Annotated in this window: 424 protein-coding genes, 4 tRNA genes, 1 other RNA gene, 3 pseudogenes and 1 riboswitch (2 of these 433 running past the window's edge); of the genes and pseudogenes, 191 read left to right on the forward strand and 241 right to left on the reverse strand. The window is 64.5% G+C overall.

The features are described 5' to 3' along the window. From ACM42_RS06030 to ACM42_RS06040, 3 genes are all read right to left on the reverse strand, one after another. Positions 1–763 carry the 5' portion of an ABC transporter permease gene (locus ACM42_RS06030; RefSeq protein ID WP_271527036.1) on the reverse strand. The gene continues 140 nt to the left of window position 1, outside the view, so 763 of the gene's 903 nt are visible here — the first part of the coding sequence; its start codon is at positions 761–763; its stop codon lies beyond the left edge, outside the window. A gap of 215 nt (positions 764–978) precedes the next feature. Next, on the reverse strand, positions 979–1,932 hold the full coding sequence (locus ACM42_RS06035; RefSeq protein WP_271527038.1) for an ABC transporter permease: 954 nt from the start codon (positions 1,930–1,932) through the stop codon (positions 979–981). 190 nt (positions 1,933–2,122) lie between these two features. Next, positions 2,123–3,784, reverse strand: coding sequence for an ABC transporter substrate-binding protein (locus ACM42_RS06040; protein ID WP_028179611.1), 1,662 nt, complete (start codon positions 3,782–3,784; stop codon positions 2,123–2,125). A gap of 199 nt (positions 3,785–3,983) precedes the next feature. Here ACM42_RS06040 and ACM42_RS06045 point away from each other — a divergent pair, with 199 nt between their 5' ends. Next, complete coding sequence (locus tag ACM42_RS06045; RefSeq protein ID WP_271527041.1) at positions 3,984–5,579, forward strand: ABC transporter substrate-binding protein; 1,596 nt, start codon at positions 3,984–3,986, stop codon at positions 5,577–5,579. A gap of 191 nt (positions 5,580–5,770) precedes the next feature. Here the strand turns inward: ACM42_RS06045 and ACM42_RS06050 are convergent, their stop codons facing one another. From ACM42_RS06050 to ACM42_RS38650, 3 genes and pseudogenes are all read right to left on the reverse strand, one after another. Then, entirely contained in the window at positions 5,771–8,002 is a 2,232-nt protein-coding gene (locus tag ACM42_RS06050) for a CHASE2 domain-containing protein (protein WP_271527043.1), read from the reverse strand. 78 nt (positions 8,003–8,080) lie between these two features. Beyond that, positions 8,081–9,823, reverse strand: coding sequence for a VCBS domain-containing protein (locus tag ACM42_RS38645; protein WP_442868902.1), 1,743 nt, complete (start codon positions 9,821–9,823; stop codon positions 8,081–8,083). 66 nt (positions 9,824–9,889) lie between these two features. Next, positions 9,890–11,935 (reverse strand): annotated as a pseudogene (locus ACM42_RS38650) (FecR family protein); the annotation flags it as partial. 618 nt (positions 11,936–12,553) lie between these two features. On the opposite strand from ACM42_RS38650, the gene ACM42_RS06060 reads away from it, so the two are divergent. Both ACM42_RS06060 and ACM42_RS06065 read left to right on the forward strand, forming a co-directional pair. Then, a complete protein-coding gene (locus tag ACM42_RS06060; RefSeq protein WP_271527047.1) occupies positions 12,554–13,285 on the forward strand; it encodes a transglutaminase-like cysteine peptidase in 732 nt (243 codons plus the stop codon). A gap of 93 nt (positions 13,286–13,378) precedes the next feature. Then, positions 13,379–14,491, forward strand: a complete 1,113-nt coding sequence (locus ACM42_RS06065; RefSeq protein WP_035671817.1) for a lysozyme inhibitor LprI family protein — start codon at positions 13,379–13,381, stop codon at positions 14,489–14,491. Between the two features lie 181 nt (positions 14,492–14,672). Here ACM42_RS06065 and ACM42_RS06070 read toward each other — a convergent pair whose 3' ends face one another. The 6 genes from ACM42_RS06070 to ACM42_RS06095 form a co-directional block, all read right to left on the reverse strand. Continuing rightward, a complete protein-coding gene (locus tag ACM42_RS06070) occupies positions 14,673–15,872 on the reverse strand; it encodes an ABC transporter substrate-binding protein (RefSeq protein WP_271527048.1) in 1,200 nt (399 codons plus the stop codon). Between the two features lie 81 nt (positions 15,873–15,953). Continuing rightward, positions 15,954–17,792, reverse strand: coding sequence for an AMP-dependent synthetase/ligase (locus ACM42_RS06075; RefSeq protein WP_271527049.1), 1,839 nt, complete (start codon positions 17,790–17,792; stop codon positions 15,954–15,956). Between the two features lie 94 nt (positions 17,793–17,886). Further along, entirely contained in the window at positions 17,887–18,675 is a 789-nt protein-coding gene (locus ACM42_RS06080; protein ID WP_028179064.1) for an ABC transporter ATP-binding protein, read from the reverse strand. Between the two features lie 3 nt (positions 18,676–18,678). Beyond that, the gene (locus ACM42_RS06085; RefSeq protein WP_131871636.1) at positions 18,679–19,437 is read right to left on the reverse strand and encodes an ABC transporter ATP-binding protein; all 759 of its coding nucleotides are present in this window, start codon (positions 19,435–19,437) and stop codon (positions 18,679–18,681) included. Next, positions 19,434–20,585 carry a branched-chain amino acid ABC transporter permease gene (locus ACM42_RS06090; protein WP_271527050.1) on the reverse strand — a complete coding sequence of 384 codons (1,152 nt, stop codon included), beginning with the start codon at positions 20,583–20,585 and terminating at the stop codon, positions 19,434–19,436. Before ACM42_RS06090 ends, ACM42_RS06085 begins: the two co-directional genes overlap by 4 nt. A 5-nt stretch (positions 20,586–20,590) precedes the next feature. After that, a complete protein-coding gene (locus ACM42_RS06095; protein WP_028179067.1) occupies positions 20,591–21,466 on the reverse strand; it encodes a branched-chain amino acid ABC transporter permease in 876 nt (291 codons plus the stop codon). Positions 21,467–21,689: 223 nt separating this feature from the next. Here ACM42_RS06095 and ACM42_RS06100 point away from each other — a divergent pair, with 223 nt between their 5' ends. From ACM42_RS06100 to ACM42_RS06120, 5 genes are all read left to right on the forward strand, one after another. Beyond that, on the forward strand, positions 21,690–22,478 hold the full coding sequence (locus ACM42_RS06100; protein WP_271527450.1) for an ABC transporter ATP-binding protein: 789 nt from the start codon (positions 21,690–21,692) through the stop codon (positions 22,476–22,478). Continuing rightward, entirely contained in the window at positions 22,475–24,001 is a 1,527-nt protein-coding gene (locus ACM42_RS06105; protein ID WP_271527051.1) for a permease, read from the forward strand. The genes ACM42_RS06100 and ACM42_RS06105 overlap by 4 nt, the downstream gene beginning before the upstream one ends. Before the next feature lie 92 nt (positions 24,002–24,093). After that, positions 24,094–24,909, forward strand: a complete 816-nt coding sequence (locus tag ACM42_RS06110; RefSeq protein WP_271527052.1) for an MBL fold metallo-hydrolase — start codon at positions 24,094–24,096, stop codon at positions 24,907–24,909. Positions 24,910–24,974: 65 nt separating this feature from the next. Beyond that, a complete protein-coding gene (locus ACM42_RS06115; RefSeq protein WP_271527053.1) occupies positions 24,975–25,496 on the forward strand; it encodes a hypothetical protein in 522 nt (173 codons plus the stop codon). 112 nt (positions 25,497–25,608) lie between these two features. Continuing rightward, positions 25,609–26,661 (forward strand): amidohydrolase family protein, encoded by a 1,053-nt coding sequence (locus tag ACM42_RS06120; protein ID WP_271527054.1) that lies wholly within the window; start codon positions 25,609–25,611, stop codon positions 26,659–26,661. An 82-nt stretch (positions 26,662–26,743) separates the two neighbouring features. Here ACM42_RS06120 and ACM42_RS06125 read toward each other — a convergent pair whose 3' ends face one another. The 3 genes from ACM42_RS06125 to pcaB form a co-directional block, all read right to left on the reverse strand. Next, complete coding sequence (locus ACM42_RS06125) at positions 26,744–27,199, reverse strand: cupin domain-containing protein (RefSeq protein ID WP_028179073.1); 456 nt, start codon at positions 27,197–27,199, stop codon at positions 26,744–26,746. Positions 27,200–27,609: 410 nt separating this feature from the next. After that, positions 27,610–28,866 (reverse strand): aminopeptidase, encoded by a 1,257-nt coding sequence (locus tag ACM42_RS06130; RefSeq protein WP_131871643.1) that lies wholly within the window; start codon positions 28,864–28,866, stop codon positions 27,610–27,612. Positions 28,867–28,979: 113 nt separating this feature from the next. Next, the gene (gene pcaB / locus ACM42_RS06135) at positions 28,980–30,341 is read right to left on the reverse strand and encodes a 3-carboxy-cis,cis-muconate cycloisomerase (protein WP_271527055.1); all 1,362 of its coding nucleotides are present in this window, start codon (positions 30,339–30,341) and stop codon (positions 28,980–28,982) included. A gap of 469 nt (positions 30,342–30,810) precedes the next feature. On the opposite strand from pcaB, the gene ACM42_RS06140 reads away from it, so the two are divergent. Further along, positions 30,811–32,367, forward strand: a complete 1,557-nt coding sequence (locus ACM42_RS06140; protein WP_271527056.1) for a winged helix-turn-helix domain-containing tetratricopeptide repeat protein — start codon at positions 30,811–30,813, stop codon at positions 32,365–32,367. A 158-nt stretch (positions 32,368–32,525) separates the two neighbouring features. Here ACM42_RS06140 and ACM42_RS06145 read toward each other — a convergent pair whose 3' ends face one another. The 4 genes from ACM42_RS06145 to ACM42_RS06160 form a co-directional block, all read right to left on the reverse strand. After that, positions 32,526–33,212 carry a hypothetical protein gene (locus ACM42_RS06145; protein WP_271527057.1) on the reverse strand — a complete coding sequence of 229 codons (687 nt, stop codon included), beginning with the start codon at positions 33,210–33,212 and terminating at the stop codon, positions 32,526–32,528. Positions 33,213–33,302: 90 nt separating this feature from the next. Continuing rightward, positions 33,303–34,016 (reverse strand): hypothetical protein, encoded by a 714-nt coding sequence (locus ACM42_RS06150; RefSeq protein ID WP_271527058.1) that lies wholly within the window; start codon positions 34,014–34,016, stop codon positions 33,303–33,305. Between the two features lie 133 nt (positions 34,017–34,149). Then, entirely contained in the window at positions 34,150–34,398 is a 249-nt protein-coding gene (locus tag ACM42_RS06155; RefSeq protein ID WP_124159385.1) for a hypothetical protein, read from the reverse strand. 152 nt (positions 34,399–34,550) lie between these two features. Beyond that, positions 34,551–35,516 (reverse strand): NAD(P)H-dependent flavin oxidoreductase, encoded by a 966-nt coding sequence (locus tag ACM42_RS06160; protein WP_271527059.1) that lies wholly within the window; start codon positions 35,514–35,516, stop codon positions 34,551–34,553. A gap of 107 nt (positions 35,517–35,623) precedes the next feature. Here ACM42_RS06160 and ACM42_RS06165 point away from each other — a divergent pair, with 107 nt between their 5' ends. Continuing rightward, positions 35,624–37,186 (forward strand): AMP-binding protein, encoded by a 1,563-nt coding sequence (locus tag ACM42_RS06165; protein WP_271527060.1) that lies wholly within the window; start codon positions 35,624–35,626, stop codon positions 37,184–37,186. 337 nt (positions 37,187–37,523) lie between these two features. Here ACM42_RS06165 and ACM42_RS06170 read toward each other — a convergent pair whose 3' ends face one another. The 7 genes from ACM42_RS06170 to ACM42_RS06200 all read right to left on the reverse strand — a co-directional run bounded on the left by ACM42_RS06170 (position 37,524) and on the right by ACM42_RS06200 (position 43,318). Beyond that, the gene (locus ACM42_RS06170; protein WP_271527061.1) at positions 37,524–38,297 is read right to left on the reverse strand and encodes a thioesterase family protein; all 774 of its coding nucleotides are present in this window, start codon (positions 38,295–38,297) and stop codon (positions 37,524–37,526) included. 103 nt (positions 38,298–38,400) lie between these two features. Next, the gene (locus ACM42_RS06175; protein WP_271527062.1) at positions 38,401–39,369 is read right to left on the reverse strand and encodes an NAD(P)H-dependent flavin oxidoreductase; all 969 of its coding nucleotides are present in this window, start codon (positions 39,367–39,369) and stop codon (positions 38,401–38,403) included. 283 nt (positions 39,370–39,652) lie between these two features. Next, complete coding sequence (locus ACM42_RS06180) at positions 39,653–41,053, reverse strand: aspartate ammonia-lyase (protein WP_271527063.1); 1,401 nt, start codon at positions 41,051–41,053, stop codon at positions 39,653–39,655. Positions 41,054–41,089: 36 nt separating this feature from the next. Next, complete coding sequence (locus ACM42_RS06185) at positions 41,090–41,629, reverse strand: hypothetical protein (protein WP_271527064.1); 540 nt, start codon at positions 41,627–41,629, stop codon at positions 41,090–41,092. Positions 41,630–41,779: 150 nt separating this feature from the next. Beyond that, the gene (locus ACM42_RS06190; RefSeq protein WP_271527065.1) at positions 41,780–42,382 is read right to left on the reverse strand and encodes a YqaA family protein; all 603 of its coding nucleotides are present in this window, start codon (positions 42,380–42,382) and stop codon (positions 41,780–41,782) included. Positions 42,383–42,427: 45 nt separating this feature from the next. Next, a complete protein-coding gene (hisE, locus tag ACM42_RS06195; RefSeq protein WP_035671782.1) occupies positions 42,428–42,832 on the reverse strand; it encodes a phosphoribosyl-ATP diphosphatase in 405 nt (134 codons plus the stop codon). A gap of 117 nt (positions 42,833–42,949) precedes the next feature. Further along, positions 42,950–43,318, reverse strand: a complete 369-nt coding sequence (locus ACM42_RS06200) for a hypothetical protein (RefSeq protein ID WP_271527066.1) — start codon at positions 43,316–43,318, stop codon at positions 42,950–42,952. A 230-nt stretch (positions 43,319–43,548) separates the two neighbouring features. Here ACM42_RS06200 and ACM42_RS06205 point away from each other — a divergent pair, with 230 nt between their 5' ends. The 6 genes from ACM42_RS06205 to ACM42_RS06230 all read left to right on the forward strand — a co-directional run bounded on the left by ACM42_RS06205 (position 43,549) and on the right by ACM42_RS06230 (position 51,221). Continuing rightward, positions 43,549–44,595, forward strand: coding sequence for an ABC transporter substrate-binding protein (locus tag ACM42_RS06205; protein WP_271527067.1), 1,047 nt, complete (start codon positions 43,549–43,551; stop codon positions 44,593–44,595). An 85-nt stretch (positions 44,596–44,680) separates the two neighbouring features. Beyond that, a complete protein-coding gene (locus tag ACM42_RS06210) occupies positions 44,681–46,477 on the forward strand; it encodes a glucan ABC transporter ATP-binding protein/ permease (protein WP_271527068.1) in 1,797 nt (598 codons plus the stop codon). Between the two features lie 190 nt (positions 46,478–46,667). Continuing rightward, positions 46,668–48,179 carry a D-alanyl-D-alanine carboxypeptidase family protein gene (locus tag ACM42_RS06215; protein ID WP_271527069.1) on the forward strand — a complete coding sequence of 504 codons (1,512 nt, stop codon included), beginning with the start codon at positions 46,668–46,670 and terminating at the stop codon, positions 48,177–48,179. Between the two features lie 191 nt (positions 48,180–48,370). Next, a complete protein-coding gene (locus tag ACM42_RS06220; RefSeq protein ID WP_271527070.1) occupies positions 48,371–50,056 on the forward strand; it encodes a long-chain fatty acid--CoA ligase in 1,686 nt (561 codons plus the stop codon). Between the two features lie 16 nt (positions 50,057–50,072). Beyond that, positions 50,073–50,627 carry a DUF924 family protein gene (locus tag ACM42_RS06225; protein ID WP_271527071.1) on the forward strand — a complete coding sequence of 185 codons (555 nt, stop codon included), beginning with the start codon at positions 50,073–50,075 and terminating at the stop codon, positions 50,625–50,627. A gap of 108 nt (positions 50,628–50,735) precedes the next feature. Then, positions 50,736–51,221: a peroxiredoxin gene (locus tag ACM42_RS06230; protein WP_271527072.1), complete on the forward strand. Its 486-nt coding sequence runs from the start codon at positions 50,736–50,738 to the stop codon at positions 51,219–51,221. 168 nt (positions 51,222–51,389) lie between these two features. Here the strand turns inward: ACM42_RS06230 and rnhA are convergent, their stop codons facing one another. The 3 genes from rnhA to ispH are packed head-to-tail and all read right to left on the reverse strand — an operon-like array spanning position 51,390 to position 53,809. After that, complete coding sequence (gene rnhA, locus ACM42_RS06235; protein ID WP_091895107.1) at positions 51,390–51,854, reverse strand: ribonuclease HI; 465 nt, start codon at positions 51,852–51,854, stop codon at positions 51,390–51,392. Beyond that, complete coding sequence (locus ACM42_RS06240; RefSeq protein WP_271527073.1) at positions 51,851–52,834, reverse strand: homoserine kinase; 984 nt, start codon at positions 52,832–52,834, stop codon at positions 51,851–51,853. Before ACM42_RS06240 ends, rnhA begins: the two co-directional genes overlap by 4 nt. 6 nt (positions 52,835–52,840) lie before the next feature. After that, positions 52,841–53,809, reverse strand: a complete 969-nt coding sequence (gene ispH / locus ACM42_RS06245; protein ID WP_061024173.1) for a 4-hydroxy-3-methylbut-2-enyl diphosphate reductase — start codon at positions 53,807–53,809, stop codon at positions 52,841–52,843. A gap of 265 nt (positions 53,810–54,074) precedes the next feature. On the opposite strand from ispH, the gene ACM42_RS06250 reads away from it, so the two are divergent. After that, the gene (locus ACM42_RS06250; protein ID WP_271527074.1) at positions 54,075–54,770 is read left to right on the forward strand and encodes a DUF1013 domain-containing protein; all 696 of its coding nucleotides are present in this window, start codon (positions 54,075–54,077) and stop codon (positions 54,768–54,770) included. Positions 54,771–55,025: 255 nt separating this feature from the next. On the opposite strand, the gene ACM42_RS06255 is transcribed toward ACM42_RS06250, so the two are convergent. The 5 genes from ACM42_RS06255 to ACM42_RS06275 form a co-directional block, all read right to left on the reverse strand. Then, on the reverse strand, positions 55,026–55,772 hold the full coding sequence (locus ACM42_RS06255; RefSeq protein ID WP_028180280.1) for an OmpW/AlkL family protein: 747 nt from the start codon (positions 55,770–55,772) through the stop codon (positions 55,026–55,028). 192 nt (positions 55,773–55,964) lie between these two features. After that, positions 55,965–56,225, reverse strand: a complete 261-nt coding sequence (locus ACM42_RS06260; protein WP_271527075.1) for a hypothetical protein — start codon at positions 56,223–56,225, stop codon at positions 55,965–55,967. Between the two features lie 170 nt (positions 56,226–56,395). Further along, on the reverse strand, positions 56,396–58,318 hold the full coding sequence (locus ACM42_RS06265; protein ID WP_271527076.1) for a propionyl-CoA synthetase: 1,923 nt from the start codon (positions 58,316–58,318) through the stop codon (positions 56,396–56,398). Positions 58,319–58,588: 270 nt separating this feature from the next. Continuing rightward, positions 58,589–59,974 carry a tetratricopeptide repeat protein gene (locus tag ACM42_RS06270; protein ID WP_271527077.1) on the reverse strand — a complete coding sequence of 462 codons (1,386 nt, stop codon included), beginning with the start codon at positions 59,972–59,974 and terminating at the stop codon, positions 58,589–58,591. A gap of 236 nt (positions 59,975–60,210) precedes the next feature. After that, on the reverse strand, positions 60,211–60,969 hold the full coding sequence (locus tag ACM42_RS06275; protein WP_271527078.1) for a tetratricopeptide repeat protein: 759 nt from the start codon (positions 60,967–60,969) through the stop codon (positions 60,211–60,213). A gap of 115 nt (positions 60,970–61,084) precedes the next feature. On the opposite strand from ACM42_RS06275, the gene ACM42_RS06280 reads away from it, so the two are divergent. Then, positions 61,085–62,629: a cation:proton antiporter gene (locus ACM42_RS06280; RefSeq protein ID WP_271527079.1), complete on the forward strand. Its 1,545-nt coding sequence runs from the start codon at positions 61,085–61,087 to the stop codon at positions 62,627–62,629. Between the two features lie 55 nt (positions 62,630–62,684). Then, positions 62,685–63,455 (forward strand): hypothetical protein, encoded by a 771-nt coding sequence (locus tag ACM42_RS06285; RefSeq protein ID WP_271527080.1) that lies wholly within the window; start codon positions 62,685–62,687, stop codon positions 63,453–63,455. 77 nt (positions 63,456–63,532) lie between these two features. On the opposite strand, the gene ACM42_RS06290 is transcribed toward ACM42_RS06285, so the two are convergent. The 5 genes from ACM42_RS06290 to ACM42_RS06310 form a co-directional block, all read right to left on the reverse strand. Next, positions 63,533–64,339, reverse strand: coding sequence for an SDR family NAD(P)-dependent oxidoreductase (locus ACM42_RS06290; protein WP_271527081.1), 807 nt, complete (start codon positions 64,337–64,339; stop codon positions 63,533–63,535). 78 nt (positions 64,340–64,417) lie between these two features. Continuing rightward, the gene (locus ACM42_RS06295) at positions 64,418–64,840 is read right to left on the reverse strand and encodes a DUF1850 domain-containing protein (protein WP_271527082.1); all 423 of its coding nucleotides are present in this window, start codon (positions 64,838–64,840) and stop codon (positions 64,418–64,420) included. Beyond that, entirely contained in the window at positions 64,801–66,915 is a 2,115-nt protein-coding gene (locus ACM42_RS06300) for a TRAP transporter permease (RefSeq protein WP_271527083.1), read from the reverse strand. The genes ACM42_RS06295 and ACM42_RS06300 overlap by 40 nt, the downstream gene beginning before the upstream one ends. Positions 66,916–67,075: 160 nt before the next feature. After that, positions 67,076–68,023: a TAXI family TRAP transporter solute-binding subunit gene (locus ACM42_RS06305; protein ID WP_271527084.1), complete on the reverse strand. Its 948-nt coding sequence runs from the start codon at positions 68,021–68,023 to the stop codon at positions 67,076–67,078. Positions 68,024–68,381: 358 nt separating this feature from the next. Continuing rightward, complete coding sequence (locus ACM42_RS06310; RefSeq protein ID WP_271527085.1) at positions 68,382–68,861, reverse strand: hypothetical protein; 480 nt, start codon at positions 68,859–68,861, stop codon at positions 68,382–68,384. Between the two features lie 193 nt (positions 68,862–69,054). Here ACM42_RS06310 and ACM42_RS06315 point away from each other — a divergent pair, with 193 nt between their 5' ends. Further along, a complete protein-coding gene (locus ACM42_RS06315; protein WP_271527086.1) occupies positions 69,055–69,360 on the forward strand; it encodes a hypothetical protein in 306 nt (101 codons plus the stop codon). 134 nt (positions 69,361–69,494) lie between these two features. Here ACM42_RS06315 and ACM42_RS06320 read toward each other — a convergent pair whose 3' ends face one another. Both ACM42_RS06320 and ACM42_RS06325 read right to left on the reverse strand, forming a co-directional pair. Next, positions 69,495–70,706 carry a hypothetical protein gene (locus ACM42_RS06320; protein ID WP_271527087.1) on the reverse strand — a complete coding sequence of 404 codons (1,212 nt, stop codon included), beginning with the start codon at positions 70,704–70,706 and terminating at the stop codon, positions 69,495–69,497. Between the two features lie 53 nt (positions 70,707–70,759). Beyond that, positions 70,760–71,386 (reverse strand): NUDIX hydrolase, encoded by a 627-nt coding sequence (locus ACM42_RS06325; RefSeq protein WP_442868903.1) that lies wholly within the window; start codon positions 71,384–71,386, stop codon positions 70,760–70,762. A gap of 68 nt (positions 71,387–71,454) precedes the next feature. Between ACM42_RS06325 and ACM42_RS06330 the strand changes: the two genes are divergently transcribed. The 4 genes from ACM42_RS06330 (at position 71,455) to ACM42_RS06345 (ending at position 75,163) form a co-directional block, all read left to right on the forward strand. Then, positions 71,455–71,880 (forward strand): PaaI family thioesterase, encoded by a 426-nt coding sequence (locus ACM42_RS06330; RefSeq protein WP_271527089.1) that lies wholly within the window; start codon positions 71,455–71,457, stop codon positions 71,878–71,880. Positions 71,881–72,042: 162 nt separating this feature from the next. Then, complete coding sequence (locus ACM42_RS06335) at positions 72,043–73,053, forward strand: aldo/keto reductase (RefSeq protein WP_271527090.1); 1,011 nt, start codon at positions 72,043–72,045, stop codon at positions 73,051–73,053. A 15-nt stretch (positions 73,054–73,068) separates the two neighbouring features. Further along, complete coding sequence (locus ACM42_RS06340; RefSeq protein WP_271527091.1) at positions 73,069–74,382, forward strand: tetratricopeptide repeat protein; 1,314 nt, start codon at positions 73,069–73,071, stop codon at positions 74,380–74,382. Positions 74,383–74,584: 202 nt separating this feature from the next. Beyond that, positions 74,585–75,163 (forward strand): hypothetical protein, encoded by a 579-nt coding sequence (locus tag ACM42_RS06345; protein ID WP_271527092.1) that lies wholly within the window; start codon positions 74,585–74,587, stop codon positions 75,161–75,163. Positions 75,164–75,166: 3 nt separating this feature from the next. On the opposite strand, the gene ACM42_RS06350 is transcribed toward ACM42_RS06345, so the two are convergent. Next, positions 75,167–76,744, reverse strand: a complete 1,578-nt coding sequence (locus ACM42_RS06350) for an oleate hydratase (RefSeq protein ID WP_271527093.1) — start codon at positions 76,742–76,744, stop codon at positions 75,167–75,169. A 76-nt stretch (positions 76,745–76,820) separates the two neighbouring features. Beyond that, the gene (locus ACM42_RS06355) at positions 76,821–78,647 is read right to left on the reverse strand and encodes an AMP-dependent synthetase/ligase (protein ID WP_271527094.1); all 1,827 of its coding nucleotides are present in this window, start codon (positions 78,645–78,647) and stop codon (positions 76,821–76,823) included. A 111-nt stretch (positions 78,648–78,758) separates the two neighbouring features. Here ACM42_RS06355 and ACM42_RS06360 point away from each other — a divergent pair, with 111 nt between their 5' ends. From ACM42_RS06360 to ACM42_RS06370, 3 genes are all read left to right on the forward strand, one after another. Beyond that, on the forward strand, positions 78,759–79,106 hold the full coding sequence (locus ACM42_RS06360; protein WP_271527095.1) for a DUF3088 domain-containing protein: 348 nt from the start codon (positions 78,759–78,761) through the stop codon (positions 79,104–79,106). A 257-nt stretch (positions 79,107–79,363) separates the two neighbouring features. Continuing rightward, a complete protein-coding gene (locus ACM42_RS06365; protein ID WP_271527096.1) occupies positions 79,364–79,933 on the forward strand; it encodes a cysteine hydrolase family protein in 570 nt (189 codons plus the stop codon). A 164-nt stretch (positions 79,934–80,097) separates the two neighbouring features. Next, positions 80,098–80,412 (forward strand): hypothetical protein, encoded by a 315-nt coding sequence (locus ACM42_RS06370; RefSeq protein WP_271527097.1) that lies wholly within the window; start codon positions 80,098–80,100, stop codon positions 80,410–80,412. A gap of 33 nt (positions 80,413–80,445) precedes the next feature. Here ACM42_RS06370 and ACM42_RS06375 read toward each other — a convergent pair whose 3' ends face one another. The 4 genes from ACM42_RS06375 to ACM42_RS06390 all read right to left on the reverse strand — a co-directional run bounded on the left by ACM42_RS06375 (position 80,446) and on the right by ACM42_RS06390 (position 83,539). Continuing rightward, the gene (locus ACM42_RS06375; RefSeq protein WP_271527098.1) at positions 80,446–81,717 is read right to left on the reverse strand and encodes a flavin monoamine oxidase family protein; all 1,272 of its coding nucleotides are present in this window, start codon (positions 81,715–81,717) and stop codon (positions 80,446–80,448) included. 7 nt (positions 81,718–81,724) lie between these two features. Then, the gene (locus ACM42_RS06380; RefSeq protein WP_271527099.1) at positions 81,725–82,432 is read right to left on the reverse strand and encodes a RibD family protein; all 708 of its coding nucleotides are present in this window, start codon (positions 82,430–82,432) and stop codon (positions 81,725–81,727) included. A gap of 19 nt (positions 82,433–82,451) precedes the next feature. Beyond that, positions 82,452–83,129 (reverse strand): FABP family protein, encoded by a 678-nt coding sequence (locus tag ACM42_RS06385; protein ID WP_271527100.1) that lies wholly within the window; start codon positions 83,127–83,129, stop codon positions 82,452–82,454. Between the two features lie 170 nt (positions 83,130–83,299). After that, positions 83,300–83,539, reverse strand: a complete 240-nt coding sequence (locus ACM42_RS06390) for a hypothetical protein (RefSeq protein ID WP_442868895.1) — start codon at positions 83,537–83,539, stop codon at positions 83,300–83,302. 304 nt (positions 83,540–83,843) lie between these two features. Between ACM42_RS06390 and ACM42_RS06395 the strand changes: the two genes are divergently transcribed. Genes ACM42_RS06395 through ACM42_RS06410 form a run of 4 tightly spaced genes read left to right on the forward strand, consistent with a single transcriptional unit; the run spans position 83,844 to position 86,009 of the window. Beyond that, a complete protein-coding gene (locus tag ACM42_RS06395; RefSeq protein WP_271527451.1) occupies positions 83,844–84,389 on the forward strand; it encodes a sigma-70 family RNA polymerase sigma factor in 546 nt (181 codons plus the stop codon). Further along, complete coding sequence (locus ACM42_RS06400; protein WP_271527102.1) at positions 84,386–85,027, forward strand: ChrR family anti-sigma-E factor; 642 nt, start codon at positions 84,386–84,388, stop codon at positions 85,025–85,027. Before ACM42_RS06395 ends, ACM42_RS06400 begins: the two co-directional genes overlap by 4 nt. Before the next feature lie 25 nt (positions 85,028–85,052). Continuing rightward, a complete protein-coding gene (locus ACM42_RS06405; RefSeq protein ID WP_333921319.1) occupies positions 85,053–85,691 on the forward strand; it encodes an RNA polymerase sigma factor in 639 nt (212 codons plus the stop codon). Between the two features lie 15 nt (positions 85,692–85,706). Continuing rightward, positions 85,707–86,009 (forward strand): hypothetical protein, encoded by a 303-nt coding sequence (locus ACM42_RS06410; protein WP_271527103.1) that lies wholly within the window; start codon positions 85,707–85,709, stop codon positions 86,007–86,009. A 26-nt stretch (positions 86,010–86,035) separates the two neighbouring features. Here the strand turns inward: ACM42_RS06410 and ACM42_RS06415 are convergent, their stop codons facing one another. Together ACM42_RS06415 and ACM42_RS06420 are read right to left on the reverse strand one after the other, a co-directional pair. After that, positions 86,036–86,437: a DUF2177 family protein gene (locus ACM42_RS06415; RefSeq protein WP_271527104.1), complete on the reverse strand. Its 402-nt coding sequence runs from the start codon at positions 86,435–86,437 to the stop codon at positions 86,036–86,038. 128 nt (positions 86,438–86,565) lie between these two features. After that, positions 86,566–87,369, reverse strand: a complete 804-nt coding sequence (locus tag ACM42_RS06420; RefSeq protein WP_271527453.1) for a DUF1295 domain-containing protein — start codon at positions 87,367–87,369, stop codon at positions 86,566–86,568. A gap of 175 nt (positions 87,370–87,544) precedes the next feature. Between ACM42_RS06420 and ACM42_RS06425 the strand changes: the two genes are divergently transcribed. Genes ACM42_RS06425 through ACM42_RS06435 form a run of 3 tightly spaced genes read left to right on the forward strand, consistent with a single transcriptional unit; the run spans position 87,545 to position 90,872 of the window. Further along, a complete protein-coding gene (locus ACM42_RS06425; protein ID WP_271527105.1) occupies positions 87,545–88,858 on the forward strand; it encodes an NAD(P)/FAD-dependent oxidoreductase in 1,314 nt (437 codons plus the stop codon). A 4-nt stretch (positions 88,859–88,862) separates the two neighbouring features. After that, complete coding sequence (locus tag ACM42_RS06430) at positions 88,863–89,651, forward strand: DUF1365 domain-containing protein (protein WP_271527106.1); 789 nt, start codon at positions 88,863–88,865, stop codon at positions 89,649–89,651. A 3-nt stretch (positions 89,652–89,654) separates the two neighbouring features. Continuing rightward, positions 89,655–90,872, forward strand: coding sequence for an SAM-dependent methyltransferase (locus tag ACM42_RS06435; protein WP_271527107.1), 1,218 nt, complete (start codon positions 89,655–89,657; stop codon positions 90,870–90,872). Between the two features lie 164 nt (positions 90,873–91,036). Here ACM42_RS06435 and ACM42_RS06440 read toward each other — a convergent pair whose 3' ends face one another. The 5 genes from ACM42_RS06440 to ACM42_RS06460 all read right to left on the reverse strand — a co-directional run bounded on the left by ACM42_RS06440 (position 91,037) and on the right by ACM42_RS06460 (position 95,815). Then, entirely contained in the window at positions 91,037–91,816 is a 780-nt protein-coding gene (locus ACM42_RS06440; protein ID WP_271527108.1) for a DUF2182 domain-containing protein, read from the reverse strand. Positions 91,817–91,939: 123 nt separating this feature from the next. After that, the gene (locus ACM42_RS06445) at positions 91,940–92,572 is read right to left on the reverse strand and encodes a DUF1326 domain-containing protein (protein WP_271527109.1); all 633 of its coding nucleotides are present in this window, start codon (positions 92,570–92,572) and stop codon (positions 91,940–91,942) included. 535 nt (positions 92,573–93,107) lie between these two features. Next, entirely contained in the window at positions 93,108–93,743 is a 636-nt protein-coding gene (locus ACM42_RS06450) for a response regulator (RefSeq protein WP_271527110.1), read from the reverse strand. Between the two features lie 164 nt (positions 93,744–93,907). Next, positions 93,908–94,540, reverse strand: coding sequence for a response regulator (locus ACM42_RS06455; RefSeq protein ID WP_028180108.1), 633 nt, complete (start codon positions 94,538–94,540; stop codon positions 93,908–93,910). A gap of 81 nt (positions 94,541–94,621) precedes the next feature. Continuing rightward, entirely contained in the window at positions 94,622–95,815 is a 1,194-nt protein-coding gene (locus ACM42_RS06460; protein WP_271527111.1) for a sensor histidine kinase, read from the reverse strand. Between the two features lie 711 nt (positions 95,816–96,526). On the opposite strand from ACM42_RS06460, the gene ACM42_RS06465 reads away from it, so the two are divergent. Further along, positions 96,527–97,030 (forward strand): DUF1269 domain-containing protein, encoded by a 504-nt coding sequence (locus ACM42_RS06465; RefSeq protein ID WP_271527112.1) that lies wholly within the window; start codon positions 96,527–96,529, stop codon positions 97,028–97,030. Positions 97,031–97,049: 19 nt separating this feature from the next. On the opposite strand, the gene ACM42_RS06470 is transcribed toward ACM42_RS06465, so the two are convergent. Further along, on the reverse strand, positions 97,050–97,760 hold the full coding sequence (locus tag ACM42_RS06470; RefSeq protein WP_271527113.1) for a Bax inhibitor-1/YccA family protein: 711 nt from the start codon (positions 97,758–97,760) through the stop codon (positions 97,050–97,052). Positions 97,761–97,997: 237 nt separating this feature from the next. On the opposite strand from ACM42_RS06470, the gene ACM42_RS06475 reads away from it, so the two are divergent. The 15 genes from ACM42_RS06475 (at position 97,998) to ACM42_RS06545 (ending at position 110,443) form a co-directional block, all read left to right on the forward strand. Then, positions 97,998–98,189 carry a DUF6894 family protein gene (locus ACM42_RS06475; RefSeq protein WP_028180104.1) on the forward strand — a complete coding sequence of 64 codons (192 nt, stop codon included), beginning with the start codon at positions 97,998–98,000 and terminating at the stop codon, positions 98,187–98,189. A 165-nt stretch (positions 98,190–98,354) separates the two neighbouring features. Further along, the gene (locus ACM42_RS06480) at positions 98,355–98,591 is read left to right on the forward strand and encodes a hypothetical protein (protein WP_271527114.1); all 237 of its coding nucleotides are present in this window, start codon (positions 98,355–98,357) and stop codon (positions 98,589–98,591) included. A gap of 57 nt (positions 98,592–98,648) precedes the next feature. After that, on the forward strand, positions 98,649–99,779 hold the full coding sequence (locus ACM42_RS06485; protein WP_271527115.1) for an AI-2E family transporter: 1,131 nt from the start codon (positions 98,649–98,651) through the stop codon (positions 99,777–99,779). Continuing rightward, positions 99,776–100,375: a hypothetical protein gene (locus ACM42_RS06490; RefSeq protein WP_271527116.1), complete on the forward strand. Its 600-nt coding sequence runs from the start codon at positions 99,776–99,778 to the stop codon at positions 100,373–100,375. Before ACM42_RS06485 ends, ACM42_RS06490 begins: the two co-directional genes overlap by 4 nt. Next, complete coding sequence (locus ACM42_RS06495) at positions 100,376–100,861, forward strand: DUF992 domain-containing protein (protein ID WP_271527117.1); 486 nt, start codon at positions 100,376–100,378, stop codon at positions 100,859–100,861. Positions 100,862–101,005: 144 nt separating this feature from the next. Then, positions 101,006–101,563, forward strand: a complete 558-nt coding sequence (locus tag ACM42_RS06500) for an HdeD family acid-resistance protein (RefSeq protein WP_028180099.1) — start codon at positions 101,006–101,008, stop codon at positions 101,561–101,563. 771 nt (positions 101,564–102,334) lie between these two features. Next, positions 102,335–102,637, forward strand: coding sequence for an urease subunit gamma (locus ACM42_RS06505; protein WP_035678625.1), 303 nt, complete (start codon positions 102,335–102,337; stop codon positions 102,635–102,637). A 20-nt stretch (positions 102,638–102,657) separates the two neighbouring features. Continuing rightward, positions 102,658–103,107, forward strand: coding sequence for an urease subunit beta (locus ACM42_RS06510; protein WP_271527118.1), 450 nt, complete (start codon positions 102,658–102,660; stop codon positions 103,105–103,107). A 27-nt stretch (positions 103,108–103,134) separates the two neighbouring features. Next, entirely contained in the window at positions 103,135–104,856 is a 1,722-nt protein-coding gene (locus tag ACM42_RS06515) for an urease subunit alpha (protein WP_271527119.1), read from the forward strand. Positions 104,857–104,866: 10 nt separating this feature from the next. Then, positions 104,867–105,553 (forward strand): urease accessory protein UreE, encoded by a 687-nt coding sequence (gene ureE, locus ACM42_RS06520; protein ID WP_271527120.1) that lies wholly within the window; start codon positions 104,867–104,869, stop codon positions 105,551–105,553. Next, a complete protein-coding gene (locus ACM42_RS06525) occupies positions 105,537–106,256 on the forward strand; it encodes an urease accessory protein UreF (RefSeq protein ID WP_442868904.1) in 720 nt (239 codons plus the stop codon). Before ureE ends, ACM42_RS06525 begins: the two co-directional genes overlap by 17 nt. A 15-nt stretch (positions 106,257–106,271) precedes the next feature. Then, positions 106,272–106,916 carry an urease accessory protein UreG gene (gene ureG / locus ACM42_RS06530; RefSeq protein ID WP_271527122.1) on the forward strand — a complete coding sequence of 215 codons (645 nt, stop codon included), beginning with the start codon at positions 106,272–106,274 and terminating at the stop codon, positions 106,914–106,916. Beyond that, positions 106,913–107,860: an urease accessory protein UreD gene (locus ACM42_RS06535; protein ID WP_271527123.1), complete on the forward strand. Its 948-nt coding sequence runs from the start codon at positions 106,913–106,915 to the stop codon at positions 107,858–107,860. The genes ureG and ACM42_RS06535 overlap by 4 nt, the downstream gene beginning before the upstream one ends. 55 nt (positions 107,861–107,915) lie before the next feature. Continuing rightward, a complete protein-coding gene (gene yut / locus ACM42_RS06540; RefSeq protein WP_271527124.1) occupies positions 107,916–108,923 on the forward strand; it encodes an urea transporter in 1,008 nt (335 codons plus the stop codon). 74 nt (positions 108,924–108,997) lie between these two features. Beyond that, positions 108,998–110,443: a GntP family permease gene (locus tag ACM42_RS06545; protein ID WP_271527125.1), complete on the forward strand. Its 1,446-nt coding sequence runs from the start codon at positions 108,998–109,000 to the stop codon at positions 110,441–110,443. Positions 110,444–110,839: 396 nt separating this feature from the next. Here the strand turns inward: ACM42_RS06545 and ACM42_RS06550 are convergent, their stop codons facing one another. Then, complete coding sequence (locus tag ACM42_RS06550; protein ID WP_271527126.1) at positions 110,840–111,475, reverse strand: response regulator transcription factor; 636 nt, start codon at positions 111,473–111,475, stop codon at positions 110,840–110,842. A 243-nt stretch (positions 111,476–111,718) separates the two neighbouring features. Here ACM42_RS06550 and ACM42_RS06555 point away from each other — a divergent pair. Further along, positions 111,719–112,200, forward strand: a pseudogene (locus tag ACM42_RS06555) (amidohydrolase family protein); the annotation flags it as partial. Positions 112,201–112,204: 4 nt separating this feature from the next. After that, positions 112,205–112,414 (forward strand): hypothetical protein, encoded by a 210-nt coding sequence (locus tag ACM42_RS38655; protein ID WP_442868896.1) that lies wholly within the window; start codon positions 112,205–112,207, stop codon positions 112,412–112,414. Positions 112,415–112,688: 274 nt separating this feature from the next. On the opposite strand, the gene ACM42_RS06565 is transcribed toward ACM42_RS38655, so the two are convergent. From ACM42_RS06565 to ACM42_RS06605, 9 genes are all read right to left on the reverse strand, one after another. Further along, positions 112,689–112,764, reverse strand: a tRNA-Phe gene (locus ACM42_RS06565). Between the two features lie 186 nt (positions 112,765–112,950). Then, a complete protein-coding gene (gene yacG / locus ACM42_RS06570) occupies positions 112,951–113,133 on the reverse strand; it encodes a DNA gyrase inhibitor YacG (protein WP_271527127.1) in 183 nt (60 codons plus the stop codon). A gap of 170 nt (positions 113,134–113,303) precedes the next feature. Beyond that, positions 113,304–113,933, reverse strand: a complete 630-nt coding sequence (locus ACM42_RS06575) for a Maf-like protein (protein ID WP_194390142.1) — start codon at positions 113,931–113,933, stop codon at positions 113,304–113,306. A 238-nt stretch (positions 113,934–114,171) separates the two neighbouring features. Beyond that, complete coding sequence (locus ACM42_RS06580) at positions 114,172–114,639, reverse strand: arsenate-mycothiol transferase ArsC (RefSeq protein WP_271527128.1); 468 nt, start codon at positions 114,637–114,639, stop codon at positions 114,172–114,174. Between the two features lie 132 nt (positions 114,640–114,771). After that, positions 114,772–115,269 (reverse strand): UPF0262 family protein, encoded by a 498-nt coding sequence (locus ACM42_RS06585; protein ID WP_271527129.1) that lies wholly within the window; start codon positions 115,267–115,269, stop codon positions 114,772–114,774. Beyond that, the gene (gene hisD, locus ACM42_RS06590) at positions 115,266–116,561 is read right to left on the reverse strand and encodes a histidinol dehydrogenase (RefSeq protein ID WP_271527130.1); all 1,296 of its coding nucleotides are present in this window, start codon (positions 116,559–116,561) and stop codon (positions 115,266–115,268) included. Before hisD ends, ACM42_RS06585 begins: the two co-directional genes overlap by 4 nt. 147 nt (positions 116,562–116,708) lie before the next feature. Further along, positions 116,709–117,152, reverse strand: a complete 444-nt coding sequence (locus tag ACM42_RS06595) for a DUF2948 family protein (protein ID WP_271527131.1) — start codon at positions 117,150–117,152, stop codon at positions 116,709–116,711. Between the two features lie 82 nt (positions 117,153–117,234). Next, a complete protein-coding gene (locus tag ACM42_RS06600; RefSeq protein WP_271527132.1) occupies positions 117,235–117,894 on the reverse strand; it encodes an epimerase in 660 nt (219 codons plus the stop codon). Positions 117,895–117,918: 24 nt separating this feature from the next. Then, entirely contained in the window at positions 117,919–118,857 is a 939-nt protein-coding gene (locus ACM42_RS06605) for an SDR family oxidoreductase (RefSeq protein ID WP_271527133.1), read from the reverse strand. An 88-nt stretch (positions 118,858–118,945) separates the two neighbouring features. On the opposite strand from ACM42_RS06605, the gene ACM42_RS06610 reads away from it, so the two are divergent. After that, entirely contained in the window at positions 118,946–119,587 is a 642-nt protein-coding gene (locus tag ACM42_RS06610; RefSeq protein WP_271527134.1) for a TetR/AcrR family transcriptional regulator, read from the forward strand. Positions 119,588–119,593: 6 nt separating this feature from the next. On the opposite strand, the gene ACM42_RS06615 is transcribed toward ACM42_RS06610, so the two are convergent. The 5 genes from ACM42_RS06615 to ACM42_RS06635 all read right to left on the reverse strand — a co-directional run bounded on the left by ACM42_RS06615 (position 119,594) and on the right by ACM42_RS06635 (position 123,618). After that, positions 119,594–120,418 carry an alpha/beta fold hydrolase gene (locus tag ACM42_RS06615; RefSeq protein WP_271527135.1) on the reverse strand — a complete coding sequence of 275 codons (825 nt, stop codon included), beginning with the start codon at positions 120,416–120,418 and terminating at the stop codon, positions 119,594–119,596. 130 nt (positions 120,419–120,548) lie between these two features. After that, positions 120,549–121,058, reverse strand: a complete 510-nt coding sequence (locus ACM42_RS06620; RefSeq protein WP_061881159.1) for a hypothetical protein — start codon at positions 121,056–121,058, stop codon at positions 120,549–120,551. Positions 121,059–121,249: 191 nt separating this feature from the next. After that, positions 121,250–121,558 carry an EthD family reductase gene (locus tag ACM42_RS06625; RefSeq protein WP_124159447.1) on the reverse strand — a complete coding sequence of 103 codons (309 nt, stop codon included), beginning with the start codon at positions 121,556–121,558 and terminating at the stop codon, positions 121,250–121,252. Between the two features lie 124 nt (positions 121,559–121,682). Continuing rightward, positions 121,683–123,389 (reverse strand): FAD-dependent oxidoreductase, encoded by a 1,707-nt coding sequence (locus tag ACM42_RS06630; protein ID WP_271527454.1) that lies wholly within the window; start codon positions 123,387–123,389, stop codon positions 121,683–121,685. A 40-nt stretch (positions 123,390–123,429) separates the two neighbouring features. After that, positions 123,430–123,618 carry a hypothetical protein gene (locus ACM42_RS06635; protein WP_271527136.1) on the reverse strand — a complete coding sequence of 63 codons (189 nt, stop codon included), beginning with the start codon at positions 123,616–123,618 and terminating at the stop codon, positions 123,430–123,432. 316 nt (positions 123,619–123,934) lie between these two features. Here ACM42_RS06635 and ACM42_RS06640 point away from each other — a divergent pair. Beyond that, positions 123,935–124,009 (forward strand) — tRNA-Thr (locus tag ACM42_RS06640). A 78-nt stretch (positions 124,010–124,087) separates the two neighbouring features. After that, on the forward strand, positions 124,088–124,438 hold the full coding sequence (locus tag ACM42_RS06645) for a RidA family protein (RefSeq protein ID WP_035669267.1): 351 nt from the start codon (positions 124,088–124,090) through the stop codon (positions 124,436–124,438). A gap of 1,074 nt (positions 124,439–125,512) precedes the next feature. On the opposite strand, the gene ACM42_RS06650 is transcribed toward ACM42_RS06645, so the two are convergent. The 3 genes from ACM42_RS06650 to ACM42_RS06660 all read right to left on the reverse strand — a co-directional run bounded on the left by ACM42_RS06650 (position 125,513) and on the right by ACM42_RS06660 (position 127,275). Beyond that, on the reverse strand, positions 125,513–126,007 hold the full coding sequence (locus ACM42_RS06650; protein WP_028176548.1) for a Crp/Fnr family transcriptional regulator: 495 nt from the start codon (positions 126,005–126,007) through the stop codon (positions 125,513–125,515). Positions 126,008–126,129: 122 nt separating this feature from the next. Next, complete coding sequence (locus ACM42_RS06655; RefSeq protein ID WP_271527137.1) at positions 126,130–126,759, reverse strand: ferric reductase-like transmembrane domain-containing protein; 630 nt, start codon at positions 126,757–126,759, stop codon at positions 126,130–126,132. A 12-nt stretch (positions 126,760–126,771) separates the two neighbouring features. Continuing rightward, complete coding sequence (locus tag ACM42_RS06660) at positions 126,772–127,275, reverse strand: Twin-arginine translocation pathway signal (RefSeq protein ID WP_271527138.1); 504 nt, start codon at positions 127,273–127,275, stop codon at positions 126,772–126,774. 275 nt (positions 127,276–127,550) lie between these two features. On the opposite strand from ACM42_RS06660, the gene ACM42_RS06665 reads away from it, so the two are divergent. Continuing rightward, entirely contained in the window at positions 127,551–128,558 is a 1,008-nt protein-coding gene (locus ACM42_RS06665) for an LLM class flavin-dependent oxidoreductase (protein ID WP_271527139.1), read from the forward strand. Between the two features lie 191 nt (positions 128,559–128,749). Here the strand turns inward: ACM42_RS06665 and ACM42_RS06670 are convergent, their stop codons facing one another. From ACM42_RS06670 to ACM42_RS06695, 6 genes are read right to left on the reverse strand one after another with little or no spacing between them, the layout of a single operon-like run. After that, positions 128,750–129,625 (reverse strand): amidohydrolase family protein, encoded by an 876-nt coding sequence (locus ACM42_RS06670; protein ID WP_271527140.1) that lies wholly within the window; start codon positions 129,623–129,625, stop codon positions 128,750–128,752. A 12-nt stretch (positions 129,626–129,637) separates the two neighbouring features. After that, positions 129,638–130,024 (reverse strand): RidA family protein, encoded by a 387-nt coding sequence (locus tag ACM42_RS06675; protein WP_035706477.1) that lies wholly within the window; start codon positions 130,022–130,024, stop codon positions 129,638–129,640. Positions 130,025–130,049: 25 nt separating this feature from the next. Then, positions 130,050–130,853 carry a 2-oxo-hept-4-ene-1,7-dioate hydratase gene (gene hpaH, locus ACM42_RS06680; protein ID WP_271527141.1) on the reverse strand — a complete coding sequence of 268 codons (804 nt, stop codon included), beginning with the start codon at positions 130,851–130,853 and terminating at the stop codon, positions 130,050–130,052. Positions 130,854–130,856: 3 nt separating this feature from the next. Continuing rightward, positions 130,857–131,717, reverse strand: a complete 861-nt coding sequence (locus ACM42_RS06685; RefSeq protein WP_271527142.1) for a fumarylacetoacetate hydrolase family protein — start codon at positions 131,715–131,717, stop codon at positions 130,857–130,859. A gap of 53 nt (positions 131,718–131,770) precedes the next feature. Next, positions 131,771–132,388: a flavin reductase family protein gene (locus tag ACM42_RS06690; RefSeq protein WP_271527143.1), complete on the reverse strand. Its 618-nt coding sequence runs from the start codon at positions 132,386–132,388 to the stop codon at positions 131,771–131,773. A 3-nt stretch (positions 132,389–132,391) separates the two neighbouring features. Beyond that, positions 132,392–133,357 (reverse strand): Bug family tripartite tricarboxylate transporter substrate binding protein, encoded by a 966-nt coding sequence (locus ACM42_RS06695; protein ID WP_271527144.1) that lies wholly within the window; start codon positions 133,355–133,357, stop codon positions 132,392–132,394. Between the two features lie 137 nt (positions 133,358–133,494). On the opposite strand from ACM42_RS06695, the gene ACM42_RS06700 reads away from it, so the two are divergent. From ACM42_RS06700 to ACM42_RS06710, 3 genes are all read left to right on the forward strand, one after another. Then, positions 133,495–134,286: an IclR family transcriptional regulator gene (locus ACM42_RS06700; RefSeq protein WP_271527145.1), complete on the forward strand. Its 792-nt coding sequence runs from the start codon at positions 133,495–133,497 to the stop codon at positions 134,284–134,286. 81 nt (positions 134,287–134,367) lie between these two features. Continuing rightward, positions 134,368–135,663, forward strand: a complete 1,296-nt coding sequence (locus tag ACM42_RS06705; protein WP_271527146.1) for an O-acetylhomoserine aminocarboxypropyltransferase — start codon at positions 134,368–134,370, stop codon at positions 135,661–135,663. 2 nt (positions 135,664–135,665) lie between these two features. Beyond that, positions 135,666–136,448, forward strand: coding sequence for an alpha/beta fold hydrolase (locus tag ACM42_RS06710; protein WP_271527147.1), 783 nt, complete (start codon positions 135,666–135,668; stop codon positions 136,446–136,448). A 151-nt stretch (positions 136,449–136,599) separates the two neighbouring features. Here the strand turns inward: ACM42_RS06710 and ACM42_RS06715 are convergent, their stop codons facing one another. Together ACM42_RS06715 and ACM42_RS06720 are read right to left on the reverse strand one after the other, a co-directional pair. Beyond that, positions 136,600–137,553, reverse strand: a complete 954-nt coding sequence (locus tag ACM42_RS06715; protein ID WP_271527148.1) for an aliphatic sulfonate ABC transporter substrate-binding protein — start codon at positions 137,551–137,553, stop codon at positions 136,600–136,602. Between the two features lie 21 nt (positions 137,554–137,574). Beyond that, on the reverse strand, positions 137,575–137,796 hold the full coding sequence (locus ACM42_RS06720; RefSeq protein ID WP_271527149.1) for a hypothetical protein: 222 nt from the start codon (positions 137,794–137,796) through the stop codon (positions 137,575–137,577). Between the two features lie 393 nt (positions 137,797–138,189). On the opposite strand from ACM42_RS06720, the gene ACM42_RS06725 reads away from it, so the two are divergent. Continuing rightward, entirely contained in the window at positions 138,190–138,921 is a 732-nt protein-coding gene (locus tag ACM42_RS06725; protein ID WP_271527150.1) for an SDR family NAD(P)-dependent oxidoreductase, read from the forward strand. A 120-nt stretch (positions 138,922–139,041) separates the two neighbouring features. On the opposite strand, the gene ACM42_RS06730 is transcribed toward ACM42_RS06725, so the two are convergent. From ACM42_RS06730 to phnG, 9 genes are read right to left on the reverse strand one after another with little or no spacing between them, the layout of a single operon-like run. After that, a complete protein-coding gene (locus ACM42_RS06730; protein WP_271527151.1) occupies positions 139,042–139,653 on the reverse strand; it encodes a pyridoxamine 5'-phosphate oxidase family protein in 612 nt (203 codons plus the stop codon). A gap of 27 nt (positions 139,654–139,680) precedes the next feature. Further along, positions 139,681–140,277: a phosphonate metabolism protein/1,5-bisphosphokinase (PRPP-forming) PhnN gene (gene phnN / locus ACM42_RS06735; protein ID WP_271527152.1), complete on the reverse strand. Its 597-nt coding sequence runs from the start codon at positions 140,275–140,277 to the stop codon at positions 139,681–139,683. Further along, positions 140,274–141,431: an alpha-D-ribose 1-methylphosphonate 5-triphosphate diphosphatase gene (locus tag ACM42_RS06740; RefSeq protein ID WP_271527153.1), complete on the reverse strand. Its 1,158-nt coding sequence runs from the start codon at positions 141,429–141,431 to the stop codon at positions 140,274–140,276. Before ACM42_RS06740 ends, phnN begins: the two co-directional genes overlap by 4 nt. An 11-nt stretch (positions 141,432–141,442) precedes the next feature. Beyond that, positions 141,443–142,141, reverse strand: coding sequence for a phosphonate C-P lyase system protein PhnL (phnL, locus tag ACM42_RS06745; protein ID WP_271527154.1), 699 nt, complete (start codon positions 142,139–142,141; stop codon positions 141,443–141,445). Positions 142,142–142,149: 8 nt separating this feature from the next. After that, entirely contained in the window at positions 142,150–142,962 is an 813-nt protein-coding gene (gene phnK / locus ACM42_RS06750; RefSeq protein WP_370116170.1) for a phosphonate C-P lyase system protein PhnK, read from the reverse strand. Beyond that, positions 142,955–143,845: an alpha-D-ribose 1-methylphosphonate 5-phosphate C-P-lyase PhnJ gene (locus ACM42_RS06755; protein ID WP_271527155.1), complete on the reverse strand. Its 891-nt coding sequence runs from the start codon at positions 143,843–143,845 to the stop codon at positions 142,955–142,957. Before ACM42_RS06755 ends, phnK begins: the two co-directional genes overlap by 8 nt. Beyond that, a complete protein-coding gene (locus tag ACM42_RS06760; RefSeq protein WP_271527156.1) occupies positions 143,842–144,945 on the reverse strand; it encodes a carbon-phosphorus lyase complex subunit PhnI in 1,104 nt (367 codons plus the stop codon). Before ACM42_RS06760 ends, ACM42_RS06755 begins: the two co-directional genes overlap by 4 nt. A 3-nt stretch (positions 144,946–144,948) precedes the next feature. Next, positions 144,949–145,557, reverse strand: a complete 609-nt coding sequence (gene phnH, locus ACM42_RS06765; RefSeq protein ID WP_271527157.1) for a phosphonate C-P lyase system protein PhnH — start codon at positions 145,555–145,557, stop codon at positions 144,949–144,951. Positions 145,558–145,561: 4 nt separating this feature from the next. Continuing rightward, positions 145,562–146,026: a phosphonate C-P lyase system protein PhnG gene (gene phnG, locus ACM42_RS06770; protein ID WP_271527456.1), complete on the reverse strand. Its 465-nt coding sequence runs from the start codon at positions 146,024–146,026 to the stop codon at positions 145,562–145,564. 106 nt (positions 146,027–146,132) lie between these two features. On the opposite strand from phnG, the gene phnF reads away from it, so the two are divergent. After that, entirely contained in the window at positions 146,133–146,864 is a 732-nt protein-coding gene (gene phnF, locus ACM42_RS06775) for a phosphonate metabolism transcriptional regulator PhnF (protein ID WP_271527158.1), read from the forward strand. A 97-nt stretch (positions 146,865–146,961) separates the two neighbouring features. On the opposite strand, the gene phnE (ACM42_RS06780) is transcribed toward phnF, so the two are convergent. The 4 genes from phnE (ACM42_RS06780) to phnC all read right to left on the reverse strand — a co-directional run bounded on the left by phnE (ACM42_RS06780) (position 146,962) and on the right by phnC (position 150,567). Then, the gene (gene phnE, locus ACM42_RS06780) at positions 146,962–147,810 is read right to left on the reverse strand and encodes a phosphonate ABC transporter, permease protein PhnE (protein ID WP_271527159.1); all 849 of its coding nucleotides are present in this window, start codon (positions 147,808–147,810) and stop codon (positions 146,962–146,964) included. After that, the gene (phnE, locus tag ACM42_RS06785; RefSeq protein ID WP_271527160.1) at positions 147,807–148,691 is read right to left on the reverse strand and encodes a phosphonate ABC transporter, permease protein PhnE; all 885 of its coding nucleotides are present in this window, start codon (positions 148,689–148,691) and stop codon (positions 147,807–147,809) included. Before phnE (ACM42_RS06785) ends, phnE (ACM42_RS06780) begins: the two co-directional genes overlap by 4 nt. 73 nt (positions 148,692–148,764) lie before the next feature. Continuing rightward, positions 148,765–149,694 (reverse strand): phosphonate ABC transporter substrate-binding protein, encoded by a 930-nt coding sequence (gene phnD, locus ACM42_RS06790; RefSeq protein ID WP_271527161.1) that lies wholly within the window; start codon positions 149,692–149,694, stop codon positions 148,765–148,767. Between the two features lie 63 nt (positions 149,695–149,757). After that, positions 149,758–150,567 carry a phosphonate ABC transporter ATP-binding protein gene (gene phnC / locus ACM42_RS06795; RefSeq protein ID WP_271527162.1) on the reverse strand — a complete coding sequence of 270 codons (810 nt, stop codon included), beginning with the start codon at positions 150,565–150,567 and terminating at the stop codon, positions 149,758–149,760. Between the two features lie 173 nt (positions 150,568–150,740). On the opposite strand from phnC, the gene ACM42_RS06800 reads away from it, so the two are divergent. From ACM42_RS06800 to ACM42_RS06810, 3 genes are read left to right on the forward strand one after another with little or no spacing between them, the layout of a single operon-like run. Continuing rightward, entirely contained in the window at positions 150,741–151,412 is a 672-nt protein-coding gene (locus ACM42_RS06800; protein ID WP_271527163.1) for a transferase hexapeptide repeat family protein, read from the forward strand. After that, the gene (locus tag ACM42_RS06805) at positions 151,409–152,602 is read left to right on the forward strand and encodes an alpha-D-ribose 1-methylphosphonate 5-triphosphate diphosphatase (protein WP_271527164.1); all 1,194 of its coding nucleotides are present in this window, start codon (positions 151,409–151,411) and stop codon (positions 152,600–152,602) included. The genes ACM42_RS06800 and ACM42_RS06805 overlap by 4 nt, the downstream gene beginning before the upstream one ends. Positions 152,603–152,620: 18 nt before the next feature. Beyond that, the gene (locus ACM42_RS06810; protein ID WP_271527165.1) at positions 152,621–153,319 is read left to right on the forward strand and encodes a DUF1045 domain-containing protein; all 699 of its coding nucleotides are present in this window, start codon (positions 152,621–152,623) and stop codon (positions 153,317–153,319) included. An 11-nt stretch (positions 153,320–153,330) separates the two neighbouring features. Here the strand turns inward: ACM42_RS06810 and ACM42_RS06815 are convergent, their stop codons facing one another. From ACM42_RS06815 to ACM42_RS06875, 13 genes and pseudogenes are all read right to left on the reverse strand, one after another. Further along, entirely contained in the window at positions 153,331–153,918 is a 588-nt protein-coding gene (locus ACM42_RS06815; protein WP_271527457.1) for a hypothetical protein, read from the reverse strand. A gap of 83 nt (positions 153,919–154,001) precedes the next feature. Beyond that, on the reverse strand, positions 154,002–155,402 hold the full coding sequence (locus tag ACM42_RS06820) for a selenium-binding protein SBP56-related protein (protein WP_271527166.1): 1,401 nt from the start codon (positions 155,400–155,402) through the stop codon (positions 154,002–154,004). A gap of 296 nt (positions 155,403–155,698) precedes the next feature. After that, positions 155,699–156,640 (reverse strand): dihydrodipicolinate synthase family protein, encoded by a 942-nt coding sequence (locus ACM42_RS06825; RefSeq protein ID WP_271527167.1) that lies wholly within the window; start codon positions 156,638–156,640, stop codon positions 155,699–155,701. Positions 156,641–156,765: 125 nt separating this feature from the next. Beyond that, complete coding sequence (locus ACM42_RS06830; RefSeq protein WP_271527168.1) at positions 156,766–158,847, reverse strand: methyl-accepting chemotaxis protein; 2,082 nt, start codon at positions 158,845–158,847, stop codon at positions 156,766–156,768. A gap of 119 nt (positions 158,848–158,966) precedes the next feature. Then, positions 158,967–159,737, reverse strand: a complete 771-nt coding sequence (locus tag ACM42_RS06835; protein WP_271527169.1) for an enoyl-CoA hydratase — start codon at positions 159,735–159,737, stop codon at positions 158,967–158,969. Continuing rightward, positions 159,734–160,183, reverse strand: coding sequence for a MarR family winged helix-turn-helix transcriptional regulator (locus ACM42_RS06840; RefSeq protein ID WP_271527170.1), 450 nt, complete (start codon positions 160,181–160,183; stop codon positions 159,734–159,736). The genes ACM42_RS06835 and ACM42_RS06840 overlap by 4 nt, the downstream gene beginning before the upstream one ends. Before the next feature lie 48 nt (positions 160,184–160,231). Next, positions 160,232–160,789: pseudogene (locus ACM42_RS06845) on the reverse strand (tannase/feruloyl esterase family alpha/beta hydrolase); the annotation flags it as partial. Between the two features lie 115 nt (positions 160,790–160,904). Then, positions 160,905–161,924 carry a patatin-like phospholipase family protein gene (locus ACM42_RS06850; RefSeq protein WP_271527171.1) on the reverse strand — a complete coding sequence of 340 codons (1,020 nt, stop codon included), beginning with the start codon at positions 161,922–161,924 and terminating at the stop codon, positions 160,905–160,907. Between the two features lie 204 nt (positions 161,925–162,128). After that, positions 162,129–163,373 (reverse strand): phosphoglycerate dehydrogenase, encoded by a 1,245-nt coding sequence (gene serA / locus ACM42_RS06855; protein ID WP_271527172.1) that lies wholly within the window; start codon positions 163,371–163,373, stop codon positions 162,129–162,131. Positions 163,374–163,498: 125 nt separating this feature from the next. Next, positions 163,499–164,731, reverse strand: coding sequence for a rhodanese-like domain-containing protein (locus ACM42_RS06860; protein WP_271527173.1), 1,233 nt, complete (start codon positions 164,729–164,731; stop codon positions 163,499–163,501). Positions 164,732–164,801: 70 nt separating this feature from the next. Continuing rightward, complete coding sequence (locus ACM42_RS06865) at positions 164,802–165,983, reverse strand: PepSY-associated TM helix domain-containing protein (protein WP_271527174.1); 1,182 nt, start codon at positions 165,981–165,983, stop codon at positions 164,802–164,804. A 2-nt stretch (positions 165,984–165,985) separates the two neighbouring features. Then, positions 165,986–168,313, reverse strand: a complete 2,328-nt coding sequence (locus ACM42_RS06870; RefSeq protein ID WP_271527175.1) for a TonB-dependent siderophore receptor — start codon at positions 168,311–168,313, stop codon at positions 165,986–165,988. Positions 168,314–168,525: 212 nt separating this feature from the next. Continuing rightward, positions 168,526–169,410 (reverse strand): dihydrodipicolinate synthase family protein, encoded by an 885-nt coding sequence (locus ACM42_RS06875; protein WP_271527176.1) that lies wholly within the window; start codon positions 169,408–169,410, stop codon positions 168,526–168,528. Between the two features lie 166 nt (positions 169,411–169,576). On the opposite strand from ACM42_RS06875, the gene ACM42_RS06880 reads away from it, so the two are divergent. After that, the gene (locus ACM42_RS06880; RefSeq protein ID WP_271527177.1) at positions 169,577–170,989 is read left to right on the forward strand and encodes an FAD-binding oxidoreductase; all 1,413 of its coding nucleotides are present in this window, start codon (positions 169,577–169,579) and stop codon (positions 170,987–170,989) included. Positions 170,990–170,996: 7 nt separating this feature from the next. After that, complete coding sequence (locus ACM42_RS06885) at positions 170,997–171,662, forward strand: GntR family transcriptional regulator (RefSeq protein ID WP_271527178.1); 666 nt, start codon at positions 170,997–170,999, stop codon at positions 171,660–171,662. 6 nt (positions 171,663–171,668) lie between these two features. On the opposite strand, the gene ACM42_RS06890 is transcribed toward ACM42_RS06885, so the two are convergent. Beyond that, positions 171,669–172,013, reverse strand: coding sequence for a hypothetical protein (locus ACM42_RS06890; protein WP_271527179.1), 345 nt, complete (start codon positions 172,011–172,013; stop codon positions 171,669–171,671). A 115-nt stretch (positions 172,014–172,128) separates the two neighbouring features. Between ACM42_RS06890 and ACM42_RS06895 the strand changes: the two genes are divergently transcribed. Continuing rightward, positions 172,129–174,150, forward strand: a complete 2,022-nt coding sequence (locus ACM42_RS06895; RefSeq protein ID WP_271527180.1) for a YgiQ family radical SAM protein — start codon at positions 172,129–172,131, stop codon at positions 174,148–174,150. Between the two features lie 528 nt (positions 174,151–174,678). Further along, the gene (locus ACM42_RS06900) at positions 174,679–174,945 is read left to right on the forward strand and encodes a hypothetical protein (protein WP_271527181.1); all 267 of its coding nucleotides are present in this window, start codon (positions 174,679–174,681) and stop codon (positions 174,943–174,945) included. A gap of 313 nt (positions 174,946–175,258) precedes the next feature. Here ACM42_RS06900 and ACM42_RS06905 read toward each other — a convergent pair whose 3' ends face one another. The 4 genes from ACM42_RS06905 to ACM42_RS06920 form a co-directional block, all read right to left on the reverse strand. Continuing rightward, positions 175,259–175,645: a DUF302 domain-containing protein gene (locus tag ACM42_RS06905; protein ID WP_271527182.1), complete on the reverse strand. Its 387-nt coding sequence runs from the start codon at positions 175,643–175,645 to the stop codon at positions 175,259–175,261. 366 nt (positions 175,646–176,011) lie between these two features. Continuing rightward, entirely contained in the window at positions 176,012–176,530 is a 519-nt protein-coding gene (locus tag ACM42_RS06910; protein WP_271527183.1) for a Spy/CpxP family protein refolding chaperone, read from the reverse strand. A gap of 291 nt (positions 176,531–176,821) precedes the next feature. After that, a complete protein-coding gene (locus tag ACM42_RS06915) occupies positions 176,822–177,367 on the reverse strand; it encodes an AAA family ATPase (protein ID WP_271527184.1) in 546 nt (181 codons plus the stop codon). 440 nt (positions 177,368–177,807) lie between these two features. Further along, positions 177,808–178,605, reverse strand: coding sequence for a helix-turn-helix transcriptional regulator (locus tag ACM42_RS06920; RefSeq protein WP_271527185.1), 798 nt, complete (start codon positions 178,603–178,605; stop codon positions 177,808–177,810). 181 nt (positions 178,606–178,786) lie between these two features. On the opposite strand from ACM42_RS06920, the gene ACM42_RS06925 reads away from it, so the two are divergent. From ACM42_RS06925 to ACM42_RS06935, 3 genes are all read left to right on the forward strand, one after another. Further along, positions 178,787–179,242: a hypothetical protein gene (locus tag ACM42_RS06925; RefSeq protein ID WP_271527186.1), complete on the forward strand. Its 456-nt coding sequence runs from the start codon at positions 178,787–178,789 to the stop codon at positions 179,240–179,242. Between the two features lie 228 nt (positions 179,243–179,470). Then, entirely contained in the window at positions 179,471–179,929 is a 459-nt protein-coding gene (locus ACM42_RS06930) for a DUF6647 family protein (RefSeq protein ID WP_333921505.1), read from the forward strand. Between the two features lie 337 nt (positions 179,930–180,266). Continuing rightward, positions 180,267–181,079 carry a nickel-binding protein gene (locus ACM42_RS06935; RefSeq protein ID WP_271527188.1) on the forward strand — a complete coding sequence of 271 codons (813 nt, stop codon included), beginning with the start codon at positions 180,267–180,269 and terminating at the stop codon, positions 181,077–181,079. Positions 181,080–182,319: 1,240 nt separating this feature from the next. On the opposite strand, the gene ACM42_RS06940 is transcribed toward ACM42_RS06935, so the two are convergent. Next, a complete protein-coding gene (locus tag ACM42_RS06940; RefSeq protein ID WP_271527189.1) occupies positions 182,320–184,896 on the reverse strand; it encodes an autotransporter family protein in 2,577 nt (858 codons plus the stop codon). Between the two features lie 1,639 nt (positions 184,897–186,535). On the opposite strand from ACM42_RS06940, the gene ACM42_RS06950 reads away from it, so the two are divergent. Beyond that, positions 186,536–186,835: a hypothetical protein gene (locus ACM42_RS06950; protein WP_271527191.1), complete on the forward strand. Its 300-nt coding sequence runs from the start codon at positions 186,536–186,538 to the stop codon at positions 186,833–186,835. 197 nt (positions 186,836–187,032) lie between these two features. After that, positions 187,033–187,632, forward strand: a complete 600-nt coding sequence (locus tag ACM42_RS06955; RefSeq protein ID WP_370116234.1) for a hypothetical protein — start codon at positions 187,033–187,035, stop codon at positions 187,630–187,632. A gap of 220 nt (positions 187,633–187,852) precedes the next feature. Here ACM42_RS06955 and ACM42_RS06960 read toward each other — a convergent pair whose 3' ends face one another. The 5 genes from ACM42_RS06960 to ACM42_RS06980 all read right to left on the reverse strand — a co-directional run bounded on the left by ACM42_RS06960 (position 187,853) and on the right by ACM42_RS06980 (position 192,243). Next, a complete protein-coding gene (locus ACM42_RS06960) occupies positions 187,853–188,776 on the reverse strand; it encodes an acetamidase/formamidase family protein (protein ID WP_271527192.1) in 924 nt (307 codons plus the stop codon). A 42-nt stretch (positions 188,777–188,818) separates the two neighbouring features. Further along, positions 188,819–189,646 carry an ABC transporter permease gene (locus tag ACM42_RS06965; protein ID WP_370116238.1) on the reverse strand — a complete coding sequence of 276 codons (828 nt, stop codon included), beginning with the start codon at positions 189,644–189,646 and terminating at the stop codon, positions 188,819–188,821. Between the two features lie 20 nt (positions 189,647–189,666). After that, positions 189,667–190,494, reverse strand: a complete 828-nt coding sequence (locus ACM42_RS06970; RefSeq protein ID WP_370116240.1) for an ABC transporter ATP-binding protein — start codon at positions 190,492–190,494, stop codon at positions 189,667–189,669. Next, the gene (locus ACM42_RS06975; protein WP_271527194.1) at positions 190,491–191,537 is read right to left on the reverse strand and encodes an ABC transporter substrate-binding protein; all 1,047 of its coding nucleotides are present in this window, start codon (positions 191,535–191,537) and stop codon (positions 190,491–190,493) included. Before ACM42_RS06975 ends, ACM42_RS06970 begins: the two co-directional genes overlap by 4 nt. A 337-nt stretch (positions 191,538–191,874) precedes the next feature. Continuing rightward, a complete protein-coding gene (locus ACM42_RS06980; RefSeq protein ID WP_271527195.1) occupies positions 191,875–192,243 on the reverse strand; it encodes a transposase in 369 nt (122 codons plus the stop codon). A gap of 192 nt (positions 192,244–192,435) precedes the next feature. Here ACM42_RS06980 and ACM42_RS06985 point away from each other — a divergent pair, with 192 nt between their 5' ends. Then, positions 192,436–193,374, forward strand: a complete 939-nt coding sequence (locus ACM42_RS06985) for an acetamidase/formamidase family protein (RefSeq protein ID WP_271527196.1) — start codon at positions 192,436–192,438, stop codon at positions 193,372–193,374. A 254-nt stretch (positions 193,375–193,628) separates the two neighbouring features. Here the strand turns inward: ACM42_RS06985 and ACM42_RS06990 are convergent, their stop codons facing one another. Then, positions 193,629–194,318, reverse strand: coding sequence for a Crp/Fnr family transcriptional regulator (locus ACM42_RS06990; RefSeq protein ID WP_271527197.1), 690 nt, complete (start codon positions 194,316–194,318; stop codon positions 193,629–193,631). A 95-nt stretch (positions 194,319–194,413) separates the two neighbouring features. Here ACM42_RS06990 and ACM42_RS06995 point away from each other — a divergent pair, with 95 nt between their 5' ends. From ACM42_RS06995 to ACM42_RS07020, 6 genes are all read left to right on the forward strand, one after another. Next, positions 194,414–195,829: a DUF1254 domain-containing protein gene (locus ACM42_RS06995; protein ID WP_271527198.1), complete on the forward strand. Its 1,416-nt coding sequence runs from the start codon at positions 194,414–194,416 to the stop codon at positions 195,827–195,829. Between the two features lie 73 nt (positions 195,830–195,902). Further along, entirely contained in the window at positions 195,903–196,883 is a 981-nt protein-coding gene (locus tag ACM42_RS07000) for a DUF1254 domain-containing protein (protein ID WP_271527460.1), read from the forward strand. Between the two features lie 77 nt (positions 196,884–196,960). Beyond that, entirely contained in the window at positions 196,961–197,935 is a 975-nt protein-coding gene (locus tag ACM42_RS07005; RefSeq protein WP_271527461.1) for a SphA family protein, read from the forward strand. A 65-nt stretch (positions 197,936–198,000) separates the two neighbouring features. Beyond that, the gene (locus ACM42_RS07010; RefSeq protein WP_271527199.1) at positions 198,001–200,058 is read left to right on the forward strand and encodes an adenylate/guanylate cyclase domain-containing protein; all 2,058 of its coding nucleotides are present in this window, start codon (positions 198,001–198,003) and stop codon (positions 200,056–200,058) included. A gap of 224 nt (positions 200,059–200,282) precedes the next feature. Then, positions 200,283–200,741 (forward strand): Rrf2 family transcriptional regulator, encoded by a 459-nt coding sequence (locus ACM42_RS07015; RefSeq protein WP_271527200.1) that lies wholly within the window; start codon positions 200,283–200,285, stop codon positions 200,739–200,741. Positions 200,742–200,767: 26 nt separating this feature from the next. Beyond that, complete coding sequence (locus ACM42_RS07020; RefSeq protein ID WP_271527201.1) at positions 200,768–201,451, forward strand: class I SAM-dependent methyltransferase; 684 nt, start codon at positions 200,768–200,770, stop codon at positions 201,449–201,451. Positions 201,452–201,715: 264 nt separating this feature from the next. On the opposite strand, the gene ACM42_RS07025 is transcribed toward ACM42_RS07020, so the two are convergent. The 3 genes from ACM42_RS07025 to styA all read right to left on the reverse strand — a co-directional run bounded on the left by ACM42_RS07025 (position 201,716) and on the right by styA (position 205,075). Further along, a complete protein-coding gene (locus ACM42_RS07025; RefSeq protein ID WP_271527202.1) occupies positions 201,716–203,167 on the reverse strand; it encodes a DUF1254 domain-containing protein in 1,452 nt (483 codons plus the stop codon). Between the two features lie 147 nt (positions 203,168–203,314). Then, positions 203,315–203,800 (reverse strand): styrene monooxygenase NADH-dependent flavin reductase subunit StyB, encoded by a 486-nt coding sequence (gene styB / locus ACM42_RS07030; protein ID WP_271527203.1) that lies wholly within the window; start codon positions 203,798–203,800, stop codon positions 203,315–203,317. Positions 203,801–203,824: 24 nt separating this feature from the next. Then, positions 203,825–205,075, reverse strand: coding sequence for a styrene monooxygenase subunit StyA (gene styA / locus ACM42_RS07035; protein WP_271527204.1), 1,251 nt, complete (start codon positions 205,073–205,075; stop codon positions 203,825–203,827). A gap of 104 nt (positions 205,076–205,179) precedes the next feature. Between styA and ACM42_RS07040 the strand changes: the two genes are divergently transcribed. From ACM42_RS07040 to ACM42_RS07050, 3 genes are all read left to right on the forward strand, one after another. Beyond that, positions 205,180–206,109 carry a LysR family transcriptional regulator gene (locus ACM42_RS07040; RefSeq protein WP_271527205.1) on the forward strand — a complete coding sequence of 310 codons (930 nt, stop codon included), beginning with the start codon at positions 205,180–205,182 and terminating at the stop codon, positions 206,107–206,109. Between the two features lie 30 nt (positions 206,110–206,139). Next, positions 206,140–207,162, forward strand: a complete 1,023-nt coding sequence (locus tag ACM42_RS07045; protein ID WP_271527206.1) for an LLM class flavin-dependent oxidoreductase — start codon at positions 206,140–206,142, stop codon at positions 207,160–207,162. A 99-nt stretch (positions 207,163–207,261) separates the two neighbouring features. Further along, a complete protein-coding gene (locus ACM42_RS07050; protein WP_271527207.1) occupies positions 207,262–207,723 on the forward strand; it encodes a DUF2846 domain-containing protein in 462 nt (153 codons plus the stop codon). A 98-nt stretch (positions 207,724–207,821) separates the two neighbouring features. Here ACM42_RS07050 and ACM42_RS07055 read toward each other — a convergent pair whose 3' ends face one another. The 4 genes from ACM42_RS07055 to ACM42_RS07070 all read right to left on the reverse strand — a co-directional run bounded on the left by ACM42_RS07055 (position 207,822) and on the right by ACM42_RS07070 (position 213,551). Further along, positions 207,822–209,141 carry an aminotransferase class V-fold PLP-dependent enzyme gene (locus tag ACM42_RS07055; RefSeq protein ID WP_271527208.1) on the reverse strand — a complete coding sequence of 440 codons (1,320 nt, stop codon included), beginning with the start codon at positions 209,139–209,141 and terminating at the stop codon, positions 207,822–207,824. Between the two features lie 344 nt (positions 209,142–209,485). After that, complete coding sequence (locus tag ACM42_RS07060; RefSeq protein ID WP_271527209.1) at positions 209,486–211,630, reverse strand: GumC family protein; 2,145 nt, start codon at positions 211,628–211,630, stop codon at positions 209,486–209,488. Between the two features lie 198 nt (positions 211,631–211,828). Then, complete coding sequence (locus tag ACM42_RS07065; RefSeq protein WP_271527210.1) at positions 211,829–212,872, reverse strand: zinc-binding dehydrogenase; 1,044 nt, start codon at positions 212,870–212,872, stop codon at positions 211,829–211,831. 13 nt (positions 212,873–212,885) lie between these two features. After that, positions 212,886–213,551, reverse strand: coding sequence for a class I SAM-dependent methyltransferase (locus ACM42_RS07070; RefSeq protein ID WP_271527211.1), 666 nt, complete (start codon positions 213,549–213,551; stop codon positions 212,886–212,888). A gap of 336 nt (positions 213,552–213,887) precedes the next feature. On the opposite strand from ACM42_RS07070, the gene ACM42_RS07075 reads away from it, so the two are divergent. The 4 genes from ACM42_RS07075 to ACM42_RS07090 all read left to right on the forward strand — a co-directional run bounded on the left by ACM42_RS07075 (position 213,888) and on the right by ACM42_RS07090 (position 216,984). After that, a complete protein-coding gene (locus ACM42_RS07075) occupies positions 213,888–214,214 on the forward strand; it encodes a hypothetical protein (RefSeq protein WP_271527212.1) in 327 nt (108 codons plus the stop codon). Between the two features lie 120 nt (positions 214,215–214,334). Beyond that, complete coding sequence (locus tag ACM42_RS07080; protein ID WP_271527213.1) at positions 214,335–214,700, forward strand: BA14K family protein; 366 nt, start codon at positions 214,335–214,337, stop codon at positions 214,698–214,700. A gap of 241 nt (positions 214,701–214,941) precedes the next feature. Continuing rightward, positions 214,942–215,733, forward strand: a complete 792-nt coding sequence (locus tag ACM42_RS07085; RefSeq protein ID WP_271527214.1) for a phytanoyl-CoA dioxygenase family protein — start codon at positions 214,942–214,944, stop codon at positions 215,731–215,733. Between the two features lie 201 nt (positions 215,734–215,934). Then, on the forward strand, positions 215,935–216,984 hold the full coding sequence (locus tag ACM42_RS07090; RefSeq protein WP_271527215.1) for a phosphatase PAP2 family protein: 1,050 nt from the start codon (positions 215,935–215,937) through the stop codon (positions 216,982–216,984). An 86-nt stretch (positions 216,985–217,070) separates the two neighbouring features. Here ACM42_RS07090 and queD read toward each other — a convergent pair whose 3' ends face one another. From queD to ACM42_RS07105, 3 genes are all read right to left on the reverse strand, one after another. Then, positions 217,071–217,427: a 6-carboxytetrahydropterin synthase QueD gene (queD, locus tag ACM42_RS07095; protein ID WP_271527216.1), complete on the reverse strand. Its 357-nt coding sequence runs from the start codon at positions 217,425–217,427 to the stop codon at positions 217,071–217,073. Between the two features lie 83 nt (positions 217,428–217,510). Further along, a tRNA-Arg gene (locus tag ACM42_RS07100) sits at positions 217,511–217,587 on the reverse strand. Between the two features lie 295 nt (positions 217,588–217,882). Beyond that, complete coding sequence (locus tag ACM42_RS07105) at positions 217,883–219,325, reverse strand: ATP-binding protein (protein WP_442868905.1); 1,443 nt, start codon at positions 219,323–219,325, stop codon at positions 217,883–217,885. Between the two features lie 407 nt (positions 219,326–219,732). Here ACM42_RS07105 and rpmH point away from each other — a divergent pair, with 407 nt between their 5' ends. From rpmH to dapE, 10 genes are all read left to right on the forward strand, one after another. Continuing rightward, positions 219,733–219,867, forward strand: coding sequence for a 50S ribosomal protein L34 (gene rpmH / locus ACM42_RS07110; protein WP_008542748.1), 135 nt, complete (start codon positions 219,733–219,735; stop codon positions 219,865–219,867). Between the two features lie 26 nt (positions 219,868–219,893). Continuing rightward, positions 219,894–220,280, forward strand: coding sequence for a ribonuclease P protein component (gene rnpA, locus ACM42_RS07115; RefSeq protein WP_061879588.1), 387 nt, complete (start codon positions 219,894–219,896; stop codon positions 220,278–220,280). A 16-nt stretch (positions 220,281–220,296) separates the two neighbouring features. After that, entirely contained in the window at positions 220,297–222,147 is a 1,851-nt protein-coding gene (yidC, locus tag ACM42_RS07120; RefSeq protein WP_271527218.1) for a membrane protein insertase YidC, read from the forward strand. Between the two features lie 152 nt (positions 222,148–222,299). Continuing rightward, positions 222,300–222,953 (forward strand): ribosome biogenesis GTP-binding protein YihA/YsxC, encoded by a 654-nt coding sequence (gene yihA / locus ACM42_RS07125; protein WP_271527219.1) that lies wholly within the window; start codon positions 222,300–222,302, stop codon positions 222,951–222,953. After that, positions 222,953–223,318 carry a DUF423 domain-containing protein gene (locus tag ACM42_RS07130; RefSeq protein ID WP_271527220.1) on the forward strand — a complete coding sequence of 122 codons (366 nt, stop codon included), beginning with the start codon at positions 222,953–222,955 and terminating at the stop codon, positions 223,316–223,318. The genes yihA and ACM42_RS07130 overlap by 1 nt, the downstream gene beginning before the upstream one ends. Before the next feature lie 107 nt (positions 223,319–223,425). After that, complete coding sequence (argB, locus tag ACM42_RS07135; protein WP_028176345.1) at positions 223,426–224,313, forward strand: acetylglutamate kinase; 888 nt, start codon at positions 223,426–223,428, stop codon at positions 224,311–224,313. A 197-nt stretch (positions 224,314–224,510) separates the two neighbouring features. Beyond that, positions 224,511–225,497: a DUF1036 domain-containing protein gene (locus ACM42_RS07140; RefSeq protein WP_271527462.1), complete on the forward strand. Its 987-nt coding sequence runs from the start codon at positions 224,511–224,513 to the stop codon at positions 225,495–225,497. A gap of 14 nt (positions 225,498–225,511) precedes the next feature. Further along, positions 225,512–226,198 (forward strand): pyrimidine 5'-nucleotidase, encoded by a 687-nt coding sequence (locus tag ACM42_RS07145; protein WP_271527221.1) that lies wholly within the window; start codon positions 225,512–225,514, stop codon positions 226,196–226,198. A gap of 180 nt (positions 226,199–226,378) precedes the next feature. After that, positions 226,379–227,224, forward strand: a complete 846-nt coding sequence (gene dapD / locus ACM42_RS07150; protein WP_271527222.1) for a 2,3,4,5-tetrahydropyridine-2,6-dicarboxylate N-succinyltransferase — start codon at positions 226,379–226,381, stop codon at positions 227,222–227,224. A 10-nt stretch (positions 227,225–227,234) separates the two neighbouring features. Beyond that, positions 227,235–228,401 carry a succinyl-diaminopimelate desuccinylase gene (gene dapE, locus ACM42_RS07155; protein WP_271527223.1) on the forward strand — a complete coding sequence of 389 codons (1,167 nt, stop codon included), beginning with the start codon at positions 227,235–227,237 and terminating at the stop codon, positions 228,399–228,401. A 141-nt stretch (positions 228,402–228,542) separates the two neighbouring features. Here dapE and ACM42_RS07160 read toward each other — a convergent pair whose 3' ends face one another. From ACM42_RS07160 to def, 4 genes are all read right to left on the reverse strand, one after another. Further along, on the reverse strand, positions 228,543–228,878 hold the full coding sequence (locus ACM42_RS07160) for a GIY-YIG nuclease family protein (protein ID WP_271527224.1): 336 nt from the start codon (positions 228,876–228,878) through the stop codon (positions 228,543–228,545). A 23-nt stretch (positions 228,879–228,901) separates the two neighbouring features. After that, positions 228,902–229,639: a tRNA pseudouridine(38-40) synthase TruA gene (gene truA, locus ACM42_RS07165; protein WP_271527225.1), complete on the reverse strand. Its 738-nt coding sequence runs from the start codon at positions 229,637–229,639 to the stop codon at positions 228,902–228,904. Then, the gene (gene fmt, locus ACM42_RS07170) at positions 229,639–230,562 is read right to left on the reverse strand and encodes a methionyl-tRNA formyltransferase (RefSeq protein WP_271527226.1); all 924 of its coding nucleotides are present in this window, start codon (positions 230,560–230,562) and stop codon (positions 229,639–229,641) included. Before fmt ends, truA begins: the two co-directional genes overlap by 1 nt. A gap of 140 nt (positions 230,563–230,702) precedes the next feature. Continuing rightward, on the reverse strand, positions 230,703–231,230 hold the full coding sequence (gene def, locus ACM42_RS07175) for a peptide deformylase (protein ID WP_271527227.1): 528 nt from the start codon (positions 231,228–231,230) through the stop codon (positions 230,703–230,705). Positions 231,231–231,401: 171 nt separating this feature from the next. Here def and ACM42_RS07180 point away from each other — a divergent pair, with 171 nt between their 5' ends. Together ACM42_RS07180 and ACM42_RS07185 are read left to right on the forward strand one after the other, a co-directional pair. Next, complete coding sequence (locus ACM42_RS07180) at positions 231,402–232,601, forward strand: DNA recombination protein RmuC (protein ID WP_271527228.1); 1,200 nt, start codon at positions 231,402–231,404, stop codon at positions 232,599–232,601. 189 nt (positions 232,602–232,790) lie between these two features. Next, a complete protein-coding gene (locus ACM42_RS07185; RefSeq protein WP_271527229.1) occupies positions 232,791–234,152 on the forward strand; it encodes an AmpG family muropeptide MFS transporter in 1,362 nt (453 codons plus the stop codon). A 124-nt stretch (positions 234,153–234,276) separates the two neighbouring features. On the opposite strand, the gene ACM42_RS07190 is transcribed toward ACM42_RS07185, so the two are convergent. The 5 genes from ACM42_RS07190 to ffs all read right to left on the reverse strand — a co-directional run bounded on the left by ACM42_RS07190 (position 234,277) and on the right by ffs (position 237,960). Beyond that, the gene (locus tag ACM42_RS07190) at positions 234,277–234,711 is read right to left on the reverse strand and encodes a hypothetical protein (protein ID WP_271527230.1); all 435 of its coding nucleotides are present in this window, start codon (positions 234,709–234,711) and stop codon (positions 234,277–234,279) included. A 27-nt stretch (positions 234,712–234,738) separates the two neighbouring features. After that, complete coding sequence (gene recR / locus ACM42_RS07195) at positions 234,739–235,341, reverse strand: recombination mediator RecR (protein WP_271527231.1); 603 nt, start codon at positions 235,339–235,341, stop codon at positions 234,739–234,741. Positions 235,342–235,583: 242 nt separating this feature from the next. Beyond that, complete coding sequence (locus tag ACM42_RS07200) at positions 235,584–235,904, reverse strand: YbaB/EbfC family nucleoid-associated protein (RefSeq protein WP_028176358.1); 321 nt, start codon at positions 235,902–235,904, stop codon at positions 235,584–235,586. Between the two features lie 23 nt (positions 235,905–235,927). After that, on the reverse strand, positions 235,928–237,769 hold the full coding sequence (locus ACM42_RS07205) for a DNA polymerase III subunit gamma/tau (RefSeq protein ID WP_271527234.1): 1,842 nt from the start codon (positions 237,767–237,769) through the stop codon (positions 235,928–235,930). 94 nt (positions 237,770–237,863) lie between these two features. Next, positions 237,864–237,960, reverse strand: an RNA gene (gene ffs, locus ACM42_RS07210) — signal recognition particle sRNA small type. 201 nt (positions 237,961–238,161) lie between these two features. On the opposite strand from ffs, the gene ACM42_RS07215 reads away from it, so the two are divergent. The 4 genes from ACM42_RS07215 to ACM42_RS07230 all read left to right on the forward strand — a co-directional run bounded on the left by ACM42_RS07215 (position 238,162) and on the right by ACM42_RS07230 (position 241,075). Then, positions 238,162–238,581: an HIT domain-containing protein gene (locus ACM42_RS07215; RefSeq protein ID WP_199751774.1), complete on the forward strand. Its 420-nt coding sequence runs from the start codon at positions 238,162–238,164 to the stop codon at positions 238,579–238,581. A gap of 11 nt (positions 238,582–238,592) precedes the next feature. Continuing rightward, a complete protein-coding gene (nudC, locus tag ACM42_RS07220; protein WP_271527235.1) occupies positions 238,593–239,537 on the forward strand; it encodes an NAD(+) diphosphatase in 945 nt (314 codons plus the stop codon). 13 nt (positions 239,538–239,550) lie between these two features. After that, entirely contained in the window at positions 239,551–240,468 is a 918-nt protein-coding gene (locus ACM42_RS07225) for a sugar kinase (RefSeq protein ID WP_271527236.1), read from the forward strand. Positions 240,469–240,565: 97 nt separating this feature from the next. Further along, entirely contained in the window at positions 240,566–241,075 is a 510-nt protein-coding gene (locus ACM42_RS07230) for an Lrp/AsnC family transcriptional regulator (protein ID WP_131871818.1), read from the forward strand. A gap of 103 nt (positions 241,076–241,178) precedes the next feature. Here ACM42_RS07230 and ACM42_RS07235 read toward each other — a convergent pair whose 3' ends face one another. After that, positions 241,179–242,528, reverse strand: coding sequence for a sensor histidine kinase (locus tag ACM42_RS07235; RefSeq protein ID WP_271527237.1), 1,350 nt, complete (start codon positions 242,526–242,528; stop codon positions 241,179–241,181). Further along, positions 242,528–243,250 (reverse strand): response regulator, encoded by a 723-nt coding sequence (locus ACM42_RS07240; protein ID WP_271527238.1) that lies wholly within the window; start codon positions 243,248–243,250, stop codon positions 242,528–242,530. Before ACM42_RS07240 ends, ACM42_RS07235 begins: the two co-directional genes overlap by 1 nt. A 182-nt stretch (positions 243,251–243,432) precedes the next feature. Here ACM42_RS07240 and ACM42_RS07245 point away from each other — a divergent pair, with 182 nt between their 5' ends. The 3 genes from ACM42_RS07245 (at position 243,433) to ACM42_RS07255 (ending at position 244,887) form a co-directional block, all read left to right on the forward strand. Further along, complete coding sequence (locus ACM42_RS07245; RefSeq protein WP_271527239.1) at positions 243,433–243,654, forward strand: hypothetical protein; 222 nt, start codon at positions 243,433–243,435, stop codon at positions 243,652–243,654. Positions 243,655–243,727: 73 nt separating this feature from the next. Further along, the gene (locus tag ACM42_RS07250) at positions 243,728–244,039 is read left to right on the forward strand and encodes a cysteine rich repeat-containing protein (RefSeq protein WP_271527240.1); all 312 of its coding nucleotides are present in this window, start codon (positions 243,728–243,730) and stop codon (positions 244,037–244,039) included. A gap of 50 nt (positions 244,040–244,089) precedes the next feature. After that, positions 244,090–244,887: a sterol desaturase family protein gene (locus ACM42_RS07255; RefSeq protein WP_271527241.1), complete on the forward strand. Its 798-nt coding sequence runs from the start codon at positions 244,090–244,092 to the stop codon at positions 244,885–244,887. Between the two features lie 14 nt (positions 244,888–244,901). Here ACM42_RS07255 and ACM42_RS07260 read toward each other — a convergent pair whose 3' ends face one another. The 6 genes from ACM42_RS07260 to ACM42_RS07285 all read right to left on the reverse strand — a co-directional run bounded on the left by ACM42_RS07260 (position 244,902) and on the right by ACM42_RS07285 (position 251,814). Further along, positions 244,902–246,401, reverse strand: coding sequence for a phosphomannomutase/phosphoglucomutase (locus ACM42_RS07260; protein WP_271527242.1), 1,500 nt, complete (start codon positions 246,399–246,401; stop codon positions 244,902–244,904). A 157-nt stretch (positions 246,402–246,558) separates the two neighbouring features. Then, a complete protein-coding gene (locus tag ACM42_RS07265; protein ID WP_271527243.1) occupies positions 246,559–246,906 on the reverse strand; it encodes a HepT-like ribonuclease domain-containing protein in 348 nt (115 codons plus the stop codon). Continuing rightward, entirely contained in the window at positions 246,896–247,192 is a 297-nt protein-coding gene (locus tag ACM42_RS07270) for a nucleotidyltransferase family protein (protein WP_271527244.1), read from the reverse strand. Before ACM42_RS07270 ends, ACM42_RS07265 begins: the two co-directional genes overlap by 11 nt. A gap of 62 nt (positions 247,193–247,254) precedes the next feature. Beyond that, positions 247,255–247,767, reverse strand: coding sequence for a TIGR02281 family clan AA aspartic protease (locus tag ACM42_RS07275; RefSeq protein ID WP_271527245.1), 513 nt, complete (start codon positions 247,765–247,767; stop codon positions 247,255–247,257). A gap of 127 nt (positions 247,768–247,894) precedes the next feature. Further along, the gene (gene hrpB, locus ACM42_RS07280; protein WP_271527246.1) at positions 247,895–250,369 is read right to left on the reverse strand and encodes an ATP-dependent helicase HrpB; all 2,475 of its coding nucleotides are present in this window, start codon (positions 250,367–250,369) and stop codon (positions 247,895–247,897) included. A gap of 128 nt (positions 250,370–250,497) precedes the next feature. Beyond that, positions 250,498–251,814 carry a UDP-glucose dehydrogenase family protein gene (locus ACM42_RS07285; RefSeq protein ID WP_271527247.1) on the reverse strand — a complete coding sequence of 439 codons (1,317 nt, stop codon included), beginning with the start codon at positions 251,812–251,814 and terminating at the stop codon, positions 250,498–250,500. Positions 251,815–252,005: 191 nt separating this feature from the next. On the opposite strand from ACM42_RS07285, the gene ACM42_RS07290 reads away from it, so the two are divergent. The 3 genes from ACM42_RS07290 (at position 252,006) to ACM42_RS07300 (ending at position 257,103) form a co-directional block, all read left to right on the forward strand. Next, positions 252,006–253,073 carry an acyltransferase family protein gene (locus ACM42_RS07290; RefSeq protein WP_271527248.1) on the forward strand — a complete coding sequence of 356 codons (1,068 nt, stop codon included), beginning with the start codon at positions 252,006–252,008 and terminating at the stop codon, positions 253,071–253,073. A 209-nt stretch (positions 253,074–253,282) separates the two neighbouring features. Further along, on the forward strand, positions 253,283–256,363 hold the full coding sequence (polA, locus tag ACM42_RS07295; RefSeq protein ID WP_271527249.1) for a DNA polymerase I: 3,081 nt from the start codon (positions 253,283–253,285) through the stop codon (positions 256,361–256,363). Between the two features lie 104 nt (positions 256,364–256,467). Then, entirely contained in the window at positions 256,468–257,103 is a 636-nt protein-coding gene (locus tag ACM42_RS07300; RefSeq protein ID WP_271527250.1) for a LysE family translocator, read from the forward strand. 121 nt (positions 257,104–257,224) lie between these two features. On the opposite strand, the gene ACM42_RS07305 is transcribed toward ACM42_RS07300, so the two are convergent. Then, the gene (locus ACM42_RS07305) at positions 257,225–257,851 is read right to left on the reverse strand and encodes a glutathione S-transferase family protein (RefSeq protein ID WP_061879621.1); all 627 of its coding nucleotides are present in this window, start codon (positions 257,849–257,851) and stop codon (positions 257,225–257,227) included. Between the two features lie 172 nt (positions 257,852–258,023). On the opposite strand from ACM42_RS07305, the gene pyrE reads away from it, so the two are divergent. Further along, on the forward strand, positions 258,024–258,587 hold the full coding sequence (gene pyrE / locus ACM42_RS07310) for an orotate phosphoribosyltransferase (RefSeq protein WP_027575142.1): 564 nt from the start codon (positions 258,024–258,026) through the stop codon (positions 258,585–258,587). 244 nt (positions 258,588–258,831) lie between these two features. Then, positions 258,832–259,587 carry a DUF2865 domain-containing protein gene (locus tag ACM42_RS07315; protein ID WP_271527463.1) on the forward strand — a complete coding sequence of 252 codons (756 nt, stop codon included), beginning with the start codon at positions 258,832–258,834 and terminating at the stop codon, positions 259,585–259,587. Between the two features lie 42 nt (positions 259,588–259,629). Here ACM42_RS07315 and ACM42_RS07320 read toward each other — a convergent pair whose 3' ends face one another. The 4 genes from ACM42_RS07320 to ACM42_RS07335 form a co-directional block, all read right to left on the reverse strand. Next, positions 259,630–260,061 (reverse strand): hypothetical protein, encoded by a 432-nt coding sequence (locus tag ACM42_RS07320; protein ID WP_271527251.1) that lies wholly within the window; start codon positions 260,059–260,061, stop codon positions 259,630–259,632. 290 nt (positions 260,062–260,351) lie between these two features. Further along, complete coding sequence (gene pdeM / locus ACM42_RS07325) at positions 260,352–261,050, reverse strand: ligase-associated DNA damage response endonuclease PdeM (RefSeq protein WP_271527252.1); 699 nt, start codon at positions 261,048–261,050, stop codon at positions 260,352–260,354. Between the two features lie 119 nt (positions 261,051–261,169). Then, complete coding sequence (locus ACM42_RS07330) at positions 261,170–263,758, reverse strand: ligase-associated DNA damage response DEXH box helicase (protein ID WP_271527464.1); 2,589 nt, start codon at positions 263,756–263,758, stop codon at positions 261,170–261,172. Between the two features lie 77 nt (positions 263,759–263,835). Next, complete coding sequence (locus ACM42_RS07335; protein WP_271527253.1) at positions 263,836–264,201, reverse strand: nuclear transport factor 2 family protein; 366 nt, start codon at positions 264,199–264,201, stop codon at positions 263,836–263,838. Between ACM42_RS07335 and ACM42_RS07340 the strand changes: the two genes are divergently transcribed. Continuing rightward, complete coding sequence (locus tag ACM42_RS07340; RefSeq protein WP_271527254.1) at positions 264,200–264,379, forward strand: hypothetical protein; 180 nt, start codon at positions 264,200–264,202, stop codon at positions 264,377–264,379. The two genes, ACM42_RS07335 and ACM42_RS07340, sit on opposite strands and share 2 nt — an antisense overlap. Here ACM42_RS07340 and ACM42_RS07345 read toward each other — a convergent pair. From ACM42_RS07345 to ACM42_RS07355, 3 genes are all read right to left on the reverse strand, one after another. Next, positions 264,357–264,707, reverse strand: a complete 351-nt coding sequence (locus ACM42_RS07345; protein ID WP_271527255.1) for a RidA family protein — start codon at positions 264,705–264,707, stop codon at positions 264,357–264,359. The two genes, ACM42_RS07340 and ACM42_RS07345, sit on opposite strands and share 23 nt — an antisense overlap. Before the next feature lie 133 nt (positions 264,708–264,840). Beyond that, on the reverse strand, positions 264,841–265,758 hold the full coding sequence (locus ACM42_RS07350; protein ID WP_271527256.1) for an alpha/beta hydrolase family esterase: 918 nt from the start codon (positions 265,756–265,758) through the stop codon (positions 264,841–264,843). Between the two features lie 3 nt (positions 265,759–265,761). Continuing rightward, the gene (locus tag ACM42_RS07355) at positions 265,762–267,420 is read right to left on the reverse strand and encodes an FAD-binding dehydrogenase (RefSeq protein WP_271527257.1); all 1,659 of its coding nucleotides are present in this window, start codon (positions 267,418–267,420) and stop codon (positions 265,762–265,764) included. A 262-nt stretch (positions 267,421–267,682) separates the two neighbouring features. On the opposite strand from ACM42_RS07355, the gene ACM42_RS07360 reads away from it, so the two are divergent. The 5 genes from ACM42_RS07360 (at position 267,683) to ACM42_RS07380 (ending at position 272,163) form a co-directional block, all read left to right on the forward strand. Next, complete coding sequence (locus tag ACM42_RS07360) at positions 267,683–268,204, forward strand: hypothetical protein (RefSeq protein WP_271527258.1); 522 nt, start codon at positions 267,683–267,685, stop codon at positions 268,202–268,204. A 107-nt stretch (positions 268,205–268,311) separates the two neighbouring features. Further along, entirely contained in the window at positions 268,312–268,506 is a 195-nt protein-coding gene (locus tag ACM42_RS07365; RefSeq protein WP_131871839.1) for a hypothetical protein, read from the forward strand. A 24-nt stretch (positions 268,507–268,530) separates the two neighbouring features. Next, positions 268,531–269,121 carry an SCO family protein gene (locus ACM42_RS07370; RefSeq protein ID WP_271527259.1) on the forward strand — a complete coding sequence of 197 codons (591 nt, stop codon included), beginning with the start codon at positions 268,531–268,533 and terminating at the stop codon, positions 269,119–269,121. A 241-nt stretch (positions 269,122–269,362) separates the two neighbouring features. Next, positions 269,363–270,295, forward strand: a complete 933-nt coding sequence (locus ACM42_RS07375) for a transporter substrate-binding domain-containing protein (RefSeq protein WP_271527260.1) — start codon at positions 269,363–269,365, stop codon at positions 270,293–270,295. A gap of 227 nt (positions 270,296–270,522) precedes the next feature. Further along, positions 270,523–272,163, forward strand: coding sequence for a lysine--tRNA ligase (locus tag ACM42_RS07380; protein WP_271527261.1), 1,641 nt, complete (start codon positions 270,523–270,525; stop codon positions 272,161–272,163). Between the two features lie 114 nt (positions 272,164–272,277). On the opposite strand, the gene ACM42_RS07385 is transcribed toward ACM42_RS07380, so the two are convergent. Continuing rightward, positions 272,278–273,030: a carbonic anhydrase gene (locus tag ACM42_RS07385; RefSeq protein WP_271527262.1), complete on the reverse strand. Its 753-nt coding sequence runs from the start codon at positions 273,028–273,030 to the stop codon at positions 272,278–272,280. Between the two features lie 138 nt (positions 273,031–273,168). Continuing rightward, positions 273,169–273,825, reverse strand: a complete 657-nt coding sequence (locus tag ACM42_RS07390; protein WP_271527263.1) for a S24 family peptidase — start codon at positions 273,823–273,825, stop codon at positions 273,169–273,171. Between the two features lie 273 nt (positions 273,826–274,098). On the opposite strand from ACM42_RS07390, the gene ACM42_RS07395 reads away from it, so the two are divergent. Together ACM42_RS07395 and ACM42_RS07400 are read left to right on the forward strand one after the other, a co-directional pair. Continuing rightward, positions 274,099–274,443 (forward strand): DUF952 domain-containing protein, encoded by a 345-nt coding sequence (locus tag ACM42_RS07395; RefSeq protein ID WP_271527264.1) that lies wholly within the window; start codon positions 274,099–274,101, stop codon positions 274,441–274,443. Continuing rightward, on the forward strand, positions 274,440–275,537 hold the full coding sequence (locus tag ACM42_RS07400) for a quinone-dependent dihydroorotate dehydrogenase (protein WP_271527265.1): 1,098 nt from the start codon (positions 274,440–274,442) through the stop codon (positions 275,535–275,537). The genes ACM42_RS07395 and ACM42_RS07400 overlap by 4 nt, the downstream gene beginning before the upstream one ends. A 142-nt stretch (positions 275,538–275,679) precedes the next feature. Here the strand turns inward: ACM42_RS07400 and ACM42_RS07405 are convergent, their stop codons facing one another. The 5 genes from ACM42_RS07405 to ACM42_RS07425 all read right to left on the reverse strand — a co-directional run bounded on the left by ACM42_RS07405 (position 275,680) and on the right by ACM42_RS07425 (position 281,030). Further along, a complete protein-coding gene (locus ACM42_RS07405) occupies positions 275,680–277,005 on the reverse strand; it encodes an MATE family efflux transporter (protein WP_271527266.1) in 1,326 nt (441 codons plus the stop codon). A gap of 1 nt (position 277,006) precedes the next feature. Further along, positions 277,007–277,741, reverse strand: a complete 735-nt coding sequence (locus tag ACM42_RS07410; RefSeq protein ID WP_271527267.1) for an MBL fold metallo-hydrolase — start codon at positions 277,739–277,741, stop codon at positions 277,007–277,009. Positions 277,742–277,762: 21 nt separating this feature from the next. Further along, complete coding sequence (locus ACM42_RS07415) at positions 277,763–278,068, reverse strand: DUF6460 domain-containing protein (RefSeq protein WP_271527268.1); 306 nt, start codon at positions 278,066–278,068, stop codon at positions 277,763–277,765. A gap of 266 nt (positions 278,069–278,334) precedes the next feature. Next, positions 278,335–279,996 (reverse strand): cisplatin damage response ATP-dependent DNA ligase, encoded by a 1,662-nt coding sequence (locus tag ACM42_RS07420; protein ID WP_271527269.1) that lies wholly within the window; start codon positions 279,994–279,996, stop codon positions 278,335–278,337. Next, entirely contained in the window at positions 279,993–281,030 is a 1,038-nt protein-coding gene (locus tag ACM42_RS07425; protein ID WP_271527270.1) for a ligase-associated DNA damage response exonuclease, read from the reverse strand. The genes ACM42_RS07420 and ACM42_RS07425 overlap by 4 nt, the downstream gene beginning before the upstream one ends. A 62-nt stretch (positions 281,031–281,092) precedes the next feature. Between ACM42_RS07425 and ACM42_RS07430 the strand changes: the two genes are divergently transcribed. Then, positions 281,093–282,019, forward strand: coding sequence for a class I SAM-dependent DNA methyltransferase (locus ACM42_RS07430; protein WP_271527271.1), 927 nt, complete (start codon positions 281,093–281,095; stop codon positions 282,017–282,019). A 115-nt stretch (positions 282,020–282,134) separates the two neighbouring features. Next, the gene (locus tag ACM42_RS07435; protein ID WP_035669144.1) at positions 282,135–283,364 is read left to right on the forward strand and encodes an ABC transporter substrate-binding protein; all 1,230 of its coding nucleotides are present in this window, start codon (positions 282,135–282,137) and stop codon (positions 283,362–283,364) included. Between the two features lie 285 nt (positions 283,365–283,649). Here the strand turns inward: ACM42_RS07435 and ACM42_RS07440 are convergent, their stop codons facing one another. From ACM42_RS07440 to ACM42_RS07485, 10 genes are all read right to left on the reverse strand, one after another. Beyond that, entirely contained in the window at positions 283,650–284,501 is an 852-nt protein-coding gene (locus ACM42_RS07440; protein WP_271527272.1) for an amidohydrolase family protein, read from the reverse strand. A gap of 3 nt (positions 284,502–284,504) precedes the next feature. Next, positions 284,505–285,482, reverse strand: a complete 978-nt coding sequence (locus ACM42_RS07445) for an aldo/keto reductase (RefSeq protein ID WP_271527273.1) — start codon at positions 285,480–285,482, stop codon at positions 284,505–284,507. Between the two features lie 106 nt (positions 285,483–285,588). After that, on the reverse strand, positions 285,589–286,521 hold the full coding sequence (locus ACM42_RS07450) for a sugar-binding protein (RefSeq protein ID WP_271527274.1): 933 nt from the start codon (positions 286,519–286,521) through the stop codon (positions 285,589–285,591). A 96-nt stretch (positions 286,522–286,617) separates the two neighbouring features. Beyond that, a complete protein-coding gene (locus ACM42_RS07455; RefSeq protein ID WP_271527275.1) occupies positions 286,618–287,700 on the reverse strand; it encodes an ABC transporter permease in 1,083 nt (360 codons plus the stop codon). Beyond that, positions 287,700–288,458, reverse strand: coding sequence for an ATP-binding cassette domain-containing protein (locus ACM42_RS07460; RefSeq protein WP_239627924.1), 759 nt, complete (start codon positions 288,456–288,458; stop codon positions 287,700–287,702). The genes ACM42_RS07455 and ACM42_RS07460 overlap by 1 nt, the downstream gene beginning before the upstream one ends. A 12-nt stretch (positions 288,459–288,470) precedes the next feature. Then, complete coding sequence (gene xylA, locus ACM42_RS07465; protein ID WP_271527276.1) at positions 288,471–289,790, reverse strand: xylose isomerase; 1,320 nt, start codon at positions 289,788–289,790, stop codon at positions 288,471–288,473. Next, positions 289,787–291,244, reverse strand: a complete 1,458-nt coding sequence (gene xylB, locus ACM42_RS07470; RefSeq protein WP_271527277.1) for a xylulokinase — start codon at positions 291,242–291,244, stop codon at positions 289,787–289,789. The genes xylA and xylB overlap by 4 nt, the downstream gene beginning before the upstream one ends. A gap of 81 nt (positions 291,245–291,325) precedes the next feature. After that, positions 291,326–292,369 (reverse strand): LacI family DNA-binding transcriptional regulator, encoded by a 1,044-nt coding sequence (locus ACM42_RS07475; protein WP_271527278.1) that lies wholly within the window; start codon positions 292,367–292,369, stop codon positions 291,326–291,328. 93 nt (positions 292,370–292,462) lie between these two features. After that, positions 292,463–292,936, reverse strand: coding sequence for a GNAT family N-acetyltransferase (locus ACM42_RS07480; RefSeq protein ID WP_271527465.1), 474 nt, complete (start codon positions 292,934–292,936; stop codon positions 292,463–292,465). 24 nt (positions 292,937–292,960) lie between these two features. Beyond that, the gene (locus ACM42_RS07485; RefSeq protein ID WP_271527279.1) at positions 292,961–293,542 is read right to left on the reverse strand and encodes a helix-turn-helix domain-containing protein; all 582 of its coding nucleotides are present in this window, start codon (positions 293,540–293,542) and stop codon (positions 292,961–292,963) included. A 174-nt stretch (positions 293,543–293,716) separates the two neighbouring features. Between ACM42_RS07485 and ACM42_RS07490 the strand changes: the two genes are divergently transcribed. Then, positions 293,717–294,709, forward strand: coding sequence for an alpha/beta fold hydrolase (locus ACM42_RS07490; RefSeq protein ID WP_271527280.1), 993 nt, complete (start codon positions 293,717–293,719; stop codon positions 294,707–294,709). A 5-nt stretch (positions 294,710–294,714) separates the two neighbouring features. Here ACM42_RS07490 and ACM42_RS07495 read toward each other — a convergent pair. Beyond that, positions 294,715–294,788 (reverse strand) — tRNA-Gly (locus ACM42_RS07495). A gap of 173 nt (positions 294,789–294,961) precedes the next feature. Between ACM42_RS07495 and ACM42_RS07500 the strand changes: the two genes are divergently transcribed. From ACM42_RS07500 to ACM42_RS07515, 4 genes are all read left to right on the forward strand, one after another. Next, positions 294,962–295,540 (forward strand): methylated-DNA--[protein]-cysteine S-methyltransferase, encoded by a 579-nt coding sequence (locus tag ACM42_RS07500; protein WP_271527281.1) that lies wholly within the window; start codon positions 294,962–294,964, stop codon positions 295,538–295,540. A gap of 9 nt (positions 295,541–295,549) precedes the next feature. Further along, positions 295,550–296,389 (forward strand): helix-turn-helix transcriptional regulator, encoded by an 840-nt coding sequence (locus tag ACM42_RS07505; RefSeq protein WP_271527282.1) that lies wholly within the window; start codon positions 295,550–295,552, stop codon positions 296,387–296,389. A gap of 56 nt (positions 296,390–296,445) precedes the next feature. Further along, on the forward strand, positions 296,446–296,805 hold the full coding sequence (locus ACM42_RS07510) for a VOC family protein (RefSeq protein ID WP_271527283.1): 360 nt from the start codon (positions 296,446–296,448) through the stop codon (positions 296,803–296,805). 146 nt (positions 296,806–296,951) lie between these two features. Beyond that, positions 296,952–297,353 (forward strand): SRPBCC family protein, encoded by a 402-nt coding sequence (locus tag ACM42_RS07515; protein ID WP_271527285.1) that lies wholly within the window; start codon positions 296,952–296,954, stop codon positions 297,351–297,353. Between the two features lie 231 nt (positions 297,354–297,584). On the opposite strand, the gene ACM42_RS07520 is transcribed toward ACM42_RS07515, so the two are convergent. Both ACM42_RS07520 and ACM42_RS07525 read right to left on the reverse strand, forming a co-directional pair. Next, positions 297,585–299,027: an MATE family efflux transporter gene (locus ACM42_RS07520; protein ID WP_271527286.1), complete on the reverse strand. Its 1,443-nt coding sequence runs from the start codon at positions 299,025–299,027 to the stop codon at positions 297,585–297,587. A gap of 165 nt (positions 299,028–299,192) precedes the next feature. Continuing rightward, positions 299,193–300,245, reverse strand: coding sequence for a hypothetical protein (locus ACM42_RS07525; protein WP_271527287.1), 1,053 nt, complete (start codon positions 300,243–300,245; stop codon positions 299,193–299,195). A gap of 281 nt (positions 300,246–300,526) precedes the next feature. Between ACM42_RS07525 and ACM42_RS07530 the strand changes: the two genes are divergently transcribed. After that, on the forward strand, positions 300,527–301,831 hold the full coding sequence (locus ACM42_RS07530; protein WP_271527288.1) for a cytochrome-c peroxidase: 1,305 nt from the start codon (positions 300,527–300,529) through the stop codon (positions 301,829–301,831). Between the two features lie 31 nt (positions 301,832–301,862). Here ACM42_RS07530 and ACM42_RS07535 read toward each other — a convergent pair whose 3' ends face one another. Next, complete coding sequence (locus ACM42_RS07535) at positions 301,863–302,969, reverse strand: 2'-deoxycytidine 5'-triphosphate deaminase (protein ID WP_239627947.1); 1,107 nt, start codon at positions 302,967–302,969, stop codon at positions 301,863–301,865. A gap of 109 nt (positions 302,970–303,078) precedes the next feature. Continuing rightward, positions 303,079–303,158: riboswitch (SAM riboswitch) on the forward strand. A 75-nt stretch (positions 303,159–303,233) separates the two neighbouring features. Between ACM42_RS07535 and ACM42_RS07540 the strand changes: the two genes are divergently transcribed. Beyond that, positions 303,234–304,421: an O-succinylhomoserine sulfhydrylase gene (locus tag ACM42_RS07540; RefSeq protein ID WP_271527289.1), complete on the forward strand. Its 1,188-nt coding sequence runs from the start codon at positions 303,234–303,236 to the stop codon at positions 304,419–304,421. Positions 304,422–304,596: 175 nt separating this feature from the next. Here ACM42_RS07540 and ACM42_RS07545 read toward each other — a convergent pair whose 3' ends face one another. Genes ACM42_RS07545 through ACM42_RS07555 form a run of 3 tightly spaced genes read right to left on the reverse strand, consistent with a single transcriptional unit; the run spans position 304,597 to position 307,631 of the window. Further along, the gene (locus ACM42_RS07545; protein WP_271527290.1) at positions 304,597–305,589 is read right to left on the reverse strand and encodes an SGNH/GDSL hydrolase family protein; all 993 of its coding nucleotides are present in this window, start codon (positions 305,587–305,589) and stop codon (positions 304,597–304,599) included. A gap of 12 nt (positions 305,590–305,601) precedes the next feature. Then, entirely contained in the window at positions 305,602–306,375 is a 774-nt protein-coding gene (locus tag ACM42_RS07550) for an SGNH/GDSL hydrolase family protein (RefSeq protein WP_271527291.1), read from the reverse strand. After that, a complete protein-coding gene (locus ACM42_RS07555; RefSeq protein WP_271527292.1) occupies positions 306,375–307,631 on the reverse strand; it encodes an OpgC domain-containing protein in 1,257 nt (418 codons plus the stop codon). The genes ACM42_RS07550 and ACM42_RS07555 overlap by 1 nt, the downstream gene beginning before the upstream one ends. 196 nt (positions 307,632–307,827) lie before the next feature. Between ACM42_RS07555 and apaG the strand changes: the two genes are divergently transcribed. Beyond that, the gene (gene apaG, locus ACM42_RS07560; protein WP_035672380.1) at positions 307,828–308,220 is read left to right on the forward strand and encodes a Co2+/Mg2+ efflux protein ApaG; all 393 of its coding nucleotides are present in this window, start codon (positions 307,828–307,830) and stop codon (positions 308,218–308,220) included. Positions 308,221–308,473: 253 nt separating this feature from the next. Here the strand turns inward: apaG and ACM42_RS07565 are convergent, their stop codons facing one another. The 3 genes from ACM42_RS07565 to ACM42_RS07575 all read right to left on the reverse strand — a co-directional run bounded on the left by ACM42_RS07565 (position 308,474) and on the right by ACM42_RS07575 (position 311,788). Beyond that, the gene (locus ACM42_RS07565; protein ID WP_442868900.1) at positions 308,474–309,493 is read right to left on the reverse strand and encodes an Hsp33 family molecular chaperone; all 1,020 of its coding nucleotides are present in this window, start codon (positions 309,491–309,493) and stop codon (positions 308,474–308,476) included. Between the two features lie 151 nt (positions 309,494–309,644). Then, positions 309,645–310,580 carry an ornithine carbamoyltransferase gene (gene argF / locus ACM42_RS07570; protein WP_028179016.1) on the reverse strand — a complete coding sequence of 312 codons (936 nt, stop codon included), beginning with the start codon at positions 310,578–310,580 and terminating at the stop codon, positions 309,645–309,647. Further along, positions 310,580–311,788 carry an aspartate aminotransferase family protein gene (locus ACM42_RS07575; protein WP_028179017.1) on the reverse strand — a complete coding sequence of 403 codons (1,209 nt, stop codon included), beginning with the start codon at positions 311,786–311,788 and terminating at the stop codon, positions 310,580–310,582. The genes argF and ACM42_RS07575 overlap by 1 nt, the downstream gene beginning before the upstream one ends. A 458-nt stretch (positions 311,789–312,246) precedes the next feature. Between ACM42_RS07575 and ACM42_RS07580 the strand changes: the two genes are divergently transcribed. Continuing rightward, positions 312,247–312,759, forward strand: coding sequence for a GcrA family cell cycle regulator (locus tag ACM42_RS07580; protein WP_271527298.1), 513 nt, complete (start codon positions 312,247–312,249; stop codon positions 312,757–312,759). A gap of 234 nt (positions 312,760–312,993) precedes the next feature. Here ACM42_RS07580 and phoB read toward each other — a convergent pair whose 3' ends face one another. The 10 genes from phoB to ACM42_RS07630 form a co-directional block, all read right to left on the reverse strand. After that, positions 312,994–313,701 (reverse strand): phosphate regulon transcriptional regulator PhoB, encoded by a 708-nt coding sequence (gene phoB / locus ACM42_RS07585; RefSeq protein ID WP_008143479.1) that lies wholly within the window; start codon positions 313,699–313,701, stop codon positions 312,994–312,996. A 32-nt stretch (positions 313,702–313,733) separates the two neighbouring features. Beyond that, complete coding sequence (gene phoU / locus ACM42_RS07590; RefSeq protein WP_061879664.1) at positions 313,734–314,450, reverse strand: phosphate signaling complex protein PhoU; 717 nt, start codon at positions 314,448–314,450, stop codon at positions 313,734–313,736. 11 nt (positions 314,451–314,461) lie between these two features. After that, positions 314,462–315,283, reverse strand: coding sequence for a phosphate ABC transporter ATP-binding protein PstB (gene pstB / locus ACM42_RS07595; protein WP_271527299.1), 822 nt, complete (start codon positions 315,281–315,283; stop codon positions 314,462–314,464). After that, a complete protein-coding gene (pstA, locus tag ACM42_RS07600; protein WP_271527300.1) occupies positions 315,280–316,125 on the reverse strand; it encodes a phosphate ABC transporter permease PstA in 846 nt (281 codons plus the stop codon). Before pstA ends, pstB begins: the two co-directional genes overlap by 4 nt. Before the next feature lie 4 nt (positions 316,126–316,129). Beyond that, positions 316,130–317,119: a phosphate ABC transporter permease subunit PstC gene (gene pstC / locus ACM42_RS07605; protein ID WP_271527466.1), complete on the reverse strand. Its 990-nt coding sequence runs from the start codon at positions 317,117–317,119 to the stop codon at positions 316,130–316,132. Between the two features lie 177 nt (positions 317,120–317,296). Beyond that, the gene (pstS, locus tag ACM42_RS07610; protein WP_061879726.1) at positions 317,297–318,310 is read right to left on the reverse strand and encodes a phosphate ABC transporter substrate-binding protein PstS; all 1,014 of its coding nucleotides are present in this window, start codon (positions 318,308–318,310) and stop codon (positions 317,297–317,299) included. 144 nt (positions 318,311–318,454) lie between these two features. After that, positions 318,455–319,753: an ATP-binding protein gene (locus ACM42_RS07615; protein WP_271527301.1), complete on the reverse strand. Its 1,299-nt coding sequence runs from the start codon at positions 319,751–319,753 to the stop codon at positions 318,455–318,457. 47 nt (positions 319,754–319,800) lie between these two features. Next, the gene (locus ACM42_RS07620) at positions 319,801–320,856 is read right to left on the reverse strand and encodes a lysylphosphatidylglycerol synthase domain-containing protein (protein WP_271527302.1); all 1,056 of its coding nucleotides are present in this window, start codon (positions 320,854–320,856) and stop codon (positions 319,801–319,803) included. Positions 320,857–321,307: 451 nt separating this feature from the next. Then, complete coding sequence (locus ACM42_RS07625; RefSeq protein WP_028179026.1) at positions 321,308–321,610, reverse strand: hypothetical protein; 303 nt, start codon at positions 321,608–321,610, stop codon at positions 321,308–321,310. A gap of 2 nt (positions 321,611–321,612) precedes the next feature. Next, the gene (locus tag ACM42_RS07630) at positions 321,613–323,007 is read right to left on the reverse strand and encodes an OmpA family protein (protein WP_271527303.1); all 1,395 of its coding nucleotides are present in this window, start codon (positions 323,005–323,007) and stop codon (positions 321,613–321,615) included. A 164-nt stretch (positions 323,008–323,171) separates the two neighbouring features. Between ACM42_RS07630 and ACM42_RS07635 the strand changes: the two genes are divergently transcribed. Further along, positions 323,172–324,230, forward strand: coding sequence for a polysaccharide deacetylase family protein (locus tag ACM42_RS07635; RefSeq protein ID WP_271527304.1), 1,059 nt, complete (start codon positions 323,172–323,174; stop codon positions 324,228–324,230). An 80-nt stretch (positions 324,231–324,310) separates the two neighbouring features. Further along, positions 324,311–325,123 (forward strand): SDR family oxidoreductase, encoded by an 813-nt coding sequence (locus ACM42_RS07640; protein ID WP_271527305.1) that lies wholly within the window; start codon positions 324,311–324,313, stop codon positions 325,121–325,123. Positions 325,124–325,313: 190 nt separating this feature from the next. Here the strand turns inward: ACM42_RS07640 and boxB are convergent, their stop codons facing one another. The 4 genes from boxB to ACM42_RS07660 all read right to left on the reverse strand — a co-directional run bounded on the left by boxB (position 325,314) and on the right by ACM42_RS07660 (position 331,320). After that, the gene (boxB, locus tag ACM42_RS07645) at positions 325,314–326,765 is read right to left on the reverse strand and encodes a benzoyl-CoA 2,3-epoxidase subunit BoxB (protein WP_271527306.1); all 1,452 of its coding nucleotides are present in this window, start codon (positions 326,763–326,765) and stop codon (positions 325,314–325,316) included. Positions 326,766–326,914: 149 nt separating this feature from the next. After that, the gene (boxC, locus tag ACM42_RS07650) at positions 326,915–328,603 is read right to left on the reverse strand and encodes a 2,3-epoxybenzoyl-CoA dihydrolase (RefSeq protein ID WP_271527307.1); all 1,689 of its coding nucleotides are present in this window, start codon (positions 328,601–328,603) and stop codon (positions 326,915–326,917) included. Positions 328,604–328,735: 132 nt separating this feature from the next. After that, the gene (locus ACM42_RS07655; protein WP_271527308.1) at positions 328,736–329,554 is read right to left on the reverse strand and encodes an alpha/beta fold hydrolase; all 819 of its coding nucleotides are present in this window, start codon (positions 329,552–329,554) and stop codon (positions 328,736–328,738) included. A 224-nt stretch (positions 329,555–329,778) separates the two neighbouring features. Beyond that, a complete protein-coding gene (locus ACM42_RS07660; RefSeq protein ID WP_271527309.1) occupies positions 329,779–331,320 on the reverse strand; it encodes a benzoate-CoA ligase family protein in 1,542 nt (513 codons plus the stop codon). An 84-nt stretch (positions 331,321–331,404) separates the two neighbouring features. Between ACM42_RS07660 and ACM42_RS07665 the strand changes: the two genes are divergently transcribed. Continuing rightward, positions 331,405–332,349, forward strand: coding sequence for a helix-turn-helix transcriptional regulator (locus ACM42_RS07665; protein ID WP_271527468.1), 945 nt, complete (start codon positions 331,405–331,407; stop codon positions 332,347–332,349). 2 nt (positions 332,350–332,351) lie between these two features. Further along, entirely contained in the window at positions 332,352–332,747 is a 396-nt protein-coding gene (locus ACM42_RS07670; protein ID WP_271527310.1) for a group II truncated hemoglobin, read from the forward strand. A gap of 227 nt (positions 332,748–332,974) precedes the next feature. Here ACM42_RS07670 and ACM42_RS07675 read toward each other — a convergent pair whose 3' ends face one another. Continuing rightward, complete coding sequence (locus ACM42_RS07675; RefSeq protein ID WP_061026089.1) at positions 332,975–333,307, reverse strand: PRC-barrel domain-containing protein; 333 nt, start codon at positions 333,305–333,307, stop codon at positions 332,975–332,977. A gap of 233 nt (positions 333,308–333,540) precedes the next feature. On the opposite strand from ACM42_RS07675, the gene ACM42_RS07680 reads away from it, so the two are divergent. The 3 genes from ACM42_RS07680 (at position 333,541) to ACM42_RS07690 (ending at position 335,655) form a co-directional block, all read left to right on the forward strand. After that, positions 333,541–334,374 carry a helix-turn-helix domain-containing protein gene (locus ACM42_RS07680; protein ID WP_271527311.1) on the forward strand — a complete coding sequence of 278 codons (834 nt, stop codon included), beginning with the start codon at positions 333,541–333,543 and terminating at the stop codon, positions 334,372–334,374. 74 nt (positions 334,375–334,448) lie between these two features. Continuing rightward, the gene (locus ACM42_RS07685) at positions 334,449–334,883 is read left to right on the forward strand and encodes a VOC family protein (protein ID WP_271527312.1); all 435 of its coding nucleotides are present in this window, start codon (positions 334,449–334,451) and stop codon (positions 334,881–334,883) included. A gap of 91 nt (positions 334,884–334,974) precedes the next feature. Next, positions 334,975–335,655: a transglutaminase-like domain-containing protein gene (locus ACM42_RS07690; protein WP_271527313.1), complete on the forward strand. Its 681-nt coding sequence runs from the start codon at positions 334,975–334,977 to the stop codon at positions 335,653–335,655. Positions 335,656–335,750: 95 nt separating this feature from the next. Here ACM42_RS07690 and ACM42_RS07695 read toward each other — a convergent pair whose 3' ends face one another. Next, complete coding sequence (locus ACM42_RS07695; protein ID WP_271527314.1) at positions 335,751–336,536, reverse strand: IclR family transcriptional regulator domain-containing protein; 786 nt, start codon at positions 336,534–336,536, stop codon at positions 335,751–335,753. Between the two features lie 109 nt (positions 336,537–336,645). Between ACM42_RS07695 and ACM42_RS07700 the strand changes: the two genes are divergently transcribed. Both ACM42_RS07700 and ACM42_RS07705 read left to right on the forward strand, forming a co-directional pair. Beyond that, the gene (locus ACM42_RS07700; RefSeq protein ID WP_271527315.1) at positions 336,646–338,004 is read left to right on the forward strand and encodes an aromatic ring-hydroxylating dioxygenase subunit alpha; all 1,359 of its coding nucleotides are present in this window, start codon (positions 336,646–336,648) and stop codon (positions 338,002–338,004) included. 144 nt (positions 338,005–338,148) lie between these two features. Beyond that, positions 338,149–339,585 carry a glutamine synthetase family protein gene (locus ACM42_RS07705; RefSeq protein ID WP_271527316.1) on the forward strand — a complete coding sequence of 479 codons (1,437 nt, stop codon included), beginning with the start codon at positions 338,149–338,151 and terminating at the stop codon, positions 339,583–339,585. 602 nt (positions 339,586–340,187) lie between these two features. Here ACM42_RS07705 and ACM42_RS07710 read toward each other — a convergent pair. From ACM42_RS07710 to ACM42_RS07740, 7 genes are all read right to left on the reverse strand, one after another. Next, complete coding sequence (locus tag ACM42_RS07710; protein WP_271527317.1) at positions 340,188–340,901, reverse strand: ABC transporter ATP-binding protein; 714 nt, start codon at positions 340,899–340,901, stop codon at positions 340,188–340,190. Next, positions 340,894–341,661: an ABC transporter ATP-binding protein gene (locus ACM42_RS07715; protein WP_271527318.1), complete on the reverse strand. Its 768-nt coding sequence runs from the start codon at positions 341,659–341,661 to the stop codon at positions 340,894–340,896. The genes ACM42_RS07710 and ACM42_RS07715 overlap by 8 nt, the downstream gene beginning before the upstream one ends. After that, entirely contained in the window at positions 341,654–342,598 is a 945-nt protein-coding gene (locus ACM42_RS07720; RefSeq protein WP_271527319.1) for a branched-chain amino acid ABC transporter permease, read from the reverse strand. The genes ACM42_RS07715 and ACM42_RS07720 overlap by 8 nt, the downstream gene beginning before the upstream one ends. Beyond that, entirely contained in the window at positions 342,595–343,512 is a 918-nt protein-coding gene (locus tag ACM42_RS07725; RefSeq protein WP_036042790.1) for a branched-chain amino acid ABC transporter permease, read from the reverse strand. The genes ACM42_RS07720 and ACM42_RS07725 overlap by 4 nt, the downstream gene beginning before the upstream one ends. 297 nt (positions 343,513–343,809) lie before the next feature. Beyond that, a complete protein-coding gene (locus ACM42_RS07730) occupies positions 343,810–344,028 on the reverse strand; it encodes a hypothetical protein (RefSeq protein WP_271527320.1) in 219 nt (72 codons plus the stop codon). 1 nt (position 344,029) lies between these two features. Beyond that, complete coding sequence (locus ACM42_RS07735; RefSeq protein ID WP_271527470.1) at positions 344,030–344,698, reverse strand: acyl-homoserine-lactone synthase; 669 nt, start codon at positions 344,696–344,698, stop codon at positions 344,030–344,032. A 70-nt stretch (positions 344,699–344,768) separates the two neighbouring features. Continuing rightward, a complete protein-coding gene (locus ACM42_RS07740) occupies positions 344,769–345,497 on the reverse strand; it encodes a helix-turn-helix transcriptional regulator (protein ID WP_271527321.1) in 729 nt (242 codons plus the stop codon). Between the two features lie 163 nt (positions 345,498–345,660). On the opposite strand from ACM42_RS07740, the gene ACM42_RS07745 reads away from it, so the two are divergent. The 9 genes from ACM42_RS07745 to ACM42_RS07785 all read left to right on the forward strand — a co-directional run bounded on the left by ACM42_RS07745 (position 345,661) and on the right by ACM42_RS07785 (position 354,652). Then, the gene (locus ACM42_RS07745) at positions 345,661–345,837 is read left to right on the forward strand and encodes a hypothetical protein (RefSeq protein ID WP_271527322.1); all 177 of its coding nucleotides are present in this window, start codon (positions 345,661–345,663) and stop codon (positions 345,835–345,837) included. 399 nt (positions 345,838–346,236) lie between these two features. Next, positions 346,237–347,175 carry a LysR family transcriptional regulator gene (locus tag ACM42_RS07750; protein ID WP_271527323.1) on the forward strand — a complete coding sequence of 313 codons (939 nt, stop codon included), beginning with the start codon at positions 346,237–346,239 and terminating at the stop codon, positions 347,173–347,175. Positions 347,176–347,307: 132 nt separating this feature from the next. Continuing rightward, on the forward strand, positions 347,308–348,186 hold the full coding sequence (locus ACM42_RS07755) for a shikimate dehydrogenase (RefSeq protein ID WP_271527324.1): 879 nt from the start codon (positions 347,308–347,310) through the stop codon (positions 348,184–348,186). A gap of 56 nt (positions 348,187–348,242) precedes the next feature. Beyond that, positions 348,243–349,373 carry an ABC transporter substrate-binding protein gene (locus ACM42_RS07760; RefSeq protein ID WP_271527325.1) on the forward strand — a complete coding sequence of 377 codons (1,131 nt, stop codon included), beginning with the start codon at positions 348,243–348,245 and terminating at the stop codon, positions 349,371–349,373. Between the two features lie 51 nt (positions 349,374–349,424). Then, positions 349,425–350,300 carry a branched-chain amino acid ABC transporter permease gene (locus tag ACM42_RS07765; protein WP_271527326.1) on the forward strand — a complete coding sequence of 292 codons (876 nt, stop codon included), beginning with the start codon at positions 349,425–349,427 and terminating at the stop codon, positions 350,298–350,300. Then, positions 350,297–351,295: a branched-chain amino acid ABC transporter permease gene (locus ACM42_RS07770; protein ID WP_271527327.1), complete on the forward strand. Its 999-nt coding sequence runs from the start codon at positions 350,297–350,299 to the stop codon at positions 351,293–351,295. The genes ACM42_RS07765 and ACM42_RS07770 overlap by 4 nt, the downstream gene beginning before the upstream one ends. Beyond that, the gene (locus ACM42_RS07775; protein ID WP_271527328.1) at positions 351,292–352,035 is read left to right on the forward strand and encodes an ABC transporter ATP-binding protein; all 744 of its coding nucleotides are present in this window, start codon (positions 351,292–351,294) and stop codon (positions 352,033–352,035) included. The genes ACM42_RS07770 and ACM42_RS07775 overlap by 4 nt, the downstream gene beginning before the upstream one ends. Positions 352,036–352,046: 11 nt before the next feature. Then, on the forward strand, positions 352,047–352,784 hold the full coding sequence (locus tag ACM42_RS07780; RefSeq protein ID WP_271527329.1) for an ABC transporter ATP-binding protein: 738 nt from the start codon (positions 352,047–352,049) through the stop codon (positions 352,782–352,784). Further along, the gene (locus tag ACM42_RS07785) at positions 352,781–354,652 is read left to right on the forward strand and encodes a bifunctional sugar phosphate isomerase/epimerase/4-hydroxyphenylpyruvate dioxygenase family protein (protein ID WP_271527331.1); all 1,872 of its coding nucleotides are present in this window, start codon (positions 352,781–352,783) and stop codon (positions 354,650–354,652) included. Before ACM42_RS07780 ends, ACM42_RS07785 begins: the two co-directional genes overlap by 4 nt. Before the next feature lie 348 nt (positions 354,653–355,000). Here the strand turns inward: ACM42_RS07785 and ACM42_RS07790 are convergent, their stop codons facing one another. Continuing rightward, on the reverse strand, positions 355,001–356,173 hold the full coding sequence (locus tag ACM42_RS07790; protein ID WP_271527333.1) for an ABC transporter substrate-binding protein: 1,173 nt from the start codon (positions 356,171–356,173) through the stop codon (positions 355,001–355,003). 331 nt (positions 356,174–356,504) lie between these two features. On the opposite strand from ACM42_RS07790, the gene ACM42_RS07795 reads away from it, so the two are divergent. Beyond that, entirely contained in the window at positions 356,505–357,770 is a 1,266-nt protein-coding gene (locus ACM42_RS07795) for an NAD(P)/FAD-dependent oxidoreductase (protein ID WP_271527335.1), read from the forward strand. Positions 357,771–357,930: 160 nt separating this feature from the next. Here the strand turns inward: ACM42_RS07795 and ACM42_RS07800 are convergent, their stop codons facing one another. Genes ACM42_RS07800 through ACM42_RS07810 form a run of 3 tightly spaced genes read right to left on the reverse strand, consistent with a single transcriptional unit; the run spans position 357,931 to position 360,743 of the window. Next, the gene (locus ACM42_RS07800) at positions 357,931–359,142 is read right to left on the reverse strand and encodes an ABC transporter substrate-binding protein (RefSeq protein WP_271527337.1); all 1,212 of its coding nucleotides are present in this window, start codon (positions 359,140–359,142) and stop codon (positions 357,931–357,933) included. A gap of 58 nt (positions 359,143–359,200) precedes the next feature. Then, on the reverse strand, positions 359,201–359,524 hold the full coding sequence (locus tag ACM42_RS07805) for a 2Fe-2S iron-sulfur cluster-binding protein (protein WP_271527339.1): 324 nt from the start codon (positions 359,522–359,524) through the stop codon (positions 359,201–359,203). A 10-nt stretch (positions 359,525–359,534) separates the two neighbouring features. After that, complete coding sequence (locus ACM42_RS07810; RefSeq protein WP_271527341.1) at positions 359,535–360,743, reverse strand: cytochrome P450; 1,209 nt, start codon at positions 360,741–360,743, stop codon at positions 359,535–359,537. An 83-nt stretch (positions 360,744–360,826) separates the two neighbouring features. Between ACM42_RS07810 and ACM42_RS07815 the strand changes: the two genes are divergently transcribed. Further along, entirely contained in the window at positions 360,827–361,333 is a 507-nt protein-coding gene (locus tag ACM42_RS07815) for a MarR family winged helix-turn-helix transcriptional regulator (RefSeq protein WP_271527343.1), read from the forward strand. Between the two features lie 380 nt (positions 361,334–361,713). On the opposite strand, the gene ACM42_RS07820 is transcribed toward ACM42_RS07815, so the two are convergent. Further along, on the reverse strand, positions 361,714–363,570 hold the full coding sequence (locus ACM42_RS07820) for a feruloyl-CoA synthase (RefSeq protein WP_271527345.1): 1,857 nt from the start codon (positions 363,568–363,570) through the stop codon (positions 361,714–361,716). A gap of 150 nt (positions 363,571–363,720) precedes the next feature. On the opposite strand from ACM42_RS07820, the gene ACM42_RS07825 reads away from it, so the two are divergent. Both ACM42_RS07825 and atzF read left to right on the forward strand, forming a co-directional pair. Continuing rightward, positions 363,721–364,227 (forward strand): MarR family winged helix-turn-helix transcriptional regulator, encoded by a 507-nt coding sequence (locus ACM42_RS07825; protein WP_271527347.1) that lies wholly within the window; start codon positions 363,721–363,723, stop codon positions 364,225–364,227. A 194-nt stretch (positions 364,228–364,421) separates the two neighbouring features. Next, positions 364,422–366,227: an allophanate hydrolase gene (atzF, locus tag ACM42_RS07830; protein ID WP_271527349.1), complete on the forward strand. Its 1,806-nt coding sequence runs from the start codon at positions 364,422–364,424 to the stop codon at positions 366,225–366,227. Positions 366,228–366,337: 110 nt separating this feature from the next. Here the strand turns inward: atzF and ACM42_RS07835 are convergent, their stop codons facing one another. The 10 genes from ACM42_RS07835 to ugpB all read right to left on the reverse strand — a co-directional run bounded on the left by ACM42_RS07835 (position 366,338) and on the right by ugpB (position 378,130). Next, positions 366,338–367,060: a GntR family transcriptional regulator gene (locus tag ACM42_RS07835; RefSeq protein ID WP_271527351.1), complete on the reverse strand. Its 723-nt coding sequence runs from the start codon at positions 367,058–367,060 to the stop codon at positions 366,338–366,340. After that, positions 367,057–367,452, reverse strand: coding sequence for an oxalurate catabolism protein HpxZ (hpxZ, locus tag ACM42_RS07840; protein ID WP_271527352.1), 396 nt, complete (start codon positions 367,450–367,452; stop codon positions 367,057–367,059). Before hpxZ ends, ACM42_RS07835 begins: the two co-directional genes overlap by 4 nt. Before the next feature lies 1 nt (position 367,453). After that, on the reverse strand, positions 367,454–368,848 hold the full coding sequence (locus ACM42_RS07845) for an AtzE family amidohydrolase (protein ID WP_271527354.1): 1,395 nt from the start codon (positions 368,846–368,848) through the stop codon (positions 367,454–367,456). 7 nt (positions 368,849–368,855) lie between these two features. Further along, a complete protein-coding gene (locus ACM42_RS07850; RefSeq protein WP_028182059.1) occupies positions 368,856–369,035 on the reverse strand; it encodes a DUF4089 domain-containing protein in 180 nt (59 codons plus the stop codon). Between the two features lie 18 nt (positions 369,036–369,053). Further along, positions 369,054–370,892, reverse strand: coding sequence for a dipeptide ABC transporter ATP-binding protein (locus ACM42_RS07855; protein WP_271527357.1), 1,839 nt, complete (start codon positions 370,890–370,892; stop codon positions 369,054–369,056). 328 nt (positions 370,893–371,220) lie between these two features. Next, entirely contained in the window at positions 371,221–372,120 is a 900-nt protein-coding gene (locus ACM42_RS07860; protein ID WP_271527359.1) for an ABC transporter permease, read from the reverse strand. 256 nt (positions 372,121–372,376) lie between these two features. Further along, a complete protein-coding gene (locus tag ACM42_RS07865) occupies positions 372,377–373,390 on the reverse strand; it encodes an ABC transporter permease (protein WP_271527361.1) in 1,014 nt (337 codons plus the stop codon). Positions 373,391–373,578: 188 nt separating this feature from the next. After that, positions 373,579–375,201: an ABC transporter substrate-binding protein gene (locus tag ACM42_RS07870; RefSeq protein WP_271527363.1), complete on the reverse strand. Its 1,623-nt coding sequence runs from the start codon at positions 375,199–375,201 to the stop codon at positions 373,579–373,581. A gap of 398 nt (positions 375,202–375,599) precedes the next feature. Next, positions 375,600–376,559 (reverse strand): aminoglycoside phosphotransferase family protein, encoded by a 960-nt coding sequence (locus ACM42_RS07875; RefSeq protein ID WP_271527365.1) that lies wholly within the window; start codon positions 376,557–376,559, stop codon positions 375,600–375,602. Between the two features lie 230 nt (positions 376,560–376,789). Continuing rightward, entirely contained in the window at positions 376,790–378,130 is a 1,341-nt protein-coding gene (gene ugpB / locus ACM42_RS07880; RefSeq protein ID WP_271527367.1) for a sn-glycerol-3-phosphate ABC transporter substrate-binding protein UgpB, read from the reverse strand. Between the two features lie 271 nt (positions 378,131–378,401). On the opposite strand from ugpB, the gene ACM42_RS07885 reads away from it, so the two are divergent. From ACM42_RS07885 to ACM42_RS07920, 8 genes are all read left to right on the forward strand, one after another. Beyond that, positions 378,402–379,397, forward strand: coding sequence for a TRAP transporter substrate-binding protein (locus ACM42_RS07885; protein ID WP_333921444.1), 996 nt, complete (start codon positions 378,402–378,404; stop codon positions 379,395–379,397). Positions 379,398–379,403: 6 nt separating this feature from the next. Beyond that, positions 379,404–381,482 (forward strand): sensor histidine kinase, encoded by a 2,079-nt coding sequence (locus ACM42_RS07890; protein ID WP_271527369.1) that lies wholly within the window; start codon positions 379,404–379,406, stop codon positions 381,480–381,482. Then, positions 381,452–383,197: an ATP-binding response regulator gene (locus ACM42_RS07895; protein ID WP_271527370.1), complete on the forward strand. Its 1,746-nt coding sequence runs from the start codon at positions 381,452–381,454 to the stop codon at positions 383,195–383,197. The genes ACM42_RS07890 and ACM42_RS07895 overlap by 31 nt, the downstream gene beginning before the upstream one ends. 10 nt (positions 383,198–383,207) lie before the next feature. Then, on the forward strand, positions 383,208–383,945 hold the full coding sequence (locus tag ACM42_RS07900) for a response regulator (RefSeq protein ID WP_271527371.1): 738 nt from the start codon (positions 383,208–383,210) through the stop codon (positions 383,943–383,945). A 305-nt stretch (positions 383,946–384,250) separates the two neighbouring features. Then, on the forward strand, positions 384,251–384,862 hold the full coding sequence (locus ACM42_RS07905; protein ID WP_271527373.1) for a sigma-70 family RNA polymerase sigma factor: 612 nt from the start codon (positions 384,251–384,253) through the stop codon (positions 384,860–384,862). Positions 384,863–385,195: 333 nt separating this feature from the next. Next, on the forward strand, positions 385,196–386,170 hold the full coding sequence (locus tag ACM42_RS07910) for a hypothetical protein (RefSeq protein ID WP_271527375.1): 975 nt from the start codon (positions 385,196–385,198) through the stop codon (positions 386,168–386,170). A 365-nt stretch (positions 386,171–386,535) separates the two neighbouring features. Then, positions 386,536–387,129 carry a L,D-transpeptidase gene (locus ACM42_RS07915; RefSeq protein WP_028181585.1) on the forward strand — a complete coding sequence of 198 codons (594 nt, stop codon included), beginning with the start codon at positions 386,536–386,538 and terminating at the stop codon, positions 387,127–387,129. A 130-nt stretch (positions 387,130–387,259) separates the two neighbouring features. Beyond that, positions 387,260–388,297 carry an amino acid ABC transporter substrate-binding protein gene (locus ACM42_RS07920; protein WP_271527471.1) on the forward strand — a complete coding sequence of 346 codons (1,038 nt, stop codon included), beginning with the start codon at positions 387,260–387,262 and terminating at the stop codon, positions 388,295–388,297. Between the two features lie 338 nt (positions 388,298–388,635). Here ACM42_RS07920 and ACM42_RS07925 read toward each other — a convergent pair whose 3' ends face one another. Next, a complete protein-coding gene (locus ACM42_RS07925) occupies positions 388,636–389,775 on the reverse strand; it encodes an acyl-CoA dehydrogenase family protein (protein WP_271527377.1) in 1,140 nt (379 codons plus the stop codon). 147 nt (positions 389,776–389,922) lie between these two features. Next, entirely contained in the window at positions 389,923–391,122 is a 1,200-nt protein-coding gene (locus ACM42_RS07930; protein WP_271527378.1) for an acyl-CoA dehydrogenase family protein, read from the reverse strand. Between the two features lie 136 nt (positions 391,123–391,258). Here ACM42_RS07930 and ACM42_RS07935 point away from each other — a divergent pair, with 136 nt between their 5' ends. Together ACM42_RS07935 and ACM42_RS07940 are read left to right on the forward strand one after the other, a co-directional pair. Next, complete coding sequence (locus ACM42_RS07935; protein WP_271527379.1) at positions 391,259–391,804, forward strand: carboxymuconolactone decarboxylase family protein; 546 nt, start codon at positions 391,259–391,261, stop codon at positions 391,802–391,804. An 89-nt stretch (positions 391,805–391,893) separates the two neighbouring features. Then, entirely contained in the window at positions 391,894–392,388 is a 495-nt protein-coding gene (locus tag ACM42_RS07940) for a VOC family protein (protein WP_271527380.1), read from the forward strand. 91 nt (positions 392,389–392,479) lie between these two features. Here the strand turns inward: ACM42_RS07940 and ACM42_RS07945 are convergent, their stop codons facing one another. Next, a complete protein-coding gene (locus ACM42_RS07945) occupies positions 392,480–393,715 on the reverse strand; it encodes an MFS transporter (protein ID WP_271527381.1) in 1,236 nt (411 codons plus the stop codon). Positions 393,716–393,926: 211 nt separating this feature from the next. Then, positions 393,927–395,174 (reverse strand): MFS transporter, encoded by a 1,248-nt coding sequence (locus ACM42_RS07950; RefSeq protein ID WP_271527382.1) that lies wholly within the window; start codon positions 395,172–395,174, stop codon positions 393,927–393,929. A gap of 207 nt (positions 395,175–395,381) precedes the next feature. Between ACM42_RS07950 and ACM42_RS07955 the strand changes: the two genes are divergently transcribed. After that, a complete protein-coding gene (locus ACM42_RS07955; RefSeq protein ID WP_271527383.1) occupies positions 395,382–397,451 on the forward strand; it encodes a prolyl oligopeptidase family serine peptidase in 2,070 nt (689 codons plus the stop codon). 203 nt (positions 397,452–397,654) lie between these two features. Here ACM42_RS07955 and ACM42_RS07960 read toward each other — a convergent pair whose 3' ends face one another. Beyond that, on the reverse strand, positions 397,655–398,326 hold the full coding sequence (locus ACM42_RS07960; RefSeq protein ID WP_271527384.1) for a DUF938 domain-containing protein: 672 nt from the start codon (positions 398,324–398,326) through the stop codon (positions 397,655–397,657). 231 nt (positions 398,327–398,557) lie between these two features. On the opposite strand from ACM42_RS07960, the gene soxX reads away from it, so the two are divergent. The 11 genes from soxX (at position 398,558) to ACM42_RS08015 (ending at position 408,081) form a co-directional block, all read left to right on the forward strand. Further along, positions 398,558–398,914 (forward strand): sulfur oxidation c-type cytochrome SoxX, encoded by a 357-nt coding sequence (gene soxX / locus ACM42_RS07965; protein ID WP_028179924.1) that lies wholly within the window; start codon positions 398,558–398,560, stop codon positions 398,912–398,914. A gap of 25 nt (positions 398,915–398,939) precedes the next feature. Next, positions 398,940–399,431, forward strand: coding sequence for a thiosulfate oxidation carrier protein SoxY (soxY, locus tag ACM42_RS07970; RefSeq protein ID WP_271527385.1), 492 nt, complete (start codon positions 398,940–398,942; stop codon positions 399,429–399,431). A gap of 15 nt (positions 399,432–399,446) precedes the next feature. Continuing rightward, positions 399,447–399,758 (forward strand): thiosulfate oxidation carrier complex protein SoxZ, encoded by a 312-nt coding sequence (gene soxZ / locus ACM42_RS07975; protein ID WP_271527386.1) that lies wholly within the window; start codon positions 399,447–399,449, stop codon positions 399,756–399,758. Continuing rightward, complete coding sequence (gene soxA / locus ACM42_RS07980) at positions 399,758–400,621, forward strand: sulfur oxidation c-type cytochrome SoxA (protein ID WP_271527387.1); 864 nt, start codon at positions 399,758–399,760, stop codon at positions 400,619–400,621. The genes soxZ and soxA overlap by 1 nt, the downstream gene beginning before the upstream one ends. Beyond that, complete coding sequence (locus ACM42_RS07985; RefSeq protein ID WP_028179928.1) at positions 400,618–400,923, forward strand: hypothetical protein; 306 nt, start codon at positions 400,618–400,620, stop codon at positions 400,921–400,923. The genes soxA and ACM42_RS07985 overlap by 4 nt, the downstream gene beginning before the upstream one ends. A gap of 54 nt (positions 400,924–400,977) precedes the next feature. Next, on the forward strand, positions 400,978–402,729 hold the full coding sequence (soxB, locus tag ACM42_RS07990) for a thiosulfohydrolase SoxB (RefSeq protein WP_271527388.1): 1,752 nt from the start codon (positions 400,978–400,980) through the stop codon (positions 402,727–402,729). After that, entirely contained in the window at positions 402,726–403,184 is a 459-nt protein-coding gene (locus ACM42_RS07995; RefSeq protein ID WP_271527389.1) for a DsrE family protein, read from the forward strand. Before soxB ends, ACM42_RS07995 begins: the two co-directional genes overlap by 4 nt. A 290-nt stretch (positions 403,185–403,474) precedes the next feature. Further along, positions 403,475–404,512: an MBL fold metallo-hydrolase gene (locus tag ACM42_RS08000; protein WP_131874406.1), complete on the forward strand. Its 1,038-nt coding sequence runs from the start codon at positions 403,475–403,477 to the stop codon at positions 404,510–404,512. A gap of 83 nt (positions 404,513–404,595) precedes the next feature. Continuing rightward, the gene (locus ACM42_RS08005) at positions 404,596–404,769 is read left to right on the forward strand and encodes a hypothetical protein (protein ID WP_271527390.1); all 174 of its coding nucleotides are present in this window, start codon (positions 404,596–404,598) and stop codon (positions 404,767–404,769) included. A gap of 194 nt (positions 404,770–404,963) precedes the next feature. Next, positions 404,964–406,169 (forward strand): MFS transporter, encoded by a 1,206-nt coding sequence (locus ACM42_RS08010; RefSeq protein ID WP_271527391.1) that lies wholly within the window; start codon positions 404,964–404,966, stop codon positions 406,167–406,169. A 196-nt stretch (positions 406,170–406,365) separates the two neighbouring features. Next, complete coding sequence (locus ACM42_RS08015; RefSeq protein ID WP_271527392.1) at positions 406,366–408,081, forward strand: N-acyl-D-amino-acid deacylase family protein; 1,716 nt, start codon at positions 406,366–406,368, stop codon at positions 408,079–408,081. A gap of 191 nt (positions 408,082–408,272) precedes the next feature. Here ACM42_RS08015 and ACM42_RS08020 read toward each other — a convergent pair whose 3' ends face one another. Then, positions 408,273–409,610 carry an MFS transporter gene (locus tag ACM42_RS08020; protein ID WP_271527393.1) on the reverse strand — a complete coding sequence of 446 codons (1,338 nt, stop codon included), beginning with the start codon at positions 409,608–409,610 and terminating at the stop codon, positions 408,273–408,275. Between the two features lie 144 nt (positions 409,611–409,754). Here ACM42_RS08020 and ACM42_RS08025 point away from each other — a divergent pair, with 144 nt between their 5' ends. The 4 genes from ACM42_RS08025 to ACM42_RS08040 are packed head-to-tail and all read left to right on the forward strand — an operon-like array spanning position 409,755 to position 414,351. Further along, complete coding sequence (locus tag ACM42_RS08025) at positions 409,755–410,408, forward strand: ABC transporter ATP-binding protein (protein ID WP_271527394.1); 654 nt, start codon at positions 409,755–409,757, stop codon at positions 410,406–410,408. Further along, on the forward strand, positions 410,405–412,867 hold the full coding sequence (locus tag ACM42_RS08030) for an FtsX-like permease family protein (protein WP_271527395.1): 2,463 nt from the start codon (positions 410,405–410,407) through the stop codon (positions 412,865–412,867). Before ACM42_RS08025 ends, ACM42_RS08030 begins: the two co-directional genes overlap by 4 nt. Further along, on the forward strand, positions 412,857–413,939 hold the full coding sequence (locus tag ACM42_RS08035; protein WP_271527396.1) for a lipocalin-like domain-containing protein: 1,083 nt from the start codon (positions 412,857–412,859) through the stop codon (positions 413,937–413,939). The genes ACM42_RS08030 and ACM42_RS08035 overlap by 11 nt, the downstream gene beginning before the upstream one ends. A gap of 25 nt (positions 413,940–413,964) precedes the next feature. After that, positions 413,965–414,351 carry an MAPEG family protein gene (locus tag ACM42_RS08040; RefSeq protein ID WP_271527397.1) on the forward strand — a complete coding sequence of 129 codons (387 nt, stop codon included), beginning with the start codon at positions 413,965–413,967 and terminating at the stop codon, positions 414,349–414,351. 206 nt (positions 414,352–414,557) lie between these two features. Here ACM42_RS08040 and ACM42_RS08045 read toward each other — a convergent pair whose 3' ends face one another. The 3 genes from ACM42_RS08045 to ACM42_RS08055 form a co-directional block, all read right to left on the reverse strand. Beyond that, positions 414,558–415,748 (reverse strand): ABC transporter substrate-binding protein, encoded by a 1,191-nt coding sequence (locus tag ACM42_RS08045; RefSeq protein WP_271527398.1) that lies wholly within the window; start codon positions 415,746–415,748, stop codon positions 414,558–414,560. Between the two features lie 304 nt (positions 415,749–416,052). Continuing rightward, positions 416,053–419,217 carry an efflux RND transporter permease subunit gene (locus tag ACM42_RS08050; protein WP_271527399.1) on the reverse strand — a complete coding sequence of 1,055 codons (3,165 nt, stop codon included), beginning with the start codon at positions 419,215–419,217 and terminating at the stop codon, positions 416,053–416,055. Continuing rightward, entirely contained in the window at positions 419,214–420,419 is a 1,206-nt protein-coding gene (locus ACM42_RS08055) for an efflux RND transporter periplasmic adaptor subunit (protein ID WP_271527400.1), read from the reverse strand. Before ACM42_RS08055 ends, ACM42_RS08050 begins: the two co-directional genes overlap by 4 nt. 287 nt (positions 420,420–420,706) lie before the next feature. Here ACM42_RS08055 and ACM42_RS08060 point away from each other — a divergent pair, with 287 nt between their 5' ends. From ACM42_RS08060 to ACM42_RS08090, 7 genes are all read left to right on the forward strand, one after another. Next, positions 420,707–421,861: an iron-containing alcohol dehydrogenase gene (locus ACM42_RS08060; RefSeq protein WP_271527401.1), complete on the forward strand. Its 1,155-nt coding sequence runs from the start codon at positions 420,707–420,709 to the stop codon at positions 421,859–421,861. A gap of 18 nt (positions 421,862–421,879) precedes the next feature. Next, entirely contained in the window at positions 421,880–423,430 is a 1,551-nt protein-coding gene (locus ACM42_RS08065; RefSeq protein ID WP_271527402.1) for an AMP-binding protein, read from the forward strand. Between the two features lie 408 nt (positions 423,431–423,838). Next, positions 423,839–425,437 carry an ABC transporter substrate-binding protein gene (locus tag ACM42_RS08070; RefSeq protein WP_271527403.1) on the forward strand — a complete coding sequence of 533 codons (1,599 nt, stop codon included), beginning with the start codon at positions 423,839–423,841 and terminating at the stop codon, positions 425,435–425,437. Positions 425,438–425,479: 42 nt separating this feature from the next. Further along, positions 425,480–426,427 (forward strand): ABC transporter permease, encoded by a 948-nt coding sequence (locus ACM42_RS08075; protein ID WP_271527404.1) that lies wholly within the window; start codon positions 425,480–425,482, stop codon positions 426,425–426,427. A 9-nt stretch (positions 426,428–426,436) separates the two neighbouring features. Continuing rightward, positions 426,437–427,330: an ABC transporter permease gene (locus tag ACM42_RS08080; protein WP_271527405.1), complete on the forward strand. Its 894-nt coding sequence runs from the start codon at positions 426,437–426,439 to the stop codon at positions 427,328–427,330. Further along, positions 427,330–428,337, forward strand: a complete 1,008-nt coding sequence (locus ACM42_RS08085; protein ID WP_271527406.1) for an ABC transporter ATP-binding protein — start codon at positions 427,330–427,332, stop codon at positions 428,335–428,337. Before ACM42_RS08080 ends, ACM42_RS08085 begins: the two co-directional genes overlap by 1 nt. Beyond that, entirely contained in the window at positions 428,334–429,320 is a 987-nt protein-coding gene (locus ACM42_RS08090; RefSeq protein WP_271527407.1) for an ABC transporter ATP-binding protein, read from the forward strand. The genes ACM42_RS08085 and ACM42_RS08090 overlap by 4 nt, the downstream gene beginning before the upstream one ends. Here the strand turns inward: ACM42_RS08090 and ACM42_RS08095 are convergent. The 8 genes from ACM42_RS08095 to ACM42_RS08130 all read right to left on the reverse strand — a co-directional run bounded on the left by ACM42_RS08095 (position 429,292) and on the right by ACM42_RS08130 (position 439,121). Continuing rightward, positions 429,292–430,077 (reverse strand): hypothetical protein, encoded by a 786-nt coding sequence (locus ACM42_RS08095; protein WP_271527408.1) that lies wholly within the window; start codon positions 430,075–430,077, stop codon positions 429,292–429,294. The two genes, ACM42_RS08090 and ACM42_RS08095, sit on opposite strands and share 29 nt — an antisense overlap. Before the next feature lie 186 nt (positions 430,078–430,263). Further along, positions 430,264–432,240 (reverse strand): acetyl-CoA carboxylase biotin carboxylase subunit, encoded by a 1,977-nt coding sequence (locus ACM42_RS08100; protein ID WP_271527409.1) that lies wholly within the window; start codon positions 432,238–432,240, stop codon positions 430,264–430,266. After that, positions 432,237–433,853: an acyl-CoA carboxylase subunit beta gene (locus tag ACM42_RS08105; RefSeq protein WP_271527410.1), complete on the reverse strand. Its 1,617-nt coding sequence runs from the start codon at positions 433,851–433,853 to the stop codon at positions 432,237–432,239. Before ACM42_RS08105 ends, ACM42_RS08100 begins: the two co-directional genes overlap by 4 nt. 124 nt (positions 433,854–433,977) lie before the next feature. After that, entirely contained in the window at positions 433,978–434,844 is an 867-nt protein-coding gene (locus tag ACM42_RS08110; RefSeq protein ID WP_271527411.1) for a 3-keto-5-aminohexanoate cleavage protein, read from the reverse strand. A gap of 199 nt (positions 434,845–435,043) precedes the next feature. Beyond that, positions 435,044–435,844 (reverse strand): AraC family transcriptional regulator, encoded by an 801-nt coding sequence (locus ACM42_RS08115; protein WP_271527412.1) that lies wholly within the window; start codon positions 435,842–435,844, stop codon positions 435,044–435,046. Positions 435,845–436,033: 189 nt separating this feature from the next. Further along, positions 436,034–436,690: a glutathione S-transferase family protein gene (locus ACM42_RS08120; protein ID WP_271527413.1), complete on the reverse strand. Its 657-nt coding sequence runs from the start codon at positions 436,688–436,690 to the stop codon at positions 436,034–436,036. Next, positions 436,690–437,853, reverse strand: coding sequence for an acyl-CoA dehydrogenase family protein (locus ACM42_RS08125; RefSeq protein WP_271527414.1), 1,164 nt, complete (start codon positions 437,851–437,853; stop codon positions 436,690–436,692). Before ACM42_RS08125 ends, ACM42_RS08120 begins: the two co-directional genes overlap by 1 nt. A gap of 131 nt (positions 437,854–437,984) precedes the next feature. Further along, positions 437,985–439,121, reverse strand: a complete 1,137-nt coding sequence (locus ACM42_RS08130; protein ID WP_271527415.1) for an acyl-CoA dehydrogenase family protein — start codon at positions 439,119–439,121, stop codon at positions 437,985–437,987. Between the two features lie 265 nt (positions 439,122–439,386). On the opposite strand from ACM42_RS08130, the gene ACM42_RS08135 reads away from it, so the two are divergent. Beyond that, entirely contained in the window at positions 439,387–440,937 is a 1,551-nt protein-coding gene (locus tag ACM42_RS08135) for an acyl-CoA synthetase (RefSeq protein ID WP_271527416.1), read from the forward strand. Between the two features lie 73 nt (positions 440,938–441,010). Then, positions 441,011–442,234, forward strand: a complete 1,224-nt coding sequence (locus ACM42_RS08140) for an ABC transporter substrate-binding protein (protein ID WP_271527417.1) — start codon at positions 441,011–441,013, stop codon at positions 442,232–442,234. Positions 442,235–442,314: 80 nt separating this feature from the next. Here ACM42_RS08140 and ACM42_RS08145 read toward each other — a convergent pair whose 3' ends face one another. Next, positions 442,315–443,076, reverse strand: coding sequence for a helix-turn-helix transcriptional regulator (locus ACM42_RS08145; RefSeq protein ID WP_271527472.1), 762 nt, complete (start codon positions 443,074–443,076; stop codon positions 442,315–442,317). Positions 443,077–443,262: 186 nt separating this feature from the next. Between ACM42_RS08145 and ACM42_RS08150 the strand changes: the two genes are divergently transcribed. From ACM42_RS08150 to ACM42_RS08165, 4 genes are all read left to right on the forward strand, one after another. Beyond that, positions 443,263–445,524 carry a marine proteobacterial sortase target protein gene (locus ACM42_RS08150; protein ID WP_271527418.1) on the forward strand — a complete coding sequence of 754 codons (2,262 nt, stop codon included), beginning with the start codon at positions 443,263–443,265 and terminating at the stop codon, positions 445,522–445,524. A gap of 137 nt (positions 445,525–445,661) precedes the next feature. Continuing rightward, on the forward strand, positions 445,662–446,231 hold the full coding sequence (locus tag ACM42_RS08155; protein ID WP_271527473.1) for a class GN sortase: 570 nt from the start codon (positions 445,662–445,664) through the stop codon (positions 446,229–446,231). 140 nt (positions 446,232–446,371) lie between these two features. Continuing rightward, positions 446,372–448,588 carry an acetate--CoA ligase family protein gene (locus ACM42_RS08160; RefSeq protein WP_271527419.1) on the forward strand — a complete coding sequence of 739 codons (2,217 nt, stop codon included), beginning with the start codon at positions 446,372–446,374 and terminating at the stop codon, positions 448,586–448,588. 157 nt (positions 448,589–448,745) lie between these two features. After that, positions 448,746–449,570 carry an MlaD family protein gene (locus tag ACM42_RS08165; RefSeq protein WP_271527420.1) on the forward strand — a complete coding sequence of 275 codons (825 nt, stop codon included), beginning with the start codon at positions 448,746–448,748 and terminating at the stop codon, positions 449,568–449,570. 182 nt (positions 449,571–449,752) lie between these two features. On the opposite strand, the gene ACM42_RS08170 is transcribed toward ACM42_RS08165, so the two are convergent. The 4 genes from ACM42_RS08170 to urtE form a co-directional block, all read right to left on the reverse strand. Continuing rightward, a complete protein-coding gene (locus tag ACM42_RS08170; protein ID WP_271527421.1) occupies positions 449,753–450,793 on the reverse strand; it encodes an aliphatic amidase in 1,041 nt (346 codons plus the stop codon). A 62-nt stretch (positions 450,794–450,855) separates the two neighbouring features. Then, the gene (locus ACM42_RS08175; RefSeq protein WP_271527422.1) at positions 450,856–451,233 is read right to left on the reverse strand and encodes an FmdB family zinc ribbon protein; all 378 of its coding nucleotides are present in this window, start codon (positions 451,231–451,233) and stop codon (positions 450,856–450,858) included. A 92-nt stretch (positions 451,234–451,325) separates the two neighbouring features. Next, positions 451,326–452,555 (reverse strand): formamidase, encoded by a 1,230-nt coding sequence (gene fmdA / locus ACM42_RS08180; RefSeq protein ID WP_028180854.1) that lies wholly within the window; start codon positions 452,553–452,555, stop codon positions 451,326–451,328. A 27-nt stretch (positions 452,556–452,582) separates the two neighbouring features. Then, a protein-coding gene (gene urtE, locus ACM42_RS08185; RefSeq protein ID WP_271527423.1) for an urea ABC transporter ATP-binding subunit UrtE crosses the window boundary here: on the reverse strand, positions 452,583–453,172 show its 3' portion. 100 nt of this gene lie beyond the right edge of the window; 590 of the gene's 690 nt are visible here — the last part of the coding sequence; the start codon falls outside the window, past its right edge — the gene reads right to left on this strand; it ends in the stop codon at positions 452,583–452,585.

Below are 453,172 nucleotides of genomic sequence, written 5' to 3' on the forward strand. Positions count from 1 at the left end.
GGCCCCATTCCGGCTCCGGCGGCTTGGTGCCGAGACCGAGGAAGGACAGACCGGCCGCCAGGATCATCGAGACCGAGATCAGGCTCGTGGCATAGACGAAGATCGCACCGAGCACGTTGCCGAGGATGTGCACGCGCATGATGGTGAAGGGCCCGGCGCCGGAGGCACGCGCGGCCTCGACGAAATCCATGTTGCGCACGCCCGTCGTGACGCTCTCGGCGACGCGGGTGATCTGCGGCACGAACACCACCGTCAACGACACGATGGAATTGAGGATGCCGGCCCCGAGCGCGCCGGAGATTGCGATCGCCAGCAGCACGGACGGAAAGGCATAGAACACGTCGACCGTGCGCATGATCGCGGTGTTGAGCTTGCCGCCGACATAGCCGGCAATGATGCCGAGCGAGGTGCCGATGCAGAAGGCGAGAATCACGGGCAGGATGCCGATGACCAGCGACAGCCGGCCGCCGTAGATCAGCCGCGCCAGCATATCGCGGCCGAGCTCGTCGGTGCCGAGCGGATAGCCCGCCGTGCCGATGTGGCGCAGGCGGCGGATCATCGAGCCCTTGTAGGGATCTTCGAGACCCAGCCATGGCGCAAGGACCGCGGAGAGGAAGATCAGCAGCAGCACCAGCGCGCAGGCCATGCTGACCTTGTCGCGCATGATGCGGCGGCCGACGGTCGCCCAATAGCCCCGCGCCTTGGTCGCGGGCGCGACCTGGAGCGCGGCGTCGGCGGTGGCGGACAACGGAAGCTCGCTCATCGGCGGGCTCCCAGTGCGCATTGCTTCAATCGGTGCAAGCCCGGAAGGCAGCGTACCTCTCCCGCTTGCGGGAGAGGTCGGCGCGTGGCGCCGGGTGAGGGCTTCCTCCTCTTGGGGGTTCGCGATTGAGGAGACACCCTCTCCCCGACCCTCCCCCGCAGGCGGGGGAGGGAGCGCACTGCCTTCGCGGCGATAGCTGGGCACGATCCCATCTTCTAGCCCCGCTTGATGCGCGGGTCGATCGCGGCTTGGGCGATGTCGACCAGCAGATTGAGGAACACGAAGAACAGCGCCAGGATCAGGATCGTGCCCTGCAGCAGCGGCAGGTCGCGCTGGAAGATCGCGGAGTTGAGCAGGAAGCCAGATCCCGGCCAGGAGAATACGGTCTCGATCAGGATCGAGCCGCCGAGCATGTAACCGAGCTGAAGACCCATCACGGCAAGCGCAGTGGGCGCGGTGTTCTTGACGACGTGGCGGAACACGCCGCGCTCGTGCAGACCCTTGGCCCGCAAGGCTTCGACGAAGTCCTGCGAGAGAATGTCACCGGTGAGGGCACGCACCGTGCGGGTGACGATGCCCATGGGAATCACCGATGTCGTGATCGCCGGCAGCACGAGATATTTCAGATGCGCCCAGTCCCAGACCCAGGAATTGGAGCCGCTGGGCCCGGCGCCGACTGCGGGCAGCCAGTTGAGCTGAACCGAGAAGATGATGACGAGCAGCATGCCGAGCCAGTAATGCGGCACGGAGACGCCGGCGATGGCAAAGGACGTTGCGACCTTGTCGATCCAGGTCTCGCGAAAATAGCCGGCGATCAAGCCGAGCAGGATGCCCATTGTGAAGCCGATGATGGCCGCGGCAATCGCGAGCGTGACCGTGTTGCCGACCGCGCGCATGACCTCGGCGAGCACCGGGCGGCCCGTCGCGATGGAATTGCCGAGGTCGCCATGCAGCGCGCGCAAGAGCCAGAGGCCGAACTGCACCGGCAGCGGCCGGTCGAAGCCATAGGCGGCGCGAAGCTGTGCGGCGAGCTCCTGCGAGGCATCGGCCGGCAGCACCGCGACGAGCGGATCGCCCGGCGTGATGTGCACGAGCAGGAAGCACACCAGCGCCACGCTGATGACGATCGGGACGACATAGACGATGCGTCGGGCGATATAGGCGAGCACGTTGTTTCTTTCTTCCTTCTCCCCTTGTGGGAGAAGGTGGCGCGCAAGCGCCGGATGAGGGGTTGTTTCCGCGGCTACAGCATTTCAAACGAGAGAGAGCCTCTCCGCGGAGAGAAACCCCTCACCCGGCTTCGCTGTCGCGAAGCCACCCTCTCCCACAGGGGGAGAGGGTGCACTGAGCAAGCTACGACTACTGCTTGATCGACACTGGCGAGAAGTCGATGAACCAGCTCTTCGGCTGCACGACGCCCGTCACCTTCGGGCTCATCGCGCGCGGGCCGACGTCGTGGGCGACGTAGAGGAAGGCAGCGTCGTCGACGGAGGCCGCATGCAGTTCGGCGAGCGCGGCATCACGTGCGGCGGGATCGAAGGTCTGGCGCGCCTTCTTCACCAGCTCGTCGAATTTGGGGTTGTTGATGAAGCCCCAATTGTTCGAGACCGGCGGCGCCATGCCCGATTGCAGGAAGCGTACCAGGGCGAAGAACGGGTCCATCGCCGCATAGGTGACGTTGGTCGCGTTCGAGCCGTTGGCCGAGGGGTCCTTGGCGCCACGGCGCCAGTTGGTGAACAGCGTATTCCACTCGATGACATCGAGCTTCACATCGAAATAGCATTCGGCGAGGGCCTGCTGGAGATATTCGTTCATCGCCAGCGGCTGCATCTGTCCCGAACCCGACGCGGACGTCTGCGTCTTGACCGTCAGCTTCTTGTTGGGACCGAAGCCCGCTTCCTGCATCAGCTTTTGCGCTGCCGCCTTGTCGTACTTGATCTCGAAGGTCGGCTTGCCGCGCCAGGGATGGCCGGGCTCGAAGGTGCCGGTCGCCGGCACCATCAGGCCGGCGAGCAGGCCGTCCCTGAGGCCTTCGCGGTCGATGCAGAGGTTCGCCGCCTTGCGCACGCGGATGTCGTTCCAGGGCGAGCCTTCGACGCGCGAGAATTGCCATGGCCAGACGTGCGGCTGCTCGTTGGCGTAGAGCTTGAAGCCGCGCTGCTTGAGCTCGGGCAGTGCGTCCGGCGCAGGCGCTTCGACCCAGTCGACCTGGCCCGAGAGCAGCGCCGCGGTGCGCGCATTCGCTTCCGGCATCGGCAAGAGCACCATCTTGTCGATCTTGGGCACGCGCGCCTTGTCCCAATAGTTCGCGTTCTTGACCAGCTCGAGCCGTTCGCGCGGCGTGAAGCTCGACATCTTCCACGGGCCGGTGCCCGAGGCGTCCTTGGCGAACGCGGTCCAGGCGGCCTGCGACTTCGCCTTGGCATCGGCGCCTTCGGCCTTGTCGTAGAAGGCCTGCCACTTCGCCGGGCTCGCCATGAACAGGTTGGTGAGGTTGATCGGCAGGAAGCTGTCGGGCTCCTTGGTGGTGAGCTCGACCGTCATGTCGTCGATCTTCTTTGCCGAGGCCAGCGTCGGCATGCGCGAGGCCGTGACGCCGACCTGGCTGGCGTCGAATTGCGGCGCGTCCTGCTTCAGCACCTTCTCGACGTTCCACACGACCGCATCGGCGTTGAACGGCGAGCCGTCATGGAACGTGACGCCGGGGCGCAGCTTGAACACCCACTTGGTCTTGTCGGCATCGTCGACCTTCCACTCGGTGGCAAGACCGGGGATCACCACGCTCGCCTTGTCGGCGGAGGACAGGTCCCAGCCGGTCAACGCGTCGTACATGGTGAGGCCGGTGAAGCGATTGCCTTCAAAGCCCTGATCGGGCTGACCCAGGGTGCGCGGAATATCGGCAGCGGTCATGCCGATGCGCAGCACGGTCTCGGCGCTGACCGCGCGCGGCCATGCGGCCACGCTCCCGAGCGCCAACAGCGCGATCAGCGCCGCGCGGGTCTTGTTCTTCTTGATAAGCATCGCCTCAATCCTTTTCCGGCTTTCGATGATTAATTTTGATGCAGCAGTATGCAATGGCTATGCCAAGGAGAAACTTATTCTGCAGATTGCCCCCGGGACGACAAGTCTTTGTGATGACGCACGGGCGAAATCGGCGCGCTGCCTATTCTGGCATCAAGATTGCAAGTTCGGCCCCAGATCCTCCCTGGAGCTTTGACTTATGCGTATTCGTCTGTCGACCTGTCTCGCCGTGCTTGCGTTGGCAGTTTCCGCAATCTCGGCGCGCGCCGAAACGGTGGTGCGTTACGGCATCTCGATGGCGGACATCCCGCTGACGACAGGCCAGCCCGATCGCGGCGCCGGCGCTTACCAATTCACGGCCTACACGATCTACGATCCCTTGGTCGCCTGGGAGATGGACGTCGCCGATCGCCCCGGCAAGCTGGTGCCGGGGCTCGCCACCGAATGGAAAGTCGACGATGCCGACAAGACCAAGTGGCGCTTTACGCTTCGCAAGGGCGTGAAGTTTCACGACGGCAGCGAGTTCAACGCCGATGCGGTGATCTGGAATCTGGACAAGGTGCTCAACGACAAGGCGCCGCAATTCGACAAGCGGCAGAGCGCGCAGGTGAAGACCCGCCTGCCCTCCGTCGCAAGCTACGCCAAGGTCGACGACTTTACCGTGGAGATCACCACCAAGACGGTCGATTCCTTCTTCCCGTATCAGATGCTGTGGTTCCTGGTGTCGAGCCCGGCACAATATGAAAAGCTCGGCAAGGATTGGGACAAGTTCGCCAGCCAGCCCTCGGGCACCGGCCCTTTCAAGTTGACCAAGCTGGTGCCGCGCGAGCTCGCCGAGCTGACCAAGAACCCTGACTACTGGAACAAGAAGCGGATTCCCAAGGTCGACAAGATCGTGCTGGTGCCGATGCCGGAAGCGTTGACGCGCACCAATGCGCTGCTTGCGGGACAAGTCGACCTGATCGAGACGCCGGCGCCGGATGCCGTCCCGCAGCTGAAAGCGGCCGGCATGAAGCTCGTCGACAACGTCACGCCGCATGTCTGGAACTATCATCTCAGCGTGCTTCCCGGCTCGCCCTGGACCGACATCCGCCTGCGCAAGGCGCTCAACCTTGCGATCGATCGCGAGGCGGTGGTCGGCCTGATGAACGGGCTGGCCAAGCCAGCCAAGGGCCAGGTCGACCCGTCCAGCCCGTGGTTCGGCAAGCCCAGCTTCGAATTGAAGTATGACCTCGCCGCCGCGAAAAAACTGGTCGAGGAGGCCGGCTACTCCAAGGCGAAGCCGCTCAAGACCACCTTCATCATTGCGCAAGGCGGCACCGGCCAGATGCTGTCGCTGCCGATGAACGAATTCCTGCAGCAGAGCTTCAAGGAGATCGGCATCGACATCGATTTCAAGGTCGTCGAGCTCGAGACGCTCTATACGCATTGGCGCAAGGGCGCGGCCGACGAGATGAACGCCGGCATCACCGCCAACAACATCGCCTATGTCACCTCGGACCCGCTCTACGCCATCGTCCGCTTCTTCCATTCCGGGCAGATCGCGCCTGTCGGCGTCAACTGGGGCGGCTACAAGAACCCGAAGGTGGATGCGCTGATCGACGAGGCCAAGCAGACCTTCGATGCCACCAAGCAGGACGAGCTGCTGGCGCAGGCGCATGCGCTGATCGTGGACGATGCCGCACTGGTCTGGGTCGTCCACGACACCAACCCGCACGCGTTGTCGCCGAAGATCAAGCAATTCGTGCAGGCGCAGCACTGGTTCCAGGATCTGACGACGATCGGGGTTGAGTGAGGGGCCGCCCTGCTTCCGCAAACACCACTGTCGTCCCGGGGCGCGACATAGTCGCGAGCCCGGGACCCATGGCCACCGGACTCGGTTTTGCGAAGACTCGTAGTTGCCGATCTCGCGTTACGGCTGCTCCCTGTGGTTATGGGGGACGACACCTTTAGTGTGGCACGAGCGATGCCCTCTCGCTTACAGTCCTACTTCGTCAGCAGCGTATACGCGCCGGTCCAGCCCTCCGGCGGTGGATTGAGCTGGAAATCCTTGATCCTTGCTTCGTAAAGCCGGAACAGCTTCTCGAGCGTGTCGGCATCCTCGCTGCGGCGGCCGCGCTCGATCGCGTCCAGTGCCCCCTGCCAGTTGCGGCTGCGGTAGCAGCCGAGCATCTCGATGGTGACGTTGCGCAGGCGCTGGAACGCGCCCGAATGCATCACGTCTTCACGGCCGGCGATGGCGTAGATCACCTCCGGCTCGGTCTTGCCCTTGACCATGATGAAGTCAAGCTCGAGGATCGCGAACTTCTCCTTGGCCGCGAGCGCGGTCCTGGATCCGACGATGATCGGAAAGCCGTATTCCTTGGTCTGCCCTTCCAGGCGCGAGGCCAGGTTCACGCTGTCGCCGAGCACGGAATAGTTCTTCTTCAGGTCGGAGCCCATGTTGCCGACGACGCCGATACCAGTGTTGAGACCGATGCCGACATTGAGCGGGATGTAGACGTGGCCGCCGTCGGCGGCCTCCTGCTCGCGCTCCTTGTTGACCACGTCGATCTGTTCCAGCATCTGGATCGCGGCCTCGCAGGCATTGACCTCGTGCTGGGGATCGTCGAGCGGCGCGTTCCAGAACGCCATGATGGCGTCGCCCATGTATTTGTCGATGTAGCCCTTGCGCTCGATGATCACGTCGGTCAGCGGCGTCAGGAAGCGGTTCATCAGTGCGATCAGCCCTTGCGGATCGTGCTTGTAGCTCTCGGAAATCGTGGTGAAGCCGCGCACGTCGGAGAACATGATCGTCATCTCGCGCTCCTCGCCGCCGAGCACGAGCTTTTCCGGCGACTGGGCCAACTGCTCGACCAGCACCGGCGACATGTATTGCGCGAACATGCCGCGGATCTGCACGCGCTGGCGCTGCTCGCGCACGAAGCTGGCGAAGATCAGCGTCAGATAGATCGCCGTGGTCGAGAGCAGCGGGTAGGTGAAGTCGATGAGGTAGCGGTACTGCGCGTAGAAGAACCAGGACGTGCCGACCAGGATCGCCGCGAACATCGCACCGGCGAGCACGAGGCGCACGGGACCGAGATTCGGCGTGAAGATGATGACGAGCAATCCGATCACGAGCGCGGCGATCAATTCGACGCCGAGCGCGTAGTTCGGCTGCGAGATTACCGCGCCGCTCAGCAGGCTTTCCAGCACCTGTGCATGGATCTCGACACCCGGCATGGTCGAGGACACCGGCGTGGTCTTGATGTCGTTGAGCCCGACCGCGGAGGTGCCGACCAGCACCAGCTTGCCGGCGATCCTGGCGGGCGGCACGGTGTTGTCGAGGACGTCGGCCGCCGAGACGTAGATCGAAGGATCCTGGCGCGCATAGTGCACCCAGAGCTGGCCGTTCTTGTCGGTCGGAATCTCGACGCCCTTGAGGCGAACGGCCCGCACGCCGGTCTTGTCGGTCCGGATCAGCAGCGTCGGCGTGCCCGTAGCGACGCGCAGGATCTCGAGGCTGAGCGAGGGCATGATGTGGCCCTGGGCGCGCATCACCATCGGCACGCGGCGGATCAGGCCGTCGCGCTCGGTCTTGATGGTGAACAGGCCGCGGCCGGCCGCGACCTTCTCGATGACCGGTACGTTGCGGAGCAGGCCCGGGAATTCGAACAGGAAGCGTTCGGCGCCCTCCTCGCCAACCGTCGCGACGCCGGTGAACGGCAGCGACTTGTCGATCTCAGACGAGATCGCTCGCTGCCCGGTCTCGCCCAGCACCACGCGCGAGCGCTTGATCGCCTCGGCAAGGATCTGGTCGTTGGTCGGCAGCTCGCGCAGCTTGGCGCGGGTGGCATCGTCGAGAGAGCGCATCTGGCCCGCGACCAGATCCGGATTGAGCCGGTCGGGCTCGGAAAACACCACGTCGAAGCCGATCGCCACCGCGCCGTTCTGGGTGAGGTTCTGGATCAGGTCGGCGATCCGCGTGCGCGGCCACGGCCACTGGCCAAGCTTGGCGAGGCTCTTGTCGTCGATGTCGACGATGGTGACCGGCCGCGCCGTCTTGTGGCGCGGATCGATCAGCTGGAACATGTCGAAGGTGCGCAGCCGCAATTCCTGGATCGGCGGCGGATCCCAGAGCCGGGCGCCGGCAAACAGAACCAGCAGCACGAGGCACATCAGCCGCGCAAGGCCGAACTTCCGCGCAAACCACCGCCGCAGGATCTTGAGACGCTTCATGGGGGTTGGATATCACGCTTTGATGGCGAACGGCAGCGCGGATCGGCTTGCAGACGATCGCGGCCCATCGCGCAGCGATCAGGCATGGACGATGAAGTCGCTCGCCTGGACCTGGGCGACACCCTTCAGGAGGATGGTGTCCGTCGCATTGATCGTGATCAGGGTGTCAGCTCCTGAGGCCACCACGTGCTGGTCCAACCAAGCTTGCGTATCGGACGTCGTGACAACGGCCGACAGGTCGATCTTGTCCGTACCGGACGTAAAGTTCAGGATCGTATCGTGGTTCGAATTGGCCGCGAACACGAACTGATCCTGATAGCCGGTCCCGAACAGTACGTCTTTGCTCTGGGTCCCGGCAAAAGTCACCGGCCCTTGTTCGCTCAGATTGAAGATCAGGTTGACCGTATCGCTCGCGCCATGACCGTCGGTGACGGTGATCGCGACCTTGTCCGTCGCAGATGCGCTCTGGCCCGGATCGGTGTATGCCAGCGTCTGGAGGGCCGAATTGAGGTTGGCCAATGTGTCGGAGGTCGATGCGGGGTCCACAGAGGTGCCCGAATCCGCGGTCGCGGCGAGCGTGAAGGTTTCATCGACGGCAGAGTCGGCGTCGCTGACGGAGATACCGTGGACGAAGACCTGGTCGCCTTCCTGCGTGACGCTGATCTCGGCGACGTCGATCACGGGCGCATTGGTCGTGTCATTCGCGCCTGTCACGTCCACCGTGAGCGTTGCCGTGCCGGTCGCACCATGAGCGTCCTTGGTCTGGACGGTGAACGTATCCGTATAAAATCCTTCCGGCAGCGCGTTGATCGCCGTCGCGTTGGGAACGTAACTGTAGCTGCCGTCGGGGTTGACCGTCAGCGAGCCGTACAGTCCTGCAACCGTCGTCACCGCATGGTGATCTGCGTTCAGAACGGCATAGGTCAGCGTCGCCGTCTCGCCGCTGTCGACATCCGTTCCGGACAAATGGCCCGCGAGATTGGCGAAGGTGTCGGCCGCGGCAGTGTCCGTGAGCGGGCCAATGTCGAGATCGGCGAGTGTCGGCGCGTCGTTCGTGCCGGTAATCGTGACGGTGACATCCTGGCTCACCTTGCCGCCATGCTGGTCGTCGAACGTGACGGTATAGACCTGAGTGATGGTCTGGCCCTGCGCCAGCGATTGCAGCACCGCATTGCTGTTGTCGAGCGTGAAATGCCAGCCCAGCGTCGCGCCGTTGTCGTTGTCGGTATTGAACTCGTCAACCGCGCAGTCGATTGAGAAGGTGCCGAGCGGCGTGCCCGCGGCGAAGCCCGGAAGCTGAACGCTTGACGTGGACGATTTGAACACGGCTTCCGCCGTGTGGGTATCGATCAGGTCGAGATCCTGGATCGCCAGCGTACCGTCGATCGACAACGTTGCGCAGGCGTCCTCAGTGACGCTCCCCGTTGCAGCGTCTGCGTCGCTCGTGATGGTCGGCGCGTCATTGGTACCGGTGATGGTGACCGTGACGTCCTTGGTGACCGTCCCCCCGTGATGGTCGTCGACCGTAACGGTATAAACCTGCGTGACGGTCTGGCCTTCGGCCAGCGACTGCAACACCGGATCGTTATTGTCGATCGCAAGGGTCCAGCCGACCGACCCTCGCGAGCTGACGCCGGGACTCTCGCTCACCGCCGTCAGCGTGAACGTGCCGATATGCGAGGTCCCGTCGGTGAAGCCGGGCAAATGCGCGCTCGACGTCGTCGTCTTCAGGACATAACTCGCGGTGTGGGTATCCGTGAGATCAGGGTCGTTGAAGGCGATGGTGCCGTTCGCCGTCAGGGTTGCCGTATCCTCCGTCACCGCGCCGGTCGAGATCGTGTCGTCCTCGATGATCGTCGGTACGTCGTTGGTGCCCTCGACATTGACATCGGCACCATTGATGGAAACCGTGAGCGGCGTGCTGACGATGCCGCCGTGCCCGTCATCGACCTGTACCACGTAATTGAGGATCAGCTTCTCGTCCTCGGCAAGGAAGTCGAAGAGATGGTCGGGAACGCTGTAGGTCCAGGTGGCCGAGCCGTTGTTGCCGTTCCCTGCACCCTGCACCACCGTCAGCGGCACCTTGACGGCTGCGATCGCGGCGAGTTGCTGCGGCGTCAGCGTGGCGGTGATGTCGTTGCCTTCGGCATCGAGATATTTGAACGGCTGGGTCGACGAGAGCTCAGCGCTCACGATCGGCCGGTCCGTCAGATCGACGTCGGTGAAGGTGACGGTGCCCGTGATAGTGTCCAGGGCCTCGTTGCCGGTCCCGACCTTCTCGATGACGTTTCCGCCCGACGTCGCCACGGTCGGCTTGTCGTTCGTCCCCGTGATCGTGATGGTGATCGGGATGAACCTGGACTCGGGGTTCACCACGAAATTGGTATCGACCCGCACCATGTAGGTCAGCGTCAGGGTTTCGCCGGCCGCGAGGAAGTCGAAGACCTTGTCGGGGATCGTGTAGGTCCAGACCGCCGAGCCGTTGTTCTCGTTGGCGGGGTCGGCAACGACGCTGATCTGGATCTGCGTCGCCGCGATGCCCTGCTTCTGGAGCTCGGTGAGCGAGCCGGTAACGTCCTGCTGGCCGGCGCTCTTGTAGACGTAGTTCGGCGCTTCGGCGAGGCTCACCGACACCGTCGGCCGGTCACCGAGGTTTTGATCGACGAATCTGATCAGGCCGGTGATCGTATCGGCATGCGTATCGCCCGTTATGCCCGCGCGCTCAGTCAGCGCGAAGGCCGTCTTTACAATACCGCCGGCGTCGAAGCTTTGCACGATCGGCTGGCCGGGAACACGGGTGGCCTGCTGCGTTGAATTGCTGGGGCCGTCGCGTCCCTGCGGGCTGAGATTGACGAATGTCGCGACTGCGACGGCGCCGGACCCCGACTTGAACGCGAAGTCCAGGCTGATCGGCGTGATCGTGTCGGTGAAGTTCGTGGTCAGCTTGGTGTTGGTGTTGTTGTCGGTGAACTTCAGCGTGAACACGTCCGTGATCAGCTTCTGAATTTCCGGCGACATCAGCGCATTGCCGATCGAGACGTTGCCGCCACTGATCTGGATCATCTGGCCGGCCTGGTTGACCGTCGCGATCGGCAGCAGCGTGATCTTGTCGAACAGGATGTAGGAGCCGGTGGTGCCGTTCGGCTCGACCAGCACCTGGAAGCTCGCCTGCGGCTGCGGATCGCCGCCGCCGGCGGGAACGACGAAGTTGATCTGGGTCAGCACTGCCGTGCCGCGGATGCCCATGGTGGCGACCGGCGTGTCGACCTTCATGTCGCCATGCTTGGCGGTCTCGCCGGCGACGAAGGTGATGGTGCCCGCGACCAGGCTGAGCAGCGAGGAGTTGCTCGACCCGTTGGGGTCGTAGACCATCTCGTTCAGCACCATCCGCGCATTGGAGGACAGGCCGAACACGGTGCCGTCGATGAAGGTGATGCCGAGCGTCGAATCGGCGCCGGTCGAGACCACGTCGCCCTTCTCGACATTGTCGCCGTTGTTCAGGATGACCGAGACGCCGTTGCGAATCGCGGTCGCGCTGCCGGAGAGTTTTGTGACGTGACCGATGACCTGGGCCGCAGCGGCGCCGGGCGCGGCCTGGGCAACCTGGACGTGGCCGGTGAGGGCATTGACGATGTCGCCGGTGAGGTGGGCGCCGTCGGGCGAGGCGATCGCGGCGCGCTTCTCGCCCCTGAAATAATCATGAACCACAAACTCCTGACCTTCGTGGGACAGCACGAGATCGAGGCCGGCGCGCTTGAACTCGCCGTTGAAGATCAGGTTGGGGTCGGGAACAACGAACGCGCCATCAGGCACATGGCCGTGCCCCTTTGCGATGAAGGGCTTGGCCACGAGGGAATCGGCATGGACGTGGCTAGGCGCGGAAACCTGGCCGTCCAAGGACGTCGCGGCGTCAAATTTGCCAGCGTAATTCAACCGGGCACCGCAAAAAGGGTTTAAATTTAAGTAAGTATCAACCGCCTAAGCTTGCTTAGCATTACCAAGTCCTTAGCGAAACCATCTATTGCTTGTGTGATTTCGCGTCACTTGGCCGTAAGAGCCCCGGCAGGCCAGCGCCTTCCCAGAGAAGCTGAAGTAACATTCCAAGCATTCTGAAGTCGAAATGAGCTTAGATGCACGCATTTCCCATCATCCCAAGTCGTTTATTGTAAAACTGGTCGAAGAGATACTTGCGTCATCTTTCTCGCATGATGCCCTGCAACATCCTGCGCCAAATATGGAACTAGATCTGTGACCTAACTAACAGAACCAGTGAAATAGCGCGCTGTTAGCCATAGGACGCAGAATCAGCGACCTCGCAACTCCTGCCTGCAACAGGCTCATATCATGGCAGCGTGCCCTCCTAGGCCTCGGATCGTAAAATTTTAGGCAATTTGGGCAGGCCTGTTTCAGCCTGTCCCACGGTTTTGGGACCCCTGCCGGTCGCGTTAAGCAGAGCAAAACGGCTCGCCTCGCACTATCTCCAGGAAAGCAACGAAGCCCGGCACGTCGAGATCGAGGGGGATCTCGCGAAGCTTGGCAAGGGGATGTCAGATGGAGACCGCTGCTCGCTCGCGCGCCTGGCGCGCAATCCTGATCTTGTGCGGCCTGATCCTGCTCGGATCGGCCGCCGAGCTTCGCGCCGGCACGCTGCTGTCGCCCGGCGCCGGCGTCCTCGTACGCAAATCCGCCGAACCGTTCGGCGTGTTCGCCTTCGCCATCTCATCCGGCGGCCTCCAGCAGAAATGGTCCACGCTGAAGGACAAGCTCGACGACGACATGGTGCAGCTCGCGCTGTGCGACGGCGACCGGGACAATTGCGTCTCGCCCGCGGCCCTGAAGCTGCTCGCCATCGTCGACCAGGCCCGCGCCCGCGATGGCCGTGCGCGCCTCGGCGAGACCAACCGTGCCATCAATCTCGCCATCCACGCCGCCAACGACGGCACCGACGATGTCTGGAGCTCGCCGCTCGCGACCTTCGCGCGCGGCGCCGGCGATTGCGAAGACTATGCCATCGCCAAGCTCGCAGCGCTGCGGCTGGCGGGCATTCCTCCCGAAGACCTCCGCATCCTCGTGGTGCGCGACACCCGCGCCGGCGAGGAGCACGCGATTGCTGCTGCACGGCTCGACGGCCACTGGCTGATGCTCGACAATCGCCGCATGGCGATGGTCGAGGACGACGCTGAGCGGAGCTATCAGCCGCTGTTCGCGCTCTACCAGTCGGCCGTGATGAAATATGTCGACGAGCCGGTGCGAGTCTCGATCGCGGCCGCCGAGGCGCGTTGATCCTTCCTGTAGCCCGGATTCAACCACCACAAACTCGTTTCGCCGCGCGATCCCAGACGCTAGCATGGCACCTTCCATGCGGGGGCGACCGGAATGCGATTCATCGTGCTGTCCGTGCTTGCGTTGCTGGCATTGCCGGCGGCCGCCTCGGCGCAATCCGAACGCTCGATCGCCGACAGGCTGCCGCTGTTTGCCAAGAACAACTGCCAGCAGATTCGCGACCCCGGCAACCAATTATTCTGCGGTGACGCCGAGCTGGCCGCCGCCGCCGAGAAGCTGAGCACGGCGATCGAGGCGCGGCTCGCCCGCCTGCCCGATCGCCTGCCTGCAATCGAGGAGAATGCGATCTGGATCCGACAGCGCAATCTCGGCTGCGGCATCGTCGGCCAGGCAGCCATCCGCCCCGACGATTTCGACCGGGTGAAGGCGTGCCTGCTCAAGGTGACCGAGGAGCGCGCCGCGATCGTGCGCGATCCTGATTTCGACTGCCTCGCGGCCAGCACCGCAGCGGGCGCACTGATCTGCGCGGACCCGTCGCTGGCGCTCGCCGAAACCGAGCTCAACGGCCAGGCGCTCGGCCTGATCGGCAAACTGGACCCGACTGCGGCCCGCTTTGCCTTCGCCGAATATGGAAGGTGGACGCGGGAGCGCGACCGCAAATGCAATCTGGTCGGCAAGGAGAACGTGCCGCTGCAAGAGCTCGAATCCGCGGAGGACTGTCTCGCCGACCATTTGAAGCGCAAGACCGATGAAATCCGCGCGGCGAAGGGGGACCCCAAGAAGGTGTTCGGCCGGCAGGTCGCGGCTCGCTCACCCGACACCGACGCGGTCGATTTCTGCGCCGCGCGCATCCATGCGGCCAATTCCTGCGGCAACTTCCTGCGCATCAATCGCGTCTACGCCATCGACAGCCAGGTGACCGAGCAGGAGGCGCAGGTCACTGGCGAAATCGAGATGGCCGTGCTGGCGCCCTTCACCATGTGCAGCAAGATCGCCTCCACCTGCACCGGCACCTGCTGGGACGCGAGGACGGGGCGTCCGCAGCCGGGAGCCGGCAACAAGGGACGTTCCACCGAGGCCTTCAGCGTCACGCGACGCCTCAGGATCCAGCGGACGTTTGCCTTCGTGAAGGCCGCCGACGGCTGGCGCTGCCGGGAAGACGAGCTGGCTCCGGTGAACTCGGGCACCGCGAGCGGGGGATCATGAACTCCTCTTCCTTCTCCCCTTGCGGGAGAAGGTGGCGCGCGCAGGCGCGCCGGATGAGAGGTTCTCTCCACTCGTAAACCATTCGTGGGGATAGAGACCCCTCACCCGGCTCGCCGCTTTGCGGCGATCCACCCTCTCCCGCAAGGGAGAGGGGGCACCGTCGGAGTCGCGCTAGACTCAATCAAAACATCAGATTGTCCTTCACCAGCACCCAGCGGCCGTTCTTGACCTGCTGGACCTGTGTGATGGTGGTGGCGAGATGGTTGGTCTTCGAGAACACCGTCGGCGGCGAATTGAAGATGTCCTGGAACTTGTCGCCGGACTCCAGAGCGTCGAGCATCTTCTGGCCAGTGAGATCCTTACCAGCCTTGTTGGCATAATGCGCGAACGTCATCACCGCATTGTAGCCGATGATCGCCTGGGTGTTGGCATCGGCGTTAAACATCTTCTTGTAATTGACGAGCCAGTCCTTCACCTTTCCTTTCGCGGTGTCTTCATAGGGAATCTCGAAGTTCGAAGCGGAATACAAGCCTTCCACCACTTCCTTGCCGAGCGCCGGCACTTCGAGCACGTTAACGGGCGTGGCGCCGAGGAAGGTGACGTCCCATCCGAGCTTCTTCGCTTCACTCATCGTGCCGATCGGCTCACGGAGGACCGCGCCGAGCACGACGAGGTCGCAGCCGTCGGACTTCATCTTGGCGACCTGCGCCGAAAAGTCGGAGGCGCCGCGCTTGTAGCTCGTGATCGAGGCCGGCTGCATTTTCATGGCAGCGAGCTGCTGGTTAAAACCATCGAGCACGTTCTTCCCGTACTCGTCGTCCTGATGCATGATGCAGGGCTTCTTGAAATTCTTTGCCTCAATCATGTATTTGAGCGCGGCCCGCGTGCTCTCGACATAGGGCAGGAGGTTGTTGAACTTCAGCCGCTCCTGCGGCTTGGCCGGATCGAACTTGAAGGTGAACTCGGCCGCCGTCAGCGGAAAGAGCTGCAGCACGCCGGCGTCGAGCAAGATATCCTGCGCAGCAAGCACGGTCGGCGATCCCATCGGCCCCACCATCGCGAAGATCTTGTCGCGCTCGATCAATTTCTGCGAAGCCAGCACGGCCTTCTTCGGATCGTAGCCGCTGTCTTCGACCACCAGGCGGATCTTGCGGCCGTTGATGCCGCCGGCGGCGTTGACCTCCTCGACCGCCATCTTCATGCCGTTGGAGACGGGGACGCCCCAGCCCTTGATCGGACCCGACAGGTCCTGATGGGTGCCGATGACGATCTCGGTCGCCGAGATGCCTTCGTTGGTGACCTTGGTTTGCGCTGCGGCCGGCAGACAGGTGAGCACCACGGTGCCCACAGCAAGGCCGAATGCGCTGAACGATTTCGACATTGACGTCTCCTCTCCTAAAGGCCCGTGTTGGACGAAGGGCGAGGGCCACGGCTCCTTCGCTTTCTCGAATCGACTGGCTCGTCACGCCACTGCACGCTCGCGATACATCGCCTCGATCTCGGCGGCGTAGCGCTTGTTCACGAAGCCGCGCTTCAGCTTCATGGTCGGCGTCAGCTCCTCGTCCTCCGGTGTGAGCTGGCGTTCGATCAGATAAAACCTCTTGATGGTCTCGACACGGGCAAAGTTGCCGTTGACCTGTTCGATCTCGCGCCAGATCAGGTCCTGGATTTCCCCCGCCCGGCACAGGCTGGCGTAATTGGTGAAGGGGATGTCGTGATCCTGGGCGAACTTCTCGACGTTCTCCTGGTCGATCATCACGAGGCAGGTGAGATACGGCCGTTTGTCGCCGATCACTACAGCGTCGGAAATGTAGGGCGAGAACTTGAGCTGGTTCTCGATCTCGGACGGGGTGATGTTCTTGCCGCCGGAGGTGATGATGATGTCCTTCATCCGGTCGGTGATGCGGACGAAGCCTTCATTGTCGATGGTGCCGACGTCGCCGGTGTGAAGCCAGCCGCGCGGATCGATGGTCTCGGCCGTCTTCTCCGGCTGGTTCAGATAGCCCATGAACAGGAAGTCGCCCTTGATCAGGATCTCGCCGTCGGGCGACAGCGCGACCTCGCCCCAGGGCACCGCGGTGCCGACCGAGCCGAGCTTGATCCTTTCCGCCGGCATCATGGTGGCGACCCCGCAATTCTCGGTCTGGCCGTAGACCTCGTGCATGTCGATGCCGAGCGCCAGATACCAGCGGATCAGCTCCGGTGCGATCGGCGCCGCGCCGGTGAACGCGATGCGGCAACGATCGAGCCCGATCATGCGGCGAATGTTGCGGAACGCGACCTGGTAGGCGATGCGGTTGGCGATCCGCAGCGACAGCGGCGGCGCCCTGCCCTCGAGCCGGCACTCGACCATGCGGTAGCCGATGCCGATCGCACGCCGATAGACCCATTGCTGCAGCGGCGTCGCATCCTTCAGCGCGATGGTGATGGCGGAATAGAACTTTTCCCAGACGCGCGGTACCGCGAGGAAGACGGTCGGTTGCACCTCGCGCAGATTGTCCGGCACGGTTTCCGGGCTCTCGGCGAAATTCATCACCGAGCCGAGCGCGACCGAGATGTAGTAGCCGCCGATGCGCTCGGCGACATGGCAGAGCGGCAGGAAGATCAGCCGGTCTTCGTCCTCTCGCGCCGGGATGAAGTCGTTGGCATGCCGCATCTGGTGCGTGACGCTGCGGTTGGCGTGCATCGCGCCCTTGGGCTGACCGGTCGTGCCGGACGTATAGACGAGGATCGCGAGATCGCCGGCGCTGCGGCTGTCGATCATCTCCTGCCACAGCGCTTCGCGGCCGACCATGTGGTTGCGGCCGAGCGCGCGAAGCTCGTCGAGCGACAGCACCATGTCATCACAGAAGCCGCTGAGGCCCTCCATGTCGAACACGATGATCTTCTGCAGGGACGGACAGCGTGCGCGGCAGGTGAGAATCTTGTCGAGCTGCTCCTCATCCTCGGCGAAAATCACCTTGGTGCGGGAATCGTTGACGAGATACTCGACCTGGGATGCGGAATCGGTCGGATAGATTCCGGAAGAGACGCCGCCGGCGCACAGGATACCCATGTCGGCATGGACCCATTCGGGGACGGCGTTGGCGACGATGGAGGCGACGTCGCCGGGCATGAAGCCGATCGCGCGAAGCGCGTAGGCGATCTCCTTCGAGATCTCCAGCCATTCGCGCCAGCTCGTCGGCTGCCAGATGCCGAACTTCTTCTCGCGGATCGCCGGCCTGTCGCCCCGCGTCTCGGCGGCGCGCAGGAAGCTCTTCGCGATCGTATCAGCGACCGTCAGCACCGCCGGTCGGGACATGCGCCTCTCCTCCTCCTTGTCGCCAGCCTCCGCTGCCTGCCTTGCCGGCGGTCTATGTTGCGGATGGTAGGCTCATCTTACTGCCAGCTCTTCCTCACCGCCACGTCTTCTTCTTTTTCCAGCGCCGCTCGCCTCGCGCGCCCGCTTCCTTGGCACCAAGGTAGAACTCCTGAATGTCCTGGGAATGCATCAAGCGGTCGCAGCTGTCGTTCATCACGATACGGCCGATCTCCAGCACATAGCCGTAATGTGCCGTCTCCAGCGCCACCTTGGCGTTCTGCTCGACCAAGAGGATCGACATGCCCTGCTCCTCATTGACCCTGCGGATGATGGTGAAGATCTCCTTCACCAGCAGCGGTGACAGACCGAGCGAGGGCTCGTCGAGCAGCAGCAGCGTCGGCCGGTTCATCAGGGCGCGTCCGATCGCGAGCATCTGCTGCTCGCCGCCGGAGAGCTGTCCGGCCGGCTGATTGATGCGTTCCTTCAGCCGCGGGAAATAGCCGTAGACACGCTCCAGATCCTCCGCAACGCCGTCCCGGTCCTTGCGCGGATAGGCGCCCATCATCAGGTTCTCGTGCACGGAGAGGAACGGGAACACCTCGCGCCCCTCCGGCACATGACTGAGACCAAGCCGCACGATCCGGTCGGCCTCCATGCGCTGGATCGGCCTGCCCAGAAACTCGATCGTTCCCTTCTGCGGATCGAGGATGCCCGAGATGGTCTTCAGCACCGTTGTCTTGCCGGCCCCGTTGGCCCCGAGCAGCGTGACGATTCGGCCGCGCGGCACTTCCAGCGAGATGCCCCGGATCGCCATGATCGGCCCGTAATAGCTCTCGACGTTGGAGAGCTTCAGGATGGTGTCCGGGGTCGTGGCGGCATCCATCGGTCAGGCTCCCAGATACGCGGCGACGACGTCGGGGTGCTGCTGCACCTCGGCGGGCGAGCCCATCGCCAGCACCCGGCCGTAGTTCAGCGCGATGACCCGATCGGAGACGCGATTGACCAGCGACATGTCGTGCTCGACCATCAGCACGGTGACGCCGAGCTCGTTCTTCAGGTCGCGGATCCAGAACGACATGTCGCCGGTCTCCTCGACATTGAGGCCGGACGACGGTTCGTCGAGCAGGATCAGTTTGGGCTCCGAGCACAGGGCGCGCGCCAGCTCGATGACCTTGCGCACGCCGTAAGGCAGCCCCGAGATCAGCTTGTCGCGATAGGGTTCGAGATCGAGGAATTCGATGACCTGCTCGACCCGGCGGCGATGCACCTTCTCGTTGGCCCGCACGCTCGGCAGGAACAAGAGCTCCTGCCAGAGCTGCGTGGTCGAATGGCGGTGGCGGCCGACCAGGAGATTCGACAACACGGTCGCATTCTCGAACAGCTCGATGTTCTGGAAGGTGCGGGCGATGCCGAGCCTGGCGATGTCGTAGGGCGGCTGCTCCGTAATGTCCTGGTCCTCGAAGAAGATGCGGCCCGAGGTCGGCCGGTAGATCCGCGAGATCAAGTTGAAGATCGAGCTCTTGCCGGCGCCATTCGGGCCGATGATCGAGAGGATCTCGCCCTTCTCCACCGCGAACGAGACCGCATCGACGGCCTTGAGGCCGCCGAAATGCAGCGACAGGTTCTCGGCGCGGAAATAGCTCATCGATTGCGCTCCGACTTCACATAGATCTTCTGCCGCTTGAAGGTGGCGCGCTTGTAGAGCGGGAACAGTTGGAAGAAGAGCTTGATCTTGAGCCAGCGGCCGTAGAGCCCGAGCGGCTCGAACAGCACGAACAGCACGATGATGATGCCGTAGATCGCGCCCTTCAGGCCGTTGAGCGAGGCGAAGGCCGCGACATTCGACTGGATGTTTCCCGCAGTCGCCGTGCTCGCCCCGAAGGTCGCGGCGATGCCGGCGATGATGCCGGGCATGTCGTCCTTGAGATAGGTCAGGAACGGATCGATCATCACGATGAAGATCGCGCCCAGCACCGCCCCGTGCAGGCTGAAAGTGCCGCCGATCAGGATCACGATGATGAACTCGATCGAGAGCTGGAGCGTGAACATCTCCGGCGAGATGAAGGAGAGCTTGTGCGCGAACAGCACGCCGGCAAAGCCGGTGATCGCCGCCGAGATGGCAAAGGACTTCACCTTGTAGAGCGCGACATTGACGCCCATGCTGCGCGCCGCCGTCTCGCTGTCGCGGATCGCGACGAAGGCACGGCCGGTCGGCGAGCGAAGCAGGTTCAGCGTGCCGACGATGGTCAGCACCAGCACGGCAAGACAGAGGTAATAGAAGGTCGGGCTGTCGCGCGGCACCGCGACGCCGAGCAGCGACAGCGTCTTGACCCGCATGCCCTCGTTGCCGTGGGTCACGCTCTCCCAGCGCGCCAGGATCTCCTCGACGATCAAGGCAAAGGAGATGGTGGCGATGACGAGGTAGATGCCGGTGAGCCGCAGGGCAGGAAAGCCGACCATGGCGCCGATGATGCCGGTCAAGAGCCCGGCGGCGAGGAAGTAGACCGGGAACGGCACGTTGTATGTCTGCAAATAGGCCGCGGTGTAGGCCCCGATCGCGAGGAACGCGGCGTGCCCGAGCGAAGCCTGGCCGGTGAAGCCGGTCAGGATCAAGAGCGCCACGCCGACGATTGCGTAGATGCAGACGAAGACGAGCTGGCTCATCAGATAGCTGGACAGCCCATGCGGTGCGATCAACAGCAGGGCGAGCAGGACGCCGTAGGTGACGATGTAGCCCGAATGCGGAAACAGCCTGATGTCGTCTTCATAATCGGTCTTGAACATGAAGCGCATGGCGTTCAGACCTTCTTGCGGACGTGGAGGCCGAATAGGCCTTCGGGCTTCAGGAGCAGCACCGTCAGCAGCACGACATAGGGCGCGACGTCCTTCCAGCCCTCCGGCAGGTAGAAGCCGGCCATGCTCTCGATCACCCCGATCAGAACGCCGCCGACCACGGCGCCCGGGATCGAGCCGAAGCCGCCGAGCACGGCGGCGGGAAACGCCTTCAGGCCGAGCACGAGGCCGACATTGGAGTGGATGAAGGTGATCGGCGCCAGCAGCACGCCGGCGCAGGTCGCGACCGCCGCGCTGATCGCCCAGACGACCGACACCACGCGCTTGACCGGAATGCCCATATAGTAGGCTGCCAGCATGTTCTCGGAACTGGCGCGCATCGCAGTGCCGAGCATGGTCTTGTTGAAGAACAGCCAGAGCAGCGCGCACAGGATCATCGTCGCCGCGATCACCGAGAGCTTGTCATAGGCGAGCACCAGCGAGCCCATGCGCAGCACGCCCTGGCTGAACGGCGTCTCGATCTTCAGGTCGTCGGTGCCCCAGATCATGCCGGCGACCGAGCGCAGGAAATAGCCCAACCCGATCGTCGCCATGATGATCGAGAACTGCGGATAGCCGAGGATCGGCCGCACCACCACGCGCTCCGCCACCATGCCGAACAGCGCCATCGCAGCCACCGCCCCGGCAAAGCCGATCCAGTAGTTGAGGCCCATCATGCCGATGAAGGTGAAGGCGAAGAAGCCGCCCAGCATCATCAGATCGCCCTGGGCGAAGTTGACGACCTCGGTAGCCTTGTAGACGAGCACGAAGCCGAGCGCGATCAGGCCGTAAACGCAGCCGAGCGCAACACCGCTGACCAGCTGCTGAACAAAATCCAGCATCGACGCGTGTCCTCCCGATGCGACCCGCGGTTCTTCCCGACCGCCTTGCCGCATCTTGTGTCCAGTCGCTACGCAGTCGTTTCGCTGCGTTAGCGCCATTTGTCCCGGCGCCAATTCAGCCTGAACGTCCGCGCGCTGTCAACAAACGGTGACTTGCCTTTGGTCGATCCCGGAGGAGGAATTTGAGGCAAAGCGATTCACCGTGCCGAAATATCTTCGGGTCATGGTCTCGGGCGATGCAAAACCGGATGGTGTGGCCGTCATGAAGCCGGACAACTCGGCGCTGGAAGTCCGAGGGTTAACGAAGCGTTTTGACCGTCCCGCGGTCGACGGCCTCGATCTCACCATTCACGCCGGCGAATTCTATGCGCTGGTCGGCCCCAATGGCGCCGGCAAGACCACCAGCCTGCGCATGGTTGCGGGCCTGCTGCGCCCCGATGCCGGCGCGATCTCGATCTTCGGCGTCGATGCGTTACAGAGGCCCGCCGCCGCCAAGCAGGTGATGGCATGGGTCTCCGACGAGCCCATGATCTACGACAAGCTCACCCCGCTCGAATACCTCGAATTCGTCGCCGGCCTCTGGGGCATCGCCCCCTCGGCTTCGGAACCGATCGCGCAAGAGCTGCTCAGCTCGCTCGGGCTCGCGCCGCACCGGCACGAGCGCTGCGAGGGCTTTTCCAAGGGCATGCGCCAGAAGGTCGCTCTCGCGGGGGCCCTAGTGCACGATCCCCGCCTCATCATCCTCGATGAGCCGCTGACGGGGCTCGATGCCGTCTCCGCACGCCACGTGAAGGACCTGCTCAGCGAGCGCGTCCGCGCCGGCTGCACCGTCATCATGACCACGCATATTCTCGAGGTCGCCGAGCGTATGGCCGACCGCATCGGCGTGATCGCGTCCGGGCGCCTGGTCGCCGAAGGCACGCTGGCGGAGCTGCGTCAACAAAACGGCCATGCCGACACCAGCCTCGAGGATCTCTTCATCACGCTGGTGACGCTTCAGGCCGCAGCATGAGCTCGGCAACGGCGCTGTCCTGGTTTGCGCGCCACGAGCTGCGGCTCGCCTGGCGCGAATGGTTCGCCATGATGACCGGCGGGCGGCGCAAGCGGACGCGCGCAGCCGTCATCGGCCTGCTCTGCTTCGCCGCGCTGCTGCACCTGCCCGCCTGGGCGGTGATCGGCCGTTTCGCCGACCTGCGGCTGCCACTCGACAAATCCTCGCTGATCGTGATTTCGGCGACGATTTTTCTCGCCTGGACCTTGATGCTGTCGCAGGCGATCGAGTCCGTGACGCGGGTGTTCTACGCCCGGGCCGATCTCGACCTGATCATGTCCTCGCCGGCGACACTGACCAATCTGTTCTCGGTCCGCATCGCCGCGATCGCGCTGACCGTCACCGTGCTGGCGCTGCTGTTCTCGACACCCTTCATCGACGTGCTGGTGATCGGCGGTGGCGCGCGCTGGCTTGCCGCCTTCGGCGTCGTTATTGCGATGGGCCTGTCGGCCGCGGCGATCGCGATCGCCGTCACCATTCTCTTGTTCCGCCTGATCGGCCCGGCGCGAACGCGCCTGATCGCCCAGGTCCTCGCCGCGATCATCGGCGCGGGATTCGTGATCGCGCTGCAGGTCGCGGCGATCATGTCCTACGGCACGCTGTCGCGCTTCACCATCCTGACCTCAGGCAGCCTCGTCGCCCACGCGCCCGACATCGGCAGCATCTGGTGGTGGCCGGCGCGGGCAACCATGGGTGACACCGAGGCGCTGCTGCTGCTTCTCGCGTTCGCCCTGGTGCTGCTCGGCAGCGTGATGGCGATCTTTTCGCACCGATTCGCCGACACCGCGATCGATGCAGCGGCATACGGCACGTCCGGCCGCGCCCGCGCGAAGGAGCGCCCGTTCCGCGGCGGATCGCGCCAGCAGGCGCTGCGGCGCAAGGAATTCATGCTCCTGTGGCGCGATCCCTGGCTGATCTCGCAGACGTTGATGCAGCTGCTCTATCTGGTGCCGCCGGCACTTTTGCTCTGGCGCAACTTTGCCGACAGCTCCGCGGCGCTGACGCTGATCACACCCGTCATCGTGATGGCGGCCGGACAGCTTGCCGGCGGGCTCGCCTGGCTGACGATCTCGGGCGAGGACGCTCCCGATCTCGTCGCCACCGCGCCGCTGACGTCGTCCAGCGTCATCCGCGCCAAGATCGAGGTGGTGCTGATCGCGATCGCCGTGATCTTCAGTCCGCTGGTCGTGGCGCTGGCCTTCGCCTCGCCATTCCAGGCGGTAATCAGCGCCGGCGCGATCATGGTCGGTGCGGCCTCGGCGACGGCGATCCAGCTCTGGTTCCGGGTGCAGGCCCGTCGCAGCCAATTCCGCCGCCGCCAGACGTCTTCGCGGCTTGCGACCTTTGCCGAAGCGTTCTCCTCGATCGGCTGGGCCGCGACCGCCGCTCTGCTGCTCGCCCTGCCGCTTGCCGGCCTGATCTGCGGCCTGATCACAGCCAGCCTCGTCGCCGCCACCTGGAGGTTCAGCCCCAGGCGGGCGTGAAGGTGCGACACTGACGCGCTGTTGATCGCTAGCTGTTGGCGGCGCACTACATTGCACGCTAGACTTTCCCCTGGCGTCATTGGGGACAGATCATGTGGCGACTGGTTTCGGCGGCTCTTGCGCTGTTCGGCGTATCCCTCGCACCTGCGCTCGCCCAGCAGCTACCTCAACGCAGCGAATGCCTGGCGATGGCCAACGCGGCGCCCCGCGTGATGCCGGCTGCGTTCCGACAAGCGGCAGCGGCGGCCGAGGTCCAAATCACCTATGCCGGCCATTCCACCTATTTCATCGACACGCCCGCCGGCTTGCGCATCGCGACCGACTATAGCGGCGCATACCAGGTGGGACGGCTGCCCGATGTCGTGACCATGAACCGGGCGCACAGCACGCACTATTCCTTGTATCCAGACAAGCGAATTCCCCATGTGCTGCATGGCTGGGCCGATGACGGCAAGCCGGCGATCGTGTCGGAGCGCATCAGCGATACCTTCATCCGCAACGTCACGACGGACATCCGCCGCTATTTCGGCGACGATGCCGGCAGCGACATGATCCGCGACGGCAATTCCATCTTCATCTTCGAGGCGGCCGGCCTCTGCATCGGCCATCTCGGCCACCTTCACCACAAGCTCGATGACAGCCATTTCGCCCAGATCGGACGGCTCGACATCGTGATGGTGCCGATCGACGGCACCTACACCATGTCGCTGGACGGCATCTCCGAGATCACCAAACGGCTGCGCGCCTCCGTGGTGCTGCCGATGCACCGCTTCGCCACCCCGCTCGACGACTTCATGCGCCGGATCGGCCAGCAGTTCGAGATCGACCGGCGCCTCGAGCGATCGTTCCGGATGTCGCGGGATGCGCTGCCGCCAAAGCCGACCGTGATCATCCTCGACGGGGTCTGAGGCGCAATTTTCTCCAAGCCGGCTGTCGGCCTTTGGTGTTGATCTCCCCGCGACAGGAGATCGACATGACCGGCTTTGCGAGATTGTTGCACGCGGACGGACCGAATCCCGAGCACGCTGCGGCGCTTCGGCTTTACGGCCGCTTCGTCGGCGACTGGGATGCCGAGATCACGGCCCATGGACCCGGCGGAACGAAACACGTAGCGCCCGGCGAGATCCATTTTGGCTGGGTGCTTGAAGGGCGCGCCGTGCAGGACGTCTGGATCATCCCCCGCGCCGCAGGCGGGGCGGCCTTCCCGATCGCCGGAAATTGGTACGGCACGACGCTGCGTGTCTACGACCCCGCCATTTCCGCGTGGCGGATCTCCTGGTTCGATCCCGGCCGCAGCGTGCTCCGCCAGCAGATCGGCCGTCCGCGCGGTGAGGACATCGTGCAGGAAGGCTCGACCGAAGCCGGCGAACTGACGCGGTGGAGCTTTACCGAGATCACGGACGACTCCTTTCACTGGCTCGGCGAATCCAAACCGGCCGCCGCACCCGATTGGCGCCTCGTGGTCGACGTGAGGGCGAAGCGACGCAAGGGCTGACGAAAGCGTCGCCGTGCTCGCGGCGACGGACGCGGTTGCAGAACGCGCGCTGCTGCGTGAAGAGATCAGATGCTAGGCTCCTTCCACAAGAACATAGAGGGAGCGAACGCCGATGGCCGCAAGCGGTCTGCCCGCCAACACGAGCGGGTTATTTGTCGAGCCACGCGAGGACTGGCTCGCGCTGCACCAGGAGGAAATCATCGATCCGGCGCGGCCGATCGTCGATCCCCACCACCATCTCTGGAATCGCGGCCATCGCTATCTGATCGAGGAGATGGCCGCTGACATCGCGTCCGGCCACAACGTCATCGCCACCGTCTATGTCGATTGCCGCTCGATGTATCGCGCTCACGGACCTGAGGCATTCCGGCCCGTCGGCGAAGTCGAGTTCGCCAACGGCGTCGCGGCGATGAGCGCCAGCGGAGCTTACGGCCCGGCCGCGATCTGCGCCGGTATCGTCAGCCACGCCAATCTTCTGCTGGGAGACGCCGCCAAGCCGGTGCTGGAAGCCGAGATCGCGGCGGGCAATGGCCGCTTCCGCGGAATCAGGCATTCCTCGGCCTGGGACGAAGACCCTGTCGTCGCCGGCATGTATGCGAACAGGCCGAAGGGACTGTTGCAGGATCCGAGCTTTCGCAAGGGCTTTGCCTGTCTGGCGCCGCTGAACCTCAGCTTCGATGCCTGGCTGTTCCATCCGCAGATCGGCGAACTGACCGAGCTGGCGCGCGCCTTCCCCGATACCAGGATCGTGCTCGATCATTGCGGCGGCCCAGCCGGCGTCGGTCGCTTTGCGGGCCGGCGCGAAGAGGTGTTTGCGCAGTGGCGCGCGTCGATCCAGGAGATTGCGACGTGCGAGAACGTGGTGGTGAAGCTCGGCGGGCTCGCAATGTGCCTGCTCGGCTACGACTTCCATCTGCGCGAGAGACCGCCGTCATCCGAGCAGCTTGCCGCGGCATGGCGCCCCTTTATCGAGACCTGTATCGAGGCATTCGGCGTGAAGCGAGCGATGTTCGAGAGCAATTTCCCGCCGGACAAGGGCCAGTGCAGCTACCAGGTGATCTTCAACGCGTTCAAGCGTATCGCCTCGCCCTTGAGCGAGGCCGAGAAGACGGCGCTGTTCTCGCAGACCGCGATCGACGTCTACCGGCTCGAGCTGCCGTCATGACGAAAAGAGGGGCCGGGATGTTGATCCCGCCCCCTCTTCATCGTGGCCGCTGGGAAGCGTCCTTGAAACCTTATTGTCCGCTTTAGCCGGCACCCATCAGCGAGGCCGGTTGGCGTTCGCCGGTGGAGGCAAACATCTTCTTCAGCTTGTTGACGACGCGGATCAGGAAGCCGATCATCACCGGATTGGTCTTGCGGCAGAACGCGATCTTCTTGACGTGCCCTTCGACATGCCATTTGGCATGCGCGCCATCACGGAAGAAAATGACATCGCCGGGGCCGTAGCGCTTGGGCGGCATGCCGTCGCTTTCGAGCACGATCGATCCTTCCATGATCATGATCGTCTCGTCGATATCGTAGTACCAGTTGAAGCGCCCCTCGGTGCAGGACCAGATGATCGTCTGGGCGGTGCCGTCGGCGCTGGTCGACAGGACACGCGAACGGGATACCGGATCGCCCTCGATGATCCAGGACGGCTCGATCGGCCGCAGCTCGAGGTCCACATTGCAACTACCGACTTCAATCAATGCGCGCGACATTCTGCTTCCTCGGGAAATGATATTTGGGGCCAGATCCCGGCCCGGACTGTTTCGAAAGATGCCCGGACGCTAGTGTTCCGTTTTTAATTCTTTCTTACGCCGGCTTCGAGAATCAGCCTGAAGCGGCCAGCGCAAACCGGTTAACGTCCCGATTCCCTTGCAAATCCGCCCACATGACCCGGTCCTCTCCCGGGTGCGACAAAATGCGCGAAGGCACTGGAGCGGAGCCCGCCAATGGCTCTACACCCAAGCTCTGGTAGCCGGCTCCGGCTGCGCGCGCGTTGCGTCCGCCGCAGGATGCGCACCAGGGCTCTCGAACTAACCGCGCGGGAATTGCGGCCGGTAGGTGGGCGCAGCGAGAACCTGTCGCCGCCGCGCTCACCTTCTCCCTTCGAAGAGAGTCACGCCGGCTATTTCGCCCATTCGCCCTTGCGGAACACGGGCACCTTGCTGCCGTCGGCCAAAATGCCGTCGATGTCGGTCTCGGCCGAGCCGATCATCCAGTCGATATGGATCAGGCTCTGGTTGCCGCCTTGCGCCGCGATCTGCTGCGGCGTGAGCTGGGCGCCGTTGACGAAGCATTTCGAATAGCACTGGCCGAGCGCGATGTGAGACGCTGCGTTCTCGTCGAACAACGTGTTGTAGAACAACAGGCCGCTCTGCGAGATCGGCGAGGAATGCGGCACCAGCGCCACTTCGCCGAGGCGCCGCGCGCCCTCGTCGGTGTCGAGCACCTTGTTCAGCACCTCCGCGCCGCGCGAGGCTTTTGCGTCGACGATCTTGCCGTCCTCGAAGCGCACGGCGATATTGTCGATCAGCGTGCCCTGATAGGATAGCGGCTTCGAGCTCACGACATGGCCGTAGACGCGACGGCAATGCGGCGTGGTGAAGACCTCTTCGGTCGGGATATTGGCGTTGCAGCTGATGCCGTTCTTGGAGAGCGAGGCGCCGCCTTCCCATTCGTGGCCGTCGGCAAGTCCGATGGTGAGATCGGTGCCGGGACCCGAATATTGCAGCGCGCGAAAGCGCTGGCCGTTGAGCCAGTTGGTGCGCTCGCGCAGGACCGCGTTGTGACTTGCCCAATTGCCCATCGCGTCCTCGCGATCGACGCGGGACGCGGCGAAAATCGCATCCGCGAGCTTGCCGACCGCGACGTCCTCGGGATCATCAGGGAACACCAGCTTCGCCCAGGACGGGCTCGGATAGGCGATGATGTTCCAGTTGGTGTCGAAGTTGACGATCTTCTCCAGCGCGGGCTGATAGGCCATCGAATTCGCCTTGCTCGCGCGCGCCACCTTGGAAGGATCCTCGCCCGACAGCAGCATCGGGTTGTCGCCGACGATGGCGAGGCGTGCGGTGTTGTCCGAGAACGCCCTGGCCATGCCCTCGTAGAGCCAGCCGGCGGCACGATCGAAACTGGCGTCGTGGCCATGGCGGTAGCGCGCCAGCGTCATCTCCTCGTCCGACAGGATCGGCGTCACGAGGCCGGCGCCGGCCTTGTAGGCATGCACGGCGATCCGCCGCACCAGCGGCAGCGCAATCGCGGGCGCCGTCAGAAGCAGATCCTGTCCCGGCCGCAAGCCCAGGCCCACCTTCACCGCCACCTCGGCCAGCCGGTCGAGCTTCGCGGGATCGATGGGAGTGGAGGTGTTGCGTTGATCAGTCATGCCGGGCCCTCTGCCGAAAGTCTCTCGCTCAATCTAAGTCTAGCATCGCAAGACACAAGTGTGCGAGCGTCCTGCAACGCACGAAAGATACGCAGTTTCACGCATTTTGGTTTTCAACGCGTTGCCGATATCAGCACCCGGTCGACCATGGCGGGCGCGAGTCCGAGGTAATTTTTCGGTGAGGTGAGCGCCTCGATTGTGGCGCGATCGATGCGGCTCGATATCCGCGAATCTGCGGACAGCGCATCGGCAAGGCTGATTCCCTTCTCGTTGGCCTGACGGCATGCATCATAGACCACGTCATGCGCCTCCTGCCGCCCGATCTGCGGCGCCAGCCCCATCATGACCGCTTCGGCCACAATCAGGCCGCGGCTGATGGCGAGATTGTCGTTCATCTTCGCCTCGTCCACGATGAGACCTGCGAGCGCAAATTTCGCCTGGTGCAGCGCGCCAGCGGTCAGCACGAAGCTTTCGGGGATGGCCATCCATTCGGCGTGCCAGGGACCCGTGGCGCGCTCGAAATCCTGCACCATGGCGTCGAGCATCAGGCCTGCGTGCTGGCGCACCGCCTTGGACGCCGCAAGCATCAGTTCGGAGGAGATCGGGTTGCGCTTCTGCGGCATGGTCGAGGAGGCGCCGCGCCCCTTGACGAAGGGCTCGTAGACCTCGGCGAACTCGGTCGAGGCCATGATCATGATGTCGAGCGCGATCTTGCCGAGCGAACCGGTGACGAGGGCGAGGAAGTTCACAGCTTCGGCGAATCCGTCGCGCGCGACGTGCCAGGTCGAGGCCGGAACGCCGAGCTTCAGCTCGGCACAGAGCGCCGCCTGCACCTCGAATCCCTTGTCGCCAAGCGAGGCCAGCGTGCCGGCCGCGCCGGCGAACTGGCCGACCAGCACGCGCGGCTTCATTTGCGCCAGACGCTCGGCATGGCGATCGAACATCGCGAGCCAGATCGCGGTCTTGTAGCCGAAGGTCACCGGCAGCGCCTGCTGGAGATGGGTTCGGCCCGCCATCGCCGTGTCGCGATGGCGCTTCGAGAGGTCGGCAAGGACCTTGCGCAGCTCGGCGATGTCGCGTTCGACGATCTCAATCGCGGCGCGCAGTTGCAGCACCACAGCGGTGTCCATGATGTCCTGCGTGGTCGCGCCCCAATGCAGGTAGCGGCCGGCCTCGCCACATTGTTTCACGATCTGATGCACCAAGGGGAGGATCGGATAGCCGACGACATCGGTCTCCTGCCTGAGCAGATCGAAATCGAGCGCGGCGACGTCGGTCCGCGCCGCGATCGCCGCGGCCGCCTCTTGCGGGATCACACCGCACTTCGCTTCCGCCTTCGCCAGCGCCACCTCGACCTCGGCATAGCGCGCGACCGTCGCAACGTCGGAGAACACCTCGCGCATCTCAGGCGTGCCGAAGGCGTCGCGAAACAGCAGGGAGTCGAGCACCGTGGTGGAGGCGGGGAAAGCTGGCATGGGCGTTTCTTCGTGGTTGGTGTTCTGTGTGGGCGGCAGCTTACGCAGGCCACGCATTTCGGCAATGGACATTCACCGTTCGCCACATTTACCGCGCCACGACATTGTGACGGCACGTCATCCTGTTAATCCGCCATTTGAAGGTGCGAGGCGTGCGATGCGCGGCAGCGCACGAAGAGCCTCGAAGGATGAGCGACCACGATGCAGCGGCCCTCCATCCTTCGAGGCCTCCGCCGCGCCTTGACGCCTCGGGATGACGGTGTGGAGCGACAAGCATGGTCCCGGCCCGGCGGCGATCCGCCGACCGCAACATTCCAGCTCCGGTTGTATTCCCCTCCGGAGAGGGCATGGCTGCCATCACGCAATCGCGATGAACCAAGCGCCCCCTTCGAAAGACACATGATTTTCGACCCGAATTTCATTTTGTCATTTCGCTTGCCCGATTTCACATGAGGTCTGAGTTTTCGAAGTGCAGTTTCTGTTCCGGGACCACCTTCTGGATACCGACCGGCGCGAGCTGAGCCGCGAGCAGGTTCCCATTGCCGTGGAGCCGCAGGTGTTCGATCTCGTCGTCCACCTCATGCAGAACCGCGACCGGGTGGTCAGCAAGGACGAGTTGATCGACAAGATCTGGCACGGGCGCAGCGTGTCCGAATCCACCCTGACCAGCCGGATCAACGCGGCGCGCAAGGCGATCGGCGACAATGGCGCAAGCCAGACACTGATCCGCACCATCACCCGCAAGGGCTTTCGCTTCGTCGGTGATGTCCAGACACAGCTCGGCGCGGTCGCAACGGAGCCGGTTCGTGTCGCCCAGACCCAGGCAGCCTTCGCGCTGCCCGAGCGGCCCGCGATCGCCGTGCTGCCCTTCACCAATATGAGCGGCGAGGCCGGGCAGGATTATTTCTCCGACGGCATCAGCGAGGACATCATCACCGCGCTGTCGAAGCTGCGATGGTTCTTCGTCGTCGCGCGCAATTCCTCCTTCGTCTACAAGGGCCGCGCCGTGCACATCCACGAGGTCGCGCGGGAACTCGGGGTGCGCTACGTGGTCGAAGGCAGCGTGCGGCGGAGCGGCGAGCGGGTGCGCATCTCGGCCCAGCTCAACGACGTCTCGACCGGCAGCCATCTCTGGGCCGAACGCTACGACCGAGAGCTCGCCGACATCTTCGCCGTGCAGGATGAGATCACCGAGGCGATCGTCGCCGCGATCGAGCCGCAGCTCTATGCCGCCGAAAGCTTCCGAGCCCAGCAGAAGCCTCCGGGCAGCCTGGATGCATGGGACCTCGTGATGCGCGCCCTGTCGCATTACTGGCGCATTACCCGCGAGGACAATGCCGCCGCGCAAGGGCTACTGGAACAGGCCGTCGCGATCGATCCCGCCTATGGCAAGGCACTGGGCCTGCTTGCGACCAGCCATATGTTCGGCGCGCATATGGGCTGGGCCGACATGGCCGCGACCTTGCCGCTTGCCGAACGTGCGGCGCTCGCGGCGGTGGAGGCCGATCGCGAGGATGCCTGGGCCCATCACGGCCTCGCTTACACCTATCTGTTCCGCCGCCGCTTCGACGACGCGCTGGCAGAATTCGAATTGGCCCTGAGGCTCAACCCGAATTTCGCGATGGCGCACGCCTTTCACGGCGTGACGCTGTGCTATGCCGGACGATGGCAGGACGGCGATGCCGCCGCCCGTCGCGCGCTGCGGCTGAGCCCGCGCGACCCGCTCGCGGCGATCTATTGCGGGGTTGCGGCCTATGCCCGGTTCGTCGGCCGCGACTATGAGGGAGCCGTCCAGATGGCACGGGAATCGATGCGCCAGCGCGGAGATTTCGTCGGCGCGCACCGCGTGCTGACGGCCGCCGCCGGGATGTCAGGAGATCCGGCGCTTGCGGCGTCCGCCCTGGAAGGCCTGCGCCGCGCCCAGCCCGAGGTCTCGCTTGCCTGGATCACGCGCGAGCTGCCGATGCTGCGGGAAGAGGATCGTGCGCATTATCTCGAAGGCCTGCGGCGCGCGGGCATGAAATGACAGTGGCGCGACGTGACGGCGCACTTTGTCCCTTGCAGCGCGATCCTCGCTCGAGCGCCGAAGCATGATCCGGAAAAGTGTGCGGCGGTTTTCCGAGAGCATCGTGCTCAAACACTGACCCGGAGCGCGATGACGATACATCCTGGTCTCATCGCGCTTTAGTCGTCATCAGGCCCAAACAGCCTGATCTGCGGAAAGCCGCTGCGTGGGCGGCCTGCATAGTCGCGCGCATCGGAATCTTCGCGGACGTTGCGCGCGACGTCATCCCAATCGGTTCGGTCGCGCATGCCGCGCGGTTCGCGCAATTCATAGTGCCGGCGCTCGGCCCAGCGCTCGCGGCGCTCCGCCCGGCGCCGTTCGGTCGCCGCACGCTTCACCTCGGAATCCCTCGCCTTGGCATAGGCATTGTTCGAGGAGGACGACGGCTCGGTCGACGAGGCCTGCTGCTCGGCAGGTCTTGCTGCCTGCGCGGACGCTGCCGGCACCGGCCTGGACGGCTCGACTGCAGCGGCTTGCGAGGGCTGCGGCGCCGGCGATTCAGCATTCGCCTTCGTGATTTGCGTGTCAGGCTTTGCGGCTTCAGGCTTTGCTTCGGCCCCCGCGGGCGCTGCGATCATCGCGCCGAAGGCCTGCGAGCCGGTGAGATAGCTCACGCGCTCGGACGGCCCGTTCGCGGTCGCCGGCGTGGCAGCCTCCGTGCGCTGCGCCAGCTTGCTGGTGTCCGGGCCCTGCTTGGATGCGACCGGATGCATGATGTTGCCGGCAACGATACCGCCGCCGAGACCAATGGCGATGGCCGCGATGATGGTTCCGGCACCGACAAAATAGGCTGTCGAGGCGCGCATTCATCCACTCCCTCTTTTGGAGCGGGCAACGCGTGGGGATTGCCAGATGTTCCTGATGGCCGCGGCTCCTGAAACAGGAAACCGCGCGGATCAGATTTGCTGCGCGACCTTCTCGAGCCCGATGAGGCGAGCGAGCTTGCGCACTTCTTCCTTCTGGTCGTCACGCAGCTGGAACAACAGCGGCATCGCGGCCGACTTCAACTGCTGCACCTCGTCGCAATTCGGGTCGATCTGCGAACCGGGCGGCGCGTTCGGATTCGACAGCTTGTTCGCCTGGATCTTGCGGGCGACGTTGCGAAGCGCGGTCTCGACCGAGGGCCAGTAATATTCCTGCGACGACGACAGTTTCAGGCGATCCCTGATGCCTGCGATCTGCCCGTCGGACAGCAGCGAATAAGCCTTCTGCGGCTGCGGCTTGGCGACGACCTTCGGCTTGGCCGGAACTTCGACGGTTGGAACCTCCGTCCCGGCGGGCGCCTCGTGCACGCTCGCGTTCGGCATCGCGAAATCGGAGGGCGTCGCGGCGGCGAAGGCCTGACGCAGCGGCTCGGTCAGGACGGGCGCCTGCGAAAGCTTGTCGGCGGCCACCTGGACCGGCTCGATCGCGGCCGAGGCCAGCGCAAGCGTCGGGACCAGACGGTCGGCCTTGGCGGCGCGGTTGGTTGCCAGCGGCTTGGGAGGAGGCGTCTGGGCGATCATCTCGGCGCTGACGCTGGGCACGCTGTCGCGGCCGAGAATGGCGGTGGTGGCGGCGCCGAGGACGAGGAAGCAGGTCAGCGCGACGATGGTGATGGCTTTGGACAAACGTCTCTCCGCGTCCGACTTCAAGTCCACGTGATCACTGCCCCAAAAACTGGGCGATAAATAAGGCTTAACCGTGCCAATGCAGCGGCAATCGCGCGGACTGCGGCGACACCGCCCGAAAAGCTCAAGAAAATCAGGCAGCTGCCGCGAGGTCATAGGCATCCTGGATGTCGGCCACGATCTCCGAGGCCTCCCAGACTGCGCGCGGCTCGACCGATTGCAGCGTCACCGTCCAATTGCCGCCGCGGCGGGTGCGGGGGACGCTGACGATGTCGAAACGGACGTTGCGGCACAGCGGGTGGCGCGCCAGGGCATGGGCGACGCGGACGCGGATCTCGTCCATCGTCGCAGCTGACTTGCTGTTGAGAAAATCGAAGTCCATCGCCTGTCCCCTCTCGGTCCTGGTTGGCGGCCGTGAAGGGGATTCTTGGCGGGCGATGGTTAATCTGCCGTTAAATGCGGGCGCGCAGGGGCGCGCTCGATTAACTGTGATCGGGCTGGGAGAACATCGATGTCCCGGCAGGACTGGATCGGCTACCGCCCACCCGCCTTGCGATATTCCGCACGCGTCCGCGCGACGAGATCGTCGACCGCGAGCACCTCCGTCACCCCAGATGCGGAGTGCCCGGCGCTCCAGATGTCGCGCCAGCGCTTCGGCCGGTTCTCGCGCGCGGCGACGTCGATGTCCTTGACGATGTCAATCGCGCCGCGCGCCGGCAGGTCGTCCGGATCAAGTCCGGCGGCGACGATCGACGGCCGCAGCATGCTGGTCTGCAAGCCCGTGAACGCGGTGGTGAGCAGGATGTCGTCGGCGCCGCTCTCGACCAGCATCCGCTTGTAGCGAACGTCCGCCATGCTCTCCCGCGTCGCAATGAACTTCGTGCCCATATAGGCGAGATCGCAGCCGAGCACTTCAGCGGCCCGCAGCGCGTAGCCGTCACTGATGCCGCCCGCCAGCACGATGATGCCGTCGTAGAATGCGCGCACCGCGCGGACGAAGGCGAACGGGTTGAGCCAGCCGGTCTGCCCGCCCGCGCCCGCCGTGAGCAGCACCAGCCCGTCCGCGCCGGCTTCCGCCGCACGCTCGGCGTGGCGGATCGAGGCGACATCCGCCAGCACCAACGCCCCGGCATCATGGAGTGGCCTCAACACCTGCGCGGGCGATCCGACCGAGGTGATGACGATCTCCGGCCCGTGCCGCAGCAGCACGGCGAGATCCTGTGCGAGCCGCGCATTGGAGCGGTGCACGATCAGGTTCGGACAGAGCGGCGCGACCTTGCGCCCGGTTTGATCTTCATGCTGTCGCAGCCGCGTGCCGATCTCGGTGAGCCATGCGTCGAGTTGTTCCGTGTCGCGGCAATTCGCGGTGGGAAAGCTGCCGATCACCCCATTGCGGCAAGACGCGACCATGAGCTCGACGCCCGACACCAGAAACATCGGCGCCGCGATCAGCGGCAGCGCGAGACGATCGCGGAAGCGTTGCAGTCGATCCGATGGCATGCATGCCTCCCTGCGCGGGCTTTGTCGTTCCCTCCCGCAGTCTCTGTGCTAGCGTCATCGGCAACATTGGCACGCCAGTAGCCGGTGACAAAGCAACGAGGAAACATATGTCTGATCCGCTCCACGCATCGCCTCCAGCTTGTGCGCAGACGCTACGGGCGCTATCGCGCTATCCCGACCGCACCGCTTTCGCCTGGCCCGGCGGATCGCTGAGCTATCGTGGTACGATCGACCTGATCGGACGCATCCAGGGCGTGTTCATGCGGCTTGGATTGCAGCCCGGCGCGCGCGTCGCCTTCCTCACCGCGAATCGCGCCGATACCTGGTGCGCCGGCGTCGCCGCGCAATTGGCACGGCTCTGCATCACCTGGCTGCATCCGCTGGGATCGCTGGAGGACCAGCTGTTCCAGCTCGAGGACTCCGAGGCCGAGATGCTGGTGGTCGATGCGGCCGCCTTCCGCGACCGCGGTGGCGAGCTCGCTGCCAAGGCCGGCCGGCTGAAGGCGGTCTTCACCATGGGGCCGGCCGGCTACGGCGTCGATCTGCTGGCCGCCATGGAAAATGCGGGACATGCGAGTCCGCTGTGCCTCGCCGGCCCCGACGATCTCGCCACGCTGAACTACACCGGCGGCACCACCGGCAAATCCAAGGGCGCGCTACGCTATCACCGCGAAAACGCTGGCGCCGCCGGCGCGATCCTCGCCGACTTCGAGATTCCGGAGGCTGCGCGCTATCTCACGGTCGCGCCGATCAGCCATGTCGCCGGCACAAAGGTGCTGCCGACCCTGATGCGCGGCGGCACGGTGCACATGCTGAAGGGATTCGATCCCGGGGCGGTGCTGACGACGATCGCGCGCGAGCGCATCAACTTCACGCTGTTCGTGCCGACCATGATCTATGTGCTGCTCGATCATCCCGCCCTGGAGAAGACCGATTTGTCCTCGCTCGAGCTCGTGCTCTATGGCGCCTCCGCGATGTCGCCGAGCCGGCTGCTCGAGGGTATCGAACGCATCGGGCCGGTGTTCTCGCAGCTTTACGGCCAGACCGAATGCTATCCCGTCTCGGTCCTGCGCAAGGCCGACCACGATCCCAAGAACCCGGAGCTGTTCCTGTCCTGCGGTTTCCCGATCGCAGCGTGCGAGGTCAAGATCCTCGACGACAACGACCAGGAAGTGAAGGCGGGCGAGCCCGGCGAAATCTGCGTGCGTGCCCCGCATGTGATGGCGGAGTACTGGAAGCGGCCGGACGTCACCGCCGAGACGCTGAAGAACGGCTGGGTCCATACCGGCGACATCGCGCGCAGGGACGAGCGCGGCTACATGTTCATCCTCGACCGCAAGAAAGACATGATCGTGTCCGGCGGCTTCAACATCTTCCCGCGCGAGGTCGAGGACGTGCTGTCGCAGCATGCGGATGTGGCGATGGTGGCGGTCGTCGGCATTCCCGACGAGAAGTGGGGCGAGGCCGTCACCGCCATCGTCGTACCGCGCGAGGGGGCAAAGCCCGATCCGGACGAGCTGATCAACCTGGTCAAGACGCGAAAGGGCTCGGCGCATGCCCCGAAGCAGGTTCAGTTCGTCGAGCAATTGCCGATGACCGGCGTCGGCAAGGTCGACAAGAAGGTGCTGCGGGCGGGCTTCTGGAGCGGGCGGGACCGGATGGTGGGATGAGCACCCCGGGATTCTACGGGGGAGTTGTGGCCGGGACACCACAACACGCAACGGAGTTGGGTGGCGGCGAGGTCCACGAATTGCCGGCGAATCAGGGAATCACCTAGACCGTTGATGGGGCTGGGAAGCGGAGTAAGAGATGAGAGTCGCTTCCCTGGAAAGTGCAATCGCCGCGGTCACGTTGATCACGGCGATCATCGTGGTGCTGTGGGAGATCAAGATCTTCTACGGAATGTGAACTGGCAGGATGCCCTGGTCGAGCACGACCTTGCATCCCTTCCGCGGCGGCGGAAGCCTGCCGTTCAATCGGCTCCAAGAGCGACGCTTGCCGTCGCGCTCACCGCTTCTCGATCACCAGGCTCTGCACCGCCCGGCCGAAATAGCCCTGCCGGTCTGCCAGCCGAGACATCGCAAGGCCGGCGCCGTCGGCACCGATCCACGACTCGCCATCGAGCAAGATCCACTCACCGATGGGTTGGCGCGAAAAATTCACGGTGAGATCGGCGTTGATGTAGGTCCAGGCACGGAAGTCGAGCGTTGAGGCAGTGCCGTTGGAGAAGTCGGCGGCGACCACGGCGCGCATCGCCTGCGACACCGCTTCACCGGCGATCAGCGGATGGTCGACGCGAAACCAGATCGCTCCGGCGCCGGCCTGGCCGAAACGGCCGCGCGCGGCGCGCATCGAGACCGATCGCACGAACGGGCTGGTGGCGGCGTGACCGTCCTCGACCAGCGAGTCCTCCGGCGACGGCAGCGTGACCGGCAACTCCTCGACGTCATCGGGCAGGTTCAGCACCTGGCGCCTGACCTTCAGCACGGTGGCTCCGACGACCTGTACGCCGTCCGCGAGCAGCTTGATCCCGCAGAGCTGGATCTTGCGGCCCTCGCGCAAGACTTCAGTCACTATCGTGAGCGGCGCGACCGGCACCGGCCGCATCAGATCGATCGTGACGCGGGCGATGTCCATCGCAACAGGCGTCGGAATGCGTTCGGCCGCCCATGTCACCAGCGAAGCCGGCGCCGAGCCGTGCTGCATGCGCCGGTCCCAGGGGCCGGCCGCATCCGGACTGGTGACGACGCTGTTGCCGTCGACGCGGTAGATGGCGGTCATCGTTTCAATCCGTCTCGGTTGACGTTCCCCGGACGCGTGGGGGCGATGGGTTCCGGCTCTGCGGAGCAATGCTACGCATTGCACCGCGTCCGGGACACGAGAACTACAGCGGCGGATCGATCGCTTCCTCGTACTCCTTCTTGAAGCGCGCGATCAGCTCGGCCGCTGGTACGACCTTGTCGATGCTGCCGATGCCCTGGCCGCTTCCCCAGATCTCCTTCCAGGCCTTCGGCTTGGCGCGCTCGCCGGAGGCGTCGGTGCCGAAATTCATCTTGGAAGGATCGGACGTCGGCAGATTGTCGGGATCCATTCCGGCCGCGAGGATCGAGGGCTTCAGATAATTGCCGTGCACGCCGGTGAAGAGGTTGGAATACACGATATCGTCGGCCGACGATCCCGCGATCATCTCCTTGTAGCGCTCGACCGCATTGGCCTCCTTGGTCGCGATGAAGGCCGAGCCGATATAGGCGAAGTCGGCGCCGAGAATGCGTGCAGCGCGGATGGCCTTGCCGTTGCCGATCGCTCCCGACAGCGCGATCGGACCGTCGAACCATTTTCGCGTTTCGGCAACGAAAGCCAGCGGCGAGATGGTGCCGGCATGGCCGCCGGCGCCGGCTGCGACCAGGATCAGGCCGTCGGCGCCCTTCTCGATCGCCTTGTGGGCGAATTTCTGGTTGATCACGTCGTGGAAGACGATGCCGCCCCAGCCGTGCACGGCCTGGTTCAGCTCCTCGCGCGCGCCGAGCGAGGAGATGATCATCGGCACCTTGTACTTGGCGCAGAGCTGCATGTCGTGGTCGAGCCGGTTGTTCGACTTGTGCACGATCTGGTTGACTGCGAACGGCGCCGACGGCTTGTCAGGATGGGCGCGGTCATACGCCGCGAGCTCTTCGGTGATCCGCGCCAGCCATTCGTCGAGCAGCTCCGGCGGCCGCGCATTCAGCGCCGGAAACGAGCCGACCACACCAGCCTTGCACTGCGCGATCACGAGATCGGGCACCGAGATGATGAAGAGCGGCGAGCCGATCACCGGGATCGACAGGCGCCCTTTGAACAAGGCAGGCATGGACATTGCGAAACGATCCTCTGTTGACGGTCAAATCGACGGTTGGGGTCATACCAACAAGGCAATCTTTCCACTGTCAAGTATTGCGTTTTGACGCCGGAGGCGGATGCGGCTGGCGCAATTCCAATCAGCGGAATTCCTTCTTCGCCTCTCGCATAGGCAGAGGTCGAATCGCGCAGCAATTCGGGTGAGGGGATCAAGTCCCACGAGCGAGCGTAACCCCTCTCCCGGCGCTACGCGCCGACCTCTCCCTATGGGAGAGGTAAACACCGCCAGCGCGGCAAAGAGCTCAACCAATCAAATCCGGGTTGATCAGCCGCTCGAACGAGAACATCTCGTCCCACTTCTCCTGCGTGAGCAGTTTGCGCTCGACCACGACGATCTGGTGCAGCGGCTTGCCGCTCTTGTAACCCTCGCGCGCGATCTCGGCGCATTGCTTGTAGCCGAGCAGCGGCTTCAGCACGGTGACGATACCGAGCGAGTTCAGCACCATGTTGCGGGTGTGCTCCTCGTTGGCGGTGATGCCGACCACGCAATTCTCGCGCAGGCTGTTGACCGCGCGCTCCATGGTGCGGATCGAGAAGAACAGCGCGAACGAGATCACCGGCTCCATCACGTTGAGCTGGAGCTGGCCGGCGGAAGCCGCGAGCGTCACCGTGGTGTCGAGCCCGATGACGAGGAAGCTGGTCTGGTTGACGACCTCGGGGATCACCGGATTGACCTTGCCGGGCATGATCGAGGAGCCCGGCTGCAGCTGCGGCAGATTGATCTCGTTGAAGCCGGCGCGCGGGCCCGAGGCGAGGAGGCGGATGTCGTTGCAGATTTTCGTCAGCTTGCTCGCCGTGCGCTTCAGCACGCCCGAGAGCTGCACATAGGCGCCGGTGTCGGAGGTCGCCTCGACGAGATCGCCGGCAAGCACGAAGTCGACGCCGGTGAGCGCGCCGAGGTGCCGCACGGCGAGCTTGGGATAGCCGACCGCGGCCGTGACGGAGGTGCCGATCGCGGTGGCACCGAGATTGATCTCGCGCAGCAGCGCGCGCGCTTCCGAGATGCGGTCGACCTCCTCGCCGATGGTGGTGCCCCAGCCGCGGAATTCGGCCCCGAGCGACATCGGCACCGCGTCCTGGAGATGCGTGCGGCCCATCTTCAGCACGCGATCGAATTCGCGGCCCTTGGTGAAGAAGGCCTCCTGGAGCTGGCGCAGCGCCATCATGTAGCTCTCGAGCCGCAGGATCAGCGCCAGCCGAAAGGCGGTCGGATAGGTGTCGTTGGTCGACTGGCCGTAATTGACGTGATCGTTGGGACTGACGTGCTGGTAGTCGCCCTTGCTGAAGCCGAGCGCTTCCAGCGCGAGGTTCGCGATCACCTCGTTGGCGTTCATGTTGGTGGAGGTGCCGGCGCCGCCCTGGATGAAGTCGGTGACGAACTGATCCATCATGTCGCCGGCGATGACGCGGTCGCAGCCGAGGATGATGGCGTCCGCAACCTTGGCGTCGATCGCACCGAGATCGCGATTGGCCATGGCGGCAGCCTTCTTGACGTAGCCAAGCGCCTTCACGAAGTAAGGCTCCTGGCTCATCGGAATGCCGGTGATGTGGAAGTTCTCCTTCCCGCGGATGGTCTGGACGCCGTAATAGATGTCGTCGGCGATCTCACGCTGTCCGAGGAAGTCCTGCTCCGTCCGGCTCATGGGCGCTCCTTACTGCTTCCGCGCTGGGCCGTCACGTCAGTTCTGGCACAGCGCGCTGGTCACGAAGGTGTCGGTGCGGCAGTCGTCCGGTTTACGCTGCCTGCCAGGAATGAGAACCTTGGCCGAGCACTTCTCGGCGGAGTCGGCATTCAGGCTCTTGCCTTCCTTGTAGCCCTTGCCCTGGCAGAGCTGGTCGGCGGCCTGCTTGCAGTCGGGCGCGCCGTTTGACGAGATGGGGCAGACCACGCGCCCTGATACCATGGTCGAGGGCGTGGCCAGCCGCGACAGGTCGCTCATGGTCTCGCTCGGGCTTTTGATCGGCGGCAGGATCGAAGGCAGCTTGTCGAACAGCTTGCCCATTTCATTGATCAGCCCGGGATTTTCCTCGCGCGGCGGCGCGGCGGAAGAGGCCGGCGTCGAGGGCGACGGCGCGGCCTGGGCCCCCTGCTGCTGGAGGCCGAGCGATGGCGGTGCAGATTGCGTCCACCCGATGCCGCCGCCACTGAGGAGGAGCAGCAGCGCCGCTGATGTCAGCGTCCCGAGCCGCACCGCCGGATTGCCGGATCGAACCATCATGGCGGCAACCGTAGCCGAAGCCGGTCCTGCGGCAAAGCCGCCATGGCTCCTAAAGCGCGATGCGATTAGGATGAATCGTCATCGCGCTTTACGTTGTTGTTTTAGCATGATCTTTTCGGAAAACCGCTACGCACTCTTCCGGATCATGCTTTAGATCAACTTGACCGCCACCACGAAGCCGAGCACCAGCACGATCGCGCCGATCGCGACCCACAATCCGAGATGCCGTTCGATCCTGACCCGGATCCAGTCGCCGTAGCGGTTGAGCAGGATCGCGACGACGAAGAAGCGTCCGCCACGCGCGACGATCGAGCAGAGGATGAACAGGACGATGTTGTAGCCGGCAAAGCCCGAGGTGATGGTGACGAGCTTGTAGGGGATCGGCGTCAACCCCTTGAGCAGGATGATCACCGCGCCCCATTCCGCATAGGAGGCGCGGAAGGCGTCGACCTTGTCGCCGAGGCCGTAGACCTGGATCAGCCATTGGCCGACCGAGTCGAACAGCAGCGCTCCGATGGCGTAGCCGACGATGCCGCCGAGCACCGAGGTCGCGGTGCAGACCGCCGCATAGAGCCAGGCACGCTGCGGGCGCGCCAGTGACATCGGAATCAGCATCACATCCGGCGGGACCGGAAAGAAGGAGCTTTCGGCGAAGGAGACGACACCCATGATCCAGAGCGCATAGGGCTTGTGGGCGGCGTCGATGCACCAGTCGTAAATACGTTTCAGCATGGCGCCGCGATGAAGCACCATGGGACGGATTTGTCCATGCCGAGATTGAGGCGAATTATGACGTTTCTAGTGGCGCTTGCGGGCGGCACGGCCCTCGAGCGCGACAATTGGCCGCCTGGCCGCAACGCGGGGTGACGCGACTTTGGGCAGTTTCATCGGTGATTTCGGCAGCTTCTCGGCAATGCCGAGCATGTCCTCACGCCGCGTCATCTCCCGCCAGACGTCCTCGGGGCGTACCCCGGCCGAGGCCCACAGCACGGTGAGATTGTAGAGCAGATCGGCACTTTCCCGGATCACGGCCTCGCTATCGCCGTTGACCGCATCGATTACGACTTCGATGGCCTCTTCGGCCAGCTTCTTCGCCATTTTGGAAGGGCCGCGCTGAAACAGCCGGGCGGTGCGCGATGTTGCCGGATCAAGATCTCTGGCCGCGAGCACAGCCAGATATAGCCGCTCAAGCGAATCACTCATGGTACTCAAAACTACTCTAAACCAATGGCAAGCGCGTTAACGCGCGACAACAAAAGCAGAAAACGGGCCGACGCGGCAAGCGCGACGGCCCGTCATGGTCAACCCATGGATGCCGAACTAGTAGCAGTTCTGATAGTAGCCCTGGCCGCAGAACTCGGACGGAGCCGTGCCGCCATAGCGCTGATACTGGTAGTTCGGGCCCGGACCATAATAGGGACCGTAGGCCGGAGCGCTGTAATAGGCCGGACCGCCGTAATAGCCGTAGCCCGGACCGTAGTCATAGGCGTAGGCATTGCGGCTGGCCGCGATGGCGAGACCCGTGCCTATGGCCGCGAAAGCCGCAGCTGCGGCCGCGCCGCCTCCACCGCCATGCCAGTGACGACCGCCCGCATATGACGCGGTCGGGGCAATCGTGGTCAGGGCCAGCACCGCGGTAGTGGCGAGAACGGCCTTTCGGCCCGCAAATCTGGAGAATCGCTCGAACATGTCTTGGGCCCTCCTTTGGGACCTGGAACGGACGCCTGCGGACAGGCTCATGCCTATCAAAACCCGCATAACCTAAGTTAGGTTCCTCAACCCCAACACAAGCTGAACGGGGTTGCGTAACGATGCCGCAACGTCGCTCATCCGCCGTTCATGTTGGCGCGCGCACGGTCGTCGCGGGCCGCGCGCTGCAAGCGTCACGAAACCATAACAATGCGGGACCGGCGCAACCGATGTCAGGATTCAAGACGACCGCATTTCACTGCCTGCTGGCTTTCTCGATCTTGCTTGCGACGCTGATTGCACGCGAGGTCAGCGCGACCGAGACCAACGCGCCCGTTGCGATCCACTTCACCTTCGACCGCCCGCCGGACGCAAGCATGGCGCCGTTTTTCCTTGCGGCGAAGGACGGCAGGTTCGGCGCCGAGCGCCTCAACGTGTCCTTCAACAGCGCAAGCGGATCGCCGGAGGCGCTCGCGCGCGTCGCCAGGGGCGACAGCGAGCTTGCGCTCGTCGACATCAACGAGCTGATCCGCTTTCGCGACAAGGACGACGCGGCGCCGGTCAAGGCGGTGTTCGTGCTGTTCAACAGCGCGCCCTACGCGATCGTCGCGCGCAAGAGCCGCGGCATCCAGCTGTTGGCCGATCTCGACCACAAGGCCGTCGGCGTCACCGACAGCGATCTGTCGATGCGGCTGTGGCCGGCGCTGGCGCGGCAGAACGGAATCAATCCATCGCGCGTCAAATTCCACAAGATCAGCGCGGCGGTACGGGAGCCGATCCTCTCCGCGGGCCAGGTCGATGCGGTCGCCGGCTTCAGCCATCTCTCGGCGGTGAACCTGCGCGACCGCGGCGTGCCCGGAGCCGATCTCGTCGTGCTGCGCTACGCGGACTACGGCTGCGAAGCCTACGGCTTTGCCGTGGTAGTCAATCCCGCCTTTGCCGCAGCAAAGCCGGACGCGGTGAAGGGCTTCGTCCGCGCCTTGATGGCGGGCATCACCGCGACCGTCAGGGAGCCGGGGCGAGCGGCGGAGGAGGCAGCGAGCCGCATCGACGACGGCGACCGCAACCTGGAGCTGGAGCGCCTGCGCACCATCCTCGCCGACCACATCCTGACGGACGAGGTCAGGCGCAACGGCCTCGGCGGCGTCGAGCCGGCGCGGCTGGAGCGCTCGATCGACCAGATCGCGCAGGACTTCAAATTCCGCAAGCGGCCCACCGCGGGTGACATCTTCGATGACCGGTTCCTGCCACCGGTCGCCGGGCGGCTGATCAATTGAGCAAAACTGACAGCTTCCGCTATATCTCCCGCACGATCCCTGCTTAAAATACGGGCTCCGTTACCCACTCGAGTTCGTCGCTCGCATGTCGATCCTCCGTCTCTACACCCGCGTTCTCGAACTGCTCGGCAAGGAAGCGCGGCTGGGCTGGCTGCTCGCGGTCGCCAATCTCCTGCTCGCGGGCACGCAATTCGCCGAGCCTGTGCTGTTCGGCCGTATCGTCGACGTGCTCTCGGGCAAGTCGGTGGCCGGGTCGAACTCGGCCTGGCCGTTCCTGGCTGCCTGGGTCGCGTTCGGGCTGTTCACCATCGCGTGCAGCGCGCTCGTGGCCTTGCAAGCCGACCGGCTCTCGCACCGCCAGCGTCAGGCGGTGCTGACCAGCTATTTCGAGCACATCCTGCAACTGCCGTTGACCTTCCATTCCGGCACCCATTCCGGCCGGCTGATGAAGGTGATGCTTAACGGCACGGACGCGCTGTGGCGGCTCTGGCTCGGCTTCTTCCGCGAGCATTTTGCCGCGATCCTCTCGGTCGTGGTGCTGCTGCCGCTGTCGCTCTACCTGAACTGGCGGCTGGCGATTCTGCTGTTCGTGCTCTGCATCGTCTTCACCGCGCTGACCACCTTCGTGGTGCGCAGGACCTTCGGCATGCAGATGGCGGTCGAGGAGCACTACAGCGAGCTCTCCGCGCGCGCCTCCGACGCGCTCGGCAACGTCGCGCTGGTGCAGAGTTTCGTGCGCGTCGAATCCGAGGTGAAGGGGCTGCGCTCCGTCGCCGACGAGCTGCTGGCCGCGCAGATGCCGGTGCTGTCGTGGTGGGCGCTGGTCACCGTGATCACACGCGCCTCCACGACCATCACGGTGCTCGCGATCTTCACCTTCGGCATCGCCCTGCACGACCAGGGGCTCACCTCGGTCGGCGACATCGTGATGTTCGTGAGCTTCGCGACGCTTTTGATCCAGAAGCTCGAGCAGGTCGTGAGCTTCATCAACAACGTGTTCATGGAAGCCCCGCGCCTGCGCGAGTTCTTCAATGTGCTCGACGCCGTGCCCGCGGTGCACGACCGGCCCGACGCAATCGATGCCGGCCGGCTGTCGGGCCTCGTCGAGTTCAACGACGTCACGTTCTCCTATGACGGCAAGCGGCCTGCGATCGAGGACCTCACCTTCACCGCCCTGCCCGGCCAGACCATTGCGCTGGTCGGCCCGACCGGCGCCGGCAAGTCGACTGCGATTGCGCTGTTGCATCGCGCCTTCGATCCGCAGTCCGGCGTCATCAAGATCGACGGCATGGACGTGCGCGGCGTCACGCTGACCTCGCTGCGGCGAAACATCGGCGTGGTGTTCCAGGAAGCGCTGCTGTTCAACCGCTCGATCGCCGATAATTTGCGCGTCGGCAAGCCGGACGCGACCGAGGCCGAGATGCGCAAGGCGGCGGAGCGCGCGCAGGCGCTCGAGTTCATCGAGCGCAGCGGTGGCTTCGAGACCAATGCCGGCGAACGCGGCCGCATGCTCTCCGGCGGCGAGCGCCAACGCCTGTCCATCGCCCGTGCGCTGCTGAAGGATCCGCCGATCCTGATCCTGGACGAGGCGACCAGCGCGCTCGACGCCGTCACCGAGGCCAAGGTGAATGCCGCTCTCGACGAAGTGATGAAGGGCCGCACCACCTTCGTGATCGCCCACCGCCTATCGACCATCCGCAACGCCACGCGGATCCTGGTGTTCGAGAATGGGCGCGTGATCGAAAGCGGAACTTTCGATGAACTCGTGGCCAAAGGCGGCCATTTCGCCGAGCTTGCCAGGGCCCAGTTCATGGTTCAGGAGAACGCACGGGCCAGCGTGACGGCGGCCGAGACTGCCGCGACGGCTGCCAAATCCCCATAGCAAGTCCCCACGGCACCGTCGAAATTCGGCCTATTTCATTGCGGAATACCGCGGCGATCCCCCTATTCTCGACGCACGAGCCGGTATAGGTTTGCGACGCCGCAAGCGGCGGCGCTGGATTTCAGGAACCGACCATCAGATCACGAGAGCCGACCGGAACCGGCGGATCTCCAAGGACCGGAATCGGATAGTGCACGCCCTTCGCCCGCTGCTTCGCAAATCGCTGTTCAACCTGTTCGCTGCGGGCCTCGCATGCGCCGCATTGCTCGCGCCGTGCGCGGCGAGCGCCGAAGCGCTGCTGCTGATCGAGGCCGACAGCGGCAAGGTGCTGCAGGCGGACAACGCGACCATTCCCTGGTATCCGGCCTCCGTCACCAAGATCATGACCGCCTATGTCACGCTGAAGGCGGTCAAGGACGGCAGGCTGACGCTCGACACGCTGCTCACGGTGTCGCCGACGGCGGCCTCGCAGTCGCCCTCGAAGATGGGCTTCCGCCCGGGAACGCAGCTCACCGTCGACAACGCGCTGAAGATGATGATGGTCAAGTCGGCGAACGACATGGCCGTGGTGCTCGCCGAAGGCGTCGGCGGCTCGATCGACGGCTTCTCCGCGATGATGAACGACACCGCGAAGAAGCTCGGCATGACGCAGACGAGCTACGTCAATCCGAACGGCCTGCCCGCCGACGGCCAGATCACGTCCGCGCGCGATCTCGGAATCCTGGCGCGCGCGTTCCTGCGCGACCTGCCGGAATACGAGTACTTCGCACACATCCCGGCGATCCGCTTCGGCAAGCGCGTCACCGGTAATTTCAACAAGCTGATCGGCCGCTATCCTGGCGCCGACGGTTTCAAGACCGGCTTCATCTGCGCCTCCGGGTACAACCTCGTCGCCTCCGCCACGCGCAACGGCCGCCGGCTGATCGCGGTGGTGCTCGGCGCCAGTTCCGGCACCGCGCGCGCAGTGAAGGCGGCGCAGCTGCTGGAGCGCGGCTTCGCTCAAGACAATCTCACCTGGCTGCGCCCCTCGCTCGGCACCGTCGACAATCTCGTGCCGGTCGACGCCTCGCCGCCGAACCTGCGCGACGAGATGTGCGGGCCCCACCGCAAGCGGCCGGCCAGTGACGACGACGATGCGCTGATTGCGGCCAATGGCGGCGCGACCGGATCGGCCTCGGCCACTGGCGGAGAAGCCCAGGTCACCTTCTTCACGGCGGGCCTGCAGCCGCCCCTGATGATGAAGGCTTCCGAGCTGATGGCCTCGGCCCCCGCGGCGGCCGAACCCGTGCTGGTCTATACCGGCCCGACGCGCACCGGCACCGCCCTGATCGCGGCGGTCGCGGCCGATGCCGACCAGCAGGCCGCGTCCAAGCCGCGCGGCAAGAAGTCGCGCGTCGCCAAGAAGCCTGACGCCGCCGACAAGCCCAAGGATGGAAACAAGGACGGACACAAGGACGCAGGCAAGGACACCAAGACGGCGGCGGTGAAGCCGGACGCCAAGTCCGAAGCCAAGTCTGCCGCCAAATCCAGTGCCAAGAGTGACGCCAAGACCGCAGCCAAGCCGGCCGGGTCCAAGCAAGCCGCGACCAAACACGATGCCGTGGCGAAGCCTGCGGCAGGCGGCGATCAGGCGGCCAAGCCCGCCAAGCCCAAGGCCGCGACCAAGCCCGCCGCTGCCGCCAAGCCGGCGAACAACAGTTAACGTTTCCCGGGATTAAACCGCAGCCCGCGCTTCGCACCCGCGGCAGCGCGGTTTGCGACGATTCCAGTAGCTACGCCCCGACCTTTGCCCTAAGCCACGACGGCTTGCCACCAGTTCCGGCAGGCTGGATACTGGCGGCAATGCGGCAAGCCCGTGACACAACGGGCTCTGGTCAATGAGGGGAGTTTTCCATGGAGCGCATCTGGCTCAAGCAATATCCGCCCGGCGTGCCCGCCGATATCGAGCCGACGCAATACGCATCGCTGGTTGACCTTCTGGAGGAGAGCTTCACCAAGTTCGCCGACCGCAAGGCGTTCATCTGCATGGACAAGTCGATCAGCTATCGTGACCTCGACCAGATGTCGGTCGCGTTCGCCGCCTACCTGCAGGGCCGCGGGCTGCAGCGCGGCGCCCGTGTTGCGATCATGATGCCGAACGTACTGCAGTACCCCGTCGCGATCGCCGCCGTGCTGCGCGCCGGATACGCGGTCGTGAACGTCAACCCGCTTTACACCCCGCGCGAGCTCGAGCACCAGCTCAAGGATTCCGGCGCCGAAGCCATCATCGTGCTGGAGAACTTTGCTCACACCGTCGAGCAGGTGATCGCGAAGACGCAGGTGAAGCACGTCATCGTCGCCAGCATGGGCGACCTGCTCGGCTTCAAGGGGATCATCGTCAATCTCGTCGTCCGCCGGGTCAAGAAGATGGTCCCGGCCTGGTCGCTGCCGGGGGCGGTGGCGTTCAACGACGCGCTCTCGGCCGGCCGCGGCATGACGTTCAACAGGCCGAAACTCTCGCCGGGCGACGTCGCGTTCCTGCAATATACCGGCGGCACCACCGGCGTCTCCAAGGGCGCCACGCTGCTCCATCGCAACATCGTCGCCAATGTCCTGCAGAACGACGCCTGGCTCCAGCCGGCGCTCAGCGCGCCGCCACACGTCGACCAGCTCATGATCGTGTGCGCACTGCCGCTCTATCACATCTTCGCCCTGACGGCCTGCTACCTGCTCGCGGTGCGCGCCGGCGGCTGCAATCTCCTGATCCCCAACCCGCGCGACATTCCCGGCTTCATCAAGGAGCTGGCGAAATACCAGGTCAACAGCTTCCCGGCCGTGAACACGCTGTACAACGGGTTGATGCACCATCCCGACTTCAAGAAGCTCGACTTCTCCAAGCTGAAGATCTCCAACGGCGGCGGCATGGCGGTGCAACGCCCTGTGGCCGATCAATGGAAGGCGATCACCGGCTGCTTCATCGCCGAGGGCTACGGCCTGTCGGAGACCTCGCCGACGCTGACCTGCAACCCGGCGACGGCGACGGAGTTCACGGGATCGATCGGCATCCCCGTGCCCTCGACCTGGATCTCGATTCGCGACGACGACGGCAACGAAGTCCCGCTCGGCCAGCCCGGCGAGATCTGCGCCAAGGGCCCGCAGGTGATGTCGGGCTACTGGAACAGGCCGGAAGACACCGCGAAGGTGATGACGGCGGACGGTTATTTCCGCACCGGCGACATCGGCATCATGGACGAGAAGGGCTACACCAAGATCGTCGACCGCAAGAAGGACATGATCCTGGTCTCCGGCTTCAACGTCTATCCGAACGAGGTCGAGGAAGTGATCGCGAGCCATCCGGGCGTGCTCGAATGCGCCGTGATCGGCATCCCCGATTCCAAGTCGGGTGAGGCGGTGAAGGCCTTCGTGGTGAGGAAGGACCCCAACCTCACCGCCGAGGCGGTGATCAAATTCTGTCACGAGCAGCTCACCGGCTACAAGGTGCCCAAGCACATCGAATTCCGTACCGACCTGCCGAAGACCAATGTCGGCAAGATTTTGCGCCGGCAGCTCCGCGACGAGCAAAAGGCCGAAGCGGCGTAAGCCGCTCCTCCGGTTGATGACCGACGTCGACGACATCTCGCCGTCAGGCATTCTCGCCTTCTGGCGCGAGGCCGGCCGCGAGCGCTGGTACGCGCGCGACGAGGCTTTCGACGCGGAAATCGGGCGCCGCTTTCTCATGCTCTGGCACAAGGCGGCCGCCGGGGAGCTGGCGGACTGGGAGACGAGCGACGACGGCGCGCTGGCGCTCGTCATTCTGCTTGATCAGTTTCCGCGCAACATGTTTCGCGGCACGCCCCAAGCCTTTGCCAGCGATGCGCTGGCGCGCGACGTTGCCCGCCGCGCCATCCATCGGAGGACCGATCGCAGGATCGATCCCGCCCTGCTCGAATTCCTCTACATGCCCTTCATGCATTCCGAGCACCTGGCGGACCAGGAGCGCTGCGTCGCGCTGTTCGAGGGCGCCGGTGACGCCGAGAGCCTGAGATACGCCCGGGAGCACGCAGACATCATCCGCCGCTTCGGCCGCTTTCCTCACCGCAACCGCATCCTCGGCCGCGAGACCGCGCCGGAAGAACAGGCTTTCCTGGACGGGGGCGGCTTTGCCGGCTGATGACGTAGCCATGAAGGCCGGGCGGCCTTGCTGCTTCCTCGGCCGGCAATATTGTGCAGTCCCGCCGCACGGTCTAAAACGCAGGACCGATTTCCAGGGAGACTGATGATGGCGATCCAGATTGGCGAAAAGCTACCCGAGGCGAAATTCCGCGTGATGACGGCGGAAGGCCCGCAGGTGAAGACCACCGACGACATCTTCAAGGGCAAGAAGGTGGCGCTGTTCGCGGTGCCCGGCGCCTATACCGGCACCTGCCACAAGATGCATCTGCCGAGCATCTTCCTCAACGCCTATGCCATCAAGGACAAGGGCGTCGACACCATCGCCATCGTCTCCGTCAACGACGCCTTCGTCATGAACGCCTGGAAGCGCGACACCGACCAGCGCGACGAGGCCGTCTTCCTCGCCGACGGCAATGCCGACTTCACCAAGGCGATCGGCATGGAGCTCGACGCCTCCGCCAACGGCCTCGGCATCCGCTCCAAGCGCTATTCGATGCTGGTCGAGGACGGCGTGGTGAAGAAGCTGAACCTCGAGGCAATGCCCGGCAAGGTCGAGGTCTCCGGCGGCGATACGCTGCTCGGGCAGCTGTAAGGCGCCAGCCGCTGTTGGCCACACACGACGCTGTCATGCCCCGCGAAAGCGGGGCATCAAGTACGCCGAGGCTTTGCGGCTGAATCACAAGCGTCTCTGGAATACTGGATCGCCCGGTCAAGGCCGGGCGATGACGGTAGAGGGTTGCGCGACGATGGTGCGCCCTTGCTACTCCCGCACCCGCTGCTGCAACCGCGCCATCGCGATGCCGTCGCGCGCGAGCTGATCGGCGCGCTCGTTCTCCGGGTGCCCGGCGTGGCCCTTGACCCAATGCCAGCGGACCTCGTGCTGCTTCAGCGCGGCATCCAGGCGCTGCCATAGCTCCACATTCTTCACCGGCTTCTTGTCGGCGGTGCGCCAGCCGTTGCGCTTCCAGCCGAAGATCCAGCCCGTGATGCCCTGCCGGACATACTGACTGTCGGTGTAGAGATCGACCGTGCACGGCTTCTTCAGCGCCTCGAGCGCGGAGATCGCCGCCATCAGCTCCATCTGGTTGTTGGTGGTATGTCGCTCGCCTCCGTTCAGCTCCTTTTCCTTGTCGCCGAACTTCAGGATCGCGCCCCAGCCGCCCGGCCCGGGATTTCCCGAGCAGGCGCCGTCGGTGTAGATCGTGACATTGGGAAGCTCGCTCACGCCACCAGCCCCGACGGCGTCAGCCCATAGTCTCGCACGCTCGTCACGCTCTGGTGGAAGCGCAGCTTGCGGAAATATTCGAGGGGATCCTTCGGCCTGACCAGCGCGCCCGGCGGCACGTTGAGCCAGTCGACCAGCCGCGTCAGCAGGAAGCGGATCGCAGCGCCGCGCGCCAACAGTGGCAGCGCCGCCTCTTCCGTCTCGGAGAGCTTGCGCACCCGGCCATAGGCGTTGAGAAAAGCGCGCGCCTTGGTGACGTTGAAGGAATGATCCGGCTCGAAGCACCAGGCGTTGAGACAGATCGCGACGTCATAGGCCAGCATGTCGTTGCAGGCGAAGGTGAAGTCGATGATGCCCGAGAGCTTGTCGCCGAGGAAGAAGACGTTGTCGTTGAAGAGGTCGGCGTGGATCACGCCCTCCGGCAGATTGGTCGGCCAGACGCCGCTCGAGAGATAATCGAGCTCGGCGGCAAGAAAATCGCGCAAGCCCGGCTGCACCTCGTCGGCGCGGCTTGAAGCCGCGTCGAACAGCGGCCGCCAGCCGGAAACCGAGAGCGCATTGGTGCGCTTGATCGCAAAGTTCGCGCCGGCCAGATGCATCTTCGCCAGCCCGTCGCCGACCCCGGCGCAATGGGCCGCATTCGGCTTGCGCGGCCAGATGCCTTCGAGAAAGGTGATGATCGCCGCGGGCCGGCCTGCCAGCTCGCGCAGGGCCTCGCCATCTTTCGCCTTCACAGGCAGCGGACAATTGACGCCGTGCTCGGCCAGATGCGTCATCAGCGCGAGGAAGAACGGCAGATCGTTCTTCGCCACGCGCTTCTCGTAGAGCGTGAGAATGAACGAGCCCTTGCTGGTGTGCAGCAGGAAGTTGGAGTTCTCGACACCCTCGGCGATGCCCTTGTAGGAGAGCAATTCGCCGAGATCGTATTGTTTCAGGAAATCCGCAAGCTCGTCGGCGGCGACGTCGGTGTAGACCGCCATAAAGATCTACTCGGCGGCAGCTTCGGGGCGCACCTGACGCGGCAGCGGGAAGAACTCGTTCTCCTCCGCGGCCGAGACCGTCTCCACGTGCAGCGTGTAGCGCTCGGCGAAGGCGTCCATGATCTCCTCGACGATCACTTCAGGCGCGGAGGCGCCCGCCGTGATGCCGAGACTGGTGATGTTGCCGAACCTGGTCCAGTCGATGTCGGTGGCGCGCTGCGCCAGCACCGCGATCTTGCAGCCCTCGCGCTCGGCGACCTCGCGCAGGCGCTGCGAGTTCGACGAATTCGGCGCACCGACCACGATCAGGGCGTCCACCACCGGCGCCACCTTCTTCACCGCGAGCTGGCGGTTGGTGGTGGCGTAGCAGATGTCTTCCTTGTGCGGGCCGTTGATGTTCGGGAAGCGCTCCTTGAGCAGCGCCACGATCTCCGCGGTATCGTCGATCGACAGCGTGGTCTGGGTCACGAAGGCGAGGTTGTTGGGGTCCTTCGGTGTGATCGTCTTGGCGTCCTCGGCGGTCTCGATCAGGGTCACGGCGCCGGGCGGAAGCTGGCCGAGCGTGCCGACCACTTCGGGATGGTGGGAGTGGCCGATCAGGAAGATCTCGCGGCCGCGCTTGAAGTGGATCGCGGCCTCGCGGTGGACCTTGGTCACCAGCGGGCAGGTCGCATCCAGCGAGAACAGATTGCGGGACTGGGCGTCGGCCGGAACCGACTTCGGCACGCCGTGCGCCGAGAACACCACCGGGGCGGTGGTGTTTTCCGGGATTTCAGCGAGCTCCTCGACGAAGATGGCGCCCTTCTTCTTCAACCCATCGACGACGTACTTGTTGTGCACAATCTCGTGGCGAACATAGACCGGGGCGCCGTACTTATCGAGCGCCCGTTCCACAGTGTCGATCGCCCGGACCACGCCGGCACAGAAGCCGCGGGGAGAACAAAGCACGATCTTGAGGTCTGGTTTGGCTGACATTGAGCGATCTCGGGGCCGAATCGCCCGTTTCGCCTTCTGGCGGGGGCGGTCGATGGATGGAATAGGGGCTTAAAACGGTCGGCTTGAACCCTACAGCGGTTCAAAGGGAATTGGGCCCCCTTTCGGGCGGTGTCAAGGCACTATCTATAGCAGAACCATTGCGTGGCTACCCCCTCCCGGCTTATATAGCGCGAATTCCATGTCATCGCTGATGACCACCGGTTTCGCCTCCAGAGGGGTGGGCGAAGCACAAAGGAGATTTGCCATGAGCAACGCACCTCTGATGCCCAAGGCGACCGCCGTCTGGCTGCTCGACAATACCGCGCTGACCTTCGACCAGGTCGCCGATTTCACCAAGATGCATCCCCTCGAGGTCCGCGCGATCGCGGACGGCGACGCCGCCCAGGGCATCAAGGGCATGGATCCGCTCTCCAACGGCCAGCTGACCCGCGAGGAGATCGAGAAGGGCGAGAAAAACCCGGATTACCGGCTCCGCCTCCAGGAGAGCAAAGTGGTGCTACCGCCCCAGCCCAAGCGCAAAGGACCGCGTTACACCCCCGTCTCGCGCCGCCACGAACGTCCGAGCGCCATCCTTTGGCTGCTGCGCAACCATCCGGAACTCAAGGACGCCCAGATCATGCGCCTGGTCGGCACCACCAAGAGCACGATCGCGAGCGTGCGCGACCGTACCCACTGGAACACATCGGCGCTGACCCCTATCGACCCCGTCACCCTCGGCCTGTGCTCGCAGATCGAGCTCGATTTCGAGGTGCAGCGCGCTGCCAAGGAAAAGCCGATCGACGCAACCTATGGCGGCGCGACCCTGCTGCCGGCCTCCGAGACCACCCGCAAGGACGAGTACGAGCCCGCGGAGAAGTCCAGCGACGATCTCAATGTCGACGCCGTGTTCGCCAAGCTGAAGACGCTCGGCGGAAAGAAGCACGAAGACGAGGAGGAGTAGTTCCTCTCTCGTTCATTCACCATCGAATGCAAACGCGGCGGGAAAACCCGCCGCATTTTTGTTTCGTGTACTCCACCCTCGGTGGGTCGTCCCCGCGAACGCGGGGACCCATAACCCCAGGACGTAGTTTGGCGAAGACTTGTCGTTTGGTACTTCTACCAACAACAATCGATAAATTCCGCGGTATGGGTCCCCGCGTTCGCGGGGACGACAGCGGAATTTGTCGCGACGCCAATGCCCTCTTTTGGCGCGCTCTCAGAACTTATACGTCACACCCGCGCCGACCAGCCACGGATCGATATGCGCGGTGCCGGTGACCGGCAGGCCGGAGACGGTCGCCGAGTAGTTCGGACGCAGCCAGAGCTTCTTGACGTCGACGTTGAGACCCCAGTGCCGGTCGATCATGTAGTCAAAGCCGAACTGGACGGCGCCGCCCCAGGCGTTGCTGACGTGCAGGTTGGTGGTGGTGGCGACGATCGCGGGCGGACCGGCGATTGCAGCCGGCGCATTCGCGGCGGAATTGTTGAAGAACACCGTGTAGTTCACGCCGGCGCCGATATAGGGCTTGAACGCGCCGAAATTGTCGAAGTGATATTGCAGCGTGAGCGTCGGCGGCAGCAGCGTGGTCTTGCCGATCGGCAGGTTCGCCAGCGAGCCAGTGCCGCTGATCGAGTGCCTGGTCACGCCAAGGATCAGCTCGGCCGCGATGTTCTTGGTGAAGAAATAGCTGATGTCGAGCTCGGGGACGACCTGATCGCTGATCGAGAGGCCGGAATTCGGCGAAGAAAGCGAGGGCACGCCCGCCACGTTCACGCTGCTGCCGCCGCCATCAGGCAGCACGCCGAGCGCGCGCAGGCGGATCATCCATGGATTGAACGCCTCTACCGGCGGCGGCGCCTTCTTGTAGACCGGCAAATCGGCAGCCTGCGCCGAGGCAAAGGTGCCCACGAGCATCGCGCCAATCGTGGCGAGCCGCGCCAGGTTTCTCGTCGTTCTATGCATTTCAATCCCCTTCAGCCATCTCTCGCGCATCGTTGCGCGACATCAGCGTCAGAGCAGAAAGGGGACAGTGAAGGATTTGATGCCGATCAAATCAGGCGAAACGCGGTACGATTTGTGTCGCGGCGTTGCAGATGTGTCACGAAAAGCGCGAATGCAAGGCGCGAGGCGCGGCACCATGATGCCGCGCTCACATCAGGGCCGCTCGGGATGGTTCAGCATGTACTCGCCGAGGTCGCGCTGGCGGCGGTCGGCGCGGGCGATGGCGGCATTGCGCTGGACGTCGCGATCCTTACGGCAGGCCACGTATTCCGGCGAGCCCTGCGCATAGCCACGGCTCAGGCAGACCGCGTCATCGTCGTCGCCGCCCATCGCCACCGGCGTCTGGTAGCGCGCGGAGCAGGCGGAGAGCATGAGGCCCGCAAACACAATCGCAAGAAACGACTTCGAATTCATGGCAGCTCTTTCGTCCTCATGGTGAGGAGCCCGCGCAGCCGGCGTCTCGAACCATGAAAGGCCCGGATGCAGCAGCGGGGCCTTTCTTCCTTCGAGACGCGCGCAGGGCGCGCTCCTCCGGATGAGGGTTGAGCGGAAAAATGCGACCTATTCAAGCCCCATCGGGACCGTCACACCCTTCCCTTCAGCGCCTCCCCGATCTCGTCGAGTGCCTTGGGATCCTCGATGGTCGCCGGCATGGTCCAGGATTCGCCGTCGGCGATCTTCTTGATGGTGCCGCGCAGGATCTTTCCGGAACGCGTCTTGGGCAGGCGGCCGACGGTGATGGCGAGCTTGAAGGCGGCGACCGGGCCGAGCTTGTCGCGCACCAATGCGACGATCTCCTTCTCGATCTCGGCCGGCGGGCGCTTCACGCCGGCCTTGAGCACCAGGAAGCCGCAGGGCACCTCGCCCTTGATCGCGTCCTTGACGCCAAGCACGGCGCATTCGGCGACATCAGGATGCGAGGCCAAAATCTCCTCCATGCCGCCGGTGGAAAGCCGATGGCCGGCGACGTTGATGATGTCGTCGGTGCGGCCCATGACGAAGACATAGCCGTCCTCGTCCTTGTAGCCGGCATCGGAGGTTTTGTAATAGCCGGGGAATTCGCTGAGGTAGGCCTCCTTGAAGCGCTCGTCCTGATTCCACAGCGTCGGCAAACAGCCCGGCGGCATCGGCAGCTTGATGACGATCGAGCCCATGGTGTTGGGGGCGACCGGCTTTGCCGCTTCGTCGACGACATCGACCTGGTAGCCCGGCATCGGCACCGTCGGCGAGCCGTGCTTCACGGGCAGCATGCCGAGGCCGACCGGATTGCCGGCGATGCACCAGCCGGTCTCGGTCTGCCACCAATGGTCGATCACGGGCACCTTCAGCTGCTGCTCCGCCCATTCCACCGTCGGCGGATCGGCGCGCTCGCCGGCGAGGAACAGCGTGCGGAATTTGGAGAGGTCGTATTGCCGGATGAATTTTCCTTCCGGATCGTCCTTGCGGATGGCGCGGAATGCGGTCGGAGCGGTGAAGAAGGCCACCGCCTTGTGCTCGGAGATCACGCGCCAGAACGCGCCGGCATCGGGCGTGCCGACCGGCTTGCCCTCGTACATGATCGAGGTCGCGCCATGAAACAGCGGTCCGTAGACGATGTAGCTGTGGCCGACCACCCAGCCGATGTCGGAGCCGCACCACCAGACCTCACCCGGCTTGACGCCATAGAGGTTGAACATCGACCATTTCACCGCGACGAGATGCCCGCCATTGTCGCGCACGACGCCCTTCGGCACGCCGGTCGTGCCCGAGGTGTAGAGGATGTAGAGCGGATCGGTCGCGGCGACAGGCACGCAGGGCGCCTTCTTGCCGTCGTTCATCGCCTTGCGGCGCAGGCTGGCCCAGTCGTAGTCGCGGCTTGGCGTCATCTCGCAGGTGAGCTGCGGACGCTGCAGCACGATACAGGCTTTCGGCTTGCTGCCGGCAAGCCTGATCGCCTCGTCGAGCAGCGGCTTGTAATGGACGATACGGCCGGGCTCGATGCCGCAGCTGGCGGAGAGGATCAGCTTCGGCTGCGCGTCGTCGATGCGGGTGGCGAGCTCTTTCGCCGCGAAGCCGCCGAACACGACGGAGTGCACCGCGCCGATGCGCGCGCAGGCCAGCATCGCGACCACCGCTTCCGGCACCATCGGCATGTAAAGGATGACACGGTCGCCCTTGGCGACCCCGAAGTCCTGCATGACGGCGGCGAGCGCCTGGACCTCGTTCAGCAGTTCGGCATAGGTGAGTTTTGTGACCGAATTGGTCAGCGGCGAATCATGGATCAGCGCGACCTGGTCGGCGCGGCCGCGTTCGACATGGCGGTCGAGCGCGTTGTAGCAGGTGTTGACGACGCCGCCGGCGAACCAGCGGCCGTAGGTTCCTTGCGAGGGATCGAAGATCTTTTTCGGCGGCTCGATCCAGTCGATCTCCTTCGCCGCCTCGGCCCAGAAGCCAGCGGGATCGGCCAGCGAGCGCGCATGGACCTCATGATAACGACTTTTGCCGTCGGCGTTCCCTTGGACGTTCATTCCCGCGCTCCCGTGCCTTTATTCGCCTGCCCTTGACCCTTGTGGCAGGACAGGCGCCCCGCCATGACCAGGATCAATTGCCGGCCTTGTTGTGAAGCTATTTTCGCGGGAACGGGCCGCGGTTCAAGCTCAAAAGGATGGGCCTTTCGGGGAAGACACACCTACCGCCGCGCGGGCGGTGCGCCCCCTCGCCCCGCTTGCGGGGGGCGGGGTCTCCGGAAGGACGGTGGCGGTTCGACTCGAGGAGAGACGACGAGTTCGGAACGCTTCTCAGCTCTCCATCGCGTTCAGCTTCTGCAACCGCTGCTGCATGATCTTCTTCAGATCATAGTCGGGGCGGCCGAAACTGGCGTTGCGCGTGGCGAGGAAATCGCGCTGCGTCCTGCGCAATTCGCCGGCCGAGCGCTTGTTCGCCAGCTTCAGCACGCGCTCGTAGGCCTCGGCGATCTGGCGGTCGAGCACGCCGAGCTGCGGATCGGCACAGATCACCTTCTCGACCTCGCGCTTCGCCGTCGCGCAATCGAACGACGGGCCGTTGCCGGAAGCCGCATTCAGCGGACGCAGCGGCTCGGCACCGAACTTCGCGATCTCGGCGATCATGGCGCGGCGGCCGTTGGCTGCATTCTCGTTGCCCGGATCGAGCTTCAGCGCCGTCTCGTAGTCCGCCAGCGCCTTCTTGCGCTCGCCCATCTTCTTGTAGAGCACGGCACGGTTGTTGTAGGTCTTCGCAAAATTCGGATCGAGCTCGAGCGCGGCGTCATAGTCGCTCAGCGCGGCCCCGAGCTCGCCCTTGAACTGGTAGGAATCGCCGCGGTTGGTCAGGAAGTTGGCGCGCCGCTCACGCCGGATCGCTTCGTCGTAATCGGCGATGGCCTTGTCGTACTCGCCCATCGCGGCATAGGCGAGGCCGCGATTGTCGTAATATTCCGGCACCTTCGGATCGAGCCTGATGGCCGCGGTGTTGTCGGCGACCGAATTGTCGTTCTGGCCGAGCTTCTTCCAGGCCGCGCCGCGGTTGGTATAGGTGCGAGGCCGATTGGGGTCGAGCCGCAAGGCCTGGTCGAAATTCCTGATCGCCTTCTCGTTGTCGCCACCGAGATAATAGGCCACGCCGCGGTCGGACCAGGCCTGCGCATCATCCGGCTTCAGCTTGATCGCCTGGTCGTAATCGGCGAGCGCGCGGTCGAGCCGGCGCTGATTGGTGTAGACCACGCCGCGCGATTCGTAAGCCTCCGCATCCTGGGGATCGAGGTCGATCGCCCTGGTCAAATCCGCCGCAGCGCGGTTGAGATCGCCGCCGGCCTCGCGCAGGAGGTCGCCGCGCAGGCGCCAGGCCTTTGCGTTCCTGCCGTCGAGCGCGATGGCGCGGTCCAGATCGCGCAGCGCCTGCGGTTGCCCTCCAAGGGTTCGCGCATTGGCTTCGGCGCGGACAACGAGGGCCGCGCTGCGATCGGAGGCTGGATTTGCAGTCTTGTCGATGATGGCGCTGCACGCCGGAATCAACTCTGCCGGGGCAACCCTGCTGCCCAGCACGCACTCGGAGCTCGCCGCAGCTGGGGCCGCGAGAACAAGGCTGATCGCTGCGCTGAGGAAAAAGGCGCGAAGCAAGATTTTGGCAGGCGAAAGCGCTTGCGCGGAGGCTTGAGTGCCGCACATGACAGAGGGCTCCGTGACGTCGGGTTCTCATCGTTGTCGCGGCTGGCAGGGGATGGGTTCAAATCGGGCCCGTCCGCGCCGTCATGGCCGGGCCTGTCCTTGGCCTGTCCCTGCCATCGACGTCTTACCCGCGGCACACAGACCGTGGATGCCCGCGCCTTCGCAGCGCCGAAGGGCTTCGGCCCCGCAGGCGGGACAAGCCCGCGCATGACGGCTCCTCGTGAGCCGAAGGCCCGTCAATATCCGTCGACCCCGTTCAACCGTTGCAGGCGCGCTTGCATCGCCTTCTTGAGATCATAGCCCGGCCGGCCGAAACCGGCATTGCGGCGCGCAATGAATTCATCCTGCTCGCGCTGGAGCGCCTTCGCTTCATCCGCATTGCGCGCCGCGCGGATCACGCGGGCGTTCGATGCAAAAATCTCCCGGTCGAGATCGGCGAGCTCGCGATTGCCGCAGATCGCCCTTTCCACCGCGCGGCGCGCTCGCGTGCAATTGAAGCTGGGCTTGCCGGCGACCGCCATCTGCGCGCCGATTCGCTCGAGCTCGCGCGCCATCGCCTTGTGATTGGCCTTGGCCTTCGCGTGGTTCGGATCGATCTTGAGTGCTGCGCCGAAATCCTGCACCGCCTTGGGCTTGTCGCCCTTCTTCAGCCAGAGCTCGCCGCGCGCGTTGAAGATATCGGCGAGGGTCGGATCGAGCAAAAGAGCGCGGCTTTCGTCGGCGATCGCACGGTCGACCTGGTCGTGCCGCGCCAGCAGTGCGCCGCGCGCGATCAGTGCCTTGATCAGATCCTCCTTCGCCGTCTTCTCATTGTCGATCACGGCAGCGCAGGCGGTGGCCGCCTTGTCCACGTCGTCGGCCGCGGTCGCCGCGAGGCAGAGCTCGACATCGACCTGCGTCACCGCAACCGGCTCGCCTCCGGTCGCAGCATTGGCCGCGGCGAGCGAGAGTGCGTAGAGCAGCCCGGCGCCGAACAGGTGAATGAGAGAACGCATGCTCGTTGCAGTTGGAGAGTCTTGTCTTAGGGTCTTGCCTTGGCGCCGTACTATCCATCATACGGCCGGTTTGGTGCTAGCTTGGGGCGCCGCTCAGATCGTCTCGGGGATCATCGTGTCGACATTCGAATGGATCATTGCACTTCTGCTCGGCGCTGTTGCCTTATCGGCGCTGGCGCGGCGGATCAAGGTCCCTTACCCGACCTTTCTCGCCATCGGTGGCGCGCTGATCGCCTTCGTGCCGTCCAGTCCGTCCTGGGCGCTGGAGCCGGACCTGGCCTTGGCCCTTTTTGTCGCACCGGTCCTGCTCGATGCCGCCTTCGACACCTCGCTGCGCGATCTACGGAACAACTGGGTTCCGGTCTCGACCCTGGTGGTCGCCGCAGTCGGCCTGACCACGGCCGCCGTGGCCTATGTCGCACACCGGCTGATGCCCGACATGCCCTGGGCCGCCGCGGTCGCGCTCGGCGCGATCGTGGCGCCGCCGGATGCGGCCGCTGCCGTCGCAATCCTGAGCCAGGTGAAGCTGCCCCACCGCATGGTGAAGGTGCTTGAGGGCGAGAGCCTGCTCAACGACGCCAGCGCGCTTCTGATCTATCGCATCGCCGTCGGCGCGGTCGCCACCCAGCATCTGACATGGAGCCAAGTCGCGCCGACCATGGTGCTGGCCCTCGTCGGCAGCGTCGTCGCAGGTCTCGCCGCAGGCCGCATCATTCCGCTGTTCATGGAGCGGGTGAGGGAAGCGCCGAGCGCCATCATCGTGCAGTTCGCCACCACTTTCCTGGTCTGGATCGCCGCCGAGCATCTCGGCCTCTCCGGCATCCTCACCATCGTGGTCTATGCCATCACGGTCGCACGGACAGCGCCGGCGCGCATGCCGGCGCGGCTGCGGGTGCCGTCCTATGCGGTCTGGGAGACGATGGTGTTCGTGCTCAACGTGCTCGCCTTCATGCTGATCGGCATGCAGATGCGGCCGATCTGGACGCAGCTCGACGCGGACGTGCGCTGGGAATATTGCGTGGCCGCCGCCTGGATCCTGCTCACGGTGATGCTGGTGCGGCTCGCCTGGGTGACGTTCTATCGCACGACCCTGCGCGTGCTGATCGCACACGGGCTCTATCATCCGAAGGATCCGAAGCAGATCGCTTCGCCCAAAGGCGGCCTCATCATCTCCTGGTGCGGCATGCGAGGCCTCGTTACGCTCGCGACCGCCTTTGCCCTGCCGGAAAGTTTTCCCTATCGCGACTTCATCGTCTTCATCGCCTTTGCGGTGGTGCTGGGATCGCTCGTCATCCAGGGCCTGACGCTGCGGCCGCTGATCCTCGCCTTCGACCTCAAGGACGATGATCCCGTCGGCATCGAGGTCGCGCGCGGGCGCGCGGTCGCCTATCGCGCGGCGCTCGATGCGATCGAGAGCGATCCGTCGGAGGAGGCGGAAATCCTGCGGCTCGAATATCGCGCCATCCTGATGCAGGCCGAGACCAATCCGAACGGCGGCATCGCCAATGGCGAATTGCCCGCCGATCCCCTGCGCCGCCGCGCCATCGAGGCCGCGCGCAAAGCGATCTTCGACCTCCGCGCCACCGAGGTGATCGGCGACGACGCGTTTCATCGGCTGGAGGAAGAGCTCGATCGCGCAGAACTGAGCGCAGGCGGATAGATCGACGACGATGGTGGGGTTTGAACCAAACCTCGCCTTCCCAGACTCACTCCAGATGACAACTCTGATCGACGACCGTCGTGTGCGCGCGCGTGATGCGTCGCCTGCACGATATTTTTATCTCCACATGGCCCTGACCTGCGCGGCCACCGCCTTTCTCGGCTTCGCACCGACCTATTGGGTGCCGCTCGCCAACCGGACGCTCTCCGCAAGCCCCGTGATTCACTTTCACGGACTCTTGTTCTTCACCTGGTCGCTCTATTTCGTGCTCCAGACCTGGCTCGCGGCCTCGGGCCGCGTGGTCAATCACCGCTCGCTCGGCATCGCCGGCGTATCGCTCGCGACCGCGATGACGATTTTCGGCTTCCTCGCCTCGGTGCACGTGATGCAGCATTCCGCCGCGCTCGGGCAGAAGGAAGCCGGCATCGGCTTCTCGATCGTGCCGATGAGCGGAATCGCGTTCTTCGCCGTGGTGTTCGTGCTGGCGATCATGAACACGCGCAGACCGGAGGTTCACAAGCGCCTGATGCTGCTGGCGGCGGTCTCGATCCTCGATGCCGCGATCGCGCGCTGGTTCCTGACCTTCCTCGCCCCTCCCGGACCGCCCGGCCCGCCGCCGGTGCCCGTGACGATTGCGCCGGCTGTCGTCGCTTCCCTGCTGCTCGTCGTCGCCATGGTGCGCGACTGGCGCACCGAAGGCCGCGTGCATCCGGTCTACATCTACGGCACGCTCGCGCTGCTGGCGGTGAAGGTGCTGAACTGGCCGGTCAGCGAGAGCGCCGCGTGGCATGCCTTCGCCGGCGGCATCCTGACGCTGGCGCAGTAGGTAGCGACAACCTCCGTTGTCATCCCGGATCGGCGCGCTTAAGGGCGGGCTGGTCCGGGACGACGGTGGAGATTGCACTAAGCCCCCGCCTTGCACGTGATCCCGCCGTCGACCACGAGCTCGATTCCCGTCACGTATTTCGACTCATCCGAGGCCAGGAAAAGCGCGGCGTTGGCGACGTCGAAGGCATCGCCCATATGGCCCATCGGCACCTGCGCATCGCGCGCGCGCCACATCGCTTCCACGTCGCCCTTGGCGTAGCTGGCGGCAAGCCCCGCTGAATGTTCGACCATCGGCGTCTTCATCAGGCCGGGCAGGATCGCGTTGACGCGGACATGATGGCGCGCGAACTCGATCGCCGTGGTGCGCGTCATCTGGTTCATCGCTGCCTTCGAGGTGCCGTAGGTGACGTAGGAAATGCCCATGTGGCGGATCGAGGCGATCGAGGAGATGTTGATGATCGAGCCGCCGCCCTGCTTCACCATGACGGGGATGACATGCTTCATGGCGAGATAGGCGCTCTTGAGGTTGACGCTGAAGACGCGGTCCCAGCTTTCCTCGCTCACCTCGACCACGCTGCCCATCTCGGCGATGCCGACATTGTTGTCGAGCACGTCGATGCGGCCATAGGCCTTCAGGCACGCTGCGACCATCGCCTCGATCTCGCTTGCGCGCGACACGTCGGCGGTGAACGCCGTCGCCTTGCCGCCTTCCTCGATGATGATCTTCGCGGTCTCCTCGGCCGCAGCACCATTGCGATCGACGCAAAACACCTGCGCGCCCTCGCGCGCAAACGTCACCGCGGTTGCCTTGCCATTGCCCCAGCCGGGCCCAATCGAGCCGGCGCCCACCACCATCGCAACCTTGCCCTTGAGCCTATCCATCGTGCGTCTCCCCTTGCTGTTTTGTAGCCCGGATGAGCGCAGCGATATCCGGGCCACCATCCCCGGATATCGCTGCGCTCATCCGGGCTTCGGATCGCTGCAAATCCTCATCGTGGTGACGTTAGCACCGATCGGATGGCCGACAATCTCCGACAACGTCCGGCACTTCCCGTCATGGCACAACCGCCACTCCCCGGCCGCTCCGGAATTACCGAGCACGACCTCGTGCATCGGCGGACGCCGCGGCCGCCATTGAAACCAGCCATCGACGAGCCGCGCCTCGGGCGGCGGCTCCATGCCGGGGCCGGTGCCCTTGACGCGGGCCTGCACCAGCTCGAGGCCGGCGGGCGTGACACGCCAATCTTCCTGCCATTCGACCTTCGCGACCGAATGCGTCCAGGCCAGCGTGAAGGCGGACAGCGCCAGCGCCTTCACGCCTGATGCCGTTGCGAAGCAGAGGCTCACGCCGCCTCGACCGCCGCCGGCGGGCGCTGCCGCCATTGCCACACCACCAGCGCAGCAGCAAGCACGAAGCCCGCCGTGTCGCTGAACGGGAACTCGCCGAGCAGGCAGAACGCGGCGCCGAGCGCGACCAGGCGCTCGATCAGCGTCAGCCGCGTGAACAGGAAGCCGATCGCGACCATGCCGAACAGGCCGATCGCCACCAGCGCCTTGGTGGCGGCCAGCGCCACCGCGCCGTAGAAGCCGAGCTTGGCCGCCATGGGATCGCCGGCCTGCAGCATCAGGGCAGGCGAATAGACGAAGATGAAGGGGATGACGTAACCGGCGAGCGCGATGCGCATCGCCTCCCAGCCGATCTTGTCCGGGTTCTCCTTGGCGATCGGCGCCGCCGCGAGCGCGGCGAGGGCCACCGGCGGGGACAGATCGGCCATGATTCCGTAATAGAACGCGAACATATGGCTCGCGATCAGCGGCACGCCGAGTTTCGCGAGTGCCGGCGCGGCGAGCGCGGCGGTGATGATGTAGGTCGGGATGGTCGGAATGCCCGTGCCGAGCAGGATCGACAGCAGCATGGTCATGACCAGCGCCAGGAACAGGCTTTTCTCGCCAAGACCGATCACCCAGCCGCCGAAGATGGTGCCGACACCGGTCTGCGACATCATGCCGATGATGACGCCGACGATGGCGCAGGCCATGCCGACGGTGATGGCGGACTTCGCACTTTCAGCCAGCGCATTGCGGCATTCGCGCAAGGCTTTGAACCCGCCGCGCACGAACGCCGTGATCACGATCAGCCCGACCACGATGCACGCGACCGGCACGATCTGGAGACCGTCGCGCGACAGCGCGGCAACGACGAGCGCAAGCCCGATCCAGAACACGTAGCGGATCACCATCGACGAGGCACCCGTCGTGATGGCGGTGCCAAGGATCAGCGCCACCGTCAGCGCGAGACCCATGCTGCCGGCATAGAGCGGCGTGAAGCCCTCGAACAGCATGTAGACGAGCGCGGCGAGCGGCAGCACGAGGTACCAGCGCGTCACCAGCGCCTTCCAGGCGCTCGGGATCTCCGAGCGCTTCATGCCGACGAGGCCGTGCTTGCCGGCTTCCAGATGCACCATCCAGAAGGCTGAGGCGAAATAGAGGATCGCAGGAATCGCGGCGGCCTTGACGATCTCGGAATATTGCACGCCCAGCGTCTCCGCCATGATGAAGGCGACCGCGCCCATCACCGGCGGCATGATCTGTCCGCCCATCGACGCCGTCGCCTCGACGCCGGCGGCGAAGGCGCGGCGGTAGCCGAACCTGATCATCAAGGGAATTGTGAACTGGCCGACGGTGACGACATTGGCGACGCCCGAGCCCGAGATCGTGCCCATCATGCCCGAAGCGAACACCGCGACCTTGGCAGGTCCCCCACGCGTGCGGCCGAACAGGCCGAGCGAGACGTCGGTGAAGAGCTGGATCATGCCGGCGCGCTCCAGGAACGAGCCGAACAGGATGAACAGGAAGATGTAGGTCGCCGACACGTAGATCGGCACGCCGTAGAATCCTTCGGTGCCGAACGACAGATGCGTGACGATCTGGTCGAAATCATAGCCGCGATGGTTGAGCGGCGACGGCAGGTACTGGCCGAAAAACCAGTAGAGGAGGCACGCGCCGCACATCAGCGGCAGCGCCGCGCCCATCAGGCGCCGCGTGCCCTCGAAGATCAGCACCGCCAGCAGCGTGCCGACCACGAGATCGAGCCGGGTCGGATCGCCGTCGCGCGCGATCAGGTCCGCGTAGAATATCCATTGGTAAAGGCCGCAGAGGAAGCCGGCACCGCCGATCATCCAGCCGAGTGCACGGCCGAAGCTGCTCTTTGCGGTGAAGTTGGCGATCAGGCCGAAGGTGAGCAGAACGAGGAAGCCGACATGAACGCCGCGGACCACCTGGCTCGGCAGATAATTGAAGGCGGCTACATAGAGCTGGAAGGTCGCGAATGCGATGCCGATCCAGTAGGCGAGCCGTCCCCACCAGCCCGGACCGAAACCTTCCGGGAAGCCATGCTCGAAATTGTCGAATTCGACCTTGATGGGGGCAGCTTCAGTGCCCTCTGCCTTTTCCAGCATCCAATTCGTTCCCAACCATCAGCGCTTATAACATGGGCAGAGCGTCTCCAGACCGTCATGCCCGGGCTTGTCCCGGGCATCCACGATCTTTCTCGCCTAGCCTCAGAACGTGGATGGCCGGGACAAGCCCGGCCATGACGTACGACAGCGAGAGCCGATCTTACTTGATCAGCCCTTTTTCCTTGTAATAGCGGGCCGCGCCGGGGTGCAGCGGAACCGGGCTGCCATTGGCGGCGTTCTCGAGCTTGATCTCCTTGCCGGCCGCGTGCGCGTTGACGAGCTCGGGGAGCGACTCGTAGACCAGCTTGGTCATCTGATAGGCGAGATCGTCCGACACGGCGGAGCTCGTGACCAGATAATTGATCACGGCCGCAGTCGGCACGTCCTTGTCCTGACCGGTATAGGTCTTGGCCGGAATGATCGCCGAGACGAAGGGCGGGCCGATCTTGTCGACGGCTTCCTTCGGCACCGACACCACAGTGATCGGGCTCGAGGTCGACAGGTCCTTCAGCGAGGCGACGCCGAGCCCGGCCGATTGCAGCGTGGCGTTGAGCTGCCGGTTCTTCATGAGATCGACCGATTCGGCGAAGGGCAGATATTCGACCTTGCCGAGATCCTTGTAGCTCATGCCGGCGGCCGCGAGGATCGCGCGCGAGTTCAGCTCCGTGCCGGACTTCGGCGCCCCGACCGACAGGCTCTTGCCCTTGAGGTCGGCCAGAGTCTTGATGCCGCTCTCGGCGGTCGCGACGATCTGGATGTAGTTCGGATAGATTGCGCCGATGGTCCTGAGCTTGTCGAGCTTGGTCTTGAAGCCCGCCTCCTCCTCGCCGTCCCAGGCCGCTTTCAGCGAGTCGCCCAGCGTGAACGCCAGTTCGCCGCGGCCCTGCTGCAGCAGGATCAGGTTCTCGACCGACGCCTTGGTGGCCTGCACCTGCGTCTTCACGTTCGGAATCTTGTCGCCGTAGATCTTTCCGATTGCGACGCCGAGCGGATAGTAGACGCCAGAGGTGCCGCCGGTCAGCACGTTGATGAAGGATTGCGCCTGTGCGCAAGGCGCCGACGCCGCCAGAGCAAGAGCCGCGGCCACGCCAAAAATCGTCCGTTTCATGGTTGTTGTTCTCCCCAAACCGGCCGCGAAATTGGGCCGGATGAGGGGTGCGGGTCAACCCATCCAAAAGGCAAAACAGGACTGCGGCGAACGGCCGATTCGGCTCGATTTCTGGGAACTCGCGGCTGCGGCGAGTTGGCGCAGCGCGAGGCCGGTGCTGCGTCAGATGCGATCGCTGGAGCGGCTTGCTCGGTCACCTCTCCCGTGTTTGGGAGAGGTCGGCGCGTCCGGGCGATGCGCAGCATCGTCCCGCGCGCCGGGTGAGGGTTCTCTCCTCTAGGGGACTATCCCATCGTGGAGACACCCTCTCCCAGCCCTCCCCCGCAAGCGGGGGAGGGAGCGCACCGTCGCTGGCGCTCTACTGGAACGTCATGTCCAGGCACTTCGAGATGTCGGAGCCGAGGCCGGAGGAGATGATGATGCAGCCGCGGATCTTCTGCGCGCCGACGTCGGCGGCCCAGACCGAATATCCGCCGGGACCGAAGAATGAGTTGGTGTTCGGCGGCTCGGTCTCGGTCGCGTCGAAATCATATTTGCCGTCGGTCTCGAAGATACGCGGCTTTTTGGTACAGCCGCCGTCCGTCTGGACGTTGATGACCTCCTTGTTGTCGCGGGTCAGCGCCAGGGAAATCTGGCAGCGGAAATATTCCGAGGTCTTGGTGTTGAAGAGATAGGTGTAGGACTTGCAGGTCGCCGTGTTCAGCTTGCCCGGGGCGAGGCCGCGGCTGCACGAAATGCGCTGATTGTGGCTGAGCTGGTAATCATCGGCCCGGGCCGCTGGCGCCATCGCCGCCAGCGACAATGCAGCAGCCCAGCAAAGCTTGATCACATGGCGCATCCGAATCATCCCTACCAGTAATTTTGTCGAATTGCGTTCTAGACGGAAAGCGGAACATAGTCGCGAGGGGACGAAGGGAAAATCACAAGCTGCTGGGCAAGACGTGATGCGCTGCGGCGCTTTCGCAAATTGACCCGATCATGTCGTTCGTGATTTGTTCAAGCCCGGAATGTCCCGACCGTGGGAGGATGGGATGACGGCATTTTCAACCAAGACATTTGCAATCGCAGCCGCGCTCGGCGCATGCGCAGGGCCCGCATTGGCGCAAACCGGAGCGACGCCCTGGGAGCTCAAGTCGGACACGGGCTATGCCTATGACAGGGATGGCAAGACCTTTTCCTACAAGATGGGCACTAGCAACGCCGGCGAGCTCCTGAAGGGCGCCAAAAAGGTGCCGAAGGGCACACTGTTCTTCATCGGCCAGAACGGCCAGCTCTACATGCGGAGCGGCCCATATCTGGAGGGCGACGGCAAGTTCAAGTTCGGGCCGGACCAGTAACGGCTTGAGCACGCGGCCGACCGCGCTGCCTCGCACGCGGTGACATCGTCCGCCTTGTGCGCAATTGCGCACTGGGGCGGACGATCCAGTATCCCGCAGGCCATTGCGATCGAAGGGTGCGGCGGGGAGAAGAGCTAAAACGCCCCCGCGAGCTCCCGCGCGCCGGCTTTGCTGCTGTTCGAGTCCATCCGCTCGTCGGTCACGGCAAGCAGCTTGGCCACCGTGTTGTGGCGGATCGCGACCGGATTGCGCTCGTAGCCGCCGCGCTGGAAGAAGTTCGAGGTCGGCACCTTCTCGCGCATCGCCTGCGGCATCGTCACCATGTCGAGACCGGTGCCGTCGCCGGTGAGGTTCATCATCTCGAGCTCGGCCGCGGAAAGCGGTCGGGTGTAGCCCTTGGCGCGGGCGAACAGCACCGACGTCAGCAGCTTGTGGGTCTGAAGCATCGGCCCGATGTCGACGTCGAGCACCATCGCATGCATGGCCCAGCCCTGCGGGGTATTGCCGATCTTCTCGTGCTCCGACCAGGTGTCGGGCACCGACTTCGCATGTGCCACCATTTTCTTCAGGACAGTGAGCTTGTGCTCGAGCGCATGCCGCGCCGGCCCCGAGCTCCGCGCCACCTTCTCGGAAAGCGCACGGATGAGTTCATGGCCCTGCTCGGCCAACAGCTCGACGCTGTTGGTGGTCAGCAGCTGGTTGTAGCCCATCGCGGTCGAGATCGCGCGCTTGCCGCCGTGCTCGATGCCCGCCTGCACGTCGTAGCTGCCGGTGCCGCCGGTCTCGAACGAATAGACCCGCACCGCCTGCTCACGCGTCAAGCCGTTGGCCAGTGCGTAGCGCGCGTAGGCGCGCTTGAACTCGAGTTCGCTGGACGGGCGCTGCGGCGTGAACTGGTAGAGCTCATGCGCCGCGCGCAGGAAATCGGCGACCACCGGAATAGGCTTTCGGGGCGGCCGCTCCGGCGTTTCCTCCGGCTCCGGGTTCACCGGGCGCTTCGGCCCGGCATAGAGCGGCGGATGCTCCAGGACGTAATCATCGAGCGTGATCTGCTGCCCGTTGCGCCGCTTGGCGTTGCGCGTCTTCCGCTTCTCGGAGATCTGGCTCCAATAGGCGCCGGCCTCGGCATCGAACGCCGCGCGCGCAGCCTGATATTCCGCGAGCTTGCGGCGATATTCGAGCACGGCCGGCGAGGCACCTTGCGCGAAAAACTGCGACAGCAGCTGGGCGTTGGCGTTGCGAACGGCCGCCGGCAGCGCGTCGCCTTCGGCGCCGCGCGCGGCGGATGAGATCAGGACCAGCGCGAATGGAACCAGCGCCAGCTTGTTTCGAATCGATCGATGCATGCTGCCCTCTTAGCAGGCATCCGGTAACCGTCACGTTAACGCGCCGTTTACCATCACTTCCAGGCAAACACCGGTTGTTCCAAGTCGGTGACGCGGGTGTGCCGCCCCGCCAGCACCTCGCGGAACTGGTAGATCAGCGCCGCCGTGGGCGCGTGGATCAGGCTCATCTGGTGATGGAAGCGGATCACGCGCCGCACGCTTTCGGGGATCGCGACGAAATCGAAAGCGTCCTCGCGCTCGATGGTCGCCAGCGCGATGCGATGCACGGACGCGACCTCCTCCGGGTTCGGCCGGATCGCGGCGCTGCCTGCGGCCCAGACCACGACCGGCGTGATCAGATAGCCGGACCGCGTCGGGTAATCGTCGAGCGTGCCGAGCACATCCGCGTCCGTGAGGCGAAGGCCAAGCTCCTCGTCGAGCTCCCGCAGCGCCGCTTCGACCGGCGTCTCGCCGGGATCGCATCGGCCGCCCGGCAGCGCCCATTGACCGCGATGGGCGCGCAGATGCGACGCGCGCAGCGTGAGCAGCAGCGCAGTGTCGTCGCCCTCGCTCGCGGTCAGCGCGACCGCGACCGCGGCGCGCTTCAGCGTCGCTTGCGCATCATCCTCCTGCAGGCGCGTGAAGGCTGCGCAGGCATCCGCGATATTCCGCCGTGTGGCATCATCGAACGGTCTCATGATGCTTGACTACACCACGTCCGGCCCCGATGAAATGCGCTCGCAAGGCCCGCACAGGAACGGACGACGACATGACCACCAAGGCCGCCGCAAGGCTGAAATCAGACGGCTGGAGCATCCTGGAGACCACGGGTTTCCTCCACCTCGTCGGTCCCTTGTGGGAGCGCAAGGTCGACGGCCATCACGAGTTCGCCCTCGCGACAGAGGACAAGCACCACAACCGCCGCGGCATGGTCCAGGGCGGCGTGATGATGACCTTCGCCGACCGCACCTGCGGCATGACGGCCCGCTATGTCTCTGGCAAGGAATATCTGGCGACGGTGCAGCTCGACACCCACTTCGTCGAGGCCGGCCAGATCGGCGACATCCTGATCTCCCGCCCGCGCGTGGTACGCTCGACCCGCACCCTGATTTTCATGAGCACCGAAGTCAGCGTGGACGATCGTTGCGTCGTGATGGCGAATGGCGTGTTCAAGATATTGAAGGGGCCGGCGTAGGCGAAGCGGTCAGGCTGCCACCGCCCTCTCCGCGTCGTTGCGAGCGCAGCGAAGAAATCCATGACTCTCTCCGCGGACTCAGCTCTGGATTGCTTCGCCGCGCTCGCAATGACGGAACCGGATGGCTATGCTGCGCCCCATCGCAGCGTTGAGGACCCGCCTATGCAATACCGCCAACTCGGCCGCAGCGGCCTGAAAGTGTCGCCGATCTGCCTGGGCACCATGATGTTCGGTGGGCCGACCGATGAAGCCGCATCGAAGCGGATCATCGACAAGGCACACGGCGCCGGCATCAACTTCATCGATACCGCCGATGCCTACTCGAAGGGCGCATCCGAAGAGGTGGTCGGACGCGCGATCGGCAACAACCGTCACGCCTGGGTGCTCGCAACGAAACTCGCAAACCCCATGGGCAACGACCCCAATCGCGGCGGCCTGTCACGACGTTGGGTCTTGCAGGCCGCCGACGAAAGCCTGACGCGGCTCGGCACCGATCACATCGACATCTACTATCTGCACAAGGAAGATCACGCGACACCGCTGGAAGAGACGGTGCGCGCGATGGGTGACCTGATCCGCGCGGGCAAGGTGCGCTATTTCGGCGTCTCCAACTACCGCGCCTGGCGCGTTGCCGAGATCTGCAACATCTGCGACCGGCTCGGCATCGATCGACCCGCGGTGAGCCAGCCTTACTACAACGCCATGAACCGCATGCCGGAGGTCGAACACTTCCCGGCCTGTTCCTATTACGGTCTCGGCATCGTGCCCTATAGCCCCTTGGCGCGCGGCGTGCTCACCGGCAAGTACAAGCCCGATGCCGCCCCCGACAAGGAGACGCGCGCAGGCCGCAACGACACCCGCATGATGCAGACCGAATGGCGGCCGGAATCGCTGCGCCTCGCGCAGGAGATCAAGACGCACGCGGAGAAGAAGGGCATCACCGCCGGCCAGTTCGCGGTCGCCTGGGTGCTGAACTCCGCCTTCGTCTCGTCGGTGATCGCCGGACCCCGCACCGAGGAGCAATGGGACGGCTACATCAGTGCGCTCGATTACTCCTTCACCGCGGAGGACGAGGCCCTGGTCGACCGGCTGGTGACGCCGGGCCATCCCTCGACGCCGGGCTACAACGACCCGGCCTATCCGATCGAAGGCCGCCGCGCGCGGACGGCGTGAGAACGAGAGACGACGATGCCGCTTGAAGACCGCTACGGCCTGCCGCTCTCCACCTCCTCGCATGAGGCAGCAAGCGCCTATCGCGAGGGCATCGACCTCATGCTCGCGGGCTGGACCGGCACGGCGGAGACGCTGGATCGCGCGATCGCGACCGACCCGGATTTCGCACTTCCCCATATCGCCCGCGCCCGCGTGCATGCCTTCTACCAGCAGGGCGATCTCGCGCGGCAGAAGGCGGCGCTCGCGCGCGAGCTGGTGGCGAAGCGCGGCACCGCGCGCGAGCGCTCGCATGTCGAGACGCTGGCGCTCGCGATCGAGGGCCGGCTGCCCGAGGCGATCGCATCGACGCTGAAGCACATCGACGCATGGCCGCGCGACGCCGTGGTACTGTCGCTGCCGCTCGGCGCGTTCGGCCTGTTCGCATTCTCCGGCATGGCCGACCACGATCGCGCCCGGCACGAGCTCTGCGAGCGCGTCGCGCGGCATTATGGTGAGGACTGGTGGTTCCTCACCATGTCCGGCTGGGCGATGACGGAGAATGGCGACGTCGTGCGCGGCCGCGCCGTCACCGAGCGCGGCTTCAATCTGCGCCGGCAGAACGCCCATGCCGCACACGCGGTGCTGCATGCGATGTTCGAGGACGGCTCGATCGATGCAGCCGACCGCCTCGTCGACGAATGGATCCCCACTTACGACCGCGCCGGAATCCTGCACAGCCATATCCGCTGGCACCAGGCGCTCGGCGCGCTCGAGCATGGCGATGCGGCGCGGGCGCTGTCGATCTATGCCGACGTGCTTCAGCCCTCCGCCACGCAGGCGCCGCCGCTCAACGTCGTCACCGACAGCGCCTCGCTGCTCTGGCGCCTGTCGGCCTACGGCCATGCCGTGCCGAAAGCGCTGTGGCGCGAGGCTGATGCTGCCGCGCAAAAGCTGTTTCCGAAGTCGAGCCTGTCCTTTGCCGACGTCCACATGGCGCTGTTCGCGGCCGCCACGCAAAACCGCGAGGCGCTCGCCGCGCGCCTTGGGGCGATCGCGCAGCGGCTCGCTGACGGCAAGCTGCCCGCCGGTCCCGTGGTACCGGCAATCTGCCTCGCGCTCCTGGCTTTCGCCGATGACGATTTCCGGACTTGCGTCCAGATGCTCGCGCCGGTCCTCGGCGAGGTCGTGCGCATCGGCGGCAGCCATGCCCAGCGCGAGCTGATCGAGGACACCTTTATCGTCGCGCTCATGCGCAGCGGTGAGCTGCCCCGCGCCCGCGCCCTGCTGGATGCCCGCCTGCACCGCCGGCCCTCGCTTCGGGATTCGCGCTGGCAGGCGGCGACAGGCTAGCGCCGCCACGAAAAAAACACTGCCCTGATGGCATGTGCCGACCATACGGGTTGGGCAATTTGGGCAAAGCGCCGTCGGGGGTGACGCGGTGGTATTCCAGGCGGGAATTGCGGAGCAAACGGGATCGCAACCAATTTGCGGTTCGATGGTTGTCGGACGGACATTGTCCGCCGCCACGGCCCCCTGGCACACGAGTCCGACGATGCGCCTCTGCCGACCGGTCCTCACCGCCCTGATCATGGTCTTGGCAAGTCCTTGTTTTGCCGAGACTTCTGGACCCATTCCGGTCAACAATCCGCAGCCGCAGCAGAACGCCTTCATCGACCTCCTGGCGCTGATCTCCGGCCACTGCAAGACGTTCAAGGTCGCAGGCCGCACCTATGCTTGCAAGACGGTGGCCTACGCCCATGGCGACAAGGGCCGGGTCAATTTCGCGGTCGCTGTCGACAATCCCTCCGATGACAGCCACGTCGTGTCGTTTTCCGGGGAGAACGGCAAGCGCGCCGACGACAATTCCTACGAGCTGCCGATCGACCGCATGCTGCTGAACTCAAAGGACCGCCCCAGGGTCGACGGCCTGCCGGTGCCGGCCGAGCAGACCTCCACCGGTGTCTGCCGCCAGACCGGCAATTTCGCCGCCAGGAAGGTGAACGACGTCACCTGCTCGGCGACCGACAACCAAGGCCGGAAATACGAGCTCTTGTTCGTCTCCGACGGCACGCCGGTCAGCGTGCGCCGCATCCGCCAGTCGGCGCCGTCGATCCAGGACCCGTTCAAGTAGCCATCACGCAAACGCCTTTTCCAGCGTCGCGAAGATCACGGCGAGCGACTTGTCGTGCCGCGTCACCGGCGGCACCGGGCGATCGATCTTCATGAGCCGATAGACCGCCATCTGCGCCGCACGCACCGAATATTCGACGGTGAACACGACGTCATCGGGGATTTCGACGAACTGGCTGACGAACGCGAGATTGATGGAATTTTCGGGGACCGGCAGCGGCCGGTCGGCCGCCTTGCGCGGCATGAACATGCTGGTGATGTAAGGCATGCGGCAGGGAATGCAGATCGCATCCTCGAACACGGCGGGATCGAAGTTCAGGTGACCGCAGAGCTCCTTCAGGATGTCGGCGCCGCCGCAATCCGACATCGGCTTTGCCACGAAATTGCCGATGCGGTCGGGATGCAGCGCATAGCCCCAGAACACCTGCACGTTCTTCGGCTGGCCCGTGAAATGCGGCTGGTGATAGAGCACGACCGACATCAGCCAGTTGGAGTCCTTGAACGTGACGAGACCGCCGGTGCCGGCCCTGTTGCCAGAGAACGCTTCCATCCGGTCGAAGAACCGTGGATCGCGGCAGGTGACGGTGAAGGACAGCCAGTAGGATTCGGGGATCGAGCTGTTGAACGCGGACGGATTGCCGAATTCGGGACGCCCTTGCGCGATCGTCTCCCACAGTGCCCAGCCCTGGCTGTCGGCCTTGGTCAGGCGCGGCGGCGGCTCGGTCATCGTGCCCAGGCTCGAAGCATCCGTCATCGACCCGTTCTGGAAGAAGACGAGATCGCCGTCGTCGACCCGGACGTTGGCGGTACGGCTGTCGCGGTCGAGCGTGAGCTGGCGCACGCGCATGCGCGCGCCGTCGGCCTCGAACGCCATGTCGGTTACGCGCGTGCCGCGCACGAACTGCACGCCCTGGCGCTTGAGCCAGTCGGCGAGCGGCCGCACGATCGCGTCATACTGATTGTAGACGGTGCGCTTGACGCCGCCGAGCGTCTCGATGCGCGGAAACTCGCTCATGAAGCGGTGCAGATAGCGCTTCAGCTCGACCGCGCTGTGCCAGGGCTGGAAGGCGAAGGTGGTCTGCCACATGTACCAGAAATTGGACTCGAAGAATCCGGGCGACAGCCAGTCGGTGATGCGGCTATTGCCGAGCGTCTCCTCCGAAGCTTCGGTGAGCCGCAGCAGCTCGATCCGGTCGCGCGCGGAGAAGCCCATGTGCGAGACGTCGACCTTGAAGCGGTTGCGGTCGATCAGACGCGCGCGGGAATGCGCCGGGTTCTCTTCGTTGAAGGCGATGGTCTCGTCGCGCACGCTGAGGCCGGGATGTTCGAGCGAGGGAATGCTCGAGAGCAGATCCCAGGTGCATTCGTAATGGTCCGTGGTGAGCATGCGCCCGCCGCGCAGCGAATAGGCGCCGTTCGCGAGCTGCGCGCCGTCGAGGCTGCCGCCGACCAGCGGCAGCGCCTCGTAAATCACGATGTCGCGCCCCGGCAGCTGCGCATCGCGAACGAGGAATGCCGCGCCTGCGAGCGATCCAATGCCGCCGCCGATGAAATAGGCCTTCATGATCTGCCTCGATTGCATTTCGAATGTCGCGGCCACATTGCATCGGGCAGCGGCGGCCGAAGTTGCGCTGGATCAAGGGCGACCGGAGGCGAAATCACGTCGACGTTATCGGCACCGGCTTCTTGGCGTAGATCTGCTCGATCTCGGCGGCGAAGCGGCGCTCGAGCGCGGGACGCTTGTTCTTCAGCGTTGGCGTGAGCAGGCCGCCAGCAATGGTCCACGGATCCAGCGTCCACCATACCGCGCGCGGCGTCGCGTAGGACGGATAGGCCTTCACGGCGGCCGCTATTCTGGCCAGCAGAGCGGCCCGTTCCGCCGCGGCGCCTTGCTTGCCGCTCGCCGCGAGCCTTTCTTTCTCCTGCACCCAGGCTTTTGCGTTCAGCACGACCAACGCGGCGAGGAACGGCCGCTGTTCGCCGATCACCAGTGCCTGCTCGAACAAGGGATCGGCGAGGATGGCGGTCTCCAGATCCACCGGCGCGATCTTCTCGCCGGTCGAAGTGACCAGGATGTCCTTGATGCGGCCGGTGATGGTGATGCGCCCGCTCTCGATGCGGGCCTGATCGCCAGTGTGCAGCCAGCCATCGGCCTGCTTGACCCTGCGCGTCTCCTCCGGCCTGTGCCAGTAGCCGAGCATCACGCTCGGCCCGCGCACGAGCAGTTCGTCGAGCTCGCCGAGCCTGACCTCTATACCGTCCAGGACGCGGCCGACCGAGGACGGATCGTTGTCGTCGGGCGTATTGACGGAAACGACTGGCGAGGTCTCGGTCATGCCGTAGCCCTGAAGGACGTCGAGCCCAAGCGCTAGAAACAGGCGAATGACCGGCTCGGCAATCGGAGCGCCGCCGGAGACCGCAACGCGCAGGCGGCCGCCGAACTGGGCCAGCACCTTGTCGGCGACGAAACGCTTCAGGAGCGGCCAGGCGAGCCGGTCGAACAGCGTCGGCAAGCCCCGCCCCTGCCGCGCATCGAAGCGTCGGCCCCCGACGGCAAGCGCAAGATCGAGCAGCGCGCGTTCTGCGCCGCCGGCCGCCGCGCGATGTTGCATGATGAGGGCGTAGATGCGCTCATAGATGCGCGGCACCGAGACCAGCACCGTCGGCCGTACGATTTTCAGGTCTTCCCCGAGCTGCGAAACCGAGCGCGCATAGGCGACGCAGGCCCCCACCGCGATCGGATAATAATAGCCGCCGGTACGCTCGAAGGTGTGCGAGAGCGGCAGAAAGGACAAGAAGACGTCGTTCGGCACGGCCGCGATGCGCCGCGCGACGGCCTTCACGTTGGCGACGATGTTGCCATGCGACAGCATCACGCCCTTGGGCCGGCCGGTCGTGCCCGAAGTGTAGACGATGGCGGCAAGATCGCCCGGCTCGACCGCGACGTCGGCCAGCGGCGCGCTGGCGCTTCGGGGCTCCGCGAGCCAGCGGTCGAGCGCGACGATAGGAGCATCGGCAGCACTGAGCCCCGCCGCATCCGCGCAGACGATGCGCTTGAGATGGTCGAGCGGCTGGCCAGTGGAGGTGATCGCCTGCCAGCGCGACAACGTATCCACGAACAGCAGTTGCGCACCGGAATCGGCGAGGATGTAGGCGATGCTGTCGGGGTTGTCGACGGCATGCATCGGCACCGGAACGAGCCCGCGCGACAGCGCCGCCTGATCCATCGCGACATGCGGAATGCCGTTCGGCATCAGGATGGCGACGCGCTCGCCGGCCGAAAAGCCCTCAGCCGCCAGCGCCCGCCGCCAGCGTTCGAACTCCGCATCGATTTCCTGCCATGACTGGCTGACCCAGCGTCCGGCAGCGCCGTCAAAATGGCGATAGGCCTCCGCCGCCGGCGTCGCACGGACGCGCCAGCGCAAGAGCTCCGGCAGCGTCGTCACGTCAGCGAGTGACTGCGGTTGACTGATCGGCCCCGGCATGGCGTCCTTTCTTAATCCTATCGATCCCCAACCATTTGGGGCCTCGACACTAGGCCGGCCAGACCGTGCCGCCTTGATCCTCAGCAAGGCGGCCATGCTTCGGAGCGACCCATGACGCGCGACCGCCTGTTTCTGCTGGGTCCCGGCTTCGAGGACCCGACCTTTCCGGGGCGCCGATTCTATTGCTGGCATTGCGCGCTGATCGAGGGCGTGCTGGCCTCGTTTCCGGCGCTCGCCGAGAAGCTCGATGTCGAGCGGATCCCCTGGCCACGACCGCGACAAGCGGTGATCGCGCTGGTCGGCGAGGAGAACCAATCGCTGCCGCTGCTCGTGCTCGCGACTGGGGCGACTTCGCCGCACCAGACCGGCAGCCATCATGGCCGCGCCTTCATCGCCGACAAAGACGCGATCCTCGCCGCGCTTTCCGAGCGTCACGGCTTTCCCGATCCGCATCCATAGAAAGAATTCCCGCAACCCGCGTAGCCGTTCTGATGTCCCGCACGCGGTGCAGCGCGTAGCGCTGCTCCGCAGAGCCGGAGACCCATGCAGCGCAGACGCACCTCGAAACATGGGCCCCGGCTCTGCAACGCGCCGTCGAAGAAACGCTACGCTGCGTCCGGGGCACGGAAACTGTCGCGAAACGAGGGAAGATTGGCATTGCGCTTCCCTGACCGGCTCGCATATTCGCTTCAACGGCCCGCACGAAAGCTCCGATCATGACCGCCTCCCTCCCCGCCCTCATCGTCATCGACGTCCAGCGGGCATTCGACGAATGGGAGGCGGCGGGCAAGCGGCGCAACAATCCGGATGCGGTGACGCGCATCGTCGATCTGCTGAAGGCCTTCAGGGCGAACCGCGCGCCGATCTTCCACATCCGCCACGAAGGCACGAAGCCGGATTCGTCGTTTCTGCCATCGCGTTCCGGCTACGCGGTCAAGGACGAGGCGCGCGAGCAGGACGGCGAGCCGGTGATCGTCAAGCGCGTCAACAGCGCCTTCATCGGCACCGATCTCGAGACGCGCCTGCGCGCAGGCAACATCGCCACGCTCGTCATCTGCGGCGCCACCACAAATCATTGCGTCGACACGACGACGCGGATGGCCGGCAATCTCGGCTTCGATGCGTGCCTGGTGCGCGATGCGACCTGGACGTTCGACCGCATCGGGCCCGACGGCGAGGCGCATTCCGCCGAGGAAATCCACGCAATGACGCTGTCGAATCTCAACGGCGAATTCGCGCGCATCGTCACTACAGACGAGGTGATCGCAACATTCGCGGCGAAGTGATGGCGGCGGCGCGATGAGCGCCGGTGATGCGACAATACATCCCACGACACACGATCATTCGCGTGACGTCGCACATCACGCGCTGCGTCGTTTCGACGCCCGCACTGGCTGGAACGCAGCCGGCACCCATGTGTTGTCATACGACATTCAACTGGAGTGACGACATGAAGTATCTCATTGCCGCGATTGCCCTCGGTGCTGCGGCGTTTGCCGGCGGATCGTCGGCCAACGCGGCGGGCAGCGGAAGCGCCAAGCAGACCGCGCAGGAAAGCCAGTCCACCGACATCAGCGCGCACCGCAGGCACCATCGCTGGCACGGTCACAATCATCATTGGCGGCATCATCACGGCCATTACCGGCCCCATTACAGAAGCTACGGCTACTATCCGCGGCACCAAGGCTATTACGGCGGCGGACCGTACGGCTATTATGGCGGCGGTCCCGGCGTGACGTTCAGCTTCGGCGGCGGACGCTGGTAAGACCAAAGGCCCGCAGAAATGCGGGCCTTTCCGTTATCCCTGCAAGATTCTCTCCGCCGTCTCCAGCCCACTCGCGAGCGCTGCCTCGACCGTGCCCATATCGCGGCCGCGATAGAGCGCTTCACCCGAAAACAGCACGCGCCCGTCGGCACGTGCGAGGATCGCTTGTGCCTCCCGCGTCCGCGGCGTCGCCCACGAATAGGCGCCGCGCGCGAAGCGATCATGCGCCCAGTTGATCGCTGCCGCCGCCACGAGCTCGCGCGCGATGTCATCGCGCGGCAGGCCGAACACGGCGGCGAGCGAGCCGAGCCCGGCATCGACCAGTCCCTGCGGATCGAGGCTTTCCAGCTCCGCCGTGCGCGGGCCGCCGAACCAGCCCGTGAGCACGGGGCGCGGGTCCGGATAGCGCGTCCACCACACCGGGATCGCCTGGTCGGACAAGAGGAAGGTCATGTCCGCGAGATTTTCCTTGCGCTCGTGCCACCATGGCCGCGCGAAGCGCAGCAGGATCTTGATGACGTTACCGAAGCCGATGTCGTCGGCTGCGGCAAGCTTCGCGCGCGCCTCCGCCGGCAGCGCGATCTCGCGCAGCAGCGGCAGCGGCACGGTGAGGATCGCGCGATCACAGGCGTGCACATCACCGCCGGCGCAGCGAACGGTCACCGCGCCGCCCTCCTCCGCGATCGCCGACACGACGCAGCCGAGGCGGATGGTCGCGCCGTGCCTGCGGCAGTCGGCCGCCAGCACATCGATCATGGCGCCGTATCCGCCGTCGATCCGCGCCTGCGGAGCATGTCCGCTATCCATCCATTCCGCGCGCAGCGCCAGCGTGGACGCGCGCTCGGGGTCGGCCGCATCATAACCCTCGACCATCCGTTCGATCGAATGGCGCATCGGCGCATAGTCGTCCCCGGCAAAATGCCGGCGCAGGAAATCGGCGACCACGAGATCGTCCTTCAAGCCCCGCAGCGTGGCTTGAAGCTCTGCCTCATGAAGATCGCGGCGATCCTCGCGCGAGAGCCTCGTCCCGTCAAAGCTCCACTGCTCGCCTTCGATCTCCTGAAGGGCCAGCCCGGCGTCGCGCAGGAGTGCGCGCGTGACCGGCGCCTCGCCATGAACGAATTCAGCGCCGCCATCGGCGGGATAGCCGAACTCCGAGGCCGGCAGCGGATGAATGCGGCCGCCACAGCGCTGGCGTGCCTCCAGGATCGTCACCTTCCGGCCGGCACGCGCCAACTCGCGCGCCGCCATCAGGCCGGCCGCGCCGGCGCCGACAATGACGATGTGCTCGGATGGATCCGACATGCCGCGCTTACCGGCTCGCTGCTTGTGGATCGTTCTTGATCAGATATCGCAGCAGCAGGACGCCGCCGCCGAGCTCGCGCGTGCTCTCCAGCGTCATCGCGGTGATCGGCGCACGCCGGTCGCTGTCCGCCTCTGTCGAGTCGAACACGAAGGGTGCGCCTTTTGCGCCGTCGATTGCCGGGCTGAGAATCAGATTGAATTCGTCGATGAGACCGGCGCGCAGGAACGCGCCGTTGGCGACGCCGCCGCCCTCCACCAGCAGACGCTTCACGCCGAGCTCGCGGGCGAGGATGTCCAGCGTCAGCCCCAGGTCGATCTCGGACTTGCCGGCAAAGATGTAGGACACGCCCTCGCCGCGAAGGCCGGCGAGATACGAATCCGGCACACGCTCGGTCAGCACGACCACGATCGGGTCGCCGCCGATGTCCGAGCGCCCCCAGCCGATCTTGCCCTGTGCATCGAGCACCACGCCATAGGTCTTCGCATCGCGCCGCGCAAACCAGTTCTCGCGCGGGAACGTTGCCTCCGTCGGGGGATAGGGCTTGCCCTTGGCGAACTCCGCCCCGGTGACGCGGCCGATCACCCAGGCATCGCCGCCAAGCTCGTCATGGACCTTCTCGAACCAATCCGTGCCTGCCCCCTTCGGACGCCAGCGGCTCGGATGCGTGCGGCCGTCAAGGCTGGAGTGCATCAGACAGATGACATACGGCTTCATGCAATTCTCCGGATAGCGCTCAGGCGGCGGATCCACCGCCAGCTGCTGCATTCTCTTTGGCGCGATCATTGACGATCACCGCCAGCGGATTGAGCTTTGGCGGCGCGACGAGCTGGAGCGTGTTGGTGTCGCGATGATTGAACGGCGCGCCGCGCACGAACAACTCGGTCTGGATCAGATAGGTCCAGCTGCCGTCATCGTTGAAGTTGATGTCGCAGCGGTAAGCATCGGTGCGGAAGGCCTGTTCCAGGAAGTCGGTCGAGCAGATCCCGTAAGCGGTGTCGCCGCGTTTGGCCGTGACCGCGATTGTCCTGTCATCCGGCCCGGCCTTGCCCGAGGCCAGCAGCACCTGCCCGCGCGGGATCGCCAGCGTCTGCATGATCAGCCCCGTCGCGGGCTCCCACAGCCAATAGCCGACCTGGTCGTGGAAGGTGATGTCTTCCTCGGGCGTGTTGATGTGAATGTGATAGCGCAGACCGTACAGCAGCTGCGGCCCGTTGGCCTGCGGATCGATGGGGTCCATGCGGATGCGCTCGATGAAGGTTCGCCGCTCCGGCCCTTCCGCCTTCGGATTGATGTCGATGCCCTTGTCCGCCTGCCAGGTGCCGGCCAGCCGCCGCAGCGGGCCGAGATTGGCAAGGCCGTCGGGCGACACGTCCTCCGGCTCGGTGAAGATGTCGGCGGGAATGGGGAGCATGGAGGCCTCGCGGGATTGCAGAGGGCCAGCAATATCACAGCCAGGCACGGCGTGAATTCAACTCATGCCCCGACAAGCGCCGGAGGCATTCGAGCCATGCGACGATGCTCGTTGCATCCCGTGCGCCGACGACCCGCGGCGTGGCGCGGCCGCCGGCCCGGAGACTGCCCTCAAGCCGCTTCCGACATTGCTCTCGCGCGCTGCTCGAGCACGCCGATCGTCGACACCAGGTTGTCGCGTCTTGTGCGCAGGTTGAGCGCGAGCAGCGGATAGGTCGGCTGGTTCACGTCGGACACCCTGGCCCGAGCTTCCTCCTCGAGGATGTCGGTGTTCAGGAGCCGAACGCGCCACCACAAATCGGCGATCAATGCATCGAGCCGGAGTTCACCGGCAGCACCAGAACGGGACATTTTCTGCATCACTTGCCTCAACCTGAAACGGCCTACTTGCCGAGACCTTGGCTTGGCTCCTGACTGAGCAAGCGGAGTGCCAGGATGGGGGGATACAGAGCATCCGGTTCGGAACCAACAATTGGGCTTTTCACAGTGATCTGGGGCCTGTTCCCGCTCGTTCTCAGCCTCGGAGATCGCTTGTCGAGGCGCCATGATCGCTGCTATCCGGGCTATAGATGTGCCAATCCGGGCTGAAGCTCGCGTGCCCCGGCGGGGTGAGGCGCGGCTGTCCATTGGTGCGAGCAAAGGGCCGAAGGCAAAGGTGGATTGGGCTGACTTGATCGGGCGCGTCGCCTCTCACGGTGACCGGGCCGCTTTTAAGCGGTTATTCGAGCATTTCGCGCCTCGCATCAAGGGACTGATGCAGAAAGCCGGGTGCAGCCCCGACGAAGCGGAGGAGATCGCCCAAAACACGATGATCGCCGTGTGGCGGAAGGCGAGCCTTTTCGATCCTGCGACAGCGGGCGCGGCGGCCTGGATATTTACGATCGCGCGCAATCTGCGGATCGATTTGTTCCGTCGCAGAGCGCGGGCAGACCGTCTGCATGCCGATCCCGAGCTGTCCGATGCACCAGATCCGGCCGAATCGGCAGATGCCGTCATTTCGCGGGTGCAAGATGCCGCACGGATCGAGTCCGCCATCAAGCAACTCTCGACAGAACAATCCATGGTGGTGAGGCTGTCGTTCATCGAGGAGAGGGCGCACCCTGAAATCGCGAGCCAGCTTGGTATTCCGCTCGGAACGGTCAAGTCGCGGATCAGGCTGGCGATGAACCGGTTGAGAGACATATTGGACGAAGAAGCATGACGATCAGCCACCATCCGCCTGAAGATCTTCTGGCCGATTTCGCGGCTGGCAAGCTGGAAGAGGCCCATCAGCTGGTCGTAGGAGTGCATGTGGCAGGTTGCACGCGGTGCGCCCGCTTTGTGCAGGCCATAGAGCAGCTTGCGGGAGCAGCGCTGGAGGATGTCGAGCCGGTGCCGATCGCGCCAGATGCGTTCGACCGTGTGATGTCACGAATTGACAGCTCTCCGGAAGACGAAGCGGCGCCGCCCCTCTCGTCCGACGCCAATCATGATCTTCCGCCGGCACTGCGAAAGTATCGCATCGGCAAGCGCCGGCGCATCGCGCCGGGTCTAAGCATGCGGCCGATCGAGCTGTCCAGTTCGGGCAAGGCGCGCGCCTTTCTGCTTCGGTCCGCGCCAGGCTCACGCATGCTCGAACACACTCACACCGGCACCGAACTGACCCTCGTGCTCGAGGGCAGCTTCAGTCACGAGGGCGGACGCTTTGGTCCTGGTGATTTCGATTACGGTGATGACGAGATCGAGCATCGTCCCATCGTCGGCGACGAAGGCCCATGCGTCTGCTTGGTCGCGATGACCGGCGACCTGCGCATGAACGGTTTTCTCGGCCGACTGATCGGGCCGTTCGTGCGGCTTTGATTCTCGAGAGTCCTTCCCCTGCAAAGTGATCCGGACCCGTGCCCCGAGCGTTTCGATACAGACGCAAGGGAGACAGGACATGGCCGGTTCAAGCCTGGCGAGTCAGGTGCCGAGCGAGAGGCTGCCCGAATTGCTGGCACGCGTTTCCGCGGGCGAGACACGTGCCTTCGCAGAGCTCCACACGTTGACACGAGATCGGCTGCGCAGGATAGCGCTGGCCGTTGGATCCCCGCCTCACGAGGTCGACGACATCCTCCAGGAAACCTTCCTGAAGATCTGGCGGAAGGCTGACCGGTTCGATCCCGAACGCGCCCCGGCGATGGCCTGGATGGCCGCAATCGTCCGGAATACCGCAATCGATCATCGGCGGACCAGAAGGCAAGCAACTTACGAATTGAACGAAGCGCTTTTGGTTCCGGCGGGAGCCGGCCCGTCATCGAGCGAGGATTTCGACTACGCCAGCGCAGAACCGATTGCGCGCGGGGCGTTGGCTCGTTTGCCGGAAGATCGCCGCAAGCTGGTGGCTCTGGCTTATCTCGAAGGCGAGAGTCGGGCCAGCCTGTCACGACGCTTCGGAGTGCCGGTCGGCACCATCAAGACCTGGCTTCACCGAACCATTCTGGCGGTGCGCAAGGATTGCCTTGCGGCATCGGCCGCGGCCTGAAGCCGGAGAACGCGCATGGCTGCAGAGATCATCGCGTTTCCGGAGCCCGATCGCGGGGACCGGCTCGTCTCTTCGATCGCACGGCTCGAAGCGGTTTTGAGAGATGTCGAACGTGTCGGAGCCGGAGATCCCGGAGCCGGCCTCGATCAGATGCTTGCTGCCATGGAGCGCATGAGCGATCAACTGGTCGATCTCGCCTTCCTCCTGCTCGACGAAGATGCGAAGCTGCAGGCTCAAAGCGCATTCAGATCCTTGTCCGACAAGATCGCCGAAACGAGAGACACGTTCGATCAGCTCGGAGGGCGAAGTTACCCCTAGCTCGGCCTGTCGCGCTTACTCTCCGCTCAGTGTGCCAGCTTCCGAGCGACGAGAAATCCGATCCAGGCACTGACACCGGCGAGAAACGATCCCCAGAAAACATCCGCTAGTGTCAGCCCGGTCGACCAATTCCGCAGGGTCGCCTGATTGGTGAGATCATAGGTCGCATAGCTGAAGCAGCCGAGCATCACGCCGGACGTGAAAGCGCGCAGCGCACTCCCGTCTTGCTGCGCGGGCAGCACGGCGAACCAGATCAAACCGATGGGATACAGCAAGTAGAATGCTGCAGCGGCCGCCAGATTGGGCTCGGCCCGCAACATATCGCCCAGCACCGGCCGGTAAAGCCTTTCAACCATGATCTTCAGCCAGACCATGTCGATCGCAACGAAGGTCAAACCTACCGAAAGATAGGTGAAGAGAAGATTCATGTCCGCGTTCCCGTCCGATTGCATCTGCCCGGCTTGTCGAACCCGGCACCGGATTAACGACCGGCGAGCCACGCCGGATCATATCCGCACACTCACGCCCGCTTGCGTGCAGTCAACACCACCGGCCATCAATGTGCCTGTTTCGGCGGCCACGGGAAGAATGCACTGGTACGTGCCTGATACTCCCGATACCGGTCGCCGCGCGATTGCAGCATCTGCTCCTCGAGCGGGGGTATCCCCGTCACATGCACGAGTATCCAGTACATGATCGCCGGCGCCGCTAGGCTGGCCCACCCCCATGCATATCCGGACGACAACGCGATGATCGGGTAGGCCCACCACCCCAGCCATTCGAAGAAATAGTTCGGATGGCGCGACCAGCGCCAAAGGCCAGCATCGCAGACGAGTCCGGCGTTGGAGGGGCAGAGCTTGAACCGGCGCAATTGCCGGTCCGCCAATGCCTCGCCTGCGACGGCTGCCAGAAGAATGACGGCTCCGGCGTAGTCCTGCAGTCGCAATCCGGGCTCGGGAGCGTGCGCCGCGAGGAAGACGGCGAACGGCAACGGCACTGAGACCAGCGCCTGCGATTGCAGGAAAAGGAACATCCGGCGAGGAGCCGCAGCCCCCCATTGACGCGCATAGTTCGCATATCGTGGATCGTCGATGCCTGCCGCGGCCCGGCGCGCAATGTGCGTCCCTAGGCGCACCGACCAAAGCAGCACGAGGCTCCCGACAAGCACCTGGCGTGCCGACGCCCCGGCATCGAGAGGCCACAGGGCGGCGCCCGCGCCAACGAGGCCGGTCGCGTAGGACCAGATTGCATCCACCCATCCGGAATTTCCGGTGCGCTGCTGAACGACCCAAGCCAGTCCCATCAGGAGACAAAGGGCCAGCGCAATGCCGCCTAATGCCTGAACATGCACCAAAACCATGCCATCACCAGAGTTGACGTCTCCTCGATACGTCCGCTGCAGGAACTGGTTTCGCCTGCGGCGGCGGGCTGGCCGATGATCCGCAAGGTGATCCGCGCCGTCCCGCCGAACGTTTCCCTGCATAACGACCGTTTCAAGTACCGTATTGGCGATATCCAGTTGGGGGCGACAGAGCATGCGTTTGGCCGTGATCGGGACGGGAATTGCCGGCAATGCCGCCGCGTGGCTCCTGTCGAAACGCCATGCGGTGACGTTGTACGAGCGCGAGCTGCGCCCGGGCGGACATAGCCATACCGTTCGCGTCGACTACGATGGCGAGGCCGTTGACGTCGATGTCGGCTTCATCGTGTTCAACGAGGCGAACTATCCGCAATTGACGGCGCTGTTCGCGCGGCTGGGCGTGAGGACCGTCGAGACTTGCATGAGCTTCGCCATGTCCGCCGATCACGGTCGGTTCGAATGGCGGGGTGGCGGCGAGACCTTTCTGCAAACTGTTTGCGGTCTGTTTGCACAACCGCGCAATCTCGGATCGCCATCCTATTTTCGCATGCTGGCCGAGGTCCTGCGCTTCAACAGGCAGAGCGCGGCAGACTTGCGCGCCGGCCGGCTGCACAACCTGACGCTGGGCGAGTATCTGCGCAAGGAATCATTCGGCCCGCGTCTGTTCTCCGATTATCTCGGACCGATGGGGGCGGCCATCTGGTCGTCCTCGTCGGCCGACATTATGTCCTTTCCGGCGGAGAACTTCGTCGCCTTCTTCGACAACCATCGGCTCCTGCATCTGGACCGGCCGCGCTGGCGTACCGTGGACGGGGGCAGCCGGCGCTATGTCGACAAGCTCACCGCTATGTTCAAGGACAACATTCGGCTAGGCTGTGCAGTGACGTCGATCCATCGATCGGAGCATGGCGTGACGGTCCGCGACACTCATGGCGGTGTAGAGACCTACGATGCCGTCGTCATGGCCTGCCATAGCGATCAGGCCCTGGCGGCGCTGCCGGATGCCGACGCCCAGGAAAGGTCCATTCTCGGCGCGATCAGGTATGCCCCGAACACCGTTTATCTGCACCGCGATCGCAATCTCATGCCCAGGCGCCGCCAGGCATGGGCATCCTGGAACTTCCTGCGATGGCCACGACAAACGCCTGTCCAGAACGACGTGGCAGTGACCTATTGGATGAACCGGCTGCAGGGCATAGACGACAGCAAGCCATTGTTCGTCAGTCTCAACCCGCCTTTCGAGCCGGCGGCCCATCTGACATTTGGAAAATTCAGCTTCGCCCATCCGCAATACGACCTGACAGCGTTCGCGGCACAGCGACGGCTCCCCGCAATTCAGGGGCGCCGCCGGACGTGGTTCTGCGGCGCGTGGACCGGCTACGGCTTTCATGAGGACGGCTTGCAGTCAGGCATCTCCGTTGCCGAGGCGCTCGGCGGCGAGGTTCCATGGCGTCGGTCGGCCCCCTTGCTCGTCCAAGCAGCCGAGTAGCACGATGGTCCTAACGAACCCGACGAGAGCGGAAAATGCGATAGCGCCCGCCGCGCTCTACTGGGGAAAAGTGATGCACGCGCGATGGCGGCCCGTGCAGCACAGGTTCAGCTACCGCGTGATGAGCCTGCTGATCGATCTCGATCGCTTGAACGAAGCAAACCGTCAGTCCAGGCTGTTTGGCGTCAATCGAGCAGCACTCTTCAGCTTCCACGAGCGCGATCACGGTGAAGGCAAGAGCCCGTGCCTCGGCCGGCACGTCCGAGGACTGGCAGCGGAGCGTGGCATCGATCTCTCCGGAGGCCGCATTCTCCTTCTCTGTTATCCCCGGGTTTTGGGCTACGTGTTCAACCCGCTTTCGGTCTATTTCTGCTATGGCGCGTCCGGCGATCTCGCGCTGTTGATATACGAGGTCCGCAACACCTTCGGAGAGATGCATTCCTACATCCTGCCCGTGCACGATGCGCGATCAGGCTGTACAGTACGACAAAGCCAGGCGAAGGAGTTTTACGTTTCACCTTTCATGGAAATGGAGACGCAATACCGCTTCAGCATTTCTCCGCCCGAGCAAGATGTGAGGGTCAGAATCCTGCAGACGAGCGAGCAGGGCGCGATGTTTGCGGCAGCGTTCCGCGGACGACGCCACCCTCTGACCAGCCACTCGCTATTGGCGGCGCTGTTCGGTCTGCCCTTCCTGACTTTCAAGGTGATCGCAGCCATCCACTGGGAAGCGATGCGGCTTTGGCTGAAAGGTGCTCCGTACCTGCCCCGTTTGAAACAACGCGAGATTTAAACCATGGACCTCGCAGCCACGCGTCAGGCCGTTCAATTCGATGGTGTCCCATTCCTTGCCCGACTGGCACTGCGCCTTGCATCGCAGATCAGGTACGGCACGGTTCATGTGCGCCTTCCCGACCAGAGAACCGTCACGTTGCGCGGCCGGCTTCCGGGTCCGTCGGCCACCATCGAGCTCAACAACTACAGGTTCGCGCGCAGCCTCGTCATGGGTGGCGACATCGGCATGGCCGAGGCTTACATTCGAGGCGATTGGACCACGCCCGATCTCACCCAGCTTCTCTACGTGTTCTGTCTCAACGAAGAGCTGGTCGACAGTGCCTTTGCCGGGAACATGCTGGTCCGGTTCTGCCGGCGGATGCTTCATCGACTGCGCCGGAACACGAGACAGGGGTCGAGGCACAACATCCATTCGCATTACGATCTTGGAAACGAGTTCTTCGCTGCGTGGCTCGATTCGAGCATGACCTACTCGTCGGCTCTGTTCCCGGCCGAGACGGCCGACCTGCCCGCTGCTCAACATCACAAATACGAACAACTGGCGAAAGCCATCGAATTGCGGCCCGGTCAGAGCGTGCTCGAGATCGGATGCGGTTGGGGCGGCTTTGCCGAGTTTGCCGCGAAGACTTACGGTGCGAGCGTGGTGGCCCTGACCATCAGCAAGGAGCAGCACGAATTTGCTCGTCGACGAATCCACGAAGCTGGGCTCGCCGAAAAGGTCCAGGTCCGGTTGCAGGATTATCGCGACCAGGAAGGCCATTTCGACCGCATCGCCTCCATCGAGATGATCGAGGCCGTCGGCGAGCAATTCTGGCCAGCATACTTCAATCAGCTGAACCGGCGGCTCAAGCCGGGCGGTCTGGCAGGCATCCAGGCCATCACGGTCCGCGACGAGCTCTTTGACAGCTATCGGCAGCGCGTGGACTTCATCCAGAGGTACATCTTTCCGGGAGGGATGCTTCCCTCGACGAATATCCTGCGCTCGCTTGGCGAACGCTTCGAGGTGCCTGTCATTCGCGAGCGTGTGTTTGGACAAGACTATGCAAAGACGATCGCACTCTGGCGCGAGAACTTCGGCAGGGCATGGGGCGACCTGACCTCGCTCGGGTTCGACGAGCCCTTCCGCCGGCTGTGGGAATATTATCTGTGCTATTGCGAGGCAGGGTTCAGGGCCGGAAAGATCGACGTGGGGCAGTTGATATTTGCCCGTCAAAGCTGATGCGTTTCAGACGCCCGTCTGCAAGAGTGCGGTATCTTAGTGCACGATCCAGAGAAAGTGCGCAGCGGTTTTCCGAAAGGATCATCCTCAAACAAACATCCAAAGCGCGATGACGATTCATCCCGGTCTCATCGCGGTTCAGCAGCGCTCGCGGTCTTCGGGCCTCACACCGCATGCGCGAGAACGATTGCGCCGGACAGGATGAGGATCCCGCCTGCCGCATAGCTCAATCTTCGGCCGAACGGCAGCAGCTTCTCGCCGGCGACATAGAGCATGAGGCCGACGATCCAGACCAGGTTCATCACGCCGCCGACAAACAGCAAGGCCATCAGAAACCAACAGCAGCCGACGCAGTAGCTGCCGTGGCGCAGCCCCATGCGGAATGCCCCGCGCGTGCCGGGCCGCCAATGCCGGCTGAGAAACAACAGCGGGCTCTCGCAGTACCGCAGGCAGGCGCGCTTGAGCGGCGTGAACTGGTAAAGCCCCGCGGCTAGCAAGATGACGCCGCCCAGAACCGCGCTGGTGCTTGCCATCGCCATCGACAGGAGGCCGAGGCGTTCAAGTGCCCATTGTGCCAGGACGGCAGCGAGACTGAACCCAGCCCATGTCACGAGGTATCCGGCGAGAAAGATCCAGGCATCGATTGTTGCGCGGGATGCAGTCTCGTCCTTGTGCCGGATCGTCGCATACAACAGGACCGTAGGCCCCGCGCTCGGCGCCATCATCGCGATCATCATCACCCACCACATCGCGAACAGCAGCGCGGCAGAGCGCAGCGTCCACGGCATCGGGGCCATGTCCGGCATCTCGGCCATCATGTCGGTGTCCATGCCGGCGCCGCCCATGAGATAGACCCAGGCGAGCGCCGCCACGACGGCGGTCCCGATCGCGACGATCAAGCGATCGCGGTGGAGCAGATGTTCCAGTATCGCGCGCCCGTGCATAGGTTGGCCCGCCAGCGCAGTGACGAATCGGGGAGCCGGACCTTCATCCTTCGCGACGCGCGTGTCGCGCTCCCGGAAGATGACGAGCTGACACCGAGGTGCGGCCCCGATGTCAGCGCCGCATCACGCCGCGACGCCCTCGGGCGTCTGCACCACATTGGCGAGCGAACTGTGCGTGCCCTGGGTCTCGAACTGGATCGCGCCGGTCGAGCGAATGTTGGCGGACGCAATCTCGGCAGCCCTGTGCTCGAAGCCCTCGGGCATGACCACTTGAACTCGATGTGGAGCACCGGTCACGGGATTCTTGATCGGCTCCACCTCGGTCTCGAGCACCTCGCCGGCGACGAGTTTTGCGACACGACCATCCCTGTCGAAGGAAAATTCGAACGGCGCGAAAATCGGATCGTGAATGGTCGTCACGATCAGGCTGAAGATGTGGAACAGCGTGCCCTCGGCCGAATACTTGCCCGACAGAATATTGAACAGCGCCTGTCGCTGCTCCGGTGTGGCGCGTTCGTCAACGATGGGCTGCATCTTGCCGTTACCTTGATGCAGCGCGCCGGGGAAATCCACCACGACCGCAAAACAAAGGCCATCGAGCTTGACGCCCTCAAAATGCCCCGTCGTGATCCGCATGCCGACCATGCCTTTGCAATAGCCGCGGGTCGGTAGAGCATTGAAATCGCAGGGGCAGCCAAACGCGCAATTGCAATTCTTCATCCATTCGCCTTCGAGACGCCAGTCCGATGCAGCCATGGCACATCTCCCAATGTGAGCGGGGACGCGGCAGTCGTTGACGAATTTGTTCAGCGTTCTTGTCGAGGCAATGCGAAAAGGCGCGAGCGGGATCGAGGTCCGATCAGAAGTCCGGCATCGCAGAAGAGTTGGTGGCGAACTGCCGTCTACCGTCCAATGGCGGGCATCATATCAGCGGCAGCCGGGCCCGTATAGCGAACAAGGGTCGTGGTTCAGCAGCGGTCGCAGCTCGGTGATGTCAGGGAAATGGTGCGCCATTCCGGATAAAATTGCGAACTCGTATATGGTTGAAATTGCATTATAAAATAGCCGATTCAAGATCTCCGCCAAGCCTAACGAGACGATCCGCAGGCTGGCTCGTGCTGGTGCCTGCTGGAACTCCAGCCAAGCGCTTCCACGACTCCCACCCTGGAATTGGCGGCCTCAGCGCGTCGCCACGTCACCTGGCACAGTCCAACCATCCCAAGCCGGCCCAACCAGGACCGTTCCCCGCAAGCGGCGGGTCATCAGCTCTGCTCCAAGATCAGGCATCCGATCATGGCGAAACCAACTTCTTGCGGATCGCATAGCGTACCAGTTCAGCGGTCGACGACATGCCGAGCTTGCGCATTGCCGAGGCGCGATGCGTTTCCACAGTCTTCACACTCAGCTTCAAGATCGCACTTATGGACCTGTTGGTATGTCCCTCCGCAATCAACTGAACCACGTTCTGCTCGCGCGAGGTCAGCAGCCTGGCTGATTGGTTCCGCGCATTGACCTGGTACTCATGGAGCAGCTTTTCGAGCAGAACGCTGGTGAAATAGGGTTTGCCGTCAAGCAGCGCTTCAATCGCCGAAATCAGGTGTTTCCGGGCATCAGACTTGAACAAGAACCCGCGAACGCCTGCCGAGATCGCTTCTGTCAGGAGTTCCTCCGTCTCGTGCATCGTCAGAACCAGCACTTCCGTGCGCAGATGAAGCGACCTGAGCCGACGGCTGACAGCCAAGCCGTTCATGAGGGGCATCGAGTAGTCGATGATCGCGATGTCCGGCCTCGTCTCAAGGGCCAATGCGACGGCCTGCTCGCCGTTGATCGCCTCTCCACACACGATCCAGTTGGAGCGCGTCTCCACGATCGCGCGAAGCCCGGAACGTACGACCTCATGGTCATCCGCAACCAAGATGCGTTTCACGGCGTCGTTCCCGTTTGCCGACTCCGGCCTGTCGGGCAGGCGACGGAGACGACCGGCAGCATTTGCGAGCGATTATACCGATCCCGCCCAATAGGATTATCCCGGATAACCCTGAGGTGTCCCGGCCAAGATACTGACGCGACCGAAGTCCGCCAAAAAAACCATCATGCGTCGACCAGTCCTGCACGAACCGCGTACCGGACCAACCCCGCCGTGGAATTCACATTCAGTTTATGCATTGCAGCCGCCCGATGAGCTTCGGTTGTCTTGAGGCTGAGGTTCAAGATGACGCTAATGTTCTTGTTGCTGTATCCCTCCGCAACCAGCTTGACGACAAGCTGCTCCCGCGGGGTGAGTGGACGATTCTTGCCGTCATCCCCGCCCAGTCGTCTGCTATCGAATTCGTTCGGGCAAACCCCGCTGGAGAATGGCCTGTGCAGCAGAAGCGACTCAACGGCCGCCAACAGCAGCTTGTTGGCGTCCGACTTCGAGAGGAACGCACGGGCACCGGCCTCAAAGGCCTCATGAGCGAGCAGGCTGGAGTTATGCACCGTGAAGATCAGGACTTCGGTCTGCAATGGATAGTTTCTGATCCGCCTCGCGACCTCCACGCCAGTCATTCGCGGCATCGAAAAGTCGAGAATCGCGACGTGCGGCCGGCTTTCAATGGCCGCGGCGATCGCCTTGCCGCCATCACTGGCTTCAGCCACCACCTCCCAACCTGGCCGTTGCTCCAGCACTGCGCGCAAGCCAGACCGCACCGCATCATGGTCGTCCGCGATAAGAAGCCGCTTCATGACAAAGTACTCCAAGGTCTTTTTCTTGACGGCGCGGTCCCAAGTTGAAGGTTCCAAGCGATTTCCAGTCGGCGCTGGTAATCAATGTTCTTTCCTATTGCGTACCTGCAAGCGCGGTATGGGCTTCCGCCGGCTATGTGTATCCCCGACGGGACCATGCGGAACGATTGCGCACAACTTTGTGCCGGACTGCCCCATTGCCGGCGTAGACCTGATATCCAGGGTGCCTCCGACCTGTTGCAGCCTCGCTCTCATTACGGGAATTCCCACCCCAATCGGCATGGAGCTCGCGCCCTTCCTCGCAGGATCGGTCGCAAAACCACGTCCATTGTCACTGATCGTCAGCCGGAAATGGAGGCCCGCCGTGTTGATGACAATTCTCGCCTCCGTCGCTCTGGCATGGCGAACTACGTTCGTGAGAGCCTCCTGAACGACACGCAGCAGTGCGTGTTTCGTTTGATGGGACAATTGATCTACGTCGGATACGATCCTCGTATGAATCTGCAGCGATGTACGCGCCGCAATTCCCTCTGCGTACTGCTCGATTGCCGCCTTCAGACCATGGACCGTCAGATTTTGTGGATGCAGCAGATAGGCAAAGCCACGGATCTCCTTGAGAGCTTTATCAATTGACGTATCGATTTCGTCGCAAAGTTGCTGCGACCGGGACTTGTCCGTTAGGCTGGTCCGCAACCGCATGAGGCCCAGACTCGCAGCAATCAAATATTGGCAAGTCGAATCGTGGAGATCGGACGCTATCCGCTCCTGAATGCCATCCTGGATCGATATCAAGCTGATGTTGGCATGCGCCTGATCGGCAGCTTCAGTAACAATTTCACAACGACCGTCACACGCGGCACGATGATGTCCCATGAGCCGGATAACGCGACCGACCATGGGATCGACGATCGGTACAACAGTGGTCTCCACCATCCGCCGCGGGCCGCCCAACGCAAGATGCTGGCGAACTCTGACCTCTTTGCCTTGTGCGACGCACGCCCGAAAGGCTTCGGACACCGATATAGCGTCGTCCTTCCTCATAAAATCAGAGATATCCTTGTCGTAAATGTCCTCAGAAGACAGCCCAAGACAAGCCTCGAACGCGGGATTGGCTCCCTCGTATATGAAGCGCCCTCCATAAGAAGGGCGTACAAGGAAAAGAAGATCCGTCGAAGACCGCCAATAGAGCTGGTCGTTCGCCGCTGCCGGCCCGATTTGCTGCCATTCGCAGACGGCGGCTTTCTTCAATTTAGGATTGCGGGAGCCATGCAGCATTGTACGCGCTCCTCTCTGTGGCCCCGCCCGAGAGCTTATCCCCAAGACCAGATCATACACCTGAAGGTAGCACCACACCAGAGGGTAGCACTACCTTAGATTAAAACCCTCAATAGGACACCTTGCACAGGCAGGCGGTCCGCGGGAGCAGCCAGGGAGACTCTTGCCACGGGGGCGCGACGATCTCAAAATTCGGATAAACGAATATGGCGCGACCGTCGCGAAGGTGGTTTCGGAAAGGCTTCGCTGACACATAATAGATGCATAGATGCACTCGAGAACATCATTTTCGGGTCGTTGCAGCCGTTGAAAATGCGCGCTTCGATCTAGTATCGCAGCGGGATTTTCTTTGCGCGAATTTTGCTTTCGTCCGCATGACGGCTTGTCTGGGTCGGCGCAGCGACACGACGAAGCGGACCATAGGAGATCCGAAGCATCCACGCGACGATGGTGGCGATCAAATGAGAAGGCCGGCTTTGCTGCCGGCCGGAGGCTTCATGACGCCGAGCGTTAGCGGCTCGGCGAGCGCTTGGGCACACGCAGGCGTCGTGCTCAAGAACAGGGAATGCTCAATTGCATGTGCGAGCCCACGACATGGGGACATTCAGCCACCACGCCTAGGGGTTCCTCCGATTCCGAAGCTGACCTTTGCACCGTAACGTCGGCCCTGATGTTCCGCTCCGCATGTTCTAGAACTTACAGGAGGCCTCCATGTCCGATCTGGTTGCGATCGTGTATCCGTCCGAGGCGAAGGCCGAAGAGGTGCGTCAACGACTGCTCAGGCTGCAGAAAGAATATCTGATTACGATCAGCGACGCCGTGATCGCCGTGAAGACGGACTCGGGCGGCATCAAGCTCAATCAACTCGTCAACACGACCGCCATGGGCGCGATGACAGGAAGCTTCTGGGGGCTTCTGATCGGCGTTCTCTTTCTCAATCCGATCCTGGGCGTCGCTGTGGGCGCAGCCTCGGGTGCTCTCGGTGGCGCTCTGTCGGACTTCGGCATCGATGACAAATTCATGAAGGAATTGGCCGCAAATCTCCAGACCGGAAACGCGGCCCTGTTCGTTCTGATCAAGCACATGACCGCGGACAAGGTGATCAAGGAGATCAAGGACGCCGGCGGCGTCGTGCTCAAGACGTCTCTCGACGACACCAAGGAAAAGGCTTTGCGCGACGCCTTGGCCAGCGCCGTCGAGCGGCCGGCGGCATGAGCCGCCGGCTTTCCCCGCCTCAGCGTCGGCCGCCCGCCAGCCGCAACAGCATCATGAACAGGTTTATGAAATTGAGATAGAGCGACAGCGCGGCCAAGACTGACTTGCGACCTGCAGAGGTCTGGTCATCCGCGCTGTCGTACATCGCCTTGATCCGCTGCGTATCGTAGGCCGTGAGCCCGGCAAACACGCCGACGCCGACGATCGAGATCAGCCAGTCGAGCGCACTCGACCACAGGAACAGATTGACCAGGCTCGCGATGATGATTCCGATCAGGCCCATGAACAGGAAGGTGCCGAGCCCGGAGAGATCGCGTCTGGTCGTATATCCAAAAAGGCTGAGCGCGCCGAAACTGGCGGCTGCGATGAAAAACACGCGAGCGATCGACGAGCTGGTGTAGATGTGCAGCAGCATCGAGAGCGATATGCCGATCAAGCCTGCATAGACGAAGAACAGAAGCCGCGCCGTCGGTGCCGACAGCGTATTGATGCGCGAGCCGATGAAGAACACCAGCGCAAGCGGCGCCAGGATGACGACCCACATCAATGGGCTCTCCAGCCAGGCCGGATCGGTAATCTGATAGGTGAGCCAGGCGACGACGGCGGTAAAGCCGACGCCGGCGCCCATGTAGGTGTAGATGCGCAGCATGTAGTCACGCAATCCGGCATCCACCGCAATCGCGCGGCCCGCCGTCTCCGCAGCCGCCAGGTTCTGGTCAAAATTGGACATCGCTGCCTCCTCTGGAACTTGCCCCAGCGAGGCCACGCTATCCCTTCGGCCTGCGGAACGGCATCGGACGATGACCCGAATTGCCGCGGTGAAACCACCTGCTCCGGATACGCTCGCCCGCTGCTCGCGTTACAGTCCCGCAAGACAGGAACCTGCCCAGTCGGCTGAGCCCTTTGGCGTAGATTCCTTACGCCTTTGTCACTTGGAAGCAGCAGCCCGTCTGCCCTAATCCGGGGCATGCGCTTCTTCTTTCACATTGCCGACAAGTACGGTGTCTGTCCCGATGGGATTGGACAAGACTGCGCCGATCAGGATGCCGCCATCCGCCACGCCCGGCACCTCGCCGCCGAGCTCGCCAGGGCCGGCGAGTTCTTCCGCGGCAGTGTCGTGCTCGTTGCCCGGCAGCCGGATCCGACCTCCGCTTCCTGAGCGTCCGGCGCGCCTGCCGATTTCCTGCCCTCGCCGCCTACAGAGAATCCCTGATGTGCGCACATGACGCGCACTTCTAAGGTCGCGGGGTGGTGCCGGACTCTGCGCGCAGGCCGACGGAGCCAGGCGATCTGAGCCGTGGTCCCCCGACCACAGGAGGCGAGTATGAACATTCACGCCATTGGGCGCGCCTTGGTCCTGAGCGGATGGGTGGCTGTTGTCATGCCGTCCCTTTCGGTCGCGCAGCCGAAGGACAACACCGCGACGCCGCAAAAAGAGCCTAGTGCGGTTGCGCCAAAGGAGGCGGCACCCAACACCAATACCAGTCCTTTCAAGCACCGCTACTGGCGCCATCGCGGCGGCAGGCACCCGCACTATGGTAGCCGTCGCGTTCGCACCTGAGGGATCGCCGACCTGGTCGTCACATCTGAGCGTCACTCCCTGGCAATGGACCGAGCGATGAGCGATTCCAGGATGGGAACAGACAGATTCCGCGAGGTCGTTCTGCACGAGAATCCTGCTGACCAGGCCGGAAAAACCGGACGGCCGAGCATGCTGGCGGTCGGCCTTACCTTGCTTGCCACGGGCGTCGCTCTCTTCCTGGTATGGCAAACCGTCTCCAGTCTGCTGATTGTCTTTGCGGGCGTGTTGTTCGCAGCCTTTCTTGATGCTTTGACGCGGGCTCTAGCCCCAGTCATTCCCATCAAACGCGTCTGGCGCTTGACGCTCGTTATCTTGCTGCTGTTCCTGCTGTCCGGTTTTGGACTGGCCTGGGGCGCAGGCAAGTTGCCGGAACAGACACGCCTGCTGTTGAAGGTCATGGATGCCCAAATCGACGTGCTCCAGACACACTTACTGTCATATGGCGTGGACCTGCTCGGTCCGGAATGGGGCCGCGACTTTGCGCAATGGCTGTTCGCGGATCAGGTGCGCTTCCTCAGCCACGCTCAATTTCTGCTGGGTGGGGCATCGAGCCTTTTGACCGCCGTTCTCGTGATTCTGTTCCTCGGGATTCTCTTTGCCTACGATCCCACCAGCCATCGAGAGAGCGTGGTCGTGTTGGTCAAACACTCGTACCGCGCCCGCGCTCGCGCCGTGATGGACGAGATGGGCAGCGTCATGCGGCTGTGGTTCGTCGGTCAATTGATCCGCGTCATCCTGATGACACTCTGCGTATGGATCGCGCTCTATCTCATAGGACTGCCCGCTCCTTTCGTGCTTGGGATTCAGGCAGGTTTGTCAAATTTCATTCCCTATCTCGGGCCGATCGTCGCCGCGATCCCGATCGCGCTCGTCGCGATGCCGCTGGGGACCTCGCTGCTGATCTGGGCCGTCGTCGTCTACACGATCATCCAGTCGATCGAAGGTCACGTGATCGGCCCGCTGATCCAACGACAGGCGGTCGAGACCCCTCCGGCCTGGACATTGGTTGCGATCGTCCTCCTCGGCGCGCTGTTCGGCGTTATGGGGGTCGCCGTTGCCATGCCGTTGGTCGCCGTCGGCCGCGTCGCAATCATCAGGCTCTATGTCGAAGATTACATCGGCGATGATCTCAAGCCGGCTCTGACAGCCGCGAGTGAGCATCCATGAGCGGGATTGATGTGCAGCAAAGTCATACTCCAGAACGTCCCTTGGCGCGTTCCCGGAGGTACCGTTTCCTGTGGCAGCAGCTTCCCTATGCCGTAGCGCTGCTGCTCGCCATCGCCGGCGTCGCCTATACCAACATCTCGCACCAACCCCTGACCGGCTATTGGGAATTCCTGGCACTTGCCTTCGGCGTGGTCTGCGTCCTTACCAAGTGGTCGGAGATCGAAGGCAAGGAGAACCAGTTCCGCTTGATCTGGACGCAGGCCCTGCACTGGATCGCGGTTCTGGTCACGATGAACATCATGCTGATCTCCGGCGTACAGCAGTTGCTTCCCACCCCGGCGACCAGCCTTGTCCTGCTGACGTTGCTTGCACTCGGCACGTTCCTTGCGGGCGTGAACCTGCTGTCTCCGCAGATTTCCTTTCTAGGTCTCGCGATGGCCGCCGCCGTTCCAGCGATATCCTGGCTCAAACAGTCCGTTTTTTTCTTCCTTCTCGGCGCCGTACTGCTGATCGGCCTCGCCATCTCGTTCTGGCTGCGCCAGGACCGGCGGCCCTCACAGGTCCCCGCCGGAATGAACAAGCAGGCGGAGGATTGAATGCAAAAGTTGCGATATCTTGCAGTCATCGGTGTGTCGACCTTGCTTTGCGCTATCACCTCGCCCGTGCGGGCTGAGACGTTCAGGGTCGGCAGGCTGTTGTGCCTGTCTACGCCTCGAGTTGGGCTGGTGCTTGGGTCGGCGCAGTCGTTGCGCTGTGTGTTCTACGCGCGGCGTCCACCCCGGCAGTACATCTACGAGGGACGGATCAGACGCGTCGGCCTTGATTTCGGCGTGACCAGTGCGGGCACGCTGTCCTGGGCCGTGTTTGCCAAGAACTCGCGGATCGGTCCCGGAACATTGCGCGGCAGCTATGTGGGCGCGAGCGGCAGCCTCGCCGTCGGCCCGGGCCTCGGCGCCAACGTTCTGATAGGCGGCTCTCGCCGTACCGTCGTCCTGCAGCCGCTGTCGATAGAGCGGTCGATCGGGATCAACTTGGCGGCGGGGGTGACCCACTTGACGTTGGGCCCGCGAGGCCGGCGATAAGCCGTCACCGTGCCGTTCCCGGAACCTGTGGTCCCATTCACACATACGCACATTCCCGATCCGCGGTTCAGGGTTTCGTCGGATGTCCATCTTGCTGATCAAAAACTAGCATCCGAAACGTGCCGATCAGATCTGGAGGATGGCATGACAGTCTTTGACAGCCGGTCAGGAATCGAAGCTCTAGGGCCTCCGCCAGTCTGGGTTTGCGCTCTGCTTGGCATTATCTTGATCGCCGCCGGCGCCGCCGCCCTCGGCGATGTTGTGTTTGCGACTATCGTCAGCGTCAAGTTCATCGGGCTGACCGCCATCGCGGCCGGCGCGTTCGAGATCGCACACGCGTTCTGGACGAAAGGGTGGGGCGGTTTCCTCTGGCAGATCGTGCTCGGCGCGCTTTATCTCGCCTTCGGTCTCGTGCTGCTCGCCCAACCCGCCTCCGGCGCGCTGATCCTGACCTATGTCCTCGGCGCGGTGCTGTTCGCATCGGGCATCATCCGATGCATTCTGAGCTTTGCCTATTGGGGGCAGAACGGCTGGATCATGCTGATTTCTGGCGCCTTCGCGGTGCTGGCGGGCGTGCTGATCCTGTTCCGCTTCCCCACGATCAGCGATTGGGCGCTCGGCTTCCTGCTCGGTGTCGACTTGATCGTGCATGGCCTGGCATGGCTGCGCTACGCGCTGCAATCGGGGCGCAGGACAGCATGACAATGACAGCATGACAATGAAGGAGAAAGCGATGAACGCTCCAACCCGACGCGCTTTCCTTGGCCTTGCACAGAATGCCGTTGTCGCCGCGGCGATCGGCGCCATCGGTGTCCACCTCGTTGGCGTCGCGGAGGCGATGCCGATCGACTCTGATCTCGCGAAAGCCGGGGAGCCGACGGACTTCGTGCGGCGGGCGCAGTGGTGGGGACCGCCCCCGCCTCCACCTCCTCGTCCGGGCTGGGGACACCCATACAGGCGACGCCGTCGCCGCTGGGTCTGCTGGTGGCATCGCGGTCGTCGGGTGTGCGGATGGCGGTAAGGCCTGAAATGCCCCTTGCCAACCGCGCAAATTCAAAGAGCCAGCTTCGTCCCGGCGCCCCATTCAGCCGTCATTGACAGAACGGAGGCGACAATCTGCGCGTGTGAAGGATGTCGTCCAGCGGTCGTGCGCGGGGGCCGTACGCCACGAAGCCGTGGACACGAGCCAGGCAACCGCGAACAACCCGAGGAGGCCGTCGCCGCCGAAACTCACGTCACTGACTGTGAATAACATCGTCGTGACCACCACGACGGTGGAATGGCCCAGCGCAAAATAAAGGCCCGCGCTCCATACTGAGAAAATCAAGCGCTACCAGGCCAAGCGCTACGACATTCCGCTCGCTAGGTATTTCCCAATCCGTGACTAGGTAGAAGCCCCATTGCCTGTTTCGGCGAGCGTCTGCATGACTAGCCATGTCAGCCTGCCCTTCGCCAGCAGCTCAGGAGGACTGTATGCAACTAACGCCGAGAGAATTCGACAAGCTGCTTGTCTACATGGTGGCTGACGTTGCGCTGAAGCGACAAGCCAAAGGCCTGAAGCTGAACTACCCAGAGGCCGTAGCCGTCATCTCGGCGACCGCTCTCGATGGTGCCCGTGCAGGGAAGACAATCGAAGATGTGACCAATGAAGCACGCACCGTCCTGAGCAAGGCCGATGTGATGGATGGCGTCGCCGATCTCATTCCAATGGTTCAGATCGAGGCGGTATTTACCGACGGAAGCCGTTTGGTGACCGTACATACGCCGATCCAATGACAGCCTAGCAGGAGCTCAACATGGCTGGACCCAAGGCCGGTCCCAAGATTGCCGCCGATGTCGACCCGGCGACGGTCGATGTACCGATAGGTGGCTACATCTACGGCCCGTCTGCGATCTCGTTCGACGCAGATCGCCCCGTGACGACACTCAAGGTGCGCAACGCGGGAGACCGGCCGATACAGGTTGGATCGCACTTTCACTTCTTCGAAGTCAATCGCGCGCTGGAATTCGATCGCGCAGCCGCCTTCGGGCTGCACCTCAATATTCCTTCCTCGACGGCGACCAGATTCGAGCCCGGCGACGAGCGCGAGGTTGAGCTCGTTCCATATGGCGGCAAGCGTGCCGTCTATGGTTTTAACAATCTCGTCGACGGTCCTACCGCCGGCCCGGACGCCGCCACGGTCAAATCCGAGGCGGTGGCACAGGCGACGGGGCGCGGCTTCCGCTCCGTCAAGACGAAGGCCTGACACTCCTATTCTCGAGCGGGGGCGAACATGGCGACCATATCGCGACAAGAATATGTCGGCCTGTTCGGTCCGACGACCGGCGATCGCATCCGATTGGGTGATACAGGGCTATTCGTCGAGATCGAGCGCGATTTGCGCGGTGGATATGGCGACGAAATCGTTTTCGGCGGCGGCAAGAGCATGCGCGAAGGCATGGGTATGGACAATCAGGTGACGCGGGCGGGTGGCGCTCCCGACCTCGTGATTACCAACGTCACCGTGATCGACGCGGTGCTCGGCGTCGTGAAGGCGGATGTGGGCATCAAGGATGGCCGCATCTGTGCCATCGGCAAGTCCGGCAATCCGCAGATCATGGACCGTGTCACGCCCGGGCTCGAGATAGGTCTGGCCACCGACGCCATCTCGGGTTCGCATCTCATCCTGACAGCCGCCGGGATCGACACGCACATTCACTTCATTTCTCCGCAGCAGGCGCAGGCTGCACTCTCAAACGGCACGACGACGTTGATCGGCGGTGGCACGGGCCCTTCCGACGGCTCCAATGCGACGACGGTGACATCCGGTCCCGGCAACATCACCATGATGTTGCGCGCGTTCGAGGATTGGCCTCTCAACGTCGGCATCCTCGGCAAGGGTCACGGACACGGCAAGGCGGCCCTCATCGAACAGATCGAGGCGGGCGCAGTCGGCGTGAAGTGTCACGAAGACTGGGGCACCACTCCGGCGGTGCTGCGGTCCGCTCTGACCGTAGCCGACGAGACGGACACGCAGGTCTGCATTCATACCGATACCCTGAACGAATCCGGCTTCATCGACGACTCGATCGAGGCGTTCGAGGGACGGACGGTCCACTCGTTCCACACCGAGGGGTCCGGCGGCGGCCATGCGCCGGACATCATCAAGATCGCTGGCCTTCCCAACGTCCTGCCGTCTTCGACGAACCCCACGCTTCCCTACGGCATCAACTCGCAGGCGGAGCTCTACGACATGATCATGGTCTGTCACCACCTCAGTCCGGACATTCCGTCCGATGTGGCGTTCACGGAGAGCCGCATCAGGGCTGAGACCATCGCGGCGGAAAACGTTCTTCAGGATCTCGGGATTATCTCGATGTTCTCGAGCGACTCCCAAGCCATGGGCCGCATCGGGGAATGTTGGCTGCGTTGCATCCAGACCGCCGATGCAATGAAGACCGGCCGCGGCAAGCTTCCGGAGGACGCGCCCGGCAACGACAATTTCCGGGTGCTGCGCTACGTAGCGAAGATCACGATCAATCCCGCCATTGCACACGGCCTTAGCGAAGTGCTCGGCTCAGTGGAGGTCGGCAAGATCGCGGACCTCGTCCTGTGGGAGCCTGCTTTCTTCGGCGCAAAGCCCAAGATCGTGATCAAGAACGGCTTCATCAGCTGGGCGGTCATGGGTGATCCGAACGCGTCGCTCCCGACGCCCCAGCCCACCTATTATCGGGCCATGTTCGGAACCCAGGGTAGCGCGCTGGCGGAGAACTGCATCACGTTCGTCTCCGGCGCAGCGCACGCCGCCGGGATCAAGGAGCGGCTGGGACTCCGCAGGCAGGTGATGCCGGTGCGCAATGTACGCAATATCGGCAAGAGAAATATGGTCCGAAACACCGGCACGCCGAAGATCGAAGTCAGTCCGGAAACCTTTGCCGTGACAGTCGACGGCAAGCACGCGACCGTGCCCCCCCTAGAGACGGTGTCGTTGAACCAGAAATACTTCTTCAGTTGAGGCGCCTGGCATGATCCTGATCGATACAATCGTGGGCAGCATCGACGACCATGAATGGGCGGAGCGCTTGTCATCCGCCGATACCGACTTGCTCGAGATCGACCAATGGGAAGCGCAGAAGAGCCGCTTCCGCAAGACGACGGTCAAGGGTGTGCAAGTCGCAATCTCGATCGACCGCGGGACCCACATCCGCGATGGAGACGTCTTGCTTTGGGATGCCCATGCGCGCTCCGCGATCGTTGCGCGAATCGAGTTGCGTGACGTGATGATCGTGCATCTGGACGAACTGATGAGGCTTGCGCCGAAGCTGGCGATGCGGACATGCGTGGAACTGGGCCACGCAATGGGCAACCAGCATTGGCCCGCGCTTGTCAAGGACACGGTCGTCTATGTCCCGCTCACAGTCGACCGCAAGGTGATGGCGTCCGTCATGAACACGCACCGCTTCGAGGGACTCCGCTACGAGTTCGTACCCGGCCGGGATGTCATCCCCTATCTTGCTCCACATGAATCACGGCGGCTCTTCGGTGGAGCGGAAGGACCTGTGCATTCCCACACGCACGAGAGCTACGCTGGCATCGAGCCCGACGGTGGCCACGTTCACCGACATCCGCCAACGCGCCGCGATGTGGGCTCGGGAGATCCGACGCAAGCATCGCCTGCAAACGGCCGGTCCGCGCATGACCATCGCGAATGAGGGCGCCAAAGCAGCAGACAGCGCCGCATTTCTCTCGCGGATGTTGCAGTTCGGCGATTCAATGTTCCCCATCGGCGCATTCTCGTTTTCTTCCGGAGTGGAATCCGCGATCCAGGAAGGCGTCGTCACCAATGCTGCTACGCTCCGCGCGTTCACACACACTGCGCTCGAGCAGGCGGCACGCAGCGACTGCATCGCGCTGATCGCCGCGCATCGCGCGGCAACGGCAAATGACGTTGACACGCTCTCCCGGATCGACGCGCAGGTCTACGCCCGCAAGCTTTCCGGAGAGGCACGGTCGATGTCGGTTCGCATGGGCAAGAAGTTCACGGAGATGGGTGTGGAGGTGGTCGGCGCTCCGCTACTTCGCACGTGGCGTGAGCACATTGAAGCGTCCGTGACTCCGGGCTGCTACCCAGTAGCGCTGGCGATCGGCTTTGCCGTTCAGTTTCTGCCCGCCAGCCAGGCGTTCGTCGTTCATCAGTACGGAGTTGCGACGACAATCCTCGGAGCGGCCCTAAGGCTGATGAGGGTCAGCCACATCGATACGCAGAAGATTCTCTACGAGCTCACTCGGAAGGCAGAAGAGGCATACCCCGCCGCCGCGGCAGCACGGCTTCCAGACATGGCCAGTTTTGCTCCGCTGACGGAAATCCTGGCCGCCGTCCACACCAGAGCGCACGTCCGGCTATTCATGAACTGACGAATGGAGCTCGGAATGTCGAAGAACATCACGCGCATCGGCATCGGCGGCCCGGTCGGGTCAGGGAAGACCGCGATCGTGGAAGCCATCACGCCCTGTCTGCTCGATCTCGGCATCAAAGTGCTCATCATCACGAATGACGTGGTCACGACCGAGGACGCCAAGCACGTCCAGCGCACGCTCAAGGGTATTTTGATCCAGGAGCGCATCCTCGGCGTCGAGACGGGGGCATGCCCGCATACTGCGGTCCGTGAAGACCCGAGTATGAACCTCGCGGCCGTCGAGGACATGGAGCGGCGCTTTCCGGACAGCGATGTGGTGCTGATCGAAAGTGGAGGCGATAATCTGACCCTGACATTCTCTCCGGCGCTGGTGGACTACTTCATCTACGTGATCGACGTCGCCGCGGGCGACAAGATACCACGAAAGAACGGTCCCGGCATCACGTACTCCGACGTCCTGGTCATCAACAAGACCGATCTTGCGCCCCACGTAGGGGCCAGCCTCGAGGTCATGAAGCGGGATTCGCAGTTGATGCGTGGCCTCAAGCCGTTTCTGTTCACGAACTGCAAGACGGGGGAAGGCATTCCCGAATTGGTCGCGCTGATCGAGCGGGAGTTCTTGTTCGATGTCCAACGGCAGCTACGGCGTCCGGCATGATACCCGCGACCTTTCCCTGGGCCCGCGCCGAAGCCATCGCTGCATCGAGCCCGGAGTTTGCCCCGTTCCAGGACGAGCCGCCTCAGATGAGGAGCGGGGCGGTCGGCAAGACGGGCTTCCTGCGCCTGGGCCTGGAACACCGCTCTGGTCGAACTGTTCTGGCGAAGCTGGAACGGCGCGCGCCCTACATGGTGCAACGCGCGCTCTATTGCGACGAGGAAATGCCAGGTCTGGCCTGCCTTTTCCTGATCACGACGACGGGTTGCGTGCTGCAGGGAGACAGGCTCGCCCTCGACATCACCCTCGCTCCGCGGGCGCAGGCGCACATCACCTCGCAATCCGCGACCAAGATCCACGCGATGGACGCCAACTATGCGGCGCAAAGCCAGACCATCACGCTAGCCGATGATGCCTACCTGGAGTTTCTTCCAGATCCCGTGATCCCGCATCGGCATTCACGTTATCTCAGCGATACGCAGATCTTAGTGGCGCCTTCGGCTACGCTGCTTATGTCCGAGATCATTCAGCCCGGCCGCAAGCACCATCGTCCAGACGAATGCTTCGGCGCCACGATCCTGTCGATCGCGACGTCCGGCGCACGCCCCGATGGTCGTGTCCTGTTCGCGGAGAAGCTGGTCATCGAGCCGCAGCGGTATGCGATGCGGCAGACCGGCGTGATGGACGCCTTCGACGTGTTCGCCAACGTGATTCTGTGCGTCCCCAAGGACAAGGCCGAGCGGATCCACGAGCGGGCCGGCGCCGATGTGGACCTCGTGAACAACTTGGCGTTCGGCGCGTGTCGCCTGCCCAATGACGCCGGGCTGGTATTCAAGGTGCTGGGCCGCGAGACCGCACAAGTGAAGGCCAAGGTTCGCGAGTTTTGGGCAGTGGTCCGCGAGGAGATCATCGGGGCCGCACTACCTCCGCCGTATCTTTGGCGCTAGCGGGCACCGAGCGTTGATCGCCCATAGCAGTGATTGCACGTTCGAGGAGGCAGCAATGGAAAAGATCTTGGCAGGGTGGGAGAACCTCTGCGGATCCTCCGCCATGTTACGGTTCCTGGACATCAATTTACGCAGCATCGGGCAAGTTATGTTTCAGAACAACCCGCTGACCGGGATGCTCTTCCTTGCTGCAATTGTCTGGGGATCATATGCATCTGGCGCTCCACGAGTGGCAATTGCGGGTGTGGTCGCGGTCATCGCGGCAAACCTGACCGCAGAGCTGCTCCACGTCGATACCGACTCGCTCCATGCTGGACTCTATGGCTTCAACGGCATCCTCGTCGGCCTTGCGCTGGCGACGTTCTTGGCTCCCGGGCTGCTCCTTTGGGTGTATGTGGTACTGGGAGCGGCCGTATCCGTCGTCGTGATGCTGGGGACAACCAATGCCGTCAAGCCGTGGGGCGGCGCTCTCACATTTCCGTTCGTGCTCACAACTTGGCTTCTCTTGCTGGCCACATATGGATTTTCCGGCCTCGCGGGAGCAGCGCTGCCGACCGGCAGGGTTGTTACGGCATTCCAGGCCTACCAAGGAAGCCCGCTCCAGCTGATTGACCTTGTCCAAGGCGTGTTCCTCAGCATCTCGCAAGTCTTCCTGAAGGCTAGCAGCATCGCCGCGCTGCTCCTGTTTGCGGGGCTCGCCGTGAGCTCGCTCGCAGCCGCGGCCCTCGCTCTCGGGGGCGCGATCTTAGCCGTGCTGACGGCCCATCTTTTCGGCGCGGAGAGCGACCTGATCACCGGCGGCCTCCTCGGGTTCAGCCCGGTCCTGACTGCGATCGCACTTGGTACCGTCTTTTATCAGCCGAGTTGGCGCGTCGTGGTCTACACCGCCCTTGGCACGATGTTCACGGTCATCGTCCAGTCGGCCTTGAACGTTGCGCTGTCCCCGTTCGCCATTCCGGCCCTGACGGCACCTTTCGTCCTGGTGACTTGGCTCTTCCTGCTGCCGCGGCAACGCCTCGAGCCGGTATCCGCCGTAGTGCGCGATGTGGAAAAGCCTGCCTGATTTTCATGGGGCTGTGCGTGAGCAAGACAGCGACAGCTCCCTCATTGACCTCGGATCTATCGGAGTAGCTAATCATGGGACTCTTTGGGGTACTGCTCGGCTTAGCTCTCCTCATGTGGCTCGCCTACCGCGGGTGGAGTATCTTGCTGGTGTCTCCGATCGCGGCGCTCATCGTCGCCATGTTCTCGGAGGAACCGCTGCTCGCTCACTGGACGCAGACCTTCATGCCGGGAGCGGCGCGATTTGTGGCGCAATGGTTCCCACTGTTTCTGCTCGGCGGATTGTTCGGCAAGTTCATGGGCGACAGCGGCTCGGTCAGCGCGATCGCGCAGTATTTGACCAAGAAATTGGGAGCCAGCCACACGATGCTCGCGGTGGTGGCAGCCTCGGCGATCGTGACCTATGGCGGCGTGAGCGTGTTCGTCGCATTCTTCGTGCTGGCCCCTCTGGCTCACGAGATGTTCCGGGCCGCGAATCTGCCGCGCCGATTGATACCGGCAGCGGTCGGACTCGGTGCATTCACCTTCACTATGTCGGTGATGCCGGGAACCCCCTCGGTCAATAACGCGATTCCGATGCCATATTTCGGCACCACCACCTTTGCGGCACCCGGGCTGAGTCTCATCGCGTCGGCCATCATCATAGTTTTCGGCATGTGGTGGCTTGGCCGTGCCGAGGCTGCAGCGCGCAAAGCTGGCGAAGGCTACGCTGGCGAGGCAGTAACCGCGCCGGTCGTCAACGAGATGGTCCGCGAGCAAGCGGCGCCGGCGGGTGACTTCGATCCTGCCGAGTTGCAGCATGGCAAGCCGGCCGAGAGCGGGCCGCCCTTCGTCCTGGCCATACTGCCCATCGTCGTCGTTATCGTCACCAATTTCCTGATGGCGCTCGTCGTATTCCCACGGCTCGATTTTTCGTACCTGTCCGAGCCTCGCTGGGGCGGTATTACGATCGGGGCAGTCTCCGGCGTCTGGTCAGTTTTGGTGGCTCTCGCGTTGGCAAATCTGACGGTCATGCTCATCAACTTTCGACGCTTGCCGTCCGTGCGCGAAACTCTCGACGCGGGTGCGAATTCTGCTGCCATGCCGATGCTGATGATCGCCAGTCTTGTCGGCTTCGGCGCGGTCGTTGCCGCAGTGCCGGCATTTGCGCTAGTCCGCGATGCGGTATTCTCGGTTCAGGGAGGACCACTGGTCTCATTGGCACTCTCCATGAATGTGCTGGCTGCCTTGACCGGTACTGCTTCGGGCGGCATGGCGATTGTGCTCAATGCATTTGGCGCTGACTTCATGCGCCTTGCCACTGATTATCATATCGATCCCGAGTTGATGCATCGCATAACGACGATGAGCGCCGGTACCCTGGACGCGCTGCCCCACAACGGCACGGTGTTGCTGCTACTGCAAATCAGCGGTCTTACTCACCGTGAGAGCTATCTGGACATGGTGATGACGGTGATCGTCAGCTGCATCATCGCGCTTGCCGCCGTCCTCGTCCTGGGGTCGATCTTCGGATCGTTTTGAGTCGCAGGGGTCGTCGCCCTGATCGGCGGTGGATATGCCCCAATATCTCGGCATCTCGCGCCCCGCGCGCCGCATGCTATCGTATCAACGACAGTATCTGGAGGACACAGGATGGGAGCGGCGCTGCGGGTGCGGTACCAGCACTGACTATGCCGCCAATAGTAGCTGTGCCGACGTCGATGACGCGAATTGGCGCCGGCGATCGCTCCCGCGGTAGCGCCTATTGCAGCGCCACGTCGTCCGCCAACGGCCCCGCCAATGATTGCACCTGAAACGGCTCTCCGCGCGGCGTGATTTGTGCGAAGACCTCAGTAGTGGAAATCGTTGTCGCAAGGTCGACTAGAAGGAGCCGGATCAGCACTCGCAGCATGTTGCGCCCCTCGCCGATCACGTGCTTCAGAGCCCGACCAGCTTCTTGCGAATCGCATAGCGGACCAGCTCGGCCGTCGACGACATCCCCAGCTTGCGCATGACCGATGCGCGGTGCGTCTCAACCGTCTTCACACGCACCTTCAGTATCGCACCAATGGATCTATTGGTGTGTCCCTCTGAAATAAGCTGAACCACGCTCTGCTCGCGCGAAGTGAGCAGCATGTCTGACCTGTTGTGCCTGTTAGACTGATAGTCATGAAGCAACTTCTCGAGGAGAACACCCGTAAAATATGGATTGCCATCCAGCAGCGCCTCTATCGCGGAGATCAAGTGCTTCCTTGCGTCGGACTTGAACAGGAAGCCGCGAACCCCGGCCAGAACCGCTTCCGTCAGCAGCTCCTCGCTTTCATGCATCGTTAGTATCAACGGCTCTGTGCGCAAATGCATGGACTTGAGGCGACGGCTGACCTCCAGTCCGTTCATCATCGGCATCGAATAGTCGACGATCACGATGTCCGGGAGCGTCTCCAGTGCCAAAGCGATGGCTTCCTCGCCATTGGTCGCCTCCCCGCTGACGGTCCAGTCGGAGCGGGCCTCCACGATGGCGCGGAGCCCAGCGCGTACAACCTCGTGATCATCCGCAACCACGATACGTTTCACGGTGGTGTTCTCGTGTGCCGGCTTGCGGCCTATGGGCTTTGCGTAAGATTGCCCGCCGCTGATTCGTCGACGATATCGACGATCATTCAGTGCGTTATCCTAGAAAACCCTGATATCATCCGGCGGATACCCGATGGTCTCTGGTCCGTTCATCAATTGACCAGCGGGGACCGGACGCTATTTATCGCTGAGACGCGCCGGCTTGGTCCGCAGCTGCAGAGCCGTGGCCGATGCCGGAGGACCTTGCGAATTCGCCGAGGCAATACCGCCGCGGCGCAGGAACGCTCAGCCGTGACGCTTTTCGAGAACGTCCGCATCTTTGATGGGAAGAGCCAAGCGCTTTCCGCGCCATCGAACGTCCTCGCTCGAGGCAACATCATCGAGCGGATTGCAACCACCGACATTCCGGTCGATCGGCGTGCGGATACCCGCATCATTGCAGGCAGCGGACGCGTGCTGATGCCCGGCCTCAGCGACATGCATTGGCACGCGATGATGGTTCGTCCGACCCCCGCTCAGATGCTGGCGAACGACCTGGGCTATACCACGCTGCTGGCGGGCGCGGAGGCCACCGCCACGCTGATGCGCGGGTTTACGAGCGTCAGGGACATGGCGGTCCCGCCTTCGCGCTCAAGCGCGCGATCGATGAAGGTCTCCTTCCCGGCCCTCGCATCTATCCATCAGGCGCCGTAATCACGGTCACAGGCGGCCATCGGGACTTCCGTGGCGGTGGCAACGGGCACGCCGCTCGGTTGTGGCCATGTCTACGCACCAGAACACTATGTCGATGCGTGGGTTGCGGTAGCCGACATCCCAAATTGGTCTGCTGAAGCACTTACAAGACTTAAGACTCATCTCGGAAGTGCTGCGAGGGCCTCGCTCGGCGCCGGTGGCGACAATCCCTATGTCCACAGGGGAGGGCAATGGCTTGTCATTTAAGGCCTTGCCCCCCAGTGTTGCTACGCATTCGAACCGCGATGGAAGTCGGGCTTGTAGGCGCACCGGCGGACACATCGCCGAAAAGAACCTGCAGGAGGTATCAGGACGCGCAAATTCGGGGACACCGGATGAGTTGGCGATTCGGAAGATCTATTCAGCGCCATCCTGAAGGGTCATCGGTGTCAACCACAGCGCCGTCCGCATCATCAGCTCCAGTGACAAGGCTCGGCCCAAACGGCCAAGCCCGAACCCCGGTTCGCAAATGTTCAGGAAATGGTGCCCAGGGGCGGAATCGAACCACCGACACTGCGATTTTCAGTCGCATGCTCTACCAACTGAGCTACCTGGGCGTGCTCCAAGAGAGGGGCCAAAGCCCATCGAGCGGGCGGTTTATAGTGGGCTCGGGGCGGCCTGTCCACCCACGCTTCGCCTTTGGCTTCGCGGGGCTCGGGCCGGCTGTGCACAAGGTGCGGCCGTCCTGCCATCGCCTACGCGCGGCGCGGCGCCCGCACCTGTAATTAATTGATATTACTTAGCTATTCAACGTCATCCACCTCGTCGTCGCGACCGGGGATGACGTAGGAGCCTTTCAGCCAGCGGTTCAGATCGACGTCGCGGCAGCGCGAGGAGCAGAACGGGCGGGTGGCCTGCGCCTGCGGCTTGCCGCAGATCGGGCAAGTCTTGAGCGGGCCGGCTCGCTTTTTGACTTCGTCGTCCATGACGTCGGTGGCAGCTTACACGGGGTGAAGGAGTTCAAGCGCCTGTCGGCAGCCGGGTTCCCCCCGACGGCAACAGATGCGGTCCGCCTGTGTCCGGAGCGGCGATCCTGCTTTGCATGGGCCTGCCTTCGCGATTCTTGCTGGCGCGCCCACCGGCGCGGCGGCCGCATTCACACCGTGGTGGTGTTGAGCCAGCCGAAACGGATCGGAAACCCCTCACCGCCGAGCAGCGTCGTGGTCTCGTACAGCGGCAGGCCGACGACGTTGGTGTAGGACCCCACCATCTTCACCACGAACGAGCCGGCGATGCCCTGCACGGCGTAGCCGCCGGCTTTTCCGCGCCATTCGCCTGAACCGATATAGGCCTGGATGTCCTCCTCCGACAGACGCTTGAAGCGCACGCGGGTTTCGACGAGGCGCTGGCGGAACGCCTCGCGCGGCGTGACGAGGCAGATCGCGGTGTAGACGCGGTGGTTGCGGCCCGACAGCAGCCGCAGGCATTGCGCGGCTTCGTCGACCAGATTGGCCTTGGGCAGGATGCGCCGACCGACCGCCACCACGGTATCGGCGGCGAGGATGAAGGCGCCGCGCAGCTCGTCGTCCAGCTGCACCGATTTCAGCGCCGCATCGGCCTTGGCACGGGCGAGGCGGTTGGCGCAGGCACGCGGCAGCTCGCCCCGCTTGGGCGTCTCGTCGACATCGGCCGGCCGGAGCGCGTCGGGCTCGATGCCGGCCTGGTTGAGCAGCGACAGGCGACGCGGCGAACCGGAGGCAAGTACGAATTTGGGGCGGCCGAGCATCAGGTGATTTGCGGGATGAAGCGGAGGGGTGAATTGCGCGCGGAACCTATCGGAAGGGGGCTGATTTCACAACCGGGAACCGGAGGTTTGGTGATTCGAGGTGTCCGACATGCCTGTGCCTGCGCTCTGTGACGCGGGTGTTACGGAAGGTCTCGTGTCCCGGACCCGGCGCGGCAGGAGATGGGTCCTCGACTCTGCAGCACATCGTTGCACGCTGCGCTGCGCCGGGAGCACGAGATCACCCTGAGGCCGCGCCCGACTTGGCGAAGCGCCGGCGGATGCGCATCAGGAGCTGATCGCAGACCTCGCGGTAGGCAGCGAGCTTCTGGTCGCGGCTGCCTTCGATGGTGGTGGGATCCTGCGTCGGCCAGTATTCGACCTCGGCCGCGAGTGTCCGCGTCAGCTCCAGCGCCTTGTGATGCGCCTCGGGCGAGAGCGTGATGATGAGGTCGAAATTCAGCCCCTCCCAGTCCTCCAGCTCCTCGAAGGTCTGCGGCTTGTGGGCCGAGATGTCCTGGCCGAGCTCGGCCATCACGGAGACCGCGAATGGATCCAGCTCGCCCTTCCTGGTACCGGCCGACTTCACGTAGAGGCCCTGCGGAAACATGTGCAGCAACAGGCTCTCGGCCATCGGCGAGCGTACGCTGTTCATCGCACAGGCGAACAGCACCGATTGCGGATCGCGTGCGCGTGGCGGACCCGCCATCGCGACTAGACCCTATTGATCGAGGGCATGGTCTCGTCGGAAAACCGCTGCACACTTTTCCTGGCCATGAAGCCTGTTGTTTTGCGCACGATCCGATCCGAAAACCGGTGCCCACTTTTCAGGATCATGCGCCTAACCCTTCCAGTGCAGAACGGTGATCAGCGTGAACAGGCGGCGCGAGGTCTCGAAGTCGACCCGCACCTTGCCCTTCAGTCGCTCCTGGAGCGTGCGCGATCCCTCGTCGTGAATGCCGCGGCGGCCCATGTCGATCGCCTCGATCTTGTCGGGGGTCGCGGTGCGGATCGCCTGGTAGTAGCTGTCGCAGATCATGAAATAGTCCTTCACGATCCGCCGGAACGGCGTCAGCGACAACAGATGCGCGACGACAGGCGTGCCGTCCTCACGGCGGATGTCGAACATCAATCGGTTGCCGGTGATGCCGATATGCAGCGTGAACGGGCCCTTCCCCTCCGCGCCCTCGGGCGCGAACAAATTCTGCTCGATCAGATCGTAGATCGCGATCGCCCGCTCATGCTCGATATCCGGCCCGGAACGGCCGATCGACTCCTCGTCGAGCGTGACCGCGACGATGCGATTGGTCGAGTCGTCCTGTTCGGGCGGCTTTGTCATGACAGATTGAGGCGCAATCCAATCGAACGCGAATGGGCGTCCAACCCCTCCGCCTTGCCCAGCGTCATCGCGGCCGGCCCCAGCGCACGCAATTGATCGGGTCCGCATTTCAGGATCGAGGTACGCTTCATGAAGTCGTGCACCGAGAGTCCCGAGGAAAATCGCGCCGAGCGCGCCGTCGGCAGCACGTGATTGGAGCCGCCGACATAGTCGCCGATAGCCTCGGGCGTATGGGGCCCCAGGAACACCGCGCCGGCATTGCGGATCTTTGCGGCGAGCGCGTCGGGATCTGTGGTCATGATCTCGAGATGCTCGGCAGCGATGGCGTCCGCGAGCGGGATCGCGTCGGCAAGAGTCTTCACCATGATGATGGCGCCGAAATCGGCCCAGGAGCTGCCTGCGATCGCCGCGCGGGGCAGCGTCTTCAACTGCGCCTCGACCGCCTTTTCGACGTCGGCGGCAAGGCGAGCGGAATCGGTGATCAGGATCGACTGCGCGCTGGCATCGTGCTCGGCCTGCGCCAATAGGTCGGCGGCGATCCAGTCGGCGTTGCCGGTATCGTCGGCAATCACCAGCACCTCCGAGGGGCCGGCGATCATGTCGATACCGACCTTGCCGAACACCAGCCGTTTTGCGGCGGCGACATAGGCGTTGCCTGGGCCGACGATCTTTGCCACCGGCGCGATCGTCGCGGTGCCGTGCGCGAGCGCGGCGACGGCCTGCGCGCCGCCGACACGGTAGATCTCGGTGACGCCACCGAGATGCGCGGCCGCCAGCACCAGCGGATTGAGCTTGCCGTCCGGCGAAGGCACCACCATCACGAGGCGCGAAACGCCGGCGACTTTCGCAGGCACCGCGTTCATCAGCACCGAGGACGGATAGGCCGCGGTGCCGCCGGGCACGTAGAGGCCGGCGGATTCGATCGCGGTGTAGCGCCAGCCGAGCTCGACGCCGAGCGGGTCGGTGAAGCGCTCGTCCTGCGGAAGCTGACGGCGATGATAAGTTTCGATGCGATCCCGCGCGAGCTTGAGTGCATCCAGCGTCGCGGCATCGCAGGCCTTCTCTGCGGCTTCGATCTCGGCGGCGGAGACGCGCAAGGAGGATGCATCCAGCGTCAGCCGGTCGAACTTTGCCGTGGCTTCGAGCAGGGCAGCATCGCCGCGCTTGGCCACGTCGTCGACGATCGCGCGCGCGGCGGCCTCGACATCGGCCGAAGCCTCGCGCTTGGCGGCGAGGAAGGCGGAGAATCGCTGGTCAAAATCGGCGCTGCTGCGGTCGAGGCGAACGGGCATGTTTCGCTTGGCTTCTGGCTGGTATTTTGGGGGCGGATCGGCGCACCGGGTCCCCTGCTCAATGGCGCGGCGGGGAAGCTGCGTCAACCCTCGGGAGATGCCGTTCCGGCGAGGGCCTCAGCCCATTCGGCTGGTACACCGGCCACTTCACCCCTCCCCCTCGATGCCCGTTCCCAGCGCGTCGTTCCCGAGGTCGGTCAGCTCGCATTCCAGGCACTCGACGTCGAGGCGGATGGCGCCGCCCTGGGCGAACAGAAGCAGGGCGCTGCCGCCGGGCTCCTCGTGGCGCCCGTCCTGGGGGTGAAATTCAATGCCGACAAGGTCCAGCACGTTGTCCGGCGCGGCGAGATCGATGTTGCGCGACTTGCAGGCGAGCACGCGGTCGAAACGGAGCGCGGCGACCAGCCGGCGTGGCTCGGTCTCGCCCTCCAGTGTCTGCTCCCAGTCCAGCCGGCTCATTCCGACCACAAGCCGCTTCTCGCCCTGCCGCCAGATGATGTCGGAGGTCTGCACTCGGGCGTCCTGGACATGGGTCGAGATCACGGCGAGGTCGTCGGCATCGAGCGCGATCAGTTTGAGCTGGGGCGACATTGCCGACGCTTCTCCTTTGGAGGGGACCGGGCTCAACGCGCGCGGGCCCCGAAATTTCCGCACAAACTAACCGGCCGGCAGGTCAGAGGCTATTGATATCCTCCATCTCCAGCACCTTGCGCGGATACCCCTCCCGGGCAGCGCGGATCATGGCGCGTCCGATCTGCTCGGTCGAGGTCACGAACTGCGGCGAAATCCGGCGCAACACCGGCCAGAGCGGCCCGCTCACGGCGTAGACAGCCTGCACCCAGGCGGTCTTGGACCGGGCGCCGTGCAGGGGCTGGATCGCCCCGGGCCGGAACATGTAGGCGGCCTTGAACGGCAGCTTGAAAAGATCGTTCTCGGTCTTGCCCTTGATCCGTGCCCACATCCGCGACCCCTGCTCGGTCGAATCGGTGCCGGCGCCGGTGACATAGGTGAAGATCATCTGCGGATTGAGCCGGGCCAGCGTCGTCGCGGCAGCGAGCGTGAGATCATAGGTGAGGTGGCGGTAGCGCTCCTCGCTCATGCCGATCGAGGAGACGCCGAGGCAGAAGAAGCAGGCATCGAAGCCGGTCAGCTGCGGCTCGATCGCCGAATAGTCCATGAAATCCTCGTGCATGATCTCGGTGAGCTTGGCGTTGCGCACGCCGGTCGGGCTACGGCCGACCACGAGCACACGGTCGATGCCGGGATCGACCAGGCATTCGTGCAATACGCCCTGCCCCACCATGCCGGTCGCGCCGAAGATGATGACCTTCATCGGGATCTCCAGCGGCCTCGCGGCTCATGCGGCGGCCGCGATCTCGTCGAAGGATACACCGGTCAGCGTTGCCGAGGCATCCCACAGCATGGCCGCCGCAGCGAGATCCTTCGCCTGCGGCATGATCCTCGCCGGCCCGGGTGGTCCCTTCAATTCGTAAAACCCGTTTGGACCGTAATAGCCGCCGGGCTCGGCGTCCGGAAAGGTCGCCGCAAACAGCGTCGGCAGCGCGCCTTCGGCGGCGGACTGGCTGATCAACGGCTGGAGCAGCCGGCCGAGCCGCGACTGGACGGTGTTGGTGCCCGGCCCGTTCGCAATGAGATCGGTCCGCGCATAGCCGGGATGGGCGGCAAGGCTCATCAGGCCCCAGCCGGCGGCGACGCTGCGGCGTTGCAGCTCCAGCGCAAACATCAGCATCGCCAGCTTGGATTGGCAGTAGGCGCGCCACGGACGATAGGAACGCTTGCTGTGCAGATCGTCGAAATTGATCGCACCGGAGCGGTGCGCAAGGCTCGAGAGATTGACGATGCGAGGCGCCCTGGCACGGCGAAGCTGCGGCAACAGCCGCGCCGTCAGGGCGTAGTGACCGAGATAGTTGGTGCCGAGCTGCATCTCGAAACCATCCTCCGTCTGCTGCCGCTTCGGCAGTGCCATCACGCCGGCATTGTTGACGAGGAGATCGAGCGATTCGTTGTCGGCGGCAAAGCGCCTGGCGAAATCGGCGACGGAGGCAAGGCTTGCGAGGTCGAGATGCTCATAGGCGATCAGAGCGTCGGGAAACCGCTCGCAAATGCCTTCGATCGCCCGCAGGCCCTTTGCGTCGTCGCGGCCGGTGAGTATGACAATGGCACCGGCGCCCGCGAGCGCCATCGCCGTCTCGTAACCTAGCCCGCCCGTCGCGCCGGTCACGACGACGGTCTTGCCGCTGAGGGAGGGGACGTCTGCCGTGGTCCAGTCGGTCATGCCATGTCTCCGCGGCTTTCACGGGTGGAAAAGGCTCGCGACCGGTCTAAATGTGCACTGAGTGCAAGTTTGCAAGAGGTGGAATGATTTGAAGGCTTCGAACGTCGCCGGGAAACGCGCCAAATCATTGTCCGCGGAAGGAAAATTTCCGACCGCCACCGGCCTGCGCGAGCGCAAGCGGCAGGAGACCCGCGATCGGCTGGCGCGCGCGGCGATGACCTTGTTCCTGGAGCGCGGCTTCGAGGCCACCACCATCGACGACATCGCGGCGGCAGCCGACGTGTCGCGGCGCAGCTTCTTCCATTATTTCGCGTCGAAGGAGGACGTGGTCGCCGCCTGGCAGGAGGGCGCAGCCAGCGCGCTGGTCGCCGAGATCGTCGCCCGGCCCGCGGACGAATCCATGCTGACGGCAGCGGAGAATGCGATCGCGGCGGCGGTCAAACGGCTCGATCCGGCGGAAGCCGCAGCGATGTCGCGGCTCAAGCGCGACAATCCCGCACTCCAGGCGCGCGACCAGCTCAAATACGAAAAGCTCGAGCGCGCGCTGGCGGACGGACTGGCACAGCGCGCCCGCACCAAATCGGACCGACAGAAGGCGCGGCTCGTCGCCATGATTGCCACCGGCGCCATGCGCGTCGGCGGCGAGAGCTGGATCGGCGAAGGCGCGCGGGAGAAGCCGGAAGCTTTCGTCAGGCGCACCTTCGATGCGATCAGGGCGATATTGAAGTGAGGTCTCTCACTCCCTGAAAAACGCCAGGAGATCGGCGTTGATGGTTTCCGCGTGCGTGGTCGGCATGCCGTGCGGAAAACCCTTGTAGGTCTTCAGGATACCCTGCTTGAGCAGCTTGGCCGAGAGCGGCGCGGAATCGGCGTAAGGCACGATCTGGTCGTCGTCGCCGTGCATCACCAGCACCGGCACGTTGATCTTCTTGAGGTCCTCGGTGAAGTCGGTCTGCGAGAACGCGACGATGCCGTCGTAATGGGCCTTGGCGCCGCCCATCATGCCCTGGCGCCACCAGTTCTGGATCACCGCTTCCGACGGCTTTGCGCCGGGGCGGTTGTAGCCGTAGAACGGGCCGGCGGGGAGGTCGCGATAGAATTGCGTGCGGCTGGCGGCGAGCTGCTTCTGGAGATCGTCGAACACGCTCTTCGGCAGGCCGCCGGGATTGGCTGCGGTCTGCACCATCAGCGGCGGCACGGCAGAGAGAATCGCGGCTTTCGCCACCCGGCTCTCGCCGTGGCGCGCGATGTAGTGCACGACCTCGCCGCCGCCGGTGGAATGGCCGACATGGATGGCGTTCTTGAGGTCGAGATGCGCGGTGAGCGCGGCGAGATCGTCTGCATAATGATCCATGTCGTGGCCGTCGGCGACCTGCGCCGAGCGGCCGTGGCCGCGGCGATCATGGGCGACGACCCGGTAGCCGCGCGTGACAAAGTACAGCATCTGCGCGTCCCAGTCGTCCGACGACAGCGGCCAGCCATGGCTGAACACGATCGGCTGGCCCGCGCCCCAATCCTTGTAGAAGATCTCGACGCCGTCTTTGGTGGTGATTGTGGGCATGGATTGCTCTCTTTCGATGAAGATCAGTTGCGTGAGGCGCGAACGAACTCGCGCCGGCGATCCGCAGATAGTTGCGCGGGATCCCGAATGCGATTGCTCGCATCACCAGGGGACGTTGAGAATCTTGTGATCAGGCAAACGCCATCGGCCGGAAGCGGCGCCAGGCGCCGATGGTCAGCACCACGAAGAACACCAGCACGATGCCCTGCACCACGGCGAACACCGGACCGGACGGCGGCGCCGGCGGCACGGCCGGTGCGAGCGCGGCGAGCGCCGGCACCTTCAGGAACGACTGGATGACCAGCACGAAGACGTTGAAATAGAGCGAGATCATCGCGGTCACGATATAGACCGGGCGCCAGACTCCGGCGAGCTTCATGCCGTACAGCGCGACGCAGGCAATCGCGAGCAGCACCAGCGAGATGATGCCGATGATATGCGAGGGCAGCAGCTCCTTGAACGGAAAGAGGAAACCGGTGGCGCTGGTGAGGATCGTGGTCAGCAGGAAGATCGCGGTGAGGGCCGGCATCGGCTTCGAGCCGAGCAGGCCGAACATCACGACGAGGCCGGCGACGATGGCGATCAGGCTGATGATGACATGGATCAGCGTAAGGGCGGGCAGGCTCAACCCAAGGACCATGACATCTCTCCTATTCTCCGCGTTGAGATGATGAGAGTAGTATTACGGTCCTCATGGGATTGCCACCTGCGTTGGCGTCACATGCGGAAGCGCGGCCATGCGTCATCGTGCGAATCGACAAACGCATGGCCGATTTTTTTGCGTCGCCGTCACGAAGGACGGCCGTTTTCGACGAAAGTCGAATCGATCCTTCACACTTCCTTGGTGTCGAAGATCAAGAGGTCGGCACCGCCGCTGGCGAACTTGGGCACGTCGGCGCCGGTCGCCTTGCCTTCCGGACTGGCGAATGCCGCCTGAATGTCGGCCACGCTGTCGAAGGTGAGAATGGCGACGAGATGGATTCCGGAAGGACCTGCGGGAGATGCGACCGGCCCCTTGCTGACGGCGTATTTCTTCAGGCCGGGAAGTTTCTTGGCGAGCGGGATGTGCGTCTCGGCATAGTACTTGTCGAAGGCGGCGGCGTCCTTGGGTGTTTTGTAAAGCACGACGATTTCAGCCATTTGGTCCTCCCTTGGGAATCTTTGTTTTTCTACGCGCGGTTGGTCCCGCGACGAGCGATAGTCTGTGGGACGCAGCAAGATGGCAAGCCGGATTCGGCTTGCCATCTCCTTGTCTTCTGCTTGCCTAAAGCGCCGGTTTTGCGACGTCGCCGAGATAGCCGTGCAGGGAGGCGACGACCTGCGCACCCTCGCCGATGGCGCCGCCGACACGCTTGACCGAGCCGGAGCGGACGTCGCCGACGGCGTAGACGCCGGGCACGGAGGTTTCCAGCGGCGCCACGAGCTTGCCCTGGTTCTGCTCGGACTGCGCACCGGTCACGACGAAGCCGCCGCGATCGAGCGTCACGCCGCAGCCGTCGAGCCAGGAGGTGGCCGGATCGGCGCCGACGAACAGAAAGAGATTGCGGATGTCGGCAAAATCCTCGTCGTCCGACAACCGGCTCTTCCAGCGGATGCGCCGCAGCAGCGCGGCCTCGTCGCCCTCGAGCGCGGTGATCTCGGTGTTGAACATCAATTCGATGTTCGGCGTGGCTTCGATGCGCTCGATGAGATAGCGCGACATGCTGGCGCCCAAGCCGCCGCCGCGGATGATCATCAGCACGCGTCTGGCGTGGCCCGACAGGAACACGGCGGCCTGCCCTGCCGAATTGCCGGCACCGACGAGGGCCACCTCCTCGCCGGCGCAGAGCCGCGCCTCGACCGGCGAGGCCCAGTACCAGACGCCGCGCCCCTCGAACTTGTCGAGGCTCTCGATCTCCGGCCGGCGATAGCGCGCGCCGCTCGCGACCACCACCGCGCGCGAGCGCAAGGGATCGGCGCCGTCGAGCGCCACCGAAAATGCGCCGTCCTCACGCGTGCAGTCGAGCGACTTCACCGTCACCGGAATCATGATGTCGGCGCCGAACTTCTGCGCCTGGGTGAAGGCGCGCGCGGTCAGGGCCTGGCCCGAGATGCCGGTCGGGAAGCCCAGATAGTTCTCGATCCGCGCGCTGGCGCCGGCCTGGCCGCCGAAGGCGCGGGTGTCGAGCACGGCGACCGACAGCCCTTCGGACGCGGCATACACGGCGGTGGCGAGCCCCGCGGGTCCACAACCGACGACCGCAACGTCGTAGATACGGTCGCCCTTCGCGCCGCCGATCATGCCGATGGCGCGCGCGAGCTCGGTCTCGTTGGGGTTGCGCAGCACGGCGCCATCGGCGGTGACGACCAGCGGCCAGTCTTCGGGCTTCGGCGAATACCGCGCGATCAGTTCGGCCGCGTCGCAATCGCGATCGGGATCGAGCAGATGATGCGGCTGGCCGTTGCGGGTGAGGAATCCCTGCAACCGCACCACGCCGGCGGAGTTCGACGGTCCGATCAGCACGGGACCGCCGGCGCCGCCCTGGATCAGATTGACCCGGCGCAGGATCAGCGCCCGCATGATGCGCTCGCCGAGCTCGGCCTCGGCAACCAGCAGCGCGCGCAGCCGGTCCGGCGGCAGCAGCAGCGTCTCGACATCGCCCTCGGCCCGGCCGTCGACCAGCGCCGGCTGGCCGGAGAGCTGGCTGAGTTCGGCCAGGAATTGCCCCGGCCCCTGGTCGATCACCGGGGTGACGTGACCGAGCCCGTCGCGCTGCGTGATGGCGACATGGCCCTTCAGCACGACGAACATGCCGGGGCCGGGCTTGCCGGTCTCGAACAGCAACTCGCCATCCGCGTAGGTGCGGTGTTCGCCGAAGTGCCTGATGCGTTCGATCTCGGCGGGTGCCAGCGCCGGAAAGGTCTGCTCGGGGCGCGTAAACCGCGACATCTGCGCGTCACGGTCGGTTCGTTGCGGTTCGTCCTGCCCCATTGCCACGTCATGCACTCCAAAAAATTCTAGCCGCCCGCCTTCAACTGCCGGTCTTGCCGGCGGCCCCCTCATTTAGGGAACCATCTTCGTTCTGCGAGGGGTCGGTCGTTGCGGCGCGTTCGCGCGCCTGCAGCTTCCGCCGCTTCAGGTTCTCGCGCAGCGCCGATTTCAGCCGGTCGTCCCGGGACACCCTCGCCTGCCTCGCGCTCTTGTCAGTCTCGTCAGCCATCACGGCTCCATCGCAGCAATCGGCAGCAGGATGCCACCGAAGTGTGGCAGCTCAAGAGGCCGACGCGATCCGATCGTGCGAAACGCGAAATGGAGCGAATCCGGCGTCCCGGGCAACTGGCCAGTTGGCCGGGGATATCGGCCCCCGAATCGACGAAAAGTCGGTGATTTCGCGTCAAACCGGGCATTCTGGCCCCAATATCGGCCCGATTTTCTCGTTTTGACGGGGCTTGCAAGCTTGCGCAGGAGGGGGGCTTGTGGCAGATATCGGCCCGCTTGGTAGGCCCTCTCGGGCGCCCGATTCTTCACCAGCACATGCTGCCGTAGCTCAGTGGTAGAGCACTCCATTGGTAATGGAGAGGTCGACAGTTCAATCCTGTCTGGCAGCACCAGCTTCCCGCATTGAAGCGAGCCTTATTGAAACAAGCCTTGCGCCTGGCCAGCGAGCCCGCAACTCCCCGGATGCCATCGTGATCAAACGTTCCCTGCCCTATGAAGGACTGCTCCACGAGATCGTCGAGCATAACGGCGTGCTCTATCTCGGCGGCATCGTCCCTGAAGATGCGGGGCTCGATATGGCGGGCCAGGCCGACGATGTGCTGCGCCAGTTGAAGACCCTGCTTGATGGGGCCGGCTCCGATCTCTCCTGCGTTCTGCAGGTGACGATCTTTGTGGTTGATCTCGCCGACAAGGCGGCGCTCAACCAGGTGTGGAAGCGCTATTTCACCGCGGACCATCTACCGGCGCGTGCCGCCATCGGGGTTGCGGATCTCGGCCCGGGCGTCAAGCTGGAGTTGACGGCGATCGCCGCCCGCCGCTGATCCTCGAGCGGCACCGGCAAGGCGAGAAAGCTCGGTCATTCCTGCGCTCACACATGTAGCAGCATTCTCGCGGCGCGAAGCGTCCGAGTTTTGCTGGTTTCCTTGACCCTCTCCATGTGAAGAGGGCGCAGGGAAGGCCGGGTGCCGGCTGGCACCCATGATCCGCCGCGCGAAGAATTTGCACACGCAAATGCGCAAGCGGGACAACAGGTGGGCCGGAAAAACATACGGCCTTCCCTGCGCGATGGTTTGACGGCTTATGCGCGCTCTCCCCGGAGCCGAGTTCCTTCTGGCCTCCGTCACCTCGCGAATTGGCGATGTCCCGAGACCCGGTTGAGCCCCGACCCATCTCCGCAAGGCTTGACCGTAGCAACGACGGTCAGGACCACGCGCTTTCGCCGTACGCAGCCGGCCCGGCTCCGCCCAAGGGCTTCGCCGGACCTAAGCGCCGTCCGTCCGCACGCAGCCGGGACCTCACAAGGTTCATCTCGCCCTGGTCCCACCTTCGCGTGCCCGGCGCTGCCGCGTCCACCGCACCCCGGCCCACGTTCGTGACGACGTACGATCGCCCCTCTCCCTGGACCGGGATGGCGGGAATATGCCGCAATTCCGAATTTCGGTAAAGTGGAATATTTTCGCAAAAAGGGGTTGACTGGATTTTGCGAGAGGAGGGTGTTTTGCCCGACGGGTCAAAATCGTTGGGATCGATATCCGCTTGCGGTGGCGCTTCGCAAAGATGCAGTCACGCTGTCCTTTTGACCCCTAAATTCACGGTGATAATGTCGTAACCTGCGGTCCGTCCGGGAGGACACCATGGAATGGTTTGACCGGCTGTTTGGAAGGACGTCGTCAGCTCCGACCCGGCTCTTTGCGAGATTCAGGCGGACGTCGAGGGCACCGACTGATCCCGACCTTCTGAAAATCGCCAAAGACCGGAAAGGGCATGTTTCGCGAAGAGCCGTACGAGATGAATATGAGCGGCTGGTCTTGGAGAAGTACGCGCACGATAAGTCGTGATTTCCAAGACCCATCGAGCCTTGCTCAGTGGCGAAACATGATGGTTTCGCAACAGCTCTACACGTCCTGCGCATCATCAATCGAGCCACCCACCTGCAGTGTCGCGAACCGCTCATCCGCCCGTCGCAGCCGTCGGCACAGCTCGCGATTGATGTTCTGCAGGACGATCACATAGGCGCGGATATCGGCCTTGTAGCAAGCGTAGAGCTTTTGGGCCGTCAGCTCGTACAGTTCGGTCGGGCTTTCCGCGACGACCGTAGCGGAGCGGTTTTGCATTTCGATCAGCGTCATCTCGCCGAAGAAATCGCCTGGCTCCAGGCCGGAAAGCGGAATGACGCTGCCCGAACCGACCCGTTTGCTCACCGCCAGCCGACCGGATTTGACGATGAACATCGAGCGTCCCGCCTCTCCCTCCGCGACGACGGTCGCGTTGGCATCGAAGCGGCGCTCGACCAGCATTGAGATCAAGAGGTCGAGGCTCGGCTCCGGGAGACCGCCGAAGAACGGTGTGGCGAGCAGGAAGGCTTTCAGATCGGGATCGCTGGCGGCCATTTCGCAAGGATATGCGCCCTCGCCATCTGCGGCAAGCAGAGGGACACCGGCGCTGACGCCCCCCAATGAGTGACGCTCAATGTGTTCGATCAAGCAGTCTGCGACGCGGCAATTCCGCGCGTTTACTGCCGCGCAACGCTCTCGCCGCGCAACGTCCGCCGTCTCCAGAGGTCAGCCATGATCTTCGCGGCCGCCGCAAGGACGAGCGCGCACAGCGCGACCTTCGAGATCGTCTCCATCGTCCCCTCGATCAAAAGGCAATGCACCACGCTGCCTGCGACGATGACGATCGCGAGGGGAATATGGACGATGCGCCAGGTTCGCAGCCGCAGTCCCAACCGCTGGCGCAGCAGCGCCAGAACCGCAATGATGAAGATGGCCCACATCGCGGTCACGCCGAAGGGAGAGAACGGCGTCGGCGATGTGTAGGTCAGGGCATCGATCATGTCGGGCGGGCTGGTGAACCAGAGGCCGGCGACGTGGATCACCACCGCGACCACCAGCGCGCCGCCGATCCAGTGATGGGCGCGCCGTCCGCGATAGGCCGGCAGGCCCGGCAGATATCCGCCGATCAGCAGGGGCTGCACCAGCACGAGGCCGAGGGCGATGATCCCGGCGAAGCCGGCGAGAATGTAGACCGGGCCGCGCCATGCGAGTTGCTCGCTTGCTGCAGCAGCGGCGATCGGCACGCCAATGGCAAGGGCAAGGGCGACCCAGATCAGGACCGCCCGGGCCGATCTCCATCGCTTCATTTGCAAGTCAGCTCAGGCCGACTGCAGCACGAAATGCGCCTCGAGGCTGTTTTCCTTGGCGCTCCGCATCACCGGCCGCAGGAAGACGGTCTTGAACTCACCGCTGTCATAGGCGAGATGGCCGTGCGGCTGGCCGAAGATCGGAATGATCTGCGGCATCTCGAGCCGGAACTTGCCGTCCTTGTCGGTGAGCGTGGCGCCATGGCTCTGCGGCTCGTGCTCCTGCCCTTCGACCGTGTGGGCCCAGATCTGGATGCGCTGCCCGGCGAGCGGAGCGCCGTCGCCGGCGCGGCGGACCGTGCCGCTCATCCAGAAGCCGCCCTTGCCGATCCGCTCCACGATCGCCGCGCCCTTGCGGTAATTGTTCGCCCCGCCCGACATCGACTGGGTCGGTGCGAGGCCGTCCGCGCGCGCCGGCACCAGGAGGCCGGGGAAGGCTGATACCAAGACCCCGGTGGCGAGGACGGTGCCGCCGGCGGCGAGAAGGCTGCGGCGGTCGAGTACGACGTTGGTCATGTCAGTTCCTCCCGGCAACGGGCCTCTTGCTCGCGCAAGCTACAACAACAGGCGCAGAACGCCCAGTTGAGGGGGAGGGGACCATCGGTCGCAATAACAGTGTTGTGAACCGGGGCATTCGCAGCTCATGGCGGGCAGGATGGGTCGCGTGGCGGAGAACCCACCAGCCCTGGTGACGAAACGTGCGAGGGCTCTACCCATCCTGCGCGCTGCCACTACATGTCTTTCCTCAAGACGCGCATGATCGCGCAGCCCTCCACACCGGCAGCCCCCATATGATCCCCTTCTCCGTGCTCGACCTCGCTCCCATCCGCCAGGGCGGCGATGCGGCGCAGGCTTTCCGCAACTCGCTCGACCTTGCCCGGCATGCCGAGGCGTGGGGCTACAAACGGTTCTGGCTCGCCGAGCATCACAACATGACGGGAATCGCGAGCGCGGCGACGTCGGTCGTGATCGGACATATCGCGGGCGGAACAAAGACGATCCGCGTCGGCTCCGGCGGGGTCATGCTGCCGAACCACTCGCCTCTCGTCATCGCCGAGCAGTTCGGCACGCTGGAATCGCTCTATCCCGGGCGGATCGATCTCGGGCTCGGCCGGGCGCCCGGCACCGACCAGTTCACCGCGCGGGCGTTGCGGCGCGATCTCGCCACCACCTCCGAGAATTTTCCGCATGACGTGCTGGAATTGCAGGCGCTGCTCGGCGACGTGCAGCCGAACCAGGCGATCCGCGCCGTGCCCGGCATGGGGACCAAGGTGCCGCTCTGGATCCTGGGATCGAGCACGTTCGGCGCGCAGCTTGCCGCGATGCTCGGCCTGCCCTTTGCGTTCGCCTCGCACTTCGCGCCGCAGATGATGATGCCGGCGCTGCGCGAATATCGCGCGCGCTTCGAGCCCTCGGCGCAGCTCGACAAGCCCTATGCGATGATCGGCGTCAACGTGTTCGCCGCCGACACCGACGACGAGGCGCAGCGGATGTTCTCATCGCTGCAGCAGCAGTTCATCAACCTGCGCCGCGGCACGCCGGGCCCGCTGCCGCCGCCGGTCGACGACATGGACGCGCTGTGGTCGCCGGCCGAGAAGGCCGGCGTCGGCCAGTCGCTGTCGTGCTCCGCAGTGGGCTCGCCGGCCGCCGTGGAAGAGAAGCTGAAGGCGCTGATCGCTGAAACCGGCGCGGACGAATTGATGACGACGGGGCAGATCTACGACCACGCCGCGCGGCTGCGCTCGTTCGAGATCGCAGCCGAGGTGCGGGATAGGTTGGCGAAGCAGCCGGCGGTGTGAGCGGGTCCGATTGTTGCCGCGATGAAGGTGCGCTCCCTCCCCCGCTTGCGGGGGAGGGCTGGGGAGAGGGTGTCTCCGCAATGGGACAGCCCCCCTAGAGGAAAGAGCCCTCACCCCGACCCTCTCCCGCAAGCGGGAGAGGGGGCGCACCGCGCGCGTGGCGAGGGGGCTCAGCCCAATCCTCTCATGCCCTAATCCGGAAAGCCGAACAGCTTGGCTGGATTGTGCACCAGGATCTTCTCCAGCTCCGCCTGGTCCGGCGCATAGCGATACATCAGCTCGAGCAGGTCGGCATCGTTCGGCGGCTGCTTCACCGAGACCGGATGCGGCCAGTCGCTGGCCCAGACGCAGCGATCGGGAGCGGCCTCGATATAGGCGCGCGCGATCGGGATCACGTCGTCGTAGGGCGCGCCGGTCTTCGAGGTCTTTTCGCCGAGCGACAGCATGACCCAGAAATTGCCCTTGCCGAGCAGCTCCAGCATCTTGCGCAGGTTCGGATCGGCCCTGCCGGCTTCGGGATCGGGGCGCGCCATGTGGTCGATCAGCACGGGCACGTCGAGAGTCTCGTACTTGGCGACGCTCGACATGATGCCGTCCTTCTCCGGCTGGATCTTGACGTACCAGCCGAGCTCGCGGATGCGCGCGATCGCGCGGGCGAAATCGACATCGGAGAGCACGGCACCAAGCTCCTGGCGGAAGCTGAAGCGCGCGCCGCGCACGCCGGCATCATGCAGCTTGGCGAGGTAGGAGTCGCTCGCCTCGGCGAACACCAGCGCGTTGGCGCAGCCGCGATAGTTCGGCCCCATCGCAGCGAGGCCGTCGAGCACGACGGCATGGTCGGCACCGTAGGTCGTGGTCTGCACGATGATGCCGCGCTCGATGCCGAGCGCCTTGTGCATGCGCAGCGCCGCCTCCCAGGTCGCGGTCGGCATCCGATAGGCGGCGCCGGGACGCTCCGGATATTTGTCGATGGGCCCCAGCACGTGAAACTGGCTATCGACGGTCTTCGGCGGCGGCGCCTTGCTTGGCCGGCGCGGATTGGGATCGAACGGCAAATAGGTCGGCATGCGCAAAGCTCCTCAGTCGATCACGGCGGTGAAGTCGCACTGCACCAGCGCGCCGCCGTCCATGTTGTCCATCGGCAGCGCGTGGCGCGCCGGGCGCGAATGCTCGTCCGGAAACATCTTGAGCCACTCGACATTGACCGGGCCGCGATTGCCGCGGTCCTTCAGCCACACCGTCATCTTGATGATGTCGTCGGTGGTGCCGCCCGCGGCCTCCACCGTCGCCTTCATATGCGCGAACATGTTGGCGCATTGGGCGTCGAGACTCTCTGGCATTGCATTGGTCGCGGGATCGCGGCCGAGGATGACGCCCGACATCACGAGATTACCGATGCGGCAGGCGTTGGGAATCGGATTGACGTGCTTGAAGCCGCCGATGTGGATGCTCTTGCGCCGTGTCATGGTGCGCTCCCTGCTTGTTGTTGCCTCAGACGAACTGGCACGACACCGAGCCGAACGTGCCATAGTCGGCATGAAACGTGTCGCCGCGGCGGATGTCGACGGGCCGCGTGAACGATCCCGCCAACACGACCTCGCCGGCGGCGAGGGACTCATCATGCGGCGCGAGGCGGTTGGCGAGCCAGGCGATGCCGTTGGCGGGGTGATTGAGCACGCCGGCGGCAAGCCCGGTCTCCTCGACCTCGCCGTTGCGGAACAACAGCGCGCCGATCCAGCGCAGATCAGCATCCATCGGGCGGATCGGCCGGCCGCCGAGCACCAGCGCGGCATTGGCCGCGTTGTCGGAGATCGTGTCCATGACTTTTCGCGTCCTGCCCGTCTCCGGATCGACGCGATGCATGCGCGTCTCCAGGATTTCCAGCGCGGGCGTGACGTAGTCGGTGGCGTTGAGCACGTCGAAGATGGTGCAATCGGGCCCGCGCAGCGGCGCCTTCAGCACGAAGGCGAGCTCGACCTCGATGCGCGGCGCGTGGAAGCGGTCGAACGGGATCGGCGTGGCGTCGGCATAGAACATGTCGGCGAACAGCACGCCGTAGTCGGGCTCGGAGATGCCGACCGCGCTCTGCATCGCCTTCGAGGTCAGTCCGATCTTGTGCCCCTTGATGACGCGGCCGCGACCGAGCTGGAGCCTGGTCCAGGCGCGCTGAACCGCGTAGGCATCCTCGATGCTGAAGTCGGGGTACTCCTTCGTGAACATCGGAATCAGCGATTTCGTGCGCTCGGCTTCGTCGAGGCGCGCGGCAAGGCGTTCGATCGTCGCAACATCCAGCATGGCTTATTGCTCCGCCGCCACGGTGTTACGCAGCACGCCGATGCGGCTCGACTCGACTTCGACGACGTCGCCGACCTTCAGCCAGCGCGGCGGATCGAACCGCGCGCCTGCGCCGGTCGGCGTGCCCGTCACGATCATGTCGCCGGGCTTCAGCGTCGCGAAGGTGGAGAGATAGGAGATCAGGACGTCGAACGGGAACATCAGCCGCTCGGTCGTGTCCTGCTGCCGGACCTCGCCGTTGACGCGCGTGATGATGTCGTGCGGCCCGCGCGGATCCAGCTCGTCCGCCGTGACGATCCACGGGCCGATGCTGCCGGAGCGATCGAAATTCTTGCCCTGCGTGACGTTGAACTTGCCGTGGCGCAGCCAGTCGCGGATCGTGCCCTCGTTGCACAGGGTCATGCCGAAGATGTGCGACCACGCCTGTTCGCGCGGAATGTGACGGCCGCCCTGCCCGATCACGATGACGAGCTCGCCTTCATAGTCGAGCTGGTCGGAGACTTTCGGCTTCTCGATCGGCTGGCCGGAGCCGGTCATCGAGGACATGCTGCGCACGAACAGGCTGGGATATTTGGGCAGGTCCGAACTGTCTTTATATTCGGCGTTGCGCTCGGCGTAGTTGACGCCGATGCACCAGAGCTTTTCCGGCGCCAGCACCGGCGGCAGCAGGACGAGTTTTTCCAACGGGTAGTCGGGCTTCTGTCCGGCCGCCGCTTCCTGCGCATCGGACAGCGCATTCGCTGCGATCAGCGCCTTCACATCCGAGAAATCGCGGCCGATCCGTTTCGTCAGATCGATCACACCGCCTTCGACGGCCGCTCCGTAGCGCGGCTCTCCATCCAGGAGATAGCTCAGGAGTCGCATTGTATTTCCTCCAATGATCTTGAGGCAGCTGGGCCCGAGACAGACCCGCGCGCTCAGTCTTTCGACTTGGGAGTCTGGAACACGGTGTTCAGCGTCACGATCTCGCCGAGGCGGGCGTAGCGCGGCCCGCCGATCCGCGCGATCGGGTCGAGCGCCCTGGTCTCGACCTTGCCGTCGTTCACGAGGCCGTCGCGCAGATGAAACATCACGACCTCGCCGACGATCAGCCGGCTCTTGGCCTCGCCGAATTCGAGGCACTGCCGAAAGCGGCACTCCATCGCGACCGGCGCGGCGGTGAGCCGTCGCACCTTGATGAGGTCGCAGGGCAGCGTTTCGAGTCCGAGATGCTCGACCTCGCTGATTTCAGGCGGATGCTCGACGGAGCTGTCGTGCACCGCGGACATCAGCGGGGTATCGGCGATGTGGATGACGTATTCCTCGGTGTCGAGGATGTTGTGCGCGGTGTCCTTGTAATCGGCGCCCTTGCGGCCGACGCTGATGGCGAGCATCGGCGGCTTCTGCGAGACGAAGGTGAAGGCGCTGAACGGCGCGAGGTTGAGCACGCCACTTCGCGACAGGCTCGTCACCCAGGCGATCGGACGCGGCACCACGATGCCGGTCATCAGCCGGTAGATGCGCTCGGCGCCGAGCTCGGCGGGATCGATCCGCATCGATCAATCCGCCCTGATGTTGGCCTTGCGCACGACCGGAATCCACTTGGCGTCCTCGCGCTCGAGATAGGCCTTGAATTCTTCCGGCGTCATCGGCGTGGCTTCGCCGCCGAGCTTCTCGAACTTGTCGACCACGGCGGGGTCTTTCAGGATCGCGACCAGCGTCTCGTGCAGCTTGTCCACGATTGGCGCCGGCGTGCCGGCGGGCGCGAACAGGCCGGTAAAGGTCTGGCCGTCGAAATCCTTGTAGCCGAGCTCAGCGAAGGTCGGGACGTCAGGCAGCGACTTCAGGCGGTGCGGGCTGGTCACGGCCAGCGCGCGGAACAGGCCGGCCTTGATGTGTTGGAGGCTGACCGTGAGCTGGTCGAACGCGAACTGGACCTGGCCGCCGAGCAGATCGTTGATCGCCGGCGCATTGCCGCGATAGTGCGCGGTGACCCATTGCAGCTCGAGGTTGGACTGCATCAGCTCGCTGAGCAGATGGTTGGTGGTGCCGGGGCCGGGCGAGGCCATGGTCAGCTTGCCGGGCTCGCGCTTGGCGAGCTCGATGAATTCCTTGAACGTGTTGGCCTGCACCGAGGGATGCACCTCGAGCACCAGCGGCGTCATCGAGATCGTCGAGATCGGGAGGAAGTCCTTCTTCCAGTTGTAGGCGTCGCGCTTGTTGATCTCGGTCGCGAACAGCACCGGGCCGTTGGCGCCGACGAACAGCGTGTAGCCGTCGGGTGCCGACTTCGCAAAGGCCTCGCCCGCGATCATGCCGCCGGCGCCGGCCTTGTTCTCGATGACGAAGGGCTGGCCGAGCTTTTCCTGGAGCTTGTCGGCGACGATGCGTGCGGCGCTGTCGACATTGCCACCGGCGGGATAGGGCACGATCAGCTTGACGTTGCGCGCCGGCCATTGCTGGCCCGACGCCGGCCCCGCCAGCATCGCAGTGACGGCAGCTATGGCAATCCAGATTAATCTCATGTTAACCTCCCGGCGGCGCATTCGATTCATTCGAATGCCTGGACGTCGCACGACGCTCACAAGGCATTCCGATCGGAGCGCAATCTCCAGATGCGCGCTTGCCCTGTCGAGGGAATTGTGGCGTTCTTGTCCATATTATGGACAAGACCAGATTCGCACGCAATGCGATGGCACCGCGACAGGGTGCGCAGGCGATCCGGCGCGCGCTCGCGGTGCTGCGCATCCTTGCCGCAGGCCGCGAAGACGGTGTGCCATTGGCCGAGGTGGTCCGCGCCACCGGCCTCACCCGCCCGACCGTGCATCGCATCGTCCACGTGCTGATCGAGGAAGGCATCGTCGAGCGGCATGGCAAGAGCGGGCGCTACGCGATCGGCAACCAGGTGCCGGAGCTGGCGCTCGCACGGCCGCGGCCGTCGCGGCTGCTGGTCGCCGCAAATCCGTCGCTGCAGCGCGCGTCCGCCGAGATCGGCGACACGCTGTTCCTGACGGTGCGCACCGGCAACGACACGCTGTGCGTCGATCGCAGGATCGGCGTCTATCCGATCCAGGTGCTGTCGATCGAGATCGGCGCGCGCCGGCCGCTCGGCGTCTCCAGCGCGGGCGTCGCCATCCTTGCCGCAATGCCGGCGCAGGACGCGCGCAAGATCGTTGCAGCCAACGAGAAGCGGTTCGAGGCCTACCAGACCGACGTGGGCACCGTGACGAGCCAGGTCACTGCAGCGCGGCGGCGGGGCTACAACATGAGAGAGATCGGCCTCGTGCAGGGCACCAAATCGATCTCGACCTGGATCAAGACCCCGGACGGACAGCCGACCGCCGCGATCACGGTCTCCGCCGTTCGAACCAGGCTCGGCCCCCGCCGCGAGCAGGAGGTCGCGGAGATTCTGTTGCGGGAGGCGCGCGCCATCGAGCAGGCGATCCGGGGCTAGGCGGCGTTGTCAATGGGCTGACGTGGTCCCTCGTTTTGTGGCACAAGAGCCGCCATCGCCGACCGACCAACGAGGCCACGCATGCCCGCGCCAAAACCGCCTGCTTTCGAGACCCTGAGCCTGCATGCGGGCCAGCATCCGGATCCCGTGACCGGCGCCCGGGCGGTGCCGATCTACCAGACCACGTCCTACGTGTTCCAGGATTCCGATCACGCTGCGGCGCTGTTCAACCTGGAGCGCGCCGGCCACATCTATACCCGCATCTCTAACCCGACCACGGGCGTGCTCGAGGAGCGGCTTGCGGCCCTGGAAGGCGGCGTCGGCGCCATCTGCACCGCCAGCGGCATGGCCGCGCTGCATCTGGCGATCGCGACGCTGCTCAATGCCGGCGACCACATCGTGGCGTCGAGCTCGCTCTATGGCGGCACCATCAACCTCCTGGCGCACACGCTGCCGCGCTTCGGCATCACCACCACTTTCGTCAAGCCGCGCGATCTCGACGCGTTCCGCAGCGCCATCAGGCCGAACACGAAGCTCGTGATCGGCGAGACCATCGGCAATCCCGGGCTGGAGGTGCTCGACATCCCGAAGGTCGCTTCGATCGCGCATGACGCAAAAATTCCGCTGCTGATCGACAACACCTTTGCCACGCCCTATCTCAGCCGCCCGATCGAGCTGGGCGCCGACATCGTCATGCATTCGGCGACCAAATGGATCGGCGGCCATGGCATCGCGATCGGCGGCGCCATCGTCGACGGCGGCCGCTTCGACTGGCGCGGCTCCGGCAAGTTCGGCGTGCTGACCGAGCCCTATGGCGGCTATCACGGCATCGTCTTCGACGAGCAGTTCGGCACGGCGGCCTTCATCATGCGCGCGCGCACCGAGGGCCTGCGCGATTTCGGCGCCTGCCTGTCGCCGACCAACGCGTTCCAGCTGCTGCAGGGCGTGGAGACGCTGCCCGTGCGCATGGACCGCCACATGCAGAACACGCATCTCGTGCTGGAGGCACTCAAATCCAACAAGGCTGTCGACTGGGTGCTGCATCCCTCGCTGGAGACGCATCCCGACTATCAGCTCGCAAAGACCCTGCTGCCGCGCGGTGCCGGCTCGATCGTCTCCTTCGGCATCAAGGGCGGCCGACCGGCGGGGCGCAAGTTCATCGAATCGCTGCGCATGATCAGCCATCTCGCCAATGTCGGCGACGCCAAGACGCTGGTGATCCATCCGGCCTCGACCACGCATCAGCAGATGGACGCCGAGCAGCTCAAGGCCGCCGGCATCGGCGAGGAGCTGGTGCGGCTGTCGGTCGGCATTGAGACGGCAAGCGACATCATCGACGATCTCGCCCAAGCGCTGCGCATCTCGCAAAAGGTCTGACCATGAAGCTCTCCGTCAACGGCACTGAAGTGTTTGTGGCAACCGGCGGCCGCGACTTCGACAAGTCGCTGCCCGCGGTCGTCTTCATCCACGGCGCCGGCTTCGATCATTCCACCTGGGCACTGCACACGCGCTGGTTCGCTCATCACGGTTTTGCCGTGCTGGCGCCCGACCTGCCCGGCCACGGCCGCTCTACGGGGCCTTCACTCGGCAGCATCGCGGAGATGGCGGATTGGACGGCGGCGCTGCTGGATGCAGCGGCCGCCACGAAGGCGCATCTGATCGGCCATTCCATGGGCTCGCTGATCGCGCTCGAGACGGCGGCGCGCCATCCCGACAAGGTCTCCGCGCTCAGCCTGATCGGCACCGCCGCGACCATGACGGTCGGCCCGGATCTCTTGAAGGCGGCCGAAGCCAACGCGCAGGATGCAAACGACATGGTCTCGATCTGGGGTCTCGGCTTCAAGGCCGAGCTCGGCGGCAGCCTCGCACCGGGCCTGTGGATGCATGGCGGCGCACAGGCCGTGCTTCAGGCCTGCGAGCCCGGCGTGCTGTTCAAGGATCTGTCGGCCTGCAATGCCTATGCGAATGCGCTTGCCGCCGCGGCGAGCATCAAGGTGCCGACGACGCTCATTCTCGGCGAGCGAGACATGATGACGCCGGCGAAGGCGGGTAAGGCGCTTGCGGCCGCGATCCCGCATGCGAAGACCGTCGTGGTGCCCGGCGCCGGCCACATGATCATGGCCGAACGTCCGGATGAGTTGCTGGCGGCGCTGAGGGGCTGAGCCGCTTCCAACTCAAGCGTTTGGAACGCGGATAGCCGCAGGGAGCGTCATGGCCGGGCTTGTCCCGGCCATCCGCGGCTGGCGATGCAGAACGGTGAACGTGGATGCCCGGGACAAGCCCGGGCATGACGGCGTCCTCTCAATGTCCAGCTCACGAGCCCGGCGTCCATTTCCAGACGATGTCGGAGACGTTAACCGGCTTCGGGATGAGGCCGAGCTTTGCGAAGCGATCGGCGACCGCCTGCTGGCTCTTGACCACCTCGGCATCGAGCGGCACGACGCGATAGTTGGAGCGGGCCACGAAGCGCCTGACAGCCTCGATATCGACGCCGGTCGCCTCTGCTTGCGCCTTCGCCACATCCTCGTGGTGCGAATCCGCCCATACGCCTTCGGACGCGAAGGCTGTGTTGAGCTTCGCGACGAGGGAAGGATACTTCTCCACGAAGTCGGTGCCGGCGATGTAATAGGCGTTCGGCTTGTGAACATCCTTGTCGAACGCGAGGACGCGCGCGCTCTCCTTCAATTCCGCGAGCGCCAGATAGGGATCCCAGATCGACCAGGCGTCGACCGAGCCCTTCACGAAGGCCGCCGTTGCGTCCGCCGGCGCGAGCGGCGCCGGTGTGATGTCGGACCAGGACAGGCCGGCCTTCTCGAGCGAGGCAACGAGGAGATTATGCGCACTGGATCCCTTGCCGAAGGCGACGCGCTTGCCTTTGAGATCAGCAAGCGTCTTGATCGGTGAATCCTTCGGCACGACGATCGCCTGTGTGTTGCCTTCCGATTTCACCGCGGCAACGTAGCGGATCCTGGCGCCGCCGGCCTGCGCGAAGATCGGCGGCGTATCGCCAACGAAGCCGAAATCGACGCTGCCGACATTGATAGCCTCCAGCAGCGGTGGACCGAACTGGAAGTCGATCCACTTGATCTCGATACCGAGCGGCTTGAAGGCGTTTTCGAGCGTCTGACGCTGGCGCACAGCCGGAAAGAATCCGCCCTTCTGCGTGCCGATGCGGATTTCCGCCGGCCTGTCCGCGGCGCGCACGGGCGCGGCAGCAGCGGTGGCGAGGAGCAGCGCTGCGGTCAGGATATGTCGTCGTGCAATCATGTTGCGGTCCTTTCGGTGGCATCAGTTGGCGAAGAGTTGGGAACTCGCGCGACGGCTCCGCTGCGAGAGCACGGCACGGGCGGCGCGCTCGGCCTCGCGGGCCGAATGGAACTGGCGGCCTTCGAGACTGTCGAACAGGCGCTCGGAGGAGAAGAAGCGGTAGCCGCGCTCACTTCTTGTGATGATGCCGGCGGCGCGGTCGTGGATCTCGATGATGTAGGCATTCGACTGGGTCTGGGACATGATTGCTCGTTCGCCGATGTCTCGGCGTTCCTGTTCGGGGATTCTCGGTGCGAGGTGCTGCTAAGAGGCGGTCAGCAACGACAACAGGCGCCCGTTGCCACCGAGAAACAGCGCCGCGTCATGCACGCATGCATGTCGCCTTGGTTACGCTGGTGATCCATTCTCATATCGCGGCATCAAGCTCGAGGAGCAGTTTCGATGCTCGGAATATCGAGCGGTTGGCGCGATTGGTCAATGAAATGGCTATCCATATTTGCGGCCGGCGCGCCGGGGCGCTTCTCTCGGCGCAAGCACCGGCAGACGGATTCATCTCGCGATGAGTTCATCACAGGCGCACGGGGCGGCGTGGTACGCTTCAGGAGCCGGAACGCAGGCAATTCGGGAGCTCCAGAGATGGCTGATGATTTGAAGGGGCGCACCGCGCTCGTGACCGGCGGCTCGCGCGGAATCGGCGCCGCCGTCTGTCGCGCGCTGGCCGAAGCAGGCGCCGCCGTGGCGATCAATTGCCGCGAGCGGATCGGGCAGGCCGAGCAGCTGGCTGGCGAGATCGGCAAGCAAGGCGGCCGCGCCATCGTCGTCGCTGCCGACGTCTCGCAAGCCGAAGCCGTGGCCGGAATGGTCGAGCGCGTCGCGTCCGGGCTAGGGCCGATCGACATCCTCGTCAACAATGCCGGCATCGCCATCACGCGCGGCATCGACGATCTCAACGAAGACGATTTCGACCGCACCATCCTGGTCAACCTGAAATCCGCCTTCCTGTGCACGCAGGCCGTATTGCCGTCGATGCGATCAAGGAAATGGGGCCGCATCGTCAACATCTCCTCGGGAGCGGCGCGCGGCGCCGGCTCGATCGGCCCGCACTACAATGCGTCCAAGGCCGGCATGGAAGGCCTCACGCGAGGTTACGCCGCGCGGCTGGTGAAGGAGGGTATCACCGTCAACGCAGTGGCGCCGTCGCTGATCGAGACCGACATGATGAGCAGCCAGCCCCAGCTCGTCAGCCGCATCCCTCTCGGGCGCTTCGGCACGGCGGAGGAGGTGGCGAAAGCGGTGATGCTGCTGGTCGACAACGCGTACATGACCGGGCAGACCGTGGCATTGAGCGGCGGGATGGCGTTTAGCTGAGCGCACGCCGTCATGGCCGGGCTTGTCCCGGCCATCCACGCCTTGACGCTAGCGCGAAGAACGTGGATGCCCGGGACAAGCCCGGGCATGACGATCAGCTGCCGATCGAGGCGCAGCGACTCACCACATCGTTGCGGCCGCGCGTTCGGGCCAGATGCGGTCGTACTCCGCGCCGCCGACCTTGTTCTCGCTCATTTCCGCGAGGATCTGGCCGGGCGTCGGCAGCGTCTTTGGATCGACGCGCTTGTCAGGATTCCAGAGGTCGGAACGGACGATGGCGCGGGCGCACTGGAAGTAGATTTCCTCGACGTTCATCACCATGACGCTGCGCGGCGCCTTGCCTTCGACCTTGAACGAGGCCAGCAGCTCCGGATCGATCGAGAGATAAGCGCGACCGTTGGCGCGGACGGCGTTGCCGGAGCCGGGAATCAGGAACATCAGCGACACCCTGGGATCGCGCACGATGTTGCGCAGGGAATCGACCCGGTTATTGCCGCGGCGGTCCGGCAGCATCAGCGTCTTGGGATCGTGGATGCGGACGAAGCCGGGGAGATCGCCGCGTGGCGAGCAATCGATGCCTTCGGGCCCGATGGTGGCGAGCGCGGCAAACGGCGCCTTCTCGATGAAGATGCGGTAGAGCGGCGTGACGTGGTCGGCGACTTTCACGGTCGAGGCGTCATTGGTGGCGCCATAGATGGCTTCCAACTGTTCGACCGTTTCGATCACCGACATTCCACTCTCTCCCCGTTGCATCGGCAGCTATTCCTGCCAGCATTCATTCCTGATCACGCGCACGAGCTGGCGGCCGTGATAGTCCGCGCTGCCGGCGTTGAGGATGGTGACGTCGGTTCGCGCCGATGCGTCATCGACACTGCGCGACAGCCGCTCGGCGATATTTCCGTCGCTGTGCCGCGCCCGCGCGGCAAGCCGCTGCGCCAGCACGTCGGGCGGCGCCGTGATTGCGACGACCACGACGTTTACGTAAGCTCGGCGCAGCGCGGCGATCACCGTGCGCGAGACGTTGGCAACGACGGCTCGGCCGGCCCGGATGTCGTCGTTGATATCGAGCGGCAGGGCATAGGAATGCCCGTGCGCCTCCCAATGCACAGCAAAATCCCCGTGCTCTCGCACGCGGCGGAATTCTTCCTGGCTCACCGCAATGTTGTCCTCGTCGGCAGAGGACTCCCGCGTCACGACCCGGCGCGGGAAGACGATGTCGGGATCGTCGGCGCACGCCGCCTGCGCCAGCCGCAACAAGGTGTCCTTGCCCGCGCCGCTGGGACCGACCACGAGCACAAGCCGCCCGGGGCCGATCGCACCCGCCTCGTCCTGCGCCGTGGTCACGGTCTCGCTCATGCGACGCGGTTCCCTTCGCGCCAGACGCTGCGAACGACGGGAACGTCGCCGGCAACGTGCACGCGGATCAGGTCGGCGCGCTTGCCGGTCGCGATCTCGCCGCGGTCGGTGAGGCCGACCGCCTCAGCGGGCGCTTTCGTCACGGTGCGAACTGCCGCCGGGAGGCTGATGGCCGGCACATGCTCCGGCAGTTGCAGCGCGCCCATCAGGAGGCTCGAGGGGATGTAGTCCGACGACAGGATATCGAGCAGGCCTTCGCGGGCGAGATCGACCGCAGCGATGTTGCCGGAGTGCGAGCCGCCGCGCACGACATTGGGCGCGCCCATGAGAATGTCGATGCCAGCCTGGTGCAGGCCACGCGCGGCCTCCAGCGTCGTCGGGAACTCCGCCACCGAGACACGATCGCGCACGGCGTCCGCGACGTTCTCCTCGGTGGTGTCGTCGTGGCTCGCCAGCGGAATCTTGTACTGATGCGCCAGCGCCACGATCTCGCGCATGTTGTTCGCTGCATATTGCTTCTGATACTCGAAGCGCTTTGCGAACAGCTCGTCGAGCTCGGCATCGGTCTTGCCGCCGCCCTTGCCGCGATAATAGTCGCGCAGCTTGACCTCGTCGCGGAACTGGCGCTGTCCCGGCGTGTGATCCATCAGCGACATCAGCTTGACGTCGGGACGGTCGATCAGCTCCTTGGCCTCCTCGACCACGCTCGGCATCGGGATCTCGCAGCGGAGATGCAGGAAGTGGTCGGCACGCAGCAGGCTGGCGTCGCGCGCGGTCGTGATCGCGGCGGCGAGCACGCCGGCGCGGCCGTCGACTTCCTCGGCGCCGTCCTCGCGCCAGACCCGGAGTGAATCGAACACCGTGGTGATGCCCGAGGTCGCGAGCTGGCCGTCATAGGAAATGACGGCCGCGACCGGATTCCAGAACACCTTCGGCCGCGGCACGTAATGCGCTTCGAGATGGTCAGTGTGGAGCTCGATCAGGCCGGGCATGATGAGGTCGCCCCCAGCGTCCTCGGCACCCGCAGGCGCCCTGCCCTCGCCGATCTCGGCGATGCGTCCGTCGGCAAGAGCGAGCCAGCCCTGTTCGATCACCCGTTCGGCCAGCACGATCCTGGCGTTGGCAATGACGGCGTCCTTCGGCTTGGGGTTCATTTCCTCTTCCTTCAGGCCACGGCAGCGAAGCTGGCGACATCGATGATGCGGTCCGCAATCAGATGACGGATTTCGTCGTCATGGACAATAGCGACCATGGCGACGCCCTGACGCTTCTTTTCAGCGACCAGTTCGACCACGACGGCGCGATTGGCAGCATCGAGCGAGGCGGTGGGCTCGTCCAGCAGCAGGATCGGCAGGTCCGAGATGAAGCCGCGCGCGATGTTGACGCGCTGCTGCTCGCCGCCGGAGAAGGTCGCGGGCGGCAGCTGCCAGAGCCGCTCGGGGATGTTGAGACGATGCAGCAGCTCGCCGGCGCGCGCCTGTGCGTCGGCACGTGCCATGCCGTTCACGATCAGCGGCTCGGCGACGACGTCGATGGTGGCAACGCGCGGCACTGCCCGCAGGAACTGGCTGACATAGCCGATGGTGGAGCGGCGGATGTTGAGCACCTGCCGCGGCTCCGCGGTGGCGAGGTCGATCACCGTGCCGCGATGGCGGATGCCGATGCGGCCGCTATCGCAACGGTAGTTGCCGAAGATCATCTTCAGGATCGACGATTTACCGGCGCCCGAGGGTCCCGACAGCACGACGCATTCGCCGGGATTGACGTGGAAGGTCACGCCGCGCACGACCGGCAGCTCGATGCCGCCTTGCAGGTGCATCGTAAAGGTCTTTTGGGCATCGGCAACGTCGATCATGGCGGTCATCGAAAAACTCATGGCGGGAGAATCGAGGAGACGAGGAGTTGCGTATAGGGTTCGCGGGGGTCGTCGAGCACCTGGTCGGTGAGACCGGTCTCGATGACACGGCCGCCCTTCATCACCATCACGCGATGCGACAACAGGCGCGCGACCGCGAGATCGTGGGTGACGATGATGACGGCGAGATGCAGCTCGGCGACGAGGCTGCGCACGAGATCGAGCAGGCGCGCCTGCACCGACACGTCGAGGCCGCCGGTCGGCTCGTCCATGAACACCAGCCGCGGCTCGGTGACGAGGTTGCGGGCGATCTGAAGACGCTGCCGCATGCCACCGGAATAGGTGCGCGGCGCATCGTCGATGCGCGCGACGTCGATCTCGACGCGGGTGAGCCAGTCCGACGCGGTCTCGCGGATGCGGCCGTAGTGATTCCAGCCGACGGCCATCAGCCGCTCGCCGACATTGGCACCGGCCGAAACCGCCATGCGAAGGCCCTGCGCGGGATCCTGGTGCACAAAGCCCCAATCGGTGCGGAACAGGAAACGCCGCTCGGCCTCGCCGAGCGTCGTGAGATCACGCGCGATGCCGTCGCGCATCCGGTAGGACACATGGCCGGCACTCGGTGCGAGCTGGCCCGACAGCATCTGCAGAAGCGTCGACTTGCCCGAGCCTGACTCGCCGACGATCGCCAGCACCTCGCCGGGATAGAGCGCGAAGGAGACGTCGCGGCAGGCGGCGATGCGGCCGAAGGACTTGCTGAGGGACTCCGCCACCAGCAGCGGCTGGTCGTTTTCGAGCGTATCGAGGTCGGCCAAGTCTTGATCAACCATGTGAGCCCGCCTTTTCCTTGTACGGCGCAGCGCTGAGACTGCCATGATGGCCGGCGGCCTGGCGGCCCTCGCAATAATCGGTGTCCGAGCAGACGAACATCCGCCCGCCCTTGTCGTCGGTGACGATCTCATCGAGATAGGAATTTTCCGCCCCGCAGAGCGCGCAGGGCGCGTTGAAGCGATAGGGCTCGAAAGGGTGGTCCTCGAAATCGAGCGAGACCACCTGCGTATAGGGCGGGATCGCGTAGATGCGCTTCTCGCGGCCGGCGCCGAACAATTGCAGCGCGGGACAATTGTCCATCTTGGGATTGTCGAACTTCGGCGTCGGGGACGGATCCATCACGTAGCGCGCGTTCACCTTCACCGGATAGGCGTAGGCGGTCGCGATATGGCCGAAGCGGGCGATGTCCTCGTAGAGCTTCACATGCATCAGGCCGTACTCGGCAAGCGCGTGCATGCGCCGCGTCTCGGTCTCGCGCGGCTCGAGGAAACGCAACGGTTCGGGGATCGGCACCTGATAGACCAGCACCTGGTTTTCATTCAGCGCCGTCTCCGGGATGCGGTGACGGGTCTGGATCACCGTCGCCTCCGCCGTCGCGGTCGTCGTCGCAACGCCTGCGGTCTTGGCGAAGAACTTTCGGATCGAGATCGCGTTGGTGGTGTCGTCGGAGCCCTGGTCGATCACCTTGAGCACGTCCTGGGGACCGAGGATCGCGGCGGTGACCTGCACGCCGCCGGTGCCCCAGCCATAGGGCATCGGCATCTCGCGGCTGGCGAACGGCACCTGATAGCCGGGAATGGCGATCGCTTTCAGGATCGCACGGCGGATCATCCGCTTGGTCTGCTCGTCGAGATAGGCGAAATTGTAGGCGGGCGCGTTCATTCCGCGGCTTCCTTCATGGCATCAGGCGCATTGGCATCCGCGAACTCCTGCCGCAGCTTGCGCAGCAGGCCGAGCTCGGACTGGAAGTCGACATAATGCGGCAGCTTCAGATGCTCGACGAAGCCTGTCGCCTGGACGTTGTCCGAATGCGACATCACGAACTCCTCGTCCTGCGCGGGTGCGAGTGCCTCCTCGCCGAGTTCGCGGGCACGCAATGCGCGATCGACCAGCGCCATCGACATGGTCTTGCGCTCGCTCTGGCCGAAGGCAAGGCCATAGCCGCGGGTGAAGCACGGCGCTTCGGTCGCGGAACCCTTGAACTGGTTGACCATCTGGCACTCGGTCAGCTCGATCGAACCAAGCGGCACGGCGAAGCCGGCGTCTTCCGCGATGAACTCCACCTCGACCTCGCCGAAGCGGATCTCGCCGGCGAAGGGATGGTTGCGGCCATAGCCGCGCTGGGTGGAATAGCCCATCGCCAGAAGGAAGCCTTCATCTCCGCGCGCCAGATTTTGCAGGCGCAGGTCGCGATCCGCCGGAAAATTCAGCGGCTCGCGGGTGAGATCGCCGACGCTGGCGCCCTCCTCAGGCTGCGGCGAGGGTTCGATCAGCCCGTCGCGTCCGAGAATGTCGGTCACGCGCGGCGTCGGGGCGGTGGACGCTTCAGCCGTTGCCGGCGCGTCGGGAACGAAGCCTTCAGCGAGTGAGGGGTCGAGCAGGCGATGGGTATAGTCGAAGGTCGGCCCGAGGATCTGCCCGCCGGGAATATCCTTGAAAGTCGAGGACACCCGCCGCTGCACCCGCATGGCGCCGGTGTCGACCGGCTCGCTGGCGCCGAAGCGCGGCAGGGTGGCGCGGAAGGCGCGAACCAGGAAAATCGCCTCGATCAGATCCCCGCGCGCCTGCTTGATCGCCAGCGCCGCGAGCTCGCGATCGTAGAGCGAGCCTTCGCTCATGACACGGTCGACGGCGAGGCCGAGCTGCTCCGAGATCTGGTCGAGCGTGACCTCCGGAACGCCCTGGTCGCCGCGCCGCGCATTGGCGAGCAGGCGATGGGCGTTCTCGATGGCGCGTTCGCCGCCCTTGACTGCGACATACATGCTTCAGCTTCCTTTGCTCACGACGCGCGTGGTGCGCGGGATCGCAACCACGGCGTCATCGGCGACCAGCACCACATCGATGCCGCGTGGAAACAGCGCCTCGTTGACCCGCAGGCGCTCGAACAGGTCGAAAGGCTTGATCGACGCCTGCAGCGTCGCGACACCATCGATGCCGGGGCCGTGCAGCTCGAAGCTGCGCCCGGTGGCCAGGCTATCGACCTGGATGATCACTGTCGTCGAACGATCCGGGTATTCGCTCGTCCCGAGCGCAAACCGATCGAGCGGCGGAAGCGCCGTGCCGTCGCTGATCAGCGCGAAGCTCGCGATCGAGCAATCCCGCACCACCGGCGCGCCGGTATGAAATTTCAGCCATTTCACCAGGTCGGAGCTCTCCACCATCCGCGCATCGAGCCAGAGCGGCGTGTCGTGGTCGAACAACGTGAGCGCGATTGCGGCGGTGCCGCGCATCATCGGCCCTGGCGCCCCCGCCATCGGCACGATGCGCTGAACCGAGCCCGGCCGCGCCATGGCATCCATGACGGAGCGAAAGGTCGATTGCGCCGACAGCACCTTGTCGGCGAACCCCGGCGGCAGTTCCGCAATCGTGGTCATGATCTCACCCCTCACCGCGCACCATGGTGTAGAAATCAACCTTCGTCGCAGCGGTCTCGGCCGCCGCCTGCTTGCGCCTGATCATCAGCTGCTCGCGCAACGGCGCGACAACGTCCCGCTCCACCGCTCCGCCATGATCACGCGACTGCACCAGCGCATCGCACAGCGCGATCAGCCGCGCCTTCTCACCGTCGCGGCCGAGCGTGTAGCCGAACCCGACCTCACCGCTCGCAAGCCGCACCGCGGCGCGCGACACCGTGGCTTCGCCGAGATTGAACGGCGCGCCGTCGCCGCCGACCCGGCCGCGCAGCATGACGAGCCCGTTTTCCGGCGCGCGCAGATCCTGGTGGGCCGGGAGGGCCAGGTTGCGGAGGCGAGCGGCGATCTCGCCCGCCTCCGCGTGCGCCAGCACCGCCATCGCGGCCTTGCGCTGGGCTTGCTGATTGTTGTGCTGCGTCACCTGGTCCACCGAACTTGCCGCATTGAAGTTGTCTATGATAATAGACAACTTCATACGGACGCGCCATGACTGTTTCGTGACAATGATGTGATTTCTGGAGTAGGCTTCCCGCGACATGAGCATGCAGGACACAGCCTCCTCGGGCGTCGCGCTATGGCGCCTCGTTGCCGACGGCATCGAGCGCGGCATCGCCGACGGCCGCTTTGCGGCCGGCGACAAGCTGCCTGGCGAGATGGAGATCGCCGAAACCTATCGCGTCAACCGCCACACCGTGCGGCGCGCGCTGGCAGCCCTCGCCGAGCGCGGCCTGGTGCGGGCCGAGCGCGGCAGCGGAACCTATGTCGAGGCGCAGAAGCTCGCCTATCCGCTGCGCTCGCGCACGCGCTTTTCCGAGATCGTCGGTGCGGGCGGCCGGGAACCGCATGGGCGGCTGATCGATGCGACCGACGATATCGCGACGCGCGAGCTCGCACGGGAGCTGGGACTGAAGACCGGCGCGCCCTTGGTGCGGATCGAGGCGATCCGCCTCGCCGACCGCACGCCGATCTGCGTGTCCACCACCTGGCTGTCGGCAGAGCGGTTTCCGGACGCCGGCGCCGTGTTCGCGGCGACGCGCTCGATGACGAAGCTGCTGGCGCATTACGGCGTGCGCGACTATCGCCGCGGCGCGACCCGAATCACGGCCGGCATCGTCGATGCGACCGATGCCGCACGGCTCGACCTGGCGCTGGGCCGGCCGATCCTGGTGGTGGATGCTACCGACAACGATCTCACGGGCAAGCCGCTGCTGACGAAGCACTCGCGCTTTGCGGCGGAACGGGTGGAATTTCTGGTGGAGAACGGGTGAGCGCCCCGGACCACGGACGCCCGCCTTCTCCCACTTGGAGAAGGGAAGAAAGCGTGGTGGGGCACGCTTCGCCTTGCCTACCCTACGGGAGCTCCGATCAGGCCACAGCCCGCCTGCCAATGATCGCAAAGCGCAGCTTGCCCGAGATGAAATCGATCGCGGCCACCGCAACCAGGATCATCAGGATCAGGAACGAGACCTTCTGCCATTCCAGCACGCGGATCTGCTCGGCCAGTTGCAGGCCTATGCCGCCGGCGCCGACGATGCCGATGATGGTGGCCGAGCGGGTGTTCGATTCGATGTAGTAGAGCACTTGGCCGGCGATGACGGGCAGCACCTGCGGCATCAGGCCGAAGCGGATCTCGTGCAGGGCACTGCCGCCGGAGGCGCGGATGCCCTCGACCTCCTTCTGGTCGGCGCCCTCGATCGCCTCCGAGAACAATTTGCCGAACGCACCGAAATCCGACACCGCGATGGCGAGCACGCCGGCAAACGGGCCGAGCCCGACCACGTTGATCCACACCAGCGCCCAGATCAGCGTATCGACGCCGCGAATCGAATCGAGGAAGCGCCGGACCGGGAAGCGAAAGAAACCCGACGGCACGATGTTGCGCGCCGCAAGCAGGCTCACCGGCAGCGCGAACAGTGCGGCGAGCGTGGTACCGAGCAGCGCGATCGACAACGTCTCGCCGAGCGCCTTGAGATACAACGGCAGCGATGAACCGGGATCTGGTGGGATCATCATCATCGTGATCCAGCCGAGCTGGCTGACGCCGGCAACGAGACGCGACGGTGAAAAGTCGAGGTCGACCAGCCCGAACACCAGAACTGCGAGCGCGACGGCGATCATCGCCGGCGTCGCGAGACGCGCGGACGCCGGCCGGCTGAAGACATCAGGATAGCGCGCGCGAAGCTGTGCCGTATCGACTTCGGGATGGTGGCTCATGTCCGTTCCTCTCTGCCGAACAGGCGGCCACGCAGCCAGCCGGTGCCAATGTCGATGAGGAAGACAGTGACGATGATGGTCAGGAGGATCGCGCTGACGTCGGAATAGTAGAACTTGCGGATCGCAACAATCAGCTCCATCCCGATGCCGCCGGCCCCGACAAAGCCCATCACCGAGGCTTCTCGCACATTGATCTCGAAGCGCAGCAGCGCGTAGCTGACATAGCCCGCGATCACCTGAGGCAGCACGGCAAAACGCATGCAGGACAGCCAGCTTGCCCCGGTCGAGCGTACGCCTTCGACCGGCCTCATGTCGGCATTCTCGACGATCTCGGAGAACTGTTTGCCGAGCGCGCCGGTCGAATGGATGGCAATCGCCAGCACGCCAGCCATCGGCCCCAGACCGAAGGCGATGACGAAGATCAACGCGAACACGATGCTCGGCACGGTACGGGCGAACTCGAGCAGGCGGCGCACCACGAAGAGCAACCAGCGCGCCGGCGCGGTGTTTTCGGCGGCGAAGAAGTTCAGCGCAACCGCGAAGAGCGCGCCAATCAGCGTGCCGACATAACTGATCAGCAGCGTCTCGCCCAGGAGCTTCAGCCATTTGTGCCAGCCCCAGAACCATTCGCCGATGTCGGTCCAGACGCGCTGGCCATTGTCGAGCGTGAAGATGCGATCGAAGTAGCTGACGAAATTGCCGAAATGGGCGAAGAAGGTGCGCAAGTTCACTTCGGCGCCGATCGCAGCGACGAGCAGCGCGGCGATGAACAGCGCAGCGCCAAGCAGCAGGCGCAACCGCTTGCGCGCGACCGCCTTGCGGTAAGCCGCATTCAGCGCAGCCAACTGTTGCTCGGGAAGGATCGAGACTGCGATGGTCATTCGGTCGGAGGCGAGCCAGTCATGGAAAGAGCCGGGTCGATTGACCCGGCTCGAAGTCCGTTGTCCCGAGCGATCAGGACGCCTTCTTGCGCAGATGGTCGACGAACTTAATCAGCTCGATCGTCTTGTTGTAGTCTTCGTTCGTGACCGGATCCCAAGGCTTGTTCTTGCCGTCGGAGAGCTTCTTGAAGGCCTCGGGGTCCTTCTGCGCGGCGTCCAGGAACGTCTTCTTGATCGCAGCCTTCATGTCGTCCGGGAGATCGCTGAGATAGGCGACGGGCGAGTTGATGATCATGTCCGACTTCACGACGATACGGAAGTCCTCCTTCTTCATCGGCGTGCCGTCGGCATTCTTCAGCATGCCCTTGGTGAGCATGCGGGTCAGGTTGGAATCGTCATCGGCGTTCCACCAGTTGGCGGCGACATCCACGGTGCCTTGCGCGAGCGCCAGCACCGCATTTTCATGGCTGCCGGTGAAGACGACCTTTGAGAAATAGGCCTCGGGATCGACGCCCATCTGGTTCAGCTTGAAGCGGGGCATGTTGTTGCCCGACGTCGAGTTCGGGTCGACGAGCCCGAGGTTCTTGCCCTTAAGGTCCTCGACCTTCTGGTAGGGCGATTTCGCGAGCACGTAGAAGACCGAGTAGTAGCCCTTTGAGCCGTCAGCATTGACCTCGATCGCGAACGCATCGGTCTTGACACCGGTCAGCCGGGCGCGGGCAAAGGCTGCAGGGCCGTAATAGCCGATGTGAATGTTTCCGGCGCGCTGGCCTTCGATCACGGCGGCATAGTCGTTGGCGACGCGTAGCGTGACCTTCGTGCCGAGCTCCTTCGACAGATAGTTGATGAAGGGCGTAAAGCGCTCGGTGACGCCGGAGGCGTTCTCGGCGGGAACCACGGCGAGAGTGATCTCCGGGTATTTCTTCCGCCAGTCTTCGGCGGAGGCGGAGGCGGTGAAGGCCAGGGCCGCGGCACCGGCAAGAATCAATCGACGAGTAATCATGATACCCCTCTTCTTCAGCTGGAGTTCTTTTAACGCGAAACGTTGAATAGACGCTTCCGCCGCTCAGGCGGCGGCAGCGCTGCCGAGCGCCGGAACACCCTCGGGCGCGGCGGTCGGCGCGCCGCCCATGACCTCGTTGGCTTCCAGATCGTAGAGCTCCCGCGCAATCCGATCTGTCAGCATCGACGGCGCGCCGTCGAACACCACGCGGCCTGCGGCCATGCCGATCAGGCGGTCGCAATAGCTGCGGGCGAGATCGAGCGAATGCAGGTTGCAGAGCACGGTGATGCCGAAATGCTTGTTGATGCGCAGAAGCGCATCCATCACGATCTTGGTGTTGCGCGGGTCGAGCGAGGCGATCGGCTCGTCGGCCAGAATGATATCGGGCTGCTGCACCAATGCGCGGGCGATCGCCACGCGCTGCTGCTGACCGCCGGAGAGCTGGTCGGCGCGCTGGGCGGCGAGCGAGGCGATGTCGAACTGCTCGAGGGCCGACATAGCCAGCGCCTTGTCCTGCTCGGGCCAGGCCTGCGACAGCGAACGCCAGGCGGGCATCGTCGCAAGACGCCCCATCAGGACGTTGGTGAGCACGTCGAGCCGGCCGACCAGGTTGAATTGCTGGAAAATCATCGCCGAGCGCGCACGCCACCGCCGCAGCTCCTTGCCGCTCAATGCGGTGACGTCGACGCCGTCGAACAGGATGCGTCCCTCAGTCGGCGTCACCAGACGGTTGATGCTTCGCAGCAATGTCGACTTCCCGGCGCCGGATCGCCCGATCACACCGACGAAGCCGCCGGGAGAAACCTCAAACGAAGCGTCGTCCACCGCGGCTTTTGCGCCGAAGCGACACGTCAGACCATCCACCACCAGCATGCAGGGCTCCAGAGTAGCTGGAGCCAATCGCTAACGTCCATGCTTAACACTTGTGTGACACGACCGTTGCAGCGCAGCGATCCTGCACACGTCATCCCCTGTCATCGCTACGTCATGACATTGTCATGAATCCACTCGAAGAGGAACGCCCGCCCTCGCACCCCGGATGCAACATGGCCGCCAAAGCTCTTTCGGTCCAGCCGACCATCGCCCCCTCGGCCAAACTGCATGAGACCCGGCTCGGCGCTTATACCGAGGTTGGCGCGCGCACGATCCTGCATGAAGTGGCGATGGGCGATTACTCCTATGTCGTCAACGATTCGCAGATCACCTACACCACCATCGGAAAGTTCTGCTCGATCGCGGCGATGACGCGCATCAATCCCGGCAACCATCCGATGCACCGCGCGACACAGGCGCACTTCACCTACCGCTCCAGCGCCTATTTCGAAGGTGAGAGCGACGATGCCGAGTTCTTCGACTGGCGGCGCCAGCATCACATCCATATCGGCCACGACGTCTGGATCGGCCATGGCGCGATCGTGTTGCCGGGGCGCAACATCGGCACCGGCGCGGTGATCGCCGCCGGCGCCATCGTCACCAAGGACGTGCCGGCCTACACCATCGTCGCCGGCAATCCGGCCCGGATCGTGCGGCGGCGGTTCTCGGAGGAGATCGCCGGGCGCCTTGCGAAGCTCGCCTGGTGGGACTGGGATCACGACAAATTGCGCGAGGCGCTGCCCGATTTCCGCAAGCTCGGGATTGAAGATTTTCTTTCGACATACGAAGCACGGGCGAGCTCTCTCGCCAGTTCTCCCGCCAGCAAACGAAGCGCGATCGCGTGACAGACATATTCCTCGAAGGCGGCCGGGCCCTGATCGGCGCCGAGTTCGTCGAAACCTCACTTCTCGTGTCCGGAACGGATATTGCACAGGTCGATGCTTCGCGCGGTCGTGCGCGGCTGGCGATCGATGCCCGCGACCTGCTGGTGCTGCCCGGCATCGTCGATCTGCATGGCGATGCCTTCGAGCGACAGATGATGCCGCGCGCCGGCGTCGATTTCCCGATCGACGTCGCGCTCGCCGACAGCGACCGCCAGGCGATCGGCAACGGCATCACCACCGTCTTTCACGCCACGACCTGCTCCTGGGAGCCGGGCCTGCGCAGCGCCGACAATGCGCGCGGCCTGATGGAGGCGATCGAGCGCCAGCGCCCGCAATTCGCCGCCGACACCCGCTTTCATCTGCGGCACGAGACCTACAATCTCGATGCCGAGGCCGAAATCGCCCAGTGGCTCGCCGAGGGCCGCGTCGACCTGTTCGCCTTCAACGACCACATGGACGGCACCGTCGCCGACATGGCCAAGCCGCGCAAGCGCAACCGCATGGTGGAGCGCACTGGCCTTTCGAGCGAGGAATTCGACCGGCTGGTCGAGCGCGTGGTTTCGCGCGCCGACGAGGTGCCCGCTTCGGTATCGCGCCTCGCCGCTTCTGCCCGCGCGGCCGGGGTACGGATGCTCTCGCATGATGACGCAACGCCGGCGATGCGCCGGGAGTTTCGCGAGCTCGGCGCTGACATCGCGGAGTTTCCGATCAACGAGGAGACGGCGCGGGCGGCAGCGAGCCACGGCGATGCCATCGTCTACGGCGCGCCGAATGTCGTGCGCGGCGGCAGTCACACCGGCTGGACCAGGGCATCCGACATGATCGCCAAGGGGCTCTGCTCGGTATTGGCGTCGGACTATTATTATCCCGCACAGCTGCTCGCCGCGTTCCGCCTCGCCGCCGATGGCGTGGTGCCGCTGGCACAGGCCTGGGATCTGGTCTCCGCCGGCCCGGCGCGTGCGACCGGCCTTGCCGATCGCGGCATGCTCGCGGAGGGACGCCGCGCCGACATTCTCCTCGTCGACGACAGCGTGAAGCTGCGGCCGCGGCTGATCGCGGTGATCTCGGGCGGCAAGCTCGTGCATCTCACCGACGCGACAAGGCTGCTCACTGCCGTGACGGCGCCGCGCGAGGCTGTCGTCGCGGCTTAAATTGGCTATGCTGAGTCGATGACAGGTTTCCCCCGTTACGCGATCTATTTTGCCGCCGGCGCCGACGGTGCCTGCTCCCGCTTCGGCGCCGAACTGCTCGGCTATGACGCCCGCACGGGCGACGAGGTGCCGTTCCCGCGCGAGGCGCTGCAGATTGCGCCGGACTGGCACGACCTCACCACCGATCCCCGCAAGTACGGCTTTCACGCCACGCTGAAGGCGCCGATGGTGCTGGTATCAGGCAGGACCGAGGCCGAGCTCATGGCGGGCTGCGCGACGTTTGCCGGCCAATCGCGGACAATCCCAGTGATCCGCCCCGTCGTCGATACCATCAGCGGCTTCATTGCCGTCATTCCGGCCGAGCCGGTCGACGCTCTCCAGCAGCTCGCCGGCGATTGCGTTCGTGAATTCGACTCCTTCCGCGCGGCCCTCACAGCGGACGATCGTGCGCGGCGCAAGCCCGAGAAACTCACCGAGCGGCAGCGCGATTATCTCGACCGCTGGGGCTACCCTTACGTGATGGAGGAATTCCGCTTCCACATGACGCTCACCGGCCGGCTGGATGCAGAGCGCCGCGGGCCGATACTGGAGATGTTACGGGCCCGGTTTGCGTCGCTTCGTCTCGGCGCGCTGGCGATCGACCGCCTCGCACTGTTCAAGCAGGACGACGCGAAGGCTCGCTTCCGCATCATCGGCGAGTGGACGTTGACGCGGTAAGCGCCTCACTCTCAGCTCCCAAGATTGAAGGCGAGCGCCACGGCGCCGACCAGGACGAGACTGGTCGCCCAGACTGCATCCAGATTGAACCAGCTTCGCGAGACGAACTTCAGCCCGAGATAACGGTAGACCAGCCAAGCCAGACATCCGCCGGCGCTGACCATGGCGGCAACGTGCACCAGGGCCACGAGCACCGCCATCCCGATACTTGCCTTCATCAACTCGCCCGCCGCCTCATGCCCGGCATCGAGCTCGAAGGCCTGGCAGAGCCCAAGATAGATCGGCACGAGCATCAGGGCGGCGCCATGGGCAATGGCCACGGCAAACGACCAGAGCACCAATTGCGCCGGCGGAATTCGTGCCAGCGCGCGCGGATGGCGCCGAATGATCAACCGATAGACGCCGAAGCCGATGACGAGGAGGCTCGCGCCGATCTGGATCGGACGCTGCCACTCCGCCAGCACGAGCAGGAACGCGAATGGCAGCAGCACGAGGAGCGTTGCGAGCAGATGCCCGGCCGACAGGGCCCACAGAGCGCGGAAAAGCGCGCGCGGGCTCTTGTCCATGAGCCCGGCCGAAACGGCGAGCGGCCATCCCATGCCTGGATTGACGCCGTGGTAGAGGCCGCTCGCAACGAGAGCGAGCCACAGCCAGCCGAGTGCCGGGCTCGCGTGACCCCAATCTAGACCGACGGATAGCAAAAGGAATCCGTCGAACAATCGCCGCCCTCGAGCCTGATCTGGTGTGCACGATATCCGTCGGGGAAGCTCACGAAATAGTCCTTGTCGAGCTCGAGGCCGCCGTTGCGACCGACATTGGCCATGACCTCCACGCCCGGAACCCCATCGGGATAGAACTGGTCATCCCAGGTGGAATAGAGCGAGTTGGTCCAGTAAACGCGCCTGCCGTCGCGGCTGATCTCGACCATCTGCGGACCCGCCGCAAATGCCTTGCCGTTCGGATGAGGCGTGCGGCGCGCGATACCGCCGATGTGGACCGAGCCCGCCAGCTTCGGCTTGCGCGGATCACTGACGTCGTACTGGCGCATTTCACCCGTGCCCCAGCACGAGACATAGAGAAACCGGTCATCCATCGACAGGTCGATGTCGGTCACCAGCGGCGGCACGGCGCCAAATCCCTGGAGCAGCGGCGGGAGCTTCTCCTTTGGCGCTGGCTCGGGAGGGATGGTCGCGGTCTTCTCCGCATGGAATTTCCCGCCTTCTCGCCACCAGGTCCAGATCGATGCTTCGAGATTCGTGGTGTCGACCACGACGCCTACGAAGCCGTACTCGCGAACCGGATCGTGCGCCGGTCGTACCTCCAGCGCCATTTGATGATTGGCGCCGAGGTCGATGGTCTGGACGTTGCGACGTGCGCGAAGATCCCAGAAGTGGAGACGATGTCCATATTTGTTCGCAAGCAGATCTTCCGGGACGATCCCGTTCTCGAACTGTGGCGGCAATGCCCATTCGCTCGTCACCATGTAGTCGCGCGGCAGATTCCACCAGAAATCATAATGCAGCGTCTGTGGACCGCGGTCGATCTCCCATCGTCCGAGGACCTCGAAGGTCTCGCAATCCATGATGAAGACGCCGGGAGGGCCTTCGGTACCGTCCTTGCCGCCGCCGCCCAGCGTGCTCACGTAAATGCCGTCCGGCCCGCAATGGATCGTGTGTGGCCGCGAATAGCCGGTCTTCTTGAAGACTTCCTCTGGCTCGATGATCTTGTGGATCTTGGCTTTGGTCGGATCGGGCTTGGTATCGATGATGTAGATGCGCGACGAGCGCAGCCCAGGAATGATGAGATAGCGCCGCTCGACGAAGGCATGTCCGGCGAGCGGCGACAAGGCGGAGGAGCAGGCATTCCAGCCGAAGTGATGAAACTCATCGCCCTTGTTGGGCATCGTCACGGTGTGGACGACTTGGCTATAGGTCGGCGATCCCGGCTTGACGTCGATGACCGCGAGAGCATCCGGCTTCGAAAAGTCCGGACTGAGCAGCAACGTGTAGGCAAAGTTCTCCGCAGGTGCTTCCATCGCAAGCTTGGGCGATGCGTGAAAGGTGGGATCCGGCCTCATCGTCATGGCACTGCCTCCCTGTTCTGTCGGTTTGCGCCAACCTGACTCGGGATAACGGCATAGTGAAGAGGTATTGCGCGATGTCTCGACTGCTCCGCAGAGTCTGGTTGGTCAGCGTACGATACTTGATCGCCGGGTCCGGGGAAACTGGCGGAATTGCGCCAATTCGACACCTTTAGCCGAATGGGCAGCCCCGTCATTGGGAGAGCAGCGAAAATTGTCTCCCCGGAACCGGTCTGGATTGCTTGGTCGCTTTGCTCCTCGCAATGACGACGGAAAGACCGAATTTCGGCGGGAGAAGGTTACCTCCCCCACCGCAGCGCCAGTGCATCGCGCTCCTTGGCGAGCTCCAGCAATCCCGCGCGCGTTGCCGGATGCAGCGGCTGGAGCGGATGCCGCACGGCTTCCGACTTGATCACGCCGCCGGCCTGCATCATGACCTTGCAGGCGATCAGGCCGCATTGGCGGTTCTCGTAATTGATCAGCGGCAGCCAGCGCTCATAGGCGGCCTTCGCCTCCTCGCGCTTGCCGGCGAAATACGGATCGATGATCTGGCGGATGCCGTCGGGATAGCCGCCGCCGGTCATGGCGCCGGTGGCGCCGGCGTCGAGATCGGCCAGCAGCGTGATCGCCTCCTCGCCGTCCCAGGGGCCTTCGATATCGCTGCCGCCCGCCTCGATCAGGCTGCGCAGCTTTGCGGCGGCGAAGGGAACCTCGATCTTGAAATAGCGGATGTTGGCGAATTCGCGCGCCAGCCGCGCCAGCAGCTCGACCGAGAGCGGCGTGCCGGCCACAGGCGCGTCCTGGATCATGATGGGAATATCGATGGCGCCCGAGAGCACCTTGAAGAATTCGACGATGCCCTTCTCGGGGACCCGGAAGGTCGCGCCGTGATAGGGCGGCATCACCATCACCATCGCGGCGCCGGCCGCCTCGGCCTGCTTGCTGCGCGCCGCGCACACCGCCGAGCTGAAATGCGTGGTGGTCACGATCACGGGAACCCGGCCAGCCACATGTTCCAGCACCGCATGCATCACGGCCTCGCGCTCGGCGTCGGTGAGCACGAACTGCTCGGAGAAATTGGCGAGGATGCAGATGCCGTGCGAGCCGGCATCGATCATGAAATCGATGCAGCGGCGCTCGCCCTCGAGATCGAGCTCGCCGCGCTCGTCGAAGATGGTGGGCGCGACCGGGAACACACCGCGATAGGGGCGCTGGGCCTTGTGTTGTGGCGCGACCGGCATCGAACTCTCCATCCCTGATATGTCTTACGTCTGTCTCAGCGCTCGCGGAGCGAGGCGCCACAGATGTACCCGCCACGCGGACCGACGGCAATGCCCGCGCGACATCGGATGGTGAGAGAACGAAACTACGCGGTCTTGACGGCTCCCAAGAAGCCCTCGACCGCGACGCGCAGGCGATCGGCGCCGGCCGACATCTTCTTGACGGACTCCGACAGCACCGTGCCGGCATTGCCGGTCTCCTGGTTCAGCCTCGCGACGCTACCGATGGTGTCGGTCACCTCGCGCGTGCCTTGGGCGGCCTGCTGGAAGTTGCGCGAGATCTCCGTGGTCGCCGCGCGCTGCTGCTCGACCGCGGCAGCAATCGCCGTCATCTTCTCGTCGATGCCGCTGATGGCGCCGCCGATCGAGCGGATCGCGGCAACGGCCTGGCCGGTGGCGCCCTGGATCTCCGCGACCTGGCGCGAGATCTCTTCCGTTGCTGTCGCCGTCTGGGAGGCGAGGCTCTTGACCTCGCCCGCGACGACGGCAAAGCCCCGTCCGGCCTCGCCCGCACGCGCGGCTTCGATGGTGGCGTTCAGCGCCAGGAGGTTGGTCTGGGCGGCGATCGCGTTGATCATCTTCACGACCTCGCCGATGCGGCTCGCGGTCTGGTCGAGGATCTCGACCGTCGCGTTGGTCTGCTCGGCCTGCGCCACGGCCTCGCGGGCCTCGCGGGCGCTCGACTGCACCCGTGCGGAGATTTCGCCGACGGATGCGGAGAGCTCTTCGGTCGCGGCCGCGATGGTCTCGAGATTGTTGGTGGCCTGCTCGGCGGCGGACGAAACCGCGGCGGTCTGGCTGCTGGAGTCCGAGACCAACGAGCGCACGCCGGTCGCGGTGGCGTCGAGCTCCCGCGTCGAGGCCACGACGCTCTGGATGACCGCCTGCACCGTATCGTCGAAGCTCCGGCAGGCGGCATCGACAGTGCCCGACCGGGCGAGCTGGAGCGCCTGTTGCGATTCGCGTTCCCGGCCCAGCCGTTCCGCGGTCGCCGCGCTCTCGCGCAGGCTCTCGAGCGCGGCGGCCATGGTGCCGAACTCGTCGGGGTGGCGGGATTGCGGAACCGGCGTCGCATAATCGCGCGCGCTGATGCGCGCAATGGCATCGAGGATGGCGCGCACCGGACGCATGAGGCGATTGCGCACCACGAACACGCCGGCCAGGGTCACGGCCAGCGCGAGCAGGAACGCGAGCGACTGCACGATGAGATTGGTCAGGGCTTTCGCCTGAACCGCCTCCGCGCGCGCGATCGACAGGTCGAGCGCCTTGTTGGCGACCGCGACGATGGACGCGAAGGGCGACTGGCACAGTGCGTTCCATTCCGAGGCGGGCATCGCGGGACGGCCGCTGCCGTCGAAGTTCCTGGTCAGTTCGCCGATCTGCTTGAGAACCCCGTCGGTCTTGGCGCGGGCCTCCCTGGCCGTGTTGACGAGATCCGCCGTCACATCAGGCGCAGCCAGCAGTTCCTCCATGCCGGCCCATCCGGCAGTGATGGTGCCATTCCATCCGGCCACGGTCTGCTTCTGGGTCTCGTCGAGCGGCTTTGAGCCGTTGACGTTCGGACGCAGGGTCGAGCACTGAATGCCATAGCGATCGCGCACCTGCCAGGCGAGGCGACGGGCCTGGATCATGCGGGCGATGAAAGGATCGTTCATCCAGGCGCGGTTCGACACCGCGGTGGACGCGAGGTTCGCCGTCTCGATCACCTTGGTGACGGAATCGTACCAGGGTGCGGTGCGCTCGACCTTGCGTTCCGCGCGGGGCAACCTTGCTTCGTCGTAGAACAGCTGGAACTTCGGCGCGGCCTCGCTCCAGCGCTGCTTCAGCGTGTTTGCGAGCTCGTCGCGCCGGGCAAATTCGACGGTGGAGAGCGCTGCGGCAATGGCATCATAGCCGGCCTGCTCGGCCTTCTCGGCGGCGCCGAGCTTGGCGCGCGGATCGTCCTCGCCCAGCAGCGCGCTCTGGGCATCGCCGCGATTGTTGCGCAAGGCCAGCACGCCTTGGAAGATCGCCTTGTCGGCATTCGCGAGCCGCTCGGTCTCCAGGCTGTCGCTGTAGCGGCTGAAGGCCCCACCCATCTGAATGGCCGTGCTGGTCAGCGCACCGACGGCCAGCAGCGCCATCAGAACGAGGAGGAGCGTGCTTACCGATTTCTTAAAAATTGACATGGACCAAAAGACCTACTCGTCACGAGCGGCCATCCTGCACGGTGACATGCCAAAGTTTCGTTAAGGTTTATTTCAAATGATATGGACCTCGGAAGCTGCCAATCTGTCGGGAAGTCGGCTCACGCCACTTTCGTGAAATCCGGCGGGCGGCGCTCGGCGAACGCCGTGAACGCCTCGCGCGCTTCGGCGGTGCGCAGACGCTGCGCGAACTGCTCGCCCTCGGCCTGCATCTGGGCGACCAGCGCCTCGCCGTTGCGCATCAGCTTCTTGGTAGCCGTGAGCGCGCCGAGCGGCTGACGGGCGAGACGCTGCGCGAGGGTGAGCGCCTCGGCATCGAGCTTGTCGAGCGGCACCACACGGTTGGCAAGGCCCCATTCCAGCGCCGACCTGGCAGGCACGGTCTCGCCGAGCGCGAACATCTCATAGGCGCGCGCATGGCCGATGCGCGCCGGCATCAGCAGGCTGGAGGCGGCCTCCGGCACCAGGGCAAGGCTGACGAACGGCGTCGACAATTGCGCGTTGTCGGCGAGCACGACGAGATCGCAATGCAGCAGCATCGTGGTGCCGACGCCGACGGCACGGCCCTGCACGGCTGCGACCAGCGGCCGGGTGCAGCGCGCCAGCGACTGGATGAAGCGCACGACGTTGCGGCTGCCTTCGGACTTGCCGGCTGCGACCGCGGCGAATTCGCCGACGTCGTTGCCGGCGGTGAACATATCGCCCTCGCCGCGAATCAGGATCACGCGAGCGGACGGATCGAACTCGGCGGATTCGATTGTGTCCGCCAGCTTGCCGTACATCGCATCGGTCAGCGCGTTCTTCTTGTCGGGACGCGCCAATGTCAGGGTGAGAATTCCGCCGTTGCTCTCGATCCGGACGTGCTCGGTCATTCGTCTGCTCCTCTTGGAAACTTGTTCTGAATGCTCGTCAGCCAGCGTGCGACGATGTCGATCTCCGCAGCCGTGAATCCTTCCGTCAGCGCCGCGTTGACCTCGGCCGCCGAGGTCTTCGCCTGCGCCAGCGCGCTGCGTCCTTTGGGCGTCAGCCAGATGCGCCAGGCGCGGCCATCCTCGCGATCGGCGCGCCGGTCGATCAACTTTGCGGCTGCGGTGCGGTCGACCAGGCCGGAAATGCCGGCCGGCCCCATATCGAGCGCCGCGCCCGCCTCGCCGATCAGGACGCCGTCCTGCTTGCCGAGGATGAACAGCAACCCCGCCTGCGCCGGCGTCACCGTGCTCTGCGGCTGCGCCGCCATCCAGCGCTGCAGGCGGCGGTGCGCGACGCTCAGCAGGTAGATCAGCCGATGATGCTTTGCCGCGGCCTCGTTATTTCGCATGCGAAACATCTAGCCGGGCGCGAGGCGATTGTCAAACGAGCCGTTTCGTCACGGCGCACAGGCAAAGCTCGACGCCTCCATCAGCGCACCCGCCTTGTAGTGCGGCCAGGCCGGCCAGCGGCACAGCGGCATCGCGCGCAGCGTCGCGAACGACGGCGCCTCGACCTTCTGCTCGCTGACTTCGAGGTCGCCGGGCGCCTTGCCCTTCTCGACCCAGTCGACCAGCACGCTCAGCATGTCGACATTGGCCGGCGCGCCGGAGCCGACATGGTCGACACCGGGCGCGGTGTACAGCCGCGCGAATTCCGCCGTCTCGGCCTTGCCCATCTTGCGTTCGACGCTCTCGAAATAGCGGATGCCGGCATAGGGACTCTGCGCATAGTCGGCCATGTGCTCGAGCATGATCAGACGGCCGCCGCGCATCCGGAAGCGGCTGAGGTCGGGATCGGTCGAATCCATCAGCTTTGAGACCTCGAGCAGCCGCGCCTTGTGGTGCTCCACGTTGTAGGTGGTGACATCGAGCTTCGGATCGCGCGCGAAGACATATTGAATGCCGCCGGCGCCGTAGATCCAGGCGATGCCGTTGTTGCGCGCAGGCGGCTGCGCCGAACGACGCGACAATGAGTGCGGCGAACGGCGCGAGCAGCAGGACGCTCCAGCCGCGGAAGGCGAACAGGACGAGTAGGCCGAGCCCGACGAGGAGGCCGAGGAGACCCATGCCTCAGCACTCCGACAGCAGGACATCGAGATCGGCGGTCGAACGACGGCCGATCTCCGCGCCGTGCTCGGCGAGGAAGTCGTCCGCGGCCATGCGTCCCTCGGCGCGCAGCATCGAGACGAACTCCCACTCCGCGTTGAGCTTCGAGGAGGCGCCGAACTTCGCCAGCATGTCGCTCTTGATCCGGTGTGTGCGCATCTTCGCCCAGCGCGCGCCCTCGCCGCTGCCCGGATCGGCCGCCTGGTGCAGCAGTGCGATCATGCGCAGCTCCTTCATCAGCGGCGAGTTGAATGAGATTTCGTTGAGCCTGTTGAGGATTTCCGCAGCCGTCCGCGGTTCCTCCAGCCGCTCAGTCGGATTGATCTGGACGAGAATGGTGTCATGCGCGTCGCTTTCGCGCACCAGCGGCGTGATCGTCGGGTTGCCGGCAAAGCCGCCGTCCCAATAGGGCTCGCCGTCGATCTCGATCGCGCGGAACATGGTCGGCAGGCAGGCCGATGCCAGCAGCACATCCGCCGTGATCTCCGCGTTGCGGAAGATACGGCCGCGCCCGGTGCGCACCCGAGTCGCGGTGATGAACAGCTGGATCGGCGAGCGCACGAGGCGTTCGAAATCGATACTCTCGGCCAGCACCGCGCGCAGCGGATTGTAGCCGGTCGGATTGAGGTCGTAGGGCGACAGCACACGCGACATCAAATCGGTGAGGATGTAGAAGGGCGACGTATCGAGGGTCCAGCGCCCCATCAAGCGGTCGAGCGGAGAGCGTTGTAGCGGGCTGAAGGCCGCGGCCTTCGAGACACGGCGCCAGTATCGGTCGAGCGCCTCTCGTGCGCCCTCGGCGCCGCCGGCTGTCCAGCCGTCCGCCAGAACCGCCGCATTCATCGCGCCTGCGGAGGTTCCGGAGATTGCGGCGATCTCCAGCCATTTCTCTTCCAGAAGACGGTCGAGCACGCCCCAGGAGAAGGCGCCGTGCGAACCGCCGCCCTGAAGCGCGAGATCAATCAGTACGGCGTCCCGTTCCATGGCGGACACTCACGCAACTGAAGCTCAAATTCGACGCGATTTTTGACCGGGCCGAATTCGACGATAGTGTGGGAGCAGTTGCTACAAGTTGCAACCGGAACGTGGGGTGGTCTGGAGCTATTTCCGTTCTGATGCGATCGGAACGGAAATGGCTCTAGATTCTGGTTGACGCGTTTGCTTTATATCCACTTCGCTCGAAACGCTTTAGTGCTCGAACACCAGCCGCGCGCCGATAGTGCCGTCGAGGGCGCGGATTTGCTGGAGCAGCTCGCCGGAGTCCTGGCCGCCGAGATCGGCGTCGAGCACGACATAGCCGAGGTCGCCGGCGGTCTCGAGATATTGCGCGGCGATATTGATGTCGCGCTGGAGGAAGACCTCGTTCAGCCGCCGCAGCATGCCCGGCACATTGCGATGGACATGGCTGAAGCGCGCGCCGGAGGGGCGAAGATGCAATTGCACTTCCGGGAAATTCACCGCGCCCATGGTCGAGCCGGTGATGAAATAGTCGACTAGCTTGCGCGCCACCTCGCCGCCGATGCGCTCCTGCGCCTCTTCGGTCGAGCCGCCGATATGCGGCGTGAGGATGACGTTCTCGAGGCCCTGAATGGGACTCTTGAAGCGATCGGAATTCGAGGACGGTTCGACCGGAAACACGTCGACGGCCGCGCCGGCAAGGTGACCATCGCGCAGGGCGCCGGCAAGCGCGTCGAGATCGACCACGGTGCCGCGGCTGTTGTTGATCAGGAACGAGCCCGGCTTCATCGCCCGCAGTTCCTTCTCGCCGATCATGCCCGCGGTCTCCGGCGTCTCCGGCACGTGCAGGCTGACGACGTCGCTCTGCGCCAGAAGCTCGCCCAGCTTCTCGACAGGCTCGGTGTTGCCGTGGCGAAGCTTGTCGGTGCGGTCGAAATAGATCACGCGCATGCCCATGGCTTCGGCCAGGGTCGAGAGCTGCGAGCCGATATTGCCGTAGCCGACGATGCCCAGCGTGCGGCCGCGCACCTCGCGGCTGCCGGTCGCCGACTTGTCCCAGCCCCCCGCATGAGCCGACACCGAGCGCGGAAAGATTCGCCGCAGCAGCATCACGATCTCGCCGATCACGAGTTCGGCGACGCTGCGCGTATTGGAGAACGGGGCATTGAACACGGGAATGCCACGCTTGCGCGCAGCCAGGAGATCGACCTGGTTGGTGCCGACGCTGAAGCAGCCGACGGCGAGAAGCTGGTCCGATGCCGCAAGCACCTCATCGGTGATCTGGGTGCGCGAGCGGATACCGAGCAGCGATACGCCCTTGATCGCCCGCCGCAGATCCTCGCCGTCCAGCGCCTTGGTCAGCCGCTCGACATTGGTGAAACCCGCGCTCCTGAACAGGTCCACGGCACTGTCATTGACGCCTTCGAGTAGCAGCGCCTTGGCGCTTCGCTCAGGGCTTTGGCCTGGGGCTGGCATGGAATCTCCGTAAGTCACAGCATTGCCGCAGCTCATAGACCGTGGGCGATGCGCAGCACAATAGGGCTTGCATACGGGGAGAAGATGGCGAGGCGATGGGTGGACCTGGCATCCCACCAGCTCCGTCAAATCACGTAGAACCCGTGCGTGCCGTCGCGGCGGAGCTGCTCGACGAGGCCGTATTCCCAGTCGAGATAGGCCTGCATCGCAGCTTCGGCCACATCAGTGCCTTCATAGGGCCGGCGGTAGCGGTGTGCCGGATCCGGCTTCGGCAGGACGTGCGGCGGGCCGACCTCGAGCGCACCGTCATGGCCGTCCTCGAGCACATAGACTTCCCAGCCCATCTGCGCCAGCCAGGACGCCGTCATGTCGGCACGAACATTCTTGTCGTCGGTCAGGAGAATGCGCGCGCCGCGCACGGGCGCGGCCATGTCGGTTTCCTGGACGAGCTGGCCGCCGGGATAATGGCGGAAACCGGGGAGATGGCCGGCCGCATATTCCTCGGCGTCGCGCACGTCGAAGCGATAGAGCGTCCGATGGGTCTGCGCAGCAAGCGCCGACATCTCGTTCGCACCGATATGGCGAACACCTGCGCGGTAGGCGACATCGCGGGCATTGGCCGGTCCGCCCTCGAACGGGCCGATCGCGCCGCGCCTGCGAGCGCCGTGATCGAGCTGATGCCGCGCCAGCGTCCAGCCGATGGTGCCGTTGCGCAGCGCGCGCACCCTGTTGGGCACGCCGGCATTGATCAGTGACTGGGTGCCGATGATCGAGCGGGTGCGGCCGGCGCAGTTGACGATGATCGTCGTCTCGGGATCGGGTGCGGCTTGCCCTGCCCGCAACACCAACTCCGCGCCGGGCACGCTGACCGAGCCCGGAATGTTCATGGTCGCATATTCGTCGAAACGGCGGACGTCGAGGATGGCGATGTTGGCCTTGTCGGCGATGAGCTTGGCCACCTCGTCGGCGCTGAGCGAAGGCGTATGGCGGCGCGACTCGACCAACTCGCCGAACGCCTTCGAGTAGGAGTTGACGTCCTCGAACACCTCAAAGCCCGCTGCGCGCCAGGCCGTCAGCCCGCCTTCGAGCGCGCTGATGTTGGTGTAGCCGAGCGCGGCGAGACGTTCGGCGCCGGGCGAAACCAGCCCATCACCGCCATCATAGAGCACGATCGCCACATCCTTGCGCGGCAGCCTGACCTCGGCCTCGACTGCAATCCGATCCACGGCCATGTTGGCAGCGAACAGCGGATGTCCGGTCGCGAAGGCCGCCTCATATCTGAGGTCGAGCAGCGCTATCTCCTCGCGAAGCAAGAGCGCACTGCGGATATCGGCGGGGGTGACGGTCGGAAGCTTCATGGCATGAACCCTACGAGGACAAGCCATGGGCTTTTGAACGATTGAGAGCGCGTTGGCTAGCCTTGCCGGCTCACTCGCCGGGAACGAGCCGCCCGAGCGGCGGCTGCGACGGGCGCCGCAGCCTGCGGCGCGACAGATAGAGCAGGATTCCCGTAACCGAGAACAGGGGCATGAGGACCGCGGCAATCATGAACGCGAGCTTGCCCGGCCATCCCAGGATCGCGCCGCGATGGATGTCGTAGATGGCCGCGATGATCTTCTCGCCGAATGTCTTGTCGTCATAGCGCTCAGCGGAGACCATCTGCCCGGTGACCGCGTCAATGCGGAATTCATCGCGCGTGGTTTCGAGGGTCCTGTCCTTCCCCCACGACCGTATCCGTATGACGGTGGCCGCGCCGGCCGGCAGCGTCAACTGGGCCCTGGAGAAGCGGCCGCCTTCCCCGCGCTGGAACGTCGTCCATGCCTGATCGAATCCGATCGGTTGCGCAGTCCCGGAACGGTCGACCGCCCGCGGCGACTTTGCGGGCATCTTCGCTGCGGTGACGTGAGGACGTGCCAACAGCCAGGTCACGCCGTCCTTATACCATTCGAAAGAGAACCACAGCCCGGTGAGCGTCATCGCCAGATAGATCGGAAGCACCCAGGTGCCGATCACCGCATGCAGCGACCGGTGCAGTCCGCGGCCGCTCAGCGCGAGATTCGGCTTCAGCCACATCTTCACGCTGCCGGCGCGGCGCGGCCAGCGCAACACGAGGCCCGAAATCAGCATGACGATCAGACCGAGCGCAATGGTGCCGGTGATCAGACGCCCCCAGCCCTTGGCGTCGCCGGGGATCAGCAACCAGCGGTGCAGCCTGCGCACGGTCGCGAAGAACGCCTCGCCACGCGGCGAACCCAGCACGCGCGCGTCGTAGGGGTCGACATAGAGAGAGGACGGCCGTCCACCGCTTTCGTCGCGCGCGAAGCGGACATGGGCCGCCGCCGGATCGCTCGACAGCGTGATGGCCGAGACCTTGCCGACGTCCTGCGCCGCCTTCAGCCGGGCGATCAGGTCATCAGGCATCAGCATCGGCGCTTGACGCGGCGCGACCTGCATGATGCCGGCATTGAGATGATCGACGATCTCGTCCTCAAAACTCATGATCGCACCGGTCAGCGCGATCAGGGCGAGCAGCAGCGCGAGCACGAGGCCTACGATGGAATGGACCTGAAGCAGGACCCCTTTGATCGTGTGCCCCCGCTGCAGCGTCATCGCTAGAACTTCACTGTTGCCGACAGCGACACGCGGCGCGCGTCGCCGATGGCGACGCCCAGATTGTTCTGGGCGGAGGTGTAATAGAGCGTATCGAACAGGTTCTTGACGTTGAGCTGATAGATGACCGGAAGTGTCTGGTGCTTCGTCTCATAGGTCGCGAAGACATCGGCGACGACATAGGACGGCAGCACGAACGTGTTCAACGCATCGCCGGGCCGGTCGCCGACATAGCGGGCGCCGCCGCCGAGCCTGAGCTGGCCGGGAAGCATTGTCCCAAAATCGTAGACCAGATAGAGCGAGGCCGTGTTCATCGCAACGTTCTGCAGCTGCTTGCCGGCATATGTCGGATCCTCGGTCACACGCGCATCGGTGTAACCGTAGCTTCCGATCATGCTCCAATTGTCGGAGAGCCGGCCGGTGACGTCGATCTCGAGGCCGCGCGAGCGGACCTTGCCGGCCGCGGTGTATACGTTGAGACCGGTCGCAGCGTTGAGCTGGCTGACCAGCACATTCTGCTTCTCTATGTCGTAAACCGCGAGCGTACCGGAGAGGCGCTTGTCGAGATCGAACTTGAGCCCGGTCTCGTACTGCGTGCCTTCTTCCGGCGCGATGTTCGAGCCGAGCACGACGCCGCCGCCATTGCTCAGCGGAGCAATGGTCGAATTCGGCTTCAGCGATTGGGTGTAGCTCGCATAGAGCGAAATCTGGTCGGTGAGCTTGAAGATCGCGCCGCCGAGCGGAAGCACCGCATCCGCCGAGACGTTGGTGTTGGTGATGAACGGCTTCCCGCGTCCGGCCAGCTGATCATAGTCCATGTAGCGCACACCGCCGACCAGCGCGAAACGCTCGGTCAGATGCAGCGTGTCCTGGAAGAACAGCGACCACTGGCCGAGCTTGTCGGTCTGGGCGCTGTCGCTATTCGAAACCGTCGTGCCCGGCCCGATCAGACCGTAGACGGGGTTGTAGACATTGAAGGACGGGGCCGTCTGCCGGATCAGGTTGTCACGGTAGATGGTGCGATACTGGCCGTCGCCGCCGAACAGCACCTCGTTGCGCATGTCGCCGAGCCAGAACCCGCCCGAGATGTAGGACGTCCCATAGCTCGAATTGCTCAGAGAACCCTGCGTGCCGTCATTGCTGCGCGTCTCGACGCCGGTCTTCGCGTTGATGCCGGTGATGCGGAGCTGGTTCGCGCTGAAGGTCTCGGTATTGTAGCTGTAGCCGGCAAAGAGCTTCCAGTCCTGGTTGATGCGATGCTCGACCGAGGCCTGGATCAGGTCGGATGTTCCCCACATGTTGTTGTAAGGCTCGTCGAGTCGGCGCGTCTTCGGGATCGCCAGCGGCGCACCGTTGATGAACGCCGTGCCGCGGTCGAACGGATAGATGAACTCTCGATGCTCGTAGTTGAGCTGGACCGTCGTGTCCTTTCCGTACCAGGCCAGTGACGGCGCAACCAGCATCTCGCGGTGCCGGCCGAAATTGCGCCAGTAATCCTCGCTGACGCCGTAGCCGATGAAGCGATAGGCAAGACCCTGATCGCCGATCGGGCCGGTGACGTCGAGCAGGCCGTCGGCGCCGCTGCGGTTGTTCGCATAGGTCGAACCGAGCAGCGTGACCGAACCGTGCTGATAGAGCTCCGGACGCTTGCTGATGGTGTTGACGATGCCGCCGGGATCCATGATGCCGTAGAGCAGCGAGGCCGGCCCTTTCAACACCTCGACGCTTTCGACCGCGGCATTGAGGCTTCGGCCCTGCACCAGCGGCATGCCATTGCGCATGATCGAGCCGTCGCGATTGTCGCCGAAGCCGCGGCGGATCACGGCGTCCTGGGTGCCGGCCAGCGTGTTGGTCTGGGTGATGCCGGAGATATTGACGAGTGCATCGTCGATGTTGCGCGGGAGCTGGTCCTTCAGGACCTGCGCGGGCACCACATTGACGGCCTGCGAGGTGTCGAGCGGCGAGGCCCCGCTGCGCAGCGTGGTCGCGCTCGGCATCGCGCGGTAGCCGAGCTTTGCGGCTTGCTGTGCGGCGGCCTCCGCGGCCGCTCGCTCCGAGAGCGTCGGCGCTGCGGGTGCGGCATTGCGACTACGCTGGCGCGCGGCGGCTTGCGGGCGGCGTGAAGACTGGTCCGATGTCCGCGCCGGCTTCGGCCGCTGCGCCGGTGCGTCGACCGTCACCGGCGGCAACGCCGATTGCGCCCGGGCGGTCGTCATGTTGGAGGGGCATTCGGCGAGCAGCACAGCCGCTGTGATGAGAAGACCGGCGCGGCTCTTGCCGGCACGATGACGGTGGCCGCTGGCGCGTTGGCCATCCAGATAAGCACGCACGTTCGATTCACTTCCAGCTCAGACGCAGCATTGAAGCTGGCGCGTCTAACAGGCACGGAGCGCGAGCGGAACCGCAAGCGGACTTGAATCGCTCTAGTATTGAATGGTTCTAAGAACGCATCGGCGCTGAACGGCAATCTCAAATGGTCATCCTGCCGAGCGCGGCACGCAGCACGCGAATACGCGGCGGCGCGTCGCGATCTTTCGCGGGCTCACGCGATGGCAGGCGCCATCAACGCGTCGAGCTTCCGCTTGAGCGCGGTGCCGTCGGACAACGCGCGAAGCGGGGGGCGCACGCGCAGCCAGCCTGTATCGCCCGTCTGCGCCGCGAGGATGGCCTTCAACGTCGCGACCAGAGAAGGCGTCTTCACCACGGCATCCGCCGCTGCCTGCATGCGCGCCTCGACATCCTTGCCGTCGAGCATGCCCTTGACCAGCTCCGGCACGATGTTGGCCATGCCGCAAATGGTGCCGGCGCCGCCCGCCGCGATCGCGCGGGCGATGTCGGGCTCGTTGCCGACGGTGATGGCGAGTTCGGGCACGGCCGCACGGAACGCCTGGAACTGCTTGAAGTCGCCGCTGGAGTCCTTCAGGCCGGCGACCTGCTTGCCATAGCGCTTGCGCAAGTTCGCGGCGACCGTTGTCGGGATCGCAACGCCCGACACCTGCGGGATGTGATAGAGCGAGGCGCGCAGCCGATCGTCGGCGACACCATCGACGATCGCGGCAAAGGCATCCTCGATGCCTTCGGGCGTGACGCTGCGGTCGAAATAGGGCGGCAGCAGCAGCACGTGGCGCAGGCCGAGGCCGAGCACGGCGCGCGTCAGCGCAATACTGTCGGTGATGGCGGGAAAGCCGCCGCCGATTCCAATGTGCTCCGGCGCAACGCCGGCCTTGAGCATGGCTTCGATGGTCGCGACGCGTTCGGCGACATTGAATGAGGTGCCTTCGCCGGTGGTGCCGAACAGAACGACGCCGTCGACGCTCTTGCTGAAGAGTTGCTTGGCATGGCTGGCGAGCCGGCCGTGATCCACGCTGCCATCGGCCGCCAGCGGCGTCGCCGACGCCACCCAGAACCCGCGAATTGCCTCCGTCATCACACCGCCCTTGCTGTCGTCCAGAGCTAAGCCGCTGATCTCAAACGATCTTCCGCAACTTACCGGGATTCTGTTTCTGCTTTACATTCTAGCTTGTACCTTACATACAAGGACGAATGCAAATCCCGGCGCCCTGGGCGTGGCAGAAATATTGAGGAGGTCTCGCATGGACATGGCGACCCCCGCCGGACGGCCCGACCAGCTGCTCGGCGCATTGCGCGACAGGCTCGGCGCGGCCGCCGTGCTGACCGGCAGCGAGGTGCCCGCCCGCAATTGCAACGACTGGAGCGCGAGCCTGCCGCAGACGCCGCTCGCGGTGATCCGGCCGCTCGATGCGCAGGGCGTGGCGGATGCGATTGCGACCTGCCGGCAGGCGCGGCTGCCCTTCGTGCCGCAGGGCGGATTGACCGGACTGTGCCGCGGCGCCTCGCCCGAAGCGGGCTGGGTCGCGATCTCGCTGGAGCGCATGACCGGCATCGAGGAGATCGATCGCGCCTCCGCGACGATGACGGTGAAAGCAGGCACGCCGCTGGAGACGATCCAGAAGGCCGCCGACGAAGCCGGCTTCTTCTTTCCGCTCGATCTCGGCTCGCGCGGCTCCTGCGTCATCGGCGGCAATCTTTCCACCAACGCCGGCGGCAACCGCGTGATCCGCTACGGCATGACGCGCGAGCTGGTGCTTGGCCTGGAGGTCGTGCTGCCCGACGGCACCATCATCACCAGCCTCAACAAGCTGATGAAGAACAATGCCGGCTACGATCTGAAGCATCTGTTCATCGGCTCGGAAGGCACGCTCGGCATCATCACCCGCGTGGTGCTGAAGCTGTTCCCGAAGCCGCGCTCGACGATGGCGGCGCTCTGCGCGCTGAAGGATTATGCCGCGGTGGTCGCGCTGCTGGATGCGGCGCGCGGCGGGCTCGGTCCGCTGCTGTCGGCGTTCGAAGTGATGTGGCCGGACTATTGGGACGTGATCACGAATCGCGCCGGCGTGAAGCCGCCGGTCGCCGCAGGCCATGGCCTTTACGTGCTGGTCGAGGCACAGGGCACCGACGAGAGCCTGGACGCGCCGCGCTTCCAGAGCTGGCTCGAAGAGCTGATGGAACGTGGGCTGCTCGCCGACGCCGCCGTGGCGCAGTCGCTGGCGCAGACGCAGGCCTTCTGGCGCGTGCGCGACATCTGCGCCGAGTTCGGCCAGGTGCTGGGGCCGCACATCTCCTACGACATCGGCCTTGCCGTGGCGCGGATGGACGAGTTCGTCACGTGCTGCAAGGCCGCGCTGGCTTCCGGCATCAAGGGCTGCGAGAGCGTCTATTACGGCCATATCGGCGACGGCAATCTGCATCTCGTCTCCTGGGTCGCCGGCCTCTCGGTCGCGCAGCAGCCGAAGGACGCGATGGACGCGATCATCTACGGTCTCGTCCGCGACATGGGCGGCAGCGTCTCCGCCGAGCACGGCATCGGCACGCTGAAGAAGCAGTGGCTGGGTCATGCCAGGAGCGAGGCCGAGATCGCGCTGATGCGGACGCTGAAGGCTGCGCTCGATCCCGAACAATTGCTCAATCCCGGCAAGGTGATCTGAGCGCGCCATGCGATCGCTCAGGCTCGATACGCCGAAATCGCTGTCGCAGCGGGTGATGCAGCGGCTGCGCCAGGCCATCATCGACGGCGAGTTCGCGCTGGGCGCTGCCATCTCCGAGGAGATGGTGGCGAATTCCTTCGGCGTCAGCCGCACGCCGGTGCGCGAGGCCATGGGACAGCTGCAGGCGCAGGGCCTCGTCGTGATCCGGCCGCAGGTCGGCAGCTTCGTGTTCACGCCGAGCGCCGAGGACATCGATGCGCTCTGCACCTTCCGCATCGCGCTGGAGCCCAAGGCGGCCGAGCTCGCCTTCCGCCACGATCGCGAAGGCGCGATTGCGGCAATGGGCGCGGCGATCGCGGCAATGGAGCCGGCGGTCACGGCGAAGGACAACATCGCCTACGGCCGCGCCGACGCCGCCTTCCACGAGGCGCTGTTCGCCCATTGCGGCAACCGCTACCTCACCGAATCCTATCAGCTCGTCTCCGGCCGCGTCGCCGCGCTCCGCACCAACCTGACCTCGCCGATCGACGTGCGCACCCGCACGTCGTTCGACGAGCATCGCAGGCTGCTCGATTTCTTCGCACGCGGCGAGTTCGCCGCCTTCGACGGCCTGATGACGACGCACATCACCAATTCGGGAATCGTCTACGCGAAGGCGCTGAAAGTGAATTGAGCACGTCTACCGCTCTTCCTTCGCTTCCGGCCTGTCCAGAAAATCCAGCGCGGTGTTGATCTGCTCGAGCTGATGCTCGATTCTATCGCGGTCCTCGACCGACGGCGCCTTTTCGAGCTGTTCCACGAGCTTCTGCTTCCGCGACAGCAAGTTCTCTATGACCGTGCTCACAGCTCCCCCATCGCCAGAGGCGACGTCACCGGACGCCAGAATGATCCAGACGCACGCGACCCGGGCCCGCGTCGAAACCTCAAAAGAATGTTCGCGGGCGCGGTTGGTTCCTATGGCCCGATATCCGATCTGCGCCGTTACGAGGACGGAACCCGCCTCGAAACGAAACGAGGAGGCCACGGGATGGATCGAGCGGTGTGGGGACCGCGTCACGGTCCCGCACGGCATCACAATCGGCGGTGGCAGCACATCGATCGGTTGAATTCGCCCGTCCGGAGTCCTATGCGTAGGCGCCATGGACACCCAGATGATCACCGCCGAAAAGCCGCTGATGGCCCGGGCGCAACCGCGCAAGCCGGCACCGTTCCTACCCATGAGCCGCGCCGAGATGGATGCGCTCGGCTGGGACGCCTGCGACATCGTGCTGGTGACGGGCGATGCCTATGTCGACCATCCGAGCTTCGGCATGGCGATCATCGGCCGGCTGCTCGAGGCGCAAGGCTTCCGGGTCGGCATCATCGCGCAGCCGGACTGGCACTCGGCCGAGCCTTTCAAGGCACTGGGCAAGCCGAAAGTGTTCTTCGGCGTCACCGGCGGCAACATGGACTCCATGGTGAACCGCTACACCGCGGACCGCCGCATCCGCAGCGACGACGCCTACACGGCCGGCGGCGAAGGCGGCAAGCGGCCGGACCGCTGCACCATCGTCTACGCGCAGCGCTGCCGCGAGGCGTTCAAGGACACCCCGATCGTGCTCGGCGGCATCGAGGCCTCGCTGCGCCGGATCGCGCATTACGACTACTGGTCCGACAAGGTGCGCCGCTCGGTGCTGGCCGACGCCAAGGCGGACTTGCTGCTCTACGGCAATGCCGAGCGCGCCGTGGTCGAGGTGGCGCAGCGCCTTGCCGCCGGCGAGGCGCCGCGCGAGCTCGACGACATCAGGGGCGTCGCACTGTTCCGCAAGGTCCCTGCCGATTACACCGAGCTGCACGCCGACGATCTCGATTCCGCCGACGAGGGCGCATCGCGTCAACGCGGGCCGACCGTGATCCGCCTGCCCGCGCTGGAGCAGGTCGAGCAGGACCGCGAGGCCTATGCGCGCGCCTCACGCGTGCTGCACCGGGAGAGCAATCCCGGCAATGCGCGGCCGCTGGTGCAACGTCACGGCGATCGCGATCTCTGGCTCAACCCGCCGCCGATCCCGCTCACCACCGAGGAGATGGATGCGGTCTACGATCTGCCTTACGCGCGCGCCCCGCATCCATCCTACGGAGATGCAAAGATCCCCGCCTGGGAGATGATCAGGTTCTCGGTGACGATCATGCGCGGCTGCTTCGGCGGCTGCACCTTCTGCTCGATCACCGAGCACGAAGGCCGGATCATCCAGAACCGCTCGGAGGGCTCGATCCTGCGCGAGATCGAGAAGATCCGCGACAGGACGCCCGGCTTCACCGGCGTCATCTCCGACATCGGCGGCCCCACCGCCAACATGTACCGGATGGCCTGCAAGGACCCGAAGGTCGAAGCCGCGTGCCGGCGGCCGTCCTGCGTCTTCCCCGAGATCTGCCCGAACCTCAACACCTCGCATGACGACCTGATCCGGCTCTATCGCAAGGTGCGCGAGACGAAGGGCATCAAGAAGGTGATGGTCGCCTCCGGCGTGCGCTACGACCTCGCGGTCGAGAGCCCCGAATACATCAAGGAGCTCGTCACCCATCACGTCGGCGGTTACCTGAAGATCGCGCCCGAGCATACCGAGCGCGGCCCGCTCGACAAGATGATGAAGCCGGGCATCGGCGCCTATGACCGCTTCAAGCGGATGTTCGACGCCGCGGCCGAGCAGGCCGGCAAGAAATATTACCTGATCCCCTATTTCATCGCGGCGCATCCGGGCACGACCGACGAGGACATGATGAACCTCGCGCTCTGGCTAAAGAAGAACCGCTATCGCGCCGACCAGGTGCAGACCTTCCTGCCCTCGCCGATGGCGACGGCGACCGCGATGTACCACACCGGCGTCAATCCGCTGCGCGGCGTGCGCCACGGCGGCAGCGACAAGGTCGAGGCGATCAAGGGCCTGCGCCAGCGCCGCCTGCACAAGGCCTTCCTGCGCTATCACGACCCCGACAATTGGCCGGTGCTGCGCGAGGCGCTGAAGGAGATGGGCCGCGCCGACCTGATCGGCTCGCAGCCGCACCAGCTCGTCCCCGCACACCAGCCGCCCGGCACCGGCAAGGCCGCCGGCACGAAGCGCCCTTTGCGTCCCGGCGGAAAGACGCAGCGGTTCACGACCAAGGGCGTGCGGGTGACGAAGTAGCGGACGGGAGCCGGACCACGTCCGGTCCTGCGTGGCGCCCTCGCACCTCAAAAACAAAAACGTCGAAAACAACCCCATGCACAGTAGCCGGGGGCAGCAAGATCAAGGACTTGGAGCATAACGAGATCGGCTGGATCCGTCCTCGCGCCTGAGCCTGCGGATCAAGCACGATCTTTTCAAGAACGTTGCGCATTTTCCTGATTTTACGAAACTGTTGCTCCGTCGGGCAAAACAGGCGCATGATGACACCATCGCAGAACGTGGGACAAGGCGAGCCCCTTCCGCTATCCCGTATCGACATCCTCGCGCTTCACGCCGCGTCCCGCGCGAGCTGTTTGCTCGCCTGTTCGACTCGCTGACGGCGTCCCTGATCATGCTCACCTTGCAGACCAGCAACGTCTGCGAAATGACCGCGTCGGCGCGGGACGCACAATTGGGCTGCCTCCTGCGTACATCCCCTTAGGGTACCGACCTAATTTTTTCGACGCTTCATCTCTTGCTATCGGTTATCAAGGAGTGGAGGCGAGCATGCGACTGGGATTAAAGCTCATCGCCCTTGGAATTATTCTTCTGCTGCCGAAGACTCACCTTTATCTGTCCGAGGCTCATCTCTCGGAAGAGCAAATCGCTTCAGAGCGCCAGATATTAAGCCCGGTAGCCCATTGGGATGTTAACTCGGCCGGTTATTTCACGGTCTCTGCGGCTAGAACCTCCAAGTGTGCATCGAAGCTTGGGCACGACGGCCGCGACACCGTGGCCATTCACGCCATGAATAAGAGCCCGAAGGGGTCGTAAGCATCTCGCGACAAAGAATAGACCTGCCGAGGGGTAGGCACGGCTGTGAAGGTTTGCGGATGCGGCCCCATGATGGTGGCGCGGCGCACACCGGGGTCGGCGTTCGCAAACCTTCAAGGGAGGAAACCGCGGAAGGTGTGGCGAGGCCGCGCGTCAACGATGCTCCTGTCTTGAGTGAGGTTGTCGAAACCCCTTGATCTCAAGACAGAACGCTCTGTTGCGCTATCCCATTGGCCTGACGCCCGCCGCAGTGCCCTACAGCGCGAGCGGTTTAGTCCAATGACCCATTTCGGAGATCGGCAACCACCGGGCGTCAGAGCGCCTCGATGAACTTCTTGAGCTTGGCGCCGACCCGATCCGCCGCCAGCTTCAGCCCTGTATTGTCAATGGCCTGCATAGATGCGACGGGATCAATTGCTGCCACCTCGGTCCTTCCGCCTCCAACATCCTGGACCACGACATTGCAAGGAAGCATTGTACCAACTTTGTCTTCCAGCTTTAGTGCCTCATGGGCCAGCACGGGATTGCACGCGCCGAGGATGCGGTAGTTGCGGAAGTCGACATTGATTTTCTTCTTGAAGGTCTCCTTCAGATCGATCTCGGTGATGACCCCAAAGCCTTCCTGCTTGAGGCCCTCAACACTGCGACGCACGGCCTCATCAAAGCCGACCGGCAGCGTTTTGCTGAAATAGTAGCTCATCGGAAACTCCCTTCGCAATCGAGACAACGAACCATCAGTGCCGAGCGCTCCGCGTGAGATCAGGAGAAATGTCCTGCTTCTTCTGCAGATATTCGTCGCGGTCTATTTCGCCGCGCGTAGCGTTTCTCTCAAGTGCGTCGAGGCCGGGAGATCGCCGTCCATATGATTGATGCGTGTCCAACGGGGGCCTCCGAACAAGCCACACCACCGCCGCGACAACCAGGCCCAGGAGTACGATCCAGAGGATCATGTTAGAAATGCCTAAGGCACCATAGATCAACATTGAGCGCCAGACCGGTGAGTTTTCCTTTACTCCAACGATGTCGGCAAGAACCCAAGATGGACAGATCAACACCGTACTGCGCATCACATCATGCAACCCATGCCCGTGAGCACCTCATCTGCCTTCTTCTTCTGTTCGTCACTCAGCGCAGCGTAGAGCTTCTCAAGGGCCGGCTTGACTTCCTTGAGCGCAGCGACCCGGCTTTCCATCGCGGCAATCTGCGCGCTAAGGCGATCAGCCGGGGTCTTGGCTTCGGCCACTGCCTTCATGGTCTGCCACATGCCCTGCATGCTTTGCAGATTGCCCTTGATCGTCTCTGCGTAAGCATCCCAGACGGTCTTTTGAGCATCGGTAATGCCCAGTTCCGCCTTGAGGAATGCAATACGCCCCGCCGCGAAAGTCGATGTCTTGCCATCGGCCGTAGCGTCCATCATCGGACAACCGCCCATCATGCCCCGGCCGTAGTTTCCCATCATGCCGTAACCTTGACCGGGGCCCATCATGCCGCCATAGCCGCGCTGCGCATGTGTCTTCGACGGAACGGTCACGATGGCTGCCCCAATCGCCGCCAGCGCCACGCCGTAAATCAGTGTCTTGCGCATGAAACCCTCCGATCTTTCGGCACCAATCTGAGAGGATGAGACGAGGAGGTGTTGATCGAGGTCAACCTCAACCTCTTGTGATGAAGACTGCCATAGCCTGCGACAGCAATCGGATTCCGCAGTCAGGATGACCAAAGAAAGGACTGCTGTTGGCCCAGATGCGAAGTGGCGACACCTCTCTTTGAGGTCCGCTTAGTGGCGGAACGGGCTGAATTTGATCACGCTGAATTCTTCGCATTTTGACCCGAAGCCGACGTTCGCGGCCGGCAGGGCTTAGCTTGAACCCGCACCTCAGGTCTCCCGCCTAGACTCTACCAGGATCAGGCTTGAAATAGCCTCGGCACTCTCGGACGGCGTCAGATTGCTTACATCGAGGGTCAGTGCGGGTTGGGGCATGGATGCCATGCAGGCGTCGAACTGCGGTCTAAGCGTGCGCAGTACCGTTAGATTCCGCATTTTTCCAAATGCAGCGCGCCCCTCCTCGACCAAGCGTCGCTCTTGCTCTGCCTGCGCCAAGTGCAGTGCTACGAAGATGACCTGGCCTCCGTTCCGTTCTATCAATCCTCGTACCCGCCCCGGAAAATCTCGGGCCACGGTCGGTTCGGGGGCGAATGTGAATATCAGGGATCGATTCTGCTTCGCGGCCTCCTCGAACACCGCTATCCAGAACTGTTCGCGCAAGCGCGAAAAAGCCTCCGTGCCGAACGGAAACACCGCGCCAACCGCGTCGACGACGAGGTGATTGTGAAACAGCGCTATCCCCGTCCGCGCCGCAAGCTGGCGCGCGATAGTGAGTTTCCCTGAAGCGACTTGCCCGTAGATAAAAATGAGCTGCATTCGACCACAATATCACATGGAGTCCCCGGCTTCTCTTCGAAATGGCTAAGTCCAGACGGCGCTGCAGCTGTGATGTCGGCCATTGGCCAGCGAAGTGGCAGCACGCCTCATCGAGGTCCGTTCGATGGGGCATACCGGACCGAATCTACTCACCTTGAGTTCTTCGCGTTTTGACCCGAAGCGGCCTTGCCCCTCCCTCTCTAGGCTGACTTCGTGTTTCGGCGCAGGTCGGTTTTGGGAGGCGATTGGATTCAGTCGAGTAGAAGGTCAACCATGGTCTCACGAAGCGGTCGTGTTGACTGTTGAGTCCGCTTCTGGGCCCATCCACGAAGTCGCGGAGCGTTTCGTTGAGGTCCGCTCAGTATGGCAAGACAGACCAGATATGCTCAGGTTAAGTTCTTCGCAATTTTGACCCATGGCTGACGTTCGGGCTCGCTGCGCTATCGCAGCTTGCCGAGCCAGAGCGCGGCGAGCGCCGCGCGGTTGCGCACGCCGAACTTGGCGTAGATCGACTTGACGTGGAAGTGCGTGGTGTTCGGACTTTGGCCAAGCTTCTGCGCAATCTCCTTTTCCGCCTGCCCGTCGAGCAGCGAGAGCAATACCCTGCGCTCGGCGGGTGTCAGGGCCGCGTTGGCTATGAGCAGACCGTGACTGAGCAGCTGTTGACGGTGAAACCATCTCAACCCCCGCATCGTGAAGCCCAGAAGCTGGCCGTCCTGCGCCGAGAAGCGGGGTGCCTGCGCATCGCGAAATACGAACAGGCGGATTCGCACGTCCTCATTGAGCGCAATGCGCACTGAAATGCTGTCGGCGAATCCGACATCCAGATAGTGACGACGATAATGCTCGCCCTCGAACCATTCCGGCGGCAGCGTTTCGAACAGCAGGCGAACGCGGAACGGCTCATCTCCCGACGTGGACAGAATCTGAGACAGGTCGACGTTGCCGGACCAGAGCGTATCGTACTGCTTCTGCACGGATGCCGCCACGGCCGGTATCGGGTCCAGCACCCGGACAAGGCGCGGACGCCAGCCAAGCAAGGGATCGGTCCGCTTGCGCGAAGGCAATCGCACGACCGCCCCCCACAGCACATTGCGTGCCGACAACATGGTCCGCAGTGTGGACAGCAGGTGCGTCAGCGCGGCGTCACCGTCGGCGACCGAGAAGTCGGCCAGCTGATCCCAGAGTGCATAGACTTCTTGGTTTTGCGGATCGACAGGACCCGTGGAGAGATGCATGTCATTCCCGAAGCATGTGCAGGCCGCCGACCGCGCGCGTATCCATAAAGCACAACGAACCACCTTTCCAGGTAGTTCTCAGACGCATCAATCGGCGCGATAGTCGGCACGGTTGTCGGGAAGCGGGTTCTCCCACCGTAATGACATTGGGAGGCCCGCCGGAGAGCGAACCGAGAACCGAATGGCTTCCCGGCTCTTTCACCATCCCGTCATGCGCCGTTCCGCTGCAAAGCGAGCATCGAGCGGTGAATTTCCAAGCGCTTTCTTTTCAGAAACGTCATCGCGGACCACACCGCCCCAGGAGGTTTTCCTGCAAACTTACATGATTGAGTGCGTCAACGCCGACCATCCGATTGCGCGACTGCCTTTGACCTGGTGGGAGCGCGCCTGCTTCCGGTCAAAGCTACGCGCGGATATCAGGGACAGATCCGACTTTCTACGCGATATCGGCGTCGACATGTTTGAAGCGCATGCTGAGGCGTGTCGCTTTTTCTGGCAACCGATCACGCTGAAGCGCCCGCCGATCCTGGATTGCGCCCCTGCAACTGCCGCCGCCGCGCGGCCAGCCGTCGATGCCAATGGTTCCAGATATCGCGCTGACAACGCTCCACGTCATCAACCGACCCTGGCGTCCTGATCATGAAAAACACTTCGCAGCCTTCGTCCGCACTGCCGACTCTCGCGTCGTTTCCAATCGAGAATGCAAGGCGACGCTTCCTTGCTTCCATCGAGTCGGCGCTGCGAAGCTCGCGACGCCTTCAGGCGGATCGGATCCTGCGTCAGTACGAACATCTGATCGCGCATCCCGAGCAATCCGCTGCGGGGCCAACCTAGTCAGAACTCCGAAATTCGAACAATCCTTGTCATCGCAGGCCGCGCTGCGGTCTTACAGGAAGCCGTTTCCTTGGATAGCCTGATCGCAATCTACATCGCATGGATCGTTGCCAAGACCGGCTTGTCGGCTCCTGATCATCCGCGGATCCACTTCGTGACACCGGCGGAAATGGCAATGCGACATGGCTCGCCGGAAAATAGCGGGCTGGAGTTGCAGGCGCTCTACAATCGCGACGAGGGGGCAATTTACCTGCCTCAGGGCTGGCGACCCGATGATCTGCGACAGAAAAGCACTCTGGTGCATGAAGTGGTGCACCACGTGCAGAGGGCAAACAACATCGTCCTTCCCTGTATTGCTGCCTACGAACGCCAGGCATACGAATTGCAGATTGAATGGCTGCGGGAAGAAGGAGTGACAAATCCGTACGAGCTCATCAAGACCAATGAGCTAGGCATCTACATGGCTAGCGCATGCCGTGACGGATCATAGGCGCCGCATAGGCAAAGGGACCTCATCACTTCGCCTCGTAGTCCGATGCTATCGGCTATCCAGCTGGCTTGTTAAGGGTATCTAGTCCGCTACTGGCTTCTTGGCGACCGCTGATGCCCGTTTGCAGTTACGGTCGACAAGTGGCCCGTCAGCGAGGTGGCAGCACGCCTCATCGAGATCCGTTCAATGGGGCATACCGGACCGAATCTACTCACGTTGAGTTCTTCGCGTTTTGACCCGGAGCTGACATCAGGACGCAGGGATTGGCTCTTTCGGGAACTTCAAGCTTGGTGCAGACTTCAGGCCATATTTCGAAGAATTGGATAGGGTGCTGCCGATGCCAATTTTCCTTGATCGACACGATCTCTCGGGGCTGACCGCCGCCGATATCGCCGAGGCGCATCGCAAAGATCTGGAAGTGCAAGATCGATACGGCGTTCGTTTTCTAACGTACTGGTTTGATGAATCGCGCGGTACGGGCTTCTGTCTCATTGACGCACCGGATATCCGAACGGCGATGAGGGTTCATGACGAAGCTCACGGCGACGTAGCGAAAGATGTCATCGAAGTGGACCTCTCGGCGGTCCAGGCGTTTCTGGGAAGGGTGTCCGACCCGGACCCTAGCGGCGCGGCAGACGATGTCAAATTCGATTCGGCGCTGCGAGCAATCATGTTCACCGACATCGTTGGCTCTACCAGCATGACGGAGCGTCTTGGCGATGCCCGTTCAGTGGAGATGGTTCGGGCTCATGACGCGCTGGTGCGCCGGGCCTTGAAGGACGAGGGCGGGCATGTGGTGAAGCACACCGGCGATGGTATCATGGCATCCTTTGCCGACGCCTCTGCCTCCGTGCAATGCGCCCGCGCCATCCAGCGCGCATTTGAAGCCTTCAATCTGGCGAGCAAGGAGAAGCTTCAGGTGCGAATTGGCATCGATGTCGGCGAGCCGATTGCTGACAGCAACGACCTGTTCGGTGCGACCGTTCAACTGGCCGCTCGTTTGTGTCAGTTGGCCGACCCCGATGCCATTCTCGTGTCAAAGGCTGTACAGGATTGCATCCGAGATCGCGTGCAAGTGTCAAGCTTGGGTGCCCACCATCTCAAAGGCTTTCAGCAGCCCATTGATGCATACGGAATCGAATGGCGTTAACTGTCGCGACTACTGGCGACGTCTGCGTTTGGCCCGTTGCCGACCTGCGCTCGAAGAACCGAAACGTCTCCCTACAGGAGATGAGCCGACCAAGGTGAAGCAGCCGCCAAGGGCAGCTTTTGACCCTTAACGGATTCAAGGACCACACTCCCGCTCGCCCGAGCCTGTTTGGAGGAAGTCGAATTGGAGACCGCGGGCCACAGCGCGCCTTAGCCCCTGATCTATCCCGCGATCCTGTTTGGTCTCAGCTGCGCTGAGTTCGACGTGCTCGCGCGTGACCGAAGGCGATATCGGCTAGCGGCGCCCTGATCGCTTGAGTTCTGCGACCTTAAACCTGTTGCCAGCGGCCAGGCTGCTGCACAACCAGTGGGCCTTGTTTCGGTTTTCGCCCAGGAACGTCTTTGTTTCGACGCAACCCAGGTAGGGTTTGTGGGTGATGGTGTCTCGGCAGGTTGGCGAGAAAGGTCCGTATTCTATGTTGCCGCCCGACTCGCTACATCCGATCCAGGGTTCCTTGCCATTCGGAAAACTCGATGCACAGCCACCGTTGCAGCTGCTGGCGACTTTCTCCAGGCTGGCAATCCTCCCCATCACAGAACCTGGCGCATATGCAGGCGCGCGCGCGGTTGACGTTCGAGTTGTTGACGCGGTCCGACGCGGCGCCGTTGTGTTTGTTCCCCGCTCCGAGACGTGCGGCTTTGCCACCTGTTTCGGCGCGTCGACCGTGATGGGAGGAAGCGTGGCGGCGGAGCCGGTTGGGATTTGCGATGCTGCCGGGGCGCACAGCAAGACAGTCGACAAGGCAGCGACGGTTGAAGGTACGACAAGGCTTGATGATAATCTCATGACCATGTCCTTCCAAGTCCGGGTCGGAAATGCCGTGCCGGTAAGTGCACCGTAGCATACATACTGGACTGCGCAACCTTTGGTTGGGAGCATATAACCTGTCGATAACTGTGGCGTTGGTCATGGCCCTTCGCTGACATTCGGGTGGGTCTGGGTCTGGAGTCCGATAATGGCCCGTGGCTGGCCCTTCGCTCAGAAGACTGAGCGGTCAGCTTTCGGAAGGCGCGCCGAACAGTGCAATTCGGCCTGGGCAAGGCAGCCTTTGACCCAGTGCAGAAATCAACATCGCTTGAAAGTGTCGCACCTGCGTGCTCGCTACGGAGAAGTTGGCACGTCTTGCTGTCTGAGCGGCGCCGCTCTTGTCGCCGGCGCGCCTCCGCTGCGAGCGCGCTATTTACCAGATGAGGCGGAAGCCGCCAGTGCCCTTGTAGTTGCGGTTGTCCGACCCGTCGTTGAGGCTCGCATTGTAGGAAACCTCACCGAAGACAGCGTAGCGCCCGTTGGCCCAGCTGTAGGTGCCGCCGCCGCCGATGCTGGCCCACAGCCGATCCTGCGCATTGGCAAAGCCGGTGCCCGCGACATCGACCTTGGTGCCGTTGAGGAATTCGTAGCGCAGATTTGCGATGCCGTAGATGTCGGATCGCACGATGCCCGTGCCGTCATTCCAGGTCTTCTGATGGTCGAGCGCAAGACCGGCGCGGCCAAGCAGGCTGTCGCCATCGCGCAACGACACCGGCGCACCGAACCGGTCGGCAAAATCGCCGAAAGCGACCTTCGCATAGGAAAGCTGCGCCTGCGGCGTCAGCGACCAGCCGTTGCCGAAGCCGATGCGCTTGCCGGTTTCGGCGCTGAAAGCGTATCCGACGCCTTCATTGCCGTGGGTCATGCTGCCAACCAGCACGGAAGACAGATCGCTGCGGTAGAACATCGACTGCGCCTGACCGTCGACATAGAAGCCGTTGTCGCCATACCAGGTCAGCGTGGCGCCGACGCCGGTTCCCTCGACGCGGATACGGCCATTGCCGTAGAACGAGGCGACATCGGCGGTCGTCAGGCCATATTGCGCGGTGAGGCCGACGATCAGCCGCCCTCGCTCGTTCTCCAGTGCTAGACCATCGAGGCCCGTCTGCACCTTCAACTGGTCGGCCTTGGTGGTCGAGCCCGTGGTGTTGGACGGCTGCAGATCCGAATGCCCGCCCTCGATGCGGCCCCAGAACGCCGTGGGCGTCGGCGACGCCACACCTGGCACCGGTGGCACCACACCCGCGCGCGCCATCGCATCGCTGCCACCCCAATAGCGATTGCCGGCACGCTGCTGCAGCGTCGGCAGATCGTTCATGCCGAGCAGCACCTGCGCGTAGTTCTCGTAGAGCGGAACGCCCGGCTGATAGAGCGGACCGGAGGGTGCCGAGACCGGCGGATTGATCAGGCTCGAGCGCAGATACCAGTCGCCGTCACCGGGACTGGCGATGCCGTTCTTCTGCAACGTGTAGGCATAGGCGCCGCCGACCACCGCCTGCTCGCCGTGAAACACGTAATTGCCGAGAAGCGAGAAGCTGCCGTTGGACGCGCCGACGACGTCGACCACCTTGATGCCCTCGACGGTCTGCGCACCGGAGCCGCCGACATTGGTGACGCGCAGCAACGATGTGCCCGACGTGCTTCCCTGCACCCGCAACAGGTCAGTCGGAGAACTGTCGCCGCCGAGCCGGGTGTTGAGCTGCACGGTGCCGCCGTTGCCCACGTAATTGCCGGTCACGGTGAGCATCGTTCCGGGCGCGCCGCCGAGGGCAACAACGCCGGCATTGCCAAGCGAGGCGACCGTTTGGTTGAAGCCGGCGAGGTCGAGCATGCCGCCGGAGGCGACCGTAAAGGCCGAGGCCGCGCTGAGCGTGTTTGCGGCCCCGGCGCGGAGGGTTCCCGCGTTTACATTGGTCGCACCGTTGTAGGTATTGCCGCCCGCCAGCGTCTGGGTGCCGCCAGTGAGCGTCAGCCCGCCCGTGCCACCGATCACGCCGGCGAACACATCGTTCGCGTTGGTGATCGTCAGATTCTTCACGCCGAGCGCGACAGTCCCGGTTCCTGCGAGGCTTTGAATGTTGGTGCCGGCAGCAGTGATGCCCGAGATGTTGAAAGTTCCGTTTGCGACGACCCGGCTTGACGCGGCTATCGAGCCATTAGAAGCAAGGGCAAGCGTGCCGGACGTGATCACCGTAGCACCGGCATAGGTATTGGATGCGCGCAGATTGAAGGTGCCCGCGCCAGTCTTGGTCAATCCGCCCACGCCGGAAAAGCCGTTGTTCGCGCTCACAGTGAAGGCCTGGGTGTCGACGGTCAGGCCGCCCGCGGCGATATTGAGATTTCCCGTCGAAAATCCGGAGATGAAGCCGACGCTGTTTATCCGGGCGCGCAGGATGGCATTGTCGAAATTGATCTGGCCAGTTCCTCCCGTACCGGGGCGAGACAGGGTGGTCGTCTCGAGCGTGCTGCCACCGCCGATATTGAGCGTGCCCGTGCCGCTGGCGAAGCTTCCGAGGAGAACCCCTGCTTGGGCGACGACCCTGGCGCCGTTCTGAATGTTGAGTGTCCCATTGCCACTGGCGCCGATTTCGATCTGAGTGCCGGTTGTCGTCCATTGTGATCCGGCCCCGCTGACGGTGACGGTGCCGTTGCTTCCGCCTGCGACTCCAATCGCAATTGTCGCGGCGCTGCTCGTCAGCGTGCTGCCGTTCTGAATTGTCAGGTTGCCGAATGATCCGGTCGTATTGCCGACGGTCAGTTGACCTGTCGCGCCAGCAGCGGCACCGCCTACGCCGAGGACGGTCGGATTGGGCGATGTCGTGTTGATGTTGACGACGTTGCCCGCGATTGGCACCGCGCCACCAGACCAGTTGCTCCCGACCGTCCAATCGCTGCTCGCGGTTCCCGTCCATGTCTGTGCCGAGACCGAAGCGCCGGTCAGGGCCGTCAACACGAACGCCGGGACAGTTGTCAGGATTAAGTGAAGCAGGCGCGTCCGGATGTTGCTGAATGGAGACGGCCGAACCCGGTTCGGACTGCTCTGGGACACGTCATTTCGTTGTCGTCGGATCGTCGCGGGCCGGATGCATTCGCGCATTCGCTATTCCAGTCGGCTTCACACCATTCGAGGATGCGGATTTCTTTTGCGATCCAGAAAAGACAACCACAACGTTAGGCGAAGAGAAACAAACAGACAAGAATCGAAACGTGACCCTTCAAGAAAGGACCCGGAGTGTGCCCTTTGCGCAACCAAAGACGCTTAACGAGATCTTTCGAGACCATGTCTCCGACCCAACGTTGACATCGTCGCTGTCGAGAGGCGGCGTTACGACGGCCGGTGACAGTGGCAAGAAGATCCAGGGTCGCAGCCACTTTCCGCGCTGCCGTTCGCTAACACTGAACCTCGATCACCCTTTGGGGGCAGCCCTTTGTTCATACTGTCGACCAGGAAACTGACGGCCAGTCGAATGCGTAGTAGGATCGGAAGTGCTGAACCCTGCGGATTAGGACCCGTAAGCACGAGGTGTGTCATGAAGCGTCGTCGTTTCAAGCAAGCCCACCCCCTCGAAACACGGCTAGCCGAGGAAGCCAAAAGTCTACGTGAGCAAGCCGAGACATTGCCGCCGGGACCAAAACGAGACGCCTTGTTACGGAAGGCCCAGCAGGACGAAATCGGTGCTCACATGACAGAGTGGCTGACATCTCCCGGCTTGAGATTGCCGACTTAGGAACGAATGCAAGGCCTCTCCTGTTGTTTCAGATCACCGACAGTTGCACCGGGCGCCGGTGGCAGAGAGACGAGTTTGCGCTCCCGCCTTTCACGGAATGGGAGCGTTTCAGTGCGAAAAATGCGCTCAGCTGAATGAGAAGATAGTGCACTGCAAAGCACTCTCGACGCATACCACCCACCAACTCGCCCTGGACGGAATTGCCATCTTGATTGGGCAGTACGAGGCCCAGAAGCGCGAGCTGCATCCCAACCAGGGGCCGCCCACGGTCGATTTGCGGAGGGAGCGCAATGACCGCCGAGCGAGTATTCCAGATCGCTATTGTTGGCTGTTCGTTTTCTCTACCCTCTTGATTTCAATGCTGCTCTTGACGCCGTGATGAATCAAAGAGCGCCTCGGCCAAGCAGCGGTTCGCCCCCTTGAGGTTCGCCTCACGGGGTCTAGCGGACCGGAATTGCTCGCGTTGAGCTTTTCCTAATGTGTCCCCCAACGGACCTTCCGATGTCTGCTTTGCGGATGCCAGGGGCTTCAAAATTAGGACAGTTACTCTGGCGAACCAGGCACCGGGCTCAAAGAGACCCACCTCCGAGTCAGTGGGGAGAACGGAGGGCACAAGGTAACAATGCCCGACGTACCTTGAATGCGTTCGCCGCGGGGAATCAGGACAGCGATACAATGTCGCTGATGATTGAACCTTGGTTTCCGCATCGCAGACATAGCAGCAGCCGAAGACTCCAGGAGCAGCTGGTCTGGAGTTGGCGCGTCATGTGAAGCGGTTCATATCAGGGCCGCCGGTGGTTCGATTACTCTGATTGCGGAAGTCGCGGCGCAAAATCTCTTTGTCTGCTTGAGGAGATTGCAGTGACGAAGACAATTCTGATGGCCGCCATCAGGGCGGCAATCGTACTGCTGGCATGGTCCATCGCGGCGCACGCGCATGATCGGAGCCGCCCCGAACTTAATAGCTGGTTCGAGAGCCCAGAAAGTGGCAGCCTGCACGATTGGACGCTCGGCGAGGCGCTGCGGATCGAGATCCGTTGCTTCATCCCCCGGGGCCATGATGTGACCGACATCGCGTTTTCAACCGAAGCCTGCCCTACGGTTGGTGGTCGTTGTTGGCCGAAGCCGTTCTGGCGGAACGATACTGACGCAGTTTTCTGATCGTCGATAAGCGCGCGCCTTGCACAAGAGAGGCTGCCATGGGCTTAGTTTTTCATCAGAAAGTTGATTGCCGCGTACGACATGATCGTTCGACAAGGGGGCATCGCAGCCGCCGTCTTGTCTGCGCGATGCTCTGCGCGGTGTGCATATTCCAACTCCCGAGTGAAGCTCGGGCGCAATGCACTGCACGAGATGTCTTGCAGAACCATTTGACGCTCAAGAAAGCTCCTTCGACTGGCGTGCCGCAGGTGCCGGTCAGATCCGCCACCGATGTCCCAACGTGGAAAACGGTTGCGCTGGGGACTTTTGCAGACTCGTTCGCTCTCCGTAGCGCGCTGGACAAGAAAGGCTGCGGCGTCGGAGGGCTCGCTGCGGAAATTCTCGCTCGACCGGCCTTTGTCGTTGGTTCTACGAAAACAGACGTGGAGCTCGTCGCTGTATCGGCGGTCGAACTCGGCTTCAGAACCGATGTTGTAACTCTGGCTGCGATCTATGAGCGCGCCCAGCTATTCGGTTTTGAACTTGCGGCTGCGGAGGTCGGTCCACAACTGAGGCTTCAGTATCTGGACCAACCCATGGGTGAATTTCTCATCATCGGAATGGAGCCAATCAAGACGTGGAGCGGCGAGCCAGTCATTCTAAATGTAGCCAATGGCGGGGCCGGACTTATCCTCATTGGTCAAGATGGCCGACCTGACGCAGAAATAGCAGCAATCTCCCGCATTGTATTCGTACGGTCCAACAGATCCGTGCCCGCTGACGAACTTGCGAAGGCGGCAGCACTCCCGCCGCCCTGAACACGATGCGCCGGCAGCGCCGGATGCCTTTCAAGCCGGCCGCAGTGTGCCACCGGTGGCATATTTCCGCACTTCGGCCGGCCCTCAGCGATCGAACTCCATGTCCGCTCGCAGTCGGCATTCAAGGCAAGATTTGTTTCGGTCTTCCAGGTTGACCCTGGCAGTTGTTGGGGCCGATTCAGAACGTCAGTCACTGGTGCGCACACCGGCTGACGACCGCTCAGCCGTAGTACCGCTCGAGCACGCTTCTTTCGATCTTGCAAATGTAGGTGTACTTCGGATTGACCACCTGCGTGCAGCGGGCTTCCGCAATCTGGCCGAGCAGCATGTATCCCTCCGCAGCCGGAATCTTCCAGTCGTCCTCCATCCAGTAGACCATTTCCTCGAACGCGATGCGCATCGCGTCCTCCAGCGGGCGCGCGCATCCCAGCGTGCAGATGTGAGTGGCCGTCTCGATGCGCGGATGGTTCAGTCGGGCGGGGGCCTTCGCGAGGGAGACCTTGACCGTGAGATTGGCAGCGATCTCGATCGCACCCATTCCGTTGCATTCGCCGTCGCCCTGGATGGCATGGCAATCGCCCAGGAAAAGATGCGCGCCATCCTTGTTGACGCGGAAGAAGATGCTGTTGCCCGCGGTGATCTCCTGGACGTCCAGGTTGCCGCCATGCGGGCCGTTGTCGACGGTGAGGACCGCCCCGTGCACCGGCGCGACGCCGGCCACGCCAATCATCGGTTTGACCGGAAGGCGGAGATGCTGGTTCCAGTGCACGTGGCCTTCCTTGACTTCGACGACGCGTGTCTGGATGCCGAACTCCTTGCGCCTGACCCAATCCGGGAACATGCCGATCCCCGGCCAGAGCGCGGTAAAGCCGAGCTTGTCGAGCTGCATATCCACGACGTCGAGGCGCAACATGTCACTTGGCTTTGCTCCACGCACCTCGATCGGACCAGTGACGCCGTTCACGAAGGGCATCGTCACGTCAGCCTCGGTCAGTTGCTGTCCGAGATGGCGGATGGTGCCGTCATTGGCGTTGATGGCGCATTCGACCACGAACGTTTCACCGGGTTCCACGCTGGCGATGAACTTGTCGTCGCCGGATAGCGCGTATTTGATGTTGCCGACCTTGCTGATGCGCTTGGACATGGTCTCTCCGTGAGCCTTTCCGTATGTGATGATGGCTTGAAGTCAGGCCTGCCGCCGCCACGGGATCAGCAGCCGTTCGATCTTGCCGACGAGATACGTCAGGACGAGCGCCAGCACGATCGTCACGACGAGCGCCGCGAAGACCTTGGGAATGATGTAAAGCGACCCGGCCTTGAAGATCGCGTGTCCCAACCCTTCCGACGACGACATGAACTCGCCGACGATTGCGCCGATCAGCGCGAAGCCGACCGTGAGCTTCAGTCCCGCGAAGATGTCGGTGAGCGATGCCGGAACCACGAGCTTCCGGAAGATCTGAAACTTCGAGGCGCCCAGCGTTCGCATGAGGTTGATCTGGTCGCCATCGACGCCGATCGCTCCCTTGTAGGACGTCACCAGCGCGACGATCACCACCGACAGGGTCGACATTGCGACCTTCGAGATCAGTCCGGTGCCGAACCAGATGATCACGATGGGTGCGAGCGCGATGATGGGGATCGATCCGAGCGCGATGACGAACGGCTGGACGACGCGGGAGACGAATCGCGAATACCAGAGCGAGAGGCCGATCAAGGTGCCGACCAGATTGCCCAGGAAGAACCCGAGCAATGTCTCCATGCCTGTGATTGCCGCATCGCGCCACAGGCTCCCGTCCTTCGCCATCTGCACCAGAAAGCCGGCGATCGCCGACGGAGATCCGAACATGAAAGCCGCAGGGCTGCCCTTCGGCGTTACGTACTCCCAGAATGCGAGCAGAGCGGCCAGGACGAGCACTTGAGTCGCCAGCACCGCGATGCCGTCGCGCAGTCTCTTCCACCTTGCGCGGGCCAACTGCGCGGAAGCGCTTCCGATGGGCTTCGACGCATCAGCCATGCTGGTCTCGATACCTGTCGTCATTGGATCGCGACGTCGAGATCGGCCCAGATGCGCCGAACATATTGGCTGAAGTCCGGTCGCTCGCGCAGCGAGATCACGTCGGATCGGCCAACACCGAACTCGATGTGGTAGGTCGCCTTCACCCGGGTCGGCCGCCGCGTCAGCACGACGACGCGATCCGCCAGCGAAACCGCTTCCTCGACATCATGGGTGATGAGCAGCATCGAGCGGCCGCCCTTTCGCACCAGGTCCACCATGTCGTTCTCGATCAACAGCTTGGTCTGGAAGTCGAGTGCGGCGAATGGCTCATCGAGCAGCAGCACGTCCGGGTCGTTGACAAGGGTCCGGGCCAGCGCCACGCGCTGCCGCATGCCGCCAGACAGCGTCGAGGGGTAATGATCTGCGAACCCGTGCAGTCCAAGCTGATCGAGCATGGCCCGGCTGCGGTCTTCCGCTTCAGCGGCGGCCACGCCGCGAATCTCCAGGCCGAGCATGGTGTTGCCGAGCGCAGTCCGCCACGGCAGCAGCAGGTCCTTTTGCAGCATGTAACCGACGTTCTGCGGCTGACCGGACACTTGCCGGCCATGCCAACGGATGCGGCCAGCATCAGGTGCCAGCAGACCGCACAGCGTATTGAGCAGCGTGGTCTTGCCGCAGCCGGACGGTCCGACGATGCTGACGATCTCTCCCTTGCGCAGGGTGAGACTGAGGTCGGCGATGACGGGCACGATCCGACCATCGAGGTCGTAGCCTTTGGCGACGTGCTCGACCATCAGCGGGAGGGCAGCGCCGTTGACGGCCTCGCCCTCGCCATGCCTCGTGTCTTTGGCGGCCTCAACAATCATTTCAGGCTGGCAATCGCCTTTTCGGCAAAGGAATTATCGATGATCTGCTCGAACGGGATCGATCCCTTGGCGTTGCCGAGGTAGATCTGCATGTCCATCAGGTTCTTCCACTGGTCCGGCTTGGTGATGACGGACTGCGCCGGAATGAGGTATTTGAGCTCGGCGTCGATCGCCTTGTCGACGACCTCCCCGGGTAGATCGGGGAATTCCTTCCGTGCGACCTCTTTGGCAAAGGCGGGATCGGCGTAGGTCTTGCGCGACGCTTCCTCGAAGGAGGTTACGAGCGCCTGCACCATCTCGGGATCCTTCTGGATGGTCGAGGGCAGCACCATGATTCCGGTGTTGCAGAACGGCCCGACATAGTTCGAAAAGTCGAACACGACTTTTGCGCCCTGCGCCTCGGCGGCGGCGACGCTCGGCTGATACGCGACCGCCATGTCCGCCTGCCCCGCCAGCATCGCCGCGATCTCGGTGCCGGGATTGACCGGGACGATCGTCGCGTCCGCGCCCAGTTTCAGGCCGGCTTTTTCCAGCATCCGCTTCGTGACGCTGAAATTGGTGTTGGGCTCCGGCGAGGTGACGATCTTGAGACCCTTGAACTCCTTCGGATCGGTGATCGGCTTGAGCGTCTTGGAGACGCCGAAATAGTGCGCGCGCTGCACGACCGTCCCCACGACGACGCCGGAGCCGCCGTTCTCGCGCGAGATCTGCGCCATCGTCGCATCGCCGATCGCGAAATCTGCGGAACCGCCAAGCACGGCCGCGAAGGTCTGGGTGTCACCGCCGGCGGCGCTCACCTTCATGTCGAGACCGTTCTTCTTGAAGATGCCGGCATGCATGCCGACGTAGAGATTGATGTAACCCAGATTGTGCACGGCCTCGCTGAAGCGAACGGTCTTGAGCGTGGCCGCGGACGCGACGCGGGATCCGAGCAGCGGTGTGGCGCCGACACCGGCAGCGAGCGCGGATGAGGCGGCAAGGAAACTGCGGCGGCTGAGCACACGACCACTCGGCGTGGCCGGAGGACGAGCATTTTCGGTCATGGCACGAATTTCTCCAGAACTGCTGACAGGCAGCCCCAAAGACTAGGTGTCGACCTCCGCTCATCAAGCCGAAATAAGCGACGCATTTTGCGCGCGATTTAAACCGCCATTAGAATATGTCGCGCGATTGACACAGAGAGGAAGCGGCTGACCTGGCAATGCTGTTTTATTGCCCGTTGCGCAATCGCGCTGCCGAAATCAACATCCGACTGTCGTCGATTTCGTCATTTTTGACATTATCGCTGCACAAAGATTTTGCAGAAGGCAGCACGGGAACTCGTCAAGCACCGCTTCGCCTGCAAGCTGTCGTGTACGCTGGGCCGCGCTGTCGTGCGCGTTACGGATTGACACGCACCGAGGAGAAGCGGCCAGTCAGCGCGCCGCCGCACTTCTCGGCCGCAATCCGGCTGGCGCGGGTGCCTTCTCGCGGCGCGACTGCGGTCACGCCCTGTCTCTTTTCGGTGTCCGTGTTGCGCAGCAATTCGAACAGATTGCTCACGAGCCCGCGCAAACGCAGATTCTCCGATTTCAACTCGTTCATCTGTTGAACCGCGTGGACGTCGAGCCCGCCGAGGCTACGACGCCAGCGGTAGAACGTGCGCTCGGTAATGCCGGCGGCCTTGCATATTTCTGCAATCGGCACCCCGGAACTCGCCTCGGCGAGGAGATGAATGATCTCATTCTTGGTAAACCGGGATCGCCTCATCGATCTCTCCATCGGCCCGCCATTTGCACGGCGCTTAACCGCCGTGCGCCGCGCTGGGCCTGAGGTCAAGTATAGCCGAAGGATCGCCGCCGCCTAGAACATCCAAGGGCGATTTTGCCGGTCGCACCGTGGCGATCCGGCGCCGACCTTGAACAAAAGAGTGTCCTGAAACGCTACGCCTGGAGTTGTCCAATGCAGCGCCGCCACGAAATACCCAGCACGCCCGAAAACATGGTTTGGGGGTATCTGGACTGCAACACACCACCTGTGCTGGAAATCAACTCCGGCGACAGCGTAACGCTGCATAGCTTCCCGGCGGGAGGGAAGGAGACGCTTCCAGACGACCTCTCGCTGGTTCCGGAAGACTATCGGCTTGCCCTCGAGACCATGCAGCCTGGGCCAGGGCCTCACTTCATTACCGGACCTGTCTACGTACGGGGCGCCAATATCGGCGACACGCTCCAGGTCGACATCCTCAACGTGAAAGTTCGCCAGGATTGGGGTTTCGTCTCGATCCTGCCGCTGCTTGGAACGCTGCCGGACGAGTTCACCGACTACGAGACGATCCACCCGGTGATCGACCGCAAGCGCGAGATCTGCATCATGCCATGGGGCACGGAAATCCCGCTCGACCCGTTCTTCGGCATCATTGCGACGGCGCCGCCACCAAACTGGGGCCGCTGCGGGTCGCCCGTTCCGCGCGCGTTCGGCGGCAACATGGACAACAAGGAGCTTCGAGCCGGCACGACGTTGTATCTCCCGGTGTTCAACGAGGGAGCGTTGTTCTTCGCCGGCGACGGCCACGGCGTGCAGGGCGACGGCGAAGTCTGCATCACCGCGCTCGAGACCGGCGTCACCGGAACCTTCCGTCTGACCGTACGCAAGGACATGGATATCAAATGGCCTTTTGCGGAGAGCGCCACGCACCTCATGTCGATCGGCCTCGATGAGGACCTCGACGACGCCGCCAAGCAGGCTGTTCGGGAAATGGTCAAGCACGTCTGCGCCCGGACCAACCGCACACGCAACGAGGCCTACATGTTGTGTTCGCTCGCCGGAAATCTGCGTGTCACGCAACTTGTCGACGGCAACAAGGGCATCCACATGTTGTTGCCGAAGGCGCTTCTTTAGCGAGCCCGCCCGAAAGACGTCGCAATCTCCTTCTCGCGTACGGGCCTCATCGGTCCGCCCGGCGCGACACGGTCAGCAGGAGATGGCGTTTCCGATCGCCTGCTCACCTGGCAGCCCAGCAACATCTGCGAAATAACCGCAGCAGGCTTTGCCTTGCCCGCACCGCGCTCAAAGTGCCTTCCTATCCCGGTTCGCTGTGCTGATAGACGTCGAGTTTCCAAGGCAGTGCGGAAGTCAGCCGCAAGCCGCGAAGCTCAATCATTCGTCTCCGCTTCGGCATATCGGCGAAGCGCATTGACGTCACTTACTATAATCGAGCGATAGGTGTGCGTGAGCCAGCCAGCGTCCCTGAATTGCTTCAATGCGGCATTCACCTGTTTGCGTGATGCATTGGCCATGATGCCCAGCTCGCTTTGAGTCAAGGGCAGAGGGACTTCACCAATTCTTATCGTCCGCTGCAAGACCGAGGCGATGCGACGATCTGCCTGGGGCTTCTGCAAGTCATGCACGACCTCGAGCAAAGTTTCGACGCTCATCATCAGGATTTGCGCGATGTGGTGCGAGACCGTGGGGTCTTTCGCCGCCATTCGGTCGAGCGCATCGAGCGGCACGTGCAACAGCGTCGTATCAAGGGCAGCTCTCACCTCTCCTCGTCGTGGCTTCCTTGTTAGAAAACAAGCCTCTCCCGTCCAGTGGCCAGGTATACCGAGCAGCATCAAGCGCGGTGCGTGATCGAGGGGCGCCAGACTGACGCTAATGGTGCCAGCCACGAGCCCGTAAATTCCACCGGGCGGATCGCCAACGTGAAACAGCACCTCTCCCTTTTTCAATTGAATCAATACCGAATGATCCAGCACGTCCGCCCGAAACTTGCTTGGCACCCGGGTGAGCCAGCCTGACGAGCCTGCGATCTTCTCGGACTCAACCTTAGATATTTTTTTCACAAGCTCTCACCCTTTGTCCGATTTCGGACAATCTTGCATTCTGAGGTCGTTAAACTCAAGGGTGCCTGCAGCTCGGAGGAGAGGGGGTTCGAGTGATGACAACGCATTTAACTCGTCGCGATTTTGTACTCGGGACGGCTGCTATATCCGTCAGCGCCAACACGAATGCCGCCGCGGCGACATCCCTTGCACCGAGCGATGCGCGAGTGATCGCCAGGGAAGCGACAATCTACGGCGTGCCGATGCTGGAAAACTATCGCATCATGAGGTCGTACTTCGTCGATCGCGACGATCCCGAGTTCAAGGCGCCGTGGAATACAATCAACAACGTCGCGCGCGTCTTTACCCCGGACGACAAGGCGATCCAGACACCCAATTCCGATACCCCATACTCTCAGCTCGGCGCAGACCTGCGTGCCGAGCCGCTGGTGCTGACAGTGCCCGCCGTTGAGAAGAGGCGGTATTATTCACTGCAGTTCATAGATCTCTACACCTTCAACTTCGCGTATGTAGGAAGCCGCGCCACGGGCAATGATCCCGGAAGTTTCCTGCTGGCCGGCCCACGATGGCAAGGCGAGAGACCGAAAGGCATCAAGGCGGTCATCCGTTCCGAGACCGAGCTCAATCTGGTGCTCTACCGGACACAGCTGTTCGACTCATCCGACCTCGATGGTGTCAAACGAGTTCAGGCTGGCTACAAGGTCCAGACGCTATCCAGCTTTCTGGGGCAGCCGGCTCCGCCCCCAATGTCCGCAACCCATTTTCCAGCACCACTCGTGCAAGACGCGCAAAAGAGCTCGCCCGAGTTCTTCGTTCTGTTGAACTTCCTGCTGCAGTTCTGCCCGACGCATCCGTCCGAAAGATCCCTGATGGCTCGCTTTGCGAAGCTGAACATCGGGGCGGGAAAGAACTTCGATCCAGGCAGTCTATCGCCCGAAATGCGCAAAGCCGTGACGGACGGAATGGCAGACGCCTGGAAGGCGTTTGCCGAGTTCAAGGCGAAGGAGGTTGATACCGGCAAGCGCACCGCGGCGGACGGATTCGGTACGCGGGCCATGCTGAAGAACGACTACATGGCCCGGATGGCATCCGCCGTGCTGGGCATCTACGGCAACACCAAGGACGAGGCGATGTACCCGGCTTATTTCCGGGATGCAGACGGCGGCATGCTCAACGGTGCAAGCCGCTACGTGCTTCGCTTCAAGTCAGGACAATTGCCGCCAGCCAATGCCTTCTGGTCCCTCACGATGTACGAGCTGCCGTCGAGCCTGCTCTACGCCAACAAGATCAACCGTTATCTGATCAATTCGACAATGCTCGATAACCTCAAGCGCGATCCCGATGGCGGTTACACACTCTACATTCAGAATGAACCGCCCGGAGCGGATCGCGAGTCGAACTGGCTGCCTTGCCCCAAGGGGCCGTTCTGGACGACGCTTCGCATATATTGGCCCAAAGCAGAGGCTTTGAAAGGTCAATGGAAGCAGCCCCCGTTGCAGCGCGTTGTCTGAGCGTAAGGAGATTGGCATGAAGATCGGTCGCGTTTCTGTCTTTGCAGTAATGATCACGTCGGTGCAGTTCGGTATGGCGCAAGGCGGATTCCCCGCAGAACATAAGCCCGCTCTGGTAACGCCCGAGAACTTTGCCCGCGCGGAATCGGATCTGTATTTCGGGGGCGTCGTGAAGAACGGTGGTTTTGGAAAATTCGACCATACCCGTTCGCCCGCGCCGCTGGACAAGCAGACTATCATCCGTCTCAACCGAGACACGCTCTATTCGGCCGCCGTGTTCGACCTCGATGCCGGGCCCGTCACGATAACGCTGCCGAACGCTGGCAAGCGATTCATGTCGCTACAAGTGATCGACGAAGACCAGTACACCTTTGGTGTGTTCTACAAGCCCGGCTCCATCACGCTTACACGAAAGGATGTTGGCACACGTTACGCTTTGGCCGCCGTTCGAACGCTCGTCGATCCGGCCGATCCTCAGGACCTCAAGGAGGTGCACGCGCTGCAGGACGCGATCAAGGTGTCCCAAAAGCAGGCGGGGAAGTTCGAGATTCCCGACTGGGACCAAGCAAGCCAGAAGAAGGTGCGTGATGCATTGCTGGCGCTGGGAACCACACTTCCCGATACGAGCCGGATGTATGGACGCAAGGCGGAGGTTGATCCGCTCCGCTTCGTGATCGGCGCTGCCCTTGGCTGGGGGGCAAATCCTCCAAAGGAGGCGCTCTACCTCAACGTCGTCCCGGCCCGTAACGATGGCACGACCGTCTACAGGCTGAACGTGAAGGACGTGCCGGTGGACGGGTTCTGGTCGATAAGCCTGTACAACGCGGAAGGCTATTTCGAGCCCAACCAGTACAACGCCTATTCGCTCAACAACATCACGGCACGAAAGAACGAAGACAATTCAGTATCCGTGCAATTCGGCGGTTGTGACGGAAAGATTCCCAATTGCCTGCCCATCATGAAGGGCTGGAACTATATGGTCCGGCTTTACCGGCCGCGGGCGGAGATCTTGAACGGAAAGTGGAAGTTTCCGGAAGCCCGACCCGACAAGTAGATTTCGGCAACGACAACCATCCTTCGATGGAAGAAGGCATGAATCGCAATCGACGGCTCGCGAGCATCACCCTGTCGATGTTTGGCCTGGGTGCGGCTTTGCTGGCGCGACCGGAGCCCTTATTCGCAGATGAAAGCGGCGTCAGCTTCTGGATTCCGGGCTTTTTCGGCAGTCTCGCCGCGACACCGAGTGTGCCCGGATGGTCGTGGGCGACAGTCTACTACCATACAGACGTCAGTTCGGGGGCGGGCGCCGCGTTTCCGCGCGGCGGTCGAGTCGATGTGGGCATCGCCGGGACAGGCGACCTCGGACTGTTTGGCCCAACCTATGTTTTTGCAACTCCGGTCCTCGGCGGCCAGCTGTCCGCAACTCTGCTCGGCGTTGCTGGGCGAAGTGAGGCTTCCGCTGCGCTTTCGTTGACGGGCCCCTTCGGCAACACGCTCGCCCTGAACCGGACTCAGGAACTCACATCCTACAGTGATCTGATCCCGCAGATCGCGCTCAAATGGAATATGGGCGTGCACAATCTCATGGTTTACGGAACAGGAGCCATCCCCGTCGGCGACTACGATCCGAACCGGCTTGCCAACCTCGGCCTCGGCCATGGCGCGATCGATTTCGGGGCGGGGTACACCTACTTCAATCCGCAAACCGGGAATGAATTCTCAGCGGTCGCAGGAGCGACCTACAACTTCAAGAACACGTCGACCCAGTATCAGAATGGGATCGACTACCATCTCGACTGGGGCGCGTCTCACTTCTTCACCAAGCAATTGCAGGTTGGCGTCGCCGGCTATTATCTGCAGCAGCTTACCGACGATTTCGGCGCGCCGCCTTCATTGGGCGGCTTCCGGTCTCGTGTGGCAGGTGTCGGCCCGCAGATCGGCTTCCTGTTTCCGGTCGGCAACATGCAAGGCTACATCAATCTGAAGGGTTACAAGGAGTTTGCGGCGCAGAACCGACCCGAGGGCTGGAATACCTGGCTCTCGTTTCTGATTTCAGCTGCACCGCCCGAGCCTGCGTCGGCAAGGCCCATTGCGCGGAGATACTGAACGAGCCGCCAGGATCCTGAACCTCAATCAGTGGCCCGGCCGCATCGTCCTCTCAGGGAGACCCGATGGCATCTTCGAAGAACGGCAACATTCAGGTCGGATTCAAGGCCTCCATCATTTCGCTGTTCGTGGTTGTCGTTCTCGCCATCGGTCTGACGCTTGTATATCTGAGCTTTGCGCGGATCACCGCCGCGACGGACTCGGCCGCCAGCAAATTCATCGGCAAAGTGTCCGAATTGTCCGCGGATCGCATTGGTTCGCAGTTGAGGCTCGTACGGGAGAATCTTGCCACGCTGAGGGCTTTGCCGTCGGTCGCTTCAGCCGATATTGAGGACAACCCTCAGCTCAACGCGTTGCTCGCAGCCATGCTCAAGAGCAACAGCCAGCTCTTCAATCTCTATATCGGTTACAGCGACGGGTCCTTCATAGAGATGGACGCGATCAGCACCGTCGAGGGAGAGGCACGCGCGCGGCTGGAAGCACCTGCCGGGGCCGCCTTTCGGCTCGTTGTTATTTCCAGATCGGACGCAGATAGCACTAAGTCGCGGCGGAGATTTCTGACCGAGGGGCTCGAGACCGTGCGGGAATTGCCAGGGCCTCCTGACTACGACCCGCGCGAGCGGCCTTGGTACAAGGACGCAGAGCGTCGCGACGGCAGTACGCTAACCGGGCCCTATGTTTTCTACGCAACCGGAAAGCAGGGCTACACCGTCCGTCTCCCGCTGGAACAGGGAAGAGGCGGGGTAATCGCGGGCGATCTGTTGCTGAACGTCGCGCAGGAGCTATTGAAGCGCGAGCAACTGACGCCATCGGCTGTCGCCTTTCTGTTCGACGGCGAGGATCGCATCTTGGCCCATCCGCAAATGTCGGAGCTGCTGGAACGCGAGGGTTCGGAAACCATTCCTCACCTTCGCGAAACGGATATGGCCGGCGTGCTTCGGGCGATAAGGGCTTGGCGCGCCGATTCCAAATCGCAACAGTTCTTTAGCGATCCCGCGGGTCGGCGCTATGCAGCTGCGTTCCAGCCAATTCCGAATTCAGGTCCGGCAAATCTTCATATTGCCGTGCTGGCGCCGGTCGACGAGTTCTTTGCGAGCATTCTATCCGAACGCAGGCGGCTGTTCATGACTGCGGGCGCGTTCGTGGCGGTGATGGTTCCCATCGTGTTCTTCATAGGCTCGATGCTTTCCAAGTCGCTGCGGGATCTGGCCGCCGAAACCGATCGGATCCAGAAATTCGAACCCTCTAGTGCGCCGCGGGTGCGCTCGCTGATCCGCGAGATCGACGAACTCGGCCGTTCGGTTTCGACGATGCGTACCATGACAGAGGCATTCTCACGCTTCGTGCCGCGGCGGCTGGTTGAACGGCTGATCGAGACAGGGACGCCACTACAACTCGGTGGCACGCGAAGGGAAATCACCCTGATGTTTTCCGACGTCGTGAGCTTTACCGAGATCACGGAAAGGGCCGACCCGACTCAGGTCATGCAGTATACGTCGCGCTATTTCGCCGCCGTGTCGCACGAGATCATGAGCCACTTCGGCACCGTCGACAAGTTCATCGGCGACGCCATAATGGCCATGTGGAACGCGCCGGGCGATGATCCCAACCACGCTGCAAATGCATGCGCCGCCGCGCTCGCCTTTCAGCGTGCGAACGCGCGGCTGAATGCGGAGTTTGAGCGGGACGGATGGCCTGCCTATCGAACTCGAATCGGATTGCATACGGGCGATGCCGTCGTGGGGAATGTCGGCTCCCAGGATCGCATGAACTACACGGCATTTGGATCGACTGTTAATTTGGCGTCGCGCCTCGAGAGGCTCAACAGGAGTTACGGAACATCGATCCTGGTCAGCTCGGCGGTCAAGCAGCGCGCAGAATCCCAGTTTTGCTTCCGCAGCGTCGATCGCATCAAGCCGAAGGGCTTTGCCGAGGAAGTTATAGTCTACGAATTGCGATGCGAACGGACTGTAGCTGACGCCGAGGAGCTGGAATATTGCCGCAGGTGGGAGCTGGTCTATGCCGCGCTATCGCACGGCGTGGCAGGCGCGGAAGTTGAGTTGTGCGCTTTCCTTGCGAAATATCCAGAGGATGGAGTCGCTCGCTATCATTACGGAAAGTAGTGGCGAGGGCCCGGCCGTTGCCGACTGCGCGCCTTGGATGCGGCGCCGGTTCAGGAGTCCGCGCCCTGGCAGATCTGAGCGCCTTGACATGATTTCCTCCAACATGGAGTTGGGGTAGCTGCTCGGGCACAGATCCACCGCATAATTCAGACTGAGGCACCATGGCACGATCGACATGCACAAGTCGGTTGACCTTCGCCCCAATATGTAACATATAAAGTTACATGAAACGCGACTCCCGATTATCCGGCGTGCTCCACGTCCTGCTGCACATGGCGCAGCAGCCTGGGCCGTTCACGTCCGAGACGCTGGCGAAAGCCATGACCACGAATCCCGTGGTGATCCGGCGCATCATGGCGGGGCTTCGCGATCTCGGTTACGTCCGCTCCGAGAAGGGGCATGGCGGCGGCTGGCGGCTTGCCTGCGACCTTTCGAAGGTGACGCTTCGCGACATCTACATTGCGCTCGGGAGTCCCTCGCTGTTGGCGATGGGCAACCGGACCGAGGCGCCGGGTTGTCTCGTCGAGCAGGCGGTCAATGCCGCGCTCGATCAGGCCTTCCACGATGCGGAGGCGCTGCTGCTGTCGCGCCTCGGCGAGGTGACGCTGGCGATGCTCGGCGAGGACCTGCGCAAGCGGCTCGGGTCGCGAAAGATCCACGGCATCAGCGCGCATCGCGCGTGAATGGCGCCATTCACGGGGACGACATCATGACCGACATTCAAGCCGCATTCTCCGATCCGCAGTTCGTGGCGAGATACACCGAGGGGCCGCGGCGCTTCGTACCGGGCTACGACGCCATGCAGTCGATGGCGGCGATTCTCCTGGCCGAACGCGTCCCCGGCGATGCGCGGGTGCTCGTCCTCGGCGCCGGCGGCGGCCTGGAGCTCAAGGCCTTTGCGCAAGCGCACCCCGCCTGGAGCTTCGACGGCGTCGACCCGTCCGCGGCGATGCTGGCGCTCGCCGGCCAGACGCTGGGCGAACTCGCACCACGCGCACGCTTTCATCAGGGCTATATCGACGATGCCCCGGAGGGGCCGTTCGACGGCGCCACCTGCCTGCTGACCCTGCACTTCGTCGACGTCGAAGAGCGGCGCCGCATCGCCACGGAGGTGCGCCGCCGGCTCAAGCCGCGCGCACCTTTCGTGGTCGTGCATCTGAGCGCGCCCCATGGCGAGGAGGAACGCCCGTTGTGGCTGTCGCGCTATTCCGCGTTCCTGGCCGCATCCGGCGTCGAGCCAGACCGGGCGGCGGCCGCGCGGGATGCCGTCACCAACCATCTGCAGATTCTCGCGCCCGCGCAGGATGAAGCGATTCTGCGCGAGGCCGGCTTCTCCGACCCCACCCTGTTCTACGCCGGCTTCGCCTTCCGCGGCTGGGTGGCCTACGCCTGAGGTGTCACGGCCTGGTCCACACGGCCGGGCATCAATGCAAAGCCGGATGCGCCATAGAACGTGATGAGATGAGGCTTGATCGCTGCAACGACGGAGGTGCACTCCCTCTCCCGCGCGCGGGAGGGGGTCGGGGAGAGGGTGTATCCCCAACGGGACAATCCCCAAGAGGAGAAAGCCCTCTCCCGGCGCTTCGCGCCGACCTCTCCCGCAAGCGGGAGAGGTGAAGGAGCCGCGGCGATCGATTCAACCTGAAGCCATTCCGCTCTAGCGCTGTACGACCGCAGCCAGTTTCTTCACCGGTGGCGGCTTCCACGTGCCGTTGATGATCGAGGGGCTCTTCTCATTCGGCCAGTACAAGCGCATCATCAGCTGGAATTTGCCGGATGGAGCCGGGAGCCAGTTGGATTCCTTGTCTGCTCCCGGCGAGTCCTTCTGGATATAGATGTCGATGGAGCCGTCCGGGTTCGATTTCAGATTCTGCCGGGCGCTGATCGAATAGCGGTTGATCGGGTTGGCCACGAAGAAGTAGTTGCTGTCATACATCGTCAGCGACCAGAAGCCGCGCGCAGGCGGCAATTGTCCATTTGCAAAACGCAGGACGTACTTGGCGGCTCCGTCATAAGCTTTGCCTTCGCCATCTTTCTGCGAACTGGGATAGACGGCATCTTGCGGCCGGTTCGCGCCGAGACCGACGGCCGTGACGAATGCCCGCATGAAATAGTCGGTCCCGTAGATCCCGGTTTTGGTCGTGTAACCCCACCCGTTGATATCCTTGATCTCCTTGTTGACCTTGAACTGAAGCATGATGCGATCGAAGGCGATTTGCGGGACACGTTTTGCAAAGTCCGCATTGCGCAATCTGCTCGGATCGAACTCCTGTCCGGCGACGAGGCCAATCCGTGCAAACCTGGCGAGCGCGGGGGCATCCGCCGCGGCCGGCGGATTCGCCTTCATGAGCCGCGCCAGGAGTGTGAAATAGGCGATGGTATCCAAGCCATTCACTTGATCGCGCACGGCGGTCTTCATGTCGATGGATCGATCGACCTCGCCGGCTGGCGGCGTATAGGGCCTGCCGTAGCTGCTCAACGGGACCAGCTTGCACTGGTCCTGGACAGCATGGACCGCAGCGTAATCTTCCGGCGTTCCCGTGCAGTAGATCCGTCCGAGTATCCACACGAGGCTGGTTGGTGACTTGTACTCCTTGACGCCGGAGGGGAGCGCACCCTTCCAGCCCGGCCCGGTGATGGCGTAGGTCTGCGCAGCGGTCCCCGTGGTTCGCTTTCCGGGCGCCTGAAACACGTCGGTCCAGCCGTCCAGCATCGGAAACAGAAAATAGCGGTCCTTCATGTCGGGGATACTGAGGACCCACGGCTCCTTTTCGACGTCGATGAATGCCGTCGTGTAGAGGGTGTCCGCATTGGGCGCGGTCACATCGCGGAACGAGGCGTCGGGATATTGGCGCAACTTGATGAACTGGCCCATCGGCGCGCGATTGCCCACCGGGCTCGCGACATTCGTGATGGCTCTTCGCGTATATTCCATGGTCACCAGCGGATAGCCGTAGATGTAGGCATCCTGGGCCACGGCAAACTCTTCCACTCCTTCACCGAAGTCGCGCAAGATGTCGCCGAACTCTGCGCGGGCCAATGTGCCGAATGATGACCCTGCAAAGAGACTTAGACCGCCAATGGTCGCCTGGCGACGGGATATCCGCATTGCCTTCCCTCCTCTGCACACAACCTTGACGCTAGGTGCCACAAAGCGCGTGACGCTTGATCTAGATCAAGCCCCCGGCGATGCCGCTCTCAGGACGGAGAACGCCCCAGATGGTGAGGAGAGGACGCCTGAGGCGTCACGGCTCCGTCACCGATCCACCGGCACGCCCGGCCCGAGATGATACCGACTTGAAAAGAACACCAGTGGCGTGGAGTCACGATGGTCGCAGCCCGAGACTTCAGCGATGATCAGCGTGTGGTCGCTGACCTCGACGTGCCGTGTGACCTCGCAGGCGAACCAGGCCATGCAGCCGGACAGGCGCGGCAGGCCGTCAACGATGTCGTAATGCGGCGCCGCGCCGGTGTTCGGCTGGCTCGCAAAATGCCGCGACAGATCCCGGCCGTGATCCGGCAGGACGTTGACGCAGTAACGTCCGGTCGCCGAGATCGCCCGAAGCATACGGCCGGGCATGACGGAAACCAGCACGGTTGGTGGAGAAAGGCTGACGGTGACGAAACTGTTCGCCGTCATGCCACAGACACAACCGTGCTCGTCCAACGCGGTCAGTACGGCGACGCCGGTCGCAAAGCGCGACGCGGCCTCGCGGAACGAGGCGGGATTGACGCGCGACATCTCAGTCTCCGCTTCGCATCGACTTCACGCTATCGCCCTGACGGGCTCAGGCGGCGCCGACATGCGTTCGATCCAGGCCTGGATGCGCTGCGGCGTGGATATGCGATCCCACTGCCGGTCCGGATAGTTGAAATTCTCGGTGAACTCGTTCGCCAGCGCGGGGGTCTGGCTCATCGCGCCGATCAGCATGCCCAGCGCTTCCGTCGGCGGCTGCAGCATCACATTGGTCCAGCGCGAGGCCGCCAGCACGCGGTCCTGCCGCTTCAGATCGATCTTCTCGCAGAGGCGCGAATCGAGCGCATCGGCGTTGACGATCTCCTCGCCGAGCACGAAGGCCGCATAGGAGGCGACATTGGCGCCCTGCCCCATCATGGGATCCACGATCGCATGGACGTCGCCGAGCGCGATCGCGCATTTGCCGTCGTCGAATTCGACCACCGTGTTGCGCACGGTCGGGACCACGCCGCCTTGCAGCAGATCCTGAGGCTGCGCGAGATCGAAGCGCGCGGTATCGATGCGGTCGTAAGTGGTCGGGTGATGCTTCTCCAGCTTGCCCAGCAATACCTTCAGGAAGTGTTTCGGGTTGTCGTCGTAGCTGAGCGTCGCCAGCTCCTCCATGTCGCCACCCGGGACGTTCTCCATCAGCAGCGCATTGGCAATCCCGCCGAACGTAATGGTCGGGATCACGATCATCTCGCCATGCCCGGGAGAGACCGAAAGCGTGACGTTCATGGGGTCGGGCTGCCGCACGCCGGTGTAGAGCCCGACGCACAGCCGCCGCTGCGGCTGCGAATAGGGCGTGTGCTCGGGACGGTAGGTGAAGAGCTGGCCGAGCGGCCCCTTGCCGGTGGAGACGACCAGCAGATCGAAGCGCGAGACCAGCGGACGGATGTCGCGCTCCTCGATGCGGCAATACTCGATCCTGCCGCCGCGCTTCGTGAAGTCCTGCATCAGGGCAGGAAGATAGATGCGGTAATCGACGGCGCGGCTTGGTTTGGAGAAATCGCCGCGAAATCTCAGCGGCTGCGGGAAATTGAAGACGTGGTCGTGGTAATAATAGTGATCCTTCGGATCGGTCCAGTGATTGACGCCGAGATAGTCCTCGCGGGCGATCGTGACGTGGTGATGCGCGACGGTGTTGAGCAGCCGGATGTTGCGGTAGTCCTCGGGCGGCCGGTCGGTGATGACCGTGGCATCCACGCCGTGCTTTTGCAGGTAGAGCGCGAGATGCAGGCCGGCGATGCCGGCGCCGACAATTCCGATATGGCGTGCCACGTGGACTCCCTCCCCGGTTGCTTGTTTTGAGGAAGCCTAGCCGTCCGAGATGTTGCGCACTACGGAATATATGGGATATGATTTATTCCAGATCGGAATGAATCATGGACCGGATCGATTGCCTCCGCGCTTTCGTTCGCACCCTCGAAGGCGGCAGCTTCTCGGCGGCGGCCAAGGAGCTGGGCATTGGCCAGCCCGCGATCAGCAAGCGCATCGCGCTGCTGGAGAGCGAGTTCGGCACGCAGCTGTTCTCGCGCACGACGCGCACGCTCAAGCCGACGGCCGAGGCGCACCGGATCTACGATGTCGCGCGGCAGATCCTCGACAGTTTCGACATGGCGCGGTCGAGCGTCGAACAGGCCACGCCCCGCCCGACCGGCACGCTGCGGATCGGCGTGCCGTCATCGTTCGGACGGCGCTACATGATGCCCGTCATCGCCGAATATGTGCGTCACTATCCTGAGGTTCGGGTCGACATCCGCTTCAGCGAGCGGTTCGTCAATCTGGTGGAGGAAGGTATCGAAATTGCCCTGAGGATCGGTAACCTGGAGGCGAGCACGCTGGTCGCCCGCCGGCTCGGCACCGTGCAGCGCTACCTGGTTGCGACGCCCACCTATCTGCACGGCCGCCCGCTGCCGCGGACGCCCGACGATCTCGGCTCGCACCAGTGCATCGTCTATTCCAGGATGTCGCCGGCGCATCAATGGGCCTTCGAATCCGAGCATGGCCGTCACGTCGCGTCCATCAACGGACCCATTCATGTCGACGATGCCGACGCGATGCAGGAGGCGACGATGCATCATCTCGGCATCGCGGTCCTGCCCGACTGGAATGCCGCGGACGGCCTTCGCAGCGGCGAGCTCGAGCATGTGCTGCCCGACTACACGATCGCCGCGCTGCCGCTGCACGCGGTCTATCCGGAGACGCAGTGGATGTCGCCACGCGCGCGAACCTTCCTGGATCTCCTCGTGGAGCGCGCCGAACATTTCGCAATGTCTCAGCCGCAGAGCACCGGCATCCGTGCAGATGGTTGACGCCGTCCCGTGCGTCATTAAATGACGCCCATGAAAAAGATCGGATTCCTCTCCTTCGGGCACTGGACGCCCTCGCCGCAATCGCAGACCCGCTCCGCCGGCGACACGCTGCTGCAATCGATCGAGCTTGCCGTTGCGGCGGAGCAGCTCGGCGCAGACGGCGCCTATTTCCGCGTCCACCACTTCGCGCGGCAGCTGGCCTCGCCCTTCCCGCTGCTTGCGGCCGTCGGCGCCAGGACCAGCAGGATCGAGATCGGCACGGCCGTGATCGACATGCGCTATGAGAACCCGCTCTACATGGTGGAGGACGCAGGCAGCGCCGATCTCATCGCCGGCGGCCGGCTGCAGCTCGGCATCAGCCGCGGCTCGCCGGAGCAGGTGATCGACGGCTGGCGCTATTTCGGCTATCAGCCGGCCGAGGGCCAGAGCGATGCCGACATGGGCCGGCGCCATGCGGAGGTCTTTCTCGACCTGCTCCGCGGCGAAGGTTTTGCCCAGCCCAATCCGCAGCCGATGTTTCCGAACCCGCCTGGGCTGTTGCGCCTGGAGCCGCATGCGCAGGGCCTGCGCGAACGCATCTGGTGGGGCGCCGGCTCGAACGCGACCGCGGTGTGGGCGGCGAAGCTCGGCATGAATCTGCAGAGCTCGACGCTGAAGAACGACGAGACCGGCGAGGCTTTTCACGTGCAGCAGGCCGCTCAAATCCGAGCCTATCGCGCGGCATGGAAAGAAGCCGGCCACACCCGAGAGCCGCGCGTGTCCGTCAGCCGCAGTATCTTCGCACTGATGAACGATCGCGACCGCGCCTATTTCGGCGGAGAGCGCGGCGGCGAAGACCAGATCGGCTTCATCGATCCGCAGACCCGGGCCATCTTCGGCCGCTCCTATGCCGCCGAGCCGGATGTGCTGATCGAGCAACTGCGCCAGGACGAGGCCATCGCCGAGGCCGATACCTTGCTGCTGACGATCCCGAACCAGCTTGGCGTCGCCTATTGCGCGCATGCGATCGAGGCGATCCTGACGCACGTGGCGCCGGCGTTGGGGTGGCGGTGACATGGACCGGCGCGGCACGACCAGAAGTCGCGATTGACTTCGTGCACCACCCCCGCCAATGATCCCTTGGGGACTGTTGGACTGAATCAGGGGGTTGGGATGGGCTTGCGTCCGGGGATCTTCGTTGCGGCTTTCTTGCTTGCGGGGTGTGCGTCAGGGCCGATGGGCAGCGCGGCGCTGACAGAACACGTGAGTGCAAATACCGCACGGCTGGTGGTCTATCGCTCATCCGCCCTGGGTTTCGCAGTCCAGCCAAGCTATGCGGTCGATGGACGCGTCATTGGAGGGAGCCAGGCCGCGGGGTTCGTCGCCTGCGAGCTGCCTCCGGGCCGCCACGAGGTTGCAGTCAACAATCTTCCGCTGAGCAGCAACCTGTTCGGGCAAGGAAGTGAGAAGGTGAGCCTCGATCTGCGTGCCGGCAGCACCACCTACCTCTCCGCCCAACCGCAGATGGGAATCGTCACCCCCGGTGCAATCACGTTGATCCAGGTCACGGAGAGCCAGGGCCGTGCCGACGTCGCCAGCTTGCATCAGAGCAACAGCTCATGTGGCAAGGCTTGATCTGAGGCGCTTTGCGGTTTCCTGAGGAGCCCGCCTGAGCGGGCGTCTCGAATGGCCGCACGAGACTGCTCTCAAGTTTGGTTTGCTATCCGCCAGTCTCACCCCGTCTTCGTGCCGGTGATGACGGCCAGCGCCTCGACGAGGCGATCGAGGTCGGCCTCGTCGGTGTAGAGGGCGGGCGTCACACGGATGCACTGGCCTTTGGCGACGCCGGCCCGGCGCACCGTCAGGATCTTATGACCGTCCCTGAGCTTCGCCACCGTCGCGTCGTTGTCGACCTTGCTGGTCTTGCCGGCAAGGCGGAAGGACGTGATCGCGCCATATGAGCCGGCTTCATCCGGCGTCAGAATCTCGATGTCCTTGAATCCGCGGACGCGGCTCACCCAGTAGTCGCGCAAATAACGCAGGCGGGCTTGCTTGGCCGCCGCGCCGATCTGCTGATGCAGCGCCACGGCCGTGGGCACCGTCAGCACCGTGGCGAAATTGACCGTGCCGGTATGCACCCGCGAGCGGATGTCCTCTTGCGGAAAATCCTCGTCGCCCATGTCGCGATCGATGGCCGCGAGGCGGTCCTTCCTGATGTAGAGGAAGCCCACGCCGACCGGCGCGCCAATCCATTTGTGCAGATTGAACCCGACGAAATCCGCCTCGAGCTCGCCCACCCGGAAGTCGATCTGTCCCCAGGAATGGGCGGCGTCGACGATGACGTCGATGCCCTTGGCCTTCGCCATGCGGGCGATCTCGGCGACCGGCATGACGAAGCCGGTGCGGTGGCCGACATGGGTCAGGAGGAGAAGTCTCGTCTTCGGGTTCGCCTCGATGGCGCGGGCATAGGCGTCGAGCACCGCCTGGCGGGTAGCGGGCTCCGGCACATCGAACTTGACCACGTCGACGCCGCGGCGCGCCTTCAGCGCGTTCATTGCATACTGCATCGAATCATAGTCGAGGTCGGCATAGAGCACGCCGTCGCCGGGCCTCAGCCTGTTGTAGCCGCCGATGAGGAGCTGAAGCGCTTCGGTCGCGCCGCGGGTGAGCGCGATTTCCTCGGGTGCCGCGCCGACCGCCTCCGCCACCTTGGCGCGGACGGCCTCGAAATCCGTACCCGCGCGCAGCCGCGCATAATAGGTGTTCTGATAGTTGACCATGTCGGACTGGCGGATGAACTCGCGTCTCACCGGCTCGGCCATGATGCCCCAATAGCCGTTCTCGAAATTGACGACATCAGGCGTGACGGCATAGAGCCCCTTCACAGCCGTCCAATAGGCCTTGTCGGTGGCAACAGCGGCCACTGAGCCGGTCGGCTGCGCCGGAAGGCCTTCGGCCGCCATCGCCGGTGCCGCAAGCGGCACCACGGCTGCTGCCGCGAGGCCCTTGAGGACCAGCCGGCGGCCGGCCGAAATCGTCTTGACCAGTTGCATGTCAGCTCTCCCCAGAGCGTTCTCGAGCGACGTGACGTCCGGCTCGCGTCAAGAGAACGCGTCAAGCAACAATCCAGAGCGCCGTTCCGATGTCATCGGAACCGAAGAGGCTCTGGCGCGCCGGGAAAAAAGCAACGGACGATGCAGCTAAGATGACCGGAGCATGACAATGCGATGATCGCCAAGCCAATGCTGGCCGGCTCCGCGTTGGGCCGCTCGCAGGCGGACGCTAAACCGATCGGCGGGATCACCGGCCCTGATCGGGTGAGGCAGGTTGCGGATATCGTGCAGCGGATCCTGCTCGTCAGAGCGACAGCAACATCACCGCCACCGCGTCGTCGTCGTCAAACCGCAAGGCCCAATGCGCCACCCTCGGGCTGAGGCGCGACTGAACCGGCGGGCACATGATTGACGACGAGGCCGGTTGGCACAGCCGCATGTTTTGACAGCGCCGCGGTCACCCTGCGCATCGCGGCTGAACCGAGCTCGCCGGCGCGCGCCACCAGGACGATCAGGTCCGCATGCGCGGCCAGGGCGATGGCGTCAGGCTGCAAGGCGAGATTGCCGGCGTGGACGATGATCAGGTCGAACTCCGAACGAATGTCGTCCTCGGGCCTCGCATCGGGCTTACGGCCGGCACTCAGGAGCTCCTCGATCGATTGAAGGCACGCCGTGGTCGAGCCGTCGTGCCATTCGGTCACCGGCGGCTGGTGACTTGCGAATTCCGGCTGGAGCCGGATCAGCACGCTCATCATGCCCCGATTCACGGCGGCGCGATTGAGGGAGCGCGCAACCGTGTTGCCGCCGGCGCTCTTGCCGACCGACAACACCAGCGCGACCTTGCAGCCGCGCACCGGCACACGGTCGATGCGTTCGAGCAGCGGCCGCAGATGGGTGCCGACATCGAGCTCGGCCGAGGTGGCCACCGGTTTTTGCCAGACAGTGCTGATCCCGGCTCCGGATGCCAGCTCGGGGATACGAACCCAGACAGGAAGGCTGGGCATCGGCTCGGGCCGGGGCACGGCGGCGGGCGGTGGCTGGACTTGCCGATCGGGTGCCCCCTCGGCATCCACAGATGCTGGCGCCTGAACGGACGCGGGCTCGTCGGCGGACACGCTCGTCATCACCGCAACGGCGCCGGTCGACGTCAACAGCGAGCCGATGGCCAGCGCCGCGAGCAGCAAGGCGAGCGGCGGACGCGTCGAGCGCACCGGCGGAATGGCGATCGAGGCGACCTTGGTCTGGGATGCCTGCAGCTGACGCTGCTCGCTGGTCGTCTTGAACCTCGACAGGAACTGCTCGTAGATGTTCCTGTTGGCGTCGGCGTCGCGCTGCAGCTCCTGCAGCTTCACGAGAGCCTGACCGTCGACCAGCATCTTCGTCTCGACGGCCTTGAGCTGCTTCTCCAGCGCGTTCTGCTGCTCGCGCTGGGCCTCATATTCGGACTTGGCCGTGTCGATGTTCTTCTTCCGCTCGATCTCGATCTGCCGGTTGATGTCGGCGAGCTGGCTGTAGGAGATCGCGAGGTCGGGATGGCGATCGCCATATACCGCCTTCTTCTGCGCGATCTGGTCGTTCAAGGTCGAGCGCTGCGCGCGCAGCATGCTCAGCAGATCCTGCTTCACCGGCCCTTCGACATTGGCCTTGAGGTCGCGTTGCACCTGCTCGTAGCGCGCCTTGGCCTCCTCGGTGCGCGCGCGGGCGGCGGAGACCTGCTGGGTCAAATCGGTCACCCGCAATTGCTGCGTGGTGGATTCCTTGCCGGCATTGACGATGTTGTGCTCGAGCCGGAAGGCGGCAACGGCATCTTCCGACGCGCGCAGGCGCTCGTTCAGCGCCTTCAACCGGTCCTTGAGCCAGTCGGCGGCCTCGTCGGTTGCCTCGGTGCGAACGCGGCCCTGGCTGGCAACGAATGCCTCTGCGATCGCATTGGCGTAATAAGCGGCCCGCTCGGGGCGATTCGAGGTGAAGGAAATCGCAATGACGTAAGTGAGCCCGCGGCGGGTGATCTCGAGGCGATTGCGGAATCTTTCGAGCACGCGCGTCATGTCGGTGTAACCGCCGGCGACATCCTCGTCGTCCGCGATCTTGAGCTGCTCGATCAGGGGGCGGAGAAAGCCGTCGGATTTTGCGATCTCGATCTGGCTCTGAAGCGCCGCGGCATCCTGGCCGATGCCGGGCAGCACCTCCTGATCCGAGGTCACGCGCAGCTCGCGGGGATCGAGCACGACCAGCGCCGTCGCGGCGTAGCGGACCGGAAGAACCATCAGGACGACGATGCCGAGGGCGAACAGCGCCACGGCCAGCGTCAGAATGCGCCGGCCGTTCTCGCGCAGAAAGGAGAGCGTACCGGAGACGGTCAACGATCCCCTGATCAGGGCCGGCCCGGTGCCGTCAGGCTTCAGCTTCGCAGCCCGCGGCGCTTCCCACGAAGCCGCTTGCTCCGTCGGGGCGATGCTTCGCGGAGATGGGCGGCTACCGAACGCCATGGGTTGGACTCGAAATCAACTGACAGTCATAGCTCAGAGGCTTGCTGCACCGTAAATATCCATGGTTAACCGGCGGTTACGGCGCGCGGCGCGAAGCCATAAGACCTGGCGGCATGGCTATGCCGGCGACCGGTGCCGCCTTGCCCCGGCAGGGGGGTCTGATTGCGTGAGGTGAGGCCGTCGACCTGGGCGCGGCGATCAGCTGATGTTCAGGAGGATCCGTCCCGACGTGCCGCTGCGCATCAGGTCCAGCGCATCGTTGATGTCATCGAGCGCGAACTCGTGGGTCACGATGCCGCGGTAGCTCACCTTGCCGGCATCGCTCAGGCGAACCAGGCGCGGGATATCGCGCGCTGGCTGGCATTGCCCGCCTTCCGAGCCCTTCAGCACCTTCTCGAAGTGCAAGGGCAGCGTATAGATTTCGGCCTTCTCGCGGGGCACGCCGACAAGGATGCAGCGGCCTTTCTTCGCCGTGATCTCGTAGGCGAGCTCGATCAAGTTCTTGACGCCGGTGGTCTCGACGACCTTGTCGGGTCCGTCGGCCCCCGTGATGGAGCGAACCTCGGCGGCCACATCCTTCACCGCCTCGGAGTTGATGGCGTGGGTGGCGCCGAAATCCCTCGCCATCGCCAGCTTGTTGTCGAGGCGGTCGATCGCAATCACGGGCCAGGCGCCGACCATCGCGGCGAATTGCACGATGTTCAATCCGACGCCGCCGACGCCGAACACCACGACGGCTTCGCCGATGGCGATCTGCGCATCGTTGTTGACGACGCCGAGCGCGGTCGTCACCGCGCAGCCGAGCAGCGGCGCGCTGGTGCGATCGATCGAGGCGGGAACGGGCGTGACGCGATTCTCCGAGACCACGGCATATTCATTGAAGGTGGTGACCCAGCCCGCATTGAGTCGCTTGCCGCGCCAGGAATAGACCGGTGTGTTGGACTGGATGCCCTTGCCCGGCCGCCAGTGCATGACGACGGTGTCGCCCTGCTTGCAGGAGACGACGCCGGGGCCGGTTTCAATGATGGTTGCCAGCGCCTCGTGCCCCAACAGATGGGGCAGGAACTTGTCGACGCCTTTGACGGCGTCGATCTCGTTGATCTGCGCGCCGCAGATGCTCGAGGTGTGCACATGCGCAAGCACCTGGCCGTGCTCGAGCGTATCAGGCAGGGTGAACTCGTCGACGACCAGCGGCTTGCCGGATTCGACGAGGATTGCCGCCTTGGCAGTCTTGATATCCATCAGCAGCGCCCGGTCACTCGAAATAGATGAATTCGTAATCGCCGGTGTAGCCGAGCTTGCCGTACAGCCAGATCCATTCCGACGTATGCAGAATGGACTCCGCCGTCAGCGCCCAGCATTCGAGGTTGTGCATTTCGGCGACGTTCCGGTAGCCCTCGACCATGATGTACTTGTTCTTCCCGACCCGCTCGATCTCCTTGACCGCCGCCTCGAGCTCATACAGCCTGAGATTGTGCAGGGTGCCGAGCGAGATGACGAGATCGAAACTGTCGTCACCATAGGGATAGACGTCCTGGGCGCGATAGTTGAAGAGGTAGGGTTTCACCTGCTCGTGCGCATGTGCGAGACCGTGCTTGGAGATGTCGAAGCCGACGACCTTCAAGCCGGGCAGGATCTTCTGCATCTCGTAGAGCAGAAAGCCCTTGCCGCAGCCGACATCGAGCACGCTGGAGCCGTCCTTCAGACCATAGGTCTCGATCAGAGCCCTGGCGACCGGCGCCCAGCGCCCCTCGATGAAGCGGTAGCCGCCATAGCCGAAGCGGCGGTCGCCATCCCAATAATCGGCCTCGTATTCCCGCGCTTTCAGCGAGCAGACGATCTTGTCGTCGTTCATGCGGGCCATGTAGTCGCGCTTGGTCGCCGTATGCAGCGGCGTCACAATATTCAGTAGTCGTCCCATCGAGCCCTCGGATTCCATCACGCGCGAAGATTGTCTTTTAGTGGCCTGGGGAGCCTTGCGCCGTGAACTACGACTCGCCCTAGCATTTGGCCCGAGCGCCATCATTGTTTCAGATCAATGACCAGCGAATCGTGCCGCGGCGGCGTCACCGATCCGCCGCCGAACACGGAGACGCTACAGCACATCGAGGCGACCGGCACCAGGTTCCCGGCGCGACCGTCGGAAAACATGACATAGATGCGCATGCAACCAGAATGCGAACATCGCGTTCATGCTGAAGAGAAGGATTGCCGATCTCGTACGCAAGATCATTTGTCATTGCCAAGGGAATCCACCATGCCGACCAAACCGACCATCGCCCGCATCTGGCGCGGCCGGACCCGCCGCGACCTCGCTGACGCCTACCAGGCCTATCTGCAGGCTGAGGGCATTCCGCCGCTGTTGAAGACCGCACTCGGCGTGCAGCAGTTGCGCGAGGACCGTGCTGAGGAGACCTGGTTCACGACCATCTCCTATTGGCCGGACATCGAGGCCATGACGGCTTTCACCAAGGGCGAGCCGACCAAGGTCCATCATCTCGCGCGCGATGCGGAATTCCTGATCGAGCTGCCGGAGCGCATCGAGATCCACCGCATTCTGATCGATGAACAGGGCCTGCGGTGAAAGGCTGAGCTCCATATTGTTCCGCCTGCATCCTTAAGACCAACCATTTTGCCCCGCGCTGAAGGAACGGAGCGGGCAACCCGCCGTTGCTCCGGCATCCTCAGCAACATGGAGCGCGACATGACAATGTGTAGAACTTTCGCCGTCCTCGCGGTCGCTGGAGCGATGCTCTCGACGGCTGCTTCACCGGTGCTCGCGGCGCCGCTGCCGATCGCGAACCCCGGTTCTGACTCAGGCGTGCAGCAGGTCCAGTACCGGCATTGGCACGGACATGGGCATGGTTATTACGGGCACCATCGCGGGCATTACGGTAACGGCGCAGCCGTACTTGGCGGCCTCGCGGCGGGCGCGATCATCGGCGGCGCAATCGCCAGTAGCCAGGCTCAAGCCAACGCCGCGTCCTATTGTGCGCAGCGCTATCGATCCTACGATCCCGGCTCAGGGACCTATCTGGGCCGCGATGGTCTACGCCACCCCTGCCCCTGACGCGCACGTGAAGCTGCGGCAGCCTCATCGCGCAGCGAGAGGCTGCCCGAGCTCGAGGGCAATTCCAACGGGGGACCAGCGTATCTTGATTCGACGGTCCGCGGCGGTATACGTTCCCACCATGATGTTCATGTCCACATTCTTCCCGCTGATCTGAACGGCAGAGAGTCGTTCCGGCGCGTCTGCGCCAATCAGATCAAACCGGCTGCGCTTGATGCTGTAGCCGAGCGGAGAATGTGCAATGCCCAAGGCCGAACAGGTTGGCCTGACGCCCCGTCAGGTCCAGAACTTCATCGACGACGGTTTCGTCAAGATCGAGAATGCCTTCAGCACCCAGCTTGCAAAGCAATGCAGGGAAGAGCTGTGGGCGGATATTGGTCTGTCGCCGGACCAACCCGAAAACTGGACTCAACCCGTTGTCCGGGTGGGCTCCAAAGCTTCGCCCCCATTCATTGAAGCCGCGAATGCGCCGCCCCTGCACAGAGCCTACGATCAACTCGTGGGCGAAGGGCGCTGGCTTGCGCCCAGGGGTCTCGGGACCTTTCCGATCCGCTTCCCCTCAGCGGAATCCCCTGGTGATGATGGCTGGCACGTGGACATGAGCTTTGGCACCACCGATCCGGATTTCATGGAGTGGCGTGCCAATGTGAAGAGCAGCGGACGCGCATTGCTGATGCTCTTCCTGTTCTCGGACGTTGGCCCGGACGATGCACCCACGAGGATCCGGAAAGGCTCGCATGCTGCCATCGCGCGGGAGCTGCTGCCCCATGGCGACGCAGGCGCGACGCTCCGGCAGCTCTCTGCCGAGAACTACGCCTCGACGGCGGCTTGCGAGGTTGAACTGGCGACCGGCACGGCAGGCAGCGTCTATCTGTGCCATCCGTTCCTGGTTCATGCCGCGCAACCACATCGCGGGAAACGGCCGCGCTTCATGGCACAGCCTCCGCTGCTGCCGAAGGGTGAGTTCGATCCGGCGTTGCCACCTTCGCCGGTTCAGATCGCGATCCGGCAGGCTTGCGGGCTGGCGTTGTAGCCGGACGAGATCCGGGACCGCCGAGCGGTCCCGGATGTTGCGGCACGCGTACCAGTTCCGCCCGTTTCAGGGGACCTCATTCGCAACTGAGAGAGCAACTACTTAAAGGAATCAGATTCCTAAATTGCAACTATATGGTTACAATCAATTAAGAACATCGCACTATGCATACAATGTATAATTGTATTGCAGGGCGTAAAGATGCCACTCCCGGACCTCGCAAATGGCGTCCGCGATTTCACCGCGCCGAGACAACCTCAAACCCAGGATTGTGATGTTGAGCTGCCCGCTTCAGGGCGCAGCGAACGTGCAATCTGGTTCATCGTTGCCGCAGGTCTGGTTGGTCTGCTCTTCGCCTGCAATCTGCTCAGCTTCGGAATCGCACTTGGAAGTGGACTCCTGGCGATCACGTCAAACGCGGTTTTGCTCGCGTCTGCCTGGCTGATCGAAAGGCAGGGCTGGCTGAGAATCTCCGGGTGGCTCACGGCAACCGCCCAGATCGGCTTCGTGACGATCCTCCTGACGGCTTTGAGCTATGTGCTCGCGAGCACGAACCTGCCAATGCGCGACGCGACACTGATTTCCCTGGATCAGGCGGTCGGGATCGACTGGCGAAGCCTCGTCAAATCCATGATGGACCAGCAAAGGTTGATGTTCGTTCTCAACGTTGCGTATGCCAGTCTCCACTATCAATGTCCGCTGCTGATGCTGCTGCTCTTCCTGTTCGGCCATCATGAAAAAGGAATGCAGTTCACGCTCGTCTGGTCGATCACGCTGGCCGCGACGGTTCTCATCTTCCCGTTCGCGCCTGCTCTGGGCGGCTATCTCTACTATCAACTCGATCCCAAGGACTTTCCCGAAGTCCGGATTGTGGCGGCCTGGCTGTTCGCTCCACCCTTGCTTGCCGTGCGCGATGGCAGCTTGAATGTCATCGAGCTTACGACGCTCGATGGAATCATCACCTTTCCAAGCTTTCACGCGGCCGCAGCGATTCTGTTGGGATGGCACTGGATCTCCATCCCCTTGCTCCGCTGGCCGACGATCCCTCTCAACGCGCTGATGCTCGTTTCAACCGTTCCTGTAGGAGGACACTACATCATCGACGTGATTGCGGGCAGCCTCCTGTCTGTCGTTGCCATCATCGCAGTTCGCGCCTGGGATTCCATGGGGCAGCGGAATCCAAGATCCGCTACGGCCCACGAGCGGCGCTGCGCAACGTCGTCGCCGGCCAGCAGGTCCCGATTGAGTTGACGTCGCCGGGTCGCGCTCACCTGGCCGGCATTGCAGAGACCGAGCGCGAGCGTTTGCTGAAACTGCCGGTGGAACAAGAGCTGTCGTCACCGCCCCTGATATTCGGCCCAGCAGTCTGCCGTCTCATAGACCCGGACCGCCGATAGCTGCCGAAGGCCCGGCTTCAATCGATCCCAGATCCAGACCGCGATATTCTCGGCGGTTGGATTCTCGAGCCCTTCGACCTCGTTCAGGCATTGGTGATCCAGCGCGCCCATGATGTCGGCGAAGCATTTTTCGATATCGAAGAAGTCCGCGACGAAGCCGGTGTGCGGGTCCACCGGACCGTCCAGCTGGACCTCGACCCGATAGGAATGGCCATGCAGCCGGCTGCACCGGTGAGTCTCGGGCACATTTGGCAGCCGATGCGCCGCCTCGAACTTGAACGCCTGCGATATCCTCATCCAGCTCCTCACACGGCGTGGCCATCCGGTCTCGGCCCGGTCTGGCGACCAGATGCTGCCTTGTCCTCACCTGCGTCGAAGAATGGCGCGCCCGGAACGATTCGAACGTCCGACCCTCAGATTCGTAGTCTGATGCTCTATCCAGCTGAGCTACGGGCGCATTTTCGCAAACAGCGATAGCGGGCATGACCCGCGACGCAGCTCCCGGAGGACCGGGAGGGGTGCGAAAGAGCGCTCTGACTAACCGCTCTTTTCCCGATTGGCAAGGTCCGGCTCGCCGGTATTTTGGGGCATTTCCGCACCTCTGTTCGTCATTCCGGGGCGCGACGAAGTCGCGAGCCCGGAATCCATAACCACCAACGGGGGTTATGGATTCCGGGCCCGACCCTTCGGGTCGTCCCGGAATGACGGAAGGAATGGAGATCGCCCCGCTCGTTCACTCGGCCGCTGGCCGGCTACGCCCTGGCCCGCTCGTTGCGGATGGAGAGCAGTTCCACGGGGCGATCGGGGATGACGATCCGGAAGGTGGCGCCGATAGTGCCTTCGACCAGGTGGATGTCGCCGCCATGGGCGCGAACCAGCTCCGCGGCGATGGCAAGGCCCAGCCCGCTGCCGCCGGGGCGACCGGAGGTCTGGAACGCCTCGAACAGGTGCTCCCTCGTCCTCTGGGGGACGCCGGGGCCGGTGTCGGAGACCTCGATGATCGCGACGGCGCCTTCTCGTTTCCCGGTGATCCGGATCTGCTGGACGCGGCCCTCACCCGAGGCGTGGCTTTCGAGCGCCTGGGCGGCGTTGCGGACGAGGTTGAGCAATACACGGAACAGCTGGTCGGGATCGGCATCGACCGCAAGCCCGCGCTCGATCGCGGCGACCCAGGCGATCGAGACATCGTTGGCGAGCCCCGCGGTCTCGCGCACCTCCATCACGACCGGCTCGATCAGGATCATTCGGCGGTCGGGCGCGGCCTCCTGGGCGCGGCCGTAGGACAATGTCGACTGGCAGAAGGCGATGGCGCGCTCGAGCGAGCGCACGAGCTTGGGCGCAAAGCGCTGCACCCGCGGATCCGGCACGCTGGCGAGCTGGTCCGACAGGAGCTGGGCCGAGGCGAGCAGATTGCGCAGATCGTGATTGATCTTGGAGACGGCGAGGCCGAGGGCGGCGAGCCGGCTCTTCTGATGCAGCATCGACATCAGATCGCGCTGCATGTCCGACAATTCCCGCTCGGCTACCCCGATCTCATCGCTGCGCTGGCTCGGCACGATGATCCCGGCCGAACTCTCGGGGTTCTCATGGAAGCCGACAAGGCTCGCCGTCAGCCGCCGCATCGGCCGTACGAAGAGATAATGGAGCGCGAGATAGACGAGACCCGCAGTCAGCACCGCGATGATCAGCGCGACCACCACGAGGTTGCGGGAGAAGCGGTACATCTGCTGCCGCAGCGGCAGCTCGTCGGTGACGATCTCGATGAACTGGGCATTGCCGACCCCGGGTCCGACGATGCGAATTGCCTGGTTTCCGGTCTCCAGCATCATCCGGAACGAGCCGGTGATCGCCTCCCAGGCCGTCATGTCGCGCAGGTCGATGTCATGCTCGAGGGCGGACGGGATGTTGTCGCTGGCGAGCAGACGGCGCTGCTGGCCCATCTTGATGGCGACGGCACGGGCGTTGATGCTTTTCAGGATCTGGCGCGACAGCGAATCGGGAACCATGCCGAGCGGCGCCGCATCCAGCACCAGCGCCGCCGTGTTGGCCGCCGCAACGCGGTCGTTCAGCCGGTTGACCCAGAAATTGGCGATGGCCGGCACGTAGAGCAGCACGGCGGCGATCATCACCAGGGGAATGGTGAGCAGCAACAGCTTGCCAGACAGCCCGAGCCCGCGCGTCCCGCGGGGGCGCATCGCCGGCTGGTCCGGCTGATCCAGATCCTGGATCGGCTGGCGATCTGTGGCTACCACGAAATTCGCCCCTGTTGGCCTTGGCTGATGGAGGATGCGGCCCGCCCGGAGTGCGGTCAAATTACGGATCGCTAATCTACCGAGGTGGGATGTATGCGCTGATATCGCGAGTCGCCACCTCGAGGGTTAAAAACCCCGCACAAACAGCGATATTCACCGGAATCGCGCGCTTGTGCGGCGTTGACGAAAAGAAGACGCTCCCTTATAAGCCGCGCAAATTGTCCGCGATGACCCGGTGCGACACCGGGAGCGGCTCTCTTGGGGCCGGAAAAAGGCCCGTTTTGGGCCGCATCTTCCGGACTTTACCATCAATTCTACAGGCAAATTGCCCGGTCAGCGGAGAAAAACCCGTGAAGCGGACTTATCAACCCAGCAAACTGGTGCGCAAGCGCCGTCACGGCTTCCGCGCCCGCCTCGCCACTGCCGGCGGCCGCAAGGTCCTCGCCGCCCGCCGCGCCCGCGGCCGCAAGCGTCTGAGCGCCTGAGTCGGCCTCCCTTTTGGGATTTCATCATGGATCGGCTGAGGCAGCGGGCGGATTTCCTCGCCGTTGCCAATGGCGCGCGGGTGAATAGTCCCGCGTTCGTCCTGCAAAGCCGTCGCCGCGATGACTTTGGTCCGATCCGGATCGGCTTCACCGTCACCAAAAAGAACGGCAACGCCCCAGAGCGCAATCGCATCCGGCGCCGGCTTCGCGAATTGGTGAAGCGGCTCGATCCGGTGTCGATGCAGCCTCATCATGACTATGTGCTAGTCGGACGAAGGGACGCGCTCTCGCGCGACTTCGCCACCATGCTCGACGATCTGCGCATAGCGTTCACGAAGCCCGCGCGGCATACGGCCAAAGCGCGCGGCCAGAGGCCCGGCCCCGCTCCCGCTGCCAGCCGCAAACCGGATTGATGACGAGACATTCGAGATGACCGATAATCGCAATACCATCCTCGCCGTCATTCTGTCCGGCCTGGTGCTGATCGCCTGGCAGTATTTCTACAACGTGCCGCAGATGGAGAAGCAGCGCGCCCAGCAGCAGGCGCAGACCGAGCTCCAGAAGACCACGCCGCAGCCGACGGCCTCGGCGACACCCGGCACCGCGCCGCAGCCGGGCAGCGTGACCCAGCCGGCAACGCCGGGCGCGAGCCAGCAGGCCCAGCCGGTCGTCGCCCGCGAGGCCGCCATTGCAGCCAGCCCGCGCGTGAAGATCGAAACCCCGCGCATCGCCGGCAGCATCTCGCTGAAGGGCGGCCGGATCGACGACATCGCGCTGGTGCAATTCCGCGAAACGGTCGACCCGAAGTCGCCGCCGATCGTCCTCTATTCGCCTTCGGGCACAGCGGAGCCCTACTACGCCGAGTTCGGCTGGGTGGCGGCGACGGGCGTGACAGCGAAGATGCCCGATGCCCAGACCGTCTGGCAGCAGGACGGCAGCGGCAGCCTGACGCCGACGACGCCGGTGGTGCTGAAATGGGACAACGGCGAGGGCCTCACCTTCCGCCGCACCATTGCCGTCGACGACCACTATCTCTTCACCGTCAAGGACGAGGTGAGCAATGTCGGCAACGCGCCGGTCACGCTCTATCCGTTCGCGCTGATCTCGCGCCACGGCGCGCCGCAGGTGTCGGGCTATTACATCCTGCACGAGGGCCTGATCGGCTATCTCGGCGACCAGGGCTTGCAGGAATACGCCTACAAGAAGATCGACGAAGCCAAGGCGGTGAACTTCAAGGTCACCAATGGCTGGCTCGGCATCACCGACAAGTACTGGGCCTCGGCGCTGCTGCCGGACACCAATGCCCAGCTCCAGGCGCGCTTCTCGTCGAACCCGGTCGGCAACGTCCACACCTACCAGACCGACTACCTGCTCGATCCCGTCACCGTCCCGATCGGCGGCACCGGCACGGCGAACGCGCGGCTGTTCGCCGGCGCCAAGGAAGCCGGCGTCGTCGGCGTGTTCCCGTTCGCCGGGCTCGGCGGCTACAACAAGGAGCTCGGCCTCAATCATTTCGATCTGCTGATCGACTGGGGCTGGTTCTACTTCATCACCAAGCCGATGTTCCTCGGGCTGGACTTCTTCTTCCGTTTCTTCGGCAATTTCGGCATCTCGATCCTGCTCGTGACCGTGATCGTGAAGCTCTTGTTCTTCCCGCTTGCGAACAAGTCCTACGCCTCGATGGCGAAGATGAAGTCGATCCAGCCGCAGCTTATGGCGCTGAAGGAGCGCTATCCCGACGACAAGGTGAAGCAGCAGCAGGAGATGATGGAGATCTACCGCAAGGAGAAGATCAATCCGGTCGCCGGCTGTCTTCCCGTGCTGATCCAGATCCCGGTGTTCTTCTCGCTCTACAAGGTGCTGTTCGTCACCATCGAGATGCGGCACGCGCCGTTCTACGGCTGGATCAAGGACCTCTCGGCGCCGGATCCGACCAATTTGTTCAACCTGTTCGGGCTGCTCCCGTTCGATCCGACCACGATCCCGGTGTTCGGCCATTACCTCGCGCTGGGCATCTGGCCGATCATCATGGGCATCACGATGTGGTTCCAGATGAAGCTGAACCCGACGCCGCCGGATCCGACGCAGCAGCTCATCTTCAACTGGATGCCGCTGATCTTCACCTTCATGCTGGCGGGCTTCCCGGCGGGCCTCGTGATCTACTGGGCCTGGAATAACCTGCTCTCGGTAATCCAGCAGAGCTACATCATGCGCCGCAACGGCGTGAAGGTGGAGCTGTTCGACAATCTCAAGGCGACGTTCGCGCGGAAGGCGACGTAGCCTCACGCGAGCGTTCCCGGTCATGCGGGCGCAAATGCCTCCACATCGTCATGCCCGGGCTTGTCCCGGGCATCCACGTTTTGGAGGGTGCCATGCGGACGGACGTGGATGGCCGGGACAAGCCCGGCCATGACGCGAGGATAGACTTTCATATGACAGACAAGTCAGACGACAAGCTGATCGAGGCCGGGCGAAAGCTGTTTGCCCGCGACTGGCAGTTCATCTGGGCCTCGCCCTCGATCGCCACGCTGCCGCCGATGGCGGGGCTGGAGATCGCCTTTGCCGGCCGCTCCAATGTCGGCAAGTCCAGCCTGATCAACGCGCTGACGGGGCGCAATGGCCTGGCGCGCACCTCGCATACGCCGGGCCGCACCCAGGAGCTGATCTTCTTCGAGGTGCCCGGGAAAAGCGACCTGCGCCTCGTCGACATGCCCGGCTACGGCTATGCCAAGGCGCCGAAGAGCCAGGTCGCGTCCTGGACCGAGCTGATCCACAAATTCCTGCTCGGCCGCGCCTCGCTGGCGCGCGTCTACGTGCTGGTCGACGCGCGGCACGGCCTCAAGGACGTCGATCTTGAAGTGCTTGGGACGCTCGACCGTTCCGCCGTCAGCTACCAGATCGTGCTGACCAAGACAGACCAGGTGAAGGCCTCCGAGCTGCAGGCGCGCATCGCCGAGACCGAGGCCGCGCTGGCCAAGCATCCGGCCGCGTTCCCGACCGTGCTCGCGACCTCGTCGCGCAGCTCGACCGGCATGGAGAGCCTGCGCGCCGCGATGGCGAAGCTCCTGGAAGAGCGGAGCAAGTAATGGTGGCCCATCGCCTCCTGATCGGGCTTGCCGGAATGATGGGCGCCGCCGGCGTCGCGCTGGCCGCCGCCTCCGCCCACGGCGCGGATGCGAGCCGGCTGGCGTCGGCGAGCGCCATGCTGCTGTTTCATGCAACAGCCATACTTGCCGCCGTCGCGCTGCTCGCGCGCGGCCTTCTGCATGGCGGAATTTGCCTCGTTGCCACGTTCGGCTTCGTGATCGGCGCCGCGCTGTTCGCGGGCGACCTCACCTTGCGGCAATATGCGGGTCACGCGCTGTTTCCCTACGCGGCGCCGACGGGTGGAATGGTGATGATTGCGAGCTGGCTCGCGGTGACGCTGGCGGCGGTCGCGGCGAACAGGTAGCGCGCCTCTTACCCTCCCCTGGAGGGTAAAAAGGAACGCCACACTTTGCGCCGCGCCCGGCAATCGGATAGAACGCGCACCGACCGTCCCGCCAGCGAGACCGCGACATGACCGACATCTCTCCGCTCGACCAGGCCCGCATCCTGTCCGAAGCGCTGCCGCACATGCAGCAGTATGACGAGGAAACCATCGTCATCAAATATGGCGGCCATGCCATGGGCGACGAGGCAACTGCGAAGAACTTTGCCCGCGACATCGTGCTGCTGGAGCAGACCGCGATCAATCCGGTGGTGGTGCATGGCGGCGGCCCACAGATCGCGACCATGCTCAAGCGCCTCGGCATCGTCTCGGAATTCGCCGCCGGCCTGCGCATCACCGATGCTGCGACCATCGAGATCGTCGAGATGGTGCTGGCCGGCTCCGTCAACAAGCAGATCGTCGGCTACATCAACGAAGCGGGCGGCAAGGCCGTCGGGCTGTCAGGCAAGGACGGCAACATGGTGAAGGCGTCGAAGACGACGCGCACCATCGTCGATCCGGGCTCGAACATCGAGAAGGCGATCGATCTCGGTTTCGTCGGCGACCCGGAGAAGGTCGACCTCACGCTGCTCAACCAGCTGATCGGCTACGAGCTGATCCCGGTGCTGGCTCCGCTCGCGACCTCGCAAGACGGGCAGACGCTGAACATCAACGCCGACACCTTTGCGGGCGCCGTCGCGGGCGCGCTGAAGGCCAAGCGCCTCCTGCTGCTCACTGACGTACCGGGGGTGCTCGACAAGTCGAAGAAGCTGATCCCGCAGCTCTCGGTCAAGGACGCGCGAAAGCTGATCGCCGACGGCACCATTTCGGGCGGCATGATCCCGAAGGTCGAGACCTGCATCTACGCGCTGGAGCAGGGCGTGCAGGGCGTCGTCATCATCGACGGCAAGATGCCACACGCCGTGCTGCTCGAGCTCTTCACCAACCAGGGCACGGGCACGCTGATCCACAAGTGACGCGGAAGACGCCACGCACGAAAGCCGTCATGCCCGGGCTTGTCCCGCCTGCGCGGCCGAAGCCGCTTCGGCGCGGCGAAGGCCCGGGCATCCACGACCTTTCCTCTCTTGGCAAACGCGTGGATGGCCGGGACAAGCCCGGCCATGACGAATGGAGAGAACGACGAACCAGCCGCCCGCCTCTCACGCGCTTCCTGATGACGCTGCCGGCAGCGATCGTCTCGTTCCTGTTCTCCTCCGCGCCGGCCTTTGCCGACCTCAAGATCTGCAACCGCATGTCCTATGTCGTGGAGGCCGCGATCGGCATCGACGACAAGGCGGCGACCGCGACGCGCGGCTGGTTCAGGATCGATCCCGCCAGCTGCCGCGTGGTGGTGCAGGGCACGCTGACGGCCGACCGCATCCTGCTCAATGCCCGCGCGCTCGGCGTCTACGGCGCTTCCCCGATCCCGCAGAGCGGCCGCGACATGCTGTGCGTCGCACAGGACAATTTCGTCATCGCCGCGGCGCGACAATGCCGCAGCGGCCAGACCCAGGCCGCGTTCACGCAAGTGACTCCGACGCAAGGGGCGGATGGCAACCTCGTTGCCTATCTCGCCGAGGATTCCGAATATGACGACGAGCAGGCGCGCCTCGCCGGCATCCAGCGGCTGCTGGTGATCGCAGGCTACGACGCAGCGCCGATCGATGGCGTCGACGGGCCGAAGACGCAAGCCGCGCTGGCCGCCTTCCTGAAGAGCCGCGGATTGCCGTCGGACGTCGTGGCCTCGCCGAACCTGTTCAAGACCATGGTCGACGCCGTGCAGACGCCCTCTGCGACCGGCCTCACCTGGTGCAACGACACGCCGCACAGGGTGATGGCCGCGATCGCGACCGATGACGGCAAGTCCGTGACGAGCCGCGGCTGGTATCGCATCGATCCCAAGACCTGCCTGCACCCCGATGTGACCGGCCAGCCCAAGCAGATCTTCAGCTTCGCGGAAGCGGTCGACGCCGACAACCGAATCGTCAAGCTGAAGGATCGGCCGCTGAACTGGGGCGGCGACAGGCAGCTCTGCACGCGCGAGACCAAGTTCGAGACGAGCGAGCAGACCGATTGCGGCGCGCGCGGATTTACGCCGACGGGCTTTGGCGCCGTGGACATGTCGAGCGGCGGCAAGACGCTGCGCTTTGCGGTGCCGTGAGTGAGAGAGCTGTGATGACCCCGCCCCGCACCTTCGCGCATGTCGACACCTGGGTGTTCGACCTCGACAACACGCTCTATCCGCATCACGTCAATCTGTGGCAGCAGGTCGATGCGCGGATCGGGGAGTTCGTTTGCAGCTGGCTGAACGTCGGCCCGGAGGAAGCGCGGGCGATCCAGAAGGACTATTACCGGCGCTTCGGCACCACGATGCGCGGCATGATGACCCTGCATGGCGTCTCCGCCGACGACTATCTCGCCTACGTCCACAAGATCGACCACTCGCCGCTGGAGCCGAATCCGGCGCTCGGCGCTGCCATCGCAAAGCTGCCGGGCCGCAAGCTGATCCTCACCAACGGCTCGGTCGACCATGTCGACGCGGTGCTGGCGCGGCTCGGCTTCGCCTCGCATTTCGACGGCGTGTTCGACATCATCGCCGCCGAATTCGAGCCCAAGCCGGCGCCGCAGACCTACCAGAAATTCCTCAGCCAGCATGCGGTCGATCCGACCCGCGCCGCCATGTTCGAGGACCTCGCCCGCAACCTCGCCGTCCCGCACCAGCTCGGCATGACCACGGTGCTGGTGGTACCGGATGGGACGAAAGAGGTGGTGCGCGAGGACTGGGAACTGGAGGGCCGCGACGCCGCCCATGTCGACCACGTCACGGACGATCTGACGGGGTTCCTGGCGGCGCTGCGGTGAGGCCATAGCGGGTCAACCAGGCATCGTCATTCCCGGGCGCCCGAAGGGCGGATCCGGAACGACGGTGGAGTATGCCCGGGACAAGCCCGGCAGAGGCGAATGTGCGCTTGACTTGACCTTTCCAAATCCCGAAAAAGCGCCCCAATCCACCAAAATTCCTGCTCCCTAGAGGAAATTCCGATGTCCCTTGCAGCCCTCGAATCCAGCATCAACAGCGCCTTCGAGGCGCGCGACGGCATCTCGACCACGACCAAGGGCGAGGTGCGCGAGGCCGTGGACCAGTCGCTGGAGATCCTCGACAAGGGCGAGGCGCGCGTTGCCGAGCGCGGCGCGGACGGCAAGTGGAAGGTCAATCAGTGGCTGAAGAAGGCCGTGCTGCTGTCCTTCCGCCTCAACGACATGGGTGTCATTCCCGGCGGCCCCGGCAAGGCGACCTGGTGGGACAAGGTGCCATCGAAGTTCGAGGGCTGGGGCGAGAACCGTTTTCGCGACGCCGGTTTTCGCGCGGTGCCGGGCGCCATCGTCCGCCGCTCGGCCTTCATCGCCAAGAACGTCGTCTTGATGCCGTCCTTCGTCAATCTCGGTGCCTACGTCGATGAGAGCACGATGGTCGACACCTGGGCCACCGTCGGCTCCTGCGCGCAGATCGGCAAGCGCGTGCACATCTCGGGCGGCGCGGGCATCGGCGGCGTGCTCGAGCCGCTGCAGGCCGAGCCCGTCATCATCGAGGACGATTGCTTCATCGGCGCGCGCTCCGAGGTCGCCGAAGGCGTGATCGTGCGCAAGGGCGCGGTGCTGGCGATGGGCGTGTTCCTGGGCGCCTCGACCAAGATCGTCGACCGCGAGACCGGCGAGATCTTCATGGGCGAAGTGCCGGAGTATTCCGTCGTGGTGCCCGGCGCGCTGCCCGGCAAGCCGATGAAGAACGGCCAGATCGGCCCGAGCACCGCATGCGCCGTGATCGTCAAGCGCGTCGACGAACGCACGCGGTCCAAGACCAGCATCAACGAGCTGCTGCGGGATTGATCCGACGCGCATGACCGATGCCCTGTCCATTGCCCGCGATCTCATCCGCTGCCCCTCGGTGACCCCGGCCGATGCCGGCGCGCTCGGTGTGCTTGAAAAAGCCCTGACCGCAGCCGGCTTCACCTGCCACCGCGTAACCTTCAGCGAGCCGGGCACCGCCGACGTCGAAAATCTCTACGCGCGGATCGGCACGGAAGGTCCGCACATCACCTTCGCCGGCCACACCGACGTGGTGCCGCCTGGCGACGAGAGTGCCTGGAGCGTCGGCGCATTCTCCGGTGAGGTGAAGGACGGTGTCCTGCACGGCCGCGGCGCGGTCGACATGAAGGGCGGCATCGCCTGCTCGGTGGCTGCGGTGCTGGAGCATCTCGCGGCCAATGGCGGCAAGCCGCGTGCGGACGGAAAAGGTTCGATCTCGTTCCTGATCACGGGCGACGAGGAAGACGTCTCCGTCAACGGCACCGTCAAGCTGTTGAAATGGGCCGCCGAACGCGGCGAGACATTCGACCATTGCGTGCTCGGCGAGCCGTCCAATGTCGAGACGCTCGGCGACACCATCAAGGTCGGCCGCCGTGGCTCGCAATCCGGCACGCTCTATGTCGACGGCGTGCAGGGCCATGTCGCCTATCCGCACCGCGCATCAAATCCTGTGCCTGACATTTCGCGGCTGATCGTGGCGATCTCCGACGAGCCGCTCGACCACGGCAGCGCGCAGTTCCAGGCCTCCAATCTCGAATTCACGTCAGTGGACGTCGGCAACAAGGCGTTCAACGTCATCCCCGGCGAGGCCCGCGCAAGATTCAACATCCGCTACAACGACAACCACACGCAGGCGAGCCTGCGCGAGCTGGTCGAGGCCCGCCTCGCCAAGGCCTGCGGCAACCGTATCAAGGCCCGCATCGTCTGGGAGCCGTCGAACTCCAACGTGTTCGTGACCAAGCCCGGCCCCTTCACCGAACTTGCGGTGTCCGCGATCGAGGAGGTGACTGGGCGCAAGCCGGAGCTGTCGACGAGCGGTGGGACCTCGGATGCGCGCTTCATCTCCAGCTATTGCCCCGTGATCGAGTTCGGCCTGGTCGGCCAGACCATGCATCAGGTCGACGAGCGCGTGCCGGTGACGGATCTGGAGAAGCTCACGAAGGTGTATCGCGGGATCCTGACGCGGTATTTCGGGTAGTCGCGAACCGCTGCCAAACCCTCCGCCGTCATGCCCGGGCTTGTCCCGGGCATCCACGTTCTTTGCCGCCCGCTGACAAGAAAGAACGTGGATGGCCGGGACAGGCCCGGCCATGACGATGTGGTGAGAGCTTGGGTCACCTCACTGGACAATCGTGTCGTAGAGATCCTGCCATTCCGGATTATCCTTCAAGATCAGCCTGACCTTCCACGTCCGCGACCAATGCTTGATGTTGTGCTCGCGCTGGATTGCGGTTTGAATGTTGTCATAGCGCTCGAAATAAACGAGCAGCTTGACGCCGTACTTCTTGGTGAAGCCAGGCACGAGTCCATTTCGATGCTCGTAGATGCGACGAATGAGGTCGCTGGTCACACCGACATACAGAATGCCATTCGGCGCGCTCGCCAGGATGTAGACCCATCCGCCATGCATGGTTGCATGTTGACGCACGTGGATGGCCGGGACAAGCCCGGCCACGACGCCTGTGTCGGCATCAGCCGCTAATAATCCACCTTCATCAGATACAGTCCCTCCGGCGGGGCGACGACGCCGCAGGCGGCGCGGTTGCGGGCTGCGAGGGCGGCGGAGAGATCGTCGGCGGTCCAGCGCCCCTCGCCGACCCAGACCAGCGATCCCACCATCGAGCGCACCTGGCTGTGCAGGAACGAGCGCGCCGAAGTGAGAATCGTGATCTCGCGGCCGTCGCGCAGCACGTCGAGCTGGTCGAGCGTCTTCTCGGGCGACTTGGCCTGGCACTCGGTGTCGCGGAAGGTGGTGAAATCGTGCTTGCCGAGCAGGCGCTGCGCCGCCGCGTGCATCGCGTCGGCATCGAGCTTGCGCGGCACGCGCCAGGCGTGGCCGGCGTCGAGCGCGAGATTGGCGCGGGTGTTGACGATGCGATAGCGGTAGTGGCGCTTGACTGCCGAGAAGCGCGCTTCGAAATCGTCGGGCACGATCTCCGCCTCGAGCACCGCGATCGGATGCGGGCGCAGATGCGCGTTGAGCCCGTCGCGAAAACGGCCCGGCGGAAACTGCTTGTCGACGTCGACATGGGCGACCTGGCCGCGCGCATGCACGCCGGCATCGGTGCGGCCGGCGCCGTGCACGCGCAGATCCGCCCCGGTCATCGCCTTCACCGCAGCCTGCAGCGCGCCCTGCACCGACGGCAGCGTCTCCTGCACCTGCCAGCCGAAGAACGGCGCGCCGTCATATTCGATGGTGAGCTTGTAGCGGGGCATCAACCGAACCGCATCGGCGGGCTCACGGGCACGCCGCGCAGGAAGTCGGCGGCCTGCATCCGGCCCTTGCCCTCGCGCTGGAGCTCGATGATGCGGATCGCGCCCTCGCCGCAGGCAATGGTGAGGAGGTCGTCGAGCACCGCGCCCGGCTCGCCCGCGCCTTGCGCGAGCTCGCAGCGCAGGATCTTGACGCGCGCATCCTCAAGCTCGCTCCAGGCGCCGGGAAACGGCGACAGGCCGTGGATGTGGCGCAGCACGGCGCGCGCCGGTCTGGTCCAGTCGATCCGCGCCTCGGCCTTCTCGATCTTGGCGGCGTAGGTGACGCCGTCCTCGCCCTGCTTCTCGAGCTGGAGCTCGCCACGTTCGAGCGCGGCCATCGCGCGCACCATCAGATCGGCACCCAGCCGGGACAGGCGATCGTGCAAATCGAGCGCAGTCATGCTGTCGGTGATCGCGATGCGCTCGGCCATGGCGACGTCGCCGGTGTCGAGGCCGACATCCATCCTCATCACCATCACGCCGCTCTCGGCATCGCCGGCCATGATCGCGCGGTTGATGGGCGCGGCGCCGCGCCAGCGCGGCAACAGCGAAGCGTGCAGATTATAGCAGCCGAGCCTGGGGGCATCCAGGATCGCCTGTGGCAGGATCATGCCGTAGGCGACGACGACGGCGGCATCGGCATCGAATGCGCGAAACTCTTCCAGTGCCTCCGGCGTCCTCAGCGTCTTCGGCGTCAGCACGGGAATGCCGAGCTTTCGCGCAGCTTCCTCGACCGGCGTCGGCTGCAATTGCAGGCCGCGCCGCCCGCCCGGCTTCGGGGTGCGGGTGTAGACCGCCACGATCTCGTGGCCGTGCGCGACGAGCTCGAGCAGCGTCGGCACGGAGAAATCGGGCGTGCCCATGAAGATGAGGCGAAGGGGCATGTGGCGAGACAATCCTCGAAAAACGAGCAAGGTACTCGTCATGGCCGGGCTTGTCCCGGCCATCCACGTTCTTCCTGCTCGGAGCGACAAAGAACGTGGATGCCCGGCACGAGGCCGGGCATGACGGCGGAGGACGTGGCCTACTCCGCCGCGCGCTTGGCGGCTTTCTCGAACTTCTTCATCACGCGGTCGCGCTTGAGCTTCGACAGGTAGTCGACGAACAGGACGCCGTTGAGATGGTCGATCTCGTGCTGGATGCAGGTGGCGTAGAGGCCTTCGGCGTCCTCCTCGTGCACCTTGCCGTCGAGATCGGTGAAGCGCACGCGCACCTTCGCGGGGCGCTCGACCTCCTCGTAATATTCGGGAATCGAGAGGCAGCCTTCCTCGTAGACCGAGAGTTCCTCGGAGGAAGCGAGGATCTCGGGATTGATGAAGACGCGCGGCTCGCGCTTGGTCTCGCCGCTCTCGTCGCGCTTGGCGAGGTCCATGGTGATCAGGCGCAAGGGCTGCGCGACCTGGATCGCCGCGAGGCCAATGCCGGGCGCGTCGTACATGGTTTCGAACATGTCGTCGGCAAGCTTGCGGATCTCCGACGTGACCTTCTCGATCGGCTTGGAGACCAGGCGCAGCTGCTTGTCCGGCAGGATGATGATTTCTCGTAGGGCCATGGCCGCGATTTAAGACGCTCGCCGGATGCGGTCAATGCGGCCAGGAACCCCGTTAACCCTCCGCTAACCATAAAACTTCAGGTTTCGTTAACCATAACAATTAACGGAGCATTCACCAAAAATGTTCGCTATTCGTTCGTGCGCCATGGCGAATCGGCTAGAAGGGTCGGCATGAACGACATCATCTTCATCCTCGGCGAGTGGCCGGTGCGCGTCGTGGACGCGCTGATCGGCTTCGGCGCCCTGGTTCTCATCCTGCTGGTGGTGATTGCGGTCGTGATCGCGCGATCCGGGCGGCGCGGCGCGGAACTCGCCATGGCCAACGCCATCCGGGCCGACGAGCTCGAGGAACGTTTGAGCGAGGTGCTGCGGGCGCAGAGCGAGTCGTCGGGCCGGGTCGATGCCATGACCCAGGCTCTGGCCGGCCGTCAGGCCGAGATGGCGCGGGCGGTGAACGAGCGGCTGGATTCGGTGACCCACCGCGTCGGCCAGTCCATGGAACACTCCACCCGCAACACCATGGAGAGCCTGCGCGCCCTGCACGAGCGGCTCGGCATCATCGACAGCGCGCACAAGAACCTCACCGACCTCACCACCCAGGTGACCACCTTGCGCGACGTGCTGGCCAACAAGCAGTCGCGCGGCGCGTTCGGCCAGGCGCGGATGGAGGCGATCGTCCAGGACGGGTTGCCGAAGGGTGCCTACGAGTTCCAGTTCACGCTCTCCACCGGCAAGCGCCCGGACTGCGTCGTGTTCCTGCCCGATCAGCGCCCGCTTTGCATCGACGCCAAATTTCCGCTGGAAGCAATGACCGCGCTGCACGACGCCCGGACCGACGAGGAACGGCGAATCGCCACACAACGACTGCGCGGCGACGTGATGAAGCATGTCAGCGACATCGCAGAAAAATATCTCGTCGCCGGCGAGACCCAGGAGATGGCGCTGATGTTCGTGCCGTCGGAATCGGTCTACGCCGAGATCCATGACGGTTTCGACGACGTGATCCAGAAGGCCTATCGCGCCCGCGTCGTGCTGGTGTCGCCCTCGCTGCTGATGCTCGCAATCCAGGTGATGCAGCAGATCATGAAGGACGCGCGCATGCGCGATGCCGCCGACCAGATCCGCACCGAGGTGATCAAGCTCGGCGACGATTTGGGCCGGCTGCGCGACCGCGTGCTGAAGCTGCAGAAGCATTTTGCCGACGTCAACGAGGACGTCCGCCAGGTGCTGATCTCCGCGGACAAGATCGAAAAGCGCGCGGGACGAATCGAGGAGCTCGATTTCAGCAAGAGCGACACGCCGGAGGCTCCGCGGCTGGTTGCGACAGCCGCGCCGGAGCTGTTCCCGCGGAAGCTCCAGGCTGGGGAGTAGAATCCTAGCGCGCTGTCATGCCCCGCGCAGGCGGGGCATCCAGTATGCCGCGGCGGTCGCGATTAACCGAGGCGCTGGTGATTACTGGATCGTCCGCCTTCGCGGACGATGACATCGAGAGGTGGAGAGAGCATCCGCCCCACCGAGCTCGCAAGAGTCTTTTCCTCCAGAATCTGCTAACACCGCCCCATGACCGCACCCGACGCGACTTCGCCCGCCGCAAGCTCGGCCCCTGCGCCCTCCTGGCGCGACAGCCTTGCCGTTTACCTGCAGCCGCGGGTGCTGATCGTGCTGTTTCTCGGCTTCTCGTCGGGGTTGCCGCTGGCGCTGTCGGGATCGACGCTGCTGGTATGGATGGCCGAGGCGGGGGTCGATCTCGGAACGATCGGGCTCTTTGCACTCGTTGGAACACCGTACACGCTCAAGTTCCTGTGGGCGCCTCTGGTCGATGCGCTGCATGTCCCGTTCTTCACGCGCACCTTCGGCCGCCGGCGTGGGTGGCTGGTGTTTTCGCAGCTGCTGCTGATCGGCGCGATCCTGCTGTTGGCGCTGACCGATCCGGCGCGCTCGCCGCTGTTCGTTGCGCTTGGTGCGCTCCTGGTCGCGACGATGTCCTCGACGCAGGACATCGTCGTCGATGCATTCCGCGTCGAGAGCCTGCCCGAAAGCGAGCAGGCCGCCGGCATGGCCGCCTATGTCGCGGCCTATCGCATCGGCATGCTGATATCGACCGCGGGCGCCTTGTTCATCGTCACCGGCTTCGAGGCGATCGTCCCGCGTGGCGCCGCCTGGATGTGGGGCTATGTGGTGATGGCGGCTCTGGTGCTGATTGGCACGGTGACGGCGCTGGCCGCCACCGAGCCCGCACAATCCAAGCGCGCCGAGGCGGCCACGCAGAACGAGGACGCGCTCATGCGGGTGTTCCATGCCGCGATGGGCGCGTTCTCGGAATTCCTGAGCCGCAAGGAAGCATGGGCGGCGCTTGCCTTCGTCGTGCTGTTCAAGTTCACCGACGCGTTCTCCGGCAACATGACCGTGCCGTTCGTGATCGACATCGGCTTCACGCGGAACGACTACGCGGTGATCGTGAAGGGCGTCGGCATCGCAGCGACCTTGGCCGGAGGGTTTGCCGGCGGCTTCGTGGCACGGCGCTATTCGCTCGCAACGAGCCTGTGGATCGGCGGCATCGTACAGGCAATCTCAAACCTGTCGTTCTCGTGGCTGGCACTCGTCGGCGTCAATGAATGGGCGCTGACCCTCGCAATCACCTCCGACAATTTTTGCAACGCCATCGGCACCGTGATCTTCGTCGCCTATCTCTCGGCGCTGTGCCAGAACCCGCTGCACACCGCGACCCAATATGCGCTGCTGACGGCGCTCGCCGCCGTGGGACGCACCTACCTGTCATCGGGCGCGGGCTATCTGGCGAAGGCGACGGGCTGGCCGATGTTCTTCGCGATCTCCGTCCTCGTCGCCATCCCCAGTTTGATGCTGCTGGCTTACTTGCAGAAGCGTGACCATTTCGACACGTTGGAGCAGGTGCGAGTGTAGAACTCACCTCTCTCGTTCGTCATTGCGGGCGAAGCGAAGCAATCCAGACTGTCACCGCAGGGGCAGTCTGGATTGCTTCGTCGCAAGGGCTCCTCGCAATGACGACGGAGAGAGCTTCCGTCCTCTACTGCTTCCTGATCAAGCTCCACTTCGTGATCACGGCCTCGCTCATCTGGCCGGCGTCGCTGGCGCAGGCGATCTCGTCGACCTTGACCGAGATCTCCTTGCCGACGAACGATTTCAGCTGTGCAGCCTGCGCATCGGTGGAGGTGACGAGCTGGAAGGTCTCCGGGCCGGTCTCGAGATTGCACAGCCCGTTCGGCGGCGGCAGGCGGCGCGGCTCGGAGGTGATCTGGTAGGTCGCGACGCGCTTGCCGTTCTTGACGTCGCGGACCTTCATCGCGTTCAGTTCGCCTGAGAGCACGTCGCCGGTGTTGATCGGCTTGCCGGGCTTGGACGGCGGCGGCGTCTCGTCGCCCTGCTGCGCGGAGATGGCCGGGCTCACCAGCATCGTCATCATCGCGACCAAAGCCAGTCGTGTGGCGAAAAGTTTCGTCATGTCGTCCGTTCCGTAAAGTCTGGATGGCTAGAACAGGGTGCGCTGCCGCATCGCAGCCGATAGCGTACCTTCATCGAGATAATCAAGCTCGCCGCCGACAGGAACTCCATGGGCGAGCCGCGTCACCTTCACATTGGCGTCCTGAAGCAGGTCGGTGATGTAGTGCGCCGTGGTCTGGCCGTCCACGGTCGCGTTCAGCGCCAGGATGATCTCGTGCACCTGCGAATCATGCGCGCGCGCCACCAATGCGTCGATGGTGAGGTCCTGCGGGCCGACGCCGTCGAGCGGCGACAATGTCGCGCCCAGCACATGATAGCGCCCCTGGGTGGCATTGGCCCGCTCCAGCGCCCAGAGGTCGGCGACGTCGGCGACGACGACGATGATGGAGGGATCGCGCTTCGGATCGGTGCAGACCGTGCAGGGATTTTGCGTGTCGATGTTGCCGCAGGTCTTGCAGACCTGGACCTTGTCAAGCGCGACCTGGAGGGCGGAAGACAGCGGCATCATCAGCGCTTCGCGCTTCTTGATCAGATGCAGCGCAGCGCGCCGCGCAGAGCGCGGACCGAGGCCCGGCAGCCGTGCGAGCAGCTGGACCAGCCGCTCGATTTCAGGACCTGCAACCGCGCCCATCTGCTCCAAGCCATGCCGAAATAGGGTTGCCTCGCCGCGGCAACGACGGCGGCAAACCTCTCCCAAAGGGAGAGGTCGCGCCGAAGGCGCGGGTGAGGGGTTCCGCACCATCACGGGACGTGAGCCCCCTCACCCGATTTGCACCGGACGATGCTTCGCATCGCCAGGAGCAAATCGACCTCTCCCCGTTGGGGAGAGGTGGGACGAAACCGCGAACGAATTCCAACAACGAGAAAATCCTGTTACTGGCCGAACAACCCCGGCGGCAGGCCGAGCCCGCCGGTGAGGGCCTGCATCTTCTCCTGCATGGCGGTCTCGGCCTTGCGGCGGGCATCACTGAGCGCGGTGACGAGCAGGTCTTCCAGCACCTCGCGCTCTTCCGCCTTCATCAGCGAGGGATCGATCTTGATGCCCTTGACGTCCATCTTCGCGGTCATGCGCACGGCGACGAGCCCGCCGCCGGAGATGCCTTCGACCTCGACGTTGGCGAGCTGCTCCTGCATCTCCTGCATCTTGGATTGCAGCTGCGCCGCCTGCTTCATCATGCCGAGAAAATCAGCCATTGGTGCGTGTCCTTGAAAGAGGCTCAGAGATCGTCGCCGTCGGAACCGTCGGGCGGATCGTCACTGCCATAGTCGGCGTTAATATTGGTTTCCGGCGCCTCGGGGGCAAGCCTGCGGACCTCGACGACCTTTGCTCCGGGAAAGCGCGACAGCACCTCCTGCACGCGCGGATCGGCTTCCGCGGTACGGGCATGCTGCTGCTTGGCCGCTTGGTTTACCGAGCGCAGCGTCGGCTGGCCCTGCTCGTTGGAGACGATCACGGTCCAGCGGCGGCCGGTCCACAGCTCGAACTTCTTCGCGAGCTCGGAGATCATGGTCTTGGAGGCGTTGGGCTCGAGCGCGACTTCCAGCCGGCCCTCCTCGAAACGGACGAGGCGCATGTCGCCTTCGAGCGCGCTCTTGGTCATGATGTCGCGCTTCTGCCCGGCGAGCGCGACGAGCTGGTTGAAGCTGGTGACACGCAGCTGCGGTGCCGCGGCTTGCGGATCCGGCGCGGGGGCCGCCATCTGCGGCCGGGCCGCGCCACCGCCGAACGAAGAGGGCGAGGAGGTTGGCATGCGAACAGGAGCCGCGGACGCAATTGGCGCCGAAGGCGCGCTGCGCGCCGCACTGCCGCCGCTCAAGACCGGTGAGCCGCCGCCGTTCTGCTCCAGCATCCTGATCGCTTCGTCCGGCGTCGGCAGGTCGGCGACATAGGCGATGCGGACCAGCACCATCTCGGCGGCGGCCGCAGGACGCGTCGCACCCTGCACCTCGGTGATGCCCTTGAGCAGCATCTGCCACATCCGCGACAGCACGCGCATCGAGATCTTCGCGGCGAAGTCCCGCGCGCGGACCCGCTCGGTCTCGCCATAGGCGACGTTGTCGGCGGTCGCCGGCACGATCTTCACGCGGGTGACGAAATTGACGAACTCGGCGAGGTCCGAGAGCACGACGATGGGATCGGCGCCGACGTCGTACTGCTCGCGGAACTCCCTGAAAGCGGCGGCGATGTCGCCGCGCACCAGCGAATCGAAGAGATCGATGACGCGGGTGCGGTCGGCGAGGCCCAGCATCTGCCTGACCGCGTCGGCCTTCACCTGCCCTGCCGCATGCGCGATCGCCTGGTCGAGCAGCGACAGCGAATCACGCACCGAGCCTTCGGCGGCGCGCGCGATGATGCCGAGCGCCTCCGGCTCGATCTCGACGTTTTCCTTGGCCGCGATGTTGGCAAGGTGCTTCATCAGCACGTCCGCCTCGACCCGGCGCAGGTCGAAGCGCTGGCAGCGCGACAGCACTGTGACCGGAACCTTGCGGATTTCCGTGGTCGCGAACACGAACTTGGCGTGCTCCGGCGGCTCCTCCAGCGTCTTCAGGAAGGCGTTGAAGGCCGCCGTCGACAGCATGTGGACTTCGTCGATGATGTAGACCTTGTAGCGGGCGCTGGCGGGGGCATAGCGCACGCTGTCATTAATCTGCCGGACGTCGTCGACGCCGGTGTGCGAGGCGGCGTCCATCTCCAGCACGTCCATGTGACGGCTTTCCATGATCGCCTGGCAGTGCACGCCCAAGGTCGGCATGTGGATGGTCGGGCCCTTCACCGAACCATCAGGCATCTCGTAGTTGAGCGCGCGGGCGAGGATGCGCGCGGTGGTGGTCTTACCGACACCGCGGACGCCGGTGAGGATCCAGGCCTGCGGAATGCGCCCGGTCTCGAACGCATTGGAGACGGTGCGGACCACCGCCTCCTGGCCGATCAGGTCGTCAAAAGAGGAAGGGCGGTACTTGCGCGCCAGCACCCGATAGGGTGTGCCCGGCTGGGCACCGAGGGCAAAGCCAGCCTGGCTGGCGCTATCGGGATTAGGAGGGGCGCCGGCGTCGGTCATCGGTCGATCCGCAATGAAATCTCTCTCGGCCGGCTCTTGCGGAAAGGAGCGCGCTGGCGGGACGACCGCCGGCGCAATTCGCTCGAAAAAACAGGTAGGAGACTGACGAGCGACCCGATCCGGACCTCGTTAGGGCTGCTTCCTTCCGGACCTGACCCGGTTGGCGAGTGGCTCGTCCACCGCCAATCTCCCGGTCCCTATTTGGGGCCAAAGGGAGCGGAAAGCAAGCGGGCTGTATGGCTGTTCCCCAAGGCGCCGGACAGACGGGCGGCCTGGCCGATCGCGGCCAGCCCGGCCGGATTGGCATGCCCGCCCCGATGCAACGGCGTATCACGGTTATTGTCCGGGGCCGTGCTGTCTGCGACGGTAGGAATCATCACGAGAAGGTCTTCATGCCCGAACCCGCCTGGTCGCTGCACTCCCGCCTGAAAGAGGATACCATCGACATCGGCGATCTGCCGCTGTCGAAGGTGCTGGTCATCAAGGACGCGCACTATCCCTGGCTGCTGCTGGTGCCGCGACGGCCCGACGCGGTCGAGATCATCGATCTCGACGAGGTGCAGCAGGCGCAGCTGATGACGGAGATCTCCCGCGTCTCGCGTGCGCTGAAGGAGATCACCAGATGCGACAAGCTCAATATCGCCGCGCTGGGCAACCTCGTGCCGCAGCTGCACGTTCACATCATCGCGCGCCGGACCAGTGACGCGGCCTGGCCGCGGCCGGTGTGGGGCGTCATGCAGCCGCTGGCGCACGATGCCACTGAAGTGCAGAATTTCATCAGCGCGCTTCGCCGCAAGATCTGGTTGGGTTGAAAGAACGAGAAATGTCAGCATTCGACGCGTTTCCTCTTGGGCAGCCGGCCTTCGTCACCAACATCCTCGACCGCGCCGCGCATCTGCGCCGCGACGACGAAAAGCTGTTCGCGCTGGAGCAGAAGCCGTCATCGCGCGCCTATGTGGTCTATCGCGACTCGCTGCTGGTGAAGCGCGAGGGCGAGAAGGTGCGCGCGCTGCTCTCGATCGAGGAGGCGCTGAAGTGCGGCGCCAATCCTGGCACGATCTTCTTGGGCCTGCGCGATGGCGCGGCCGTGTTCGGGATGGGACTATCGCAGGCCGCCGCCGAGAAGCTGATCGGCCGGGACGACCACACCATAACCGAGCTGCGCGGCATGGCGATGCAGGGGGCGCTTCCGCCACAGGAGCTGTCGGCGATCGCGATGGCGAAGTCGATGGTGAGCTGGCATCAGCGCCACGGCTATTGCGCCAATTGCGGCACGCGTACCGCGATGAAGGAAGGCGGCTGGAAGCGCGATTGCCCGGCCTGCAAGGCCGAGCATTTTCCGCGCACCGACCCGGTCGTGATCATGCTGGTCGCCTCCGGCGACAAGTGCCTGCTCGGCCGCCAGAAGCAGTTTCCGCCCGGCATGTATTCCTGCCTCGCCGGCTTCGTCGAGGCGGCCGAGACCATCGAGGACGCGGTGCGCCGCGAGATCCTGGAAGAGTCCGGCATTCGCTGCACCGACGTGCAATATTACATGACCCAGCCCTGGCCCTATCCGTCATCGCTGATGATCGGCTGCAGCGCACGGGCGCTGAACGAGGACATCGTCGTCGATCGCATGGAGCTGGAAGACGCGCGCTGGTTCACGCGCGAGGAGGCGGCCCTGATGCTGACTCGGACGCATCCCGACGGGCTCGCCGGCCCACATCCCTTCGCGATCGCTCATCATCTGCTCGGCCGCTGGGTGCACGACAAGAGCAGCGCCTGAGCTGAGACCATCGATGGCCGGGATCGCGCCGCGCATCCTCTGCATCGGCATGCCGGTGCGGGACCTGATCTTTCGTGTCGAGGCCGTGCCCGAACGCGGCAGCAAGGCCAACGCCGGCGATCTCGCAGAGATCTGTGGCGGCAACGCGCTCAATGCGGCGATCGCCATCGCGCGGCTCGGCGGCCGGGTCGCGTTCACGGGGCCGATGGGCGATGCCGGCGAGACGTCAAGCGGCTTCATCCTTCAACGGATGGCGCAGGAGGGCATCGACATCACGCACATCGTGCGCATGCCGGGCCTGACCACGCCGATCTCGGCGATCATGATCGAGCCCTCGGGCGAGCGGACACTCACCATCTATCGCGACCCCGGCCTGTGGCGCACGAAGCTGCCCGACGCCGACGAATTGCTCGCCGACTGCCGGGCGGTCCTCGTCGAGAGCCGCTGTGCTGCGTTCGCAACCTCCCTCTGCGTCGAGGCACGGCAGCGCGGCATTCCCGTCATCGTCGGCGTCGATCGCGCGATGTCGTTGCAGGATGGCCTGCTCACCGCCGCCTCGCATCTGCTGTTCGCCAGCGCGCAGCTGCAGGAGACGGCCGATATCGCCGGCGACGGCGAGGCACTGAAGCTTCTGGCCGGGCTGACGCCGGCCTTCATCGCGGCCACGAACGGCCCGCATGGCACGACCTGGCTGAACGAAAAGGGCCAGCTGGAAGAAACTCCGGCCTTCCCGGTCCAGGCGGTCGATACGCTTGGCGCCGGCGATGTCTTCCATGGTGCCTTCACGCTTCGCCTCGCCGAGGGCGAGGGGGCGCGCGAGGCGCTGCGATTCGCTGCGGCCGCCGCAGCACTGAAATGCACCCGCCATGGCGGCGGCCTTGCCGCCCCACAACGCATTGAAGTTGAAGACTTTTTACGGGACCGGCCCTAGAGCAGCTCCACTGCTCCGCGAAGATTATAGGCTTGCCGTGGAAGGATCTTCTCTATATCAGGGAAATCAGCCCCTTAAATGAAACAAAGTTCTTCAAATGACTGATGTCGCCGCTCAGGTTCCCGAGACCAGCCGCCGCCTCGATGCCATCGACCGCAAGATCCTGATGGTCCTTCAGGAGGACGCCTCCCTCTCGGTCGCCGAGATCGGCGACCGCGTCGGCCTGTCCTCGACCCCCTGCTGGAAGCGCATCCAGCGCCTGGAGGCCGACGGCGTGATCATCAAGCGCGTGGCGCTGGTCGACCAGAACAAGATCGGGCTCGGCATTTCCGTGTTCGTGTCGGTGGAGAGCGCCGATCACTCGGACGCCTGGCTGAAGCGGTTCGCCGAAGCCGTCAGCGCCATGCCGGAGGTAATGGAGTTCTATCGCATGGCCGGCGACGTCGACTACATGCTGCGCGTCGTGGTCGCGGACATGCAGGCCTATGACGTGTTCTACAAGAAGCTGATCAGCGCGGTGCCGCTGAAGAACGTCACCTCGCGCTTCGCGATGGAGAAGATCAAGTCCGTTACCGCGTTGCCGATTCCCGCGGTGGTGACGGCCTGACGCCTGGACCTCCGGTCCTGATCTCGTCAGAACCGGAGCTCCAGATTCTTGTTCTGACGCGTTTTCTTGACGCGAGCCGGTAACCACTTCGCTCGAGAACGCTCTAGACTGGCTGAAACACCGGCAGGGTGACGCTGACGCGCGTGCCTCCGTCCGGGGGCGCGCCGATCGCGATCGTCCCGCCATGGGCCTCGACCAGGCTGCGGACAACGGCGAGACCAAGTCCGGCGCCGCCGGTTGCGCGATTGCGCGACTTCTCCAGCCGGTGGAACGGCTCGAGCACGGTCTGACGCTGATCGGCGGGAATCCCGGGTCCCTCGTCGCCGATCGACACGACGACGGCACCGTCCTTCAGGGCCGTGCGCACATGCGCGGCATGGCCATAGGCGAGCGCGTTGTCGATGATGTTGGCGAAGACCCGTCGCAGGGCGAGCCGGTCGCCGAGGACGACGACGTTGCGCGCACGCTCGTCCGTGACCAGATCGACCGCTGAGCCCTGAAGACGCCGGTCGTTCACTTCGACGGCTACCAGCGCGGCGAGCTCGACCATCTCCTGTGACAGTCCGCCGGCACCCGCCCGCGTTGACAGCAGCGCGTCATCGAGCAGGCGGATCATGTCGTCGATATCGGCGACCGCCCGCTGCCGCTCGGCATCGTCGGGAATGTGCTCGACGCGCAGCCGCAGCCGTGTCGCAAAAGTCCTGACGTCGTGGGCGATGCCGCCAACCAGCGTCATGCGCGCACGCAGCATCTCGGCAAGCCGCCCCTGCAAGCGGTTGAACGCGGCGATGACCGCGCGGATCTCCGGCGCGCTGCGTCGCGCATCCGGCAGCGGCGGCGGATCGGCCGACAGGTCAACGCGATCGACGGCGGCAGCGAGCCGCGCCAGCGGCCGCGTCTCGCGCTGCATGACCAGCAGCGCCAGGAGCGCCACGATCGAGCCGAACAGGCCCGCGCCGAAGCCGACGGGCAGGCCGAACGGGGTCACCGGCAGGCGGGTATAGGCGTCGATGACCAGCAACTCGCCGCTGCGCAGGCCGATGCGGAATTCGATCGCATTGGCCATCAGCCGCGCGAGGCGGGGAAACACCCGGCTGCCCCGATGATCGGACGGCGGCACGATCTCAACGGGGCGGCCCGCAAGGCCGGCCGCATAGGTCTCGCGCAGTTCCTGCTGCTCTGGCGGCGTCTCGCCGCCGACCGGCGCGCCCGACGGCACGATGCGCACGGTGAACTGCGGCGAAGACACCGCATCGAGCACGGCCTGCCGTGAACCGGCGTCCGTTCGCTCCAGGAGCGTGGCCAGCGCATCAAGACGCGCTGGCGAAGGCCGTGTCAGCTCGTTTTCGCGGAGGGTTGTCCGGTAGAAGATCGCGACGACCACGGTAGTCACCAGGGTAATCCCCACCAGTCCGATCAGGGCGAGCCGCGCGGCGAGCGTCACGCGCAGCATCACGACACCTGCTTGACGGTCGCGGTGAACAGATAGCCGCCGTTGCGCACCGTCGTGATCAGGTTGGAGCCGGGACTTGCACCGTCGAGCTTGCGGCGCAGCCGCGAGATCAGCATGTCGACGGTGCGGTCGAACGGCTCGGCCGAACGTCCGCGGGTCCAGTCGAGGATCTGGTCGCGCGTGAGCACCCTTCGCGGCCGCTGCACGAAGCAACCGAGCAGGTCGAACTCGGCGCTGGTCAATTGCAGCTCCGGCGCCTCGGCCTCGGTCGTCTCGACACTGCGCGCATCGAGATCGACGACGAAGCGGTCGAAGGCAAAACGCCGGACCAGCGGCTTTGCCGGCGCCCCGTTGGCACGGCGCAGGATGGCGCGAACCCGCGCCAGCAGCTCGCGCGGACCGAACGGCTTCGTCAGGTAATCGTCTGCGCCCATCTCGAGGCCGACCACGCGATCGATCTCGTCGCTCTTGGCGGTCAGCATCAGGATCGGGATGGCATCGTCGGCGCGCAAGCGGCGGCAGATCGAAAGCCCGTCCTCGCCCGGCAGCATCAAATCGAGGATGACGAGGTCGGGCCGCAGGCGCTGGAGCATCGAATCCATCGCCTTGCCGTCGGCGACGCAAGCGACCTCGAACCCCTCGCGCCGCATGAAGTCGGCAACGAGGCGGCTGATCTCGGGATCGTCCTCCACCATGAGGATCGTGGCTGCTTGCATACTCATGGCTGCATTGTGAGCAATGGCTCGCGTCAGGCAAGGGCGCGGGCGCCCCTGTTACATAGTGTTACACGAGGCCGACAAAGCCATAACAATCGTTTCGTCCCGGCAATGCGCCGCAGACGCGGCCCGACCAGTCTCCTCCCCATGGCTCCCGCTTACGGCAGCCCCATCAGGAGACGACGACCATGACCAAGTTCTTCCTTGCCTCCCTCGTCATCGGCGGCCTGTCGCTCGCCGCGGCGGCCGACGCCAATGCCTGGACGCGGTCGGCGACGGCGACCGGGCCGCGCGGCACTTCCCACGTCACCGCGACGGGAAGCTGCGCCTACGGCAGCTGCACGCGCAGCGTGACGCGCACCGGTCCCGCCGGCAACACCTACACCCGCACCGGCACGATCTCGCGCTGAGCGGGCCGGACCGTCGCCGCATCTGCCCCGGGCGGCGACGGTCTATCGAAACAGACCAGAAAGGATCCGTACCGTGCCATCGATCTTCCGTGTCCTGCCGCAAGCCGCGGCCATCGTCGCCCTCGGCGCCTCGACCTCCGCGTCCGCCCAGAGCCAGCTGCAAACGCAGATCACGCCGCAGATGCGCAGCGAAGCGCGCACGGTCATGCAGGCCTGCCGCACCGATCATGAGAGCCTTTGCAGCAACGTCGCGCCGGGCGGCGGACGCATCCTGACCTGCCTGCAATCCCATGCCGGCAAGCTCACCTCGTCCTGCGCACAGGCATTGCCCCGTGCGCAGGCGCTAAGGGGCAGCGCCGTCACCACCGGCGTCGCCCCGAAATAGGAGGGCACCGTGGCTTATGCTTCTCTCCTGCTCGCCCAACGCTCCGGTACGTGGTCCTGGCGACGGCGATCGGCCTGATGCTGCTCGAATACGGCATCGGCCGGCTTGCCCATCGCGAGACCCACGACTGGCGCGAGAGCGTTGCCTCTTTCGGCGTGGCCCTCGGACAGAACCTGCTGCGCGCGGTCGAGGCAGGCATGCTCGCGATGCCGTTCGCCTTTCTTTACGAGCACCGCCTGTTCGACTTCGCGCAGACCGGTCCGCTCGCGCTCGCAGGATTATTCCTGGGCAGCGAGTTCCTGTATTATTGGCAGCATCGCGCCTCGCATCGCATTCGCTGGATGTGGGCGACGCATGCAGTGCATCACTCGACGACGCGACTGAATTTGACTGCGGCGATCCGGCTCGGCTGGACTGGAAACGTCTCGGGCAACTTCCTGTTCTTCCTGCCACTGGCGCTGATCGGATTTCATCCGTTCGCGATCGTGGCAATGCTCGGCATCAACCTGCTCTATCAATTCTTCATCCACAGCCAGTTCGGGCCGAAGCTCGGCGTCCTGGAATGGGTGCTCAACACGCCGAGCCACCATCGCGTGCACCATGCCTGCAATGAGCCGTGCCTCGACAAGAACTACGGCGGCATCCTCATCGTGTTCGACCGCCTGTTCGGGACCTTTGCCGAACGGCCCTCCGACCAGCCGCTCCGGTTCGGCCTCGTTGGCGGCGTGCAATCCTTCAACCCGATCCGGATTGCGCTCGGCGAATGGATCGCGATGCTGGGCGACGCCTGGAAGGCACGGGGTGCGGGCGCGAAGCTCCGCGCCCTGTTCGGCCCGCCCGGAGGCTGAGCGCGCGCAGGCGCTCAAATCTTCTGATTGTACTCGCCGACTTCAGGATGCGTGCGCAGCACGCTGTTCACCATCTCGAACATGTCGTGCATGCGCTGCTCGGAGACCGGGCTCTCGACCACGACGACGAGCTCGGGCTTGTTGGAAGAGGCGCGCACCAGGCCCCAGCTGCCGTCCTCGACCGTGACGCGGACACCGTTGACGGTGACGAGATCGCGGATCGCCTGCCCGCCGATCTTGGCGCCCTTCGCCTGCAAGCCTTCGAAGTGCTTCACGACCTTGTCGATGACGCCGTATTTGACCTCGTCGGCGCAATGCGGCGACATGGTCGGCGACGACCAGGTCTTCGGCAGCGCGTTCTTCAGGTCCGCCATCGACTTGCCGGGCGCGCGGTCGAGCATGTCGCAGATCGCGATCGCCGAGACCAGGCCGTCGTCATAGCCGCGTCCATACGGCTTGTTGAAGAAGAAATGGCCGGACTTCTCGAACCCCGCGAGCGCGCCCGTCTCGTTGGTGCGGCGCTTCATGTAGGAATGGCCGGTCTTCCAATAGGCGGTCTTCGCGCCCTGCTTCTGCAGCACGGGATCGGTGATGAAGAGGCCGGTCGATTTCACGTCGACGATGAACTGTGCGTCCTTGTGGATCGCCGACATGTCGCGCGCCAGCATCACGCCGACCTTGTCGGCGAATATCTCCTCGCCGGTGTCGTCCACGACGCCGCAGCGGTCGCCATCGCCGTCGAAGCCGAGGCCGACATCGGCCTTGTGATGCAGCACCGCGTCGCGGATCGCGTGCAGCATCTCCATGTCCTCGGGGTTCGGATTGTATTTCGGGAAGGTATGGTCGAGCTCGGTATCGAGCGGGATCACCTCGCAGCCGATGGCCTCCAGCACCTGCGGCGCAAATGCGCCGGCGGTGCCGTTGCCGCAGGCCGCGACCACCTTGAGCTTTCGGGTCAGCTTCGGTCGGGAGGTGAGGTCGGCGATGTAGCGCGCCGGATAATTCTCGTGAAACTGGTAGGAGCCACCAACCTTGTTCTTGAACTCGGCATTGAGAACGATTTCTTTCAACCGCGTCATCTCGTCGGGGCCGAAGGTCAGCGGGCGGTTGGCGCCCATCTTCACGCCGGTCCAGCCATTGTCGTTGTGCGAGGCCGTGACCATGGCGACGCAGGGCACGTCCAAGTCGAACTGCGCGAAATAGGCCATCGGCGTCACCGCAAGGCCGATGTCATGCACCTTGCAACCCGCAGCCATCAGGCCGGAGATCAGCGCGTATTTGATCGAGGCCGAATAGCCGCGGAAATCATGACCGGTGACGATCTCCTGCCTGACGCCGAGTTCGGCGATCAGCGCGCCCAGCCCCATGCCGAGCGCCTGCACACCCATCAGGTTGATTTCCTTCTGGAACAACCAGCGCGCGTCGTACTCGCGAAAGCCCGTCGGCTTCACCATCGGCTCGGATTCGAAGGCGTATGTGTTGGGCAGCAATACGGATTTCGGCTTCGGGAACATTGAGACGGTCTCGTGAAAGGGGGGCAGGATTTGCTGCAGCCTTAGCGAATGCCCGGCCGCAACGAAAGGCGGGAATGAAGGCTTATGGCCGATAATTGCGGCAGATTGGTAACGAAGCAGGGCTCGCGGCGCGATATAGATGTCTGACCAGAACGAGCTAACTCTGGGGCCGTGCAAGCTCCTCTTCAAGGACCTCCTTGAGAGGCGGCAGAGCCTGCTGAACAGTCTCCCAGACGAGATGGGCTGCAACGTCCTCATAATTATGTCGATAGACGTTGCCCGCCGCCGCCATCTGCCTCCAGGCTATCGTCGGATGTCTCGATTTCACATCATCGGGCAGGCGGCGAGATGCCTCCGAAATAATCTCCAGGCATCGTGTAACCGCATAGACCGTCCGCAGGTCCGAAGCGAAAGCATTGCGATCAAGGCCTGCGGCGAACTGGATCGCCAAATCGAGGTGATGCAGGATGTCCTGGAGAATCCCGCCGACGCGATCAGAAGGCATAGATTGCGTCGGCCGTGGCGGCGGGAGCGACGTATGATTTCAGAGCGTCGCGGTTGATGACGTCAACGGGCTCGTCAAACAGCCTGGCAATATACTCCTTGAGCTCGACATAATCGAAGACCGTGATCCGCGCATCGGGATCGATCTCGACCATGATATCGAGATCGCTGCCGGAATGATTTTCACCCCTCGCCACCGACCCGAACAACGCGGCATGCACAACGCCCCGCTGGCGCAGGGCAGGCTCGAACTGTCGCAGAATCGCTATCGCATCGGGGCCGTTCATGGATGGAATATAGCACCCCGCCCGCCCCGGCGGGAGGCCTTCCTTCGGGAGCGACAGCGAGCCTACTGCTCCAGCACCATCTGGCCGTTGGAATATTCGAATCGCTTCAGGCGCGACAGGAAGGAGAGACCGAGCAGGTTCTCCGACAACGCCGCATCCGGCAGCACCATGGCATCGACGTCGCGCACGATGAGGCCGCCGACGTCGAGCATGGCGATACGGGTGCGCGCGGCCTTGATGGTGCCGTTGGCCGTGGAGACGGTGGCGGTGTACTCGCCGCGCGAGGGACGCAGGCCGAAGCGGGCGGCCGAGGTCTCGTTCAGCGCAACGACGGAGGCGCCGGTGTCGATCATGAAGCCGATGCGCTGGCCGTCGATCCGGCCCTCGGTCTGGAAATGACCGCGGCCGTCGCGCGAAATGCCGAGGCTGCGGCCGCCGGCCGGGGCCGTGGAGGCAACGGCCACCGTCGTGCGGGGGACCGAGGTGGCGGAGGCGGAGCTCATCTTGTCCGCCATCTGGGCCATGAAGGTGCCGAGGCCGATCATCACGGCCGCGAAGATCATAATGTTACGCATCACACCACTTCCGAGCCGGAAAGCTCGATTTCATCACGCAGCGTGCCCGGCGGCGAGCGAAGCCGCGGTCAGAGCGCTGCTATTTTGACGAAAAGCATGAGCGGACGGTTAATGCGCGATCGAACTTTCACGTCCCGCGCGGCTTTGCCCGCCTTGTCGGCACTGCGTTCGCCGGATCGTCCGGCCAGGGGTGGCGCGGGTAACGGCCGCGCAGGTCGGAGCGTACGGCGGCGTAGCTGCCGCGCCAGAAACCGGGGAGATCCCGCGTCACCTGCACCGGGCGCTGCGCTGGCGACAGCAATTCCAGCACCAGCGGCACCTTGCCCGCGGCGATCGAGGGATGGGTGTTGAGGCCGAACAACTCCTGGAGCCGCACCGCGATGGTCGGCCCCTGCTCGGCCTCGTAATCGATCGCGAGCGCGCTTCCGGTCGGCGCTTCGAAATGGGTCGGCGCCTCCCGATCGAGCCGCGCGCGCATGTCCCAAGGCAGCAGCGCCATCAACGCGTCGGAGAGATCGCCCGCTGAGATGTCCTTGAGCGCGATCTTGTCGTAGAGCGCCGGCACCAGCCAATCCTCGCGCCGCGCGATCAACCCCGCGTCGGAGAGGTCGGGCCAGCGCTCGCCCTCGGCCTTGCGCAGGAACATCACGCGGTCGCGCCATTGTTTTGCGGTCTTCGACCAGGGCAGCCGGTCGAGACCTGCGGCGATCAACCCATCGGCAAGGATGCGCGCGGTCTCCTCGGAGGGCGACACGGCAAGTGTCGCCTCGGACAGCGTGATCGCATGCAGCGCGCGCCTGCGCCGCGCGCGCAGCGCCAACGCGCCGCGATCAAACGAGATCTCGTCGGCGGTCTCGATATGCTCGGCGAAATGCCGCTCGATCTCGTCCTCGGAGATTTGCGCGGCGAGCAGGATGCGTCCGCTCGCCGCCGTCCCCGTCATCTCGCCGATCGCGATGTAGGGCGCGCGGGCGAGCGACGAGGTCTGCTCGACCGAAGCGCCACGGCCGTTGGCCAGCACGAAACTGCCATTGCCGCGATTGCGCGCGACACGGTCCGGAAAGGCATAGGCGAGCATCAGGCCGGTCGAGAGATCCTCGTGCTGCCCCGCCTTCTCCGATGCCGCGACCTGCGAGGCCCAGCGCCGCGCCAGGTCGCGCGCGCTGGACGCACGCGGCGAGCGGTCACGGCGGAACTGGTCCCGCCGGTGTTCGAGATCGACACTGTCGCCGCCGAGCCCACGCTCGGTGATGATGGCGGCGATCTCGGCGGCGGCCTCGCCGCTGCCTGCACGATGCGAATCCACGATCATGCGCGCCAGCCGCGGCGGCAGCGCCAGCGAACGCAGGCTCTTGCCCTCTGCGGTAATGCGGCCGTCGCCATCGAGCGCGTTGAGCTCGGACAGCAGGTTTTTTGCTTCCTTCCAGGCCGGCTGCGGCGGCGGGTCGAGGAACGACAATGCGCCGAGATCAGTGACGCCCCATTGCGCGAGATCTAGCACCAGCGACGACAGATCGGCGCTGAGGATTTCCGGCTGAGTGTAGGGCGCAAGCGAGGCCGTCTGCGGCTCGTCCCAGAGCCGGTAGCAGACACCGGGCTCGGTGCGGCCGGCGCGGCCGCGACGCTGGTCCACCGCCGCGCGCGAGGCGCGCACGGTCTCGAGCCGGGTCAAGCCGATGTCGGGCTCGTAACGCGGCACGCGGGCGAGACCGGAATCGACCACGATGCGCACGCCTTCGATCGTGAGCGAGGTCTCGGCGATCGAGGTTGCCAGCACCACCTTGCGCGTGCCCCTGGGCGCCGGTGCGATGGCGCGATCCTGCACGGCGGCATCGAGCGCCCCGAACAGCGGCACGATCTCGATGGAGGCGTCGTGCACGCGCTCACCGAGGAAGTTCTGGGTGCGGCGGATTTCGGCGGCGCCCGGCAGGAACGCCAGAACCGAGCCGCTGTCGGCGCGCAGCGCCGACGCAATCGCATCCGCCATCTGCCGTTCGATCGGCGCGTCGGCCTTGCGACCGAGATAGCGCGTCTCGACCGGAAACGCGCGGCCCTCGCTTTCGACGACGGGCGCATCGCCGAGCAATTTGGCCACGCGCGCGCCGTCGAGCGTGGCCGACATCACTAGGATGCGGAGATCCTCGCGTAGGCCGGTTTGCGCATCGCGCGCCAGCGCGAGGCCGAGATCGGCATCGAGCGAGCGCTCGTGGAATTCATCGAACAGGATTGCGGCAACACCCGAGAGCTCGGGATCGTCGAGGATCTGGCGAGTGAAGATGCCTTCGGTCACCACCTCGATGCGCGTGGCGCGCGAGATCTTCGAGCCGAAGCGGACGCGATAACCGACGGTCTCGCCGGCGCGCTCGCCGAGCGATTTGGCCATGCGATCGGCGCTGGCCCGCGCCGCGATGCGCCGCGGCTCCAGCACGATGATCTTCTTATCCTTCGCCCAGGGCGCATCCAGCAGCGCCAGTGGCACCCGCGTGGTCTTGCCGGCGCCGGGCGGCGCCACCAGCACAGTGGCGTTGTTGGCCTCCAGCGTGCGCGACAAATCGTCGAGCACGGCATCGATTGGGAGGGGCGTGTCGAAGCTGCGGGGCAAGGTCTATCCACTCGTCATGCCCGGCCGTCGTGCCGGGCATCCACGTTCTTTCAGGCGAGAGTGAACAAGACGTGGATGGCCGGGACAAGCCCGGCCATGACGGCTTCTTTCAACGAGAAATGCAGCTATCAGCCCTGCACAGGGGGCCGGCCGACGCTCTCGTAGGTGAAGCCGGCGGCTTCCATGTCTTCGGGGCGATAGATGTTGCGGAGATCGACGAGGACCGGCTGCGCCATGGTCTTCTTCAACCGATCGAAATCGAGCGCGCGGAACTGCACCCATTCGGTGACGATGACGAGCGCATCCGCGCCTTCCGCGCAGGAATAAGCGTCCTCGCAGTAGGTGATGTTGGGCAGCTCACTCTTTGCCTGCTCCATGCCGACGGGATCGAACGCCTTGACGGTCGCGCCCATGTCGATCAGGCCTGTCACCAGCGGGATCGACGGCGCGTCGCGCATGTCGTCGGTGTCGGGCTTGAAGGTGAGGCCGAGCACGGCGATGGTCTTGCCGCGCAGCGAGCCGCCGAGCGCCTGGCTCACTTTCCGCGCCATCGCACGCTTGCGGTTCTCGTTGACCGCCAGCACGGATTCGACGATGCGCAAGGATACGTCGTAGTCCTGCGCGATCTTGATCAAGGCCTTGGTGTCCTTCGGGAAGCACGAGCCGCCGAAGCCGGGGCCTGCATGCAGGAATTTTGTGCCGATGCGGTTGTCCAAGCCAATGCCGCGCGCGACCTCCTGGACGTTGGCGCCGGCTTTTTCCGAGAGATCGGCGATCTCGTTGATGAAGGTGATCTTGGTCGCCAGGAACGCGTTGGCGGCGTATTTGATCATCTCGGCGGTGCGGCGCTCGGTGAACATCAGCGGCGCCTGGTTCAACGACAGCGGGCGGTAGATATCGCCCATCACCTTGCGGCCGCGCTCGTCGGAGGTGCCAACCACGATGCGGTCGGGGAACTTGAAGTCGCGGATCGCCGCGCCCTCGCGCAGGAACTCGGGGTTCGAGGCGACCACGACGTCGGCCGCGGGGTTCGTCTCGCGGATGATGCGCTCGACCTCGTCGCCGGTGCCGACCGGCACTGTCGACTTCGTCACCACGACGGTGAAGCCGGTGAGCGCTTGCGCGATCTCGCGGGCGGCGGCGTAGACGTAGGACAGGTCGGCGTGGCCATCGCCGCGGCGCGAGGGCGTGCCGACCGCGATGAACACGGCATCGGCATCCGCGACCGGCTTGGTGAGATCGGTGGTGAAGTCCAGCCGCTTGGCCCTGACGTTCGTCGCGACCAGTTCGTCGAGGCCGGGCTCGTAGATCGGGATCTCACCGCGATGAAGCGCCGCGATCTTCTTCTCGTCCTTGTCGACGCAGGTGACGTCGTGGCCGAAATCCGCAAAGCAGGCTCCGGAAACCAGTCCCACATAACCCGTGCCGATCATCGCGATGCGCATGAAAAATCCTCCCAGCTTGGTTAACGGAAGCCCAATTCGCGGCGGTTTAGCATTTTCCCGAGGTCATGGAACAGTCCGGATGCAAAAACCGGCCCGCGATTTGAACGGGTAAAGAAGTCGGAAACCACTGGGCTCCAAACTGCCCCGCACCCATACAGGGACGGGCGGAACACGCCTCGAAAGGGGACATCATGGCACGATCAGGCACAATCGCGGCGGCCAGCCTTTCCAAGGCCCCTTCCGCCGCGCGTGTCGACTGGGTCGACTACGCCAAGGGCATCTGCATCGTCATGGTCGTGATGATGCATTCGGTGCTGGGGGTCGAGCTCGCGGCCGGCCAGACCGGTTTCATGCATGTTGCCGTGGCCTTCGCAAAGCCGTTCCGGATGCCGGATTTCTTCCTGATTTCGGGCCTGTTCCTGTCTCTGGTGATCGATCGGGACTGGCGAACCTATCTCGACCGCAAGGTGGTGCATTTCGCTTATTTCTATGTCGTCTGGGTGACAATCCAGTTCGGCTTCAAGGCGCCCGCCTTCGCGGCCGAGACGAGCTGGCGCGACGTCGGCCTCTTGTATCTCGAATCCTTCATCGAGCCGTTCGGCACGCTGTGGTTCATCTATCTGCTGCCGATCTTCTTCGTCGTCACAAAACTGACACGCAAACTCCCGCCGCTCGCGATCTGGCTTCTCGCCGCCGCGCTGGAGACGGCCCGCGTCACGACCGGCTGGACCGTCATCGACGAGTTCTGCGCACGCTTCGTCTATTTCTATTCGGGCTACCTGTTCGCGCCTTACGTGTTCGCCCTGTCGGATCGCGCACGCAGCCATCCCGCGCTGGCGCTCGCAGCGCTCGCAACCTGGGCACTGGTCAATGCCGGCCTCGTCGCGTCGGGGGCCAGCGAATGGAAGCTCGTCTCACTCGTGCTCGGCTTTGCCGGCGCCTGCGCCATCATCACGACGGGTACGCTGCTCGCGCGCGCGCAGTGGCTCAATTTCCTCCGCTTCTGCGGCGAGCATTCGATCGTGATCTACCTCGCCTTCTTCCTGCCGATGGCGGCGACGCGCACGCTGCTGCTGCGCACGGGCGTCATTCCCGACATCGGCACGGTGTCGCTAATCGTCACCATCGCCGGCATGCTCGGCGCGCTGGCGATCTGGCAGGTGGCGCTGCGGCTCAATGCGCGCTTCCTGTTCGAGCGGCCGGATGCATTCTGGATCGCGCCGCGAAAGACGGGACCGGTGTTGCAGGCGGCGGAGTAGCTGTGTCGTCCCGCGAAAGTGGGGCCCATCACCAAAGGGAGAAGTTGCGGCGCGACGCTGGCACTCCGAGTCGTCGCTGAACCACTCCCTGTGGATATGGATCCCGAATCGGCGCTCCGCTTGTCCGGGACGACGAGAGGTGTGGGAATCGCGCCAAAAATCCGCCTCCCGAGGCTGTCAAACTCCGCAAAAACTCATACATTGCGGCCATGCCCAAGACATCGCCGAAGACCACCGCCAAAGCCGACCCCAAGGCCGCGCCCAACGCGGCCGCCGACACCAAGCCCGCTGCTGCCAAAGCTGCTGCCAAGCCGGTTGCGGCGAAGGCGGCCGGCAAGGGCGATCATGTATTCCTGGTCGACGGTTCCTCCTACATCTTCCGCGCCTATCACGCGCTGCCGCCGCTGAACCGGAAATCCGACGGGCTCCAGGTCAATGCCGTGCTCGGCTTCTGCAACATGCTGTGGAAGCTCTTGCGCGAGATGCCCGAGGACAACCGGCCGACGCATCTGGCGATCATCTTCGACAAGTCGGAGATCACCTTTCGCAACAAGATCTATCCGGAGTACAAGGCGCACCGGCCGCCGGCTCCTGACGATCTGATCCCGCAGTTCGCGCTGATCCGCGAAGCCGTGCGCGCCTTTGACCTGCCGTGCCTGGAACAGACCGGCTTCGAGGCCGACGATCTCATTGCGACCTATGTGCGACAGGCCTGCGAGCGCGGTGCCAGCGCCACCATCGTGTCCTCCGACAAGGATCTGATGCAGCTCGTCACCGATTGCGTCACCATGTACGACACCATGAAGGATCGCCGCATCGGCATCCCGGAGGTGATCGAGAAGTTCGGCGTGCCGCCGAACAAGGTGGTCGAGGTGCAGGCCTTGGCCGGCGATTCCACCGACAACGTGCCCGGCGTGCCCGGCATCGGCGTCAAGACCGCAGCGCAGCTGATCACCGAATATGGCGATCTCGACCAATTGTTGTTCCGCGCCGGCGAGATCAAGCAGCCCAAGCGACGCGAGGCGCTGCTCGAGAACGCCGAGAAGGCGCGCATCTCGCGGCAGCTCGTGCTGCTCGACGATAAGGTCGACCTGGAGGTGCCGCTGGACGACCTCGCCGTCCACGAGCCGGACGCGCGCAAGCTGATCGCCTTCCTGAAGGCGATGGAGTTCACGACGCTGACGCGGCGCGTCGCCGAATATGCGCAGATCGATCCCGCCAATGTCGATGCCGACCCTGGCTATGCCAGCGGCGCCAGTGTGTTCACGCCGCTGCCGCCCTCGGACGTCGTGCCCGCACCGGGAACCGGCACACCGGCGCAAGCCGCGCCCGGCAAACCCAACAAGTCGGCAGGCAAGGAAGACAAGGCTGCGAGCCCGAAGGGTGCGCCCATCTCGCTCGCCGCCGCGCGCGAAGAGGCGCTGCGCAAGCTTCCGGTCGATCGCAGCAAATACCAGATCATCAAGACCCTCAAGGAGCTCGACGCCTTCATCGCGCGCATCCATGACGCTGGCCACGTCGCGATCGAGACGAGAGCGAACTCGATCGATCCGATGCAGGCCGACCTCTGCGGCATCGCGCTGGCGCTGGCGCCGAACGAGGCCTGCTACGTGCCGCTGGCGCACAAGCAGTCCGGCGGCGGCGCCGGCCTGTTCGATGCCGGCCTCGCGCCGGACCAGGTCAAGCAGGACGACGCGCTGCAGGCGCTGCGGCCGGTGCTGGAATCGTCTGGCGTCCTCAAGATCGGCTTCGACGTCAAGTTCACCGCCGTGATGCTGGCGCAGCACGGCATCACCCTGCGCAACATCGACGATGCGCTCCTGATCTCCTACGTGCTCGACGCGGGCCGCGGCTCGCACGCGCTGGAATCGCTGTCCGAGCGCTGGTTCGGCCATGCCATGCTGAAGGAAAGCGAGCTGCTCGGCAGCGGCAAGGGCAAGATCACCTTCGACCAGGTGCCGATCGACAAGGCCGCGCCACTGTCGGCCGAAGGCGCCGACGTCGCGTTGCGCGTCTGGCGCGTGCTGAAGCCGCGCCTCGTCGCCGAGCACATGACCGCCGTCTACGAGACCCTGGAGCGACCGCTGGTCGCGGTGCTCGCACGCATGGAGCGGCGCGGCATCTCGATCGATCGTCAGGTCCTGTCGCGGCTCTCCGGCGACTTTGCCCAGACCGCAGCGCGCGTCGAGGCCGAAATCCAGGAGATCGCCGGCGAGCCGGTCAATGTCGGCAGCCCCAAGCAGATCGGCGACATCCTGTTCGGCAAGATGGGATTGCCCGGCGGCACCAAGACGAAAACCGGAGCGTGGTCGACCACCGCGCAGGTGCTGGACGAACTCGCCGAGCAGGGCCACGACTTCCCCAAGAAGATTCTGGAGTGGCGCCAGGTCTCCAAGCTGAAATCGACCTACACCGACGCGCTGCCGACCTATGTCAACCCGCAGACCCATCGCGTGCACACGACTTACGCCCTGGCCGCGACCACGACGGGCCGGCTGTCGTCCAACGAGCCGAACCTTCAGAACATTCCGGTGCGCACCGAGGATGGCCGCAAGATCCGCCGTGCCTTCATCGCCGCGCCGGGACACAAGCTGGTTTCCGCCGACTATTCGCAGATCGAGCTGCGGCTGCTCGCCGAGATCGCCGACATTCCCGTGTTGAAGCAGGCGTTCCGCGACGGCCTCGACATTCACGCCATGACCGCGTCGGAAATGTTCGGCGTGCCGATCAAGGGCATGCCGAGCGAGATCCGCCGCCGCGCCAAGGCGATCAATTTCGGCATCATCTACGGCATCTCGGCGTTTGGCCTCGCCAACCAGCTCGGCATCGCGCGCGAAGAGGCCTCGGCCTACATCAAGAAGTATTTCGAGCGCTTCCCCGGCATCCGCGCCTATATGGACGAGACGCGCGACTTCTGCCGAAACCACGGCTACGTCACCACGCTGTTTGGCCGCAAGTGCCACTACCCCGACATCAAGGCCTCCAACGCCTCGGTGCGCGCCTTCAACGAGCGCGCCGCGATCAACGCGCGGCTCCAGGGCACCGCCGCCGACATCATCCGCCGCGCCATGACGCGCGTGGAGGATGCGCTGGCCACAAAGAAGCTGTCGGCGCAGATGCTGCTCCAGGTGCATGACGAATTGATCTTCGAGGTGCCCGACGCCGAGGTCGAGGCGACGCTTCCCGTCGTGCAGCACGTGATGCAGGATGCGCCGTTCCCGGCCGTGCTGCTCTCGGTGCCGCTCCATGTCGATGCGCGCGCCGCGAACAATTGGGACGAGGCGCATTGAGGCGATTCGCCTCGCCGAACTCAATTGTCCTCCGAGCAATTGCGTGATGGCATCGGGACCGCTGCGCATATTAGAACCGTTGCGTCCTCCGCACCGGTTCAGCCATGCCCCACATTTCCGCCCTGCTCGGCTTTGCCCTGGTCAGCCTTGGCCTCGTGCTTACGCCGGGACCGAACATGATCTATCTGATCTCGCGCTCGATCACGCAGGGGCCGGCGGCCGGCATCGTCTCGCTCGGCGGCGTGGCGCTCGGCTTCGTGTTCTACATGCTGTGCGCGGCGTTCGGCATCACGGCGCTCTTGCTCGCCATTCCGTTCGCCTATGACGCGCTGCGCTTTGCCGGCGCCGGATATCTGCTGTGGCTCGCTTGGCAGGCGGTGAAGCCGGGCGGGCGCTCGCCGTTCCAGGTGAAAAAGCTCGCGGTCGACAGCCCGCGCAAATTGTTCGCGATGGGCTTCGTCACCAACCTGCTCAACCCGAAGATCGCGATGCTTTATCTCGCGCTGCTGCCGCAGTTCATCGATCCCGCCGCCGGCAGCGTGCTGGCGCAGTCGGTGGCGTTAGGGGCAATCCAGATCGCGATCAGCGTCAGCGTGAATGCGATGATCGCGCTCGCGGCGGGATCGATCGCGTTGTTCCTGGCCAAACGGCCGAGCTGGATGCTGGTGCAGCGCTGGCTGATGGGCACGGTGCTGGCCGGGCTCGCGGTGCGGATGGCGGTGGAAGCGAAGAAGGTGTGAGGGTTACTGTCATGCCCCGGCCTTGACCGGGGCATCCAGTACGCCGCGGCCTCTCGACTCAATCACCGCCGTCTCTGGAATACTGGGTCGCCCGGTCGAGCCGGGCGACGACAGCGTCAGCTCAATCCAGCTTCGCTTCCATCCCGCGCTTCACCGCCGGGCGCGCCATCAGCGCCTCGTACCAGCGCTTGACGTTGGGGAAGTCGGCCAGATCAACCTTGTGGCGAGGGTGGCGCCAGGCCCAGCCCAGGATGGCAAAATCGGCAATCGAGAGCTCGCCGGCGACGAAGTCGCGCCCCTCAAGCCGCCGGTCGAGCACGCCGTAGAGCCGGCGCGTCTCCGCCATGAAGCGCTTCAGGCCGTAAGCGCGATCCTGCTCATTCTCCAGCGCGATGAAATGGTGCACCTGGCCCGGCATCGGGCCGAAGCCGCCCATCTGCCACATCAGCCATTCGTAGACGGGAATCCGCTCGCTCAGCGATTTCGGCAGGAATTTGCCGGTCTTTTCGCCGAGATAAAGCAGGATCGCGCCTGATTCGAAGATGCTCACGGGCTTGCCGTCGGGCCCCTCGGGATCGACGATCGCGGGAATCTTGTTATTGGGGGAGAGCTTGAGGAACTCGGGCGCCATCTGCTCGCCCTTGGTGATGTTCACCGGGATCACCTTGTAGGGCAGCCCCATTTCCTCCAGCGCGACCGAGATCTTGCGGCCGTTCGGCGTGTTCCAGGTGTACAGCTCGATGGTCATTCCGTTTCCTTCCCCAGGAGGCTTGCCCCCTCAACTACTCTAGAAGGTTGCACCCCCACAACCGGCGGTCCGGGATGGTCGATCCCTGTTGACGGGAGGCGCCCCCTCTGGAATGTCGCGACTGTGCCGGATAAATTCCGCCTCCACCAAAGACGCTGTTCGAGGGACCGCCGTGTCGAAATCTGCCTCCCGCGCCCGCCTGTTCGAAATCATCCGCCGGCGCTCATTCGGCCGCGGCGAGGTGACGCTCGCGTCGGGCCGCAAGAGCGATTTCTATTTCAACCTCAAGCCGACCATGCTCGACCCTGAAGGCGCGACGCTGCTCGCCGAGCTGACCTATGAGGCGCTCAAGGACGACCAGCTCGATTTCATCGGTGGGCTCGAGATGGGCGCCGTGCCGCTCGCCGGCGCGCTGGCGCAGATCTCCTGGATCAAGGGCCATCCGATCGCGGCCTTCTTCGTGCGCAAGAAGCCGAAAGAGCACGGTGCCAAGCTCGCGATCGAAGGCCTGCCCAAGGGCGAGACGCTGGCGGGCAAACGCGTGGTGATCGTCGAGGACGTCACCACCACGGGCGGTTCGGCGATGAAGGCGGTGGAATCGGTGCGCGAGACCGGCGCCAATGTGGTGCTGGTGCTCACCATGGTCGACCGCGAGGAAGGCGCCACCGACACCTTCGGTGCGGCCGGCCTGCCGTTCCGCTCGCTGTACAAGGCGTCGGAGTTCCTGAAGGCGTAAGAGGACGAGGTATTCTCCGCCGACATGCCCGAGCGTGCCCCGGGAGCAACGCCGTCCGTGAAAGCTGCGCGCGGCCATAAAGAGATCACCGCCTCGTCTTGAAACCGCCTCCACGCAACAGCTCATTTACCATCGCGCATTACGGTGAATCGTGTGCTGGAGACCTCGAGGGTCCTGGCCGGTTCCATAGCGTCGGGTGGAGTGAGCCGTGCGTACAGAGTTGTCCCATACGCAGCGTCGCGCGATGCTCGCAGCCGTCATGGTTGCGGTTCCCATGCTTGCGGCCCCGGCCCCGGTTTCGGCCGAAGGCCTGTTCGACTTCCTGTTCGGCGGAATGCAGCGGCCGCAGCCACAGCAACCGAACTCCAACTCCGATCCCTTCACAGGCCAGCAGAATCCGCAATATGTACCGCCGACACGCTCGGCCGCAGCCGGCGGCTCGGGCCCGGCTTTCTGCGTGCGCAGCTGCGATGGCAAATATTTCCCGCTGATGCGAGGCATGGTCTCACCAGCGCAGATGTGTCAGGCTTTCTGCCCCGCCACCGCCACGAAGGTCTATTTTGGGTCCAGCATCGACGGCGCCTATTCACAGACCGGCGAGCGCTACGCCGACAGCGAGAACGCGTTCGCCTATCGCAAGGCGCTGCGCGCCGACTGCACCTGCAACGGACGTGATCCGGTCGGCCTCGCCCCGGTCGATCTTGCGCTGGATTCGTCGCTGAAGGCCGGCGACGTGATTGCCACCACCGACGGCCTCGTCGCCTATACCGGCATCCGCGTCGGGAACGACCAGGCCGCGGACTTCACCCCGGTTGCCTCCTATCCCGGCCTCACCGCCCAGGTCCGCGCGCGCCTCGGCGAGATGAAAGTGGCGCCGGTGCGGGCAGAGACGGTGTCGACGGACGCCCCGGCCCCCGCCGAGATCGTGCGCGAGGTGCTGCCTGACGTGACGGTGCCAAAGACGGCCGCCAAGCCGGCGAAGCGCGCGGAGCTGGATTGATCTCGTGTCCCGGACGGCAGCGCCTTGTCCGGGGCACGGCCGTCACCTGCTGATAATCACCCCGATCACGTTCGGCGCTGCCAGATATTTCTCCTCGATCGCCGCGCGCGCGGCGGCGCGGTTTTCCGGCGTCAAGAGGCCGCGCTTCTCGGCCAAAATCATCCAGCAAAAGCCCCACCAATCGGTCAGCATGCCCGCTTCGTCGACAAGGTCGTAACCCTGCTCGGCCGCGAAGATGCGCGCATGGGCCTCGTCCAGCGTGTCGAGAAACAAATGGTCCTCGGTCGAGAACAGATCGTCGCTGATGTCGTCGATGGTGTAGCCCCAGATCGACTGGCACACCGCGTTGAATTCGCGATCGAACTGGTCGTCATCGACGGCGTAGCGCCGGGCCGCCTGATGCAGCCGTGACAGCGAGCGCGCGAAATCGGCGATCCGGGTAAGGGCAAATTGGTCGAAGGCAACGGTGGACATGTAGTCCTCGCAAAGTCGGACAGACGCTAGATATTGTGTCGGCAAAGCACCGAATCACAATGATATATCAAAGACTTGCTAAAGTGTTCTTAATTTGTTCCAGGGGAATGGTGCGCCGGTCCTGAATGCGGAATTGAAAGGGGCCGCCTCGCAGCGACCCCCTGCCAGTTACAATCTTGTTCGGGATGAGAAATTCCAGCCCCGGCAAGCGTGACGTTAGAACCGGCAACGGGCTCGAGCGATTCCGGAAGAATACTGGATGTAGCGCTGTCCTAATTTGGGCCGGGATCTCAATAACAGCGCGAGGCCGCGATGGCGTGGACCCGACGGTCGCCGAGCAGATGGGCGACGAAGCCGTTCTTCGGAAAGATCCTGGCGAAGGCCGCGTCGCGGATGCTGAGGCCGCCGGCATAGGCGCCGAAGGCGGGCATCACGGCACGCATCCCGTCACTGGCGAAACAGCGGCGCTCCATCGAGCGACCGCGCGCGGAGACGCGCGCCTTCGGATGCAGATGGCCGGCGATCTCGCCGCTTGCGCCGGTCGGCTCGTGGCGGAAGGTGATCGGGCCGATCGTAACTTCGTCCGCGACGGTGCCGCCGAGATCGCGCGGCAGCATGGGATCGTGATTTCCTGAGATCCAGATCCAGTCGCGGCCGCCCTGGAGCGCCGCGACGGCATTGCGATCGTCGGGCGACAGGCGCTCATGCGCGGTGCGGTCATGAAAGCTGTCACCGAGCGCGACGACGATTCGCGGATCGTGGCGGGCGATGACGGCGGCGAGCCGGCCGAGCGTCGCGAAGGTATCGTAAGGCGGCAGCAGCACGCCGCGCATAGCGAAGCTCGAACCCTTTTCCAGATGCAGGTCGGAGACGACGAGCAGCCGCTGCTCTTCCCAGAACAGCGCGCCGGAGAGATCGGCGGCGAAGGTCGCGGTGGAAACATCCAGAGTGCGGGTAGAAGTCAGGGATGGTGCCACATGTTCCGTCATGGCCGGGCTCGTCCCGGCCATCCACGTTCTTGCTGCAGCGAGAAGGACGTGGATGCCCGGGACAAGCCCGGGCATGACGATGTAGATAGAGTTGCGCCCCGAAAATACATTCTTGCCGTTTACGACATCGCCTCTTTGACGAGTTCATCGGCCGCTTCGGCCAGGAGTTCGTCTGCAGCTTCGCCATAGACTGACTCGCGGCCGATTTCCAGCATCACGGGGACGGCCAGCGGGGAGACGCGGTCGAGTTCCCGGTGCGTGATGCGGCCGTGGATTCGGGCCAGCATGTCGCCGAGTCGGCGCAGGTCGAGCAGGCCGGTGGCGGCATCGGCACGCGCGGCGCGCAGCAGCACGTGGTCGGCCTGGTGCTTGCGCAGCACGTCGTAGACGAGATCGGTCGAGAACAGCACCTGACGGCGGCTCTTCTCTTCGCCGGTGTGGCGGCGCGCGATCAGGCCGGAGATGATCGCGCAGTTGCGGAACGTGCGCTTCATCAGCGCGGATTCGGCGAGCCAGGCCTCGAGGTCGTCGCCGAGCATATCGGGGTCGAACAGCGCGTCGAGGTCGATCCTGCCGTCCCGGATCATGAACGAGAGATCGCCGAGCGCCCAGATCGCCACGGCATATTCGTTGGCGACGAAGCCGAGCGGCCGCGCGCGGGCGCGCTCCAGCCGGCGCGTCAGCAGCATGCCGAGGGTCTGATGCGCGAGACGCCCCTCGAAGGGATAGCAGACCAGATAATGCTTGTTGGCGCGTGGAAAGCTCTCGACCAGGAGCTCCCGCACCGCCGGCACGCGCGAGACGTCCTTCTGCAGCGACAGCCAGTCGCGCACCTGCTCCGGCAAGCCACTCCACGCGCGGCCGTCGTCGAGCAGCCGGCGCACGCGCTCGGCGAGATAGGTCGAGAGCGGAAACTTGCCGCCCATATAGGATGGCACCTTCGGGTCCTTGTCATGCGCGCGCGAGACATAGACCTGGTCCTCGACCAGGGTCTCGTAGCGCACCACCTCGCCTGAGAACACGAAGGTATCGCCGGGGCTGAGGCCCTCGATGAAGGCCTCCTCGATCTCGCCGAGCAGCCTGCCGCCGCGCGCGATCACCCCGGTCGAGCCGCCTGCCTTTCCTTGGCCGCCGCCGCGCGAGCGCACCAGCCGCACCTTCAGCATGTCGTCCTCGACGATGGTGCCGACATTCATGCGGTAGCTCTGCCGCACCTTTGGATTGGCGACGCGCCAGCGGCCCTCCTTGTCCTGCTTGATGCGGGCGAAGCGCTCATAGGTTTTCAGCGCGTAACCGCCGGAAGCGACGAAATCGACGACATCGTCGAAATCCTGCCGCGACAGGTCGGCATAGGGCGCGGCCGTGCGAACCTCGGCATACAGATCATCGCTGAGGAACGGCTCGCCGCAGGCGCAGCCGAGCACATGCTGCGCCAGCACGTCGAGGGCGCCCGTGCGCAAGGGCGGCGTGTCCTGCGCGTTCTCGGCGATGGCATCGATGGCGACGCGGCACTCCAGCACCTCGAAGCGGTTGGCCGGCACCAGCACCGCGCGCGAAGCTTCATCGAGGCGGTGATTGGCGCGGCCGATGCGCTGCATCAGGCGCGAGGAGCCCTTGGGCGCGCCGATATTGATGACGAGATCGACATCGCCCCAGTCGACGCCGAGGTCCAGCGAGGAGGTGCAGACCACGCCGCGCAGTCTGCCCGCCGACATGGCGTCCTCGACCTTGCGGCGCTGGGCGACGTCGAGCGAACCGTGATGCAGCGCGATGGCAAGGCCGTCGTCGTTCATGCTCCAGAGATTCTGGAACAGCATCTCGGCCTGGCTACGGGTGTTGACGAAGACCAGCGTGGTCTTGTTCGCCTTGATCAGCTCGTAGATTTCAGGGAGCGCGTGGCGCGCGCTGTGGCCGGCCCAGGGCAGCCGCTCGCGCGTATCGAGCATCTCGACCACGGGCGGCGCGGCACCGCCGGCGACGACGAGATCGGCGGCGGCTTCCTTGCCGTCTGGCTGCGGCACCAGGAAGCGCGCGAGCTGATCCGGCTCGGCCACGGTCGCCGACAGACCGATCGCGCGCATCTGCGGCGCGAGGCGCCAGAGCCGCGCAAGCCCGAGCGAGAGCAGATCGCCGCGCTTGGACGTCACCAGCGCATGCAGCTCGTCGAGCACGATGCGCTTCAGGGAGGAAAACAGGAACGGTGCGTCGTCGGAGGAGAGCAGCAGCGCGAGCTGCTCGGGCGTCGTCAGCAACACGTCCGGCGGGTAGCGCCGCTGCCGTTGCCGCCGCGACACCGGCGTGTCGCCGGTGCGGGTCTCGACCTTGATCGGCAGCGCCATCTCCGCGATCGGCCGCTCCAGATTGCGCGCGATGTCGACGGCGAGCGCCTTGAGCGGCGAGATGTAGAGGGTGTGCAGGCCACCGGCGCGCTGCACGCTGCGGCCGGTGGAGACGAGGTTCTTCTTCGCGCCCGCATCCCGTTCGACCGACTGCGCCGACAGCTCCACCAGCGTCGGCAGAAACCCGGCGAGCGTCTTGCCGGCGCCGGTCGGCGCAATCAGGAGCGCCGAGCGGTCCTCGCGCGCCTTCTCCAGCAGCGCCAGCTGATGCGCGCGCGGCGACCAGCCGCGGGCTGCGAACCACGCCTGAAAGCGATCCGGCAGCAATGCGGCCGGCTCGGCCGATGTTTGGAGGATACGGGGCGGCACAGCATGACAGGTAAGCCGCAGGAGCGGATTCGTCGAGGGGTGGCCCTTCCCGCCTGCGGCGAGAAGGGCACGAGGTCTCATGCCCCGGTCGGCACCTGGTCCAGAAATCCGGTCACGCTGCTGATGCGCCCGTCCTTCAGCACGGCAAAATCGGTGCCCTTGATCGGGCTGTCGGCGCCATCAGGACCAAGTCCCCACGAAAAGCGGATGTGATCGCCGTAGCCGTCGGGCTCGCCGATCAGCTTGAACCTGAAATCGGGAAAGCGCTGCTGCACACCCGCGATCAGCGCCTCGATGCCATCTCGGCCGTCGCCCTTCATCAAGGGATCGACATAGCTCGCATCCGTCGTCCAGCTTTCGCTGAGCAGCTCGCGACGGCGTCCGGCCGTGCGCTCGTTCCAGAGCTCGATGTAACGGTGGGCGATGGTGGTGGGGTCCGTCATGCTGCTCTCCTTCGATGGTGCCGTGTTCGGCCGACCGCCACTCTCGAAGGTTCACGCGCGCCGATCGATTACCTCGGAGATCATGCGCCCACAAAAAATGCAGAAGCGCGACGATGCTCTCATCGCGCTTCTGCCGCATCCCAATGCCGCGAAGACTACTTCGCCGCCGTCACCATGATCTCGACGGTGTATTGCGGGGCAGCCAGCTTGGCTTCGACGGTGGCGCGCGCCGGGGTGTTGCCGGGCAACACCCAGGCGTCCCACACCGCGTTCATCTCGCCGAAGGTCTTCATGTCGGTGATGTAGATCGTTGCCGACAGCAGCTTCGACTTGTCGGTGCCGGCCTTGGCGAGGTGGCCGTCGATGGTCGCCAGGATGTCCTGGGTCTGCTTCGTCACGCTTTCGCCAGCCGCCTTGTTCGCGACGACGCCGGCGAGATAGACGGTGTTGCCGTGCACGACGACCTGGCTCATGCGCGGGCCGGTTTCAAAACGCTGAATGCTCATTGGGGATCTCCTGGTGGAATGGCGGCCCTGTCTAGCCCAGCACCTCGCGCTCTGCCACCCCGGGCACGCATGCGTGGCCGGGCACGCATGCGCCGCGTGCGGCGGATGCGTCACCGCCGATGCGTGCGTCGCTTTAAGGAAACTGGCTGAAGAACGTCCAGATCGTCTCGGCACCGTCGATGTCAGCGTTCTGCGGCCCCAGCAGGCCGGCGGCGACCTTCGGGAAGCGGGCATCCGGAGAAAATCCGGGCACGCGATGGCCACCATGGTTGACACGATAGAGCACGACGTCGTGCCCCCGCGGACAGCGTGAGGAGATCCGCGTGACCGTGGAATGGTCTGCGGGCGCCCTGTCCGGCAAATCAGTCGTCTCGGCGTCATCGGTCTCGCAGCCATTGAGCCTGCGCCAGAATGCCAGCGTCTCGTCGGTCGACCAAAACCCGTCCGCGGCAAAATAGCTCGATCCGCGCCCGCCCTCGTAAGGGACCAGCAGGTCGGCGGTGCCGTTCATGAGCAGCATCGGGACCGGCCGCGACGGATGGCACGTGACGGCGGCCTCGTCGGTGAGATTCATGATCACACTCGCAGCTGCCGCAAACAAATCGGCGCGCGCGCAGGCCATGGTCATCGCCATGGCGCCGCCATTGGAGATGCCGGCGACGAAGACGCGCCTTGCATCGGCCGTGCCGTCGGCCACCAGCTTCTCGACGAGCCTTGCGATGAAGCCGACGTCATCGGTACCCGCCGGTGGTCCGCGCAGGGCGGGCCCCGCCTTCGTTCGCGCGTCCGCCCATGCATTGTTGAGCCCGTCCGGAAAGACCACGGCCAACCCCTCGCGCTTTGCAACCTGCGGCCAGGCCGTCCGCGTGATCATGTCGGCACCACGCTGGGTCTTGCCATGCAGCACGATCACGAGCGGTGCAGGCCTCTTGGCCGGCAGTTGCGCGGTGTAGGAGCGCTTCACGCCATTGACGTCGATCGTATCGGCGGATGCAGCTGAAGCTGCCGCCAATGAAGCGGCCAGCGCCCCGATGCGCATCCATCGCCGCACGATCTAGCCCACCGCTTTGGCGGCGGCACGGCCCGCATTGCGGCCCGAGAACAGGCAGCCGCCAAGAAAAGTGCCCTCCAGCGAGCGGTAGCCATGCACGCCGCCGCCACCGAAGCCGGCGGCCTCGCCGACGGCGTAGAGGCCGGGAATGACGCGGCCCTCTTCCCCGAACACCCGGGAGTCGAGATCGGTCTCGAAGCCGCCCAGCGTCTTGCGGGTGAGGATGTTGAGCTTTACCGCGATCAGCGGCCCATGCGCGGGATCGAGGATGCGGTGCGGGGAGGCGGTGCGGATCAACTTGTCGCCGATGTAGCGGCGCGCATTGTGGATGTTCATGACCTGCGCATCCTTGACGTAAGGATTGGCGATCTCACGGTCGCGCGCCTCGATCTGCATCTTGATGTGCTCGAACCTCAGGAGATCGCTGCCGGCGAGCTTGTTCATGGCCGCAACGAGCTCATCGAGCTTGTCGCGGACGATGAAGTCGATACCATGGCTCTTGAACGCCTCCACCGGCGCCGGCGCGCCCTTGTTGGTGGCACGGCGCAAGGTCATGCGCCAGCTCTTGCCGGTCAGGTCGGGGTTCTGCTCCGAGCCCGACAGCGCAAACTCCTTCTTGATGATGCTCTGGGTCAGGATGAACCAGGAATAATCGTACCCCGTGGACATGATGTATTTGAGCTGGCCAAGCGTGTCGGAGCCAGGGAACAGCGGCGCCGGCAGCCGTGTGCCCGTGGCGTCGAACCACATCGCCGACGGACCGGGCAGGATGCGGATACCGTGGCGCGGCCAGATCGGATTCCAATTCTGGATGCCCTCGACGTAGTGCCACATCCGGTCGCGATTGATCAGCCGTGCGCCGGTCTTTTCCGTGATGCCGATCATGCGACCGTCGACATGCTCGGGCACGCCGGAGATCATGAATTTCGGCGGCTCACCTAGCCGCTTCGGCCAGTTCTGCCGCACCAGCTCATGATTGCCGCCGATGCCGCCGGAGGCGACGATCACGGCCTGAGCCTTCAGCGCAAACTCGCCGACGACGTTGCGGGAGGAGCTCTTGCCGCGCTCGATCGTGTCGGGCGCAAGGACGGCGCCGCTGACGCCATCCACGGTGCCATTGGTGATCGAGAGCGCATCGACGCGATGGCGGAACCTGAAGCTCAGCCCGCCGCTTCTAGCGGCCTCGCGCGCGCGGCGCTCGAACGGCTCGACGAGGCCGGGGCCGGTGCCCCAGGTGACATGGAAGCGCGGCACCGAATTGCCGTGTCCCATCGCGTCGTAGCCGCCGCGTTCGGCCCAGCCGACCACGGGGAAGATGCGATGGCCCATCGCGCGCAGCCAGCCCCGCTTCTCGCCGGCCGCGAACGCCACATAGGCCTCGGCCCATTTCCGCGGCCAGAAATCCTCGTCGCGGTCGAATCCCGCGGTGCCGAGCCAGTCCTGCATGGCCAAGTCGAAGGAATCCTTGATCCCGAGCCGGCGCTGCTCCGGCGAATCGACCAGGAACAATCCGCCGAACGACCAGAACGCCTGTCCGCCGACCGATTGCTCGCCTTCCTGGTCCACGACGATGACGCGCTTGCCCGCGTCGGCGATCTCGGTGGCGGCAACGAGGCCCGACAGCCCCGCACCGACGACGATAACGTCTGCTTCCTCAGCCATGCATTTCCCCCTCCATGGGTTCCCCCTGTAGTTGCCCGGATTGAAGCCAGCGGTTGCAACTGAGATCAAGGGTATGGCGCGTAAGACCTGATTAACTTGTTCCGCTTTGGGATAGAGACCAGCCGAGTGCAGCGCGGACGCAACACTGGATTTGAATTTGTTTTGATCGAGCCGGGCTGCCTAGACAAAACCTTGGTTACGACAGACGCTAGCTGTGCATCACGACCTGACACGCAGATTCGAATTCGCTGGGGCGGGGACAATGAAGTTTCTGACGGGATTGCTTGCGGTGGTTCTCCTGATCGTGGGCATGGGGGCTTCTCACGCGGTGGTTCGGATCGCGGATGACCGCGGCGGCCGGATTGGAACCTACGTCGACAAGTACCAGGACCTCAGGCAATCGGGCGAGACCGTCATCATCGACGGCCTCTGCGCCTCCGCCTGTACCATCGTCCTCGGCGCAATCCCGCACGATCGGATCTGCGTGACCTCGCATGCGACGCTCGGCTTCCACGCCGCCTGGGATTTCGGCTCCAATGGCCGCGCCATCACCAATCCTGAAGCAACCCAGATGCTCTATGCGATGTATCCCTCGCAGGTGAAGCGCTGGATCGGCCAGCGGGGCGGGCTTACCCCACGCATGCTCTTCCTGAAGGGCAAGCAGCTCGAAGCCATGTACAAGCCCTGCTACCTGGACGCGCAGGCCTCGACGGCCAAGCCGTCGCGCCGATCGCTCCCAAAAGCGGATCAACTCGAATCCGCTCGGGGTCAGCTCCTTCACTGATATTCGTCAGCCCGGATCTGTTTGCGCCGCCGGCGGCGTCTTGCCCGCAGGCGGCGCAAAGCCTATCTGAAAGCCTGGGAACCGGGGCCTTCGTCCCGATCGTTGTCATGGCTCAACCACTGCATCCAGCGCATCGGCTATCGGACAATTCGCCCACTGCCGGCCGGATGCCATCCGTGCTGCTGTGGGCCGGCGCGGCAATCGGCAGTCTCGTCATGATTGGCGCACTGGCGCTCTGGTTCCATTATGGCAGCCAGGTGTTCTTCGAAATGATCAGGACCGGCTTTGCCGCCTGCTTCTGACCTGCGACAGGAAGTTTTCCGCCCATGAGTCCCGCTGCCCGTCCGCTGGTGATCGCGACCGCCTTCGCCGCAAGCCTGGTTATCGGGCTCCTGATCCTGTTCTGGGCCATGGGCGGGCTGAGCAAGGTGGCGCAGCCGGCCGCGATCGGCGGCCCGTTCCAGCTGACCGACCAGAACGGCAAAGCCGTCACCGACAAGAGCCTCAAGGGCAAGCCGACCCTGATCTTCTTCGGCTACACCCATTGCCCCGACGTCTGCCCGACCTCCCTATTCGAGATCTCGGAGGTGCTGCGCGTAATGGGCAAGGATGCCGACAAGATCAATGCCGTCTTCATCTCGGTCGATCCCGAGCGTGATACGCCGGCGACCATGAAGGATTATCTGTCGAGCTTCGATCCGCACCTCGAGGGCCTGTCCGGCGATCCCGCCGAGACCGCCAAGGTCATCAGCTCCTACCGCGTCTATGCCAAGAAGGTCCCGACCAAGGACGGCGACTACACCATGGACCACACGGCGCTGATCTATCTGATGGACCGCGAAGGGAGGTTCGTCTCGCCGTTCAATTTGAAGCGGACGCCGGAGGAGGCGGCTGCGGAGTTGAAGAAGTATCTCTGAGGCCTGCGTTCGAGCTGCGCACTCCGTTGCACCTCTCCCGCTTGCGGTCGCGCCGAAGGCGCGGGTGAGGGCTCTCTCCTCTAGGGGGCTCTCGCCCAGAGGAAACACCCTCTCCCCCAACCTTCCCCCGCAAGCGGGGGAGGGAGCGCACCTTCACCTTGGCCACATTCCGGGCTCGCGTTCCCGTCCGGATGGTCTATAAGGCCCTCCGATCCCAACGAAATTCATTCATTTCCGGCCGATGGCTTCATCGCAACAGGCGAAATCGTTCAAATCTGCCCGTGGCTTGCTGATGGGGTTGGCCGCCGCCGCGTGCCTGTTCGCAGCCCTGCCCGCCGAGGCCCAGACGCCCGCCAAGCGGCCCCCAGCGGCGCCCCAGGCCACGCCACAGACCACCCCCCAGGCAGCCCCGCAGGCCGTGCCCGGCTTCTGGGATCCGCGCCGGCGACCGGAGCGGCCGGACCTGTCGCGCCTGACCGTGATTCGCTTTTTGACCGAGACCGACTATCCGCCGTTCAACTACACTGGCGCAGACGGCAACCCGGCCGGCTTCAACGTCGATTTCGCCCGCGCCCTGTGCGAGGAGATCAAGGTCACGTGCACGGTGCAGATGCGCCGCTTCGAGACGCTGGTGGACGCGCTCACCTCCAACCGGGGCGATGCCATCATCGCCTCGATGGCGGTGAGCCCGCAGCTGCGCGCCCGCGTCGACTTCACCGATCCGTATTACCGCGTGCCGGCGCGCTTCGTCTCCCGCAAGGACGCGGTCATGCCGGAGATCCGGCCCGAATATCTCGAGGGCAAGAAGGTCGGCGTCATCGCCGGCTCCGCGCATGAGGCCTACCTCAAGGCGATGTTCACCGACGCCGAACTGCATGCCTATCCCAGTGACGACGCGATGCGCGCAGCTTTGCGCAGGGGCGAGGTCGATTTCATCTTCGGCGACGCCATCTCGCTGGCGTTCTGGATCAACGGCACGGATTCCGGCGATTGCTGCGCCTTCTCCGGCGGTCCCTTCGTCGAGAGCCGCTTCTTCGGCGAAGGCATCGGCATCGCCGTGCGCAAGGGCAACGACGTGCTGCGCCAGGCCCTGAACTGGGCGATGTTCCGCGTCTGGGAAAAAGGCCGCTATACCGATCTGTGGCTGCGGTATTTCTCGGTGAGCCCGTTTTAGCCAGCCAAACCCGTCGTTCCGGGGTGCGCGAGGCGCGGACTATGGTGCGCAATTGCGCACCTGAGAATCTCGAGATTGCTGAATTGTCATTCCGGGATGGTCCGAAGGACCAGACCCGGAATCTCGAGATTCCGGGTTCGATGCTGTCGCATCGCCCCGGAATGACAACAACCGTTCTTTTGCATTCTGCCCGGAAATCGCTATTTTCCGCGGCCCGGAGGCCCCTGATGTCCGTTATCGATATTGCCGCGAACCCGAGCGACCTGCGTGCGCTTGCCGAACAATCCAACGCCTGGCCGTTCGAGCAGGCGAAGGCCATTGTCGCGCGGCTGAAGAAGAGCCCGAAGAACGAGGTGCTGTTCGAGACCGGCTACGGTCCCTCCGGACTGCCGCATATCGGCACGTTCGGCGAGGTCGCGCGCACCTCGATGGTGCGCCATGCCTTCCGCGTGCTGACCGAGGACAAGATCAAGACCCGCCTGCTCGCCTTCTCCGACGACATGGACGGCCTGCGCAAGGTGCCCGACAACGTGCAGAACAGGGCGCCGCTGGAAGCCAATCTCGGCAAGCCGCTGACGCGCGTGCCTGATCCCTTCGGTACGCATGACAGCTTCGGCGCGCACAACAATGCGCGGCTTCGCGCCTTCCTCGACCATTTCGGCTTCGATTACGAGTTCGCGAGCTCGACCGACTACTACACGTCGGGCCGCTTCGACGCGACGCTGCTGAAGATGCTCGCCGCCTACGACAAGGTCATGGCGATCATCCTGCCGACGCTGGGTCCCGATCGCCGAGCGACCTATTCGCCGTTCCTTCCGATCAGCAAGACAACCGGTGTCGTGCTGCAAGTGCCGATGATCCGCCGCGACGTCGCGGCCGGCACGGTGACCTATGTCGATCCCGATACGAACCAGGAGGTCGAAACGCCCGTCACCGGCGGCAACGTCAAGTGCCAGTGGAAGGCCGACTGGGCGATGCGCTGGGTCGCGCTCGGCGTCGACTATGAAATGGCCGGCAAGGACCTGATCGATTCGGTGAAGCTCTCCGGCGCAATCGCCAGGGCGCTGGGCGGCACGCCGCCCGAAGGCTTCAACTACGAGCTCTTCCTCGACGAGAAGGGCCAGAAGATCTCGAAGTCGAAGGGTAACGGCCTCACCATCGACGAATGGCTGCGCTACGCCTCGCCGGAATCGCTGACGCTGTTCATGTATCGCGAGCCGAAGGCGGCCAAGCGGCTCTATTTCGACGTCATCCCGCGCAATGTCGACGACTACCAGCAGTTCCTCGACGGCTTTCCGAAGCAGGACGGCAAGCAGCAGCTCGGCAATCCGGTCTGGCACATCCACAACGGCAAGCCGCCGAAGGGTGACATGCCCGTCACCTTCCAGCTGCTCTTGACGCTGGTCTCGTCGTCGAACGCGGAGAATGCAGAGACGCTGTGGGGCTTCATCGGTCGCTATCGTCCCGGCGTGAGCCCGCAGACGCATCCGAAGCTCGACGCGATGGTCGGCTACGCCATCAACTACTATCGCGACTTCGTCGCGCCGACGAAGCAGTTCCGGGTGCCGACAGACAGCGAGCGCGCCGCGCTCCAGGATCTGCGCGATGCGCTGTCGCAGTTGGCGCCGGACGCTTCGGCCGAGGACATCCAGAACGTCGTCTACGAGGTCGGCCGCCGCGATCCGTTCCTCGACCAGGTCAAGAAGGGCAAGGACGGCCGCCCCGGCGTCACGCTCGACTGGTTCAACATGCTCTACCAGGTTCTGCTCGGCCAGGAGAAAGGCCCGCGCTTCGGCTCCTTCGTTGCCGTGTACGGCGTGCAGAACGCCGTCAACATGATCGACGGCGCGCTGGCGCGATCAGCGTAACGCTCAGCGACGACCCGTAGCCCGGGATGAGCGTAGCGACATCCGGGGCGCCTCAATGAAGGTCCCGGATATCGCTTCGCTCATCCGGGCTACGGACCCTTCGCTCGCCCCAGCTCAGATCGAGCGCAGCACGTAGCGCCGGTTGTCCTTCTGCACCGGCCGCGCGTTCATCGGATAGAGTTTTGCGAACGCGGCGACATCGGCGGCGGCGACCTGGATCGGGTCGGTCAGCAGCAGCCACTCGACGACCTCCGAGCAGGGCGGCGTCGTCAGCGAGCCGGGATAGCGGAAATAGCTGAGCTTCTGTGGCAGCATGGCGTGAGGATCGATGGTCGCGTCGGCCTTCACCGCGGGTCCTTCCGCCTTCGGCATGGTCTTCACGATCTTGCCGAAGGCCGCGTTCGGCCTGCCCTCGGTCATCAGCACGCCGACCACGGCGAGCCCGCCGGCCTCGTTGCGATGGACGAAATGCGCCTCCATCGGAAAATTCTTGCCGCCGATCATGTGCTCGCTCGGCCGGTGAAAGTGCACCTGAAGCAGCTTGTACTTGACGTCGCCAAGCGTGAGCGTGCTGCCTTCGGCGAAGTTGAGCTGGATCGTGTGCCCGTTGTTGACGATGGTGTCGGCGCTCTTGCTCCAGTTCAGCTTCAGAACCGGCAATTGCGACTTGATCGTCGCCTCGATGTCGATCGGCGATTGTTGCAGGCCGACCGCGCAGGCCTTGTTGGCCGCATCGAGATCGCCCCATTTGGCCGGCCCCCCGGCGCCCTCATAACTCCAATGCGTGCCTTCGGCGGCGAAAGCCGGCTTGCAGAGCGGACATAGCGCAAGACCCGCCAGGGCCTTCAATGCGTGACGGCGATTCATCTTTATCCCCCAAAGACAAACTGGATCGACAATATCGGCTGCAGCCTATGCAAGGGGAACGGTGAGTCGCAAGGTCGCTCGCTGCCGGCCGCGGCGCAGTGGGGTCACCGCGCCCGGCACCATGCCGACGGAAGGCGATCACTGGCTTGCCCACAGAATCCGCGCAATCCACGCCACATCGCCCGCCGCCATCGCGCGTTCGGCCTGTGTCCCATCGATCGGCTCAAGCTCCAGCGCCTTTGCAGTGCGTCGCTTCAGCGTCGCGACCGTCACCTCACCCGCCTTGCTCCTCACCACCACGCGATCGCCTTTGCGGATCTGCGCGCCGGGCGCGACCAGGACGATGTCGCCGTCGCGATAGACGGGCGCAAGCGCATTGCCGGAAATCTCCAGCGCAAAGGTGTGGCCGTCCTCCGTGGTGGGAAGCGCGATCTCGGTCCAGCCCCTGCCGGATGGAAGGCCGGCCTCGTCGAAGGCGCCGCTCATCCCGGCCTGCGCGAAGCCGAGCAGCGGCACCGAGCGCCCGTCGCGCGCGCCGTCATTGTCAATCAACTTCGCAAAGCTGTCGATCGAGGCGCCGGCCGCGGCCAGCGCCTTTGCGATCGATTCGGTCGAGGGCCAGCGCTCACGGCCGTCGGCGGTGACGCGCTTGGACCTGTTGAAGGTGGTGGGGTCGAGCCCGGCACGCTTGGCAAGCCCGGACGGTGACAACCCGGCGCGCGCCGCCAGCCGATCCAGCGCGGCCCAGATCTGGTCGTGAGTCAGCATCCTCTGCGCTTTGGCTTGTCTGACCATGGAAGGTCCAGCCCGTCGCAACTCAGGAAAACTATCCTCAAATCAACCGGTTTTCCGTTTTTCGCGCAAGAGGTGGCGAAGTGGTACCGCTTCGCGTCACGAAAACGCGTCAAAACAAGAATCCAGAGCCCCGTTCCGATTTCATCGGACCGGAAAAGACTCTAGGTCTTGAGTTCGGAAGGGACGGCCTTTACGGTCGCGCCCGGGTTTTGCGGACCCGTGAGACACGAAAAAACCCAAAGAACTCAAAGAACAAACAAGGCTGCGGAAGCGGTGGTCAAGATCTACAAAATCTGTCCGGCCTCGGCCTGGCGCGAGGCGGAACGGCAGGGTGTCTACCGGGGCAGCGCGGATGACGTGCGCGACGGATTCATCCATTTCTCGACCGCTGCCCAGGTTCCCGAGACCCTGCGCAAGCACTATTTCGGGCAACGTGCGCTGTTCCTGGTCGAGGTCGACGGCGACGTGCTCGGCAGAGAGCTGCGCTGGGAGCGCTCGCGCAACGACGAGCTGTTTCCGCATCTCTATGGCGAGCTCGATGTCGGCGCGGTGATCGCGGTGATCAACCTCAACATGCGCTCCGACGGCGGTCACGATGTTCCGGAGCTGTTGCCGTGATCCGCGCGTTCGACGCCTTTTCGCTGCCGGTGCTGCGCTGGCTCGACCCCGAGGATGCGCATCGCCTCGCGATCCAGGGCCTGCGCTTCCTGCCGCCGGCCAAGCCGCGTGCCGATGATCCCAAACTCGCGGTGCGCGCCTTCGGGCTGAACTTTCCCAATCCGATCGGCATGGCCGCGGGCTTCGACAAGAGCGCCGAGGTTCCGGACGCGTTGCTGCGACTCGGCTTCGGCTTCGTCGAGATCGGCTCGGTGACGCCGAAGCCGCAAGAAGGCAATCCGCGGCCCCGGCTGTTCCGGCTCGAGCGCGACGAGGCGATCATCAACCGCATGGGCTTCAACAATGACGGTGCGGAGGTTGCGTTGCGCCGGCTTGCAGCGCGTGCGCAGCACGGCGGCATCGTCGGCGTCAATGTCGGCGCGAACAAGGATTCGCCGGACCGTGTCGCCGACTACGTCAAGCTGATCGAGACCTTTGCGCCGGTGGCGAGCTATTTCACCGTCAACGTCTCCTCGCCGAACACGCCCGGCCTGCGCAATCTGCAGGAAGGCGCGCTGCTCGACGATCTCCTCGCACACGTGATCGACGCCCGCGAGCGGGTGCGCCAGAAGGCGGGCGACACGCCGGTGCTGCTCAAGATCGCGCCGGATTTGAGCCTTGCCCAGCTCGACGACATCGTGCAGGTCGCGCGTTCGCGCCGGGTCGACGGCATGATCGTGTCGAACACCACGGTCGCGCGGCCGAGCACGTTGCGTGAGCAGGTGCGGGCGAAGGAGCAAGGCGGCCTGTCCGGCCGACCGCTGTTTCGTCTGTCGACGCGCATGGTCGCGGAAACCTATGTGCGCGTCGAGGGCGCGTTCCCTCTGATCGGCGTCGGCGGCGTGGACTCGGGCGGCGCCGCGCTGACGAAGATCCGCGCCGGCGCCAGCCTGATCCAGCTCTATTCGTCGCTGGTCTACAAGGGCCTCGGCCTCGTCGACGAGATCAAGCGCGACCTGACCTCGACGCTGCTCCGCACGGGCCGGGATTCGCTCTCCGATATCGTCGGTGCTGACGCGGCGACGCTCACGGCGGAAGACTGGCCGGGGATGTGATGGCCTCTCCGTGCCCCGGACGCAGCACAGCGCGTCGAGTTCGGCGTGGTAGGCTGCAGAGCCGGGGCCCATGTGGCGGCGCTCTGGATCCCGGCTCTGCGCAGCAGGCGTTTCACGCTGCAGCGCGTCCGGGACACGAGAACTACAGCTTCGAAAACGTCGCCCGATACAGCGCCGGATAGCGCGCACCCTGCAAGCCGCCGCGGGCGACGTAGAACGCGATCAGCGCGCACCACAAACCGGCATTGCCGAACGATTGCAGCGCCAGCCAGACGCCGAAAAAGATCGCGAGCGAAGCCAGCATCAGATTGCGCATCTCGCGCGCCCAGGTCGCGCCGACATAGATGCCGTCGAAGCCGAAGGCGAACACACCGGGGATCGGCGCAAGCACGATGAACGGCAGGAAGTCGCGCGCGGCGCGGCGAACGTCCTCACTGGCCGTCATAACATTGATCAGGCTGGGGCCGAACAGCGCGAACAGCACGGCGACGACCAGCGCGAAGCCGAGGCCCCAGAGCAGCACCAGCTTGGTCGAATCCGCAAATCCCCTGGCGTCGCGCGCGCCAAAGCTGCGGCCGCAGAGCTGCTGGGCTGCGTTGGCGAGGCCGTCGAGGAAGAAGGCGCTGACCAGGAGGAAATTGTTGAGTACGGAGTTCGCCGCCAACGTGACGTCGCCGGCGCGCGCGCCCTTGGCGGTGAAGAACAGGAACACGGCGATCAGCGCCGCCGTGCGGATCATGATGTCGGAGTTCACCGCCAGCAGACGCATCAGCTTTGCGCGGTTGAACAGCGTTGCGCGGGGCACCCTGAAGCCACCGTCCGCATAGCGCCGGCACACGATCACGCCGAGCACGAAGCCGGTCGTCTCCGAGAGCAGCGCGGCAATTGCCGCGCCGGCAATGCCGGTGTCGTAGACAAGCACCAGCAGGATCGTCGCCACCATGTTGATGAGGTTGATGACGACCTGGAGCGCAAGGGCTGGATTGGCGCGGGCCTGCCCGACCAGCCAGCCGAGCACGACGTAATTGGCGAAGGCGAATGGCGATGACCAGATCCGGATCATGAAATAAGTTTTCGCCGCGCGGGTCACGCCTTCGCTGCCGCCCATCAGGTCGAACAGCACCGAGGTCAGCGGCAGTTGCAGCGCGATCAGGCCGGTGCCGATCAGGCCGGCAACGATGAAGCCGCGTACCAGGATCGCGGTCTGCTCGCGCGTCTCGCCGGCGCCCAGCGCCTGTGCGGTGAAGGCGAGCGTGCTCATGCGCAGGAAGCCGAACAGCCAGAACAGGCAGTCGAAGATGACGGAGGCCATCGCCACGCCGCCGAGCAGCGCGGCATCGTCGAGCCGTCCGATCGCGGTGGTCGAGACCACGCCGATCAGCGGCGTGGTCAGGTTCGCGACCATCGCCGGTCCCGCGATGGAGAACACCTGTCGGGAGCTTATCCTGGGATGAACCGGTGCGTGCATGTCAGAACACGAGCACCATGCCGTCCTCTGCAGCGAGATGCGGCACTTCGCCCAGACGTGACAGCATGTCGTCGCTCATATGGGTGAGGACGAGCCGCTTGGCGCCGATCGCGGGCAGATGCTGTTCCAAGGTCTTCAGGCTGAGATGGTTCTTGACCACCTTCTCGTACATGTAGGCTTCCGCGATGAAAAGGTCTGCGCCATGCGCCAGCGGAATGAGCGTCTCCGTCCATTCGGTATCGGCGCTGTAGGCGAGCGTGCGGCCTTCGGCCTCGATGCGATAGGCCAGGAAAGGCCCGCCGGATTCGCCGTGCACGACCGGATAGGGTGTCACCGTCACCGCGCCGAAGCTCTGGCTTTGCTCGGGGGCGAGTTCGATGACGTTCAGCTCGAATCGTTGTTTGGTCCTTGAGGAATGCTCGAACAGCGCTTCCATCAGTTGGGCAAGCCGCGCCGCGATGCCTTTCGGACCCGCGATCGTCAACGGCCGCGTCCGCCGTGAGAATTGCGCGTCGAGCAGGACAAACGGGAGCCCGCCAAAATGGTCGCCGTGGAAATGCGTGATCAGGATCAGATCGATCTCGTTGCAGTCGATCTCGAGCCGCTTCAGCGCCGGCAGTGTCGACGCGCCGCAATCGATCAGGAAGTTGGCCTCGCGCCCGGAGACGTGGAAGCAGGTGTTGAGCCTGCCGCCGGAGCCGAAAGCATCGCCGCAGCCGACAAAGCGCAATTGCATCGGCAGCGAGCCTTCAAAATCTCACCGGCCGCGCGGCGCGCCGAAGACGCGCGAGAGCAGCCAGATCGGGATGACGATGACGGCGCCGAGCAGGAAGTAGCGCCACAGCCAGTTCACGGCATCGAAGCCGAGATCCCAGAGACGCTGGAACAGGAGACGAATGCTAGTGATGATGTTCCAGGGGTCGAAGCCGATCGCGGCCAGCACGACGCCGACCAGGATCGAGAGCAGGACCAGGCGAAACGCGACCGCCAGCGGGGAGCCGCCGAGAAAGCGGTGCAGGCCGTCGCTGCGGCTGGCCGGCAAATCTCTGACGTCTTGGACCATCGCAAACTCCTCAGGGGATTCGACCTCATTATAGGACACGGCGAGGCACATGGGGAACCCGCAACGAGGCGTCAATCAGCTTACCGCACTTTAATTCGGGCGAGCGCGCCACGGGTTGGCTGCAACCTCTCCCGCTTGCGGGAGAGGTCGGCGCGGAGCGCCGGGTGAGGGCTCTGCCTCTTGGGGGAATCCCAATGCGGAGGCACCCTCTCCCCGACCCTCTCCCGCAAGCGGGAGAGGGAGCGCACTGGCTTCGCGGCGACAGTTCATGCTTCAATCTCCGCCGCTTCCGCTTTCAGCATCTTCTCCAGCGTTTCCAGCCGGTCGGCCTCGCGCGGCGGCTTGTCCCAGCGCAAGCGGCTGATGCGGGGAAAGCGCATGGCGACGCCGGACTTGTGTCGCGGCGAACGTTGCAGACCCTCGAACGCAACCTCCAGCACGAGCCCCTTGTCGCCCTCGTGCACGACATGACGCACGGGGCCGAACTTTTCCGTGGTGTTGCGGCGGACGAAGCGGTCGATCTGAAGCAGTTCCTCGTCCGTGAAGCCGAAATAGGCCTTGCCGACCGGCACCAGTTCGTCGCCGCCCTCGCCCCCGGTCCAGACACCAAAAGTGTAGTCGGAATAATAGGACGAGCGCTTGCCGTGGCCGCGCTGCGCATACATCAGCACGGCGTCGATGATGTGCGGGTCGCGCTTCCACTTCCACCATTGGCCCTTCGGCCGCCCGGGCAGATAAGCCGCATCGCGCCGCTTCAGCATTACGCCTTCGACGGCGTCCGCGTCCTCGCCGGCACCTGCGCTTGCCGGATCGGCGCGCGCAGCGGTCAGCGCGTCCCAGCTTGTGAAAGGGACGGTGGGCGACAGGTCGATCCGGGGATCGTCGAGCTTCCCGACGAATCTCTCCAGCCGTTCGCGTCGCTCGGCAAAAGGCAGCTCGCGCAGATCATTCTCGTCGTCGCCAAGCAGATCGTAGGCGCGAAGGTGGATCGGAAACTCCTTGATCAGCTTCGGCGAGACGACCTTGCGGTTGAGGCGCTGCTGCAGGACGTTGAAACTCTGCACGCGGCCCTCGCGCAGGATCAGGAGCTCGCCGTCGATGGCGCCGGGCAGGTGCAGCGACGGCACGAGGTCTGGAAAGCTGCCGGTGATGTCCTCGCCGGTGCGCGAATAGAACCGCGCCGTGATTTGGCCGCGATCGTCCCGCCCCGCCACCGCCTGCACGCGGATGCCGTCCCATTTCCATTCGGCGATGTAGTCGGCGGGATCGAGCGCGGCGAAATCCGTGTCCTCGATCGCATGCGCCAGCATCACGGGCCGGAACGGCGCGGGATCGCGATTGACGGGCTTTTCGGCGCGTCCCTCCAGCCAGGCGAACAGGTCGAGATAGGGCGGCGAAAGGCCCGGCCAGATCAGCTCGACCTCATGCGGGTCCTTGTCGCCGAGTGCGGCAGCCGCGGTCTTGGCGAGGCGCGCGGAGATGCCGATGCGCAGCGCGCCCGTGACGAGCTTCAGCAGCGCCCAGCGGCCGGTCTCATCCAGCTCGTCAAGCCAGCGTTCGAGCTGTCCGGGCAGCTCGGTCTTGCCGAGCGTGCGCAGCGTGGTGACGACTTCGGTGAGGGATGGCGGTGGCGGGTTGTTGTGGGCGGCCAGCGCGGCCTTCGGCCACATCAGCGCCACCGTCTCCGAGAGATCGCCGACATAATCATAGGAGAGCCCGAACAGCACCGGGTCGGTGCGCGCCGCGATGAGATCGCGGATCAGCGCGGGCTTGGCATGCTTGAAACTGAGCGCGCCGGTCAGCGCGGCCAGCGCATAGCCGCGGTCGGGATCGCCGACCTCGCGGAAATAGCCGGTCATCAGCCGCAGCTTGTTGTTGCGGCCGGGCTCGTAAGCGAGGCGGTCGAGCAGTTCGGCGAAGCGGTTCATGCTTCGGCCTCGTCTGGAATCGGCGTCTCGCTCTCCTCCTCGTCGCCATAGCCGACGAGATCGAGCGGCCGCGCTTTCAGGCCTTTGCTCTGGCACCAATGCACCAGCGCATCTTCCTGGCCGTGAGTGACCCAGATCTCGCCCGCGCCGGTGGCGCCGATCGTAGAGGTAAGGCCGTCCCAATCGGCGTGGTCGGAGATCACCAGCGGCAATTCCACGCCGCGCTGCCGCGCCCGGGCGCGCACGCGCATCCACCCCGACGCGAAGGCGGTGACGGGATCGGGAAAGCGCCGCGTCCAGAGATCGGAAGTCGCCGAGGGCGGCGCCAGTGTGATGGTGCCGGCAAGCGCCGACTTCTTCACGCCCTTCACCGGCCTCAGCTCGCCGAGCGCGATCCCGCGGCTCTGGTAGTAGTGCGTGATCGTCTCCATGGCGCCATGCAGGTAGATCGGCGCGTCATAGCCGGCCTGCCGCAGCAGCGCGATCACGCGCTGCGCCTTGCCGAGCGAATAGGCGCCGACCAGATGCGCGCGCTCCGGAAACAGCGCGACGGAGGCCAGCAGCTTCTTCACCTCGTCGGCGGCATCGCCATGCCGGAACACCGGCAGACCAAAAGTGGCCTCGGTGATGAAAACGTCGCAGGGCACCAGCTCGAACCGGGCACAGGTCGGATCGGTCGCGTCCTTGTAGTCGCCGGAGGCGACGATGCAGGTGTCCTTGCACGTCACCGCGATCTGCGCCGAGCCCAGCACATGGCCGGCCGGATGAAATTTGACGCGGACGTCGCCGAGCCGGATCTCCTCGCCATAGCGGATGACTTGCGTCGATCCGGCAAAGTTCTCGCCATAGCGCAGGCGCATCATGTCGAGCGTTTCCTGGGTCGCCAGCACCGCGCCATGGCCAGCACGGGCATGGTCGGAATGGCCGTGGGTGATCACGGCGCGCTCGACTGCGCGGAAAGGGTCGATATGAAAACCGCCGGGCTTGCAGCACAGGCCGGCAGCAGTTGGCAACAGGATGTCTTGCGGACGCATGCCTGCTATATAGGTTGCGTCACTGCATCTTCGAGTCATCACCGCTTCGTTCCCGGTTCCCAATGCCTCTGCGCCTGTTCCTGTCCTCCGGCGACCTCATGGCCGACCGCCGTTTCGAGTTCGCGCGCGACCTCCAGCTCAAGGGCGATCTGCCGGCGGCCGCGGACCTCCTGGAGCAGGCGATCGAGCTTGCGCCGAACTTCACCTCCGCCTGGTTCACGCTCGGCGAAATCCGTCGGCAGCTCGGCGAGCGCGACAAGGCGATCGCGGCCTTTCGGGAAGCGCGCCGATGCGATCCCGCGGACCGGCACGGCGCCGGCCTGCACCTGATGCGGCTCGGAGACGCACAGATGGCGGGGATGCCCAAAGCCTACGTGCAGACCCTGTTCGACCAGTACGCGCCACGCTTCGAGCACACGCTGATCAACGATCTCGGCTATCGCGCCCCGAGCCTGATCTTCAAGGCGGTGCTGGCCGCGCGCGGTGCCGCCAAGAAGTCGGCCTACTTCAAGCGCACGATCGATCTCGGCTGCGGCACCGGGCTTGCGGCTGCCGCGTTCGCCAAGCAGGTCGATCATTTCGTCGGCATCGATCTGTCGCCTGGCATGATCAAGGAGGCGCGCGCCACGAACCTCTACGCGGAGCTCGAGGTCGCCGACATGATCGAAGGCTTGCGCACCAAGGCGGACGCGAGCGCAAATCTCATCGTCGCCGCGGACGCCTTCGTGTATCTCTCCGATCTCGCACCTGTGCTTACCGAAGCCAGGCGCGTGCTCGCCTCGAGCGGCGTGCTCGCCTTCACGCTGGAGACTCATGACGGCGGCGGCATCGTGCTCGGCGAAGGCCTGCGCTATACCCATTCAGCGGAATATGTCCGCGACGCGATTGCCAAGGCGGGCCTCGAGCTGCTGACACTGGAGCTGGCCTCGCCGCGCATCGAGAACAACGAGCCGGTGCGCGGCCTCGTCGTCGTCGCCGAGAAAACTTGAGTCTAGGCGCTAGCACCGCGCAATTTGAGCGTCATTGCGTCGCAAAATTGCGACTCCCCACTTGCGAGCTGCGCTGCGATGTCAGCACAATGCCCTCGCTAGGGAGAAACAAATAATGACGAAGAATCCATCGCGGCGCGATTTCAGCGCCGCCGCGCTCGCCACCATCGCTGCATCCACCTTGCCTGCGCCTTATGTCTGGGCCGCGGAGAAAAAATACGACGCGGGCGCCAGCGACACCGAGATCAAGATCGGGCAGACCGTGCCGCATTCCGGCCCCGGCTCGCTCTACGGCGTGCTCGGGCGCATCGGCGAAGCCTATTTCCAGATGCTGAACGAGAAGGGCGGCATCAACGGACGCAAGGTCAAATTCCTCACCATGGACGACGCCTACAGCGCGCCGAAATGCGTCGAGGCGACGCGGCGCCTGGTCGAGCAAGAGGAAGTGCTGGCGCTCTATGGCTCGCTCGGCACCGCGCCGCAGACCGCCGTGCACAAATACCTGAACTCCAAGGGCGTGCCGCAGCTCTTGCTCAACACCGGCGCGTCGAAGTGGAACAACCCGAAAGAGTTCAAATGGACGATGGCGGGCCTGCCGCTCTATCCGACCGAGGCGCGCATCCTGGCCCGGCACGTCGTCAGCGTGAAGCCGAACGCGAAGATCGGCATCCTCTACCAGAACGACGATTTCGGCCGCGACTTCCTGGGTCCGTTCAAGAAGGTGCTGGCCGATGCCGGCGGCACCGCTCAGGTGATCATGGAGCAGACCTACGATCTCACCGAGCCGACCGTCGATTCCCAGCTCATCAACCTCTCGAAGTCGGGCGCCGACGTCTTCTACAACATCTCGACCGGCAAGGCGTCGTCGCAGTCGATTCGTAAGGTGGCCGAGCTCGGCTGGAAGCCGCTGCAGCTGCTGTCGGCGGGCTCGACCGGCCGCTCCATCCTCAGTGCCGCGGGCCTCGAGAACGCCGCCGGCATCGTCGCAATCCGCTACAACAAGGAGGTCGGCCTTCCCAAATGGGAGAAGGACCCCGACGTGATGGCGTTCGAGGAGCTGCGCAAGAAGTACACGCCTGCGATCGACCCCGACAACACCATCGCCTTTGCCGGCTACGGCCAGGCCGTGACCATGGGCGAGATCCTGCGCCGCTGCGGCGACGAGCTCACCCGCGCCAACGTGCTGAAGCAGGCCTCGACGCTCGCGGGCTTCCACTCGCCCTACTTCCTCGACGGCGTCACCTACAGCTATACGCCCGAGAATTACACGCCGATGAAGACGCTGTTCATCTCCACCTTCACCGGTAAGGACTGGGACATCTCCGACAAGCCGATGTCGGAATAGGACCTGGCGCGGGTCCCCGGCCGTTGCTTCCCCTCTCCTGCTCCGCCAGGAGAGGAAGGCGCCGACGCTTCGAGCTAGAGCGGAATGGCTTTAGGTCCAATCGATTGCCGCGGCTCGTTCACCTCTCCCGCTTGCGGGAGAGGTCGGCGCGAAGCGCCGGGTGAGGGCTTTATCCACTTGAGGATTGTCCCAGTGCGGAAGCACCCTCTCCCCAACCCTCTCCCGCAAGCGAGAGAGGGAGCGCACCTCCGTCCTTGCAGCGATCGAGCCTCATTTCATCGCGCTCTAAGCGGCGATAGCCAGCCGATAAGCCTGCGTCGCATTCACACCAAAAGCCTTGTCCCGCACGCGCGACCCGAGCCTCGCCAGGCAGGCCTCCAGCGCGGACTTGATCTCACCGTAACTTCCCGCAAGCAGGCACACCGGCCAGTCCGAGCCGTAGATCAGCCTATCCTCCCCGAAACATTTTGCGGCGTGCTCGACGAACGGAAACAGCCGCTCCGCATCCCAGTCATTCCAGACCGCCTCTGTCGCCAGGCCTGAGATCTTGCACCAGACATTGCCGCAAGCCGCCAGCGCTGCGATGCCATCGGTCCATTCGGCGCTGCCGCCGTCGGCGATCGGCGGCTTGGCAGCGTGGTCCAGCACGAACCGTGCCTGCGGAAAGGCCTGCGCGGTTGCGATCGCGGCCGGCAGCTCGCGGGTGCGGACGAGGAGATCGTAGGCGAGATCGCGCGCGAAAGCGGCCGTGAGGCCGCGCTGCACATCCTCGCGGAGCAGCCAATCCGGATCGGCCTCATCATGGACCTGGTGACGAACTCCCACCAGCCTGCCGCCGCCGGGCAAAGCGTGCAGGCGATCAAGTGTTTCGTCGAGGGCGCCATCCGTCAGATCGGCCCAACCGACGACGCCGACGACGAAGGGATTTTCGTGCGCGATGTGCAGGAACTCCTCGGTCTCCTCCAGCGCGGAGCGGCATTGCACCAGGATGCTTGCGTCGATGCCGTTGGCCTTCATGAGCGGCGCGAAATCGGCGGGACCGAAGGCGCGACGGATCGGGCCGAGTTCGTCCGCCTCCATCCAGGGATAGTCGGCGCGTGCCGGGTCCCAGAAATGCTGGTGGCCGTCGATGATCATGCCTTACACTCCGCCCGGCAATGGCGCCCGCGCATCGACGAGCTTTCGTGCGCGCAACTCCTGCCAGAACGCCGGTGGGATCGCTGCCTCCGACATCGCGATGTTGTCGGCGACCTCCGCGGCATTGCGCGCGCCCATCACGGCGACCGTCACCGCCGGATGGGCCACGCAAAACTGGAGCGCGGCGGCTCTCAGCTCGGTGCCGTGCCTGCGGCAGAGCTCATCGAGCTCGAGCGCACGCGCGACGAGCGCCGGATTGGCGTCCTGATAGTTGAACTTGGCGGAGGTCCGCGGATCGGCCAGGATGCCGCTGTTGTAGATGCCGCCGAGCAGAATGCCGATATGCTTCGCCTGACAGACCGGAAACAGCGCATCCAGCGCGCCCTGGTCGAGCAGCGTGTAACGCCCGGCGAGCAGGAAGCAGTCGACCGGCACGGCCTCGGCGAAGCGCACCAGCATCTCCGACTGGTTCATCCCGGCGCCGATCGCCTTGACCGTGCCCTCACTGCGCAGGCGCTGGAGTGCGCGGAAGGCGCCGGCGACGGCGTCGTCATAATGGTCGTCGGGATCATGCACGAGCAGGACGTCGACGCGGTCGAGCCCAAGGCGCGCCAGGCTCTCCTCGACCGATCGCATCACGCCGTCATGGCTGAAATCGAACACCGGCCGCTCGCGCGGCGTGCCCTTGTAGTGCCCGTCCTCCGTGGCATTGCCATCCGGTGCGCGCAGCAGACGGCCAACCTTGGTCGAGATGGCGTAGGAGTCGCGCGGCTGTTGCCGCAGGAATGCACCCAGCCGCCGCTCGGCAAGACCAAAGCCATAGAGCGGCGCGGTGTCGAAGAAGCGGATGCCGGCCGACCAGGCGCGCACGATCGTCGCCTCCGCATCGGCATCGCTGACGGAAGTGAACAACCCGCCGAGCGGAGCAGAACCGAGACCGATTGAAGTAACGTCGAGGGAGCCGAGCCGCGAGCGTTTCATTCCAATTTGCCTTCCAGCAGTCTTCTTCCAACAGTCCGGATCATCTCTCCCGCTTGCGTAAACCGCAAGCGGGAGAGATGTGGCAGCACGGAGGCTGGCGGCGCGCCTACTTCAACATCTGTGCGACGTTGTCCTTGGTGACGAGATCGAGGCCGGTGTGGACGATCTCCGGCACTTTCTCGCCCTTCTTGATGGCGAGCAGCGTGTCCATCGCCTTCTCGCCCATCTCGAACGGACGCTGGCCGACCAGCGCGTTGGCATAGCCGTCGCGCAGCAGCTCGAGCTGCATCTTCAGCGTATCGGCAACGACCAGCGTGAACTTGCCGGAATCGATGTCCTTTTTGTTCCTGGACGCGAAGGCCTTGAAACCCTCAGGAGCGAACATCGGCCAGCCGCCGATCGGAACGATGGCGGCGAGGTCAGGCGTTGCGGTGCGCATGTCCGTCATCTGCTGGACCGCCAGCGCGGGATCGTCGTTGCAGAACGTCGGGGAACCCGCGACCTCGGTCCATTTCGAGCCCTTCAGTGCCTCGCGCACGCCATCGACGCGCTCGGCGAGGTTCTTGGCGCCGGGACCACCCGAGACCATGGCGTATTTGCCGCCATCGGGCCGCATCTTCAAGAGTTGCTTGCCGAGAGCCAGGCCGAACTCCTTGTTGTTGGTGCCGATATAGGCGATGCGCTTGGAGCCCGGTGCGTCAGCATCGAAGGTGATGACGGGGATGCCGGCCGCGGTTGCCGCCTCGATCGACTTGGTCATGGCAGCGACGTCGGCGACCGAGATGGCAAGACCGTCGACCTTCTGAGTGATGAAGTCCTGGATGATCTGGGCCTGCGTCGCAGGCTCATGTTCCACCGGCCCCTTGTAAATGCACTCGATGTTGCCGAGCTCCTTGGCGCGCTTCAGGCAGCCGTCGCGCGCGAAGTCGAAGAACGGATTGTTCATCGCCTTCGGCACGATCACGAAGCGGTAGTTCGCGGCGAACGCCGGCGTAGCCATCATCGCAACGGCGATGCCGGCAAGAAGAAGTTTCCTCATTGTCTCCTCCACCCTTGTGTTTGGTGCCCATCCTCTCGAAAGCGCCCGGGAAGCGGACAGGCGGCATTTTCGTTGCCTTCCCGAGATGACGTCACGTCAGGTCATCCGCGAGCGGATACGGTCGACCAGCACGGCGAGGATGATGATCACGCCCACCAGCGTCTGCTGCCAGTAGGAGCTGACCTGCGCCAGCACGAGACCGTTGCGGATCACTTCCAGCAGCACGCAGCCGACGATGGCCCCGAGCGGGCCGCCAATGCCGCCGGCGAGGTTGGCGCCGCCGATCACGGCCGCCGCGATCACATTGAGCTCGTAGGACGTCGCCATGTTGGCCGGCGCTGACCCGAGCCAACCGGAGATGATGATGCCCTGGAGCCCCGCGGCGAGCGCGCAGATCACGTAGACCTCGATCTTCACCCGCACCACCGGAATGCCGGTGAGCTCGGCCGCCTTCTCGTTGCCGCCGAGCGCGAAGACGTGGCGGCCGAACGAGGTGTGATGCAGCACCACGGCCATCGCCAGCGCGAGGATCACGAGATAGATGAAAGGCACGGGCACGCCGAGCACGTCGCCCGAGGTCGCGGCGTAGAAATAATCGGCGTCCGGTCCGCCTGGAAAGCTGCCACGGCCGTTGGAGACGACGTAGCCGAGCCCGCGCACGATCGAGAGCATGCCGAGCGTGGTCACGAAGGGCGACAGCCCAAGCACGGCGATGCAGAAGCCGTTAACGAGGCCGGCGATCAGCGCGACGCCAAGACCGGCGAGGATCGAGACCAGCAGGATCAGCCCAGGCACATTTGCGAGCACCGTCTTGCCGTCGGCCGCCATGTGCACGAACAGCGCGCCCGCGGGCGAGCCGGGCATCGACAGCTCGGTCATCACCATCGAGGTGATCATGGCGGAGAAGCACATCATCGAGCCGACCGAGAGGTCGATCCCGCCGGTGATGATCACGAAGGTGACGCCGAGCGTCGCAATGGCGATGAAGGAAAAATTCTTCGCCACGTTCTGCATGTTGCCTTGGGTGAAGAAGTAAGGACTGGCGAAATGCATGATCAGCAGCAGCGCCGCCAGCGCGAGCAGGACGTAGCCGGTCTGGGAGGCAAAGATGCCGCGCTGCCACCATCTGATCTTGCCGACATTGGAGAACGTGATCGGGGATTCCAGGGGCATGGCCATCACGCCGCCTCCTTCGCGCCGGTGATGAGAGCGGTGACTTCCTCTGGGCTGGTCTGGTGGATCGGCTTGTCGGCCCGCTTCTCGCCGCGGCGCATGACGATGACGCGGTCGCACACCGCGAATACGTCTGGCATGCGATGCGAGATCAGCATCACGGCGACCCCCTGCTCCTTCAGCCGATGGATCAGGCCGAGCACCTGCTCGACCTGGCGAACAGAGATGGCGGCGGTCGGCTCGTCCATCATCACGAGCCTGGCGTTTGACAGCCGCGTCCGGGCGATCGCGACCGCCTGACGCTGGCCGCCCGACATCTGCTTGACGAGATCGTCGGGGCGCGTCTCCGAGCGCAACTCGCCGAACAGCTCCAGCGCGCGCGCCGCCATCGCCTTGTGGTCGAGCAAGGCGATGGGTCCGAATTTGCGCTTCAGCTCGCGGCCGAGGAAGACGTTGGCTGCCGCCGTGAGATTGTCCGACAGTGCGAGGTCCTGATAGACCACCTCGATTCCGACAGCGCGGGCATCGACCGGGCGGTTGAAGTGGACCGTGCTGCCGGCAAAGCGGATCTCGCCGTGGGTGGGACGGAAATTGCCGGCGATGATCTTGACCAGCGTCGACTTGCCCGCGCCGTTGTCGCCCATCAGACCGACCACCTCGCCAGGGAAGACCTGCATCTCGACATCGTGCAGCGCGCGGATCGCGCCGAACTCCTTGCCGATACCGGTCAGCTCGAGGACCGGTGTTGCGTCGGTCTTTGCCATCAGCGGTCCTCCTCAGACGTAGCGGTTGACGAGGGATTCCAGGTATTCCTGCCGGCCCGAGCGCGGCTGCGGGTCGAAGCCGGGACTCATGGCACGGTCGGCGAGATCGGCGAGCGAGCGCTGGCCGCCGAGAATGGCACGCCCCTCGGGGCTGGCCCACCCGTCGTAACGCTTGGCAAGCGGCTCGGTGAGGACGGCGGCATCGATCATGTCCGCCGCGGCGAGGAAGGCACGTGCGCAGGCATCCATCGAGCCGACATGCGCATGGATCAAATCGTCGGGGTCAATGGACTGACGGCGGATCTTGGCGTCGAAATTGAGTCCGCCGGAGGTGAACCCGCCGCGGTTCAGGATCTCGTGGAACACCAGCGCGAGCTCGCCCACATTCATTGCGAATTGGTCGGTGTCCCAGCCGAGCAGATCGTCGCCGCGGTTGATGTCGAGGGAGCCGAAGACACCGAGCGCCTCGGCGAGCGCGACCTCGTGATGGAAGGAATGGCCGGCGAGGATCGCGTGGTTCTGCTCGATGTTGAGCTTGACGTCGTTCAGGAGATCATAGCGTTCGAGGAAGCCGTAGCAGGTGGCGACGTCGAAATCATACTGATGCTTGGTCGGCTCCTTCGGCTTCGGCTCGATCAGGATCGGTCCCTTGAAACCGATCTTGTGTTTGTGCTCGACGACGAGCGAGAGAAAGCGGCCGAGCTGGTCGAGCTCGCGCTTGAGATCGGTGTTGAGCAGCGTCTCGTAGCCCTCTCGCCCGCCCCACAGCACGTAGTTCTCGCCGCCGAGCCGGTGCGTCACCTCCAGCGCGGCGCGGACCTGGCCCGCTGCATAGGTGAAGATATCAGGGTCCGGATTGGTCGCGGCGCCCGCCATGTAGCGGCGGTGTGTGAACAGGTTTGCGGTGCCCCAGAGCAGGCGCACTTTTGCGGAAGCCATCTTCTGCTCGAACAGATCGGCGATCGCGTTGAGGTTGGCGACGGATTCCGCGAGCGTGGCGCCTTCCGGCGCCGCATCGACGTCGTGGAAGGTGAAGAACGGCACGTCGAGCAGGCGGAACAGCTCGAAGGCGACGTCAGCCTTGGCGCGTGCCATCGCCATCGCGTCGGTGCCGTGGTGCCAGGGCCGCAGGAACGTCTCCCCACCGAAAGGATCGCCGCCGGGCCAGCAGAAGGAATGCCAATAGCAGACCGCAAAGCGCAGATGATCCTCGAGCCTGCGGCCATGCACGAGCCGGTCCTTGTCGTACCAGCGGAAGGCGGCTTGCTCCGCATCCTTGCCGCCGAAGGCGACGGGTGCGCTTGCATCGAAGAACTTGGCTGACGCGTTCACTTAAGGGACTCCTTCAATGCTGGATAAAGCGCGCGCCACCGCCGATAGGCCTCGTCATAGACCGAAACGACGGATGCACGGGGCGTGAAGGTCGCGAGCCGCCGCGGACGGGTGCAGACCTCCGCTGCGTCTTCGCCGGTCGCAGCGATGCGGCCAAGCCGCGCGGCGCCGAGCGCGGCTCCGACCTCGCCTTCCTCGACGCGGTGAACGGGAATGCCGAGCACGTCGGCGTAGATCTGCGCCCACAGCGCCGAGCGCGAGCCGCCGCCGACGAGATCGACTTCGGCGATCGGCCCACTCGCCGCGCTCAGCGCCGCCAGATTGTCGCGCGCGGCAAAGGCGACGCCTTCAAGCACGGCCTGGACGATCTGGCTCCGACCGGTCGCACCGCGCAAGCCGACAAAGGCGCCGCTGGCAGCGGCATCGTTGTGCGGCGTGCGTTCTCCATCGAGATAGGGCAGGAATCTGATCGGGCTTGGTCCGTCGACGCGCTCGCCGAGCGGCGCCAGCAGCGCTGCAGCCGGCGTCTCCATCACACCTGCGAGCCACGCAAGCGAGGCCGCCGCCGACAGCATTACGCCCATCTGGTGCCAGAGGCCGGGCAGCGCGTGACAGAAGGCATGCACGGCCGAAGCCGGCGCCGGGGCGAAGCGATCGGTGACGCGGAACAGGACGCCCGACGTTCCCAGCGACAGGAAGGCGTCGCCCGGCACGATGGCACCGAGCCCGATCGCGCTGGCCGCATTGTCGCCGGCACCGCCCGCGACCACGACATCCTTCTGCATGCCCCAGCGCCGCGCGTAGTCCGGCGCGAGCACGGCGCTCACCTCGCTGCCCTCGACCAGGCGCGGCATATGGTGCAGATCGAGTCCGGTGGCATGCAGCAGCAGGGCCGACCAGCGACGCAGACCGACATCCAGCCACAGCGTGCCGGCCGCGTCCGACATGTCCTCGACCATCTCGCCGGTGAGGCGATAGCGGACATAGGCTTTCGGCAACAGCACCTTGGCCACGCGGTCGAAGATTTCGGGTTCATGCCGCGCGACCCATAGCAATTTCGGGGCGGTGAAGCCGGGCATCGCCAGATTGCCGGTGATCGTATGCAGCGAGGGACAGCGCCGCTCCAGCGTGGCGCATTCGGCCTGCGAGCGACCGTCGTTCCAGAGGATGGCCGGACGCAGCGGCCGGCCGTCCTTGCCGAGCAGCGTCGCGCCATGCATCTGGCCTGACAGCCCGATGCCACGAACCTGCGCAACCTCGCGCGGCTGGCGCACGGCGAGATCGTCGATTGCGCCGATGGCCGCATCGACCCAGGCGTCGGGATCCTGCTCGGACCACAGCGGCGCTGGGTGCGACAGCGCAAGTTCGCGCGCCGCCGTCGCGACGACCGCGCCGGCTTCGCTCACGAGCACCGCTTTCACACCGGACGTGCCGATGTCGATCCCGAGATACACGCTATCCTCCCTTTTGCCTGCTGCGGGGCGCGATCTTGCGTCGCTTTCCCCGCAACGGGCCGTTCCGAAATCCGCCTGCCGCTAAGGCAGATTGTCCCGCATCACGATGTCGATCCTGATCTTCTCCTGTTCGCGCAAGATCGGCTCGCCGCGGGCGAGCGCCAGCAGCACGCGCACGGCCGCGCGCGCTTCATGTCCGGGGTTCTGCGAGATCGCAGCATCCATCACGCCCTGCAGCAGCAATCGGCGCGTCAGCGCCGTGACGTCGTGTCCGACGAACACCACCTGCTTGTCGCGGCCGGCCTCGCTCAACGCTTTGGCGACGCCTTGCGTGCCGGCACCGACGTTATAAAGACCAACAATGTCGGCATGGCTGCGGAGCAGCCGGCCCAGCAGCTGCTCCGAACGGTCGTCCTCGTCGCGTCCTTCCAGCACCGGCAGCACGCTGAGATCGGGGAATTCCGTCGCCATCACCTGGTTGAAGCCGAAGATGCGCTCGGCATGATCGCGCAGGCCCTGCGAGCCCGCGACGATCGCGACCTTGCCGGACCTTTGGCCAACCAGCCGCCCGACCAGCGCGCCGGCAGTGCGCCCCGCCGCGATATTGTCGATCCCGACATAGTGGTGCCGGCGCGAGGATGGTACGTCCGAGACCAGCGTCACGACCTTGGTGCCGGCATCGACGAGATCGTTGATGGCAGCACGCACGCCGGGATGATCCAGCGCCACCACGGCAACCCCGTCGCAATCGCCCGACAATGCCTCCAGCGAGGCCGCGAGCGCGGAGGGGTTGAACACGTCGGTTGCGACCGTCTCGACGCTGAGGCGGCGGGCCGCCAGCCAGGCTGCCATCTCGCCGAGATAGGCCTCGATCTGCTGCATGAACGGGTTTGGTCCCGACGGCATCACGAAGGCGAAACGGCGGGCGCGGCCGCGGGCGAGCTCGGCGGCGGCCACATGCGGCTGGAACGAATTGCGTTCGATCGCCGCCTTGACGCGCCGCACCGTGTCCGGCCGCACGCCCGGGCGATTGTGCAGGACGCGGTCCACCGTCGCGAGGCTGACGCCAGCCTCGCGGGCGATGTCCTTCAGGGTCAGCGCGGTCGGGGTGAGCGTCTCGGCCATGGCTGAAGGCTAGCAGAGGTGTTTTGAGGTGCGCAACTCATTTTGAGGCGACCTCGCTGATTTGCGTGCCTTGCGTGGAGACGCGCTCCTGAGCTACCGACGCGCCGGCGCCGACAGGTCCAGCGCCAGGAACAGGCTGTTGGGATCCTCGACATAGCCCTCGAACGGGCCACAGACGATGAAGCCGTGCGCAAGGTAGAGCGCGTGGGCCGGCTTGAAATAGTCCCACGAGCCGGTCTCGAGGCTGAGCCGCGTCATGCCGCGCACACGAGCCTCCGTGATGATGTGACGCAGCATCCGGCCGCCATAGCCGCGCCGCCGCGCGGTCTGCAGCGTGTGCATCGACTTGACCTCGCCGTGGCTCGCCGAAAGCGTCTTCAACGCCCCGGTGGCGACCAGCGTCTCGCCGTCCCAGCCGGTCCAGAACGCGACGTCGGGTGCACGCAAGCCCGCAAGATCGAGCGCGTGGGCGCTGCCCGGCGCCGTCTGCGCCCGCGCGGCCGTGACGTGGTGATCGAGCAGCGCGACGACGCGGGGATCATAGGTGTCGCCGGTGCGGATCTGCATCGTGCTCGTCTCCATGTCCTGCCCTCACATCTTGCCGTAGGACGCGCCGCGCCTGATGATGATGACGTAGCGCGCGTCCTGCCTGGTTTCGTTCTCGAAGATCACGGCGCGCATCACGTCGAAATCCAGACAATCGCCCTCGCGCAGCCGCACCGCCTTGGCATCGATATGCACGGCGATCGCGCCCTCCAGCATCAGCAGCTGCTGGGTGAAGGCGTTGCGGCCCCAGGGGCTGTAGGAGACGCGGGCGCCGGCCGGAAGGTCGACGACGATGATCTCGATGCCGCTGGCCGCATCCGGCGGCGAGGCATGACGCCGGCGATAGCCGCTGTCGGGATCGCGCCAGAGCGGCTGGTCCGCAAGTCGCACCAGGCGCTCCGGCGGCTTTTCGGCGAGCGCGACGACGTCGCTGAGCGTGACGTCGAGCGCCGCGCAAAGCTTGTTGAGCAGCGCCGCCGTCGCACTGCTCTGCGCCCGCTCCACCCGCCCGATCATGGCCCGGCTGACGCCGGAGCGGCCTGCAAGCTCGTTCAACGTCATGCCCGCCTGCGTCCGCAGCGTTTTCAGGCGCCGACCGATGGCGCGATCGAGTTTCTGCTGGTCCATGGCTTTCATCAAAACATCGCCCCATACGAGGACCGCACCCATCAGAGCGAGAGCAGCCTAGCGCGCACAGAGGCAAACGCCGGGAGCGGAAGTCTAATATATTAGAATCTTTTCTGAGCACGTAGGGCCGATTAGGATGGGCCCCAACCACAATAACCAATCGGAGGCGACGATATGGGCGAGCCGACGCAGCGGACGATCAAGGCCAACGGCATCAGCCTCAATGTCGCCGAGCAGGGTGAGGGGCCAATGGTTCTGCTCTGCCACGGCTTTCCGGAAGGCTGGTACTCATGGCGGCATCAGCTCGAGGCGTTGGCAGCGGCCGGCTACCACGCGGTTGCGCCCGACATGCGTGGATACGGAAAGAGCGACCGGCCCGAAGCAATCGATCAATACACGATCCTCCACATGGTCGGCGACCTCGTCGGCGTGCTCGACGCCTTCGAGGCGAAGGACGCCGTCATCGTCGGCCATGACTGGGGCGCGACGATCGCCTGGCACACGGCGCGCCTGCGGCCCGATCGCTTCCGCGCCGCCGCTATCCTCAGCGTGCCCTATCGACCGCGCAGTCCGGTGCGGCCGACGAGCGTCATGCCGCAGACGGCGGATGCGCAGTTCTATCAGCTGTACTTCCAGGAGCCGGGTATCGCCGAAGCGGAGTTCGAACGGGATCCTCGCGCAACGCTCCGTGCCATGCTCTTTGGCGGTTCCGGCGAAGGAGCCGCGGCGATCCGTGCCAATGCCGAGCGTCAGGGGCGGACCGTTGGCGTCGGCATGGTCTCGCGGAAGGACGGAATGTTGCCGAAGATGCAGGTGCCGCTGCCGTCGTGGCTGAGCGCCGCCGATCTCGACTATTATGGCGCCGAATTTACGCGCAGCGGGTTTCGCGGGCCACTCAATTACTACCGCAACATCGATCGAAATTGGGAATTGATGGGGGCCTTCGAGGGCGTGAAGGTGGTGGTGCCCTCGCTTTTCATGGCAGGCGACCACGACATGGTCATCGCCTTCCCCGGTGCGGCCGATCATCTCGCCAACATGAAGCAATGGGTGCCGCAGCTCCGCGAGATCATAATGCTGCCCGGCTGCGGACACTGGACGCAGCAGGAGCGGCCGGCGGAGGTGAACGCGGCGATCGTGGAGTTTCTGCGAAGCTTGCCGGGCTAAAGGCTTGGAGCGGGCGAAGGGAATCGAACCCTCGTATGCAGCTTGGGAAGCTGCCGTTCTACCATTGAACTACGCCCGCTTATGCGCGCCTTGCGCCCCTACTGATTAGCCGAGACGGCGCGTCCCGCCAAGCGGTTTGGCGCGCCCGGCCCGACGGTTGTTAACGTCCTGATAAGATTCCAGCTGCGCCGGATTGTGGCGGTGTTATGATTGCGTGTCTGGGGCGAAACGTGCACTGAGTGGGGCGTGTGCATGGCGGGGCGTGCTTACGCGATTTTCGACACGGCGCTGGGGCGCTGTGGCATCATCTGGAGCGGCACCGGCGTGGTCGCCGTGCAATTGCCGGAGGCGCGGGAGATCGACACCCGCCGCCGCATTTTCCTGGCCCATCCCGAGGCGCGGGAGCAGCGACCGTCCGAGAACGCCGAGCTGGCGATCGAGGGGATCGTCGGCCTGCTGCAAGGCGGCGAGCCGGATTTCTCCGACGTCAGCCTGGACGCCGGCGGGGTGCCCGGCTTCGACCGGCGAGTCTACGAGTACACCTGCATGGTCCCGCGCGGCGAAACGCGCACCTACCACGAAATCGCCAAAGCCCTGGGCGCCTCCGGCGCCGTGCACTCGGTGGCACAGGCGATCGCCAAAAATCCCTACATGCTGATCGTGCCCTGCCACCGGGTGCTGGAGGCCGGCAATTACACCGACCGGCTTTCGCCCTATGCCGGCATGATCTCCAAGCGGCGGCTGCTGGCTCTCGAAGGCACCCATCCCGTCGCCAGCAAGACGCTGTTCGAGGTGCTGCTGCCCGTTGCTCCGCCCCGCGCGCCTACCTAGATAGGCCGGATGGATGCGACCACGCTGCTGACGACGCCATCGATGACGGTCTCCGAATTTCGCTGCGATGCGGGACCGGACGATACGCCGTTTCCCGAATGCCGCACCGGCCATTCCATCGCTTATGTCCGCGCAGGGAGCTTCGGCTGCCATTGCCGCGCCGGTTTCTTCGAGCTGGTGGCAGGCTCGATGCTGGTCGGCGCCCCCGGCGAGGAATACACCTGCACGCATGAGCACGTGTCCGGCGACGTCTGCCTGTCGTTCTTCCTCAGCGAGGACCTGGTGGAGACTCTCGGCGGGCGGCGTGACGTCTGGCGGATCGGTGCGACACCACCGCTGCCCGAGCTGATGGTGCTGGGCGAGCTCGCCCAGACGGCAGCAGATGGCAACAGCGACCTCGGCCTCGACGAGATCGGCCAGATCCTGGCCAGCCGCTTTGTGGATGTCGTCTCCGGCAAGGCGCGACGGCCGGCGACGCCGACCGCGCGCGACCGCCGCCGCGCCGTCGAGGCCGCGCTGTGGATCGACGACAACTCGCATGCCGAGCTCGACCTTGAACAGGCCGCGCGTCAGGCGGGCCTCAGCCCATTCCATTTCCTGCGGCTGTTCTCGAGCGTGCTTGGCGTCACCCCGCATCAATATCTGGTGCGCTCGCGGCTGCGGCACGCGGCGCGGCTGCTCGCCGACGACGACATCGCGGTCACCGACATCGCCTATGACGTCGGTTTCGGCGATCTCTCCAATTTCGTCCGCACCTTCCACCGCGCTGCCGGTGTGTCCCCGACCAAATTCCGCCAGGCCTCGAAGGGACAGCGCAAGATTCTCCAAGAGCAGCTTGCCCTCAACTGACTAGGGTCGTCTCCGGCGCATGCCCCTCTCGGCGCGCTTCTGCAATGGAGACGAACATGTACGACCACATCGGATTGCGTGTTGCCGACCTCGACGCTTCGACACGCTTCTACACCGCAGTGCTGGCGCCGCTCGGATATGTCCTGTGCTCGAGCGGCGACGGTTATGCCGGCTTCGGGCCGAAGGGCGAGCCGGCGCTGTGGCTGCACCTGAACAAGGGCCGGAAGGCCGACGGCGCCCATATCGCCTTCCGCGCCAAAGATCATGACGCGGTCAAGGCGTTCCATACCGAAGGGCTGAAGAGCGGCGGCCGCGACAATGGCGGCGCCGGGCCGCGCAAGGACTACAGCCCGACCTATTATGCGGCGTTCTTGATCGACCCTGACGGCAACAATGTCGAGGCGGTTTGCGCGTGAGCCCCAACGAAGCGCGCCACATTCGCCGTCATTCCCGGATGGCGCCTAGCACCAGACCCGGAATCCCGAGATTCTCAGGCGCGCAACTGCGCGCCGTAGTTCGCGCTTCGTGCGCCCCGGAATGACTCCAGCAAAACAGGAATCCCATGGCGTCCATCCGCAACGACGTTTCCCTCCCCGCCTCCGCACACGACGTCTGGGACGCGGTGCGCGATTTCGGCGCGCTGCACCAGCGGCTGGTGCCAGGCTTCGTCACCGCCTGCACGCTCGACGACGATGCGCGCATCGTCACCTTTGCCAACGGTTCGGTCGCACGCGAGGTGCTGGTCGATTGCGACGATGCGCGACAGCGCCTCGTCTATGCGATCAGCAACGAGCGGCTGAAGCATTACAGCGCCTCCGTGCAGGTGATCGCCGAGAGCGACTTGCGCTGCCGGCTGATCTGGATCATCGACGTGCTGCCGAACGAGCTCGCGGCCTACATTCAAGGGCAAACGAAGGAGGCTGTCGGCGCGATCCACAGGGCATTCCCGCCCGCGACTGCGTGATTTTCTTACAGAGCCGCGCCCTCGCCAGCCGTAACCATGCCCGCGTGCGTCCGGTCGGCTCCGCTCTCCCGGCGAAGCCAAGTACACGAGGAGCATGCCATGCGAGGTGCGGACAAGGTGATCTGCCAGCTAAAGCATGATCCGGAAAAGTGTGCAGCGGATTTCCGAAAAGTCACGCTTGAACAGCGACCTAAAGCACGATGACGATATTCATCCCAATCGCATCGCGCATCAGTCGGCAGTCGAAAGCGCCGGCCTGATCGCAGCTTTTTCCTTGCGCGGCCCCCAGCGCGTCAGCACCACGCTGGAGCACGACAGTACGCCGAGCACGACCATCGAGCTTGCGGCTAGCCAGAAGAAGCTCTGCGCGCTGGCGTCGTGCGTCGACAGCCACCAGCCGACAGCCGCGATGTAAATCAGCCGCGCCGTCTGCGCGAGCACCGGACCGATCACCTTGGCGGCGCCTTGCGAGGAGAAATACATCGTCGTTGCAAGGCCGAAGAAGGCGTAGAACGGCCCGACGGTCGAGAGATATTGATGACTCGCCGCGCGCACGGCCACGCTGTCGGTGAACATGTTGACCCAGATATCCGGGAAGATCGAAACGAGGCACGCCGGCGCGCCGACCGCCACGAAAGCGGCCGCACTGGCGATCCAGGTGATGCGCCGGGCGCGCGCGATGCGGCCTGCGCCGATCGCCATCCCGACCATCGGCACACAGGCGATGCCGAACGAGAACGCGATCGAGGTCAGCAAGAACTCGAGTCGCGCGCCGATGCCGTAACCGGCGAGGATCGCGGTGCCGAACTTCGCCAACATGTGGGTGAAGATCGAGATCGTCAGCACCGATTGCAGCGGCGAGAAGCAGGCGATGGCGCCGACCTTGAGGATGTCGAAGAACATCGCCCATCGGATGCGCAAGCCGCGCAGTCTCAGTACGATCCGTGCTCGGCCGGAGAACAGGTACCAGCCCATGATGCAGATGTTCATGGAATAGGCGATCAGCGCGCCGGCCGCGACGCCGTGCATTCCGAACTGCGGCACCGGTCCGAGACCGAGACCCAGCGTGCCGCCGAGCACGATCTGCCAGGCCGCAGAGTTGAGGATGAGAAATGACGGCAGCTTCATGTTGCCGGTGCCGCGCAGGACACCCGCCATGGTATTGAGCAACCAGGGCAGCACGGCGCCGCCGAAAAACACCTGCGTATAGGCGATCGCATGCGTCAGCACAGCGCCGCGGCCGCCAAGCATTTCGAGCAGCCGTGGTCCGAAGATCAGCATGCCCAGCATGAAGACCAGGCCGAAGCTGACACCGATCAGCATCGCATGCACGGCGAGCGTTCCGGCGCGCTCGCGATCACCGGCGCCGAGCGCACGCGCGATGGCCGAGGCCACCGCACCGCCCATGGCGCCGCCCGACATCGTCATGGTCAGGATCACGGTCGGAAACACCAGCGCCATCGCCGCAAGCGCCTCGACACCGAGCCGGCCGACATAAGAGGTCTCCGCGATCACCACGCAGATGCCGGCCGACAAGCCGATCACGTTCGGCCACGCGAGGGAGAGCAGCGTGCGCAGAATTGGCCCGTCGGTCAGCGCGCTCTTGACGGGGCGCCGCGGCGGCGGCAACGGGCGCTCTTGCTCATCGACCGGGATCTCGGCGATGTCCGACATGTCCTCTCCCGGGCAGGGGCGCCTTTTGCGGCGCAGCAATGAAAAGGTGTGCCAATCAATCTATTCGCGCGCAGGGCGCGGCGGGGACTTGTTAGCACGGTGCGCGCCGATTCCTCCTGCGCCGGGTGCAGGCGTGCCCTGCGGCAGCGCTCCCCATCGGCGAACTTACCCGATCGTCCAGACCAGTGGCGGACGGCCGGCGACTGCAGAGCGCATCTGCACGCCGATGTGCCGTCCGCACCCCGCGGCGAGCCCCTCGAACAATCCCGCCAGCACCTGCGCACAAGCGGGGTGATGGTCGGCGACGTCGTCCATCAGCTTCCAACTCTGCTGGTGTATTTCGAACGCGCCTTCTGATTGCGTGGTCTCGGCCGCATCATCCTGCGCGGCAAACAACGCGCTCAGGAACGATGCGAACTCTCTCGCGCCGCCGCGGGTCATCGCCAGCGCCGGGGCAACCTCGTCGAAATATTGCATGCCGATCAGCTTGCCGGTGAGATGCAGGAGATAGCCGGCATCCTCCGGACCGAACAGCTGCACCATCACGGGCGCGGCGGTGCGGACATATTCCATGGCGTAGTTACGATAGGCCTTTTCCAAACGCGGCTTCGGCCAGTTCGCGACCGGCAGCGCCGGCGCGGTCGTCGCATCGAACAATGGAGCTTCCAGATGACGGGCGAACACCAGGCGCTGGTCCGGCTCGAGCGGATGGTCGTACTGATGATAGTAGCCTTCGAGCCCATCCTGGCCATCGACGCTCTGCTTGGTGCAGACGAAGCCGAGCCTGAGATCGCCAAGCGCAACGCCGTTGTTGGCGTGCCAGCCGCGCAGCATCGCGCTGGAGACCTCGCCCGGAACGCCGCAGATCGCGGTGCCCCTCCAGATCCAGCGCGGCGGCGGATAGCGGATCCAGGCTTTGCGGTCGCTCTCATACATGTATTCGACATGCACGCCGCCGATCCAGTTGGAGAGATAATGATACTGGGCAGCCGCCACCGCCGGCGGCAGATGGCTGAGGCCGAGCTTTTGCAAGCCGGGAAGGAAGCGCTCCCGCTGCTGACGGCGGAACACGCGGAAGACGAATTCCGAGGCATCCGCTGTCCCGCGCCGAGTCACCACGGTGAGGATCAGGCCGGTGAAATAAGCATGATAGAGGTCGGCGACCGCCCGCCAGCGTCTCCATTGCGCTTCCTGCGCGGCTTCTGTTTCGCTCCTCATGCTTGCTCCCGATGGATTTGTTGTAACGGACTGTGTCATTGCGCGAGAGGCGACGCAACCGAGCCACGCGCGCGGCCGTCATGCCCGACCAGACCGGCGATCCAGAAAAGTAGCCGGATGAGCGACGCCATATCCGGATCCTTCCTCAGATCATCCCGGATATCGCTTCGCTCGTCTACGGCTTGGAGCGATCTCGATACGCTTTCATCAATTCGCTCAGCATGACGTTCAGGACCTTTCGTGTTAGCTTTCTTACTTATCCCGAGAACAAAGGCTATCGGATGCGCGCAATATCGCTGGCTGTTCTCCTGCTCCTGTCGCAGATCTTGCCGTTGCTTCCCGTATCGGCGGCGGACGAAGACAGCGCAGTCGGTCCACCGCCAGCGCTGGCGCCGGGGCAACCGCCGCCGCTGCCTGGGCAAGGGCCACTCGCCGAGCCGCGCTCGCGGGATCAGGTCGGTTTTCCCGCGGCGCTGACAGCGTCAGTGATCCCGCCGGCAACACCGCTTGCACCTGCGACGGTTGCGTTGGGACAGAAGCTGTTCTTCGACGCCCAGCTCTCGGGCGACGGCACCATCGCCTGTGCCACGTGCCACGATCCGGCACGCGCCTTCACCGACGGCAGGCCAGTGTCGATCGGCATCCATGGGCGCGCCGGCCAACGCAACGCCCCGACCGTGCTGAATGCGCTCTACAACAAGTCGCAGTTCTGGGACGGTCGCGTCGACACGCTTGAGCAGCAGGCGGCGCTGCCGATCACCAACGCTCTCGAGATGGGCTCGGCCAGCATCGGCGATGCCGTATCCAGGATCGCCGGCGACAAGGACTATCAGGCCCAGTTCATGCAGGCCTTCGGCCGCGGCGTCAACGAACAGGACATGTTGCGCGCCATTGCAACCTATGAACGGACGCTCGCGTCCTTCGATTCGCCCTTCGATCATTTCATCGCTGGAGATGCGAATGCGATCAGCGATTCGGCCAAACGTGGTTGGGAATTGTTCAACAACAAGGCGCGTTGCAATCTTTGCCATGCGCTGACGGATAGAGAGCGCGATCCAACTGTCTTCACCGATCACGATTTTCACAACATCGGCATCGGCATCCTTCGGCATCGCGTCGGTGCGCTGGCGGAGCAGGCCGAGCGCGAGCTGGCGCAGGGACGTGCGCTGGATGTCGACAACGCGGCGATCGCGAACGAAATGTCGGTTCTGGGGCGTTTCCTGATCACCAAGCGGCCGGGCGACATTGCGTCCTTCAAGACGCCCGGCCTGCGAAATATCCTGGTGACCGCGCCCTACTTTCACGACGGATCGATGGAAACACTGTGGGACGTCATGGATCACTACAACAAGGGCGACGGCGTCGCTGACGCGTGGCTCGATGAGGACATCCAGCCGCTGGCGCTGACGGAGCCCGAGATCGACGACGTGGTGGCGTTGATGGCGGCACTGACCAGTCCGCAATACAAGGACGCCGGCGACAAGGAGTATGCGCGACAGCTCGCACTATCCAAGGTGAACCGTCCGCAGCGCGATACGGCACGCGCCTTTGGTCCGAAGCCGCCACGGCCGAAGCCGCCGCTTTGAGCCATGGTTCACGCGCAGCGCTTGCTGACACTTACACCCGAAAATGCTTGCTCAGCTTCAGGCCCTGCGCCTGGTAGTTCGAGCCGATGCGCTGCCCGTACATGGCGTCGGGGCGGGCGAGCATCTTTTCATAGACGAGGCGGCCGACGATCTGGCCGTGCTCGAGGATGAACGGCACCTCGCGCGAGCGCACCTCAAGCACGGCGCGCGAGCCCTGCCCGCCGGCGCCGGCATAGCCGAAGCCGGGATCGAAAAATCCGGCATAGTGCACGCGGAACTCGCCCACCAAAGGATCGAACGGCACCATCTCCGCGGCGTAGTCGGGCGGCACCTGCACGGCTTCCTTGGAGGCGAGGATGTAGAACTCGCCGGGATCGAGGATGAGGCTGCCGTCGGGGCGGGCCGAGATCGGCTCCCAGAAGTCTTCGACCGCGTAGCCGGAGCGGCGATCGACGTCGACGACACCGGTGTGGCGCTTGGCGCGATAGCCGACGAAGCCACTCGCCTTCTCGCCGGAGAGATCGACAGAGACGGCGACGCCGCCGGAGAGGTCGGCATCGTCGATGTCGACGAGGCGCTCGGCGGCGTGCAGCGCCTCGAGCTCGTCGGCATTGAGGATGGCATCACCGGTGCGGAAACGCACCTGCGACAGGCGCGAGCCCTCGCGCACCAGCACCGGAAAGGTCTTCGGGCTGATCTCGGCATAAAGCGGGCCATGATAGCCGGCGCCGATCATGTCGAAGCGGCGCGTGCCGTCGGCGATCACGCGGGTGAAGACGTCGAGCCGGCCGGTCGAGCTCTTGGGGTTGGCTGCCGCGACGATTTCCGGCGGTAGCGCCAGGCTTTCCAGCAGCGGCACGATGTAGACGCAGTTGGTCTCCAGCACCGCGCCGTCGGCGAGGCTGAACTCGTGCAGCTTCAATTCGTCAATGCGTTCGGCGACCGTGGCGCCGGGACCGGGCAGGAAGCTGGCGCGGACGCGATAGGCAATGTCGCCAAGGCGCAGATCGAGGCTCGCCGGCTGGATCTGGCTTTCGACGAAGTCGTATTCGGGCAGGATGAGCCCCGCTTCCGCCATCGCCGCGATCATGCGGTCGGGCAGGATACCATTGGCGTCGGCGGCGACCGTGAACGTCAACCGGGGGTCCTCATCAGGGCTCTCTTGCGTCCCGACATACGGGAAAAACAGCCTTTTACGGCTAGCCGATGGACGCCTTGACGGAAAGGGCATTGCGGAATATGAGCATCACTTATCCCGTGGTGATTTGAGCCGGCCGGCTTGCAGCCACGTTAAATAAGTCGCTAAACAGGCCGGGGACCTCTGTGATCCCGGCCAGTGGAGATATCCAGGCCGGTTTTTTTGTGACCGTTTGCGCATCGAATGGTCATGTCGGAGGGTCCTATGTCGAAGTCGCCTGCCAACTACCGTCCCGAAACCCGCCTGGTCCATTCCGGGACCCTGCGCTCGCAGTTTGGCGAGACGTCGGAGGCGCTGTTCCTCACCCAAGGCTACGTCTACAACAGCGCCGAGGAGTGCGAGGCGCGGTTCAAGGGCGAGGATCCCGGCTTCATCTATTCGCGCTACTCCAACCCCACCATCGCGATGTTCGAGCGCCGCATGATCGAGCTCGAAGGCGCCGAAGCCGCCCGCTCGGCCGCGACCGGCATGGCCGCGGTGACGACCGCGATCCTCGCACCGCTCAAGGCGGGCGATCACGTCGTGGCTTCGCGCGCCCTGTTCGGCTCGTGCCTTTACGTCATCCAGGACTTGTTGCCGCGCTACGGCATCGAGACCACGCTGGTCGACGGGCTCGATCTCCACCAATGGCAGCGCGCGCTGAAGCCCAACACGAAAACGTTCTTCCTGGAGAGCCCGACCAACCCGACCCTCGACGTGCTCGACATCCCCGGGATCGCCGAGATCGCGCACAAGGGGGGCGCGCGGCTCGTGGTCGACAACGTGTTCGCCACGCCGATCTGGCAGAGCCCGCTCGCGCTAGGGGCCGACGTCGTCGTCTATTCCGCGACCAAGCATATCGACGGCCAGGGCCGGTGCCTCGGCGGCATCATCCTGTCGTCGGAAGCCTTCATCGCCGAGCACATCCACAATTTCATGCGCCAGACCGGCCCCTCGATCTCGCCGTTCAATGCCTGGGTCCTGCTCAAGGGCCTGGAGACGCTGGCCGTGCGCGTGCGCGCGCAGACCGATACCGCAGCGCGCATCGCCGAGGTGCTGGCGAGCCATCCGAAGATCTCGCGGCTGGTCTATCCCGGCCGCGCCGATCATCCGCAGGCAGCTTTGGTGAAGAAGCAGATGCGCGGCGGCTCGACCCTGGTCGGCTTCGAGGTCAAGGGCGGCAAGCAGGCGGCGTTCCGCGTGCTCAACGAGTTGAAGCTTGCGAAGATCTCGAACAATCTCGGCGACGCCAAGAGCCTCGTCACGCATCCGGCGACGACGACCCATCAGCGCCTGAAGCCGGAGGACCGTGCCGCGCTCGGAATCAGCGAGGGGTTCATTCGCTTCTCCGCGGGGCTCGAACATGCCGACGACCTGATCGAGGATCTGACAGCGGCGCTGGAGAAGGCGTGAGCTTCTCACCCTCCCCTGGAGGGGGAGGGTCGATCGCGCGAAGCGCGAGCGGGGTGGGGTGATCTCTCCACTCGGGCATCGTTGGACGGGGAGAGACCGTCACCCCACCCCGCTACGCATTCCGCTTCGCTGCATGCCTAGCGACCCTCCCCCTCCAGGGGAGGGTAAGCGAGACCTACATCGGCCGGTACGTCCGCACGTCCGCGGGCACGTTCACCCCGAGCTTGATCTGGCCGACGGAACGGATGATGTCGTCACCCAACAGCTGAGCGAAGCAGGCATAGCCCCAATCGTTCATGTGCAGGCCATCGGCGATCACGAAGCCCTCGACCGGAATGGCCTGCTTCTCATGCCAGTCGCGCATCACCTCGAAGCGCGGGAAGATTCCGACGTGACGGAGCTCGGCGACCTTGTTGAGCAGCTTCACCATCTTGCCGGCGCTCTCGGCGCGCTGGTTGACGGCCGGCGAATATTGCGGATCCACCAGCACGATGTCGGCGCCGCCCGCGGCCTGGATGCGGCTGATGCCGTCCTCCACCATCTTGGCGGTTTCGCCGGGATCGAGATTGCGCAGCACGGCGTTGGTGCCGACCTGCCAGATCACGAGATCCGGATGCATGTCGATCACCTGCGTCTGGAGGCGCTTCATCATCTCGGGGGCGTCCTCGCCGCCGACGCCGGCATTGATGACGCTGATGTCGGCGGTCGGATAGTGCCGGCGCAGCTGCGCGGCGAGACGATTGGGGTAATTGAACTCCGGCGAGCTCGCGCCGAATCCCTGAGTCGACGACGAGCCGAACGCGACGATGACGACGGGCAGGCCGGCGACGAGCTTGCCAGCAACGTGCGGCAGCGAGCCCATCGCCTTCGAACCGTCCTTCGGCGGCTGGCAGGGCACACGGTTGAAGATGTCGCTGGCGGATTTGGCGGCCTGCTTCACCTTGTCGATGGCGCGCGCCGTGATGCCGCGCTGCTCGGGCGACGTCGCAGCGACGGTGGTCTGGGAGGGCGAAGCGGAAGCGGGATCAGCCGACTGCGCGGGGGCGGGTGTCGCCTGTGCGGCTGCCGTCTGGGCATGCGATTGCGGGGCCGGCGTCAGCAACAACAGCGCCGCGGCTGCAGGCGCGGCCAGCCATGTCGTCAGGCAAAAAGGGCAGAGAGAACTCATTAACGCTAGACCTCAATTTTGCTGCTGGGCCGGCTCGAGACGGGCTGCGTCGATCACGAACTGTGCCAACGCCCGGCCAAGGCAATCATGGACCTGTTTCGCCAGCTCGGGCCCGCGGGACGGGCTGAACAGGTCGAACTGACCCTGATCATTCCACTGCCGCATGATCGCGAAACGATCGAACAGCGGGATACCGTGCTCCTGCGCCACCACCCGCATATTGTCGAGAAAAGGCTGCGCCGAGATCATGGTTTCAGTGCGTGGACTATACTGCAGATTCATCAAGACGACGTCAGCCCCCGCATTTTGCAATGCAGCAACCCCTTCGGTGACGGCACTGCGAAACTCGTCGGGATCGCTCGCTCGGATAGCGTCCACGGTCCCGGTCTGCCAGATGACCAACGTAGGCGTTTTTGCTTCCATCAGCTTAACGAAAGTGGAGGCGGTCTCCTCTGCCGTTTTCTTGCTCTGTATTTCTACGGAGACATGTACCACCTCCGGCGGCGGCAGCTTCTCCTTGAGGATCGCCTCCATGCGCGCCGGGTACGAGCTGTTCTCCGAAGATGGAATGGTCGTCGAGCGGCTGCCGATGACCAGGATCTCGAGCGGCTTGCCGGCCTTGACGGCGGCGGCGACCTTGGGCAACGCGCTTTCGCTGGTCAGCAGATAGGCCGGCAATTCGCAGGAAGCGGGCGCAGGGGGAGCCGTGGGCGCAGGATCGCCCGCACGCGCCACAGGCGCGGCGACGCATAGCAGGATCAGGCTCAGGAGAACCTTCGCCTTCATCAGCCCCCTCCCGCCAGATCGGCGTTGCCGACGGCGTTTTTGGTCTTCGCACCGCTCTTGTCAGCCACGCGCTTGTACCACGAAATGACCCAGGCCACCCCCCACATGATCAGCACTCCGGAGAGACTAATCAAGGCATGCATGGCTGCGCCGCCGGAGACTTCGGCCAGGATGAAGTGGCCGGCGAAAGCAAGGAAGACGCCGAGACAGAAGATCTCGAGGGAATGCTGGCCGCACAGGATCAGCGGCCGCAGCCAGGGCGACTTCAGGCCCGGCCAGTCCCGCGGCAGGAAGCGCACCGTGAGCGCGGCCAGCGCCAGGAAATGCGTGAAGCGCAGCACGTCGAGATCGGTCTTGTTGATCGGATACATCCATTGCTCGATCAGCTTCGGCATGAACTGGGAGAGCTGCGGCACATACCAGGTCAGCGTCACGTAGAACGACGCGACGAGATAGGCGATCGCCAGCCACATCGTGACGCGTGACGACAGAATACGCGACATGCGGCGCGCACCTCCGAGCGCACACCATGCTCCAAACACGAACAACAATTGCCAGGCAAAGGGATTGAAGGCCCAGAAGCCGTTCGGATAGGCCGATAGATAAAGATCGTACTCCCAGGTGACCGCGTAGAGCACGACCGAAAGGCCGAGGGTGACGTCGGGGCGCCATTTCATCGACCACAGGATCAGGGGCAGCGCCAGCATCAGCACGATGTAGAGCGGCAGCACGTCCATGTTGACGGGACGAAAGCGCAAGAGCAGCGCCTGCACGATGGTGACGTCCGGCTGCTTGAGGAAGTCCATGATACCCATCTCTTCGGTGTAGAGCGGGTTCTCGAACCTGGTCGCCACGTAGGAGATTTCGGCAAGGAAGATCGTGAACAGGAAGACGTGGGCGACGTAGATTTGCCAGACCCGGCGCAGGATGCGCGCGGTGGCGATGACGACGCCGCTCTCCAGCATCGCCCGGCCGTAGACGAAGGCGGCGGTGTAGCCGGAGATGAAGATGAAGATCTCCGTAGCGTCGCTGAAGCCGTAATTGCGGATCGTGAACCAGGTCAACAGACTCGGCGGCAGGTGGTCGATGAAGATCAGCCACAGCGCGAGCCCGCGGAACAGATCGAGCCGGAGCTCGCGCTCGCCGATGGCGGGCAGCGTGATGGCCGGCGCGGCGGCGCGCGGCTTGGTCCCTGCGGGTCTGGCCTCCGCGGTCCCCGCGATCGTCGATCCCGTCACTTGGTCGGCAATGGTCATCGGGGCCTAAAAACCCTTCCGCAAAACGCGACGTTGAAAGAATGTAAGGGTCCCGCCGTCGTCTCGCAAAGCGGCCCGGATCATATAAGGGAATCTCCCTTTGGGGTGTCCTTCCCTTCGAATTCTGGCGGGACGATGTCGCCAAAGCCGTCTGTGGCGTTTGGTTCCCGGGACGGATTTGGCTATTATAGCAACCATGTACCGCGCCGTGACCCGCCAGATTGAAGTGACCGTCGAGCCGAACTTTGTTCCGGAGCAGTCGTCGGCCGACCGCTCGCGCTATTTCTGGGCCTATACCATCGTCATCACCAATTCGGGCGAGGAGACCGTGCAGCTCAAGACGCGGCACTGGATCATTACCGATGCCTCGGGCCGCCAGCAGGAGGTGAAGGGCGAGGGGGTGGTCGGCGAGCAGCCGATCCTGGCGCCCGGCGAGCGCTTCGAATACACCTCCGGCGTGCCGCTCTCGACCGCCTCGGGCTTCATGACCGGCCGCTACCAGATGGTCAGCGAAACCGGCGAGCGCTTCGAGATCGACGTGCCGACGTTCTCGCTCGACAGTCCCGACAACAAGCGGGTGTTGAACTAAAGCATGATCCGGAAAAATGCACAGCGGTTTTCCGAAAAGATCATGCTGAAACAACAACCTGAAGCGCGATGACGATTCATCCTAGTCGCATCGCGCTTTAGCGCGGTGTCGTAGGGCGGGCAGAGGCGCAAAGCGCCATGCCCACCATTCCGGTCGTCGCACAGGACATGGTGAGCACGCTCCACTTTGCCTACCCTACGATGTCCGAACCTTTGGCGAACTGCCTCCACATCGTCTTTGCGAGAATGCCGCGTCAGGCGTCTTCCACGCCCGCCTCGTGGGGCGAGAACTGGTACACCGATGAGCAGAACTCGCAGGTGACGACGACCTTGTCGTCCTTGACCATTGCGGCACGATCGTCCGGCGAAAAGCTCTTGAGCATCGAGGCGACCGCATTGCGCGAGCAGGAGCACTGCGCCTTGAGGACCTGCGGATTGAACACGCGCACGCCGCGCTCGTGGAAGAGACGGTAGAGCAACCGCTCGCCCGAGAGTTCGGGATCGATCAGCTCGACGTCTTCGGCGGTCTCCATCAGCGAACGCGCCTCGACCCAGGCGTCGTCTTCGGCGACGCTGTGCACTTCGACACCTTCAGGCGCATCGCCGGGATGCAGATCGGCCTGCCGGGCGCGCTCCGGCGCCTTCGGCAGAAACTGCATCAGCATGCCGCCGGCCCGCCAGCGATGCTTGCCGCCGTCGCTCGAGCGCCACTCCTCGCCGACCGCAAGGCGCACGCGCGTCGGAATCTGCTCGGAGCGGAGAAAATATTCGTGCGCGGCGTCTTCCAGGCTACCGCCGTCGAGCGCAACCAGACCCTGGTAGCGGCTCATGTCGGGGCCCTGGTCGATGGTCATGGCGAGATGGCCGCGGCCGAGCAGCGTGCCAGACTGCATGCCAGCGTCCTTGGCCTCGCCGAGGCGCTCGGCGTCAAAGCGGGCATAGGCGCGCAGGCGATCCGGCGCCATGTAGTCGACGACCAGGAACGACACCGGACCGTCGGTCTGAGCCTGGAGAATGAAGCGACCTTCGAATTTCAGCGCGGTGCCGAGCAACGTCGTCAACACGATGGCTTCACCGAGCAGCTTGCCGACGGGTGCGGGATAATCGTGCTTGGTCAGGATATCGTCGAGCGCCGGGCCGAGCCGCACCAGCCGCCCGCGCACATCGAGCGCATCGACCTCGTAAGGCAGCACGGCGTCGTCGATCGGAACCGCCGATGGTGCGCGAACCGGGCCTTCTGGCCCGGTTTTCATGTCAGGGGATTGGGAAACCATGGCGCGTTATCTGGGGTCGGAGGGCTGAGAATGGAAGGGGGGCGGCTACCACCACATATTCCGCTATCGTTCCGGACAAGCGAGCGGAGCGAGCGCTGATCCGGGACGATAGCGGCGCGCGGGGCGACAGCAACGCCACCACACGCCCCCGCTATTTCACCGCGTCGAAGCACCAGGCCAGAATGCCCTTCTGCGCGTGCAGGCGGTTCTCGGCCTCGTCGAACACGACCGATTGCGGACCGTCGATCACTTCATCCGTGACCTCCTCGCCGCGATGGGCTGGCAGGCAGTGCATGAACAGCGCATCGGGCTTGGCCAGCGACATCAGCTTGGCATTGACCTGGTAGGGCTTGAGCACGTTGTGGCGGTGCTCGCCCTCCTTGTCGCCCATCGACACCCAGGTGTCGGTGACGACGCAATCGGCGCCGCGCACGGCGGCTTCCGGATCGGTGCCGAGCACGATCGGCGCGCCTGACGTCTTGATCCAGTCGCGCATTGCCTTCTTCGGCGCGAGCTCCGGAGGTGTTGCGACGTTGAGCTGGAATTTGAAGCGCTCGGCGGCGTGCGCCCAGGACGCCAGCACGTTGTTGTCGTCGCCGGTCCAGGCCACCGTCTTGCCCTCGATCGGGCCGCGATGCTCCTCATAGGTCATGAGGTCGGCCATCACCTGGCAGGGATGCGACCGCCGCGTCAGGCCGTTGATCACGGGCACGGTCGCATAGGCCGCGAGCTCCAGCAGCGCCTCGTGATTGAGGATGCGGATCATGATGGCGTCGACATAGCGCGACAGCACCCGCGCGGTGTCGGCGATGGTCTCGCCGCGACCGAGCTGCATCTCGGCGCCGGTGAGCATGATGGGCTCGCCGCCGAGCTGGCGCATGGCGACATCGAACGACACCCGCGTCCGCGTCGAGGGTCGCTCGAAGATCATCGCCAGCGTCTTGCCTTCGAGCGGCCTGACCGGCTGGTGCGCCTTCTGCTTCGCCTTCATGGCGGACGAGGCGGCGAGCATGCTCTTGAGCTCCGACAGCGGCAGCTCGTTGATGTCCAAAAAGTGCTTTGGAGCTTTATTGGGCGTCTTGCTCATCAGCTTGCCGCCCGCTTGGTCTGGCTGGACGAGATCGCAGTGCAGGCGCGTTCGAGCCGCCCGACGCTGTCCTCGATCTCCGCCTCGGTAACGATCAAGGGCGGCAGGAAGCGCACGACATTGTCGCCGGCTCCGACGGTGAGCAATTTTTCGGCGCGCAGCGCCGCGACGAGATCGCCCGAGGGCACCACGGCCTTGATGCCGATCAGGAGCCCCTCGCCGCGCACCTCGCTGACGACATCTGAATGGCGATCGATCACGGAGGCGAGCTTCTGCTTCAGCAGCAGCGACATTTTCTGCACGTGGTCAAAGAAGCCGGGCTTGAGCATGACGTCGAGAACGGCGTTCGCAGCCGAGATCGCGAGCGGATTGCCGCCGAAGGTCGAACCATGCGAGCCCGGCCCCATGCCGCGCGCAGCGTCGGCGGTGGCGAGCACCGCGCCGATCGGGAAACCGCCACCGAGCGCCTTCGCCAGCGACATCACGTCGGGCACAACACCGGTACGCTTGTAGGCAAAGAGTTCGCCGGTGCGGCCCATGCCAGTCTGCACCTCGTCGAAGGCGAGCAATAGGCCGCGCTCATTGCAGAGCTCGCGCAATGCCTTCAGGAACGTGGGAGGCGCAGAACGAACGCCGCCCTCGCCCTGGATCGGCTCGATGAGAATGCCAGCGGTGTGCGGGCCGATCGCCTTCTTCACAGCTTCCAGGTCGCCATGCGGCACCTGGTCGAAGCCGTCCATCGGCGGGCCGAAGCCCTCGAGATATTTTGCAGAGCCGGTGGCGGCCAGCGTCGCCAGTGTGCGGCCATGGAAGGCGCCCTCGAATGTGATCATGCGGTAGCGCTCAGGATGCCCCTTGGAGAAGTGATGGTGGCGCACCAGCTTGATCACGCCTTCCAGCGCCTCGGCGCCGGAATTGCAGAAGAACACGAAGTCCGCAAAACTCTCATTGCACAGACGCGCCGCGAGCTTCTCGCCGTCCGGGCTCTGGAACAGGTTCGACATGTGCCAGAGCTTCGTCGCCTGCTCCTGCAACGCCTTGACCAGAGTGGGATGCGCATGGCCGAGCGCATTCACCGCCACGCCGGAGGTGAAATCGAGATAGCGATCCCCATTGGTTGCGATCAGCCAGCAGCCTTCGCCGCGCTCGAAACCGAGGTCGGCCCTGGCGAAAACGGGGAGCAAATGCGGCGCGGCGCTGTTCGTCATGACGTCACTTGAATGTTGCGGACGGTGTGACGCGCGCATTACGCAACGCACCATTGACCGGCCCGGAAAACGAAACGTGCCGCCTTTTAAGGGCGGCACGTAGGACTATCTTATGCCTGGCAAGACGGGTGTCAATGCCGCCCGGAAAGCCCCGCGAAACGCTGAATCCGTAGTCTTGCGGTGCCGATTTCGCGGGATTTTCACCACGGAACATGTGGACGCGAGTCGGCGGACTCTTGCGCGGGAGTCACGCCATATTGTAGCGTTTGGACTGTCAGATACGACATCTCGTGCAGCAGTTCTGATCCCTTAAGTCCTCATGTACCGGCGTAAACGTTCGGGCGTCTTGAGCGCGCCCGGCGAGCCTTAAGGGATTCTGGCCGCACGGGTTTTTCAAGGCTTAGGCAATCGCTGCGAAGGCCCCAGGATGGTAGGCGCGCAGCGAGGGAAAGGGTGCAATGACGGTTTTGACCTGGTCCGATGATCGCGTCGAGCAGCTGAAGAAGCTTTGGGAGGCCGGACTTTCGGCCAGCCAGATCGCGGCGGAGCTCGGCAATGTGACCCGCAATGCCGTGATCGGCAAAGTGCACCGGCTCGGCCTGTCCGGCCGCGCCAAGAGCCCTTCGTCGGCAGCGCCCCGGCCGCGCAAGGCGCGGCCCGCGCAGCACATGATGCGGGTGACCCGCCCCGTTGCCCGCGGCAACACCGCGCTGGCGCAGGCCTTCGAGGTCGAGGTGGAGGCCGAACCCGTCACCTACGACAATGTGGTGCCGATGAACCAGCGGCTGTCGCTGCTGGAGCTGAACGAGGCGACCTGCCACTGGCCGGTCGGAGATCCCTCGAGCCCGGATTTCTTCTTCTGCGGCGGCAAGGCGCTCTCCGGCCTGCCCTATTGCGCCCAGCATTCGCGCGTGGCGTATCAACCCGCAGCGGATCGCCGGCGCGCGCCGGCGAAGCCGGGCACGCGGTGAGTTTGCGGATTTAGCTGACTGCAGCCGTCACACGATGACGGCTCGACTTACTCGGTGTCATCCCCGCGGAGGCGGGGATCCATAACCACAGGGCGCAGTGATTGCGCGAGATGGCTACTGCGAGTCTTCGCCAAACCACGTCTTGTGGTTATGGATCCCGGGCTCGCGCTACGCGCGCCCCGGGATGACGGCCAAGATTGTTGCCGCGGCTCGCTAATTCGACATCCACAAAACTCAGGTCTGCTCCGCCTTCGCGAACCGATCGTCCAGCGCATAGCCGGCGCCACGCACGGTGCGGATCGGATCCTGCTCCCGGCCGAGATTGAGCAGCTTGCGCAGGCGGCCGATGTGGACGTCGACAGTGCGCTCGTCGATGTAGATGTCGCGGCCCCAGACGCTGTCGAGCAGCTGCTCGCGCGAGAACACGCGGCCGGGATGCTCCAGGAAGAACTCCAGCAGACGATATTCGGTCGGGCCGAGATCGATCGGCCGGCCCGAACGCGCCACGCGGCGCTTGTCGCGGTCGAGCTCGATGTCGCCATAGGCGAGCACGGTGGCGAGCCGCTCGGGGCTGGCGCGCCTGAGCAGGCCCTTCACGCGCGCCAGCAGCTCCGGCACCGAGAACGGCTTGACGATGTAGTCGTCGGCACCGGTCGCAAGTCCCCGCACCCGCTCGCTTTCTTCGCCGCGCGCGGTCAGCATGATGATCGGAAGCTGCTTGGTTTCGGGACGGGTGCGCAGCCGCCGGCACAGCTCGATGCCCGACAGGCCCGGCAGCATCCAGTCGAGCACGATCAGATCGGGAATGTGCTCCTTGAGGCGGGTGTCGGCATCATCGCCGCGCATCACCGTCTCAACGTCATAGCCGTCGCCTTCGAGGTTGTAGCGAAGAAGCTCGGTGAGAGCTTCCTCGTCCTCAACCACCATAATGCGTGCGCCCATGTTGTCGTCGCTCCTTGGGTATTCGGCACCGTTTAGGTATTCGGCACCGTCGTGGCGAAGGTCGTCATGTCGCCCTTCGGCCGCTTGTCGGTGATCGCCTGACCCTCGATCATGTAGAATACGGTCTCGGCGATGTTGGTGGCGTGGTCGCCGATCCGCTCGATGTTCTTGGCACAGAACATCAAATGGATGCAGAACGAGATGTTGCGCGGATCCTCCATCATGTAGGTGAGGAGTTCGCGGAACAGCGAGGTGCAGATGGCATCGACTTCCTCGTCGCCCTTCCACACCGCCATCGCTGCCGGCAGATCGTGCGCGGCATAGGCGTCCAGCACCGACTTGACCTGCTGCTGTACGAGGTCGGTCATGTGTTCCAGGCCGCGGAACAGTTTCAGCGGATGAAAATCCGTCTCCAGCGCTGCGACGCGCTTGCCCATGTTCTTGGCGAGATCGCCGATGCGCTCGAGATCGGTCGCGACGCGCATGGCCCCGACGATCTCGCGCAGATCAACGGCCATCGGCTGGCGGCGGGCGATGGTGAGCACGGCGCGCTCCTCGATGCGCTTCTGCAGCGTGTCGAGTTCGGCGTCGGTGGCGACGACGCGTTGACCGAGCGCGACGTCGCGGCGGATCAGCGCGTCGACGGAATCGACGATCATGCGCTCGGCGATGCCGCCCATCTCGGCGACCAGGCGGGTGAGTTCCTGGAGGTCGGTATCGAAAGCCTTTGCGGTATGTTCAGAACCCATGTTCCGTCTCCTCAGCCGAACCGGCCGGTGATGTAATCCTGCGTGCGCCGGTCGGTCGGCGACGTGAAGATCTTGCTGGTGTCGTCGAACTCGATCAGCTCGCCGAGATACATGAAGGCGGTCTTGTCGGAGACGCGGGCCGCCTGCTGCATGTTGTGGGTGACGATCGCGATCGTGTAGTTCTCGGACAATTCCTGGATCAGCTCCTCGACCTTGGCGGTCGAGATCGGGTCGAGCGCCGAGCAGGGCTCGTCGAACAGGATCACCTCGGGCCGCACCGCGACGGTACGGGCAATGCAGAGGCGCTGCTGCTGGCCGCCGGAGAGCGACAGGCCGGAGGCATTGAGCTTGTCCTTGACCTCGTTCCACAGCGCGCCGCCGCGCAGCGCCTTCTCCACGCGATCGTCCATCTCCGATTTCGAGATCTTCTCGTAGAGGCGGATCCCGAAGGCGATGTTCTCGTAGATCGTCATCGGGAACGGGGTCGGCTTCTGGAACACCATGCCGACCCGCGCGCGCAGCAGATTGAGGTCGAGCTTGGGGTCGAGCATGTTGGTGTGGTCGAGCATGAGCTGGCCGGTGGCGCGCTGGCCCGGGTAGAGGTCGTACATCCGGTTGAAGATACGCAGCAGGGTCGACTTGCCGCAGCCGGAAGGGCCGATGAAGGCCGTGACGCGATTGGTGCCGAGCGCCAGATTGATGTTCTTCAGCGCATGGTGCTCACCGTAGTAGAAATTGAGGTTGCGCGCCGTGACCTTGGCAGGCGCCTCGGGCAGCGGCTGCGAGCCGGGGTGAACGGTCGGCGCGCTTACGGAAACAGACATTTCACTCATTTTGCGGTCCTCTCGGCACCAAGGATGCGGGCGCCAATGTTCAGGGCAAGCACAGTCAGGGTGATCAGCAGCGCACCGCTCCAGGCGAGTTGCTTCCAGTAGGCGTAGGGGCTCTGCACGAAGTTGTTGATGGTCACCGGCAGGTTGGCCATCGTCTTGTCCAGGCCGAGGCTGAAGAATTGGTTCGACAGCGCGGTGAACAGCAGCGGCGCGGTCTCGCCCGCGACGCGAGCAGTGGCCAGCAGCACGCCGGTGATGAGGCCCGAGCGCGCCGCACGGTAGGCGATGCGCTTGATCACCAGCGAGCGCGGCAGCCCGAGCGCGGAGGCCGCCTCACGCAGCGGGTTCGGCACCAGCAGCAGCATGTCCTCCGTGGTGCGCACCACGACCGGGATCACGATCACGGCGAGCGCCAGCGCGCCAGCGATTGCCGAGAAGCCTCGCATCGGCACCACGACCGCACCGTAGATGAACAGGCCGATGATGATCGAGGGCGCCGAGAGCAGGATGTCGTTGATGAAACGGATGACCGAGGTCAGCCTGTCGTTGCGTCCGTATTCGGCAAGATAGGTGCCGGCGAACATGCCGAGCGGCGCGCCGATGCCGACGCCGATCACGGTCATGATCAGCGAGCCGACGATGGCGTTGCGAAGGCCGCCCTCGGTCGATCCGGGCGGCGGCGTGTCTGCGGTGAAGACCTGAAGGTTGAGCCCAGCCAAGCCGTTGTAGAGCAGCGTGACCAGGATCAGCGCGAGCCAGGTGACGCCGAAGGCGGCGGCTGCGATGCAGAGGCCGCGGATGACGATGTCCCAGCGGCGGCGGCGCGAATAGATCGGGTTCATGGCTTCACTTTCCGGCCTTGGTTTCCAGGCGCATCAGCATCAGCCGCGCGGCCGCGAGCACGAAGAACGTCAGCACGAACAGGAGCAGGCCGAGCAGGATCAGGCCGGACTGGTGCAAGCCGTCGCTCTCGGCGAACTCGGATGCGATCGCTGCCGAGATCGTGGTGCCCGGGGCGAAAATCGATGAAGAGATGCGAAACGAATTGCCGATGATGAAAGTCACGGCCATCGTCTCGCCGAGCGCGCGACCCAGCGCCAGCATGACGCCGCCGATGATGCCGACGCGGGTATACGGGATCACCACGCTGCGCACGACTTCCCACGTGGTGCAGCCGACACCGTAGGCGGCTTCCTTCAGCACCGGCGGCACCGTCTTGAACACGTCGACCGAGATCGAGGTGATGAAGGGCAGCACCATGATGGCGAGGATCAGCGCGGCATTGAACAGGCTGAGATAGGACGGGGGACCCGCGAAGATCGCGCCGAGCACGGGCACGCCGTCGAACACCCTGATCATGAAGGGCTGGAAGGTGTTGGCCAGGAACGGCCCCAGCACGAAGAAGCCCCACATGCCGTAGATGATCGAGGGAATGCCGGCGAGCAGCTCGATCGCCATGCCGATCGGGCGGCGCAGCCATTGCGGACAGAGCTCGGTGAGGAAGATCGCAATGCCGAGACCGACGGGAATGGCGATCAGCATCGCGATGAAGGAGGTGACGAGCGTACCGTACATCGGCCCGAGCGCGCCGAGCACGGGCGGATCGGCCGAAGGGGCCCAGCGCTGCGTCCACAGGAACGACAGGCCGTATTCCTTGATCGCCGGGAAGGCGCCCACGATCAGCGAAATGATAATGCCGCCGAGGATCAGCAGCACCGAGATCGCGGAAAGCCGCGTGACCCAGTAGAAGGTGACGTCACCGAGCTTGAACGCGCCCAAGGCCTTGGCGCGATCATACGGTCCGGCGTCGTCGATTGCATCGCTCTGAACGGCCATCTCTGCCACGCCGATCCCCTGTTTTGCCTTACGCCATCTGCATGCCGCCAAAGGCGGTCGTTTTCGACGGTTTGCCGCGTCGTTCCGGGTGGTCTCAAGGACCCGGAATCCTGGGATTCCGGGCCGTTCTTTCACTCGCGCCCGCCGAGGCGGAGCGCGAGTTTCAGTACGCTGCAATCAGCTCTTGATCTCGGCAGCCCACGTCTTCTCGATCTGCTTCACGACCGTGTCGGGCATCGGGATGTAATCGAGCTCCTCCGCCATCTTGTCGCCCTTCTCGAACGCCCACTTGAAGAACTTGATGGCTTCCTGGGACGCCGCCTTGTCGGTCGCATCCTTGTGCATCAAGATGAAGGTCGCGCCGGTAATCGGCCACGACGTTTCACCGGGCTGGTCGGTCAGGATCACATAGTAGTTCTTGGAGCCGGCCCAGTCGGCGTTGGCGGCTGCTGCCTGGAAGGCCGCAACGGTCGGCTGCACGGTCTTGCCGGACTTGTTGATCAGGGCACCGTAGGTCAGCTTGTTTTGCTTGGCATAGGCATACTCGACATAGCCGATCGAGTTCTTGGTCTGGCTGACATTGCCCGCGACGCCTTCATTGCCTTTGGCGCCAACACCCGTTGGCCACTCGACCGCGGTACCGGCACCGACCTTTGTCTTCCACTCGGCATTGGTCTTCGTAAGGAAATCGGTCCAGATGAACGTGGTGCCGGAGCCGTCCGACCGACGCACGACGGTGATGGCGTCCGAGGGGAGCTTCACTTTGGGATTAAGCTTGGCGATCGCCGGGTCATTCCATGTCTTGACCTTGCCCAGATAGATGTCGCCCAGCAACTCGCCAGAAAACACCAGCTCGCCCGACTTGATCCCTTCGAGATTGACGACCGGCACCAAGGCACCCATCGCCTGCGGCCATTGGATCATTCCGTCCTTTTCAAGTTGCTCAGGCTTGAGAGGCATATCGCTCGCGCCGAAGGTGACGGTCTTGGCCTGGATCTGCTTGATGCCGCCGCCCGAACCGATCGACTGGTAGTTCAGACCGTTGCCGGTCTCCTTCTTGTAGGCGTCAGCCCACTTCGAATAGAGCGGGAACGGGAACGTCGCGCCGGCGCCGGTGATGTCGGCCGCAAAGGCTGCCGTCGTCGATGCGGCGACCAAGCCAGCAGCGACCATAGTTTTGAGGAAATTCATGCTGGTCTCCATACAGGGGAGCGAAGCGCCATCCGCGCCCGATCGCGCTCCCCGCGCCGCCCGTTTAGGAGCGGTCGGCTGTGCTTTTACGAAGGTTTCATGACAGTTGGATGACGCCACCAAGCAATTGAATCCGCTTGGTTTTTAGGCCTGAGCCGAAATCTTCGCCTGGGGAAAACACGCCGTGAAAGTGGCGCCCTGCTTGGGCACGCTTTCAATCAGAAGCCGGCCGCGATGGCGGTTAAGAATATGTTTCACCAGCGATAATCCGAGCCCGGTCCCGCCTTGCGAGCGGCTGTCGCCGACGTCCACCCGGTAGAAGCGCTCGGTCAGCCGCGGCAGGTGCTCGGGCGCGATGCCGGGGCCGAAATCGCGGACCAGGACCCGGATTTCCTGAGTTCCATCAGTGGCGACGCCGGATGTCAGCGACACGATGACGCGGCCGCCGGAGGCGCCGTATTTGAGCGCGTTCTCGATCAGGTTCTCGAACAGGCGGAGCAGTTCCTCGCGGTCCCCCGCGATCATCACCGGCGGCTCCGGCAGATCGATCTCCACCTCGACCTGACGCTCGCGCGCCAGCGGCTCGAGCCCGTCGGCGACCTGGCGGATGATCGGTATGAGGTCGACCAGGGTGTCGGGCCGGACATGGGCCGACAGCTCGACCCGCGACAGCGACAGCAGATCGTCGATCAGGCGCGCCATGCGCGTGGCCTGGTTGTGCATGATACCGAGGAAGCGCTCGCGCGCCTTGGGATCGTCTTTGGCCTGGCCCTGGAGGGTGTCGATGAAGCCCGACAGCGCGGCCAGCGGCGTGCGCAGCTCGTGGCTGGCATTGGCGACGAAGTCGGCGCGCATCTCCTCGACCCGGCGTAGCGGCGTCTGGTCGTGGAAGGTCATCAGCATGCATTTGTCGGCGCCGCCGAAGCTGGTCGGCACCGGAACCGGCGTGATCATGAGCTCCATCCAGCGATCGACCGGAACATGGTCGAGATAGGTCGCGCGCCGCGGCTCGGTGGTGGCGATCGCCTCGCGCAGCGCCGTGATGATCTCCGGCGAGCGCAGCGCGAACTGGGCGAGTTCGTTCCTGCGCAGCGCCGGTGCGAGCTGGGCGGCCGCGGCGTTGAGATGGATGACGCGGCCGGCGCGGTCGAGCAGCACCGCCGGATCCGGCATGCCGGCGACCACCGCAGCCACCGCCGCGCTCTCGACCGGGTTGATGCGCCTGACATCATCGCGTGAGGCGGCGGGATCGTGCAGCCGCCACGGGATCAGGGCAGCCGCCGCGATGCAGAGGAACACAATCGCGGCGTGCAGCGCGGACAATTCGCCGAGCGAGACCACGACGGACAGCGCCAGCGCCGCGGCGATCAGGATGACGGTCGAGTGGCGCAGCCGGTCGGACCAAGGCTGGGCGGGGGGAGAAGATGGGGCGTCGATCGCCATCGGGGCAGGCTTCTCCTGGAGGACTTGTCCTAAGGACCTGGCACCGGTCAGGCGCCGCTGTCGCTACGCTCTCGCACATAGGCAGCTTCACGCGCCGGGCCGGGGTCCAGCTTGAGCGCCGCCTGATGCAAGCGCTTCGATCGCGCGCCGATGATAACTTCGCGAAGCGTCAGCAAGATTACAGATAGGACGAAGGGAGACAGATAATAGAGGACGCGGAACAGCAGCATGCCGCCCAGAAGCTCCTCCCGGTCCATCTGCCAGAGGCCGACCAGCATGGCGGCGTCGAACACGCCGAGCCCTCCGGGCGAATGGCTGGCGAAGCCGAGCAGGGTGGCCGAGACGAAGATCACCGCGACCACGACGAAGCCGAGATTGGGCTCGTCCGGAACTAGGACATACATCGCCAGCGCGCAGAAGCCGAGATCGACGATGCCGATCGCGATCTGAAGCAGCGTCAGCGGGCCGCCCGGCAGCACCACGGTCCAGGGGCCGCGGCCGACCACCCGCGGCTGGGTCCAGACCCAGACCACGTAGCCGATCAGCGCCACGATGATCATCAGCGCCAGCGTCCGGTTCAGCCAGGGCGGGAGCTGGTCGATCGAGGCGGCGGCCTCCGGGTGATAGGAGATGCCGAGGCCGAGCACGGCGGCATTGCCCAGCCAGAAAGTCAGGCCGGCGAGGAAGCAGATTTTTGCGACGTCGATCGCGTTCAGCCCATAGGCCGAATAGATGCGGTAGCGCACCGCGCCGCCGGTGAAGACGCTGGCGCCGACATTGTGGCCGATCGAATAGCTGGTGAAGGCCGCGAGCGCATTGATGCGATAGGGCACATGGGCATGGCCGATCGCGCGCGTGGCGAAGAGGTCGTAGAAGGTCAGGGTGAAATAGCCCGCAGCGACGAACAGCGCCGCCATCGCGATCTGACTGGGCTCGGTGCTCTTGATCGCCTCGAGGACCTCGTTGAAATCGATGCCTCGCAGCATGTGGTACAACACATAGCAAGCGATGCCGATGACCGCGATGCTGATCACAACTCCAAGCTTATGCAGGACCTGCTTCTGGCGCAGAAACGACATCGCCCTGCGTATGGCTTCCAGCATCTAGACCTCGAACAACGCTTCGGCGGCCAGGGTGGCCGGCGGACAGGCGGACGACGCACAGGCACCCAGCGAACCCTCGCCGTCGGCTCCGGCATCGCGCATGCTCCCTGCCCCTCCACTAGCGCGTTTTCGGGCGGAGTGGAATTCGCCAATCCGAACAAAAACACGTGCCTTCAATATTTTAGGCAGGGTTACGGCTCCTGATGCACGATTTGGCGCTTTCGGCGGCAAGGCTTGACGCGAATCTCCATGGCAATCCTGCGCAGACGCCATGAAGTTTTGATGATTTCGGCCGCACAATGTTCCGTCACGCCTTAAGCCGACGTCAATCTATGGGGCAGTCCTGCCCGTTGAAAGAGGATGATCGAGGCGGCCAGTTGACGCGTTCTGACGCGCCGAAAGGCCGCGGCGGACGCGCCCCCCGTCCCTTCAGTGAGGGTGCGCAGCAACATCACAGAGCGGCTGGTGGCGCGGTGCGCGAGACCACGCGGTCGCGCAGCCATGCACCGATGGTACAGCCGACGAGGTAGCACGCGAACATGATCAGGCCGAGATCGAGCCAGTAGCCAAAGCGGCCGGGGACCACATGGGCGAGCGAGGCCGCGACCAGCGCGGCGGCGAGCGCGGCGAGCCAGCGCGCCGTCACCTTCGAGGTGCCGTTGCCGCGCTGGACCACCGAGATCCAGCCCATGCAGAAGCCCAGCAGCAGCGAGCCGATCAGCCAGCCCAGATGGAACGAGACGAGATAGGGCATCGTCACCTCACCAGAAATTCGATACGGCGGTTCTGGGCCTTGCCTTCATCGGTGTCGTTGCCGGCAAGCGGCTGCGTGCTGCCATGGCCAACCGCGGTGAAGCGGCTGGCGGGCAGGCCGGCCTTGACCAGATAGTCGATCACCGCCTGCGCGCGCTTTTCCGAGAGAGCCTGGTTGAAGGAATCCTCGCCGTCGGCGTCGGTATGCCCGGCGATCTCGATATTGGTGGTGGGGCAGCGCAGCGCCGTCTCGATGAGACGATCGAGGATGCCGGCGGAGTCGGGATCGATGTCCGCACGCCTGGTCGCGAAACGGATCTTGCCCTTGGTCAGAAGCTCCGAGAACAATTGCTGGCACACAGTGCCGTCGACCGGGCCTGCCGCAGGCTTCACCGTGATTTCCGGCTTGTATTGCCAGTTTTTCGGGAAGTCCTTGCCGAGCCCTGCGCGGATGTCGTTGGCAGCGCCTTCGTAGAGCGCATCGCCCGACAGCTTCACCTCGCGGTCGGAGACGACAAGCGTGCCGGTCGACAGCCGCGACAGCGCGCCGAGCGCTGGGACCACGGCCGTGCTGAAGGAGCCGGGTGCCCCGATGCTGGCCTTGAGGTTGTCGACGACCTTCTCGGTGAAGAACTTCCGCGCGGCGCTGGTGGCGATCGCCGCATGGACGTTGTTGTCGGGAACATAGCCGGTCAGCGTCACGGTCGCGGCCACCGGATCCTTGTAGGCCTGGAAGATGTAGGGCGGCGCCTTGATGTCGTTGGCGGCGATCGAAAAACCTTCGGGCAGGTTCTTCAGCGCCGCCGCGATCGCCTCGCGGCCGCCGAGCTCGCGCGCCATGCCCGACAGATTGACCTTGGTGTCGGTTATCGTGATCTTGCCGTCCTTGAGCTTGCCGATCTGATCCAGCAACAGCATCGCGGCAGCCTCGAACCGCGGCGGCGCACCGCGGGCCAGCCCCATCTGGTCGGCCACCTCGACGCCGCCGACCTCCTTGCGGGCGGCCTCGGTCAGCCGGGCCTTCATCGACGGCAGGGGCGCGGAGCCTGACAGAGTCACCCGCACCACGTCGCGCTCGGCGGTCCAGACGAAGGGCTTGGCTTCGGGAACAAGGCGGGTCCGATCGTCGACCAGGCGGACGCCGGAGACAGTCTCGACCGCCATCACGGCGTCGCGGCGCCCCTCCTCGGAGAAGGCGTCCGCGGCCAGGCCGACGTCGCGGCCATCGACGACGATCCGTGTCTTGTCCAGAACGGTATCCTTCAGCGCCGCCGAGCTGCGCGCCGACAGATCGGCCTCGACCGGTAAAGTATTATTCCAGGCCGCAAATCCCCACATGACGGCCAGGGGGATCAACCCCGGCCACCATTTGCTGGCCCACCTGAAAAGCTTCTGCATTCGACGACCCGAACTCTGGAAACGGAGACAAAACAAACCCTTGGCAGGCTGTCAAACCGGAAATGCTGCCGTTCCGACGGCCCCGCCTGGACAATCGGAATAACTTTTTCTTCAAGGGTTCTTCCGTAAGTTGAGGACGGAATGCCAGAGTCCCCCAGCCGCTCATGAAACAACTGCGTAATAACGTCATCCGCGCCGGGCTGGGAGCACTCTATTTCAGCGGGGCGCACCACCTGCTGCGCCCACTTTTGTCGGGCGTCGGCGCCATTTTCATGCTGCACCACGTGCGGCCGGCCCGTGAGGCCGCGTTCCAGCCGAACCGGCATCTCGAAGTCACACCCGAATTCCTGCGCGCGACGCTGTGCCATTTGCGCTCGCGCGACATCGACATCGTCAGCATGGACGAGCTGCATGAGCGGCTGACGCAGGGCCGATTCGACCGCCGCTTCGCCGCCTTTACCCTCGACGACGGCTATCGCGACAATCTCGACTATGCTCTGCCGGTGCTGCGCGAATTTGACGCGCCTTTGGCGGTCTATGTCGCGAGCGATTTTGCCGAGGGCACCGGACGATTGTGGTGGACGGCGCTGGAGGCCGTGATCGCCAAAGCCGAGCATGTCGACGTCAGAATCGGCAACTCCGCGCTGCGGCTCGATGCGACGACGCCTGCCGCCAAACAGGCGGCGTTCGATCGCCTGCACGACTGGCTGCGCGCGCTGCCGGGCGAGCACGACCTCAAGCGCGAGATCGAAGCGCTCTGCACGACGTACGACGTCGACATGGAAGCGCTGTGCCGCAGCCTGTGCCTGTCCTGGGCCGAGGTGAAGACATTTGCCGCCGATCCGCTGGTCACGATCGGCGCGCATAGCGTCAGCCATTGCAACCTCGCCAAGCAGGCGGAAGACATCGCCGCGCAGGAGATGGCCGCGAGCCGCGCGCGGATCGAGCGGGTGTTGGAGCGCCCCGTGTTGCACCTCGCCTATCCCTATGGCGATCGCGAGGCCGCGGCCGAGCGCGAGTTCGCCCTTGCCGCATCCGCCGGCTTCAAGACCGCGGTGACGACACGGCCCGGCATGCTGTTCGCGGAGAATGCCGGTCACATGACCGCGCTGCCCCGCGTCTCGCTCAATGGCAACTACCAGGACGCGCGCATCCTGCCGGTGCTGACCTCGGGCGCCGCGACCGCGATGTGGAACGGTTTTCGCCGGATCGCGGCGGCGTAGCCACTCCTATCTCCGCGGCCGCGGAGATTGACTCCCCTCCCCGCTCCGCTCACAACCAGCGCCAACCAAAGGGAGGCACCATGTTCAACGATCTGTTCTCGCTCAAGGGCCGCATCGCGCTGGTGACCGGCGGCTCGCGCGGCATCGGCAAGATGATCGCCGCGGGGTTTCTGAGCGCCGGCGCGGCCAAGGTCTACATCACCGCGCGCAAGGCGGGACCCTGCGAAGCCACCGCGAAAGAGCTCACCGCACAATGTGGTGGCGAGTGCATCGCGCTGCCGATCGACATCTCCACACTCGCCGGCTGCGAGCTGCTGGCGAACGAATACAGCAAGCGCGAGTCCAGGCTCGACATCCTCGTCAACAATGCGGGCGCGGCCTGGGGCGCGGAGTTCGACGAATTTCCGGAGAGCGGCTGGGACAAGGTGATGAACCTCAACGTCAAGGCACCGTTCTTCCTGACCAAGGCGCTGGCGCCGACGCTGCGCGCGTCGGGAAGCGCGGAACGGCCAGCCAAGGTGATCAACATCGCCTCGATCGACGGCATCTTCGTCAATCCGGGCGAGACCTATTCCTATGCCGCCAGCAAGGCCGGCCTGATCCATCTGACCCGGCGCATGGCTGTGAAGCTGATCCCCGACCATGTCGTGGTCACGGCGATCGCGCCTGGCCCGTTCAAGTCCGACATGAACCGCGCCGCCCGCGACCACGCCGACGAGGTCGCAACGCGCGTACCCGTGGGCCGCATCGGCACCGACGAGGACATGGCGGGCGCCGCGATCTATCTCGCCTCGCGCGCGGGCGATTACGTGGTGGGAGCCACCATCGCGGTGGATGGCGGCATCGTGTATGCGAACCCGGGGATCAAGGGCAGCGGGTGGGACAGTGATTGATCGGGCGATCTCACGTCACCCGCAGTGGGGCGCCGAACCAAAATGTCGAAAACAACCCCATGCACAGTAGAATGCCCCTTGATCAATAAGGGATTTTTTTACGCCTCTGGAAGACAGGATCACCCGCGCAATTGCGCAGCGGGGCGGGTGATGACGCCATTTGTGTTGCGGGAGCGTCGGCTCCCGTTGCTTACGACTCGATCTTCACATACTCGAAATCGCCGGGCTTGTTGTCGATGCCGACCTTGGGCGGCGAGATCCAGGAGGCGAACTGGCCGATCTCGGTGACGGGCTGCATCAGGGAGGTGATGAAGTCGCCGTCGCTCGCAGAGGGCAGCCATTCGTCCCGTCGTTTCGCCCAGGTGGCATCGTCGATCAGGATGCCGTCGGGAGTCGCGTGAACGTCCTTGAACTCGCCGATGTGGCGGTGGAAGGCGACGTTGGGCAGAGCGAGCTTGAAATCGTAGCCCGCGGTCGAGATCACCTTGTTCCAGCGCAGCAGGCCCTTGACGCAATCCTGGCTGTAATCGTCGCGCAGGCGCATGTTGAGCGCAGTCAGCGCCGGCTCGTCGACCAGCTTGATCTCGCCGTTGATCAGCTTGAGCACCGGATAGGTGGAGTTCTTGAGCTGATGATCGTCGTCGATCTGGGTCTCGTGATAGCGGCCCTTGATGCCGGCGTTGAAGGCGTTGGCCGCGTTGGTCGAGACTTCCGAGCCGAACAGGTCGAGCGACAGCGTATAGTGCAGGTTCAGCTTCTTCTGGATGGTCGGCAGGTCGATCACCCCCAACGCGCGAACCTTGGCAATGTCGGTCGGGTCGGTGATGCCGGCCGCCTTCATGGCGTCGCAGGTGCGCTGCACGACACGGGTGATGCCGGTCTCGCCGACGAACATGTGGTGGGCTTCTTCCGTCAGCATGAACCGGCACGTGCGCGACAGCGGATCGAAGCCGGACTGCGCCAGTGAGTGCAACTGCATCTTGCCGTCGCGGTCCGTGAAATACGTGAACATGAAGAATGACAGCCAGTCCGGCGTCGCCTCGTTGAATGCGCCCAGCATACGCGGCGCATCGGCATCGCCGGAGCGACGACGCAGGAGATCGTCGGCTTCTTCACGGCCGTCGCGGCCGAAATATTTCTGCAGCAGGTACACCATCGCCCAGAGGTGACGGCCTTCCTCGACATTGACCTGGAACAGGTTGCGCATGTCGTAGAGCGAGGGCGCGGTCTTGCCGAGATGGCGCTGCTGTTCGACCGAGGCCGGTTCGGTGTCGCCCTGGATCACGATCAGGCGGCGCAGCATGGCGCGATGCTCGCCCGGGACTTCCTGCCAGGCCGGCTCGCCGTAATGCTCACCGAACGGCACGACGCGGTTCTCTTCCTGCGGCGCAAGGAGAATGCCCCAGCGATATTCGGGCATGCGGACGTAATCGAACTTGGCCCAGCCGCGCGGATCGACCGAGTACGCGGTGCGCAAATACACCAGCGACTCCTGAAAGCCTTCCGGCCCCATGTCGCTCCACCAATCCATGTAGCCCGGATGCCAGCCTTCCAGCGCCTTCAGAACCTGGCGGTCTTCGGCAAGATTCACGTTGTTCGGAATCTTGGTCGAGTAGTCGACGTTCATGATGTTCATGTTCATGGCCGTGCTCCTTGATCGGTCTCGTGTCCCGGACGCAGTGCGGCGCGAAGTGCTGCACTGCTGAGCCGGGACCTATTGTCTGGTCCGTCTGGGTCCCGGTTCTGCGTCGCATCGCTTCGCGCTGCGCCGCGCCCGGGACACGAAAATCATCAAACCCGCGTCATATCGAATTTCGGCTTCTGGCCGCTGCCGTAGCGGCGCAGCGCGCCTTCCTCGCCGACGGCGTTGGGGCGCTGGAAGATCCAGTTCTGCCAAGCGGTGAGGCGCGCGAAGATCTTCGACTCCATCGTCTCGGGGCCGACGAAGCGCAGGCTCGCCTCCATGCCGGTGAGGCTGTCGGGCGAGAAGCTGGCGCGCTCCTCGAGGAACACGCGGACCTCGTCGTCCCAGTCGATGTCGTCGAGCGCGAAGGTGACGAGGCCGAGCTCCTCGGCCTCCTCGGCATCGAGGCTGGTGCCGATGGTCGCTTCCGCGCGCTCCACATCGGACGGATCGGCCTGGAAGCGCGATTGAAGCCGCGTCAGGCCATGGCTCATCGGATACGGCCCGAAATTCATCGCGGACAGCTCGATCGACGGCGGCGGCCGATTGTCGCCCTGACGCGTGCCGATCAGCATGTAGGAGCGGTCGGCGGCAAACACGAGCTCGGCGAGCGTACCGGCAAAGCAGGAACCGGGCTCGACCAGCGTCACCAGTGTGCGCGAGGTGACGTCGATGCGCTTGAGCACGCGCTTCCAGTAGTGCCTGATCTCGTTGACCAGCCAGTGCGCCTTGTTGACTTCGAGGAAAGCATCGCAAGCGAGCACATAGGCACGATCGCCGTGGCTCTTGAACACCAGCATGGCGATCTCGAGCTCGTTGATGCGCAGATGCAGGATGGCGTCATCGAGCTCGCGTGCGACCTGGAGCGGCCAGAACGAAGCGCCCTGCGCCATCATGCCGTCAATGTCGGCAGGCGGCGCGGCCTCCGGCGCCTTGATCGAGATGGTGGCCATGCGGGCAGCGCGATCGATATCGACGGTGACGAAGCCGTAGCGGATGCTGTTTTCGTCGATGACGCGCTTGAGCGGCGTCAATGCGATGCCCTTGCCGCTGCCGGTGCGTTTCGAGGCTGCCGCGAATTCCTTGGCGCGCTCGGCGATTTTGGCTTCCAATTTGGAATTCGGCGCGATCTCATCGACGAGACGCCACTGCACCGCGCGCTTGCCCTTCACACCCTCCTCGATGGTGCAGAAAAAATCGGCGTGGTCGCGGCGCACCTTGCGCTTGTCGACCACACGCGTGAGACCGCCGGTGCCGGGCAGCACCGCGAGCAGCGGCACTTCAGGCAACGCAACGGCGGACGAGCCGTCATCGGCGAGAATGATGTGATCGGTCGCAAGCGCCAGTTCGTAGCCGCCGCCGGCGGCCGAGCCGTTCACCACGGTGATGAAGCGCTGGCCGGAATTCTCCGAGGAATCTTCCATGCCGTTGCGGGTCTCGTTGGTGAACTTGCAGAAATTGACCTTGTGAGCGTGGGTCGAGCCCGCGAGCATGCGGATATTGGCGCCGGCGCAGAACACGCGGTTCTTGGCCGAGCGCATCACCACGACCTTGACCTCGGGATGCTCGAAGCGCAGGCGCTGAATCGCGTCGGCAAGCTCGATGTCGACGCCGAGGTCATAGGAGTTGAGCTTGAGCAGGTAGCCCTCGAACAGGCCGCCGTTCTCGTCGACATCCATGGTCAGCGTCGCAACGTCGCCCTCGACCGCGAGCTTCCAATGCTTGTAGCGGGACGGTTCGGTCTGGAAATCGATGAATGTCGCGCCGCCTGCGAGGCGCCGATCTTCCCCGGCCATGGGTCATCCCTGAGCTTGATTATGCGTTTAGGCTTGAGCGTTAGATGCACAATAGTGCATCTTTTTGGATACGTCTAGCCCTCAACAGCTATAGCATGCACTTTGTTTCATGGCAGCCACTATCGGCCGCCATCACGCGGCGCGTCCTTGCAGGCCCTGATCTTCGCGCAGGGCCGCTCGTGCGAATTGCTCGATCGCCTCGAGCGTCGGCCCGGGCGCTTCACGATGCGGAGAATGTCCCGCGCCTGGAATGATCTTCGGATCGACCGGGCAGTAGCACTCTTCCTGCGCGATCTCGACCTGACGCAGGGTGCCGTATTGGTCGTCCGCGCCTTGCAGGACCATGATGGGGACGCGGATATAGGCCAGGTATTCCGAGATGTCCCAGTCGCGGAACTTCGGATCGAGCCAGGCTCCGTTCCAGCCGTAGAAGGCATTGTCGACATCCTTGTGCCAGCGCGCCAGTTTTGCCTTCAGGTCCGTGGTCTCGAACGTCGTCTTGATCGCGGCGATCGATTTGATCGAGATGTCCTCGACGATGAAATGCGGCGCGATCAGCACGAGACCGTTCAGGCGATGATCCTCATGCGCCCCGGCATAAATCGTCGCGATCGAGGCGCCGTCAGAATGGCCGAGCAAGAGGCCACGCTTGAAGTCGATCGCATCGAGCAGCTTCGGCAGCACGTCCAGCGCCTCGCGCTGCATGTAGTCGAGCGGCCGCGGCAGTGCGACCGGACTGGACTGGCCGTAACCCGCGCGTGAATAGGCGAAGATGCCGGCGCCGGTCGCCTGCTGCAGCTTTTCCGGGAAGTCGCCCCAGAGGCCGACCGAGCCGAGGCCTTCATGCAGCATCACGATGGTCGGCGCGTCGGCGGCCTGCGGCGCGAGCCATTTGTATTCGAGGCTGGCGCCATCAATGCGGAGAAATCCGGTGGGGGTGAGGTTGGTCATGCTGTTCTTCCTGTTCGCTCCGTCTGCACCCTCCCCTGGAGGGGGAGGGTCGGCTCATATCGAGCGCAGCGAGATGTGAGACGGGGTGGGGTGACAGTCTCTCCGCGGATGCGGTGCCCGTGTGGAGAGATCACCCCACCCCGCTTCGCATTGCGCTTCGCTCAACGCGAAGCGACCCTCCCCCTCCAGGGGAGGGTAAGCAAGCGAGTCCACCGCCTGCACCATCAATGCGCTCCTTCCCGCAGCTTGAACCGCTGGATCTTCCCCGTCGCCGTCTTCGGCAACGAGTCGACCACGTCGATCCAGCGCGGGTATTTCCATGGGCCGATCTTCTGCTTGACGTGCTCCTTGAGCGTCTCCTGCAAGTCCGTCGTTGTCGCGCCCGGCCGCAGCACGACGAAGGCCTTCGGCTTCAACAGCCCCTCCGGATCGGCTTCGGGCACGACGGCGGCTTCCAGCACGGCCGGATGCGTGATCAGCGCGCTCTCGACCTCGAACGGTGAGACCCAGATGCCGGAGACCTTGAACATGTCGTCGGCGCGGCCGCAGAAGGTGTAGCGACCCTCGGCGTCCCTGACATATTTGTCGCCCGTGCGCGTCCACGGTCCCTCGAACGTGCGGCGGCTCTTGTGCCGCTGGTTCCAGTAGCCTTCGCCGGCGGAGGGCGCGTCGACCAGGAGCTCGCCGACCTCGCCGTCGGCAACGTCCTGACCGGCCTCGTTGACGAGCCGCACCGCATAACCCGGCACCGGCTTGCCGGAGGAGCCGTATTTGATGTCGCCGGGCGCGTTCGAGAGGAAAATGTGCAGGAGCTCGGTCGAGCCGACGCCGTCGAGGATGTCGACGCCGAAGCGCGCCTTCCAGCTGTTGCCGACCGATTCCGGCAGCGCCTCGCCGGCCGAGGTGCAGATGCGCAACGCCTTGCCGCAGCGCTCGCCCTTCATCGCCTCGTCGTTGAGCATCGCCGCGAACAGCGTCGGCACGCCGTAGAAGATCGAGGGATTGTAGCGGTTCATCAGATCGAACATGCGGGCCGGCGTCGGACGCTCGCTGTTGAGGATCACGCTGGCGCCGACCGACATCGGGAAGGTCAACGCGTTGCCGAGGCCATAGGCGAAGAACAATTTTGCCGCTGACAGACAGACATCGCTCTCGCGAATGCCGAGCACCTGCTTCGCATAGGTGTCCGCCGTCGCCTGCAAATTCGAGTGCAGATGGCGCACGCCTTTGGGCATGCCGGTCGAGCCGGACGAGTACAGCCAGAACGCCGGCTCGTCCGGATGCGTCGCGGCAGTGGTGAACCGGTCGCTCTCGCCTGAGAGCTCCTCGGCGAGCTGCTTGTGGCCGTTCTGCTTGGCACCGGAGACCACGACATGCTCGAGATCGGGCATGCGGCCGACGACGTCCTTGATGACGGGATAGAGCGCTTCGGACACGAACAGCACGCGCGCGCGGCAGTCGGCGAGGATGTAGGCGTACTGGTCCGCGGTCAGCAGCGTGTTGAGCGGCACCGGCACGATACCGGCGCGGATCGCGCCCAGGAACACGATTGGGAAATCGATCGTATCCAGCATGATCATCGCCACGCGCTCCTCGCGGCGGACGCCAAGCCGGCGCAGCATGTTGGCGGCGCGCCGGGTCTCGCGCGAGAGCTCGCCATAGGTGAGCCGCGAGACCGTGTCGTCGAAGGCGAGCTTGCTGGCGCGGCCTTCCTCGACGTTACGGTCGAGCAGCCAGGTCACCGCGTTGTAGGATCCCTCGCTCACGAACATCTCCCCCGAATTTAGAATTATAATTCATAGAAAGACACCGCGGCGGCTTGCTGTCAATGCCAGCAGGCATTATGTTTCATTAAAACGCGCCGCAGGACATCCGTAAAGAGACTCATGACCGAAAGTCCCGACGCCGAAGCCCGATTTCTCGAACAGCTCGGCCAGCGTGTGCGCACCATGCGCGCATTGCGCGGCATGTCGCGCAAGGTGCTCGCCAAGGTATCCGGGATTTCGGAGCGCTACATCGCGCAGCTCGAAAGCGGCAAAGGCAATGTCTCCATCGTGCTGCTGCGCCGCGTCTCGGACGCGATGGGCGCGCACCTCGAAGATTTGCTCCCCTCGGCCGATCCGACGCCGGACTGGCAGATGTTTCGCGATCTCTTGCGCAAGGCAACGCCGGCGCAGATCGCGCAGGCCAAGGATTTGCTCGCCGGCGGCAGCGCCTCCGCCCCGCGGCGCGCGCCATTCTGCGGCATCGCACTGATCGGCCTGCGCGGCGCCGGCAAGTCCACGCTCGGCAAGATCCTGGCGAAAAAGATCGGCTGGAGTTTCGTCGAGCTCAACAAGGAGGTCGAGCAGCAGAACGGCCTCTCGGTCGCCGAGATCATCGCGCTCTACGGCCAGGAAGGCTTTCGCCGCATGGAGCAGGCGGCGCTGCAACAGCTGCTTGCGCGCAACGAGCTGATGGTGCTGGCAACCGGCGGCGGCATCGTCTCCGAGCCCCTGACCTTCGACCAGGTCCTGACCTCGTTCTACACGATCTGGCTGAAGGCCGAGCCCGAGGAGCACATGGCTCGCGTCCGCCGCCAGGGCGATCTGCGCCCGATGGCGGATGATCGCTCCGCAATGGCGGAGCTGCGCAACATCCTGCTCAGCCGCGAGCCGCTGTATTCGCGCGCGACGGCGGTGGTGGATACGGCTGGGCTTTCGGTCGATGCAGCTGCTGCACGGCTGATTGATGCGGTGCGGCCAGTGCTGCAGAACGAGGCGCGCAGCTTCGGGCTGCGCAGCGTGGCACTGTAGAGATGGCCGACAGCAACGTCGCAATTTCCATGTTCGAGCGGATCGGCGGCAGTGCCACGATCGATCGTCTCGTCGACCGCTTCTATGACCGGATGGACACGCTGCCGGAAGCGCAAGCGATCCGCGCCATGCATGCGGATGATCTCGGCGTGATCAGGGACGTGCTGAAGCGCTATCTCACCGAGTGGACCGGCGGCCCGCGGCTATACTCCATCGAGAAAGGCCATCCGCGGCTGCGCCAGCGCCATATCGGCTTCGCTATCGGCGATGCCGAGCGCGACGCGTGGATGCTCTGCATGCGCGACGCGCTGGAAGAGACGGTGACAGATAGCGCCGCGCGGCAGGATTTCGACACGGCGCTATCCGGTCTTGCCGATTGGATGCGCAACCGGAACTGATCGGGACCGTATTGCCGACATTTGGCCCGCCTACGGAAGTTGCGACGCCGCTAAAGCATGATCCGGAAAAGTGCACAGCGGTTTTCCGAAAAGATCATGCTTAAACAACACCTAAAGCGTGACGAGATGTGGCATGATTGCTGCAACGACGGAGATGCACTCCCTCTCCCGTTTGCGGGAGAGGTGTACGAGCCGCAGCGATCGATTCAACCTAAGGCCATTCCGCTTTAGATCGACCAGTAATGCGGATGCGGGTACGGCCGCGAGCGGTCGCCCCAGTCGAACGCGTCGCCATCGAATTCGCATGGGCCGCTGCTGAGCTCGTCCAGCGTCAGCTCGATCTGGAAAGCCTGCCGTCCTGGATCGTATTTCAGCGCGCTCCACTGGAGCGGATAATGGTGACGCGTACCGAGCAGCCCGCCGGTCTTGATCACGGCATAGGCGACCGTTCCGCTCATCTTGTCCAGCATCAGTCGCTCGATCGTGCCGAGCTTTGTGCCGTCGCGTCCGTAGACGGCGACGTGCTCCACGCGATCACTGGGAACCATGGTGTGGTTCATGGTGTCCTCCCTGTTCTCTTGTGCTTGCGGCAACTATAGCACCGTTTTCGAGGCGGCGGGAGCAGCTACAGAAGCTGCGATCGCACCGCCTCCGCGCCTTTCCGCAACAACGGCAGGAAGCGGTTGATCGGTTCCCGCGCCGGCAAGCGATCGACATGCTGCCGGAAGCGACTCTGTCTCTTGGTGCGATGCCGTCGTCCGGCTAAGCTGTGCATGACAACGGAGGCTTCTCCATGGACGCAAGCACCGCGCCGGAAGTCATCAGACGGCCCGTCCCCGCGCATATGGCGCACGTCGTCTCGTCGATCTCGTGCTACCGCGAGCGTGGGCTCGGCCTGACCAATTTTCGGCATGCCGCGCCGTTGGCCCTGCCGTTGCTCATCAGTCTTGGATCCCCCTTCCGCATCGCGCTCGGACGCGACCCCGATCGGGCGGATACCCAGCCGAGCTTTGCGGCCGGCTTGTTTCCCGGACCGGTGCAGATCGAATCCGACGGCCGCGCCATCTGCATCCAGGTCGACTTCACGCCGCTCGGCGCCTATCGGTTCTACGGCGGCGCCGTGCCTGACCTCACGGCGCGTATGGTCGATATCAGAGATTTGCTTGGCCGCGACGGCCGAGAGCTCGGCGAGAGGGTGGCGGAAGCAGAGGGATGGCAGCAACGCCTGGAGATCATCGAGACTTTCGTGCTCGAGCGTACGGTGAACGAACCCTCTCCCGCGATCGCCGCGGCGATCGGCTGGCTCTGGCGCAGCGCCGGCGCGGCGCGCATATCCGAGATTGCAACCGACATCGGCTGGAGCCGCAAGCATCTGTCGCGTCGGTTTCAAAACGAGATCGGCGTTTCACCGAAGACCCTGGCACGGATGCTGCGCTTCCACCGCGCCTGCGAATTGGCGCGCAGCGGGAGCGCGTGCGGATGGGCCGGCATCGCGCTCGAAGCGGGCTTTGCCGACCAGGCGCATCTTGCCCGAGAGTTCCGGGAATTCAGCGGCGAAAGGCCGACCAGCTGGGCCGCGCGGCTGGCGAACATGGATCCCCACCTGATGCGGGAGGCCGGCGGATAAGTCCAGGTCCCATTTCTTCAAGCCGCGGGACGACGGCTGACCTAGGGTGAGCGCGAAACCCACGGGAGACAGTCATGACAGACTCAATCCGGAAGGAAGCGCCGCGCCTGTATCATACACTGCGCTGCAGGGATGCCGAGGCGATGATCGCCTGGCTGACGGACGTCCTTGGCTTCACCGAACGCGTGATCTACAGGCGCGAGAACATCATCGCGCATGCAGAATTGTCGTTCGGGACATCCATCCTGATGCTCGGGGCAGACCGCCCGGATGCCTATGGGAAAAGGGTGGGAGACCTCGACGGACACAGGACCGACTCGGTGTATCTGGCCGTTGACGATCCCGACGCGCTCTACGCAAAGGTAAAGGCATCCGGAGCTCGGATCGAGATGGAATTGCACGATACCGATTACGGCAGCCGGGACTTTTCGGCACGGGATCCCGAAGGAGGCTTGTGGAGCTTCGGCACCTACTGGCCCAAGGTCGGCGAAGGCCCGCTGCCGGGTTGATCGCGAGTCACACGGGATGTGCAAGGCTGACATCCAGGCGCAACGAGCACAGAGCGTGGACAACGCCCCGCACCGCACTACACTTGCAAGCATGACCGAGATCCTCCCCGACACCATCCGCCGGCTCTACACCGATCCCGGCGAATACATCGACAGCGATCATCCCGCGGTGCAGCGCTTCGCCGAGAGCAGCGTGCCGGCGGAGGCGAGCGCGCGCGAAAAGGCGAGCGTCCTTTACAAGGCGGTGCGCGACGGGATCCGCTACAACCCTTACGTCAGCATGCGCGTCGCCGAGACTTTTCGCGCATCGAGCGTCCTCGCCGCCGGACAAGGCTATTGCGTCGGCAAGGCGGCGCTCTATGCGGCCGCCTGCCGCGTCCACGGCATCCCCGCCCGCGTCGGCTTTGCCGATGTGAAGAACCATCTCACCACCGAGAAGCTGCGGGCGAGCATGGGCACCGACATCTTCACCTGGCACGGCTTCACGGAAGTGTTCGTCGACGGCGCCTGGCGCAAGGCGACGCCGACGTTCAACGATACGCTCTGCGCCAAGGTCGGCGTGCGCCCGCTCGATTTCGACGGCCACACCGATGCGCTGCTGCATCCCTTCGACGGCGAAGGCCGTGCCTACATGCAATACGTCAATGACCGCGGCAGCTATCACGACGTGCCCGCGAAATTCTTGATGCGCGAGATGGCGCGCGACTACGCCAACATGCAGGGCGAGGATCTGTCGAGCCGCGACATGGAGCGCGAGGCAGAGGCGCTGTAGCGTACAATGCCGTAGCTGGCGGTAGTCGGATCAGCGCAGCGACATCCGGGATTCCTCGCGAACAGTTTCCCAGGGTATCGCTTCGCTCATCCCGGCTACAATAAATGCGAGCGCACCGCCTCCGCCCCTTCCCGCAGCAGCGGCAGAAACCGATCGATCAGTTCCTGTTCCGGGACGCGATCGACATGGGCACCCATGTTGACGGCGGCGACGATGACGCCGTCGTAACGGCGCACCGGAACCGAGATCGAGCGGAAATGCGGCTCGGCCTCGCGGTCGACCAGCGAATAGCCCTGCGTGCGGTCGACTGTGATGCGCGCGAGCAGCGCGCTCGGGTCCGTCACCGTCTGCGGCGTCAGCGCCTCGCGCGTCATTGCGTTCAGCCGCGCGCCGAGCTCGGCGTCGTCGAACTGGCCGAGCATGGCCCGGCCGACGGAGGTGCAGAAAGCCGGCAGGCGATAGCCGATCTCCAGGCCACCCGAGAAGACTCGCGTCGGACCGCCGCGGGCGATGAACACGACGTCGTCGCCGTCGAGCACGGCAAGCGAGGAGATCTCCTGCGCGGCGGTTGCGATGCGGTCGAGCACGGGTTGCAGCACCGCAACAAGCTGGTTTGAGCGCAGATAAGACGCTGCCAGCGTCAGCACATGCGGCGTCAGCGAGAACAGCTTTCCGTCACCGGCGACGAAGCCGCCGCGCTGGAGCGTGAACAGCATGCGCCGTGCGGTGGCGCGCGGAAGCTCCGCAGCCCGGGCGAGATCGCTCAACGTCATCGGCCCGGCCGTCGTGCCGAAGCACTGAAGCAGGCGCAGCCCGCGATCGAGGCTCTCGACGAAATCCGTCCCGCGTTCGTCGCTCTCGCTCCGCTTCAGCTTGGGCATGGGTGGGACAATCCTGCAAAATAGTGCTTGCTGTTGCTTCAAGGCATGTCATAATTCGCCCATTCGTTCAATAGGCGAACAAACGCCACTCCACAAGGATGCACGCGCCATGATGAGCCAGGAGCAGAACGACCTGATCACCCGCACCGGGCCGAAGGACCCCTGCGGCAAGCTGATGCGGAGCTATTGGCAACCGGCAGCGCTGGTGGACGAGCTGGAGGGGGCGCGGCCAATCCGTCCCGTAAAACTGCTTGGCGAGAATCTGGTGTTGTTCCGCGACGAAGCTGGACGTTACGGCCTGATCGATCGCCATTGCGCCCATCGCGGCGCCGACCTCGCCTTCGGCCGGCTCGAACATGGCGGCCTGCGCTGCGCCTTCCATGGCTGGCTATTCGACGCCACCGGCCAGTGCATCGAGACGCCGGCCGAGCCGAAGGATTCGAAACTCTGTCAAAATGTCCGCCAGCGCTCCTATCCCGTGGTCGAGAAGAGCGGAATCCTCTGGGCCTATCTCGGCGAAGGTGAACCGCCGGCATTCCCGGAGATCGACTGTTTCGTCGCGCCCGGCACGCACACCTTCGCGTTCAAGGGTCACATGGCCTGCAACTGGCTGCAGGCGCTGGAGGTCGGCATCGATCCGGCGCACGCTTCCTATCTGCACCGCTTCTTCGAGGACGAGGACACGTCCACGGCGTACGGCAAGCAATTCCGCGGCGCCTCTGCCGGCTCCGATCTGCCGATGACGAAAATCCTGCGCGAATACGACCGTCCGATCATCAATGTCGAGCACACCGAATATGGTCTCAGGCTGATCGCGCTTCGCGAGATCGACGAGGAGCGGACGCATGTGCGCGTCACCAACCAGCTCTTCCCGCACGGCTTCGTCATCCCCATGAGCACGGAGATGACGATCACGCAGTGGCACGTGCCGATCGACGACGAGAACTGCTACTGGTACGCGATCTTCACCAGCTACACGAGCCCGGTCGACAAGCAGAAGATGCGCGACCAGCGGCTCGAGCTCTATGAGCTGCCGGACTACAAATCGCGCAAGAACCGCAGCAACGACTACGGTTTCGATCCGCACGAGCAGCAGACCGCGACCTATACCGGCATGGGCAACGACATCAACGTCCACGACCAGTGGGCGGTTGAATCGATGGGCGCGATCCAGGACCGCACCAAGGAGCATCTCGGCCAGAGCGACAAGGCGATCGTGCAATACCGCCGCCTGCTCCGGCAGGAGATCGAGAAGGTCTCCGGCGGCGAGAAGCCGATGCTGTTCCTCGACGAGGCCAATGCACGCAGCATCCAGGGGCCGGCGACCATGGACGGCATCGGGCCGACGCGGGGCTGGGAGACCTATTGGATGGAGGTCGACGTCAAGCGCCGCCGCGGCGCGCCCTGGACCGCACCGGTGCCGAAGGAGATCGCTGGCAAGGTGCATCGGCTGACGGCGGCGGAGTGACGTGACGCTCTATCCTCGTCATTGCGAGCGCAGCGAAGCAATCCAGACTGCCTCCGCTCACGGACTTCTGGATTGCTTCGCTGCGCTCGCATTGACGGAGAATGTGGCGCATGCTTCGCGCCTCACGGCTGGAGGAGTAGAGAAGTGACTTTCGTCGCGCGTCATAGGCTGTGGTCGGATGAGCAGAGGGACGCAGCTCAGCGCATGCGCCGCATCGTCGAGGAGAGGAACCTCGAGGTCATCCGCCTCGCCTTCCCCGACCAGCACGGCATCTTGCGCGGCAAGACGATCGTCGCCTCCGAGGCGATCGCCTCGCTGGAGAGCGGCTGCTCCATCACCACGACCATGCTCGCCAAGGACACCTCGCACCGCACCGTATTCCCCGTGTTCACGGCAGGCGGCGGCTTCGGCATGAAGGAGATGGAGGGCGCCGCCGACGTGCTGATGGTCGCCGACCCCGCCACCTTTCGCGTCTTGCCGTGGGCGCCGACAACGGGCTGGGTGCTGTGCGATCTCTATTTCAACGATGGCCGCCCGGTGCCGTTCGCGACGCGCGGGCTGTACAAGCGCGTGCTCGATGAACTCGGCGCACGCGGTTACGACTTCGTCGCGGGCCTCGAAGTGGAGTTCCACATCTTCAGGCTCGACGATCCGCATATGCGGGCCGAGGATGCCGGCCAGCCCGGCACGCCGCCCTCGGTCAGCCTGCTCAGCCACGGCTATCAATATCTCACCGAGCAGCGCTTCGATCAGATGGAGCCGGTGCTGGAGATTTTGCGGCGTGACATCGTGGCGCTCGGGCTTCCCTTGCGGTCGGTCGAGGTCGAGTTCGGGCCGAGCCAGTGCGAGTTCACTTTCGCGCCGAAGAAGGGCTTGGAGTCCGCCGACAACATGGTGCTGTTTCGGAGCGCCGTGAAGCAGGTCGCGCGCCGCCACGGCTATCACGCCACCTTCATGTGCCGGCCGAAACTGCCTAACGTGTTCGCGAGCGGCTGGCACCTGCATCAGTCGATCGTCTCGCGCGCGAGCGGTGACAACCTGTTCATGGCGAAAGGCGGCGGCGAGCCGCTCAGCGCGTTCGGCCGCGCCTACCTCGCCGGCCTGCTCGATCATGCCCGCGCATCGACCGTGTTCACTACCCCGACCATCAACGGCTACAAGCGCTACCGCTCCTATTCGCTGGCCCCGGACCGTGCGATCTGGGGCCGTGACAATCGCGGCGTGATGATCCGCGTGCTGGGCGGGCCCAATGATGCCGCAACGCGCCTGGAGAACCGCATCGGCGAGCCCGCCGCCAATCCCTATCTCTACATGGCCTCGCAGATTCTCTCAGGGCTCGACGGCGTCGACCGCAAGCTCGATCCCGGCCCCTCGGCCGACACGCCCTACGAGACCAAAGCGCCGCCATTGCCGAAATCGCTGCGCGATGCGGTCGCCGCGCTGAAGGACGATCCTTTCTTCCGCGAGAAGCTCGGGGCCGAGTTCGTCGACTACTACACTCACATCAAGAACGCCGAGATCGATCGCTTCCTGTCCGAGGTCACCGACTGGGAGCATCGCGAGTATTTCGAGATGTTTTGAGCAAGTCCGGCTCGATCCGGCACCGATGGCCTACTTCAGCCAGCTCGAACCGGTGCATTGCTTCACGCTCCCGTGAGGCGACTTCTTCCGGAATGTTCCGACGACATTGCCCCACTCGGGACGAAGCCATTTCCTCATTCCGCGAAAACCGCCGGAAAGACATGCGGCCTATAACTACACCCATGATCAACAGCGGAGTTCGGTCATGTGGGATCAATTTTTCAGCCTGATCTATCGCTTGTCCTGTCGGACCACCCTGATCGAGATCGGCATGCACCGCCTCTCGCGCTAGTCGGGCGCCGCATGCGGCCACACGGGAAGCGACCAAGACCGACATCGCCAAGCCAAAGCGCCGGCAGTCGTCGACGGGGGCGCGGGTGATCCGCGAGCTGCACCGCCATGGGATCTATTGGTGATGACGAATGTCATCCCGGCGAAGGCCGGGACGCATTACCCCCAGGGGGACGTTTGACGAAGACTCCTCGCCCGGTCCTGATACCGACCGCAGTCTATAGGTCACGCGGTATGGGTCCTGGCCTTAGCCAGGACGACGCTGAATGTGAGGCACTGGCACTCCACGCCTCACCTCGCCGGCGGAAGCGCTAGATCCCCAGATATTTGTGCTGCAGATCCGGCTCGGCCACGAGTTCGTCGGAGGTGCCGCTCCACACCGTCCTGCCGCGCTCGATGATGTAGTGGCGGTCGCAGATGCGGGCGAGATGGTCGACATTCTTGTCGACGACCAGGATCGACTGTCCCCGGCTCTTGAGCAGCGACAAGCAGTTCCAGATTTCCTCGCGGATCAGCGGCGCAAGGCCCTCGGTTGCTTCGTCCAGGATCAGGAGTTTTGGATTGGTCATCAATGCGCGGCCGATCGCGAGCATCTGCTGCTCACCGCCGGAGAGCTGGTTGCCCATGTTCGAGGCGCGCTCGGCGAGGCGCGGGAACAGCACGTAGATCGCGGCGAGCGTCCAGGGATTGCTGCTGCCAAAACGGTCGGCGGCAGCCGCCACCAGGTTCTCGCGCACGGTGAGGTTCGGGAAGATCTGACGCCCCTCCGGAACGAGGCCTACGCCGAGCTTTGCAATCCTGTAGGACGGAAGCTGTCGCACCTCGGCGCCAGCGAAACGGATCGCGCCTGCGCGCGCCGGCGTCAGGCCCATGATGGAGCGGATGGTGGTGGTCTTGCCCATGCCGTTGCGGCCCATCAGCGAGACCATCTCGCCCGGCTTGATCGACAGCGACAGGCCGAACAGCACCTGGGACAAGCCGTAGCAGGTCTCGATGCCTTCGACGTCGAGCAATGTGTCAGCCATGATGCGTCACCACATGCTGATCGCCGAGATAGGCGCGCTTGACGTCCTCGTTCTGACGGATCGCGGCCGGATCGCCGGAGGCGATGACGCGGCCATAGACCAGCACCGAGATCCGATCGGCGAGCGCGAACACCGCCGGCATGTCGTGCTCGACCAGCACGATCGACACTTCCTTCCGTAGCTCCTGGAGCAGCTTCACCATGCGCTGGGATTCGGTGACGCCGAGGCCGGCCATCGGCTCGTCCAGCAGCAGCAATTTCGGCTTGCTGGCGAGCGCGACGGCAAGCTCCAGCTCGCGCCTCTCGCCATGGCTGAGCCTGTTCACCACGACGTCGGCGCGATGCGCGAGACCGACGCGATCGAGCGCCGCATGGGCGGCATCGCGCAGGCCTTTTTCCTTGCGCGCGTTGGCGAAGAAGCGGAACGACGTTCCGGCATGCGCCTGCGCCGCCAGCGCGACGTTGTCGGCGGCGGTGAAATCGAGCAGCAGCGAGGTGATCTGGAACGAACGCGCGAGCCCGAGCGCACAGCGGCGATAGGCCGGCAGATAGGTGATGTCGCGGCCACCGAGCAAAACGCGACCGGAATGCGGGGAAAGATGTCCTGTGAGCTGACTGATCAGCGTGGTCTTGCCGGCACCGTTCGGGCCGATGATGGCGTGCAGCTCGCCTGCCGCGACGTCGAGCGAGACGTGATCCGTCGCGATGATGCCACCGAAGCGACGCACCAGCTTTTCGACGCGGAGCAAGGGTTCAGCCACGGCCAGCCCTCCCCAGCGCGCCCATGATGCCGCCGCGGCCGAACAGGACGATCAGCAGCAGCAGCGGACCCATGATCAGCGCCCAATATTCGGTGATCTGCGACAGAAACTCTTCGAGCAGCAGGAACACCACGGCGCCCATGACCGGGCCGAACAGCGTGCCCATGCCGCCCAGGATCACCATCACCATCAGGTCGCCGGAACGCGTCCAGTACATCACGGCCGGGCTGATGAAATCGGTGTTGTTGGCGAGCAGCGCGCCGGCAAGGCCGCACATGGTGCCGGAGATGACGAAGCAGACCAGCTGGTAGCGCTTGGCCGGGAAGCCGATCGCCTGCATGCGCTGCTCGTTGGAACGCAGGCCCTGCAAGACGAGGCCGAAGCGCGAATTGACGATACGCCAGATCAGGAAGATGACGCCGAGCAGGCAGGCAAGGCAGAGATAGTAGAACTGCACGCGATTGCCGAGATCGATCAGGCCGGAGAAGTCGCTGCGCTTGTAGATGGTGAGGCCGTCATCGCCGCCGTAACGCGCCAGCCCCGAGGCGACGTAATAGGCCATCTGGGCGAAGGCAAGCGTGATCATGATGAAATAGACGCCGCGCGTGCGAAGCGAGAGCGCGCCGATCACGAGCGCGTAAATGGCGGAGGCGGCGAGCGCGACCGGAAACTGGATGAAGCCGCTTCCGACGCCCTCCTGAGCGAGCATGCCGACCGCGTAACCGCCGATGCCGAGATAGGCGGCGTGACCAAAGCTCATCATGCCGCCAAAACCCATGATCAGGTTGAGGCTCGCAGCCGCCAGCGCCAGGATGATGATGCGGGTGAACAGCGTCAGGATGAAGATGTTGCCGGAGAGCTGCGAATAGAGCGGCAGCAGCACGAGGCCCGCCAGCAAAAGGGCCGTGACGGCCTTGCTCACCGTGAAAGCCTTCATCGACGATTGGCCGGAAACAGCCCCTCCGGCCGCACCACCAGCACGATCGCCATCAGGAGGTAGATCAGCATGGACGACAGGGCCGGCGCGGCGGTGGAGGCAGCGGCGCCGCTCAGCACCTGCCGCAACAGGTTCGGCAGAAAGGCGCGGCCGAGCGTGTCGATCATGCCGACGAAGATCGCGGCGAGGAACGCGCCGCGGATCGAGCCGATGCCGCCGATCACGATGATGACGAAGGCGAGGATCAGGATGTTCTCGCCCATGCCGATCTGCACGGTCAGGATCGGCGCCTGCATCAGGCCGGCAAGGCCCGCGAGCGCGGCTCCCAAACCGAATACCAGCGTATAGAGCAGCTTGATGTTGATGCCGAGCGCACCGATCATCTCGCGATTGGAGGCGCCGGCCCGGATCAGCATGCCGATGCGGGTGCGCATCACGCCGAGATAGAGCAGCAGCGCGACCAGCAAGGCCACCACGATGATCGCGAGGCGATAGGCGGGATAGTGAATGCCGGGCAGGATCGGCACAGGCACAGTGAGCCAGGCCGGCAGCGGCAGCGCAAGGCCGGCCGGGCCCCAGATCAGCCGCACGGCTTCGTTGAAGAACAGGATCAGGCCGAAGGTCGCGAGCACATGGTCGAGATGGTCGCGGCCGTAGAGATGCCGCAGCGCCGTCACCTCCAGCACGATACCGAGCACCAGCGTGGCCCCCAGCGCCATCAGCGCGCCAAGCAGGAAGCTGCCGGTCCAGGCCGCAAAGGTCGCGGCGAAATAGGCGCCCATCATATAGAGCGAGCCGTGCGCGAGGTTGACGAGATCCATGATCCCGAACACCAGCGTCAGGCCGGCGGCGAGCAGGAACAGCAGCAGGCCAAACTGCAATCCGTTCAGGAACTGTTCGACGACGAGCAGCATCAAGACTCTTTCAGGCGCACGCAGCGTCGCGCCGATGTTCGAACAATGTCGCCATCAGTGAAAGAGCTCCCCCTGCCTCTTCAAGGCCGAAAAATGGGTAATGGCAGTATCGTTCCGAGGCAAGAGCGATTCGACACCAAACATGCACTTTGTTGCATGCCGGTGCATGCGATCGAAATCGGCCTTGCAAGAAGGCTGCCGTGCAGGCTGGGGCAACCTGCCGCACCTAATGATCACCCTCTCGCCGGCGGGCCGCAGAGAGGGTGCAAAATTTGTCGAAATGTAGTGGGTTTAAGTCTAGTGCGACGTCATCCGCCGGGGAAGGTCGTCCGGTTCGGCGAGCGCGCTGTGGGCCGTCGAGGCCTCCAGCGCGGCCATCCGGAACAGATAGGCGAGCGTCGTCAGTCCGGTGTCCTCCGCCATCTGCGCCAGCTCGAGCGCCATGTCGGACATGTAGCCGAGATTCTCGTCCTTGATCTGCGCCATGATCTGGCTGTCCCGCATCATGTTCGACATCTCAGGCGCTCTTTCGTTGGGCGGCGAGGCCGCGGAGGTTGGCACGGGCGATGACGTCCAGATGCGGCCCATCCTGACGCACGACCGAAGCCATGCCAATACGGTCATGCAAGACATCGAGCGTCTCGCGACGAATGTCGATGGTCGCCGCCATGGTCCACGCATTCTCCACCAGAGCCGGCAGGCCCAGCGGGGTCACGACGAAGCCGGCCTCGTGGAAGCGCGGCAACCACCAGGTCTCCATGACCGCGCTGACCTGCGCTATTCCCTGATCAAGACAGAACTCCTGCGCCGCCGCCATCAGTTGCAGGTTGAGCAGGCCGTCGCGGCGATGACGCACGACGAAGTAGCGCGACCATTCCCAGACCAGCGGATCCGCGGGGCAGCCGCGAACCGACGCCAGATGCGGGAACACCTCGCTCATCATCGAGGGCTTGGTCGTCGGGTAAAGGCGGTGACCGCCAACCACGCGCCGCCCTTCCAGGGCGAGCAGATAGACGGTGTCCTCGTCATCATAGGAATCGATCTCGCGGCCATCCGGCCTGCGCAGCGCGTCCCAACGCCGCTCCTCGACGAAGATATCGTGACGCAGCCGGAAATGCTGCTCGATCACGTCTTCATACAGGTGGCGATTCGCCACGGAAATTGCGTGAATCATGAAAGCCCCCATCATCCCGAACGGGGGACAGCATCCGTGAAAAGAGCCGGGTTCGGTACTGGGAAATTTCCCAGTACGGCGCTCAGGGATTGATGATCTTGTTCCGAATCGCCAGCGCCACCGCATGCGTCCGGTTGACGGCGCCGAGCTTGCGCGCGGCAGCTGCAAGATGCTCTTCGGCGGTGCGCTGCGTGATGTGCAGGATCTCGCCGATTTCCCAGGCCGACTTCCCCTGCGAAGCCCAGGCGATCACTTCCCGCTCGCGCGGGGTGAGCCGCGTCGACGGATGCGGCGCCGGCTCGAGCAGACGCCGGATGTGGTCGAAGCCATACATCGCCATCAGGTGCAGTGCCGGCTTGCTGCGGGGATTGAGGTCGAGATGGACGCCGCCGAGCGACACGGCGGCCTCATAGCCGGTCAGCCCGTGGATCGGCACGATGAAGCCGCGCGACATGCGAAACTCGCTGGCGCGATTCATCACCTCGGCTGCGTTCGGTTCCAGTTCGGCGTCATAGGGGGCTTCCGACCACTCGAACGGATTGACCGATTGCCGGCACAACCGCACCACCGGGTCGAAGCGATCGTAATTGTTCTCGGTGTAGAGGCTGAACCATGCCGCCGGCCAGCGCTTGGCCAGCACCATCTGTGCAAATCGCTGGTCGGGATTCGGCAATCCCGTCACGATGATGGTTTCGAAGCCGAAGCGACCGAAGGCCACTTCAAGCGCATTCATGGCTTCTGGTACTTTGCGGTAGACGTCCAGGCCTTCGATGAAGTCGAGCGCCTCCCGGCCATAGTCTACGGCGAACATCAGTGCGTTTCCTGACTCTCGGACTCGCGTATAACACGTATTTGGCGAACGCCTCAATTCGAGGCTCCCGTAGTTTACCGGTGCCTGTTTGCTAAGACTCAATCTACTTGTGGAAGAAGTGCCCTCAAGTTACAGCTGTGACTTACGACGAGGGAAAACCACGATGGAAGACGAGAACATCGCCCTCAACAGCGTGCTCGGCCTGGAATTGAACCGCGTGTTTTTCGCCGTCCGCGAAACGGCGAACAAGCAGAAGATCATCGAGTTCGCGCGCAAGGTGCTGCAAAGCGAGCACGCGGAGGCGGCCGAGAACGCATCGCCCGAGGGCCCGGCGAGCTAGCCATCGCAGTTGCAACAAACGACGCCGATGCAACAGATCGCGCGGCGACGCGGCCCTTCCATTTGAACGCGCAGACCCAATCGAAACACTCAGACCGGGAAGTTCTTCGCCTTCTCCTGCTGGAGAAGATCGAAGCACCTAGCCGCGCCCTCGTGCCCCGGACGCGGCGCAGCGTCTCTTCGACGATGCGCTGCAGAGCCGGGGCCCACATTGCATGGAGGCATCGCCGCGACATGGGTCCCGGCTCTGCGCTGCAACGCCAAAGGCGTTGCAGCGCGTCCGGGACACGAGAGCGACTGGCCTCTTCCCGCCACATCGACACACACTTGCCGCTGGATGACATCACGGCTCTCGTGAGATGATGGTGGCCACCATGCTCATCCTTCGGATGCCAAGGCCATGATGACGCTACGCCAGGTCGAAGTGATCCGTGCCGTGATGGTGACGGGCACCATTGGCGGTGCGGCGAAGCTGCTCAACGTGTCGGCGCCAGGGATCAGCCGTCTGGTCAAATACACCGAACGCTCGCTCGGCATCCGCTTCTTTCAGCGCCAGAACGGGCGCTACTTCCCGACGCCGGAAGCCGAGAGCATCTTCGAGCAGATCAACGGGGTCTACAAGAAGGTCGACGATCTCTCCGAGATCATCTCCAAGATCGGCCGCGGCGGCCTGTCGGAGCTGCGCATCGGCTCGGTGCCCAGCATCTCGCAGGTGATGGTGCCGCGCGCGATCGAGCGCGTCCGCCGCCGCTATCCCGATCTCGGCATCGACATCAACATCCTCAAGCTCGAGGAAGCCATCGACTATCTCCTGCTCGGCCGCGGCGAGTGCGTCGCGATGAGCTACCGGCTGGAGCATTCCGGGCTCGACTTCATGCCACTCGCATCGGGCGAGCTCTATTGCATCGTGCCGCCGGGTCACGAGCTCGCCGGCCGCAAGCAGGTCTCGGCCGCCGAGATCACCCGCTATCCGCTGATCGGCATCGACCCGAACGATCCCTATGGGCGGATCATGGCCGAGATCTTTGCGCGCAACCGGCTCGACTACAACATCACCATCCGCGCGCGCTTCGGCACCACGGTCTGCGCGCTGGTGAAGGCGGGGCTCGGCATCGCCATCATCGACCAGTTCACGGTGGCCCATGGCGGCTATCCAGGGATCGAGCTGTTGAAGATCACCGAGCCGACACGGTTCGACACCTACGTCGCAGTGAAGCGCGGCGCGCCGCTGTCGCTGCATGCCGAGTATTTCATCGAGTCCCTGCGCACCGAGATGCGCGCGGTCGAGCCGTCCCGCGGCAACGGCAGGACCGTTTCGGCACGGAGCCGGAGGAAATAACATGATGTTAGGTTTGCCGGATAAAAGGGTAATTGTGTTAGGCGGCGGAAGGACTATCGTCGCAGCTGGAATTGCGCGGTTTTCCCGGCCAATGGCCGAGACCGGACGCTCCCAACGAGACGATGGCGAACCATGTCGAAGCGCGAATACGCCGCCAGCAAGAAGCTTCTCACCGGCCTGATCGGCGCGCCGATCGCGCATTCCGCGTCCCCCGCCATGCATGAGCGCGCCGCCGAGGCGCTGGGCCTGCGCGGTCACTACCAGCTCATCGAGGTCGCCGGCGCCGACGCGGCCGGGCTCCGCATGATGCTCGAAGGCGTACGGCGGCTCGGCTTCGCCGGCGTCAATGTCACCTACCCCTACAAGGAAGCTGTAGTCCCGCTGCTCGACGCGCTGGCGCCGGGCGCAGCCAGCATGGGCGCGGTCAACACCGTCGTCGTCGGAGATGGCCGGCTGACCGGCCACAACACCGACACCACGGGTTTCGCCCGGGCGGTGGCGCCACTGCTTGCGCCGTCCGGCAACGCCGTCGCGGTGATTGGCGCCGGCGGCGTTGGCAAGGCTATCGCGTTTGCGCTGGCGAGCCTGAAAGTCGCCGACATCCGCATTTTCGACAGCGAGCCGGCGCGCGCAGAGAAACTCGCTGGGCTGCTCGCCGGGCAAGGCGGCGCGAGGGTGGCTGGAAGCGTCGAGGACGCGCTCGTTGGCGCGACCGGTCTCGTCAACGGCACGCCAGTCGGCATGCTGCCGAGCCGTGACACGCCGGTACCGGCGGTGCTGCTCAGGGCGGACCTGTGGGTCGCTGACGCCGTCTATTCGCCGCTGATCACGCCGCTGCTCGCCGCAGCGCGAGAGAAAGGCGCTCGGATCATGACCGGGCGCGAGCTCGCGATCTACCAGGCCGCGGACGCCTTCGAACTGTTCACCGGCCTTGCCCCATCGACCGAAGTCATGGGAGAGGCTTTTGATGCCGTGATGGCTGCGCGTAGTGCCGCCTATCAGGCAGCTTGAGGCAAAGCGGCCGGACACAAGGCCGCTTGCAAGATTCGAAACGGGAGGAGAGGACGATGAAATCAACGCTATTGGTGGGCGCGCTGTTCACCATGATGACCGCAACGAGCGCCCACGCCCAGGCGATCAAGCTCGCCGACGTCGCCGAGTTGTCGGGCGGCGGCGCCACTGTCGGAACCAACTGGAAGAACGGAATCGACCTCGCGATCGAGGAGATCAACGCCAAGGGCGGCGTGCTCGGGCGCAAGCTGGAGGTCACCCACGCCGACTCGCAGTCCAATCCGGGCGTCGCCCGCGCGCAGGTGCAGAAGGCGCTCGACGCCGAACCCTATGTGCTGCTCGGGCCCGGCTATTCCGGCTCGGTGAAGGTCACCGCGCCGCTCGCCGCCGAGGCCGGCATCGCGCAGATCATGGGCGGCGAGGCCGCCGAGCTGACGCAGCAAGGTAACAAGTTCCTGTTCCGCACCTCGTTCGGCCAGCAATCCTCGATGCCGAAGGTCGCGAAATACATCCACGACGAGATGAAGGCTAAATCCGTTGCGGTGGTCTGGGTCAACAACGATTTCGGCCGCGGCGGCCGCGACGTCGTCGTCAAGGAGCTCGACCGGCTCGGCTCGAAGGTGGTCGCCGACCTCTCCACCGAAGCGGGCCAGGCCGATTTCGCTGCCGACGTCGGCAAGATCAAGGCCGCCAACCCGGACGCCGTGTTCGTGTATCTCAACGAAGAAGAGAGCGCGCGCATCCTCAAGGAGCTGAAGCGCCAGGGCGTCACTGCGCCGCTGATGGGCGAGACCACGCTGATCGGCCAGAAGGTGATCGAGCTGGCCGGCGATGCCGCCAACGGCGCGCGCGGCCATGTCGGCCTCACCACGGATGCCCCGGTCGATCTGATCAAAGCGTTCCGCGAGAAGTTCTCCAAGAAGTACAATTACGTGCCGGACCACAACGGCCTGAAGGGCTATCTCGCCGTCTATATGGTGAAGGCCACCACCGAGAAGATGGGCAAGGTCGACCCCAAGAAGTTCGCCGACACGCTGCACGGCCTGACCATCAAGGCCGCGGACGAGCCGGGCATCCTGATGGACGTCACCTTCAGCGATACCGGCGACATCGACCGTCAGAGCTTTCTGGTCGAGGTCGTCGAAGGCAAACAGGTCGTGAAGCAGGTGCTGCCGAAGGTGAAATGAGGTTCTTCGCCTCTCTCCGCTTGCGGGGAGAGGGAGAGGAAAGAGGGGAAAATGTCCAACCTATTCGATCTTCTGGTCGCGGGACTTGCCACTGGCGCGATCTACGCGCTGGTCGCGGTCGGCTTCACGCTATTGTGGCAGACCTCGCAGACCATCAATTTCGCGCAAGGCGAGTTCGTGATGCTGCCGGCGTTCCTGATGCTGGCGGCGATGCATGTGGGCGCGCCGTTCTGGCTCGCCATCATCCTCGGGATCCTGCTCTCGATGATCCTGCTCGGCCTCGCCTTCAAGCTGCTTCTGGTCGACCCGATGATGCGCCATGGCGTGCTGCCGCTGGCGATCGCGACGATGGCGCTCGCGATCGGCATCAAGGAGGCCGTCAAGCAGTTCTACAGCGCGGAAGCCTCGCCCTTCCCCTCGATCGTGCCGACCGGCGACATCTCCATCCTCGGCCATGCGCTGTCTCTGCAGAGCATCGGCGTGCTCGTCGTCGCCATCCTCGCCGTGGTCGGCCTGACAACGCTCTTGAATCGCAGCTCGCTCGGGCACCAGATGCAGGCTGCGGCGCAGAACCCGACGGTGGCGCGCATCATCGGCGTCCCGGTCGAGCGCATGATCCTGCTGACCTTCCTGATCAACGCCTTCCTGGTCGCGCTGGCTTCGCTGCTGATCACGCCGATTTACCTCGCAAAATTCTCCTCCGGCGAGGTGCTGGGCCAAGCCGCCTTCATCGCCGCGATCGTCGGCGGCTTCAACCAGGTGCGCGGCGCGATCGCCGGCGGCCTCTTGATCGGCGTGCTCGACAATCTCGCGGCCGCCTACGTCTCGACCCAGTATCGCGCCGCCGTGCCGATGCTCTTCCTGATCGTCGTCATCCTGTTACGGCCGCAGGGCTTGCTTGGCCGCGCCGAGGAGCGCACCGTATGAGCGGCTTCGCCAAACCCCTGAAGATCGCGCTTGGCCTTGCCGTCATCGCCGGCCTGGTCATCGTCCCCATGAACTTCAACCGCTACGGCCTGTTCATCCTGAGCCAATGGGCGGTGATGAGCATCGCCGCGATGGGCCTCAACCTCACGCTCGGCTATGCAGGCCAGGTCTCGCTGGCGCAGGGCGCGTTCGTCGGCATCGGCGCTTATGCGGCGGCGATCATGACGACGCATGGCTGGCCCCTGCCGGCGGCGATCGTGGTCGCGATCGTCCTCAGCTTCGCGGTCGGCTGGGTGCTCGGCTATCCCGCGCTGCGCGTGCAGCACCACTACCTCGCCTTCGTCACGCTCGCCTTCTCCACCCTCGCCTTCCTGGTGTTCCGCAACGAGAGCTGGCTCACCGGCGGCATCTACGGCATTTCCAACATTCCGCGGCCGCACGTTCTCGGGTTCGCGACCAACAAGCCGCTGCCCTTCTACTATGTCTGCCTCGGCTCGCTCGCGATCGTGTCGCTCGCGGTGTGGTGGCTGATCCGCTCGCCGTGGGGCCGCGCCTTCATGGCGCTGCGCGAAAATCCGCTGCGCGCGCAGTCGCTCGGCGTCGACACACGGCGCTACACGCTGATGGCGTTCGCGATCGGCTCGGCGCTCGGCGGCGTCGCCGGCGCGCTCTATGCGCCGCTGACGCAATATATCGACCCTGTTCCCTTCAACCTGTCGCTCTCGCTCGACCTGCTGATGATGGTGATCGTCGGCGGCGCCGGGTTCTATTTCGGTCCCTTCCTCGGCGCCATGATCGCGGTGCTGCTGCCGGAATGGCTGCGCTTCACCGAAGGCTATTATCTGATGCTCTACGCCGTCGCCGTGATACTGCTGCTGATCTGGTCGCCGACGGGCATCCTGGGAATCCTCGACCGCTATCTCGCCGAACGCCGTACCAAGGCGGCCTCCGCGCTGCGCGCCGTCGCGAAATCCCGCCTGGAGACGGCGCAATGAGTGCGGTCCTCGAAGTCACCGACATCAGGAAGAACTTCGGCGGCATCAGCGCCGTCGGCGGCGTCTCGTTCGACGTGCACGAGGGCGAGATCCTCGGCCTGATCGGCCCGAACGGCTGCGGCAAGTCGACCCTGTTCAACTGCATCCTCGGCCAGCTCACCCCGAGCGGCGGCGAAGTGAAGCTTGACGGGCGGGTCGTCACCGGCCTGCGTCCGTCCGAGCTCAACAAGCTCGGGGTGAGTCGCACCTTCCAGCTGCTGCAGGTGTTCCCAAAGCTCTCGGTGCGCGAGAATCTGATCCTCGCCGGGCAGGAGCACCAGGGCAACATGGCCTCGCGCCTGGTCGGCCGCTCCGATGCCGGGCTGACCGACGCCGCCAACCGGATGATCGGCTTCTTCAAGCTCGATCATCTCGCCGACGAGCCGGCCGGTGGACTCTCCTATGGCCAGCAGAAGCTGCTTGATGCCGCCATGGCCTTCATGGGCGGACCACGCCTGGTGCTGCTCGACGAGCCCGCCGGCGGCGTCAACCCGTCGATGCTGGCGGACCTCAAGGACCGGCTGATCGCGATCAATCGCGAGAAGAACGCCACCTTCGTCGTGATCGAGCACAACATGGAGTTCGTGATGTCGCTGTGCTCGCGCGTGATGGTCATGGCGGAGGGCAAGGTGCTGGCGACGGGCCGGCCGGACGAGGTGCGCAAGAACCCCGCCGTGATCGAAGCCTACCTCGGACATTAGGAGAGCGAGCCATGAGCGATCCGATCCTCTCGGTTCACAATCTCGTCGGCGGCTACGGCAAGATGACGATCTTGAACGGTACGACCTTCGCCGTGCCGCAGGCGACCATCACCACCATCATCGGCCCGAATGGCGCCGGCAAATCGACCGTGTTCAAGGCGATCTTCGGCCTGCTCAGGCTGCGCGATGGCAAGATCAACTTCGGGGGTCGCGACGTCACGAATCTGAGCCAGCGCGCGCTGCTCAATGCCGGCATCTGCTACGTGCCGCAGGGGCGCAACATCTTTCCCGAGCTGTCGGTGCGCCACAATATCGAGCTCGGCGGCGTCGCCGCCGACAAGGGCCTCGACCTGCCCAGGCGGATCGAGGCCGCGCTCGACCTGTTCCCGGCGCTGCGTCGCAAGTCTGCGCAGCAGGCCTCGACGCTGTCGGGCGGCGAGCAGAAGCAGCTCGAGATTGCCCGCTCGCTGCTGCTCGAGCCGAAGCTGGTGCTGATCGACGAACCCTCGATCGGCCTGTCGCCGCTGATGGTGCAGCAGACCTTCGATATCCTGAAATCCCTGCGCGACAATGGCGTCACGATCCTGATGATCGAGCAGAACGCGCGCTCGGCACTGGAAATCTCGGACATCGGCATCGTGCTCGAGCTCGGCCAGACCCGCATGGTCGACGACGCAAAGCGCATCCTGAATGACCCGCGCATCGGCCAGCTCTTCCTCGGCGGGGCTATGGAGGAGAGCGCGGCATGAACAAGCGCTCGATCGCAACGGTCTCCCTCTCCGGTGCCCTCGACGAAAAGCTCCGCGCCATCGCAGCTGCCGGCTTCGACGCGGTCGAGATTTTCGAGAACGATCTGCTGTCGTTCGGCGCAGGCCCGCGCGACATCGCAAAGCTCTGCCGCGATCTCAGTGTCGAGATCTGCGCGTTCCAGCCGTTCCGCGATTTCGAAGGCATGCCGGAGCCCCAGCGCACGCGCAATTTCGCACGCGCCGAGCGCAAGTTCGATCTGATGCAGGAGCTCGGCACCGAATTGCTGCTGATCTGCTCCAACGTGTCGCCCGCCTCGCTCGGTGGCATCGACCGCGCTGCGGACGATTTTCGCGAGCTTGGCGAGCGCGCCGCCAAGCGCGGCTTGCGCGTCGGCTACGAAGCGCTGGCCTGGGGCCGCCATGTCAACGACCATCGCGACGCCTGGGAGATCGTGCGCCGCGCCGATCATCCCGCGATCGGCGTCATCCTCGATAGTTTTCACGCACTGGCGCCGGGCTTTCCGACCCGCCCAATCGCTTCGATCCCCGGCGACAAGATCTTTCTGGTGCAGCTTGCGGACGCGCCAAAGCTCGAGCTCGACATCCTGTCCTGGAGCCGGCACTTCCGCTCCTTCCCCGGCCAGGGCGACCTGCCGGTCGCCGAGTTCATGGCCGCGATCGCGGCAACCGGCTACGCCGGGCCGCTGTCGCTGGAGATCTTCAACGACCAGTTCCGCGCCGGCTCGGCGGCGCAGACTGCGATCGACGGGCTGCGCTCGCTGATCCTGCTGGAGGACCAGCTCGCACCGGACTGGCCGAAGCTTGCCGGCGAGCCGCTCGCGCCGAAAGCCAGGAGCCGCGGCACCGGCTTCATCGAGTTCGCCGTCAACGAGACCAAGGCGGGCGAACTCGGACGCCTGTTTTCGCAGCTCGGTTTCCGCAAGACAGGCAAGCATCGCAGCAAGGCGGTCGAGCGCTGGTCGCAGGGCAAGGTCGAGCTCGTCATCAATTGCGAGACCGACGGCTTTGCCCATTCGCACTACGTCACGCATGGTCCCGGCGTCTGCGCGATTGCGCTCGATGTCGACAATGCCGGCCTCGCCATGCAGCGCGCCGAGACGCTGAAGGCGCGCACGTTCTACCAGCCGGTCGGGCCGGGCGAGCTGGAAATTCCCGCGATCCACGGCGTCGGCGGCAGCCTGCTCTATTTCCTGGATCAGGCCGGCAAGAACTGGGACACCGATTTCGAACTCGTCACGAGCGATGCAAGCACGGACGCGCTGCTCGCCGTCGACCACATCGCGCAGTCGATGCCCTATGACGAGATGCTGTCCTGGCTGCTGTTCTACACCGGCATCCTCGATCTGAAGCGGCAGCCGCAGATGGAGATCGTCGACCCCAGAGGCCTCGTGCAGAGCCAGGCCATCATCAACGGCGACGAAAGCCTGCGTTTCGTGCTCAACGGCTCCTCCGCCAACCGCACGCTGCCAGCGCGCTTCATCTCGGAATTCTTCGGCTCCGGCGTGCAGCACGTCGCGTTCGCGTGCCGGGATATCTTTGCGACCGTTGCCGCGATGCGCAAGCGCGGCGCGGACTTCCTGGATATCCCCGAGAACTACTACGATGATATCGAAGCCAAATACGACCTCGCTCCCGAACTGATGGCGCAGCTGCGCGCCAACCACATCCTCTACGACCGTGAGGGCGACGGCGAGTTCTTCCAGGTCTACACCCACATCTTCGATGAGCGGTTCTTCTTCGAGATCGTCGAGCGGCGGGATTACCAGGGATTTGGCGCGGCCAACGCCGGCATCAGGCTCGCAGCGCAGGCCCGCGAAGTGCGTCCCGCAAGCATGCCGCGGATGTGATGACCCTCTCCCCTTGTGGGCAGGGCAATCGCATTTGAATATTGCAGAGGTCGTCATGCCCGGGCTTGTCCCGGGCATCCACGTTCTTTGTGCTGCGTGGAAAGGCGTGGATGGCCGGGACAAGCCCGGCCATGACGCTGTGGAAACAGTCGGTACCCACAGCCACGTCTCATATGCGATAGCCCTGCCCTTGTGGGAGCGGGTGGCTCGCCGCGACAGCGGCGAGACGGGTGAGGGGTCTCTCTCCGCATGCAAACCTCTTGCTTCTGAATACGCGGAAGCAACCCCTCATCCGGCGCTGCGCGCCACCTTCTCCCACAAGGGGAGAAGGGGCAACGTCGCTTGTGGCTACTTCATCTTGCACTTGTCGTGGAAGCGATCCTGGTCGTTCTCGACGATGGTGGCGACGGTCTTCAGCGCGAGCTGGCCTTCGGAATCCTTGACCACGTCCTGGAGGTAGAAGGTCTGGATCGGGATGTGATTGTTGCCGAACTTGAACGCACCGCGCACCGACTTGAAGTTGGCCTTCTCCATCTCGGCCTTCATCTCGTCCTTCTTCGAGGTGTCACCGTTCACGGCGACGACGGCGCTGTTGATCAGGTTCGCGGCGTCATAGGACTGCGCACCGTAGAAGGTCGGGCGCAGGCCGGTATACTTCTTGCGGTAGTCGGCGACGAAGCGCTTGTTCTGCTCGTTGGGGAGGTCGTTGACCCATTGCTGCGCGCCGGGCACCCCGAGCGCGTTCTCCTTCTGGAGCGGCAGCGAGAGCTCGTCGATGGTGAAGGCGGTGTAGAGCGGCATCGTGCTCTTCAGCCCGGCCTGGGCATATTGATTGAGGAATTGCACGCCGGCGGCGCCGGGGTAGAACACGAAGATCGACTCCGCGCCGGAGGCGCGCGCCTTGGAGAGCTCGGCGGAGAAGTCGAGCTGGCTCGGCCACACCGTGTATTCCTCACCCACGACCTGGCCCTTGAACGTGCTCTTGACGCCGGCCAGCATGTCCTTGCCGGCGGCGTAGTTCGGGCCGATCAGGAACACCGACTTGACGCCCTTCTGGTTCATGTAGGTGCCGACCGCCTGCGGGGTCTGGTCGTTCTGCCAGGAGGTCGAGAACACGTAAGGCGAGCACAGCTCGCCCGCGAGCTGCGACGGACCGGCATTGGCCGAGATCAGGAAGGTCTTCGAATCGACCGCGGTCTTCAGCGAGGCGAGCAGCACGTTGGACCAGATATAGCCGACGATGAAGTCGACCTTGTCCGACTGCACCAGTTTCTCGGTCTTCTGCTTGCCGACGTCGGGCTTCTGCCCGTCGTCCTCGTAGATCACTTCCACCGGCTTGCCGCCCATCTTGCGGCCGAGGTGATCGAGCGCGAGCTCAAAGGAATTGCGCATGTCGTTGCCGATCACGGCGGTCGGGCCGCTGAAGGTCGAGACGAAACCGATCTTGATGGTGTCGCCGGCGAATGCCTGATTTGCCAGCACCAGCGCCGCTGCGCCCGCCAGCCAAAATGCCGTCCTCATAACCACTCCCTCCTTATTATCGGTCCCGGAAGCGGGGTGATCGCCGCTCCAAGCCTGTCTCTATTGAACGCAAAATCTGTCGAGCCGCCAATGGCTCAGCGTACGCCCTGCACCATATTTCGCCTCAATCAGCGATGGCAAGAAATATAATTCTACTCGTTTCGGCCGAGGTCGGCCCAAGGCCGGCCCACCGCCGGTCCGGGCGCTGCGGCGCTTTTTCGCGCCCGATCGATACATCAGGCCTATGTGGCGATTGATGACAGCTATTGGACCGCGGCCCCCAATCCGCACTTAAATGAAGGTGAGCAGCAGCGAGATTCGAGGGTGCATCATGACCGCAAATCCCCATCGCGTCGTCATCGTCGGCGCCGGCTTCGGCGGGCTGGAAGCGACCTACCGGCTTGCGGGAGCGCCGGTCGAGATCACGCTGATCGACCGCCGCAATCATCATCTGTTCCAGCCGCTGCTCTACCAGGTCGCGACCGCCTCGCTCGCGACCAGCGAGATCGCCTGGCCAATCCGCCATCTCATGCGCGATCGCCGCGAGGTGACGACACTGTTTGCCACCGTGAGCGGGGTCGACACGGCGCGTCGCTGCGTGCTCATCGACGATGGCAGCGAGGTGCCCTACGACACGCTGGTGCTCGCCACCGGCGCGCGGCACGCCTATTTCGGCCACGACGAATGGGAGCAGTTCGCGCCCGGCCTGAAGACCCTGGAGGATGCGACCACGCTGCGCCGGCACATTCTGGTGGCGTTCGAGCGCGCCGAGCGCGAGACCGATCCGGAGAGGCGCGCGGCGCGGCTGACCTTCGTCATCGTCGGGGCCGGCCCGACCGGCGTCGAACTCGCCGGCACCATCGCCGAGATGGCGCATCACACCCTGCCCGGCGATTTCCGCAACATCGACACGCACAAGGCGCGCGTCGTGCTGATCGAGGCGGGCCCGCGCGTGCTCGCAGGATTTCCCGACGACCTCTCGGCCTATGCCCAGGCCTCGCTGGAAAAGATCGGCGTCGAGGTCGTGCTCGGCCAGGCCGTCACCGAGATCAATCGCGAGGGCGTCGTGTTCGGCGGCAAGCTGCTCGAGGCGAAGACCAGAATCTGGGCCGCCGGCGTTCGCGCTTCGCCCGCGGCCGAATGGCTGGGCGCCCCCAGCGACCGCGCCGGGCGCGTGCAGGTCGAAGCCGACCTCACCATTCCCGGCCATCCCGAGATCTTTGCGATCGGCGACACCGTCAGCATCAACGCCTGGAACGGCAAGCCGGTGCCCGGCATCGCACCGGCCGCCAAGCAGCAGGGCCGCCACGTCGCCGAGACCATCAAGGCACGCCTGCGCGGCGCTGCGACCGGCTCGTTCCGCTACAAGCATGCCGGCAGCCTCGCCCAGATCGGCAAGCGCCTGGCAGTGATCGATTTCGGCCGCATCAAGCTGCGCGGTGCTATCGCATGGTGGATCTGGGGCATCGCCCACATCTACTTCCTGATCGGCCTGCGCCACCGCCTCAGCGTCGCGCTGAGCTGGCTCTGGATCTACTCCCGCGATCAGCGCGCGGCGCGGTTGATCACGCAGGGTAGCAGCAAGGTCGTGGGGTGAGACTGTTCTCGCGTCCCGGACGCGGCGCGGCATGTCCCGGCGATGCGAAGCATCGTCCGGTGTGACGCGACGCAGAGCCGGGATCAGAAGCGGTGGGCCCCGGCTCTGCGGCGCAACGCTTCACGCTGCACCGCGTCCGGGGCACGAGACCATTCATTTTCTACTTCACCAGCTCACATCCGCCTTCCGTCAGCGGACGGAACGCCTGCTCGGCGGGAATCGTCGAGACCAGCTTGTAGTAGTCATATGGATATTTCGACTCCTCCGGCTTCTTCACCTCGAACAGGTACATGGGGTGCACGACGCGGCCGTCCTGGCGGATCGTGGTGTCGCCGAACAGCTTGTCCTTGCCCCTGAACTTCTTCATCTCGGGCACGACGTTCCTGGCATTGTCACTGCCGGTGGCTGCAACCGCATTGAGATAGGCGAGCGTTGAGGCATAGACGCCGGCCTGATTGCCGCTCGGCATCTTGCCGTTCATTCCGGGCCGGGCGGCGAAGCGCTTGGCAAAGGCGCGGGTGTCCTCATTCATGTCCCAATAGAAGGCCTCCATGAGCTGGAGCCCTTGGGCGACCTTGATGCCCATGCCGTGGATGTCGTTGATGAAGAGCAGAAACGCGACGAGCTTCTGGCCGCTCTGCTGGATGCCGAATTCGGCCGCCTGCTTCACCGCGTTGATGGTGTCGCCGCCGGCATTGGCAAGGCCGATCACCTGTGCCTTCGAGCTCTGCGCCTGCAACAGGAAGGACGCGAAATCGGAGGTGCCGAGCGGATGCTTCGAGGACCCGAGCACCTTGCCGCCGTGACCTTCGATATATTTCTGCGCCTCCGCCTCGATGCCCTTGCCCAGCGCATAGTCGACTGTCAGGAAATACCAGTCCTTGCCGCCACGCGACATCATCGCGGCCGCCGTGGTGTTGCCGGTTGCCCAGGCGTCATTGACCCATTGGATGGTGTTCGGCGAGCAGGCCTTGCCGGTGAGATCCGAGCTTGCGGTCGAGGACGCCAGGAACGTCATGCGACTGTCGCGCAGCAGGGCATTGATGGAGAGGCCGACCGCCGAGTTCGGTACGTCGACGATGGCATCGACGCCCTCGACATCGAGCCACTTGCGGGCGATGGCGTTGCCGACGTCGGCCTTGTTCTGGTGATCGGCGTAGACGATCTCGACCTTGATGCCCTTGCCGCCGCCGTTGAAATCCTCCGCCGCCATGCGCGCGGCCTCGACCGAGCCCATGCCGTTGGTGTCCTGGAAGATGCCGGAGATGTCGTTGAGCACGCCGACGCGCACGACATTGTCCGATATCTGGGCGCTTGCGGCGCCGGTTGCCAGGCTCGCAGCCAGCGCGAGCGTCCACTTCAGACGTTTCATCATTCCCTCCCCTGTTGGATCGATTGCCGCGCCGGTCGATGCCGGCGCGTTTGAAAAATCAGACCTGCCGTTCGGGCAGTCTCAGCACGAGCCCATCGAGTGCGGGCGCGATCTTGATCTGACAGGACAGCCGGCTGTTCGGCAGCCGCTCGCTCGCGGTACCGTCGAGCAGCGCATCCTCGTCATCCGCCATGTCAGGCAGGCGCGCGAGCCAGCTGTCATCGACGTAGACGTGGCAGGTCGCACACATGGCATTGCCGCCGCATTCGGCCAGAATGCCGTCGAGCCCGTGACGAGTCGCGGCCTGCATGGCGCTCTCGCCGTCGCCGGCCTCGACGCGGTCGGACTTGCCGTCGGGATGAATGAAGGTGATGGCGGGCATGAGCTCCTCGTCAGGCCGGAATGATGGTGACAGGCAGGCTGTCGAGCCCGCGCAGCGTGTTGTTGAAGCGGCGCTTCGGCTCGCCGGTGATCTCGATCTTTGCGATGCGCCGGGCCAGCGCCGTCAGCATCACCTCGCCTTCGAGGCGGGCGACGAGCTGGCCGACGCACATGTGGATGCCGGAACCGAAGCCGACATGGCCGGAGGTGCGGCGGGTGATGTCGTAGCTGTCGGGCTTGTCCCAGCGGCGCGGATCGCGATTGGCGGCGGCCAAGAACATCAGCACCTTCTCGCCCTCGCCGATCCGCGCGCCGGAGAGCTCGACCTCGCGCGTCGTGGTGCGGAAAAAGGTCTGCACCGGGCTTTCGAAGCGCACGGCCTCCTCGAAGGCGCCACGGGCGAGCGTGAGATCCTCGCGCAGGCGCTGCCATTGATCCGGGAAGCGGGCGAGGCAATAGACCGCGGCCCCGATGCCGTTGACGGTGGTGTCGAGACCGGCCGACAGCAGTGAGCGCACCAACAGCGGCGCCTCGGTCGCCGTGATGGCACCTTCGTCGACCTGTGCATGAATGCACGCCCCAAAGCCACCCGGCGCCAGGTTCTCGCGCTGACACTGCTCGGCGACATAGGCCTGGTGCGGTGCCGAGCGTTCGATCGCCTCCTGGCGCAACTGGTTGGGCGGACCGAAGGCGTTGAACACCACGCTGGCATAGGGAATCAGATGCTCCCGCCCCTCCGGCTTCAGGCCGAGCGCATCCGGGAAGATCGAGAGCGGATAGGCTTCCGCAAGATCCGTGATCGCATCGAAGCTGCGCCTCTCCAGCAGCGCATCGACCCGCGCCTCGGCCGCTGCGGCAAAGCGATCCCGGACCTGCTTCATCACCGTCGGCGACAACACTTTTGACAGCACGGCGCGGGTACGGGTGTGTGCAGGCGGATCGGCCTCGAGGATCAGGCTCGGCGGCCGCCACGGCGCCTCCTTCTTGAAGTCGGAGAGGCCGACGCCGCGGCTCGAGCAGAAGGTCGCGGGATCGTTCAGCACGGCATGGACCTCGGCGTAGCGCGCGACGGCGTACACGTTCCATTTGTCCAGATAGACCACGGGCCCCGCTTCCCGCAGCAGCTCATGCGTGGGGTAGGGGTCGGCAAAAAACTTCATGTCGAAGGGATCGACGTCGAGATGCGGAATGCCTGATCCAGCGGGGCCGGATGCGGTCATGGAAGACCTCCCTCATTTTGATCTTGTGAAAGGGGAGCGCATGCCCTTAGGTCAGCAGGCCCGCCGCGAGTCAGAAACCCGATATGCCGCCGTCTTCGACCAGAGTCCGCCAGAAGCCCGCGCCCACGGATGTGGGACCGACGCTCGATCTCGACCGTTACGTCCCGGCGTTCATCACCTTCATCGCCAACAAGCTTTCGAACAGCGCGACCGCGTTCTATCAGAAGCAGTTCGGCGTGAACGTCACGGAATGGCGGATCATGTCGCTGCTGGCGATCGAACCCGGCATTCCGGCCTCGCGCATCTGCCACGTCATCGGCTTCGACAAGGGACCGGTGAGCCGGACACTGGCAGGACTGGAGAAGCGCGGGCTGGTCTCGATCCGCACCGATCCGAACGACGGCCGCACCCATTCGATCTCGCTGACGACGAGGGGCCGCGCCACCCATGACAAGGTGATCGTCGCTGCGTTCGAACGAGAGCGGCGCCTGCTGTCCTGCCTCAGCAAGGACGAGCGCGAGGTGCTGATCGAACTGCTGCGCCGGCTGCACGAAAATCTCGGCGCGGTGACCGGCAGCACCGAGGTCTGACAGGTCCCGCAACAGGGACCATCTTCCATCCCCAGGCATGCGCCCGCGTTTGCCGACGGCACCATGTCTGCCGCGCATTGTTTCCTCCAGAATTAGACGCAGCAGTTCGCCTGCCGTCGTCCTTGTCTGGAACGGTTCGCACAAATTAGTTGCTCAGGCAACAATAGAATCGGCAAAATGTTGCAGCAGGGTTGCTGGCCTATTTGGTACGCCTAACCCCGCTCTCGTGTCCCGGACGCGACGCGGCGTGAAATGACGCGGCGCAGAGCCGGGACCCAGATTAGCAACCTGCGTGAAGAATGGGCCCCGGCTCTGCAGCGCATCACTTGCGTGCTGCGCTGCGTCCGGGGCACGAGAGGAGTACGCGCGGTAACGGCACGCTAGCCGGCGCAGCCGATCCACTCGCCCGACGTATCGTCATTCAGCCGCGCCACGGCATCGGCACGACGCGTCAGCACGGCGCGCTGGTTGATGTAACCCTTGTCGGTGATCTCGCCGCCGTCGACGGAAGCCGGCTCGGCGAGCAGCAGCGCACGCGTGGCGTGGCCGGAGGAGTTGCCGCTCTGCTGTTTCAGCTTCGCCAGACCCTGCGCGATCGCGGTCCTGACCTTGTCGTGCGCCAGCACGTCGTTCACAGCCGCCGTCTCAGGCAGCCCGGCATGGGCGCGGCAGGCTGCGATGTTCGGAAACACCAGGAAGCGCACCTCGTCGCCGCCATGACCGGTGACGACGATGTCCTGCGCGAGCGGCGCCAGCGCGGCGATGCCGGCAACGCGCAACGTGCCGACGCTGACCCAGGTGCCAGAGTTGAGCTTGAAGTCTTCCGCGACGCGGCCGTCGAAGAACAGGCCACGCTCGGGCCGCTCGGCGTCAGCAAGTTTCACGGCATCGCCGATCAGGTAAAAGCCCTCGTCGTCGAACGCCTGCCTGGTCAGTTCCGGCGCCTTCCAATAGCCAGGCGTGACGTTGGGGCCGCGCACCCTCACCTCCAGCTTGTCGCCGGAGGTGACGAGCTTCAGTTCGGTGCCGGGAATGGGCACACCGATGTTGCCGGAGCGTTCGGCGAGGAAATGACAATCGGTGGCGAGCGGTGAGGTTTCGGTCGAGCCCCAGGCCGAGACCATCGGCAACGCACGACCGACGGTCTCGATGGAAAGCTGCTCCAGGGCATCCCAGAGATTCTGCGGCAGCGCGGCGCCGGCATAGAAGGCGAATTTCACTTCGCCAAAGAAGCGGCGGCGCAGTTCCTCGTCGCTGCGCAGCGACGCGATCAGCATGTCGAAGCCGCGCGGCACATTGAAATAGACCGTCGGCATCACGCTCTTCAGATTGGCGAGCGACGTCGCGAACAGACCGGGGGCAGGCTTGCCGCCGTCGATATAGAGCGAGCCGCCATTGCGCAGCACGAGATTGAAATTGTGGTTGGCGCCGAAGGTGTGGCTCCAGGGCAGCCAGTCGAGGATGACGAGATTGCCGGGGCCCTCGTCGAGAAAAGTCCAGGTCTGCGCCTTGGCTTGCTGACTGGAGGTCAGCATGCGCTGGGTGTTGATGACCGCCTTGGGCGTGCCGGTCGAGCCTGACGTGAACAGGAGTTTCGCGACCGTGTCCGGTGTGAGCGCGGCAAAGGCTGTCGCAACGTCGGGCGTCTCGGGCGTTGCCGTAACGGTGCGGAAGGCGAGTGCGCCATCGTCATCGGCATTGCCACTGATGATCTGCGCCTGGTGCAGCGGCTCGATAGCTGCCAGCGCTGCCGCGAATGGCTTCGTCGCGGAGACGTAGATCGCGCCGGGCTCGAGCAGCGCAATCATGCTCTTGAGCTTGTCGAAGTCTCTCGACATCAGCGAATAGGCGGGCGAGATCGCGGCCGAGGGCACGCCCACATGCTGGGCGGCAAGCGCGAGCAGCGCGTGATCGATGCTGTTGTCGGAGAGGATCGCGAGCGGGCGCTCTGCGCAAAGGCCCTGCGCCAGGATCCAGGACGCGGCGGCGCGCACCTTCCGCAATGCCTGGGCATAGGTGACGGTGGTCCAGGGCGCTTCGACATTGCCGCGTTCGGCCAGGAAGATCGCATCCGGCGTTCGCCGCGCCCATTGCTCCAGCCAGTCGCCGACGCAACGTGCGCCATCGCGCAACGGATCGGGCGATCGCAGCACGATGCTGCCGTCGGCGCGTTGCTCTGCGATCGTCCTTGGTGTTGCGAACAGGCCTGCAACGTCACCATCTGGGGCGACTGTCATGTGTTTCCTCCTCCGCCCGGATATGGGATCGGCCGCAGCCTCGTCCGGGCCGCTTTGGCCATAATGTTGGGCATGGCAATTGTTGTCGTCAACAACAATCTTTCTCTCGAGGCCGCGAGGCGCTAGGGTTGCGCGACAGGAGAGACCAACGTGACAGCCAGCGCAGCCCGGGCCGACAGCCGCCCCTCCCCACGCAAGCGCGCCGGCAACGGCGCGGCACCTCGCGATACCGCCGATGATGTCGGCCTCGACGCACTGGCCGGCCACGCCGGCTATGCGGTGCGGCGCTTCCAGATCTGGATCTTTCAGGACTTCATCAAGACGCTCGGCGAGGTCGACATCCGGCCGACGCAATATTCGGTGCTGACGGTGATCGGCGCCAATCCGGGCCTGTCGCAGATGGCGGTGGCCAAGCGCCTCGGCATCGAGCGCGCCCGGCTGGTGCACCTGCTCGACAGCCTCGAGCAGCGCAAGCTGGTGAAGCGAACCAAGTCGAAGGAGGACCGGCGCTCGCATGCGCTGCACCTCACCGCGCCGGGCGAGACGGCGCTTGAGAAGTTCAAGCGGCTCGCAGCCGAGCACGAACGGCACGTCGAGGCGAAGATCGGCAGGGAGAACAGGGCGCACCTGCTCCGGATCCTCGCCGGCTTCACCTGATCTCGAACTGCCTATGATTTAGGCATATGCACGTCACGGGTCGCTGACGCGTCCGCTCACGCCCCTGCCGAAATGTCCCCCAACCCACTGATCGCACGATAGTATCTGCGGCAATCGTCCTGCCCGGATAATGTACACAATGGCACATCGCTTGCTTCACTCCGGGCGAAGACAATTGCCGGAGTTTTGTCGCCATGGGGGCTGAGCAACCTGAAACGATCGCCGCGATTGTGGCCGCGCACCGCGCGGGCACGCTGACGCCGGCGCAGACGGTCGCGCGGGCCTATCAGCGCATCCGCGACCACAATGACCCCGCCGTGTTCATCAGCCTGCGCGACGAGAAGGACGCGATCGCGGAGGCCGAACGTCTCGCCACGAAAGACGCCGCCGGCCTGCCGCTCTATGGCGTGCCGGTCGCGGTGAAGGACAATATCGACGCGCTGGGCTTTCCGACCACGGCCGCTTGCCCGGCCTTCTCGTACACGCCGGCGCACGATTCGACAGCCGTGGAGCGCCTGCGCGCCGCCGGCGCCATCATCATCGGCAAGACCAATCTCGACCAGTTCGCAACCGGCCTCGTCGGCGTCCGTTCGCCCTACGGCATTCCCAAAAATTCAATCCGCGAGGATCTCATTCCCGGCGGCTCGAGCTCGGGCTCGGCGGTCGCGGTCGGCGCCGGGCTCGTGCCGCTGTCGCTCGGCACCGACACCGCGGGCTCCGGCCGCGTGCCGGCAATGCTCAACAACATCGTCGGGCTGAAGCCGAGCCTCGGCATGATCTCGACCGCGGGTCTGGTGCCGGCCTGCCGCACGCTCGACTGCATCTCGGTATTCGCACTGACGGTCGACGATGCCGCCCTCGCGCTGTCGGTGATGGCGGGGCCAGACAAGGCCGATCCGTTCTCGCGCGACCGGCCGCTTGGCGCGATCACGCCGTTGCCGGCAAAATTGCGCCTGGGCGTGCCGCGCAAGGGGCAGCTGATCTTCTTCGGCGACAAGAAAGCGGAAGCCGCTTACGGCGATGCACTGAAGCGATGGACTGCGCTTGGCGCCACATTGGTCGAGTTCGACCTCGAGCCGTTCTACGAGACGGCGCGGCTGCTCTATGAGGGTCCCTGGGTCGCCGAGCGCTACCTCGTGATCAAGGACCTGCTCGCCTCCGCGCCCGACACGATCCATCCCGTGACGCGCGAGATCACCGCCGCCGGCGCGCGGCTGACCGCGGCGGAAACCTTCTCGGCACTCTATCGTCTGCAAGGGCTGCGCAAGACCGCCGAGCGCACGTTCGCCAATATCGACGCGCTGGTGCTGCCGACGGCGCCGACGGCCTACACGACCGCACAGGTGCTCGCCAACCCGATCGAACTCAACAGCCGTCTCGGCACCTACACCAATTTCGTCAACCTGCTCGACCTCTGCGGCCTCGCCATACCCGCATCGATGCGCGGCGACGGCATTCCGTTCGGCATCACGCTGCTCGCGCCCGCGGGACGCGATGCGCTGCTCACCAGCATCGGCCGCGTCTTCCATGCGGATACCCGGCTGAGCCTCGGCGCAAAGGGCACGGCGCAAGCGCCGCTCCCGCCGCTGCCGGCCAGCAGCAGCGACGAGATTCCGATCGCGGTGGTCGGCGCGCATCTCTCCGGCATGGCATTGAACGGTGAGTTGACGGCGTTGAACGGAAAGCTGATCGAGGCGACGAAGACTGCGCCGGACTACAAGCTCTATGCGCTGAAGACCACGCCGCCGAAGCCGGGCCTTCTGCGCGTCGAGGCCGGCAAAGGCGCGTCGATCGAGCTGGAAATCTGGTCACTGTCGCCGTCCGCCTTCGGCAAGTTCGTCGACGCGATTCCAGCGCCGATGGCGATCGGCACGGTGCGCCTCGCCGACGACCGCAGCGTGAAGGGCTTTCTCGTCGAGCCGGAAGTGCTGGGCGAGGCGCTCGACATCACGGCGTATGGGGGATGGCGCGCCTTCATGAAGGAAGCCGCGACAGCGTAGGTCTCGTAGGGTGGGCAAAGCGAAGCGTGCCCACCATTCCGTCCATCATGAAGAAGATGGTGGGCACGGCGCTTTGCGCCTTTGCCCACCCTACGGCACCACGTGTGCGGCTACACCGACACCGCGTAGATCTCGTACTCTCCGCGCACCAATTCGATATGCGCGCGCATCGCAGCTGCTGCACCTTGCTTGTCGCCGCGCATTACGGCGACGACGACGCGGTCGTGCTCGGCTTGCGACTTGGCGAGGCGGCCGAGATTGCGGAACTGGGCGCGTCGAAACGGCTGCACCCGGACGCGGGTGGCGAGCGTGATCTCGGCGATGTAACCGTTCTGCGATCCGGCGTAGATCGCGTTGTGGAAGCGCTCGTTGACCTCGTGGAAACGCTCGGGATTGCCGGTATAGCTCAGCACCCGCAGCTCCTCGTGGATGGCCTCCAGGCCGTGACGCTCGGCCGCCGACATGCGTTCGGCGGCAAGGCATGCGCACAATGCCTCGAGCTCCGCCATCGCCTCGAACATGCCTTTCAGCCGCTCGACGGATGGCTGCGCCACCACCGCGCCGCGATGAGGCCGCGCCTCGACCAGCCCGCTCGCCACCAGCTGGCGCAGCGCCTCGCGCACTGGCGTGCGCGAGACGTTGAAGCGCCGTGCGATGTCGGTCTCGTCCAGCGGAGAGCCCGGCGCCAGCATTCCGCGCACGATCTCGTCGGCAAGTTGAAGGCGCAGCTCCTCGGCGCGCGTGACCTTCTGCACCGATGGCAGTGCCCGGTCGACGCGGGGCACCACCGGCTCGGCCGGCAATGTTCCCCGCGGAAGATCATCAAGCGTCATACGGTCTCTTTCGGCTCGTCGATGATGCTGACATGAGCCGCGACGACGCGCCAGCCCTCCGGGAAGCGAATCCACGTCTGCATCTGCCGGCCGACCTTGCCGGGCGCCGTGTCGCGATAGAACAGGGTGGAGGCAACGGCCGTGTCGCGGCCGTAGCTGGTGATCACCGTCTTTGCGGTGCGCCGGTTCAACCCGACCGGCGAGCGTGCGGCGCGGAAGCCGGAGATGGCCTCATAGCCGTAGAGGTTCTCGCCGATGCCGTAGCGCAGCGTGCGGGGATCGTTGCGAAAGAGCTCGCCGAGCACGGCGACGTCGTTGCTGACGAGGGCCTGCTCATAGCGATCGAACGCGGCTTTGACTTCCGCGATCACCTCGGGGAGATCAATCTCCATCTCAGAATCCTCTTGGCGCGGGCGCAGCAGCGACGCCCATCTTCTCCAACGCGTGCGCGACGCGCAGCGCGATGTCCTCGCGCCAGGGCGCACAGATGATCTGCACGCCGATCGGCAGCGGCTCGAGCGGCACCGGCACCGCAACGACCGGCAGGCCGATGAACGAGATCGGCTGGGTGTGGATGCCGATATTGGCGCGCACCGGCAGCTCGACGCCGTCGAGGTTGAAATTCACCTGGCCGAGCTTTGGCGCGGTGCAGGGCGTCGCCGGCGCCAGCAGCACGTCGACCGATTTGAAGATCTCGGCAAGCTGGGCGCGATACCAGCGGCGGAATTTCTGCGCGCGATCGACCAGCGGTGCCGGCACCATGGCGCCCGCGATCAGCCGGTCGCGCACGGCCGGATCGAAATCGTTCGGGCGCTTGCGCAGGCGATCGAGATGCAGCGAGGCGCCCTCGGTCGTAGTGATGACATAGGCCGCGGCGCGTGCGCGCGAAGCTTCGGGCACCTCGACCACCCGCGTTGCGCCAAGCGCCTTGGCAACGCGGCTGACGGCCTCGACCGCTTCCGGAAACACGTTCTTCTGGAAGTGACCGCCGGCAACGGCGATGCGTAGATCCGAGACCGGATTGGCGAGCAGCGGCAGCGTCGGTTCCAGGCCACGCGTCGTGCAGGCGGCATCGTCGGCATCCGGGCCCTGCATCACGTCATAGGCGAGCGCGAGATCGGTGACGGAGCGCGCGAACGGACCGAGATGATCGAGGCTCGCCACGAACGGGAACGACCGCGCTCGCGACAGCCGGCCGTAGGTCGGCTTCAGGCCGAAGATGCCGCAGAACGACGACGGCACGCGGATCGAGCCGTTGGTGTCCGAGCCGAGCGCGATCGGCACCAGAGCGCCGCCGACGGCGCTGCCCGAGCCGCCCGACGAACCGCCGCTCATCCGCGTGGTGTCGTGCGGATTGCGCGAGGGGCCGTCGTGGACGTTCTCGCCGGTGAAGTCGTAGGCGTATTCGCCCATGTTGAGCGCGCCGACGAGAACGGCGCCGGCGGCTTCCATCCGCTCGATCAGCGCCGCATCGCGCGTCGCAGGCGCGCGATCGCGGTTGATCTTCGAGCCTGCACGGGTCGGCAGGCCGGAAACGTCGAACAGGTTCTTCACCGCGAAGGGAACGCCCGCAAGCGGACCGACTTCCTTGCCGGCCGCGATATCGGCATCGATCGCGCGCGCCTTGGCGCGGGCACGATCGGCGGTGACGTCGGTAAAGGCGTTGAGGACGGTGTCGTGCTGCTTGATGCGCGCGAGCGCGGCTTCGGTGGCATCGAGCGCGGACATCTTGCCGCCCGCAACCGCACTCGCGATCTCGGAGGCCATCATCTCTGGCTTTGCGGTCATGGCGGCGTCAGGCGGTAAAAACGGGCGCCGGCTCGGTCTCGTCCGGCAGCGCGAATTCGTCGACAAGACGGGCGAGCCGCAGCGAGACCTCGAGGTTGGCGCGCACCGCGGGCCTCCAGGCCTCCTCGACCGGCAGCGCCAGCGCTTTCGATACGGCGTCGATATAGTCGTCCAGCGGTTCGGCCATCACTCTCTCAAGCTGATCTCAATGCACCGGCAACGGCGGATGCGGAATCGCCGTCAGCAGCTCCTTGGTGTAGTCGTCCTGCGGATCGCTCAGAACCTGCTCGGAAGAGCCTTCCTCGACGATTCGACCCGTCCGCATGACAATGACACGATCGCACAACAAGCGCACCACATTCAAATCATGCGAGACGAACAGATAGCTCATACCTAGCCGCGCCTTGAGGTCCTGCAGCAGATTGAGCACCACGGCCTGGACCGAGACGTCCAGCGCCGCCGTCGGCTCATCGAGAATGACGAGCTTGGGATGCAGCGCGATCGCCCGGGCGATGCCGACGCGGGCCTTCTGGCCGCCGGACAATTGGTGCGGGAAGCGGTCGAGCAGATTGTGCGGCAGGCCGACCATGGTGGCCAGCTTCTCGCAGCGGGCGCGGAGCGCGTCGCGCCCCTTGATGTCACCCAATTGCATGATCGGGTCGGCGATGGCGCGCGCGGCGGTGAAGCGCGGGTTGAGGCTGTCGGTCGGATCCTGGAACACCATCTGGATGCGGCTGCGCTGCGGCAGCCGGGCAAACGATGCCGGCTGGATGGCACCGATGTCCTCGCCGTCGAACTTGATCAGGCCGGAGGTCTGGTCGAGCAGCCGCATCACCATCATCGACGTGGTCGATTTGCCGCAGCCGGATTCGCCGACGAGGCCGACGCTCTCGCCATGACCGACCGAGAAGCTGATGCCGTCGACGGCGCGGAACACGTCGGGCTCGACCGGCGGCTTGCGGCCGAACAGTTTTCCGAGCACGGCGGTCGCGCCCTGGCGGGGATATTCCTTGACCAGCTTGTCGACGAGGAGGAGGGGTGCCTTCTCGCTCTCCCTGCTTGCGGGGTCGCGACGAGCTTCGCTCGCGCTGAGAGGGTCGGGGTGAGAGGGACTCTCCGCGAGCACGATGCCTGGAGAGTTCCCCTCACCCGCCGCGCTTTGCGCGTCAGCCTCTCCCCGCATGCGCGGAGAGGCGAAGGAAGCCGTCGTCGCGGGTTCATCTTCCGGCAACAGATCGCGCAGGCTCACCCCGAGCCGCGGCGTCGCGCGCATCAGCTTCTTGGTGTAGGGGTGCTGCGGGCTGGCGAAGATGTCTGCGGCCTTCGCGGTCTCGACCACCCGGCCCTTCTCCATCACGACGACGCGGTCGCAATAGGCGGCAGCCAGGCCCAGGTCGTGCGTGATCAGGATGGTCGACATCGCGCGGCGCCCGGTCAGCTCGACGATCAGATCCATCACCGCCTTCTGCGTGGTGACGTCGAGGCCGGTGGTCGGCTCGTCCGCTATCAGGAGCTGCGGATTGCAGGCGAGCGCGAGCGCGATGACGACGCGCTGGCACATGCCGCCCGAGAGCTCGAAGGGATAGGCGTGGTAGCGCTCGCGCGGGCGGGCGATCTTGACCTGCTCCAGCGCTTCGATCGCCTTCTCGCCGTGATCGGCCACCTGGGCCTGCTGCACATGGGTGCGCAGCACGTCTTCGATCTGGTCGCCGACTTTGCGGATCGGGTTCAGCGCCGCGCGCGGATTCTGGAAGATCATCGAGACTTCGCGGCCACGCAGGTCGCGCATCTGGTCTTCGGTCGCGGCCTTGACGTCGATGCCGGAGAACATCACCGAGCCCTCGGCAATCCGCCCGGCACGGTCGAGGATGCGCATCACGGCATAGGAGGTCACCGACTTGCCTGAGCCGGACTCGCCGACGATCGCGAGTGTCTCGCCCCTGGCGACGGAGATGTTGACGTGCTGCACCGCTTTCACGATGCCGCGACGGGTGGTGAACTCGACGGTGAGGTCCTGGACGTCGAGCAGGGGCTGCGCGGTCATGGGCGGCTCCCGTCAGTCAAAAGGTCGAAAACAACCCCATGCACAGTAGATATGAACTTGGAATCATTGAGGAATTTTGGCCAGAATTTTGCGTGTGAGACAGGCACTGCTCTCTCATTCCCTCCCCCCTTGTGGGGGAGGGTCAGGGAGGGGGGTGCCACACGGGGACCATCTCCGCATGCGAGCATCGCGACATCCGCCCCATGGATACTTTTTCCTGGGCTACCCCCCTCCCCACCCCTCCCCCACAAGGGGGGAGGGAGCGAGAGAGTTGCGCCCACCTGACATTCGAGGCGAGCGTTGCTCATCCCGCACTGGTCACCAATCATCACGTCCTCCGCTGGGGGTCGACGATGTCGCGCAGACCGTCGCCGAGGAGGTTGAAGCAGAACACGGCGATCATCAGGGCCAGGCCGGGGAATAGCGCGATCCACCATTCGCCTGAGACCATGAAGCCGGCGCCCTCCGCGACCATGATGCCCCATTCGGCGGTGGGCGGACGGACGCCGAGGCCGATGAAGGACAGGCCCGCGGCGTTGAGGATGGCGTAGCCCATGGTCAGCGACATCTGCACGATCATGATCGGCATGATGTTCGGGAGAATGTGCACCAGGAGGATGCGGAATTCGCCGTTGCCCGACAGCCGCGCGGCCTGCACGAAGCCGGCATTGCGGCGGACATTGGCTTCGGCGCGCGCGACACGGGCATAGAGCGGGAAATTCACGATCGCGGTGGCCAGGATGATGTTCTGCACGGTGTTGCCGAGCGCGGCGACGATGCCCATGGCGAGCACGAACAGCGGGAACGCCATGATGGTGTCGGCGATGCGGCCGACGATGCGGTCGGTCCAGCCGCCGAAGTAACCCGCCGCGATGCCGGCGAGCCCGCCCATCAGGAACACCAGCGCGACGGATGCGACCGCGATGAAGACGTCGAGCCGGGTTGCGACGATGACGCGGCTGAAGATGTCGCGCCCGAGCTGGTCGGTGCCGAACCAGTGCGCCGCCGACGGCGGCTTCAGGGCAGCGGCAGTGTCGGAGGCGAGCGGATCGTAGGGCACCACATAGGGCCCGAAGATCGCGGCGGCGAGGATCAGGATCAGCAGCGCGAAGGCAAAGCCCGTGACCTTGTTCTCGCCGAGCACGTAACGGGTCTGTTCGAGGATCGCGACCAGTCCGGACGTGCGCGCGGGACCGACAGGCTCGGCGGCAGGCGCAACGGAGCTCATGGCTTCACTCCTGGAGCGTTTGCGCGTTGGGATGAATTGACGCGCCGCGAACTCGGTTTACCTCTCCCGCTTGCGGGAGAGGTCGCGCCCAACGGGTCGCGCCGAAGGCGCGCCCGATGACAGGCTCCGACGCGGGTGAGGGCTTTCTCCTCTTGGGGGTTCTCGACCGCGGAGAAACCCTCTCCCCAACCCTCCCCCGCAAGCGGGGGAGGGAGCGCACCGTTCGCATGACTCGCATCCGACACGATCATATAGGCTATCCCTCCAGCCGCACGCGCGGATCGATCACGCCATAGAGAATGTCGATCACGAGGTTGAGCAGCACGTACATGACCGCCATGGTCAGCACGAAACCCTGCACCGGCGCAAAGTCCGACGAGATCAGCGCTTCCACCGCATAGGAGCCGATGCCGGGCCAGGCGAAGACTTTCTCGACCAGCACATTGGCGCCCAGCAGGAACGAGAACACCATGCTGAGCGTGGTGATGACCGGAAGCATCGCGTTGCGGAAGGCGTAGGTGACGATCACGGTTGCGGGCGACAGGCCGCTGGCGCGCGCAGTGCGGACGAACTCGCTGGCGAGCACCGCCAGCATCGAGGCGCGCGTCATGCGCGCGATCGGCGCCAGCGAGAAGATCGCGAGCGTCGTCGCCGGCAGGATCAGCTGGCTCAGCGCCGAGCGGAATGCCTCGACGTCGCGCGCGAGCAGGGTGTCGATGAGGTAAAAGCCGGTCACCGTCGGCGGCGCGCTGTAGAACACATCCAACCGGCCGAGCGGCGCAGGCGACCAGCCGAGGCGGAAGTAGAACACGTAGACCAGCACGAGGCCGGTGAAGAACACCGGCAGCGACACCCCCGCCGTCGTCGTGACCCGGCAGAGATGGTCGATCCAGGAGCCCGGCCGGGTTGCCGCCAGCACGCCGAGCGGAATCGCGATCGCGATCGAGACGAAGAGGCCGAGCAAGGTCAACTCGGCGGACGCCGGCAGGCGGTTGCGGATTTCGGCCGCGACAGACTGGCCGGTGGTGAGCGAGTTGCCGAAATCGCCATGGGCGAGGTCGTTGGCATAGCGGAAGAACTGCTCGACCAGCGGCTTGTCGAGGCCGAGCTTCTTGCGGATCTGCTCTACCGCTTCCTTCGTTGCGGCAGGGCCGGCGAAGTACGCCGCCGGGTCACCGGGCAGCGCGCGCGTCAGCAGGAAGGTGACGATGACGACGCCGATCAGCGAGGGAATCGCGAACATCAGGCGCTTGCCGATCATGGTCAGCATGGGGCGCTCCTGCGCGTGTTGCGCACGCTGCTCGCCACACACTCCGCCGCGTTCCCTCCCCCCTTGTGGGGGAGGGTTAGGGAGGGGGGTAGCTCCGCGATAGGTCGGAGTTCGTGGCTACCCCTCTCCCCAACCCTCCCCCACAAGGGGGGAGGGAGCCCGAAGAGCGTGCTCACCTCACCCATGACTCACCCCTTCGCCATCGCGCGATAATCGAGCCTGCGGTGGAACCAGTATTGGTAACCGCTGATGTTCTTCTGCATCGCGACGTTGACGAAGGGCTGGTACAGCGGGATGCGCGGGATGTCGGTGAAAGCGAGGTCGACGAAGCCCTTCACGTCCTTGTCGTAGGTCGCCGTGTCGCCGGTCGCAGCGGCCGTGCGCGCGCCATCGATCAGCTTGTCCATCTCCGCCGACTTGTAGCTCATGGTGTTGAAGACGGAATTGTTGCCGTGATAGCACCAGTAGAAGAAGTATTCGGGATAATCGAGCCAGCCCGAGAACACGTTGGTGAAGAGCGGCATCTCCTTCTTGTTCAACTCGGTGCGCCAGTTGGCGCCGGGCACCTTGTTGATGGTGGTCTTGATGCCGAGCTGGGCGAGTGATTCCTGCACCAGCACGCAGAGCGGTTCGTTGACGCCCGCGAAGTTGAGGTCGAACGAGATCGTGGTCTCGAAGCCGTTGGCGTAGCCGGCCTCGGCCAGCAGCGCCTTCGCCTTCTCCATGTCGGTGTTGAATTTGTGCGGCTGCGGCCAGGCGACTTCGGTCGGCTTGTCCTTGGGCGCACCGAACATGGGATTGCCGAGACCGAACAGCACGGCGTCCATGATCTTCTGATACGGCATCGCATAGGCGATCGCCTGCCGCACCTTCGGATTGTCGAAGGGCGGCTTGGTCACGTTCATGCCGATATACTGGATGCCGTTCGAGAACGGCAGCGACACCACGTTGAGCTTGCCGTTCGCCTTCATCTCCTGGAAATCCTTGAACGGCAGCTCATAGGAGATGTCGGCGTCGCCGCGCTCGAGCAGCGCACGGCGATTGCCGGCCTGCGGCACCATGCGCCAGATCACGCGCTTGATCTTCGGCAGGGGACCGCCGACCCAGTCGTCGTTGCGCTCCATCACCACTTCGGTGCCGGCGGTCCATTTCACCACCTTGTAGGCGCCGGAGCCCGCGGTCTGCTGCTTGGTGTATTCGAGACCCCAGGGATCCTTCTCGCTGGCGTTCTTCTTCACCAGCTCGGAATTGACGATGCAGGGCACGATGACGGCAAGATCGGGGATCGTGAGCCTGTCCTTCTTCAGGAAGTCGACTCGCACCGTGTGATCGTCGATCACGACGAACTGCTCGGGCTTGGTCAGCGAGCCCGCGCTCATCTGGAAGGTCGGGAAGCCGCCGACGCTGACGGCGCGGTCGAGCGACCATTTCACGTCCTTGGCGGTGACCGGCGCACCGTCGTGGAATTTGGCGTTCTTCTTCAGCTTGAAGGTGACCGACATTTCGTCGATCTTGAAGTCCTCGGCCAGCTCGCCCTTGAACTTGTCGCGATCGTAATAGGGCACGCCGCCGGGGCCGCTCTTCATCTCGTGGCTGATCAGGCGGTCGTAGCAATTCCAGGACACCTCATAGCCGGGCACGTTGGTGCCGATGCCGTGGATGTCGAGATTGTTGGGGCCGCCTTCGGAGACGATCAGCAGCGTCTCGGAGCGGGCATCGGCCCTGGCGGAGGAGACGACCGATGGCATGGCCGGAAGCGCCGCTCCCGCGGCCAACCCGGAAACGGATTTGAGGAAATCGCGGCGCTTCATGAAATTGCTCCAACACAACGTTTTGGTTGGAACCGCTTTCGCAAGGTTCGTGCCAGAGCTTAACGAGGCATTACCCGCGGATTAACATGCTGATTCTATTCATGTTATGCCATTCCTGGCGGAAGTTGAAGAGAGCGGCCACGCCTGGTATTGCATACAAAGAGAGATGATTGCCTAAAATATAGGCCAATAAATGGAGGAGCCCATTTGGAAGGCGAGGACAGAACCCTCCCTTCGGAGGACGCCGCATTGCAGCGGCACCCCGGCCGTCATCCCGAGGCGATGCGTAGCATCGAGCCCGGAAATCCATCGGGCGGCAGAACGCGCGGGACAACGGATTCCGGGCTCGCCGCTCCGCGGCGCCCCGGAATGACAGCGGGAGGCGCAGCGGGGAGCGCTCACCCTGGCCAGATCAACTCCTGAAGCTCGACCAGGTCCGCCGCCCTCTCCTGCCAGCGTTCGATGCAGATGTGGCTGTTGAGGTCGCTAGCGCGGTGCAGCAGCATCAGCGCCATCAGGCGGCGCTTGAGCGCGAAATCGAGCTTCGTATAGCCAAAGCCTTCGAGCAGGCCGCGCACCCTGCCCGGCCGGCCCGCTGCCATGAAGGCGCTAGGGCCGAGCAGGTCGTAGTCGCGCCATCCCGCGAGCACGTCGCCGAAGTCGAACAGGCCTTTGAGCGACCATTGGCCGTCATCGCAGGCGAGCAGAAAATTCTCGGGAATGTATTCGCCGATCAGGATCACCGGCGGCGCATCCATCGGAATCAGCTGAGCGGCATCGCGCAGGAGATCGTCGAGACCGGCGAGAAATTTCGGCGCAAGGCCGAGGCGGGTGTGCCGGGCCTTGCAGCCCTGCATCTGCCGACGCATGAAGTCGTCCCAGCGCGGCTCGATCTGCGCGAGCGCGCCGAGCGGGGCGCGCTGCACGGAAGCGATGGTCTCGCCGATCTGACGCAGCACGCGCTCCTTCTGGTCTTCCGGCAAATGCGGCCAGACCTCCGAGCCGAGCGTGCCGGCAAGGCGCGTGATGACGAGATAGGGCCAGCCGTCGCGCACGCCTTCCGCGACGATCTCGGGGATCGGCAGGTGAAGACGACCGGCAAGCTGCATCAACGAGGCGCGCTCGGAGACGAATTGAGCGCGGAGCAGCGGCGGGAAGATCTTGAGGATCAGCCTGTCGCCGAGCCCGATCACGAGATTGGTCCCGGTCGGAAACACATGCGGCGAGCCGACATCGAGACTATGTCCGCGCGCGATGTCGAGCGCGATCGGCAGCCATTGCGAGGACGCGGAGCGAAAGGCGCGAAAGCTTTCGGCGTCGGTGAGGTGAGGAAGTTGTTGCGACGGCATGATTGTCATTGGCGCTTGCGTATCGAAAGCAGGATTGGCTTTGGTTGGCTCGATGCCAGCCGAGGAGACGGTGCACCTCTCCCGCTTGCGGGAGAGGTCGGCACGTAGTGCCGGGTGAGGGTTTTCTCCTCTTGGGGATTGTCCATTGCGGAAGCACCCTCTCCCCAACCCTCCTCCGCAAGCGGGGGAGGGAGCGCACCTCGCTTGCGGCTACAGCGATATCCAATCGCGACACGCCGCTACCGTTCTGGACTTGCGCGCTCGAACTGGCGCAGCAGCTTGTTGCCGCGCTCGACGGCGGAATCCAGTGCGGCTTGCGCGCTCTTCTGGCCGGCAAAGGCCTGCTCCAGCTCGTCCTCGATGGCGCCGCGGATCAGAATGAAGGAGCCGAGCCGGATGCCCTTCGAGTTCTCCGTCGGCGGATGCAGCGTGATCTCCTCGAACGAGATCGCCGAGCCCGGATTGCGCTCGTAGAAACCCTGCGACCGCGTCAGCTCGAAAGCGGCGCGGGTCACAGGCAGGTAGCCGGTGTTCTGGTGCCAGGCGGCCTGCACGGCGGGTTGCGACAGATAGGCAAAGAACCGCGCCACACCCTTGTATTCCTGGCGGGGACGGTCGCGCAGCACCCAAAGCGTGGCGCCGCCGATGATCGAATTCTGCGGCGCGTCCTTTGCGTCGGGCCAGTACGGCATCATGCCGTAGCCGATCTCGAACTTCGAATTCGCCTTGATGTCGGCACGCGTCGCCGAGGAGCCGATGAAGATGCCGCATTCGCCCTTCTGGAAGCGCGGCTCGGCTGATTGCCCGCGGCCGCTGTAGTCGAACAGCCTGGTCTTCTGCCACTCCGCGAGTTGGGCGAGGTGCTTGACGAGAAGCGGATTGTTGATGGTCAATTCGGCATCGAGCCCGGCAAAGCCGTTCGCTCGCGTCGCCAGGGCCAAATTGTGGAAGGCGGAGAAATTCTCGACATGGATCCAGGACGGCCAGGACGTGGTGAAGCCGCAGGCCGCGCCATGGTCGCGCAGGCGCTTTGCGGCCGCCCCCAATTCCGGCCAGGTCTTCGGCGGCGCCTCCGGATCGAGGCCCGCCTCGCGGAACATGGTCTTGTTGTAGTAGAGGATCGGGGTCGAGGAATTGAACGGGAAGGACAGCAGATTGCCGGCCGCATCGGTGTAGTAGCCGGAGACCGCGGGCAGGTAATCGCCCAGCGAGAACGGCTCGCCCTGGTCCCGCATCAGGCTGAACACCGGATAGATCGCGCCCTTGGCCGCAGTCATGGTGGCGGTGGCGACCTCGTTGACCTGGACGATCGCCGGCTGGCTGCGCGAGCGGAAGGCGAAGATCGCGGCCGTCACCGTCTCGGTGTAATTGCCCTTGTAGGCAGGCACGATCCGGTAGTCGGACTGCGAGGCGTTGAAGTCGGAGGCGAGCTTGTCGAGCTGCCGGCCGAGCTCGCCGGACATGGCGTGCCACAGCGCGATGTCGGTGGCGGCACGCGCCCCGGAGGTCAATGTGAGGACCACGAAGACGGCGACGACCTGCAAGAGGCGCAATGCTGAAGTCACGATAGCTCTTCCCATGCCCCGCGGCGGACGGCGACCTTATCCTGCTTACGGCGCGGCATTTGCGGTTTCAACCGGGAATGAGCGCCGGCCGCGCCGCACAATCGGCCCGGCGGGATGGCCTTCCCTTTACCATCTGCTAGAGACCCGTTCCGATCGGAACGGGTCTCTAAATTCTTAATTTGACGCGTTTTCTTTACGCGAACCGGTATCCACTTCGCTTGAAAACGCTTTAGATTGCATTGAACCTTTTCCTTCCGCCATAGACTCCACCACTGAGGGGTTGAGTGTGCCAGTGCTGAACCGTGCCGAATCTTCGCGGACCGGGGTGATCTTCGTCGCGCTTCTGCTTGCCGTCTGGACGACGGGCGCCGTTGCGCGTGAGTTTCGCGCCGCCGACACTCAGGCCGAGAATTACCCGACCGTCCAGGCGCTGCGCTACATGGGCGCCCTGATCGCCGAGCGCAGCGGCGGCCGGCACGAGATCAAGGTGTTCCACTCCCGTCAGCTCGGCGAGGAAAAGGAGACCATCGAGCAAACCCGGGCCGGCGCGATCGACCTCAACCGGACCAACGTGGCGCTGATCGGCAATTTCGTCCCGGCGATGAACGTGCTCGCAATGCCGTTCCTGTTCCGGTCCATCGAGCACATGCAGAACGTGCTGGACGGGCCGATCGGCAGCGAGATCTTGAACAGTTTCGAGCCCTACGGCTTCGTTGGACTCTGCTTCTACGATTCGGGCGCGCGGTCGATCTACAATGGCATCCGCCCGGTCCGAAGCGTCGCAGATCTCCAGGGATTGCGGATCCGGGTGCAGCAGTCGGAGTTGATGAGCCAGATGATGCGCGCGCTCGGCGCCGAACCGGTCGAGCTGCCCTACGGGCAGGTGGTCACCGGGCTTGCCAACCACCTGATCGACGGCGCCGAGAACAACTGGCCATCTTTCGTGACGACGGACCATTACAAGCATGCCGGCCACTACACGCTCACCGAGCACACGATGAGCCCGGAGGTGCTGGTGATCTCGCTGAAGGCCTGGCAGAGCCTGTCGCCGGACGACCGGATCATCTTCAGGGAGGCCGCGCAGCGCTCCAGCCGCTTCATGCGCGAGAAGTGGCGCGACCTCGAGGAACAGTCGCAGCGCAAGGCGCAGGACGCGGGCGTGACCATCATCAGGGACATCGACCGCAAGCCGTTCGAGGAGGCAATGGCCGCAATCTACGCCAAGGCCGGACGCGATCCTGCGGCAGCCGCGCTGATCGAACGCATTCGCAAGGTGGAGTGAGGCCTGTTGGCTGCACTTGGACATAGCGAGCACGCGGACAGGCCGCCCGGCCCGATCGGGCAGCTGCGCGCGCGGCTCGTCGGCGTGCTGCGGGCGGTGCCGATCCGCTGGCGCATCCTGTCGATCGCCGCGCTGAACTCCGCCGTGGTCGTGGTGCTGGTGGCGATGATCTGGAACGGCGCGCAGGTGCTGGGCTCGGCCTGGCACGACGTGCGCCAGGTACGCGAGTCCGACCGGATCCTGGCGCTGCTCGAAAGCGAGACCGGACGCCTCCAGAACCTGATCCACCGCTATATCAACCAACCGAGCCCGGACCTGTTCGCCGAGATTCTCTTGCTGCGCGAGGCGGTGCTGGGCACGCTGACCAACCGCGCCGCCAAGGACCCGATGCTGTCGGGCTCGGTCGAGGAGCTGGAGCGCACCACCGATCGCTTCCTCAACGGTTTCGGCGAGCTGCGCAGCGTGCAGGCGACGATCGCCAAGACCTATGAGGAGCAGGTGCAGGGCCCGGCAAGGGACATGGCCGGCCTCTACTCGATCATCGAGGGCGCCACCGGCCATCGCGACGCGCTGATCTGGCCCTCGCTCGGCAAGTCCCGCGAGGCCTTCACCGCGATGCTGGTGGCGGCCAATTCCTACTACCTGTCGCAGTCATCGGGCGCCGCCGACGATGCGCGCCGCAACACCGAGACGATCGAGAAGACCATCCCGGTCATGATCGATCTCGCCGACAACGACCTCCAGAAGATGGCCCTGCGGCGGCTTGCGGCCCGCACCATGGCGCTGCGCGAGGGCTTCGCCAAGCTCTCCGAACAGCTCGCGAGCCGCACCGAGCTGCTCCGCAACACCATCGACGCCAGCCAGGCCGAGGCGATCGGCGCCATCGACGACCTCTCGACCAAGATGCGCCAGCGCGAGCAGAAGGCGCAGGAGACCTTCGACCGCACGCTGGCCGACATTTCCCGCCGGGTGCTGTCCATCGCGATCATCTTCCTCGGCATCATCCTCAGCGCCGGCGTGCTGATCGCGCTGTCGATCCGCCTGCCGCTGCAGCAGATCATGACGGCGATGCGCGCGATCACGCTCGGCGACCTCGATCGCGAGGTGCAGGGCACCAAGGCGCGCGACGAGGTCGGCGCCATGGCGCGCGCGGTGGAGGTGTTCCGCGAGAACGCGATCGCCAAGCGCGAGACCGAGGACGAGCTGCGCGCGTCCAAGGAGAAAGCCGAGAGCGCGCTGCTCGAGCTCAATGCCGCGCAGCAGAATTTGATCGATGCCGAACGGCTGGCAGCGCTCGGCGGCCTGGTTGCCGGCGTCGCGCACGAGGTCAACAACCCGATCGGCATCAGCCTCATGGTGGCCTCCAGCTTGGCCCGGCGCACCGAGATCTTCGAGGCCCAGCTCAAGGGCGACGGTGGCCTGCGCCGCTCGCAGCTGGAGGAATTCGTGCAGTCCTCACGCGACGCCTCGCAGCAGCTCGTCGCCAACCTCCAGCGCGCGGGCGAGCTGATCCAGTCGTTCAAGCAGGTTGCGGTCGACCGCTCGCATGCCGAGCGGCGGCAATTCTCGCTCAGCGAAGCCACCGACCAGATCATCGCCAGCCTGCGCCCGGTGCTGAAGCGCTCGCCGATCACGCTTCAGGTCGACGTGCCCGAGGGGCTGCTGCTCGACGGCTATCCCGGCTCCTACGGCCAGATCCTGACCAACCTGTTCCTCAACGCCGCCAACCACGCCTTCGCCGACGGGCGCGCCGGCACGATCGCGATCTCGGCGCGGCCGCGCGGGACCGACGACATCGAGATCAGCTTCGCCGATGACGGAGCCGGCATGACCCCCGACGTGCAGCGCCAGGCCTTTGACCCTTTCTTTACCACCCGGCGCAATGAAGGCGGCACGGGACTTGGCCTCCATATCGTCTATAACCTCGTCACCCAGCAGCTCGGCGGCCGCATGGTGCTGGAATCCAAGCTGGGACAAGGCACCACTTTTCGCATTATCATACCCCGGGTCGCCAAGGGCGGCGCGCGAAGCACAGAAATTGACGGATCTTCTCAATGGCCGAACAGGACGATGTCCTCCACCTGATCGACGATACCGGTACCACGTCGGAGGATAGTAACGCCCGGAAGTGGAAGATCGCCGTCATCGACGACGATCCGGCCGTGCATGACGGCACCCGTTTCGCGCTGTCCGACTACAGCCTCAACGGCCAGAGCCTGGAGATCCTCTCGGCCTATTCCGCAGCGGAAGGCCGCAAGCTGATGGCCGAGCACGGCGACATCGCGGCCGTGCTGCTCGACGTCATCATGGAGACCGACGTCGCCGGCCTCGAGCTGGTCGAGTTCATCCGCAACGAGATCAGGAACGAGACCGTGCGCATCATCCTGCGCACCGGCCAGCCCGGCCAGGCGCCGGAGCGGCGCGTGATCGTGCAGTACGACATCAACGACTACAAGGCCAAGACCGAGCTCACCGCCGACAAGCTGTTCACCTCCCTGACCGCGGCGCTGCGCTCCTATCAGCAGCTCGAGCGCATGGTGCAGACGCGGCGCGGGCTGGAGATCATCATCGACGCCGCCTCGACGCTGTACGACTTCAAGTCGATGCAGCGGCTGGCCGAGGGCGTGCTGACCCAGCTCGCCTCGCTGCTCAACGTCGATTGCGCCGGCATCCTGGTCCTGCGCGACAATGGCGGCGTCGATCCCGAGCTCTCGGTGCTCGCCGGCAGCGGCTGCTACAGCCGCTTCATCGGCACCACCACGTCGAAGGCGCTCGATCCTGATCTGCGCGAGATGGTCGAGGCGGCGTTCCAGCGCCGCAAGAACGAATTCGCCGACCACCGCAGCGTGATCTACTTGCGCACCGGAAGCGGCCGCGAGGTCGTGGTGCTGCTCCAGGCCGAGCGCGAGCTGTCGGAGACCGACCGCTCGCTGGTCGAGATATTCTCCAGCCGGCTCTCGATCGCCTTCGACAACGTGATCCTCTATCAGCAGCTCCAGGACGCCAACACCCAGCTCGAAGACCGCGTCGCCCAGCGCACCCGCGCGCTGATGCAGGCCAACCGCCGGCTCTCGGCGCAATGGCTGCGGCTGCAGCGCGCCAACGGCTTCAAGAACGAGATTCTGGGCACCGTCGCGCACGACCTGAAGAATCCGCTCGGAGTCATCCTCGGCCGCACCGAGATGCTGAAGGAGCTGATCTCGACCGGCGCCTCGGAAAGCGGCGTGGTCGCCCAGGTCGACCACATTCGCGACGCCACCAAGCGCCTGACCACCATGGTCGATCACCTGATCTCGGATGCGATGGCCGATGCCTTCGACATCACCATCCGCCGCGAGCCGGTCGACGTCGCGGCGCTGGTCAAGGAGGTTGCCGAAGCCAACCAGCCGCTCGCCGTCAACAAGCAGCAGACGATCAGCGTCGCCGCGCCGGCCAACATGGTCACCATGTGCGACACCGACCGCATCCGCGAGGCGATCGACAATCTCATCAGCAACGCCATCAAATACTCTCCGATCGGCGGCAAGATCGACGTGGCCGTCAGCCATGAGGGCCGCGACACCACCGTCCGCGTCAGCGACGAGGGCGCCGGCCTGTCGCCGGAGGATCTCGGCCGCCTGTTCGGCCGGTTCCAGCGGCTGTCGGCAAAACCGACCGCCGGCGAGAGCTCGACGGGGCTTGGGCTCTCCATCGTCAAGCGTATCATCGACATGCATGGCGGCGAGGTAACCGCCGACAGCGACGGCCCCGGCAAGGGATCGACCTTCACCATCACCCTCCCCGCGACTGAAACGCCGTGATGCAAAGCCCATGACCCAAAGCCAGCACATCATGATCGTCGACGACGAGGCCCCGGCCCGGGAGATGGTCGGCGATTACCTCAAGATGCACGGCTTCACCGTGACGCTGTGCGACGGCGGCAAGAGCTTGCGCGCCGCGATCCAGGGCAGCATGCCCGACCTCGTCGTGCTCGATCTCAACATGCCCGAGGAAGACGGGCTCTCGATCATTCGCGACCTCAAGAGCCGCATCAACGTTCCGGTGATCATGCTCACGGCGACCGCGAGTCCGATCGATCGCGTCGTCGGACTCGAGCTCGGCGCCGACGACTACGTGGCCAAGCCCTGCGAGCTGCGCGAGCTGATGGCGCGCATCCGCTCGGTGCTGCGGCGGAGCGTGCCGGCCAAGGCAGCAGCGCCCGATGCGTCGGCGGCGAAATCGGACAAGGAGCGGCTGGTGCGCTTCGGCACCAAATGGCTTGATCTCGAAGCGCAGGCGTTGCGCGACGACGAGGGCAACGAGCATCCGCTGACGGCCTCCGAGTTCGGGCTCCTGAAGGTGTTCGCGGCGAATCCGAAACGCGTGCTGTCGCGCGAGCGCCTGCTGGAATTGGCCAATGCGCGCGACGCCGAGGCCTTCGACCGCGCGGTCGATCTCCGCATCATGCGCATCCGCCGCAAGATCGAGCCCGATCCGGCCAAGCCCGCCGTGATCCGCACCATCCGCGGCGGCGGCTATCTGTTTTCTCCGGCGGGCGAGAAGGCGTAGGGACGTCATTCCGGGGCACCCGAAGGGCGAACCCGGAATCACGGCGAGGGCGGACGAACGCAACAGCCCGAAATACGTTCCCGGCGCCTCCGCTCAGCCCCAAATTCCCACCCCCGTATTTCCCGCACGTTGAAATTCCACGGCTTTTTGCCCCGAATGTTTCGTCGAGGCCGCCGCGACGAAACAATTTGGCGGCGCACGAAACCATTTTCTCCTTTTCGTGCAGACGTCCCGAAACGTTGGCTCATTAACACTTCGGCTCAAGGAAACGCCGCTCGGTTGCGGCGCTACGGGGAGCCAAGTCAATGCCGAACGTCATCGCCATCAACGCCCAAGCCAGCCAGAGCATCATTGCCGCTCAGGCGACCTCGGACGACATGCTCCTCGAGAGCATTGCCGACGGCAACCGGACGGCCATGCACATTCTCTATTGCCGACACAATGTGCGGGTGTACCGCTTCATCTTGCGCATCGTGCGCGACGCCACCACTGCGGAAGACCTGGTCAGTCAGGTGTTTCTGGATGTGTGGCGGACCGCCGGCCAATTCCAGGGCCGCTCGCAGGTCTCGACCTGGCTGCTCTCGATCGCCCGCTTCAAGGCGCTGACCGCGATGCGCCAGCGCCGCTTCGAGGACATCGACCAGGAAGACGTGCGCCAGATTGCCGATGGTGCCGACACGCCGGAGACCTCGCTCGACCGCAGCGACACCAGCGCCATCCTGCGCGCCTGCGTGCAGAAGCTGTCGCCGGCGCATCGGGAGATCATCAACCTCGTCTACTATCACGAGAAATCGGTGGAGGAGGTCGGGCAGATCATCGGCATCCCCCAGAGCACGGTGAAGACGCGGATGTTCTATGCCCGCAAGCAACTGGCCGATTTGCTTAAGGTTGCCGGCGTGGATCGTTTCGCCGCCTAAATCCAATCAATTCAATGGGATAGGACCGCAGCTCAGGCCCTGTCCCCCGGACACGGAAGTGTTACCTCCGACGAAACAATTGAAACAAAGCGCAACATCAGGCGGAAAAACTTCGTCCCTATAAGCTTCTCATACGGTTTCGTTAAACCTCCCAAGACCTCCAGCGACCCGGACGATGCCCCCGTCCGGGTCGTTTTGTATTTGGGGGGTGGGAGCGCACCGTCGCCGTGGCCGGGGCGCGTCCATCCTGCCGCTCGGCATCTGTCGCCCTTGTTGCTTGACTCCGCGGACCGGTCCGCGGAGTTTCGCGAGCGACGGAAACAACCGCCCGCGATGGACGACGCGACCACCAGCACCGATATCCGCCTTCGTGAAGGCGCCTCGATCGCGCAGCGGCTGGTGATGTCCGGCTTTGCGGCCGCCGTTGCGTTGTGCTTCACGCCGGGCCTGTTCACGCGCGACATCCTGGAAATCGTGATCTCCGTGGTCGCGCTGCTCGTGGGGGCGGGCTTCGTCGTCGGCATCATGATGGCGCCGGCCGTGGTGTGGATCATCACACCGAGCGAGATCCTGATCGGGCAGCAGCGTCCGTTCGGAAAGCTCCGCACGCGGGTCGTGCCCAAGGACGACATCAGGGAATTGCAGGTTCCCGGCAGCAAAAGGGTGAAAGCCCGTTTCCAGCTGGCCTTCACGCTGGCCTCGGGGGAACGCCTGACGTCCCCGCCGATCTCGGACGTCACGCATGTGCATGACACCGTGACCCGGATCGCCACGCAATTCGGCGTTCCCAATGTCCAGGCACCCCGCAATCCGCTCGATGCCAGCAATCCCGAGATGCATCTCGGCGAACCGATCGAGCCGTTTCCGGCGCGGGAAATCTACATCGTTGCACTGATCGCGGTCGCGGTGAGCGCCGTTCCCTATGCCTACAAGCTCTGGCGCGGCCTGCCGCCGGGCCCGATCGACATCGCGCTGTTGCCCGCCGGCGCGATCGCGGCGTTCGTCGTCTACAGATACGCCAACCTCGTCACCGGTGCCTTCTGGATCATCCGCCAGAGCGATATCCGCGTCGAGCGCCTGTGGGGCGACGGCAGCTTGCGCGCCGACCATATCGAGGGGCGCGACGTGAAGACGATCACCGTCGAGCGCCGCGGCCGCTCCGAGGACGAGCACTGCATCGTCGTGATCCGGCTGCACTCGAGGCGGCGATTTCGCAGCCCCCGTATCGGGTCGCGAGCCGAGGCGCGCGCCGTGGCCACGGAGATCGTCCGGCGGCTCGGGATTGCGGCGGAGAGCAATAAGTTCTGACTCGCTTCCATTGCCAATTGTCGAGGTTGATCTCACAGCGGGCTCGGTCTGAGCCTCTCCCGCTTGCGGGAGAGGTCGCGCCGAAGGCGCGGGTGAGGGTTCTATCCTCTGGGGGAGCGTCCCGTTGTTGAGAGACCCTCTCCCCGACCCTCCCCCGCAGGCGGGGGAGGGAGCGCACCACCGGTGCGGCAGCAATCTAGGCTTTTCGCGCCATCCCCTGTTCTTGGCATTGCTCCGGCCCCGTCAAAAAGCCAAAGTATTCTCGTGACATACCAGGGCGGCGCGCCATCAACTTGCCACGAACTTGCCCCTCAGGTTTGATGGTTCATGATTGATTTGCGCTGTGGCAGCGGGGAGAGCTTTACATGACGGATTTTCGTCGCCTGACCGGGATGTTTGTGGCTGCGATCGGCCTGATTCTGTCCGCGCCGCAGGCCTTCGCCCAGCAGCCGGACCGCGGGGACGAGCCGGGCCTGATCGCCGATGACGGCTACCAGCTCGATCCGGAATGGCAGAAGCAGGTGGTCTACTTCCGCACCACCGAGCCGCCGGGAACGATCATTGTCTCGACCGCAGAACGGCACCTCTATCTGGTGCAGCCCGGCGGGCGCGCGATCCGCTATGGCATCGGCGTCGGCCGCGACGGTTTCCAGTGGCAAGGACTGGTGACCATCACCAACAAGAAGGAATGGCCGGACTGGACGCCGCCGCCGGAGATGATCCAGCGCCAGCCCTATCTGCCGCGCTTCATGGCCGGCGGCCCCGGCAATCCGTTGGGGGCCCGCGCCATGTATCTCGGCACCACCGTCTACCGCATCCACGGCACCAACCGCCCCGACACGATCGGCACCAAGGTGTCTTCCGGCTGCTTCCGCCTCGTCAACAATGACGTTGCCGATCTCTATGATCGCGTTCCTGTTGGCACCAAGGTGGTCATCCGGCAGAAGCCCGAGCTTTAGAGTTTATGGTTCGAGCATGATCTTTTCGGACAGCCGCTTCGCGCTTCGCGCACACGCGGCCCTCCGGATCCGGATCATGCTCTCCGTCCTCGCCTGATTCCTTTTCCCGGTTTTTCGAGAGAGCAACATGATGCGCACTTTTCGTGGCGGCCTGCTGATCGGGCTCGCCATCGCCGTGCTGGTCGCCGTCCTGGCGATCATTTACGAATTCTACGACACCCGCACCTTGAAGCGCACGGTTCGCCGGGGCGAAGTGCTATGCGGCGTCAACAAGGGCCTGCCGGGCTTCTCGATCCCCGACGACAAGGGCAACTGGACCGGCTTCGACGTCGATTTCTGCCGCGCGGTCGCCGCCGCGATCTTCAACGACCCGGGCAAGGCGAAGTTCGTCCCGCTCGACGCCAACGAGCGCTTCAAGGAGCTGCAGAGCCGCAAGGTGGACATCCTCTCGCGCAACACGACCTGGAGCATGGCGCGCGAGCTCGACTACGACCTGTATTTTCCGGCCGTGGCCTATTACGACGGCGTCGGCTTCATGGTGCCGCGCGCGCGCAACAAGGAGACCTCGCTGGACCTGACAGACAGCAAGGTCTGCGTGCAGAGCGGAACCACGACGACACTCAACGTCGCCGATTACTTCCGCGTCAACAACATGAAGTATGAAGAGGTGAAGTTCGACAAGCTCGACGACGTCGTGAAGGCCTATGACACCGGCAAGTGCGACACGCTTTCGGCCGACGTCTCCCAGCTCTATGCGCTGCGGCTGAACCTCTCGAAACCCGGCGACCACATGATCCTGCCCGACATGATCTCCAAGGAGCCGCTCGCCCCCGTCGTGCGTCAGCGCGACGACGACTGGATGATGATCGTGAAGTGGACGCTGTATGCCATGATCAACGCCGAGGAGCTCGGCGTCACCTCGGAGAACATCGACGAAGCCTTGAAGTCGAAGAAGCCGGAAGTGATGCGCCTCGTCGGCACCGAAGGCCGTTACGGCGAGCAGCTCGGCCTCACCAAGGACTGGGCCGCCCGCATCATCCGCCACGTCGGCAATTACGGCGAGATGTACGACCGAAACATCGGCGAGAAGTCCAAGCTGAAGATCCCGCGCGGCATGAACCAGCTGTGGAATGCCGGAGGCGTGCAGTACGCACCACCGATGCGGTAGGCGGTTTAACCTCCGTCATTGCGAGCTTGAGCCAAGGCTCGCGCCACGCTCTCAATCGTCATGCCCGGGCTTGTCCCGGGCATCCACGGTTTTGAGGTAGGTCAAGAACGTGGATGGCCGGGACGAGCCCGGCCATGCCGGCTGATAGGTAACGTTTTCTCCCCTCATCCTGAGGAGCGCGCTCCTTCAGTCTGGGGCAAGCGGTTTCGACTCGCTCGATCCCGTAGCCCGCATGAGCGAAGCGATATGCGGGGTGGCGCCCGCGGCATTCCCGGATGTCGCTGCGCTCATCCGGGCTACGCGCCACGCTTTCTCTCCTCACCCTGAGGGGATTGACCTCAATACCCCCGCGCCCTCGCCAGCTGTTCGGTGTGATAGTTCGCATCGCCGAACAATTCCTCGCATACCCGCGCGCGCTTCATGAAGAAGCCGATGTCGAACTGGTCGGTCATGCCCATGCCGCCATGCATCTGTACGCCTTCCTGAACCGCGCGCGTGGCGGTGGTGCCGGCGCGGGCCTTTGCGACTGCGACGGCTGAGGCCGCCTTGGCGACGTCGCCATCCAGGACCTGCAGCGCCTTCATCACCGCGGCGCGGGTGATCTCGATGTCGACATAGAGCTCGGCGGCGCGGTGCTGGAGGGCCTGGAATTCGCCGATCAGCTTGCCGAACTGCTTGCGGCTCTTCAGGTACTCGACGGTGCGGCCAAACACCTCCTCGCTGAGACCGACCATTTCGGCGGCGACCGCGCCGCGGCCGATATCGAGCACACCGTCGAGCAGACTTGCGCCCTGATCGACCTCGCCGAGCACGCCGTCGGTATTGACCTCGACATTGGCGAATTCGATCCGCGCCGCATTGTGCGCGTCGACCATGATGGTGCGCTCGATCGCGATGCCCTTGGCCTTGGGATCGACCAGGAACGCCGTCAACCCCTCGCGCTCACCGGCGGCGCCCGCGGTGCGCGCGGCGACGATCAGGAGATCGGCGACGTGACCGTCGACCACGAGCGCCTTGGTACCGCTGAGCTTGAACCCGTTGCCGACGCGCACGGCCTGCAAGCCGGTGTGGAGCGGACGGTGCTTGGCGCCCTCGTCGATTGCGAGCGTTGCGAGCAGCGACCCGCTCGCGATCTTCGGCAGATATTCCGATCTCTGCGCGAAACTACCGCCGCGGTTCAGCGCCGAGGCCGCGACCACGCTGGTGGCAAGGAAGGGCGATGGCATCAGGGTGCGGCCGATCTCCTCCATGACGACGCCAGCCTCGACATGGCCGAGGCCACTGCCACCGAACTCTTCCGGCACGAGAAGACCGGCGAAACCCATCTCGGCAAAGGAATGCCAGAGCTCCTTGGAGAAGCCGGTGCGATCCTTGCTGTCGCGCAAGTGACGCAGGTGCGACACCGGCGCCTTGTCGCTGATCAGCCCGCGCGCGCTGTCGCGGAGCATCGATTGTTCTTCGGTGAGGACGAGGGCCATGTGTGTGTTTCCGATTCGAAAATCTATCTGTGTCGTCATTCCGGGATGGCCCGAAGGGCCAGGCCCGGAATCCATAACCACGATCGGGAGTATGGATTCCGGGCTCGCGCTACGCGCGCCCCGGAATGACGGGTGGTGAGAGCGTGTTCACGCCCCCGGCAGATCCAGGATGCGCTTGGCGACGATGCCGAGCATGACCTCGGACGTGCCGCCCTCGATCGAGTTGGCCTTGGTGCGCAGCCAGGCGCGCGGGCGCGCGCCCTGCTTGGAGCGCTCGCTCTCCCATTCCAGCGCATCAACGCCTCCGGCCGACATCAGGATCTCGTGGCGGCGCTTGTTGAGCTCGGTGCCGTAGTACTTCATCGCCGACGAGAACGCCGGATGCGCCTGCCCGGCCTTGGCGAGATCGACCGCACGCTCGGCGCAGGCCGCGAGCGCGGCTTCATCGACGTCGAAGCGCGCGATCTGGCCGCGCAGCATGGCATCGTCCAGCCTGCCTTGCCCATCGGTGCCGACGGAGTCCGCCGCGATCTGGCCGAGCGGCCGGCCGACGCCGCGCTCGCCCATCCCTGAGATCATCGCGCGCTCGTGCTGGAGCAGATATTTCGCGACGTCCCAGCCACGGTTAATGGTGCCGACCACGTGCGACTTCGGCACGCGGACATTGTCGAAGAAGGTCTCGCAGAACGGCGAATAACCGGAGATCAAGAGGATCGGCTTGGTCGAGACGCCCTTCGAGGTCATGTCGAACAGGATGAAGCTGATGCCGTCATGCTTCTTCGCAGTGGGATCGGTGCGTACCAGGCAGAAGATCCAGTCGGCGTAATTGGCATAGGACGTCCAGATCTTCTGGCCGTTGATGATGAAGTCGTCGCCGTCGCTCTCGGCGCGGGTCTGGAGCGAAGCGAGGTCGGAGCCGGCGTTCGGCTCGGAATAGCCCTGGCACCAGCGGATCTCGCCCGCCGCGATCTTCGGCAGATGCTCCTTCTTCTGGGCGTCGTTGCCGTATTTCAAGAGCGCCGGCCCGAGCATCCAGATGCCGAAACTCGACAGCGGCGGGCGCGCGCCGATCCTCGCCATCTCGGCGCGCAGCACCTTGTGCTCGGCCGCGCTCAAGCCTCCGCCGCCATACTCCTTCGGCCAGTCAGGGACGGTCCAGCCCTTGTCGCGCATGCGCTCGAACCAGATGCGCTGCGGCTCGGACGAGAATTTTGCGTTGCGCCCGCCCCAGAACACGTCGGCATCCGACGTCGCGGGCTTGCGCATTTCCGGCGGGCAATTGGCTTCGAGCCAGATGCGCGTCTCGTTGCGGAATGTCTCGAGATCGGCGGTCTCAGTGTCGCTCATGGTCGTTTCCATCACTCAAAAAGACTTTGTTGGGCACGACTCTGAGCCATCGCACCGTGGAATTCAACCACTTCCGTGGCGCTGCATTCGGCTATAGTCGTCGCTCTGGCCGCTTGAAAACAAAGAGGAAACGCGAATGCGCCTGACACTTCTTTCGCCTGGCGAAATGAACGAGAGCCAGCGGCAGACCTATGACGAATCGATTGCCGGCAAGCGCGGCAAGCCGCCGGCGCCGATGATGGCCTGGCTCAACAGTCCGGAGATGGCGCGTCACGCGACGCGGCTCGGCGAAGTCATGCGCTTCGACACGATATTCCCGGCAAAGCTCTCGGAGATCGCGATCCTGGTGACGGCGCGGCACCGGACCGCGCATTACGAATGGTACGCACATAAGCGACTGGCGCTTGCGGGCGGCATGAAGCCCGAGATCATCGACGCGATCCGCGACCGCCGCACGCCCGAGTTCGACGACCCCAAGGGGAAGATGATCTACGACGTCGCGAAGTCGCTGCACGAGGGACACGGCGTCGAGAAGGGTTTGTATGATGAGGCAGTGAAGGTGCTCAGCGAGCGCGGCGTCGTCGAGGTGATCGGGCTGTGCGGGTATTACACGCTTGTATCGATGACGCTGAACACGTTCGAGTTCGGCCTGCCGGAAGGCGAGGTGTCGGAGCTGGCTTAGCTTCTTATCTAGAAACGATGGGTTTCGAGATGAGCAATAGCGCTGTCCCGAGGCCCGCCCTATGTGGAGCTCAGCAACGGAGCATTCCCATGTCGCAAAGCCCCGCCGTCGCCGCCGGCACCAGGATCGGCCACGTCCACCTCAAGGTCGCCGATCTCGATCGCGCGCTCGGCTTCTATTGCGGCGTGCTCGGCTTCGAGCTGATGCAGCGGATGGGCTCGGGCGCGGCCTTCATCTCGGCCGGCGGCTACCACCACCACATCGGGCTCAACACCTGGGAAAGCAAGGGCGGCTCACCGCCGCCGCCTGATGCGACCGGGCTGTTTCACACGGCAATCCTCTATCCGACGCGGCCTGCGCTGGCCGATGCGCTGCATCGGGTGCTCACGGCCGGCATTGCGCTTGATGGCTCGAGCGATCACGGCGTCAGCGAGGCGCTGTATCTGCGTGACCCGGACCAGAACGGGGTCGAGCTGTATTGGGACAAGCCCAGGGAGCAATGGCCGTTCGGGCCGGACGGGAAGCTGGCGATGTTCACCAAGCGGCTGGATGTCGAGGGGTTGCTGAAGCAGCGCGAGGGGTGAGCCGCAGGGGCACGATCTCGTAGGGTGGGCCCACCAAATCTCGCGATGTAGAGACAGATCGTAGGCACGGCGCTTTGCGCCTTTGCCCACCCTACGAGAGCTTCGCTTTTGGCTTCCCCCGCACCATGATCAGCGCCGCGGCCATCACCTCCAGCGCGATGCAGAGATAGAACGGCAGCGCATAGCCGCCGGACCAATCGCGCAAGGCCCCGACGACGCCCGGGCCGAACGCGTAGGTCACCTGGTTGATCGCCGTGTTCAAGCTGATCAGCACGCCGAACGCGGCACTGTCGAATTCCTGCTGCACGATCAGCGACGGCAGCGTGATGAGGTTGCCGACCGAGAAGCCGAACACCGCGCAGGCCGCGATCAGCACATAGTCATCGTGCAGATTGATGACGACGAGAAGCGCCGCCGCCTGGCTGAGGAACGAGAGCGCGGAGGCCAGGCGCTGATCGAGGCGGTCGATCACCAACGAGAACAGCACCCGGCCGACGACGGCCATCGCCGTCAGCACCGCGACGGCGACGGCGGCGCGCTCGCGGCCGATTACGGGGTCAAGGAACGAGATCAGGTGCACGATGAAGCCGACCTGGGCGAACAGCACCAGGGCGAAGGCGATCGTCACCGTGAGGAAGCCGACGTCACGCAGCGCCCATGCGCGGATCTGCGTCGAGGATTGCGGTCTTGCCTTCGCCGTGGCGTGCCAGCCATGACGATCGGGCGGGCGGCCGACGAGAAGCAGGATGACCGGCAGCAGCAGCACCAGCATGGCGCCGGCAGCGGCATACATCGCGCTGGCGAAGCCGACATGGCCGATCAGCGTCACCAGCAGCGGCACGCCGACGATGCCGCCGAAGCTGGCGCCGTTCAGCGCCAGGCTGATCGCCATGCCGCGCTTGCGGTCGAACCACAGGCTGATCGTGTTGGTGATCATGGCGAGACTGGTGCCGGCCCAGCCGAAGGCGAGCACGGCATTCGCGAGATAAAGCTGCCAGGGCTCGCGCACCGCGCCGATCGCGACCGCGGCCGCCGCCATCGCCAGCGTGCCGGCAATCAGGCAGAGGCGCGGGCCGTGTTTCCGCACGGCTTCGCCGACGAAGACGACGAGCAGCGCGCCGAACAGATAGAAGAACGTCGTCCCAGCGGAGATCAGCGTTGTCGGCCAGCCCCGCGCGCGCTGGAGCTCGGCGACATAGACGCTCTGGCCGTAGAAGCCGAGACCCCAGCCGAAGGTGGCGAGCAGGAAGCAGACCGCGACGATGCGCCAGCCTTCGTAACGGAGGGAGGATTCGTCGATCGTGGGCTGTTGAGGATTATCAAGCATTGCCGCTTACTCCGTCATGCCCGGGCATAGCCGTCTGAAGGACGGCGTCGCTTCCGCTCGCCTATGCCCAGGCATCCACTCTCTTCCTTCGACGTCGCAAAGACGTGGATGGCCGGGACAAGCCCGGCCATGACGACATCTAACTAACCCTCACCAGAAAATCACTTCGACCCGGATCGAAGTATCAACGCTGCTGACAGCCTCCCGCCACCTAGACCGCGTCAGGAAACTCGCCCATCGCCGCATCCAGCCGCGCCTTGCGGCGGCGAGCCCAGGAGACCAGCGAGAGCACGACAAGGCCCAGCACCACCGGCGGGAACACCACCAGGTTCACCGCGGACCAGCCGTAATTGGCAAGCAACTGGCCGGAGGAGAACGAGCCGATCGCCATCATGCCGAACACCAGGAAATCGTTGAAGGCCTGCACCTTGTTGCGCTCCTGCGGACGGTGCGTCTCCAGCACCAGCGCGGAGGCGCCGATGAAGGAGAAATTCCAGCCGACGCCGAGCACGACCAGCGTGGCCCAGAAATGCATCGCGGTGAGGCCGGAGAGGCCGATGCCGGCGGCGCCGGCTTCCAGCAGCAGGCCGGCGGCCACGATTCTGGGCGCACCGAAGCGGGCGATCAGCGTGCCCGTGAAGAAGCTCGGTCCGTACATCGCGACGATGTGCCATTGCAGGCCGAAATTGGAATCGGACACGCTGAGGCCGCACATCTGCATGGCGAGCGGCGCCGAGGTCATCACCAGATTCATCATAGGATAGGAGATCACGCCGCACAGCGCCGCCGCGATGAAGCGCGGTTGGGTCACGATGGTGAGCAGCGGCCGGCCGCCGTGCAGATCGGCCGGCGCGGGCTTGGGCATGTCGACGCCCGCGACGATGCCCATGGCGACCAGCGCGACGGCGGCCTGCACCAGGAAGCTGAAGGCGAACAGATAGGGCTGCCAGACGTCCATGGTCCATTGCACGAGCTGCGGACCGAGCACGCCGGCGAAGACGCCGCCCGCCATTACCCAGGACACGGCCTTCGGACGGTAGGCCGCGCTGGCGCCGTCGGCGGCGGCAAAGCGATAGGACTGCGCCACGGCGCCGTAGAGGCCGCCGAGGAAGGTCGCGACGCAGAACAGTGCGAACGAGCCGTGCAGGATCGCGAACGAGCCAAGCAGGCCGGTGAGCGTGCCGAGGCCCGTGCCGATGACGAAAGCCGCGCGGCGACCGAAGCGGCGCGAGATCGCGCCGGTCGGCAGCGTGCCCGCGGCGAGTCCCACCACATACATCGAGATCGGCACAGTCGCGAACGACATGTCGGGCGCGAGCGTGGCGCCGACGATCGCGCCGGTGGCGAAGATCACCGCGGAGTTGGCGCCGGTCAGCGCCTGCGCCGCGGCAAGGCGCACCACATTGGCACGCACGCGGGCATCGTCGGCGATCTCATTGACTGCAGTCACGTCCAGCATCGAAATTTTTCCGCCCCAGGGACTTTCAAGGGCTCACGAGGGCTGTTGATTCCCGGCACTATGGAGGGGCGTGGGAAGGCGGGCAACCGGCGCAAACGGGCGCAGGCCATGTCTCTGACGCAATCGAGTAGATGATAGCCGGCCGCCGCGCTTGACGGCTTGCGCTCGATCAAATCCTATCCGCCGCGAGTTTTTGGAGTTTCGCTCATGTCCGTCGACGACAGGCCCACGCTCAGCGCTCCCGACGACGATCCCTGGCTATGGCTGGAGGAGATCGAGGGCACGCAGGCGCTCGATTTCGTGGAGCGGCAGAACAGCCTGACGCTCGCCGCGTTCGGCGGGGCGGCTTTCGCGCGCGACCGCGATATCCTCGCGGCGATCTACGACCGGCCGGACAACATTCCCTATGTCAGCCGGCGCGGCAACGACCTCCACAACCTCTGGAAGGACGCCAGCAACCCGCGCGGCCTGTGGCGGCGCACGACGCTGGCGGAATTTCGCAAGACCGATCCGGCATGGGAGACCATGCTGGATGTCGACCGGCTCGCGGCGAGCGAAGGCGAGGACTGGCTGCTCGGCGGGATCGCCACGATGCCGGGAAGCTCGCGGGCGATCCTGAGCCTGTCGCGCGGCGGCAGCGACGCCGTCACTCTTCGCGAGTTCGACCTCGCCACGAAGAGCTTCGTTGTGGACGGCTTTACGCTGCCGGAAGCAAAAGGCGGCGTCGACTGGCTCAATGCCGACACGCTGCTGCTGTCGAGCGCGCATGGCGAGGACATGGCGACGAGCTCGGGATATGCGCGGACGGTTCGCCTGTGGCGGCGAGGCCAGCCTGTCGATCAGGCGCAGGTGATCATCGAGACCGCGGCCGATCACATGACGATCTATGGCAGCGCCGACGACACCGGAGCGGCGCCCCGGGTCTGGATCGTCGACCAGATCGACTTCTTTAATCATGCAATCTGGCTGCGCGATGCGGCCGGCACGACGACGAAGCTCGATCTGCCGACCGGGATCTGGATGCAGGCGCATGGCGACTGGTTCGCGACGAAGCTGCGCAAGGACTGGACGGTCGCAGGTCAGACCCATGTCACCGATACCGTGCTCGGCATCTCGCTTTCGGCGTTCCTGGCCGGCAGCCACGATTTTGTCGTGCTGTTCGAGCCGGCGCCGCGGCGCGCGCTGCAGGGTTTGTTCTGGGCCGCCGGAAAGCTGGTGCTCTCGATCCTCGACGAGCTCAAGCCTCGCTTCGAGATCTGCACGCCATCCGCCACTAGCTGGAGCCGTGAGACACTTGGCGGCCTGCCGCAGATCGGCGTCGTCGACGTCTGGCCGCTCGATCGCCATCCCTCCGAAAGCAATGGCGATCTGCTCGCCAATGTGCAGGATCCGCTGACGCCGCCCTCGCTGCTGCTGATCGAGCGCGGTATCGCAAGCCCGACCGTGCTGAAGCAGGCGCCGAAGACATTTGTCGCCGACGGTCTCGTGGTGACCCAGCACGAGGCGATCTCTGTTGACGGCGAGCGTATTCCCTATGTGCAGACCGGTCCCGCCCGGGAGACCGGCGATGCGCCGGTCTATATGAGCGCCTATGGCGGCTTCGGACATTCGGTGAAGCCGTACTACAATGCCTCGCTCGGCAAGCTGTGGCTGGAGCGCGGCGGCACGACGGTGCAGGCGAACCTGCGCGGCGGCGGCGAGTTCGGCACGCGCTGGCACGATGCCGGACGGCTGGCCGGCAAGAAGCTGTCGCACGACGATTTCGCGGCGGTCGCGGCCGATCTGGTCCGCCGCGGCGTGACGCAGCCGAAGCGCATCGCGGCGCAGGGCGGATCGAACGGCGGCATCCTCATCACCAACATGCTGGTGCGCTATCCCGAGCGGTTCGGCGCGCTGTTCTGCACCATCCCGCTGATCGACATGCGCCGCTACACGAAACTGCTCGCAGGCGCGAGCTGGATCGCGGAATATGGCGACCCCGACAAGCCCGACGAGTGGGAGTGGCTGAAGACCTACTCGGCCTATCACAACGTGAAGGCCGGCCAGGCCTATCCGCCGATCCTGATCGCGACCACGCGGCGCGACGACCGCGTCCATCCGGGCCACGCGCGCAAGATGGCCGCCAAGCTCCAGGCGATGGGCTTTGAAGCCTGGTTTTACGAGCCTGCCGCCGGCGGCCACGGCTATGGCAAGGACAACAAGGAGCGCGCCGGCTTCGAAGTGCTCGGCTTCCGGTTTTTGAAGGAGAGGATCGGGTGGAAGGACGGCGAGGGCTGACGCGTCTTGACTAAGGTGCCGGCCACGGGCGGCTCTTACCTCTCCCGCTTGCGGGAGAGGTCGACGTGCCCCGGGCGATGCGAAGCATCGTCCCGTGCACGGCGGGTGAGGGCTTTCTCCTCTTGGAGATTGTCCCGCTGCGGAGACACCCTCTCCCCAACCCTCCCCCGCAGGCGGGGGAGGGAGCGCACCGCCGTCGCGCTTTAGCGCGCAAACACCAGCGTGAGATTGTTCGCGGGCATCTCGGTGGTATCGACAAGGCGAAGGCCGGCGCCTTTTGCCAGTGTCTCGACATCGCTGATATCGCGCACGCCCCATTCGGGATTGCCCTCGCGCAACGAGGTGTCGAACACCGCATTGCTGAGCGCAGTGTGCTTGCCGTCGCGCTTGAAGGGGCCGTAGAGGAACAGCTTGCCGTCGGGACGCAAATAGCGGCCGGCGCCGGCGAACAGACCCTCGGCCACGGCCCAAGGCGCGATGTGAATGACATTGGCGCAGAACACGACCGCAAGGCTCGTCGGCCCCTGCCCGCTCTTCATCTCCGGACACCAGTCGGGATCGGTGAGATCGATCCGCAGGGGCGAGCGGATGTTCGGCAGGCCCGCATGCACGCGCCAGGCTTCGATGCTCTTGAGATGGCGCTGGTTGAGGTCGCTCGGCCACCAGATCAGGTCGGGCGTGTGGCGGGCGAAATGAACCACGTGCTGGCCGGTTCCACTGCCGAGTTCCACCGCGTTGCCGGTGCAGCCCGCGAGATCCTTTTCCAGCGCTGCCCAGATCGGTTCGTGATTGCGATGAAAGGCCGGCGCATCGAGGCGGCCATCCGGCTCGACCCGTCCGCCATCCCTGCCGAATTCGACGACATATTCAGCCAAGTGACGTCCCCAATAATGTGAAAAAGAAAGCACGGGCTTCAGGGCAAAAACGCCCACGAGAATAATTTGCTAATCGCAGTCGATCCGATGAACGAACTATCTTATCAGCTGGAATGCGCAGGATATTAACTCCATTTTGCCGCGTGCATAGTCTTGATTGTCAGGCGGTGCCCTTTGTGCTTTTGAACATTCCGCAAACGAGATCATCGACATACCGCTCCGGACGATGCCTTGACCGTCTTTCCCTGCAAGCCCGCCCTGCTGGTTGCGCTGGCCCTTGTCGCCGGCGCGGCTGCGGCCCCGGCGCGGGCGCAGTCCACCGTGACCGAGGGCCAGAAGCTCGCCTTCGACCGCGGCAAGGGCAATTGCCTGACCTGCCACGTCATCAAAGGCGGTGATCTGCCGGGAACGATCGGGCCGGAGCTGAAGGACATCACGGCAAAATACCCCGATCGCAACGAGCTGTTCGCCATCATCTTCGACGAGACCAAGCGCAATCCGCAGACCATGATGCCGCCGTTCGGCCGGAACCGGATTTTGACCGAACAGGAGATCAACGCGATCGTTGATTTCCTGCAGACCCTGTAACGGCCGGCTGCCCAGGAGACTTGAGATGACCACGACCACCAAGCCTCATCCGACGCGGCGCCTGATCCTTCAGGGCGCAGCCTCCGTCGCGCTGCTCGGCCTCGGCAATCTGCCGTTCGGCGCCGCTCCCGCGCGCGCCGCGGCCAACGACAAATATCCGGAAGAGGCGTTCAAGCAGAAGAACGAGGCCGACGCGATCAAGGCACTCTATGGCAAGACCGCGGAGCCGTCCGACAAGGTCAAGCTCGACGCGCCGGAGATCGCCGAGAACGGCGGCGTGGTGCCGATCTCGGTGACGACGTCACTCGACAAGGTCACCTCGATCTCGTTCTTCGTGGCCGAGAACCCGAACGCGCTCGCGGCAAGCTACAAGATTCCCGACGGCACGATTCCTGCCGTCGCCAACCGACTGAAGATGGCCAAGACCACCAAATTGACCGCGATCGTGGAAGCCGACGGCAAGCTCTACAGCGCGACCAAAGAGGTCAAGGTCACCGTCGGCGGTTGCGGCGGTTAAGCGAGGCAGTTCGACATGGCATCCAGCATTCGCGTACGCGCCACCGCCAACGGCGACATCACCGAGGTGCAGACGCTGATCCAGCACCCCATGGACACCGGCCTGGTCAAGGACTCAAAGGGCGAGCTGATCCCGGCGCACTTCATCCAGGAGCTGAAGTTCGAATATAACGGCAAGGACGTCTTCGTCGCCAATTGGGGCACCGCGGTCTCCAAGGACCCCTACGTGAAGTTCAGCTTCAAGGGCGCCAGGAAGGGCGACGAGCTCAAGATCTCCTGGACCGACAACAAGGGTGCGTCGGACACGACCACCGCGAAGATCGCGTGATGAAACAGCGCGCCACGATTCTGCTCGGCTCAGCGTTCGTCGCACTCGCGGCGCTTGCTTTCGCCGCAACGCGTGTCGTCGCCGCCGACAAGGTCGATCCCGTCGCCGATGCCAAGGCGTTCCAGAACTTCTTCTTCCAGAAGTTTCCGAACGTGAAGCACGAGGATTTCGTCAACGGTCCTTATTCCATGAACGAGGACATGAAGCGGCAGTGGCGGGAGAAGGAGGAATTCCCGCCTTACGAGTTCGCGCTCGATGCCGGCAAGGAGATGTTCTCGACCCCGTTCAAGAACGGCAAGACCTACGCCGACTGCTTCCCGAACGGCGGCATCGGCATCCGCCAGAACTATCCCTATTTCGATGAGAAGGAAGGCAAGGTCGTCACGCTGGAGCTTGCACTCAACCGCTGCCGCGAGGCCAACGGCGAAGCGCCCTATTCCTACGTCAAGGACGAGATGGCTTCGCTCACGGCCTACATGGCCTACACCTCGCGCGGCAAGCCGATGGACATCAAGATTCCCGACGATCCCCGTGCGCTGGCGGCGTACGAGAACGGCAAGCGCTATTTCTACACGCGGCGCGGCCAGATGAATTTCTCCTGCGCGAGCTGCCATGTGCAGAGCCCGGGTGAGCGCATCCGCGCCGAGACCCTGGCCCCGGCGCTCGGCATCCTCAACGCGATGCCGATCTACCGCTCCGAATGGAGCGGCATGGGCACCACCAGCCGCCGCTTCGTCACCTGCAACAGCCAGACCCGCGCGGTTCCGCTGGAGCCGCAATCGGACGAATATCGCGACGTCGAATATTTCCTGTCCTACGTCGCCAACGGCCTGCCGATCTCGGGCCCGGGAGCACGGCCATGAAGCGGTCACTTGCTCTCGCCATGCTGCTCGTCTTGAGCCTTGCGCCATCCGCGCGCGCGGCGAACGAGGCGGACTACAAGGCGGCCTATGCCGCCGCCGAAGCCGCCTCCAAGGAGGCGGCCGGCATGCGCAATCAATGGACCGTGACCGTATCTGCGCTGGCGGCAGCGAAGAAGGCGGCCGACGGCGGCGATTTCGACCGTGCGGTTGCCGCGGCCAGGGAGGCCGAGGCCCTGGCGAAGGCGTCGATCTTCCAGGCCACGTCCGAAAAAGAAGCCTGGAAGGCGATGGAAATCCGCTAGACTGCGCCTGAGTGGAATAGTCCGACGATCACGAGAGGCGCGGAGAATTTTTGGATGGCGATCCGCCGCCGCGATTTCCTGAAAAGTGCAGGCCTTGCCGCCGCAACGCTCGGCCTGCCGCGGCTGGCCCGCGGCACCGAGACCGCCAGCATCTACGACCTCGAGCGGTTCGGCAACGCGCGGATCCTGCACATCACCGACACGCATGCGCAGCTCAATCCGGTCTATTTCCGCGAGCCCAGCGTCAATATCGGCATCGGTGAGATGGCGGGACGGCCGCCGCATCTGGTCGGCCGCGCCTTCCTGGAACGGTTCGGCATCCGGCCCGACAGCGCGGATGCCTATGCCTTCACCTGCTTCGAGTTCGAAAAGTCCGCAGGCCGCTTCGGCAAGCTCGGCGGCTTCGCCCATCTGAAGACGCTGGTCGACCGCTTGCGCGCCGATGTCGGCGAGAAGCGTTCGCTGCTCGTTGACGGTGGCGATCTCTGGCAGGGCACCGGGCTTGCCAACGTCATGCAGGGCCGCGACATGGTCGAGGTCGCCAATCTGCTCGGCATCGAGGCGATGACCGGGCATTGGGAATTCACCTATGGCGAGCAGGCGCTGCGCGACAATCTCGAGCGCTTCAAGGGCGAGTTCCTGGCGCAGAACGTGTTCCTGACCGAGGAAGCCGCGTTCAACGACGCCCCCGCCTTCGACAAGGCCACCGGCCGCGTGTTCAAGCCTTCGATGATCAAGGAGATCGGCGGGCATCGCGTCGCGATCGTCGGCCAGGCCTTCCCTTACGTTCCGATCGCGCATCCGAAACGATTCACACCGGACTGGAGCTTCGGCATCCGCGAGGAGGAGTTGCAGAAGCATGTCGATGCCTTGCGGGGCACCGACAAGGTCGATGCCGTCGTCCTGCTGTCGCACAACGGCATGGATGTCGACCTCAAGCTCGCAAGCCGGGTCACCGGCATCGACGTCATCCTCGGCGGCCACACCCATGATGCTGTGCCGCAGCCGATTGCCGTGAAGAATGCAGGCGGCACGACGCTCGTCACCAATGCCGGCTCCAACGGGAAATTCCTGGCCGTGCTCGATCTTGCACTCGACAAGGGCAAGGTCAGCGACGTCCACTATCATCTGCTGCCGGTTTATTCCGAGCTGCTAAAGCCCGACCCTGCCATGGCCGAGCTGATCGGCCGGCTGCGCGCGCAGCATGTGAGCGACTGGTCGGAGAAGATCGCAACGCCGGATCGCCTGCTCTACCGCCGCGACAATTTCTCCGGGCCTGTCGACGAATTGATCTGCACCGCGCTGCGTGCCGAGCTCGACGCCGAGATCGCGCTGTCGCCGGGCTTCCGCTGGGGCGTCACCGCACTGTCCGGCCAGGCGCTGACCATGGAGGATCTGCTGGCGGAGACCGCGATCACCTATCCCGAGACCTATGTGCAGGAAATGACGGGAGCCCAGATCAAGGACGTGCTGGAAGACGTCTGCGACAATCTCTTCAACGCCGATCCCTATTACCAGCAGGGCGGCGACATGGTGCGCGTCGGCGGGCTCAGCTACACCTGCACGCCGACAGCCGCGATCGGCAGCCGCATCTCGGAGCTGAGGCTTGGCAGCGGCAAGGCGCTCAGCGCCAGACACCGCTACAAGGTTGCGGGCTGGGCTTCTGTCAACGGCCAGCAAGGCGCGCCGGTGTGGGACGTCGTCGGCAAATATCTGCGCTCGGGCCGGATGTTGCCGGAGCGACTCGGCTCCGGCGTCACGCTGAAGGGGGTCGAGGGCAATCCAGGCATTGCAGGACAGGGATGAAGAGGTCGCAGCTCTTGGCCGCGATGATGCTGGCACTGCTCGTCTGGGCGGCGGCCCCGCCCGCTCTGGCACAACAGGTGCCGCTCCAGGACAAGCCGTTCGCCGAGCACAGGATCGTGCTGCAGCTCTCCGATGGCGATGCGAGGAAGCAGGCGCTGGTGCTGAGCGTCGCCAATAACCTGCTGAAGGCCTACGATCCCGACAAGATCGCGATCGAAGTGGTGGTGTTCGGTCCCGGCATCGACCTGCTTCTTGCCGGCAGCGAGCGCCGCAAGCAGGTCGAGAGCCTGATCGCACAGGGCGTTCGCTTCGACATCTGCCTCAACACCGTCGATACGATCGAGCGGGAGACAGGCAAGCGGCCGGAGTTCATCCCCGCTGCGACGCCGGTGCAGGTGGGGGTTGGGCAGATCCTGTTCCTGGCCGAGAACGGGTACACATTGGTGAGGCCGTAGGCGCCCGGTGCATCACACTCTCCTGTCGTCCCTGCGAACGCAGGGACCCATACCGCGTGATCTATCCTTCGCGGCGGTTGCAGTACCGAACGGCTGGTCTTCGCCAAAATCCTCCTTGGGGTTGTGGGTCCCTGCGTTCGCAGGGACGACAGGGGAATTTGAGGCCGTCGTCCCACCCAAGACGTGGAATAAAATCTTCCAAATTTTGCTACCTATCCAGTGAATTACTTCTCCTTTCGACCCCCGGCGTAGTAGAATCCTCGAAATTAGTTCCACGCCGGGTCCAAGCCATGATCTTCCGCCAGCTCTTCGACAGCGTCTCGGGCACCTACAGCTATCTCTTGGCCAGCCGCGCCGGCGGCGAGGCGCTCATCCTGGATCCCGTGCTGGAAAAGGTCGACCGCTACTGCCAATTGCTGCGCGAGCTCGACCTCAAGCTGGTGAAGGCAGTGGATACCCATCTGCATGCCGACCACGTCACCGGCCTCGGCGAGCTGCGCGACCGCACCCATTGCATGACCGTGATGGGCGACCAGACCAAGGCCGACGTGGTGGCGATGCGGGTGGCCGACGGCGACAAGGTGACGATCGAGGGCCTGTCGCTCGACGTGATGTACACGCCGGGTCACACCGACGATTCCTATTCCTATCTGATGGGCGACCGCGTCTTCACCGGCGACACGCTTCTGATCCGCGGTACCGGCCGCACCGATTTCCAGAACGGCTCATCGCGCGCGCAATACGATTCGATCTTCAACCGCCTCTTGAAGCTGCCGGACGAAACGATGGTGTTCCCGGCGCATGACTACAAGGGCGACACCGTCTCCACCATCGGCGAGGAGAAGCGCTACAATCCGCGGCTCCAGGTGCGCTCGGTGGACGAATATATCGAGTTGATGGCGAACCTGAAGCTGCCCAATCCGAAGATGATGGACGTGGCGGTGCCCGCCAACATGCATGTCGGCCTGCATCAGGAGGAGCTGGAAAAGGAAGGCCGCGCGCTCAGCGCCGTCGAGGCGATCCGCGCGCTCGGCCGGCCCGACATCCTGCTGGTCGACCTGCGCGAGACCAACGAGCGGCTGAAGCACGGCACGCTCGAAGGCGCGCTGCACACGCCCTATCCCTCCGTCGAGGAGAGCCTCAAGCCCGGCGGCATGCTGCGCGAGGTCGCGGCCGCCACCGGCCGCCGTGTGGTGTTCTTCTGCGCCTTCGGCGAACGCTCGGCGATGGCCGTGGCGGCTGCGAAGGAAGCGGGACTTCTCAACACCGCCCATATCGCCGGCGGCATCGATGCCTGGAAGAAGGCTGGCGGACCGGTGCTGCACTGAACGGCCATCGGCTTGCGATAGGTCAGGCGCGGCAGGCATTTTCCGGATAGGATCGGATCCAGCATCACCATCCGGGACCAATCATGGCCAAGACTGGCAAGCCGAGCGAGCCGCCCAAGACCGCCGAGAACAGGCCGGCGGACGACAAGGCGAAGAAGCCCCTGCCGCCGCGCGAGATCGATGACGACGATTACGAAGACGGCGATATCGCAACACCGAAGCGCGACCGCTACGGGCCGGATGACGACCCGTTGTGAGGGCATGAAGCTGCCTCGCGAACTGTGCGTTCCCTCCCCCCTTGCGGGGGAGGAAGCGCAGTGTGCGACACTGCACCGCCGAGCAATCATCGAGATTGCAGCGTCCTCGCTAGCTGCCATGCGCCTGCGTTCATGGACAAATAACCGCTCTCCCCGATAGTTTGCGCCTCCATCGGGAGTGAAACGGAACTGCAATGGTCGACGTTCTCGCCGCACCGCAGCAAGGCAAGGCGGACAGTGCGCTGCGCACGCTGACCGGAATCTCGATCGCGCATTGGGTCAGCCATTTCCATCTGCTGGTGCTGCCGATGCTGTTCCCGTTTCTCAAAAGCCAGCTCGGCGTGGGCTATATCGAGCTCGGCTTCGCGCTCACCGTGTTTGCGGTGGTGTCCGGCTTGACGCAGGCGCCGACGGGCTATCTGGTCGACCATTTCGGCGCGCGCAGGATTTTGCTGGCCGGGCTGACGCTGGGCGGTGTCGCGCTGATCCTGCTCGGGCTGCACCTCAGCTACGCCTCGCTGATCGCCTGCGCCGTGCTGCTCGGCCTCGCCAACAGCGTCTACCATCCCGCCGATTACGCGATTCTGGCGGAACACATGGACGAGGCACGAATGGGCCGCGCCTTCTCGATCCACACCTTTGCCGGTTTTCTCGGCGGTGCGGTGGCGCCGGCCATCGTCGCAGCGCTCGTCACATTGTCCGGTGGCGCCGGGGCGCTGATCGCGTCCGGCGCGATTGGTGTCGCAGTGGCGCTGCTGCTGATCGTCATGAACATTCCGGACGCGGGCGCGCACAAGAAGAAGCCGGGCGGCGAGAGCGCGCCGAAGCAGGCGGTGATCACGCCGGCGCTGATCACCCTGACCGCGCTGTTCATGCTGCTCAGCCTGTCGGTCGCCGGCATCAACAATTTCGGCGTGGTGGCGCTGATGAGCGGCTACGGCGCCTCTTACTCCGCCGCCAACATCGCGCTGACCGCGTTCTTGGGCGCCAGCGCCATCGGCGTGCTCGCGGGCGGCTTCCTCGCCGACCACACCGAGCGTCACGGCTATGTCGCGGCTGCCTGCTTTGCGGCGAACGCGGCAATCGTGCTGCTGATCGCGCTGGTGACGCTGCCGGGCTGGGCGCTGACCGCCACGATGGCGACCGCGGGCTTCCTCTCCGGCGTGATCGCGCCCTCGCGCGACATGCTGGTGCGCAATGCGGCGCCGGCCGGCGCTGCGGGGCGCGCCTTCGGCATCGTCTCCACCGGTTTCAATCTCGGCGGCATCGTCAGCCCGCTGCTGTTCGGCTGGATCATGGACCAGAACGCACCGCACTGGGTGTTCGGCGCGTCCGTGATCTTCATGGTGGCGACGGTGGTGCTGTCGCCGTTCACGGAGCGGAAGCCGGCCAAGGCTTGAGCTACAAATTCAACCGTCGTCCCTGCCGAGTGCGCGATTGCGCACGGGGCGCAGGGACCCATAACCACAGGGAGGAATCGCAACGCAAGACCGGTCACTACGAGTCTTCGCGAAACGTCTAGGTCCCGGATCTGCGCTTCGCTTGTCCGGGACGACGGATAGAGAAAAGCAAAACAACAAAACGGGAAGAAACACCATGAGTACCCCTGATCTCGTGATCCGCGGCGGCACTGTCGCGGATGGAAGCGGCGGCGAACTGTTCGAGGCCGACGTCGCCATCAGCGGCGGGAAGATCAGCGAGGTCGGGAAGGTCGCAGGCACAGGCCGCGAAGAGATCGACGCGCGCGGCAAGCTGGTGACACCTGGCTTCGTCGACGTGCATACCCATTACGACGGACAGGTCACCTGGAGCCAGGACATCACGCCGTCCTCACAGAACGGCGTCACCACGGCGATCATGGGCAATTGCGGCGTCGGCTTTGCGCCGTGCAAGCCTGATGACCACACCCGCCTGATCCAGCTCATGGAAGGCGTCGAGGACATTCCGGAGCCGGTGCTGAGCGCCGGCATTCCCTGGGCCTGGGAGAGCTTTCCAGACTACATGGACTGGCTCTCCAGGCGCGATTTCGACATCGATGTCGGCGCGCAACTGCCGCATGCGGCGCTGCGCGTCTACGTCATGGGCGAGCGCGGCGCGCGCCGCGACCCCTCGACCGCGGAGGACAACGCGGCGATGGCAAAGCTCGCGGGCGAGGCGGTACGCTCGGGCGCGCTCGGCTTCTCGACCTCGCGCACGCTCAATCATCGCACCTCGACCGGCGATTTCACACCGACGCTGAAAGCAGGCGAGGACGAGCTCACCGCGATTGCCGGCGCGATGCACCGGCAGGGCCGCAGCGTGCTGCAATTCGTGCTCGACCTCTCCACCATCCACGAAGACCTGCCGATGATGCTGCGGGTCGCAGACTCGACGAAATGCCCGATCTCGTTCTCGATCACGCAGAACGACAAGGCACCGCAGCGCTGGCGCCAGACGCTGGACGAGATCAATGCGGCAGCGCGGCGCGGCCTCTCCATCACCGCGCAGATCGCGGCGCGCCCCGTTGGTCTCTTGCTCGGGCTCGAGCTGTCGCGCAACCCTTTCCAGACCCATCCGAGCTACAGGGCGATCGCCCATCTGCCGCTGCAGGAGCGGCTGGCGCGGTTGCGCCAGCCTGATGTGCGCAAGGCGATCCTGAGCGAGACGGCGACCGCGACCGACGATCCGCTGTTCTTCCGTCCCAACTACGACAAGATGTTCCTGCTCGGCGATCCCCCCGATTACGAGCAGCCGCCGGAGAACGCGCTGGGACCGCAGGCGCGCAAGCTGGGCCGTCAGCCGGAAGAGCTCGCCTATGACGCCATGCTGTCGGACGAAGGCCGCGGCATGCTCTACGTGCCCTTCCTGAACTATTCCGACGGCAATCTCGATGCGACGCGCGAGATGCTGCTCGATCCGCAATCGGTGCCGGGCCTGTCCGACGGCGGCGCGCATTGCGGCATCATCTGCGATGCGAGCTTCCCGACCTATCTGCTGACGCACTGGACGCGTGACCGCAAGCGCGGCGAGAAGCTCACGATCCCGTTCGTGGTCGCGGCGCAGTCGCGCAAGACCGCGCTCTCGGTCGGTCTCACCGACCGCGGGCTTATTGCTCGGGGCTATAAAGCCGACGTCAACGTGATCGATTACGACCGGCTGCATCTGCATCCGCCGAAGGTGCATTACGATCTGCCGGTCGGCGGGCGGAGGTTGCTGCAGGGTGTCGACGGCTACGAGGCGACCATCGTGTCGGGCGTGGTGACGCGGCGACATGGCGAGGCGACGGGACGCCGGCCGGGCAAGCTGATTCGCGGTGCGCAGGGGATGAATTAGCGAGACGGGCGCCTAGCTACCCTCCCCTGGAGGGTGAGGGTAGCTACGCATGCAGCGAAGCGAAATGCGTAGCGGGGTGGGGTGACGGTCTTTCCCCATCCAACAGTGCCCGAGCGGAGAGATCACCCCACCCCGCTCGCGCTGCGCGCGATCGACCCTCCCCCTCCAGGGGAGGGTAAGAGAGCCTCGCCCTACGTCGGCGACACCGCGCCCTTCAGTGCCGCCGCCTGCGGAGCGGCACCGCGCGTCAGCCGCGCGCGCTCGGTGTTCGGCCAGAGCAGGAGCAGGCCGAGCAGGCCGGAGCCGACCATGATCACGGCATTAATGGTGAAGCCGGTCATGTAGCCGTCGATCGTGCTGCCGGCACGCTGGATCGTGGCCCCCATCACGGCCGGCGCGATGATGCCGGCGAGCGTGTAGAGCGCACCGTAGATCGCGAGGATCGCGCCGCGCTGCGACGTCGGAGTGAATTCGCCGAGCATGGGCGGGCAGACGACATAGATCGCCCCGCACAGGCCCGAGCCGATCACAAGCAACGCGATCTGGAGGCCCGCGCCCTGGACATGCGGCATCATCGCCAGGATCAGCCCGCCGATCACCAGCGGCACCGAGCCGAGAACGCCGCGCGCCGCACGGGTGTTGTAGCCGCGCGCCATCATCACCTGCGAGATCCAGCCGGCGAGCATGACGATGGTCGCGCCGAACACCCAGGGCAGGATCGAGATGAAGCCGGCCTGGCTCTGTGAGAAGCCGAGCCCCCTGACGATGAACGGCGTGAACCATGTCAGGCCGAGCGACAGCGCCCAATAGGCGCCGAAGGTTGCGGCGACGCAGCCGATGAAGGTGCGCGAGGTGAGAAGCTGCAAGTATGGGATCTTCGGCTCGGCCGCGGCCGAGACCTGCGTGTCCTCCAGCGGCCCTTCCTTGCCGAGCGTGAGCCAGGCCGCAACCCAGATCAGGCCGACGACGCCGAGCGCGCCGAAGGCATAATGCCAGGAATGGTTGACGATGATCCAGTTCAGCGCCGGCACCGCGAGGATGACGCCGAAGGCCGAGCCTTGCGACAGGATCGCGGTCGGCAGCGTGCGCTTCTCGTCGGGGAACCATTTGTAGATGGCGTGCGCGGCGACCGAGAAGGCCGGGCCTTCGCCGGCGCCCAGCACGATGCGGCAGATCAGGAGCGTGGTGAAGGAAACGGTGCCGACCATCGGAAATTGCGCCAGCGCCCAGATGACAGCCAGAGCAAGCAGCACCCAGCGCGTCGGCACCTTGTTGACGATGAAGCCGACCACGATGGCGGAGATCGAGAACAGGAAGAAGAAAGATGATCCGAGCAGGCCGAACTGCTCGGCGCTGAGCTTCATGTCGGTCATGATCGGCACGCCGGCGAGACCGACGACGATCTTGTCCGCGAAGTTCACCACCATGAAGAGAAAGAGGAGAAATGTAACGGTCCAGGCGCCCTTTGGCGTTGCCTTGGATTGCCCTGCCGTCCTGCCCGCCACCGCTGGCGTTCCCTGAGCGCTCATGAATCTCCCCGTATGTCTTTTTGGCACTTTTTTGATTTGGCCGTCTTGGAAGCTAACAACGGCTTCACAACCAACGCAACCCGGCATTTCCGCAGCAAGTGTGCTACGCAGCAATTCCGTTAATTCCGTCCGGCGCCATTCATCGTGCTGAGCATCCGAAATCTTTCCAAGACGTTCTCCTCGGCCGGCGAGCCGGTCCATGTGCTGCGCGGCGTCGATCTCGACCTCAGGCACGGCGAACGCGTCGCACTGACCGGCGAGTCCGGCAGCGGCAAGAGCACATTGCTGCATCTGATCGCGGGGCTCGATGCCGCCGACGGCGGCACGATCCAGCTGGAGGAGATCGAGGTCACCAAGCTGTCGGATGCGGGACGCGCCAGCTTGCGGCGCGATCGCATCGGGCTGGTCTTCCAGCAATACAACCTGATCCCGAGCCTCTCGGTCGCGGACAATCTCGCCTTCCAGGCGCGGATCGCCGGCCGACATGACGGGGCCTGGATCAAGGAGCTTGTCGAGCGGCTCGGACTCGGCGGCCTGCTCAAGCGTTATCCAGAGCAAATATCAGGCGGCCAGCAACAACGGGTCGCGATCGGCCGGGCACTCGCGACAAAGCCCGCGCTGCTGCTCGCGGACGAGCCGACCGGCAATCTGGACGAAGCCACCGCCGAAGACGTGCTGGCGCTGACGCGCGACCTCGTCGCGCGCACCGGCTGCGGCTTCCTGATGGTGACGCACAGCCTGCATCTGGCTGCGACCCTCGACCGCCACCTCACCCTGCATGCGGGGCGCATCGCATGAGGCGCGCGCTGTGGATCCTCGCCGTGCTGCTCAGCCATTGGCGGCGACACAAGATGCAGTTCGCCACGCTGCTGATCGGGCTGATCGCGGCGACCGCGCTATGGAGCGGCGTGCAGGCGATCAACCAGCAGGCCCGCAATGCCTATGACCGTGCCGCGGCGACGTTCGGCGGCGTGCGCACGGCGATGCTGGTGGCGCCAAATGCGGCAACCTTTTCCCAGGAACTGTTCGTCAAGCTCCGGCGCGCGGGCTGGCCGGTCTCGCCGGTGCTGGAGGGACGGGTCCAGATCAACGGGCGCTCGGTGCGGCTGCTCGGCATCGAGCCGGTGACGCTGCCGGCCGATGTCGGCAACGCGCCGCGGCTTGGCGCCTCGGATCTGAGCAGCTTCGTTGCGCCGCCGGGCCAGACGCTGGCGGCGCGGGAGACGCTGGCCGACTTGCAGGAGGCGGAAGGCGCGGCGCCGGCGATCAGCAATGGCGCAAAGCTGCCGCCGCTGCGCGTGCTGCCGCAGCTCGTGCCAGACGTGCTCGTGGTCGATATCGGCGTGGCACAGCGCCTCCTCAACAAGCCGGATCAGGTGTCCCGGCTCCTGATCGGCAAGCCGAAGGGCAAGCCGGCGCCGCTGGCCAGCGTCGTTGGCGAGCAGTTGCAGCGGGTCGAGCCGGATGCCGAGACGGAGCTTGAGCACCTCACCGACAGTTTCCATCTCAACCTCACCGCGTTCGGCCTGTTGTCGTTCTTCGTCGGCCTGTTCATCGTCAACTCGGCCGTCGGCCTCGCCTTCGAACAGCGGCTGCCGATGCTGCGGACCTTGCGCGCCTGCGGCGCCTCGGCGCGACTGGTCAACACGGTGCTGGTGGTCGAGCTGGTGGCACTGGCGCTGATCGCCGGGCTGATCGGGCTCGCTTGCGGCTATTTCATCGCGGCTGCCCTGCTGCCCGACGTCGCCGCTTCGCTGCGCGGGCTCTATGGCGCGCAGATTCCGGGGCAGCTCAGCCTGCGAGGCGAGTGGTGGCTCGCCGGCATCGGCATCAGCGTTGCCGGCGCGCTGGTGGCGGCAGCAACGAGCCTGATCAAGGCGATCAGGATGCCGGTGCTGGCAACCGCCCAGCCGCGCGCCTGGCAGCAACGGCAACGCCGCTGGCTGGTCCTGCAGAGCTGTGCGGCCTGCGCCGTGTTCGCGGTCGCCCTGTTGCTGCTCCACTACGGGCAATCGCTGATCGCGGGCTTTGGCGTGCTCGCCGCCCTGATGTTAGGTGCGGCGCTGATCCTGCCGGCCTTCCTCGACATCATCCTGCTCGCCGGCCAGCGCGTCGCGCGTGGCCCGCTTGCGCTGTGGTTCTGGGCGGACAGCCGACAACAGCTTTCCGGATTGTCGCTCGCCCTGATGGCGCTGCTGCTCGCGCTCGCCGTCAATGTCGGGGTGTCCACCATGGTGGAGACCTTCAGCCGCACCTTCATCGGCTGGCTCGACGGGCGGCTCGCCGCCGACGTCTACATCAGCGCGTCCGACAATGCGCAGGGCGTTGCGATCCGCAACTGGCTGAAGCAGCGCAGCGACGTCCAGGCGATCCTCTCGGGCGGACGTGCGGAAGCGCAGATTCGAGACCAGCCGGTGGAGCTGCTGGGCCTGCCCGATCACGCGCTGTATCGCGAGCGCTGGCCGCTGCTGCAAGCCGCGCCGCGCGCCTGGACCCGGCTGGTGCCGGGCAACGCCGCCTTCATCAGCGAGCAGTTGAGCCGCCGGCTGAATGTGCGCCTCGGTGATGTGATCGAAGTGCCGGCGCCGGGCGGCACCTGGGAGCTCGACATCGTCGGCATCTATGCCGATTACGGCAATCCCAGGGGGCAGCTTGCCGTGAATGTCGCGGCGCTGGTCCGGCAGTTTCCGCAGACGCCGCAGACGCGGATGGGCCTGATCGTCGCCAAGGAAAATATCCCCGGCCTGATCGCGGCTTTGCAGAAGCAGTTTGCGCTCGACGACCGAAGCGTCGCCGACCAGGCGACGGTGAAGGCGGAATCGATCCGCATCTTCAATCGCACCTTCGCCGTGACCTCCGCGCTGAACGCCTTCACGCTCGGCGTCGCCGGCATCGCGCTGCTGACCAGCCTGCTGACGCTGGCGAACTCCCGCCTGCCGCAGCTCGCCCCGCTGTGGGCGATCGGCGTCACGCGGCCGCGCCTTGCCGCGATCGAGCTGACCAAGACGCTTTCGGTCGCACTGTTCACGTCGCTGCTGGCGGTACCGCTCGGCCTCCTGGTGGCGTGGTGCCTGATTGCGATCGTCAATGTGAAGGCATTCGGCTGGCGGCTGCCGTTCCACGTGTTTCCGCTGCAATTGGTCGAACTGGTCGTGGTCGCACTGCTTGCTTCGCTGGTGGCCGCCTTGCTGCCGATGCTGCGGCTGGCACGGATGCAGCCGGCGACCCTCGTCAAGGTGTTTGCCAATGAACGCTGACCGGATCTCGCGGCGCGCCATCGCCGCCGGCATCGCCGCCCTCGCTCTCGCGCGGCGCGCCGGCGCGCAGGGCTATGCCGGGCTCGGCGAGGCCGCCGACGGCTTTGCCAAGGTCACGCCGGGAAAGACATTCACCTTTCCCGCCGATCACGGGCCGCATCCGGACTTTCGCATCGAGTGGTGGTATCTCACGGCAAACCTCGTCGATGGCAGCGGCGCGGCTTGCGGCCTGCAATGGACGCTGTTCCGCCAGGCCGCGCAGCCGGGTCCACAAGGCGAAAGCTGGGCCAATCAGCAGGTGTGGATGGCGCATGCAGCGGTGACACGGGCCGACACCCACCGCTTCAACGAAACGTTTTCGCGCGGCGGCGTCGGGCAGGCCGGCGTGACGGCCAAGCCGTTCGATGCCTGGATCGACGACTGGGAGATGAAGGGCCTTGAGCGCACCGACGATCGCACACTGGCGCCGCTGACGCTGAAGGTGTCCGGCACCGATTTCAGCTACGCATTGACGCTGGAGGCCGATCGTCCGGTGGTCCTGCAGGGCGACGGCGGCTACAGCCGCAAGTCCGAACGCGGGCAGGCATCCTACTATTACAGCCAGCCGTTCTACCGCGCGCGGGGCACGCTCACCATCGACGACAGGCTGATCGACGTCTCGGGCCAGGCCTGGATGGACAGGGAATGGAGCAGCCAGCCGCTCGATGCCGACCAGACCGGCTGGGACTGGCTCTCACTGCATCTCGCATCCGGCGACAAGCTGATGCTGTACCGGCTGCGGCAGAAGGACGGCAAGGATTATCCGTTCGGCAACTGGATCAGCGCCACGGGCGACACGCAGATGATCGCGGGCAGCGATATCCAGATGAGGCCGAAGGCAACCGCGGATGTCGCGGGACGAAAGCTGCCGGTGGAGTGGCAGATCGCAATCCGATCGCGATCGTTCTCGATTCTGTGCAAGCCGCTCAATCCCAGGGCCTGGATGGCGACCGGCTTCTCCTATTGGGAAGGACCGATCAGCTTTGCCGGGACGCATGACGGCGTTGGCTATCTCGAGCTGACGGGCTATTGAACGCGATCTCTTCGAGGAACTAACCATGTATCATCTCACCGCCCTCGTCACGCTGCTGGCGATCGCCTTTTATTTCTTCACCGCCATCAACGTGTCGCGCTCGCGCACCAAGACCGGCGTCAAGGTGCCTGCGATGTCGGGCCATCCGGATTTCGAACGCGCCTTCCGCATCCAGATGAACACGCTGGAATGGATGCCGATCTTCCTGCCAGCGCTCTGGCTGTTCGCGATCTACATCAGCGACGCCATCGCGGCGGGTATTGGCGTGGTCTGGATCATCGGCCGTATCGTCTATTTCGTCGGCTATTCGAAGGCTGCGGCCAAGCGCGGTATGGGTTTCGCGATCCAGAGCATCGCCGCCATGGCGTTGTGGGCAGGAGCGCTGGGAGCTGTGGTGTTGCGGATGGTGTGAGGCAATCCGCCGCCAAACATTCCGCTGTCGTCCCGGACGAGCGCAGCGAAGATCCGGGATCCAGACCCACAGTAACTCGTTTTGCGAAGACTCGGAGTAGGCATCTCGCGCCACACGTCTCCCTGGGGTTATGGATCCCCACTCCCGTGCGCAATTGCGCACTAGGCGGGGATGACCGAGTGTGTGGCGCTCGCTGTGCCACTTCCCTACTTCGTCAGCGGGCAGCCGCTTTCCTTGGCGGTGAAGAAGGCCTTGTCGCCGGGGACGGTGGCAAGCAGCTTGTAGTAGTCCCACGGCTTCTTCGATTCCGAGGGCTTCTTGACCTCGAACAGATACATGTCGTGGACCATGCGGCCGTTCTCGAGCACCTTGCCGCCTTGCGCGAAATCGTCGTTGACCGGCAGCTCCTTCAGCTTCTTGGCGACGGCATCCGGGTCCTTGGTGCCGGCGGCCTTGACGGCCTTCAGGTAGCTCAGCGTCGCCGAGTAGGTGCCGGCATGGATCATGCTGGGCATCCGGCCGGTGCGCTTGAGGAAGCGTTCGCCGAGATTGCGCGTCTTGTCGTTGAGATCCCAGTAATAGCCTTCGGTCAGCACCAGACCTTGCGCGGCCTGAAGGCCGAGGCCGTTGACTTCGGCGAGCGTCATCAAGAGGCCCGCGAGCTTCTGGCCGCCTGAGACGATGCCGAACTCGGACGCCTGCTTGATTGAGTTGGTGGTGTCGAGGCCGGCATTGGCGAGGCCCACGATCTTCGCCTTCGAGCTCTGCGCCTGGAGCAGGAAGGAGGAGAAGTCCGAGGAGTTGAGCGGCACGCGAACCGAGCCGACCACCTTGCCGCCATTGGCGGTGACGATCTCGCTGGTGTCCTTCTCCAGCGCATAGCCGAAGGCGTAATCCGCGGTGAGGAAGAACCAGGTGTCGCCGCCGGCCTTGGTCAGTGCGCCGCCGGTGCCGACGCCGAGCGCGTGGGTGTCGTAGGCCCAGTGGAAACCATAGGGCTGGCAGGCATCGCCGGTGAGGCGCGAGGTCGCGGCGCCGACGACGATGTCGATCTTCTTCTTTTCCTTGGAAAGCTCGTGGATCGCGAGCGCAACCGAGGAGGTCGTCAGCTCCGTGATCATGTCGACGTTCTCGACGTCGTACCAGCGGCGCGCGATCGAGCTGGCGAGGTCCGGCTTGTTCTGATGGTCGGCGGTGATGAGCTCGATCTTCTGGCCGAGCACCTCGCCGCCGAAATCCTCGATCGCCATCCTGGCCGCTTCGACCGACCATTTGCCGCCGTAGTCCGCATAGACGCCGGACTGATCGTTGAGGATGCCGATCTTGACGCCTTGCGCGAAGGCCGGCGCGGCAAGCAATACGGCCGACGCTGCGGCGACCAAAAATGCTGATTTCATTCGTTAAGCTCCCAGTAGTTTTCTGTTTTGAAATCGCGCGGATACTAGTGAAGAACCCCGCGCGTGCCCATCCATTTCACGTTGGTCGTTAGTATGGGTGGGGGTGCGCCGCATTCTCCGCCGTCGTCCCGGACAAGCGCGCCTTAAGCGCGCGCAGATCCGGGACCCAGCCACAGGGAGATGTTTGGCGAAGAGTCGGAGTTGCCGCTGTCGCGCCAAACCACTCCCTGTGGTTATGGATCCCCGCGTTCGCGGGGATGACAGCGGTGGGTGTGGAGACGTCTACGGCCACAGAGAGGCAGCATCAAGCCGCCATCTCCGGCTTCTTGTCCCGCCGCCCCTCTGCGAGGTTCCGCACCACCACGTAGAAGATCGGCGTGAACAGAAGCCCGAACAGGGTGACGCCGATCATGCCGAAGAACACGGCAACGCCCACGGCCTGCCGCATCTCCGAGCCGGAGCCGCTGGAGATCACCAGCGGCAGCACGCCGAGGATGAAGGCGAACGACGTCATCAGGATCGGCCGCAGACGCAGGCGGCAGGCCTCGATCACGGCCTCCAGCCGCGGCTTGCCCTCGTTCTCGATGTCGCGCGCGAACTCGACGATCAGGATCGCGTTCTTCGCTGCAAGCCCCACCAGAACGACGAATCCGATCTGCGTGAGGATGTTGACGTCCTGGCCCATGATGCGCACGCCGATGGTGGCAGCCAACAGGCACATCGGCACGATCAGGATCACCGCGAACGGAAGCGTCCAGCTGCCATATTGCGCGGCGAGCACGAGATAGACGAACAGCACGCAGATCGGGAACACGTAGAGACCGGCATTACCGCCAGTGATCTGCTGGTAGGACAGGTCCGTCCACTCGAAGGTGAAGCCGCTCGGCAGCGTGTCGTCCGCGAGCTGCTTGATGGTGTTGAGCGCGGTGGTCGAGCTGGTGCCCGGCGCCGGTTCGCCCTGAAGTTCGGACGCCGCATAGAGATTGTAGCGCGCCACGCGGTCGGGGCCGGACACGTCCTTGAACTCGACCACACTGCCGAGCATCACCATGTCGCCATTGGCGTTGCGCGTCCGCAATCGCGCGAGATCGCTGGGCTCTTTCCGGAACGGGAAATCGGCCTGCGCTGTGACGTGATAGGTGCGCCCGAACAGATTGAAGTCGTTGACATAGGTCGATCCGAAATAGGTCTGGATCGTGTCGTTGATATTAGCGATGGGCACGCCCAGCTTCTGCGCCTTGGTGCGGTCGATATCGACGAAGAGCTGCGGCGTGTTGGCTGAGAACGGCGAGAACACCGTCGGAGCGAGCAGCAAGGGCGATTTGCGCGCCGCGGCGACGAGCTCGTCGGTGGCCGCGGCGAGCAGCTCAGGCCCGCGACCCTGGCGGTCCTGGATGCGGATGGTGAAGCCGCCGCCGGTGCCGATGCCGGGCACGGCCGGCGGCGGAATCACGATGATGAACGCACCCTGGATCGCGGCCAGGCGTTTGCGCAGCTCGGCCGTGATGGCGTTCGCAGACAATCCCTTCTTCAGCCGCGCCTCGGGCTCGTCGAACACCGGGAACAGCGCGGCCGCATTGCCGGCCTGGGTGCGCGTGGCGCCGGAGAAGCCGGCGAAAGCGGCAACGCGGACGATGCCCGGCGTATCCAGCGAGATGCGCTCGATCTCGCGGACCACCTCGGTGGTGCGCGCCAGCGAAGCGGCGCCCGGCAATTGCACCGATATGATGACATAGCCGCGATCCTGCGCGGGGATGAAGCCCTGCGGGGTGGTCACGATCAGCCAGCCGGCGCTGCCGATCAGCACGACATAGATCAGAAGCATCACGACGGAATGCCGGATCACGAAATCGGCGACGCTGGCATAGCCGTGCGCGAGCCGGTCGAACACGCGGTTGAAGACGCCGGTGAAGGCGTTCCAGCCGCGCGCGATCACGTTCCAAGCGGCCGGAGGCTTCTTCTCCTCGTGCGGCGTCAGGATCAGCGAGGCCAGCGCCGGCGACAGCGTCAGCGAGCAGAAGCAGGAGATCGCCGTCGCAACCGCAATGGTGACGGCGAATTGCTGGAAGAACTGCCCGGATATGCCTCCTAAGAACGCGGTCGGCACGAACACGGCGGTGAGCACCAGGGCGATCGAGACCAGCGCGCCGCCGACCTCCTCCATGGTCTTGAGCGCGGCATCACGCCTGCTCATGCCATGCTCGAGATGTCGCTCGACATTCTCCACCACGACGATGGCGTCGTCGACGACGATGCCGACGGCGAGCACGAGGCCGAACAAGGTGAGATTGTTGATGGAGAATCCAAGCGCCGCCATCACCGCGAAGGTGCCGACCAGCGAGACCGGGATCGCGATGATCGGGATGATCGCGGGACGCCATCCCTGCAGGAATACCAGCACCACGACGACCACCAGCAGCATGGCTTCGTAGATTGTCTTGATCAGCTCGTGGACGGACTGGGCGATGAACTCGGTCGGATTATAGCCGATGTTGTAGTCGAGACCTTTCGGAAAGCTCTCCTTGAGCTTCGTCATGGTGTCGGAGATGCTCTTGGCCGTCGCCAGCGCGTTCGATCCGGGCCGCTGGGTCACCAGCATGGCGACGGCCGATTTGCGCAGCAGGAAGCTGTTGGTGGAATACGCCAGTGCGCCGAGCTCGATCCGGGCGACGTCGCGCAGCCGCACCGTGCGGCCGTCGGAACCGGCCTTGATCAGGATGTCCTCGAACTGCTTCTGGTCCTTCAAACGTCCGGTAAAGGTGAGATTCGGCTGGAAGGCTCGGTCCGCGATCGGCGGCTCGGCGATCTGGCCGCCGGCGATCTGGACGTTCTGCGCGCGGATCGCGGCCAGCACCTCGGTCGAAGTCAGGCCGAGATTGGCGATGCGGTCAGGGTCGAGCCACAGCCGCATCGAATAATCGCGCGCGCCAAAAATCTGGATGTCGCCGACGCCGTCGATGCGCAGCAGCTGGTCGCGGACCTGAAGCAGCGCGTAGTTGGATATGTAGAGCTGGTCGAAGGTGTCGTCCGGCGACAGCATGAACACGACCATCAGGATGTCGGGCGAGTTCTTGCGGGTGACGACGCCGTTGCGCTGCACCTCGTCCGGCAATTGCGGCTGTGCAATCGCGACGCGGTTCTGCACCAGCACCTGGGCCTTGTCGAGATCGGTGCCGAGCTTGAAGGTGACGGTGATTGTCAACTGTCCGTTCGAGGTCGCCTGGCTGTAGAGATACAGCATGTCCTCGACGCCGTTGATCTGCTGCTCGATGGGAGCCGCGACCGTGTCGGACACGGTCTGCGCCGAGGCGCCGGGATATTGCGTGGTGACGACCACGGTGGGCGGCACCACTTGCGGATATTCGGACACCGGCAGCGTGGTGTAGGCGAGCGCGCCGACGATCAGCAGCACGATCGACAGCACCATCGCCAGGATGGGCTGGTTGATGGAGAGGCGGCCGAGGTTCATGACTTGCCACCGGCCGGGGTTTGCGCGGTCTGCGGGGCGACCTTGGCACCGACGCGGGCGCGCTGGATGCCGCTGACGATAACGCGATCGTCCGGCTTCAGCCCTTCACGGATCACGCGCAGGCCCTCGTCGAGCGGCCCGAGAGCGACAGGGCGCGCCTCGACCGTATCATCAGGTTTCACTACGAAAACGATCTTGCGGGACTGGTCGGTCGCAACAGCGGCGTCCGGAATCAGCAGCGCCTCATAGGGCGCGCTGGCGATCAGGCGGACGCGGCCGAACTGGCCGGGCAGGATCGACAAATCGGTGTTCTTGACCACCGCGCGGCTGCGCAGCGTTCCCGTGGAGACGTCGAGGCGATTGTCGAGGAAGTTGATGGCGCCTTCGTGAGACGGCTTGGTCTCGCCGGCGAGAGACACTTGCACCGGGTTTGCCGTGTCGCGCGAGCTCGGGCGACGACCTTCGAACCACAGCTTGCTGTATTTGATGAATGTCGCCTCATCCATGTCGAAATAGATGTAGATCGGATCGAGTGTCACGATGGAGGTCAGCAATGTCGACGTTGCGTTGTCGCTGCCCTGCACGAGATTGCCGGGGCTGACGAGGTGGCGGCTGACGCGGCCGGTCAGCGGCGCCGTGACATGCGTGAACTCGATGTTGAGCTTGGCGGCTTTGAGCGCGCCTTCGGCCTGCATCTCGGCCGCGTGCGCGGCCTGCAAGGCCTGGCGGCGCTGATCGACGACCTGCTCGGAGACGGCGCTGGTCTGCACGAGGCTAAGGCCGCGATCGAGCTCGCGCTTGGCGAGTTCCACCTTGGCCCGTGCATCCGACAGCTGCCCCTCCGCCTGGGTGGCCACCGCCTCGAACGGGCGCGGGTCGATCACGTAGAGCAGATCGCCCTGACGCACGATAGCGCCGTCCGTGAACTCGACCGAGTTGACGAAGCCGCCGACGCGCGGCCGCACCTGCACCTCCTCCACCGCCTCGAAGCGGCCGGTGAACTCGTCCCAATCGGTGACCGTGCGCTTGACCGGCTGGGCGACTGTCACCTGCGCCGGCGGTGGGGCAGCGGCCTGTGATACCGGTTTGTCGCAGCCGGTCAGCGCGAATGCCACGGCGAGAAGGCCTGTAATCGCGTAGGGCCGAGGCTGAACGAAATCGTGCTTTTTGACAAACTGCTCGCTTCCGTCAGGTCCGCTCATCCCAGGTCCTCGCATCAAAGCCGCAGAAAAGGCAGGGTACTCGCCTACCCGCGGGCGACACAAGATGTGTTGCGATGATGAACTCTTCAAGACCGCACTGCTCGCGAGGCTTGGAAGAGCGCCTTGGCCGGATGGCGTGTTGACAGGGCTCTCTTCCCGCCAATCTCCCGGTAAGAACCGTGCAAGGGAGCAGAGAGGCCACCCCAGCGCCTTCGCGCATGACGGACGGCCGCCACTCGGCTAGGCTGCCGGCACAAGAACAAGACGAATTGTCCGGGGAGGACGGCGTGCACCAGGGACGTGTCGTTTTCGGCGCGATCGAGGAGGTCGTGTTCGGCCATCCCGCTGCCGGCGCCATCGTCGCGCAGATGGACCGGCTGGGAACGCGCCGCGCGTTCCTGATGGTTTCTGGCACGCTGAACCGGCAGACCGACGAAATTGCGAAGATCACGCAGGCGCTTGGCCCGCGCTGCGCCGGACTATTCGATGCCATGCCGGCACATACGCCGCGTGAGGCGGTGATCGCCGCGACCCAAAGCGCGCGCGAGGCGCAAGCCGACCTCATCGTCACCGTGGGCGGCGGCTCGATCACCGACGGGGCCAAAGCGGTGCAGCTCTGCCTTGCCAACGGTATCGACGACATCGAGGGCATCGAGCGCATCCGCGTCCATAAGGGCACCGCGCCCGAGATGACTGCGCCAGGCGTGCGACAGATCAGCGTGCCGACCACGATCGCCGGCGGCGAGTTCAGCGCGATCGCAGGCGTCACCGACCGCAGCACGCATGTGAAGCAGATGCTGCGGCATCCGCTCATTGTGCCGCGCGCGACCATCCTCGATCCCGCCATCACCGTGCACACGCCGGAATGGCTGTTCCTGTCCACGGGCATCCGCGCCGTCGATCATTGCGTCGAAGCGATCTGCTCGCGCGAGACCCACCCTTATGCGGATGCGCAATCGGTGAAGGGACTCGCCATGCTCGCCGATGCGTTGCCGCGGGTGAAGGCCGATCCTGCCGATCTCGACGCGCGGATGGACGCGCAGATCGGCACCTGGCTGTCGATGGGCGCACTTTCAGCCGGCGTGCCCATGGGCGCGAGCCACGGCATCGGCTACGTGTTGGGCGCGGCCTTCGACGTGCCGCACGGCTACACCTCCTGCATCATGCTGCCGGCGGTGATGCGCTGGAATGCGCGCGACAACGCCGAGCGGCAAATGATCGTTTCCGCCGCCATGGGCTATCCCGGCCACAACGCCGCCGATGTGCTCGATGCCTTCATCCGTTCGCTCGGCATGCCGCGCAGCCTCGCTGACGTGCGTGTGTCGCCGCAGCATTTCGACGCCATCGCCGAACAGGCGATGCGTACGAACTGGATTCCGCGCAACCCACGCAAGATCGATGGCCCCGCCGACGTGCGCGAAATCCTGCTTCTTGCCGCCTGATCGAAAGCCGGAGGATCGATGTATACTGGTACGCATGCCCGCCTGCGCCCGCTGCAGCCCGCCTTCATCATGGCGGCGACGGGCGAGACCGTCACCTATCGCGAGCTCGAGGCACGCAGCAATCGGCTGGCGCATCTGTTCCGCAAGCACGGCTTGAAACGGCTCGATCACTACTCGATCTTCATGGAGAACAATTCGCGTTATCTGGAAGCCTGCGGCGCGGGTGAACGCGCCGGGCTCTACTACACCTGCATCAACTCCTTCCTGACGCCGGGCGAGCTCGCCTATCTCCTCGTCAACAGCCAGTCGAAGATCCTGATCACGTCCATGGCCAAGCTCGACATCGCGCGCGAGGCTATCAAGGCCTGCCCCGACGTCAGGCTCTGCATCGTCGCCGACGGCCCCGGTGAGAGCGAACGTATCGTCGGGCTCGCGGAGGTGACTGCCGAGCTACCCAAAACGCCGATCGCCGACGAGTGGCTCGGTACCGCCATGCTCTATTCGTCCGGCACGACGGGACGACCGAAGGGCATTTTGCGGCCCCTGCCGGAAGAGCCGCCGAAGCACAATCTGCCGCTGTTCGATTTTCTGACGAAGCTTTGGCACTACCGGGAAGGCATGGTCTATTTGTCGCCCGCACCGCTCTATCACTCCGCCCCGCAGGCTGCCGTGAACCTCACGATCCGCATGGGCGGCACCGTGATCATCATGGAGAGTTTCGATCCCGAGCGTTACCTCCAGCTCGTCGAGCAATGGGGCATCACCCACACGCAGCTGGTGCCGACGATGTTCTCGCGCATGCTGAAGCTGCCGGAGGAGATACGGAAGCGCTACGACCTGTCCTCGCTGGAGATCGCGATCCACGCCGCCGCGCCCTGCCCGGCCTTGGTCAAGGACGACATGATCAAATGGTGGGGACCGATCATCCACGAATATTACGGCGCGACCGAGGGCCTCGGCTTCACCGCCTGCAACAGCGAGGAATGGCTCGCCCATCGCGGCACGGTCGGCAAGGTGCTGCTCGGCGATCTCCACATTCTCGACGAGAATATGCGGGAATGCCCGACCGGCACACCGGGCCAGGTCTGGTTCAAGACGGCAACGCCGTTCGAATATTTTAGCGATCCCGAGAAGACCAGGGAGGCGCGCTCGCCCGACGGCAGCATGAGCACGGTCGGCGACGTCGGCTATGTCGACGCCGACCGCTTCCTGTACCTGACCGACCGCGCGACCTTCATGATCATCTCCGGCGGGATGAACATATATCCGCAGGAATGCGAGAACCTCTTGATCACCCACCCGAAGGTGGCGGATGCCGCCGTTTTCGGCGTGCCCAATGTCGATCTCGGCGAAGAGGTCAAGGCCGTGGTGCAACCGATGCCGGGCGTGGTGCCGGGGCCGGCTCTCGCCGAAGAGCTGATCGCGTTCTGCGCAAAATCGCTGTCGCGGCAGAAGGTGCCGCGCTCGGTCGATTTCGAGAAGGAGTTGCCGCGGCTGCCGACAGGGAAGTTGTACAAGCGGCTGCTGCGGGATCGGTATTGGGGGAACAAGGCATCAAGGATCGTGTGAGGGGCGTGCTGGATAGCGCGCACAGGCAAGCGCCACAAACTCTGCTGTCGTCCCGGGCAAGCGTAAGCGCAGACCCGGGACCCATACTCCCAGGGAGAAGTTGCGGCGCGAACTGGCAACTCCGAAGTGTTCGTCAAACCACGTCCTGTGGCTATGGATCCCGGATCTGCGCGCGCTTAAGGCGCGCTTGTCCGGGGAGACGGTGGAGTTTGTTGCGGCAGTCGAGACCAACACCCGCGCAGGAACCGTTCGCACCTGCACTCTCGCATTGTGAAAGTGTAAGCCCCGCAGCCTGCCGTCATCCGAATTGTCGAGAGGCTGGGTGGCCTTGCGGGTTGCCTCGCTGCACGCGCCTCGCTATCGTCTGACAAACAGGCCGCAAAAGGCCGTTGTCCAGGGAGGATGAGCATGCGGAGCGTGTGGGCGCTCGCCGCAATGGCGGCGCTATCTGTGCTGACGGCCTCAACCGCCACGCTCGCCGGCGAGCCCAAGCAGGGCGGCATTTTGCGGATGTATCACCGCGACAGCCCCGGCAATGCCTCGATCCATGAAGGCGCGACCTACTCGCTCAACGTTCCTTTCATGCCCGTGTTCAACAATCTCGCCATCTACAAGCAGGACGTGGCGCAGAACAGCATGGACAGCATCGTCCCCGAGCTTGCGGAGAGCTGGGCCTGGGTGAACGACAACAAGACGCTGACCTTCAAGCTGCGCCAGGGCGTGAAATGGCACGACGGCAAGCCGTTCACCTCGGCCGACGTCAAATGCACTTTCGACATGCTGATGGGCAAGGCGCAGCAGAAGTTCCGGCAGAACCCGCGCAAATCCTGGTACGACCAGGTGAACGACATCTCGACCAATGGCGACTTCGAGGTTTCCTTCAACCTGAAACGGCCGCAGCCCTCCCTGCTGGCGCTGCTCGCCTCGGGCTACACCCCGGTCTATCCCTGCCATGTCTCGCCGGCAGAGATGCGCACGCATCCGATCGGAACCGGCCCCTTCAAGTTCGTCGAGTTCAAGGCCAATGAATCCATCAAGCTGACCCGCAATCCCGACTATTGGCGCAAGGGCCGGCCTTACCTCGACGGCATCGAGCTCACCATCATCCCGAACCGCTCGACTGCGATCCTCGCCTTCGTCGCCGGCAAGTTCGACATGACGTTTCCGACGGAGGTGACGATTCCGCTGGTGAAGGACGTCAAATCGCAGGCGCCGAACGTGATCTGCGAGATCGCGCCGACGAACGTGTCGACCAACATCATCGTCAACTCTTCCTCGCCGCCGTTCGACAATGTTGACATCCGCCGCGCCATGGCGATGGCGCTGGACCGCAAGGCTTTCATCTCGATCATGTTCGAGGGCCAGGGCGACATCGGCGGCACCATGCTGCCACCGCCGAACGGCCTGTGGGGTATGCCCAAGGAGATGCTGGAGACCATTCCCGGCTATGGCCCCGACGTGAAGGCCAACCGCGAGGAGGCGAAGAAGCTGATGCAGAAGGCCGGCTACGGGCCGGACAAGCATCTCGCCGTCAAGGTCTCCACCCGCAACATCCCGATCTATCGCGATCCCGCGGTGATCCTGATCGACCAGCTCAAGACGATCTACATCGACGGCGAGGTCGACGTGGTCGAGACCGCAAACTGGTTCCCGAAGGTCGCGCGCAAGGACTACATGATCGGGCTCAATCTCACCGGCAACGCCGTGGACGATCCCGACCAGTCCTTCTACGAGAACTATTCCTGCGGCTCTGAGCGCAACTACACCAATTACTGCAACAAGGAGATCGAGAAGCTGTTCGACGTGCAGTCGCAGGAGACCAATGTCGACAAGCGCAAGAAGCTGGTCTGGGACATCGACAAGAAATTGCAGGAGGACGTCGCACGGCCCATCATCTTCCACAGCCGCATGGGCAGCTGCTGGCAGCCCTACGTCAAGGGCCTCACCGTCATGACCAACAGCTCCTATAACGGCTATCGCTACGAGGATGTGTGGCTGGACAAGTAGCGCACGCCGCGGGCGGCTGACGGGTTCGACGGGAGGCGGTGCATGTTTGCCTATCTGGTGCGGCGCCTGTTGCTGATGCTCGTGACCCTGTTCGGGATCTCGATCGTCATCTTCTTCCTGCTGCGGATCGTTCCCGGCAACATCGTCGACATCCTGTTCGCGGCCGCCGGCTACGTCGACCCGGCCGATAAGGCCAATCTGGAGAAGGAGCTCGGCATCGACCGGCCGCTGATCGTGCAATATTGGCACTGGATCAGCGGATTCCTGCGCGGCGATCTCGGCTACTCCTATGTCTCGGAAAAGCCGGCGCTGCAGGAGATCCTGCCGCGGATCCCGATCACGGCGCGGCTCGCCGGCCTCGCGCTGTTGTTCTCGGCATCGATCGGCATTCCGCTCGGCGTCATCAGCGCGGTGAAGCAGGGGACAAAGCTCGACTACGCGCTCCGCATCGTCAGCCTCAGCGGATTGTCGCTGCCCTCGTTCTGGCTCGGACTTTTGATCCTCACCGCATCGGTGGCGATGTTCGGCCAGATGCCGATCTTCAATCCGAATCCGCAGACCTGGCTCGAAGCGTTCGCGACCTATGCCGTGCCGGCGGCCGCCGTCGGCTTCCGCAGCGCAGCGCTGACCATGCGCATCACCCGCTCCTCGATGCTGGAGGTGCTGCGGCAGGACTATATCCGCACCGCCCGCGCCAAGGGCGCCTCCGAAGCGGCGGTGAACTATCACCACGCGCTGAAGAACGCGATCTTGCCCGTCATCACCGTGATCGGCATCGAGGCGGCGTTCCTGATCGGCGGCCTGATCGTCACCGAGACGGTGTTCAACATTCCCGGCGTCGCGCGCTTCCTGGTCGAGGCGATCCGCTGGCGCGACTATCCGATCGTGCAGAATCTCGTGATGTTCATCGCGGTCGTGGTGGTGTTCGCGAATTTCACCGTCGACATGCTCTACGCGGTATTCGACCCGCGCATCAGATACACGGACTAGGAGACCAGCTTGGCTGCGATCGACTTCGACGTTGAACTGAGGCGGGCCGGCGCATATGCGACCGGCGGCTGGCGGCGCGTGCTGTTCATGGCGCAGCGGCATGTGCTGGGCGCGGCTGGCCTCGTCATCCTGACGGTGTTCGTGCTGACCGCGATCTTTGCCGACTTCATCGCGCGCTATGATCCGCTGACGGTCGATTCCGCCCGCGCGCTGGCCCGACCGAGCCTCGCGCACTGGATGGGCACCGATTCCTTCGGTCGCGACGTGTTCAGCCGCATCATCCACGGCGCGCGGATCTCGCTCGCGGTCGGGCTCGGTTCGACCGCGCTCGGCGGCACCATCGGCGTGATTGTCGGCCTCACTTCGGGCTATCTCTCCGGCTGGGTCGATCTCGTCTTCCAGCGCGTCTCCGACGTTCTCCAGGCGCTGCCGCTCCTGGTGCTGGCCCTGGTGATGACGGCGGCGCTCGGCCCTTCGCTGCCCAATGTGATCATCGCCATCGCCATTCCGCTGATCCCGACGGTCGCGCGCGTCATCCGCGCCAATACGCTGGCGCTGCGCGAGCAGCCGTTCGTGGAAGCCGCCAAGTCGATCGGCATGAGCGAGATGCGGATCGCGCTGCGCCACGTGCTGCCGAACACGCTGGCGCCGCTGATCGTGTTGGCGACCGCGCAGCTCGGCTCGACCATCCTCACCGAAGCCTCGTTGTCCTTCCTCGGCCTCGGCATTCCCGAGCCTTATCCGTCCTGGGGGCGCATGCTGTCGGAATCCGCCGCCGAATATGTCCGCACCGCGCCGTGGCTCGTGATCTTCCCGGGCATCGCGATCAGCCTCGCCGTGTTCGGCGCCAACCTGTTCGGCGACGCCCTGCGCGACATCCTGGATCCGAGGCAGCGCGGCTGATGGCGGACAAATCCGATCTCGTGCTCGACGTGAAGAATCTGAAGACGGTGTTCTTCACTAATTCCGGCCTGTTCAAGGCCGTCGACGATCTCTCGTTCAATGTCGGACGCGGCGAGACGCTGGCGATCGTCGGCGAATCCGGCTGCGGCAAGAGCGTCACCGCGCTGTCCTTGATGCGGCTCGTGCCCGATCCGCCCGGTCGCATCGTCGGCGGCTCCGTCACGCTCGAAGGCACCGAGCTGCTGTCGCTGGATGAAGCGCAGATGCGCGCGGTCAGGGGCAACCGCATCTCCATGATCTTCCAGGAGCCGATGACTTCGCTCAATCCGGTGATGCGAATCGGCGACCAGATCGCCGAGGCGGTGCGGCTGCATCGGAATATCACGTCGAAGGAAGCGCAGAATATCGCGGTCGAGATGCTGCGCCTGGTGCGCATTCCCGAGCCGGCACGACGTGCGCGGGAATATCCGCATCAGCTGTCCGGCGGCATGCGCCAGCGCGCGATGATCGCGATGGCGCTGGCCTGCCGGCCGGCGTTGCTGATCGCGGACGAGCCGACCACCGCGCTCGACGTCACCATCCAGGCGCAGATCCTGGCGCTGATCCTCGACCTTCAGAAGGAGCTCGGCACCGGCCTCGTGCTGATCACGCACGATCTCGGCGTCGTCGCGCAGACGGCGCAGCGCGTGATCGTGATGTATGCGGGGCGAAAGGTCGAGGAGGCCAGCGTCGAGGCGCTGTTCGCCTCGCCAATGCATCCCTATACGCGCGGGTTGATGGCCTCGATCCCGGCCGTCCCGGCATCCGGTGTCCCGGCGCAGGCGCGGCTGAACGAGATCCCCGGCACGGTGCCCTCGCTGGTGGGGCTGCCGAAGGGTTGCGCCTTCGCGCCACGCTGCAAGCTCGCCATCAAGCGCTGCGAGGCCGAGTATCCGCCGCTGGCCGACTGGGGCGGCGGCCATCTCGCTGCCTGCTGGCGCGCGGAAGAAGTCGCGGAGGTGGCATGACCGAAGCGCTGCTCGAAGTCACCGACCTCAAGAAGCACTACCCGGTGCGCGCCGGCGTGTTGCGCCGGCAAGTCGGCACCGTGCATGCGGTCGACGGCGTCTCATTCGCGCTCGGAACCGGCGAGACGCTCGGCCTCGTCGGCGAATCCGGCTGCGGCAAGTCCACGGTGGCGCGGAGCGTGCTGCGGCTGGTCGAGCCGACCTCGGGCCAGATCCGCCTCGACGGCGAGGACATCACCCATCTGTCGAAGACGGCGCTGCGCCCGCACCGGCGTTCGATGCAGATCGTGTTCCAGGACCCGTTTGCCTCACTCAATCCGCGCATGACTGCGGGCGACATCGTCGGCGAACCAATCGCCGTGCATGGCCTTGCAAGCGGCAAGGCGCTGGAGGCGCGCGTCGCACAGCTGTTCGAGCAGGTGGGCCTGCGGCCCGACCAGATGCGCAACTTCCCGCATCAGTTCTCCGGCGGCCAGCGCCAGCGCATCTGCATTGCACGGGCCCTGGCGCTGGGGCCGCGCCTGATCGTCTGCGACGAGCCGGTGTCCGCGCTCGACGTCTCGATCCAGGCGCAGGTGATCAACCTCCTGATCGACCTGCAGCGCCAGCACGGTTTCTCCTACCTCTTCATCGCCCACGACCTCGCCGTGGTCGCCCATATCAGCCACCGCGTCGCGGTGATGTATCTCGGCCGCATCGTCGAGATCGCCGAGAAGGACGAACTGTTCCGCAACCCCCGTCATCCCTACACGCAGGCCCTGCTCGCGTCGGTGCCCGTCGCCAACCCGCTCGCGAAGAAGCTCGCTCCGCTCGTCGACGGCGACGTGCCGAGCCCGGTCAACCCGCCTTCGGGCTGTGCGTTTCACACGCGCTGCCGATTTGCGATGGAACGCTGCAAGACGGAGCGGCCGGCGCTGGCGGACGCCGGCGACGGGCACCAGGTGGCGTGCTTGCTCAATGAGGGGACGGGGCGCGGCCAGTAGGCCGCAACGCCCGGATCACGGGCCAGGCCGCCAACGCCGCGGCCAGATGCTTGAGCGTGTGGCCCGAGACGATGTGCCCCGTCGCTTCGAACACTGTCGCGTCACCGAGTTCGAAGAGTTTCGCCAGCACATAGAAGAAGATCACGCCGCCGAGCGGCACGCCAAGCGCACCCGGCAGGGGTCGTGTGAACGCCAGTCCCACGGCGAGAGCCATGCCGCCGAATTGCACGACCGCCCATGGAGTGAGATTCTCGTGTGCCACCCAGGCCGCGAGCAGTCCCGCAACCATCATCAGCACCAGCACCGCTTCGCCTGCGCGCACGCTGATGCGCTCGCTGGCCGCGATGCCAAGAAAGCCCGCGAACGCCACCGCCATGCCGACGCGATCGGCCACGAGCCGCTGCGGCATATCGGGGTCCAGATGATAGAAGCCTGAGCCCAAGCAGGTGAGGATCAGTCCGACGAAGAACCAGCCTGCACCCGCGAGCGCATCATTGCGGGCGCGCAGCCGCTCCGTGCCCCAGACACCCATCGCGAGGAAGGCGAGATTGCTCAGCACGTCGCCGGCATTGGGCACACCCAGCCAGGGGCGGGTGTCAACGAAATGCGGGATGTGCCAGGCGGCGGCAGGCAGCGCAGGTGCTAGCAGCACCACCACCGCAAGGACGAACAGCGCGCCGACCAGGCATTTTTCGCGGACCGTTGGTACGGCGAACGGCAGCCGGCTGGACACTGAGGGGAGCGTTGCGCGCGGCATGCGAGCCTCCACACGAATTGAACAATGTTCATGTTTGTAGCGCGAAAATGAACGTCGTTCAATACGAATTGCGCAAAGGTATGATTCGCAAACCTATCGTATTGAAATTCTTCGTATTTCGTTGATCAACAGGCGTAGGTACGACGCTGGGGCGCCGTTGCCCACCCGATACCGGCATTCGCGGCGCTACCCCGCCCCGATCTCCGCCACGATCCTGCCTGTCGTCACCTGCTCGCCTTCGGCAACGTCGATCGCCGCGACGACGCCGTCGAGGCCGGCCTTGTGGACGTGTTCCATCTTCATCGCTTCCAGCGTCAGCACCGGCTGGCCCGCGGTGACGCGGTCGCCCGGCTTGACCAGGACGGCGACGACGCGGCCATTCATGGCGGCGCGGACCTTGCCGTCACCGCCGTTGCTTGCTGCAGCCTTCGGCGCCGCCAGCGTGAGATCAATCACCGCAAGCGGGATGCCGCGATGCTGGAGGTAGAGCCGGTCGGCATCGCGCAGGAATTTGGCGCTGTCCATCACACCATCATGGCGAAAACGGATCGCATCGGCATCGAGCTGCTCGATCTCGAACCTGTCCTGACGGCCGTCGGTGGCGACGGTGTAGCTGCCATCGCGCTCGCGCGTGACTTCGAGCTCGTGGACGTGGCCGGCGATCTCGAGTTTCGCTGGAAGCGGGAACGTTGCGGACAGACTCCGACCACGTTGCCAGGCAGGCGCGCGCGGATTTGTGACGTAGAGCAGCAAGCCCGCCAACACCGTATCGAACGCAGCGCCCCTGCGCGGCGCCAGCAGCTCGTCGCGATGCGCACCGATGAAGGCTGTCGTCGCCTCGCCCTTGGCAAAGCCGGAGTGACGCAGGCAGGACATCAGGAACGCCTGGTTCGTGGTCACGCCAAACGCCGTGAGCTGCTCCAGGCCGACGATCAGCCGTCCTCTCGCCTCCTCGCGACTCGCACCATGGCTGATGATCTTGGCGATCATGGAATCGTAGAACGGCGGGATTTCTGAGCCCGACTGCAGCGCGTGCTCGACGCGGATGCCGTCGGGCACCTGCCAGCGTGCCATGCGGCCGGACTGCGGCATGAAATCCTGCGCGGCATCCTCCGAGCACAGCCGCACCTCGATGGCATGGCCCTCGAAGCGAATGTCCTGCTGCTTCACCGGCAAAGGCTCGCCACGCGCGACGCGCAGCTGCAACTCGACGAGATCGAGCCCGGTGACCGCCTCGGTCACGGGATGCTCCACCTGGAGACGCGTGTTCATCTCCATGAAGTAGAACTCGCCACGTTCGTCGAGCAGGAACTCCAACGTCCCCGCGCCCTCGTAGCGCAGCGCCTTTACCGCGGCGACCGCGACCTCCCCCATCCTCGCCCGCAACTCGGGCGTGACCGCGGGTGACGGCGCCTCCTCGATCAGCTTCTGGTGCCGCCGCTGCACCGAGCAATCGCGCTCGCCGAGATGGATGGCGTTACCGTGGCTGTCGCCGAACACCTGGATCTCGATATGACGCGGGTTCTGAATCGCACGTTCCAGGATGACGGTGGGGTCACCGAACGCGGCCTTCGCCTCGGAACGCGCACTGCGCAGCGCATCGGGAAACGAGGCCGCATCGGCCACGAGCCGCATGCCGCGCCCGCCGCCTCCGGCGACCGCCTTGATCATCACGGGAAAGCCGATCTTTCTGGCTTCCGCGAGCATCACCTCGTCGCCCTGGTCTGCGCCCTGATAGCCGGGCACGATGGGGACGCCGGCCTTCTTCATGATCTCTTTGGCGCCGGCCTTGTTGCCCATCGCCTCGATCGCCTGCGGCGACGGGCCGATGAAGACGAGACCGGCTTCCTTGCAGGCGCGTGCGAACTCCTCGTTCTCGGCGAGAAAGCCGTAGCCGGGATGGACGGCATCAGCACCGCTCGCCTTCGCGGCTCCGATGATCGCGAGAATGCTGAGATAGGATTGCGCCGGAAGCGCTTCGCCGATGCGCACGGCCTGATCGGCCTGCCGCACGTGGAGCGCATCGCGGTCGGCATCCGAATAGACCGCGACGACGCTCAAGCCCAAGCGCCGCGCGCTACGCATCACGCGCAATGCGATCTCGCCGCGATTGGCGATCAGGACCTTGAAGAACGGCCGATGCTGCACTGATCCGTTCCTCATGGGCGGGCCACCGAAAACTGCATGCGCTGGGGATTGCGTGCGTCACCCTCGCGGCAGATCGCGAGCACTTCGGAGAGAACCGCGCGGGTGTCGCGTGGATCGATCACGCCGTCGTCGAGCACGCGTGCGCTGGTGGAGAACACATCCATCTGGCCGTCGAACACACCGACGATCTGCGCCTTCATGGCATCCAGCTTGTCCTTCTCGATCGGCTTGCCGCGGCGCGCCGCGGCGGCTTCGGTCACGATCGCCATGGTTTCGGCCGCCTGCTCGCCGCCCATCACGGCGGTCTTGGCATTCGGCCAGGAGAAGCAGAAGCGCGGATGGAAGCCGCGCCCGCACATGCCGTAATTGCCGGCCCCGAACGAGGCGCCGCAATAGATGGTGATCTGCGGCACCGTCGCCGAGGTGACCGCCTGGATCATCTTGGAGCCGTGCTTGATCATGCCGGCTTCTTCGTAGGCCTTGCCGACCATATAGCCGGTGGTGTTGTTCAGATAGAGCAGCGGTGTACGGGTCTGGCAGCAGGCCTGGATGAAATGCGTCGCCTTGTTGGCGCCGGCGGGATCGAGCGGGCCATTGTTGGTGATGATGCCGATGGCCTGCCCTTCGATGCGGGCATGACCGCACACCGTGGCGGGCCCGTAATTCGGCGCCATCTCGGTGAAATCGGAATCGTCGATGATGCGCGCGATCACCTGCTTCATGTCGACCGGACGCTTGTGGTCCATCGGCATGATGCCGAGCAGTTCGTCCTGGGCGTAGCGCGGCGGCTTGAATTCTGGCGTCGCCCTGCCCGGCCGCTCCCATTCCAGCGCCGCCATGATCTCGCGCGCGATGCGCAGGGCGTCGCGATCGTCCTCGGCCAGGTAATCGCCGAGGCCGGAGACCTGCGTATGCATCTCGGCGCCGCCGAGCTCTTCCTCGGTCGCGATCTCGCCGGTCGCGGCCTTCAGCAGCGGCGGTCCGGCGAGGAACGCACGGGTGCGGCCGCGCACCATGACGATGTAATCGGAGAGGCCGGTCTGATAGGCGCCGCCCGCGGTGGACGAGCCGTGCGTCACGGTGACGACCGGCAGGCCGGCCGCGGAAAGACGCGCCAGATTGCGAAAGATGTTGCCGCCGCGGACAAAATCCTCGACGCGGTAGCGCAGCAGGTTTGCGCCGGCGCTTTCGACGAGCTGCACGTAAGGCAGCTTGTTCTCCAGCGCGAGCTCCTGCACCCGCAGCGTCTTGTCGAGACCGTAAGGCTGCAGCGCGCCGGCATCGATACCGGAATCACTGGCGCTGACCATGCAGCGAATGCCCGAGACGAAGCCGATGCCGGCGATGACGCCGCCGCCGGGCACGCTCTTGTTCGCATCCGGCACGTCGAACATGTAGCCCGCGAGGGTGGACAGCTCGATGAAGGGCGCGCCGGGATCGAGCACCAGGGCGACGCGTTCGCGCGGCAGCAATTGTCCGCGCTTGTGGAAGCGATCCTTGGCCGCGGCCGACGCCGCCCGTGTGCGCTCTTCCAGCGCGCGCATGCGGTCGATCAGCGCGAGCATGCCGTCACGGCTGGCCTGGTACGCGGCGCTGCCGGGGGAGATGGTGTTTTCGAGAATGGACATGACTCTATCCCAGTCGTCATTCCGGGGCGCGACGAAGTCGCGAGCCCGGAATCCATAACCACGATCGGGAGTATGGATTCCGGGCCTGGCCCTTCGGGCCATCCCGGAATGACGGAGTGTATGACTACCTGTTCGTCCCAAAGATCTTCCGCGCCTCGGCCGGGCTCGCGATCTCGCGGCCGGCACGCCGCGCGCAGGCGGCGACGGCTTCGATGAGCTGGCCGTTCGAGGTCACCTTCTTGCCGTCGGCGAGATAGAAGGTGTCCTCGAGGCCGGTGCGCAAGTGGCCGCCGAGCTCGGCGCAGCGTTGGTGCAGCGGCCAGATCTCCTCGCGGCCGATCGCGGTGACCTGCCAGTTCGCCTCGGGGCGCTTCAGCTTGATCAGGATCGGCAGCAGCTCGGGATCAGCAGGCATGCCGGAGGCGACACCCATCACGAAATTGTACTCGAGCGGGCCGTTGTACATGCCGACCTGGCGATACATGCCGACGCAGCGGACGATGCCGACATCGAAGCACTCGAACTCGGGGATGGTGCCGACTGCGTTCATGACGTCGAGATAGTCCTTCACCTTCTCGACGGCATTGTCGAACATCATCGGCGGCCAGGCCCAGGTGTTGTCGGCCTTCACTTTCAGGTAATTCAGCGAACCGGCATTGCAGGCGGCGATCTCCGGCCTGGTCTCGCGGATGCAATCGAGCGCGCCGCTGTAGTTCGGGCCGGAGACCCCCGAAGTGTGGTTGATGATCACGCCAGGGCACGCCTCGCGGATCGCCTGCTGGATCTCCTTGCTGACGGCGACCTCCCAGGACGGCAGATGCCCCTTGTTCGGCGCCTGCTGGCGCAGATGGATGTGCATGATGGACGCGCCGGCATCGAACGCAGCCTTGGCCTCGCGCGCCATCTGCTCGGGCGTCACAGGCACGTTGTGCTGCTTCGGGTCGGTGAGCACGCCGTTCAGCGCGCAGGTGATGACGGCCTTGTCGCTCATGCCACTAATGTCTCGCACGTTGAGAATTCAACGCTTGCGATCATGTGACGCGCGACATGCGGCTTCTTGCGCGGAGAAGCTGGAAAGCAACGGCAAATCGTAGGGTAGGCAAAGGCGCGCTTGCGCCGTGCCCACCACGTTTCAAGGTTCGGTGACGACGGTGGGCACGCTACGCTTTGCCCACCCTGCGAGACCGAAGTCAGCTCGCTTCGGCAAGCCGCACCGTCTCGGTGCTGCGGTAGATCGCAAGGTCGCGCGAGCCGACGAAGATCGCACGCGGTTTCAATCCGTAGAAGCGGCGGATCGAGTGACTGAAATGCGTCGAGTCGGGATAGCCGATGTCCTGCGCGAGATGAGCGAGGTTCAGGTCCTGGTTGGCGAAGTGCAGAAGATGCCGCGCGCGCTTCCAGGCACGGAAGGAGCGGAAGGAGATGCCGGTCTCCTCCTTGAACAGATGCAGGAAGCGCGATGCCGAGAGGCCCGCTTCTGCCGCACACGTATCCGCCGTTACCGGCTCGCCGGAGAAACGCCCGATGCGGGCGACCGCGCGCATCACGCGCGGGTCGAGCACGCGACGTGGCAGCGCCTCGCCAAAGCACATCTCGTCGAACTCGGCGGTGGTGATGTCGCCGTAGCGGCGCTGGCGCAGCAGCGTGTAGGCGGCCAGGATCTTGCGCGCATAGGCGGCCTTGTCCGGACCGCGCAGCCGCTCGGCCAAAGCCTCGATCACGCCATCCGGCATGCTCTCCGGCTCAAGCGTCACGCTGATGACGGTGCGATAGTCGCTGGCGATGGTGTGCCGCTGGTTCGGCAGGGTCACGACCAACTCGTCCGAGGTCTGGACGTCGTCGGTCGTCAGATGCAGGCTGCCCTTCACCGCGACATAGACATGGCAGCTACCGGGGGTGCGCTTGCGGGGCCGGCCGAGCAGGCCGGCATAGAATACCCGCTCGGGCGTGATCAGCATCAGATGGTCGGATTCGCGACCTTTATCTTCCATTGGGGTCCTCCTCGCGCGGCTCTCTGGCCGCTGCGGACGGAGGTCACCTTAGCGGAAATTTGGGCGCTGTCACGATAGGATAGCGCTGTCATTGAAACATGCGCCGTCGTTCCGGGGCGGTCGCAGACCGAACCCGGAACCTCGAGATTCCGGGCTCGATGCTGCGCATCGCCCCGGAATGACGGAAACTTACGCCCTCACCCTCGCTGCAACATTCTGCTCGGCGCCAGCCTTCTGTTCCGCAGCAACTGCGCGCTTGAAACCGTCGCGCTGCTGCAGGCGAGCCCAATAGGCTGCGACATTTGGCCCAAAATCCTTGGCGAGCCCGATGTTGCTCGCCAGGCGAAGCGCGTATCCGACGACAATGTCAGCGGCGGTGAAGCGGCCCGCGCACAATGTTTCGGCATTCGCCGTGGCTGCCTCGACGGCGCGCAGTCTGCCCAAGAACCACTTTGCGTAGTCGGTGGCGACTTGCGGGTTGCGGCGTTCCTCCGGCTCGAGCTGGGTGTATCGGAGCACCAGCGTCTGCGGGAAGGTTAACGTGGCGTCGCTGAAATACATCCAGTTCAGGAAGGCGCCATAGGCGGGATCCTCCGGTCCGACCATCAACGGCGTCGGTCCGTACTTGACGCCGAGATAGTGGCAGATGCCGGAGGATTCGGTCATCTTGGTTTCGCCGTCGACCATGAAGGGAATCGTGCCCAGCGGATTGAGCGCAAGATATTCCTTGGCGAAGACGCGCGGCGGGAACGGCAGCATCTTCAGCTCATAGGGCAGCCCCATCTCCTCCAGCATCCAGAGCGGGCGAAACGAGCGCGCGGCGTCGCAGTGATAGAGCGTGATCATCAAGCACTCCCTTTGCTGCCGGGCAGCGTACCCATCATCTTGCACAGGACCATCAGCATGACCTCGTCGGCGCCGCCGCCGATCGAGGTCAGGCGGCTGTCGCGATAGGCGCGGCTGACCGGCGTCTCGTTGGTAAAGCCCATTCCGCCCCAGTATTGCAAGCAGGCGTCGGTGAGCTCGCGGCCGAGGCGGCCGGCCTTCAGCTTGGCCATGGTCGCAAGCCTCGTCACGTCTTCGCCCGCCACCAGCTGCTCGGCGGCACGATAGATCAGCGCGCGCAGCAGTTCGACCTCGGTCTGCATCTCCGCGAGCTTGAAGTGCACGACCTGGTTGTCGAGGATGCTCTGGCCAAAGGCTTTGCGATTGCGCGTGTACTGGATGGTCTCGTTGATGATGTATTCGTGCGACTTGAGGCAGGCGGCCGCGCCCCACAGCCGCTCCTCCTGGAACTGGATCATCTGATAGGTAAAACCCTTGCCCTCCTCGCCGATGCGGTTGCGCTTGGGCACGCGGACATTGTCGAAGAATATCTGCGCTGTGTCGGAGGAACGCATGCCCATCTTGTCGAGCTTTCGCGCGACCGTGACGCCATTGCTCTTCATGGGCACGCAGATCAGTGACTTGTTGCGATGAACGGGGCCATCGCCGGTGTTGGCGAGCAGGCAGATCCAGTCGGCCTGCGTGCCGTTGGTGATCCACATCTTGCCGCCGTTGATGACGTAGTCGTCGCCGTCGGAGCGCGCCTGGGTCTTGATCGAGGCGACATCGGAGCCCGCGCCGGGCTCGGAGACGCCGATGCAGGCGACGAAATCGCCCGAGATCGAGGGCGCCAGGAATTCGCGACGAACCTCGTCGGAGCCGAACCGCGCCAGCGCGGGCGTCGCCATGTCGGTCTGCACCCCGATCGCCATCGGCACACCACCGCAGGTGATGGCCCCTAACTCCTCCGCCATCATCAGCGCATAGGAGTAGTCGAGGCCGGAACCGCCGAACTCGACCGGCTTGTTCAGACCGAGGAAGCCGAGATTGCCCATCTTCTTGAACAGCTCATGCGCCGGGAAAATGTCGGCCTTTTCCCATTCATCGACGTGAGGATTGATCTCGTTCGCGATGAACTTCTGCAGGCTGCGGCGGATGTCGTCGTGGTCAGCGGTGAATAGCATTTTGTCAGCTCAGCTCTCGGTATCTCTGATGCGCTCGTCATGGCCGGGCTTGTCCCGGCCATCCACGCCTTTTTGTCCGGCAGCAAGAACGTGGATGCCCGGGACGAGCCCGGGCATGACGGAGGAGACATTCACAACCCCATCTGCCTTGAGGCCAGATCCTTCATGATCTCCTCGGTGCCGCCGCCGATGGCATTGACCTTGACCTCGCGGTAGATGCGCTCGGCCTTGATGCCGCGCATGAAGCCGGCGCCACCGAAGATCTGCACGGCTTCCGAGGCGCAGAAGGCCATGGTCTGCGTCGCCTGGTTCTTCATCATGCAGATTTCCGCGACCGGGCTTTCGCCCTGCTCGAGCCGCCAGGCCAGCATCTCCAGCATCGCCTGGGACGCCGCGACCTTCTGCGCCATGTCGACGATCTTGTGGCGGATGACCTGGTGCTGGGCGAGCGGCTTGCCGAAGGTCTTGCGCTCCTTCGCGTAAGAAATCGCCTCGTCGAGGCAGACCCGCGCGAAGGCGGTGCAGCTTGCCGCCATGCCCATGCGCTCGCTGTTGAAGTTCTGCATGATGATCTTGAACCCCTGGCCCTCCTCGCCGATCAGGTTTTCCGCCGGGACGCGGCATTGGTCGAAATGCAGCGTCGCGGTGTCGGAGGCCCACCAGCCCATCTTCTTCAGCTTCGTCCGCGACAGGCCAGGCGTATCGCCTTCGATCAGGAGCAGGCTGACCCCGCCGGCACCCTCGCCACCGGTGCGCACCGCAACAGTCAGATAGTCCGCGCGGATGCCCGAGGTGATGAAGGTTTTCTCACCGCTCACGACGTAGTGATCGCCGTCGCGCCGGGCCCGGGTGCTCAGGTTCGCGACATCGGAGCCGCCGCCAGGCTCCGTGATCGCGAGCGCAGAGATCTTCTCGCCCGAGAGCACTTGCGGCAGCACGCGCGCCTTCACCTCCGGCCGAGCGGCGCGCGCGATCGGCGGCGAACCGATGGTGTGGCTCATCAGGCTGGCACTGACACCGCCGGCGCCGGCGCGCGCCAGCTCCTGGCTGGCGACGATCTTCATGAACTGGTCGGCGGTGATCCCGCCATATTCCTCGGGAAAACCGAGCCCCAGGAGGCCGATCTCGGCCGCCTTGCGATAGAGCACGCGCGGGAATTCACCGGCCTCGTCCCACTCATGGGCGAACGGGGTGATCTCCTTCTCGACGAAACGGCGCATGACGTCGCGAAAGGCGTCGTGCTCGGCGGTATAGAACGGGCTCTTCATTACAGTCTCGCCCTATTGGCGGATTCGCTCGTCCACCATGGCTGGAACATTAGCGATTCACTTGCGCAGAGTGGCTGACCATAGGAGCCGCTCCACCGCAGCCTGTGGCCTAGCAACTCCACGCAAGACGATTTTCGTCCCGCACAGGCTAACTCTGGCTCAAAAAAACGTTGCTGCACAGACTCCGGCTGGCGCCAGCGCCACGCCGGGCATCGCGCACGGGCAGCAAGGAGGAGGCCGGCACAGACCGCCGAGGGAGGAATATTTGGCCGTTCGTTACTACGATTGGATCGCCCATCATGGCCGCCGCACGCCGAACAAGGTTGCGGTGATCGACCTCGCGAGCGAGCGCCGCTTCAGCTACTCGCAGCTCGACGCCCGTGTCTCGCGCCTCGCCTCGCTCTTGCGTCACGCGCTGAAAGTCTCGCGCGGCGACCGCGTCGCCGTGCTTGCGCTGAACACGACCGATACGCTGGAGGTGCAGTTCGCCTGCGGCCGGTTAGGTGCCATCTTCGTGCCGCTGAACACCCGCCTCACCGTTCCCGAGCTCCAGTTCATCACTGCCGATTGTGCGCCGAAGGTGATGATCCACGACACCGATCTGGCCGAGACGGCGCTCGCCGTCGCAAAGCTCTGCAACGTCTCGACCAGCCTGCTGCTCGGCCCCGGCGGCACCTATGAAGCCGGTATCGCCGCCGCGAAGCCGCTCGACCGCGCCGAAGAAGTCACGCTCGATGACGTCTCCACCGTCATGTACACCTCGGGCACGACGGGCCATCCGAAGGGCGCGACCATCACGCATGGCATGACCTTCTGGAACTGCGTCAATCTCGGCGGCCCCGCCTGCATCGGGCCGGCCTCGGTGCTGCTCACGGTGCTGCCGCTGTTCCACACCGGCGGTCTCAATTGCTACACCAATCCGGTGCTGCACGCCGGCGGCACCGTGATGATCATGCGCGCCTTCGATCCCGGCACGGCGCTCGGCCTGATCAACGATCCCGCGCAGGGCATCAACGTGTTCTTTGGCGTGCCCGCGATCTACCAGTTCATGGCGCAGCACCCGGCCTTCGCGACCACCGACCTCAGCCGGCTGATCGTCGGCGGTGTCGGCGGCGCTCCGATGCCGGTGCCGCTGCTCAAGGTCTGGGAGGCGCGCGGCGTCGCGCTTCAGCAGGGCTACGGCATGACCGAGACCTCGCCGGCCGTGCTGGTGCTCGACCGCGAGGACGCCGCGCGCAAGGCCGGCTCCGCCGGCAAGCCGGTGCTGCATACGGAAGTGCGCATCGTGCGTCCCGACGGCAGCGATGCCGATGTCGGCGAGCTCGGCGAGCTCTGGGTCAAGGGACCCAACATCACGCCGGGCTACTGGAACAGGCCGGAAGCGAACAAGACATCCTTCACCGACGGCTGGCTGCACACCGGCGATGCGACCCGCGTCGACGAGGAAGGCTTCTACTACATCGTCGACCGCTGGAAGGACATGTACATTTCCGGCGGCGAGAACGTCTATCCGGCCGAGGTCGAGAACGTCCTGCATCAGCTCAATGCCATCGCCGAAGCTGCCGTGATCGGCATTCCCGATCCGCAATGGGGCGAAGTGGGCCTCGCCATCGTCGCGGTCAAGCCGGGACAAAAGCTGACGGAGACAGAGGTTTTCGCTCATTGCGCGGCCAATCTGGCGCGTTTCAAATGCCCGCGCCAGATCCGCTTCGTCGATGCACTGCCGCGCAACGCCACCGGCAAGATCCACAAACCGACCTTGCGCAAGGAATTCTCGGTGGCTTCCGAAATCGACAAGAAGGTCGCCAATGCCTGATCGAAGCGCCCCTCGCGGGCGCTTTTCTTTTTGAAGTGCCTGCCCTACCAACAAGAAACTCCAAGGAATTTCCATGAAGAACAAGAAAATCGTCCTGCTCGCCGCGGCAACAGCCCTGACCTTGCTCTCGGCTCAAAGCGCTTTCGCACAAAAGAAATACGACACCGGCGCCAGCGACACCGAGATCAAGATCGGCAATGTCGAGGCCTATTCGGGTCCCGCTTCCGCCTACGGCATTATCGGCAAGACCGAGGAAGCCTATTTCAAGATGATCAACGACCAGGGCGGCATCAACGGCCGCAAGATCAACTGGATCTCCTATGACGACGGCTATTCGCCGCCCAAGACCGTGGAGCAGGTCCGCAAGCTGATCGAAAGCGACGAGGTGTTCCTCGTCTTCAACGCGCTGGGCACGCCGACCCAGACCGCCGTGCAGAAGTACCACAACGCCAAGAAGGTCCCGCAGCTCTTCCTCGCAACCGGCGCCAGCAAGTGGAATGACCCCAAGGGTTTTCCCTGGACCATGGGCTTCCAGCCGAGCTATCGGGTCGAGGCGCGGATCTTCGCGAAATATATCCTGCAGGCGAAGCCCGACGCGAAGGTCGCGATCTTCTATGCCAATGACGATTTCGGCAAGGACTACGTCGCCGGCCTCAAGGAGATCTTCGGCGACAAGGCCACCTCGCTGATCGTCGCGGAAGAGAGCTACGAGACCACCGAGCCTTCGATCGATTCCCACATCGTCAAGCTGAAGGGCACCGGCGCCAACGTCTTCGTCAACATCTCGACGCCGAAATTCGCGGCACAGGCGATCAAGAAGATCGCCGAGCTCGAATGGAGGCCGATGCATGTGATGACCGACGTGTCGATCTCGATCGGCGCGGTGATGAAGCCCGCCGGGCTCGATGCGTCGGAAGGCGTGCTGTCCGCGAGCTATCTGAAGGACGCATCGGACCCGCAATGGAAGGACGACGAAGGCATGAAGAAGTTTCTTGCCTTCATCGACAAATACATGCCGGGCGCCAACGTCTCCGACACCAACATCGTCTACGGCTATGCCGCCGCGCAGACCCTGGTTCAGACCTTGAAGCAGTGTGGCGACAACCTGACGCGCGAGAACGTGATGAAGCAGGCCGCGAGCCTGAAGGATTTTGCTCCCGATACGTTGATCCCCGGCATCAAGATCAACACCAGCGCCAACGACTTCGCGCCGATCGAGCAGCTCAAGATGATCCGCTTCAAGGCTGGCCAGTGGGAGCTGTTCGGTGACATCATCAGCGCGGAAACCGGCGGCTAGCTCGCATCAGCCGAACATGCCCAAGCCAGATAGCGGCCGAAAGGCCGCTATCTTTTTGTGTGAGCGAGGTCGAAGCGAGGCTATGCCGGCAGGAAGAGCGCAAAGGACTCTTCCACCGTGCGGCGCAGATGCTTTCGATACAAGACGTAGCTGTCGTCGTCGGGCGCAACCCGCCCCAAGGACGGCTTTGGAATATTCCTGAGCGGCACATAGGCGATGGGCGCAGCGATCGGCGTGAGCTGCGAGCCGGGGCCGGCGCGAAGCGTCGAGATGATGCCGTACATCTCGCCGGCAACCGTCGGCCGCGACACCGTGATCACGCGATGCTGACCGTGCTTGATGATGACGAGGTAGATGAAGCCGGACTGATGGGGAACGGCGACCTCGCCGGTGTGCTCATAGGCTGCGTCGGTCCGCTCGCCCTCGCGGAAGACCAGCGCTGAGACCTTCGGCTCCCAGACGATCTCGGTGCGATAGGCAAAGATCGCGTCCTTGTCGCCAAAGGACGGGCGCAGGGTGATGTAGACGTCCTCGAGCCAGGTCACGGCGCGATGAGCATAGGAGCCGAGGCTGTCGGGCGCGACGTCGTTTGCGGCCGGAGGCGTCACCACGATGGCACTTTTGCGCAAGGAGACGCCTAGCGCCTGCTCGAGCCGGACCGTCGTCGCCAGCGTGAATGGCCGGCGGCCGCCGAGCACCTTCTCCAGCGTCGACAGGCTCAGCTTGGCCTGCTCGGCCAGGGCTTGCCGGGAGATCCGGCGTCTGGCCAGCTCTTCGCGAATGGTCTCCGCGATCTCGCGGCTCTGCTCGTCCGAAAGCTGCTTGTCGGCCTGCATTTGCATCATCAACCCTGCCCTGAGAGTGCCATTCTAGCAGGGCGGACAAACCAGCACAAAACCGCACATGGCCGCCCGACGGCGGCCTGCTCGCGCCGGCCACGGCGGAACATTGCCGATCATTCTGCTCGCGACATCAGCCTCTCCAGGCCGATCCTGCGGGCCAGCAAACAACCATCGGGAGCAGGCCAAATGGATATCTACGACACTGCCGACAGCGACGAACACCCGTTGCTGGGCCGGCTGATCAAACTCGGACTATTCCTTCTCGCGCAGGGCGTCGCGGTGATGCTGGTGGCCTTCGTGGCCCTGCTGGTGAGCTTCGGGACCGGCTGGTCGGCAACGGCCGAGCAGACCAGCCTCCTCCAACCTGGCGAGGCACGGTCAGGCAGCCTGCTCCTGAAGGAAGACGGCGCCTACACCGAGGCGATCCGTCTCGGCACCGACATCGACATCACCGTATCGGGCCCGACGCTGCGCGTCCGCGTCACGCAACTGTTCCGCAATCCGACCAGGGACTGGGTCGCGGCCACCTATGTCTATCCGCTCGCAGCCAATGGTGCCGTCGACACGCTGAAGATGGTGGTCGGCGACCACGTCATCGTCGGCGACATCAAGGAGCGGCAACAAGCCCGCGTGATCTACGAGCAGGCGCGAAGCGCCGGCCAGAAGGCCGCGCTCACCGAGCAGGAGCGGCCCAACGTCTTTACCAATTCGGTCGCCAATATCGGTCCTGGCGAGACCGTGCTGGTGCAGATCGAATATCAGGAGCCGGTGCATCAATCCGGCGACGAATATTCGCTCCGCGTGCCGCTGGTGGTCGCCCCGCGCTACAATCCGGCGCCGATCGTGCAGAGCGTCGACTTCCGCAAAGACGGCTCCGGCTGGGGCGCAGCGACGTCAGATCCGGTTCCGGATCGTGACCGCATCTCGCCGCCTGTGCTGGACCCCGCCAGACATGCGCCGGTCAACCCGACCAGCATCACCGTGCGCCTGAAGGCCGGCTTTGTGCCCGGCGAGGTCAGGAGTCACCACCATAACGTCAAGATCGAGAGTCCGGACGACACGACGCGTATCGTCACGCTCGCTGATGGCGCTGTCCCCGCCGATCGTGATTTCGAGCTGACCTGGAAGCCGGCCGCCGGGCTGGCGCCGTCGGTTGGCCTGTTCCGCGAGCATGTTGGCGATGCCGATTACCTGCTCGCCTTCGTCACTCCGCCCAGCGTCGAGCAGGCGACGCAGAAGCCGCTGCCCCGCGAGGTCGTGTTCGTGATCGACAATTCCGGCTCGATGGGCGGCACCTCCATCGTTCAGGCCAAGGCGAGCCTGCTCTATGCCCTCGGCCGGCTCCAGCCCAATGACCGCTTCAACGTGGTGCGTTTCGATGACACCATGGACGTGCTGTTTCCAGCCTCGGTACCGGCGGATGCCGCGCATGTCGGCGAGGCGACCTCGTTCGTCAGCGCCTTGCAGGCGCGGGGCGGCACCGAGATGGTACCGGCGATGCGCGCTGCGCTCTCCGACAAGATCAGTGACAGCAGCATGGTCCGCCAGGTCGTGTTCCTGACCGACGGCGCGATCGGCAACGAGCAGCAATTGTTCGAGACGATCACGGCAATGCGTGGCCGTTCGCGCGTGTTCATGGTCGGCATCGGCTCGGCGCCCAACACCCATCTGATGACGCGCGCCGCCGAGCTCGGCCGCGGCGCCTTCACCCATATCGGTTCGGTTGAGCAGGTCGAGGAGCGCATGCGCGGCCTGTTCGCCAAGCTGGAGAATCCGGCGGTGACGGGCCTCACCGCAAGATTTTCCGACGCCAAGGCCGACATCACCCCGGCGATCATTCCGGACGTCTATCGCGACGAGCCGCTGGTGCTGGCGGCCAGGCTCGACAAGCTCGCGGGCTCCCTCGAAATCAAGGGACGCGTCGGCGATCGCCCGTGGTCGGTGACGCTGCCGCTGCAAAGCGCCGCTGAAGGCAAGGGCCCGTCGAAGCTCTGGGCCAGGCGCAAGATCGGCGACGCCGAAGTGGCGCGCTCCATGCGCGAGATGACGCCCGAAGAATCCGACAAGGCGATCCTGGCGCTGGCGCTCGATCATCAGATCGTCACGCGACTGACCAGCCTCGTTGCGGTCGACAGGACGCCGAGCCGGCCCGAAGGCGAGCCGCTCAAGCTCAGCGACCTGCCGATCAATCTGCCGGCCGGCTGGGATTTCGAGAAGGTGTTCGGCGAGCGGCCGCAGGTGCCGACGCAGTTGCGTGAACGCCATGCCGATGCGCGCAACCAGCCGGAACTGAGGCGGCCGATGCCTGCCGCGCCCGATGCGATCCGCCTGCCCAAGACTGCAACCTCGGCCGAGCTGAAGATGATCGCAGGCCTGGCCCTGATCGTGCTCGCCCTGATCCTGTTCGTGTTCAACCGGCGTCGGCCCTTGCTCACCGACGCCGCTTGAGAGAGGAGCCCCCCAACTCCTCCGTCAGCGCGCGCGGCTGCCCGTCCCCTACAAACGGCCGCGCGCGCCTTTTTAGGAAATGTCATTCCGGGGCGATGCAAAGCATCGAACCCGGAATGACCACCAAAGAGAAGCAGATGTCCCGCTTCATCCCTCCCCTCGTTCTGGCGCTGATCGGCCTCTTCTTGTTCGGCGACGGCGCCTACATCCACGCCAAGGCATGGCTCGCGCAGGTGCTGCTGGAGCGGGCGTTCGACCGGAGCGTTGCGACGGGACAGGCGGTGAAGCCGTGGTCGTGGGCCGACACCTGGCCGGTCGCGCGGATCGAGGTCAAGCGGATCGGTGCCAGCGCCATCGTGCTGGAAGGCGCGAGCGGACAGGCGCTCGCTTTTGGCCCCGGCCATATCCACCAAACGGCTGATGCGGGTGAACGCGGGGTTGCGGTCTATGCCGCCCATCGCGACACTCATTTCCGCTTCCTGCGGAATGTCGTCATTGGTGACATCGTCGATGTCACACGTCGCGACGGTCGACATTTCAGCTATCGCGCGGATTCCTCGGCCGTGGTCCGTTTCGATGCATCGGGCATCGACGCCACGACACAGGGCTTCGAGCTTGTTCTCGCGACCTGCTGGCCATTCGACGCCGTCACCTCCGGCCCCGAGCGCTATATCCTGCATGCAACATTGGTTGGAGCCGACAGGTAGATCGCCCACCGAGCCGACGATACGCGCCAGCGTCGCTCATTCCACCATACGGCATACCACCCCCAAGGTTGCCACTCCGAAGGACTCGCCATAGAACGGGGCGGCACTCGACCAAGAAGAACAACAGGAGAGGTCACGGCATGGAAGCCAAGGTGTCTGCTGCGTCCGCGTTCCATCCATGGTCTCCACCGTCCGATGCCAGCGACATCGTCAAGGGTATCCACGCCATGCTGCACCCGCGCAACATCGTGCTGGTGGGTGCGACCGACAAGCCGGGCAATTATGCCGAGCGCATCTGGAACAATCTGGTCAAATACGGCTTCGAGGGCGGCCTCTATCCGGTCAACGCCAAGCGCGACGCCATCTGGGGCGTCCCCTGCTACAAGGATTTTGCGAGCCTTCCCGAAAAGCCCGATCACGTCCTGGTGCTTGTGCCCGCGCGCTTCGCCGTGCAGGTGATCCGCGACGCCGCCGCGGCCGGTGCGCGATCGGCGACCATCGTCACCTCGGGCTTCAGCGAGTTGCAGGATGAGGAAAGCCAGAAGCTTGCCGCCGAATTGCAGGCGGCCGTGCGCGAGACGGGCCTTGCCGTCGCCGGCCCGAACTGCCTCGGCAATTTGAGCGCCGGCGAAAAGCTGTTCACCAACATCGACGATCGAATCGTCACCATGGAACAGGGCGCGGTGGCGATCGCCGGGCAATCGGGCGCGATCGTCATGGCGATCCGCCAGGCGCTGGAGGATCGGGGTGTCGGTGTCGGCTACATGGTGACCACCGGCAACGAGGCCGGCCTCGAGACGCCGGACCTGATGCGCTATTTCGCAGAGGATCCGAGCATCAAGGTGATCGTCGTCTACCTCGAAGGCGTGCGCAATACCAAGGCCTTCCGCGACGCCTGCAAGGCGGCGCGCGCCGCGAGCAAGCCCGTGATCGCGCTCAAGCTCGGTGCATCCGAGGGCGGCCGCGCCGCGGCGATGGCGCATACCGGCGCGCTCGCGGGCTCGATCGAGACGTTCGATGCCATCGCAACGCGAGAAGGCGTCATCCGGGTCGGCGGGCTCGACGAGCTGATCGAGACCACCGAATGCTTCGTGCACGCTGCCGTGCCCAAAGGCGACCGGCTTGCCGCCGTCACGCTCTCCGGCGGCAAGCGCGGCATGCTGATCGATGCCTTCTACGCCGCGGGCCTGAATTTCGCGCCGCTGAGCCCGCATGTCAGCTCGGAGCTGGCGAAGATGCTCGGCCCCGGCTCGATCGTCGGCAATCCGCTCGACGCCGGCTTTGCCGCAGTCGTCGATCCCTCCGTCTATATGAAGTCGATCAAGCTGATGATCGACGACCCCGATATCGACGTCGTCATCGTCGACGCCGAACTGCCGAAAGCGCCGCACGAGCTGCGCGAGCGCAATCTGCGCATCGTCAACGAGATGGCGGGCCAAGCCGGCAAGCCGGTGATCTATATCAGCGCGATGTCGATCGGCTTCACCGAATTCACCAAGGGCTTGCGCAAGTCGCTGCCGCATCTTGCGGTCATGCAGGGCATGGACCGTGCGGTGACCGCGATCAGGTCGCTGCTCGACTACGCGAAATTGCGCAAGGAGGTGCCCGACATCGTCTCGAGCTCGAAGCCCGCCGCTCGCGCCGTGCTGGAGAAGACGTTGAAATCGACGACCAGCGCCGCGCTCGACGAAGTCGCCTCGAAGAAGCTGCTCAAGGCTTACGGCATCCCGATCTCGAAGGAGGCGATCGCACAGACGGCAGCCGAAGCGGTGAAAATTGCGAAGCAGATCGGATTCCCGGTCGTGGCAAAGGTCGTCAGCGCAGAGATCCTGCACAAGTCCGACATCGGCGGCGTGGTGCTGAATCTCAACAGCGCGGCCGAGGTGAAGAAGGCCTTCGCCGACATCACGGCGCGGGTCAGGAAGCTGAAGGGCAAGCCGAAGCTCGATGGCATCCTGATCGCACAGCAGGTCAAGGCCGAGCTCGAACTCGTGGTGGGCGCCTCGCTCGATGCCGAGATGGGGCCTGTCGTGCTGTTCGGCACCGGCGGCATCGACATCGAGCTGATGAAGGACGTCGCCCTCGCCGGCGCGCCGCTGGACGAGGCCGAGGCGCGGCTCCTGATCGGCCGCACCAAGGCCGGCATCAAGATGCGAGGCTATCGCGGCAGGCCGGCCTTGCACGAGGCCTCGGCGGTGAAGGCGCTGGTCGGCCTCTCCAACCTGATCGCGGATGCCGGTGACCGGATCGCCTCGATCGACATCAACCCGTTCCTGATCAACACCCGGACGGGCGTGGCCGTCGATGCCCTGATCGTGCTGAACAATGCCGCGGCAAGACGCGCGGCTGGACATTGAGGATGTCGTAGGGCGGATTGGCGGCAGTGCAATCTGCCAATTCGGTCCATCCAAGCGCAACGCATTGGCGGGTTACGCTTCGCTAACCCGCCCTACCTAGAATCGCGGCCATTCGAACACCTTCCAACCATCCCGCTTTGGCCGTAGACTCGACCTCATGGCGCGCGCGAGCAATCTTGTGATCGGAACGGCAACGCTGGCGGCGATCGCCGTGGCGTTCGGCGGCCTGCTCGGCGTGCAGAAATGGCGCACCATCCAGAGCCGCAGCCAGTTGCGCGTGGTATTCGAGGGTGGTTCCGCCAGCGGCCTGCGCCGCGGTGGGCCGGTCAATTTCGACGGCGTGCCCGCCGGCCAGATCCTGTCGATCAAGCTCGACAACCCCCGCAGGATCGTGGCGCTGGTGATGCTCGACAACACCGCACCGATCCGCAATGACACCGTGGCAGGCATCGAGTTCCAGGGCCTCACCGGCGTTGCCGCGATCTCGCTGATCGGCGGCGCGCCCTCTGCGCCGCCGGTGCCGCTGGACACGGACGGCATTCCCGTGCTGACGGCCGACCTCAGCGACGCCGAATCCATCGTCGAAACACTGCACAGCGTCGACCGCACGATCGTGAACAACGCGCCGGCGATCAAGGATGGCCTGCGCACGTTCGAGGGCCACACTGCCGACCTCAGAGCCAAGGGCGCGGAAATCGATTCGGTCATGGCCAAGGTCGACAGCGCCTTTGCCGGATTCGACAAGGCGGTCGCAAAGATCGAGGGCGTGGTGCCGGGCTTCGTCGACGGCAAGGCCGACGAGCTCCTGGAGAAGATCAAGGGACTGCACGAGCTTGCCGACACCATGAAGAAGAAGTCGGCGACCTACCTCGAAGACATCCGCCGCTCGCTGCTCGACGTCAGCGAGACCGCCAACAAGATGAGCGGGACACCCATGCCCCCGCGTCCACCGCGCAGGCCCACGGAGCAGCAGAAGCGGTAATGCTTACCCTCCCCTGGAGGGGGAGGGTCGGCTCGCAGCGCGATAGCGATGCGAGACGGGGTGGGGTGACGGTCTCTCCACCTCGCACACTGCCTGTGTTGAGAGATCACCCCACCCCGCTCGCGCTGCGCGCGATCGACCCTCCCCCTCCAGGGGAGGGTAACGCGGAATCCGCCAACAGCTCAGTAGTTGCTCGCCGCCGCCCCGTTCGGAATGCCCTCGATCGGACATTCCTCGGTGCCCGGAGTCGCGCGGGTCATCGCTTCCACCATGTCGCGCGTGCCTTCGGGGTCCTTGATCCAGTTCTTGTAGAAATCATACGGGCACGCCGCGACGCCGCGCGGGCTGTCGCCGGAATTGATCATGCCGGTGTAGCCGCGGTGGACCAGCTTGTAGAGATGGTTCTGCGACTGGCCGTTGCGGCGAGCGTCGCGGATCAGATGTTTCGAGAGCTGGGCGTACTGGATGCCGTAATCCTCCTCGCCGCACTCGCCGAGGGTGCGGCCGTCGAAGCCGATGATCGCGGAATGGCCGAAATAGGAATAGACGCCGTCGAAGCCGGCGGCATTGGCGACGGCGACATAGACGTTGTTGGCCCACGCCATGGCCTTGGAGATCATGACCTGCTGCTCCTTGGCCGGATACATGTAGCCCTGGCAACGCACGATCAGCTCAGCGCCCTTCATGGCGCAGTCGCGCCAGATCTCCGGATAATTGCCGTCGTCGCAGATGATCAGGCTGACCTTGAGCCCTTTCGGCCCCTCGGACACATAGGTGCAATTGCCGGGATACCAGCCCTCGATCGGCACCCATGGCATGATCTTGCGGTACTTCTGCACGATCTCGCCCTTGTCGTTCATCAGGATCAAGGTGTTGTAGGGCGCCTTATGCGGATGCTCCTCGTGACGCTCGCCGGTCAGCGAGAACACGCCCCACACCTTGGCTTTGCGGCAGGCCTCGGCGAAAATCGCGGTTTCCTCGCCCGGCACCATGGATGCCGTTTCGTACATCTCCTTGGAGTCGTACATGATGCCTTGCGTGGAATATTCCGGGAAGATCACGAGATCCATGCCGGGCAGGCCGAGCTTCATGCCAACGATCATGTCGGCGATCTTGCGGGCATTATCGAGCACCTCGGCCTTGGTATGCAGCCGGGGCATCTTGTAATTGACCACTGCAACGCCGACCGTGTCGTTACTGCTTGAGATATCGCCGTGAAGCATGTTGACCGCTCCTGTACTTGACTCGTTGTTCTGGGTCGCCGCCGATCAGGCGGTCGCGTAGGTTAGTGGCTGATCATCCAGGGCCGCGCCGTCGGAAACCCCTTGGCGCCGCTGCTGGTCTTGGTCATCAGACGCGCCGGCTTCTCCCTGTCCGTCGCGCCCTTGTCCTTCACAGTCTTGCCCGAGGAGCAGCAGCCGCAGCCGGGGCCGTGCGAGGCCTTGTATTGTGCGAGCGTCTGCGGCGCATGCGTGCTGCGCTCATTGACCGCGTGCGCCTTGCGCTTGTCGGACGGCATGCAGAAGAAGTTCGGCGCGGTCAGGATGACGCGGGGCGCCAGGGTCTCGCAGTGCGGACAGCTTTGCGGATCGTCGCACTCCGCCATCGGGCGAAGGTCCTTGAATGGACCGCAGTCGTCACAGAGATATTCGTAGACCGGCATCGCATCATCCCCACGCTGTAGCTTGTTCAACACACCTGGCGGCGGACGCGGGGCGGCAAGCAACCGCCGTCCCGCATTCCGTCGCGCAGGGACTACTTGTCCGGCGAGATCGGCATCTGGATATCGCCCGTGATGTGCTTGATCGGGCCCGCCGAAGACGGCATCACGTCGAAGTCGAAGATTTCCGTCGGCAGCCACAGCGTGGCGCAGGCGTTGGGCACGTCGACCACGCCGGAGATGTGGCCCTGGCACGGCGCAGTACCGAGGATCGAATAGGCCTGGGCGCCGGAATAGCCGAACTTCTTCAGATACTCGATGGCGTTGAGGCAGGCCTGGCGATAGGCGATGTGGACGTCGAGATAGTGCTGCTTGCCGGCTTCATCCACCGAGATGCCTTCGAAGATCAAATAGTCCTTGTAGTTCGGCGTGATCGGCGACGGCTTGAAGATCGGGTTCTTGATGCCGTATTTCGACATGCCGTCCTTGATCACCTCGACCTTCAGGTGCAGCCAGCCGGCCATCTCGATCGCGCCGCAGAAGGTGATCTCGCCGTCGCCCTGGCTGAAGTGAAGGTCGCCCATCGAGAGACCGGCGCCGGGAACATAGACCGGGAAGTAGATCTTCGAGCCACGCGAGAGATCCTTGATGTCGCAATTGCCGCCATGCTCGCGCGGCGGCACGGTGCGCGCGCCCTCCGCGCCGATCTTGGCTTTCACATCGCCCTTGGCGCGGCCGCCATGGGCGGTCGGCGCGAAAGGCGGATTGGCAAGGCCGGGCACGCGGGTCGGATTGGTCGAGATCAGCTCGGCCTCGCGCTTGTTCCACATGTCCAGCATCTTCGGATCGGGCAGGCAGCCGATCAGGCCGGGATGGATCAGGCCGGCGAAGTTGACGCCGGGCACGTGGCGGGACGAGGTGTAGAGGCCCTTGATGTCCCAGATCGACTTCTGCGCCAGCGGGAAGTGATCGGTGAGGAAGCCGCCGCCATTCTGCTTGGAAAAGAAGCCGTTGAAGCCCCACAGGCTCTCTTTGAGCGGCCCCACGTCGAGCAGATCGACGACGAGGAGGTCGCCGGGCTCGGCGCCCTTGACGCCGATCGGACCGGACAGGAAGTGCACGATCGACAGATCGATGTCGCGCACGTCGTCGGCGGAATCGTTGTTCTTGATGAAGCCGCCGGTCCAGTCGTAGGTCTCGATGATGAAGTCGTCGCCAGGGTTGACCCAGGCCACGATCGGGATGTCGGGGTGCCAGCGGTTATGCACCATGTCATTTTCATAGGCCGATTTGGTGAGATCGACCTTGATCAGTGTCTCTGGCATCGAGAGGCTCCCCTTTACTACGGTTGGTTAGACGGACAGATATTTCGAGACCTGCGCGGCATCGACGGCATCGCGCCGATCGTCACGGACGATCTCGCCGTTCTCGATCACCAGCACGCGGTCGGCGATATCGAGCGCAAAGCTCAGGACCTGCTCGGACACGACGATCGAGAGGCCCTTCTCGTCGCGAATTCGCTTCAGGGTGCGCGCCATCTCCTTGATGATCGACGGCTGGATGCCTTCGGTCGGCTCGTCCAGCAGCAGAACTTTCGGCTTGGTCGCGAGCGCACGCGCGATCGCGAGCTGCTGCTGCTGGCCACCGGAGAGATTGCCGCCGCGGCGGCCCTTCATCTCGAGCAGGACCGGGAACAATTCGTAGATGTCGCCGGGCACCTCGGAGCCACCGGAGACGACGAGCCCGGTCTCGATGTTCTCCTTCACCGTCATGGTGGAGAAGATCATGCGGCCCTGCGGCACATAGGCGAGGCCCTTGGCGACGCGCTCGTAGCTCTTGAGGCTGCCGAGCTCGGTGCCGTCCATGGTCACCGAGCCGCTTTTGGCCGGCAGGATCCCCATCAGCGACTTCATCAGCGTGGTCTTGCCCATGCCGTTGCGAC

The organism is Bradyrhizobium sp. CCBAU 25338, from assembly GCF_028128965.1.
In the GTDB taxonomy this organism is placed as follows: Bacteria; Pseudomonadota; Alphaproteobacteria; order Rhizobiales; family Xanthobacteraceae; genus Bradyrhizobium; species Bradyrhizobium liaoningense.

Bases quoted from the DNA above. Each gene is read 5' to 3' on its own strand.
- ACM42_RS06040 (WP_028179611.1), bottom strand. From the start codon at position 3,784: ATGCTTATCAAGAAGAACAAGACCCGCGCGGCGCTGATCGCGCTGTTG.
- ACM42_RS06045 (WP_271527041.1), top strand. From the start codon at position 3,984: ATGCGTATTCGTCTGTCGACCTGTCTCGCCGTGCTTGCGTTGGCAGTT.
- ACM42_RS06050 (WP_271527043.1), bottom strand. From the start codon at position 8,002: ATGAAGCGTCTCAAGATCCTGCGGCGGTGGTTTGCGCGGAAGTTCGGC.
- ACM42_RS06060 (WP_271527047.1), top strand. From the start codon at position 12,554: ATGGAGACCGCTGCTCGCTCGCGCGCCTGGCGCGCAATCCTGATCTTG.
- ACM42_RS06065 (WP_035671817.1), top strand. From the start codon at position 13,379: ATGCGATTCATCGTGCTGTCCGTGCTTGCGTTGCTGGCATTGCCGGCG.
- ACM42_RS06070 (WP_271527048.1), bottom strand. From the start codon at position 15,872: ATGTCGAAATCGTTCAGCGCATTCGGCCTTGCTGTGGGCACCGTGGTG.
- ACM42_RS06075 (WP_271527049.1), bottom strand. From the start codon at position 17,792: ATGTCCCGACCGGCGGTGCTGACGGTCGCTGATACGATCGCGAAGAGC.
- ACM42_RS06080 (WP_028179064.1), bottom strand. From the start codon at position 18,675: ATGGATGCCGCCACGACCCCGGACACCATCCTGAAGCTCTCCAACGTC.
- ACM42_RS06085 (WP_131871636.1), bottom strand. From the start codon at position 19,437: ATGAGCTATTTCCGCGCCGAGAACCTGTCGCTGCATTTCGGCGGCCTC.
- ACM42_RS06090 (WP_271527050.1), bottom strand. From the start codon at position 20,585: ATGCGCTTCATGTTCAAGACCGATTATGAAGACGACATCAGGCTGTTT.
- ACM42_RS06095 (WP_028179067.1), bottom strand. From the start codon at position 21,466: ATGCTGGATTTTGTTCAGCAGCTGGTCAGCGGTGTTGCGCTCGGCTGC.
- ACM42_RS06100 (WP_271527450.1), top strand. From the start codon at position 21,690: ATGGTCTCGGGCGATGCAAAACCGGATGGTGTGGCCGTCATGAAGCCG.
- ACM42_RS06105 (WP_271527051.1), top strand. From the start codon at position 22,475: ATGAGCTCGGCAACGGCGCTGTCCTGGTTTGCGCGCCACGAGCTGCGG.
- ACM42_RS06110 (WP_271527052.1), top strand. From the start codon at position 24,094: ATGTGGCGACTGGTTTCGGCGGCTCTTGCGCTGTTCGGCGTATCCCTC.
- ACM42_RS06115 (WP_271527053.1), top strand. From the start codon at position 24,975: ATGACCGGCTTTGCGAGATTGTTGCACGCGGACGGACCGAATCCCGAG.
- ACM42_RS06120 (WP_271527054.1), top strand. From the start codon at position 25,609: ATGGCCGCAAGCGGTCTGCCCGCCAACACGAGCGGGTTATTTGTCGAG.
- ACM42_RS06125 (WP_028179073.1), bottom strand. From the start codon at position 27,199: ATGTCGCGCGCATTGATTGAAGTCGGTAGTTGCAATGTGGACCTCGAG.
- ACM42_RS06130 (WP_131871643.1), bottom strand. From the start codon at position 28,866: ATGACTGATCAACGCAACACCTCCACTCCCATCGATCCCGCGAAGCTC.
- pcaB (WP_271527055.1), bottom strand. From the start codon at position 30,341: ATGCCAGCTTTCCCCGCCTCCACCACGGTGCTCGACTCCCTGCTGTTT.
- ACM42_RS06145 (WP_271527057.1), bottom strand. From the start codon at position 33,212: ATGCGCGCCTCGACAGCCTATTTTGTCGGTGCCGGAACCATCATCGCG.
- ACM42_RS06155 (WP_124159385.1), bottom strand. From the start codon at position 34,398: ATGGACTTCGATTTTCTCAACAGCAAGTCAGCTGCGACGATGGACGAG.
- ACM42_RS06160 (WP_271527059.1), bottom strand. From the start codon at position 35,516: ATGCCATCGGATCGACTGCAACGCTTCCGCGATCGTCTCGCGCTGCCG.
- ACM42_RS06165 (WP_271527060.1), top strand. From the start codon at position 35,624: ATGTCTGATCCGCTCCACGCATCGCCTCCAGCTTGTGCGCAGACGCTA.
- ACM42_RS06170 (WP_271527061.1), bottom strand. From the start codon at position 38,297: ATGACCGCCATCTACCGCGTCGACGGCAACAGCGTCGTCACCAGTCCG.
- ACM42_RS06175 (WP_271527062.1), bottom strand. From the start codon at position 39,369: ATGTCCATGCCTGCCTTGTTCAAAGGGCGCCTGTCGATCCCGGTGATC.
- ACM42_RS06180 (WP_271527063.1), bottom strand. From the start codon at position 41,053: ATGAGCCGGACGGAGCAGGACTTCCTCGGACAGCGTGAGATCGCCGAC.
- ACM42_RS06185 (WP_271527064.1), bottom strand. From the start codon at position 41,629: ATGATGGTTCGATCCGGCAATCCGGCGGTGCGGCTCGGGACGCTGACA.
- ACM42_RS06190 (WP_271527065.1), bottom strand. From the start codon at position 42,382: ATGGTGCTTCATCGCGGCGCCATGCTGAAACGTATTTACGACTGGTGC.
- hisE (WP_035671782.1), bottom strand. From the start codon at position 42,832: ATGAGTGATTCGCTTGAGCGGCTATATCTGGCTGTGCTCGCGGCCAGA.
- ACM42_RS06200 (WP_271527066.1), bottom strand. From the start codon at position 43,318: ATGTTCGAGCGATTCTCCAGATTTGCGGGCCGAAAGGCCGTTCTCGCC.
- ACM42_RS06205 (WP_271527067.1), top strand. From the start codon at position 43,549: ATGTCAGGATTCAAGACGACCGCATTTCACTGCCTGCTGGCTTTCTCG.
- ACM42_RS06210 (WP_271527068.1), top strand. From the start codon at position 44,681: ATGTCGATCCTCCGTCTCTACACCCGCGTTCTCGAACTGCTCGGCAAG.
- ACM42_RS06220 (WP_271527070.1), top strand. From the start codon at position 48,371: ATGGAGCGCATCTGGCTCAAGCAATATCCGCCCGGCGTGCCCGCCGAT.
- ACM42_RS06225 (WP_271527071.1), top strand. From the start codon at position 50,073: ATGACCGACGTCGACGACATCTCGCCGTCAGGCATTCTCGCCTTCTGG.
- ACM42_RS06230 (WP_271527072.1), top strand. From the start codon at position 50,736: ATGGCGATCCAGATTGGCGAAAAGCTACCCGAGGCGAAATTCCGCGTG.
- ACM42_RS06240 (WP_271527073.1), bottom strand. From the start codon at position 52,834: ATGGCGGTCTACACCGACGTCGCCGCCGACGAGCTTGCGGATTTCCTG.
- ispH (WP_061024173.1), bottom strand. From the start codon at position 53,809: ATGTCAGCCAAACCAGACCTCAAGATCGTGCTTTGTTCTCCCCGCGGC.
- ACM42_RS06250 (WP_271527074.1), top strand. From the start codon at position 54,075: ATGAGCAACGCACCTCTGATGCCCAAGGCGACCGCCGTCTGGCTGCTC.
- ACM42_RS06255 (WP_028180280.1), bottom strand. From the start codon at position 55,772: ATGCATAGAACGACGAGAAACCTGGCGCGGCTCGCCACGATTGGCGCG.
- ACM42_RS06260 (WP_271527075.1), bottom strand. From the start codon at position 56,225: ATGAATTCGAAGTCGTTTCTTGCGATTGTGTTTGCGGGCCTCATGCTC.
- ACM42_RS06265 (WP_271527076.1), bottom strand. From the start codon at position 58,318: ATGAACGTCCAAGGGAACGCCGACGGCAAAAGTCGTTATCATGAGGTC.
- ACM42_RS06270 (WP_271527077.1), bottom strand. From the start codon at position 59,974: ATGTGCGGCACTCAAGCCTCCGCGCAAGCGCTTTCGCCTGCCAAAATC.
- ACM42_RS06275 (WP_271527078.1), bottom strand. From the start codon at position 60,969: ATGCGTTCTCTCATTCACCTGTTCGGCGCCGGGCTGCTCTACGCACTC.
- ACM42_RS06285 (WP_271527080.1), top strand. From the start codon at position 62,685: ATGACAACTCTGATCGACGACCGTCGTGTGCGCGCGCGTGATGCGTCG.
- ACM42_RS06290 (WP_271527081.1), bottom strand. From the start codon at position 64,339: ATGGATAGGCTCAAGGGCAAGGTTGCGATGGTGGTGGGCGCCGGCTCG.
- ACM42_RS06295 (WP_271527082.1), bottom strand. From the start codon at position 64,840: ATGGCGGCAGCGCCCGCCGGCGGCGGTCGAGGCGGCGTGAGCCTCTGC.
- ACM42_RS06300 (WP_271527083.1), bottom strand. From the start codon at position 66,915: ATGCTGGAAAAGGCAGAGGGCACTGAAGCTGCCCCCATCAAGGTCGAA.
- ACM42_RS06305 (WP_271527084.1), bottom strand. From the start codon at position 68,023: ATGAAACGGACGATTTTTGGCGTGGCCGCGGCTCTTGCTCTGGCGGCG.
- ACM42_RS06310 (WP_271527085.1), bottom strand. From the start codon at position 68,861: ATGCGCCATGTGATCAAGCTTTGCTGGGCTGCTGCATTGTCGCTGGCG.
- ACM42_RS06315 (WP_271527086.1), top strand. From the start codon at position 69,055: ATGACGGCATTTTCAACCAAGACATTTGCAATCGCAGCCGCGCTCGGC.
- ACM42_RS06320 (WP_271527087.1), bottom strand. From the start codon at position 70,706: ATGCATCGATCGATTCGAAACAAGCTGGCGCTGGTTCCATTCGCGCTG.
- ACM42_RS06330 (WP_271527089.1), top strand. From the start codon at position 71,455: ATGACCACCAAGGCCGCCGCAAGGCTGAAATCAGACGGCTGGAGCATC.
- ACM42_RS06335 (WP_271527090.1), top strand. From the start codon at position 72,043: ATGCAATACCGCCAACTCGGCCGCAGCGGCCTGAAAGTGTCGCCGATC.
- ACM42_RS06340 (WP_271527091.1), top strand. From the start codon at position 73,069: ATGCCGCTTGAAGACCGCTACGGCCTGCCGCTCTCCACCTCCTCGCAT.
- ACM42_RS06345 (WP_271527092.1), top strand. From the start codon at position 74,585: ATGCGCCTCTGCCGACCGGTCCTCACCGCCCTGATCATGGTCTTGGCA.
- ACM42_RS06350 (WP_271527093.1), bottom strand. From the start codon at position 76,744: ATGCAATCGAGGCAGATCATGAAGGCCTATTTCATCGGCGGCGGCATT.
- ACM42_RS06355 (WP_271527094.1), bottom strand. From the start codon at position 78,647: ATGCCGGGGCCGATCAGTCAACCGCAGTCACTCGCTGACGTGACGACG.
- ACM42_RS06360 (WP_271527095.1), top strand. From the start codon at position 78,759: ATGACGCGCGACCGCCTGTTTCTGCTGGGTCCCGGCTTCGAGGACCCG.
- ACM42_RS06365 (WP_271527096.1), top strand. From the start codon at position 79,364: ATGACCGCCTCCCTCCCCGCCCTCATCGTCATCGACGTCCAGCGGGCA.
- ACM42_RS06370 (WP_271527097.1), top strand. From the start codon at position 80,098: ATGAAGTATCTCATTGCCGCGATTGCCCTCGGTGCTGCGGCGTTTGCC.
- ACM42_RS06375 (WP_271527098.1), bottom strand. From the start codon at position 81,717: ATGTCGGATCCATCCGAGCACATCGTCATTGTCGGCGCCGGCGCGGCC.
- ACM42_RS06380 (WP_271527099.1), bottom strand. From the start codon at position 82,432: ATGAAGCCGTATGTCATCTGTCTGATGCACTCCAGCCTTGACGGCCGC.
- ACM42_RS06385 (WP_271527100.1), bottom strand. From the start codon at position 83,129: ATGCTCCCCATTCCCGCCGACATCTTCACCGAGCCGGAGGACGTGTCG.
- ACM42_RS06390 (WP_442868895.1), bottom strand. From the start codon at position 83,539: ATGTCCCGTTCTGGTGCTGCCGGTGAACTCCGGCTCGATGCATTGATC.
- ACM42_RS06400 (WP_271527102.1), top strand. From the start codon at position 84,386: ATGACGATCAGCCACCATCCGCCTGAAGATCTTCTGGCCGATTTCGCG.
- ACM42_RS06410 (WP_271527103.1), top strand. From the start codon at position 85,707: ATGGCTGCAGAGATCATCGCGTTTCCGGAGCCCGATCGCGGGGACCGG.
- ACM42_RS06415 (WP_271527104.1), bottom strand. From the start codon at position 86,437: ATGAATCTTCTCTTCACCTATCTTTCGGTAGGTTTGACCTTCGTTGCG.
- ACM42_RS06420 (WP_271527453.1), bottom strand. From the start codon at position 87,369: ATGGTTTTGGTGCATGTTCAGGCATTAGGCGGCATTGCGCTGGCCCTT.
- ACM42_RS06425 (WP_271527105.1), top strand. From the start codon at position 87,545: ATGCGTTTGGCCGTGATCGGGACGGGAATTGCCGGCAATGCCGCCGCG.
- ACM42_RS06430 (WP_271527106.1), top strand. From the start codon at position 88,863: ATGGTCCTAACGAACCCGACGAGAGCGGAAAATGCGATAGCGCCCGCC.
- ACM42_RS06435 (WP_271527107.1), top strand. From the start codon at position 89,655: ATGGACCTCGCAGCCACGCGTCAGGCCGTTCAATTCGATGGTGTCCCA.
- ACM42_RS06440 (WP_271527108.1), bottom strand. From the start codon at position 91,816: ATGCACGGGCGCGCGATACTGGAACATCTGCTCCACCGCGATCGCTTG.
- ACM42_RS06445 (WP_271527109.1), bottom strand. From the start codon at position 92,572: ATGGCTGCATCGGACTGGCGTCTCGAAGGCGAATGGATGAAGAATTGC.
- ACM42_RS06455 (WP_028180108.1), bottom strand. From the start codon at position 94,540: ATGAAGCGGCTTCTTATCGCGGACGACCATGATGCGGTGCGGTCTGGC.
- ACM42_RS06460 (WP_271527111.1), bottom strand. From the start codon at position 95,815: ATGCTGCATGGCTCCCGCAATCCTAAATTGAAGAAAGCCGCCGTCTGC.
- ACM42_RS06465 (WP_271527112.1), top strand. From the start codon at position 96,527: ATGTCCGATCTGGTTGCGATCGTGTATCCGTCCGAGGCGAAGGCCGAA.
- ACM42_RS06470 (WP_271527113.1), bottom strand. From the start codon at position 97,760: ATGTCCAATTTTGACCAGAACCTGGCGGCTGCGGAGACGGCGGGCCGC.
- ACM42_RS06475 (WP_028180104.1), top strand. From the start codon at position 97,998: ATGCGCTTCTTCTTTCACATTGCCGACAAGTACGGTGTCTGTCCCGAT.
- ACM42_RS06480 (WP_271527114.1), top strand. From the start codon at position 98,355: ATGAACATTCACGCCATTGGGCGCGCCTTGGTCCTGAGCGGATGGGTG.
- ACM42_RS06485 (WP_271527115.1), top strand. From the start codon at position 98,649: ATGAGCGATTCCAGGATGGGAACAGACAGATTCCGCGAGGTCGTTCTG.
- ACM42_RS06490 (WP_271527116.1), top strand. From the start codon at position 99,776: ATGAGCGGGATTGATGTGCAGCAAAGTCATACTCCAGAACGTCCCTTG.
- ACM42_RS06495 (WP_271527117.1), top strand. From the start codon at position 100,376: ATGCAAAAGTTGCGATATCTTGCAGTCATCGGTGTGTCGACCTTGCTT.
- ACM42_RS06500 (WP_028180099.1), top strand. From the start codon at position 101,006: ATGACAGTCTTTGACAGCCGGTCAGGAATCGAAGCTCTAGGGCCTCCG.
- ACM42_RS06505 (WP_035678625.1), top strand. From the start codon at position 102,335: ATGCAACTAACGCCGAGAGAATTCGACAAGCTGCTTGTCTACATGGTG.
- ACM42_RS06510 (WP_271527118.1), top strand. From the start codon at position 102,658: ATGGCTGGACCCAAGGCCGGTCCCAAGATTGCCGCCGATGTCGACCCG.
- ACM42_RS06515 (WP_271527119.1), top strand. From the start codon at position 103,135: ATGGCGACCATATCGCGACAAGAATATGTCGGCCTGTTCGGTCCGACG.
- ureE (WP_271527120.1), top strand. From the start codon at position 104,867: ATGATCCTGATCGATACAATCGTGGGCAGCATCGACGACCATGAATGG.
- ACM42_RS06525 (WP_442868904.1), top strand. From the start codon at position 105,537: ATGACCATCGCGAATGAGGGCGCCAAAGCAGCAGACAGCGCCGCATTT.
- ureG (WP_271527122.1), top strand. From the start codon at position 106,272: ATGTCGAAGAACATCACGCGCATCGGCATCGGCGGCCCGGTCGGGTCA.
- ACM42_RS06535 (WP_271527123.1), top strand. From the start codon at position 106,913: ATGATACCCGCGACCTTTCCCTGGGCCCGCGCCGAAGCCATCGCTGCA.
- yut (WP_271527124.1), top strand. From the start codon at position 107,916: ATGGAAAAGATCTTGGCAGGGTGGGAGAACCTCTGCGGATCCTCCGCC.
- ACM42_RS06545 (WP_271527125.1), top strand. From the start codon at position 108,998: ATGGGACTCTTTGGGGTACTGCTCGGCTTAGCTCTCCTCATGTGGCTC.
- yacG (WP_271527127.1), bottom strand. From the start codon at position 113,133: ATGGACGACGAAGTCAAAAAGCGAGCCGGCCCGCTCAAGACTTGCCCG.
- ACM42_RS06575 (WP_194390142.1), bottom strand. From the start codon at position 113,933: ATGCTCGGCCGCCCCAAATTCGTACTTGCCTCCGGTTCGCCGCGTCGC.
- ACM42_RS06580 (WP_271527128.1), bottom strand. From the start codon at position 114,639: ATGGCGGGTCCGCCACGCGCACGCGATCCGCAATCGGTGCTGTTCGCC.
- ACM42_RS06585 (WP_271527129.1), bottom strand. From the start codon at position 115,269: ATGACAAAGCCGCCCGAACAGGACGACTCGACCAATCGCATCGTCGCG.
- hisD (WP_271527130.1), bottom strand. From the start codon at position 116,561: ATGCCCGTTCGCCTCGACCGCAGCAGCGCCGATTTTGACCAGCGATTC.
- ACM42_RS06595 (WP_271527131.1), bottom strand. From the start codon at position 117,152: ATGTCGCCCCAGCTCAAACTGATCGCGCTCGATGCCGACGACCTCGCC.
- ACM42_RS06600 (WP_271527132.1), bottom strand. From the start codon at position 117,894: ATGAAGGTCATCATCTTCGGCGCGACCGGCATGGTGGGGCAGGGCGTA.
- ACM42_RS06605 (WP_271527133.1), bottom strand. From the start codon at position 118,857: ATGACCGACTGGACCACGGCAGACGTCCCCTCCCTCAGCGGCAAGACC.
- ACM42_RS06615 (WP_271527135.1), bottom strand. From the start codon at position 120,418: ATGCCCACAATCACCACCAAAGACGGCGTCGAGATCTTCTACAAGGAT.
- ACM42_RS06620 (WP_061881159.1), bottom strand. From the start codon at position 121,058: ATGGTCCTTGGGTTGAGCCTGCCCGCCCTTACGCTGATCCATGTCATC.
- ACM42_RS06625 (WP_124159447.1), bottom strand. From the start codon at position 121,558: ATGGCTGAAATCGTCGTGCTTTACAAAACACCCAAGGACGCCGCCGCC.
- ACM42_RS06630 (WP_271527454.1), bottom strand. From the start codon at position 123,389: ATGGGGCAGGACGAACCGCAACGAACCGACCGTGACGCGCAGATGTCG.
- ACM42_RS06635 (WP_271527136.1), bottom strand. From the start codon at position 123,618: ATGGCTGACGAGACTGACAAGAGCGCGAGGCAGGCGAGGGTGTCCCGG.
- ACM42_RS06650 (WP_028176548.1), bottom strand. From the start codon at position 126,007: ATGGCCGCCAGCGATCCCGATCTGAAAGCCTTCCTGCTCGCCACACCG.
- ACM42_RS06655 (WP_271527137.1), bottom strand. From the start codon at position 126,759: ATGAAGCGATGGAGATCGGCCCGGGCGGTCCTGATCTGGGTCGCCCTT.
- ACM42_RS06660 (WP_271527138.1), bottom strand. From the start codon at position 127,275: ATGACCAACGTCGTACTCGACCGCCGCAGCCTTCTCGCCGCCGGCGGC.
- ACM42_RS06665 (WP_271527139.1), top strand. From the start codon at position 127,551: ATGATCCCCTTCTCCGTGCTCGACCTCGCTCCCATCCGCCAGGGCGGC.
- ACM42_RS06670 (WP_271527140.1), bottom strand. From the start codon at position 129,625: ATGCCGACCTATTTGCCGTTCGATCCCAATCCGCGCCGGCCAAGCAAG.
- ACM42_RS06675 (WP_035706477.1), bottom strand. From the start codon at position 130,024: ATGACACGGCGCAAGAGCATCCACATCGGCGGCTTCAAGCACGTCAAT.
- hpaH (WP_271527141.1), bottom strand. From the start codon at position 130,853: ATGCTGGATGTTGCGACGATCGAACGCCTTGCCGCGCGCCTCGACGAA.
- ACM42_RS06685 (WP_271527142.1), bottom strand. From the start codon at position 131,717: ATGCGACTCCTGAGCTATCTCCTGGATGGAGAGCCGCGCTACGGAGCG.
- ACM42_RS06690 (WP_271527143.1), bottom strand. From the start codon at position 132,388: ATGCGGATCGATCCCGCCGAGCTCGGCGCCGAGCGCATCTACCGGCTG.
- ACM42_RS06695 (WP_271527144.1), bottom strand. From the start codon at position 133,357: ATGAGATTAATCTGGATTGCCATAGCTGCCGTCACTGCGATGCTGGCG.
- ACM42_RS06700 (WP_271527145.1), top strand. From the start codon at position 133,495: ATGGACAAGACCAGATTCGCACGCAATGCGATGGCACCGCGACAGGGT.
- ACM42_RS06705 (WP_271527146.1), top strand. From the start codon at position 134,368: ATGCCCGCGCCAAAACCGCCTGCTTTCGAGACCCTGAGCCTGCATGCG.
- ACM42_RS06710 (WP_271527147.1), top strand. From the start codon at position 135,666: ATGAAGCTCTCCGTCAACGGCACTGAAGTGTTTGTGGCAACCGGCGGC.
- ACM42_RS06715 (WP_271527148.1), bottom strand. From the start codon at position 137,553: ATGATTGCACGACGACATATCCTGACCGCAGCGCTGCTCCTCGCCACC.
- ACM42_RS06720 (WP_271527149.1), bottom strand. From the start codon at position 137,796: ATGTCCCAGACCCAGTCGAATGCCTACATCATCGAGATCCACGACCGC.
- ACM42_RS06725 (WP_271527150.1), top strand. From the start codon at position 138,190: ATGGCTGATGATTTGAAGGGGCGCACCGCGCTCGTGACCGGCGGCTCG.
- ACM42_RS06730 (WP_271527151.1), bottom strand. From the start codon at position 139,653: ATGTCGGTGATCGAAACGGTCGAACAGTTGGAAGCCATCTATGGCGCC.
- phnN (WP_271527152.1), bottom strand. From the start codon at position 140,277: ATGAGCGAGACCGTGACCACGGCGCAGGACGAGGCGGGTGCGATCGGC.
- ACM42_RS06740 (WP_271527153.1), bottom strand. From the start codon at position 141,431: ATGAACCCCAAGCCGAAGGACGCCGTCATTGCCAACGCCAGGATCGTG.
- phnL (WP_271527154.1), bottom strand. From the start codon at position 142,141: ATGACCGCCATGATCGACGTTGCCGATGCCCAAAAGACCTTTACGATG.
- phnK (WP_370116170.1), bottom strand. From the start codon at position 142,962: ATGGTTGATCAAGACTTGGCCGACCTCGATACGCTCGAAAACGACCAG.
- ACM42_RS06755 (WP_271527155.1), bottom strand. From the start codon at position 143,845: ATGAACGCGCCCGCCTACAATTTCGCCTATCTCGACGAGCAGACCAAG.
- ACM42_RS06760 (WP_271527156.1), bottom strand. From the start codon at position 144,945: ATGTATGTCGCAGTCAAGGGCGGCGAACGCGCCATCGAGAACGCCCAT.
- phnH (WP_271527157.1), bottom strand. From the start codon at position 145,557: ATGACCACGATTGCGGAACTGCCGCCGGGGTTCGCCGACAAGGTGCTG.
- phnF (WP_271527158.1), top strand. From the start codon at position 146,133: ATGAGCATGCAGGACACAGCCTCCTCGGGCGTCGCGCTATGGCGCCTC.
- phnE (WP_271527159.1), bottom strand. From the start codon at position 147,810: ATGAGCCACCATCCCGAAGTCGATACGGCACAGCTTCGCGCGCGCTAT.
- phnE (WP_271527160.1), bottom strand. From the start codon at position 148,691: ATGACCATCGCAGTCTCGATCCTTCCCGAGCAACAGTTGGCTGCGCTG.
- phnD (WP_271527161.1), bottom strand. From the start codon at position 149,694: ATGATTACTCGTCGATTGATTCTTGCCGGTGCCGCGGCCCTGGCCTTC.
- phnC (WP_271527162.1), bottom strand. From the start codon at position 150,567: ATGCTGGTGGTGGATGGTCTGACGTGTCGCTTCGGCGCAAAAGCCGCG.
- ACM42_RS06800 (WP_271527163.1), top strand. From the start codon at position 150,741: ATGGCCGCCAAAGCTCTTTCGGTCCAGCCGACCATCGCCCCCTCGGCC.
- ACM42_RS06810 (WP_271527165.1), top strand. From the start codon at position 152,621: ATGACAGGTTTCCCCCGTTACGCGATCTATTTTGCCGCCGGCGCCGAC.
- ACM42_RS06815 (WP_271527457.1), bottom strand. From the start codon at position 153,918: ATGGGATGGCCGCTCGCCGTTTCGGCCGGGCTCATGGACAAGAGCCCG.
- ACM42_RS06820 (WP_271527166.1), bottom strand. From the start codon at position 155,402: ATGACGATGAGGCCGGATCCCACCTTTCACGCATCGCCCAAGCTTGCG.
- ACM42_RS06825 (WP_271527167.1), bottom strand. From the start codon at position 156,640: ATGCCGGTCGCGCCACAACACAAGGCCCAGCGCCCCTATCGCGGTGTG.
- ACM42_RS06830 (WP_271527168.1), bottom strand. From the start codon at position 158,847: ATGTCAATTTTTAAGAAATCGGTAAGCACGCTCCTCCTCGTTCTGATG.
- ACM42_RS06835 (WP_271527169.1), bottom strand. From the start codon at position 159,737: ATGACCGAGCACGTCCGGATCGAGAGCAACGGCGGAATTCTCACCCTG.
- ACM42_RS06840 (WP_271527170.1), bottom strand. From the start codon at position 160,183: ATGCGAAATAACGAGGCCGCGGCAAAGCATCATCGGCTGATCTACCTG.
- ACM42_RS06850 (WP_271527171.1), bottom strand. From the start codon at position 161,924: ATGGAACGGGACGCCGTACTGATTGATCTCGCGCTTCAGGGCGGCGGT.
- serA (WP_271527172.1), bottom strand. From the start codon at position 163,373: ATGCCAGCCCCAGGCCAAAGCCCTGAGCGAAGCGCCAAGGCGCTGCTA.
- ACM42_RS06860 (WP_271527173.1), bottom strand. From the start codon at position 164,731: ATGAAGCTTCCGACCGTCACCCCCGCCGATATCCGCAGTGCGCTCTTG.
- ACM42_RS06865 (WP_271527174.1), bottom strand. From the start codon at position 165,983: ATGACGCTGCAGCGGGGGCACACGATCAAAGGGGTCCTGCTTCAGGTC.
- ACM42_RS06875 (WP_271527176.1), bottom strand. From the start codon at position 169,410: ATGACGGAGGCAATTCGCGGGTTCTGGGTGGCGTCGGCGACGCCGCTG.
- ACM42_RS06880 (WP_271527177.1), top strand. From the start codon at position 169,577: ATGGACATGGCGACCCCCGCCGGACGGCCCGACCAGCTGCTCGGCGCA.
- ACM42_RS06885 (WP_271527178.1), top strand. From the start codon at position 170,997: ATGCGATCGCTCAGGCTCGATACGCCGAAATCGCTGTCGCAGCGGGTG.
- ACM42_RS06895 (WP_271527180.1), top strand. From the start codon at position 172,129: ATGGACACCCAGATGATCACCGCCGAAAAGCCGCTGATGGCCCGGGCG.
- ACM42_RS06900 (WP_271527181.1), top strand. From the start codon at position 174,679: ATGCGACTGGGATTAAAGCTCATCGCCCTTGGAATTATTCTTCTGCTG.
- ACM42_RS06905 (WP_271527182.1), bottom strand. From the start codon at position 175,645: ATGAGCTACTATTTCAGCAAAACGCTGCCGGTCGGCTTTGATGAGGCC.
- ACM42_RS06910 (WP_271527183.1), bottom strand. From the start codon at position 176,530: ATGCGCAAGACACTGATTTACGGCGTGGCGCTGGCGGCGATTGGGGCA.
- ACM42_RS06915 (WP_271527184.1), bottom strand. From the start codon at position 177,367: ATGCAGCTCATTTTTATCTACGGGCAAGTCGCTTCAGGGAAACTCACT.
- ACM42_RS06920 (WP_271527185.1), bottom strand. From the start codon at position 178,605: ATGCATCTCTCCACGGGTCCTGTCGATCCGCAAAACCAAGAAGTCTAT.
- ACM42_RS06925 (WP_271527186.1), top strand. From the start codon at position 178,787: ATGGCTTCCCGGCTCTTTCACCATCCCGTCATGCGCCGTTCCGCTGCA.
- ACM42_RS06935 (WP_271527188.1), top strand. From the start codon at position 180,267: ATGCCAATTTTCCTTGATCGACACGATCTCTCGGGGCTGACCGCCGCC.
- ACM42_RS06960 (WP_271527192.1), bottom strand. From the start codon at position 188,776: ATGTCCAAGCGCATCAGCAAGGTCGGCAACATCAAATACGCGCTATCC.
- ACM42_RS06965 (WP_370116238.1), bottom strand. From the start codon at position 189,646: ATGGCTGATGCGTCGAAGCCCATCGGAAGCGCTTCCGCGCAGTTGGCC.
- ACM42_RS06970 (WP_370116240.1), bottom strand. From the start codon at position 190,494: ATGATTGTTGAGGCCGCCAAAGACACGAGGCATGGCGAGGGCGAGGCC.
- ACM42_RS06975 (WP_271527194.1), bottom strand. From the start codon at position 191,537: ATGACCGAAAATGCTCGTCCTCCGGCCACGCCGAGTGGTCGTGTGCTC.
- ACM42_RS06980 (WP_271527195.1), bottom strand. From the start codon at position 192,243: ATGAGGCGATCCCGGTTTACCAAGAATGAGATCATTCATCTCCTCGCC.
- ACM42_RS06985 (WP_271527196.1), top strand. From the start codon at position 192,436: ATGCAGCGCCGCCACGAAATACCCAGCACGCCCGAAAACATGGTTTGG.
- ACM42_RS06995 (WP_271527198.1), top strand. From the start codon at position 194,414: ATGACAACGCATTTAACTCGTCGCGATTTTGTACTCGGGACGGCTGCT.
- ACM42_RS07000 (WP_271527460.1), top strand. From the start codon at position 195,903: ATGGCGCAAGGCGGATTCCCCGCAGAACATAAGCCCGCTCTGGTAACG.
- ACM42_RS07005 (WP_271527461.1), top strand. From the start codon at position 196,961: ATGTTTGGCCTGGGTGCGGCTTTGCTGGCGCGACCGGAGCCCTTATTC.
- ACM42_RS07010 (WP_271527199.1), top strand. From the start codon at position 198,001: ATGGCATCTTCGAAGAACGGCAACATTCAGGTCGGATTCAAGGCCTCC.
- ACM42_RS07015 (WP_271527200.1), top strand. From the start codon at position 200,283: ATGAAACGCGACTCCCGATTATCCGGCGTGCTCCACGTCCTGCTGCAC.
- ACM42_RS07020 (WP_271527201.1), top strand. From the start codon at position 200,768: ATGACCGACATTCAAGCCGCATTCTCCGATCCGCAGTTCGTGGCGAGA.
- ACM42_RS07025 (WP_271527202.1), bottom strand. From the start codon at position 203,167: ATGCGGATATCCCGTCGCCAGGCGACCATTGGCGGTCTAAGTCTCTTT.
- styB (WP_271527203.1), bottom strand. From the start codon at position 203,800: ATGTCGCGCGTCAATCCCGCCTCGTTCCGCGAGGCCGCGTCGCGCTTT.
- ACM42_RS07040 (WP_271527205.1), top strand. From the start codon at position 205,180: ATGGACCGGATCGATTGCCTCCGCGCTTTCGTTCGCACCCTCGAAGGC.
- ACM42_RS07045 (WP_271527206.1), top strand. From the start codon at position 206,140: ATGAAAAAGATCGGATTCCTCTCCTTCGGGCACTGGACGCCCTCGCCG.
- ACM42_RS07050 (WP_271527207.1), top strand. From the start codon at position 207,262: ATGGGCTTGCGTCCGGGGATCTTCGTTGCGGCTTTCTTGCTTGCGGGG.
- ACM42_RS07055 (WP_271527208.1), bottom strand. From the start codon at position 209,141: ATGCAACTGGTCAAGACGATTTCGGCCGGCCGCCGGCTGGTCCTCAAG.
- ACM42_RS07060 (WP_271527209.1), bottom strand. From the start codon at position 211,630: ATGGCGTTCGGTAGCCGCCCATCTCCGCGAAGCATCGCCCCGACGGAG.
- ACM42_RS07065 (WP_271527210.1), bottom strand. From the start codon at position 212,872: ATGGATATCAAGACTGCCAAGGCGGCAATCCTCGTCGAATCCGGCAAG.
- ACM42_RS07070 (WP_271527211.1), bottom strand. From the start codon at position 213,551: ATGGGACGACTACTGAATATTGTGACGCCGCTGCATACGGCGACCAAG.
- ACM42_RS07075 (WP_271527212.1), top strand. From the start codon at position 213,888: ATGCCGACCAAACCGACCATCGCCCGCATCTGGCGCGGCCGGACCCGC.
- ACM42_RS07080 (WP_271527213.1), top strand. From the start codon at position 214,335: ATGACAATGTGTAGAACTTTCGCCGTCCTCGCGGTCGCTGGAGCGATG.
- ACM42_RS07085 (WP_271527214.1), top strand. From the start codon at position 214,942: ATGCCCAAGGCCGAACAGGTTGGCCTGACGCCCCGTCAGGTCCAGAAC.
- ACM42_RS07090 (WP_271527215.1), top strand. From the start codon at position 215,935: ATGCCACTCCCGGACCTCGCAAATGGCGTCCGCGATTTCACCGCGCCG.
- queD (WP_271527216.1), bottom strand. From the start codon at position 217,427: ATGAGGATATCGCAGGCGTTCAAGTTCGAGGCGGCGCATCGGCTGCCA.
- ACM42_RS07105 (WP_442868905.1), bottom strand. From the start codon at position 219,325: ATGCGCCCCCGCGGGACGCGCGGGCTCGGGCTGTCTGGCAAGCTGTTG.
- rnpA (WP_061879588.1), top strand. From the start codon at position 219,894: ATGGATCGGCTGAGGCAGCGGGCGGATTTCCTCGCCGTTGCCAATGGC.
- yidC (WP_271527218.1), top strand. From the start codon at position 220,297: ATGACCGATAATCGCAATACCATCCTCGCCGTCATTCTGTCCGGCCTG.
- yihA (WP_271527219.1), top strand. From the start codon at position 222,300: ATGACAGACAAGTCAGACGACAAGCTGATCGAGGCCGGGCGAAAGCTG.
- ACM42_RS07130 (WP_271527220.1), top strand. From the start codon at position 222,953: ATGGTGGCCCATCGCCTCCTGATCGGGCTTGCCGGAATGATGGGCGCC.
- argB (WP_028176345.1), top strand. From the start codon at position 223,426: ATGACCGACATCTCTCCGCTCGACCAGGCCCGCATCCTGTCCGAAGCG.
- ACM42_RS07140 (WP_271527462.1), top strand. From the start codon at position 224,511: ATGACGCTGCCGGCAGCGATCGTCTCGTTCCTGTTCTCCTCCGCGCCG.
- ACM42_RS07145 (WP_271527221.1), top strand. From the start codon at position 225,512: ATGACCCCGCCCCGCACCTTCGCGCATGTCGACACCTGGGTGTTCGAC.
- dapD (WP_271527222.1), top strand. From the start codon at position 226,379: ATGTCCCTTGCAGCCCTCGAATCCAGCATCAACAGCGCCTTCGAGGCG.
- dapE (WP_271527223.1), top strand. From the start codon at position 227,235: ATGACCGATGCCCTGTCCATTGCCCGCGATCTCATCCGCTGCCCCTCG.
- truA (WP_271527225.1), bottom strand. From the start codon at position 229,639: ATGCCCCGCTACAAGCTCACCATCGAATATGACGGCGCGCCGTTCTTC.
- fmt (WP_271527226.1), bottom strand. From the start codon at position 230,562: ATGCCCCTTCGCCTCATCTTCATGGGCACGCCCGATTTCTCCGTGCCG.
- def (WP_271527227.1), bottom strand. From the start codon at position 231,230: ATGGCCCTACGAGAAATCATCATCCTGCCGGACAAGCAGCTGCGCCTG.
- ACM42_RS07180 (WP_271527228.1), top strand. From the start codon at position 231,402: ATGAACGACATCATCTTCATCCTCGGCGAGTGGCCGGTGCGCGTCGTG.
- ACM42_RS07185 (WP_271527229.1), top strand. From the start codon at position 232,791: ATGACCGCACCCGACGCGACTTCGCCCGCCGCAAGCTCGGCCCCTGCG.
- ACM42_RS07190 (WP_271527230.1), bottom strand. From the start codon at position 234,711: ATGACGAAACTTTTCGCCACACGACTGGCTTTGGTCGCGATGATGACG.
- recR (WP_271527231.1), bottom strand. From the start codon at position 235,341: ATGGGCGCGGTTGCAGGTCCTGAAATCGAGCGGCTGGTCCAGCTGCTC.
- ACM42_RS07200 (WP_028176358.1), bottom strand. From the start codon at position 235,904: ATGGCTGATTTTCTCGGCATGATGAAGCAGGCGGCGCAGCTGCAATCC.
- ACM42_RS07205 (WP_271527234.1), bottom strand. From the start codon at position 237,769: ATGACCGACGCCGGCGCCCCTCCTAATCCCGATAGCGCCAGCCAGGCT.
- ACM42_RS07215 (WP_199751774.1), top strand. From the start codon at position 238,162: ATGCCCGAACCCGCCTGGTCGCTGCACTCCCGCCTGAAAGAGGATACC.
- nudC (WP_271527235.1), top strand. From the start codon at position 238,593: ATGTCAGCATTCGACGCGTTTCCTCTTGGGCAGCCGGCCTTCGTCACC.
- ACM42_RS07225 (WP_271527236.1), top strand. From the start codon at position 239,551: ATGGCCGGGATCGCGCCGCGCATCCTCTGCATCGGCATGCCGGTGCGG.
- ACM42_RS07230 (WP_131871818.1), top strand. From the start codon at position 240,566: ATGACTGATGTCGCCGCTCAGGTTCCCGAGACCAGCCGCCGCCTCGAT.
- ACM42_RS07235 (WP_271527237.1), bottom strand. From the start codon at position 242,528: ATGCTGCGCGTGACGCTCGCCGCGCGGCTCGCCCTGATCGGACTGGTG.
- ACM42_RS07240 (WP_271527238.1), bottom strand. From the start codon at position 243,250: ATGAGTATGCAAGCAGCCACGATCCTCATGGTGGAGGACGATCCCGAG.
- ACM42_RS07245 (WP_271527239.1), top strand. From the start codon at position 243,433: ATGACCAAGTTCTTCCTTGCCTCCCTCGTCATCGGCGGCCTGTCGCTC.
- ACM42_RS07260 (WP_271527242.1), bottom strand. From the start codon at position 246,401: ATGTTCCCGAAGCCGAAATCCGTATTGCTGCCCAACACATACGCCTTC.
- ACM42_RS07265 (WP_271527243.1), bottom strand. From the start codon at position 246,906: ATGCCTTCTGATCGCGTCGGCGGGATTCTCCAGGACATCCTGCATCAC.
- ACM42_RS07270 (WP_271527244.1), bottom strand. From the start codon at position 247,192: ATGAACGGCCCCGATGCGATAGCGATTCTGCGACAGTTCGAGCCTGCC.
- ACM42_RS07275 (WP_271527245.1), bottom strand. From the start codon at position 247,767: ATGCGTAACATTATGATCTTCGCGGCCGTGATGATCGGCCTCGGCACC.
- ACM42_RS07285 (WP_271527247.1), bottom strand. From the start codon at position 251,814: ATGCGCATCGCGATGATCGGCACGGGTTATGTGGGACTGGTTTCCGGA.
- ACM42_RS07290 (WP_271527248.1), top strand. From the start codon at position 252,006: ATGGCACGATCAGGCACAATCGCGGCGGCCAGCCTTTCCAAGGCCCCT.
- polA (WP_271527249.1), top strand. From the start codon at position 253,283: ATGCCCAAGACATCGCCGAAGACCACCGCCAAAGCCGACCCCAAGGCC.
- ACM42_RS07300 (WP_271527250.1), top strand. From the start codon at position 256,468: ATGCCCCACATTTCCGCCCTGCTCGGCTTTGCCCTGGTCAGCCTTGGC.
- ACM42_RS07305 (WP_061879621.1), bottom strand. From the start codon at position 257,851: ATGACCATCGAGCTGTACACCTGGAACACGCCGAACGGCCGCAAGATC.
- ACM42_RS07315 (WP_271527463.1), top strand. From the start codon at position 258,832: ATGCTCGCAGCCGTCATGGTTGCGGTTCCCATGCTTGCGGCCCCGGCC.
- ACM42_RS07320 (WP_271527251.1), bottom strand. From the start codon at position 260,061: ATGTCCACCGTTGCCTTCGACCAATTTGCCCTTACCCGGATCGCCGAT.
- pdeM (WP_271527252.1), bottom strand. From the start codon at position 261,050: ATGACGGAACATGTGGCACCATCCCTGACTTCTACCCGCACTCTGGAT.
- ACM42_RS07340 (WP_271527254.1), top strand. From the start codon at position 264,200: ATGCTGCTCTCCTTCGATGGTGCCGTGTTCGGCCGACCGCCACTCTCG.
- ACM42_RS07335 (WP_271527253.1), bottom strand. From the start codon at position 264,201: ATGACGGACCCCACCACCATCGCCCACCGTTACATCGAGCTCTGGAAC.
- ACM42_RS07345 (WP_271527255.1), bottom strand. From the start codon at position 264,707: ATGAGCATTCAGCGTTTTGAAACCGGCCCGCGCATGAGCCAGGTCGTC.
- ACM42_RS07355 (WP_271527257.1), bottom strand. From the start codon at position 267,420: ATGGCTGAGGAAGCAGACGTTATCGTCGTCGGTGCGGGGCTGTCGGGC.
- ACM42_RS07360 (WP_271527258.1), top strand. From the start codon at position 267,683: ATGAAGTTTCTGACGGGATTGCTTGCGGTGGTTCTCCTGATCGTGGGC.
- ACM42_RS07365 (WP_131871839.1), top strand. From the start codon at position 268,312: ATGGCTCAACCACTGCATCCAGCGCATCGGCTATCGGACAATTCGCCC.
- ACM42_RS07370 (WP_271527259.1), top strand. From the start codon at position 268,531: ATGAGTCCCGCTGCCCGTCCGCTGGTGATCGCGACCGCCTTCGCCGCA.
- ACM42_RS07375 (WP_271527260.1), top strand. From the start codon at position 269,363: ATGGCTTCATCGCAACAGGCGAAATCGTTCAAATCTGCCCGTGGCTTG.
- ACM42_RS07380 (WP_271527261.1), top strand. From the start codon at position 270,523: ATGTCCGTTATCGATATTGCCGCGAACCCGAGCGACCTGCGTGCGCTT.
- ACM42_RS07385 (WP_271527262.1), bottom strand. From the start codon at position 273,030: ATGAATCGCCGTCACGCATTGAAGGCCCTGGCGGGTCTTGCGCTATGT.
- ACM42_RS07390 (WP_271527263.1), bottom strand. From the start codon at position 273,825: ATGGTCAGACAAGCCAAAGCGCAGAGGATGCTGACTCACGACCAGATC.
- ACM42_RS07405 (WP_271527266.1), bottom strand. From the start codon at position 277,005: ATGCACGCACCGGTTCATCCCAGGATAAGCTCCCGACAGGTGTTCTCC.
- ACM42_RS07410 (WP_271527267.1), bottom strand. From the start codon at position 277,741: ATGCAATTGCGCTTTGTCGGCTGCGGCGATGCTTTCGGCTCCGGCGGC.
- ACM42_RS07415 (WP_271527268.1), bottom strand. From the start codon at position 278,068: ATGGTCCAAGACGTCAGAGATTTGCCGGCCAGCCGCAGCGACGGCCTG.
- ACM42_RS07420 (WP_271527269.1), bottom strand. From the start codon at position 279,996: ATGAACCGCTTCGCCGAACTGCTCGACCGCCTCGCTTACGAGCCCGGC.
- ACM42_RS07425 (WP_271527270.1), bottom strand. From the start codon at position 281,030: ATGCGTCCGCAAGACATCCTGTTGCCAACTGCTGCCGGCCTGTGCTGC.
- ACM42_RS07430 (WP_271527271.1), top strand. From the start codon at position 281,093: ATGCCTCTGCGCCTGTTCCTGTCCTCCGGCGACCTCATGGCCGACCGC.
- ACM42_RS07435 (WP_035669144.1), top strand. From the start codon at position 282,135: ATGACGAAGAATCCATCGCGGCGCGATTTCAGCGCCGCCGCGCTCGCC.
- ACM42_RS07440 (WP_271527272.1), bottom strand. From the start codon at position 284,501: ATGATCATCGACGGCCACCAGCATTTCTGGGACCCGGCACGCGCCGAC.
- ACM42_RS07445 (WP_271527273.1), bottom strand. From the start codon at position 285,482: ATGAAACGCTCGCGGCTCGGCTCCCTCGACGTTACTTCAATCGGTCTC.
- ACM42_RS07450 (WP_271527274.1), bottom strand. From the start codon at position 286,521: ATGAGGAAACTTCTTCTTGCCGGCATCGCCGTTGCGATGATGGCTACG.
- ACM42_RS07455 (WP_271527275.1), bottom strand. From the start codon at position 287,700: ATGGCCATGCCCCTGGAATCCCCGATCACGTTCTCCAATGTCGGCAAG.
- ACM42_RS07460 (WP_239627924.1), bottom strand. From the start codon at position 288,458: ATGGCAAAGACCGACGCAACACCGGTCCTCGAGCTGACCGGTATCGGC.
- ACM42_RS07475 (WP_271527278.1), bottom strand. From the start codon at position 292,369: ATGGCCGAGACGCTCACCCCGACCGCGCTGACCCTGAAGGACATCGCC.
- ACM42_RS07480 (WP_271527465.1), bottom strand. From the start codon at position 292,936: ATGCAGATCCGCACCGGCGACACCTATGATCCCCGCGTCGTCGCGCTG.
- ACM42_RS07485 (WP_271527279.1), bottom strand. From the start codon at position 293,542: ATGGACCAGCAGAAACTCGATCGCGCCATCGGTCGGCGCCTGAAAACG.
- ACM42_RS07490 (WP_271527280.1), top strand. From the start codon at position 293,717: ATGGGCGAGCCGACGCAGCGGACGATCAAGGCCAACGGCATCAGCCTC.
- ACM42_RS07500 (WP_271527281.1), top strand. From the start codon at position 294,962: ATGGCGGGGCGTGCTTACGCGATTTTCGACACGGCGCTGGGGCGCTGT.
- ACM42_RS07505 (WP_271527282.1), top strand. From the start codon at position 295,550: ATGGATGCGACCACGCTGCTGACGACGCCATCGATGACGGTCTCCGAA.
- ACM42_RS07510 (WP_271527283.1), top strand. From the start codon at position 296,446: ATGTACGACCACATCGGATTGCGTGTTGCCGACCTCGACGCTTCGACA.
- ACM42_RS07515 (WP_271527285.1), top strand. From the start codon at position 296,952: ATGGCGTCCATCCGCAACGACGTTTCCCTCCCCGCCTCCGCACACGAC.
- ACM42_RS07520 (WP_271527286.1), bottom strand. From the start codon at position 299,027: ATGTCGGACATCGCCGAGATCCCGGTCGATGAGCAAGAGCGCCCGTTG.
- ACM42_RS07525 (WP_271527287.1), bottom strand. From the start codon at position 300,245: ATGAGGAGCGAAACAGAAGCCGCGCAGGAAGCGCAATGGAGACGCTGG.
- ACM42_RS07530 (WP_271527288.1), top strand. From the start codon at position 300,527: ATGCGCGCAATATCGCTGGCTGTTCTCCTGCTCCTGTCGCAGATCTTG.
- ACM42_RS07540 (WP_271527289.1), top strand. From the start codon at position 303,234: ATGTCGAAGTCGCCTGCCAACTACCGTCCCGAAACCCGCCTGGTCCAT.
- ACM42_RS07545 (WP_271527290.1), bottom strand. From the start codon at position 305,589: ATGAGTTCTCTCTGCCCTTTTTGCCTGACGACATGGCTGGCCGCGCCT.
- ACM42_RS07550 (WP_271527291.1), bottom strand. From the start codon at position 306,375: ATGAAGGCGAAGGTTCTCCTGAGCCTGATCCTGCTATGCGTCGCCGCG.
- ACM42_RS07555 (WP_271527292.1), bottom strand. From the start codon at position 307,631: ATGACCATTGCCGACCAAGTGACGGGATCGACGATCGCGGGGACCGCG.
- apaG (WP_035672380.1), top strand. From the start codon at position 307,828: ATGTACCGCGCCGTGACCCGCCAGATTGAAGTGACCGTCGAGCCGAAC.
- ACM42_RS07565 (WP_442868900.1), bottom strand. From the start codon at position 309,493: ATGGTTTCCCAATCCCCTGACATGAAAACCGGGCCAGAAGGCCCGGTT.
- argF (WP_028179016.1), bottom strand. From the start codon at position 310,580: ATGAGCAAGACGCCCAATAAAGCTCCAAAGCACTTTTTGGACATCAAC.
- ACM42_RS07575 (WP_028179017.1), bottom strand. From the start codon at position 311,788: ATGACGAACAGCGCCGCGCCGCATTTGCTCCCCGTTTTCGCCAGGGCC.
- ACM42_RS07580 (WP_271527298.1), top strand. From the start codon at position 312,247: ATGACGGTTTTGACCTGGTCCGATGATCGCGTCGAGCAGCTGAAGAAG.
- phoB (WP_008143479.1), bottom strand. From the start codon at position 313,701: ATGGGCGCACGCATTATGGTGGTTGAGGACGAGGAAGCTCTCACCGAG.
- phoU (WP_061879664.1), bottom strand. From the start codon at position 314,450: ATGGGTTCTGAACATACCGCAAAGGCTTTCGATACCGACCTCCAGGAA.
- pstB (WP_271527299.1), bottom strand. From the start codon at position 315,283: ATGAGTGAAATGTCTGTTTCCGTAAGCGCGCCGACCGTTCACCCCGGC.
- pstA (WP_271527300.1), bottom strand. From the start codon at position 316,125: ATGAACCCGATCTATTCGCGCCGCCGCCGCTGGGACATCGTCATCCGC.
- pstC (WP_271527466.1), bottom strand. From the start codon at position 317,119: ATGGCCGTTCAGAGCGATGCAATCGACGACGCCGGACCGTATGATCGC.
- pstS (WP_061879726.1), bottom strand. From the start codon at position 318,310: ATGAATTTCCTCAAAACTATGGTCGCTGCTGGCTTGGTCGCCGCATCG.
- ACM42_RS07615 (WP_271527301.1), bottom strand. From the start codon at position 319,753: ATGGCGATCGACGCCCCATCTTCTCCCCCCGCCCAGCCTTGGTCCGAC.
- ACM42_RS07620 (WP_271527302.1), bottom strand. From the start codon at position 320,856: ATGCTGGAAGCCATACGCAGGGCGATGTCGTTTCTGCGCCAGAAGCAG.
- ACM42_RS07625 (WP_028179026.1), bottom strand. From the start codon at position 321,610: ATGCCCTATCTCGTCTCGTTCCATCTGGGCTGGCTGATCGGCTCGCTG.
- ACM42_RS07630 (WP_271527303.1), bottom strand. From the start codon at position 323,007: ATGCAGAAGCTTTTCAGGTGGGCCAGCAAATGGTGGCCGGGGTTGATC.
- ACM42_RS07635 (WP_271527304.1), top strand. From the start codon at position 323,172: ATGAAACAACTGCGTAATAACGTCATCCGCGCCGGGCTGGGAGCACTC.
- ACM42_RS07640 (WP_271527305.1), top strand. From the start codon at position 324,311: ATGTTCAACGATCTGTTCTCGCTCAAGGGCCGCATCGCGCTGGTGACC.
- boxB (WP_271527306.1), bottom strand. From the start codon at position 326,765: ATGAACATGAACATCATGAACGTCGACTACTCGACCAAGATTCCGAAC.
- boxC (WP_271527307.1), bottom strand. From the start codon at position 328,603: ATGGCCGGGGAAGATCGGCGCCTCGCAGGCGGCGCGACATTCATCGAT.
- ACM42_RS07655 (WP_271527308.1), bottom strand. From the start codon at position 329,554: ATGACCAACCTCACCCCCACCGGATTTCTCCGCATTGATGGCGCCAGC.
- ACM42_RS07670 (WP_271527310.1), top strand. From the start codon at position 332,352: ATGGCCGACAGCAACGTCGCAATTTCCATGTTCGAGCGGATCGGCGGC.
- ACM42_RS07675 (WP_061026089.1), bottom strand. From the start codon at position 333,307: ATGAACCACACCATGGTTCCCAGTGATCGCGTGGAGCACGTCGCCGTC.
- ACM42_RS07680 (WP_271527311.1), top strand. From the start codon at position 333,541: ATGGACGCAAGCACCGCGCCGGAAGTCATCAGACGGCCCGTCCCCGCG.
- ACM42_RS07685 (WP_271527312.1), top strand. From the start codon at position 334,449: ATGACAGACTCAATCCGGAAGGAAGCGCCGCGCCTGTATCATACACTG.
- ACM42_RS07690 (WP_271527313.1), top strand. From the start codon at position 334,975: ATGACCGAGATCCTCCCCGACACCATCCGCCGGCTCTACACCGATCCC.
- ACM42_RS07695 (WP_271527314.1), bottom strand. From the start codon at position 336,536: ATGCCCAAGCTGAAGCGGAGCGAGAGCGACGAACGCGGGACGGATTTC.
- ACM42_RS07700 (WP_271527315.1), top strand. From the start codon at position 336,646: ATGATGAGCCAGGAGCAGAACGACCTGATCACCCGCACCGGGCCGAAG.
- ACM42_RS07710 (WP_271527317.1), bottom strand. From the start codon at position 340,901: ATGGCTGACACATTGCTCGACGTCGAAGGCATCGAGACCTGCTACGGC.
- ACM42_RS07720 (WP_271527319.1), bottom strand. From the start codon at position 342,598: ATGAAGGCTTTCACGGTGAGCAAGGCCGTCACGGCCCTTTTGCTGGCG.
- ACM42_RS07725 (WP_036042790.1), bottom strand. From the start codon at position 343,512: ATGCTGCTCGTCGTCGAACAGTTCCTGAACGGATTGCAGTTTGGCCTG.
- ACM42_RS07730 (WP_271527320.1), bottom strand. From the start codon at position 344,028: ATGTCGAACATGATGCGGGACAGCCAGATCATGGCGCAGATCAAGGAC.
- ACM42_RS07735 (WP_271527470.1), bottom strand. From the start codon at position 344,698: ATGGGGGCTTTCATGATTCACGCAATTTCCGTGGCGAATCGCCACCTG.
- ACM42_RS07740 (WP_271527321.1), bottom strand. From the start codon at position 345,497: ATGTTCGCCGTAGACTATGGCCGGGAGGCGCTCGACTTCATCGAAGGC.
- ACM42_RS07745 (WP_271527322.1), top strand. From the start codon at position 345,661: ATGGAAGACGAGAACATCGCCCTCAACAGCGTGCTCGGCCTGGAATTG.
- ACM42_RS07750 (WP_271527323.1), top strand. From the start codon at position 346,237: ATGATGACGCTACGCCAGGTCGAAGTGATCCGTGCCGTGATGGTGACG.
- ACM42_RS07755 (WP_271527324.1), top strand. From the start codon at position 347,308: ATGTCGAAGCGCGAATACGCCGCCAGCAAGAAGCTTCTCACCGGCCTG.
- ACM42_RS07760 (WP_271527325.1), top strand. From the start codon at position 348,243: ATGAAATCAACGCTATTGGTGGGCGCGCTGTTCACCATGATGACCGCA.
- ACM42_RS07765 (WP_271527326.1), top strand. From the start codon at position 349,425: ATGTCCAACCTATTCGATCTTCTGGTCGCGGGACTTGCCACTGGCGCG.
- ACM42_RS07770 (WP_271527327.1), top strand. From the start codon at position 350,297: ATGAGCGGCTTCGCCAAACCCCTGAAGATCGCGCTTGGCCTTGCCGTC.
- ACM42_RS07775 (WP_271527328.1), top strand. From the start codon at position 351,292: ATGAGTGCGGTCCTCGAAGTCACCGACATCAGGAAGAACTTCGGCGGC.
- ACM42_RS07780 (WP_271527329.1), top strand. From the start codon at position 352,047: ATGAGCGATCCGATCCTCTCGGTTCACAATCTCGTCGGCGGCTACGGC.
- ACM42_RS07785 (WP_271527331.1), top strand. From the start codon at position 352,781: ATGAACAAGCGCTCGATCGCAACGGTCTCCCTCTCCGGTGCCCTCGAC.
- ACM42_RS07790 (WP_271527333.1), bottom strand. From the start codon at position 356,173: ATGAGGACGGCATTTTGGCTGGCGGGCGCAGCGGCGCTGGTGCTGGCA.
- ACM42_RS07795 (WP_271527335.1), top strand. From the start codon at position 356,505: ATGACCGCAAATCCCCATCGCGTCGTCATCGTCGGCGCCGGCTTCGGC.
- ACM42_RS07800 (WP_271527337.1), bottom strand. From the start codon at position 359,142: ATGAAACGTCTGAAGTGGACGCTCGCGCTGGCTGCGAGCCTGGCAACC.
- ACM42_RS07805 (WP_271527339.1), bottom strand. From the start codon at position 359,524: ATGCCCGCCATCACCTTCATTCATCCCGACGGCAAGTCCGACCGCGTC.
- ACM42_RS07810 (WP_271527341.1), bottom strand. From the start codon at position 360,743: ATGACCGCATCCGGCCCCGCTGGATCAGGCATTCCGCATCTCGACGTC.
- ACM42_RS07815 (WP_271527343.1), top strand. From the start codon at position 360,827: ATGCCGCCGTCTTCGACCAGAGTCCGCCAGAAGCCCGCGCCCACGGAT.
- ACM42_RS07820 (WP_271527345.1), bottom strand. From the start codon at position 363,570: ATGACAGTCGCCCCAGATGGTGACGTTGCAGGCCTGTTCGCAACACCA.
- atzF (WP_271527349.1), top strand. From the start codon at position 364,422: ATGGGGGCTGAGCAACCTGAAACGATCGCCGCGATTGTGGCCGCGCAC.
- ACM42_RS07835 (WP_271527351.1), bottom strand. From the start codon at position 367,060: ATGACGCTTGATGATCTTCCGCGGGGAACATTGCCGGCCGAGCCGGTG.
- hpxZ (WP_271527352.1), bottom strand. From the start codon at position 367,452: ATGGAGATTGATCTCCCCGAGGTGATCGCGGAAGTCAAAGCCGCGTTC.
- ACM42_RS07845 (WP_271527354.1), bottom strand. From the start codon at position 368,848: ATGACCGCAAAGCCAGAGATGATGGCCTCCGAGATCGCGAGTGCGGTT.
- ACM42_RS07850 (WP_028182059.1), bottom strand. From the start codon at position 369,035: ATGGCCGAACCGCTGGACGACTATATCGACGCCGTATCGAAAGCGCTG.
- ACM42_RS07855 (WP_271527357.1), bottom strand. From the start codon at position 370,892: ATGACCGCGCAGCCCCTGCTCGACGTCCAGGACCTCACCGTCGAGTTC.
- ACM42_RS07860 (WP_271527359.1), bottom strand. From the start codon at position 372,120: ATGAGCTCCGTTGCGCCTGCCGCCGAGCCTGTCGGTCCCGCGCGCACG.
- ACM42_RS07865 (WP_271527361.1), bottom strand. From the start codon at position 373,390: ATGCTGACCATGATCGGCAAGCGCCTGATGTTCGCGATTCCCTCGCTG.
- ACM42_RS07870 (WP_271527363.1), bottom strand. From the start codon at position 375,201: ATGAAGCGCCGCGATTTCCTCAAATCCGTTTCCGGGTTGGCCGCGGGA.
- ACM42_RS07875 (WP_271527365.1), bottom strand. From the start codon at position 376,559: ATGACAATCATGCCGTCGCAACAACTTCCTCACCTCACCGACGCCGAA.
- ugpB (WP_271527367.1), bottom strand. From the start codon at position 378,130: ATGGGAAGAGCTATCGTGACTTCAGCATTGCGCCTCTTGCAGGTCGTC.
- ACM42_RS07895 (WP_271527370.1), top strand. From the start codon at position 381,452: ATGGCCGAACAGGACGATGTCCTCCACCTGATCGACGATACCGGTACC.
- ACM42_RS07900 (WP_271527371.1), top strand. From the start codon at position 383,208: ATGACCCAAAGCCAGCACATCATGATCGTCGACGACGAGGCCCCGGCC.
- ACM42_RS07905 (WP_271527373.1), top strand. From the start codon at position 384,251: ATGCCGAACGTCATCGCCATCAACGCCCAAGCCAGCCAGAGCATCATT.
- ACM42_RS07910 (WP_271527375.1), top strand. From the start codon at position 385,196: ATGGACGACGCGACCACCAGCACCGATATCCGCCTTCGTGAAGGCGCC.
- ACM42_RS07915 (WP_028181585.1), top strand. From the start codon at position 386,536: ATGACGGATTTTCGTCGCCTGACCGGGATGTTTGTGGCTGCGATCGGC.
- ACM42_RS07920 (WP_271527471.1), top strand. From the start codon at position 387,260: ATGCGCACTTTTCGTGGCGGCCTGCTGATCGGGCTCGCCATCGCCGTG.
- ACM42_RS07925 (WP_271527377.1), bottom strand. From the start codon at position 389,775: ATGGCCCTCGTCCTCACCGAAGAACAATCGATGCTCCGCGACAGCGCG.
- ACM42_RS07930 (WP_271527378.1), bottom strand. From the start codon at position 391,122: ATGAGCGACACTGAGACCGCCGATCTCGAGACATTCCGCAACGAGACG.
- ACM42_RS07935 (WP_271527379.1), top strand. From the start codon at position 391,259: ATGCGCCTGACACTTCTTTCGCCTGGCGAAATGAACGAGAGCCAGCGG.
- ACM42_RS07940 (WP_271527380.1), top strand. From the start codon at position 391,894: ATGTCGCAAAGCCCCGCCGTCGCCGCCGGCACCAGGATCGGCCACGTC.
- ACM42_RS07945 (WP_271527381.1), bottom strand. From the start codon at position 393,715: ATGCTTGATAATCCTCAACAGCCCACGATCGACGAATCCTCCCTCCGT.
- ACM42_RS07950 (WP_271527382.1), bottom strand. From the start codon at position 395,174: ATGCTGGACGTGACTGCAGTCAATGAGATCGCCGACGATGCCCGCGTG.
- ACM42_RS07955 (WP_271527383.1), top strand. From the start codon at position 395,382: ATGTCCGTCGACGACAGGCCCACGCTCAGCGCTCCCGACGACGATCCC.
- soxY (WP_271527385.1), top strand. From the start codon at position 398,940: ATGACCACGACCACCAAGCCTCATCCGACGCGGCGCCTGATCCTTCAG.
- soxZ (WP_271527386.1), top strand. From the start codon at position 399,447: ATGGCATCCAGCATTCGCGTACGCGCCACCGCCAACGGCGACATCACC.
- soxA (WP_271527387.1), top strand. From the start codon at position 399,758: ATGAAACAGCGCGCCACGATTCTGCTCGGCTCAGCGTTCGTCGCACTC.
- ACM42_RS07985 (WP_028179928.1), top strand. From the start codon at position 400,618: ATGAAGCGGTCACTTGCTCTCGCCATGCTGCTCGTCTTGAGCCTTGCG.
- soxB (WP_271527388.1), top strand. From the start codon at position 400,978: ATGGCGATCCGCCGCCGCGATTTCCTGAAAAGTGCAGGCCTTGCCGCC.
- ACM42_RS07995 (WP_271527389.1), top strand. From the start codon at position 402,726: ATGAAGAGGTCGCAGCTCTTGGCCGCGATGATGCTGGCACTGCTCGTC.
- ACM42_RS08000 (WP_131874406.1), top strand. From the start codon at position 403,475: ATGATCTTCCGCCAGCTCTTCGACAGCGTCTCGGGCACCTACAGCTAT.
- ACM42_RS08005 (WP_271527390.1), top strand. From the start codon at position 404,596: ATGGCCAAGACTGGCAAGCCGAGCGAGCCGCCCAAGACCGCCGAGAAC.
- ACM42_RS08010 (WP_271527391.1), top strand. From the start codon at position 404,964: ATGGTCGACGTTCTCGCCGCACCGCAGCAAGGCAAGGCGGACAGTGCG.
- ACM42_RS08015 (WP_271527392.1), top strand. From the start codon at position 406,366: ATGAGTACCCCTGATCTCGTGATCCGCGGCGGCACTGTCGCGGATGGA.
- ACM42_RS08020 (WP_271527393.1), bottom strand. From the start codon at position 409,610: ATGAGCGCTCAGGGAACGCCAGCGGTGGCGGGCAGGACGGCAGGGCAA.
- ACM42_RS08030 (WP_271527395.1), top strand. From the start codon at position 410,405: ATGAGGCGCGCGCTGTGGATCCTCGCCGTGCTGCTCAGCCATTGGCGG.
- ACM42_RS08035 (WP_271527396.1), top strand. From the start codon at position 412,857: ATGAACGCTGACCGGATCTCGCGGCGCGCCATCGCCGCCGGCATCGCC.
- ACM42_RS08040 (WP_271527397.1), top strand. From the start codon at position 413,965: ATGTATCATCTCACCGCCCTCGTCACGCTGCTGGCGATCGCCTTTTAT.
- ACM42_RS08045 (WP_271527398.1), bottom strand. From the start codon at position 415,748: ATGAAATCAGCATTTTTGGTCGCCGCAGCGTCGGCCGTATTGCTTGCC.
- ACM42_RS08050 (WP_271527399.1), bottom strand. From the start codon at position 419,217: ATGAACCTCGGCCGCCTCTCCATCAACCAGCCCATCCTGGCGATGGTG.
- ACM42_RS08055 (WP_271527400.1), bottom strand. From the start codon at position 420,419: ATGAGCGGACCTGACGGAAGCGAGCAGTTTGTCAAAAAGCACGATTTC.
- ACM42_RS08065 (WP_271527402.1), top strand. From the start codon at position 421,880: ATGTATACTGGTACGCATGCCCGCCTGCGCCCGCTGCAGCCCGCCTTC.
- ACM42_RS08070 (WP_271527403.1), top strand. From the start codon at position 423,839: ATGCGGAGCGTGTGGGCGCTCGCCGCAATGGCGGCGCTATCTGTGCTG.
- ACM42_RS08075 (WP_271527404.1), top strand. From the start codon at position 425,480: ATGTTTGCCTATCTGGTGCGGCGCCTGTTGCTGATGCTCGTGACCCTG.
- ACM42_RS08085 (WP_271527406.1), top strand. From the start codon at position 427,330: ATGGCGGACAAATCCGATCTCGTGCTCGACGTGAAGAATCTGAAGACG.
- ACM42_RS08090 (WP_271527407.1), top strand. From the start codon at position 428,334: ATGACCGAAGCGCTGCTCGAAGTCACCGACCTCAAGAAGCACTACCCG.
- ACM42_RS08095 (WP_271527408.1), bottom strand. From the start codon at position 430,077: ATGCCGCGCGCAACGCTCCCCTCAGTGTCCAGCCGGCTGCCGTTCGCC.
- ACM42_RS08100 (WP_271527409.1), bottom strand. From the start codon at position 432,240: ATGAGGAACGGATCAGTGCAGCATCGGCCGTTCTTCAAGGTCCTGATC.
- ACM42_RS08105 (WP_271527410.1), bottom strand. From the start codon at position 433,853: ATGTCCATTCTCGAAAACACCATCTCCCCCGGCAGCGCCGCGTACCAG.
- ACM42_RS08110 (WP_271527411.1), bottom strand. From the start codon at position 434,844: ATGAGCGACAAGGCCGTCATCACCTGCGCGCTGAACGGCGTGCTCACC.
- ACM42_RS08115 (WP_271527412.1), bottom strand. From the start codon at position 435,844: ATGGAAGATAAAGGTCGCGAATCCGACCATCTGATGCTGATCACGCCC.
- ACM42_RS08120 (WP_271527413.1), bottom strand. From the start codon at position 436,690: ATGATCACGCTCTATCACTGCGACGCCGCGCGCTCGTTTCGCCCGCTC.
- ACM42_RS08125 (WP_271527414.1), bottom strand. From the start codon at position 437,853: ATGCTATTCACCGCTGACCACGACGACATCCGCCGCAGCCTGCAGAAG.
- ACM42_RS08130 (WP_271527415.1), bottom strand. From the start codon at position 439,121: ATGAAGAGCCCGTTCTATACCGCCGAGCACGACGCCTTTCGCGACGTC.
- ACM42_RS08140 (WP_271527417.1), top strand. From the start codon at position 441,011: ATGAAGAACAAGAAAATCGTCCTGCTCGCCGCGGCAACAGCCCTGACC.
- ACM42_RS08145 (WP_271527472.1), bottom strand. From the start codon at position 443,076: ATGCAAATGCAGGCCGACAAGCAGCTTTCGGACGAGCAGAGCCGCGAG.
- ACM42_RS08150 (WP_271527418.1), top strand. From the start codon at position 443,263: ATGGATATCTACGACACTGCCGACAGCGACGAACACCCGTTGCTGGGC.
- ACM42_RS08155 (WP_271527473.1), top strand. From the start codon at position 445,662: ATGTCCCGCTTCATCCCTCCCCTCGTTCTGGCGCTGATCGGCCTCTTC.
- ACM42_RS08160 (WP_271527419.1), top strand. From the start codon at position 446,372: ATGGAAGCCAAGGTGTCTGCTGCGTCCGCGTTCCATCCATGGTCTCCA.
- ACM42_RS08165 (WP_271527420.1), top strand. From the start codon at position 448,746: ATGGCGCGCGCGAGCAATCTTGTGATCGGAACGGCAACGCTGGCGGCG.
- ACM42_RS08170 (WP_271527421.1), bottom strand. From the start codon at position 450,793: ATGCTTCACGGCGATATCTCAAGCAGTAACGACACGGTCGGCGTTGCA.
- ACM42_RS08175 (WP_271527422.1), bottom strand. From the start codon at position 451,233: ATGCCGGTCTACGAATATCTCTGTGACGACTGCGGTCCATTCAAGGAC.
- fmdA (WP_028180854.1), bottom strand. From the start codon at position 452,555: ATGCCAGAGACACTGATCAAGGTCGATCTCACCAAATCGGCCTATGAA.